A 456,918-nucleotide genomic window follows, 5' to 3' on the forward strand; every position below is an offset into this window, starting at 1 on the left:
AGATCGTCAGCATCATTCGCGAGCTGGCGGAAACCAACATTACGCAGGTTATCGTTACCCACGAAGTGGAAGTGGCGCGTAAAACCGCCAGCCGTGTGGTGTACATGGAAAACGGGTATATCGTTGAGCAAGGTGATGCGAGCTGCTTCGCTAACCCGCAAACCGATGCCTTCAAAAACTATTTATCTCATTGATTGTGTCAGGGGAAATATAATGAAAAAAGTATTACTTGCCGTGCTGCTTGCTGGCGTTACCCTTTCCGCTACCGCAGCTCAGACCATTCGTTTCGCCACGGAAGCCTCTTACCCTCCGTTTGAATCCATTGATGCGAACAACAAAATTGTTGGCTTCGACGTAGACCTGGCAAACGCCCTGTGTAAAGAGATCGATGCGACCTGCACCTTCAGCAACCAGGCGTTCGACAGCCTGATCCCAAGCCTGAAGTTCCGCCGTATCGACGCCGTAATGGCCGGTATGGACATCACCCCGGAGCGTGAAAAGCAGGTGCTGTTCACCACCCCTTACTACGACAACTCTGCCCTGTTCATTGGTCAGAAAGGCAAATTCACCTCTGTCGATCAGCTGAAAGGCAAAAAAGTGGGCGTGCAGAACGGCACCACGCACCAGAAATTCATCATGGATAAGCATCCGGAAATCACCACCGTTCCGTATGACAGCTACCAGAACGCGAAGCTGGATCTGCAAAATGGCCGTATCGACGGCGTATTTGGCGATACCGCTGTCGTGACCGAGTGGCTGAAAGCCAACGACAAGCTGGCGCCAGTGGGCGACAAAGTGACCGATAAGGATTACTTCGGTACCGGTCTGGGGATTGCCGTTCGTCAGGGCAACACTGAGCTGCAGCAGAAATTCAACGCTGCGCTGGAAAAAGTGAAGAAAGACGGCACCTACGAAACCATCTACAAAAAATGGTTCCAGAAGTAATTCCTGATGAATGAAATTTTTCCTTTAGCAAGCGCCGCCGGGATGACCGTCGGCCTTGCCGTTTGCGCACTGATTATCGGCCTCGTGCTGGCGATGTTCTTTGCGGTGTGGGAATCCGCGAAATGGTTCCCCGTCGCCTGGACAGGCTCCGCGCTGGTCACCGTGCTGCGTGGGCTACCGGAAATTCTGGTGGTCCTGTTTATCTATTTCGGTTCCTCACAGCTGCTGCTCACGCTGTCGGACGGCTTCACCCTTAATCTCGGCTTTGCGCAGATCCCGGTGCAGATGCAGATTGAAAACTTCGACGTCAGCCCGTTCCTGTGCGGCGTGATTGCCCTCTCCCTGCTCTACTCCGCGTACGCGTCGCAAACCCTCCGCGGTGCGCTGAAGGCCGTGCCGCAGGGTCAATGGGAGTCGGGTCAGGCGTTAGGTCTGTCGAAATCAGCCATCTTCTTCCGTCTGGTGATGCCGCAGATGTGGCGTCATGCCCTGCCGGGTCTCGGCAACCAGTGGCTGGTGCTGCTGAAAGATACCGCGCTGGTGAGCCTGATTAGCGTCAATGATTTAATGCTGCAAACCAAAAGCATCGCCACCCGTACCCAGGAGCCCTTTACCTGGTACATTGTGGCGGCGGCGATCTACCTGGTGATCACGTTGCTCAGTCAGTACATTCTCAAGCGTATTGACCTGCGAGCGACGCGCTTTGAACGGAGACCAGGCTGATGCTTGAATACTTTCCCGAGTTGATGAAAGGGCTGCACACCAGCCTGACGCTGACCGTGGCGTCCATTATCGTGGCGCTGATCCTGGCGCTCATCTTCACCATCATCCTGACGCTGAAAACGCCGGTGCTGGTGTGGATTGTGCGCGGGTACATCACCCTGTTTACCGGTACGCCGCTGCTGGTGCAGATCTTCCTGATTTACTACGGCCCGGGCCAGTTCCCGTCGCTGCAGGAGTATCCGGTTATCTGGCATCTGCTCTCTGAGCCGTGGCTGTGTGCCCTGATTGCCCTTTCGCTGAACAGCGCGGCCTATACCACCCAGCTGTTCTACGGAGCGATCCGCGCCATCCCGGAAGGCCAGTGGCAGTCCTGCGGGGCGCTGGGCATGAGCAAGAAAGACACGCTGGCGATCCTGCTGCCGTACGCCTTTAAGCGCGCCCTCTCCTCCTATTCCAACGAAGTGGTGCTGGTATTCAAGAGTACCTCGCTGGCCTACACCATCACCCTGATGGAAGTGATGGGTCACGGACAGCTGCTGTACGGGCGCACCTATGACGTGATGGTGTTCGGCGCGGCGGGCGTGGTCTATCTGGTGGTGAACGGTCTGCTGACGCTGATGATGCGCCTGATCGAGCGTAAAGCGCTGGCGTTTGAGCGCAGAAATTAACAACAAAAATGCATAAAACGGTATTCATGAAGCGGGTAACCTGATGGGTTATCCGCTTTTTTTTGCGATAAAGACAATACTTAATCATTTTTATTGCATATAAATTCATTAACTGGCATTGTACATCCATGCCGCAGACACGGCGCATCAATAAGACAGACGGGAGCATTACAATGAAAAAGTTAGTTCTGGCCGCATTACTCGCCACCTTCGCCGCTGGCGCATCCGCAGCTGATAAAATCAATTTCGGCGTGTCCGCCACCTATCCGCCGTTTGAGTCGCTGGATGCCAGCAACCAGATCGTCGGTTTCGATATCGATCTGGCGAAAGCGCTGTGCAAACTGATGCAGGCCGACTGCACCTTTACTAACCATGCTTTTGACAGCCTGATCCCGTCGCTGAAGTTCAAAAAATACGACGCGGTAATCTCCGGGATGGACATCACGCCTGAGCGCAGCAAGCAGGTCGCGTTCACCGACCCGTACTACGCCAACTCGGCGGTGGTGATTGCGAAGAAAGGCGCTTATACCTCATTCGATCAGCTGAAAGGCAAACGCATCGGGATGGAAAACGGCACCACGCACCAGAAATACCTGCAGGACAAACATCCTGAAGTGAAAACCGTGGCCTATGACAGCTACCAGAACGCGATTATCGACCTGAAAAATGGCCGTATCGACGGGGTCTTCGGCGACACCGCCGTGGTGAACGAGTGGCTCAAAACCAACCCGCAGCTGGGCACCGCAACGGAAAAAGTGACCGATCCACAGTACTTCGGCACGGGTCTGGGTATCGCGGTACGTCCGGATAACAAAGCTCTGCTGGAAAAACTGAACGGCGCGCTGAAGGCGATTAAAGCAGACGGTACGTACCAGAAAATTAGCGAGCAGTGGTTCCCGCAGTAACCTTAAGTATTTTGTTAACAGACATCTACGAAGACTACGCATCCGGCGTAGTCTTTTTTATCTCACTAACGGACTGTTTTCAGCACAGCGAAAACCTGTTGAACGCGATGGTGGGCCCTGAATCATATCAGGTTCCAAGGAGTTTCGGGTCATGGTGAGTGAATCCGATGGGGCTCCGAGCCTGCCTCTAATCACTTTTTTTACGCCTGTATCTGGTCCCTGAGGATCTTGCTCAGGAGAATGACCGTAATAATCCACCGCGTACCAGTCCCTGACCCAGTCAGTACCGTTTCCCAGCATATCGTAAAGTCCCAATGGATTCGGCGGATAGCTTCCCACCGGGCGATTCTCTGCCGATGGGGCGTAATTGCTGGCTTGATTATCTTCGTAATACCAGTGGTTATCACTGTTCGCCAGAATCAGATACTGTCCTCCGCTGCGTGCTGCGTACTCCCACTGGGCTTCTGTTGGCAGGTCAATATGGCGCTTGCTGACCTGCCCCAGCCACTGGCAGAAGCCCTGTGCATCCTGCCAGCTGGCTGATGCCGGATAATTATCACCAAGCGCAATTTTTAGTGAGGCATAATCAGGATCGCTATCATTTGCCGTCACCCGAAAATAATCATTCGGCTTCCGTCCCTGAATCTCCAGCCAGCGGTTAAATTGTTCCCACGTCACGCGGTGTTTGCTGATACGGAAATCAGACAGCGATACCCAGTGCAGGGGTTTATTATCCGCATCTGCGCTGAACGGCAGTTTCTCACCAATGAGAGGACCAAAATCACCCATCTGAAAACGCCCGCCCTTTACCGTGACCAGATCCTCTAGCGCGCCGTTAACAAAAATATCCTGCTCTGCCTGTATCTTCTGTTCATCCCGACAACCGGTGAGTATCAGCAATACCAAAACACCTGTTACGCCATAACCTGTCAGCGTCATGCATAGTCCTTTACTTGATCGGTTCGATTTTTATCAATCTGCTGAGAGACTGTTCTCAGCACAGCGAAACCCCGTTGAGCGCGAGGGTGGGCCCTGAACGGTTTCAGGTCTCATGCTTCCTCTGGTAATGGTGTAACCCTCTCCGGCATCTCTGGGTAGTCCCCGGATCACCCGTTTATCACCTTTCTCTGGCCCCAGAGGATCTTCCTCAGGAGAATGACTGTAATAATCCGCCGCGTACCAGTCGCGGACCCAGTCAGCCCCATTTCCCTGAATATCATATAAACCGAGCGGATTCGGGGCATATCTTCCTACCGGACGGTTTTCCGTAGAGGGAGCGATGTTACGTTTGATGTCATTTTCGTAGTGATACCAGTTATCACTGTTGCCAAAAATCAGGAACTGACCTCCGCTGCGTGCTGCGTACTCCCACTGGGCTTCTGTTGGCAGGTCAATATGGCGCTTGCTGACCTGCCCCAGCCACTGGCAGAAGCCCTGTGCATCCTGCCAGCTGGCTGATGCCGGATAATTGTCACCAAGCGCAATTTTTAGTGAGGCATAATCAGGATCGCTATCATTTGCCGTCACCCGAAAATAATCATTCGGCTTCCGTCCCTGGATCTCCAGCCAGCGGTTAAATTGTCCCCACGTCACGCGGTATTTGCTGATACGGAAATCAGACAGCGACACCCAGTGCAGAGGTTTATTATCCGCATCTGCGCTGAACGGCAGTTTCTCACCAATGAGAGGACCAAAATCACCCATTTGAAAACGGCCGCCTTGTACTGTCACCATATTCTCCAGCGCCGTGTTAACCAGCTCGGTCTGCTCATCCTTCATTTTCTGCTCATCACGGCAGCCAGTCAGAGCCAGAGTAATCAGTAATCCTGCTACAACATGGCCTGTACGTGTCATTCTGTATCTCCGTGCAAGGAGTCAATAAGCTGTGTACAGCTATAGAGATACGTCGGCAGTACTTCTCTTAATGGTAAGATAGACATATTGACGTGCCCTGGAGGGATTGCAGGAGTTTCAGGCAGGTTGAGATAGAGGTTTCTGAGATTTTCCGCATATTGGCTGGGCTCAATCATGATGTTCTGCGCACCGGGAACCAAAGAGCCTGCATAACCATAGGTTTTGGGTGCCTCTCCTTGTGCTAGAAAAGCAATGACCTTTTGTTCATTAATACGCCAGTTACTTTTTCCCTCTCCAGGCATTTTTGAAAGATGCTGCATAACATTTTCATATTCTCGCTGCGACTGTACCCAGCGAAGAGCATAAATGATGGCTCGTTTACGAGCGCTGAAAACAGCGCCGCCCTCACAGGTCGTCTCTCCATGGCTCACTGGACTGGCGACATTATCCCAAAGGTTTGTTTCAATCAGTGCGGCAATGGCTGCGCCTTTGCTCTCCGGTGGAGCAAACTTTAAACAATCTCCTTTTGTATTCAGAATGCTAGTCATCAGCGCCACACGGGAATCTTTTTTATCCCAACTGTTTTTAAGTTCAGTGGCTATATTTCCCCCAGCATCAATCACACGATTGATCCCATACATCCCCACCAGCAAAGGAATCGCGCAGAAAGCATAATAATCGTCAGCCATCATGATCTGCATCAGCCGGACATAATCCGCATTACGTAACATGTAGATCAGGCAGGGCATAAACTCAGACATGATTGCCGGACCGTCAACCTCAAAGCTCATCGAGCCTTTACCACCCGTCCCCCAGCACAACCCACCGCTGACATGTATTCTGACTTTGCCGCCTTTCCAGGCAAAGCTCAGTTGTCCGCTGCCACCAATCCCTGCCTGAGCTGCTGCTCCCACTCCTACCTTCGCCAGCGTACTGTATTTGTCGCCGTGATCAGGATTGAGCCAGACCAGTGCACCAGACACATTCGCCCCGGCTTCTGCCCCGACAAATACGCCTAGCTCCGCACCACCGCCTATGGGTATATGCCCTTCTTTAGTAACGTCTATCTGCCGCCAAAATCCGTAACCCTCATCCGGCATAGCTTTAACAGGCAACCCTTTTGCCCGATCGCAAGTAATATTGCCCCCCGCCTCTATACCCAGACTCGCCCCAACGCTCCCCGACAATGCCAGCTCAATATCAAAACGAAACGTACCCAGAATCCCCATACCACCGCCGGGTATTTTTGCCGGATCTAACGGATAGCAAATTTTTACGCCGACATTATCCGGCAGGTGAAGCTTGCCGCTGCTTTTTGCCTCTGCAAGCGCAAGGTTGGCGTAAACGCTGGTCTTACCGTGCAGCTCTGCTTTTGGCTTGTATTGTCCAGTGCGGATATCAATTTCGAACGGATTCAATACCCCCTTCATGCTCGCGCCATACGCCCAACGTAATAGCTGAGCCTGTGCATCAAATGCCATGCCAGAACCTTCATAAGGTGAATGTTCCAGGCTTCGGTTAAATTCTTGTGCCCATACGCTCCAGACGCCGGAGTTATCGTCCAGCAGCTTCACTTCCCACGCTTTCATTAACGGCTTCAGCTTTGCCAGTTGTCCTTTTAGCTTTTCCGGGTCGATTTCATGGCGGGTATGCGTCTGGCCATCTTTGTCGGTATATTCAACCGCCCTCAAAAAGGTTTTACCGCCGCTTTTCTTTTCCGCACTGTTCAATCTGTATCGACGCCAGTGGCTACGAATTTTATCTGAGCGGACGTAGACATATTTGGTTCCGTTTTTCCCTCCCTTAACGTCTATAAGCTCCATCAGCCCAAGTGCGTTTTTTTTGCTTTTTTCATCCAGTAACGTTGCGACAGGGAGGTTTTCTGTAGGGGTCAATTCTGCAAGTTCAGCACGTAAAGTCTGACAGGCTTCATCAAGATGTCGATATTCTTCCTTCAACAGATTCTGATAGCGACTGCGCTCTGGTACATCGCTCCAGCCCAGAGTAGTCACGTCTTTCTGGAGTTGCTCAATACGCTGTACTGCGTCCGCTCTCTTCGCCAGGCAGTAAGTGAGTCGGTTACTTTCCTGCTCAAGTTCGTGCCAATCGCATTGGTCAACTGCCAAAAGAGTTTCACTGTCAGGATGAAAATAAAGACGGGGAAAAGAGGGGGCAACGACTTCTTTGCAAACCCCTCCTGGGCGTGTCATCACGCTGTAGCATCCATCCCAGGGTATGACTTTTACAGCCATCACTAAATCCTTTTAGTTTGAGTGGTTATCCTCCTTTATCATACTTCTTACAAACACCATCTCAAAGCGGTACATAAAAGCGAAATGTCGCCCCCTTTTGTGCCTCCATCAGCCTGATCCCCCCCCCGTGCAGCTCCAGCATCCGTTTCACAATCAGCAGCCCCAACCCGCCGCGATTCTCTCTCGACGCCTGAGTATTGAGCGCCGACGGCCGCTGGAACAAATCGTCGCGCAGCGAGGCATCCACGCCCGCTCCGCTGTCGGAGACTTCGACCTGCAGCCGTTCATTTTCCTGCCACACCGCCAGACGAATTTCCCCGCCGCCAGGCGTATGGCGCATCGCGTTATCCAGCAGGTTGGTTACCACGCGCTCGATCATCGACACATCGGCGTTTATCAGCGGCAACGGCCCCGGCACGTCAATATGCAGGTTGACCTCGCGCGTGCGGGCGGTGAGCTCAAACTTCTGCGCCACGTCGGAAATCAGCTCTCCCATCGCGAACCGCTCGCGCTGGGGTTTAATACCGCCGTACTCCAGGCGCGCCAGCTCAAACAGCTGCTGCGAAAGATGACGGACCTTTTGTCCCTGGCGCAGCGCGGTGGCGAGATACTGCTGGTGCTCCTGCGGCGTCAGCGTGGCGGATTTGAGCGACAGGGTTTCGAGATAGCCCAGCAGCGAGGTCAGCGGCGTGCGGAGATCGTGCGAAATGTTGGCGATAAACTCCCGGCGCTGGCGATCGCTGTCGGCCAGCCGATCCCACTGCTGGGTGATTTTGCGCGCCAGCTCGATAAAACTGTTGCGCAGGATCGCCACCTCATCTTTTGCCGCCGCGTCCGGCGTCTGTGCCGCCAGCTGTCTTATAGCGCTTATGCTGTCTTGCTCCAGCCCGGCGACTTGCACCGTCAGCTGTTTAACCGGGCGCGTGACCCAGTACCAGACCAGTAAACCGGCCAGCAGGCCAAACAGCGCGACCCACAGCAGTGACCACAGGACGGTACTCCACAGCGCCTTATGCCAGGCCATCTCCGCAAGAGCATTTGACTCCTCGCCCTGCAAAATAATGTACAGATAGCCTTTTAGCTCGCCGTCCTGCCGCAGCGGCGTGGCGCTAAAGACTTTTTGATTTTGACTGCGCGGATCGTCGCCCAGCACCGGCATGGCGGTGCCGCTCAGGAAGCTCTGCACCGGAGCCAGATCGATTTTTTGCCGCTGAATATGGCCGAGCGGGGCAGCGTCGGCGAGGATATCGCCGTCAGGAGAGATAACGTACAGCTCAACGCTCGGATTAAAGGTCATCAGCCGGCCAAACAGCGGTTTCAGCGCGCTGCTGTCGACCCTGCCCTGCGCGTCCAGAATTGGTTCGCGCTGAACGATCTGCTGCGCCAGCCCGCCCGACAAACGCTGCACCATCGCATTACCGTACTGCATGCTGCTGTAGAGCTGTACCGCGCAGGCAACGGCGGCGCAGAGCATCATCAGCAGGATGAAGAGCAGCGTCAGGCGCTGGCTCAGGCTAAAGCGGCGCATCATGATTTGGCTCCGCAAATTTATAGCCCTTGCCCCAGACGGTGCGAATAATCTCCGGCTCGGCGGCGTCCTTCTCAATCTTGATGCGCAGGCGGTTGATATGGGTGTTGACGGTGTGCTCATAGCCTTCGTGCTGGTAGCCCCAGACCTGCTCCAGCAGCGCCAGACGGGAGAACACCTCGCCGGGATGACGGGCAAAGAAGTAGAGCAGTTCGAACTCGCGCGGGGTGAGATCCACCACCTGGCCGTGAAGCAGCACGCTGCGCGCCAGCGGATCGATGGTCAGTCCGTGAGCCTGAATTTGACCGTCGGTTTGCGCCTGCCCCATCGCCTGCTGGCGACGGAACAGCGCTTTGATGCGCGCAATCAGCTCCTGCACGGAGAACGGTTTTGCCAGATAGTCATCGGCGCCGGTTTCCAGCCCGGTGATGCGGTCGGTTTCACTGCTGCGGGCGCTGATGATGATCACCGGCAGGTAGCGCGTCATCTGACGGATGCGGCGGCAAATCTCCAGGCCGTCAACGCTGGGCAGCATCAGGTCGAGGATCACCGCGTCCCACGTCTGAGCTTCAAGACGCTGCAGGGCTTTGCCCCCGTCGGGTTCGTGGGTGATGGCATAGCCTTCGTCTTCTAAATTGAGTCGCAGAAGCGCCGCGATATCGTGGTCGTCTTCCACCAGCAGGATCTGCTTCATGGGTAAGCCTTCATTCATTTCTTATGACGTAAGCTTACCTGATTTCGCCGGGATGAAGAGTTCACATTTTGTTTAAGATTTTACGAGCAACGTCAGCACTTCATAGTGCGCGGTGTGCGGGAACATATCAAAAAGCTGAACGCGTTCAACGCGATAGCCCGGTAGTTGCGCAATGTCTTTTGCCATGGTCTGCGCGTTGCAGCTGGAATAGATGATGTATTCCGGTGCCATCTGGCTCAGATAGTCGCACAGCGCATTGCCGATGCCGCGGCGCGGCGGGTTGACCAGCACCAGCTCAGGCACGTTGCCCTGGCCGGTCGCGAACTGCGTGGAGTCGAGCGCCTGGAAGTGCAGATTCGTTAACCCCAGCTCGGCGGCGGACTGCTTCGCGCAGGCAATCGCTTCGGCAGAGATCTCAATGCCGGTGAGCTGCATCTCCGGCGTGGCGCAGTGCAGGCCAAAACCGCCCACGCCGCAGAAGAGATCCCACATGTGGTGAACGTTCAACGCACGAACCCAGTCGCGGGCGGCGGCGTACAGGCTGCTTGCCACGGTCGGGTTGGTCTGGAAGAAGCTTTGCGGGCGGATCCACAGCGGCACCCCATTGAAGCTTTCGGCCAGCGCGTGCTGGTCGGTGAAGAAAATCTCTTTCTCCCCTTCCATGATTGCCATATGCACGGGCTGAATGTTTGCCGTAATGACCTTCAGCTGAGGAAGCTGCGCCTGCAGCCACGGCAGCGCCGCGCGCAGCTGCTCCAGCTTGGTTTCAGAGCGCAGCACGAAGCGCAGCATCATGCCGCCGTCTTTCTGGCTTTCCGTTAGCAGAAGGTATTTCAGCTCGCCGCGCTTGCGGGCCACGCTGTAGGGCGTTAAGCCCGCCCGCGCGATAAACGGTTTCAGTGCGGCAAAGACAGGCTCAAACGAGTCGGGATACAGCGGGCAGTCGGTTAAGTCTTCCGGCGTGCCGTCGCGGTGCAGCATCCCCAGCAGCGGTTTTTCTACGCTGCCGCTGACCACCATTTTGGCTTTATTGCGAAAACCCTGTTCAGGGCCGCTGACGGGTGCGCACCACTCGCCCACCGCGTGTTCTGCCAGCAGCTGTTGCAGGTCGGCCATTTTGGCGGTGAGCTGTTGAGGGACCGGCTGTTCTATCCACTGACAGGAGCGGCAGCGTCCGGCGTCATAGAGTGCGCACTGCATATGAAAACCTTAAAAATCACGAGGGCTGCGATTATACACATTATTGCAGGCGGAAGAATCTCCGACTGGAAGCCGGAACGAAGAGTAGAAAAAGCACCAGCATGTCCGGCAGTTTTTGCATAAATAGCGCGCGCAGGATCTCGCGTTTGGATTCACCGGCGATGCTGAACAGCTCCGGGTAGCCATACCCCAGCGAGGCGGCCCACAGATAGCTTGCGGCGGTAATTTGCGTCAGCAGATAGACCCATCGCGCCCAGTTGCGCCCTTTAACCAGCGAAAACGCGCAGTAGATCTCGATAAACACCAGCACCAGGCTGCTCAAAAAGACCAGCGTCAGATTCCACGTCTGCACGCTGCGGTGAATGAATTCACCGATGCCGCGCACGCCCAGGGTGTTGAGAATCATCAGCACGTCCAGGCAGCGGATCATAATAATGGCGAGCGCCGCCACCTGAACCAGCGCAGGTACGTTAGGACGCGCGTGCGTAATACGTGATTTTTTTAATAATCCCAATGTTTTACTTCCCTGAAAAACAGTGCCGCGTCATGCGCGGCACATCACTGGAAATTTTAAATCCTTCAGCCGCGTCTTGCACGCTGGATATCGCGCACGCGCTGTTTTTCCGCGCGCGCCATCAAATACCAGGCGATAAATCCGACAATTCCGACCACGCCGAGGATGATAGAGGCCAGGGCGTTGATCTCCGGGTTGACCCCCATACGCACGCTGGAGAAGACCAGCATCGGCAGCGTGGTCGCCCCCGGACCGGAGACAAAGCTGGCGATAACCAGATCGTCGAGCGACAGGGTAAACGCCAGCAGCCAGCCGGAGATCACCGCCGGCATAATCATCGGCAGGGTGATGATGAAAAAGACCTTCAGCGGCGTCGCGCCGAGATCCATCGCCGCCTCTTCAATGGAGCGATCCAGCTCGCGCAGGCGCGAGGAGATCACTACCGCTACGTAGGCCGTACAGAAAGTGACGTGCGCCAGCCAGATGGTGAGCATGCCGCGATCTGCCGGCCAGCCGATGGCGTGCGCCATGGCCACGAACAGAAGCAGCAGCGCGAGACCGGTGATCACGTCCGGCATAACCAGCGGGGCGGTGATCATAAAGGCGAAGCCGTTCGAACCGCGAAAACGCCCGAAACGCACCATCACCAGCGCGGCGATCGTGCCCAGCACCGACGCCATGGTCGCCGCCAGCGCCGCAATGGTCAGGCTTAGCCCCACCGCGCTCATCATTGCATCATCGTGGAACAGCTCGCTGTACCAGCGCGTCGACCAGCCTGCCCAGACCGTCACCAGCTTGGAGCTGTTAAACGAATAGATCACCAGCATCAGCATCGGCGCATACAGGAAGGTAAAGCCGATCACCAGGATCGCGATTCGCCACGGGGAGCGCACTACCGGTAAGTTGTTCATCCGCGATCTCCCATCTGTTTCTGCTGATGCTTGTGGAACCACATGATCGGCACGATCAGCAGCAGTAACATGATAATCGCCACCGCTGACGCCACCGGCCAGTCGCGGTTATTGAAGAACTCCTGCCACAGCACGCGACCAATCATGATGCTGTCTGGCCCGCCGAGCAGTTCCGGGATCACAAACTCCCCCACCGCCGGGATAAAGACCAGCATCGACCCGGCAATAATGCCGCCTTTGGTCAGCGGGACGATGACGCTGAAGAAGGTTTTTAACGGACGGGCGCCGAGATCGAGCGACGCTTCCACCAGCGAGTAGTCGATACGGGTCAGCGCCGTGTAGATCGGCAGCACCATAAACGGCAGATAGGCGTACACAATACCGATATAGACCGCGAGGTTGGTGTGCAGGATCGTCAGGGGCTGATCGATAACCCCGAGCCACATCAGGAAGTTGTTCAGCACGCCGTTGTTTTTCAGGATCCCCATCCAGGCGTAAACGCGGATCAGGAACGAGGTCCACGACGGTAAGATTACCAGCAGCAGCAGGATGTTGCGGGTCGACGGCTTACTGTGCGCCACCGCCCACGCCAGCGGGTAGCCCATCACCAGACAGCAGAGCGTCGAGATGGCCGCCACCTGCAGCGACTGCAGATAGGCTTCGAAATAGAGCGGGTCGTCGGTGAGCTGCAGGAAGTTACCCAGGTTTAAGGTCAGCGTCAGCTGCCCGTCGGCCCAGTCCAGCAGGTTGGTGTAAGGCGGGATTGCCCGCGCCATTTCCGCCAGGCTTATCTTGAAAACAATCAGGAACGGCAGCAGGAACAGCAGGATCAGCCACACGTACGGCATGGCGATCACCAGCTTGCGGCCGTGTTTCATCTGCATTCGCGTCAGCCACTGGGCAAAACCGCCCGGTTTGCCTGCGCGGGCTGGAGGTTCAAGTGTACTCATTGGCCGCTCCTTATACTGTCAGCACAACGCAACTGTCTGCATCCCAACACAGGCGCACTTCGTCGCCCCAGGTCGGCTGCCCCTTGCGGTAGCGATGTTCGTTCTGTAACTGCGCGCTGAGCATCTGCCCGCTTTTCAGGCGCACGTGATAGATGGAGAGGTCACCAAGATAGGCAATGTGCACCACTTCGCCGACGGCAAAGTTATAGCCATCGGCAGGCGGATCCTCACAGAGCATGATCTTCTCCGGACGCAGCGCGACGTAGACCGGCACGTTATCCACCACGGAGTTATCCGGATCGACCTTCAGCGGATGCTGCAGCCCCGGCGATTCGATGACCAGACCATCTTCCTGACGATCTTTCAGCAGCCCTTCGAAGACGTTGACCGAGCCGATGAACTCCGCGCTGTAGCGGGTGGTTGGATGCTCATAAATCTCTTCCGGCTCGCCAATCTGCACGAACTTCCCGCGGTTCATGATCGCGATACGTCCGGCCATGGTCATGGCCTCTTCCTGGTCGTGGGTGACCATCACGCAGGTCACGCCCACGCGCTCGAGGATATCGACCACTTCAAGCTGCATACGGTCGCGCAGCTTTTTATCCAGCGCGCCCATCGGCTCATCGAGCAGCAGCAGTTTCGGGCGTTTTGCCAGGCTGCGGGCCAGGGCCACGCGCTGGCGCTGGCCGCCGGAGAGCTGGTGCGGTTTACGCTTCGCGAACTCCTGCATGTGTACCAGGCTCAGCATCTCGGCCACGCGCGCGGTAATTTCGGCCTTCGGCAGCTTGTCCTGCTTCAGGCCAAAGGCGATGTTCTGCTCCACCGTCATGTGCGGGAACAGCGCGTAGGACTGGAACATCATGTTAATCGGGCGCTGATACGGCGGTACGCTGGAGAGATCCACGCCATCGAGCATGATCTGCCCGGCGGTGGGCTGTTCAAAACCGGCCAGCATACGCAGCAGGGTCGATTTACCGCAGCCAGAAGCTCCCAGAAGAGCAAAAATCTCGCCTTTATAGATCGTCAGGCTGACGTCGTCCACGGCATGCTGGCCATCGAAAGATTTGGTGAGGTTACGAATTTCAAGAAGCGGGGTCAGCGCTTTACGGACTTTCGCCTGCGGGCGGGGGATCGCGTCATTCACGGGGTGCTCTCCGGCAGAAATCAAATCATGGTGCAGGCGCACCAGAACGGTGCGCCTGTTGCCGGGGGCACTTCGCTTGCCCGGCCTGTAACAAAGGGTTATTTACCGCTTTTCACCTTGGTCCACGCACGGGTACGTACGCGGTCAATTTTTGGATCCTGGACTTTCAGGGTGAAGAGCTTGGCGAACACATCCGCTGGCGGATAGATAGCCGGGTTATTACGGATTTCTTCGCTCACCAGCGGCACGGAGGCCTTGTTACCGTTCGCGTAGTAAACGTGGTCGCTGATGTGGGCGATCACCTCAGGACGCATCAGGTAGTTGAGGAACTGATACGCTTCATCTTTGTTTTTCGCATCAGCCGGCATCGCGAAGACGTCGAAGAAGGCCAGCGCCCCTTCTTTCGGAATGAAGTAGGAGACGTTCACACCGTTTTTCGCCTCTTTCGCACGGTTAGCCGCCTGCCATACGTCCCCTGCCCAGCCGATCGCGACGCAGATGTCGCCGTTCGCCAGGTCGTTGATGTACTGAGATGAGTGGAAGTAACGAATGTTTGGACGCAGCTTCAGCAGCAGATCGGTCGCCGGGCCAGTGTAATCATCGGCTTTATTGCTGTTCGGATCTTTGCCCAGGTAGTTCAGCACGGTTGCGAAAATCTCTTCCGGCGCATCGAGGAAGGAGACGCCGCAGCTTTTCAGCTTCTCAAGGTTTTCCGGCTTCAGCACCACGTCCCAGCTGTCCAGCTTGACGTCCGGGCCCAGCGCTGCCTTCACTTTATCGACGTTAAAGCCGATACCGGTAGTCGCCCACAGGTAAGGCATGGCGTATTTGTTGTCCGGGTCGTGCTTAGCCACCAGCTTCAGCACTTCCGGATCGAGATTTTTCCAGTTTGGTAACTTGCTCTTATCCAGCGGCTGGAAGACGCCTGCCGTCAGCTGACGCTCGAGGAAGCTTGCGGAAGGCACCACGAGGTCAAACCCGGTGCTGCCCGCCATCAGTTTTCCTTCCAGCACTTCGTTGGAATCGAACACGTCATAGACGACTTTAATGCCGGTCTCTTTTTCAAAATTCGCCACCGTGTCCGGCGCAATATAGTCAGACCAGTTATAAACGTGCAGCGTTTTTTGTTCCGCAGCGAGCGTGCCGGCAGAGACGGCCATCAGAGCACCCGCAACCAGACCCGATAACCATTTTTTATTCAAGGCGATCATAGTGTTATTCCTTCTGAAAGCTCGTTAACAAACGAACTAAAACTGTGCAATCTGAATGTATGCAAAAATCATGCATAGTTTGTCACTCTGCTCAAAATAAAAAGAAACCTCTTTACCCGGCAGCTTCCGCTCGCTTTTTGAAGCATCGCAAGAATAACTGTAGCCCGTGTCTGCGGCTATAGCCCAGACGAAAAAACGCCTTTTATCAATTTTTTATGCAAGTTAAGTCTACGTGATAAGCCCAAACGGCCTTCAGGGAGGTGAATAATTCTTTAAAGAAAGGTTAAAAGCAGCAGAAAAAATGGCCTTCTGCAGCCGCTATGGCAGCGACTGCGCAAAAGTCAGACAGGCTTAGTGAAGAAAATTGGGAGATGCATCATTATTCTCTGCATCATCTTCCGCGCTATACAGCAGATGGTGTGCATTGGCTTCCATCATGACCATCGAAATTTGCTCTTCGCTCAGGCGCATAAACCATGAGAACTGCTTGAATGACAGCCCGGCTCCGGAGAATAAAGACTGGCAAACGACCAGTTTTGGCAGATTATCATCCTGTATGTCAAGAAATGCTTTCACCGTCAAAGAACTGGCGTTAATCGCTGACAGGTCGGAAGCCAGCGCCAGCAGCGCAGATGGCTTCACTTCGGCCAGCGCGGAGAAAAGGATCACGTCGTTAATCAGATCGATTTTGGCATCGAAAATGCCGTCGAAATTCTGCATATGAGGCAGATGCAGCGCCTGGCAGGAATCGCATTCGAAAAACGTAATTCCCGCATCATCAAGCCATTGACGTAACGTATCCAGTGTAGGTACGACCTGTAAATCCATCGCGTTGCAGCCTCTTTAATAAAAACTTCGCATAGGGTACTTAAAAAGCGCGCGGTAATCCATTTAACCACCCGTTTTCAGACAGTAGCCCGGCGTCGCATGACGCTCGATCCATAAGATCATTTTACCCGCAATATCGACCCCTGTGGTTTTTTCCACGCCTTCAAGCCCCGGCGAGGCGTTCACTTCCATAACCAGTGGCCCTCGCGTCGCGCGCAGCAGGTCTACGCCTGCCACGTCCAGCCCCAAAGTCTGCGCCGCTTTGACGGCAATTTCCCGCTCCTGGTCGCTGATATCGGCGATTCTGGCAATGCCGCCGCGGTGAAGGTTAGAGCGGAAATCGCCCTCTTTGGCCTGGCGCTCGATGGCCGCCACCACCTCGTTTCCCACCACGAAACACCGGATGTCGCGCCCTTTGGCCTCTTCAATGTACTCCTGCACCAGAATATGGGCATTCAGCCCGCGGAAGGCGTCAATCACGCTCTCCGCTGCCTGACGCGTCTCCGCCAGCACCACGCCAATGCCCTGTGTGCCTTCCACCAGCTTGATCACCAAAGGGGCACCGCCCACCATGTCGATCAGATCGCTGGTGTCGTCCGGTGAATGGGCAATCCCGGTGACGGGAAGATCGATCCCCTGGCGCGCGAGCAGCTGCAGCGAGCGCAGCTTGTCGCGGGCGCGTGAAATGGCGACGGATTCGTTGAGCGGATAGCTGCCCAGCATCTCGAACTGGCGCAATGCAGCGGTGCCGTAAAAGGTTATCTGGGAGCCGATGCGGGGGATCACCGCATCAAAGTGCGGCAGCTTGCGGCCTTTGTAGTGAATCGACGAGGCGGCAGGGTCAATGTTCATATAGCAGGACATCGGGTCGAGGATCTCAACCTGATGTCCGCGTTTCGCCGCCGCTTCTCGAAGACGCTTACATGAATAGAGCGTTCCATCCCGGGACAATATGGCAATTTTCACCCTGCACCTCTCTGAAGACATGGAAAAAGCCTGCGTATCATATACGCAGGCAGGCGCAGGATAAATGGACTATCGCGTAGCCCAGCCCTGTTTGTGCAGATAATCAAGAATAAACGGGCGATTTTCTTTAATGATGGTGCGGCGAATATGGTCAGTCCATGTGTCGCGACGGTTATTGCTGCCGCGCGTCAGGTAGTAGTTCGCCAGCTCTTCATCGTATTGATTCAGGACGTCCTGATCGACCGGCTGGTAGTGGTTTTCGTGCACCAGCATCGCCGCGGGAATACGCGGCTTCAGATCCGGGTTATCCGCCGGCCAGCCGAGACACAGGCCAAACAGCGGCAGCACGTGTTTTGGCAGCTTCAGCAGGTCCGTCACGCTTTGAATGTTGTTACGCAGGCCTCCGATGTAGACGCCGCCTAATCCCAGCGACTCCGCCGCCGTAAAGGCGTTTTGCGCCATCAGCGCGGTATCCACCACGCCCAACAGCAGCTGTTCGGCCAGCCCGAGCTCGGCCTCAGGGCAGATCTGCAGGTGGCGGTTAAAGTCGGCGCAGAATACCCAGAACTCGGCTGCCTGAGCCACATGCTTCTGCCCGCCGGTCAGCGTCACCAGCTGTTCACGCATGGCCGGGTCGGTAATGCGGATAATGGAGCTGCACTGCAGGAAGCTGGAACTTGAAGTCGCCCTTGCGCTGTTAATAATCGCTTCGCGCTGCGCATCGGTAATCGGCTCATCGGTGAAGTGGCGAATGGAACGATGGGAAAGGAGCAGGTCTATGGTTGGCGTCATCTTGTCTCTCTTTGTCTTGCTTAATACGTATGGCAGCCAGTATAGGCAATGATATGCGCGGTGTAATTGGCGAAACATAGCTCATAGATATTATAACGACAGGCGAAACCTTCTTTTATGACGACAGGTTATGGGGCACTATACGTGTCATTCGCCGTCAGGCTTGTTTTTTGAGGAGAGAGAAATGTTTGCAGTAATTTTTGGTCGTCCAGGGTGCCCATACTGTGTACGCGCGAAAGAGTTGGCTGAGAAACTGACCGAAGAGCGCGATGACTTCAACTTCCGCTACGTGGATATCCACGCGGAAGGCATCACGAAAGCGGATCTCGAAAAAACCGTCGGTAAGCCGGTTGAAACCGTACCGCAGATCTTCCTCGATCAGAAACACATCGGCGGCTGCACGGACTTCGAAGCTTACGCCAAAGAGCACCTGGGCCTGTTTGCTGCCCAGTAATGAAAGGACGCCCTCACCGAGAGGGCGTTTTTATTTGTGGTGCCGTCGGCGTTGAAGCAGACTGCGCACAAATAAGTAGCAGAGCGCGCCAAGGGCGCACCAGAATACGGCGCTCATCAACCACGCCAGCTCCTGCCAGAAACTTCGCGTTGAAACATACAGCATGCGCATCAGCAGCAGACACAGCGGTGCCGCCAGCATGGCGCCAATTAGCGGCTTGACCACTTCCCCTTTACGGGAAAGAAAACTGGCTGCCGCTCCCGGCAGGGTAAAAAAGAGCAGCCCCAGCTCCGGGTGTCCGGCAGCCCTGAATGCCCCTTTCAGATTAAAAGCGAGCGACATGCACACGACGGTAAACAGCAAAAAGCAGCTGATCACCCCCGCCCAGTTTCGTTTAATGTTCAAAGTATCCTCCTGACTTATCTCTATCAAATACAGCTTCGTCGGGTAGACGCCCGGTCAGATAAAGCAATGCGGCAATCCTTGCCAAAGTACGCACAGGGTGATGCGATAATAGGTAGCTGTCAGTAGCTAATGCGATTAAACTACACGCCAGCTAATGTTTTAGGGAATAAAGCAGGAAACAGGGAGCGTTAACGCCTTTCCCTGACCCAGAAAACAGTAGCCCAAATAGTCCTTTCATTCAACAACTTACTGGTAAACAAGAAGTTAGCCTCCGTGAATATAAACGTCGCAGACTTGTTAAATGGGAATTACATCCTGTTATTATTTGTGGTACTGGCGCTGGGCCTTTGCCTGGGTAAATTGCGCCTGGGTTCAGTTCAACTTGGTAATTCCATTGGCGTTTTAGTCGTTTCCTTATTATTAGGTCAACAGCACTTCAGCATTAACACGGACGCGCTCAACTTAGGTTTTATGCTGTTTATTTTTTGTGTTGGCGTGGAAGCGGGACCGAACTTTTTTTCAATTTTCTTCCGCGACGGCAAAAATTATCTGATGCTGGCGCTGGTGATGGTCGGCAGCGCGCTGCTGATCGCGTTAGGGCTGGGTAAAGTGTTTGGCTGGGATATCGGGTTAACGGCCGGTATGCTGGCAGGTTCGATGACCTCCACCCCGGTGCTGGTGGGTGCCGGTGATACCCTGCGTCATTCCGGCATGGCCGGCGCACAGCTTTCTGCCGCACTCGACCACCTGAGCCTGGGCTATGCCCTGACCTATCTGATTGGTCTGGTGAGCCTGATTGTCGGCGCACGCTATCTGCCAAAACTGCAGCATCAGGATCTGCAGACCAGCGCCCAGCAAATCGCCCGCGAGCGCGGTCTGGATACCGACTCCAAACGTAAAGTCTATCTCCCGGTGATCCGCGCCTATCGCGTCGGGCCAGAGCTGGTTGCCTGGGCTGACGGCAAAAATCTGCGCGAGCTGGGGATTTATCGCCAGACGGGCTGCTACATCGAACGTATCCGCCGCAACGGCATTCTGGCGAACCCGGACGGCGACGCGGTGCTGCAGATGGGCGACGACATCGCGCTGGTGGGTTACCCGGACGCCCACGCCCGTCTCGACCCGAGCTTCCGTAACGGCAAAGAGGTGTTCGACCGCGACCTGCTCGACATGCGCATCGTCACCGAAGAGATCGTGGTGAAAAACCATAATGCCGTGGGCCGCCGCCTGGCGCAGCTGAAGCTGACCGACCACGGCTGCTTCCTCAACCGCGTGATCCGCAGTCAGATTGAGATGCCTATCGACGACAACGTGGTGCTCAACAAAGGCGACGTGCTGCAGGTCAGCGGCGACGCCCGACGCGTGAAAACCGTGGCCGACCGCATCGGCTTTATCTCCATTCACAGCCAGGTCACCGACCTGCTGGCCTTCTGCGCTTTCTTTATTGTTGGCCTGATGATCGGGATGATCACCTTCCAGTTCAGCAACTTTAGCTTCGGCATCGGTAACGCCGCCGGGCTGCTGTTCGCCGGTATCATGCTAGGCTTCCTGCGAGCGAACCATCCTACCTTCGGCTACATTCCGCAGGGCGCGCTGAACATGGTGAAAGAGTTCGGTCTGATGGTCTTTATGGCGGGCGTGGGCTTAAGCGCGGGCAGCGGCATTGGCCACAGTCTGGGCGCCGTCGGCTGGCAAATGTTGGTTTCCGGACTTATCGTCAGCCTGGTGCCGGTGGTGATCTGCTTCCTGTTCGGCGCCTACGTGCTGCGCATGAACCGCGCCCTGCTCTTCGGGGCGATGATGGGGGCGCGTACCTGTGCCCCGGCCATGGAAATCATCAGCGACACCGCGCGCAGCAACATCCCGGCGCTGGGATATGCGGGCACGTATGCTATCGCTAACGTGCTGCTGACGCTGGCGGGTACGCTGATTATCATCATCTGGCCCGGACTCGGATAACTCCTAAGAATGCGCGTGGCGGAAAATATTTTTGTTACGCGCAGAACTTTTTTATCAGGGGGCAGTCATAACTAGTGCCACTGCTTTTCTTTGATGTCCCCAATTTGTGGAGCCCATCAACCCCGCCGTTTTGGTTCAAGGTTGATGGGTTTTTTGTTGTCTGAAGTTCCCCACCCTCTAATATTTTCTTCTCGCCCGCCACCAAAACATATATGATTAAACGCATATAAAATTACACCTTCAGGAACATCCATGCTCCACCCGCTCCAGCTCTTCAAAACCCTCTCTGACGAAACGCGGCTCGCCATCGCCATGCTGCTCCGCGAAGCGGGCGAGCTGTGCGTCTGCGATCTCTGCTCCGCAACCGCCGAATCGCAGCCTAAGGTCTCCCGCCACATGGCACTGCTGCGGGAATCCGGGCTGGTTATCGACCGTCGCGAGGGTAAGTGGGTTTATTACCGTCTCTCTCCCAACATGCCCGCGTGGGCGGCAACGATTATCGACAACAGCTGGAACTGCCTGCGGGAAGAGACGCGCATGAAGCTGAAAAACCGACTTCCGGGCTTGTGCTAAGCAAAACACATTCACAAAAACAGATATAACGGAGTAACAGATGTTTCTGGCAGGGGCTATTTTTCTGTTTACGCTGGTACTGGTCATCTGGCAGCCCAAAGGGCTTAGCATCGGCTGGAGCGCGACTATTGGTGCCGTACTGGCGCTCGCCAGCGGCGTGATTCACGTAAACGATATTCCGGTTGTGTGGAATATCGTCTGGAACGCCACGGCAACGTTTATCGCCGTCATCATCATCAGCCTGCTGCTGGATGAGTCCGGCTTTTTCGAGTGGGCGGCACTGCACGTTGCCCGCTGGGGGAACGGCCGCGGACGATTGCTGTTTACGTATATCGTGCTGCTGGGCGCAGCCGTCGCGGCACTGTTTGCCAATGACGGTGCGGCGCTGATCCTGACCCCTATCGTTATCGCCATGCTGCTGGCCCTGGGGTTCAGCAAGCGGGCCACGCTGGCGTTTGTGATGGCGGCAGGTTTTATCGCCGATACCGCCAGCCTGCCGCTGATTGTGTCGAACCTGGTCAACATTGTCTCCGCAGACTTCTTCACGCTGGGGTTCAGCGAATACGCTTCGGTAATGATTCCCGTTGATATCGCCGCGATTGCCGCAACGCTGGTGATGCTGCATCTGTTCTTCCGCAAGGAAATTCCCCCGGAATATGACCTGGCAAAACTCCGCGAGCCCGCGCGGGCCATTCACGACCTCCCGACCTTCAGAACGGGCTGGATCGTGCTGCTCCTTCTTCTCGTCGGTTTCTTTGTGCTGGAGCCACTGGGTATTCCGGTCAGCGCCATTGCGACTGCGGGCGCGCTGGTTTTGTTTGCCGTTGCAAAACGCGGACATGCGATAAATACCGGAAAAGTGCTGCGCGGCGCACCGTGGCAGATCGTGATCTTCTCGCTGGGGATGTATCTGGTGGTGTATGGCCTGCGCAATGCCGGGCTGACGGAATATCTCTCAGGCGTACTGAATAGCCTGGCCGGGCAAGGGCTGTGGGCCACCACGCTGGGAACCGGGTTCATCACCGCGTTCCTGTCATCAATAATGAACAATATGCCCACGGTGCTGATTGGCGCGCTCTCCATTGAGGGCAGTACGGCGACAGGACTGATCAAGGAAGCAATGATTTACGCCAACGTGATTGGCTGCGATTTGGGGCCGAAAATCACGCCTATCGGCAGCCTTGCCACCCTGCTCTGGCTTCACGTGCTGGCGCAGAAAAACATGACGATTAGCTGGGGCTATTATTTCCGGACGGGCATCATCATGACGCTGCCGGTCCTGTTTGTGACGCTCGCCGCGCTGGCGCTACGTCTCTCCTTCACACTGTAATGAGCCACTGATATGAGCCACATCACTATCTACCACAACCCCGCCTGCGGCACGTCGCGCAACACGCTGGAGATGATCCGCAACAGCGGTACGGAGCCAGAGATTATCCACTATCTGGAAACCCCGCCGTCGCGCGATAAGCTGACAACCCTGATTGCCGATATGGGGATCTCGGTGCGGGATCTGCTGCGTAAAAACGTGGAGCCCTACGAACAGCTCGGCCTGGCCAAAGACAGCTTCACCGACGACCAGCTTATCGATTTTATGCTGCAACACCCGATTCTGATTAACCGTCCGATCGTCGTGACGCCGCTGGGCACTCGCCTGTGCCGCCCGTCTGAAGTCGTCCTCGACATCCTGCCGGACGCACAGAAAGGGGCATTTACGAAAGAAGATGGCGAAGCGGTGGTTGACGCCAGCGGGAATAAAATCGAGCGCAGGTAAAACTAGCAGGGCGAGCGATACCTAAGGGTTCCCCTCGCCCGCAATTCTCCCCACCATCGCCCGGATCTCTTCGCGGGATAGCGGCGCCCGGTCGGTGACGTAGTGCAGCGTCATTCCTTCAATAAAGGCATCCAGCGCGCGGGTGGTGACCGGGTCGAACCACTGCTCGAGCGTTGTCTGGCTCATCTTCATCCAGTCCTGCATTACCGTTTTGAGCGCCGCGCTGCGGTGCATAAAAGCGTAAAGCTGATACATCAGCGCCATGTTGTGCGGCGTCGTCACCTGCGAGCTGTGGATCAGGGTGGTAATGGATTCGCACGCCATTTCCGGCCCGGTGACGCCCGCGAAGAAATCCCGGTACTGCTGCGACATCTGGCGGGTAAACCACGTGAAGGCCTCCTCCAGCAGCGGCTCCATACCGTCGAAATAGTAGGTCATCGACCCCAGCGGCACGCCCGCGCAGGTGGCGATTTTCCGGTGCGTGACGGCGTGAATACCGTGTTCAGCAATGGTGTCGAGGGTCGCCTGCAGGATTTTTTCCCGGCGATGCGGATCGTTGGGTGGTCTGCTCATCATTTCCTCACCTGGTTTGTGTACAAATGTACACAAACTTGCTAGTGTTGTCGCTATTGTTGTACTTCTGGTGCTACCCCAATGACGCTGACCTCTTCCCGCAAAGCCCTGCAGCTCCGCATGTGGGCGCTGTTTATGTTCTTCTTTATTCCCGGTCTGCTGATGGCCTCCTGGGCCACGCGCACCCCCGCCATTCGCGACATTTTGTCCGTCTCTACAGCTGAGATGGGTATCGTGCTGTTTGGCCTGTCGATAGGCTCCATGAGCGGCATCCTCTGCTCCGCGTGGCTGGTGAAGCGCTTCGGTACGCGGGCGGTGATCCGCACCACCATGTGCTTCGCGGTGTTCGGGATGATCGTGCTCAGCGTCGCGCTGTGGTTTGCCTCGCCGGTGCTGTTTGCGCTGGGGCTGACGGTATTTGGCGGCAGCTTCGGTTCGGCGGAAGTTGCCATCAACGTTGAAGGAGCGGCTGTCGAGCGTGAGATGAACAAAACCGTGCTGCCGATGATGCACGGTTTTTACAGCCTCGGCACGCTGGCCGGTGCGGGCGTGGGAATGGCGCTGACGGCCACTGGCGTGAGCGCCAATCTGCATATCCTGCTGGCAGCGCTGGTGTGCATCATTCCGATTCTGACCGGCATCCGGGCGATCCCGGACGGCACAGGTAAGAACTCCGCTGACGAACAGCACTCGGCCGAAAAAGGGCTGCCCTTCTACCGCGACTTCCAGTTGATGCTGATCGGCGTGGTGGTGCTGGCTATGGCCTTCGCCGAAGGGTCCGCCAACGACTGGCTGCCGCTGCTGATGGTAGACGGTCACGGCTTTAGCCCGACCTCCGGCTCGCTGATCTACGCCGGGTTTACGCTGGGGATGACCGTCGGGCGCTTCACCGGCGGCTGGTTTATCGACCGCTGCAGCCGCGTAGCGGTGGTGCGCGCCAGCGCCCTGCTGGGCGGCCTGGGTATCGCGATGATCATATTTGTCGATGTGGACTGGATTGCCGGGGTCTCGGTGATCCTCTGGGGACTGGGTGCGTCGCTCGGCTTTCCGCTTACCATTTCAGCCGCCAGCGATACCGGCCCGGATGCCCCGACGCGCGTCAGCGTGGTGGCAACCACGGGCTATCTCGCCTTCCTGGTCGGGCCGCCGCTGCTTGGCTTCCTCGGCGAGCACTACGGACTGCGCAGCGCCATGCTGGTGGTGTTAGGGTTGGTCATCATCGCGGCGCTGGTGGCGCGCGCGGTGGCAAAGCCGGAAACGAATCAAACGACACTGGAGAAGGGATATGAGCGTTAAACTGATCGCCGTCGACATGGATGGCACATTCCTGAGCGATGCCAAGACCTACAATCGCCCGCGCTTTCTGGCGCAGTACGCCCGCATGAAGGCGCAAGGCATTCGCTTCGTGGTCGCCAGCGGCAACCAGTTCTACCAGCTGATCTCCTTTTTCCCGGAGATTGCGCATGAAATTTCATTCGTCGCCGAAAACGGCGGCTGGGTCGTAAGTGAGGGTGAAGACGTCTTTAACGGTGAACTGTCGAAAGCCCATTTCGAGACCGTTGCGAACGTGTTAAGCGACGTTCCCGGCATTGAGATTATCGCCTGCGGCAAGAGCAGCGCCTACACGCTGAAGTGCTATGACGAAGGTTTTAAGGGTATCGCGGCGAAGTACTATCACCGTCTGGAAATGGTCAGCGATTTCGACAACCTGAACGATATTTTCTTCAAGTTCGGGCTCAACGTGTCTGACGATGAAATTCCGCGTATTCAGGCGCTGCTGCATGAAAAGCTGAGTGACATCATGGTGCCCGTCACCACCGGTCACGGCAGTATCGACCTGATCATCCCCGGCGTGCACAAAGCAAACGGCCTGCGGATCCTGCAAAAGCGCTGGGGCATAGCCGATAGCGAAGTGGTGGCCTTCGGCGACAGCGGCAACGACGTGGAGATGCTGCGCCAGTCCGGGTTCAGCTTTGCGATGGCGAATGCCAGACCGCATATCAAAGCGGCGGCGCGTTTTGAAGCGCCGCACAATAACGATGAAGGCGTGTTGGATGTGATTGATAAGGTGCTGGATGGAGAGGCACCGTTTAATTAACACCGTGCGGTCTGGTGCCCTCACCCTACCCCTCTCCCACAGGGAGAGGGAATAAACAGTTAAGGTTGCAGGGCGTTTCCGACGCGCTTGTCTTTCAGGAACACCACCATCAGGGCAACCCACAGCACGCCGTTGGCGAGGTTAAACAGGCTGAACAGCCCGTTGCCGCCCATCGCGTAGGCATGCTTGCTCACCTCGATACCGACGGTAAAAATCAGCATCTGGAGCATCCCCATCGCCGCGGAGACCGTGCCTTTACTCATCTCGCTGGCGAACAGCGTCAGGCGCACCAGACCGGCGTTGGCCACGCCAATCCCGAAGGCGTAGATGCTCAGTCCCGCCGTCATCCACAGATAAGCGTGTGATGACGCGACGGTCGCCACCGCCGCCAGAATCAACCCTGCCGCAATCGGCCAGCCGCCCATGATAATAAGCGAACGCACGGTGCGGCGTGACGTCAAACGTGCCAGCACCAGGTTCCCGATAATCAGCGCGCCAAAGATCGGCACCTGCAGCAGACCATACTCATAGCTGCTGAGCTTTTCGCCGCTGATGATAATAACCGGAGACTGGGCGATCCACGCCAGCAGCGGCAGGCTAACGAACCCGGTCGCCAGCGCGCCCGCCACAAAGCGGCCATTCTTCAGCACTTCTTTATAATCCCGACCCAGCTCTTTCAGCGAGAGTTTCTCGCCGATGCGGGTGGCCGTTTCCGGCATCGCCCGGTGCAGACCAAAGAACGCGATGGCGGCGAGAACGGCAAACAGCACAAACATCCCTTCCCATGGCGCTATATGCACCCACGCGGCACCCACCAGCGGCCCGAGTAAGGGGGCAATGAGCGCCACGTTCGCCATCAGCGCGGTAATTTTGATACACACCGCCTCTTCAAACGATTCCTGGATGGCGGCATACCCCACGGCGCCGATAAAGCACAGGCTCACCCCCTGCAGGAAGCGCAGCAGGGTAAATTGTTCAATGTTTTGCGCCAGCAGCGTGGCAAGACAGGTGACGATAAACCACACCACGCCCGTCAGCATCACCGGACGGCGGCCAATACGATCCGACAGCGGGCCTAACAGCCACTGCAAAAACATGCCGCCGGCCAGATAGGCGGTCATGGAGGTCGGTACCCACTCGATTCCGGCGTTGTACTGCGCCACCACGGCCAGCATACCGGGCTGGATCATATCGTTGCCGATATAGGTAGAAAATTCGTAGAGCACCAGACACAGAGGGAAAAGCAACGCCTGACGACCCAGACGTGAACCAGAAGAAGAACGGTTTAACATGCAATCTCTTTATAATGACAAAATCGCGACGAGTGTAATGAAATGCCGCAGCCCGAGATAGTGATTTATCGAGGATAAACAGAAATAAAGCACATATCGTCTTCGTTTAAGGTTTCCTTAAGTTGACACTTTTATGATAGCCCCATTACTCGTCAACGACCCCAAATCATGGCACTTACCTCCAGCCGTTCAGAATTGTCTAAGTTACAGACAAATAAGACAAAACGCCTTTACCGCTTACCGTCCCGCTTTTATGGTTATCAGCTTTTCATACTGATTGCCCTTGCCGTGGTATTTACGTGGCTATCGCGCAATGAAGCGCTCGACAGATGGATCACCGGCTTTTGGTATGACGCGGCGACGCAGAGCTTTCCGCTGCAGAAAGACCACCTGCTGGATCTGCTCAACCACCGACTGGCGAAGTACATTGCCATCGCCTTAGGCGCCGCGGCGCTGTTTTACGGCGCCTACAAGCGTAACGCAAGGCTGGTTACGGCGGCGATGCTGATGGGCGTTGGCGCGCTGGTGGTAGGCCTGCTGAAAAGCATGAGCCATCACAGCTGTCCGTGGGACCTGGTGGAATATGGCGGGAAGGCCGTGTCCTACCCCCTGTTCAGCGCCATTCCTGCTGACAGCGGTCCGGGGCGCTGTTTCCCCGGCGGTCATGCCTCCAGCGGCTTTATGGTGATGGGGCTGTTTTTTGCCTTCTGGCGCGAACGTCCGCGTCTCGCCTGGTGCTTCGTCGCGCTGGGCGTGGTGTTAGGTCTGGCGATGGGCTTCGGTCAGGTCATGCGCGGGGCGCATTTTTTCTCTCACAACCTGTGGGCCGGGTGGTGGGTCTGGTTTTCCCAGGTGGTGGTCTACGGGCTGATTTCCACCCGGTTTGCTAAAGAGTGATAACGCTATGCTAGAGAATCTGAATTATCAGCTGTTTTATCTGATCAACGCCACACCGGCCTCGCCCGAGTGGATGATCGACTTTGCCACCTTTCTGGCAAAAGACCTGATCGGTATCGTGCCCGCGCTGGCAGCCATTCTCTGGCTGTGGGGGCCTCGTAGCCAGGTAAAAGCACAGCGCAAGCTGGTAATCAAAGTGGCGATGGCTCTCGGCGTAAGCGTCCTGGTGAGCTACATTCTGGGCCACGCGTTCCCGCACGATCGTCCGTTTGTCGATCACGTCGGCTATACCTTCCTGCATCATGCGCCGGATGACTCGTTCCCGAGCGATCACGGTACGGTGATCTTCACCTTTGCGCTAGCCTTCCTGTTCTGGCATCGCCTGTGGTCTGGTGCGGTGCTGATGGTGGTCGCCGTGGCCATCGCCTGGTCTCGCGTTTACCTGGGCGTCCACTGGCCGCTGGATATGGTGGGCGGCTTCCTGGTCGGGCTGATTGGCTGCGTGAGCTCGGCTATCCTGTGGAGCCTCTTCGGTGAAGCGCTCTACCGCACGCTGTCATCACTCTATCGCGCCATTTTCGCTATCCCGATCCGCAAAGGCTGGATACGTGACTAACCCCAACCTGTCAGGTTACACTTGAACCCCCGCCCTGCGGGGGTTCACTTTTTTATCCCGAGGAACTATGGAAACACGTCGCGATGACCGCATTGCTCAGCTGCTACAGGCGCTGAAGCGCAGCGATAAGCTGCATCTTAAGGAAGCCGCCAACCTCCTCGGCGTCTCAGAGATGACCATTCGTCGGGATCTTAACAGCGAAAGCGCGCCCGTCGTGCTGCTGGGCGGGTATATTGTGCTTGAGCCGCGTAGCGCCAGCCATTATCTGATCAGCGACCAGAAGACGCGCCTGGTGGAAGAGAAACGCAAAGCCGCCCGGCTTGCAGCCTCGCTGGTACAGCCGCACCAGACGCTATTTTTTGACTGCGGCACCACCACGCCGTGGATTATCGAGGCCATCGACAGCAGCATTCCTTTTACTGCCGTGTGCTACTCCCTGAACACCTTTCTGGCGCTTCAGGAGAAACCCGAGTGCCGGGTGATCCTGTGCGGCGGCGAGTTTCACGCCAGCAACGCCATCTTTAAGCCGCTCAACCTGCAGGACACGCTCAGCAATCTCTGCCCGGATATCGCGTTTTATTCCGCGGCGGGCGTCAACGTGCGCCAGGGCGCAACCTGCTTTAACCTGGAAGAGCTGCCGGTGAAGCACTGGGCATTAAGCGCCGCGCAGTACCATGTTCTGGTGGTCGATCACAGCAAGTTTGGTAAGGTCCGTTCGGCAAGAATGGGCGAGCTGGCGCAGTTCGACGCCATCGTCAGCGACTGCCGCCCGGACGACGAGATTGTGGCCCACGCGAAGGCGCAGCAGGTGAAATTGATGTATTAAGAGGGTGCGGTCTGATGCCCGCACCCCAGCCCTCTCCCACAGGGAGAGGGAGAAAACCCATCAGGTTTAGCTGAACCAGCTGCCGAACCACCCGTGAAATTTCATCATCACGAAATCCCACATCCGGCTGAAGAAGCCGCCCTCTTCGACCGCTTCCATTACAATTAACGGACGCTGTTCAATTGATTTACCGTTTAGCTGGAAATCAATCGTCCCGACTACCTGGCCTTTTTTCAGTGGCGCGGTGAGCTGCGGATCGGTCAGGGTGTAGCTGGCCTTCAGGTTTTTCAGCTGACCGCGCGGAATGGTCACCGAGCCCGCCTCACCCGCGCCCAGGTTCACTTCGCTCTTGTCACCAAACCAGACGCGCTGGCTGACGAACGTGGCATCCGGTTTAATCGGCGTCACGGTTTCATAGAAGCGGAAGCCCCACGTCAGCAGTTTTTCTGACTCATTAAAGCGAATACGGTCGGTTTTGGTGCCCAGCACTACCGAAATCAGGCGCATGTCGCCCTGGGTCGCGGAGGCCACCAGGTTATAGCCCGCGCCCGCCGTGGTGCCGGTTTTCATTCCGTCCACGTTAACGTTGCTGCTCCACAGCAGGCGGTTGCGGTTCGGCTGACGGATTTTATTGAAGGTAAACTCTTTCTCTTTATGGATGGCGTATTCATCCGGCACGTCGTGGATCAGCGCTTTCCCCAGCAGCGCCATGTCGCGCGCGGTACTGAACTGTCCCGGCGAATCCAGACCGTGAACTGTTTTGAACGTGGTGTTGGTTAAGCCCAGTTTCTGCGCGTAACCATTCATCAAGCCAATGAAAGAATCCTGGCTGCCGGCAACATAATCGGCCAGCGCAATGCACGCATCATTTCCCGACTGAATAATTACCCCTTTGTTCAGATCGGAAACGGAGACCTGATCCCCAGGCTTCAGGAACATCACGGAAGATCCCCGCAGCGCCGGGTTGCCGGTCGCCCAGGCATCCTTCCCGATGGTGACCATATCGTCCAGCTTGATCTTGCCCGCTTTCAGCGCCTGGCCGACCACATAGCTGGTCATGATTTTGGTCAGGCTTGCCGGATCGAGTTTCTCATCTGCATTACCTTCCGCCAGCACTTTACCGCTGGAATAATCCATCAGGATCCAGGCGCGCGCGTCCACAGGCGGCGCTTCGGGCGCAGCCTGCTCAGCTGCGTAGAGAGTTGGTGCAAACAGGAAAAGGAGCGCAGAGCCTGTCGCAAGGCTGCGCAGAGAAGTCATTTTACGCGTCATAAATGCCACCCGAGTGTCCATTCAAAAATTACGTCACATCACCGTGTCGCAAGAAGCGATGAGTAATAGCGCACTAAAACGGTTAAAGAAACCCAACGAGGGTAAAGTTATTAAAGTTTATGCAATAACATTCAGATACGCTTTGATTCAGACGATTTTTTTGTCTTCTGTTGCGTAATTGTTAGGTTTATCTCACCATGGCGAAAGCTGACACGGATTCACATCTCATCAGGAGTAAATATGATTACGCTTTGGGGCAGGAACAACTCGACCAACGTTAAGAAAGTGCTCTGGACGCTCGAGGAGCTGGATTTACCGTTCAATCAAATCATGGCCGGCATGTCGTTCGGCGTAAACAAAGAGGCCGACTATCTGGCCATGAACCCGAACGGCCTGGTGCCGCTGCTGCGCGATGATGAAACAGACGCGACGCTTTGGGAGTCCAACACCATTGTGCGTTACCTCGCCGCGCAGTACGGTCAGGGCCGCCTGTGGGTTGAGAATCCCGCCCGGCGCGCTCAGGGCGAAAAGTGGATGGACTGGGCGAACCAGACGCTGTCCCCGACCCACCGCGTGATCCTGATGGGGCTTATCCGCACGCCGGAAGCTGAACGCGACTATCCCGCAATTCACGCCGCGCAGGATGCCTGCGAAAATCTGTTTGCGATGATGGATGACGAGCTGGCGAAGCACGCCTGGTTCTCCGGCGAGGCGTTCGGCACAGGCGATATCGCCGTGGCACCCTTCGTCTGGAACCTGACCAATATGGGTCTGAAGTGGACGCCGCGCCCTCACCTTGAGCGCTGGCTTAAACAGCTGAGCGATCGCCCGGCTTACCGTAACGTCGTGATGCTCCCGGTCACCTGATTACGCGCCGGACGGGCTGACTTTCAACAGCTGCCCGTCCGTCTCGTCGGTCAGGACATACAGATACCCATCCGGCCCCACCCGCACGTCGCGAATACGCTGGTCCCGGTCGCCCAGAATGCGCCCGTCCTCCGTCACCTTGTTTCCCTCCACGCTCAGCACGATCACGTCCTTCTCCTTCAGCGCGCCGATAAACAGCTTGTTTTTCCACTGCGGGAAAACGTCGCTGTTGTAGAACGCCATGCCGCTCACCGCGGGTGAAACTTTCCAGACGAACAGCGGTTTTTCGGTTCCTTCAACGTGCTTGCCTTTGGCTTCCGGGATTTTCAGGCCGCTGTAGTTAATGCCGTGCGTCGCCAGCGGCCAGCCGTAGTTTTTTCCTTTCTCCGGAATGTTGATCTCATCCCCGCCTCGCGGGCCGTGCTCGTTCAGCCAGAGCGTGTCGCTCCAGGGGTTCATCGCCATCCCCTGCGGGTTGCGAATGCCGTAAGACCAGATTTCGGGTCGCGCACCGGGGGTATTCACAAAGGGGTTATCCGGCGGGACTTTTCCGTCTTCGGTAAGGCGCACCACTTTACCCTGCAATTTATCCAGATCCTGCGCCGTCGGACGCTGATTATTCTCGCCGAGTCCAATAAAGAGAGAGCCTTTGCCGTCGAACACCAGCCGCCCGCCAAAATGGTTACCGGTTGAGAGTTTCGGTATCTGGCGAAACGCCACCTTGAATCCCTCGATGCGGGAATAGTCGTCGCTCAGGCGGCCATAGCCTACCGCCGTGCCGGCTTTGCCGTCATGCCCGGCCTCGGCGTAGCTCAGCCAGACGCGGCGCGACTTCTCAAAATCCGGGGCAAGCACCACATCCAGCAACCCGCCCTGACCGTTTGCCCAGACCTTCGGCACGCCGACAATCGGATCGGAGAGCCCTTTTCCGGCCTGCCAGCGTTTGAGCTGACCACCCTTCAGGGTCACCAGCAGCCCGTCATTATCCGGCAGAAACGCCAGGGACCAGGGGTGATCGAGTCTGTTTTGCAGCACATCGACCTTCACCGCCTCTGGCGCAGCAAGAAGTGAAAACGGAATGAATAATACAGGCAGGTAAATCAGCGAGGATCGAGGCATAACGCACTCCTTTATCGGCATATGGCATAAAGATTAGCCACTGCGTCCGGGCGCGTTAGCACTTTTACAAAAGCTTAAGCAGAAGGGGGAGTTGCCTCCCCCTGGATCAGTGCTGTTCAAGCTTCTCGTGCTCGTTCAGGCACATGATGCATAGAGAGAGCGTTGTCAGGCAGTTTTCCAGCTTCTCCGCGTTTACGGCGATAAAGTTCGGGCAGTCGTGGCGTCCGTTCATCAGACATACCCCAGCGATGGAGAGCACCTCAGCGGCGCGGCGCAGCGCGATCAGCTCACTTTCGCCGTAATTCGCCTTCAGGGTCGGTGCTTTTTCACGCATGAAATTACACAGTTCAAACAGGTTATCACGCAGATGTTCGCTTTCGCTGACTGACATATACCCTTTTGCCTTCCTCAACTGCAGGTACGCGGCCAGGTCGATTCGGGCGTTGATCAGCTTGTTCAGCAGATCGCGTTTTAGTCTGTCAACGGTCATGCTCTTTCCTCCTCTGTCAGCCATGGTGCATAGTCAGGATAAGTTCATTTTTTGTACAGTTTAATGCCTGGGATCAATTTTTATTAACTGATTAACATTATTTACAATGTTACAACGTCAGCCCGACGCATCCACCTTGCAAAGAGTGTATAAATCCCCCGCGATACGCTGTAAAATCCCGCCCTGATAACTCCATAATTGATGAATTTTTAACCTATGAGCAATGTTACGCACCAGCCGAAAATCGGCTTCGTCTCCCTGGGCTGCCCGAAAAACCTGGTGGATTCAGAACGCATCCTGACCGAACTGCGCACCGAGGGCTATGACGTGGTGCCAAGCTACGACAACGCCGATATGGTGATCGTTAACACCTGCGGGTTTATCGACAGCGCGGTCCAGGAATCACTGGAAGCCATCGGTGAAGCGCTGACCGAAAACGGCAAAGTGATCGTGACCGGCTGTCTGGGCGCGAAAGAAGACCAGATCCGCGAAGTGCACCCGAAGGTGCTGGAGATTACCGGCCCGCACAGCTACGAGCAGGTGCTGCAACATGTTCATCACTACGTGCCAAAACCAAAGCATAACCCGTTCCTGAGCCTGGTGCCGGAACAGGGCGTGAAGCTGACGCCGCGCCACTACGCGTACCTGAAAATTTCCGAAGGCTGTAACCATCGCTGCACCTTCTGCATCATCCCATCCATGCGTGGCGATCTGGTGAGCCGTCCGATTGGCGAAGTGCTGGCGGAAGCTAAACGTCTTGCCGACGCGGGCGTGAAGGAGCTGCTGGTCATCTCCCAGGACACCTCTGCCTACGGCGTGGACGTGAAGCACCGCTCCGGTTTCCACAACGGCGAGCCGGTGAAAACCAGCATGGTCGGCCTGTGCGAGCAGCTGTCCAAACTCGGTATCTGGACGCGCCTGCACTACGTCTACCCGTACCCGCACGTTGACGATGTCATCCCACTGATGGCGGAAGGCAAAATTCTGCCGTACCTGGACATCCCGCTGCAGCACGCGAGCCCGCGTATCCTGAAGCTGATGAAGCGCCCTGGCTCCGTTGACCGCCAGCTGGCCCGCATCAAGCAGTGGCGTGAGATCTGCCCGGATCTGACGCTGCGCTCCACCTTCATCGTCGGCTTCCCGGGTGAAACCGAAGAAGACTTCCAGATGCTGCTCGACTTCCTGAAAGAAGCGCGTCTGGACCGCGTCGGCTGCTTCAAGTACAGCCCGGTAGAAGGCGCAACCGCCAACGAGCTGGCGGACCAGGTGCCGGAAGAGGTGAAAGAAGAACGCTGGAACCGCTTCATGCAGCTGCAGCAGCAGATTTCTGCCGAGCGTCTGCAGGAAAAAGTGGGCCGCGAGATCATGGTTATTATCGACGAAGTTGACGAAGAAGGCGCGATTGGCCGCAGCATGGCGGACGCCCCTGAAATCGACGGTGCGGTGTACCTGAACGGCGAAACCAGCGTTAAGCCGGGTGATATTATTCGCGTGAAGGTTGAAAACGCGGACGAGTATGACCTGTGGGGTAGCCGGGTTTAATCTTCCTGCTCCTCTTTTGTAGGCCGGGTAAGGCGTAGCCGCCACCCGGCACATTTCACTGCGCTATCCCTTAATCCTCGGATCCAGCGCGTCGCGCAGCCCGTCACCTAACAGGTTAAACGCCAGCACGGTCAGGAAAATCGCCAGGCTCGGGAAGATCGCCACGTGCGGTGCAATCACCATATCCGCCCTCGCCTCGTTCAGCATCGCGCCCCACTCCGGCGTTGGAGGCTGAGCACCCAACCCTAAAAACGACAGGCTGGCCGCCGAGATAATCGACACGCCGATACGCATGGTGAAATAGACCACGATGGACGACACCGTACCCGGCAGAATATGGCTGAACAGGATGGTGGCGTCGCTGGCCCCCATGCTGCGGGCAGATTCTATAAAGGTCTGCTGTTTCAGCACCAGCGTGTTGCCGCGCACCAGGCGCGCAAACGCCGGAATCGAAAACACCGCGACCGCAATGATGACGTTGGCCATGCCGCTGCCCATGATCGCCACCACCGCAATCGCCAGCAGAATGCCGGGAAAAGCAAACAGCACGTCGCAGATGCGCATGATGATGCGGTCCCACCAGCCTTCGTAATATCCGGCAACGAGCCCCAGCACGGTACCGATGGCCGCGCCGATCAGCACCGCGAACACCCCGGCGGCAAGCGAGATTTGCGCCCCGACCAGCACGCGGCTAAAGATATCGCGCCCGAGGGAGTCCACGCCGAACCAGTGCAGCATCGACGGTCCGTCGTTCAGACGGTCATAGTCAAAATAGTTTTCCGCATCAAATGGCGCCACCCACGGCGCAATCACCGCCACTGCAATAAGCAGCAGCACAAACAGCCCCGCGGTCATCGCGACCGGCTGACGGCGAAAACGCCGCCAGAATTCAGACCACGGGGTGTGGACGTGGTCCGGTTTTAGCCCCGGCATCGCGTTTAAAACGGCCTGACGTCGCCAGTTCAATAATCGCATCTTACTTATACCTGATGGCCGGGTTAATGGCGGCGTAGAGCACGTCCACCACTAAGTTGATAAGAATAAATTCCAGCGAGAAAAGCAGCACTTCCGCCTGAATCACCGGGTAGTCGCGCATCTCGACGGAATCGACCAGCAGGCGTCCCAGCCCCGGCCAGTTGAAGACTTTTTCCACCACGATAGAGCCGCCCAGCAGGAAGCCAAACTGCAGCCCCATCATCGTCACCACCGGGATCATCGCGTTGCGGAACCCGTGCTTGAGAATGACCCACTTCTCGCTGACCCCTTTCGCCCGCGCGGTGCGAATATAATCTTCGCTCAGCACGTCAACGAACGAGGCGCGGGTAAAGCGGGCCATCACGGCCGACACGGCAGCCCCAAGCGTCATGGAAGGCAGGATGTAATGCTTCCAGGTATCGGCCCCGACGGTGGGCAGCCAGCCCAGCTCAACGGAGAAGATCTGCATCAGCAGCATCCCCAGCGCGAACGCCGGGAAGGAGATGCCGGTCACCGCCAGCGCCATGCCGAGCTTGTCCGGCCAGCGGTTGCGCCAGACGGCAGCGACAATACCGGCGCCAAGCCCAAACACGACTGCCCAGCTCATGCTGGCAATCGTCAACCAGAACGTCGGCATAAAGCGGCTGGCGATCTCCTCCGACACCGGACGGCGCGACACCATCGAGATACCAAAGTCACCCTGAAGAACGTTGCCTATATAGTGCAGAAACTGCATATACAGAGGCTGGTCAAGACCCAGCTGTTTACGCACCAGATCAATGACCGTGGCATCCGCTTCGGGCCCGGCAACCAGACGCGCCGGATCGCCCGGCAGCATATGGACAAACAAAAACACCAGCACCGCCACAATCAGCAGCGTCGGAATAAGCCCCAGCAGGCGTTTACAAACATAATTCAGCATGGGCGTTATTTTAAATCCGCATCGTCAAAGCTAAAGCCCGTATCAGGCATGATGTAGAACCCGGTTAACGCTTTGTTATGGGCTGACACCAGTTTCTCCACCACCAGCGGCACCCACGGCGACTCTTTCCAGATGATGTCCTGTGCGTCCTTATAGAGACGAGCTTTCTCGTCCGGTTTAGTGGTTTTCAGCGCATCGGCCAGGTCTTTGTCCACCTGCGGATTGCTGTAGAACGCGGTGTTGAACAGGGTTGGCGGCCAGTTCTGCGAGGCAAACAGCGGCGACAGCGCCCAGTCGGCTTCACCAGTCGATGCCGACCAGCCGGTGTAGAACATCCGCACGCCGCTCTCTTTCTGCCCTTTCCCCTCCACTTCTGCCGCACGCTGTCCGGCATCCATTGCCGTGACCTGTACCTTGATACCCACCTGCGCCAGCTGCTGCTGGGTAAACTGCAGCACCTTCTGGGCGGTGCTGTGATTATGCGACGACCACAGCGTGGTGCTAAAACCGTTCGGGAAGCCCGCCTCTTTCAGCAGCTCGCGCGCTTTAGCCGGATCGTACGGCCACGGCTGATAGCTTTGCGCATAGGCGATAGCCGGCGGCAGCACGCCGGTGGCCGGGGTGGCATAGCCCGCAAAAGCGACCTTCACCAGCGCCTGACGGTTAATGGCATAGTTAATAGCTTCGCGCACCTTCGGGTTATCGAACGGCTTTTGCGTGACGTTCATGCTGATGTAGCGCTGCATGATCGACGGGCTGGCGACCAGCTCCAGCTTGCTGTTTTTCTGCAAAATGGCGGCCTGCTCATACGGGATCGGGAAGGCAAACTGCGCCTCGCCGGTTTGCAGCATCGCCGCGCGGGTGTTGTTGTCCACCACCGGGCGCCAGGTGATGGTATCCAGCTTCGGCAGCCCCTGCTGCCAGTAGCCCGCGAACTTCTTCACCTTCACAAAATCGGTCTGGTTCCAGGTGAGCAGTTCGTAAGGGCCGGTGCCAACAGGGTGGAAACCGATCTCTTTGCCGTATTTCTGCAGCGCGGCAGGGGAAATCATCGCCGTTGCCGGATGCGCCAGAATATTGATAAACGCGGAGAACGGCTCTTTCAGGGTGATTTTTACCGTCGCCGGGTCGACCACCTCGGTTTTGGCGATGTTTTTATAAAGGTTATAGCGCTTGAGGCTGTTTTCAGGATTGCTGGCGCGATCGAGGTTAATCTTCACCGCCTCCGCATTGAAGTCTGTCCCGTCCTGGAACTTCACGCCGGTTCTGAGCTTGATGGTGTAGACCAGCCCGTTGTCGGACACGGTGTACCCCTCCGCCAGCACGTTTTTGAGCTTCATCTCTTTATCCAGGCCGAACAGGCCCTGGTAGAACGATTTCGCCACCGCCTGAGAGAGCGTGTCGTTGGCGTCATACGGATCGAGCGTGGTGAAATTGGAGCCGACGGCAACCACCACATCTTTGGCAGCGAACGCGGGGGCAGCGGCCAGGGCTGCCGTCACGCTCGCGGCTAACAACCATCTACGCGCTACAAATGTAACCATTGTGTTCTCCTGCCTGTTGTAAGTTATAACCGCGAAAAAGCATTGTCCTGACGCGGGGGAGCGACGAAATGACCCGGCTCGACCTCGCGAAGCGTCACGCGCTCCACGGCCTCGCCGAGTTTATGAATATTACCCGGCATATCATCCTGCAGCAGCACGCGCTGGCCGTGACGATGCGCGGGATCGGCAACCGGAACCGCCGCAATAAGCTTGCGGGTGTACGGGTGCTGCGGGTTCTCGAACACAGCCCTTCGCGGCCCAATCTCCACGATCTGCCCCATAAACATTACCGCCACGCGATGGCTGATGCGCTCGACCACCGCCATGTCGTGCGAGATAAACAGGAAGGCGATACCCATATCCCGCTGTAAATCAAGCAGCAGATTGATGATTTGCGCCCGGATAGAGACATCCAGCGCAGAGACGGATTCATCCGCAATCACCACTTTCGGGTTCAGCGCCAGCGCGCGGGCGATGCAGATACGCTGCCGCTGCCCGCCGGAAAACTCGTGCGGATAACGCCAGGCGTGTTCCGGCTTCAGGCCAACGCGCTCCAGCAGCCAGGCCACGCGACGCTGCGCCGCCTCGCCGTCGAGCAGGTTATGCACCCGCAGCGGCTCCATGATCGAATACCCCACCGTATGGCGCGGATCGAGGGAGGCATACGGATCCTGAAAAATAAACTGAATATCCCGCCGCACCGCCTGCAGCCTGCTGTCCGGAAGGGTATCAATGCGCTCGCCGTTAAAGGTAATGCTGCCCTCCTGAGATTCCACCAGACGGAGCAGCGCGCGCCCGGTCGTGGATTTACCGCAGCCGGACTCCCCCACCAGCGCCAGCGTTTCGCCCGGCCAGAGGTCGAAGCTGACGTTTTCCACCGCGTGCACTTCGCGCTTCACCCGGTTCAGTACGCCGCTGCGCAGCGGAAACCGGGTGACCAGATTTCGTACTTCCAGAATGGGCTTGCCCGGCACCACGGTGTCCTGCTCGCGTTCATCCTCCTGCGGCTCAGACGCCTCGAGGGAAATCAGCGGAAAACGGCGCGGCAGATCGCTGCCGTTCATCGCCCCCAGGCGCGGGACCGCCGCCAGCAGTGCTTTGGTGTAAGGATGCGCGGGCGCGTGAAAAATCTGCTCGACCGGGCCGGTTTCTACCGCGCAGCCCTTATGCATCACCAGTACGCGATCGGCGATATCGGCAACCACGCCCATATCGTGGGTGATAAAGATCACCCCCATCTCCATCTCCTGCTGCAGCACGTTGATGAGCTGCAGGATCTGCGCCTGAATGGTCACGTCCAGCGCCGTTGTCGGCTCGTCGGCAATGAGCACCGCCGGACGGCAGGAGAGCGCCATGGCGATCATTACCCGCTGGCGCATGCCGCCGGAAAGCTGATGCGGATAGCGGCCCAGAATAGCCTGTGCCTCCGGAATGCGCACCAGCTCAAGCATCCGTCGTGCCTCTTTGAGCGCTTCGTCGCCGCTCAGTCCCTGATGCAGGCGGATAGACTCGGCAATTTGCTCCCCGACCGGGAACACCGGGTTCAGGGAGGTCATCGGCTCCTGGAAAATCATCGCGATATCCGCCCCGCGCACGCCCTGCATCTGCGCACCGCTCAGCTCATTTAAATCAATGACCTGACGGTTACGGCGGCGCAGGAGCATTTTCTCGCTGCTGATTTGCCCGCCCGTCTGTTCCAGCAGGCGCATCAGCGCCAGCGCGGTGACCGATTTTCCGGAACCGGATTCGCCAACAATCGCCAGCGTCTCGCCGCGCCTGAGCGTGAACGATAAATTCTGTACTGCGGGGAAGAACTGCCGCTCTTCCTGAAACGCAATATTCAGCTGATGGACAGCCAATACTTCGCGGTTGTCCAGCTCTTCACTGTGCGGCACGCGCTGCCCCCTTATTCACGATAGATCCCCGTGCACGGCTCATCACCGGCATAGCCCCAGGCGCGATACATGCCTTCGCTGTTGAACGGCAGGGCCACGTTGCCCTCACGATCCACCGCAATGAGTCCGCCGACGCCGCCCAGGGCAGGCAGTTTCTCCATCACCACGCGCTCGCAGGCCTCGCTCAGGCTTAAGCCGCCGTAATCCATCAGCGCGGTAATGTCGTAGGCCGCGAGGGCGCGAATAAACACTTCCCCGGTGCCGGTACACGACACCGCCGCCGTCGCGTTATTGGCATAGCAGCCCGCGCCCGGCAGCGGGCTGTCGCCGACGCGTCCAGGCAGCTTGTTGGTCATCCCGCCCGTTGACGTCGCCGCCGCGAGGTTTCCGGCTTTATCGAGTGCCACCGCGCCGACCGTGCCCATTTTGCTGCGCTCATCCAGCGGCGCAGTATGGTCAAGCTGCGTCATGCCCGCCGAACGAGCTTCCAGTAACTGCTGATAGCGCGCTTCCGTGGAAAACAGATCGGGCGATACCGGCTCCATCCCGTGCTCAAAGGCAAAGGTCTCCGCCCCGGCCCCCGTCAGCAGCACGTGCGGACTCTCTTCCATCACCAGACGCGCGGCCAGCACCGGGTTACGCAGGTGACTGACGCCCGCCACGGCGCCCGCTTTCAGGGTAATACCGTCCATCACGCAGGCATCCAGCTCGTGCGTTTCATTCCGGGTAAAGACCGAACCGATCCCCGCATTAAATAACGGGCACTCTTCCAGCAGGCGCACCGCCTCGGTGACCACGTCCAGCGCGCTTTCGCCCGCTTCCAGCATTCTCTGGCCCGTTTCCACAATGGCGTACAGCGCGTCGATGTAGCGCTTTTCCTGCTGGGGACTGAGCTGTGCTCGGGTGATTGCCCCGGCGCCACCATGAATTGCGATTACCGCATTAACCATTCGCATCACCCGTTAGCCTGTTTTGCGGCTTTTTCTATAAATATCATTATCGTCGACGAAACTTCAGATGATTTTTGAATATAGAAAGACGTAACAGTGATGTAAAGCGTGCACCCTTCGGTCATACAGTTAGCCGCACTTTTCTGCCATAATGGACGCTTTCGTTGTTACTCCGCAGGAGCCCACCATGGATTTTACCGCCGGACTGATGCCGCTTGAGACGGCACTCACGCAGATGCTTGACCGAGTTTCCCCGCTGCATGACGTAGAGACGCTGCCCCTCGTGCGCTGTTTTGGCCGTATTGCCGCGCGCGATATCGTCTCTCCGCTTAACGTGCCGGGGTTTGATAACTCAGCGATGGACGGTTACGCGGTACGCCTGGCGGATCTCCAGACGGGTAACGCCCTGCCGGTGGCGGGTAAAGCCTTTGCGGGTCAGCCGTTTAGCGGTGAATGGCCTGCGGGCACCTGCGTGCGCATCATGACCGGCGCACCGGTTCCGGCCGGCTGCGACGCCGTGGTAATGCAGGAAGAGACCGAACAGACCGACGAAGGCGTGCGTTTTACCGCCAGCGTTAAAGCGGGCCAGAACATCCGCCGTACCGGCGAGGACATTACCCTCGGCGCGACCGTTTTTGCCGCCGGGCAAAGGCTGACGGTGGCAGAGCTGCCGGTGCTGGCCTCGCTCGGCATCGCGGAAGTCGACGTTATCCGCAAAGTGCGCGTCGCCGTCTTCTCCACCGGCGACGAGCTGCAGCTTCCGGGCCAGCCGCTGCAGGACGGCCAGATTTACGACACCAACCGCCTGGCGGTACACCTGATGCTCGAGCAGCTGGGCTGCGAGGTGATTAACCTCGGCATCATTCCAGACGACCCGGAAAAACTGCGCGCGGCGTTTATCGAGGCGGATAAATCCGCCGACGTGGTCATCAGCTCCGGCGGCGTCTCCGTGGGCGAAGCGGATTACACCAAAACCCTTCTTGAAGAGCTGGGCGAAATCGCCTTCTGGAAGCTGGCGATCAAGCCGGGCAAGCCGTTTGCGTTTGGCAAGCTTTCACACAGCTGGTTCTGCGGCCTGCCGGGTAACCCGGTCTCGGCGGCACTCACCTTCTACCAGCTGGCGATCCCGCTGCTGGCGAAGCTTTCCGGCAACAAGGCCAGCCCGCTGCCGGAACGCGTGCGCGTGCGTGCCGCCACGCGGTTGAAAAAATCACCGGGTCGTCTCGATTTTCAGCGCGGCATTCTGGCGCGCAACGCGGACGGCGAGCTCGAAGTGAGTACCACCGGGCACCAGGGCTCACACATTTTCAGCTCCTTCAGCCTGGGCAACTGCTTTATCGTGCTGGAGCGCGAGCGCGGCAACGTGGAAGCCGGCGAATGGGTTGAGATAGAACGCTTTAACCACCTGTTCGGAGGTTGATATGACGGTGGAGCTGAGCGATCCGGAGATGATGCGCTACAACCGCCAGATCGTGCTGCGCGGGTTTGATTTCGAAGGTCAGGAAGCGCTCAAGGCGGCCAGCGTGCTGGTCGTCGGGCTGGGCGGGCTGGGCTGCGCCGCCGCGCAGTACCTTGCCGCGGCGGGCGTGGGCAGGATGACGCTGCTGGATTTCGATACCGTGTCGGTTTCCAACCTGCAGCGCCAGACGCTGCACAGCGACGCGACGGTGGGCCAGCCGAAAGTGGACTCTGCCCGCATGGCGCTGGCGCGTATCAACCCCAACGTACAGTTCACCCTGATTGACGCGATGCTGGATGACGATGCGCTGTTCGCGCAGATTGCGCAGCATGACCTGGTGCTGGACTGCACCGATAACGTCACCGTCCGAAACCAGCTCAACGCGGGCTGTTTTGCTCATAAAACGCCGCTGGTTTCCGGCGCGGCTATCCGCATGGAGGGGCAAATCAGCGTCTTCACGTACGCCGAGGGTGAACCCTGCTACCGCTGCCTGAGCCGTCTGTTTGGTGAGAATGCGCTGACCTGCGTTGAGGCGGGCGTGATGGCGCCGCTCGTCGGCGTGATTGGCTCATTGCAGGCTATGGAAGCGATCAAGGTGCTGGCGAATTACGGCACGCCGGCAGCGGGGAAAATCGTGATGTATGACGCGATGACCTGCCAGTTCCGCGAGATGAAGCTGATGCGTAACCCGGGGTGTGAGGTGTGCGGAGGTTAAAGCAAACGGCAACCTTCAGGTTGCCGTTTTAGTGTTTGCTCCCTCTCCCTGTGGGAGAGGGTTGGGGTGAGGGCATCAGGCCGCACCCGTCAAATCGACGTCCTGCCAAACGCCCCCAGCCAGTCCTGCTCAAACTTCACAATTGCAGCATCTACCGCAGGAGAGGCAATAAACTGCTGCGCCACGTCCAGCGGCAGCGTGATGGACTTGCACCCTGCCAGCAGGCAGTCCAGCGCCTGACGCGGGGTTTTAAAGCTCGCGGCCAGCACCTTTGACTGCGGTGCGTGCAGCGTCAGCAACTGTTGCAGCTCAATTACGGTCTGGATCCCGTCCCCGCCCTGCGCGTCCACGCGGTTAACGTAAGGGGCCACATACTCCGCCCCCGCCAGTGCGGACAGCATCCCCTGCGCCGCACCGTAGACTGCCGTACCCAGCGTCGGGATCCCTTCCGCTTTCAGCATCTTGATCGCCGCCAGCCCTTCTGCGGTTACCGGCACTTTCACCACCAGATCGTTAATGATGGCGCGAAGCTTACGCGCTTCTTCCACCATCCCTTCGGCGGTGGTCGCCATCACCTGTGCGAACAGACGACCTTTGCCGCCCAGCGCGTCGTGCAGCGCGGGCAGCAGTTCATCAAGCGGCGTTTTACCGGCAGCTACGATGCTTGGATTGGTGGTCACGCCCGCCAGCGGGAAGATACGCGCCAGCTTTTTGACTGCCGCAACGTCAGATGTGTCGAGATAAAATTCCATGATGTCACCCTCAAAATTAGCCTGCACTTACCCTATCACGACGAAACCTGCTGAAGATTTGACCTGCATCAAGATAACTTTCGTTCGAAAGTAATTTAATCTTCATATGCAAGATGAGAGGCAAAAACATGATCTTCAATATTCAGCGTTACTCTACCCACGACGGCCCCGGTATTCGTACCGTGGTGTTCCTGAAAGGCTGCTCGCTGGGCTGTCGCTGGTGCCAGAACCCGGAAAGCCGCTCCCGCAGCCGGGACGTGCTGTTTGATGCACGTCTGTGCCTGGACGGCTGCGACCTGTGCCAGCAGGCTGCGCCGGGCTGCATCGAACGCGCGCTGAATGGCCCGATCATCCACCGCGAAAAGCTGAGTGAAGAGACGCTTAATGCTCTCACCGACTGCTGCCCGACGCAGGCGCTGACCGTCTGCGGTGAAGAACGGCAGGTCGAGGAGATCATGGCGACCGTACTGCGCGACAAGCCCTTCTACGACCGCAGCGGTGGCGGGATCACCCTCTCCGGCGGCGAGCCGTTTATGAACCCGGATCTGGCACAGGCCCTGTTTAAAGCCAGCCATGACCAGGGGATCCACACCGCCGTCGAAACCTGCCTTCACGTGCCGTGGCACTATATCGAGCCGTCATTACCGTACGTCGATCTGTTCCTCGCAGACCTGAAGCATGTCGACGGTGACGTTTTCAAGCAGTGGACGGACGGTTCGGCTAAGCGCATCCTGGATAACCTGAAACGCCTGGCCGCCGCAGGGAAGAACATCACCATCCGCGTACCGCTCATCCAGGGCTTCAACGCAGATGAAGCCTCCATAACCGCCATCACCAACTTCGCTGCCGATGAACTCGGCGTCGACGATATTCATTTTCTGCCGTATCACACGCTGGGCATGAACAAATACACCCTGCTCGGCCAACCCTACTCTGCCCCTGACAAACCGCTGGATAACCCTGCTCTGCTGGACTTTGCGCAGCAGTACGCCCGCCAGAAAGGGTTAACCGCGACCTTACGAGGATAAACTTATGACCACCCTGAATCTCAATACCCTCAGCGAACGCATTAAGGCGCACAAAACGGCCCTGGTGCATATCGTCAAGCCGCCAGTCTGTACCGAGCGCGCGCAGCATTACACCGAAATGTACCAGCAGCACATGGACAAGCCGATCCCGGTGCGTCGCGCTCTGGCGCTGGCGCATCACCTGGCCGAACGTACCATCTGGATCAAACACGACGAGCTGATTATCGGTAACCAGGCAAGCGAGGTGCGCGCCGCGCCGATCTTCCCGGAATACACCGTCTCCTGGATTGAGAAAGAGATCGACGACCTGGCAGACCGCCCGGGCGCGGGCTTTGCGGTGAGCGAACAGAACAAGCGTGTGCTGCACGAGATCTGCCCGTGGTGGCGCGGCCAGACGGTGCAGGATCGCTGCTACGGCATGTTCACCGACGAGCAGAAAGGCCTGCTGGAAACCGGCATTATCAAAGCCGAAGGCAACATGACATCAGGCGACGCGCACCTGGCGGTGAACTTCCCGCTGGTGCTGGAGAAAGGTCTCGACGGCCTGCGTGCCAAAGTGGCCGAACGCCGCTCGCGCATCAACCTGACGGTGCTGGAAGACCTTCACGGCGACCAGTTCCTGAAGGCGATCGATATCGTGCTGGAAGCGGTAAGCCTGCACATCAAACGTTTTGCCAACCTGGCGCGTGAAATGGCCTCGACCGAAACCCGCGAAAGCCGCCGCGACGAGCTGCTGGCAATGGCGGAAAACTGCGACGTGATTGCCCACGAGCCGCCAAAAACCTTCTGGCAGGCGCTGCAGCTGTGCTACTTCATTCAGCTGATCCTGCAGATTGAGTCCAACGGCCACTCCGTTTCCTTTGCGCGTATGGACCAGTATCTCTATCCGTACTACCGCCGCGACGTGGAGCTGAACCAGAGCCTCGACCGCGAACACGCCATTGAACTGCTGCACAGCTGCTGGCTGAAGCTGCTGGAAGTGAACAAGATCCGATCTGGCTCGCACTCCAAAGCCTCTGCCGGTAGCCCGCTGTACCAGAACGTCACCATCGGCGGCCAGAAGCTGGTCAACGGTGAGCCGATGGACGCGGTGAACCCGCTCTCCTACGCAATTCTGGAATCCTGCGGCCGTCTGCGCTCCACCCAGCCGAACCTGAGCGTGCGCTATCACGCGGGCATGAGCAACGACTTCCTCGATGCGTGCGTGCAGGTGATCCGCTGCGGCTTCGGGATGCCGGCGTTCAACAACGATGAAATCGTCATTCCGGAATTCATCAAGCTCGGCGTTGAGCGCGACGACGCCTACGACTACGCGGCCATTGGCTGTATCGAAACCGCAGTTGGCGGCAAGTGGGGCTATCGCTGCACCGGCATGAGCTTCATCAACTTCGCCCGCGTGATGCTGGCGGCGCTGGAAGGCGGCCGCGACGCCACCAGCGGCAAGGTATTCCTGCCGCAGGAGAAAGCACTCTCTGCAGGTAACTTCGACAATTTCGAGGAGGTGATGGCAGCCTGGGATAGCCAGATCCGCTACTACACCCGCAAGTCCATTGAGATTGAGTACGTGGTGGACACCATGCTGGAAGAGAACGTCCACGATATTCTCTGCTCGGCGCTGGTGGACGACTGCATCGAGCGCGCGAAAAGCATCAAGCAGGGCGGCGCGAAGTATGACTGGGTCTCCGGCCTGCAGGTGGGTATCGCCAACCTCGGCAACAGCCTGGCGGCGGTGAAAAAGCTGGTGTTCGAACAGGGCACTATCGGCCAACAGCAGCTGGCGGCGGCGCTGGCGGATGACTTCGACGGGCTGACTCACGAGCAGCTGCGTCAGCGTCTGATTAACGGCGCGCCGAAGTACGGTAACGACGATGACAGCGTGGATATGCTGCTGACCCGTGCTTATCAGACCTACATTGAAGAGCTTAAGCAGTATCACAACCCTCGCTACGGCCGCGGCCCGATTGGCGGTAACTACTACGCGGGCACGTCGTCCATCTCCGCAAACGTGCCGTTTGGCGCGGCGACGATGGCGACCCCGGACGGACGTAAGGCGCATACGCCGCTGGCGGAAGGGGCTAGCCCGGCTTCCGGTACCGACCACCTTGGCCCGACGGCGGTAATTGGCTCGGTGGGCAAACTGCCGACGGAAGCGATTCTCGGCGGCGTGCTGCTGAACCAGAAGCTGAATCCGTCAACGCTGGAAAACGACAGCGATCGCCAGAAGCTGATGGTGCTGCTGCGCACCTTCTTCGAGGTGCATAAGGGCTGGCATATTCAGTACAACATTGTCTCCCGCGAAACGCTGCTGGAGGCGAAGAAACACCCTGACCAGTATCGTGACCTGGTGGTGCGCGTCGCGGGTTACTCGGCGTTCTTCACCGCCCTGTCGCCGGATGCACAGGACGATATTATTGCCCGTACTGAGCATACGCTGTAACGGGGCATCACCTCAGGGGAAATGCGCACGCTGATGCCCTACCCCGACCCTCTCCCACAGGGAGAGGGAGAAAACACTAAAAACGGCAACCTCAGTTGCCGTTTTGCTTTTACTTTCGAATGAAATTAAATTTGTGCTCCCCGTCACCTTGTTATTAGAATGTTTCAAAACGCAGTGACCCAGGAGCACAGTATGACCGTTAAAGTTATCGTCACCGATATGGACGGAACTTTCCTTGATGATGCCAAGCAGTACGATCGTGACCGCTTCCAGGCACAGTTTGAAAAGCTTAAAGCCCGCGATATTGAATTCGTTGTCGCCAGCGGCAACCAGTATTACCAGCTCATCTCCTTCTTTCCAGAGCTAAAAGATCGGATCTCCTTCGTGGCGGAAAACGGCGCGCTGGTGTTCGACCGCGGAGAACAGATTTTTCACGGCGAGTTGACGCGCCATGAATCGCAGATCGTGATTGGCGAACTGCTGAAAGACAAAGGGCTGAACTTCGTGGCCTGCGGGCTGGAGAGCGCCTACGTCAGCGACAAAGCCCCGGACGCCTTCGTGGCGCTGATGTCAAAGCACTACCACCGCTTAAAGCGCATCAGCGATTACCGCGACATTGACGACGTGCTGTTTAAGTTCTCCCTGAACCTGCCGGATAGCGATATCCCGAATCTGGTGGATAAGCTGCACGTCTCCCTGGACGGCATCATGAAGCCGGTCACCAGCGGCTTTGGGTTTGTCGATTTGATTATCCCCGGCCTGCACAAAGCCAACGGCATCAGCCGTCTGCTGAAGCGCTGGAAAATCTCCCCTCAGGAGTGCGTGGCCATTGGCGACAGCGGCAATGATGCCGAGATGCTGAAGCTGGTAAAATTTTCCTTTGCGATGGGTAACGCGGCGGAAAGCATCAAAGAAATCAGCCGCTACAGCACCGACGACAACAACCATCAGGGCGCGCTGAACGTCATTCAGGCCGTGCTCGACAACCATTCCCCGTTCGACGCCTGATCTTCTCCTCGCCGGAGCCTTGCTCCGGCAGCCTGACTCTTTTCCCGTCCTGTGGCTTGCGTCAAGTTTTTAAACTTGCATTAACTTAATTTTAACTTAAAGTATCACTTGTAGACATTTTCACTTTCGAATGAAAGATGCGAGGCAGTTATGACCTTTACCAGTGAAACTTTGCCGGCGGATCACAAAGCGGCAATCCGTCAGTTGAAACGTGAGCTGCGCGCGCAGATCGGCGACGTGCAGGCGGTGTTCAATAAGCTCAGCGATAAAATTGCCACCCGCGTGGCGGAAATCAACGCTCTAAAGAACAAAGGCGAATCCGTCTGGCCGGTGATTCCGTTTGCGGATGTGAAAAACGGCACGATTACCAACGCACAGCGCGAGGCCGTTAAACGCCGCGGCTGCGCGGTGATTAAAGGTCACTTCCCCCGCGAGCAGGCGCTGGCGTGGGATCAGTCGATGCTCGACTACCTCGATCTGAACAAGTTTGACGAAGTGTACAAAGGGCCTGGCGATAACTTCTTCGGCACCTTAACGGCCTCCCGTCCGGAGATTTACCCGATCTACTGGTCGCAGGCGCAGATGCAGGCGCGTCAGAGCGAAGAGATGGCGCAGGTACAGTCGTTCCTGAACCGTTTATGGACGTTCGAGAGCAACGGCAAGCAGTGGTTCGACCCGGATGTGAGCGTGATTTACCCGGACCGTATCCGCCGCCGTCCGCCGGGAACCACCTCGAAAGGACTCGGCGCCCATACCGACTCCGGCGCGCTGGAGCGCTGGCTGCTGCCGGCTTACCAGCAGGTCTTTGCCCGCGTGTTTGACGGCAACGTCGATAAGTACGATCCGTGGAACGCCGCGCACCGTACCGAAGTCGAAGAGTACACCGTCGATAACACCACCAAATGCTCGGTGTTCCGCACCTTCCAGGGCTGGACGGCGCTGTCGGACATGATCCCCGGTCAGGGGCTGCTGCACGTGGTGCCGATCCCGGAAGCGATGGCGTACATTCTGCTGCGTCCGCTGCTGGACGACGTGCCGGAAGACGAGCTGTGCGGCGTGGCGCCGGGGCGCGTGCTGCCGGTTTCCGAGAAGTGGCACCCGCTGCTCATCGAAGCATTAAGCAGCATTCCGGCACTCGACGCGGGCGATTCCGTGTGGTGGCACTGCGATGTGATCCACTCCGTCGCGCCGGTGGAAAATCAGCAGGGCTGGGGCAACGTGATGTACATTCCTGCCGCGCCGATGTGCGAGAAAAACCTCGCGTACGCCAAAAAGGTCAAGGAAGCGCTTGAAACCGGCGCGTCACCGGGAGATTTCCCGCGCGAAGATTATGAAAAGAGCTGGCAGGACCGCTTTACCGTTAACGATCTCAACATCCACGGCAAGCGCGCGCTGGGCATGGTTTAACTGTCATACAGACCTTCCCGCTCAACGGCGGTGCGTCGTTTCCCCTGACGTATCCGCCGTACCGATTCCCGCACGGCCAGCGTGCCGTTAAGCAGTAACGTCCCCACCGGCGCGTCCGGGCGCATGAGCCGCTGCTGGAGCATATAAACCGCTTCCGTTCCCAGCTCATCGCGGGGAACGTGCACGGCCGTTAATGGAACATCCTGGATTGCCGCCAGGTTAAACCCGTCAATGCTCATCACCGACACGTCCTGCGGCACGCGCAATCCTTTTTTTTGTAATGCGCTGATGGTGCCCGCCGCCATAAAATCGCCGCCAACCAAAAATGCGGTTGGCAAATCCTTGCCCTGCATTTCGCTGAGCCAGCTGCTGACTACCTGTTCACTTTCGCGTGCGCTGAAGCTGGGCACCACCAGCAGATCGCGCTTGTCGTTGAATTTCAGGTTGTGAGACTGCCACGCGTCGCGGATCCCCGTCAGGCGCAGTTCCATGGTGTAGCGGCGCAGGCACAGCACGCTCATTACCTCACGGTGTCCCATCTCAAACAGATATTCCGCCGCCCGCTCGCCAATGGCGCGATGATCCGGCGCGACGGCAGGCAGGCGCATGTGGCGGTCACGGCAGTTAATCAGCATGCAGGGTTTGCCGACATCCACAGCCAGATCGTGGATATGCGGGTCGTCGATGCCAAGAAGGATTGCCGCTTGGGTATCCGCCTCGTTCATGCGCGCCAGAAACAGCTGGGCATCGCTATCGTTCTCTTCCAGCGCGCAGTAGCGCAAGCGCACATCGTGGGATGCAAGGCCTTTACTCACGCTCTGGATCACACGGTAGTAAAAGATGTCGGACCGCTCGTCGAACGCACGCTGAGGGGCAAAAACCACCAGGCTATTGAGCAGCAGCCGTCCCGCCGCCATACCCTCCATCACCCCCAGCTCCCGCGCGCACGCCAGCACCTTTGCGCGCGCCTTTTCGCTGGTATTCGCTTTTCCCGCCAGCACCCGCGACACCGTGCTGATCGAGAGCTGCGTGCGGGCCGCGATTTCGGTGATTTTTAGCCTTTTGTCCATTTTGTGATCTGGCTCCATTTGCGAAATGAAAAAATTTTCATAGCGTATTCGTCAGGCAATTACTGACATAAATACCATCTTGCCAGAGGCTTTTCGTCAGTTATGAGAAATTTTTCACAAAATCCACTTTTGCCCACTCATTTTCTTCCTTAAGGTGAACTTGTCACACAACTTCCATACTAGTTGTATACCAGATAAAGAATTTTAAACGGATAAAAATCAAAGTCATAAAAATCCGTGTGACACCTGAACCTCCGTCCCCTTACCGTCCGTCTTGTGGAGAGTAAAATGAGTCAGGACATCAATAACACCGTTGCGACAAGCAAAACCCGTCGCGTCATCAAGAACCTGCGCTGGTACGTGCTGGTGCTGTTCTTACTTGGCGTCACCGTTAACTACATCACCCGAAACTCACTCGGGATCCTCGCCCCGGAACTGAAAGAGAGCCTCGGGATCACCACCGAGCAATACTCCTGGATCGTCGGCGCGTTCCAGATCGCCTACACCATTTTCCAGCCCCTGTGCGGCTGGCTGATTGACGTCATTGGCCTGAAGATTGGCTTTATGGTTTGCGCCGGGATCTGGGCGCTGATGTGTATTTTCCACGCGGGCGCCGGAAGCTGGCTGCACCTCGCTATTCTGCGCTTCTTTATGGGTGCCTCTGAGGCCGCCGCTACCCCGGCGAACGCCAAAACCATCGGCGAATGGTTCCCGAAATCAGAGCGACCCGTTGCCGCCGGCTGGGCTGGCGTGGGCTTCTCCATCGGCGCGATGCTGGCCCCGCCTATCATCTACTTTGCTCACGCCTCGTTCGGCTGGCAGGGCGCGTTTATGTTTACCGGCGTGCTGGCGCTGCTGTGGGTGATCCTGTGGTGGGCGTTCTACCACAACCCGGAGCAGCACCCGAACCTGAGCAAGGACGAGCTGGCGTTTATCAAGCAGGACAACGAACCGCCTGCGGTGAAGCTGCCCTTCCTGACCGCGCTGAAAACCGTTTCAAAAAACAAACGCTTCTACGGTATCGCCATCCCCGCCTTTATGGCGGAACCGGCCTGGGCGGTGCTGAGCTTCTGGGTACCGCTGTACCTCGCCAAAGAGCACGGCATGGACCTGAAGCAGATTGCGATGTTTGCCTGGCTGCCGTTCCTCGCCGCCGACCTCGGCAGCGTGGCGAGCGGCTACCTGACGCGTCTGTACACCCGCATGTTCGGCTGCTCCCGCGTTAACTCGGTCGTCGCCAGCTCCGTGACCGGCGCGTTCCTGATGATCTCGCTGGCCATCGTGGCCATTACCCGCGACCCGTACATCACCATCGTGCTGATCTCCATCGGCGGCTTCGGGCACCAGATCATCTCCTGCATGCTGAGCGCCCTGGTCGTGGAGTCCTTCGACAAAGGTCAGATGGCGACCGTCAACGGCATGCGCGGCTCGGCGGCGTGGATCGCCAGCTTCCTGTTCTCGCTGTTAATCGGTGTGACCGCCGACAAAATCGGCTTTAACCCGCTCTTTATCGCCATGGGCTTCTTTGACCTGATTGGCGCCGTCTTCCTGGTAGCATTTATTGCTGAACGTCGCGCCAAGCGCGCCTGATAGTGGATGTATTGCATATGAAAACCCTGAAAAACTGGACCCTGGATACGCAGTCGGCAAACCATCTGGAACTGCTGGTCGATAACCAGCACCGCCTGTGCCTGTATGTGCTGGAAGAGAACCTGTTCCGCGTGCTGATCAAACGCAAGGGCGAGCTGGCGCTGGACCGCACCTGGAGCATCGCGCCGGAAAAAGACGTGCCGTGGGAAGGGCGCCGTCGTGACGATATCAGCGGCTTCACCTGCCCGACCTGGACGCTGACGCAGCAGGACGACACGTTAACCGTGGCAACCGAACAGCTGCGCGTCACCGTGCACCAGCCGCTGTGGCTGGAGTGGCACTATCGCAATGACGCGGGCGAGTGGCAGCCGCTGGTCAACGACCGCCCCACCAGCGCCTACCTGCTGAACGCCCACGGCGACGGCGTGGCGCACTACCTGAGCCGCCGCAAGGACGAGCGCTTTTACGGCCTGGGCGAGAAAGCGGGCGATCTGCAGCGCAACGGTAAACGCTATGAGATGCGCAACCTCGACGCCATGGGCTATAACGCCGCCAGCACCGACCCGCTCTACAAGCATATTCCTTTCACTATCACCCGCCGCGACGACGTGAGCTACGGCCTGTTTTACGACAACCTGAGCAGCTGCTGGCTGGATTTGGGCAACGAGATCGACAACTACCATACCGCCTATCGCCGCTGGCAGGCGGAAGCGGGCGATATCGACTACTACATTTTTACCGGCAAACGCGTACTGGACGTTACCAAAGCCTTTGTTCGCCTCACCGGGAAAACGCTGTTCGGACCGAAATGGAGCCTGGGCTACAGCGGTTCGACCATGCACTACACTGACGCGCCGGACGCGCAAAACCAGCTGATGAACTTCATCCGCCTGTGCGAAGAGCACGCCATTCCGTGCGACTCATTCCAGCTCTCCTCCGGCTATACCTCCATCAACGGCAAGCGCTACGTCTTCAACTGGAACTACGGCAAGGTGCCGCAGCCGAAGGTAATGAGCCAGGCGTTCCACGACGCGGGACTGAAGCTTGCGGCTAACATCAAGCCGTGCCTGCTGCAGGATCATCCGCGCTACAACGAAGTGGCGGAGCGTGGCCTGTTCATTCGCGATTCAGAAACCGATGCACCCGAACGCTCCAGCTTCTGGGATGACGAAGGCTCGCACCTCGACTTTACCAACCCGCAGACGGTGCAGTGGTGGCAGAACGGCGTCACTACGCAGCTGCTGGAGATGGGCATCGACTCTACCTGGAACGACAACAACGAATATGAAGTGTGGGACGCAGAAGCCCGCTGCTTTGGCTTCGGCAAGGAGATCGCCATCAAGCATATTCGCCCGGTCATGCCGCTGCTGATGATGCGCGCCTCGCTGGAAGCGCAGCAGCGCTTTGCGCCAGAAAAACGCCCTTACCTCATCTCCCGCTCCGGATGCGCCGGGATGCAGCGCTACGTTCAGACCTGGAGCGGCGACAACCGCACCAGCTGGGACACGCTGCGCTATAACATCCGCATGGGGCTGGGCATGAGCCTGTCCGGGCTGTTCAACGTCGGCCACGACGTCGGCGGTTTCTCCGGCGACAAGCCGGACGCCGAGCTGTTCGTGCGCTGGGTGCAGAACGGCGTGATGCACCCGCGCTTTACCATTCACTCGTGGAACGATGACCACACCGTCAACGAGCCGTGGATGTATCCGGGCGTCACGCCTGCCATTCGCGGCGCGATTGAGCTGCGCTACCGCCTGCTGCCGTATCTCTACACCCTGCTCTGGCAGGCGCACGCCGACGACGAGCCGATGCTGCGCCCGACCTTCCTCGACCACGAGCGCGACGCGCAGACTTTCGAAGAGTGCGACGACTTCCTGCTGGGCCGCGACCTGCTGGTCGCCAGCGTCGTTGAGGCCGGACAGCGCGAGCGCAGGGTCTGGCTGCCGGATAACGAAACGGGCTGGTACGATTTTTACACCCACGCTTGGTATGCGGGCGGACAATCGATCGTCCTCGATGCGCCGCTGGAAAAACTGCCGCTGCTGGTGCGGGCCGGAGCAGGTCTGCCGCTGAGCGAACGCGTCACGCATGTGAGTGCCGAAAAAGATACGGCACGCGAGCTTAAGCTGTTCCCGGTGAAAGGCGTCGGCACAACCTCCGGGCTGCTGTTTGAAGACGACGGTGAAAGCTGGGGCTACCAGAACGGCAATGCGCTGTGGGTGGATTGGGAGATGGTGTGCGACGGCGCAACCATCAACCTGAAGGTGAACGCGCGCGGGGATTATCGTCCGGCGTGGAAAGCGCTGAAAGTGTCGTTACCGGCGGGGGAGAAACGCAAACTGCTGGTGAATGGGGCTGAAGGGAGTGAGTGGGTGCTCTGAACATTGCCGGGTGGCGGCTTCGCCTTACCCGGCCTACAAAGTCACCCGTAGGCCCGGTAAGCGAAGCGCCACCGGGCTTTTTTTAGCCGTCGATACCTTTGCTGCGCAGGTAATCTTCGTAGTTACCGGTGAAGTCCACCACGCGCTCTGGCGTAATTTCGATCACGCGGGTCGCCAGCGAGCTGACGAACTCACGGTCGTGAGAGACGAAGATCAGGGTGCCCTGATACATCTCCAGCGCCATGTTCAGGGATTCGATCGATTCCATATCCAGGTGGTTAGTCGGTTCGTCCATCACCAGGATGTTTGGTTTTTCCATCATCAGCTTGCCGAACAGCATGCGGCCCTTCTCACCACCGGAAAGCACTTTTGCCGGCTTCTTGATGTCGTCCTGGCTGAACAGCAGACGACCCAGAATGCTGCGCACCGCCTGCTCGTCGTCGCCTTCCTGCTTCCACTGGCTCATCCAGTCGAAGACGGTCAGGTCATTCTCGAACTCATATTCATGGTCCTGCGCGTAGTAACCAATCTGCGCGTTTTCGGACCATTTCACGGTGCCGTTGTCCGGCTGCAGTTCGCCGACCAGGGTTTTCAGCATGGTGGATTTACCCACGCCGTTGGCGCCCAGAATGGCAATCTTCTCGCCCACTTCCAGCAGCAGGTTGAAGTTTTTAAACAGCGGGCCTTCATCGAAGCCTTTGGTAAGAGCTTCCACTTCCAGCGCGTTACGGAACAGCTTCTTGTCCTGCTCGAAGCGGATGAACGGGTTTTGACGGCTGGAGGCTTTAACCTCTTCCAGCTTGATTTTATCAATCTGACGCGCACGCGAGGTTGCCTGACGCGATTTAGAGGCGTTAGCGCTGAAGCGGCTGACGAAGGACTGCAGGTCGGCAATCTGCGCTTTTTTCTTGGCGTTGTCCGCCAGCAGGCGCTCGCGAGCCTGGGTGGCCGCCGTCATGTACTCGTCGTAGTTGCCCGGATAGACGCGCAGCTCGCCGTAGTCCAGATCCGCCATGTGCGTACAGACCATGTTCAGGAAGTGACGGTCGTGCGAGATGATGATCATGGTGCTGTCGCGATCGTTCAGCGTCTGCTCCAGCCAGCGGATGGTGTCGATGTCCAGGTTGTTCGTCGGTTCGTCGAGCAGCAGGATGTCCGGGTTAGAGAACAGCGCCTGTGCCAGCAGCACACGCAGCTTCCAGCCTGGCGCAACTTCGCTCATCGGGCCGTAATGTTGTTCAACGGGGATCCCCACGCCCAGCAGCAGCTCGCCCGCACGCGCTTCCGCAGAATAACCGTCCATCTCGCCGTACTGCGTTTCCAGATCGGCCACCTTATAGCCATCTTCTTCGCTCATTTCGGCCAGCGCGTAGATGCGATCGCGCTCCTGCTTCACTTCCCACAGCTCCGCGTGCCCCATGATCACGGTGTCGAGCACGGTGAACTCTTCGAAGGCGAACTGATCCTGACGCAGCTTACCGATACGCTCGTTAGGGTCGAGCGAGACGTTGCCGAGGGTCGGCTCCAGATCGCCGCCGAGGATCTTCATAAAGGTGGATTTTCCGCTACCGTTGGCACCAATCAGGCCGTAACGGTTGCCGCCGCCAAATTTGACGGAAATGTTTTCGAACAGCGGCTTACTGCCAAACTGCATAGTGACGTTGCTGGTAACTAACACGGGGAGATTCCTGCGAAAAGTGTGATAAACACGGCATTATGCCACAATTCCGAATTGAGATCCCGTGTTGCGGCAATCCACTAAACTTTAACAAAATCGAAAAAAATGTGATTTCGTACACATCTGAATTCCCTGTTAGCGGGAATGCACATATAATGCGCTCCCATCACAGATTCAGACTTATCAACTCATCGCCAGAATGGCTTAGATACCTCGCACAACATGAACATGAAATTAACAACGCTTTTTGCGGCGGCGTTAGCCGTAGTAGGTTTTTGTAAGACCGCGTCTGCGGTGACGTATCCCCTGCCAACAGACGGTAGCCGTCTGGTAGGCCAGAACCAGGTTGTGACGGTACCAGAAGGTAACTCTCAGCCGCTGGAGTATTTCGCTGCGCAGTACCAGCTGGGCCTGTCTAACATGCTGGAAGCAAACCCGGGCGTTGACCCGTATCTGCCAAAAGCGGGTACCGTGCTGAATATTCCTCAGCAGCTGATCCTGCCGGATACCGTTCATGAAGGTATCGTGATTAACAGCGCCGAAATGCGTCTGTATTACTACCCGAAAGGCACCAACACCGTTATCGTGCTGCCAATCGGTATCGGCCAGCTGGGTAAAGACACCCCGATGAACTGGACCACGAAAGTTGAGCGTAAGAAAGCGGGTCCAACCTGGACGCCGACTGCCAAAATGCACGCGGAATACATCGCTGCGGGCGAACCGCTGCCAGCCGTAGTACCGGCAGGCCCGGATAACCCGATGGGTCTGTATGCTCTGTACATTGGTCGCCTGTACGCTATCCACGGTACTAACGCCAACTTCGGTATCGGCCTGCGCGTGAGCCACGGCTGCGTGCGCCTGCGTAATGACGACATCAAATTCCTGTTCGAAAACGTGCCGGTCGGTACGCGCGTGCAGTTCATCAACGAACCGGTGAAAGCGACCTCTGAGCCAGACGGCAGCCGCTACATCGAAGTGCACAACCCGCTGTCCACCAGCGAAGACCAGATCAACAACAACGAAGTCGTCCCTGTTACGCTGAACAGCGCGGTACAGGCGGTGACTTCTCAGCCTGACGTAGAAACGGCGATTGTTGACCAGGCCGTGCAGAACCGCTCCGGTATGCCGGTGCGTTTGAACTGATAGAGAAGCATTAAAAAAGCGGGCCTCGTTGCCCGCTTTTTTTTACCCGTTATTCACGATCACAATTCCGCCGTGGTCGTACCGATAGTGACAGTGGGCATACTCCAGCGCTGTGCCATCTTCCAGATAAATGACCTGCTCCACCTCCAGAACCGGATCGGTTTCCTCGCAGACCAGATGCTCCCTGTCCAGCGCGCTGGGCTTAAGCGCCCGCACCACCCGATACGACCCCATAATTTTCAGCCCCAGCGTCTCCTGCACGTACTGGAACACTGAACCTTCAAGATGGTTTTTCGTCAGGCCCGGCACCAGATTCATCGGCATCACCGTGGAATCCAGCGACATAGGTTCACCGTTCAGCAAACGCAGGCGAATGAAGTCATAGATCGGCGCATCGGCATTGATCATCAGCGACGCCTGCTCTTTCTCGTTCGGGAAGCGCAGCTCAAAATGCACCACCTGGCTGGTTACCTTGCCCAGGTGTTCCCAGGTTTTAGTCGCGCCGAAGTAGTCGCTGCCGGAGAGATCCCACTGCGAGAGCTGGAGGAAGTTTTTGCGGATAAACGTGCCCTGGCCCTGACGGGTATAGACCAGACCTTCGACGATCAGCTGGCGCATCGCCTGCTGAATGGTCATCCGGCTGGTGCTGAACTCCGCCGCCAGCGCAAACTGGTCCGGGAGCGGTTCATTGGCGGCGTACTGCTGGCTGATAATGCGTTTCTTGATTTCCCGCGCTATGGTGATGTACTTCGCCGCCATCGTCCTTCCTTTCAGTTAGTTTTCTATCCCGCTGTTTTTCAAGGCCACTCGCTCGGCAATTTTGAGGAAAGGCAGGTAGAAGAATACACCAAATACAATGATTGCCAACTGCACCACCACCGCGCGCCAGTCCCCCGCCGTCGCCAGCCAGGCGCTGAGAATCGGGGGCGTGGTCCACGGGATCATCACCACGCAGCGCGACATTAACCCCAGCGTGGTACAGAGCCAGGCGACGTAAATGCCTATCGCGGGCAGCAGTACAAACGGGATCATCAGCGGCAGGTTAAACACAATCGGCAGGCCAAAAATCACCGGTTCGTTGATGTTAAACAGGCCCGGCGCCAGCGACAGACGCGCCACCTGCTTCGCCGACTTTTGTCGGGAGAAGATAAAGATGGCAATCAGCAGCGAGATGGTGCTGCCCGTACCGCCCACCATGCCAAAGGTCGGCACGAAGATGTTGTTGATGATGTGCGGGATCGGCTGGCCGTTGGCGAAGGCCAGCATGTTCTCGTTGGTGTTGATCAGCAGGAACGGCTCCAGCACCACGCTGTTAACGACAGATTGATGAATACCGAGCGTGAACAGGAAGTTACCGAAGCTGTAGATGAAAATCGTCCCCGGCAGGCTGGTGTTGATTAGCCGCAGCGGCTGCTGGATAAAGGTCGTAATGAGATGGATCAGGTCCGTATGCAGCACGTTTGCCAGTATCGCCGCCAGCACCGCGAACAGGGAGAGCGTGAGGATCGTCGGGATCAGCGCGGTAAAGGATTTGCTCACCGCCGGGGGCACATTTTCCCCGAGCGATATGTGCAGCGCCTTCAGGCGCGAAATAGCGATGAACACTTCCGTTGAGAGCAGCCCAATCAGCACCCCGGCGAAAATGCCGGTTGAGCCGATATTGGCGAACGTCAGCACCTGCGTGACGTTCACCGCAGCGTCGCTGCCAACGGGCGTAACCTGTAAGCGCATCGGCATCATGATGATAAAACTGCTGACGGCGATAACCACTGCCGAGACCGGATTGCCGAAATCTTTGTTGCGCGCCAGCGACCAGGCAATCATCGGGGCCAACAGCAGCGCGGCGATGTTCAGCGTGCCGTTGATAATCGCCTCGCCCCACACCTTACACTGCGCGAGCGTGTCGCCGTGAAAAATCCACGGAAACACCACGTTGTTCACCAGCACCGCCAGACCGGCGAGGATGAAAATGGGCATCACCGTGGCGAAGGCGTCGCGCAGGGAGCGAAGGTGCACCTGGTTTGCCAGGCGCGCCGAGAACTCTACAAATTTATCGACAAAAGACTGCATGTGCGGTGTTATTTTTGTTTCAGACATAGCGGATATTTCCCATCAATCAGTCACAAAAACGGCCCGGCAGCGTACGGCTTACATCTCGCGTCCGTTGGTATGGATAACCTGTTTTAACCACGCGTAGCTCTTCTTCGGCACGCGCTTCAGGTCTTTCAGGTCGTGGTTTTCACGGTTGACATAGACCACGCCGTAGCGCTTACGCATGTCACCCTGAGAGCTGAGAATGTCGATCAGGCCCCAGCCGAGGTAGCCGAGAACTTCTGCTCCGTCTTCGAACATCGCCTCTTTCATGGCATTGATATGCGCCCGGTGGTAGTCGATGCGGTAGTTGTCCTCAATCGGGTTCACGCCGTCCCAGGACTCAATCACCCCGATGCCGTTTTCGATCGGGAACACCGGCAGGCGCCAGTCGTTGTAATAACGGGTAATGATGGTGCGAAAACCGAGCGGGTCGATCTGCCAGTTCCACTCGGTGGCTTTCAGGTACGGATTGTTTTTCTCGCCGTGCAGCAGGTAATAGTTCACGGGAGTGCCTTCCGGGATCGCATCGCTGTCCAGCGTTTTACTGGCGTAGTAGCTGAAGGCCATATAGTCGTTTTTGGTGCGCGCCAGCAGAGCTAAATCTTCAGCGCGGTAGATATCGCCGAAGCCCTCCTGCTCCACCACCGCCATCACCGCCGGGCTGTAGCCCTGCCCGGCAAAGACGCGCAGGAGGTTCTGGTTGAGGAACTCGTCGTACTGCTGGGCGCAGAAAATATCGCGCGGTTTGCAGGTGGCCGGGTAGATCAGCTGGTGCGCCAGCATGCCACCCATCAGCTGGCCCGGTTTGGTCTGGTGCAGGTATTCGGTCAGCGACATGTGCGCCACCATGGTGTGGTGCTGCAGCTCGTACAGCTCGCGCAGGGTTTTCTCCCCTTTCATGTAGCCGGATATGCGAAACGCTTCCGGCATATGGAAGATGTTCTGCTCGTTGAAGGTCAGCCAGTACTTTACGCGATCGCCATAGCAGTCAATCATCTTTTTGCCGTAGCGGATAAAGGCGTCCATCACGCGGCGGTCGTTGAAGCCGTTGTACTCCTGCGCCAGCGCCAGCGGCATATCGAAGTGGTACAGGCAGATCATCGGCTCGATGCCGCGGGCGATGAGATCGTCGATAAAGCGGTCGTAAAACGCGATGCCTTCGTCGTTGAACGGGCCGTCACCCAGCGGGCAGACGCGGCTCCATGAGATCTGGAAGCGGTAGCAGTTCATCCCCAGATCCTGCATCAGGTCGAAATCCTCCCGGTAGCGGTGATAGGAGTCGGTCGCCACTTTCCAGTCGGAGACATTCTCCCCGGCTTCACGAATGTCGTACACAGACATCCCCTTTCCGCCCTCATTCCAGGCACCTTCCGTCTGCATGCTCGATACCGAGTTGCCCCATAAAAAGTTTGCCGGCAGCTGATTGTTCATGGTCTCTCCCTATATGACTAGTCATTTAAAAATTCATGACCAGTCATATAGGTGAAGATGGCATGTCGATCAAAGCGGAGGATCGTTTTTTGTGAGACGTGTCGGAAAGAAAACGTCGGGCAGGAAATGAATCGCGCAAACCCTGTTATTGAAGCCGGTGCCTTAGTCTATGCAAAATCACATTTCCCGCTCGTGCCGCTGGCTGGCCTCATAAAATCACTATTAACTTAATGAGCACGAACCACGGCCCAGGCCGGAAAATAAAAATCTTAACTCTATCAAATGGAAAATGACGCTCATGAAGATATCTACTGGCCGTATCGCATTCGCTCTCAGCTTAGCGCTGCCATGCTCAATGACTTACGCGGCAACGGTGTATACGGGTGATAAGGTACAGGGAGTGCCGGTCATCTCGACTCTGGATGTATCAGACCTGACAGCAGGACAACATCGCTTCATGTTCGAGGGGGTTGAGACAGGAACGGGACAGCGCTGGTATGTACCCATCATGGTGGCAAAAGGGAAAACGGACGGGAAGAAAGTTCTGCTGCAGGCGGGCGTCCATGGAGATGAGCTAAACGGAGTGCGCATCGTACAAAAAGTGATGGAACAACTGGACCCTGCAAAAATGAACGGCAGCGTTATTGGCATTATTGGTCCAAACCGTTCTGGCCTTGAAAGGGTCTCCCGGACATGGTCCGTTTCAACCGATGGGGGTGAGACGATCGACTACAACCGCGTGCATCCGGGAAAAGAAACGGGTAACCCTGCCGAGCGTCAGGCATGGATGATGTGGAATAACGTTTACAAGGGAAATGTCGACCTGGCAATTGACTATCACACCCAGTCTACCGGAACGGCTTATCCGCTGTTCATTTATGCCGACTACCGCAATGCGGATGCCCGGACTATTGCAGAACTTTTTCCGGCAGATCAAATTAAAAAAGATCCCGGTGAAGCCGGCTCAATGGAAACCACCTTTATTCAAAATGGTATCCCGGCGATAACGGCCGAGACGGGAGAGCCGAGGATTTACCAGCAGGATATGATTGCCCGGGGTGTAGAAGGTGCTCGCAATGTACTGATCCATTATAAGGTGATTGAAGGCAAAATCGGCGCAACCGCCAGCAGCAATAAAACGTATATTGGTAATGCTATCAGTTCAATACGAGCGACCACGGGTGGGTTTGCGGAAGTATTCGTTAAGCCCGGCGATACGGTAAAAGCAGGACAAGAAGTCGCCCTGCAGCGAAATGCATTCGGTGATGTTGTCGCGAAGTATTCAGCAGAGCGGGACGGCAAAGTACTGTCAGTTGGAACGGATGTAGTAAGAGAACCCCGAGCCCTGCTGGTAAGAGTTCTTGAGCAAAACCCAGCGGCAACCTGCAAAGACGGTTGCTGATTTCCGCCAGAGCTCATCGTTGAATCGGCAAAAGCATGCTCAGTGAAATAAGCCGCTTTCGCCGATTGCTGTAACGATGGGCAAAGAAATTTAAAATCACCTGATGGAAAAGGTTACTGTTGCGCCAGCTGATTGCGGCGATATTCCCCCTGACGCTCCAGCATCCAGCCAGGGTATTCCCGCGGCAGCGCGCTCACCGCATCAAGCTGTTTGAGCTCGTCTTCGCTTAAGCGGATCCTGGTCGCTGCGATATTGTCGTCCAGCTGTTCGACGCGTTTGGCCCCGATAATCACGCTGGTCACGGCTTTTTGATGCAGCAGCCAGGCCAGCGCAATTTGCGCGACTGAGACGCCCTTGCTTTCGGCGATAGTGCGCATCACGTCCACGCAGTCGAAGGCGCGGTCTTTATTCACCGGCGGGAAGTCGAACTCCAGACGGCGACCACCGGCTTCGCTCTGCCCGTCGCGGCCATATTTTCCGCTCAGCAGGCCGCCTGCCAGCGGGCTCCAGACCATCAGCCCGACGCCTTCGCTCTGCATCATCGGCACCAGCTCGCGCTCAAGATCGCGTCCGGCGATGGTGTAATACGCCTGGAGGGATGCGAAACGCGCCAGTCCGAGACGCTCGGAAATGCCCAGCGCTTTGGCAATCTGCCACGCCGCCCAGTTCGAGACGCCGATGTAGCGCACGTGGCCGTGCTGCACCAGGTTATCCAGCGCGTAGAGCATCTCTTCAATCGGCGTGGCCGGGTCGAAGCCGTGCAGCTGATAGAGATCGATATGATCGAGCTGCAGGCGGCGCAGGCTCTCCTTCACGCTGCTGATGATGTGGTAGCGTGAGCTGCCGCGCGAGTTCACCCCTGCCGTTCCCGTTTCGCCGAACACTTTCGTGGCGACCACCACGTTCTCGCGCGGGATTTTCAGGTTTTTCAGCGCCTGGCCGACGATCTCCTCCGAGCGCCCTTCAGAGTAAACGTCCGCGGTATCGATAAAGTTGATCCCGGCATCCAGCGCCCGGCCCACCAGCTGTTCTGCTTCGCTTTGCTGGAGCTGACCAATCTTGCCCCACATGCCGCCTTCTCCGCCGAAGGTCATGGTGCCGAGGCAGAGTTCAGAAACGAACAGTCCAGTATTGCCCAGTTTTTGATAACGCATAAGATAATCCTCGCATGTCGTTTAAGGGGTACACGATAGTTATACCCGCCCCTCAGCCATCGCGAATGTGGTGTTCCTGTCCGTTTCTTGCCCAATCCTCTGAATATTTATCCGCGCGGGGCGTCGCCAAAGACGCTGTAGTCCGGTAATTGCAGCTGCTGATACGGCTCCCAGCCGCCGCCGAGCGCCTTGTAGAGCGCCACCAGATCGAGGGCGCTTTGCACCTGCGCCTGCGCGCGCTGCTGCTGGGCCTGCGCCAGCTGACGCTGGGCGTCCAGCACGTCGATAAAGCTGGCGATCCCCTGGCGGTAGCTGTCGCTGGCTAAATCGAAGGCGTTTTGCAGGGCATCAATGGTTTTCGCCAGGCCCGCCTCACGCTGCTGGTCGGTGCGATAGCTCACCAGCGCATTTTCGACATCGCCAAGCGCGGTGAGCACCGTCTGACGATAGTCCAGCACCGCCGCCCCCTGCTGCGCGCGCGCCACCTTCACGCTGGAGACCAGCCGCCCGCCCTGGAAGATGGGAATGGAGACCTGCGGGCCAAAGCTGTAGAAGTGGCTGCTCCAGTCGGTCAGCCAGTTGGTTTCGCTGTTGCGCAGGCCAAACTGCCCGGAGAGGGTAAAGCTCGGGAACAGCTCCGCCACCGAGACGCCAATTTGCGCCGTGGCAGCATGGAGGTTCGCCTCAGCTTCGCGCACGTCCGGACGCCGTCGCGCAAGCGTCGACGGAATGCCGGTCTGCACGATATCCGGCAGCGCGGGCATCGGCTGCGCGGATTGTAGTTCGGCATCCAGCGCCCCCGGCGGCTTGCCGAGGAGGATCGCCAGGCCGTTCATCGCCTGCCGCTCCTGCGCCTGATACTGCGGCAGTTGCGCTTCGAGGTTGCCCAGCTGCGCCCGGGCGTTTTCCACGTCCATCTGTGGAGACAGTCCGCCGCGCTGGCGGCTTTCGGTAAGATCCAGCGTCTGCTGCGCGCTTTTAATCTGGGTGTTCAGCGTGGCGATAATGCTCTGCGCCCCGCGCAGCTGGAGCCACGCGCGCGCCACTTCCGCCTCCAGCGACACCAGCGCGTCGTTACGCTGCTCGATAGCGGCTTTCTGCTGCGCTTCGGCGGCTTCCACCTGCCGGCGTACCTTGCCCCACAGGTCGATTTCCCACTGGGCGTCGAAGCTGCCCTGGTAGAGGTTGATCGGCTGCGTCAGGGGGCCTAACGCGCCCCGCAGCTCAGGATCGACATTATCCAGCTGGTCGTACACGCCGTGGGACTTCAGCTCCCCTTCCAGCCCAAGCTGCTGACGCGTCGCCTGCAGATTGCCGTTCACCGACGGGTAAAACGCCCCGCCCGCCTGGTTAATCTGCTCACGCGCTCCGGCGATGCGCAGCACCGTCTGCTGCAGCGTCAGGTTCCCGGCGATGGCGCGCTCAACCAGGCTATCTAACTGCGGCGAACCGAAGGTTTTCCACCAGCGCGGGTTTGTCGCGGCGGAGGTCATCTGCGATTTTACCCCGCTGTCGCCCTTATCGTTCCAGTGCGTGACGGCAGGCGGCGCGGGCGGCTGATAGTCCGGCCCGACGGCGCAGCCTGCCAGCATCATCATTATCATCAGGGGGTGTAAACGTCTGTGTATCATCAATGTGCTCCTGCACTCCCCTCGCTCTTAACCGGCGAGAGCAACAAACAAAACGGAATCAGTAACAAGGCCACGGCGCTCAGGATGGTAAAGACGTCGATGTAGGCCAAAAAGCGCGACTGCTCAATCATGGTCTGGTACATGCGTCCGGTGGCAATCCCGATGGGGTCCCCTACCTGGGTGGTGAAGTTCTGGATTGCCTGGGCGCTTTCGCGTATTGCCAGCTGGAACTGCTCGTTAAACGGCGAGGCGTGGTACGCAAGGTGCGCACTGTGCGCCTGAGACCGTTCGGTGATGGCCGCCGTCGACAGCGAGATCCCGACCGAGCCCGCCACGTTGCGGAACATGGTGAACAGAGCCGCCGCGTCGGCATTCAGCCGTCTTGGGATCGAAATAAAGGCAATGGTGGTCAGGGGCACAAACAGGAATCCCAGCCCCAGCGACTGGGCGCTGCGGAACAGCACCAGCGTCTCGAAGTCGATATCCGGGGTCAGCGTGCGCGACCAGAAGAACGACACCGCCAGACAGGTAAAGCCAAAGGCGATAATCCAGCGCGTCTGTACAACCGGCATCAGCTTCAGCACCAGCGGAATAGTCAGCACAATCAGCACCGCCCCGGGCGACAGCACCAGCCCGGACCAGGTGGCGGTATAGCCCAGGTCCTGCTGCGCCAGCTGCGGGATCACCACGGAACTGCCGTACAAAATCATCGCCATCCCCGCCATCAGCAGGCTGGAGATGGCAAAGTTGCGGTCCTTCATGCAGTGCAGATCTACCACCGGCTTTTTGGCATACACCAGCCAGTAAATGGCACCGATAATGCCGATAAGCGTTAACACCGCGAAGGTACGAATAAAGTTCGAGTAGAACCAGTCCTCATCTTCCCCCCGGTCAAGCATCACCTGCAGGCAGCCCAGCCCCAGGGCGATCAGGCCGATCCCCGTCCAGTCGATAGTCAGCTTCTCTTTTGATTTGCTCTCCCACGGCGGATCTTCCAGCAGCTGGTAGATCGCCAGCACCGTGACAATCCCCACCGGAATATTGATAAAGAACACCCAGCGCCAGGAGTAGTTGTCGGTGATCCAGCCGCCCAGCGTCGGGCCGAGGACCGGTGCAACGATAATCGCGATGGATGAGAGCCCAAACGCTTTGCCCCTGTCCTCCGGCTTGAAGTAGTCGAGCAGCACCGACTGCTGCGTGGGCTGCAGCCCGCCGCCAAAAAAGCCCTGCATCACGCGGAACAGGATGATCTGCCACAGCTCGGTGGCAATCCCGCACAGAAACGAGCAGACGGTAAACATGACGATGCAGATCAGGAAGAACTGCTTGCGGCCGAACACGCGGCTCAGAAACGCCGAGATGGGCAACACGATGCCGTTCGCGACCAGGTAGCTGGTTAACACCCAGGTAGATTCGTCATAGCTGGACGAGAGCGAACCCGCCACGTGGGGCAGCGCCACGTTGACGATGGTGGTGTCCAGAATTTCCATAAACACCGCCAGGGTGACGACAATCGCCACCGCCCACGGATTGCTGGCGGGCTTCCAGCTGTCGTGGCTGTGATCCGTCATTCCACCGTCACCTTCGGTGCAACCGACAGCCCCAGCGGCAGCGGTTTGTTCAGATCGAGGCCTTTATCAATCACGATTTTGACCGGCACGCGCTGCACAATTTTGACGAAGTTACCGGTGGCATTTTCTGCCGGGAAGGCGGAGAAGCGCGAGCCGCTGCCCTGCTGGATACTGTCTACGTGCCCCTCAAGCTCCATATCCGGCCACGCGTCGACGGACACGGTGACCTTATCGCCCGGCTTCATGCGCTCAAGCTGGGACTCTTTAAAGTTCGCCACCACCCACACGTTCGGCGAAACCAGTGAGAACAGCGCCGTTCCCGCCTGCACCAGCGTGCCGGGCTGCACGTTGCGTTTGGTGACAAATCCGTCGAACGGGGCGCGGACTTCGGTGTAAGAGAGATTCAGATTGGCCGTTTCAAGCTGCGCTTTCGCCTGATCGACCTGACGCTCGCGCGCTTCAACGTTGGTTTCCTGCTGGCGGATTTGCAGCTGTACCTGCTCTGCCACTTCCAGCTGCGCCTGGGCGCTGGCCAGCCCTGCCTGGGCGCTACGCAGCTGAGCGTTCGCGGAATCAATGCTTTGCTGGGTGGTCGCGCGCGGGTCGACGCCGCGCTGGCGACGGTACTCCGCCTGTGCGTTAGCCAGATCGGCCTGCGCTTTCAGCACCTGCGCTTTGGCTTCGTCACGCTGGGCGGGATACTGGACTTTTGAAAGCGCCAGCTGCGCCTGGGCCTGATGCAGCTGCGCGATAGCCAGCCCAAGCTGGGCCTGGGCCTGATCGCGCTGCGCGGTGGTATCTCGCGGATCGATGACCACCAGCAGATCGCCCTTTTTCACGCGCTGGTTATCACGCACGCGCAGCTCGGTGACGTAGCCCGCCGTTTTCGGGGCAATCGTCACCACGTCGCCGTCGGTAAAGGCGTCGTCGGTCGTCTCTTCGTTACGGGTTAAAAACCACCAGACCAGCGCCACGACGACCATTACCACGACGACAATGCCGAGGATAATTAACGGTTTCTTGCCCGGGCGCTTACGCTCATTATTGTTTTTGTCCTGCTCGTCAGCAGGCGGGTTTTGATCTTCAGCCATAGTTCAGCAACGGTCCTGTCAGTGAGCGGCATCACACTATGCCGTTCACTAAAGCTAGGACGTTGCTATACGTTTGCCAGGAAAAACTGACAAATTGCGCACTATATGAGAAGGAATATTCCGAAACCGATCGCCGCGGCCCAAACCAGCATCGGAATCGACCAGATGTGGAAACGCCACCAGATACGACGATCGTTGGCCATGCGCAGGGCTATCAGGTTTGCCAGCGAGCCGGGCAGCAGCCCAAACCCGCCGATGTTCACCGCCCAGGCCAGAAGCGTGTCCGGCGGAACGTAGTTGAGCAGCAGAATGGTGGAAGGCACGTTGCTGATAAACTGCGACAGGCCAATCGCCGTCAGCCACAGCCCTGCCTGCGGCAGACTGCTGACGCTGTGCAGAACGGTTTGCAGCACCGGGAGCTGAATAAGCAGATGCACGTCGATGAACATCGCCATAAAGACCAGCAGCAGCGTCCAGTCCACGCTTACCAGAACGCGACGCGCCAGGACGACAAAGCCTGCGGCAACGAGCAGGACGCCCGCCAGCTCATACTTCAGCTCCAGCGCAAACAGAAAGACGATGTATAACCCGAGGCAGCTCCACACCAGACGCGGCTGCCACTGCGGGCCCGTTGTGCCGCTGTGGTACTGCAGTTTTTTATCAGGAAACGCAAACCAGCATACCGCCAGCAGCGACAGCATCATCACCAGCGCCAGAGGGGCCATCTGCCAGGTAAAGGCGGCGAACGACAGCTCGGAACGTCCCCAGAGAAGGATATTTTGCGGATTGCCGATTGGCGTCAGAAGTGAGCCGGCGTTAACGGCGAGCGCTTCAAAGATGATCAACCGGCTGACCGGGATCTCGCATAGCTTACGCAGCGTAAGCGTGAGGGGCACGATGATAAACAGCGCCACATCGTTGGTCAGAAACGTCGACAGCACCGCGGCAGAAAACACCATAAACAGGGACAACCTGCGTTCGGTGGCAAAGCGGCGAACCATTTTACGGCCAAGAACGTCAAAGTAGCCGCTCAGCTCGACCCCTTTGGTGAGCATCATCAGGCCGCTCAGGGTAATGATGGTGCGCCAGTCAATCGCGGCGGGCCAGGCCTGCGGCGTAAACGGCACAAAGAGGCTTAACCCTACGCCAATGAGTAATAAGAGATGGAAGAAACGATCGCGTGCCAGGGCCTGCAGTCCAGGGATTTTCATTCAGCGGAGGGACCATATTTAAGGGTAAATTCGCGAAACTTCACCAGCGTCTCTTCGCTGACGTGGTGTTCCATGCCTTCCGCATCCCGGCGGGCAATCTCCGGGCTGACGCCCAGCACCAGTAAAAAATTCTCGACAAGCTGATGGCGCTCGCGGCTCTCCTGCGCGAGTTTCTCCCCCTCCGGCGTCAGAAAAACACCGCGCCAGGGGATCATTTCAATTAAGCCCACGGAGGCCAGGCGTTTTAACATTTTAGCGACAGTTGGCTGTGAAACCCCCAGCCTGGCGGCCATATCAACCTGGCGCGCTTCACCAACCTCACGAATCAGATCGGAAATGAGTTCAACATAATCATCAATCAGTTCACGCCGGTGCGCTTCACGGACCTGGCGAAAACCTTCGACATGTTCTTCAACATTCACCAGTTGCGTCGTTTTCCTCATTGTCAGATGACCTGCGCGACGGTTCATTGTACTTCCTCAGTGGGGTGACGCTTCCAGCGCCCGGTTTCGAGAGCGCACATTGTAAACCATAGCTCTGCAAGCACAAAAAATTAACGAAATAGCCATAGCTATACAATATAGCCTGTGCTATATCTGTATGTAATGCAGTCACCCTTCATGGATCGAAGGGATCAAAACTCAGGAGGTCTTATGAATGAATTCAAGAGGTGCATGACCGTGTTTACCCACTCCCCCTTTAAAGTGCGCTTAATGCTGCTGAACATGCTGTGCGATATGTTTAACAACAAACCGCATCAGGACGATAAACCTTCCAACTAAGCGGCGTTGCGGTACGCCGCTTCATTTTCCCGTCACATTCTCGCTGTAAACTGGCTTTCAGCCGCCTTATTCCCGATCTTTTTTACGGATTTGCAATCCCCTTCGCAAAACATCTGCTTAGCAACTGTTGATATTCTTTAGCGCTCGCACTATCTTCTTGCAGCCCTGCACAATTTGCGGCTCGCTGAAGCGGACCCTCATTCCCTCTCCACGCACTGTCAGGCAGGTTATGACCCTTGACGCCAGGGTGAGCACATGGCGTTTTCATCCATGATAGTGACCTATGAATGTAACCCTGATAGATACCGTTGTTACCCGCAGCCGGGCCTTAAGCCCGTGGACGGGTTTTTACTTTTTGCAGTCATTACTGATTAACTTTGCGCTGGGTTATCCCTTTAGTCTGCTCTACGCGGTAGCCTTCACCTGCATTCTGCATGTGCTGTGGCGAGCCGCCCCGCGCGTGCAAAAAACAGTAATCGGGATCTGTTCGCTGGTTGCTGCACTCTATTTCCCGTTCGGTCAGGCTTACGGCTCGCCAAACTTTAATACCCTGCTGGCGCTGCACTCGACCAATATGGAAGAGTCGACGGAGATCCTGACGATCTTCCCGTGGTACAGCTATGTGGTCGGGCTTTTTATCTTCGCGTTGGGCGTTATTGCCATCCGCCGTCAGTCGGGCGAGAAAAAATCCTGGGGTAAGATCGAAATACTCTGTCTGGTGTTCAGCATTGCCGTGGCGTTTGTCGCCCCCATCCAGAATATTCCCTGGGACGGTAAGTTAAGGCTCATCAATATCGGCTATCCGGTTTTCCGCTTCGTTAAAGACGTTGTTGTAAATAATAAAGAGGTTCTCGACGAACAGGCGCGCATGGCTGAGCTTTCCAATATGAAAGACACCTGGAACGTGCTGGCCGTTAAGCCGAAATATCACACCTATGTGGTGGTGATTGGCGAAAGCGCGCGTCGCGATGCAATGGGGGCGTTTGGCGGCCACTGGGACAACACCCCGTTTGCGAGTTCGGTCAAAGGCACTCTGTTTACCGATTATGTCGCGGCCAGCGGCTCAACGCAGAAATCGCTCGGTCTGACCCTTAACCGAGTGGTAGATGGTAAACCGCAGTATCAGGATAATTTTGTCACTCTGGCAAACCGCGCAGGTTATCAGACCTGGTGGTTCTCTAATCAGGGGCAAATTGGCGAATACGATACGGCCATCGCCAGCATCGCCAAACGGGCTGACGAAGTGCAGTTCCTGAAAAACGGCGATTTTGAAGCCGACAAAAACACCAAAGACGAAGCGCTGCTGAAAATGACGGCACAGGTCTTCGCCACCCCGCGCACGCAGCCTCAGCTGATCGTCCTGCACCTGATGGGGTCGCATCCGCAGGCCTGCGATCGGACGGGCGGGAAGTACGCGGAGTTCGTGCAGTCCAAAGAGACCTCGTGCTACCTCTACACCATGACGCAAACCGACGATCTGCTGAGCAAGCTGTACGATCAGCTACGCAATACGGGCGACAGCTTCTCTATGGTCTATTTCTCGGATCACGGGCTGGCGTTTAAAGAGCGTGGTAAAGAGGTGCAGTATCTGGCGCACGATGACAAGTTCCAGCAGAACTTCCAGGTGCCGTTTATGGTGCTGTCGAGTGATGATAAAACGCATCGCGTTATTAAAGCGCGCCGTTCGGCAAATGATTTCCTGCAGTTCTTCTCGCAGTGGACGGGGATTACAGCCGAACAGATAAAAACGGCTTACCCGTTTGTCTCTAACAAGAAAGCTCCCCCAGTGTACGTTACCAACTTCAAGTTACAGAAAGTTGACTACAACCATCTGGGTACGGATATTTTTGATATTAAGAGTAAGTAGCGGTTCGATGCTCTCACCCTGGCCCACGGGGAGAGGAAAAAAGCCAAAAAAAATCCGCCACAGTGGGCGGATTTTTTATTTAATCACCGAAGTGATTAGAAGCGGTAACCTACGCCCGCGATCCAGGTGCCAACGTCAACGTTGCGGATACGGCTCTGCTCATAGGAGAAGTCCAGAGCAACGTCCTGGATTGGGTTGAACTGCAGGCCTGCGCCATAGGAGAAACCGTAGTCGCTGTTGCTTGCAGTGCGGCTTTCGCTCTGGTTTTCAGTCTGCTGGAATTTACCGTAGCCAACACCTACAACACCGTAGATGCTCGCCCAGTCATTCAGACGGTAAGCTGGACCAGCGGTGATACCGTAGTACTGGCCTTTGTTGTATGCGCCGTTTTCAGAACGATCTTTCTCGGTGTAGGTGAAAGAACCGATCACGCCCAGTGGGTTGTTATCCTGCTCGTAGCGATACTTCAGGTTGAAGCCGTTAGCTTTGTTCATCACGCCCTGATAGTCGCTCTGAGCGTAACCACCAGTAACAGTAGAAGTAGCAGCTACAGCGGTACCTGCGGAAACAGCCAGTACAGCGGCCAGTGCTGAAAGACATGCAATTTTTTTCATAACCACCTCAAATGTGCTTCAAGTAAGTCCGTAAGTTTTAAATATATCAAAAAAATTTGCGAAACTCTTTGTGATTCGTGATGTCTAATGAAACCTTTCCTGTAACAGAACGTTTCCAGCCTAAGCTATCTCTTTCAAATCACATGCAATTTTCATTACTAAATGCGCATAGTGCGCGTCTGCGCCGTTACATTCATCCAGATTATTCCTAATCTGACAGGCGATAAATCCACCAGCGCTTAACCATTTTACGGATTTCACGTGGTTTTTTTTCAACAGCGCCTCAACCGTTGCCGCATATTTCCTTTACACTGCAACCTTTACCTCATTTGACATAAGCTGACAGGAGAAAGGATGCCTGGGTTATCCCGCACATCGTCGGTCTGGTTGCCGGTCGCAGTGATACTCATTGCCATGTTGTCCATTCAAAGCGGTGCTTCGCTTGCAAAATCACTTTTTCCGCTGGTCGGTGCGCCCGGGGTAACAGCCCTGCGTATCGTGCTGGGCACGGCGATACTGGTGGTCATTTTCAAACCCTGGCGTCTGCGCTTCAAAAAGGAGCAGCGTTTACCCCTGCTGTTTTATGGACTCTCCCTGGGGGCGATGAACTATCTGTTCTACCTCTCTATACAGACGATACCGCTGGGGATCGCCGTCGCGCTGGAGTTTACCGGTCCGCTGGCGGTGGCGCTTTTCTCCTCGCGACGTCCGGTCGATTTTATCTGGGTCGTGCTAGCCGTTCTGGGCTTATGGTTCCTGCTGCCGCTGGGCCAGAGTGTCGCTGAGATTGATCTGACGGGCGCCGCGCTGGCGCTGGGTGCAGGCGCCTGCTGGGCTGTCTATATTCTCACGGGACAGCGTGCAGGCGAAGAGCACGGTCCGGCAACGGTGGCGTTGGGTTCTCTGATTGCGGCCATCGTATTTGTGCCCATCGGCATGGCGCAGGCAACAGAATCTATCTGGCAATGGTCCGTCATGCCCATCGGGCTGGCAGTCGCGATTCTCTCTACCGCACTTCCCTATTCTCTGGAGATGATTGCCCTTACGCGTCTGCCGACACGCATATTTGGCACCCTGATGAGCATGGAGCCTGCCCTTGCCGCCATTTCCGGCATGGTGTTTCTCGGCGAAACCCTCACGTTGACCCAGACGCTGGCGCTCTGCTCGATTATCGCGGCTTCAATGGGCTCTACGCTCACTATGCGCCCGGAACCTAAAGTTGAAAAGGTGGATATCAGCTAAGGCCATATATTCTGCATGGCTTCCACGCCATGCAGAATAAAGGCCAGAAATGCAGACGTTATAATTTCTTACACACTTTGCGCTATTTTCGAAATATCCCTCTACGTTTGCGTCCCCATCCAGAAATTAAGATTGATCTGTATCAATTTAAAAATTACTCAACATTTTCAATAGATTAAATTATCAACCTCCTTCTCACTATTAAACCGATAGGCACAGCCAAACCGCAGAGAAAAAATCCGGTGCTATACTTAGTTCCGTAATTACCTGGGACATAAACATCAAGAGGATATGAGATTATGAGTACCGCTAAACTGGTGAAAACGAAAGCGTCTAATCTGCTTTATACCCGTAACGATGTACCGGACAGCGACAAAAAAGCGACCATTGAGTTGCTGAATCGCCAGGTGATCCAGTTCATCGATCTTTCGCTGATCACCAAACAGGCCCACTGGAATATGCGCGGTGCAAACTTTATTGCCGTTCATGAAATGCTGGATGGCTTCCGCACAGCACTGGTTACCCACCTCGATACGATGGCTGAGCGTGCCGTTCAGCTGGGCGGCGTGGCGCTGGGCACCACGCAGGTGATCAACAGCAAAACGCCTCTGAAGAGTTATCCGCTCGATATCCATACCGTTCAGGATCACCTGAAAGAGCTGGCGGACCGCTACGCGATTGTGGCAAACGATGTGCGCAAAGCGATTGGCGAAGCCAAAGATGAAGATACTGCAGATATCTTTACCGCCGCGTCCCGCGACCTGGATCAATTCCTGTGGTTCATCGAATCTAACATCGAATAATTCATACGAAATTTCTATCCAACCCTCGCCTTCCGGTGAGGGTTTTGCACATCTATGGTGCACGTTTTTTGCCTGAGACAGTGCAAAAGTGAAAAAATTGTAATAATCACCTCACACAACCGTTAACGGAAGATTGTTTTTTCGTCAGAATTTACGCTAAATATCTCCCCGTCAGTTGAGCCAAACGAAGCGCACCAAAACAGTGCTCCACTTTGGTGCAATAAAACCTCATTGCCCCATTAATTGTGCAATGCATGACATCATCCCCTTTGCAAAACAATAGCTTGTAAAGTTGGCACGATTTTTTCATTGTCCCAGCTGTTCTCGCAGGGGATCGCCCCGTGGATATAAAAGGAAATGCTATGAAGTCTGTATTAAAAGTTTCACTGGCTGCACTTACCCTGGCTTTTGCAGTGTCCTCTCAGGCTGCCGACAAACTGGTTGTGGCGACCGACACGGCGTTCGTTCCGTTTGAATTCAAACAGGGTGATAAATACGTTGGTTTTGATGTGGATCTGTGGGCCGCTATCGCAAAAGAACTCAAACTGGATTACACCCTGAAGCCTATGGACTTCAGCGGCATTATCCCGGCACTGCAAACCAAGAACGTTGATCTGGCGCTGGCAGGTATCACCATTACCGATGAACGTAAAAAAGCGATCGACTTCTCTGACGGCTACTACAAAAGCGGCCTGCTGGTCATGGTCAAAGCCGATAATAACGACGTAAAAAGCGTGAAAGATCTCGACGGCAAAGTGGTTGCGGTGAAGAGCGGCACCGGTTCTGTTGATTACGCGAAAGCAAATATCAAAACCAAAGACCTGCGCCAGTTCCCGAACATCGACAACGCGTACATGGAACTCGGCACCAACCGTGCTGACGCGGTTCTTCACGACACGCCTAACATCCTGTACTTCATCAAAACAGCCGGTAACGGTAAGTTCAAAGCCGTTGGCGAGTCTCTGGAAGCACAGCAGTATGGTATCGCGTTCCCGAAAGGCAGCGACGACCTGCGCACGAAAGTTAACGGCGCGTTGAAAACGCTGAAAGAGAACGGCACCTATAACGAAATCTACAAAAAATGGTTCGGTACCGAGCCTAAATAATAAGACGTAAAAATGACGTTCACTCGGGGGCGACCTTTCGCCCCTGCTATTTTTGAAACACGGTAACAGTAACAGGAAATTATCATGCAGTTTGACTGGAGCGCCATCTGGCCTGCCATTCCTATCTTGCTTGAAGGCGCTAAAATGACTCTGTGGATTTCGGTCCTGGGTCTGGTTGGTGGGTTGATTATCGGTCTTGTCGCCGGTTTCGCTCGCACCTACGGCGGCTGGATCGCAAACCACATCGCACTGGTTTTCATCGAAGTGATCCGCGGCACACCTATTGTCGTGCAGGTCATGTTCATCTACTTCGCCCTGCCAATGGCATTCACCGACCTGCGCATCGACCCGTTCAGCGCAGCCGTCGTCACCATTATGATCAACTCAGGTGCCTATATTGCGGAAATCACCCGCGGTGCGGTGCTGTCGATTCATAAAGGTTTCAGTGAAGCCGGTCTGGCGTTAGGTCTTTCTCGTCGCGAAACGATCCGCCACGTTATTCTGCCGCTGGCGCTGCGTCGAATGCTGCCACCGCTCGGCAACCAGTGGATCATCAGCATTAAAGATACGTCGCTGTTCATTGTTATCGGCGTGGCCGAGCTGACCCGTCAGGGTCAGGAGATCATTGCTGGCAACTTCCGCGCGCTGGAAATCTGGAGTGCGGTAGCCGTTGTCTACCTGATCATTACTCTGGTTCTGAGCTTCGTTCTGCGTCGTCTTGAAAGAAGGATGAAAATCCTGTGATTGAATTTAAAAACGTTTCCAAGCACTTTGGCCCAACCCAGGTGCTGCACAATATCGATCTGAACATTAAACAGGGTGAAGTGGTGGTGATTATTGGGCCATCCGGCTCCGGTAAATCCACCCTGCTGCGCTGCATCAACAAGCTGGAAGAGATCACCAGCGGCGATCTGATCGTCGACGGCCTGAAGGTGAACGACCCGAAAGTCGACGAGCGCTTGATTCGTCAGGAAGCGGGCATGGTGTTCCAGCAGTTCTACCTGTTCCCGCACCTGACGGCGCTGGAGAACGTGATGTTTGGCCCACTGCGCGTGCGCGGTGCCAACAAAGCGGCGGCGGAAGCGCTGGCAAAAGACCTGCTGGCGAAAGTCGGCCTGGCTGAACGCGCGCACCACTACCCTTCCGAGCTGTCCGGTGGTCAACAGCAGCGCGTGGCGATTGCCCGCGCCCTGGCGGTCAAACCGAAAATGATGCTGTTTGATGAGCCTACGTCCGCACTCGACCCGGAGCTGCGCCACGAGGTGCTGAAAGTCATGCAGGATCTGGCGGAAGAAGGGATGACGATGGTTATCGTGACCCACGAAATCGGCTTCGCTGAGAAAGTGGCGTCCCGCCTGATCTTTATTGATAAAGGCCGTATCGCGGAAGACGGTAACCCGCAGGAATTGATTGCAAACCCGCCGAGTCAGCGTTTGCAGGAGTTCCTGCAGCACGTATCCTGACCTATCGCTTTACACGTAAGCCGGGCATGCCCGGCTTTTTTACGCCAGATTGTTCCCAAAAATCCCCCTCCGCGTCCCGACTTCTATACTTATCATTTTGTTCGACATTTTCACCGGAGGACGCCGTGCCGTGGATCCTGTTGCTGTTGATTAGCCTGTTTAGTGCGCCATCGTTCGCCGTCGCGATCCCCGGCGTGACCACCGGAACAACCGCCAGCCAGCAAAATACTCCCCCGCCGGAACCGGATGTCGAACAGAAAAAAGCCGCCTACAGCGCCCTCGCCGACGTCCTTGAGAACGACACTTCCCGGCAGGAACTCATCAGCCAGCTGAGGAAAGTGGCCGCCACGCCGCCGCAGGAGCCGGTGCCTGCTATCACCCCTCCCCAGGTTGAGGAGCAAAAAACGGTGCTGGAAAATGTCACCGACGTAAGCCGCCACTATGGGGAAGCCCTCTCCTCGCGCTTTGCTCAGCTCTACCGCAACCTGATTGGATCACCGCATAAGCCGTTTAACCCACACACGTTTACCGCCGCCGCCACGCAGTTCCTGATGCTGGCCGGTGCGGTATTTCTTTTTTACTGGCTGGTGCGCCTGTGCGCGTGGCCGCTGTACCGCAAAATGGGACAATGGGGACGAAGGAAGAATCAGCATAAAAGCAGCTGGCTGCACCTGCCGCTGATGATCGCCTCAGCGTTTATCATCGATTTACTGCTGCTGGCCTTGACGCTGTTTTTAGGCCAGATGCTCGCCGACAGGCTGAACGCGGGCAATAAAACCATCGCATTTCAGCAGTCGCTTTTCCTGAATGCCTTTGCCCTGATCGAGTTCTTTAAGGCGCTGCTGCGGTTACTCTTTTGTCCGCACGTACCGGAGCTACGTCCCTTCTCAATTCGCGATGCGAGCGCCAGGTACTGGGCGCTGCGTCTGAGCGTGCTCAGCGGGCTGATTGGCTACGGTCTGCTGGTTGCCGTGCCGATCATCTCCAACCAGGTAAACGTCCAGTTTGGCGCGCTGGCAAACGTCATTATCATGATCTGCATTACCGTCTGGTCGCTGTATCTTATCTTCCACAATAAAAAAACCATTACCCAAAGCCTGCTGAATCTGGCCGATCGCTCCCTTTCGTTCTTTAGTCTCTTTATCCGCGCTTTCGCCCTGGTGTGGCACTGGCTGGCAAGCGCCTACTTCATCGTATTGTGCTTCTTCTCGCTGTTCGACCCAGGCAATAGCCTGAAATTTATGATGGGGGCGACGTTCAAAAGCCTGGCCATTATCGGGATCGCGGCGTTTGTGTCGGGGCTGCTCTCGCGATGGATCTCGAAAACCATCACCCTGTCGCCGCAGGTACAGCGTAATTACCCGGAACTGCAAAAACGGGTAAACGGCTGGATGTCGGTATCGCTGAAGGTGGCGCGCATCCTCACCGTCTGCGTGGCGATCATGCTGCTCCTGAATGCCTGGAGCCTGTTTGATTTCTGGAACTGGCTGCACAACGGTGCGGGTGAGAAAACGGTCGACATCCTGATTCGCATCGCGTTGATTTTGTTCTTCTCTGCCGTCGGCTGGACGCTGCTGGCGAGCCTCATCGAGAACCGTCTGGTATCGGATATTCACGGCAGGCCTCTGCCCAGCGCGCGGGCAAGAACGCTGTTAACGTTGTTCCGTAACGCGCTGGCGGTCATTATCAGTACCATCACCATCATGATTGTGCTGTCGGAAATCGGGGTGAATATCGCCCCGCTGCTGGCCGGTGCCGGTGCCCTGGGCCTGGCGATCTCCTTCGGGTCGCAAACGCTGGTGAAGGATATTATTACCGGCATCTTTATCCAGTTTGAGAACGGGATGAACACGGGCGATCTGGTAACCATCGGGCCGTTAACCGGCACCGTTGAGAGGATGTCCATCCGTTCAGTTGGCGTGCGCCAGGACACCGGGGCGTACCACATCATTCCCTGGTCCTCGATAACCACCTTCGCCAACTTTGTGCGCGGCATTGGTTCCGTGGTGGCGAACTACGATGTGGATCGTCATGAGGATGCCGATAAAGCGAAACAGGCGCTGCGCGATGCGGTAGAAGAGCTGATGCAGATGGAGGATATTCGCGGACTGGTGATTGGCGAGCCGTCATTTGCCGGCATTGTCGGGCTGACGAACACGGCGTTTACCCTGCGCGTGTCGTTCACCACCCAGCCGCTGAAGCAGTGGACGGTGCGCTTTGCCCTCGACAGCATGGTGAAAAAACACTTCGATCTGGCGAACGTGCGGATGCCCGTGCAGACGTATCAGGTATTGCCGCCGCCCGCATCGCCGCTCCCTCCGCAGGAGCCGACGCTGTAGCCTGGTTGCCGGGTGGCGGCTTCGCCTTACCCGGCCTACGACGGAGTGCTATTTGCGACGTTTGTTATTGTCCATAAACGACCAGGCGATAAAGCGGCTTTGCTTCTGACCCTGCGCCATCTCTTTTTTCACCACTTTTACGGCGCCCGCCTCGGTCAGGGCGCGGTAAAGTGGCGGCAGGTTATCTCCGCGGGATACCAGCGTCGTGAACCACTTCACCTGACGCCCAAACTGTTTGCTTTCCGCAATCATGCGCAGGATAAACGCCACTTCGCCCCCTTCACACCAGAGCTCCTGCTGCTGACCACCGAAATTCAGCGCGGCATCCTCAGCCTGACCCAGGTTGCGGCGCTTGCGCTCGCTGCCCGCACGGGCCGATGCCGCCGAATCATGGAAAGGTGGATTGCACATCGTGGCGTCATAGCTTTCGTTTTTGTGAATAATGCCGTTGAAGATCGAAGCCGTATCTTTCTGTCGACGCAGGCGAATGGCGCGGCTTAATCCCGGGTTAGCGTTGATAATCGCCTGGGCGCTGGCAAAGGCCTCGTCACCGATTTCACTTCCGGTAAAGCGCCACTGGTATTCATGCGCGCCAATCAGCGGGTAAATCAGGTTTGCCCCGGTGCCAATATCCAGAATGGTGGCCTGCTGTGGAACAACACCCTCATTACCTTCGGCAAGAAGGTCAGCAAGGTGGTGAATGTAATCAGCCCGGCCCGGTACGGGTGGACAGAGAAAGCCTTCCGGAATATCCCATTGAGCCACACCGTAAAAATGCGCCAGCAGGGCTTTGTTCAGCATTTTCACCGCCTGCGGGTCAGCAAAGTTGACCGAGGGCTCACCCGCTGGGGTCTGAACAAGGTAGTCCTGCAGCGGCGGGCAGCTCAGGCATAACGCGTTCATGTCGTAGCGGCTGCGGTGGCGATTTCGCGGGTGTAATCCCGGCTTTTGGGCAGTCATGGCATTCTCCTTTAAACAGCGGCGTAAGATACCCTGTGCTGGCTCAACGGTAAATCTTTCTCTGCGGCGCTTAGAAACTCGCCATAAATCAAGCACCTTTATGTCTATGATCCGTCAGCGAATTGTCAACTTATATCGTTCAAAAAATAAGCAGATCATCATCAAATATTTGCGCTAAGTCACACTCGTCAGGCTTCTAAACTTAAGGGGAATCACCTGTTGTTTCCTCATGAGGATGTGATTATGAAAAAGTACCTGACCCTTGCTGTTATCGCAGCCGCCCTGACGACCGCGTCATTTTCTGCCATGGCCGTTCAGTCGCTGACCCAGAGTACCGACACCAGCCAGCTTCGTCCTGCGGGCACCGTTTCGGTTAGCCGCGCCAGTAACCTTGACGATCTACAGGCTAAACTTGCTGAAAAAGCCCGCCAGGAGGGTGCAAAAGGATTCGTGGTGAACTCCGCTGGCGGAGACAACCATATGTACGGCACCGCGACCATCTATAAATAATCTTTCTCTTCCATAAGACTGCATCTGCCCAACGGGTGCAGTTCTCTTCTCCCTTCGCCTTGATTGTTCATTTTTCAACCCCATAGTGAACGTATACCTTAAACCGATTTCAGGAGGGCGCTATGGCTTCCGGCTGGGCAAATGACGACGCTGTTAACGAACAGATCAACAGTACTATTGAAGATGCGGTTGCGCGTGCCCGCGGTGAAATTCCGCGCGGCGAAAGCCTAACTGAATGTGAAGAATGCGGAGACCCCATTCCGGAAGCGCGCCGAAAAGCCATTCCCGGAGTAAGGCTTTGCATTACCTGCCAGCAGCATAAAGATTCGAAAAACTCATCGCACTCGGGATATAATCGCAGAGGTTCAAAAGACAGCCAGCTACGTTGACTTTCCTTTACCTAAGTTAACCGTGCCGGCCCTTAGCTTTACGCTCACGATTTTTAGCGAACCGCGTAGCAAAATGTGCCCTTCATTTCGCGTCTGTAAAGCGTATCCACAAGAAGTGTAAAGCGGTGCTTTGAATTTATTAATATTCAATAAGTTATTTGTCATTCAATTTTTTTGAGCAACCACGTCAATTCTCTTCGATTTTATCTCTCGAGAAAAACCGTGATACTTATCACATCGACGGAACATCGTCCCCTTAACAGAAACACCTGCGAGAGATTAATTATGAAAACCATCAAATATGCTGTAGCTGCTGTTGCCCTGTCCGCTCTGTCTTTCGGCGCTTTTGCTGTCGAGCCTGTCTCTTCTGCTCAGGCACAGAACATGAATAAAGTCGGTGTGGTCAGTGCTGATGGCGCCACCACGCTGGACGGCCTGGAAGCCAAACTGGCTGAAAAAGCCGCTGCTGCTGGTGCAAGTGGATACACCATTACTTCCGCTAACGGTAATAACAAGCTGAGCGGTACCGCGGTTATCTACAAGTAATCGACTGAATGAATGCTGTCCCCTCGCCATACCCTCTGGTGAGCTGCTCCACCTTCATTGACCCTGTTGTTGTTACCCTTGCTTGCCCGTCCGCCACTGGACGGGCTTTTTTTTGTCTAAAACGCCTGCGCCACACGTTCAAGCCCGGCCTGGACAGATTCCACTTCGCCGGTTGCCAGCAAACAGCAGGCCATTTGCAGCTTAATCGAATGCGGAACAGGAACATTTCCGGCAAGGCACTGCTCAATCCAGTGGGCTGTAGTATGGGGATCTTTTGCCTCAGGCAATATCACACCGGTATTCTCTTCCCCACGCTCAAGAATGGCGCGCGTACCTGAAGAATCAATCAGCATGATCTGCGGGCAGCGCTGCGGGTTCGCATAAACCTCGCCTTCCGTGCCGTGCATCAACAGCGCCCTTGCGCCAATTGCCTCAAAGAATTGCCCCACGCGTGCCACGTATTCCGGGTGCGAGACGCTGGAGAGACGCAGGGCGGCATCTTCGCCAAACGGCGTGGCCAGTTTTGCCAGCGTATGCGCGCTGTTGCGCACGCCCATGCGCCAGCGCATATCAAGCTGCTTCTCCAGCGGCGGGCAGAGCGTGCCGACCGGGATATAAACAGGCTGGTGGCCATCCAGCTTAGCCTGCGCCTGACCGGCATGACGCGTTGGTTCAATCCCCAACATCCCGAAAATGGTCTCCGTCAGCACGCGGGTGGGATCTTCGCTTACGCCGTGCACCACCACCGGGAATCCCAGCTTGTGTAATAAGATAGCGAGCAGCGGAGTTAAATTTGCCTGCTTGCGCGCACCGTTGTAGCTCGGGATCACGATCGGCATAGGTTTTGCCACCGGCGGCGTTAAGCGCAGCGTTTGTGCCTGCATGGCTTCATAGAAGCCATGCATCTCCGCTTCACCTTCGCCTTTAATACGCAGCGCAATAAGGATACCGCCCAACTCAAGCTCCGGAACCTCGCCGTTAAGCATACGGGTGTAAAGCGCGCGAGCAGTTTCATGGTCCAGGTCGCGGGCATGATGCTTCCCACGCCCTACCTCTTTGATAATTTTACGATAATCCACGACATTTCTCCTTACAGCAGGTTATCAACAATATAGCCCTGATAATGACTCCGCCGTTAGTTTTTTTGGCCGCCCTGCTGATTTTTATAATTAATTGTTTTATTGAGAAAAATTATTTTGCAAGAATTAATTGAATTATTTGGAAGCCGCGCAGGACCTTTCCCGACCCGAGTTTTCTGATTAAATAACCAGCGGTGAGTAGTTGAGACATAACTTCGAATAATGCGGGATGCAGATGTCGAAAGGAGAAACATACAGGTTTAAATATGAAAAAAGTCACTTTAGGTTTATTCATTGCTGCCGCTCTGGGATGCTCTGCATCTTCGTTCGCAGCATCCACCGGTGAAGGGCAAATTAACTTCACAGGTGAAATTATCGATTCCGCCTGTCAGGTCGTTAACGGCTTAAGCAGTCCGCTGAATGTTGCTCTGGGCAAAGTATCCAAAACAACATTTACAGGTGTAGGCTCTACCAGCACCTTAACGAAATTTGATATTCAGTTAAAAGACTGCCCGGAAACGGTCACGTCTGCAGCCATTAATTTCGGTGGTACGCCAGATGCGGACAATAACACCACGCTGTCCTTGACCCCGGGTGCGACGACTGCAGCTGGCGTGGCGATTCAGCTGGTTGATTCTTCCGAACAGCCTGTCAGTTTATATACGCCTTCCAAGCAGTACCCTTTAGCTGCTGGAACGACGGTAAATAATCTGGAGTTTGGCGCGCGTTATATTCAGACTCAGGCATCGATCACTGCCGGCCAGGCTAACTCAGTCTCTACTTTTACAGTGATTTATAACTGATACGTTCAATGAGGAGATATTCGTCTTCACGCGAAGGCTAATATTTCCTCTTTCATTGAGACAGATTTATGCGACACAGTTATTTATTAAGCGCACTTTTACTGACCGCAGTAACAGCCCATGCAGGTGTGATTATTAATGGCACCCGACTGGTTTATCAGGGAGAGAAAAAAGAGTCTTCGATTGGGATTTCCAATCCGGATGAGATTAACTATCTGGTACAGTCCTGGGTGGATACCGGTTTGAAAAAAGGCGGTAAAGCGCCATTTCTGATTACTCCACCGCTGTTCCGTCTGAACGCTAAAGAAGATAACGTGTTGCGTGTGGTCCGCACCGGCGGAAATATGCCAGAAGACCGCGAGTCGTTGTACTGGTTAAATATTAAAGCCATTCCTTCTTCAAGCCATGAAGAGGGCATTAATACATTACAAATAGCCATTAATACCCGTATTAAATTGCTGTATCGCCCTGCATCGATTAAAGGTAAACCCGAAGCAGTTGCTGACAAACTGGAATGGCACCGCGAAGGCAATGATCTGGTGGTAAACAATCCCACGCCTTTCTATATGAATTTCCAGAGCGTTACGCTGAACGGCCAAAAAGTGGCAAAAGCGACCTGGGCTGTGCCAAATACCTCTACCCGCTTTGCTCTTCCGGTAAATATGCGCGGTAACACCGTAAGCTGGTCGGTCATTACCGATTACGGAAGCATCAGTAAAACCTGGTCTGCATCCGTTCGTTAATACTCTGTTGACGCCTGAATAATCATGTACAGCACAAATAAGCCGCTATTACGTCGACTGCGTGAAATGCTGCCCACTTTTTGTGGAATAGCGGTGACATGCTGCGCGCTGCAGGCCCACGCTGATGATTATTTTAACCCTGCCCTGCTGGATATTGATAATCCAGAGCAGGCAAAGACCGATCTCTCTGTTTATGAAAAAGGTCCCGGTCAGGCGCCAGGTAAATATCAGGTCACGGTGTTCGTCAATAACAATAAAATCGACACCCGTGACGTCCTTTTTACATTACAAAAAGATGCTCAGGGAGAAGATTCCCTGCAGCCTTGCCTGAGTCTGGATGAATTAACGCGTCTGGGCATCAAAACCAAAGATTATCCAACGCTGGCGGCAAAAGGGGAATGCGCGGACCTCAGCGCCATTCCTTCGGCCTCGGCAACTTTCCGCATCAAAAACCAGCAACTACTGCTGAGTATTCCCCAGTCGGCTCTGGGCCAGGTGCCTCGCGGCTACATCGACCCGAAAGAGTATGACGAAGGGATCACCGCGGGCATCCTGAACTATAGCGTTAACGCCAGCCAAAGCCGCGCTCGCCAACAAGGAGAAGCGGACAACAGCAGCCAGTTTATTAACCTGCGTCCCGGTTTTAACATTGGTGCCTGGCGCGTGCGTAATTACAGTACCTGGAACCACAATTCGGATGGCGGTCAGGACGACGGCAAGCTGAACACGGTCTACACCTATGCCCAGCGCGATATCGTGGGGCTGAAGAGCGAGCTGACCGTGGGACAGAGCAGCACCCAGGCCGACGTTTTCGACAGTGTCTCTTACACTGGCGCACAGCTGGCTACCGAAAGCGACATGCTGCCGGACAGCGAGCGCGGGTATGCCCCGGTGGTACGCGGTACGGCGCACAGTAACGCCCAGGTGGTGGTTCGCCAGAATGGCTACGTTATCTACCAAAACACCGTCGCCCCGGGCGCGTTTGAGATTAACGATCTTTACCCTACCGGCAGCAGCGGCGATCTGAACGTCACGGTAAAAGAGACCGACGGCAGCGAGAGTCATTTCGTGGTGCCGTTTGCCTCCGTGCCGGTGCTGCAGCGGGAAAAACACCTGAAGTACAGCGTCGCTGCGGGGCGCTACCGTTCATACGATAAAGAGGTTGAGAAGACCCCTTTCGCCCAGGGCAGCGCCATCTATGGCCTGTCACACGGCGTCACCGTTTACGGCGGTACGCAACAAAGTTCGCATTACCACTCCGCCGCGCTCGGTGCAGGGAAAAACTTTGGCGATCTCGGAGCGTTCTCCCTGGACGTTACCCGCGCCAAAGCGTTACTGAAAAAGCGCAAAACCAGCAAAGGGCAATCCCTTCGTCTGCGCTACAGCAAAAATTTTACCGCGACCGGCACTAACTTTTCGCTGGCGGGTTATCGCTACAACAGCAAAGGGTTTTATACCCTGCAGGACACCATGGAGTCCTGGACCAGTGCAAACGACTGGTCCGCTCCACAGCAGCGCCGCTCGCGGGCGGAGGCCACCATCGACCAGACCCTGGGCGACAAGTGGGGTTCGGTGACGCTAAGCCTGGTGAAAGAGCGTTACTGGAGCCAGAGTCAGGATATGACCTCCCTGAGCGTTAACTACAACAACAGCTGGCACGGCGTGAGCTATAGCCTGAGCTACAGCGTCAATAAAAACAGCAACGACACGGACGAGGACGGTAAATCCATCAGCTATGACCGACAAATCGGCCTCAACGTGTCGGTTCCACTCGACCGCTGGCTGCCTAACACCTGGGCAAACTACAGCCTGAACAACAGTAAAGACGGCACCACCCACAACCTGGGGCTGAATGGTACCGCGCTGGAGGGAGACAAGCTGAGCTGGAACGTGCAGCAGGGGCTGGACAGCGCCAATAACAACACCGCCACCAGTATGAATGCGGATTACAAAGGCACCTACGGTGAAGTGCACGGCGGCGTAAGCCAGGACAGCCATCAGCACACCGTGAACGCCGGGATCCAGGGCGGCATTGTCGCCCACTCTGACGGCATCACCTTCGGTCAGACCCTGGGAGAAACCGTGGTGCTGATTAAAGCGCCGGGCACGCATGGCACACACGTTGCCAACCAGACGGGCGTGGAAACGGACTATCGCGGCTATACGCTGGTGCCGTTTGTCACTCCGTGGCGTCACACCCCAATTTCGCTGGACACGGAGACACTGCCAGAAGATGCCGACGTGACGCACGCCTCGCAGACGGTTACACCAACACGCGGCGCGATAGTTCGTGCCAGCTTCGATACACGCGTGGGCAACCGCGTCTTAATGACGCTGGCCTGGAAAGACAAACCGCTACCCTTCGGCGCAACGGTTACCACGGAAGATAAGAGCAGTGAATTTATCGTCGGTAACGACGGCGTGGTGTATCTCACCGGACTGCCGCAGCACGGACGCCTTTTCGTTTCCTGGGGCAAGGAGGGGAGCGAGCATTGCGTCGCCGATTACGCCCTGATGCAAGAGAAAGATAACACCAACATTATTAACGCTGCGGCGCAGTGTCACTGATTAACACCGGACCGATCATGATGCAGATAGCAAGATCATTTTTCTTACTTTTAGTTCTGGCGACGGCGGCACTCTTTATGCCGCATGCGAAAGCTTCTTGCCAATCGCCGAGCCTGCCCGCGCTACTATCATTAACGTCGATTTCGGTCTCCACCAGCCTGCCCGTAGGTTCGACCATTCCGGGAACTGAACGCACCGTGCACATATCGGGAAACTGTTACTACGCGCCGGATGCGGGTCAGCCAATCATCGCGTGCTACAACGGCTTCGGCAAAGAGATCCCCGGGCTCCCTGGCGTCTATGAAACAGGCGTTGCTGGTATCGGCATCTCGCTAAGAAATGATAAAGGACAGCGCGTGACCGGCGCAGCGGACCAGATTTGTTCGGCGAATATGCCCGTAGGTCAGGTCTCCGGTACGATAAACAGTGACTCTACCATCCCCTTTAGCTTTGACGTGATGCTGGAACTGGTAAAAACCAGCGAAACCGTGGCTTCGGGCGCACTGACAATGAGCAATACGCAATTCAACCTTGCAGTGGGACGAGTTGAGGCCCTGGGTGACCCTAATACCCTCTCTTACTCAGGCAATGTTCAGGTAAAAGCAGTGACCTGTTCGGTGTCACCTAAATCCCTGACCGTCACGCTGGGTGATTTTCCGGTGAGCCGTTTTACCGGTCCGGGAACACTGGTCTCCCAGTCGGTATTCAATATCGGCATGCTCTGCGATCGGGATGTACAGCCGGAAATGATGATCACCAGCGCCAATGGCTATGAAACGAATTTTCCCGGCGTGATCAAATTAACGCCGGAAAGCGGCGTCGCCACCGGCGTGGGGGTGAAAATGCTCTTTAACGGCCAGATACCTGTTTTCGGGCAATATATGAATACCTTTACCGCCTATGCCAATATCCAGTCGCAATATCCCTTCAGCGTCTCTTACGAACAAACCAGTTCGGAGGTGACGCCCGGAACGGCGAATGCCGTCGCAACCATTACGGTAGCCTACAAATGAAAACGTTATTAACCCTTTTACTGCTTGGAGTGGCCAGCCAGAGCCTGGCGGAAGAAATTCAACTCGATGTTCGCGGAAACATTTATGCCAACGCCTGCCAGGTGGACAGCGCCAGCCAGAACCTGACGGTCAATCTGGGCAAAGCGAATACCGGCGATTTTAAGGATGTGGGCGATACCGGACAATGGAAATCATTCGACTTAACCCTGTCGAAATGCCCAACCACTTCCGTGCTGGCCACGGCCACCTTTCACGGTCAGCCAGACAGCCTTCATCCGACTAAATTCGCCAGCACCGGAACCGCGAAAGGACTGGCGCTGGAGCTTGCCGACCCGCAGGACCAGATCTCGCTTGCCCCGGACGCCAGCTTCAGCGTGCTGATCAACCAGAACAATCACACGGCGGATTTCCCGCTGGCCGCCCGCTATTACGCCACCTCATTGCCGGTCACGGCAGGAACGTTCAGCAGCGTGGTGCAGGTGACCTTCATTTACCAGTAGGACCGCGCCCCTTAGCACGGATGCTTTTCTTGCGCCCGGCGGCTGGTTTTGCCGGGCGTTTTTTTACCTCGGGCACCTCTGGCTGTTCGATCGGGAAGATCGGCAGCGCGTTCAGTAGCCGTTGGCCGTAATTTTTGGTGAGCAGGCGTTTATCATAAATCACCACCTCCCCCCAGCAGCCGTGGCTACGGATCAGACGCCCGACCTGCTGAATGAGGTTAAACGACGCCGCAGGTAAGCTTTGCACCTCAAACGGATAGCGATTGAGGCTTTTCAGCCACTCCCCTTCGGTGATCACCACCGGGCTATCGATAGGCGGGAAGGCGATTTTATGTATATGCACCTGCGTCAGGTAATCGCCCTTCAAATCCAGACCTTCCGCGAAGGACTGTAATCCCACCAGCACGCTGCGCTCGCCGTTATCAATGCGTTTGCGGTGCGTTTCCACCAGCCGGTAGCGCGGCTGATCGCCCTGCACCAGCAGCAATAAACGCAGATCGGTGACGTGTTCGAGGAAGCGCTGCATCGCGCGTCCGCTGGCAAACAGCACCAGCATGCCGGGGTATTTCCTGCTCTCAACCTGTTCACGGAAGTAGGCCGCCATTTCCGCAATGTGCTGCTCTTCGTTGTCGATGAGCGGCTCGTAATTCATGCGCGGGATCACCAGCTTCCCCTGCTCGCAGTGGTTAAACGGCGAGTCCAGCGCGACAAAACGATCGCCCGCTTTCTCTTTAAGCCCGCTCATTTCCTGCAAACGAGAAAAACTGTTCAGGGAGCGCAGCGTGGCGGAGGTGACCACCACGTGCGGTACGCTGCGCCAGATGAGCTTTTCCAGCTGATCGGCCACGCGGATGCCCACGCAGTGGAAAAAGAGATGCACCTGGCCGTCTCGCACTTCACGGGTGGCCCATTTGGTGACCGGCGCGCCCGACGCCTGCGCCATCGAGGCCAGCCGCCAGAGCTTGCTCTGCGCTTCGAACATCCCCAGCGCACGGTTCATCTGCAGCAGGATGCGGTGCAGACGCACCACGTCATGCGAGCCGGTTTTCTCGCTCAGATCGTTTAAGAACATCTCCGCCAGCCCGCGCAGCTTTTCCAGATGCTTCGCCAGCTGCTGGCAGATCTCCATCACCTCGTCCGGCAGTTCGCCCATGGCAAAACGGTGTTCGGCCTCCTGGGTTGCCGGAAGATAAAGATTCAGGATGTTGTTCAGCGACGAGATAAGGCTGTAAACCTCTTCACAGTGGTCGCTCAGACGCTCCGGTACCGCCAGCGGCGGCGTGGTTTTCGGGCGGAACTGCTCCATGCAGGTGGCGACAAGCTTGCAGAAGAGATCCAGCTGCAGGCGGAACCAGGGCGCGGTAATTTCCGCGCTCATCTCCAGCGCGTCGCGCGCCACGTCGGGCAGATGGTGTCCTTCGTCGAGCACCAGCAGCAGGTTTTTCGGCTCCGGCAGCACCGCTTCGCTCTCCAGCGCCGCCATCACCAGGGCGTGGTTAGCCACCACCACTTCGGCTTCCTGAATTTCGCGCCGCGCGACGAAGAACGGGCATTCGCGGTAGTAGTGACAGTTGCGGTTCAGACAGCTGGCTTTGTCGGTGCTGAGCCTGCGCCACAGATCGTCGCTGATGGCTTTATCGGTGTGATCGCGCAGGCCGTCCCACTTATAGCCATCAAGATCGCCTTTCAGCGTTGCGCAGAGCTCCTGCTCGGCTTTGTTGTTTGGCGTGAGATCGTCGTCGAGGAACGCCAACAAATCCTGTTGCGACGCCTCGCTGCTGGCAAGCCCTGCCAGGTTACGCGGGCAAACGTAGCGCCCGCGGCCGAAGGCGGCCGTAAACCGCAGATCGGGGATGATTTTGCGCAGCAGCGGTAAATCTTTACTAAAGATCTGGTCCTGCAAGGCCACGTTGGCGGTGCTGACCACCAGCGTTTTATCCTCTTCCCGCGCAATCGCGATGCCGGGAATGAGATACGACAGGGTTTTCCCGACGCCAGTCGGGGCTTCAATCGCCAGATGTCGCCCGTCGTCCCCGGCGAGCGTTTTTGCCACGTCGGCAATCATCTGCCGCTGCGGCGCTCGGGGGATAAAGTCGGGGATCTGCTGTTGTAGCGCCTTATACCATGCGCCAATTTGCGCTTTCAGCGCAGCGGTTAAAGCCATCGGAAAACCTGAAACACTGTATAAACAGCCACTATTGTGGCACTTTCTCTTCTCTGCCGCAAAAAGAAAAGCCCGGCTTTACGACCGGGCTTCCATATTACTGCGGGTTAGCAGGTTTACGCGGGCGGCGTCGACGCTGCCCTTCCCCTGCCGGCTTGCCTTCGCCGCTGCGCCACGGGTTTTCGCCGGCCGGTTTGCCGTCGTTGCTACGACGCGGCGGTTTGCCGGATGACTTCGGCGCGCCACCTTCGGCACGACGCGGCTGCTGGCCGCGACCGCCGCCGCCCTGACCGCGACCGCCGCCGCCCTGACCGCGACCGCCCTGACGACCGTTCTGAATCGGCTCGGCTTTGATTGACGGGTCCACTTCATAGCCCGGGGTTTCGATGCGCGGGATCTCTTTCTTCAGGAGGCGCTCGATGTCGCGCAGCAGCTTGTGCTCGTCCACGCAAACCAGAGAGAGCGCTTCACCGGTGGCCGCCGCACGGCCGGTACGGCCGATACGGTGCACGTAATCTTCCGGCACGTTTGGCAGCTCGTAGTTCACCACGTGCGGCAGCTCTTCAATGTCGAGGCCACGGGCAGCGATGTCGGTGGCCACCAGCACGCGGATGTCGCCGGACTTGAAGTCCGCCAGCGCACGGGTCCGCGCGCCCTGGCTCTTGTTACCGTGGATCGCCGCACTGCGGATGCCGTCTTTGTTCAGCTGTTCAGCCAGGTGGTTGGCACCGTGCTTGGTGCGGGTAAAGACCAGCACCTGCTGCCAGTTACCCTGGCCTATCATCTGGGAGAGCAGTTCCCGCTTGCGCTTTTTATCCACAAAGTGAACGTGCTGCGTCACCTGCTCGGAGGCGGTGTTGCGGCGCGCCACTTCCACTTCCAGCGGGTTATGCAGCAGCTTTTCCGCCAGCGCCTTGATCTCGTCGGAGAAGGTCGCAGAGAAGAGCAGGTTCTGACGACGCGCGGGCAGCTTGGCCAGCACGCGACGAATATCATGGATGAAGCCCATGTCGAGCATGCGGTCGGCTTCGTCCAGCACCAGAATTTCAATGCTATCGAGCTTCACCGCGTTCTGGTGTTCGAGGTCAAGCAGACGGCCCGGCGTTGCTATGAGCACGTCCACGCCGCCGCGCAGCTTCATCATCTGCGGGTTGATGCTGACGCCACCGAAAACCACCAGCGAGCGAATGTTGAGATAGCGGCTATAGTCACGCACGTTCTCGCCAATCTGCGCGGCCAGCTCGCGGGTTGGGGTGAGGATCAGGGCACGAACCGGACGACGGCCTTTGGCGTGCGGCTGATTTTTTACCAGCAGCTCTAACAGCGGCAGGGTAAAGCCCGCGGTTTTACCGGTGCCGGTCTGGGCGCTGGCCATCAGGTCACGTCCCTGAAGAACGGCGGGGATCGCCTGCTGCTGGATTGGGGTTGGCTCAACGTAGCCCTGCTCTGCGATCGCGCGCAGAATTTCCGGGTTCAGGCCAAGGGAATCAAAAGACATAAAAACTCCGAACCGCCCCGACCATCACAGGTGTAGTTTTCAGGGAGATATAACAATTGAGAGGACAAAAACCACAATGTCGCGAAGGAGCGGAGTGTAGCAGCTTTTGTGACGTGGCGCATAAAATATCCCTCCGCATTCCCTCGACGTTAGCGGGAATCAGGCATAATCTTAATCAATCGATTGATTAATTCTTAATGCCGCCATGAATACGACACCCACAACAACCAAAGGTGAACAGGCCAAAAACCAGCTTATCGCCGCCGCGCTGGCGCAGTTTGGTGAGTACGGCCTGCATGCAACCACGCGCGATATCGCCGCGCTGGCCGGGCAGAACATTGCGGCGATTACCTACTATTTTGGCTCAAAAGAGGATTTATATCTCGCCTGCGCCGAGTGGATCGCCGATTTTATCGGCACGCAGTTTCACCCACACGTCGAGGAGGCCACCGCGCTGCTCGGCCAGCCGTCGCCCGATCGCGAGGCCATCCGCCAGCTGATCCTCACTGCCTGTAACAACATGATCCGCCTGCTGACGCACGACGATACGCTCAACCTGAGCAAGTTTATCTCCCGCGAGCAGCTCTCCCCCACTGCCGCCTACCAGCGGGTACACGATCGGGTCATTGCTCCGATGCATACCCACCTGACCCGGCTGATCGCCGCCTATACCGGGCGGGACGCCAGTGATACCGAGACAATTTTGCATACCCACGCCCTGCTGGGTGAAATCCTTGCCTTCCGTCTGGGCAGGGAAACCATCCTGTTACGTACCGGCTGGACACAATTTGATGAGGATAAAGCCGCGCAGATAGGCGAGGTGATCGCCTGTCATCTCGATCTGATCCTGCAAGGCTTAACGCAAAGGAGCCCGAAGTCATGAAAAAACCTGTCGCCATCATTCTGGTGATCGTTGTTTTGCTTGCCGCAGGCGTCGGTGGATGGCTGTGGTATCAAGGCCATCAGGATAAAGGCCTGACGCTGTACGGTAACGTGGATATTCGCACGGTGAACATGAGCTTCCGCGTAGGCGGTCGTCTCGCCTCGCTGAGCGTGGACGAAGGCGATGCCATTAAAAGCGGGCAGACGCTGGGGATGCTGGACAAAGCGCCCTATGAGAATGCGCTGCTTCAAGCCAAAGCAGGCGTGTCCGTCGCCCAGGCACAGTATGACCTGATGCTGGCCGGCTATCGCGACGAAGAGATTGCCCAGGCCGCCGCCGCCGTTAAGCAGGCGCAGGCCGCCTATGACTACGCGCAGAACTTCTACGCGCGCCAGCAGGGGCTGTGGAAAAGCCGCACCATTTCCGCCAACGATCTGGAAAATGCGCGTTCGTCCCGCGACCAGGCGCAGGCAACGCTAAAATCCGCGCAGGATAAGTTAAGCCAGTACCACACCGGTAACCGCCCGCAGGATATCGCCCAGGCGAAAGCCAGCCTTGAACAGGCGCAAGCGCAGCTGGCGCAGGCAGAGCTCGATCTGCACGACACCACCTTAATCGCACCGTCTGACGGTACGCTGATGACCCGCGCCGTGGAGCCCGGCAGCATGCTCAGCGCGGGCAGCACCGTCTTAACGCTCTCCCTGACCCGCCCGGTCTGGGTGCGCGCCTACATTGATGAACCGAATCTCGGCCAGATGCAGCCGGGCCGCGAGCTGCTGCTCTATACCGACGGTCGCCCGGACAAGCCGTATCACGGCAAAGTGGGCTTTGTCTCCCCTACCGCCGAATTCACGCCGAAAACCGTTGAAACACCGGACCTGCGTACCGACCTGGTGTATCGCCTGCGCATCATCGTGACCGATGCGGACGACGCGCTGCGCCAGGGCATGCCCGTCACCGTAAAAGTAGACAACGGGGAACGACATGAATGACGCGGTTATTCAGCTCAACAATCTGGTTAAACGCTTCGCGGGAATGGACAAACCGGCTGTCGCGCCGCTGAACTGCACTATCCAGAAGGGCTATGTGACCGGGCTGGTCGGCCCGGACGGCGCGGGGAAAACCACGCTGATGCGGATGCTGGCCGGACTGCTGAAGCCGGATGAAGGCTCGGCCAGCGTGCTGGGCCTGGATCCGATAAAAGATGACGGCGCGCTCCACGCCATGCTCGGCTATATGCCGCAGAAGTTTGGCCTGTATGAAGATCTGACGGTGATGGAAAACCTGAACCTGTACGCCGACCTGCGCAGCGTCACCGGCGAAACCCGGGAGAAAACCTTCGCCCGCCTGCTGGAGTTTACCTCCCTCGGCCCGTTCACCGACCGGCTGGCGGGCAAGCTCTCCGGTGGGATGAAGCAGAAGCTGGGGCTTGCCTGCACGCTGGTTGGCGAGCCAAAGGTGCTGCTGCTGGACGAGCCCGGCGTCGGCGTGGACCCGATTTCGCGACGAGAACTGTGGCAGATGGTGCACGAGCTGGCGGGCGACGGGATGCTGATCCTCTGGAGCACCTCCTACCTCGACGAAGCGGAGCAGTGCCGTGACGTGCTGCTGATGAACGAAGGCGAACTGCTTTATCAGGGCGAGCCGACGACGCTGACGCAGAGCATGGCCGGGCGCAGCTTCCTGCTGCACAGCCCGCAGGAGTCCAACCGCAGGCTGCTGCAGCGGGTGCTCAAACTGCCGCAGGTCAGCGACGGGATGATTCAGGGCCGCTCGGTACGGGTGATCCTCAAAAAAGAGGTCACAGTCGACGATATTCGCCATGCGCCCGGCATGCCGACAATTGAGATGGAAGAGACCGCGCCGCGCTTTGAGGACGCGTTTATCGACCTGCTGGGCGGCGCGGGCACGTCAGAATCGCCGCTTGGGGCGATTCTGCACACGGTGGAAGGCACGCCGGGCGAAACGGTGATCGAAGCCAAATCCCTCACCAAAAAGTTCGGGGATTTCGCCGCCACCGACAACGTGAATTTTGCCGTGAAGCGCGGTGAGATTTTTGGCCTGCTCGGGCCTAACGGCGCGGGAAAATCGACCACCTTTAAGATGATGTGTGGCCTGCTGGTGCCGACGTCCGGCAAGGCGCTGGTGCTGGATATGGACCTGAAGGTCAGCTCCGGCAAGGCGCGCCAGCACCTGGGCTACATGGCGCAGAAGTTTTCCCTGTATGGCAACCTGACGGTCGAGCAGAATCTGCGCTTTTTCTCCGGCGTGTATGGCCTACGCGGGCGGGCGCAGAACGACAAAATCCGCCGCATGAGCGATGCCTTCGGGTTAACGAACATTGCTTCACACGCCACCGACGAGCTGCCGCTCGGCTTTAAACAGCGGCTGGCGCTGGCCTGCTCGCTGATGCACGAGCCGGATATTCTGTTTCTGGATGAGCCCACGTCTGGCGTTGATCCCATTACCCGCCGCGAGTTTTGGCTGCATATCAACAGCATGGTGGAAAAAGGCGTGACCGTGATGGTGACCACCCACTTCATGGACGAGGCGGAGTACTGCGACCGCATCGGGCTGGTGTATCGCGGCAAGCTGATTGCCCACGGCACGCCGGACGACCTGAAAAACCAGGCCGCCGACGATGCGGTACCGGACCCGACCATGGAGCAGGCGTTTATCACCCTCATCCACGACTGGGATAAGGAGAATGCCCATGCGCAGTAAGGCCATTTCCTGGCGCCGGGTGCGCGCGCTGTGCGTTAAAGAGACGCGGCAGATCGTGCGTGACCCCAGCAGCTGGCTGATTGCGGTAGTGATCCCCCTGCTGCTGCTGTTTATCTTTGGCTACGGCATTAACCTGGATTCCAGCAAGCTGCGGGTCGGGATTTTGCTGGAGCAGCAGAGCAAAGAGGCGCTGGACTTTACCCACGCCATGACCGGTTCGCCCTACATTGACGCCACCATCAGCGACAATCGTCAGGAACTGATCCAGAAGATGCAGGCCGGGAAGATTCGCGGTCTGATCGTCATTCCGGTGGATTTTGCCGCCAACATGGCGCGGGCAAATACCGATGCGCCGATCCAGGTGATTACCGACGGCAGCGAGCCAAACACCGCGAACTTCGTGCAGGGCTACGCGGAGGGGATCTGGCAGCTGTGGCAAATGCAGCGGGCGGAAGATCGGGGTGAAGAATTTAAACCGCTGATCGACGTACAGACCCGCTACTGGTTTAACCCCGCCGCCATCAGCCAGCACTTTATTATTCCGGGCGCGGTGACGATTATCATGACGGTGATTGGCGCGATCCTAACCTCGCTGGTGATCGCCCGCGAGTGGGAGCGCGGCACCATGGAGGCGCTGCTTTCAACCGAAGTGACGCGCGTCGAGCTGCTGCTGTGCAAGCTCATTCCCTACTACTTCCTCGGCATGCTGGCAATGCTGCTCTGTATGCTGGTGTCAGTCTTTATCCTCGGCGTGCCGTATCGCGGCTCGCTGGTCGTGCTGTTCTTTATCACCAGCCTGTTTTTACTCAGCACGCTTGGCATGGGGCTACTCATCTCCACTATCACCCGCAACCAGTTTAACGCCGCGCAGGTGGCGCTGAACGCCGCTTTCCTGCCGTCAATAATGCTCTCAGGGTTTATCTTCCAGATAGACAGTATGCCTGCCGTCATCCGCGCCGTGACCTACATTATCCCGGCGCGCTACTTCGTGAGCACGCTGCAAAGCCTGTTCCTGGCGGGGAATATTCCGGTAGTGCTGATTATCAACACGCTGTTTTTAATGGCGTCGGCGGTGATGTTTATCGGTTTGACGTGGATGAAAACCAAACGGCGGTTAGATTAAGGAGTGCGCATGTTTCACCGTTTATGGACGTTAATACGCAAAGAGCTGCAATCCCTGCTGCGCGAGCCGCAAACCCGCGCCATTCTGGTCTTGCCGGTGCTGATCCAGGTATTACTGTTCCCGTTTGCCGCCACGCTGGAGGTGACCAACGCCACCATTGCCATTTACAACGAAGACAACGGCAAACACTCCGTCGAGCTAACGCAGCGCTTTGCGCGTGCGAAAGCCTTTACCCACATCCTGCTGCTGAAAAGCCCGCAGGAGATCCAGCCCACGATCGACACGCAAAAAGCGCTGCTGCTGGTGCGGTTCCCGGCGGATTTTTCCCGTAATCTGGATACCTTCCAGACCGCGCCGATGCAGCTGATCCTCGACGGGCGTAACTCCAACAGCGCCCAGATAGCCGCCAACTATCTGCAGCAGGTGGTGAAGGATTACCAGCAGGAGCTGATGGACGGCAAACCGAAGCCCAACAACAGCGAGCTGGTGGTGCGCAACTGGTATAACCCGAATCTGGACTACAAGTGGTTCGTGGTGCCGTCGCTAATCGCCATGATCACCACCATCGGGGTGATGATTGTGACCTCTCTCTCCGTCGCCCGCGAGCGTGAACAGGGCACGCTGGATCAGCTGCTGGTCTCCCCGCTCGCCACCTGGCAAATTTTCGTCGGCAAAGCGGTGCCGGCGCTGATCGTCGCGACGTTCCAGGCCACCATCGTGCTGGGAGTCGGTATTTGGGCCTATCAGATCCCGTTCGCAGGTTCGCTGGCGCTGTTTTACTTCACGATGGTGATTTACGGGCTGTCGCTGGTGGGGTTTGGGCTGCTGATCTCGGCGCTCTGCTCGACGCAGCAGCAGGCGTTTATCGGGGTATTCGTCTTTATGATGCCCGCGATTTTGCTCTCGGGCTATGTTTCTCCCGTCGAGAACATGCCGGTATGGCTACAGGATCTGACGTGGGTAAATCCGATTCGACACTTTACGGACATCACCAAGCAAATCTATCTGAAGGATGCGAGTCTGGATATCGTCTGGGGAAGTTTGTGGCCGCTACTGGTCATAGCGGCCACGACGGGCTCAGTGGCGTACGCGATGTTTAGACGCAACATTGCGTAGCTTTTTCTCTTTGGTCAGCAACGAGACCACCGCGGGCCCTGCGAGGATTGCCAGACCCGCCAGGGCCAGCAGCAGGTTGTTTTGCAGCACGCGTGACAGCAGCCACAGAACAATCATCGCCGCACCAAAGTACCAGGTGGTGGTGAGCTCTTCGAGCACGTCACCCACCTCGCGCCAGCGCGCTTCATGGTGTCGCTGTAAGAACAGCATCGACAGCACGGTGACGCCGTAAAGGACGCATAGTCCCAGGCCAACGCGCACCAGCGTGCCGCTCATCCAGCCCATCACCAGTACGGCCACGACCAGTAAATGCAACATTATCTGCCAGCAACTCAGGCCAGTTGCGACACGAACACGTTGTTGCCACTTCATGGCTTCTCTCCTGAAGGATTTTTCTCTGCTTAATCAGACTACCGCACTTTACGGAAAATTCCGTAACGCCGCATCTTTTTGTGACGCCGACTACACTTTATTTTCATTGGGATAGTCACTCAGGAAGGAGCTTATGACGAAAAAAATGCAGCATTTCTCGCTTAAGGTGCTGACGATAAACATTCATAAGGGCTTCACAGCATTTAATCGCCGCTTCATTTTACCGGAGCTGCGCGACGCGGTGCGCACCGTCAGCGCGGATATTGTCTGCCTGCAGGAGGTGATGGGCGCACATGAAGTGCATCCGCTTCACTTTGAGAACTGGCCCGACACGCCGCACTATGAGTTTCTGGCCGACACCATGTGGAGTGATTACGCCTACGGCCGCAACGCGGTCTATCCGGAAGGGCATCACGGCAACGCGGTGCTGTCGCGTTATCCCATTGAACATTATGAAAACCGCGACGTTTCCGTCGGGGAGAGCGAAAAACGCGGCCTGCTCTACTGCCGCATTACGCCTCCCGACCTTGAGCTGCCCATCCATGTCGGCTGCGTTCACCTGGGCCTGCGCGAAGCCCATCGTCAGGCGCAGCTGAAAATGCTGGCCGAATGGACCAATGCGCTTCCCGAAGGTGAACCGGTGGTGGTCGCGGGCGACTTCAACGACTGGCGACAGCGGGCAAACCATCCGCTGAAGGTGGAGGCCGGACTGGAGGAGATTTTTACGCGAGCCAACGGCAGACCTGCGCGCACGTTCCCGGTCCGTTTCCCGCTGCTGCGGCTTGACCGCATCTATGTGAAAAATGCCCACGCCAGCAGCCCAACCGCCCTGGCGCTCCTTAACTGGCGGCATCTTTCCGACCATGCGCCGCTCAGCGCGGAGATCCACCTATGAAATGTTCCTGGCAGGAAGGCAACCGGATCACGCTGCTGGTCAACGGGGACGAGTATTACCCGGCCGTGTTTAAGGCGATTGATAACGCTCAGCAGAAGGTGATCCTCGAAACCTTTATCTGGTTCGAAGACAACGTCGGCAAGCAGCTGCACAGCGTGCTGCTGCGCGCCGCCCAGCGCGGCGTCAAAATTGAAGTGCTGCTGGATGGCTATGGCTCGCCGGACCTCAGCGATGCGTTCGTCAACGAACTGACCACCGCGGGGGTGGTGTTCCGCTACTACGATCCCGGCCCTCGCCTCTTTGGCATGCGGACCAACCTTTTCCGCCGGATGCACCGCAAAATTGTGGTGGTGGATGAGACGGTGGCGTTTGTTGGCGGCATTAACTACTCCGCGGAGCATATGTCCGACTACGGCCCGGAAGCGAAGCAGGATTACGCCATTCGCATTGAAGGCCCGGTAGTGCAGGACATTTTGCTGTTTGAGCTGGAGAACCTGCCGGGGAAAGAGGCCGTTCGCCGCTGGTGGCGACGCCGCCATCGCCCGGAAGAGAACCGGAAGCCCGGCGAAGCGCAGGCCCTTTTCGTCTGGCGTGATAACGGCGAGCACCGGGACGATATCGAACGTCATTATCTCAAGATGCTCGCCAACGCGAAGCGCGAAGTGATTATTGCTAACGCCTACTTTTTCCCCGGCTATCGTCTGCTGCACGCCATGCGCAATGCGGCCCGGCGCGGGGTACGCGTGAAGCTGATTGTGCAGGGCGAACCGGATATGCCGATCGTCAAAGTCGGGGCGCGGCTGCTTTATAACTATCTGGTGAAGGGCGGCGTACAGATCTACGAATACCGCCGTCGGCCGCTGCACGGCAAAGTCGCGCTGATGGACGATCACTGGGCCACCGTGGGCTCCAGTAACCTCGATCCGCTGAGCTTATCGCTTAACCTTGAAGCTAACCTGATCATTCACGATCGTCAGTTTAATCAGACCCTGCGGGATAACCTGCAGGCGTTGATCGTCAATGACTGCGTGCGTGTGGATGAGTCCATGGTCCCCAAACGCACCTGGTGGAACCTGGGCATCAGCGTGGTGGTGTTCCACTTTCTGCGGCATTTCCCGGCGATGGTCGGCTGGCTGCCGGCGCATACGCCGAAGCTGGCGCAGGTGGACCCGCCGGTACAACCCGAAATGGAAACCCAGGACCGCATAGAAGCGGAAGATGGAGGCAAACCCTGATGTCGAAATCGCATCCACGCTGGCGGCTGGCAAAAAAGATCCTGACATGGCTGTTTTTTATTGCGGTCGCGGTTCTGCTGGTGGTCTACGCGCAGAAAGTTGACTGGGAAGAGGTGTGGAAGGTTATCCGCAACTATAACCGGATGGTGCTGCTGGGCGCGACGGGGCTGGTTATCGTAAGCTACCTGATGTACGGCTGCTATGACCTGCTGGGTCGCGCCTACTGCGGCCACAAGCTGGCCAAACGTCAGGTGATGCTGGTGTCGTTTATCTGCTACGCCTTTAACCTGACGCTGAGCACCTGGGTCGGGGGGATTGGCATGCGCTATCGCCTCTACTCGCGGCTCGGCCTGCCGGGCGGGACCATCACGCGCATTTTCTCGTTAAGCATCACCACCAACTGGCTGGGCTATATTCTGCTCGGCGGGGTGATCTTCACCATCGGCGTGGTGCAGCTACCCGCGCACTGGTATATCGATGAGGCCACGCTGCGCATTCTGGGCATCGTACTCCTGCTGATTATCGCCGTTTATCTGTGGGCCTGCGCGTTTGCTAAACGCCGCCATATGACCATCAAGGGGCAAAAGCTGGTGCTGCCCTCGTGGAAGTTTGCGGTGCTGCAGATGGCGGTCTCCAGCGCCAACTGGATGGCGATGGGGGCCATTATCTGGCTGCTAATCGGCGAGGACGTGAACTACTTCTTCGTGCTGGGCGTGCTGCTGGTGAGCAGCATTGCCGGGGTGATTGTGCATATTCCGGCGGGGATCGGCGTGCTGGAAGCGGTGTTTATTGCCCTGCTGGCCGGGGAGCATGTCTCTCAGGGCACGATTATCGCGGCCCTGCTGGCGTACCGGATGCTGTATTACTTCCTGCCGCTGGCGCTGGCAACGGTCTGCTATCTGGTGCTGGAGAGCCGGGCGAAGAAGTTACGGGCGAAGAACGAGAAGGCGCTGGCGAAATAAAAGCAAAACGGCAACCTTGTTGCCGTTTTTAGTGTTTGTTCCCTCTCCCGTGGGAGAGGGTCAGGGTGAGGGCACCAGACAGCACCGCCACCCGGCAAAGCAATCTTAACGACGGTTGCCAAGAATTCGCAGCAGCATCAGGAACAGGTTGATGAAGTCCAGATAGAGCGTCAGTGCGCCCAGAATCGAGTATTTGCGCAGGTTGGAACTGTCGCGCACGTCGATCTGCTCACCGATGTTTTTCAGCTTCTGGGTGTCATAGGCCGTTAACCCCACGAAGAGCACCACCCCGATATAGGTCACAGCCCACATCAGCGCGTCGCTCTTCAGCCACAGGTTCACCAGCGACGCCAGCACAATCCCGATCAGCCCCATAAACAGCATGCTGCCGAAGCCGCTCAGATCGCGCTTCGTGGTGTAACCGTACAGGCTCATCGCACCAAACATCCCGCCGGTCACCACGAAGGTGCTGGCGATGGATGAATAGGTGTAAACGATGAAAATGCTGGAAAGCGTCAGGCCCGTTAGCGCCGAATAGAGCATAAACAGGGTCGTTGCCATGCCGGCACTCAGCTTGTGCACCAGACCAGAAAGCACAAACACCAGCGCCAGCTGCGCGATAATCAGCCCAAAGAAGGTGATTTTGCTGGAGAAGATAAACATCATCAGTTCCGGCGTGTTCGCTGCATACCACGCGATAAACGCGGTAAGCAGCAGGCCAACAGTCATCCAGCCATACACCTGAGCCATATACGTCTGCAGGCCGCTACGGGTCTGCTGTACTATTGAATCGGAACGCGGAAATCGGTCCATGATTCACTCCTGATTAAGATTAAGTAGACACACTCGTTAAGAGTAACACATCCACGTAAACCAACTACCAACGGCTGGCGGCCTGCTTATCGCTGTCGCGAGATTCTACCCAGCGATCCCCTTCCGGCGTGGCTTCGCGCTTCCAGAATGGAGCTTTGGTTTTGAGAAAATCCATAATGAACTCCCCTGCCGCAAACGCGCTGCCTCGGTGGGCGCTGGTAACGCCGACGAAGACAATCTCCTCGCCGGGCCACATCTCGCCGATGCGGTGAATAACCGTGACTCGCCCGAGCGGCCAGCGGCCTCGCGCCTCGTCGACAATCTCCGCCAGCGATTTCTCGGTCATCCCCGGATAGTGCTCCAGCGTCAGTGCCTTCACGCTGTCGCCGAGGTTGTGGTTGCGCACCTTGCCGGTAAAGGTCACGACCGCGCCGTCTTCATCGCGTTCCGCCAGCCAGCCGTATTCGGTCCCTACGTTAAAACGCTCATGACTCACCAGAATTCGGGTTTCAGCCATCTTAGCCCCCTGTCACCGGCGGGAAGAAGGCCACTTCATCCCCTGCGTTAAGCGGATGGGTGAATTCCACCAGTGTCTGGTTAACGGCGGCCAGCAGCTTGCCTTCGTCGAGCGCCAGCGCCCAGCGGTCGCTTTGTGCCGCCAGATGCGCGCGCAGGGCAGCGACGTTATCAAAAGACGCGTCCAGCGTCAGGCTGTCGGTATTCACCAGCTCGCGCACCTGCGCAAAAAAGAGCACCTTAATCATGGCTGTCCACCTTAAAATCACCGGATTTGCCGCCGCTTTTTGCCAGCAGACGCACCGGGCCAATCACCATATCTTTCTGCACCGCTTTGCACATGTCGTAGATGGTCAGCGCGGCAACGGAGGCCGCCGTCAGCGCCTCCATCTCCACGCCGGTTTTGCCGGTTAAGCGGCAGAGTGACTCAATGCGCACGCGATTGTGCTCCGGCTGCGCCTGCAGGTTCACTTCCACCTTGCTCAGCATCAGCGGATGGCACAGCGGAATAAGATCCCAGGTCCGTTTGGCGGCCTGAATTCCCGCAATGCGCGCGGTGGCAAAGACATCACCTTTGTGATGGCTGCCGTCGATAATCATCGTCAGCGTTTCCGGCAGCATGGTGACGTACGCTTCGGCGCGCGCCTCGCGCACCGTTTCCGCTTTGGCGGAGACGTCCACCATATGCGCTTCGCCAGCGGCGTTAATGTGGGTCAGTTGTGACATAGCTTATTTCTTTAAATGGGGATGGAAATTACACGGACGGGTACGGGCATCCAGCTGCGGGGCGATGATGTTTTCCCACGCGGTGCGGCAGGCTTTGGTCGAGCCCGGCATGGCGAAAATCAGGGTTTTGTTAGCCACGCCCGCCACGGCGCGCGACTGAAGCGTGGAGGTACCAATCTCTTCAAAGGAGAGCATGCGGAACACTTCGCCGAAGCCTTCCACCTCGCGGTCGAACAGCGGGATTAGCGCTTCGGGGGCCTGATCGCCTGCGGTAAAGCCGGTGCCGCCATTGATCAGCACCACCTGAACTTCATCGCTGGCGATCCACTGAGAGACCTGCGCGCGAATGGCGTAGCGGTTCTCCTTCACGATCGCTTTATCAACGATGTTATGTCCTGCGTCATGGGCCGCATCGCGCAGCCAGTGGCCGGAGGTATCATCCTCTTCGCCACGGCGGTCGGAAACGGTAAGAATAGCAATGCGTGTCGGGATAAATTCTGCGCTTACCTGACTCATCTTCTGATTCCTTCTTAAGCCTGATTACCCGCCGATGTAGGACAGGTTCTGAGTAATACCGGTATTGCCCTGATGCAGGAAGTGGGTCTGTTTTTTATGCGTCAGCGCTTCAGAAATGCGTGCTTCAAGCGCGTCCTGCTGAGCATCGTCTTCCAGCAGATCGCGAAGGTCCACGCCGCCGTCGCCGAACAGGCAGAGATGGAGCTTGCCCACGGAGGAGACGCGCAGGCGGTTGCAGCTGGCACAGAAGTCTTTCTCGTAAGGCATGATAAGCCCAATTTCGCCTTCGTAATCAGGATGGCAGAAGACCTGCGCCGGACCGTCGCTGCGCTGGCGGATCTGGTGGATCCAGCCGCGTTTCAGCAGCGCGTCGCGCAGAACCATGCCGGAGATGTGATGGCGGCGAAACAGCTCGCTGCCCTCGCCGGTTTCCATCAGCTCAATAAAACGCAGCTGAATGGGGCGGGTTTTGATCCACGCCAGGAAGGTATCGAGCTGGTGATGGTTCACATCACGCATCAGCACCGTGTTGACTTTGACTTTTTCGAAGCCGGCCGCAAATGCCGCATCAATACCGTCCATGACCTGCTGGAATTTATCCTGACCGGTAATGGCGTGGAACTGGCGGGCATCCAGACTGTCCACGCTGACGTTAATGGCGGTTAGGCCCGCATCGCGCCAGGTGGCCACGTCACGCGCCATACGGTAACCGTTGGTGGTCACCGCAATCTGGCGGATACGTTCGTTTTCACGCACGGCGGCAATGATGTCGGGGAAATCGCGGCGCAGCGAGGGTTCACCGCCGGTAAGGCGCACTTTTTCGGTGCCGAGCTCAGAGAAGGCGCGCGTGACGCGACGCACTTCATCCACGGAGAGAAAGCCGTTATTGGTAACTCTGCCCGGTTTGTAGCCGTCGGGCAGGCAGTAGGTGCAACGGAAGTTGCACACATCGGTAATCGACAGACGTAAGTAATAAAACTTACGCGCGAAAGCATCAGTAAGTTGTGAAGCCATGTACACCTTTCCAGATCGGGAGGCACAGTCATTTCTTTCTGTACCCTGGTGGCAAATTCGCCACGGCCAGAGCGCCATATCTTTCGACACAGGCGCAAGGGCTAGAGTGTATGTTTTCATTTTTGAAAACGTGGTTAGGGCGATAGTAGCGCGGAAATTCTCACGGCGCCATTGTCGCTTTTCGCTATATAATTACGTATATAGCGAATCAATCCTGCATTTTCGCTACAGAATACCTAAAAACCGCATTTTCACATTGATATACGTCATTTTGCATCGGGTGAGGCATCGTCTTTTAGGGGTAGTTAGGTTACTGTTACGCGATCGAACGTGATAAGGAATACGTATGCGCAATCGCACTTTTGCGGATCTTGACCGAGTGGTCGCTCTTGGCGGAGGACACGGCTTAGGCCGGGTTATGTCCTCTTTATCGTCACTCGGCTCAAGGCTGACAGGGATAGTCACTACCACCGATAACGGCGGCTCAACCGGGCGCATTCGTCGTGCCGAAGGCGGCATTGCCTGGGGAGATATGCGCAACTGCCTGAACCAGTTAATTACCGAGCCGAGCGTCGCATCGGCGATGTTTGAGTACCGTTTTGGCGGTAATGGCGAACTTTCCGGGCATAACCTCGGAAATCTGATGTTAAAGGCATTGGATCACCTGAGCGTACGGCCTCTGGAAGCCATTAACTTGATCCGTAATCTGCTGAAAGTGGACGCATTCCTGATCCCCATGTCTGAACAACCGGTTGACTTAATGGCCATCGACGCCGAAGGGCATGAAGTTTACGGCGAGGTGAATATCGACCAGCTCCTCCTGCCGCCAGCGGAGTTGATGACCTATCCGAGCGTGCCCGCCACGCGAGAAGCGGTAGAGGCCATCGGGGAAGCGGATCTTATCCTGATCGGTCCAGGCAGTTTTTACACCAGCCTGATGCCCATTCTGCTGGTGAAAGAGCTGGCACAGGCGCTGCGCCGCACTCCTGCCCCGATGGTTTACATCGGCAATTTAGGCCGTGAGCTGAGTCCAGCAGCCGCAAGCCTGTCGCTGGCGGATAAACTCAGCTTGATGGAGCATTACGTCGGTAAGAAGATCATTGACGGCGTGGTGGTTGGGCCGAAGGTGGATGTGTCCGGCATCGGCGATCGTGTGGTGATTCAGGAGCCGCTGGAGGCTTCAGACATCAAATATCGCCACGATCGCCATTTGCTGCGCGAGGCGCTGGAGAAGGCGATTCAGGCGCTGGGCTGACAATAAAACCCGTTGGCGCTGCGCTTAGCGGAGCGACAAAAGGCGCGAATCCCGCAGGCCCGGTAAGCGCAGCGCCACCGGGCAAAACTAACCTATGATGCCGCGATAAACAGATCCCGCAGCTGATGAAGCTGGTCGCGGATCTGCGCCGCCTCTTCGAACTCCAGATTCTGGGCGTGCTGCATCATCTGCCCTTCCAGCTCGTGGATTTTCTGCTGCAGCGCTTTCGGCGTCAGCACGACGGTATCTTCTTCCACCACTGAACGCGCCTTGCCGCGGCCTTTCGCTTTGGTTTTGGCAATATTCTGACCCAGCGCCAGAATATCCACCACCTTCTTGTTCAGCCCCTGCGGCGTAATGCCGTGTTCTTCGTTGTAGCGCTGCTGTTTCTCGCGGCGGCGTTCCGTCTCGCCAATCGCTTTCGCCATCGACGGGGTAATTTTGTCACCGTACAGAATCGCTTTACCGTTGACGTTACGCGCGGCGCGGCCAATGGTCTGAATCAGCGAACGCTCGGAACGCAGGAAGCCCTCTTTATCCGCGTCCAGAATCGCCACCAGCGAGACTTCCGGCATGTCCAGACCTTCTCGCAGCAGGTTGATCCCTACCAGCACGTCAAACTCGCCCAGACGCAGATCGCGGATGATCTCCATGCGCTCCACGGTATCGATATCCGAGTGAAGATAACGCACCTTCTCGCCGTGCTCTTCGAGATACTCGGTGAGGTCTTCCGCCATACGCTTGGTGAGCGTGGTCACCAGCACGCGCTCGTTAATGGCGGAACGGGCGCGGATCTCAGAGAGCAGGTCGTCCACCTGCGTTGCCACCGGACGCACCTCGATAATCGGGTCCAGCAATCCAGTCGGACGCACCACCTGGTCCACCACCTCATCGCCGGATTTTTCCAGCTCGTAGTTGCCCGGCGTGGCCGAGACGTAGATGGTTTGCGGCGCCAGCGCCTCAAACTCTTCAAACTTCATCGGACGGTTATCCAGCGCTGACGGCAGGCGGAAACCGTACTCCACCAGCGTCTCTTTACGCGCCCGGTCGCCGCGGTACATCCCGCCGATCTGCGGGATCGTGACGTGGGATTCGTCGATCACCAGCAAACCGTCGGCCGGAAGGTAATCAAACAGCGTCGGCGGCGGCTCGCCGGGCCCGCGCCCAGAGAGGAAGCGCGAGTAGTTTTCAATGCCGGAGCAGTAGCCCAGCTCGTTCATCATCTCAAGGTCAAACTGGGTACGCTGGCTCAGGCGCTGCTCTTCCAGCAGCTTATTGTTCGCCAGCAGCACCTTACGGCGCTCGGCCAGCTCCACTTTGATCTCTTCCATCGCCTGCACGATACGCTCGCGCGGCGTCACGTAGTGCGTTTTCGGGTAGATGGTGAAGCGCTGGATCACTGACTCAACGTGTCCGGTCAGCGGGTCGAAGAGCGACAGGCGCTCGACCTCCTCGTCAAACAGCTCGACGCGCAGCGCCATATCGTCCGATTCTGCCGGGAAGATGTCGATCACTTCGCCGCGCACGCGGAAGGTGCCGCGCTGGAAGGCCTGATCGTTGCGGGTGTACTGCAGCTCCGCCAGGCGACGCAAAATCGCGCGCTGGTCGATGATCATCCCCTGCGTCAGGTGCAGCATCATCTTGAGATAGAGATCCGGATCGCCCAGACCGTAGATCGCGGAAACCGAGGCAACGACGATCACATCACGACGCTCCAGAAGCGCCTTTGTGGCCGACAGTCGCATCTGCTCGATGTGTTCGTTCACCGAGGCATCTTTCTCAATGAAGGTGTCAGAGCTCGGCACATAGGCTTCAGGCTGGTAGTAATCGTAGTAGGAGACGAAATACTCCACCGCGTTTTCCGGGAAGAACTCTTTCATTTCGCCGTATAGCTGCGCCGCCAGGGTTTTATTGGGTGCCAGCACCATCGTTGGGCGCTGGAGATCCGCAATCACGTTGGCGATGGTGAACGTTTTACCTGAGCCGGTTACCCCCAGCAGCGTCTGGTGCGCCAGCCCATCTTCCAGCCCCTCTTCCAGACGACGGATCGCCTCAGGCTGATCGCCTGATGGACGGAAAGCAGAATTCAATTTGAACGGTTTACTCATGGGCGACAACCTGATGACGTTATAAGCGGCAGGTGTGTAATTTTACTCCTTGTTGCCAGGAATGCCAGTAAAAAACACTGGATGAAAAACCAGTAGCATGTCAGGATATTTAGCATAGCGCCTGAATGATTAGCGCGATAGCGGCCAAAATTTGGACAGTGGCAACATAAAACACCAGTCAGGTCAGGTTATCCCCAGAACTTTTTCTTTTTTAACATTTGTCAAGCCAGGTAATGATAGTTTTATGGCAACCGGTGACACTTTCATGACGGGAATTGCTTTTATCTAAGCAGTTAAAAAATAAACGATATTTTCTAAAGCCGCGTTTCGCGCCAATTTGGGCGTAAGCCGCGTCTTCTCTCGCTTATCGCGTGTTTTCTAACTCTAATGCACATGGTTATCCACAGGAATAGTGGATAACTGCTTCCAGCCCATACAGACTGGCGCTCTGCAAATTCCCGGATTTTCCCACGAGACGGCGACAAAAAATTTTTATAGCTATTTTTTGCTGATTAACAGTTGCGTCATTCATAACCAACCGATGGGATCTTGCTCACATTTTCATCATTTCGGGTTCTGCACCACAACTCATCACCGGCGGCACCGTCAATGTGCAATCCGGTTTTTTATAAACCGCTTTCCGGTGACTTATTCCTAAAAAAGTCGCTTTTTTAATCACTTTCCGCTTTATGGCAGGGGTTTTGCAGAATCAACAGCGAGCCTCACCTACACACATTTTTAAGGAGAGAAAGATGTTGAGTCTGCGTGCTGTGAATCAGTTTTACGGAAGTCAACATACGCTATGGAATGTGGATTTAGATTTTCCGCAAGGGATGTGTACAGGCGTCGTTGGCCTGCCGGGCATGGGGAAAACCACCCTAATGAATTGCATCGCCGGGAAGGTGCCTGTCGAAAGCGGCAGCATCATCTGGTATGAGGCGGGCGCGCCGCCGCGTGATTTGCTAAACCCGCCGCCAGAACAGCGTTCCGGCCCGGAGATTGGCTATGTCTCGCAGGACAGGCGGATCTTCTCCCAGCTAACGATTGAGGAGAACCTGCATATCGCCATGCGCGCGACGGGGAAACCTAACCCGAACGCAAAAAATGACGTTTACGACCTGTTTCCGGCGCTCTATGGGGTGCGACAGACACGTGCCAACACGCTCTCTCCGGACGACCAATACCAGCTGGCGCTGGCTAATGCGCTGGTGAACCGTCCTCACCTGCTGATCCTCGATGAGCCCCTGCACGGCGCAGGACACAGCTTCGCCCAGAAGCTGGGGCAGCTGCTGGTGCGCTTAAATCGGGAGTTAGGTATGACGGTGCTGTTAGCGGAGCAGCAGCTGTCGTTTATCCGCCGGGTGGCTGACCGTTTCTGTATGCTCTATCGCGGGCGTAACGTGGCGCAGGGCCACGTTAACGAACTGGATGACGAGCTTATTGCTCACTGGATGTCGCGGGAAGCAAGACGCTGAGATCGAGATAACGCCCGGTTTCGCCATTTTCCGCGCCGTCAGCAAGCCAGGGGATTTCCCCAAGGCACGGCGCGAGAAGGACGCGCCTGAGCGTCGCCAGATACTCCTGATGGCGTTTACCCGGCGCAACCACGTCGTTGGCTATCCAGCCCGCCAGACGCAGTCCGGCCTGCTGTACGGCCTGCGCGGTCAACATGGCGTGATTGATGCAGCCCAGCCTGACGCCGACGACCAGAATCACCGAAAGCTGCTCGGCCTGCACCCAGTCAGCAAACGTCTGCGTGTCCGAAAGCGGCGTAAACCAGCCGCCAGCCCCTTCAACCAGCACCCAGTCGGCCTGATTTTCCAGCGTCCGCAATCCGGCGGACAGCACGGCGAAATCAATAGGACGACCTTCATCGGCGCTGATAATGTGCGGCGAGGTCGGCTCGGCAAAGGTGTACGGATTCACCGCGGAATAGGCGAGTTCAAGGGTGCTGTTACGCTGGAGCGCCAACGCGTCGGTGTTGCGTAACCCTTCCGCCGTCATCTCGCTGCCGGACGCCACGGGCTTATATCCGGCGGTGTTTTTCCCGAGCAGCCGTGCCGCCTGCAGCAGCGCCGAGCTGGCCACCGTTTTACCCACTTCTGTGTCCGTGCCGGTGACAAAATAACGTTCAGTCACGTTCGATAATCCCATGAAAAAGTTGATAGGAGAGCGGGAATTGACCCCGCTGCTGCGGCCAGGCCAGCTCAAGGCGCTGCAGCTGACCGCGGGTGAGCGGTTTTTTCTCGCGTCCGGTATGCAGGTGCGTGGCGCCTATGCCCTTCAGCGAACGCATGGCGCTGAACGCATCGCTAAAATTGAGCGTGATGGTCTGCACTACGCTGCGAGCGCGCCAGCCTGCCAGCGCCTGCGTCACCTGCTCATGCGATAAAAACCGGTTAGCGTGCGGCTGTTCATCGACTGCCTGCCAGGCCTGATTCAGCTCCGGCAGCGAACTTTCCAGCAGGGTGGTAAACGCCACCTTCCCGCCCGGTCGCGCGACGCGATAAAGCTCGCGCAAGGCCTGCGGCAGGCTGCTGCACCACTGAACCGCCAGATGGCTCCAGACCAGATCGAACTGCGCGTCCGCCAGCGGGATCGCCTCGATATCGGCCAGCAGATAGCGATGCGCCGCCTGCTGCTGGCGCGCCTCTTCAAGCATCTGGGCTGAGAGATCGATAGCCGTCACCTGGCTTCCCGCCCCGCGCCAGTAGCGGCTGTTGCTGCCGGGACCACAGCCGGCGTCCAGCACCTGTGGAAAACGGTTCTCGCCAAGCGCGGCCAGAAGCCCCTGCGCGCTCAGACGCTGCAGCTCATCGTGCTGCGAATAGCTCTGCGCGGCGCGGCCAAATGCCGCCGCGATGGCCTGCTTATTCACCGGCATCATGGAGCGCCTCCAGCAACGTCTCAATATCCTGTCGTTCATGCGCCGCCGTCAGGGTTAAGCGCAGACGCGCCGTGCCCGGTGGTACTGTTGGCGGGCGAATGGCGGTCACCCACATGCCGCGCTGGCGCAGCGCCTGTGCCAGCGCCAGCGCGCGGCCGTTTTCGCCGACAATCACCGGCTGGATAGCGCTCTGCGAATCGGGACTGCGGAAAGGCAGCGCCGCTAACCCCTGACGGAAGCGGGCAACATGCTCTGCCAGCTGCTGGCGACGTTCATCCCCTTCTGCGCTGCGGATCACCGCCAGCGACGCAGACAGCGCCACGGCCTGCGCCGGGGGCATGCTGGTGCTGTAGATCAGGTGTCGGGCAAACTGCAGCAGATAGTCGGCGACGGATTCGCTGCACAGCACGGCGGCGCCGCTAACGCCAAAGCCCTTGCCAAAGGTGACAATCAGCAGTTCAGGCTTCACGTTTTGCTGATACGCGCTTCCGCGCCCTTCGTCGCCCATCACGCCGGTGCCGTGGGCATCGTCCACCAGCAGCCAGGCATTCTGTCGCTTTGCGGCCTCGTGCAGCGCGGCAAGCGGCGCGCTGTCGCCGTCCATGCTGAACACTCCTTCGGTGACAGCCAGCTGTTGTCCTTCGCAGGGTTTATCCAGCAGCGCTGCGAGCTGTCCCGCATCGTTATGGACAAAACGCCGCAGCTGAGCCGGGCTTAAATTTGCCGCCTCCAGCAGGGACGCATGGCTTAAGCGATCGGCAACAATGCGATCGTCCTTCCCCATCAGGGCCGTAATGACCGCCTGGTTGGCGGCAAAGCCGGAGATAAACAGCAGCGCGCGCGGGTAGCCGAGCCAGTCGGCAAGCTCCTCTTCCAGCGCATGATGCGCCGTGGTGTACCCGCTGACGTGCCCCGATCCGCCGCTGCCCACGCCAAACCGCTCAGCGCCCTTCTGCCAGGCGCGGATGATGGCCGGATGCTGGCTCAGCCCGAGATAGTCGTTGCTGGAGAAATTGCAGAACCGCTGGCCTTCACGGGTAAGAAAACGGCCCGCGCCGTTTTCCACCACCCTGCGAACGCGAAATGCCTCTGCCGCCCGACGGTCGTCGAGCGCAGAGTTGATACGTGCCTGCCAGGTCATACGGCTGCCGCGTTGTAGAACTGTTCGGTGTCGGCGTTGAAAATCTGCTGCTCCAGCTGCTGCTGTTGCTCGTTATCGCCCGTCAGCACTTCGGTCTGATGCGGGTTCAGCCCCAGCTTGCGGAACAGCTGAACGTCTTTATCCTCTTCCGGGTTCGGCGTGGTCAGCAGCTTGCAGCCGTAGAAGATGGAGTTGGCTCCGGCCATAAAGCACATGGCCTGGGTCTGCTCGTTCATCTGCTCGCGACCCGCTGAGAGGCGAACGTAAGACGTTGGCATCATGATGCGTGCCACCGCGATGGTGCGGATAAAATCAAACGCATCCACGTCCTCGTTATCAGCCAGCGGCGTGCCCTTGACCTTCACCAGCATGTTGATCGGCACGCTTTCCGGCGGGGTCGGCAGGTTCGCCAGCTGCAGCAGCAGGCCCGCGCGGTCTTTCACGGTTTCGCCTAAGCCCACGATGCCGCCGGAGCAGACCTTAATCCCCGCGTCACGCACTTTATCCAGCGTATCCAGACGCTCCTGGTAGGTACGCGTGGTGATGATGTTGCCGTAAAATTCCGGCGAGGTGTCGAGGTTGTGGTTGTAGTAATCCAGCCCCGCTGCCGAGAGGCGCTGCGCCTGCTCCTCGTTGAGCGTACCGAGCGTCATACAGGCTTCGAGGCCCATCTCCTTCACGCCCTTCACCATCTGCTCCAGATACGGCATGTCGCGATCGTGCGGGTTCTTCCACGCCGCGCCCATGCAGAAGCGGGTCGAGCCGGCGTTTTTCGCCTTGCGCGCGGAGTCGAGGACCTGATCGACTTCCATCAGGCGCTCTGACTCCAGACCGGTTTTGTAGCGCGCGCTCTGCGGGCAATATTTGCAGTCTTCGGGGCAGGCGCCGGTCTTGATCGACAGCAGCGTGCTGACCTGAACATGGCGGGGATCGAAGTGCTGACGATGCACCTGTTGGGCTTCGAACATCAGCTCAAGGAAAGGTTTGTTGAATAATTCAGTAACTTGCGACATCGTCCAGCGTGCGTGGTGAGCCATCGGGCTTCTCCAAAGGGTTTTGTTAATTTTCGGTTCGGTTTATACTCGTAAACCTAAAACTTTTCAAAATGGTTTACAAGTCGATTATGACCCAGGACGATCTCGCCTTCGACAAGCAGCATATCTGGCACCCTTACACCTCCACCACCCGCCCCCTTCCCGTCTATCCGGTTGCCTCCGCCCACGGCTGCGAGCTGCACCTCGCCAGCGGCGAGCGGCTCGTTGACGGCATGTCTTCATGGTGGGCGGCGATTCACGGGTACAACCACCCGCGCCTGAATGCGGCGATGAAGGCCCAGATTGACCAGATGTCGCACGTGATGTTTGGCGGGATCACCCATCAGCCCGCGGTGGATTTATGCCGTCGTCTGGTGGCGATGACGCCTGACTCGCTGGAGTGCGTATTCCTGGCCGATTCCGGCTCCGTGGCGGTGGAAGTGGCGATGAAAATGGCGCTGCAGTACTGGCACGCCAGAGGCGAAACGCGCCAGCGGTTCCTCACCTTCCGCAACGGCTATCACGGGGATACCTTCGGGGCGATGTCGGTTTGCGATCCGGACAACTCCATGCACAGCCTATGGAAGGGGTATCTGCCGGAAAACCTGTTTGCCCCTGCGCCGCAGACCCGCTTCGACGGCGAGTGGAACGAGATGGACATGATCGGCTTTGCGCGGCTGATGGCGGCGCATCGTCATGAGATTGCCGCCGTGATCCTTGAGCCTATTGTGCAAGGCGCGGGCGGAATGCGGATGTACCATCCGGAATGGCTGAGGCGTATTCGCAGGATGTGCGACCGCGAGGGCATTCTGCTGATTGCCGATGAGATTGCCACCGGCTTTGGCCGCACCGGCAAGCTGTTTGCCTGCGAGCATGCGGGTATCGCCCCGGATATTCTGTGCCTCGGCAAAGCGCTGACGGGCGGCACCATGACGCTCTCCGCCACGCTCACGACCCGCCAGGTGGCCGACACCATCAGCGACGGTGAAGCGGGCTGCTTTATGCACGGTCCGACGTTTATGGGTAACCCGCTGGCCTGTGCCGTGGCGAGTGAAAGCCTTGCGATTCTGGAGAGCGGCGAGTGGCAGACGCAGGTTGCGGCGATTGAGGCGCAGCTGAAAACGGAGCTGAGCGCCGCCTCGGGCGCGAATTTCGTGGCGGACGTGCGCGTGCTGGGCGCCATCGGGGTGATTGAAACCACCCATCCGGTGAATATGGCGACGCTGCAGCGCTTCTTTGTGGACCAGGGCGTGTGGGTCCGGCCTTTCGGCAAGCTTATCTACCTGATGCCGCCGTACAGCATCACGCCAGAGCAGCTTCGAAAATTAACCGACGCGGTTGTAACAGCCGTTAACATTCCCGCGCATTTCACGATTTAACCCAATGCATTACACTTGCTGAACGAGCGATCAACAAGGGTAAACCGTATGAAAATCATCAGTAAAGATCTGCGCGACGGTGAAAAACTCCCGGAACGGCACGTTTTCAACGGCATGGGGTATCAGGGCGATAACATCTCCCCGCACCTGGCGTGGGACGAGGTTCCGGCAGGCACCAAAAGCTTTGTCGTGACCTGCTACGACCCGGACGCACCGACCGGCTCCGGCTGGTGGCACTGGATTGTGGCGAACCTGCCTGCCGACACGCGCGTGCTCCCGCAGGGTTCCGGTTCAGACCTGGTTGCCCTGCCTGAAGGTGCCATTCAGACGCGCACCGATTTTGGTAAAGCGGGCTACGGTGGCGCGGCGCCACCAAAAGGGGAAACCCACCGCTATATCTTCACGGTGCACGCGCTGGACGTGGAGAAGATTGACGTCGATGAAGGCGCGAGCGGCGCAATGGTCGGGTTTAACGTGCATTTCCATTCCCTGGGGAGCGCGTCGATTACGGCGATGTATTCCTGAAAAAAGCCGGGTGGCGGCTACGCCATACCCGGCCTGGATTTCGCATTCGTAGGCCCGGTAAGCGCAGCGCCACCGGGCAAAAAAATCACAGCACCGAAGGTAGCAGACCCACCAGCCGCCCTTCTTCCAGAAGCTGCATCGCCTTATCAATATCCGGGGCGAAGAAGCGGTCGTCATCGTAATGCGTGACGTGCTCGCGCAGCACCTGACGCGCCTGCTCAAGCAGCGGGCTGGATTTGAGCCCTTCACGCAGATCGATACCCTGACTCGCCGCCAGCCATTCCACCGCCAGCACGCCGCGGGTGTTGGAGGCCATTTCCCAGAGACGACGCCCGGCAGCCGGTGCCATCGAAACGTGATCTTCCTGATTCGCCGAGGTGGGCAGGCTGTCCACGCTGTGCGGATGCGACAGCGCCTTGTTCTCGCTTGCCAGCGCTGCGGCCGTCACCTGAGCAATCATAAAGCCCGAGTTGACCCCGCCGTTACGCACCAGGAACGGTGGCAGCTGGGACATGTGTTTATCCATCATCAGAGCGATGCGGCGCTCGGACAACGCGCCGACTTCGGCAATCGCCAGCGCGATGTTGTCCGCAGCCATTGCCACCGGCTCGGCGTGGAAGTTACCGCCTGAGACCACCTCGTTTTCCTGGGCGAACACCAGCGGGTTATCGGACACCGCGTTGGCCTCCACCAGCAGCACCTCCGCCGCCTGGCGCAGCTGCGTCAGGCACGCGCCCATCACCTGCGGCTGGCAGCGCAGGGAATAGGGATCCTGCACCTTTTCACAGTTGTGGTGTGAATCCGCGATCTCGCTGGTGTCGGTAAGCACGTGACGGTACATCGCGGCGGCATCGATCTGCCCGCGCTGACCGCGCACCTCGTGGATGCGGGCATCGAACGGGCGACGCGAGCCCAGCACCGCTTCGGTGGTCAGCGCACCGCACACCACCGCCGAGGCAAACAGATCTTCCGCTTCAAACAGGCCGCGCAGCGCGAAAGCTGTTGATGCCTGCGTGCCGTTCAGCAGCGCCAGCCCCTCTTTCGCCGCCAGCGTGATCGGCGTTAAGCCGGCTTTTTTCAGCGCCTCTTTCGCCGGAAGCCACTCGCCCTGCCAGCGCGCTTTGCCTTCACCCAGCAGCAGCAGCGACATGTGCGCCAGCGGCGCGAGATCGCCGGAGGCCCCGACGGAGCCCTTCGCCGGGATCCACGGATAGACCTCTGCATTAACCAGTGCCATCAGCGCCTGGATCACGCTCAGGCGAATGCCGGAGAAACCGCGCGCCAGGCTGTTGATTTTGAGTACCATCATCAGACGGACAATCTCATCGTCAAGCGGCTGGCCAACGCCCGCCGCGTGCGACAGCACCAGCGAACGCTGCAGGTTTTCCAGATCGTGCGTCGCGATGCGGGTCTGCGCCAGCAGCCCAAAGCCGGTATTAATCCCGTAAGCCGTGCGCCCTTCGGCAACGATGGCTTCAACGCAGGCCACGCTGTCGTTAATGGCGGCGTGGGCGCTTTCATCAAGCGAAAGGGTGACCGGCTGACGCCAGACGTTACGCAGCTGCTTGAGCGTCAGCGAGCCGGGAGTGAGTGTTAACGCGTTCATTCATGCTTTCCTTGTGTGGCAGGGATCATCGGCAGGTTAAGTCCCTGCTCTTTGGCACAGTCAATGGCAATCTCGTAACCCGCATCCGCGTGACGCATCACGCCGGTTGCCGGGTCGTTGTGCAGCACGCGAGCGATACGCGCGGCGGCTTCATCGGTACCGTCGCAGACGATGACCATCCCGGAATGCTGGGAGAAGCCCATTCCCACGCCGCCGCCGTGGTGCAGCGACACCCAGGTCGCGCCGCTGGCGGTGTTGAGCAGGGCGTTCAGCAATGGCCAGTCGGAGACCGCGTCCGAGCCGTCGCGCATGGCTTCGGTTTCGCGGTTCGGGCTGGCGACGGAGCCGGAGTCCAGGTGGTCGCGGCCGATGACGATCGGCGCGGAAACTTCACCGCTGCGCACCATTTCGTTAAAGGCGAGGCCCAGCTTTTGCCGCCACTCCAGCCCTACCCAGCAGATACGCGCCGGCAGGCCCTGGAAGTTAATGCGCTCGCGGGCCATGTCCAGCCAGTGGTGCAGGTGTTCGTCATCGGCGACGATCTCCTTCACTTTGGCGTCGGTCTTGTAGATGTCCTCCGGGTCGCCGGACAGGGCAACCCAGCGGAACGGACCGATACCGCGGCAGAACAGCGGGCGGATATAGGCCGGGACGAAGCCCGGGAAGTCGAAGGCGTTATTCACGCCCATCTCTTTCGCCATCTGGCGAATGTTGTTGCCGTAGTCAAAGGTCGGAATACCCATCTGGCTGAAGGCCAGCATGGCGGAGACGTGCTCGGCCATGGAGCGCTTCGCGGCAAGCACCGTGCCTTCCGGATCGGTTTCCGCTTTTTGCTGATAGGCTTCCCACGACCAGCCTTTTGGCAGGTAGCCGTGCAGCGGGTCATGGGCGCTGGTCTGGTCGGTGACCAGATCCGGACGCACGCCGCGGGCGACGAGTTCAGGAAGAATGTCCGCCGCGTTGCCGCACAGGGCAATCGACACCGCTTTGCCTTCGGACGCGTATTTTTTGATGCGCGCCAGCGCGTCATCGAGATTCTCGGCCTGTTCGTCGACGTAACGGGTGCGCAGACGGAAATCAATGCGGCTCTGCTGGCACTCAATATTCAGCGAACACGCACCGGCCAGCGTGGCGGCCAGCGGCTGCGCGCCGCCCATGCCGCCGAGACCTGCTGTGAGCACCCAGCGGCCTTTCAGCGAGCCGTTGTAGTGCTGGCGACCGGCTTCCACGAAAGTCTCGTAGGTGCCCTGCACGATCCCCTGGCTGCCGATGTAGATCCAGCTCCCGGCGGTCATCTGGCCATACATCGCCAGCCCTTTGGCGTCGAGTTCGTTGAAGTGCTCCCAGGTGGCCCAGTGCGGCACGAGGTTAGAGTTGGCGATCAGCACGCGCGGGGCGTTTTTATGCGTTTTAAACACGCCAACCGGCTTGCCGGACTGCACCAGCAGAGTTTCGTCGTGTTCGAGTTCGGTCAGTGCCTTAACAATGGCGTCATAGCATTCCCAGTTGCGCGCGGCGCGACCAATGCCGCCGTAGACCACCAGCTCGTGGGGGTTTTCCGCCACCTCAGGATCGAGGTTGTTCATCAACATGCGCAGCGGGGCTTCGGTGAGCCAGCTTTTGGCGGTAAGGGTGGTGCCGCGCGCGGCGCGGACGTCCTGCTGGCGGTATTTACCTGACGACATTGTGTGCTCCTATACGGGACAGATGATGCATTTAGATATACTTGTATAGACAAGCACACACAAGGCCAGATTTAACAAAAAAGATACAATTTTGTTATATTGCGTTAGCGATCACGCTTATAAAACTTATGACATAAAGTGGCCCTGCAGCCGGTAACGGTTCCCCGGGAAAAGCAGCCGGGCGTGTGACACGATGTGCGACGAGGACCAGGTTCGACGGCGGATCAGCAGGCACGGGTCGTGCTCTTTAATCCGCAGCCGCTCGCACTCCTGCGGCGTGGCGCGCACGGCTTCGACTATGTGCTCCCCTTCCGTCAGCGGTGCGACGAGCGAGAGATAGGCGTGCGGCGTGGTCTGGGTGTAATCCTGGTTCAGATAGTCCGGTATCCGTTCAGCGTTCACGCAGCGATCCTCAATCTGCACCGGAATGTCGTTTTCGAAATGCACCATCACCGAGTGGAAGATCCGGCAGCCTTCTTTAACATTCAGCTCTACCGCCTGCTCGGCGCTGGCCTGGGTCTCTTCGAGCACCAGTACCTCACAGCGGTGCTGATGATTACGCGCGGCAATTTCGTCCGCAATACTGCGGATTTCAAACAGGGCGGACTGCCCTTTCGGTTCCGCCACAAACGTCCCCACGCCCTGCAGGCGCACCAGAAGCCCTTCGTCAGTCAGCTCGCGCAGCGCCCGGTTGACGGTCATCCGGCTAAAGCCAAACTGCGCCACCAGATCGGCCTCCGAGGGAATGCGGTCGTGCGGCCGCCAGACGCCGGTGGCGATTTTTTCGCTGATCGCCTGCTTCACCTTTTCGTAGAAAGGCGCGGGAGGGCTCGACTGCGGCAGGGGTGAGCGTGAAAACATCGTGACTCCTTGAATAGTGTTATGCCCACCAGTGAGCAATTTGCCAGGCCAGACGGGCGGCAAGCTTTGCGCCCTGCCCGTCCCGATCGTACTGCGGGTTAAACTCTACCAGATCGGCGGCCTGGAGCTTACCGCTACGGCAGATTTGTTCGATAACCGGGAGAAGATCCAGCGCCGGTATGCCTAACGCAGCCGGTGCTGAAACGGCGGGCATTTCGCCAGCGGGCAGCACGTCCAGATCGATCGTCAGATAGATACGATCGGCCTGCGCCAGCACCTTTTCCAGCGCGGATAGCGCATCGCGCCTGAAATGGAGATCTTCCACCAGCGTGACGTTCAGGCGTTCGGCCTCATCCCACAGCGCCAGCGTGTTCGCCGCCCGGCTCACGCCAAAGCAGGCGTACTGAAATTCCCGCCCGCGCTCATCGCAGTAGTGCGCCAGCTGGCGAAACGGCGTGCCGGACGTCGCCCGGTCGGCCTTGCGCAGATCGAGATGGGCATCAAGATTGATAATGACAACCCGCTCGTCCGGGAAGGCGTCCAGCACGCCGCGACCGTGCGCCCACGCGGTTTCGTGTCCGCCGCCAAAGACCAGCGTACGCATCCCGGACCGCTGGCATGACGTGACGGCATCGCTTAACGCCTGCTGTGCCGCCTCAAGCTCGTCACCTTCAACGTAAACCGACCCCATATCCGCCAGCCGATCGTGTCCCTGATGGCTGGCCATATTCGCCAGCGCTTTTCGCAGTATATCCGGCGACTGCACGGCGCCGGGCCTGCCCTGATTGCGTTTTACGCCTGCATCACATTCAAAGCCTATCAGCGCAATGCCGGATGCCAGCGGCGTGAACGCTCCCTGCTGCTTTATCGTCTGGAAAATGCGCGTTGCGTTGCTGGCCTCGGCGCTGTCGTCGCGCCCCTGCCAGACCGTTTCGGCTACGGGCCGCCATAACCTCATACTGCCTCCCCACGGAAAATACGTTGATACAGCGGATTGCGTCCCGGCTCGTAGACCATCTCTACCGGATGATGAGCATCCCAGACGATAAAATCAGCGACAAACCCGGCCCGCAGCTGACCGTGGGTTGCACCACGGCCCAGCGCCTGCGCGGCATGGCGCGTGACGCCAGCCCAGGCTTCCTCGGGCGTCAGGCCAAACTGGACGCAGGCCATGTTCATCGCCAGGTGCAGGCTGGCAAACGGGCTGGTGCCGGGGTTATAGTCGGTGGCGACCGCCATCGGTACGCCTCGTTCTCTGAGCTGTTCCACCGGCGGACGCTGGCGCTCCTGCAGAAAATAGAACGCGCCGGGAAGCAGGACCGCCACCGTACCGCTTTGCGCCATCGCCTGAATGCCTGCCTCGTCGAGATATTCGATATGATCGGCGGAGAGTCCTTTATACCGGCTGACCAGCGCCGCACCGCCCTGATTTGAAAGCTGCTCAACATGCCCTTTCACCGGGATACCGAGCGCGGTTGCCGCCTTAAAGAGACGCTCGGTTTGCGACGGCGTAAAGCCGACGTTTTCGCAGAACACGTCTACTGCTTCGTATAACTCTTTTTGCCACAGCGTGGGCAATATCTGCTCACAGACCAGCGTGAGGTACGCGTCTGGATCCTGTCGGTATTCCGGCGGAACCGCATGCGCGGCGAGCAGCGTTGGGCTGATATCGATCGGATTATTGAGGTTCAGCTGGCGGGCAACCTGCAGCATCTTCTCTTCGGCCTCGGGGTTTAGACCGTATCCGGATTTGATTTCAACCGTAGTGACGCCTTCATTCATCAGACGCTGAAGCCGCTGCTGCGCCAGCTTAAGCAGGGTTTCGGGCGAGCCGCTGCGGGTCGCCGTCACGGTAGCGTTAATCCCGCCCCCCTGGGCGCTGATGGTTTGATAAGAGACGCCGTTAAGACGCTGCTCCCACTCCGCCGCGCGATCGCCGCCAAATACAAGGTGGGTATGGCAGTCAATCAGGCCAGGCGTGACCAGACGCCCCTGGAGATCGACGCAGTGACGGTGTCCGACCGGAATGTCAGATTCAGGGATCACGGCCAGGATAGTTTGACCCCGTACTACCAGGGCATGTTGCTCTTTCAGTCCATAGGGCGCAGATACGTCCGGCACCATCGTAGCCAGTCGCGCATTTCGCCATATCACATCGTCGGGATGAATCTGCTGCATGGGCATTCCACTTGTCATGGGTTGTATAGACATTTATTTGCATCCACCGTCTACTGTCAACCGCCTTGAAGGAAAATGTTAGTTATTTGTGATCACTTACTTGCCGCTCTCGGGCTAAAAATGGAACTTTTACCCTTTTTATCTTCCCGTTTCGCTCAACTTAGTATAAAAAAGCAGGCTATTTCGTCTGTCCCGTAAAGACTTGCATACCCAGGAGCTCTACCTTGAACATTTCCAGGATTTCCCGTCTGGCGTTAGCACTCGCCTTTGGCGTGACCTTATCCGCATGCAGTTCAACACCACCGGATCAGCGCCCTTCTGAGCAGGTTGCGCCCGGTACCGTCTCCCGCCCGATTTTGTCCGCTGATGAAGCGAAGAACTTCGACCGTGCACACTACTTCTCAGCGATGGATCCTAACGCTGCGCCGTGGACCCCGTCGTCTATTAATCTGCCGAAACAGCCTGACTTCGTGGTTGGCCCGGCGGGTGCGCAGGGCGTAACGCATACCTCAATTCAGGCTGCGGTTGATGCTGCCATCACTAAACACAGCGCGTCTCGCCAGCACATCGCGATCCTGCCTGGTGAATATGAAGGCACCGTGTATGTTCCGGCGGCCCCTGGCAGCATTACGCTTTACGGTCTGGGCGAAAAAGCGATTGACGTAAAAATTGGCCTGGCGATTGATTCCGAAATCGACAGCAACACCTGGCGTCACCTGGTGAACCCGGCCGGTAAATATATGCCGGGCAAACCGGCGTGGTACATGTTTGATAACTGCCAGAGCAAGCGTTCCGCCACCATTGGCGTAATGTGCTCGGCGGTATTCTGGTCTCAGAATAACGGTCTGCAGCTGCAGAACCTGACCATTCAGAATACCCTGGGTGACAGCGTTGACGCCGGTAACCACCAGGCCGTTGCGCTGCGCAGCGATGGCGATAAGGTACAGATTAACAACGTCAACATTCTGGGCCGTCAGAACACCTTCTTCGTGACCAACAGCGGCGTGCAGAACACGCTGCAGAATAACCGTCTGACCCGTACCCTTGTGACCAACAGCTACGTTGAAGGTGACGTGGACCTGGTGTCCGGTCGCGGCGCGGTGGTGTTTGATAATACCGATTTCCGCGTGGTGAACTCACGTACTCAGCAGGAAGGTTACGTGTTTGCTCCGGCAACCCAGTCGAACCTCTTCTTCGGCTTCCTGGCCGTGAACAGCCGCTTTAATGCTGCCGGTGACGGCGTGGCGCAGCTGGGACGCTCCCTGGACGTGGACTCAGCCACCAACGGTCAGGTTGTGATCCGCGACAGCGTGATCAACGAAGGCTTCAACATGGCGAAACCGTGGGCGGATGCCGCGATCTCCAAACGTCCATTCTCCGGCAACACCGGTGCGGTGGATGATAAAGGGAACGTGCAGCGCAACCTGAACGACGCTAACTTCAACCGCATGTGGGAGTACAACAACCGCGGTCTGGGTAGCAAAGTGGTTGCTGAGCCGAAGCAGTAAGCTGTTTTGCCGGGTGCGGCTTCGCCTTACCCGGCACACAGAGATAAAAAAACCTCGCATTCGCGAGGTTTTTTGTTTTCAGCCGCTTAGTGAGCGTTAACCACCACCCACATCGGCCCCTGGCCTACGGCGTAGCGCCCTTTCTCTTCCAGCAGCCCCTGCTCGCCTTTAATTTCGTACAGCGCGATATGGTGGGATTTCTGCCCCGCTGCAATCAGGTATTTGCCGCTGTGATCGATATTAAAGCCGCGCGGCTGGGTTTCCGTCGGCTGGAAGCCTTCAACCGCCAGCACGCTGCCATCTTCGGAAACGCTAAACACGGTAATCAGGCTGGAGGTACGGTCGCAGGCGTACAGATGGCGGCCATCTGGCGTAATGTGGATATCCGCCGCCCAGCGGGTGTCGGAGAAATCAGACGGCATCATGTCCAGCGTCTGCACGCACTCAATCTGACCGTTTGGATCTTTCAGTTCCCATACGTCCACTGAGCTGTTCAGTTCGTTGACCACGTAGGCATACTGCTGGTTCGGGTGGAAGACCATATGACGCGGACCAGCGCCTTCAACAGTCGTAACTTCAGCTGGATTCTGCGCCACCAGGTGACCATCGTCACTCAGGGTGAACAGGCAGATACGATCCTGCTTCAGCGCAGGTACCCACAGCGTGCGGTTATCCGGAGAGATATTCGCCGAGTGGCAGCCTTCCAGCCCTTCCACCACGTCCACGGTTTCGACCGGAATGCCATCCTCCAGACGCGTTACGCTGACGCAGCCCGCGTTATACGAGCCGCTGAAGACAAAGTTGCCTTTACGATCGGTCGAGATATGGGTTGGGCTGCCCGGCAACGGGGCTTCAGCAGTGTACGTCAGCGCGCCGTCTTCCGGAGAAATGCGATAGGCCAGCACGCGGAACTCCGGGCGCACACCCACGTACAAGAAACGTTTATCCGGGCTGATGACCATCGGCTGTACCTGGCCTGGCACATCAACAACCTGAACCAGCGTGAGTGTCCCTTCGGTATTTAAACGCCAGACGTGGATCTGCTGGCTTTCAGGACTGGCGGTATAAACGGTTTGTTTCATGAATATTCACTCCTCACTGCGCATGAAAGTAGTTAACTTTTGACGGTGAATGCTGAATTGTCGACAGGAATTTTGAAGCGTTCGCCTCTCGGTGTACCATCCCATCAAAACGTAAATTCAATATTAACCCGGGAAAACAGATGACCTCGCGTGTGATTGCTCTGGATTTAGACGGTACCTTACTGACGCCGCAAAAAACCCTTCTCCCCTCTTCTCTGGAAGCGCTTAAACGCGCGCAGGAAGCGGGATATCAACTCCTTATCGTAACGGGTCGACATCACGTTGCCATTCACCCTTTTTATCAGGCACTGGCGTTAGATACACCTGCAATTTGTTGTAATGGCACTTATTTGTATGATTATCAGGCAAAAAAGGTTTTAGAATCCGACCCGCTGCCGGTTCCCCAGGCGCTGCAACTGATTGATCTGCTGGATCAGCATGCCGTTCACGGCCTGATGTACGTGGATGACGCGATGGTCTACGAGCGCCCTACCGGCCACGTGGTGCGCACCAGCAACTGGGCGTTGTCCCTGCCTGAAGCGCAGCGTCCCGTCTTTACCCAGGTTTCCTCCCTGCGTCAGGCGGCCCAGGACGTTGAGGCTATCTGGAAATTCGCCCTGACGGATGAAGACACCACCAAGCTGAACGCCTTCGCGAAACACGTGGAACAGACGCTGGGTCTGGAGTGCGAATGGTCCTGGCACGATCAGGTGGATATTGCCCGCAAAGGCAACAGCAAAGGCAAACGCCTGACGCAGTATGTGGAATCAAAAGGCTGGTCGATGCAGGACGCGATCGCCTTCGGCGACAACTACAACGACATAAGCATGCTGGAAGCCGCCGGTATCGGCGTGGCGATGGGCAATGCCGACGACGCGGTAAAAGCGCACGCCAACGTGGTGATTGGCGACAACACCACCGACAGCATCGCGCAGTACATTTACACTCACCTGCTGTAATCAGGCGGTGATCGAGACGCTCTTAATTTGCGCGTAAAGCCACAGTCCGGGTTTGATCCCTAACTCATCCCTGGCCCACGGGCTGATGCGCGCCCAGAGCGTCCTGCTGCCGACCTCGAGCTTCACTTCCACCTGCCCGTTATCATCAAAACATTCCGCCACTTTGGCGCGCAGGATATTTCGAATACTGGTTTGCAGCGGGGGCTGCAGCACCAGCGAGACGTCCGACGCCTGGATGCGAATACGCAGCGCGGACTGTAACGGCTTGTCGATCTTATTGACCCACAGGTGCTGATCGCCCAGCGCCAGCGCCGTCATCGCGTAGTGCGGATGATGTTCCAGGACGCTTACTTTCAGAATGCTGCTCTGCTGTTCCCGGGGCAACCAGGGGTGCATCACGCTGCTGCCCCACACCTCTTCCAGGTTGCCGAAGGCCTTGACGCTGCCCTCTTCCAGCACCAGCACTTTGTCGGCCAGATGGAGGATCTCATCCAGCGAATGGCTGACGTAGAGCATCGGAATATTAATTTCCCGCGTCAGGCGCTGTAGATAAGGCAGAAGTTCGCGTTTACGCGGAATATCGAGCGAGGCCAGCGGTTCGTCGAGCAGCAGCAGTTCGGGGGCGGTCAGCAACGCGCGGCCAATGGCCACACGCTGTTTTTCTCCACCGGAGAGCGAGGAGGGCAGCCTGTCGAGCAATGGCTCAATGCCTAACAGCGTCACCAGCTTATCAAACTGCCCGGCCATGCTTTTCGCCATGCCGTAACGCAGGTTGCCGCGCACGCTGTAGTGCGGGAACAGGCGTGCATCCTGGAAAACATAGCCGATGCGGCGTTTATCCGGCGAGAGGTAAACCTTATTCTCCACGTCATTCAGGACGCGGTCATTCAGAACAATACGGCCAGACTGCGGGCGGGTCAGGCCGCTGATGGCATTAATCAGCGACGTTTTTCCCGCCCCCGACACGCCAAAGATGGCGGTGATTCCGCTTGCCGGCAGCGTTTCGTTAAGCGTCAGGGTATGGTTTCCCAGCGTCTGGGTAAAATGGAGTTCCAGCATGCTTATTTCCCCATCCGCTCGCGGCTGAGCCGCGCCAGCCATTCAGACACCATTAGCGACACCAGCGCCAGCACAATTGAAATGATACACAGCCGCGCCGCCGCGCCTTCACCGCCCGGCGTTTGAATCAGGGTATACATTGCCGACGGAATCGTCCGCGTCTCGCCGGGTATGTTCGACACAAAGGTGATCGTCGCGCCAAACTCGCCGAGCGAGCGGGCGAAGGCCAGCACCGTGCCGACAATAATGCCCGGCAGCGTCAGCGGAAGCGTGATGGTGAAAAAGACGCGCCAGCGCCCGGCGCCCAGCGTGCGGGCCGCCTGTTCAAGCTTCATGTCCACGCCTTCCAGCGCGAGACGTATCGCCCGCACCATCAGTGGGAATGACATCACCGCCGCAGCCAGTACCGCACCGCGCCAGCTAAAAGCGAACGTCAGCCCAAACCAGTCGTAGAGCTTCTCGCCGATAAAACCGCGTCGCCCCATCGAAATCAGCAGCAGGTAACCGACCACTACGGGTGGCAACACGAGCGGAAGATGAAGCACGCTGTCGAGCAGCGTTTTGCCGGGAAACTGACAGCGAACCAGTAGCCAGGCAAAGAAGATCCCAAAGGGCAAACTCAGCGCAACCGCCAGGGAAGAGACTTTAAGGCTCAGCAGGACAGCCTGCCATTCAGGATCGGTCAATATCATCAGTGAGTCGTAAATCCGTAACGTTTAAAGATAGCGGACGCTTCAGGCCCCTTCAGATAATCGCGGAAAGCCGTCACGGTCGCATTTTTATGTCCATCAACAATCGCAACAGGATATTCCACTTTCTTGTGGGAGTCTTCCGGGAACGTTGCCACCACTTTCACACCCTTACTGGCGACGGCATCAGAGCCATACACAATGCCCAGCGGGGCTTCGTTGCGTTCCACCAGCGCCAGCGCGCCGCGCACGTCTTCTGCCGGGGCCAGCTTCGGCGACAACGTCTCCCATGCGCCCAGCTTTTGCAGCGCTTCTTTGGCATAAATCCCGGCCGGAACGTGCGCCGGGTCGCCCACCGCCAGACGGCCACCGTTCAGCAGGCTCATCCAGTTGGTCTGTTTGTTGATAGTGATGTCCGCCTGCGCGCTGGCTTTTGGCGCCACGACAACCAGGCTATTCCCCAGCAGCGTTTCGCGGGTTGTCGCATCAATCGATTTCTTCTCCGCCGCGTAATCCATCCACTTCTGGTCAGCCGAGATGAACAGATCCGCCGGTGCGCCCGCTTCTATCTGGCGAGCCAGCGTCGAGGAAGAGGCAAAAGATGAGACCACCTCGACGTTTTTCTCTTTTTTATACGCCGCCGCAATATCCTGCAGCGCGTTAGTCAGCGACGCCGCCGCAAAGACCGTGATTTTACCCTCGTCCGCCAGCGCGTGTCCGGTAAGGGAAAGCGTCAATGTTGCCCCTGCGAAAAGGCGTACCCATGAACGTGCCATCTGTAACTCCTGTGAGTAGCGTTATATACACATTAATATAACGATAACGTCAGGGAGATCCCAGCGTTTAATCGTACCGCTGAATGGGTAAACCGGTGTGATGCGTTAAATTATATCGGCGAAAACGGGAAAATCTTGAGAGCAAAACGCCCGGACAAGCCGGGCGTTTTGAGGGGAATCAATGCTGCTTTTTAGCCTGGTCTCTGTGACCAATGTTCGAAAAGACGTTGAACACTTCACCCAGGCCGTAGATGGCACCGAGGATGATGGCCATCACTACTGGTACCATGATCACGGCGAATACCAGACTTTTCAACAACTCTAACATGGTTTTCTCCAGATATTGTGAATGACTCATTCTACCCTGAATAGTGAGAAAAACATCCCCTTTTGTGCGGTACCCTTTGCGCCCTGCACCATTTGGGTCACAATACTCTTTTTGCCAGGACACTGTTATGCAGGCCGAAATTCTCCTCACTCTACGACTTCAGCAAAAGCTTTTCGCCGATCCGCGACGTATCGCCCTGCTTAAACAAATAGAACAAACAGGCTCGATTAGCCAGGGGGCGAAAAACGCGGGAATCAGCTATAAAAGCGCCTGGGACGCCATCAACGAGATGAACACCCTGAGCGAACACCCGCTGGTGGACAGAGCCACGGGTGGCAAAGGCGGCGGTGGTGCGATCGTGACGCGTTATGGCCAGCGCCTTATTCAGCTTTACGATCTGCTGGCGCAGATCCAGCAAAAAGCGTTTGATGTGTTGAGCGATGACGATAACGTTCCGCTGGACAGTCTGCTGGCCGCCATTTCCCGCTTCTCGCTTCAAACCAGCGCCCGCAACCAGTGGTTTGGTACGGTGACGGCGCGCGACAATCTGCAGATACAGCAGCATATTGAGATCCTGCTTGCCGATGGCACCACCCGTCTGAAGGCCGCCATAACGGCGCAAAGCGCGGAACGTCTTGAACTGGATGAAGGTAAAGAGGTGCTGGTGCTGCTGAAGGCGCCGTGGGTCACTATCACGCGCGATCCCGACGCGGCAATCGGAGCAGATAACCAGCTGCAGGGCACCATCAGCCTCATCAAACGCGGTGAAGCGCAGTGCGAAGTGCTGATGACCCTGGCAGATGGGCAGCCGCTTTGCGCGACCATACCGCTCAGCGAGTCGGACGACTTAGAAGAAGGTGCTGCCGTCACCGCGTATTTCAACGCGGACCGGGTGATTATCGCCACTTTGTGCTGAGCGCATTGACAATCGTACCGACAGTGCGTATCCCTGATATCTGGTGCTGCAAAAACAGGGATAAACCATGTCATCATTGCATATTTCGCAAGGCACGTTTCGTCTTAGCGATACCCGAACGCTGACAATTGCTGATTTGACGCTACGCGCGGGTGAAAGCTGGGCGTTTGTCGGCACAAACGGCAGCGGTAAATCCGCGCTGGCCCGCGCGCTGGCCGGAGAGCTCAACCTCCTCAAGGGCGAATACCAGAGCGACTTTACGCGCCTGACGCGCCTGTCGTTTGAACAACTGCAAAAGCTGGTCAGCGACGAGTGGCAGCGCAACAACACCGATTTGCTCAGCCCAGGCGAAGACGATACCGGCCGTACGACCGCGGAAATTATTCAGGATGAAGTGAAGGATCCCGCCCGCTGCCGGCGCCTGGCAGAACAGTTCGGTATCACCCCTCTGCTGAACCGGCGCTTTAAATACCTTTCGACCGGAGAGACGCGAAAAACGCTGCTTTGTCAGGCGCTGATGAGCGAGCCCGAGCTGCTTATTCTGGACGAACCGTTCGACGGTCTTGACGTGCAGTCCCGGGCGCAGCTGGCGTCACTGCTGGCGTCGCTTAATCAGCAGGGATATACCCTCGTGCTGGTGCTTAACCGCTTCGATGAAATTCCGGACTTTATCCAGCACGCGGGCGTCCTGGCCGACTGTAACCTGACCGAGACCGGAGAAAAAACAGCGCTGCTCAAGCAGGCGCTGATTGCCCAGCTCGCGCACAGTGAACAACTCGACGGAATTACCCTTCCGGAACCTGACGCCCCTTCGGCCCGCCATGCGCTCGATCCCCACCAGCCGCGCATCGTGCTGCGGGATGGCGTGGTCTCTTATGACGATCGCCCGATCCTTAATCGCCTCAGCTGGACGGTCAATCCGGGCGAGCACTGGCAGATTGTCGGCCCCAACGGCGCGGGAAAATCGACGCTGCTGAGCCTGATCACCGGCGATCATCCGCAGGGCTACAGCAACGACCTCACGCTGTTTGGTCGGCGTCGCGGCAGCGGAGAAACCATCTGGGATATCAAAAAGCATATCGGCTACGTCAGCAGCAGCCTGCATCTGGATTACCGGGTCAGTACCACGGTACGCAACGTGATCCTTTCCGGATATTTTGATTCCATCGGTATTTATCAGGCGGTGTCGGACAAACAACATAAGCTCGCCCAGCAGTGGCTGGACATTCTGGGCATGGATAACCGGGTGGCTGACGCGCCGTTTCATAGTCTTTCGTGGGGGCAGCAGCGTCTGGCCCTGATCGTTCGCGCGCTGGTGAAACACCCTACGCTGCTGATCCTCGACGAACCGCTGCAGGGACTCGACCCGTTGAACCGCCAGCTTATCCGCCGCTTTGTGGACGTGCTGATTAGCGAAGGTGAAACGCAGCTGCTTTTCGTTTCACATCATGCCGAAGATGCCCCCGCCTGCATCACGCATCGCCTGGAGTTTGTTCCGGACGGTGAGGGTTATCGCTACCTTCTCAGCAACGTTGATTAACCGTGGAGGGCTCTGCCCTCCTCTTTTTCAGATAACTTGCATCAATACATCGCTATCTCTTTGATCTAGAATGCTCTCAGTCATGAAAAAAGTGAGTGTGAAAACGAGTGTAAACGATTCCACTATTTTATCCCATGTCACACTTTTCGCGTCTCTGTTATGCTATGGTTATTACATACCATAAGCCCAATGGAGCGAAATATGCGAGTTCTGGTAACAGGTGGTAGCGGTTACATAGGTAGTCATACCTGCGTGCAACTGCTGCAAAACGGCCATGACGTCATCATTCTCGACAACCTGTGCAACAGTAAGCGCAGCGTGCTGCCTGTGATTGAACGTCTTGGCGGTAAACAACCGACTTTTGTGGAAGGCGACATCCGCAACGAAGCGCTGATGACCGAGATCCTTCACGACCACGCCATAGAAGCGGTGATCCACTTCGCGGGTCTGAAAGCGGTCGGTGAATCCGTTGCGAAGCCGCTCGAGTATTACGACAACAACGTCAACGGCACTCTGCGTCTCATCTCCGCCATGCGTGCGGCGAACGTCAAAAACTTCATCTTTAGCTCCTCCGCCACCGTCTACGGCGATCAGCCGAAAATTCCTTACGTTGAAAGCTTCCCGACCGGTACCCCGCAAAGCCCGTACGGCAAAAGCAAGCTGATGGTGGAGCAGATCCTGACCGACCTGCAAAAAGCCCAGCCGGAGTGGAGCATCGCGCTGCTGCGCTACTTCAACCCGGTCGGTGCGCATCCGTCTGGCGATATGGGCGAAGATCCGCAGGGTATCCCAAACAATCTGATGCCGTATATCGCCCAGGTTGCCGTTGGCCGTCGCGACTCGCTGGCGATTTTTGGCAATGACTATCCGACCGAAGACGGCACCGGCGTGCGTGACTACATCCACGTAATGGATCTGGCCGACGGTCACGTTGCGGCCATGCAGCAGCTGGCTGACAAACCGGGCGTGCATATTTACAACCTCGGCGCCGGAGTCGGCAGCAGCGTGCTGGACGTGGTTAACGCCTTCAGCAAAGCCTGCGGCAAGCCGGTGAACTACCACTTCGCCCCGCGTCGCGAGGGCGATCTGCCTGCTTACTGGGCCGATGCCACCAAAGCCGACAAAGAGCTTAACTGGCGTGTAACGCGCACGCTTGATGAAATGGCACAGGATACCTGGCACTGGCAGTCACGCCACCCGCAAGGCTATCCGGACTAAGGATCCGTCATGACGCAATTTAATCCCGTCGATCATCCGCATCGTCGTTTTAACCCGTTGAGCGGGCAATGGATTTTAGTTTCTCCGCATCGCGCTAAGCGCCCCTGGCAGGGGGCGCAGGAGACGCCTGCAAAACAGACCCTGCCGCAGCACGACCCGGACTGCTTCCTCTGTCCAGGCAACACGCGCGTCACCGGGGATAAAAACCCGGACTACAAAGGCACCTTCGTGTTCACCAACGATTTTGCCGCCCTGATGACCGACACGCCGGACGCGCCTGAAAGCCACGATCCGCTGATGCGCTGCGAAAGCGCGCGCGGAACCAGCCGCGTGATCTGCTTCTCGCCCGATCACAGCAAGACGCTGCCGGAGCTGAGCGTGGACGCGCTGAAAGAGGTCGTCAGCACCTGGCAGGCGCAAACCGCAGAGCTGGGGCAGAGCTATCCGTGGGTGCAGGTGTTCGAAAACAAAGGCGCGGCCATGGGCTGCTCGAACCCCCATCCGCACGGCCAGGTCTGGGCGAACAGCTTCCTGCCTAACGAAGCCGAGCGTGAAGACCGTCTGCAGAAAGCGTATTACGCGGAAAACGGCTCGCCGATGCTGGTGGATTACGCGCAGCGTGAACAGGCCGACGGCAGCCGTACCGTGGTGGAAACCGAACACTGGCTGGCCGTCGTGCCTTACTGGGCCGCGTGGCCGTTTGAGACGCTGCTGCTGCCGAAAGCACATGTTCTGCGTATTACCGATCTCAGCGACGCGCAGCGCGACGACCTTGCCCTGGCGCTGAAAAAGCTGACCAGCCGTTACGACAATCTGTTCCAGTGCTCCTTCCCGTACTCCATGGGCTGGCACGGCGCGCCGTTCAACGGGGAAGAGAATCAGCACTGGCAATTGCATGCCCATTTCTATCCGCCGCTGCTGCGCTCTGCGACGGTACGTAAATTTATGGTGGGCTACGAAATGCTGGCAGAAACCCAGCGTGACCTGACGGCGGAACAGGCGGCAGAACGTCTGCGTGCCGTTAGCGACGTCCACTATCGCGAATCAGGAGTCTAAAAAATGAGTCTGAAAGATAAAACACAATCCCTGTTTGCTGAGAAATTTGGCTACCCTGCCACCCACGTTATCCAGGCGCCAGGCCGCGTTAACCTGATCGGTGAACACACCGACTATAACGACGGTTTCGTGCTGCCGTGCGCCATCGATTACCAGACCGTTATTAGCTGTGCGAAACGCGACGACCGTAAAGTCCGCGTGATTGCGGCTGATTACGGTAATGAGACGGACGAATTTTCCCTCGATGCCCCAATTGTGACACACGACAGCCAGCAGTGGTCTAACTACGTGCGCGGCGTCGTGAAACACCTTCAGAAGCGTAACAAGAACTTCGGCGGTGCGGATTTAGTCATCAGCGGCAACGTGCCGCAGGGTGCGGGCTTAAGCTCCTCTGCGTCTCTGGAAGTTGCCGTCGGCACCGTATTCCAGCAGCTTTACCATCTGCCGCTGGATGGCGCGCAAATCGCCCTGAATGGTCAGGAAGCAGAAAACCAGTTCGTGGGCTGTAACTGCGGCATTATGGACCAGCTGATTTCCGCGCTCGGGAAAAAAGAGCATGCACTGTTAATTGATTGCCGTTCGCTGGGAACCAAAGCCGTTCCCCTGCCAAAAGGCGCGGCCGTGGTGATCGTTAACAGCAACTTTAAGCGCACGCTGGTGGGCAGCGAATACAACACCCGCCGCCAACAGTGCGAAACCGGCGCCCGTTTCTTCCAGCAGCCAGCCCTGCGCGACGTGACGCTCAATGAATTTAACAAAGTGGCGCACGAGCTGGATCCGGTTGTCGCCAAACGCGTTCGTCACGTGCTGACGGAAAATGCCCGTACGGTTGAAGCCGCGTCCGCGCTGGCGAAAGGTGACCTGAAACGCATGGGTGAGCTGATGGCGGAATCGCATGCCTCCATGCGCGATGATTTTGAAATCACCGTTCCGCAGATCGACACCCTGGTGGAAATCATCAAAGCGACCATTGGCGACAAAGGCGGCGTGCGCATGACGGGCGGCGGTTTTGGCGGCTGTATCGTTGCGCTGGTGCCAGAAGAGTTGGTCCCTGCCATACAGGATGCCGTGGCGAAGCAGTACGAAGCCAAAACAGGCATCAAAGAAACCTTCTATGTTTGTAAAGCATCACAAGGAGCCGGACAGTGCTAAACGAAACACCTACACTCGCACCGGATGGTCTGCCGTATCGCCTGTTAACCCTGCGCAACAGCGCGGGGATGGTCGTTACGCTGATGGACTGGGGTGCTACCCTTCTTTCTGCCCGCGTACCGATGCCGGACGGCAGCGTGCGCGAGACCCTGCTCGGCTGCGCCTCGCCCGAGCAGTACGTCAATCAGTCCGCCTATCTGGGCGCGTCCGTTGGGCGATATGCTAACCGCATCGCGAAAAGCCGTTTTGAACTCAACGGCGAGCAGTACACCCTGCTTCCAAGCCAGGGTGAGAACCAGCTGCACGGCGGGCCGGACGGGTTTGATAAACGCCGCTGGAAGATTGTTCGTCAAAACGACGGTGAAGTGCTGTTCTCACTGGATTCGCCTGATGGCGATCAGGGCTTCCCGGGGAACCTTACCGCGTCCGCGCGCTTTACGCTGACCGATGACAACCGTATCGCCATTGAATACCGTGCGAAGGTCGACAGGCCGTGTCCGGTCAACCTGACCAATCACGCGTACTTTAATCTGGATGGTAGCCAGTGCGACGTGCGTGAGCACAAGCTACAGATCCTGGCGGATGCGTATCTGCCGGTTGACGAGATGGGCATTCCATATCAGGGCCTCAAAGACGTGAGCGGCACCAGCTTTGACTTCCGCCGCGCGAAAACGATCGCCCAGGATTTCCTGAGCGATGACGATCAGCGCAAGGTGAAAGGTTACGACCACGCGTTCCTGCTGCAGGCTAAAGGTGATGTGAAACAACCTGCCGCACAGGTCTGGTCTGCGGATGAGAAGCTGCAGATGACGGTTTATACCACTGCCCCAGCCCTGCAGTTTTACTCAGGCAACTACCTCGGCGGCACGACGGCGCGCGAACACGATGAGTACAGCGACTGGCAAGGACTGGCGCTGGAGAGCGAGTTCCTGCCGGACAGCCCAAACCATCCGGAATGGCCGCAGCCAGACTGCGTGCTGCGCCCAGGTGAAGAGTACGTGAGCGTGACGGAATACCATTTTATTCCACATTAATATTCAGCCCTCCCTCCGGAGGGCTTTTTTCTGCACGCCTTGCTGAAAATAGCGCCGATCGCAGACAAAATCATAACCCTGGATTCACAAGCATCTTACACTCAGAGACTATTTTCGCTATGGTTAGGGTTAAGCGTTGCTGCTGGCACGGCCACGGCAATATAATGAGAATTGTTATCATTCTAAAAATGCTTGAGGAGTAAGAGATGGCTATTACTAAGCTGGTCCTGGTGCGTCACGGCGAAAGCCAGTGGAACAACGAAAACCGCTTTACCGGTTGGTACGACGTTGATCTGTCCGAGAAAGGCGTAAGCGAAGCAAAAGCAGCAGGTAAACTGCTGAAGGAAGAAGGCTTCAGCTTTGATTTTGCTTACACCTCTGTGCTGAAACGTGCCATCCACACCCTGTGGAACGTGCTGGACGAACTGGATCAGGCCTGGCTGCCGGTTGAGAAGTCCTGGAAACTGAACGAACGTCACTACGGTGCGCTGCAGGGCCTGAACAAAGCGGAAACCGCTGAGAAATATGGCGACGAGCAGGTTAAACAGTGGCGTCGCGGCTTCGCAATCACCCCGCCAGAGCTGACCAAAGATGACGAGCGCTACCCGGGACACGACCCGCGTTACGCGAAGCTGACCGACGCTGAGCTGCCAACCACCGAGAGCCTGGCGCTGACCATCGACCGCGTTGTGCCTTACTGGAACGAAACCATTCTGCCACGCCTGAAAAGCGGCGAGCGCGTGATCATCGCGGCTCACGGTAACTCTCTGCGTGCGCTGGTGAAATACCTGGACAACATGGGTGAAGACGAAATCCTCGAACTGAACATCCCAACCGGCGTACCGCTGGTGTATGAGTTCGACGAAAACTTCAAGCCAATCAAACACTACTATCTGGGTAACGCAGAAGAGATCGCGGCGAAAGCAGCGGCAGTTGCGAACCAGGGTAAAGCGAAGTAATTTCGCCAGACATAAAAAAAGCGCGGAGCCTTCCGCGCTTTTTTATTTGAGCTGGCAGAATTAACCGCGACGTGCTTTCACCGCATTTGCCAGCTGGCGCAGGATGGCGTCGGTATCGTCCCAGCCGATGCAGGCATCGGTCACGCTTTTGCCGTACACCAGCGGCTCGCTGCCTTCCAGATTCTGGTTACCTTCAACCAGATGGCTTTCGATCATCACCCCAATCACCGCCTTCTCACCGCCGGCAATCTGCTGGCAGACGTCTGCACCCACTTCCATCTGCTTTTTAAACTGCTTGCTGGAGTTGGCATGGCTGAAATCGATCATCACCTGCGGCGGCAGCCCGGCTTTTTCCAGCCCGACTTTCACTTCTGCCACGTGTTTCGCGCTGTAGTTCGGCTCTTTACCGCCGCGCAGAATGATGTGGCAGTCACCGTTCCCGCTGGTGTTAACGATGGCGGAGTGACCCCATTTGGTCACGGACAGGAAGCAGTGCGGCGCACCAGCGGCGTTGATAGCATCAATAGCCACCTTAATGGTGCCGTCAGTGCCGTTTTTGAAGCCCACCGGGCAAGAAAGACCGGACGCCAGCTCGCGGTGGACCTGAGATTCAGTCGTGCGCGCACCAATTGCGCCCCAGCTCATCAGGTCCGCAAGGTATTGTGGCGTAATCATGTCCAGGAATTCACCGGCCGCAGGCAGGCCGCTGTCGTTGATCTCAAGCAGCAGCTTGCGCGCAATGCGCAGGCCGTCGTTGATCTGGAAGCTGTTATCCATGTGCGGGTCGTTAATCAACCCTTTCCAGCCAACGGTGGTGCGCGGTTTTTCAAAGTAGACACGCATGACGATTTCCAGCTCGTCCTTCAGCTCTTCACGGAGGGTGAGCAGACGGGCGGCGTATTCTTTCGCGGCAGCAGGATCGTGAATCGAGCACGGGCCAATCACCACCAGAAGACGATCGTCATTACCTTTCAGGATCTTATGGATCGCTTTACGAGCATGAGAAACCGTGTTTGCGGCATTTTCAGTGGCGGGGAATTTCTCAAGGAGCGCTACAGGAGGTAATAACTCATTGATCTCTTTAATGCGTAAATCGTCATTCTGATAATTCATCTTCGTTCCAGCTCTGCCATATCTTTAGTAATGAAAGCAATCCTTTCAATCTATCTTGTCGACCAGGAAGTGTAAACACGGTTTTACACTTCACGCAGATAATTCCTGGAATTCGCCTAAAAATTGCCACAAAATAGCGAAAAACGAGATCTAACCTAAGCTTTTTAACTGTAACAACCAATTTTACACGCTTAAACGCGATTCCCTACTGACGTAAGTCAGTAAGGCGGGATCTTTCGCCTCTGAAAAAGATGCACTGTTGGAGAATGTTAACCAGCGCAACGACACGAACAGGAGCACCATGATGAAAATGACAAAACTGGCAACCCTCTTCCTGACCGCCACCCTCACTCTGGCCAGCGGCAGCGTCCTGGCTGCGGAAACGGGCACCTCAGACAGCAACGGTGACGCCAATGCGGCTGCGGCAGCAGGCCAGCCCGCGCCTGATGCGAAACAGAATATCGCCCCGAATAATGTCGACAATAGCCAGATCAATACCGGCAACACCAACACCGGCGGCACCATGCTGCATCCAGACGGTAGCGGTTCCGGCACTATGAACCATGACAATATGAGTTCAGATGAAGTCCATAAGAACTCAATGTGCAAGGACGGCAAATGCCCGGACCCTAACGACAAAGTGGGTAACGACGCCAATACCAAAACCGATGGCACTACCCAGTAATTTGTTATGAACCGTCAGAAAAAGGAGAGCCCAGGCTCTCCTTTCTTTTTGGAGTAACCTATTAAAAACGCTACACTAAAAACAATAAAACATCAGGAAAGCAGACATGGCGCACTCCCATTCACACTCGCACTTATCCGGCAACGACAACGCTAAACGACTGATGCTGGCCTTTGGCGTCACGGCAACGTTTATGGTTATTGAGGTCATTGGCGGCCTGATTTCCGGCTCTCTGGCGCTTCTGGCTGATGCCGGACACATGCTGACCGATGCCGCCGCCCTGCTCTTCGCCCTGATGGCGGTGCAGTTTGCGCGTCGTCCTCCAAATGCGCGCCATACCTTCGGCTGGCTGCGACTGACCACACTGGCCGCGTTTGTTAACGCTATTGCGCTGGTGGTCATTACCATTCTTATCGTCTGGGAGGCAATACAGCGCTTCAGACACCCGCAGCCGATCGCCGGGGCAACCATGATGGTGATTGCCGTAGCAGGACTGCTGGCGAATATTCTGGCCTTCTGGATTTTGCACCGCGGCAGCGGGGAAAAGAACCTCAACGTACGCGCTGCGGCTCTGCATGTTATGGGTGATTTGCTCGGCTCAGTCGGGGCGATTGTCGCCGCGCTGGTGATCCTCTACACCGGCTGGACGCCTGTCGATCCGATTCTGTCCATACTGGTGTCGTGTCTGGTCTTGCGCAGCGCCTGGCGGCTGCTGAAGGAGAGCGTGAATGAACTGCTTGAAGGGGCGCCAGCTTCCATGGATATCGACGAGCTGAAGCGCAACCTGCGCCGTTCAGTCCCGGAAGTACGCAACGTTCATCATGTTCACGTCTGGCTGGTTGGAGAGAAACCGGTCATGACGCTGCACGTCCAGGTGATCCCCCCTCATGACCACGATGCGCTGCTCGATCGCATCCAGCACTTCCTGGAACATCACTACGACATTAGCCATGCCACCGTTCAGATGGAGTATCAGCCCTGTAGCGGACCGGACTGCCACCTTAACGAGGCGCAGTCCGGTCATTCACATCATCATGACCACTAGCCGGAAAGCGCGTGAGAGCCTCGCGCGCGCGCGCTGTTAATCCACATCCGGCTGCCGTTCAGCGCGATGAAGGTCAGCAGCAGATATTCCAGCGACATCGCATAGACACCCTGCAGGGCGAAGATCGCCACGCTGATCACGTTGATGATGACCCACAACAGCCAGTTCTCAACGTATTTACGGGTCATCAGAATCATCGCCGCAATCGACAGCACCATCATGCAAGAATCCCAAAACGGGAAGGCATCCGGCTGGAGTTCAGGCATCGTCACGTTCAGGCCGATGCCGGACATGGCCGAAACGGCAACGCGGGTCAGGAACGCAAAAACCGGGTTGATGTAAACGGTCATTAAGCCAATGGCCACCACGCAGGCGACGAACCAGGCGATGGCTTTCGGCAGGGGCAGCCAGCGGATCTGCAGCTCGGCCTCCTGCTGGCTGTTCTGACGCGACCAGGCATACCAGCCGTAAATATTGGCGGCAAAGAAGAACAGCTGCAAAAGCAGGCTGGCGTACAGCTGGATCTGGAAGAAGATAATCGCAAACAGCGTGACGTTAATCAGACCGAACGCGTAATTGCTTATCTTCTCCAGGCTTGCCAGCCAGATACAGAGTAATCCCGCCAGCGTGCCAACGGCCTCAATCCATGACAGGTCATAGCCACCTGTACCAATCGGTATATGAACCAGAATGTTATGTGTGCTAAAAAAATCCATCTTTTCCCCGGGGCGTTTTGAATTAAGTACGTAGTGTAGCCGCAAAATCCAGCATGCGGTTAAGTGGAATTAACGCGCCTTCACGCAGGGCGGCATCCACATGGATTTCATGCGCCGCACCACCGGTTTCTAACCCCTCGGCAATCGCTTTCAGGCCGTTCATCGCCATCCACGGGCAATGTGCACAGCTGCGACACGTTGCGCCCTCGCCTGCCGTTGGCGCTTCAAGAAGCTCTTTCTCCGGTACGGCCTGCTGCATCTTGTAGAAGATACCGCGATCGGTCGCCACGATAAGCTGCTTGTGAGGCAACGTTCTGGCAGCGTTGATAAGCTGGCTGGTGGAACCCACGGCATCCGCCATGTCGACGATCGACTGCGGAGATTCAGGGTGAACAAGAATGGCTGCGTCAGGATAAAGCGCCTTCATGCGCGCCAGCGCCTGGGTCTTGAACTCGTCATGAACGATACAGGCGCCCTGCCAGCAGAGAACATCAGCACCCGTCTGCTTCTGGACATAATTGCCGAGATGGCGATCGGGCGCCCAGATAATTTTCTCGCCCAGGCTATCCAGATGTTCAATCAGTTCAACGGCGATGCTCGACGTAACCACCCAGTCAGCCCGCGCTTTTACCGCCGCAGAGGTGTTAGCGTAGACCACCACGGTCCGATCAGGGTGAGCGTCACAGAAGGCCGTGAATTCGTCAATCGGGCAGCCGAGATCCAGTGAACACTCCGCGTTAAGCGTGGGCATCAGAATGGTTTTTTCCGGGCTCAGGATCTTTGCCGTTTCGCCCATAAAACGCACGCCGGCAACCAGCAGCGTGGAAGCGGGATGTCGTGCACCGAAGCGCGCCATCTCCAGTGAGTCAGAAATGCAGCCCCCGGTCTCTTCAGCCAGCTGTTGAATTTCCGGGTCGGTGTAGTAATGGGCCACCATTACCGCATCGCGCTCTTTAAGAAGACGTTTGATCTTCTCGCGGTAGAACTGCTTTTCGTCCTGGCTCAGCGGGACAGGCTTTGGCGGAAACGGATAGATTGCGGCTTCAGGATCAAACATCACACTCATTATGGCTTCTCGTTTTACGGGCTTAACAATATTGCTTTTCATTTGCCTGACATAGCAAAACGCGTGGCAATTGTGTTTTGTATACTAAACAAGATAGCGAATCTGAGCGGAAAAGTCACCGGAAATAGGTGCGGACAGCATTTGTCGGGTAGCGGCTTCGCCTTACCCGACCTACAAAAACTGCAGATAGCAAAAAGGCGCCTTTAGGGCGCCTTTCTACACTGGTGGGTCGTGCAGGATTCGAACCTGCGACCAATTGATTAAAAGTCAACTGCTCTACCAACTGAGCTAACGACCCCTTGCGGGATGTACTGCAAATTTATTCAGGCTGGTGGGTCGTGCAGGATTCGAACCTGCGACCAATTGATTAAAAGTCAACTGCTCTACCAACTGAGCTAACGACCCATTCGGGTGTTGCCTGAATTATCACTCGGCACCAATAAAATTGGTGGGTCGTGCAGGATTCGAACCTGCGACCAATTGATTAAAAGTCAACTGCTCTACCAACTGAGCTAACGACCCGAGTGGTGGGTGATGACGGGCTCGAACCGCCGACCCCCTCCGTGTAAAGGAGATGCTCTACCAACTGAGCTAATCACCCACTCTGTACTGCCGGAACTGCGTTAAGTGGTGGGTCGTGCAGGATGACTCAGCTTCGCCTCGCCCTACGGCGCCGTTGCTGACGCAACGTTATCCTTCACGTTTAACTACTACTTCCACCTTACTTAGTGGTGGGTCGTGCAGGATTCGAACCTGCGACCAATTGATTAAAAGTCAACTGCTCTACCAACTGAGCTAACGACCCACTTTTAAGCTGTTTTCACGTTGTTTGATATCCCGTGGCAACGGCGGCATATATTACTGATTTAAGAATTCTGCGCAACAAAAATTTCGATGAAGATCACTTAACTGCTTAGTAATCATGCTGCACGACCAGAAATAACGCGATTTCTGGTCATGCGATAATCATCCCATCGAATTCAGACGTTTTTGCGCCTGCTTAGCACCTTCGGTGCCCGGGAATTTAGAGACCACCTGCTGATAAACCGCTTTGGCTTTCGCAGTGTCGCCTTTGTCCTGCATGATGACGCCCACTTTGTACATCGCATCAGGCGCTTTTGGCGATTTCGGGTAGTTTTTTACCACGGAGGCAAAATAAAACGCCGCATCGTCCTTTTTACCCTTGTTGTAATTCAACTGACCGAGCCAGTAATTGGCATTTGGCTGATAAGTGGAATCAGGGTATTTCTTAACAAAGTTCTGAAACGCAGCAATCGCGTCATCCTGACGAGATTGATCCTGCACCAGGGCAATAGCCGCATTGTAGTCAGTATTCGCGTCACCGCTCTGTACAGGCGCGCCTGTTGAGGCTGAAGCATCAGCAGATGGCGCTGGCGCAGACGTCGCAGCACCGCTCTGATCGCCTGCGGCTGGCTGTGCTGCTGCACCACCGCTGCTCAGGCTATCTATCTGCAACAAGATTTGCTTCTGACGTTCCACAACCTGGTTAAGCTGATACTGGCTTTCCTGAATCTGACCGCGGAGAGAGTCAATATCATTCTGGTTATCGGAAAGTTGTTGCTGGAGTTGGGTTAAAAGCTGGCTATGAGCGTTAGAAATACGCTCGAGTTGAGTGACCCGGTCTTCTACCGAGCCTGAGCCGACACTACTGATTGGTGCCTGAGCAAAAGCGGCCCAGGGGGCCGCTATTCCAACCAGTAACGACAGACTCAACAGATGATGTCTGAAGTTACTGCTCATGCAATTCTCTTAGTAAACCAGTACGGCACGACGGTTTTTGGAGTAAGCCGCTTCGTCGTGACCCAGTACTGCAGGTTTTTCTTTACCGTAAGAAACGATGGAGATCTGGTCAGCAGAAACGCCTTTACCCTGCAGGTACATTTTAACAGCGTTAGCACGACGTTCACCCAGGGAGATGTTGTACTCTGGGGTACCACGTTCGTCCGCGTGACCTTCTACGGTGACTTTGTAAGATGGGTTGCTACGCAGGAAGTTAGCGTGCGCATCCAGCATCGCAGCGAAGTCAGAACGGATGTCGTATTTATCCAGATCGAAGTAAACGATGTTGTTCTGCTGCAGCTGCTGCATCTGAAGACGCGCTTGCTCTTCAGAAGACATGTTGCCATTGCCGTTCGCGTCCATACCGGTGCCGGCACCCATCATGCCTTCGCCGCTCTGGTCATTGCTGGCGTTCTTGTTAGAAGAACACGCTGCGATTGCCATTACAGGCAGAGCGATCATCAGCCCCTTCAGCACTTTGTTCAGTTGCATTTCTATGATTCCTTTAGTAATCAATTAATTATTATTTACAGATACGGCGACCAGGCAGGTGATTTTACCTGTCCATCAGTTGCCGGAATACGCGCTTTGAAACGCCCATCTGTAGAAACCAGATTCAGCACAGATCCCATCCCCTGAGAAGAGCTGTAGATTACCATCGTGCCGTTAGGTGCCAGACTTGGCGTTTCATCCAGGAACGTTGACGACAGAACTTGAACGCCACCCGCTACCAGATCTTGTTTGGCAATGTGCTGCTGCCCACCGTTGGAGCTCACCATTACCATAAATTTACCGTCGCTGCTCACGTCTGAGTTCTGGTTCTGCGAACCTTCCCAGGTAATACGCTGCGGAGCACCGCCGTTGATGTTGACTTTGTAGATTTGTGGACGGCCGGCCTGGTCAGAAGTAAACGCCAGGTTTTGGCTGTCCGGGAACCATGAAGGTTCAGTGTTGTTGCTGCGACCGTCGGTAACCTGACGGATCTGACCAGAGCCAATATCCATCACGTACAGGTTCAGGCTACCGGTTTTTGACAGCGCAAAGGCCAGTTTAGAGCCGTCCGGAGAGAACGAAGGCGCACCGTTGTGACGTGGGAACGACGCTACCTGACGAACAGCACCGTTTGCCAGCGTCTGGATAACCAGCGCTGAGCGGCCGCTTTCGAAGGTTACATAGGCCAGTTTAGAACCGTCCGGAGACCAGGCTGGAGACATCAGCGGCTGTGAAGAACGTTTCACCAGGAACTGGTTGTAGCCGTCGTAGTCAGATACGCGCAGTTCGTACGGGAACTGACCACCGTTGGTCTGCACCACGTACGCGATACGGGTACGGAACGCACCTTTAATGCCGGTCAGTTTTTCAAATACCGCATCGCTGGCAGCATGTGCAGCATAGCGCAGGTATTGCTTAGTGACCTTGTAAGAGTTCTGTGCCAGAACGGTACCCGGTGCACCGCCGGTATCCACCAGTTGCCAGGCAACGTTGTAAGAGCCGTCCGGGTTAGGCGTAACCTGACCCACAACCACGGCATCAATACCCAGCGCAGACCATGCTGCAGGCTGTACTTCCTGCGCGCTACCCGGCTGCTGAGGCAGACGAGAACGATCTAACGGGTTGAATTTACCGCTGTTACGCAGGTCAGCCGCCACGATGCCACCGGCATCTTCAGGCGCAGCGCCAGGACCTGCCCACTGGAACGGAACAACACCGATTGGGCGCGCCGAGTCCACCCCCTGGGTGATCTCGATACGTACTTCTGCGTGCAGTACTGCTGCCCACAGCATTAAAAAACTAAATGCTACACGTAATGCCTGCTTCATCATATCTCCCTTATCCGGGTAACCTTACCCACGATAATTTAGCAGAATGTTAACAAACTCAAATAGACAAAACTACCAGAACCCTGTGACTAAACCTGGTCTATTTTTCCCCGTTTGCACGGGGAAAATGTAACTTAAGGTTTGAAGTCCAGCGGCGCATTTTTGAAGACTTCGTAAACAGCCTGAGATGGCGGTTTAGGCATCTTCGCCTGACGCGCTGCAGCCAGGGCCGCAGTACATAAAGCCGGGTCGCCACCTTCAGACTTGATATCCAGCAGCATGCCGTCCGGAGCCAGTTTTATACGCAACGTACACGTTTTACCGGTATAGGAAGACGCATCATAGAATCGGCTTTCAATAGCGGATTTAATCTGCGCGGCATAACCGTTGATTTCAGCCCCTGTCGCACCGTTACTCTTAGTGTTACCACTTCCCGTCGGCGCTGCGTTGTTTCCTTTCGCCCCACCGCCCGTTTTCGGTGCATTCTTACCTGAGCTCAAATCGCCCAGCAGATCGTCAACCCCTGCGGCAGCAGCGGCTTTTTCAGCGGCGGCAGCCTTTTTAGCAGCCGCTTTTTCAGCTGCTGCTTTCTTATCGGCAGCGGCCTTCTCAGCTGCAGCTTTTTTGTCCGCAGCGGCTTTTTCGGCGGCTGCAGCTTTTTCTGCCGCGGCTTTTTCTGCAGCCGCTTTCTCAGCAGCAGCCGCTTTCTTCGCAGCCTCGGCAGCAGCTTTCTTCTCTGCTTCCTGAGCGGCTTTCTTCGCGGCTTCCGCTTCGGCTTTCTTCTGAGCATCGGCAGCGGCTTTCTTCGCGGCTTCCGCTTCAGCTTTCTTCTGGGCATCAGCAGCGGCTTTCTTCGCGGCTTCCGCTTCAGCTTTCTTCTGAGCATCAGCAGCGGCTTTCTTCGCCGCTTCTGCCGCTAATTTTGCCTGGGCATCAGCCTGTGCTTTCGCGTCCGCTGCGGCTTTAGCTGCCGCCTCTTCCGCCTGCTTTTGCTGTTCCTGTGCTTTCTTCGCGGCCTCTTCGGCTTGTTTCTGCTGCTCTGCCTGCGCTTTCGCGGCTTCCTGCGCCTGCAAACGTTCCTTCTCAAGCTGCTTCAGACGCTCCTGCTCTGCGGCCTGCTTTTCACGCAGTTCTTCCGCCTGCTGTTGCGCCTGTTTTTCACGCTGCTCTTCAGCCCGTTTGGCACTCGCCTTCTGCTGTTGTTCGCGATTATAGTTCTGTACTACCGCACCGGGATCCACCATCACGGCGTCAATGGAAGAGCCTCCACCGCCGCCGGCTGATGCATCAATATGCTCGTCGAACGAACTCCAGATCAGCGCTGCAAAGAGAATCACGTGCAGCACTGCGGAGACGATTATCGCTCGCTTAAGCTTGTCGTTCTGTTCGGTTGCCTTTGACACTATCGGTTCCCAAAAACTACGCGGATGATCAAATTGGTTGGGTCATTAAGCCAACTGACTTAACACCCGCACTATGTAGCAAGTTCAGCGCTTTAATAATTTCATCGTAGGGTACGTCTTTTGCGCCACCGATTAAGAAGACCGTTTTCGGATTTGACTCCAGACGACGCTGCGCTTCAGCAATAACCTGCTCAGGCGGCAGCTGATCCATACGATCTTTCTCTACTACGACGCTGTATTGCCCTACGCCGGAAACCTCAATGATAACCGGAGGATCGTCATTGGTGCTCACCGCCTGTGATTCTGTCGCATCCGGCAGATCCACTTCCACGCTCTGGGTAATGATTGGCGCTGTTGCCATGAAGATCAGCAGCAGTACCAGCAGGACATCCAGCAGTGGAACGATATTGATTTCGGACTTGAGCTCGCGACGACCTCGTCCACGCGATCTGGCCATGGTTTACCCCTTGTTGCTCTCGGTGCTGGTAAACGCCTGACGGTGCAGAATCGCAGTGAACTCTTCCATAAAGTTGTCGTAGTTCAGTTCCAGTTTGTTCACGCGCTGGTTCAGACGGTTGTAAGCCATAACCGCAGGAATTGCCGCAAACAGACCGATAGCGGTCGCAATCAGTGCTTCAGCGATACCCGGTGCAACCATCTGCAACGTCGCCTGCTTCACCGCGCCCAGCGCGATAAAGGCGTGCATGATCCCCCACACGGTACCAAACAGACCGATATACGGGCTGATGGAGCCGACAGTGCCGAGGAAAGGAATGTGCGTTTCAAGGTTTTCCAGTTCACGGTTCATAGAGATACGCATCGCACGCGAGGCACCTTCCACCACCGCTTCCGGCGCATGATTGTTTGCACGATGCAGACGAGCAAACTCTTTGAAACCGCTGTAGAAAATTTGCTCGGAGCCGGTCAGGTTTTCACGGCGTCCCTGGCTCTCCTGGTACAGACGAGAAAGCTCAATACCCGACCAGAACTTATCTTCAAACGCTTCAGCTTCACGGCCGGCGGCATTGAGGATACGCGTTCTCTGGATGATGATGGCCCAGGATGCGATTGAAAAACCAATCAAAATCAACATGATAAGTTTAACCAGAAGGCTTGCCTTCAGGAACAAATCAAGGATATTCATGTCAGTCACTGCTTAAACTCCGCGACAATAGACTTAGGAAGCGCACGAGGCTTCATTATGGTTGGATCAACACAAACAATCAGTACTTCAGCTGAGTTCAGTACGGTATTCTCTGCGTTGACTATCCGCTGCGTGAAAACCAGTGAGGTCCCACGCATTGATGTAATTTCAGTTTGGACTTCGAGCATATCGTCGAGTCTGGCAGGCGCAAAATACTCAAGCGTCATCTTGCGTACCACGAAGGCAACTCGCTCAGCCAACAGAACCTGTTGACTAAAGTGATGATGGCGCAGCATCTCTGTGCGTGCCCGTTCATAAAAAGCAACGTAGCTGGCGTGGTAAACCACACCACCGGCATCGGTATCTTCGTAATAGACACGAACCGGCCATCGAAACAGCGTTGTATTCACTTTACATCCCGGTAATGCAACAAAAGTTAGAGCTTTTAAACTTCGCTACTATACGCGCGGGAAAGAGGGTTGGGAATGGGGGAAAGTAAACGGAGAGTAAATTTTTATGGGCTCGGGTAAGCCCATAACGTTAACGGACATTTCTTATTCAGAAGAAGAAGAAAATCAAACCGGCGAGAAGCACCAGATCGGCAATCAGCGGGCAGAAAATTCCCTGCCAGTGAACGGCTTTCGGACGAAAGCCCACGCCGTGGATCACACCTGCGCACACCGCCCACATAATAAGGAAGCCGTGCCAGATTTCAAGCTCGCTGGTTTTCGCTGCAAAGCGCGAAGGGTCCCAGAAGATACAGCCTGCCAGCAGTAATGCCATCACTAAAGAAAGCGCCCGTAACGGGCGCTTATCCATTACCGCGTAAAGTTTCGCGATAATATTCATCAGTGTTTTTCTTCACCCGCTTTGGTCGCTTCAACGTGCTCAAGCGCCAGGGCAGTGATGACACCAAATGCACAGGCAAGAAGCGTCCCTAAAATCCATGCGAAATACCACATATTCAGCTCCTTACTTAGTACATAGAGTGGGTGTTGCTTTCGATATGTTCTTTAGTGATACGACCGAACATTTTCCAGTAACACCAGATGGTGTAAGCCAGAACAATCGGAACGAACACACAAGCAACATATGTCATCAGGTTCAGCGTCATATGGCTGGACGTAGCATCCCACATGGTCAGGCTAGCATTCAGCATGGTGCTGGATGGCATGACAAATGGGAACATCGCAATACCCGCCGTCAGGATGATGCACGCCAGGGTCAGTGATGAGAACACGAACGCCAGAGCGCCTTTCTCCAGACGAGACGTCAACACGGTCAGCAGCGGCAACAGCACGCCCAGAGCCGGGATCGCCCACAGCACAGGGGTATTGTTGAAGTTCACCAGCCATGCGCCAGCCTGACGAGCCACTTCTTTGGTCAGCGGGTTAGACGGTGCGGTGTGGTTAATGGCAGACGTCACCACGTAGCCATCAATGCCGTACACCACCCACACGCCGGCCAGCGCGAAGCAAACCAGCGTTACCAGCGCAGCAACCTGAGCCGTCGCGCGAGAACGCAGGTGCAACTCGCCCACGGTACGCATCTGCAGATAGGTTGCGCCCTGAGTGATGATCATCGCCACGCTCACTACGCCGGCCAGCAGACCAAACGGATTCAGCAGCTGGAAGAAGTTACCGGTGTAGTAAAGACGCATGTATTCGTCCAGGTGGAACGGTACGCCCTGCAGCAGGTTACCAAACGCCACGCCGATCACCAGCGGTGGAACGAAGCTACCGATGAAGATGCCCCAGTCCCACATGTTGCGCCAGCGGGTATCTTCAATCTTCGAACGGTAGTCGAAACCGACCGGACGGAAGAATAAAGAGGCCAGCACCAGAATCATCGCCACATAGAAACCGGAGAACGCAGCCGCGTAGACCATCGGCCAGGCAGCGAACAGCGCGCCGCCTGCGGTGATCAGCCACACCTGGTTACCGTCCCAGTGCGGGGCGATGGAGTTGATCATGATTCGACGCTCGGTGTCATTACGACCGAGGAAACGGGTGAGCATCCCCACCCCCATGTCGAAACCATCCGTGACGGCGAAACCGATCAGCAGAACGCCGACCAGCAGCCACCAGATAAAACGCAATACTTCATAATCGATCATTTGATGACTCCTGTCTTAGCGTGCCGGCTGAGTAGTCGCAGTGGACTGCTCGTAGTGATAGCGACCGGTTTTCAGGCTGCTTGGGCCAAGGCGCGCGAACTTGAACATCAGGAACAGTTCAGCCACCAGGAACAGGGTGTACAGACCACAAATCAGCAGCATGGAGAAGATCAGGTCGCCTGCGGTCAGGGACGAGTTCGCCACCGCCGTTGGCAGGACCTCACCGATCGCCCATGGCTGACGGCCATACTCCGCAACAAACCAGCCGGACTCAATTGCGATCCACGGCAGTGGAATACCGTAAAGCGCGGTGCGCAGCAGCCATTTTTTCTCGCCGATGCGGTTGCGAATCACAGACCAGAAGGACGCCGCAATGATCAGCAGCATGATGATGCCGCAGCCCACCATGATACGGAATGCGAAGTACAGAGGCGCAACGCGTGGAATCGAGTCTTTGGTTGCCATCTGGATCTGCGCTTCCGTCGCATCAGAAACGTTCGGGGTATAACGCTTCAGCAGCAGGCCATAACCCAGATCTTTCTTCACGTCGTTAAACTGGTCGCGGACGGTCTGGTCTGTAGAGCCAGCACGCAGCTGTTCCAGCAGCGAGTAGGCTTTCATACCGTTACGAATACGCTCTTCGTGCTGAACCATCAGCTCTTTCAGACCCGTCACCTGCTTATCAACAGAACGAGTGGCAATGATACCCAGCGCGTAAGGAATCTGAATGGAAAAGCGGTTTTCCTGCGCGTCCTGATCGGGAATACCGAACAGCGTAAAGGCAGCAGGCGCCGGCTGGGTTTCCCATTCGGCTTCGATGGCGGCCAGTTTGGTTTTTTGCACGTCACCCATTTCGTAACCGGATTCATCACCCAGAACGATAACAGAGAGGATGGCAGCCATACCGAAGCTTGCAGCGATAGCAAAGGAGCGCTTAGCAAACGCGAAGTCACGACCACGCAGCATATAGTAAGAACTGATGCCCAGCACAAACATCGCGCCGCACACGTAGCCAGAAGCGACGGTGTGAACGAATTTAACCTGAGCAACCGGGTTCAGGACCAGCTCGGCAAAGCTGACCATCTCCATACGCATGGTTTCGAAGTTGAAATCAGACGCGATAGGGTTCTGCATCCAGCCGTTCGCAACCAGGATCCACAGCGCGGACAGGTTCGAACCTAATGCCACAAGCCAGGTCACCGCCATATGCTGGACTTTACCCAGACGGTCCCAACCGAAGAAGAACAGACCTACAAAGGTGGATTCGAGGAAGAATGCCATCAGACCTTCAATGGCCAGCGGCGCACCGAAGATATCCCCTACATAGTGGGAATAGTAAGACCAGTTAGTCCCGAACTGGAACTCCATGGTCAAACCGGTTGCCACGCCCAGTGCGAAGTTGATACCAAACAACTTGCCCCAGAACTTGGTCATATCTTTATAAATCTGTTTGCCGGAGAGAACGTATACCGTTTCCATAATGGCCAGCAGGAACGCCATACCGAGCGTCAGTGGCACAAACAGGAAGTGGTACATCGCGGTCAAGGCAAACTGTAAGCGCGACAGTTCGACTATATCTAACATCATGACTCCTTGCTCATCGCATGAAGACTCCGAGAGTGGACCCCGTCAGAAAGAGATCCACACGCATGCCCCAATACAAATTATTCGCATCCTTGTCGTCGTTATTACCCTGAGGGAGGATAAAAACGATGACGTGAGGTTACAAATACGTTAATAAAAAACTCAAATTGATCCCGCAAATATAATACGCTGCAAAACCCTTACAATAAACAGGTTTTTATTGAATCACATTTACGTTTTTCGACGGCGATCAATTTATAGCAAAATTACCACTTTTCGGCCATTTTGATCGGGAACAATTTAGCGCTTTTCAGCGCCTTTTTCCAAGGATTAAACATTGATTTAAATCAAAAACAATTCTTAATGTTAATTGTGTTTTGATGTGGTGAACATGGTAAAAACCATGTTAAAGATATGTATATGAAATACAATTAAGGTTATCGAATCGACGGATGAATATAAACAGAAGTGATTTTTATTAACTCAGTTACGCTTAATGACTGATTTATTCAGGACATAAATTTTAGTGCGTTTTTTATTTTTTTCCATCTGCTCTCTTAAAGGCAAATAAATAACAATTATTTTACTTTTACATCCTCTCTAATTAACACCCAATTGTGACTATTGCATGACGCCCGGCAGGCAATAAAAAAGGCCGCTTTACAGCGGCCAACCATGTCGAAACGGACATTTTTATACTGCAACGCCCCCCTTTCGGGGAGCAGAGAGGACTTACTTAATGATGGATTTCAGTGCTTCGCCGATATCCGCCAGGCTGCGAACGGTTTTCACGCCTGCGGCTTCCAGCGCTGCGAATTTCTCATCAGCCGTACCCTTACCACCGGCGATGATCGCGCCTGCGTGACCCATACGCTTGCCTTTCGGCGCAGTCACACCCGCGATGTAGCCCACAACTGGCTTGGTCACGTGTTCTTTGATGTAAGCAGCCGCTTCTTCTTCCGCGCTACCACCGATCTCACCGATCATCACGATCGCTTCGGTCTGTGGATCTTCCTGGAACAGCTTCAGGATGTCGATGAAGTTAGAGCCCGGAATCGGGTCACCGCCGATGCCCACGCAGGTGGACTGGCCGAAACCGTAGTCGGTGGTCTGCTTAACCGCTTCATAGGTCAGGGTACCGGAACGGGACACGATGCCCACTTTACCCGGTTTGTGAATGTGGCCCGGCATGATGCCGATTTTGCATTCGCCCGGGGTGATAACGCCTGGGCAGTTCGGGCCAATCATACGCACGCCAGCTTCATCCAGCTTCACCTTCACGGTCAGCATATCCAGCGTCGGGATGCCTTCGGTGATGGTGATGATCAGTTTGATGCCTGCGTCGATCGCTTCCAGAATAGAGTCTTTGCAGAACGGTGCCGGAACGTAGATCACGGTCGCGGTGGCGCCCGTCGCTTCTACGGCTTCACGCACGGTGTTAAACACCGGCAGGCCCAGGTGGGTGGTGCCGCCTTTACCTGGCGTAACACCGCCAACCATCTGCGTACCGTAGGCAATTGCCTGTTCGGAGTGGAAAGTCCCCTGGCTACCGGTGAAGCCCTGGCAGATAACCTTGGTATCTTTATTAATTAAAACTGACATTATTTCCCCTCCACTGCGGCAACAACCTGCTGAGCTGCATCCGTCAGACTTTTCGCTGCAATAATATTCAGGCCGCTGTCAGCCAGTTTTTTCGCGCCGAGTTCAGCGTTGTTACCTTCCAGACGCACAACCACCGGAACGTTAACACCCACTTCTTCTACCGCACCGATGATACCGTCGGCGATCAGGTCGCAACGTACGATGCCGCCGAAGATGTTAACCAGAACGGCCTTCACGTTGTCGTCAGAGAGAATGATTTTGAACGCTTCGGTTACGCGCTCTTTGGTTGCGCCACCGCCTACGTCGAGGAAGTTTGCTGGCTCACCGCCGTGCAGCTTAACGATGTCCATGGTGCCCATTGCCAGGCCCGCACCGTTAACCATGCAGCCGATGTTGCCGTCCAGCGCCACGTAGTTCAGTTCCCACTGCGCAGCCTGTGCTTCACGCGGATCTTCCTGAGACTGGTCGCGCATTTCGCGCAGATCCGGCTGGCGGAACAGCGCGTTGCCGTCAGCGCCCAGCTTGCCGTCGAGGCAGATCAGATCGCCCTGGGTGGTGATCACCAGTGGGTTGATCTCGATCAGCGCCAGATCGCGCTCCAGGAAGATAGTTGCCAGACCCATGAAGATCTTGGTGAACTGCTGAACCAGTTTACCTTCCAGGCCCAGCTTGAACGCCAGCTCGCGACCCTGGTAAGGCATTGGGCCTGCCAGCGGATCGATAGCCACTTTGTGGATCAGGTGCGGGGTTTCTTCCGCCACTTTTTCGATTTCCACGCCGCCTTCGGTAGACGCCATGAACACCACGCGACGGGAGCTACGGTCAACAACCGCGCCCAGATAAAGTTCTTTCGCGATATCGGTCGCCGCTTCCACCAGGATCTGGTTAACCGGCTGGCCGTTCGCATCTGTCTGGTACGTTACCAGACGCTTGCCGAGCCAATGTTCAGCAAACGCACGAATCTCTTCTTTGCTCTTAACAACCTTCACACCGCCCGCTTTACCACGGCCACCAGCGTGAACCTGACACTTAACTACCCAAGGGCCGGAACCGATTTTAGATGCGGCTTCTTCTGCTTCACGCGGGGTAGTACAGGCATAACCCACCGGAGCCGGTAAGCCATACCGGGCAAACAGCTGTTTGGCCTGATATTCATGTAAGTTCATGTGTTCTATCCATCCTTCAGGTAATCGTTAGGTCGTGCTTTTATTGGCCCGGCAGCCATACGCCGCCGGGCAAGACTGCAAAACTAGACGTCCAGCAGCAGACGGGTTGGATCTTCCAGCAGCTCTTTAATCGCAACCAGGAAGCCCACGGACTCGCGGCCGTCGATCAGGCGGTGATCGTAAGAGAGCGCCAGGTACATCATTGGCAGGATCTCAACTTTACCGTCTACCGCCATAGGGCGATCTTTGATGGCATGCATACCCAGGATCGCGCTCTGCGGCGGGTTAATGATCGGGGTAGACATCAGCGAGCCGAATACGCCGCCGTTGGTAATGGTGAAGTTACCGCCGGTCAGGTCGTCTACGGTCAGCTTGCCGTCGCGGCCTTTCACGGCCAGCTCTTTAATGTTCTTCTCGATGTCAGCCATACCCAGGGTATCCACATCACGCAGAACCGGCGTTACCAGGCCGCGTGGAGTAGAAACCGCCATGCTGACGTCGAAGTAGTTGTGGTAAACCACGTCATCGCCATCGATGGACGCGTTCACTTCCGGATAGCGTTTCAGCGCTTCAACTACCGCCTTCACGTAGAAGGACATAAAGCCCAGACGGATACCGTGACGTTTTTCAAACGCATCACCGTACTGCTTGCGCAGGTCCATGATTGGCTTCATGTTCACTTCGTTGAAGGTGGTCAGCATCGCGGTAGAGTTTTTCGCTTCCAGCAGACGCTCGGCTACGCGTTTACGCAGGCGAGTCATCGGCACGCGTTTTTCGCTGCGGGCACCCAGTGCAGGCTGCGCTGCTGGCGCCGCCGCAGGGGCTTTCGCTTCGGCCTGAGCAGGCGCTTTCGCCAGATGCTTGTCGATGTCTTCACGGGTCAGACGACCGCCCACACCGGTGCCTTTAATGGCTGCCGGGTCAAGGCTGTGTTCCGCCAGCAGGCGACGGATCGCCGGGCTGAGGGCATCGTTAGACTGTTCTTCCAGAGACGCCTGCTGGCGCTGAGCCGGCGTAGAGGCTTTCTCTTCAGATTTTGCGCTGGACTCTTTGCCCGCGCTGTTGCCTTCACGCAGGCGACCCAGGATCTGACGAGAGGTGACGGTAGTACCTTCATCTTCCAGCACCGCGTCCAGAACGCCATCCGCCGAAGCCGGTACTTCCAGTACCACTTTGTCAGTTTCGATTTCTACCAGCACTTCATCGCGCTTAACGGCATCGCCTGGTTTTTTGTGCCAGGTAGCGACGGTCGCATCTGCTACGGATTCAGGCAGGTCGGGAACAAGAATATCTACGCTACTCATTATGTATCCTTTAATTAATCGACGTTCAGCGCGTCATTGACCAGATCTTGTTGCTGCTTCTGGTGAACGGACATATACCCTACCGCCGGAGAGGCGGAGGCCGGGCGACCTGCATAGCGCAGGGCTGACCCAAATGGAATCACTTCACGGAAATGATGCTGGCTGCAGTACCATGCGCCCTGGTTAAGCGGCTCTTCCTGGCACCAGACAAAATCATGAACGTGAGCGTACGGTTTCAGCGCTTCCTGCACCGCCTGGTGCGGGAACGGATAAAGCTGTTCGATACGCACGATGGCGACATCTTTCTGATCGTTCTTACGGCGCTGTTCCAGCAGGTCGTAATAAACCTTACCAGAACACATCACCACACGCTTCACGGCCTGCGGATCCAGCTCGTCAATTTCACCGATGGCCGGCAGGAAGGTGCCATTTGCCAGCTCATCCAGGCTCGACACCGCCAGCGGGTGGCGCAGCAGGGATTTCGGCGACATCACCACCAGCGGACGGCGCATACCGCGCAGCGCCTGACGACGCAGCATGTGGTAGACCTGCGCCGGGGTGGACGGCACGCAGACCTGCATGTTCTGCTCGGCGCAGAGCTGCAGATAACGTTCCAGACGCGCGGAGGAGTGCTCCGGCCCCTGACCTTCATAACCGTGCGGCAGCAGCATTACCAGGCCACACATACGGCCCCACTTCTGCTCGCCGGAGGAGATGAACTGGTCGATAACCACCTGCGCACCGTTGGCGAAGTCACCGAACTGCGCTTCCCAGATGGTCAGGGTGCGTGGTTCAGCGGTGGCATAACCGTATTCGAAGGCCAGTACCGCTTCTTCAGACAGCACGGAGTCCCAGACCTTGAACTGGCCTTGACCGTTGTGCACGTGCTGCAGCGGGGTGTAGGTTGAACCGTTGGACTGGTTGTGAACAACCGCGTGACGGTGGAAGAAGGTCCCACGGCCCGCATCTTCGCCGGACAGACGAACAGGAATGCCTTCGTCAACCAGCGTTGCGTAGGCCAGCGTTTCCGCGCCGCCCCAGTCGAAGAGCTTCTCGCCTGCCGCCATGGACTGACGGTCAGCATAAATTTTCGCCACGCGAGACTGCATCTCGATAGCTTCCGGCACGGTGCTGATGCGTTTAGCCAGCTCCTGCAGGCGCTTCATCTCAACCTTATTCGGGTAGCTCTCATCCCACTCGTGGTTGAGGTACGGCGACCAGGTAAAGGAGTGCATGTTCATCGGACGCAGCTCTTTCACTACGCATTCGCCCGCATCCAGCGCGTCGCGGTAGAGGTTGACCATTTCGGTCGCATCTTCCAGCGTCGCCACTTTGTCGCCTTCCAGCTTGTCAGCATAGATTTTGCGCGGAGTCGGGTGTTTTTTGATTTTCTGATACATCAGCGGCTGGGTTGCACTTGGCTCATCCGCTTCGTTGTGGCCGTGACGGCGGTAGCAGAAGAGGTCAATGAACACATCGCGTTTGAAGGTATTACGGAAGTCCAGCGCCAGACGGGTCACGAAAGCCACGGCTTCCGGGTCATCCGCATTAACGTGGAAGATCGGCGCCTGCACCATCTTACCGATGTCGGTGCAGTACGGGGTAGAACGCGCATCCAGCGGGTTAGAGGTGGTGAAGCCCACCTGGTTGTTGATCACGATGCGAACGGTACCGCCCACTTCATAACCACGCGCTTTGGACATGTTCAGGGTTTCCTGCACCACGCCCTGCCCTGTTACCGCCGCATCACCGTGGATGGTAATTGGCAGAACTTTATTGCTGCTTGGCTCGTCCAGACGATCCAGACGCGCGCGCACGGAACCGATAACCACCGGGCTGACGATTTCCAGGTGTGACGGGTTAAACGCCAGCGCCAGGTGAACCAGACCGCCTTCGGTTTCGATATCCGACGAGAAGCCCATGTGGTACTTCACGTCGCCGGTGCCGAGGTGTTCTTTATGTTTGCCCGCGAATTCGTCGAACAGGTCCTGCGGTTTTTTACCCAGCACGTTGACCAGCACGTTCAGACGACCACGGTGCGCCATGCCCAGCACCACTTCACGGGTGCCGCTCTTGCCTGCGTGACGAATCAGCTCTTTCAGCATCGGCACCAGGGCGTCACCGCCTTCCAGCGAGAAGCGTTTTGCGCCCGGGAACTTCGCGCCCAGATAGCGCTCAAGGCCTTCCGCTGCGGTCAGTTCGCTGAGGAAGCGCTTTTTCTCGTCAGCCGAGAAGGTCGCGTGGCCCGCTACGGATTCGATACGCTGCTGGATCCAGCGCTTCTCTTCGGTAGAGGTAATGTGCATGTATTCCGCGCCGATGGAGCCGCAGTAGGTTTGCTTGAGCGCGTCAATCAGATCGCCCAGCTTCATCGTGTCTTTGCCGATGGCAAAGGAACCTACGTTAAAGCTTTCCTGGAAATCGGCCTCGGTCAGATCGTGATATGCCGGATCGAGATCGGCCACACGGTCTTGTTTCCACAGTCCCAGCGGATCGAGATTCGCATGCTGGTGACCACGGAAGCGATAAGCGTTGATAAGCTGCAGGACTTTAACCTGCTTCGCATTGGTGTCAGGGTCGGAAATCGCAGAAGAGTAACGTGAGGCATCCTTCGCCAGACGACGGAAATAATCACGTGTTTTGGAATGGAATTGATCCGGTTTGACCCCTGTACCAGGCAACTGCTGGAACATGGAACGCCAGTTTGCGTCCACTGAGTCAGGATCGGTTAAGAAGTCTTCATAGAGCTGTTCTATCCAGCTCTGGTTGGCACCAGAGAGGTAAGAAGAGTCCAGCCAGGCTTTCATTGCGCCGTTCTGCATCGTGATCCCTTAAGCATTTTTATGCTTACTTTCGCCGTAGAAACTACCACGCACACCACGTGTACGTGCCGGGGTTCACCTGCGAGCTCTTTGTGGCCCGCGAAGGAACCTTTAGAAACTGTCTAGACTTCAGGGCAGTTTTTAAAGGTTTCTGCAATCTATTCCCTCTCCCTGTGGGAGAGGGTTAAGGTGAGGGGAACAGCGCTCCCCTCTCACTACTTACGCACTGCGCTGCAGCAGCATCGACTTAATATGGCCGATGGCGCGCGTCGGGTTCAGCCCCTTCGGACACACACTGACGCAGTTCATGATGCTATGGCAGCGGAATACGCTGAAAGCGTCACTCAGTCCTTCCAGACGGCTGTCGGTTTCGGTGTCGCGGCTGTCGATCAGGAAGCGATAGGCAGCCAGCAGACCGGCCGGACCGATAAACTTGTCCGGGTTCCACCAGAACGACGGGCAGGACGTAGAACAGCATGCGCAGAGAATACACTCGTACAAACCGTCGAGTTTTTCACGCTGCTCAGGAGACTGTAAGTGCTCGCGAGCCGGTGGATTTTGCCCATTATTCAATAAGTAAGGCTTAATCTTCTCATATTGTGCATAGAATTGCCCCATGTCTACCACCAAATCACGCACGACCGGCAGGCCTGGCAGAGGACGGATAACAATTTTCTGACCGGGACGCTGCAACGCTGATATTGGCGTGATGCAGGCCAGGCCATTTTTGCCGTTCATGTTCACACCGTCAGAGCCACAAACCCCTTCACGGCAGGAGCGGCGGAACGACAGCGTTGGATCTTTTTCTTTCAGCTGGATTAAGGCATCCAGCAGCATCATGTCGCGACCTTCTTCCGCTTCCAGGGTGTAGTCCTGCATGCGCGGAGCGTCATCAACATCCGGGTTATAACGATAAACTGAGAATTCGAGTTTCATTATCCTGTCTCCGCATTAGTAAGTACGAATCTTCGGCGGGAACGCCGGACGCAGTTTCGGTTCCATGTTGACGCTACGACGCGTCATGGTTTCCGACTCTGGCAGATACAGGGAATGACACAGCCAGTTTTCGTCATCACGCTCCGGGAAGTCGAAGCGGCTATGGGCGCCACGGCTTTCGGTACGGAAGTTTGCCGACATCGCGGTCGCGAACGCGGTTTCCATCAGGTTATCCAGCTCCAGGCACTCAACGCGCTGGGTGTTGAACTCGCTGGAGGTGTCGTCCAGACGGGCATTTTTCAGACGCTCGCGGATCGCTTTCAGCTGCTCAAGACCTTTGGCCATCGCGTCGCCTTCACGGAATACCGAGAAGTTGTGCTGCATACATTCCTGCAGCGCTTTACGGATTTCCACCGGATCTTCGCCGTTACGGTTGCCGTTCCAGCGGTTGAGGCGCTCCAGAGAAGCATCAATTTCGTCGTCGGTTGCGTCACGCAGCGCCCCCTGCTCGGCAATGGATTCCTGCAGATGCAGACCCACTGCGCGACCAAACACCACCAGATCCAGCAGGGAGTTGCCGCCCAGACGGTTTGCACCGTGTACGGATACGCAGGCGATTTCGCCCACCGCGAACAGGCCAGGAATGACCACGTCTTCGCCCTGCTCGTTCACGGTCAGCGCCTGACCGGTTACTTTGGTCGGAATACCGCCCATCATGTAGTGGCAGGTTGGGATAACCGGAATCGGCTCTTTCACCGGGTCGACGTGTGCGAAGGTGCGGGACAGTTCCAGGATACCCGGCAGACGGGACTCCAGCACTTCTTTACCCAGATGGTCGAGTTTCAGCTTCGCGTGCGGACCCCATGGGCCGTCGCAGCCGCGGCCTTCACGGATTTCGATCATGATGGAACGCGCCACCACGTCACGACCCGCCAGGTCTTTCGCATTCGGGGCATAACGCTCCATGAAGCGTTCGCCGTGTTTGTTCAGCAGGTAGCCACCTTCACCGCGGCAGCCTTCTGTTACCAGAACGCCTGCACCGGCGATACCGGTTGGGTGGAACTGCCACATCTCCATATCCTGCACCGGCACGCCCGCGCGGATAGCCATACCGACACCGTCACCGGTGTTGATGTGGGCGTTGGTGGTGGACTGATAGATACGGCCTGCACCGCCGGTCGCCAGCACGGTAGCGCGCGCTTTGAAGTAAACCACTTCACCGGTTTCGATGCACAGCGCGGTACAGCCAACAATTGCGCCATCGGCGTTTTTCACCAGATCCAGCGCATACCACTCGGAGAAGATGGTGGTGTGGTTTTTCAGGTTCTGCTGATACAGGGTGTGCAGCAGCGCGTGACCGGTACGGTCAGCCGCCGCCGCGGTGCGTGCCGCCTGCTCGCCGCCGAAGTTTTTCGACTGGCCGCCAAATGGACGCTGATAGATAGTGCCATTTTCCAGACGGGAGAACGGCAGACCCATGTGGTCCAGCTCCAGAATCGCTTCCGGACCGGTTTTACACATATATTCGATGGCATCCTGGTCGCCGATGTAATCGGAACCTTTTACCGTGTCATACATGTGCCATTCCCAGTTATCTTCATGGGAGTTACCCAGCGCAACGGTAATACCGCCCTGCGCGGACACAGTGTGGGAACGGGTCGGGAAAACTTTAGAGAGCAGCGCGCAGCTCTGGCCGCTCTGGGAAATTTGCAGTGCGGCACGCATACCTGCGCCACCGGCACCAATTACAACAGCATCAAATTCTCTGACTGGCAGTTTCATTACACACCCCACACCACAACGAATCCATAAATAACGTAAACCACCAGTGCAACCACAATGGCCAGCTGCAGTGGGAGGCGAATCGCCAGCGGTTTAACGTAATCGGTCAACACCTGCCACATGCCAATCCATGCATGAATAAGGATAGAGAACAGGGCCAGCAGGGTGAACACTTTGGTGAAGGCGGATCCGAAGAACCCACTCCAGATTTCCCACGTCAGCGTGCCGCTGGTCGCGAAGAAACCGATCATATAGATGATGTAAAGAGTGAGAACGATGGCGGTAGCACGGACCAGAATGAAGTCATGTACGCCGTTGCGTCCTAATGCGGAGGCGTTGCTTACCATACGAGAACTCCTGCGAGAAGTGAAAGCACGACAGTAATCACAAATGAAATGTTAGCGGAGCGTTTCCCGGCTTCGAAAGTCTCTTCCAGGTAGCCAAAGTCCATCAGCATATGGCGAACACCCACGACGACGTGGTACGCCAGCGCGGTCAGAATGCCCCACATGATGAATTTCACGAAGAAGCTGTTCATGATGGCAGAGGCCTGGAGGAATCCTTCAGGGGAAGAGAGGCTGGTACCCAGTAACCACAGCAGAATACCGACCGCCACAAACGTAATCACACCAGAAACACGGTGCAGAATGGACGCTATTGCTGTTACGGGGAACCGGATCGTTTTGAGATCCAGATTGACAGGTCTTTGTTTTTTCACATTTCTTATCATGAATAACGCCCACATGCTGTTCTTATTGTTTCCTTCCTCCGGACTGCGATGCGGGTCAAGCAGCGTTCCTTTTCTATAACTGCGCGTCATGCAAAACACTGCTTCCAGATGCTTAAACGACACGTTACAACGCTGGGTGGCTCGGGATTGCAGGGTGTTCCGGAGACCTGGCGGCAGTATAGGCCGTTCACAAAATCATTACAATTAACCTACATACAGTTTGTCGGGTTTTCTCTGGAACAGTGATCAGGGTCACGATAACAACATCTTTTTAATTTTTAATCATCTGATTTGACAAATGTTAAACAATATTGTTACAAACGTCATCAGAAAAGGCATATAATGCGCAAAAGTTATGAGGTCTCTCTTTCACCTGACAAATAGTTATGTAACAGTGTGATGGTATTGACCGAAGTTATCAGGACAGTTATTAGTGATATACAGGTTTGAATAATTCGGACTGCAAAAACGCTGATTTGCTGTTGTTTCACTGATATTTCATTCGTTTACCTGCAAGGCGCCATAGCTCTGTACCCTGGTTTGTCCTCGTGAGCTGAGCGGTAAGCCAAATAACAATCTGGTAACGGTGATTAACAGCTGAAAGCAAATCCGGTAAAGCGCAGTCTTAAGCATAAGGCGCTAAGGAGACCGTAAATGGCTGATACAAAGGCAACGCTCACCCTAAATGGTGACACTGCTATTGAACTGGATGTGCTAAAAGGCACGCTCGGTCAGGATGTTATTGATATCCGTACGCTGGGTTCCAAAGGGATGTTCACCTTTGACCCTGGATTTACCTCTACCGCATCTTGCGAATCCAAAATCACCTTTATCGACGGTGACGAAGGTATCCTGCTCCATCGCGGCTTCCCTATCGATCAGTTAGCCACCGAATCCAACTACCTGGAAGTGTGCTACATCCTGCTGAACGGCGAAAAACCGACGCAGGCCCAGTTCGATGAATTTAAAACCACCGTGACCCGTCACACCATGATCCATGAGCAGATTACCCGTCTGTTCCATGCGTTCCGTCGTGACTCTCACCCAATGGCGGTGATGTGCGGTATTACCGGTGCGCTTGCAGCGTTCTACCACGACTCCCTTGACGTGAATAACCCGCGTCACCGTGAAATCGCCGCTTACCGTCTGCTGTCCAAAATGCCTACCATGGCGGCGATGTGCTACAAATACTCCATCGGCCAGCCGTTTGTGTATCCGCGCAACGACCTCTCCTACGCGGGTAACTTCCTGCGCATGATGTTCTCCACGCCGTGCGAAGAGTACGAAGTGAACCCGGTTCTGGAACGCGCGATGGACCGTATTCTGATCCTGCACGCTGACCACGAACAGAACGCCTCTACCTCAACCGTCCGTACCGCAGGCTCTTCCGGCGCGAACCCGTTCGCCTGTATCGCTGCGGGCATCGCCTCCCTGTGGGGACCGGCGCACGGCGGCGCGAACGAAGCGGCATTGAAGATGCTGGAAGAGATCAGCACCGTTGAGCACATTCCTGAGTTCGTGCGTCGCGCGAAAGACAAGAATGACTCCTTCCGCCTGATGGGCTTCGGTCACCGTGTTTACAAAAACTACGACCCGCGCGCCACCGTGATGCGTGAGACCTGCCACGAAGTGCTGAAAGAGCTGGGTACCAAAGATGATCTGCTGGAAGTGGCGATGGAGCTGGAACACATCGCGCTGAACGACCCGTACTTCATCGAGAAGAAACTCTACCCGAACGTTGATTTCTACTCTGGCATTATTCTGAAAGCGATGGGCATTCCGTCTTCCATGTTCACCGTGATCTTCGCCATGGCGCGTACCGTAGGCTGGATTGCGCACTGGAACGAAATGCACAGCGAAGGCATGAAGATCGCGCGTCCTCGTCAGCTGTATACCGGCTACGAGCAGCGTGATTTTAAGTCTGATCTGAAGCGCTAAAAGATGTTGGGTGCGGCCTGATGCCCTCACCCCGGCCCTCTCCCACAGGGAGAGGGTGATAACATTAAAAACGGTAACCCAAGGGTTACCGTTTTACTTTTATTTCTGGCAGTGCGGGCACCAGTAAAAGGGTCTTGAAGAGAGCATCATCCTGTCGATAATCCCGCCGCACCGCTCGCACTTTTTCCCCGCCCGATGAAACACCTTAAAGCGGAACAGCGCCCCGTGATGCTTGTTTTCATCGACTACGCCACGCGTGTTGTACGACAGCCGCGGGATGTCCAGCAGCGCATGGGACAGCGCCTCCAGCTGTTCATCGCTCAGCTGAGAGGCTTTATGCTGCGGCGCCAGCCCGACTTCCCAGAGGATTTCCACCCGCAGGTAGTTGCCAAGCCCGGCCAGAAAGGCCTGGTCAAGAAACAGGCCGGAAAACTGCCGGTTGCGGAATGCAGGCGATAACAGCCGGGCCTTCACATAGCTCGCCGTCAGGCGCATATCCAGCACGTCCGGCCCAACCCGCTGTAAGAACGGGTGCGTGAGCACCTGCTCAGGCGTTAACATTTCGATATCAGAGGCGCTATAGAGCAGGATCGCCTTATCCGCCGTTTGCAGCCTGACGCGCAGCACGCGTGTCGTTTGCGGCTGTTCACCCGCCTCCACCACGCGCCAGACGCCGTAAAGCTGGTTATGGCTGTATAACGTCAGGTTATGGGAAAAATGCGTGAGCAATGCTTTACCGCGCGTTTCAATATGCGTTACCGACTGCCCCACCAGCTGTGATTCAAACGGTTTCAGTTGAGGAAAAGCAAACCAGGCCTCCGTCAGCGGTTTGCCCTTTATCGCCGCCTCGAGGCTATCCGCCGCGCGGCGGATCTCCGGGCCTTCTGGCATTTTTCTATCCTTTTATGATTAATCTGCGCTGACAAGAATACCCTCTTCAACGAACGCGGCCCGCAGGCGGCGCGCGAACTGGAGCGCATGCTCGCCATCGCCGTGCAAACATACCGTATCAGCCTGAACGTGCGCCGTTGTGCCATCCACGGCGGTCACTCGCCCGTAGCGCACCATCTCCAGCGTCTGGGCCAGCGCTTTCGCTTCATCGGTAATCAGCGCACCGGCCTGCGTACGCGGTACAAGGCTGCCATCAGGCATGTATCCCCGATCGGCAAACACCTCCTGCCGCGTGGTCAGCCCCAGCCGTTCTCCGGCACGAATAAGCTCGCTGCCCGCCAGGCCGATCAGGATCAGCTGCGGATTAGAGTCCCGCACCGCACGGGCTATAGCGTCCGCCAGCGCCGGATCTTTCGCCGCCTGGTTATAGAGCATGCCGTGCGGCTTCACGTGGCGCAGCACACCGTTCTCAGCGCGCACCATCGCCTCCAGCGCGCCAATCTGGTAGAGCACCTGAGCGTAGACCGTCTCAGGCGGCAGGTCCATCGCGGTGCGGCCAAAGTTTTCCCGGTCAGGGAAGCTCGGATGTGCGCCTATCGCGACGCCGTTTTTGATGGCGTTACGCACGCTCTCCAGCATGGTTTGCGCATCGCCCGCGTGGAAGCCGCAGGCGATATTGATCGAGGAGACCAGCGTCATCAGCGCCGCATCGGCGCTGCCGCCTTCGCCCAGATCGGCGTTTAAATCAATCTTTACCATCGAGCCTCCACGCCAGCTGTTCGAGATAGCGCTGCTGATCCTGCCGCGCCTTTAGCGCCTCCTCCAGCGAACATTGAACGAAGTGAATCGGCTGTCCGAGGGGAATTTGCGCCAGATGGTAGCGATCGGCTTCAATGATGCAGGCAATTCGCGGGTAGCCTCCCGTCGTCTGCGCGTCGTTCATTAAGACGATCGGTTGCCCGTTGCCCGGAACCTGAATAACCCCTGGCAGTAAACCGTGGGAGAGCAGTTCTCTGTCGGTCGTCCGGATCAGCGGCTGCCCCTGCAGGCGATAACCCATACGGTTACTCTGCGGACTGAGCTTCCACGGCGAGCGCCAGAATGACTCTTTTGAGGCCTCGTCGAACTCATGATATTCCGGCCCCGGTAAGGCGCGGATCTGGTTTCCCCAGAGGAGTTGTTTTACCCCCTGAGCCGTCGAGAAGTGACGCGAAGAGGGCTTAATCGCCAGGCGATCGCCATCGCGCAACAACCGTCCTTCGTGACCGCCAATCCCGGCTTTCTGATCGGTACTGGATGAGCCCAGCACGTCAGGCACATCAATGCCGCCAGCCACCGCGAGATAGCTACGCACGCCGTGCAGAGGACGCTTTAAGGTCAGACGCTGTCCGGCTTTCGCCCGCAGACGCCAGCCGGTCCACACCGCTTTGCCGTCCAGCGTGGCATCACAGCCTGCGCCGGTGAGCGCGAACCAGGTCTCCTGACCAAACTCAATGACACACTGGCCGAGCGTAATTTCGAGCGCCGCCGTGCTGCCGGGGTTGCCCACCAGCACGTTAGCGATTTCCAGCGCTGGACGGTCCAGCGCGCCACAATAGCTCACGCCGGACTGGCGCATGCCAAAGCGCCCGGCATCCTGTACGGAGGTATAAAGCCCGGCGCGAATAAGCGTTAACATACCCCCTCCTTCTGCGGGATAAAGCGAAGGGTGTCGCCGGGCCGCAGGAGTATCGGCGTCTCCAGCCCGGGTTCAAATAACGGGGTGGCGGTATGCCCGATAAGCTGCCATCCACCGGGCGATGTCAGCGGATAAACGCCGGTCTGCTCACCACCGATAGCCACCGTCCCCGCCGGTACGCTCAGGCGCGGCTCAGCGCGGCGCGGCGTATGCAACCGGGGAGATAGTCCCCCCAGATACGGGAATCCGGGCTGGAATCCAAGGAACCAGACGACGTAGTCAACCGAACAGTGCAGCTCAACAACCTGCTTTTCTGTGAGTCCGCAGTGGTCTGCGACCACACCAAGATCCGGTCCCCCCGTACCGCCATAAACGACCGGGATCTCAATGGCACGCGATTCCGGCTCCAGCGCCTCGCTCTCTTCCCACCAGCGCTGTAAACGTTCAATGGCATCCAGCGCCAGCGTATGCGGACTACGCAGCACCACCGTGATGTTATTCATCCCCGGAATGGCTTCAACCACATCCGGCAGATCGACCAGACGCTGGGTTAGCCGCCAGATACGCTTTTGCGTGGCAAGGGTCACCGGCGGCTCGAGTTCCAGAACCACTGCCGTTTCTCCCAGAAGATAACAACGCGCTCGCTGCACTCAGGCACCTCTCATCAGGCCGGGTTAGGGATATCAATAAAGGTTACATCCAGATCGGTATTTTCCGTCAGCCACTCGCTGAGGGCACGGATACCGCCGCGCTCGGTGGCATGATGCCCGGCCGCGTAGAAATGCAGCCCCTGTTCACGCGCCGAATGAATGGTCTGCTCGGAAACCTCGCCGGTGATAAAGGCATCAACACCGAAGCGCGCGGCGCTGTCGATAAAGCCCTGCCCGCCTCCGGTGCACCAGGCAACACGCTTCACCGTATCCGGACCGGTATCGCCGCTCCACAGCGGACGACGCCCCAGGCGCGCTTCAATCCAGGAAGCCAGTTCCAGCCCCGGAACCGGCATCGCCAGCTCGCCCCACGGCACCAGCGGCTCGATTTCGCCCATTACGGTAATCCCCAACAGTCGGGCAAGCTGAACGTTGTTGCCAAGCTCCGGATGTGCGTCCAGCGGCAGGTGGTAACCGTACAGGTTGATGTCATTTGCCAGCAACGTTTTCAGGCGGTTGCGCTTCATGCCGCGAATAATCGGTGATTCGTTTTTCCAGAAGTAACCGTGATGGACAATCACCGCATCGGCCTCCTGACGGACAGCCTCGTCGAGCAGCGCCTGGCTTGCCGTGACGCCGGTGATAATTTTCTGCACCGTTTCGCGCCCTTCTACCTGCAGGCCATTAGGACCGTAGTCGCTAAAGGAGGCGGTATTGAGTTTTTCGTTAATCAGGCGTTCCAGTTCGCTGTTTTTCATCTTTATGCTCTCAAACTTTTCTGGCGGCTTCGTACGCTGCCAGCGTGGCGACACGCGCCTGTTTATGGTCAACAATCGGGCGGGGATAATCGAGCTTTACGCCCTGTTTATCCGCCCATGCCCACGGGTCGTGGATCGCTTTCGCAGGAACGTTCCTGAGCGCGGGCAACCAGCGGCGGATAAAGTCGCCGTTGGCATCAAATTTTTGCCCCTGAGTGGTCGGATTAAAAATCCGGAAATAGGGAGCCGCATCGGTGCCGGTAGAGGCCGCCCACTGCCAGCCGCCGTTATTCGCAGCGAGATCGCCGTCGATCAGCTGAGAGATAAAATAGCGCTCTCCGATACGCCAGTCGATAAGCAGATCCTTCACCAGAAAGCTGGCGGTAATCATTCGCAGGCGGTTGTGCATCCACCCCGTCTCATTCAGTTGGCGCATGGCGGCATCAACAATCGGATAGCCCGTCTCCCCTTTTTGCCAGGCCTGTAAAAGTGCCTCATCGTGCTGCCATTTTACGTTGTCGGTCCAGGGAATGAACGGACGATGCTTACAGAGAGCGGGATGATACGTCATCAGATGCCGATAAAATTCACGCCAGATAAGTTCGTTCAGCCACACCGAACCCGCTCCACCGTCCATCGCCTGCGGCTGCTCGGCCAGAAGACGGTGTAGACACTGACGAGGAGAGAGCACGCCCAGAGCCAGGCTTGCCGATAAGCGGCTTGTCCCTTCAATCGCCGGGAAATCCCTGCGCGCCTCGTACTCTCCCGCGCCCTGTTTGCAAAACTGGCGCAGCTTCGCAATAGCGGCCTTCTCGTTTGCGGGGAACAGAAGCTCGTCAAATGCCTGTTGAGGATAGTTAAACGTTAATTCAGGCAGCGTGGTTATGGCTTCCCCTCTGGCTGCGGGCGCGGGTACGCACTCCGGCAGCGCCTCTTTCAGACGTTTAACAAAAGCATTTTTAAACGGCGTGAACACTTTATACATTTCATGGCCGCCGGTCATGACGCTGCCCGGTGCCAGCATTACGCTGTCATCAAATCCTTCACAAACAACCTCGCCCAGAATGTTCTCCAGTTGGCGATCCCGCAGCCGTTCGTTCAGCTCGTACTGGTAGTTATAAAAAAGATGCGTGACGCCGTTCTGCTGACATACCTCCCGCAACATCTTAAGCTGCGCGGCAAAGTCACTGACCTCTTTGTAGATCAGCGGGATACCTTTTTCAGCAAGTGAGTGTTGCAGATCGTTCAGATGCGATTTGAGGTAAGCCGCCTGACGCGGGGCCATATCATGCTGCTGCCACTGTTCAGGCGTAGCGATAAACAGCGCCAGCACGCTGGCGTCATCGGAACGGCAGGCTGCCGCGAGTGCGAAGTTGTCATGTACGCGCAGGTCCGCGCGAAACCAAACCAGATGGGTGGGCATAAAACTCCAGGCAAATATCCATTATGTCCGTAAGGGCACGCCACCAAAGGAAAAAGCGGCGCGCTTTTACTGTACTTTGCCATGAAGTGTAGACGGGATGAAATAAAAAAGGCCGCCCGAGGCGGCCTTAACGCTACTTGTCCTGCGCTATCGTGGCTAAAGCGACAAACCCGATCGGTTCATCACTTTTGACAACGAGTACGCTGGCGACAATGAACGCGATGCAAAAATAGCGTTTCATTATGCGGTCCCTGCTGCTAACCGCTCCACCGTTCACCACCGGTGATAAGTCGGTGGACACAAGCCCGGGTAGGCGGACTGCTTTGCGGCTGTAAAAATACCTTTCCCAGGACCGATGCCCATTTGCGAGATGGCGGAAAGGGACGCCGCATCATAATGAACATCCGCTGCAAAGGTAAGATACTCGAAGAAAATTAGGATTTTATAAAGGCTTCCAGGGATTGCCATCTGCTTACAGGAGGGTATGATAAAAATCCCGGGTAGGGGCTGCAAGACCACCCAACGGACCGCGAATCCGGAGGGACAAAAAAACCGCCACATTGCTGTTGGCGGTTTTTTTATTGCTGTGTGTAATCTTAGTAGAAGTCGCAGGTCGCTTTTTCGGCCTGATCCATCCACACTGGCTTCTCGCTGGTTTTCGCCCAGACGCGGTGCAGATAGCTATAAAAACGCGCACGATCTTTCCAGAACAGCATCACCGGCAGAGCCAGCACGCCAGCCACTACGGCGAAAGCGCGGCGCATGAACACGATATGAGCCGGAAACTCTTTATAAAGATCCATATTTTTCTCCCCTATAGTTGGCCGGAAACGTCATCCGGAAAATTCAAAATCTGTGACCTGGCTAAAATAATATCGCTTTGTTTGTAATTTTACTACTCATCCGACCACTTATTTTCGTCCGTTTAGCGAAAATTTACATTCACGCCGTAATTAAGTTACAAAAAAGTTAACGATTTACTTATCAATAGTTAAATTGTGGGCTTTGCCATTTTTATACTTTTTTTACACCCGCCCTTCTCATTTTTGCGAAATCTTTGCGCCATAAATCCTACCGTTAGCACAACAACAAAAGTCACCCGGAGGTGGATTGTGAGTGCAGGTCTTATTGCCGGCATCGTGCTGGTGTTCCTGTTATTGGGTTATCTGGTTTATGCCCTGATTAATGCGGAGGCATTCTGATGGCTGCTCAGGCGTTTTTGCTTATTGCCAGTTTCTTAGTGGTGTTGTTCGTTCTGGCAAGGCCACTGGGCTCGGGGCTGGCACGGCTAATCAATAACGTTCCCCTGTCCGGCACGGGAAGCGTTGAAAAAGGGATCTGGCGCGTACTGGGTATAGACGATCGGGAGATGAACTGGCGTGACTATCTGATCGCCATTCTGCTGCTGAACATCGTCGGGCTCATTGCGCTTTTTGCCATGCTGATGTTGCAGGGTATCCTGCCTTTGAATCCGCAACAGTTACCGGGCCTGTCCTGGCATCTCGCGCTTAACACGGCAGTCAGTTTTGTCACTAACACCAACTGGCAGTCCTATGCTGGTGAAACCACGCTCAGCTACTTCAGCCAGATGGTCGGGCTAACCGTGCAGAACTTCCTCTCTGCCGCCAGCGGTATTGCGGTGATCTTCGCGCTGACGCGTGCGTTTGCGCGTCAGAAAGTGAGTACGCTGGGTAACGCGTGGGTAGACCTGACGCGCATTACGCTGTGGATCCTGCTGCCGATTGCGCTGCTGATCGCGCTGTTCTTCATTCAGCAGGGCAGCCTGCAAAACCTGCTGCCTTACGCGCCATATACCTCGCTGGAAGGCGCAAAACAGCTCCTGCCGATGGGGCCAGTGGCGTCGCAGGAAGCCATCAAAATGCTCGGAACGAACGGCGGGGGCTTCTTCAACGCCAACTCCTCGCACCCGTTTGAAAACCCGACCGCCCTGACTAATTTTGTGCAGATGCTGGCGATTTTCCTGATCCCCGCCGCGCTCTGCTTTGCCTTTGGTGACGTAGTTAACGATCGCCGTCAGGGCCGTACCCTGCTCTGGACCATGTCGCTGATCTTTGTGGTCTGTGTTGCGCTGGTGATGTGGGCCGAATGGCAGGGTAACCCGCACTTCCTCTCACTCGGTGCCGATAGCGCGATCAACATGGAAGGTAAAGAGAGCCGCTTTGGCATTCTCGCCAGCAGCCTGTATGCGGTGGTCACCACGGCAGCTTCGTGCGGGGCCGTCAATGCCATGCATGATTCCTTTACGGCGCTGGGTGGCATGATCCCGATGTGGCTGATGCAGATTGGCGAGGTGGTGTTTGGCGGCGTGGGCTCCGGTCTTTACGGCATGCTGCTGTTCGTGCTGCTGGCGGTGTTTATTGCCGGTCTGATGATTGGCCGCACGCCGGAATATCTGGGTAAAAAAATCGACGTTCGCGAGATGAAATTAACCGCGCTGGCGATTCTGGTCACCCCGGCTCTCGTGCTGCTCGGCACCGCGCTGGCGCTGATGACCGAGGCCGGACGCAGCGGCATCTTTAACCCCGGCATTCACGGTTTTAGTGAAGTGCTGTATGCCGTCTCCTCGGCCGCCAACAACAACGGCAGCGCCTTTGCGGGCCTAAGCGCCAACTCACCGTTCTGGAACTGCCTGCTGGCGTTCTGCATGTTTGTGGGCCGCTTCGGGATCATTGTGCCGGTCATGGCGATTGCCGGATCGCTGGTGAATAAAAAAATCCAACCGACCACCACCGGAACGTTACCGACCCACGGCGCGCTGTTTATCGGCCTGCTGACGGGCACCGTGTTGCTGGTCGGCGCCCTGACCTTTATCCCCGCCCTCGCGTTAGGCCCGGTCGCGGAATACCTCTCTTTACGCTGATTTTGCGGAGAAATTGTCATGAGTCGTAAACAACTGGCCCTGTTCGAACCGTCATTAGTTCGCCAGGCGCTCATGGATGCGGTGAAAAAGCTGAGCCCGCGCGTGCAGTGGCACAACCCGGTGATGTTTATCGTCTGGGCGGGAAGCGTCCTGACCACCGCCCTGGCGATTGCCATGGGAACGGGCCATATGCCGGGAAATGCGATGTTTACCGGCGCCATCAGCCTGTGGCTGTGGTTTACCGTACTGTTCGCCAACTTTGCGGAAGCGCTGGCGGAAGGCCGGAGTAAAGCCCAGGCCAACAGCCTGAAAGGGGTGAAAAAAACCGCCTTCGCACGCAAGTTACGTGAACCGAAATACGGCGCTCAGATGGACCACGTTCCGGCAGATGAGCTGCGCAAAGGCGATGTGGTGCTGGTGGAAGCCGGTGACATCATTCCCTGCGACGGCGAAGTCATTGAAGGGGGCGCATCGGTGGACGAGAGCGCTATTACCGGCGAATCCGCGCCGGTGATCCGTGAGTCCGGCGGCGATTTCGCCTCCGTGACGGGCGGGACGCGCATTCTCTCCGACTGGCTGGTGATCCAGTGCAGCGTTAACCCGGGTGAAACCTTCCTCGACCGGATGATCGCCATGGTGGAAGGCGCACAGCGCCGTAAAACGCCAAACGAGATTGCCCTGACCATCCTGCTGGTGGCCTTGACCATTGTCTTCCTGCTGGCAACCGCGACGCTGTGGCCGTTCTCTGCGTATGGCGGTACCGCGGTCACCGTCACGGTACTGGTGGCGCTGCTGGTTTGTCTGATCCCCACCACCATCGGCGGCCTGCTGTCGGCCATCGGCGTGGCCGGCATGAGCCGTATGCTCGGTTCCAACGTCATCGCCACCAGCGGGCGTGCTGTAGAAGCCGCCGGTGACGTGGATGTCTTGCTGCTGGATAAAACCGGCACCATTACCCTTGGTAACCGTCAGGCGTCAGATTTCCTACCCGCCCCGGGCGTGGATGAAAAAACGCTGGCGGATGCCGCGCAGCTCTCCTCGCTTGCTGATGAAACCCCGGAAGGCCGCAGCATTGTGATCCTCGCCAAGCAGCGCTTTAACCTGCGCCAGCGCGACGTTCAGAGCCTGCACGCCACGTTCGTACCCTTCACGGCGCAAACCCGCATGAGCGGCATCAACATCCAGGATCGCATGATCCGTAAAGGCTCGGTTGACGCGATCCGCCGCCACATCGAGGCCAACAACGGTCACTTCCCACCGGAAGTGGACAACCTGGTTGAAAGCGTGGCCCGTCAGGGGGCAACGCCGCTGGTGGTGGCCGAAGGGGCCCATGTGCTCGGGGTGATTGCCCTGAAGGATATCGTCAAAGGCGGCATCAAGGAGCGCTTTGCCCAGCTGCGTAAGATGGGGATCAAAACGGTGATGATCACCGGGGATAACCGTCTTACCGCCGCGGCGATTGCCGCCGAAGCGGGCGTGGATGATTTCCTTTCCGAAGCCACACCGGAAGCCAAGCTGGCACTGATTCGTCAGTATCAGGCGGAAGGCCGTCTGGTGGCGATGACCGGTGACGGGACCAACGATGCTCCAGCCCTCGCGCAGGCCGACGTGGCGGTGGCGATGAACTCCGGTACGCAGGCAGCCAAAGAGGCGGGCAACATGGTCGACCTCGACTCTAACCCGACCAAACTGATTGAAGTGGTACACATCGGCAAGCAGATGCTGATGACGCGCGGCTCGCTGACCACGTTCAGTATCGCTAACGACGTGGCGAAGTATTTCGCCATCATTCCGGCCGCGTTTGCTGCGACCTATCCGCAATTAAACGCCCTGAACGTAATGCACCTGCATTCTCCGGCCTCGGCCATTCTGAGCGCAGTGATCTTTAACGCCCTGATTATTGTCTTCCTGATCCCACTGGCGCTGAAGGGCGTGAGCTATAAGCCGCTCACGGCGGCGGCCATGCTGCGCCGCAACCTGTGGATTTACGGCCTGGGCGGGCTGGTGGTGCCCTTCGTCGGGATCAAGGTTATCGACCTGCTGTTGACGCTTTTCGGCCTGGTTTAAAAGGTGAATCAAATGACAATGTTACGCCCCGCTATACTTCTGTTTATTCTGCTGTCTCTCATTACCGGCGGGCTGTACCCGCTGGTGACCACCGCGCTGGGCCAGTGGTGGTTTAAGGATCAGGCCAACGGCTCGCTGATTATGCAAAACGGTGAAAACCGCGGTTCTCGCCTGATTGGTCAGAACTTTACGGATGCCCGCTACTTCCAGGGGCGCCCTTCCGCCACTGCCGAAAGCCCGTATAATCCGATGGCATCCGGCGGCAGTAACCTGGCGGGCAGCAACCCCGAGCTGGACAAAGCCGTCGCTGAGCGCGTGGCCGCCCTGCGTGCCGCGAATCCACAGGCCAGCCGTGACGTTCCCGTGGAGCTGGTGACCGCATCGGCCAGCGGGCTGGACTACAGCCTGACGCCGGCAGCCGTGGCATGGCAGATCCCACGCGTCGCCGCCGCCCGTCAGCTGACCGTCGAACAGGTGAGCCAGCTGGTTGCAGAGCACACGCAAAAGCCGCTGGTCAGCTTCATCGGCATGCCCGTGGTAAATATTGTTGAGCTGAATCTGGCGCTGGACGCGCTAAGGAAAAACTAAATGACCGACGAGCCCATGCGCCCGGATCCGGACAGGCTGCTTGAACAGACGGCTGAAGCCCATCGCGGCAAACTGAAAATTTTCTTCGGCGCCTGCGCGGGCGTCGGGAAAACCTTCGCCATGCTGACGGAAGCCCAGCGGCTTCGGGCGCAGGGGCTCGATATTCTGATCGGCGTGGTTGAAACCCACGGACGTAAAGAGACGGCATCACTGCTGAAGGGGCTGGCTACCCAGCCGCCCCGCCGTATCAGCCATCGCGGTCGGTTAGTCACTGAATTCGATCTCGATGCCGCCCTCGCCCGCCGTCCTGCCCTTATCCTGATGGACGAACTGGCGCACAGCAATGCGCCAGGCTCGCGCCACCCTAAACGCTGGCAGGACGTAGAAGAATTACTGGAAGCCGGCATCGATGTGTTCACGACGGTTAACGTTCAGCATCTCGAAAGCCTGAACGATGTGGTCAGCGGCGTGACCGGCATTCAGGTGCGCGAGACGGTGCCCGACCCCTTCTTTGATTCCGCGGACGAGGTGGTGCTGGTCGACCTGCCCCCCGACGATTTGCGCCAGCGCCTGCACGAAGGCAAAGTCTATATCGCCGGCCAGGCCGAGCGCGCCATCGAACATTTCTTCCGTAAAGGCAACCTGATAGCCCTGCGCGAGCTGGCCCTGCGCCGAACCGCCGACCGGGTGGACGATCAGATGCGCGCCTGGCGCGACCTGCAGGGCCAGGAACGCGTCTGGCACACGCGGGATGCCATCCTGCTGTGCGTGGGCCACGGCAGCGGCAATGAAAAGCTTGTCCGCACCGCCGCGCGCCTGGCTGCCAAATTTGGCAGCGTCTGGCATGCGGTGTATGTCGAAACGCCGCAGCTGCACGCGCTGCCCGAAAACCAGCGTCGCGCGATCCTGAGTTCGCTTCGCCTTGCGCAGGAGCTGGGTGCGGAAACCGCCACCCTTTCCGATCCTCAGGAAGATAAAGCCATTTTGCGCTACGCGCGCGAGCATAACCTGGGGAAAATCGTCATTGGCCGTCGTCAGCATCGCCGCTGGTTTAGCCGCGAATCCTTTGCCGACAAGCTGGCCCGTCGCGCGCCGGATCTGGATCTGGTGATCGTGGCGCTGGACGACAAACCTACCCCCTTACCCAATCGTGCGCCGGACAGCCGCACCTTCAGCGATAAATGGCGCATTCAGCTTCGCGGCTGTCTTGTCGCCGTCGTGCTCTGCGCCCTGATTACCGTGATTGCCAGCCAGTGGCTGATTGCGTTTGACGCCGCCAACCTGGTGATGATCTACCTTCTCGGCGTGGTGGTGGTGGCGCTCTTTTACGGGCGCTGGCCGTCGGTCCTGGCGACGGTGATTAACGTCATCAGCTTCGATCTGTTCTTTATTGCTCCCCGCGGGACGCTCGCCGTCTCGGACGTGCAGTACATCCTCACCTTTGCCGTGATGCTCACCGTCGGGCTGGTGATCGGCAATCTGACGGCGGGCGTGCGCTATCAGGCGCGTATCGCCCGCTATCGCGAACAGCGCACGCGCCATCTCTATGAGATGTCGAAATCGCTGGCGGTGGGCCGCACGCCGCTGGATATCGTACAGACCAGCGAGCAGTTTATCCGCTCGACGTTTCATGCCAGCAACCTGATTTTACTTCCGGACGAACACGGCAAGCTGCGCCCGCTGACGTCGGCCTCAGGCATGACGCCCTGGGACGAAGCCATCGCGCGCTGGAGCTTTGACAAAGGCTTACCGGCGGGCGCAGGGACCGACACCCTGCCCGGCGTGCCATATCAAATTCTGCCCCTGCGCAGCGCCGATAAAAATCAGGGGCTGGTCATCGTGGAGCCTTCCAACCTGCGCCAGCTGATGATCCCCGAACAGCAGCGACTGCTGGAGACCTTTACCCTACTGGTTGCCAGCGCGCTGGAACGACTGGCCCTCACCGCCAGCGAGGAACAGGCCCGTCTGGCGAGCGAACGTGAAAGCATTCGTAACTCGCTGCTGGCGGCGCTGTCTCACGATCTGCGTACCCCGCTCACCGTCCTGTTCGGCCAGTCAGAAATTCTGACGCTGGACCTGGCGGCGGAAGGCTCTAAACATGCCCTTCAGGCCAGCGAGATCCGCCAGCACGTGCTGAATACCACGCGCCTGGTGAATAACCTGCTCGACATGGCGCGTATCCAGTCGGGCGGTTTTAACCTCAAAAAAGAGTGGCTCACGCTGGAAGAGGTGGTGGGCAGCGCGCTGAAAATGCTCGAACCCGGTCTGGGCGGGCGACATATCGCGCTGAACATGCCCGAGCCCCTGACGTTAATTCATGTCGATGGTCCGCTGTTTGAACGGGTGCTGATCAACCTGCTGGAAAATGCCGGCAAATATGCGGGCGCCAGTGCTCAGATTGGCGTTGATGCGACGGTGGAAGATGGCGCGCTTCGCCTTAACGTCTGGGATACCGGCCCCGGCATTCCAGCCGGGCAGGAGTTGGCTATTTTCGAGAAATTCGCACGCGGCAATAAGGAGTCGGCCATTCCGGGTGTGGGGCTGGGGCTGGCGATTTGCCAGGCAATCATTGACGTCCACGGCGGGTCCATTTCCGCAGAGAATCGTCCCGAAGGCGGCGCACGTTTTTGTGTTACACTTCCTCTGGAAACCCCGCCAGAACTTAATGAATTACCAGAGGATTTGTGATTAACGTTCTGATTGTTGAAGATGAGATCGCCATTAGCCGTTTTCTGCGCGCTGCGCTGGAAGGAGACGGTCTGCGCGTTCATGATGCGGGTACGCTTCAGCGGGGTTTAATTGAGGCCGCCACCCGCAAGCCGGACCTGGTGATCCTCGATCTTGGACTCCCGGACGGCGACGGCATCGATTTTATTCGTGAAGTCCGCCAGTGGAGCCAGATGCCGATCCTCGTGCTCTCCGCCCGTACTGAAGAGACGGATAAAATCGCCGCGCTGGATGCCGGGGCGGATGACTATCTGATTAAACCGTTTGGTATCGGCGAGCTTCAGGCTCGCCTTCGCGTGGCGCTGCGTCGCCACAGCGCCACCACGCCTGCCGATCCAACCTACGCGTTTGGGGATATCCGGGTTGACCTGGCCGCGCGGCGCATTGTGCGCGGCGAAGAGGAAATTCACCTCACGCCAATCGAGTTTCGCCTGCTCGCCGTGCTGCTCAACAACCACGGCAAGGTTCTCACCCAGCGCCAGCTGTTAAGTCAGGTGTGGGGACCCAACGCCGTGGAGCATAGTCACTATTTACGCATATATATGGGACATCTTCGTCAGAAACTCGAAGTCGACCCCGCTCGCCCTCGCCATTTATTAACTGAAACCGGTATCGGTTATCGGTTTATGCTTTGAATAACTATTCATTTTATTTTTAAATAAAACCGAAATACCTCAGACAATATTTCACAAATAACCCATAAGTTATTTTTACGGGCTATTTTTGCTCATTTAAAACATTGATAATACAACCTGTTAACGCAACACCAACAAATCAGAATTTTGATCTGCGATATTCATCAAAAACGAATATTTATTTCTGATTTGATCGGTTAACGGTGATCTTGTTCACAGTTAATCGCTTTTTCCTGGATAAAATGACCATGCTTTCAATTACTGAAAGGAAAATGAAACATGGAAAACAACAATCGCTTAATGCCCCATATAAGGCGGACAACGCATATCATGATGTTTGCCCACCGAAACTGCTTTGACTTTCATCTCTTTAATGCCCGGTAGTCCTTCGACTTCTGGCGCACTCGCTTACAGGTTATCCTGAAACATCTTATTTTACAGGTCTTTGCCTGTGAACTCGTGCGCTCATTCATCTTGATTCAGACTCATCCGCACCGGGCGGACTGAATTTCAATCATCAAAAAAGCAATGTACTGATTTTAATCAGCGGCCACCCTTTGCTTTTTTTCCGGAAAATTATCGATTTCTTTCTTGCAAGAAATCGAGGGACGCTTATTACCTAAAATAAAGAGAGAAAGATGAAAAGTTTAAAAATCGCAGCCAGCCGCGCTTGTCCTGATTGCTTTACCACCCAGCGTGAACTGGTGGATGTCAGAGCCTCTGATTATATCGATGTCGCCGCTATTGTTCTGGCGGTCAGTGATATTACCGGCGGGATACTGGACGAAATAGAAGCCACCGGTTTTGGCATTCCCGTATTTGTCGCGACGCAGAAAGAAGAGTTCATTCCGGCAGACTATTTATCGCGCATTCATGGCGTATTTGAGTATTCAGACACCAGCAACGACTTTTATGGACGCCAGCTGGAAGCAGCGGCCCAAAAGTATGAAACCCAGCTGCGCCCGCCGTTTTTCCGCGCGCTTGTCGACTATGTAAAACAGGGCAACAGCGCGTTTGACTGCCCGGGGCATCAGGGTGGCCAGTTCTTCCGCCGCCATCCTGCCGGCAATCAGTTTGTGGATTTCTTTGGCGAGACGCTTTTCCGCTCCGACCTGTGTAACGCCGACGTGGCGATGGGGGATCTGCTGATCCACGAAGGCGCGCCGTGCATCGCGCAGCAACATGCGGCGAAGGTCTTTAATGCCGATAAGACCTACTTCGTGCTGAACGGCACCTCGTCATCTAACAAAGTGGTGCTTAACGCCCTGCTCACCCCCGGCGACCTGGTACTGTTCGACCGTAATAACCACAAATCCAACCATCACGGTGCCCTCCTCCAGGCAGGCGCAACGCCGGTCTATCTGGAAACGGCGCGCAACCCGTACGGCTTTATTGGCGGCATTGACGCCCACTGTTTTGAAGAAAGCTATCTACGCGAGCTGGTGGCCGAAGCTGCACCGGGCCGTGCGCGCGATGCGCGTCCGTTCCGCCTGGCGGTGATCCAGCTGGGCACCTACGATGGCACCATCTACAACGCCCGTCAGGTGGTGGATAAGATTGGGCATCTGTGTGATTACATCCTGTTTGACTCCGCCTGGGTGGGTTACGAGCAGTTTATTCCGATGATGGCCGACTGCTCTCCGCTGCTGCTGGAGCTGAACGAAAACGATCCGGGGATTTTGGTTACCCAGTCCGTGCATAAACAGCAGGCTGGCTTCTCCCAGACCTCGCAAATTCACAAGAAAGACAGCCACATCAAAGGCCAGCAGCGCTATGTCCCGCATAAGCGGCTGAATAATGCCTTTATGATGCACGCCTCCACCAGCCCGTTCTATCCGCTGTTTGCCGCGCTGGACATCAACGCCCGTATGCATGAAGGCCAGAGCGGCCGCAACATGTGGATGGACTGCGTGGTGAACGGTATCGAAGCGCGCAAGCTGATTCTGGAAAACTGCCATTATCTGCGCCCCTTCGTGCCGGAGACGGTGGATGGCCGTCCGTGGGAAAGCTGGGACACGGCGGAAATTGCGACCGATCTGCGCTTCTTCCACTTCGTACCGGGTGAAAACTGGCACGCCTTTGAAGGCTACGCCGAGCATCAGTACTTTATCGACCCGTGCAAGCTCCTGCTAACCACGCCGGGCATTAACGCCCGCACCGGGGAGTATGACGACTTCGGCGTGCCCGCCACTATCCTCGCTAACTTCCTGCGTGAAAACGGCATCGTGCCGGAAAAATGCGATCTCAACTCGATCCTGTTCCTGCTCACGCCTGCGGAAGATATGGGCAAACTGCAGCAGCTGGTGGCGCAGCTGGTGCGCTTCGAAAAACTGCTCGAGAGCGATGTTCCGCTGAAAGACGTCCTGCCTTCTCTCTACAAACAGCATCCGGAACGTTACGCGGATTACACCCTGCGCCAGATCTGCCAGGAGATGCATGACCTGTATGCCCGCCACAACGTGAAGCAGTTGCAGAAAGAGATGTTCCGCAAGTCCCATTTCCCACGCGTGATGATGAGCCCGCAGGACGCCAACTACGCCTATCTGCGCGGTGAAGTTGAACTGGTTTCACTGCGCGACGCGGAAGGCCGCATCGCCGCGGAAGGCGCCCTTCCTTATCCGCCGGGGGTATTGTGCGTGGTCCCTGGGGAGGTCTGGGGCGGCTCCGTGCTGCGCTACTTCGCGGCGCTGGAAGAAGGCATCAACCTGCTGCCGGGCTTCGCGCCGGAGCTGCAGGGTGTGTACGTCGAAGAGTGCGAGGGCCGCAAACAGGTTCGCTGTAACGTCATCAAACAACCCGCCACTCAGCCCGCGCTGCTGAAAGGAGAGAAATTATGAGTAAGTCCAATAAGATGGGCGTGGTGCAGCTAACTATCCTCACCATGGTGAACATGATGGGCTCCGGGATTATCATGCTGCCAACCAAACTGGCTGAGGTGGGTACCATCTCTATCATCTCCTGGCTGGTGACCGCCGTAGGCTCAATGGCGCTGGCGTGGGCGTTTGCCAAGTGCGGGATGTTCAGCCGCAAGTCAGGCGGCATGGGTGGCTACGCCGAGTATGCCTTTGGTAAGTCTGGCAACTTTATGGCCAACTATACCTACGGGGTGTCACTGCTGATCGCCAACGTGGCGATTGCCATCTCCGCCGTGGGCTACGGTACGGAGCTGTTTGGCGCGACGCTCAGCCCGGTACAGATTGGCCTGGCCACCATCGGCGTGCTGTGGATCTGCACCGTGGCTAACTTTGGCGGGGCGCGTATCACCGGACAGCTCTCCAGCATCACCGTCTGGGGGGTAATTATTCCCGTTGTCGGCCTGTGCATCATCGGCTGGTTCTGGTTCAGCTCGACCCTGTACGCCAACTCCTGGAACCCGCACCATGTGCCGTTCTTCAGCGCAGTCGGCTCTTCTATCGCCATGACGCTCTGGGCCTTCCTCGGTCTGGAATCCGCCTGCGCGAACGCAGAAGTCGTTGATAACCCTGAAAAGAACGTCCCGATTGCGGTCCTCGGCGGTACGCTGGGCGCGGCGGTGATCTATATCGTCTCGACTAACGTGATTGCCGGGATTGTGCCAAACATGGAACTTGCTAACTCTACGGCACCGTTCGGACTGGCCTTCGCGCAGATGTTCACGCCGGAAGTCGGGAAAGTGATTATGGGTCTGATGGTCATGTCGTGCTGCGGTTCACTCCTTGGCTGGCAGTTCACCATCGCGCAGGTGTTTAAATCCTCGGCTGATGAAGGTTACTTCCCAAAAATCTTCTCCCGCGTGACCAAAGCCGATGCGCCGGTGCAGGGCATGCTGGCGATTGTCATCTTCCAGAGCGGATTGTCGCTGATGACCATTAGCCCGTCGCTGAACAGCCAGTTCAACGTGCTGGTCAACCTGGCGGTCGTGACGAACATCATTCCGTATATTCTGTCGATGGCGGCGCTGGTGATCATTCAGAAAGTGGCGAAGGTGGATCCGCGCAAAGCGCGCGCGGCCAATATCGTGGCGCTGATTGGCGCGATTTACAGCTTCTATGCGCTCTACTCATCGGGCCAGGAAGCTATGCTCTACGGGGCAATGGTAACCTTTATGGGCTGGACGCTGTACGGTCTGGTGTCACCACGGTTTGAATTGAAGAATAAGCACAGTTGAAAAAAAGCCCGGTGGCGCTAGCGCTTACCGGGCCTACGATCGTTGTTGTAGGCCGGGCAAACGCAGTGCCGCCCGGCACCCAAACCGCACTTACGCGTTTTTCAGCACTTCGCTGACAATCTCTACCGCTTCTTTCTCAATCTGCTGACGATGCTCAGCGCCGAGGAAGCTTTCGCAATAGATTTTATACGCATCTTCCGTGCCGGATGGGCGAGCGGCGAACCAGCCGTTTTCAGTCATCACTTTCAGTCCACCAATGGAGGCGCCGTTACCCGGTGCCGCCGTCAGACGTGCGGTGATCGGGTCGCCCGCCAGGGTGCTTGCGCTGACCATCTCCGGTGAGAGTTTGGAGAGGGCCGCTTTCTGGGCTGACGTCGCGCTGGCCTGAATACGGTTATAGCTTGGTGCACCAAAGCGTGCCGCCAGCTCGTTGTAATGTTCCTGCGGGTTCTTACCGGTGACCGCGGTGATTTCCGCCGCCAGCAGGCACATGATGATGCCGTCTTTATCGGTTGACCATGGCGTGCCGTCGAAACGCAGGAAAGATGCGCCCGCACTCTCTTCACCACCGAAGCCGAAGCTGCCGTCGTGCAGACCATCAACAAACCATTTGAAGCCCACCGGTACTTCCACCAGCTTGCGGCCCAGCGCGTCCACCACGCGGTCGATCATCGCGGAGGAAACCAGCGTTTTACCGACGGCCACCTCTTTCCCCCACTGCGGGCGGTGCTGGAACAGATAGTTAATTGCGACCGCAAGATAGTGGTTCGGGTTCATCAGCCCGGCAGGGGTGACGATACCGTGACGGTCATAATCGGGGTCGTTAGCAAACGCCAGATCGAATTTATCACGCAGCGCCAGCAGGCCCGCCATCGCGCACTCGGAGGAGCAGTCCATGCGGATCGCGCCGTCTTTGTCCAGGTGCATAAAGCGGAAGGTCTGATCGACGTGATCGTTCACGATGGTCAGATCCAGCTTGTAGTGCTCGGCGATACGTTTCCAGTATTCGATACCGGAGCCGCCCAGCGGATCCACGCCCAGCTTGAGGCCGGCTTTCTGGATGGCCGCCATATCGACGATATCCGCCAGGCCTTCCACGAACGGCTGAACCAGATCCAACTCTTTCACGTGACCGGACGCCATGGCCGCATCCAGAGAGATGCGCTTCACGCCTTTCAGGTCATCAGCCAGCAGCGCGTTCGCGCGATCCTCCACCACTTTGGTGACGTTGGTATCTGCCGGGCCACCGTTAGGCGGGTTATATTTGATACCACCGTCTTCCGGCGGGTTGTGGGATGGCGTGATAACGATACCGTCAGCCAGCGCGCCACCTTTTTTGTTGTGGACCAGGATGGCGTTAGAGACCGCAGGCGTTGGGGTGAAGCCGTTGTTCTCCTGAACAATCACATCGACACCGTTTGCCGCCAGCACTTCCACCACAGAGATGAACGCCGGTTCAGACAGGGCATGGGTATCTTTCCCCACGTAGCACGGACCGGTAACGCCGTTTTTAGCGCGCTCTTCCGCAATGGCCTGAGCAATGGCCAGAATGTGCGGTTCGTTAAAGCTATGGCGCGCCGCGCTGCCGCGGTGACCAGATGTACCAAACTTCACTGCGTGTTCTGCGTTGCCCACGACCGGCTTCAGCACGTAATACTGCGCGGTCAGCTGAGCGACGTTAATCAAATCGCTTTGTTGTGCAGGTTGGCCTGCACGGCTGTGATTTGCCATTACCGGGTCCTTCTGATGCAAGGGTTAAATTGTACCGCAAACCTTTTCAATCAATTCCGCCGGGAACTGCATGGACTGCATGATGTGTTCAATCATGCTGCACTTGCGGCCCGTATTGGTATTGGTGATCACCCAGTACGGGGTGCCAGGAACATGTTTGGGTTTGGTTTGATTGCCATTTTGCAGCAGCGTCTGCTCGTCGCCCGCGAAATAGACGCGAGTACGACCGTGCAGCGACTCGGTCGCTTCAGCAAACGCTTTGTTATCCAGTGAGTAAAGTGTAGACAGCACCAGCATAAAGCGGTTAACCGCCTTTTTCTGCTCCGCGTATTCATCGGAAAGGAGCAGCTCGCGCATCGCGCGCACTTTATCTTTTGCCGGCGTCACGGCAGGTTTTGCTTGTGCAACAACGCTTGGCTGAGACATGACATCTTTGGTGACTGGGGTAGCAGGCTGTGAAGCGGCGGAAATTTTAAGCATGCGCCGTAAAATGTCGGACGCGCTCTCCCCGATATGCCGCGTCTGGCTGGCAATATACTGATAGAGTTCGTCATCAACTTCGATTGTTTTCATCTTAATCCAGTGCGATATCTTATCTGAATACAAGTCATTGGGATTATAAGGTCAAATCCCAACAGCGGATAGCGTCAAACCAGGTTGGCGGCAAAAGTCAGATTAAACTGGAACCTTGCAGCCGGGCGGCAGAATGGTCAACATGATACCCTAACCTGACATACGTAAAAAAAGAACTTTGCCATGAAATTGAATACCCGAGCGCAAACTGCACAATCGCCGAACAATAATTCTCCCATCGTACTGGTTCACGGGCTTTTTGGCAGCCTGGATAACCTGGGCGTGCTGGCGCGCGATCTGGTTACTGACCACGATGTTTTACAGGTCGATATGCGCAATCACGGTCTTTCCGGCCGTTCCGACGAGATGACCTACGCGGCAATGGCGCAGGATCTGCTGGATACGCTGGATGCCAACGACCTGCAAAAGGTGACCCTCATCGGGCATTCAATGGGTGGCAAAGCGGTGATGGCCCTGACGGCACTGGCCCCGGAGCGTATTAACGGCCTGGTTGTAATTGATGTTGCGCCCGTGGATTACGACGTCCGCCGCCACGACGAAATTTTTGCCGCCATCAATGCGGTCACCGAAGCGGGCGTCGCGACTCGCCAACAGGCGGCTGCCGTCATGCGTGAGCATCTTGATGAAGAAGGCGTAGTCCAGTTCCTGCTGAAGTCGTTTGTTGACGGCCAATGGCGTTTTAACGTGCCGGTGCTCTGGAACCAGTACAACAACATCGTGGGATGGGAAACCGTCCCCGCCTGGCCGCACCCTACCCTCTTTATTCGCGGCGGTAACTCTCCTTACGTTACCGACGCGTACCGCGACACGCTGCTGGCCCAATTCCCGCAGGCTCGCGCCCACGTGATTGCCGGTGCCGGACACTGGGTGCACGCAGAAAAACCCGATGCCGTGCTGCGCGCCATTCGCCGCTATCTCGCTGATACGACAAATTGATTAAAAAGAAAGCGACTGGAAGGCTGCGGGCTTCCAGTCGTTGGCGTGCCGTTTTTGGTGATGTATGATGGCGCGCTTATCGCCCGGGCATTAGCAGGGCGGCGTGTTTCCCCCGAAGTCTCAGAATCATGGCCAAAGAACAAACGGACCGTACGACACTAGATCTGTTCGCGAATGAGCGTCGCCCGGGACGACCGAAGACGAATCCGCTTTCGCGCGATGAACAGCTGCGTATCAATAAACGCAATCAGCTTAAACGCGATAAAAATCGCGGGCTTAAGCGTGTCGAACTGAAGCTTAACGCCGACGCCGTCGATGCGCTGAACGAGCTGGCTGACGCGCGAAATATCAGCCGCAGCGAGCTCATTGAAGAGATGTTAATCGCCCAGCTTGAGACGTTGCGCAGCCAGGCATAAGTCTGAAAATCCCCTTTATTACCCTTTTCATGTAGCACAGAGTGCAGTCCTGCGCGATAGCTGTTTCCGCAGGGTTGCCAGTTCTGCTATTATTGCCCTTATCCGTGGCCGAATTGCGCCACCATACTATTAAGTTTCAAGAGGTTATTTTACTCATGGCAATCATCGGCATTTTCTTTGGCAGTGATACCGGCAATACCGAAAATATCGCAAAAAACATTCAAAAACAGCTCGGTAAAGACGTTGCTGATGTGCATGACATTGCCAAGAGCAGCAAAGAAGATCTGGAAGGCTATGATATTCTGCTGCTGGGTATCCCAACCTGGTACTACGGTGAAGCCCAGTGCGACTGGGATGATTTCTTCCCGACGCTGGAAGAAGTGGACTTCAACGGTAAGCTAGTTGCCCTGTTTGGCTGCGGTGACCAGGAAGACTACGCTGAGTATTTCTGTGACGCGCTGGGTACCATCCGCGACATCATTGAGCCGAATGGCGCGGTTATCGTAGGCCACTGGCCGACCGCTGGTTACCACTTCGAAGCGTCTAAAGGCCTGGCCGATGACGATCATTTCGTGGGTCTGGCCATCGACGAAGACCGTCAGCCAGAACTGACCGCAGAGCGCGTTGAGAAATGGGTTAAGCAGATCCGTGAAGAACTGCACCTGGACGATATTCTTAACGCCTGATTTTTCTCGCGGCGCAACGGCGGTTGCGCCCGCGCACCAGGTCAAACCGATTAAATTAATTGCTACAATCTTTTAACTTTTTCGCCCAGACCTGTACAATGTCTCCCTGATAAAATGTGGTTTTCCATCGAGCAAGTTTGTTGGTGATACCCCATTTTTATAAGCATATTTTGCCTGAGACTTGCAGTTTTCATTTAGCCATGGCAGTTCTATAGTTCTATAATGAGACGCATTATCCCAGGTGCATTTTCTGTCACTTCCTACAGAAGTGAATCGTTTAGCAACAGGACAGATTCCGCATGACTGACAACAATACCGCATTAAAGAAGGCTGGCCTGAAAGTTACGCTTCCTCGGTTAAAAATCCTCGAAGTGCTTCAGGGTCCAGACAATCACCATGTCAGTGCGGAAGACCTTTATAAACGTCTTATCGACATGGGTGAAGAGATTGGGCTGGCTACCGTCTATCGCGTGCTGAACCAGTTTGATGACGCGGGCATTGTCACCCGTCATAATTTCGAAGGCGGTAAATCTGTTTTCGAACTGACCCAGCAGCAGCACCACGATCATTTGATCTGCCTCGACTGCGGCAAGGTCATTGAATTCAGCGATGATTCCATCGAAGCGCGCCAGCGTGAAATCGCCGCGCGTCACGGTATCCGCCTGACCAACCACAGCCTGTATCTTTACGGTCACTGCGCTGAAGGCGACTGCCGCGAAGATGACCACGCGCACGACGCAAAATAATCAAGTGTTCATACTCTGAGCCAGCCGAAAGGTTGGCTTTTTTTTGCCAGAAAAAAGCCCGGTAAGCGCAGCGCCACCGGGCGTAAAGCAACTTATTTATTATTGTTGCGTATCTCGTTCCAGATCTTATCGCAACGCTTGGTCACTTCCTGATCGTTACCGGTTTTACGCGCCTGGATACAGGCCTGGTAATCCATCACGCGGACATTCTCCCGCGTCGCAAACTGCTCATGCGCTTTCTCTTTCTTCAGCACGTTCAGCACGCTCTGACAGGCTTCAATTTTCTCCGGCGATCCTTCTGCTGTATTAATACAGGCGCTATAGGCCTCCTTCAGCCGGGAATCTTCTTTCGGTGCCTCACTCTGAGCACACGCCACCAGCCCTGATGCCAGCAACGCGACGATTACGATTTTTTTCATCATATGCAGTCTCCGGTCCGGCGGGATCTAACCCGCCGGAAGATTCATCAGAAGATAGTGAACGGTGCGATAACCATGAATTTCACGTCACGTTCATCCTGGAAGATGTTGCCGTAACCGCCCGCGTAGCTCGGGATATCGGAGTGGTTGTCATATTGAGTGAAGTGCAGTTTGAACATTGTGCCTTTCGCGCGGCCATCCTGCAGGGTATAGATAGCATCGAGGCTGTAAGAAGACTCTTTCAGGCGATAGTTGGGATCGTAGTATGCGTCCGGAGTTGCCATATCGGCAGGTTTTGCATCCCAGGCGTAAGCGTAAGAAGCGCCCACCGCCCAGCCAGGCAGGTTCCAGTTTTTCAGGTCGTACATTGCGCCGAAGAAGACCGCTTTCTCGCCGTCGGCGTTGAAGTCTGAGCGGTTATCCCACCAGATATCAAGACGACCGTTGGATGAGGCATAGGTCGGGGTCATACGCTGCAGGAAGTAGCCCTGCTGCCCTTCCGCCTTCACCCATGTTCCTTCCAGACGTAAATCAACCTGACCGACCTTATAGCCGAAGGTTAGCGCCTGCAGCCACGCGGTGCCATCATAAATGTCATTGACGCCACCGTTGCTGACTTTGTCGCGCGTACCGTAGAACTGATAGCTGGTACTCAGCGGGCTACCCACGACATCAAACTTATAGCTGGCCTTGGCAAAGTACTGATCGATATACCCTTGCGCCTGGCCAAATGCTGCTTCGAGAACCAGATCGTTTTTGAAGTCGTATTTCGCCCCCAGCGAGTGGAGATAATCGACTTTGGTTTTCTTATCGTTCTGGTAGAACTTGTCCATCTCGATGTGCCAGGGTGCTTTGTACTCGTTGGTCCACATATAGGAGAAGCTCAACGCACCCGCATCACCGTAGTCAAAGTTCGCCCCGGCTTCCGCACCCTGATAGGTACCCGGCATAAAACTCCAGTGCGGTGCTAACAGGGTCTGGCCAGTTGGCTGAATATAACCACCGCGCGCCCATACCGGACCGTATTTAAATTTTGCAGCGGCTTTGTAAAGGCTGATGCCGCTCTTATCCCCGGACCAGTCTTCTTTATACGCTTTATTGCTGGAGGAGAAGGCAATTTCATTCGGGTGGGCGCTGTCGCCGTTTTCCGCCATTTCAATCGCGGTAAACGCAGCAATATCCAGACCGAACATATCCGCGGCATAGCCTGACTGGAAGTCCAGGTTGGCGTTCCAGGTGGAATGAGAAAGGTTGGTTTTGTATTTGTCTTCGGTGACGTCTTTACGGTCACGTTCACGCTGCCAGTAATAGATACCGCCCGTGAGGGTAGAATCGTCGATGAAGCCTGCCGCTTTCGCCTCTGGTGTCACCACCAGGCCCGACATTGCTGTCACACCGGCAATAGCCAGCGCCAGCGCACTACGTTTGCCACTGAACGTACGCATAGATTATTCCTCTTTGACGAATTAAAACGCCTGAAACGGCGTAAATAAAAAAGACCAAATGGTCAGGGGTAGTTTTAAATACCCTCGAATTAACTACCGTCGTTAGGTTATTTTTCGCGACGCGAATTATCAATGCTTTTTAGCGGACAAAAGTCAGGATTATGACGAAGTGCACATAATTAGTAGTGCTTTGTAACATTTGCAGGGAGGCGAGGAATGGCGGGAAATTTTCAAGTATTTCAGTGGCTAGACGAGAAACATCTTCCCTTTCTTATAACCTTTTTGTTTTTCCTAATGACACAAACTTTTTTTTGAAAAATAAGTAGCACCTCATTGACCTGATATTTTTATCACACCTTTTTAGGCCCTGGCTTAATACCCTGATCGTTAAATAAAAAAACGCCGCATAGTGCGGCGTTTGTCTCTCATTGACCAGACCAGCAATATTATTCGCCGATCTTCGTCCAGGTATCACGCAGACCTACGGTACGGTTAAATACCGGTTTTTCTGCCGTGCTGTGTCGGCTGTCCAGGCAGAAGTAACCTTCACGTTCGAACTGGAACGCTTTGCCTGCTTCAGCGTTTTTCAGAGAAGGCTCCGCATAGCCCTGCTTAATCACCAAAGATTCCGGGTTGATGGTCGCCAGGAAGTCTTCCGCAGCACCAGGGTTAGGCACGCTGAACAGACGATCGTACAGACGAATTTCTACCGGCAGCGCGTGGGATGCGCTCACCCAGTGGATAACGCCTTTCACCTTGCGGCCATCCGCAGGATCTTTGCTCAGCGTTTCAGCATCATAAGAACAGAAGATGGTGGTGATATTCCCTTCTGCATCTTTCTCAACGCGCTCGGCTTTGATGACGTAGGCATTACGCAGACGCACTTCTTTACCCAGCACCAGACGCTTGTACTGCTTGTTGGCTTCTTCGCGGAAGTCAGCGCGGTCAATCCAGATCTCGCCGCTGAACGGCACGTCACGGCTTCCCATTTCCGGTTTGTTCGGATGGTTAGGCATGGAGACCAGCTCGCTTTCACCCTGCGGATAGTTTTCGATAACCAGTTTCACCGGATCGATAACCGCCATCGCGCGCGGAGCGTTTTCGTTGAGATCTTCGCGAATGCATGATTCAAGGGACGCCATCTCGATGGTGTTGTCCTGCTTGGTCACGCCGATACGTTTGCAGAACTCACGAATAGAGGCGGCAGTGTAACCACGACGACGCAGACCAGAAATGGTAGGCATACGTGGGTCATCCCAGCCCTCAACGTGCTTGTCGGTCACCAGCAGGTTCAGCTTACGCTTGGACATCACGGTGTATTCCAGGTTCAGACGAGAGAACTCGTACTGGCGCGGATGCACAGGAATGGTGATGTTATCCAGAACCCAGTCGTACAGACGACGGTTGTCCTGGAACTCCAGCGTACACAGGGAGTGCGTAATGCCTTCCAGCGCATCGCTGATGCAGTGGGTAAAGTCGTACATCGGGTAGATGCACCACTTGTTGCCGGTCTGGTGGTGTTCCGCAAACTTAATGCGGTACAGCACCGGATCGCGCATCACGATGAACGGAGACGCCATGTCGATTTTGGCACGCAGGCACGCTTTGCCTTCTTCGAAGCCACCGGCACGCATTTTTTCAAACAGCGCCAGGTTCTCTTCCACGCTGCGGTCGCGGAACGGGCTGTTTTTGCCTGGTGCGGTCAGCGTACCGCGATACTCACGGATCTCGTCAGCAGACAGCTCGTCGACATACGCCAGACCTTTGTTGATAAGCTCTACCGCATAGGCGTACAGCTGATCAAAATAGTCAGAGGAGTAGCAGATATCGCCAGACCAGTTGAAGCCCAGCCATTGCACGTCGTTCTTAATGGACTCAACGTATTCGATGTCTTCTTTTACTGGGTTGGTGTCATCGAAACGCAGGTTGCACTGTCCCTGGTAGTCTTGCGCAATGCCAAAGTTCAGGCAGATGGACTTCGCATGCCCGATATGCAGGTAGCCGTTCGGCTCCGGCGGAAAGCGGGTATGAATTGTGGTGTGCTTACCACTGGCCAGATCTTCATCGATGATCTGACGAATAAAGTTACTCGGGCGGGCTTCAGCCTCACTCATCGTGGATTCCTCAAAGCGTAAACAACGTATAACGGCATATGATCTTATAAGCCGGACGTAGTGACAACCCTTAAAACGTCTCTGAAGAAAATAATGGGGGCATTTGCTGCAAAAAAAAGCGGCGGAGGATCTCCCCCGCCGCTTAAGGCATGACTCTACTCAGGAGCGATTACTTGCCTTTAATCTCGTACAGCGGTGTTTGACCCGCAACAACCTGACCTTTCGCCTGAATGACCAGGCCGCTGAAGTCGTCGATGTTGCTGCAAACGACCGGACTTATCATGGAGCGCGCGTTGGCGTTCAGGAAGTCCAGATCCATTTCCAGAATCGGCTGCCCTGCCACCACTTCAGCGCCCTCTTCCACCAGACGAGTAAAGCCCTGGCCGTTCAGCGCAACGGTATCGATACCCATATGGACAACGATCTCCGCGCCATTTTCGGTTTCGAGGCAGAACGCATGGTTGGTGTTGAAGATTTTCACGATGGTACCGGCAGCCGGAGACACAACGGTTTTGTCCGTTGGTTTCACCGCCACACCGTCACCGACCGCTTTGCTGGCGAAGGCTTCGTCAGGCACCTGCTCAATCGCAACGACTTCACCGGTTACCGGTGAAACCAGCGCGGCTATCGTTTTGGCGTTGGGTACCGCCTGCGGTTTTGCAGCCGCTGGCGCGGCGGCAGGTGCGGCAGAAGCTTCTGCTGCGGCTACCGGGCCGGTAGTTTTCATGGCATTAGCAATTTTCTCTGCCACAAAGCCAACGATAATCTGCACGCTGGTTTTGTTCAGGCGGATAACACCGGACGCGCCCAGACGTTTGGCCAGCGCTTCGTTCACCAGGGAAGAGTCTTTGACGTTCAGACGCAGACGAGTGATACAGGCATCGATACCGGTCAGGTTGTCAGAACCGCCTACTGCGGCGATGTACTGACGCGCCAGACCTGAAACGTCCTGGTCCTGAGCACCGCTCACGTTCATATCCTGACCATCCGCTTCGCTACCGGCCACGGCCAGTTCACGACCCGGTGTCATGAGGTTAAATTTGGTGATAGTGAAACGGAACACTACGTAGTAGATCGCGAAGAACACCAGACCTTGCGGGATCAGCATCCACCAGTGGGTCGCCAGCGGGTTACGGGACGAAAGCACCATATCCACCAGACCGGCGCTGAAGCCGAAACCGGCAATCCACTGCATGCTGGCAGCGATGAACACGGAGATACCGGTCAGCACGGCGTGGATCACATACAGAACCGGCGCCACGAACATGAAGGAGAACTCCAGCGGCTCGGTGATACCGGTGAAGAAGGCCGCGAACGCGCCCGCCATCATGATACCCAGCACTTTCGCTTTATTCTCTGGACGCGCGCAGTGGTAGATAGCCAGCGCAGCACCCGGCAGACCAAACATCATGATCGGGAAGAAGCCCGCCTGGTAACGACCGGTGATACCGACAACCGCTTTACCTGCTTCGATGGACTGTGCGCCACCCAGGAAGTTAGGGATATCGTTAATACCGGCAACGTCGAACCAGAACACGGAGTTCAGCGCGTGGTGCAGACCAACCGGGATCAGCAGACGGTTGAAGAACGCGTACACGCCCGCACCGACAGAACCCAGTTTCTGGATATGCTCACCGAAGTTCACCAGACCGTCGAAAATCATCGGCCAGACGTACATCATGATGAACGCGACAACGATCATCACAAACGAGGTCAGGATAGGGACCAGACGGCGGCCGCTAAAGAAGGAGAGCGCTTTTGGCAGCTCTACGCTGCTGAAGCGGTTATACAGTTCGGCAGAGATGATACCCACAAGGATACCGACAAACTGGTTGCTGATCTTACCGAATGCCGCCGGAACCTGGTCCGCCGGAATTTTTTGGATCATGGCCACTGCTGCAGGTGAGCAGAGAGTGGTTAAAACGAGGAAACCGACAAAACCGGTTAGCGCAGCGGCACCGTCTTTGTCTTTGGACATACCGTAAGCCACACCAATCGCGAACAACACAGACATATTGTCGATAATGGCGGAACCTGACTTGATAAAGAACGCCGCCAGCGCGCTGGTATTACCCCAGCCGTTGGGGTCGATCCAGTAGCCGACACCCATCAGGATGGCTGCGGCAGGCAGCGTGGCGACCGGCACCATAAGTGCGCGGCCAACCTTTTGTAAATAACCTAGAATACTCACTTTCTTCCCCCTATGAGACCCCGTTTAAGGCATGTTCTCAGCTCTGTTTTTTATTGTGTCACGAACTATAGATACAGTTGATGCTTCACTGGCATTGTGAGTGTGTGAAAAATTAATTCGTATCGCAAATTAAACGCGTACTTTTTGTGATTTTTGTCACCAAATATCGTTATTAACCCTCCCTTACACTGGCTAACAGTGAAAACTTATTTTATCATTCAAAAAATCAAGACGGATTGATCCGGCCTGAAAGTTTCCAGGTTACGCTTAAGTATCAGGTTCCGATAGCTATCCGCCCACTCTTCTACTTTAACTCTTGAGGTGAACAATGAGACTGATTCCCCTGGCAACTGCTGAACAAGTTGGTAAATGGGCCGCTCGCCATATCGTTAACCGTATCAACGCCTTTAAACCAACTGCCGATCGTCCTTTCGTTCTTGGACTTCCGACAGGCGGCACACCGCTGACTGCCTACAAGGCGCTGGTTGAGATGCATAAAGCAGGCCAGGTTAGCTTCAAGCATGTTGTGACATTCAACATGGATGAATACGTTGGCTTACCGAAAGATCACCCGGAAAGCTACCATAGCTTTATGCACCGTAATTTCTTTGATCACGTTGATATTCCAGCTGAAAATATTAACCTGCTGAATGGAAACGCGCCTGATATTGACGCAGAATGCCGTCAGTATGAAGAAAAAATCCGTTCCTACGGTAAGATCCACCTGTTTATGGGTGGTGTAGGTAATGATGGTCACATCGCGTTTAACGAACCGGCGTCATCTCTGGCTTCCCGCACCCGTATTAAAACGCTGACCCATGACACGCGCGTGGCAAACTCCCGCTTCTTTGACGGCGATGTTAACCAGGTTCCAAAATACGCCCTGACCGTAGGCGTAGGCACCCTGCTGGATGCTGAAGAAGTGATGATTCTGGTGCTGGGCAGCGTGAAAGCCCAGGCGCTCCAGGCTGCCGTTGAAGGCAACGTAAACCATATGTGGACCATAAGCTGCCTGCAGCTGCATCCGAAATCCGTCATCGTCTGCGACGAGCCGTCCACGATGGAGCTGAAGGTTAAAACGCTGAAGTACTTCAACGAGTTAGAAGCTGAGAACATCAAAGGTCTGTAATTGAATAACCGCCTCTTCATCAAGAGGCGGCCGCTTTTTTTAACCGGGGGTCGTTATGTACGCTTTAACCCACGGTCGGATTTATACCGGCCATGATATTCTGGATGACCATGCGATTGTTATCGCTGATGGCCTGATTGAACGTGTTTGCCCGCTGGCAGAACTGCCGCCGGAGATTGAACAGCGCTCACTCAATGGAGCAGTAATCTCCCCCGGTTTCATCGACGTGCAGCTCAACGGCTGCGGCGGTGTGCAATTCAATGACACCGCGAATGCGGTGACGGTAGAAACGCTGGAGATCATGCAGAAAGCCAACGAGAAATCGGGCTGCACCAGCTATCTGCCAACGCTCATCACCAGCAGTGATGACCTTATGAAGCAGGGTATCCGCGTGATGCGAGAATACCTGGCCAAACATCCTAACCAGGCGCTGGGTCTGCACCTTGAAGGGCCATGGCTGAATATGGTCAAGAAAGGAACGCATAACCCGGACTACGTGCGTAAACCTGATGCAGAGCTGGTTGACTACATGTGTGCCAACGCCGATGTGATCACCAAAGTGACGCTGGCGCCTGAAATGACGGGTACGGATGTCATCAGCAAGCTGGCCGCCGCCGGGATTATCGTTTCAGCAGGCCACTCAAACGCAACGCTGAAAGAAGCGAAAGCCGGTTTCCGCGCGGGAATTACTTTCGCAACTCACCTTTACAACGCCATGCCGTATATCACAGGCCGTGAACCGGGTCTGGTCGGGGCGATTCTGGATGAGCCAGACGTCTACTGCGGCATTATTGCTGACGGCTTACACGTCGATTACACCAACATTCGCAACGCTAAGCGGCTGAAAGGTGACAAGCTTTGTCTGGTGACGGATGCCACCGCACCGGCAGGTGCAAATATTGAGCAGTTCATTTTTGCCGGTAAAACAATATACTACCGCAATGGACTGTGTGTGGATGAAAACGGTACGCTGAGCGGTTCCTCTTTGACCATGATTGAAGGGGTGCGTAACCTGGTAGAACATTGCGGGATTGCGCTTGATGAAGTCCTGCGTATGGCAACCCTGTATCCGGCTCGCGCAATGGGCGTGGATAAACAGCTCGGCGGAATTGCACCAGGTATGGTTGCAAACCTGACGGCATTCACACACGATTATAAAATTATTAAGACCATCGTTAATGGTAACGAGGTCGTCACTGAGTAAGTAAAAGTATGACACCTGGCGGACAAGCTCAAATCGGTAATGTCGATCTCGTTAAACAACTTAACAGTGCGGCGGTATACCGCCTGATTGACCAGCACGGCCCCATCTCGCGGATTCAGATAGCCGAACAAAGCCAGCTTGCTCCCGCCAGCGTGACAAAAATTACCCGCCAGCTCATTGAGCGCGGTCTGATCAAAGAAGTCGATCAGCAGGCCTCCACCGGGGGCCGCCGCGCCATCTCTATTATTACCGAAACCCGCAATTTTCAGGCTATTGGCGTCCGTCTGGGCCGCCATGACACTACCCTCACGCTGTACGATCTGAGCAGTAAAGCCATTGCGGAAGAACACTACCCTCTTCCGGAACGCACCCAGGAGACGCTGGAACATGCGCTGCTCAATACCATCGCGCAGTTTATTGAAAGCTGTCAGCGCAAGATCCGCGAACTCATCGCCATCTCCGTGATCCTGCCCGGCCTGGTCGACCCGGAAAGCGGCGTGATCCGCTATATGCCGCACATTCAGGTTGAAAACTGGGGGCTGGTCGACGCGCTGGAAAAGCGTTTTAAAGTGACCTGCTTTGTGGGTCACGACATCCGCTCTCTGGCGCTGGCAGAGCACTACTTTGGTGCGAGCCAGGACTGTGAAGACTCTATTCTGGTGCGCGTCCACCGCGGTACGGGTGCAGGCATTATCTCTAACGGCCGGATTTTTATTGGGCGCAACGGTAACGTCGGAGAGATCGGCCACATTCAGGTTGAACCCCTCGGGGAGCGCTGCCACTGCGGCAACTTTGGCTGCCTTGAAACGATCGCCGCCAACACGGCCATCGAGCAGCGCGTTCGCCATCTGCTTGAACAGGGTTATCAAAGCCGCGTCACGCTGGACGACTGCAAGATAGGCACCATCTGCAAAGCCGCTAATAAAGGCGACGCGCTGGCCTGTGAAGTGATCGAGCAGGTGGGGCGCCATCTGGGGAAAACCATCGCCATCGCCATTAACCTGTTTAACCCACAAAAAGTGGTGATCGCCGGTGAAATTGTGGAGGCGGAAAAGGTTCTGCTCCCTGCGATTGAAGGCTGTATTAACACCCAGGCGCTGAAAGCATTCCGCCAGAATCTTCCGGTGGTTCGTTCAAAGCTTGACCATCGCTCGGCGATTGGCGCGTTCGCGCTGGTCAAACGCGCCATGCTCAACGGAATTCTGCTCCAGCATTTGCTGGAAAGCTGATCGAACCTTATAGTAACGCCTTCTTTTTTTGATGTCGGAATATCCATGACCATTAAGAACGTAATTTGTGATATCGACGGCGTGCTGATGCACGACAACGTTGCCGTGCCGGGTGCTGCGGAGTTTCTTCACCGTATCATCGACAAAGGAATGCCACTGGTTCTGCTCACGAACTACCCTTCTCAAACCGGTCAGGATCTGGCAAACCGCTTTGCCACCGCAGGCGTCGACGTCCCGGACAGCGTGTTTTATACCTCGGCGATGGCCACGGCGGATTTTCTGAAGCGTCAGGAAGGAAAGAAAGCCTACGTGGTGGGTGAAGGTGCGCTGATACACGAGCTCTACAAAGCAGGCTTTACCATCACTGACGTGAACCCGGACTTTGTGATTGTCGGCGAGACGCGTTCCTTTAACTGGGAGATGATGCATAAAGCAGCATACTTTGTCGCCAGCGGTGCGCGCTTTATCGCCACCAACCCGGATACGCATGGCCGTGGTTTTTATCCGGCCTGCGGCGCGCTCTGCGCCGGTATCGAGAAAATCTCAGGGCGTCAGCCGTTCGTGGTCGGTAAACCGAGCCCGTGGATCATTCGTGCCGCGCTCAATAAGATGCAGGCCCACTCTGAAGAAACCGTTATTGTCGGCGACAACCTGCGCACCGATATTCTGGCAGGTTTCCAGGCGGGTCTGGAGACGATTCTGGTCCTGTCCGGCGTCTCTCAACTTGATGACATTGATTCGATGCCGTTCCGGCCGAGCTGGATTTACCCCTCCGTCGATGAAATTGACATCATCTGATACCGAACCACGCCTCAGGGCGTGGTTTTTCATTTATGGCCTACACAAATAAAACCCTATCTAACGAAAAGCACATTTCATTGCATAATCATCAATAAAAGAACTCATGGCGTACTCTTTTTTCACTATTCCGCAATCACTATTGCACTATTTCCCTTTTCACCCGTAAAACGCTTGCGCGCCCTGCCCCTTTGCGGCATTTTCATAAGCAAGCAACATTACAAAGCAACAGGGTTAACGGAGAAGGTTATGTGTTCAATTTTTGGCGTACTGGATATTAAAACTGACGCGGGCGAACTGCGTAAAAAGGCACTCGAACTGTCCCGCCTGATGCGCCATCGCGGCCCGGACTGGTCAGGCGTTTACGCCAGTGACAAAGCAATTCTGGCTCACGAACGTCTGTCTATTGTTGACGTCAACGCCGGTGCACAGCCGCTGTATAACGAGAAAAAAACGCATGCGCTGGCTGTCAACGGTGAGATCTACAACCACCAGGCGCTGCGCGCCGAATACGGCGACCGCTACGCATTCCAGACCGGTTCTGACTGTGAAGTGATCCTGGCGCTGTATCAGGAGAAAGGTCCCGAGTTCCTGGACGACCTGCAGGGTATGTTTGCCTTTGCCCTGTACGACAGCGAAAAAGACGCTTATCTGATTGGCCGTGACCATATCGGTATTATCCCGCTGTACATGGGTCACGATGAGCACGGCAACTTCTACGTGGCCTCTGAGATGAAAGCCCTGGTACCGGTCTGCCGCACCATTAAAGAGTTCCCGGCAGGCAGCTATCTGTGGAGCAAAGACGGCGAGATCCGTCAGTATTACCAGCGTGACTGGTTCGACTACGACGCGGTAAAAGACAACGTCACGGACAAAGCTGAGCTGCGTCAGGCGCTGGAAGATTCCGTGAAAAGCCACCTGATGTCAGACGTACCTTACGGCGTGCTGCTCTCCGGCGGCCTGGACTCCTCCGTGATCTCGGCAATCACCAAGAAATTTGCGGCTCGTCGCGTGGAGGATCAGGAGCGCTCAGAAGCCTGGTGGCCACAGCTGCACTCTTTTGCCGTGGGTCTGGAAGGGGCACCGGATCTAAAAGCCGCGCAGGAAGTGGCAAACCACCTCGGCACCGTGCACCACGAAATTCATTTCACCGTGCAGGAAGGTCTGGATGCGATCCGCGATGTGATCTATCACATTGAAACCTATGACGTGACCACCATCCGAGCCTCAACGCCGATGTACCTGATGTCGCGTAAGATCAAGGCGATGGGCATCAAGATGGTGCTCTCCGGTGAAGGTTCTGACGAAGTGTTTGGCGGCTACCTGTACTTCCACAAAGCGCCAAACGCTAAAGAGCTGCATGAAGAGACCGTGCGTAAGCTGCAGGCGTTGCACATGTTCGACTGCGCGCGTGCCAACAAAGCAATGTCTGCCTGGGGCGTAGAAGCGCGCGTGCCGTTCCTGGATAAGAAATTCCTCGACGTGGCAATGCGCATCAACCCGCAGGACAAGATGTGCGGCAACGGCAAAATGGAAAAACATATCCTGCGTGAATGTTTTGAATCCTACCTGCCGGCGAGCGTGGCATGGCGTCAGAAAGAGCAGTTCTCCGATGGTGTAGGTTATAGCTGGATCGACACCCTGAAAGAGGTCGCTGCGAAACAGGTTTCTGACCAACAGCTGGAAACCGCAAGCTTCCGCTTCCCGTACAACACGCCGGGCTCGAAAGAAGCGTATCTCTACCGTGAAATTTTTGAAGAATTGTTCCCGGTGCCGAGTGCTGCGGAGTGCGTACCGGGTGGCCCTTCCGTCGCCTGCTCTTCTGCCAAAGCGATTGAATGGGATGAATCGTTCAAATCCATGAACGATCCATCAGGACGCGCGGTAGGCGTTCACCAGTCAGCCTACAAATAATCACCTAGATCGCAATCAGGCCCCTCAGGGGCCTGTTTTTTTTGCCTCACATTTCACCGCCTAAATCTGATTAATAACCAATAATTGCCGAATATTCGGTCACGCTGTTCGCAACCTAACCAAACAGTCACATTCCGGCTATTTTCGTTGAAAAAGGTGTTGACGCTGCAAGGGTCTATACGCATAATGCGCCCCGCAACGCCGATAAGGTAACGCGAAAAAAGATGGCTACGTAGCTCAGTTGGTTAGAGCACATCACTCATAATGATGGGGTCACAGGTTCGAATCCCGTCGTAGCCACCATCTTTTTTGCGGGAGTGGCGAAATTGGTAGACGCACCAGATTTAGGTTCTGGCGCCGCAAGGTGTGCGAGTTCAAGTCTCGCCTCCCGCACCATTCCCGGGTAAGCGTTGCACGGATGGGGTATCGCCAAGCGGTAAGGCACCGGTTTTTGATACCGGCATTCCCTGGTTCGAATCCAGGTACCCCAGCCATATTTCTTCGATTTTGCGGTTCTCCGCGGTATTGGGGTATCGCCAAGCGGTAAGGCACCGGTTTTTGATACCGGCATTCCCTGGTTCGAATCCAGGTACCCCAGCCATCGAAGATTGCAGTACTGGCTACGTAGCTCAGTTGGTTAGAGCACATCACTCATAATGATGGGGTCACAGGTTCGAATCCCGTCGTAGCCACCAAATTAAGATTGTCGATTTTTCGGTAATCAAGACAAATTGTTGGGGTATCGCCAAGCGGTAAGGCACCGGATTCTGATTCCGGCATTCCGAGGTTCGAATCCTCGTACCCCAGCCAATTTAAAAAGTCGTTAAGCAGTTTGTTTAACGCAATTGGGGTGTCGCCAAGCGGTAAGGCTCTGGTTTCTGATACCAGCATTCCGGGGTTCGAATCCCTGCACCCCAGCCACTTAGTAACAAACAAGCCCGCTCTGCGGGCTTTTTTGTTTTTGTTGTTCAGAATCGAGTAGCCTGATGCCCTCTCCCACGGGGAGAGGGCATAAATATTAAAGTCCCAGGGCGTACTTGAGCGCCTGACGCTTCAAGCCACCGGCGCGTTCCGCCGCCATTAACCCAATATTACGCAGAATGCGCACCGGGGCTAAATCATTGCTGAACCCGGCATAGAACAGATCCATTCCCGACTGCATGATAAAGTTATCCGCCATGCGTCGCGTCTGATAACGCTTCAGGACCTGATGGCTGGCCCAGTTTTCCGCGTGTTCGCGGGCGCTGCCCAGCACATCCAGTAACGCATCGACATCACGATACCCCAGGTTGACCCCCTGCCCGGCCAGCGGATGAATGGTGTGTGCCGCATCGCCCACCAGCGCCAGCCCTTCACGGGCATACTGCAACGCATGACGACGCGTGAGCGGGAATGCCCCTGCGGCGACCGGCGTGACGTTGCCCAGACGGCTCGGGAAATGCAGCAGAATTTCCCGCTGCAATTGTTCCATTGAAAGCCCCTGCAGCTGGCGAATGCGCGCCGGTTTGTCGTACCACACCAGCGACGCCCAGTTATCGAACAGCGGTAAAAAGGCGTGCGGGCCGTTCGGGGTAAAGTGCTGCCAGGTACTCTCGCCCGGCGCATTCTCGCACTGGACGGTAATCAGCATGCAGGACTGCTCGTACTGCCAGGCATGCACCCCGATACCCGCCATCTGTCTGACCTGCGAGTTGGCGCCGTCCGCCCCGATAACCAGCTTCACGGCCAGCTCATCGCCGCTATCGAACGTCAGTAGATAGCCACTCTCGTGAGGATGCAGCGCCTTAAGCGACGCAGGCACGCGCAGCGTCACCTGCGGATGCGCCTCCAGCGACTGCCAGAGCGCCCGCTGGAGCACGTTGTTTTCCACCATATAGCCCAGGCGCGGCAGCTTCAGCTCAGCGGCATCAAACGCGACGTGGGCATTTTCCCACTCCCAGGTTTCAAGACGGCTATAGGGGTGCGCGCGCATTTCCAGCACCGCCTCCCAGACGCCCAGCCCGCGTAGCAGATCGACGGACGACGCGCTGATAGCGGAAATGCGCACATCCGGTTTACTGGCGGGATCGTAGGCTGGCGGAGCCGCCTGTTCGATTATCGTTACCTCAAATCCCTGCTGCGCCAGCCCCAGCGCCAGCGCGCCGCCGACCATACCGCCGCCGACAACGGCAACTTCGGTGTGTAGGAGTGTCATGGTCAATTTTCCTTATTGGAGAATCCCTTAAGTTTACCGGATTTTTGCGGTCCTGAGACACACAACCTTCATACTGGTCACAACCCCACCAAAGCATTACAATACGCGGCTTGCAATCCTGAGCTGAGCAAGTCGATGACTAAAAAACTCCATATAAAAACCTGGGGCTGTCAGATGAACGAATACGATTCATCCAAGATGGCCGATCTGCTGGATACCACCCACGGATACCAGCTGACTGAAAATGCGAAAGAAGCGGACGTGCTGCTGCTGAACACCTGTTCGATTCGTGAAAAAGCGCAGGAAAAAGTCTTTCACGTATTAGGACGCTGGAAACTTCTCAAACGAAAAAATCCGGACCTGATCATCGGGGTGGGCGGCTGCGTCGCGTCGCAGGAAGGCAAGCTGATCCGCCAGAGAGCCCCGTATGTGGATATTGTCTTTGGTCCTCAGACCCTCCACCGCCTGCCGGAGATGATCAATCAGGTTCGCGGCAACCGTAGCCCGGTCGTTGACGTCAGCTTCCCGGAAATCGAAAAATTCGACCGCCTGCCTGAGCCGCGAGCCGATGGCCCAACCGCTTTCGTCTCCATCATGGAGGGCTGCAACAAATACTGCACGTACTGCGTGGTGCCGTACACCCGTGGTGAAGAGGTCAGCCGCCCGGCAGATGACATTCTGTTTGAAATCGCACAGCTTGCCGCGCAGGGTGTGCGCGAAGTGAACCTGCTGGGCCAGAACGTTAACGCCTGGCGCGGTGAGAACTACGACGGCACGACCGGCAGCTTTGCCGAGCTGCTGCGCCTGGTGGCCGCGATTGACGGCATCGACCGCATTCGCTTTACCACCAGCCATCCGATGGAGTTTACCGACGACATCATTGACGTCTATCGCGATACGCCAGAACTGGTGAGCTTCCTGCACCTGCCGATTCAGTGCGGCTCTGACCGCGTGCTGAACCTGATGGGCCGCCCGCATACGGTGCTGGAATATAAGTCCACCATTCGCAAGCTGCGTGAAGCGCGTCCGGATATCCAGATTAGCTCTGACTTTATCGTCGGCTTCCCTGGCGAAACCGCTGATGACTTCGAGCGCACCATGAAGCTCATCGGTGAAGTGAATTTTGACGTCAGCTACAGCTTCATCTTCTCTGCGCGTCCAGGGACACCGGCGGCCGATATGGTTGACGATGTGCCGGAAGAAGAGAAAAAGCAGCGTCTGTATATTCTGCAGGAGCGTATTAACCAGCAGGCCAACGCCTGGAGCCGCCGCATGCTCGGCACCGTTCAGCGCATTCTGGTGGAAGGCACCTCCCGCAAGAGCATTATGGAACTCTCTGGTCGTACCGAAAATAATCGCGTGGTGAACTTTGAAGGCACCCCGGATATGATCGGTAAGTTTGTGGACGTCGAGATTATCGAAGTGCTGACCAACTCGCTGCGCGCGAAAGTGGTCCGCACCGAGGACGAAATGGGCCTGCGTATTGCCGAGTCACCGGAATCCGTCATCTCTCGTACTCGCAAAGAAAATGATTCTGGCGTTGGGATTTACCAGCCATAATCCTTCTGGCCTGCCCTTCCGGCAGGCCTTGTATTTCCTCTCATCGTCCCCAATATCTTCCGCAACGCTTGCGCCTTTATTCTGTGGCGTGAATAATTTCGGTAATGACCGTTTTATTGCGCCGTGTGGCAGCGGGTCAGTTAACCAATTAAAGAGGAACAGTTTGAACATAGATACGCGTGAAATTAGCCTTGAGCCAGCAGACAACGCTCGCCTGCTGAGCCTGTGCGGGCCGTTTGATGACAACATCAAACAACTGGAGCGACGTCTCGGTATCGAAATCAATCGTCGCGATAATCATTTCAAACTTACCGGGCGCCCTATCTGCGTCAACGCCGCTGCGGACATTCTGCGTAGCCTGTATGTGGATACATCCCCCATGCGCGGCGAAATTCAGGATATCGAACCGGAACAAATTCACCTCGCCATTAAAGAGGCGCGCGTGCTTGAGCAAAGCGCGGAAAGCGTGCCGGACTACGGTAAGGCAATCAATATCAAGACGAAACGTGGCGTCATTAAGCCGCGTACGCCAAACCAGGCACAGTACATCGCCAATATCCTCGACCACGACATCACCTTCGGGGTGGGGCCGGCGGGCACGGGTAAAACCTATCTGGCCGTTGCCGCGGCGGTCGATGCGCTGGAACGCCAGGAGATCCGTCGAATTCTGCTGACCCGTCCGGCCGTTGAAGCGGGCGAAAAGCTGGGCTTCCTGCCGGGCGATCTGAGCCAGAAGGTCGACCCGTATCTGCGTCCTTTATACGATGCGCTGTTCGAAATGCTGGGCTTTGAGAAGGTCGAGAAGCTCATTGAGCGTAACGTTATCGAAGTTGCCCCGCTCGCCTACATGCGCGGCCGTACGCTGAACGATGCGTTCATCATTCTCGATGAGAGCCAGAACACCACCATCGAACAGATGAAGATGTTCCTGACGCGTATCGGCTTTAACTCAAAAGCGGTCATCACCGGCGACGTCACCCAGATCGACCTGCCGCGCAGCACCAAATCCGGCCTGCGCCACGCCATCGAGGTGCTGGCCGAGGTCGACGAAATCAGCTTTAACTTCTTCCACAGTGAAGACGTGGTACGCCACCCGGTGGTCGCGCGTATCGTAAACGCCTATGAAGCCTGGGAAGAGGCGGATCAGAAGCGTAAGGCCGAACTGGCCGCAGAACGTAAGCGCGAAGCGCAGGAGCAAGAACAGAAATGAGTCAGGTGATCCTCGATTTACAGCTGGCCTGTGAAGACAATTCCGGCATGCCAGATGAGGCACAGTTTCAGAAATGGCTGGATGCCGTTATTCCTCAGTTTCAGGAAGAATCAGAAGTTACGATTCGCCTGGTGGATGAAGCGGAAAGCCATGAGCTTAACCTGACCTATCGCGGGAAAGATAAGCCGACCAACGTGCTCTCTTTCCCGTTCGAAGCGCCGCCGGGCATCGAGATGCCGCTGCTGGGCGATCTGATCATCTGCCGTCAGGTGGTTGAACAGGAAGCGAAAGAGCAGCAAAAGCCGCTTGAGGCCCACTGGGCGCATATGGTGGTACACGGCAGTCTGCATCTGCTCGGCTACGATCACATTGAAGATGACGAAGCGGAAGAGATGGAGTCCCTCGAGACAGAGATAATGCTTGCTCTGGGCTATGAGGATCCGTACATTGCCGAGAAAGTATAGTCCGTCACCTGACTGACTCCCCTGCCGCCACGAAAGGATATCGCGTGGCGGTAAACGTTGAACTAACAAGAGAACCCTTAACAAACGCCATGAGCGACGACAATTCACACAGTAGCGACACGACAACCAGTAAAAAGGGATTTTTCTCCCTCATTCTGAACCAGCTTTTCCACGGCGAACCCAAAAACCGTGATGAACTGCTGGAGCTGATTCGTGATTCCGGGCAGAACGACCTTATCGATGAAGATACGCGCGAAATGCTCGAAGGGGTTATGGACATCGCCGACCAGCGCGTTCGCGATATCATGATCCCCCGCTCGCAGATGATAACCCTGAAACGTAACCAGACCCTGGACGAGTGCCTCGATGTGATCATCGAATCCGCCCACTCGCGTTTCCCGGTCATCAGCGAAGACAAAGATCACATCGAAGGGATTTTGATGGCGAAAGATCTGCTGCCGTTTATGCGCAGCGATGCCGAAGCCTTCAGCATGGAAAAAGTGTTACGCCAGGCCGTGGTTGTGCCGGAAAGTAAACGTGTGGATCGGATGCTGAAAGAGTTTCGCTCTCAGCGTTACCACATGGCGATTGTTATTGATGAATTTGGTGGCGTTTCCGGTCTGGTCACGATCGAGGATATTCTTGAGCTGATCGTGGGCGAAATCGAAGACGAGTACGACGAAGAAGAGGATATCGACTTCCGTCAGCTCAGCCGCCACACCTGGACCGTGCGCGCGCTGGCCTCCATTGAGGACTTCAACGACGCCTTCGGGACCCACTTCAGCGATGAAGAGGTCGATACCATTGGCGGGCTGGTGATGCAGGCCTTTGGTCATCTCCCGGCGCGCGGTGAGACCGTTGACATCGACGGTTACCAGTTCAAAGTGGCAATGGCCGACAGCCGACGTATTATACAGGTTCACGTCAGAACGCCGGACGACTCACCGGTGCCAAAACTGGAAGATTAATGTAAATGGCATTTGCCCCATTGCTTGAACGCCAGCGCGTCCGTTTGCTGCTGGCGCTGTTACTCGGAGCCAGCGGTACGCTGGCTTTTTCTCCTTACGATATCTGGCCCGCGGCCATACTCTCCCTGATGGGGCTTCAGGGTCTGACCCTGAACCGTCGTCCGGTACAGGCTGCCGCTATCGGCTACTTCTGGGGACTGGGGCTGTTTGGCTCAGGTATTAACTGGGTCTACGTCAGCATCGCCCAGTTTGGCGGTATGCCTGGCCCGGTAAACGTCTTCCTGGTGGTACTGCTCGCCGCGTATCTCTCGCTTTATACCGGCCTGTTCGCCGGCATCCTTTCTCGCCTGTGGCCCAAAACCACTTGGCTGCGCGTCGCCATTGCCGCACCGGTGGTCTGGCAAATCACGGAGTTCCTGCGCGGCTGGGTGCTGACCGGCTTCCCGTGGCTGCAGTTCGGCTACAGTCAGATTGACGGCCCGCTCAAGGGCCTGGCGCCGGTCATGGGCGTTGAGGCCATTAACTTCCTGCTGATGGTGGTCAGCGGCCTGCTGGTCCTGGCGCTGGTCACGCGCGGCTGGAAGCCGCTGGTTGTGGCGCTGGTGCTGTTCGCCCTGCCCTTCCCGCTGCGCTATATCCAGTGGTTCACGCCTGAGCCCGATCGCGCTATGCAGGTTTCCATGGTTCAGGGGAACATCCCGCAGTCCATGAAGTGGGACGAGAAAGAGCTGCTGAACACGCTGAAGATCTACGCCAACGCCACCGAAGAGGTGATGGGTAAATCGCAGCTGATTATCTGGCCGGAGTCTGCCATTCCCGATCTGGAGATCAACCAGCAGCCGTTCCTCAACATGATGAACGACCTGCTGCTCTCGCGTGGCAGCACGCTAATCACCGGGATTGTCGATGCGCGTCTGAATCAGCAAAACCGCTACGACACCTACAACACCATCATTACGCTCGGAAAAGACAGCGAATACAGCTACCACTCCACTGACCGGTACAACAAGAACCATCTGGTGCCGTTCGGTGAATTTGTCCCGCTGGAGTCGATTCTGCGCCCGCTGGCCCCGTTCTTCGACCTGCCGATGTCCTCCTTCAGCCGCGGCCCGTACGTACAGCCTCAGCTGCACGCGCACGGCGCAGCCCTGACGGCGGCTATCTGCTACGAAATCATCCTCGGCGAGCAGGTGCGCGATAACTTCCGCCCTGATACAGACTATCTGCTGACCATCTCCAACGATGCCTGGTTTGGTAAGTCTATCGGCCCGTGGCAGCACTTCCAGATGGCACGTATGCGCTCTCTGGAGCTGGCGCGTCCGCTGCTGCGCAGCACCAACAACGGCATCACCGCTGTGATTGGTCCGCAGGGTGAAATCCAGGCGATGATCCCGCAGTTTACCCGAGAGGTGCTGACCACGAATGTCACGCCAACCACAGGCCTGACGCCATATGCGCGCACCGGCAACTGGCCGCTGTGGATCCTGACCGCGCTATTCGGCTTTGGCGCGGTGCTGATGAGCCTGCGCCAGCGTCGTAAATAACCTTCCCTTCTGTTGCCGGGTGGCGGCTACGCCTTACCCGGCAATCCCTTCCAAATCTTAAAACTGGCACGCCTATTGCTTTGTTTATTCAGGTAAACGCAGTTTGGCTTAACGTGCAACTTTGTCGCACCAGCGTAGATCACCTTTAGCACCATAACGGTGCAACGGGAGATATTTGCCTCTGAATGGTGCGGCGCGCTTCGCAAAAATAAACAATAACGCAGCAAAATCTTTACATTAAGCCAGACTAAATGTTAACAAGCTTGCATAACACTGCACTCGCATTGCGCGAGATATAACAACATCACAATGGGTATCAATGCGTCACTGGCGCTGATAAAAAGGAGTTGGGTATGCAATTACGTAAACTGGCCACAGCAATGCTGGTTATGGGAATGTCTGCAGGCGTGGTTCACGCTGAAGATGCGCCTGCAGCAGGCAGTACTCTCGACAAGATTGCCAAAAACGGCGTTATCGTGGTCGGCCACCGTGAATCTTCTGTCCCGTTCTCTTACTACGACAACACGCAAAAAGTCGTGGGCTATTCACAGGATTACTCCAACGCCATCGTTGAAGCCGTGAAGAAAAAGCTGAACAAACCTGACCTGCAGGTGAAGCTGATCCCAATCACTTCACAGAACCGTATTCCACTGCTGCAAAACGGCACCTTTGACTTCGAGTGTGGCTCCACCACTAACAACCTGGAGCGTCAGAAACAGGCTGCTTTCTCTGACACCATCTTTGTCGTGGGTACCCGCCTGCTGACGAAGAAAGGCGGTGAGATCAAAGACTTCGCTGACCTGAAAGGTAAAGCGGTTGTCGTGACCTCCGGTACCACGTCAGAAGTGCTGCTCCACAAGCTGAACGACGAGAAGAAAATGGACATGCGCATCATCAGCGCGAAAGACCATGGCGACTCCTTCCGTACCCTGGAAAGCGGTCGCGCCGTCGCGTTTATGATGGATGACGCCCTGCTGGCGGGCGAGCGTGCGAAAGCGAAAAAACCAGACAACTGGGATATCGTCGGTACCGCGCAGTCGAAAGAAGCCTACGGCTGTATGCTGCGTAAAGACGATCCGCAGTTTAAAAAGCTGATCGATGACACCATCGCTCAGGTGCAGACCTCCGGCGAAGCGGAAAAATGGTTCGACAAATGGTTCAAGAACCCGATTCCACCGAAAAACCTGAACATGAATTTTGAATTGTCTGAGGACATGAAAGCACTGTTCAAATCTCCAAATGACAAGGCTCTTAACTAATTAGAACAACAGGGGCGGGATCTCCTGCCCTCTCGATTGTCGGGAAGCATGGACAGACTATACGTTGAGTGGTCGTTCCCCACTCAGCGCGAAAAATAAGCTTCTCACCAATCTTCGAGGGTAGCGCTGCTACCCTTTTTTTTCTGGAGTTTATTATGTCAATCGACTGGAACTGGGGCATATTCCTGCAACAAGCCCCGTTCGGCAACACCACCTATCTTGGCTGGCTGTGGAGCGGCTTTCAGGTCACCGTGGCATTATCGATAACGGCGTGGATTATCGCGTTTCTTGTCGGTTCTTTGTTCGGTATTCTGCGCACCGTCCCTAACCGCTTTCTTTCAACACTTGGCACCCTGTATGTGGAACTGTTCCGTAACGTTCCGCTGATCGTGCAATTCTTTACCTGGTATCTGGTTATCCCGGAACTACTGCCGGAAAATATTGGGATGTGGTTCAAGTCGGAACTGGATCCGAACGTGCAGTTTTTTGTCTCCTCCATGATGTGTCTGGGGCTGTTTACCGCTGCGCGCGTTTGCGAGCAGGTGCGTGCCGCCATTCAGTCATTGCCGCGCGGACAAAAAAATGCGGGCCTGGCGATGGGCCTGACGCTGCCCCAAACCTACCGCTACGTGCTGCTGCCAAACGCCTACCGCGTTATCGTTCCACCGATGACCTCAGAGATGATGAACCTGGTGAAAAACTCGGCCATCGCCTCGACTATCGGCCTGGTCGATATGGCCGCGCAGGCGGGCAAACTGCTGGATTACTCCGCTCACGCGTGGGAATCCTTCACCGCGATCACGCTCGCGTATGTTCTGATTAACGCTTTCATCATGCTGGTGATGAACCTGGTTGAACGCAAAATTCGCCTGCCGGGCAACATGGGGGGCAAATAATGTACGAATTTGACTGGAGTTCTGTCGTTCCATCCATGCCTTACCTGCTTGATGGACTGATGATTACCTTAAAAATCACCGTCATTGCCATCATCGTCGGTATCGTCTGGGGCACCCTGCTGGCCGTCATGCGCCTGTCGAGCTTTAAGCCGCTCGCATGGTTTGCAACCGCCTACGTTAACGTGTTCCGTTCCATCCCGCTGGTGATGGTGCTGTTGTGGTTTTACCTGATTGTGCCCGGCTTCCTGCAAAACGTGCTGGGGCTGTCGCCGAAAACCGATATCCGTCTGATCTCCGCCATGGTGGCGTTCTCAATGTTTGAGGCCGCTTACTACTCTGAGATTATCCGAGCGGGCATTCAGAGTATCTCCCGTGGGCAATCCAGCGCCGCGCTGGCCCTGGGGATGACGCACTGGCAGTCCATGCAGCTCATTATTCTGCCGCAGGCGTTTCGCGCCATGGTTCCGCTCCTGCTTACCCAGGGTATCGTGTTGTTCCAGGATACCTCGCTGGTCTACGTTCTGAGTCTGGCAGACTTTTTCCGTACCGCGTCAACCATCGGCGAACGTGATGGTACGCAGGTTGAGATGGTGCTCTTTGCGGGTGCGGTCTATTTTGTGATTAGTTTAAGCGCGTCGCTGTTGGTCAGCTGGCTGAAGAAAAGGACGGTATAATGATTTCCCTGAAAAATGTTTCTAAATGGTATGGGCACTTTCAGGTGCTGACCGACTGCTCCACCGAGGTAAAAAAAGGCGACGTGGTAGTGGTGTGCGGACCGTCCGGTTCCGGTAAATCGACGCTGATCAAAACTGTTAACGGACTGGAGCCGGTCCAGCAGGGTGAGATCGTCGTCAACGGCACCAAAGTCAACGACAAGAAAACCAACCTCGCCCAGCTTCGCTCTCACGTTGGCATGGTGTTCCAGCATTTTGAGCTGTTCCCACACCTCTCCATTATTGAGAACCTGACGCTGGCGCAGGTAAAAGTGCTTAAGCGTGATAAAAAAGCGTCGCGCGAGAAAGGTCTGAAGCTCCTGGAACGCGTTGGGCTCTCGGCGCATGCCGATAAGTTCCCGGCGCAGCTCTCCGGCGGCCAACAGCAGCGTGTGGCGATCGCCCGCGCGCTGTGCATGGATCCGGTGGCGATGCTGTTTGATGAGCCCACGTCGGCGCTCGATCCAGAGATGATCAACGAAGTGCTGGACGTGATGGTCGAGCTGGCGCACGAAGGGATGACCATGATGGTTGTGACCCACGAAATGGGCTTCGCCCGTAAGGTGGCCAACCGCGTGATCTTTATGGACGAAGGGAAAATTGTCGAAGATTCTCCGAAAGAGGAGTTCTTCGCCAACCCGAAATCTGAACGTGCAAAAGATTTCCTCGCCAAAATCCTGCATTAATCTTCCCGGTGCGCAATCTGCGGATTGCGCACTGCTTCACGCTTTAACTCTCTTTATCTATTCGGCGTCACATTGCAGCGTTAACCTTGTCACAAAATAACGCTATGAATGGAGAACGCTATGGCACAACCCATCATTTTCGATTGCGATCCGGGTCATGATGACGCGATCGCGCTCGTTCTTGCATTTGCCTCCCCTGAACTCGACGTCAAAGCCGTCACCTCTTCCGCCGGAAACCAGACGCCGGATAAAACCCTGCGTAACGTTTTGCGCATGCTGACGCTGCTTGGGCGCACCGATATTCCCGTCGCCGGTGGCGCCCTCAAGCCCCTGATGCGTGAATTAATTATCGCGGATAACGTGCATGGTGAAAGCGGGCTGGACGGTCCGGCACTGCCGGAGCCGGGCTTTACGCCGCAAAACTGTACCGCCGTGGAGCTGATGGCGAAGGTGCTGCGCGAGAGCGCGGAGCCCGTCACGCTGGTGGCAACGGGACCGCAAACCAACGTCGCGCTGCTGCTGAACTGCCATCCTGAACTGCACGGTAAAATCGCCCGTATCGTCATCATGGGCGGAGCCATGGGGCTGGGAAACTGGACGCCGTCCGCAGAATTCAACATTTTTGTCGACCCGGAAGCGGCGGAGATTGTGTTCCAGTCAGGCTTGCCAGTTGTGATGGCAGGGCTGGACGTGACCCATCGCGCACAGATTATGGCAGACGACATTGAGCGCTTCCGTGCCGTGGGTAATCCGGTCGCGACAACCGTGGCTGAGCTGCTCGACTTCTTTATGGAGTATCACAAAGCCGAGAAGTGGGGCTTCCACGGCGCGCCGCTGCACGATCCGTGCACCATTGCCTGGCTGTTAAAACCGGAGATGTTTACTACGGTTCACAGATGGGTTGGCGTCGAAACGCAGGGGAAATACACCCAGGGCATGACGGTGGTGGACTACTACTCGCTGACGGGAAATAAGCCGAATACTACGGTGATGGTGGATATTGACCGGGAGGCGTTTGTGGATTTGCTGGCGGAGAGGCTGGCTTACTATAGTGCGTAGTGCGGCCTGATGCCCTCACCCCGGCCCTCTCCCACAGGGAGAGGGCGCAAACCTGCGCTTTACCTAGGGCTCAAACGGCCGACGCTGGAACTGATCGTGGCCGCATTTCGGACACAGCGGCAACACGTCCGGCGTATAGACCGCAATATGGTGGTGGCAATTCTCGCACACCAGATTTCCCAGCCCGACCACCTCACCGCTGTGGTACACACCGTGGTGGTTCAAATCCTGAAAGACCTCGCGCCACTCCAGCTGCGTTTTATCCGTGATGTCGGCCAGCTCTTGCCACAGGCTCTCTTTGATCACCCGCATGAAAACGCTGTCCGTGACCTCCTCCTGGCTCTCCTGGTAGCTGCGCGCGAACTCCTCCAGATCGCGACGCACGGCACGCGTCACCTCTTCCACTTCGGTTCGCGTTAACTCACCCGTTTGCGACACGCGGGCACGCGCCTGCTCCACCAGCGCATCGATATCGCGCTCGCCGTTACGCAGCCGCTCCGTCAGTGTCGCCACCAGTTCGCGGTAAAATTGAGCAACCTTGTTCATCATTTTGCCTCCCGGGTAAGTAACTATTTCTAATAATAGACCTTATTTCACCGCCGCTTTGTCAGGTGAAGCACAGACCCGGTAAATTCCTGCAAAGCGCATTTGTGCGAAAGGCTGTTTTGACGCGGGCGTTTGGGCTATGCTATGCGGATCTGAATTACCACATCCATTGGCTACATTTGTAGCTGTATTGAAAACAGGACCACTGGCTGCCATGCAAGAGCAATACCGCCCGGAAGAGATAGAATCAAAAGTCCAGCAACACTGGGACGAGAAGCGCACCTTTGAAGTAACCGAAGACGAGAGCAAAGAGAAGTATTACTGCCTGTCGATGCTTCCCTATCCTTCTGGTCGACTACACATGGGCCACGTGCGTAACTACACCATCGGCGATGTGATTGCGCGTTACCAGCGCATGCTCGGCAAAAACGTGCTCCAGCCTATCGGCTGGGATGCGTTCGGTCTTCCTGCGGAAGGCGCAGCGGTCAAAAACAACACCGCACCGGCACCGTGGACGTACGACAACATCGCGTACATGAAAAACCAGCTCAAAATGCTGGGCTTTGGCTATGACTGGAGCCGCGAGCTGGCAACCTGTACCCCAGAATACTATCGCTGGGAGCAGAAGTTCTTCACCGAGCTGTACAAAAAAGGGCTGGTGTATAAGAAGACCTCTGCCGTTAACTGGTGCCCGAACGACCAGACCGTTCTCGCGAACGAACAGGTTATTGATGGCTGCTGCTGGCGCTGTGACACCAAAGTAGAGCGTAAAGAGATCCCGCAGTGGTTTATCAAAATCACCGCTTATGCTGATGAGCTGCTGAACGATCTGGATAACCTGGACCACTGGCCAGATACCGTTAAGACCATGCAGCGCAACTGGATCGGCCGTTCCGAAGGCGTGGAAATCACCTTCAACGTTGAGAACTACGACCAGACCCTGACCGTCTACACCACCCGTCCGGACACCTTCATGGGCGCGACTTACCTGGCCGTGGCCGCAGGTCACCCGCTGGCGCAGAAAGCAGCGGAAAACAATCCGGAACTGGCCACCTTCATCGACGAGTGCCGCAACACCAAAGTGGCCGAAGCCGATATGGCGACGATGGAGAAAAAAGGCGTTGATACCGGCTTTAAAGCCATTCACCCGCTGACTGGCGAAGCGATCCCTGTCTGGGCCGCCAACTTCGTACTGATGGAATACGGCACGGGCGCCGTGATGGCCGTTCCGGGTCACGATCAGCGCGACTACGAATTTGCCACCAAATATGGCCTGACCATCAAGCCTGTTATCCTGGCGGCTGACGGTTCAGAACCAGACCTGTCTGAACAAGCGCTGACCGAAAAAGGTACCTTGTTCAACTCCGGCGAGTTCAGCGGTCTGAGCTTCGAAGAGGGCTTCAACGCCATCGCCGATAAGCTGGCCTCTCTGGGCGTGGGTGAGCGTAAGGTTAACTTCCGTCTGCGCGACTGGGGCGTATCCCGTCAGCGTTACTGGGGTGCACCGATCCCAATGGTGACGCTGGAAGATGGCACCGTGATGCCAACGCCGGAAGATCAGCTCCCGGTTATCCTGCCGGAAGACGTCGTCATGGACGGCATCACCAGCCCGATCAAAGCCGATCCTGAGTGGGCAAAAACCACCGTCAACGGTCAGCCTGCGCTGCGCGAAACCGACACCTTTGACACCTTTATGGAGTCATCCTGGTACTATGCGCGCTACACCTGCCCGCAGTATCAGGAAGGCATGCTGGATTCCAAAGCGGCAAACTACTGGCTGCCGGTAGATATCTACATCGGCGGCATTGAACACGCCATCATGCACCTGCTTTACTTCCGCTTCTTCCACAAGCTGATGCGCGATGCGGGCATGGTGAACTCTGACGAACCGGCCAAACAGCTGCTGTGTCAGGGCATGGTGCTGGCAGATGCATTCTATTACGTCGGCGCCAACGGCGAGCGTAACTGGGTTTCTCCGGTTGATGCCATTGTCGAGCGCGACGAGAAAGGCCGTATCGTGAAGGCGAAAGACGCCGAAGGCCATGAACTGGTTTATACCGGCATGAGCAAGATGTCCAAGTCGAAAAACAACGGTATCGACCCACAGGTGATGGTTGAGCGTTACGGTGCTGACACCGTTCGTCTGTTCATGATGTTTGCCTCTCCGGCTGATATGACTCTGGAGTGGCAGGAATCTGGCGTTGAAGGCGCTAACCGTTTCCTGAAACGCGTCTGGAAACTGGTTTATGAACATACTGCTCTGGGTGATGCCCCGGCGCTGAACGCCGCCGCACTGACTGAAGATCAGCAGGCGCTGCGTCGCGATGTTCATAAAACGATTGCGAAAGTGACCGATGATATTGGTCGTCGTCAGACCTTCAATACCGCAATTGCGGCTATTATGGAACTGATGAACAAGCTGGCGAAGGCCCCGCAGGACGGTGAGCAGGATCGCGCCTTAATGCGTGAAGCACTGCTGGCCGTCGTTCGCATGCTGAACCCGTTCACGCCGCACGTTAGCTTTACCCTGTGGCAGGAGCTGAAAGGCGAAGGCGATATCGACAACGCGCCGTGGCCGCAGGCTGACGAAGCCGCGATGGTGGAAAACACCACGCTGGTAGTGGTTCAGGTGAACGGTAAAGTCCGCGGTAAAATTACCGTGGCGGTCGATGCAACCGAAGAACAGGTTCGCGAGCGCGCGGGTCAGGAACCTCTGGTCGCAAAATATCTTGAGGGCGTTACCGTACGTAAAGTGATCTACGTACCGGGTAAACTGCTCAATCTGGTCGTTGGCTAAGCGCGGGAGGAAACGTGCGACAACTGGCAACAATACTCTTATCACTGGCGGTGCTTGTCACCGCTGGCTGCGGATGGCACCTGCGCAATACCACGGCGGTGCCTGCTGAGATGAAAACGATGATTTTCGACTCATCAGATCCGAATGGCCCACTCAGCCGGGCAATTCGTAATCAGCTACGTCTGAACGGCGTTGAGCTTGTTGAAAAACAAACGCTGCGCCAGGATGTACCGTCCCTACGTCTGCTAGGAGGTGGTCTGGCGCGAGATACAGCCTCTATCTTCCAGGATGGGCGTACCGCAGAGTATCAGATGGTGCTGACGGTCAACGCGGCAGTCCTGATCCCGGGTAAAGACATCTACCCAATCAGCGCTAAAGTGTACCGTTCGTTCTTCGATAACCCGCAGACGGCGCTGGCAAAAGATGCCGAACAGCAGATTATCATCAACGAAATGTACGACAAGGCGGCGGAACAGCTGATCCGTAAACTGCCAAGTATTGCAGCGTCTACCAAACAAGGCTCTGACATTGTTGAAAAACCGTTTGCCGGCACGCTTCCTGCTGCTAACTCTCTGGGTAAATGATGATCAGGCTATATCCTGAACAACTCCGCGCGCAGCTCAAAGAAGGGCTGCGCGCGGCGTATCTGCTTCTTGGAAACGATCCGTTATTACTTCAGGAAAGCCTTGATGCCGTGCGGCATGAGGCCGCTTCTCAGGGCTTTGATGAACACCACACCGTCCAGCTGGATAACAGCACCGACTGGAATGCCCTCTTCTCACTCTGTCAGGCGATGAGCCTTTTTGCGTCGCGCCAGACTATTCAGATCCTGCTGCCGGAGAACGGCCCTAACGCGGCCATCAATGAACAGCTGGCCACGCTGGTCAGCCTGCTTCACAGCGATCTGCTGCTGATTGTGCGCGGTAACAAGCTCACCAAAGCGCAGGAAAACGCGGCGTGGTTCACACAACTCGCAGCCCACGCAGTGCAGGTCACCTGTCAGACGCCTGAACAGGCGCATCTGCCAAAATGGGTCGCAGCGAGAGCGAAGCAGAACAACCTTGAGCTGGATGATGCGGCGAACCAACTGCTCTGCTACTGCTATGAAGGCAATCTGCTTGCACTGGCACAGGCGCTGGACAGACTCTCCCTGCTCTGGCCGGATGGCAAGCTGACCTTGCCGCGCGTCGAGCAGGCCGTTAACGACGCGGCACACTTCACGCCGTTCCACTGGGTGGACGCGCTGCTGTCGGCGAAAAGCAAACGCGCCCTGCATATTCTGCAACAGCTGCGTCTCGAAGGGAGCGAACCCGTTATTCTGCTGCGTACGCTGCAGCGCGAATTACTGCTGCTGATTACGCTCAAGCGTCAGTCTGCCCATACGCCGCTGCGTTCGCTGTTTGATAAACACCGCGTGTGGCAAAATCGCCGGGCTTTGACCACCGAGGCCGTCAACCGCCTGAGTCATGAACAGCTTCGTCAGGCTGTACAGCTTCTGATGCGCGCAGAGCTCACGTTAAAACAAGATTACGGCCAGTCGGTGTGGGCGGAGCTGGAAAGCCTTTCTCTGCTGCTCTGCCACAAGGCGCTGGCAGACGTTTTTATTGATGGATAGCATGCATTCTTTACAGGCCTTATATGGCGGCACCTTCGACCCGGTACATTACGGGCATCTGAAGCCGGTTGAAATTCTGGCGAATCTGATCGGCCTTCAGCGCGTCACCATTATGCCCAACAATGTCCCGCCCCATCGTCCACAGCCCGAGGCGACCAGCGAGCAGCGAAAAGAGATGCTTGCCCTTGCCATTGCGGATAAACCCCTCTTCCGACTTGACGAGCGTGAGCTGCGTCGCGACACACCCTCCTGGACATCTCAGACGCTTCAGGAGTGGCGCGCCGAACAAGGGCCTGACCAGCCGCTGGCGTTTATCATCGGCCAGGATTCCCTGCTGAATTTCCCCACATGGCATCAGTATGAAACTATTCTGGACAACAGCCACCTGCTGGTCTGCCGCCGTCCGGGCTATCCGCTGACCATGCGCGAAGCGCAGTACCAGCAGTGGCTGGAAGACCATCTCACCGATAATGTTGAAGATCTTCATAATCAGCCTGCCGGGAAGATCTATCTTGCGGAAACGCCGTGGTTCGATATCTCTGCGACCCTCATTCGTGAGCGTTTACAGCAGGGTTTAGCGTGTGACGATCTGCTCCCCGCACCGGTGTTAGCCTATATCCATGCGCACGGTTTGTATCAGAAAAGCGCAGATGAATAGCCGGAGGGCATAAAAAGGGGCTTATTGTTTATCCTGCCTTGACAGGGTAAGCCATACTGTTATTCTCCGCTGCCAGACTTTCCCGCCGATAATTGCTTTACAGAAATTGTTTTACAAAAATGGCGATGCAATCTCAGGCGGAGGGTGGGATGATACCCGCCTTCTGAAGCCCGACCGGAGACATTTGTCCCGACACAGGCGTGAGTTCAGGTATACTGTCTGGCTACGAATTCAAAGTTTTACAATCTCATTCACCCCAGGGGGAAAACTTGCAGGGTAAAGCACTCCAGGATTTTGTTATTGACAAAATTGATGACCTGAAAGGTCAGGACATCATCGCTATCGACGTTAAGGGTAAATCCAGTATCACCGACTGCATGATCATCTGCACCGGTACATCGACGCGTCATGTTGTTTCGATTGCCGATCACGTGGTCCAGGAATCGCGTGCAGCAGGGCTGTTGCCGCTGGGCGTTGAAGGTGAAGCGACGGCTGACTGGGTGGTAGTCGACCTCGGCGATGTGATTGTCCACGTCATGCAGGACGAGAGTCGTCGCCTGTATGAGCTGGAAAAACTCTGGGGTTAATGCGTGAAGTTGCAGCTGGTCGCCGTCGGCACCAAAATGCCGGACTGGGTACAAACCGGTTTTACTGAATATCTGCGTCGTTTTCCAAAAGACATGCCGTTCGAGCTGGTGGAAATTCCCGCCGGTAAGCGCGGCAAGAACGCTGATATCAAACGTATTCTCGATAAAGAGGGCGAACTGATGCTGGCTGCCGCAGTCAAGAACCGCATCGTCACCCTCGATATTCCAGGTAAACCCTGGGATACGCCGCAGCTGGCGCAAGAACTGGAGCGCTGGAAGCAGGATGGCCGTGACGTCAGTCTGTTGATTGGCGGGCCAGAAGGGTTATCCCCTGCCTGCAAAGCGGCGGCTGAACAAAGTTGGTCCCTCTCCGCGCTGACGCTTCCCCATCCGCTCGTTCGGGTACTGGTGGCTGAAAGCCTGTATCGCGCGTGGAGCATTACTACCAACCACCCCTATCACCGCGAGTAATGACTGACCAGGGTAGATTAAGCAGCGGATGAAACTACAGAATTCTTTTCGCGACTATACGGCTGAGTCCGCGCTGTTTGTGCGCCGGGCGCTGGTCGCCTTTACCGGGATTTTGCTGCTTACCGGCGTGCTGATCGCCAACCTTTATAATCTGCAAATTGTCCGCTTTACCGACTACCAGACGCGTTCAAACGAAAACCGTATTAAGCTGGTGCCTATCGCACCCAGCCGCGGCATTATTTACGATCGTAACGGCACCCCGCTGGCGCTAAACCGCACCATCTATCAAATCGAGATGATGCCGGAAAAAGTCGATAACGTTCAGGATACGCTGGAAGCGCTAAAGAGCGTTGTCGACCTTAACGATGACGATATCGCCGCCTTCAAAAAAGAGCGCGCCCGCTCTCACCGTTTTACCTCCATTCCGGTTAAAACCAATCTGACGGAAGTCCAGGTGGCCCGCTTTGCGGTGAACCAGTACCGTTTCCCCGGCGTGGAAGTGAAGGGCTATAAGCGTCGCTACTATCCCTACGGCTCCGCGCTGACGCATGTGATTGGCTACGTTTCCAAGATTAACGACAAAGACGTTGACCGTCTTGATAAAGACGGCAAGCTGGCCAACTACGCCGCAACGCACGATATCGGTAAGCTGGGGATCGAACGTTACTACGAAGACGTTCTGCACGGGCAAACCGGCTATGAAGAGGTTGAGGTTAACAACCGTGGCCGCGTGATCCGCCAGCTGAAAGAAGTGCCGCCTCAGGCGGGGCATGACGTCTATCTGACGCTCGACCTCAAGCTTCAGCAGTATATTGAAACCCTGCTGGCGGGCAGTCGTGCAGCCGTTGTGGTCACCGATCCTCGTACCGGCGGCATCCTGGCGATGGTCTCCATGCCTAGCTATGACCCGAACCTCTTCGTTGACGGCATATCCAGTAAAGACTATTCCGGTCTGCTGAACGATCCGAACACGCCGCTGGTGAACCGTGCAACGCAAGGGGTTTACCCGCCGGCATCAACGGTTAAACCGTACGTCGCGGTTTCTGCGCTGAGTGCCGGCGTCATCAACCGTAATACCAGCCTGTTTGACCCAGGCTGGTGGCAGCTACCCGGCTCAGATAAGCGCTATCGTGACTGGAAAAAATGGGGCCACGGTCATCTGAACGTCACCAAATCGCTGGAGGAGTCTGCGGATACCTTCTTCTATCAGGTGGCGTATGACATGGGGATCGACCGCCTGTCAGAATGGATGAGCAAATTCGGCTACGGACACTATACCGGCGTTGACCTTGCAGAAGAACGCTCCGGCAACATGCCGACGCGCGAATGGAAGCTGAAGCGCTTTAAAAAACCGTGGTATCAGGGCGACACCATTCCGGTGGGTATCGGTCAGGGCTACTGGACGGCAACGCCGCTTCAGATGAACAAAGCCATGATGATCCTCATCAATGACGGCGTGGTGAAAGTGCCGCATCTGCTGCAGAGTACGGTTGAAGACGGCAAAAAAGTGCCGTGGAACCAGCCGCATGAAGCCCCGGTGGGTGACATACATTCAGGCTTCTGGGAAATTGCGAAAGACGGTATGTACGGCGTGGCAAACCGTCCGAACGGTACCGCACACAAGTATTTCGCCGGGACGCCGTACAAAGTGGCGGCGAAGTCCGGTACTGCGCAGGTGTTTGGTCTTAAGGCCAATGAAACCTATAACGCGCACCGCATTGCTGAACGTCTGCGTGACCATAAGCTGATGACGGCGTTTGCTCCTTATGACAACCCGCAGGTCGCGGTGGCAATGATTCTCGAGAACGGCGGTGCCGGGCCTGCAGTAGGGACCATCATGCGCCAGATCCTTGACCACATTATGCTGGGTGATAACAACACCGAACTGCCGGCTGAAAACCCGGCCGCCGCTGCGGCGGAGGACCAATAATCATGACGGATAATCCAAATAAAAAATCGCTGTGGGACAAAATCCACATCGACCCAGCCATGCTGCTGATCCTGCTGGCTCTGCTGGTTTACAGCGCGCTGGTTATCTGGAGCGCCAGCGGCCAGGACATCGGGATGATGGAGCGCAAAATCGGCCAGATCGCCATGGGTCTAATTATCATGGTGGTGATGGCGCAGATCCCGCCGCGCGTCTACGAAGGCTGGGCGCCCTATCTCTACATCTTCTGTATTATTCTGCTGGTTGCGGTCGATGCGTTTGGCGCCATTTCAAAAGGGGCGCAGCGCTGGCTGGATCTGGGCGTTGTCCGCTTCCAGCCCTCTGAAATTGCCAAAATCGCCGTTCCACTGATGGTGGCACGCTTTATCAACCGCGACGTCTGTCCGCCGTCTCTGAAGAATACCGCTATCGCGCTGGTGCTGATTTTCCTGCCAACGCTGCTGGTTGCGGCACAGCCTGACCTGGGGACCTCAATCCTTATTGCCCTCTCCGGCCTGTTTGTCCTGTTCCTGTCGGGACTGAGCTGGCGCCTGATTGGTATCGCGGTGGTGCTGATTGCGGCTTTCATTCCTATCCTGTGGTTCTTCCTGATGCATGACTACCAGCGCCAGCGCGTTATGATGCTGCTCGATCCGGAAACCGATCCGCTGGGCGCGGGCTATCATATTATTCAGTCAAAGATTGCGATTGGCTCCGGCGGGCTGCGCGGTAAAGGCTGGCTGCACGGCACGCAGTCTCAGCTGGAATTTTTACCGGAACGCCACACCGACTTTATCTTTGCCGTACTGGCGGAAGAACTGGGACTGGTTGGCATCTTAATATTGCTGGCGCTTTATGTACTGCTGATCATGCGTGGATTGTGGATTGCAGCACGCGCGCAAACCACCTTTGGTCGCGTCATGGCTGGCGGGTTGATGCTGATTTTATTCGTTTATGTCTTCGTAAATATTGGTATGGTGAGTGGTATTCTGCCGGTGGTAGGCGTACCGCTGCCGCTGGTGAGTTACGGAGGCTCGGCACTGATCGTGTTGATGGCCGGGTTTGGTATCGTGATGTCGATCCATACCCACAGAAAAATGTTGTCAAAAAGCGTATAAAAATAAGGGGATCGGAATGCGTAAGCAGTGGCTGGGGATCTGCATTGCGGCAAGTTTACTTGCGGCCTGCACAAGTGATGATGGTCAGCAACAGGCAACCGTCGCGCCGCCGCAGCCTGCGGTGTGTAATGGCCCGATCGTTGAAATCAGCGGTGCCGATCCCGTTTATGAACCGCTGAATGCCAGTGCCAATCAGGATTACGAGCGCGACGGCAAAAGCTATAAAATTGTTCAGGACCCTTCCCGTTTCAGTCAGGCGGGCTTTGCCGCCATTTATGATGCCGAGCCAGGCAGTAACCTGACGGCATCCGGGGAAGCGTTCGACCCAATGCAGCTGACGGCAGCACATCCGACGCTGCCTATCCCGAGCTACGCCCGTATCACCAACCTGGCGAACGGCCGTATGATCGTCGTGCGCATCAACGACCGCGGCCCGTACGGGAATGACCGGGTGATTTCCCTGTCGCGCGCGTCTGCCGATCGCCTGAACACCTCGAACAACACCAAGGTCCGTATTGACCCGATTATCGTCGCGCAGGATGGTTCGCTCTCCGGGCCGGGAACCGCGTGTACGACGGTCGCAAAACAGACCTATGCCCTTCCTGACCGCCCAAATCTTGACGGCGGAATGGGAAGCGTCTCGTCTCCGGCAGAGCCTGCTCAGCCGGGGGGAGAAATACGCCCAATCAGTAATGATACGCTGCAAAGCGAGGATTCTACCGGCGCGCCGGTAAAGAGTAGCGGTTTTCTTGGCGCCCCAACGACCTTAGCCTCGGGCGTGCTGGAAGGCAGTGAGCCTACCCCAGCCCCAGCTCCCGTTGCTGCACCAGCGACCCAGCAAGCTCCCGTAACGGCGCCCGCGGCCACGCAAAGTGCGGCGGTGGCGGCTCCAACAGCAGCCAGCGGCAGCTATGTGGTTCAGGTCGGTGCAGTGAGCGATCAGGCCCGTGCCAAACAGTATCAGCAGCGTCTGAGCCAGCAATTTAGCGTACCAGGACGCGTTGAGCAGAACGGTGCGGTCTGGCGCATTCAGATGGGGCCGTTTGCCAGCAAATCGCAGGCCGCATCCTTGCAGCAGCGTCTGCAGAATGAAGCTCAGCTTCAGTCATTTATCGCTGTTGCAAAATAATTAACCGGCGGTATCCGAATTGTCAGTTTGTGTAAAACGCATTCACAAACTCATGCTTAAAGTCGGATGCCTGCCTGAATAGCATTTGCTATAGTAAGGCACTTTTTTTAATTCCATCACGGATGTCGTAGTTCTGACCATGAAGACCACTTTTTCTGCTCGTTTTGTGCAGCGCATGGCGCTGACCACGGCCCTTTGCGCGGCTGCGCTCTCTGCAGCTCACGCCGATGACCTGAATATCAAGACCATGATCCCTGGCGTTCCGCAAATCGACGCGGAATCCTACATCCTGATCGATTACAACTCTGGCAAAGTGCTGGCAGAACAGAATGCCGATGCCCGCCGTGACCCGGCCAGCCTGACCAAAATGATGACCAGCTACGTTATCGGCCAGGCGATGAAGGCGGGTAAATTCAAAGAATCGGATCTGGTCACCATCGGTAACGATGCGTGGGCAACCGGGAACCCTGTTTTCAAAGGTTCCTCTCTGATGTTCCTGAAGCCGGGTATGCAGGTTCCTGTTTCCCAGCTGATTCGCGGTATCAACCTGCAGTCGGGTAACGACGCCTGCGTGGCAATGGCCGATTTCGCCGCCGGTAGCCAGGACGCCTTCGTGGGCCTGATGAACAGCTACGTGAACGCGCTGGGTCTGAAAAATAGCCATTTCCAGACCGTACACGGCCTGGATGCAGACGGCCAGTACAGCTCCGCGCGTGACATGGCGCTGATTGGTCAGGCGCTGATCCGCGATGTCCCCAATGAATACTCTATCTATAAAGAGAAAGAGTTCACTTTCAACGGTATTCGTCAGACCAACCGTAACGGTCTGCTGTGGGATAACAGCCTGAACGTTGACGGCATCAAAACTGGCCACACCGACAAAGCGGGCTACAACCTGGTGGCCTCTGCCACTGAAGGTCAGATGCGTCTGATCTCTGCCGTGATGGGCGGCCGCACCTTCAAAGGTCGTGAAACAGAAAGCAAGAAACTGCTGACCTGGGGCTTCCGTTTCTTCGAAACCGTGAATCCACTGAAAGCAGGCAAAGAGTTTGCGTCTGAACCCGTCTGGTTCGGCGACAACGACCGTGCTTCTCTCGGCGTTGATAAAGACCTGTACCTGACCATTCCGCGTGGTCGTATGAAGGATCTGAAAGCCAGCTACGTACTGAACAGCACCGAGTTGCACGCCCCGCTGCAGAAGAACCAGGTTGTGGGCACCATCAACTTCCAGCTGGATGGCAAAACGATCGATCAGCGTCCGCTGGTGGTCCTGCAAGAAATTCCTGAAGGCAATTTCTTCGGCAAAATCATTGATTACATTAAATTGATGTTCCACCACTGGTTTGGTTAAAAATTGAACACTTGAAAGTGTGATTTTGATCCCCATATACTAAGTATCCTGATAACTCCCACCTGACGTGGGAGTTATTATTTTTTGACGTTACGCCGGAGCTGACATGAAAACCAAACTTAACGAACTGCTTGAATTCCCTACCTCATTTACCTACAAAGTAATGGGTCTGGCGAAACCTGAGCTGGTTGATCAGGTGGTTGAAGTGGTACAGCGCCATGCGCCCGGTGACTACTCTCCGTCAGTAAAACCAAGCAGCAAGGGCAACTACCACTCGGTTTCTATTACCATCACTGCGACACATATTGAGCAGGTTGAAACGCTTTACGAAGAACTCGGCAATATCGAAATTGTTCGTATGGTGCTGTAGCCCCTTCGCGGTTACCCGGTTTGCCGGGTAACCCCTCTCCCCGCTGTGATATAATCCCGCACACCTTTTGTCCCTCGTCTTCGGAGACGCAGTTTTGTATCAGGATAAAATTCTGGTCCGTCACCTCGGGCTGCAACCTTATGAGCCTGTCTCCCAGGCTATGCATGACTTCACCGATTCACGCGATGACAGCACCCCGGATGAGATCTGGCTTGTCGAACACCTGCCGGTATTTACTCAGGGTCAGGCGGGTAAAGCAGAACATTTGTTAATGACGGGAGATATCCCGGTTATTCAGAGCGATCGCGGCGGTCAGGTCACTTACCATGGACCCGGGCAGCAGGTGATGTACGTCCTGCTCAACCTGAAGCGCAGAAAGCTGGGCGTCCGCGAACTGGTTACCTTACTGGAACAAACTGTCGTCAACACGCTGGCGGAATATGGTATTGATGCGCATCCGCGAGCCGATGCGCCTGGGGTGTACGTTGGGGAAATGAAGATCTGCTCTCTGGGGCTGCGTATTCGTAAAGGCTGTTCGTTCCACGGCCTGGCATTGAACATTAATATGGATCTCGCCCCTTTCCAGCGCATAAACCCCTGCGGCTACGCCGGCATGGAAATGACGCAAGTGCGTCAGTGGGTTGAAACCGCTACGCCAGACAGTATTCGTCCCGTGCTTTTGAAGAATGTTTTAGCACTACTTAACAATCCCCCACACGAATATATCGCTGCTTAATATATCATACAACATGGCTCGCTAATTTGGCGGGCCACCGTTTATTTACCGTTTTTGCGCTTTACAATAATCCACAGATTCTATATTTTCGAAGCGCCCGAATATTACCGCTACATATTATTTAGCCCCCAGCAAGTACGGCAAACACGGCATAAGTAACGTGAGCAATTATCACACAAGTGTTTGCTTTTGATAAACAAGTGAAACAAAACCAACACTTTACGAATCTCTACAAGCATAATAAATAAATTCAACTATCATTCATATTGTGAATGTATACGGAGTGAAAGCGTGGAGTATAATAATTTACCAGCCAAACGACTGAATGAACCTGGTGGTGAAGACAAGCCGCAAATTTTTCGGACTTTACGTAATATTGATCTCAATTTATTGACTATTTTTGAGGCAGTATATGTCCATAAGGGTATCGTTAACGCTGCGAAAATTCTTAATCTCACGCCTTCAGCAATAAGCCAGTCAATCCAAAAGCTGCGCGCTATATTTCCTGACCCGTTATTTATCCGTAAGGGCCAGGGGGTAACGCCGACGGCTTACGCCACGCATCTGCATGAGTACATCAGCCAGGGTCTGGAGTCGATTCTGGGCGCACTGGATTTAACCGGGAGCTATGATAAGCAAAGAACCATCACCATCGGCTGTTCCCCTTCTGTGGGTGTACTGGTCATGCCTGCGATCTTTCAGGCCGTGAAAGAGCATGCTCCGCAGCTCCTGCTTCGCAATGTGCCTCTCAATGAACCTGACATTCAACTTGCCCAGTTCCAGACGGACCTGATTATAGAAAGCGGCAGCTTCAGTGCCAGAGCGCTGGGTCAAAATGTGCTCTATGCAGATAATCTGGTGCTGGTTTGCCGCCAGCAGCATCCTGCTCTTAGCGAGCCGTTGACCATCGAAAACCTTCGCAACTACGACCATTCGTCTTTCATGACCGAAGGGCAGTCTAACCATGCACTTCGTCAGCGCATTGATGAAATTTTCCCTGAACGACAGATCAGCTTCAGCAGCTACAATATGTTTACCACCGCATCCCTGATCGGTAGCAGCGACATGCTGTGCGTTATGCCATCACGCCTGTACAGTCTGCTACGAAAATGCTGGCCGCTGGAAAGCATTCCGCTCAGCCAGCTTAATGCGGAATCTATCGAGATTTCACTGCATTATAACAAGCTGAGTTTGCGCGATCCGGTCCTGGAAAACGTTATCCGCATTATCCGTCAGGCCTTCTGACAGGTTTACCCAGCACAAGTCCCTGCAACGGGCAGGGCAAAAGGCACAAAACAACAACTATTTTACAAATTGGCGATCTGGCAGGCTGCTTTAACGACCGTTTCAATGATATACTGCCTGTCGTTCGTTCAAAAATAGTTGATAAATACAACATTCCCTTGAATTGAAACGCTTTCCTTCGATATTCGCAACTGGAACACGCACGCTATGAGTAAACCCATTGTGATGGAACGCGGTGTTAAATACCGCGATGCCGATAAAATGGCCCTTATCCCGGTTAAAAACGTGGCTACAGAGCGCGAGGCGCTGTTAAGAAAACCGGAATGGATGAAAATCAAACTTCCGGCCGACTCTTCGCGTATCCAGGGGATCAAAGCGGCGATGCGCAAGAATGGCCTTCACTCCGTTTGTGAAGAAGCCTCTTGTCCGAACCTTGCTGAATGTTTCAATCACGGTACCGCGACGTTTATGATTCTGGGTGCTATCTGTACCCGTCGCTGCCCGTTCTGCGATGTTGCTCATGGCCGTCCAGTCGCACCTGATGCTAACGAACCCCAGAAGCTGGCGCAGACTATCGCCGACATGGCGCTGCGTTACGTAGTTATCACCTCCGTTGACCGTGACGATCTGCGTGACGGCGGAGCGCAGCACTTCGCCGACTGTATTACGGCCATTCGCGAGAAAAGTCCAAACATCAAAATCGAGACGCTGGTGCCTGACTTCCGTGGCCGTATGGACCGCGCGCTGGATATCCTCACCGCTACGCCGCCAGATGTGTTTAACCACAATCTGGAGAACGTGCCGCGTATCTACCGTCAGGTACGCCCGGGTGCTGACTATAACTGGTCTCTGAAACTGCTGGAGCGTTTCAAAGAAGCGCATCCACATATTCCGACTAAGTCTGGTCTGATGGTGGGTCTGGGTGAAACTAACGACGAAATCATCGAGGTGATGCGCGATCTTCGCCGCCACGGTGTGACCATGTTAACCCTGGGACAGTATCTCCAGCCAAGCCGTCACCACCTGCCGGTACAGCGCTACGTGAGCCCGGACGAGTTCGATGAAATGAAAGCCGAAGCGATGGCGATGGGCTTCACCCACGCAGCATGCGGCCCATTTGTTCGCTCTTCATACCATGCCGATATGCAGGCTAAAGGCGAAGAAGTGAAATAATGCTGTAATATTCATTTACAGTAATACAAAAAAACCGGCCACATGAGCCGGTTTTTTTTCGCAAGCCCTTGGGCGATGCTGTCACTCTTTGTGAGAAAGCTTATCTGCCGGGACGTCATCCTCGGCGCTTTTCTTCGCCGCTGCATCATCATCGTTCATCGCTTTCTTAAAGCCTTTGATGGCAGCCCCCAGGTCACCACCCAGCGTGCGTAACTTCTTGGTACCAAACAGCAGGACGACCAGTGCGGCAACCACCAGCAGTTTGGTAATACTAATCTCACCCATAGATACCTTCTTTACTTATAACAGGCTGCATTCAGCGCCAAAACCTGATTGTATTAACGGTCATTTAGCGCGTGCACACAATAGCAATCTGTAACAAGGTGAATCAAGCATTGTTGAAAAAAACATCACAATAATTGCGGTGGCGCAAACCGACGATTAAGAAGAACGGGTAATTGCTGACGCGCAATCGCAATTCTCTCTGGTTTTATCTCCGCAACCAGCAAGTCCGGGGCTTCAGCGGCGGCGGCTATCGTCACCCCCAGCGGATCAACCACCCTGCTTTGCCCGATGTTTTTCGTGCCACATTCTCCTGCGGCAACGACATAGCAGGTGGTATCCAGCGCGCGTGCCGCAAGCAGCGTTGCCCAGTGGTGCTCTTTTAACGGCCCTTTGACCCACGCGGCAGGCAGCACCAGCATGTCCGCACCCTGCAGCGCCAGATGCAGCGCCAGCTCGGGAAAACGCAGGTCATAGCAGGTCATCAGCCCGATCCTGAATCCGTCAATCTCCAGCAGCGGTGGGATATTGTCTCCGGGGTCAACGAGCCTCGACTCCTGGATGCTGAACGCGTCATAGAGATGAAGCTTGGCGTAATGTGCGACTATGGCCCCGTCACGAATCGCCACCAGCGTATTCACTGCGCGACCCGGCGTGGAGGGGACATGGATCGTTAAGATTGTCGTCATCGTATTGCCCGCGCTCTGGGCGAGCAAATGTTGTAAAAATTCGCCGTCCAGCGGCTGCGCGGACTTCACGGATAAATCCGGGTCATTATCATCCCTGGCCAGCAGCGCCTCAGGGAGAACCAGCAGCGACGCCCCTTTCTGCCCGGCCTGCTTCATCAGGTTGACGCACGTGAGCGCATTTTTATGCCACTCAGGCGTGACCACAAACTGCCCTACCGCAACATACATATTTGTCCCCTTATCATAAACGGCGTTAAACTCGCTTCTCTTACACATCAAATAGCAGGTATTTAGCGTGTTACAACTACTTTTAGCCGTTTTTATTGGTGGGGGAACGGGTAGCGTTGCGCGGTGGTTTCTGAGTATGCGGTTTAATCCCCTGCATCAGGCGATTCCCATGGGGACGCTTGCCGCTAACCTGATTGGTGCTTTTATCATTGGCATGGGGCTGGCCTGGTTTAACCGAATGACGCACATCGACCCAATGTGGAAAGTATTGATTACCACCGGATTTTGCGGCGGTTTGACCACCTTCTCAACCTTTTCTGCGGAGACAGTTTTTCTCTTTCAGGAAGGCCGTATCGGCTGGGCGCTGATGAATATGGCGATCAATATGCTCGGCTCTTTTGCGATGACGGGGATCGCATTTTGGCTATTTTCCTCCGCAAGCGCGCATTAACAGCCGAACCGTTAATGTTGGCTTAATTTTTCTCTGTCACTCTGAATGCAGTACTGAACGAGGGTGACAGAATGAAACAGAGTCTGATGAGCGCAGGAATGGTGTTATTGAGCGTGCTGATCGTTGCCAGCTTCCTGAAAATGTATCTGCTTGGCTGATTCAACACGAAAAAAACCCGCTCGTTGAGCGGGTTTTGAAATTCTTGCTGATGCGTCTGAATTACAGAGCGATTACGTTAGCAGCAGAAGGGCCTTTGGCACCGTTAGTGATTTCGAACTCTACACGCTGACCTTCAGCCAGAGTTTTGAAACCATTAGACTGGATTGCAGAGAAGTGTACGAACACGTCTTTGCTGCCATCTTCAGGAGTAATGAAACCGAATCCTTTGGACTCATTAAACCACTTAACGTTACCTTTAATCTTAGACATCAAAATTACCTTTACATTAAAAAACGACACAAATGCTGTGTCGGTTATCAGTACATCAATTGTGGGACCTTTTGTCCAGCGGATCTTTGATAAAAAGTGACTAAAGTCGCGTTAATTTTCACTGACAGATTTTTATCGCTTATGAATCAACGTCTGCGCGTTTTTTCACCAGCATGTAACGTTTTATCAGTTAAAACTGAAAACGCATCCAGGCGAAGTAAACGTTACCGTTGTTGTACGTACCCGGAATGTAGGTCATCTGGAACGTTGCGGGGCCATAGCCAATAGAGGCCAAAGGCAGCAGCACTGGGATCGGGATGTAGTTCCAGTTGTCACGTGCAGTGACCCCGGCGGTATAGCCCAAACCGACGTGGAAGTTTTCGTCCGCTAGCGGGCGCCAGGTTTTCTCCCAACCATAACCACCAATCGGCTCCCATTTATTAAACGAATCTTTGAAGGCCATCAGATAGATGCCATGCCAGTTTCCCTTCTCATCCCAGCGCGACTGACCAAAACCCGCACCCCATGGACGCTCGTTGTATTTATCGGTTTTCTCTTTGTCATAAGCAAACCGCGCATGCCACGTTATTGCCGGAACATAGAGATCATAATGTTCAGGTGCAGTCCATGTCTGGGAAACATTATCCGTAAAGGTTGAGAACCAGCCTTTATCCGCCTCTTTGCCTTCTGCCTGTGCAACAGAAGAAAACGTTAACTGCCCAAAAATAAACAACAAAATAGAGAGAAATGTATTACGTACGATCACAATGCAATTACCATTCTTAGTATTCGAAGCAAAGTTTACCATAAAGTAGTTGAATCAAGTCTTAACGACATCGGCGTTATTCCTAATTATTCGGCCTCTTTCCGGGAATATTCTTAAAGAAAGCATGCAGCACGCTCAAATAAACCCATTCGGAGTGTGGGCTTATACTTTAGCCTTCTTAATCAGTGACATGCAAAACCACACAAAGCATTAACAATTTGTTATCATTATTGGGTCATGTTGCGCTATTTCTGACGGTCAAGGGCCTCATGACATAAATGTATGAACCATGGCAAAAACACGGTTGTTCTGTTCTCTAGTCGTCTGTTTATTGATTTTAATCAGCAAGAACAGGCCAATTATTCGGCACATTTTCATCATTCTTTTTTTTATTGATTTTTTGTGCTCCATTGCAGCAGAGATACAGGGGAAATCATGCTTACGCTATTCGAACTCCTTATTGGAGTCGTCGTCATTGTCGGCGTCGCACGCTACATCATTAAAGGCTACTCGGCCACGGGCGTATTATTTGTTGGCGGTTTAACACTGCTGATTATCAGCGCAATAATGGGGCATCAGGTGTTACCTGCCAGCGCGACCAGCACCGGTTACAGCGCTACAGATATTGTTGAATACATTAAAATATTGCTCATGAGCCGCGGCGGCGATCTGGGCATGATGATCATGATGCTGTGTGGTTTTGCGGCCTATATGACCCACATCGGCGCTAACGATATGGTCGTTAAGCTTGCCTCCAAACCTCTGCAATACATCAATTCGCCATATCTGCTTATGGTCGCGGCCTATTTCCTCGCCTGCCTGATGTCGCTGGCCGTTTCGTCGGCTACCGGACTTGGCGTACTGCTGATGGCCACGCTGTTCCCGGTTATGGTGAACGTGGGCATCAGCCGTGGCGCGGCCGCGGCAATTTGTGCGTCTCCGGCAGCCATTATTCTCTCCCCGACCTCCGGCGACGTTGTGCTGGCGGCAAAGGCGGCGGAGATGTCACTCATCGACTTCGCCTTTAAAACCACGTTACCGATCTCAATCGTTGCCATAGTGGGCATGGGGATCGCGCATTTCTTCTGGCAACGCTATCTCGATAAGAAAGAAAACATTAGCCATGAAATGATGGATGTGAGTGAAATCACCACCACCGCTCCCGCGCTCTATGCCATTCTGCCGTTCACTCCGATCGTCGGAGTGCTGATTTTTGACGGCAAATGGGGTCCACAGCTGCACATCATCACCATTCTGGTTATCTGTATGCTGCTTGCCGCCGCGCTGGAGTTTGTGCGCGGTTTTAACACGCAAAAGGTCTTCTCGGGTCTGGAAGTAGCGTATCGCGGTATGGCGGATGCCTTCGCTGGCGTGGTGATGCTGCTGGTTGCAGCGGGCGTTTTTGCCCAGGGTCTGAGCACGATCGGCTTTATCCAGAGCCTGATCTCTATCGCCACCTCGTTCGGCTCGGCCAGTATTATCCTGATGCTGGTTCTGGTGGTGCTGACCATGCTGGCGGCGATGACCACCGGTTCCGGCAATGCCCCTTTCTACGCTTTCGTTGAGATGATCCCGAAGCTGGCTCACTCTTCCGGCATTAACCCGGCCTATCTCTCCATTCCTATGCTGCAGGCGTCAAACCTGGGCCGTACCATTTCACCGGTGTCGGGCGTGGTCGTTGCCGTTGCCGGAATGGCGAAAATCTCGCCATTCGAAGTCGTCAAGCGCACCTCAGTACCCGTTCTGGTTGGTCTGATTATCGTGATTATCGCCACGGAAGTGCTGGTTCCCGGCGCGGCCTAAGCTAAATTACTGATATCCAAAAAGCGCCTGCGGGCGCTTTTTGTGCTTTAATAACTTCCAGAAATTAATCGTGCTCATTCGATCAGGAAATCATATGTTCAGGAAGGATATCGTCGTCCCGTCTGGCGCAATGGCGCTTGCTCTCTGTATCTTCTCCGCACAGGCGGAACCGCTGAAGGCAACACAGTACGGCGATTTCGATCGCTATGTGTTGGCTCTGTCCTGGCAAACCGGGTTTTGCCAGAGCATGGTCGAACGCAACCGCAATGAACCTGACGAATGTCGCCTGCAAAAAGAGCGTGATAATAAAGCCGATTTTCTGACCGTTCACGGACTATGGCCCGGCCTGCCAAAATCCATCGCCGCACGCGGGGTGGATGAGCGTCGATGGATGCGTTTTGGCTGCGCCACGCGCCCCATTCCAAACATGCCGGAAGTGAAGGCCAGCCGCAAATGCGATGCCGCCGAAACCGGGCTGTCGCTTTCCGCTGCCGCAAAGCTCAACGACGTGATGCCGGGTGCAGGCGGTAATTCCTGCCTGGAACGCTACGAATACGCCAAACATGGCGTCTGCTTTGGTTTCGATCCGGATGCCTATTTCGGCACGATGGTGCGAATGAACCAGGAAGTTAAAAACAGTGCGGTCGGTAAATTCCTTGCCGATAACTACGGAAAACCCGTCAATCGCAGCGACTTTGACAGTGCCGTTGCCAGAAGCTGGGGCAGGGAGAACATCAAAGCGATCAAGCTGACATGCAACGGCAACCCGGCGTATCTGACCGAGATGCAGATTTCGCTGAAGGCTGACACTATCAACAACCCGCTTTCTGCAGCGTCATTTGCGCCGCAGCCACATCCAGGTAACTGCGGAAATCAATTCGTGATTGATAAAGCAGGTTACTGACCCACAGTCGGGCGCACCATATCAAACCGGTTTTCGTCACTGATGCCATAATACGCCGTCGGCCCACCTGCACGCAGGATGGGCTGCGCTTTCGCCGTCTGGTATATCCCCTCTTCCAGCAGCGTTTCGGCAATATGGATACCGACCACCTCCCCCAACACCAGCCAGGTATCGACCGGTGTGCCGTCGGCACCGGTAAGCTGAATGCACTGCGACAGGCGGCACTCAAAGTTCACCGGGCTTTCTGCGACGCGGGGCGCGTTAACCAGTTGACTTGCCGCTGGCGTGAGCCCGGCAAAGCTAAATTCATCCCGATCGTGCGGAAGCATTGCAGAGGTTTGATTCATCGCGTGCGCGAGATCGCGCGTTGCCAGGTTCCAGACAAATTCCTTTGTTTCGGTAATATTACGCACGCTGTCCTTCCAGCCGTTGCTGGAAAAGCCGATGATCGGCGGGCGATAGTTAAAGCAGTTAAAGAAGCTATACGGCGCGAGATTGAGCTGACCGGCCTTATCGCAGGAGGAGATCCAGCCAATCGGACGTGGACCAATAATGGCGTTTAGCGGGTCATGCGGCAGGCCGTGCCCCTGGGACGGTTGATAGAAGTACATAGCGCTCTCTCGTTGGCGGGCAACGCCCGGATTCAGGACACTCAGCGTAACGTATTCCGCCGGGAATGAAGACTGAATAAATTTCAGCGAAAATTCATATGGGCCATGAATGTGACCTTCATCACTTCAAACTTGCGCGCTCAGCCAGTATCATCGGGAGAGTTAAACCCTCGCTGCCAGACGGCGAGGGTTTTCTTTTGGATCAGTTTCTGCGTTAGACGCAGCATTAACGACATGGAGTAAAAAATGTCCAGACCTACCATTATCATCAATGAGCTCGACGCAGAACGTATCGACAGGCTGCTGGAAAAAGCGGAGTTCGCCTCGCTCCCCGTGGCCGACGCCCTTAATGAGGAGCTCGACCGGGCACAGATGTGCACGCCTGAGACGATGCCGCATGACGTGGTCACTATGAATAGCCAGGTGAAATTCCGCAACCTGACCACCGGTGAAGAGTTGACCCGTACGCTGGTTTATCCGGCTCAGATGACCGACAGCAGCACACAGCTTTCTGTTCTGGCCCCTGTGGGTGCCGCACTGCTGGGGCTGCGTACGGGAGATACGATCCACTGGGAATTGCCGGGCGGCGCCTCTGCCCATCTGGAAGTACTGGCGTTGCTCTACCAGCCAGAAGCTGCGGGCGATTACCTGCGTTAAACACTTCTGAACAAGCGCCCACCCGCTTTGCACAGAGGATGCAGCCGCATCCTCTTTCCGTAAATTCACCCCATTTTCTTATATCGCGCAAAAGACCCTTAACCCACGCTTAATCTGTTTTGGTGCCGCGGGGACGGTCATGAGTGAGATACTGGCTATCACACTTATTTTTCTCATTATTGTGGCGATTATCGTCGCGGCCGTGCTTTATCTTGAACGCCACAGTTAAGCGAGAACTCATGCAACCCCACCCGGGAAAGCATTTACCAGGCCCTTAACTTTCTGCTCTGCGGCCTCGGGCGTTTCCGCACCAGGGACCAGAATCACCTTCCGGCACTCTTCCTCCCGTTTTTCGAATACCTTATAGGCGCGTTCCGCATCCGCAAGGGGAAGATAATGGGTCACGATCTCTTCCGGGGTAAGCAGCCCTTTTTCGATCAGCGGTAACAGTTCACCCAGCCAGGCATGGACGTGCGTCTGGCCCATCTTAAACGTCAGCCCCTTATCGAAGGCATCGCCAAACAGGAAGCCATGAATAAACCCAGCGTACACGCCGGGTACGCTGACCACCCCACCGCGCCGTACGGCAGCAATGCACTGACGCAACGCTTTGCCGCTACTACCTTCAATTTTAAGATTGCTGAGGATCGTTTCAGTGGTGCTACCTTTCGCTTCAAACCCGACTGCATCAATCACGGCGTCAACGCCGCGATGGCCCGCGGTCTGTTCGATGATTTTTTCCGCCGCGTCGTTATCATCATCAAAGTTGATAGGGATTGCGCCGTAACGCGCCTCTGCAAATCGCAACCGGTACGGATGATGATCGATAACAAAGATCTGCTCAGCCCCCAGCAGTCGCGCGCAGGCAATGGTCAGTAGCCCCACCGGCCCGGCACCGAAAACCGCTACGCTTGAGCCTTTTTCAATCTGCGCATTTTTTGCCGCCTGCCAGGCCGTGGGCAAAATATCGGAAAGGAATAACGCTTTATCATCGGAAAGAAGCTGCGGGACCTTAAACGGCCCGACGTTGCCTTTTGGCACGCGGACATATTCCGCCTGCCCCCCCGGCACGCCGCCGTAGAGATGGCTATAGCCAAACAGCGCGGCCGGTGCGGGTATTTGCTTTTTGTTCAGCGCGGCACCCTGCCCGGCATTGGTATTCTCACAGGCCGCGTATTGCTGCAGACGACAGAAGAAACAGTCTCCGCAGGCGATGACAAAGGGGATCACCACGCGATCGCCTTTTTGCAAATTCTTCACCTCTGCGCCGCACTCGACGATTTCCCCCATAAACTCATGGCCAAAAATGTCGCCGTGCTGCACCTTCGGGATCTTTCCGCGATAAAGATGCAAATCGGAGCCGCATATAGCCGTGGCCGTAACGCGCAGAATGATATCGTCAGGCTGTTCGATGATGGGATCGGGGACATTCTCGACGCGAACATGGTGCGGACCGTGATACGTAAGTGCTTTCATGCGACCTCCGAAAGGCTTCAGGTAAGTGTATAAGGGTAGCTACCCCTGAAGGTCTGCCCTGGAATACGGGGCTTTTGAGATTTATCCTGGTGAGATAAGAAAACTGACGGAGCGCTTACAGAAACCATTAATATTTTATGGTTAAATGAGTTCAGCGTTTATAAACAAGGAGAAACGGGTATGTATCAGAGAATTATTATGCCGGTTGATGTTTTTGAGATGGAGCTGAGCGACAAGGCCGTTCGCCATGCGGAGTTCCTGGCGCAGCAGGACGGTGTTATCCATCTTTTACACGTACTGCCAGGCTCCGCCAGCCTGAGCCTGCACCGCTTTGCCGCCGACGTGCGTCGCTTCGAAGAGCATCTGCAGCACGAGGCGGAAACGCGCCTGCAAACCATGGTCAGCCACTTCAGCATCGACCCTTCACGAATCAAAACGCACGTCAGATTCGGCAGCGTTCGCGATGCGGTAAACGAACTGGCGAACGAACTGAAGGCAGACGTGGTGGTCATCGGTTCGCGCAACCCTTCCATTACCACGCATCTGCTGGGCTCTAACGCCTCCAGCGTCATCCGCCACACCCATATACCGGTGATGGTCGTCAGATAAAAAAAAGAGGCCACCTTTCGGTGGCCTCTCGCTATTGCAGGTGTAGCCTTACTTTCTTTTCTTATGCGGTTTTGGTGCGAATAAGATAGTCAAATGAACTCAGAGACGCCTTCGCCCCTTCGCCCGTGGCGATAATGATCTGTTTGTACGGCACGGTGGTGCAGTCGCCCGCCGCAAACACGCCTTTCACGCTGGTTTCACACTTCGCATCAATGATGATTTCACCCATGCGGTTGCGCTCAATCGCGCCTTCCAGCCAGGTGGTGTTTGGCAGCAGACCAATCTGCACAAAGATCCCTGACAGCTGAACGCTGTGCACGTCGCCGCTCACGCGGTCGCGATATTCCAGACCGGTCACTTTGCTGCCGTCGCCCTTCACTTCCGTCGTCTGCGCGTTCAGTACGATGTCGACGTTTTTCAGGCTGCGAACTTTATCCTGAAGAACCTGGTCGGCTTTCATCTCCGGAGCGAACTCCAGAAGGGTTACGTGTTCAACAATCCCCGCCAGGTCAATGGCCGCTTCCACGCCGGAGTTACCGCCGCCGATCACCGCCACGCGTTTACCTTTGAAGAGTGGACCGTCGCAGTGCGGACAGTAGGTCACGCCTTTGGTGCGATACTGATCTTCACCCGGGACGTTCATGTTGCGCCATTTCGCACCGGTGGCAATGATAATGCTGCGGGCTTTCAGCACCGCGCCGGAAGCGGTTTCAATCTGGTGTAAACCACCCTCGACCGCTGCCGGAACCAGCTTGCTGGCGCTCTGGCTGTCGATCACGTCCACGTCATAGTCGCTGACGTGCGCCTTCAGCGCCCCCGCCAGCTTCTGGCCTTCGGTCTTCGGCACGGAGATGTAGTTTTCGATGTCCACGGTATCGAGCACCTGGCCGCCAAAGCGTTCGCCCATCAGGCCGGTACGAATACCTTTACGCGCGGAATACACCGCTGCTGCCGCGCCGGCAGGGCCGGAACCGACGATCAGCACGTCATAGGCATCGCGTTTGTTCAGCTCTTCCGCCGCACGTTTTTCAGCACCGGTATCCACTTTGGCAACGATTTCAGTCAGCGTCATGCGGCCCTGGCCGAACTCTTTGCCGTTCATGTAGACCGCCGGAACGCCCATCACGTTGCGATCGGTGATTTCATTCTGGAAGGTACCGCCATCAATCGCCGTGTGCTTGATGCGCGGGTTCAGGACCGACATCAGGTTCAGCGCCTGCACCACGTCCGGGCAGTTGTGGCAGGAGAGTGAGTAGTAGGTTTCAAACTCGAAATCACCGTCGATATCGCGGATTTGCTCCAGAAGCGCCTGCGCTTCTTTTGACGGATGACCACCGGTCCACAACAGCGCCAGCACCAGTGAGGTAAACTCGTGACCCAGCGGAGAACCGGCAAAGCGTGGTCCCCGATCGGACCCTGGGTTGGTAATCAGGAAAGAGGGCTTACGGACCGGCAGCGCGTTGTCTTCTTTGAAGGTCACTTTCGGCGACAGCTCGGCGATCTCCGCCAGCAGTTCCTTGATCTCTGCCGATTTGGCGCTGTCGTCAAGCGTAGCAATCAGCTCAACGGGTTTGGTCAGTTTCTCAAGGTAGGCCTTGAGCTGGGTTTTCATGTTTGTGTCGAGCATTGTTCTTCCCTCTCTTAAGACGTCATCATGCAAGCTGCCTTATACGGGCGGCCTGAATGCAACTTGCATCATGGTGCTGGAATGAAATGGGCGCGGTGCGCCCATTGATTACTGAATGGGCAAAACTTAGATTTTACCAACCAGATCTAAGGATGGAGCCAGCGTTGCTTCGCCTTCTTTCCATTTTGCCGGGCACACTTCGCCTGGGTGAGAAGCCACGTACTGAGCGGCTTTCACTTTACGCAGCAGGTCAGAAGCATCACGGCCGATACCTTCAGCGGTAACTTCGATAGCCTGGATAATGCCCTGCGGGTCAACAACGAAGGTGGCGCGGTCAGCCAGGCCTTCATCTTCACGCATGTTGTCGAAGTTACGGGTCAGGGCGCCAGTCGGGTCGCCGATCATCGCGTATTTGATTTTGGCGATGGTTTCAGAGCTGCTGTGCCATGCTTTGTGGGTGAAGTGGGTATCGGTAGAGACAGAGTAAACGTCTACGCCCAGCTTCTGCAGTTCTTCGTAATGGTCTGCCACGTCGCCCAGTTCAGTCGGGCAAACGAAGGTAAAGTCAGCCGGATAGAAGAAGAAGACGCTCCAGCGGCCTTCGGTATCTTTCTCGGTAACTTCGATGAACTCACCGTTTTTGAACGCCTGGTTTTTGAAAGGTTTAATTTTGGTATTAATCAAAGACATCTGTACTTCCTCCGTGTTTTCGTTGAGATGTAAGGTAACCAACTTTATTCATCGGGGCTAATGCGTATGCTTTATCAAATCAATCAGCCAAACCTTACAACGTCGACAAGACAACAAGGTGAACCTTTTACAGGAAAGCCTAAAAGTAAAAAGGCCGCCTCAACGGGCGGCCCTGATACCTGAATTCCCCGCAGGTACATTCAGTGCCAGCCGAAACTGGCGTTGCGTTGCGCTCTACAACCCTTTATATCAAGGCGGTAACAGCCGTTTGATTACACCACCCGCGCTGGGATTGAGCAATCCATAAGAGAGGCATTCCTGCCTATGGCTGTGATAGGCTATGTCGAACATCATTGCGGAGCGTTATAAATTTATTTTTATTATAAAACAATCACAATATATAAGTGACAATTGTCATTTAATACGCTCACTCCCTCCTCGAGGATAAAATTATCCTAATCGTCTTCGAAGCGCTATATCAATAATCTGGCACCGTGATATATTAAGATGATTTTAATTTAAAACTAAGAAAGTTAACCGAACGGATTGTTAATGGTTAGCTTCAAACTATTGTTATCAGTTATATGATAACCACAGCAAACGCAGCATCTCAGGACGAAACATGGCAAACCTCTATGACCTTAAAAAATTCGATCTTAATCTGTTAGTCATTTTCGAGTGTATTTACCAACACCTTAGTATCAGTAAAGCCGCCGAGACGCTGTATATCACGCCCTCTGCCGTGAGCCAGTCACTGCAACGCCTGAGAGGACAACTTAACGATCCTCTGTTTATCCGTTCCGGAAAAGGGATCACGCCCACGACCGTCGGCGTCAATTTGCATCATCATCTGGAACAGAACCTGAACCAGCTAGAGCAGACTATCAATATCATGCACAGCAGCGGGTTGAAGAAGAATTTTGTCATTTATTGCCCGCATTTTATGAGTACGAAAGCAACCCTTGACCCTATAAAACTGCTCATGAACAACCATAACTATTCAATTGAATTACATGATATTTTTCTTTCTCCTGATTCAGCGGAAGATCTCTTGGCCTACAGAAGAGCGGACTTGATATTCTCGTATTCCTCTTCTAACAGTCATTCTGTCGCCTGTAGCCTCTACCATAAACTTCCTTTCGTTCTCGTTTGTCGGGAGGGTCATCCCCGTCTCGGTGAAAATCCTACGCGTGAAGAAATTCTGAATGAAAACTTCACCGCCTGCCTGAACGGTGAGAACAGCTTCAAAGGCTATCAGGACAAGGCCGATAACCTGTTATTCGAAAGAAATATCGTCTATCGTAGCGACTCTTTTATATCCCTTCTGTCGATGATCGGTTCATCCGATCTCATAGGTTTAGTACCCGCGCCGGCCTTCGAACAATATGGGCCAGCGCTCAAGCTGCGAAAAGTGGAAACTGACATTCAATTCCCCAGCATTGATATTTACATGATGTACAATCGTTCCGCGCTCAATAGCTCGGCATTCGCCAGTTTTATTGAGGAAATATCATTACCGTGAGATATTGATGGGGTTTTCGCACCAAATGGGAAACATACTGTTAAAACATACACCACCGTTATAGAACTACGCAACATAACCGTCATATATCCAATTAATTATTGACTGATATAATTCTCTCTTTAGTATTGAAGCTACAGTCTGGTATTTATCCCTCAGGATGAGAATAAGCATGTCAATTTATAAATACCCTTTAAACCAGGATGTACTTACTGCTGCTCGGGAGCGAATAAAATGGACTCTCGAAAATTTTCCCAGAACCTGTGTTTCTTTTTCAGGTGGAAAAGACTCCACCGTCATGCTGCATCTGGTTGCCCAACAGGCGCGACAGATGCAAGTCAAAATAGATGTGCTCTTTATTGACTGGGAGGCGCAGTTTTCCCATACCATTAACCATGTGCAACATATGCGTGAATTGTACAGCGATGTCATCGATCATTTCTGGTGGGTCGCGCTTCCCCTGACAACGCAAAATTCACTGTCGCAATTCCAGCCGGAATGGCAATGCTGGGAACCCGGTACCCAATGGGTCCGCCAGCCTCCTGACGATGCGATAACCGATCCCGCTTATTTTCCTTTCTACCAGCCTGGCATGACGTTTGAAACCTTTGTCCGCAGTTTCTGCGACTGGTTCTCTCTCAATCGCCCGGCGGCGGTACTGATTGGCATCCGCGCCGATGAGTCTTACAACCGTTTCCTGGCTATCGCATCGGCGCGTAAGCAGCGGTTTGCCGACGATAAGCCCTGGACTACCGTCGCACCAGGAGGACATGCCTGGTATATCTATCCTCTCTACGACTGGAAAACCGCCGATATATGGACCTGGTTCGCCAAATCAGGTTGTTGCTATAACCCACTTTATGACCTGATGTTTCAGGCTGGCGTGCCGCTACGCTACATGCGTATTTGTGAACCCTTTGGCCCGGAACAGCGCCAGGGACTATGGCTCTACCACGTTGTTGAGCCCGATCGCTGGGCGGCCATGTGCGAGCGCGTGAGCGGCGCGCGCAGCGGAGGAATGTACGCCGGACACGATAATCATTTTTATGGTCACCGAAAAATTTTGAAACCCGAACACCTCTGCTGGCGCGAATATGCCATGTTGCTCCTCGAAAGCATGCCGCAAAATACGGCTGAGCATTACCGCAATAAAATCGCCATTTATCTGCACTGGTATCAGAAGAGAGGCATGGAGGATATTCCCGATACTCAGGACGGTGATATCGGAGCCAAAGACATTCCCTCATGGCGCCGTATTTGCAAAGTTCTCCTGAATAACGACTACTGGTGCAGGGCGCTATCGTTCAGCCCGAACAAACCCAAACATTATCAGCGCTACAGCGACAGAGTGAAGGCTAAACGCAAGGAGTGGGGCATATTATGCGACAAAGACTAATCACCGAGATGGAAACGTACCTTCAGTCACTTTCAGAAGAGGACCGCATTAACGCCATAAATGCTTTTCGTGAGGCAATCCATAAACACAGTCCATTTCGCGAGCAACCGATAGACTGCGTCCTCTGGATAAGACAGGACGCTATTACCGCTAACGATTACAATCCCAATAACGTTGCCCCCCCAGAAAAACGGCTGCTCAGTAAGTCGCTGGAACTCGATGGATTCACCCAACCTATCGTTGTGACAGAAAGTGAACCGCAACACTACGAAATCGTGGATGGTTTTCATCGCCATGAAATCGGTAAAAATCGGGCGGCGTTGAAGCGTCAGCTTAAGGGATATCTCCCCGTCACCTGCCTGCGTCGGGATCGGCAGGATAAACATAACCGTATGGCCGCCACGATTCGCCACAATCGGGCGCGGGGTCGGCATCAAATCAACGCCATGTCAGATATCGTGCGCGAACTGGCGCAGCTCGGCTGGAATGACGAGAGAATAGGCAAGGAGCTGGGCATGGACAGCGATGAGGTGCTGCGCCTCAAGCAAATCAACGGTCTGCTGGAGCTGTTTGCAGACCGCCGTTACTCAGAAGCGTGGACGGTGAAATAATCAGAGCGTGTTCAAACGCTCCGCCGCCGCCAGCAGCGTCGATTCCTGCTTCGCAAAGCACAGGCGGATCAGCTTGTGCGGGAAGGGATCGGCGCAGAACACCGACAATGGAATGGCGGCCACGCCGACCTCTTTCGTCAGCCACTGGCAGAAACTCACGTCGTCCAGCTCCGATATCGCGCTGTAGTCGGCGAGCAGGAAATAGGTGCCTTCTGAGGGCAAAATTTCCAGACGGCTTTTGCTTAATGCCGTCACAAACAGATCCCGACGTTCACGATAGAAGTGCGGCAGCTCGCGGTAATGCGCGGGCTCAGCGCGCAGCATATCCGCCAGCGCCAGCTGGGCCGGCGTGTTCACGGCAAACGTCAGGTACTGATGCACTTTGCGCAGCTCAGCGCTGATGGCCGCCGGGGCCACGCAGTACCCTACCTTCCAGCCGGTCATATGGTAGGTCTTACCAAACGAAGAGACGGCGATAGCACGCTCGCGAAGCTGCGGATGGGCCAGCACGCTGGCATGCCCTTCCTCAGCAAAGCAGATGTGCTCGTAGACTTCATCGCTCAGGACGTAAATTTCCCGTTCGACGATAGCCTGCCACAGCGCAGCAAAATCGGCTTTTTGCCACACCGTCGCCGACGGATTGTGCGGGGTATTCAGGATCACCAGGCGGGTTTTGTCGCTCAGCAGCGCAGCAAACGCCTGCCAGTCAGGGCGAAAATGCGGCGGCTGGAGCGCCACGCGTTTCACCACGCCGCCGGAGAGTTCAACCGCAGGCGCATAGCTGTCGTAGCTCGGATCAAAACAGATGACTTCATCCCCCGCGCGCACAAGTGCGGTGATGGCCGCATACAGTGCTTCGGTTGCCCCTGCCGTCACCGTGATGTCGGTGTTCGCATCGGGCTTATGGCCATACAGTTCCGCCGTTTTATCCGCAATGGCTTCCCGCAGCGCCTGCACGCCCGTCATCGGCGCATACTGATTTGCCCCCTGCGCCACGTGGTACGCGAGACGCTCCTGCAGATACGTCGGGCCATCGAAATCCGGGAACCCCTGAGAAAGGTTAATGGCGTTGTGCTTTTGCGCCAGAGCGCTCATCTGCGTAAAGATGGTGGTACCGAGATTGGGAAGTTTACTCTGCGGAATCAATGCGTTATTGCTCATTGTGTCGTGCCTGTCTGTAATACTTATGTTGCTGCCACTATAACACGATGTTAGTCTTTGGCAATCAAGACGCTTAGACGTCTAAACCATATAAATATTCCTGACCGAGAGGGTAAAAGGAAATGAGAGATAACCTGCAACTCACGCATCTGGTCGACGCCTGCCGCTGGATTGGTGCCAAAGGCTGGGCCCCCGCCACAGGCGGCAATATGTCGGTGCGTCAGGACGAACATCTGTGCTGGCTCAGCGAATCCGGAAAGGACAAAGGCAGCCTCACCACCGATGACTTCCTGCAGGTCGAGATTGCCACCAATCGCGCCCCGTCCGGTCGTAAACCGTCGGCGGAGACCGGGTTGCACACCCTTATCTATCGTCTGTTTCCTGAAGCCAACGCCGTCCTTCACGTTCACACGGTTAACGCCACGGTGCTGTCCCGTCTGGTCAAAGAAGCCGAGCTCAACATCAGCGGCTTTGAGATGCAAAAATCCCTCACCGGGCAGACCACGCATCTGGACACGGTGGCTATCCCGATCTTTGATAACGACCAGGATATCGACGCCCTCGCCTCCCAAATCGCCCATTACGCAGAGGAACGCCCGCTTAATTATGGTTTTCTTCTGCGCGGTCATGGCTTAACCTGCTGGGGACGCGACGTGGCCGAGGCCCGCCGTCATCTGGAAGGGCTAGAATTCTTATTTGAATGCGAAATGCGTTTACGACAACTGGAGAGAATATGATTCGCGCGATTGTGACGGATATTGAAGGGACCACCAGCGATATTCGTTTTGTCCATGACGTTTTGTTCCCCTACGCGCGTGAGCGGCTGGCGGCCTTCGTGACCGCGCAGCAGTACGCCGAGCCGGTCAAATCCATTCTGGACAACCTGCGTGATGAAATCGATAACCCGCACGCCAGCGTCGGCGAACTTATCGACGCTCTGTTTGCCTTTATGGACGAAGACCGCAAATCGACCGCGCTCAAAGCCCTGCAGGGGATCATCTGGCACGACGGCTACGTTAACGGCGACTTTACCGGACACCTCTACCCGGACGTGCTGCCTGCGCTGGAAAAGTGGAAAGCGCAAGGGATTGATCTCTATGTTTATTCCTCTGGCTCCGTCGCCGCGCAGAAACTGTTATTTGGCTACAGCGACGAAGGTGATATTACTCATCTGTTCAGCGGCTATTTCGATACCCACATCGGCGCCAAGCGCGAGGTGCAGTCTTATCAGAACATCGCGGCGCAAACGGGCATTGCCCCGTCGCAGATCCTGTTCCTGTCCGATATTCATCAGGAGCTGGATGCGGCTGAACAGGCAGGTTTTCGTACCCTGCAGCTGATTCGCGGTGATGATGACGGCGCAAGCCACCACCATCAGGTCCACCAGTTTGACGAGATTAACCCGGAGCAGATCCCTTCATGAGCGCATTGACCATTTATTCCGACAAAGACGCCAGTCAACACCAGTGGCACAGCACCGACGCCGCCGAGATTGCCCAACAGCTCAACGCGAAAGGCGTTCGGTTTGAACGCTGGGCTGCGGATCGCGATTTAGGACACGATCCCGCCCCTGAAGCCGTGATCGAGGCATATCAACATGCGATCGACAAACTGGTGGCGGAAAAAGGCTACCAGAGCTGGGACGTGATCAGCCTGCGCGCCGACAATCCGCAGAAAGACGCGCTGCGCGCGAAGTTCCTGAACGAACACACCCACGGCGAAGACGAGGTACGCTTTTTCGTGGAAGGCGCGGGGCTGTTCTGCCTGCACATTGGCGATGAGGTGTATCAGGTGCTGTGCGAGAAAAACGACCTGATCTCCGTCCCCGCGGGCACGCCGCACTGGTTTGATATGGGCTCAGAGCCGAACTTTACCGCCATTCGTATTTTCGATAACCCGGAAGGCTGGGTGGCCCAGTTTACCGGTGATGCGATTGCGGATGCGTATCCACGGTTGGCATGATCTTTTCTCCCTCTCCCTGTGGGAGAGGGTAAGGGTGAGGGCATCCGAGCGCGTTACACCTTCAATCCCTTCACATATCCCACCAGCTGATCCAGCACAATCCCCCATCCTTCGTGGAAGCCCATCTGATCATGCTGCTCGCGGATCTCCTTCGTCGGATGACGCGCAATCGCCGTATAGCGGGTTTTCCCCTCCCCGACATCTTCCAGCAATAAAATCGCCGTCATAAACGGCTTCTCGGCCGGTTTCCAGCCTTCGGTATAGCCGTCGGTAAAGACCAGCTTTTTACCGGGATCGATTTCCAGGAAGACGCCCCGGTTATCCATCCGCTGACCGTCCACCTCAAACACGGTGTTGAACCGCCCGCCCACGCGCAGGTCGAGATCGCATTCGGTCACCTTATGGGGAGCAGGAATGAAGAAGTTTTTGATGTGTTCCGGCGTAGTCCAGCAGAGCCAAAGCAGGTCGCGCGGTGCATCCACCACGCGCTCCAGTTTTAAGTCAGTTTCAGGATCGAGCGTCACGATGTTGTCCTCTTAAGGGAGCCCCTTAAAGGATAGCCGGACTCAGGCAAATTTCCCTTCCGCAACCTCTTCCGGCGTGACCACGCCCGTATCCAGCACCCAGCCGCTAATCAGCGAGGCTGGCGTAACGTCAAACGCCGGGTTGTAGACCTGCGCGTTTTCCGGCGCCCACTGAACCGCGCCAAAGCTTCCGGCGACGCCCGTCACCTCGCTGGCGGCACGCTGCTCAATCGGGATCGCGTCACCGTTCGGGCAGTCCGGATCGAGGGTCGTTTGCGGCGCGGCCACATAGAACGGAATGCCGTGGAATTTTGCCAGCACCGCCAGGGAGTAGGTGCCGATTTTGTTCGCCACGTCGCCGTTAGCCGCAATGCGGTCTGCGCCCACCCACACGGCGTCTACCTGCCCTTTCGCCATCAGGCTGGCGGCCATGGAATCGGTAATCAGCTGATACGGCACACCCAGCTCGCCAAGCTCCCACGCGGTCAATCTACCGCCCTGCAGCAGCGGGCGGGTTTCATCGACCCAGACGTTGCTGACGTTGCCTTCCTGGTGCGCGCGAGCAATGACCCCAAGCGCCGTACCGACCCCCGCCGTTGCCAGTCCGCCGGTGTTGCAGTGGGTCAGCAGGCGGCTGCCGGGCTTCACCAGCGCGCTGCCCGCTTTCGCAATGGCATCACAGAGTCGTTTATCTTCATCAATCAGGCGCAGCGCCTCCGACACCAGCGCCGGAACATACTCTTCCTGCCACAGCGCAATCTTCATGCGGTCGAGATTGTTCATCAGGTTCACCGCCGTCGGGCGGGACGCGCGCAGGGTTTCCAGCGCAACCGCCAGCTCGTCGCGGCTTTTGCCGTTTTCCGCCAGCAGCGCCAGCAGCAGGCTTGCAGAGAGACCAATCAGCGGCGCGCCGCGCACGCGCAGGGCGTGGATATGCCCAACCAGCGCCTCTACGGTCGAGGCATCCAGCCAGCGTTCCTCCTGCGGGAGGGCCTGCTGGTCGAGAATAAAGAGCTGATTATTCGCCACCCGCAGGCTGGTCGTCTGTAATGTCTGCATGTCGTTAATTCCCTGTTGCGTTGTTGTAGCACATTGTGTCAGGATGAAATCCAGATGTATAGACGTCTACATGTCTTAATTTAAAAACTCGTGAGGAGCAGGCCATGTCGCAATACCGTACCTTTACCGCTCAGGACGCCGTGGAGTATGCCAGGCAGTTTGGCGGACTTGACGATCCTTCATCGCTGGTAGAGGCGCAGGAGATTGGCGACGGCAACCTCAATCTGGTCTTTAAAATTTTCGACAGCGCGGGCGTGAGCCGCATCGTCGTTAAGCAGGCGCTACCCTACGTGCGCTGCGTCGGCGAGTCCTGGCCGCTGACGCTGGACCGCGCCCGTCTGGAGGCGCAAACCCTGGTCGAGCACTACCGGCACAGCCCGCAGCACACCGTGAAAATCCACCACTTCGATCCGGAGCTGGCGGTGATGGTGATGGAAGATCTCTCCAGCCATCGCATCTGGCGCGGCGAGCTGATCAAAAATAATTATTACCCGCTGGCGGCGCGTCAGCTGGGTGAATACCTCGCGCACGCGCTGTTCCACACCAGCGATTTCTACCTGCACCCGCACGAGAAGAAAGTGCAGGTGGCGAAATTCATCAACCCGGAGATGTGCGAGATCACCGAAGATCTGTTCTTCAACGATCCGTACCAGATCCACGAGCGCAACAGCTACCCGGCCGAGCTGGAAAATGACGTCGCGGCGCTGCGCGACGACGCCCAACTTAAAATTGCCGTGGCCTCCCTGAAGCACCGCTTCTTCTCGCACGCCGAAGCGCTCCTGCACGGCGATATTCACAGCGGGTCGATTTTTGTGGCGCACGGCAGCCTGAAGGCCATCGACGCCGAGTTTGGCTACTTTGGCCCGATTGGCTTTGACGTCGGTACCGCCATCGGCAACCTGCTGCTGAACTTCTGCGGCCTGCCGGGGCACCTGGGCATTCGCGATGCCGCCGCCGCGCGCGAGCAGCGCCTGACCGATATTCAGGAGCTGTGGAACACCTTCGCGGAACGCTTCCAGGCGCTGGCACACGAGAAAACGCGCGACGCCGCGCTCGGCGCGCCGGGTTACGCCTCTGCGTTCCTGAAAAAGGTCTGGCATGACGCCATCGGCTTCTGCGGCACCGAACTCATTCGCCGCAGCGTCGGGCTTTCCCACGTCGCGGATATCGACACCATTCAGGACGAGGCCATGCGACACGAATGCCTGCGCCACGCGATAACGCTCGGCAAGGCGCTCATTGTGATTGCTGACCGCATCGACAGTGCGGAAGATCTGGTGGCGCGGGTGCGGCAGTACAGTTGATTTTCTCCCTCTCCCTGCGGGAGAGGGCCGGGGTGAGGGCATCAAACTGCGCTTACCCCAAATACTCAATCACCGACAGTCCGCCGTTATAGTCCGTGCTGTAGATAATTCCCTGCGCATCCACAAACACGTCACACGACTGGATCACCTGCGGGCGATTCGGTCGAGTATCCATCATTTTCTCCGGTGCCGCAGGCACCAGCGCACCGGTTTCCACGGGCCGATACGGATTTGAGATGTCATACGCGCGCACGCCCGCGTTCTGATACGTCGCAAAAATCAGCGTTGAGCTGACAAAGCTCCCCGGCCGGTTCTCGTGCAGGTTGTGCGGCCCAAAATGCGCCCCTTTCGCCACGTAGTCGGTTTCATCCGGCTGCGGGAAGGTAGAAATACTGACCGGATTCGACGGCTCGCGAATATCAAACAGCCAGATCAGCTTCTCGCCGTCTTCCTGGTTATCGAGCACCGCTTCGTCCAGCACCACCAGCAGATCGCGGTCGGGCAGCGGCAGCGCGGTGTGCGTGCCGCCGCCAAACGGCGGGCTCCAGTTACGGTGGCTAATGAGCTTAGGCTGAGTGCGATCCTTCACGTCCAGCAGCGTCAGGCCGCCGTCGCGCCAGCTGCCGTACGCGGTATCGCCGGCAATAATCGCATGGTGGAGCGCGTAGCGTTTCCCTTCCGGCCAGTTCGGCTTCTCCCCTTCTGCCTGATTCATCCCCGGCAGCCACCAGCGCCCTGCCACCTCAGGCTTACGCGGGTCGGCCAGGTCGATCGTCAAAAAGATGTAGTCGGTAAAGCCGTCGATCAGCGCCGACACGTACGCCCAGCGTCCGCCGACGTACCAGATGCGGTGGATGCCGATACCGCTCAGCGACAGAAAACCGATTTCGCGCGGCTTGTCCGGCGTGGATATATCAAAAACGCGAAGCCCCGCGCTCCAGCCTTTGTCCTGCACGTCGCTGACGGTCTCGCCCACCTGCCGGGTGTAGTAGACCTTCTCGTCGGCAAAACGCGCATCGGCAAAAAGATCCCGCGCGTTAATGACCAGCAGCAGGTCATCATGCGCCTGCAGATGCACGTTCCAGGTGCCGGGCGGCGCGGGCACGTAGCCTGCCGCTTTCGGGTTTTTCGGGTCGCGCACGTCGACAATCGAAAAGCCCTGCGACACCATATGGCCTATATAGGCGAAACCGCGATGCACCATCAGCTGCACGCCGTCCGGGCGACCCCCCTGATCGCTATGGCCAATCAGCCGCATATTGCGGCTGTATTCGGGCGTAGGGAGCTCGCTCATTTATTTTTCGCTTCCAGCGTCGCAAACCACGGCGCGATAAAATCTTCCGTCTGGCCCCAGCCCGGAATGATTTTGCCCAGCGACGCCACGTTCACCGCGCCCGGCTGGGCGGTCAGCAGCGCCTGAGGAATGGCGGCTGCCTTAAAATCGTAGGTCGCTGGCGTCGCTTCCCCGGCAATCTTGTTCGCCACCAGACGCACGTTGGTCGCGCCAATCAGCTTCGGATCCACCGCCACGCTCACCTTCCACGGGCTGCCCGGCTCGCGCATCAGCTGCAGATCCTGGTTGGAGATGTCGATGCTGTAGAGTTTAATCTCGGTACGGCCGTTCTCTTTCAGCGCCTTATACGCGCCCTGGCTGAAGGCGTCCCAGGTTCCCCAGATGGCGTCGATTTTACCTTTCGGGTATTTCGCGAGGATTGCGCCCACCTTGTTGGCGGTGTCGCCCTGCACGTCGGAAGAGACTGCGCCGATAGACTCCAGCTCTTTAATGTCCGGATACTGTTTTTGCAGCTCTTTATAGGCCGCCTGACGACGCTCCATCGGCGGGAAGCCCGCCACCCACAGCTTGACGATATTGGCCTTGCCGTTGAAATCTTTCGCCAGCTGGCCGAAGGAGAGGTTCGTCAGGGAGGCATCGTCCTGTTGGGTAACGGTCACGCCCGGGATCTCGCCGTTGACGGCGGTATCAAATACCGCGACCTTAATCCCGGCGTCCACCGCCTTCTTCACCAGCGCGGTGGAGTACGGATCGCGGCCCTGAGACAGGATAATCCCGTCGTACTTCTGGCTGATGGCCTGGTTCACGAAGTCCTGGAATTTGGCGTCGTCCCCGTTGCTTAAAAAGGTGCTGACCTTAAAGCCGAGCTTCTTCCCTTCCTGAATGGCCCCGGCAATAAACTGCGTGGTGTTGTCGTCTGAGCCGAGGTTACGGATCACCGCGATGCGGATCGGGCCGTCATGGTTGGCAATGGCCGCCGGAAGCGGTGCGGGCGTGGCCGCAAAGCCAGGCAGAGCGGTGAATAACCCTAATGCCACCAAAGAGAGTGCAATCTTTTTCATTTTTTATCCCGTTGTGTTGTCAGCGTTTTTGTATGTAGGTAATCGCCAGCGCTACCGCGAGCACCAGCCCTTTTATAATGTCCATGGCGTAATACGGCACGGAGAGCATCACCAGCCCGTTCGACAGCACGCCGAGAATAACCGCCCCGACCAGGGTCCCCAGCGCGTTCGGCTTGCCGGACCCGGCCAGCGAGAAGCCAATCCACGCCGCCGCTACCGCATCCATCAGATATCCGCCGCCCGCGTTCACTTGCGACGACCCGATGCGCGAGGCCAGCAAAATCCCGCCCAGGCCCGCCAGCAGCGAGGCAATCACGTAGGCCGCCACCTTGTAGCGGGTGGTGCGAATGCCGGAGAGACGCGCCGCTTCCGGGTTACCGCCAATGGCGTACATCCGGCGTCCATGAGTGGTGAGCGACAGCCCCAGCTGTGCCAGCACGGTCACCACCAGCATGACGATCACGATGGTCGGCACCTGTCCCAGCAGGCTGAACGCCGCCGGAATAGTCCCTTCCGCCATATCGCCGCTCGGCAGCACCATGTTTTCGGTAATCGACCCGCCGTAGCTGTAGGTCATCGCCACGCCCTGGATCACAAACAGGCTGGCCAGCGTCGCGAGCATGTCCGGAATGCGCATGATAACGATCAGAAAGGCGTTAAACAGTCCCACCAGCGTGCAGAGCGCGAGGGTAATCAGAATCGACTCGGTGGTGCCGAAGCCGTGCCAGACGAAAAGGGAAATCACCAGCGCGTTCGCCAGCGACGCGGTAGACCCCACGGAGAGATCGAATCCGCCGATGGTCAGCGAGATCGACACGCCGATGGCAATCACCGTCACGATGGCAATCGAGCGCAGGATATTGATGATGTTGTTCGGATCGAGGAAGCTGTCAGACGCCAGGCCAAAGACGGCCACCAGCGCGACGACGGTCAGCAACATGCCCCACCTGTAGAGAAAATCGAAAATCTGCTGACGGCCAGACGCCGTCGCGTTTACTGAAAGGGCCTTACTCACGACGCCGTTCCTCCGGTTGAATAATAAAGTAGTGTCTCTTCGCGGGCCTCCGCCCCGGCGATTTCCGCCACGATACGCCCGTCCCACAGGACGCAGATGCGGTCGCACAGCCCGACCAGCTCGGCAAATTCGCCGGAGGCGTAAATCACCCCTTTGCCCTCGCGCGCCAGGCCGTCAATCAGCTGGAACAGATCGGTTTTGGCCTTCACGTCCACGCCTTTGGTCGGCTCGTCGAAGATCAGCACGCTCGCGTCATTGCGCAGCCACTTGCCGATGGCGACCTTCTGCTGATTGCCGCCAGATAAGCGGCGCAGCACCTGTCCCGGCCCACGGGCGCGCACGCCTACGCGGGCGATCACCTCCTCCGCCCAGCGCCACGCCTGACGATGGCCGAACAGACTCCAGCGCGAAAAGCTGTTATCGGCGCAGACGGCAAGGTTCATGCTCACAGGCTCGTCGATAAAAATCCCCTCTTTACGCCGCTCCTCAGGCACCAGCGCCAGCCCGCGCAGCACCGAGTCCGCCGGGTCGCGCGGCTGCCAGGGCTGTTGATTCAGCTCACCGCGCGCCACGCGGCTTTTGCTGGCGCCAAACAGCGCCTTACAGAGTTCGGTTTTTCCCGCCCCCGCCAGCCCGGCAATACCAAGAATTTCGCCCTTGCGCAGGTGCAGGGAGATATCTTTCAGCAGCGCGTCGTCGTGCAGACCTTCTACCCGCAGGAGCGTCTCTTCGCCGTGCGGCGGCCGCGCGGGCGGATAGATATCGCTCAGCACGTGGCCGAGCATCTTCTCGACGATCGCTTCTCCGCTAAGATCGGCCATCGGTCCGGACTCAATCAGCTTGCCGTCGCGCAGCACCGTCAGGGTGTCGCAGATGGCCTTCAGCTCGTGAATGCGGTGGGAGATAAACACCACGCCGATGCCCTGCTGCTTTAAGCGTCTGACTACCGCAAACAGGCGCTCGCTCTCGTGCGCGTCCAGCGGCGCGGTGGGCTCATCAAGAATCAAAAAACGGCAGTGGTGGGATAGCGCCCGCGCCAGCAAAATCTGCTGCTTTTCGGCAAGCGTGCAGCTGTCGATGGAACGGCGTACGTCCAGAGAAACATCCAGCTGCGCCAGCGCCTGTCTCGCCTGCTGACGGATCGCGCGCCAGCTGAAGCGATGCCCCGGCTGCGCCAGCTGGTCGAGCATGATGTTCTCGGCGATGCTTAACCCCGGGATCAGGGCCACGTCCACTTCCTGCTGCACAAGGTGGATCCCCAGCCGTTTGGCATCGAGCGGTTCGCGGATGTTTACCGGCTGGTTGTTAATGCTGATCTCGCCCTCATAGTGGTCGTGCGTCCCGCACAGCACCGCCATCAGCGTCGATTTTCCCGCGCCGTTGGCGCCGGTCAGCGCGTGTACGGAGCCGCCGGATAAGGTGAAATTCACGCGCGACAGCGCCTGAAAGCCGGAAAAGGCCAGGCTGATACCGCGCATTTCAAGGCGACTGGAAACCATCCGCGTAAATCCTTCATTACTCTTCTGATTTACCGAATTTTTCACAGCTCCGGTTGACTGACAACGACGGAAAAGGCATAAGTTAAAGCGAAATATTATTAGCCATCCGGATGTCCAGACATAACATCGGGTTAGCGCTTCCCAAAAAGGACACCATCATGAGCAATACCGATATCCGCGTCGTGCCTGGCCCGGCGAACTACTTCTCTCATTCCGGAAGCCTTGCGCATCTGAATGACTTCTTTACCCCTGAACAGCTTTCCCGCGCGGTGTGGATCTACGGCGAGCGCGCGATCGAAGGCGCGCGCCCTTTCCTGCCGGAGAGCTTTAATGCGCCGGGGGCGAAACACCTGCTGTTTAAAGGCCACTGCAGCGAGCGCGACGTCACCCATCTGGTGAATGAATCCGGCAGCGACGCCAGCGTGGTGATTGGCGTTGGCGGCGGCGCGGTGCTCGATGCCGTCAAGGCCGTGGCGCGCCGCTTAGGATTGCCGTTCGTGGGCATCCCCACTATTGCCGCCACCTGCGCGGCGTGGACCCCGCTCTCCGTCTGGTACAACGATGCCGGTCAGGCGCTGCATTTTGAGATCTTCGACGACGCCAACTTCCTGGTGCTGGTGGAGCCGCAGATCGTCCTTAACGCCCCGGCGGAGTATCTGCTGGCGGGCATCGGCGATACGCTGGCGAAGTGGTACGAAGCGGTAGTGCTCGCCCCGCAGCCTGAAAAGCTGCCGCTGACCGTACGGCTGGGCATCAACGGCGCGCTGGCTATCCGCGACGTGCTGCTGGAGCACAGTGAGGAAGCCCTGGCTGACCAGCAGCGCGGTGAACAGACGCAGGCGTTCCGGGACGTGGTGGATGCGATTATCGCAGGCGGCGGGATGGTCGGCGGTCTGGGCGAACGCTATACCCGCGTGGCGGCGGCGCATGCGGTGCACAACGGTTTGACCGTGCTGCCGCAGACGGAAAAATACCTCCACGGCACCAAGGTGGCCTACGGCATTCTCGTGCAGAGCGCCCTGCTCGGCCAGGACGACGTGCTGGCACAGCTGGTCTCGGCGTATCGGCGTTTTAACCTGCCGACCACGCTTCGCGCGCTGGAGGTCGATATTAACAGCCGAGAGGAGCTGGATAAGGTGATTGCCCACACCCTGCGTCCGGTGGAATCAATTCATTATCTGCCGGTGACGTTAACGCCCGACGTTCTGCGCGCGGCGTTTGAGAAGGTGGAATACTTCAGCCGTTAATCTCCCTGACCGTCTATACCTAATGATGATTCTTACCACTCTCGTAACGAGGTCATCATGCAGATCGATTTAACAGGTAAAAAGGCACTGGTTACCGGTGCCAGCCGCGGGTTGGGTCGGGCTATTGCACTGTCGCTGGCGCGCGCCGGTGCGGATGTGATTATTACGTATGAAAAATCTGCCGATAAAGCCCAGGCGGTCGCCGATGAGATTAAGGCGCTGGGAAGACGTGCAGGCCGACAGCGCCAGCGCACAGGCGATTCAGGATGCCGTCACCCATGCGGCGCGTTCCCTTGGCGGGCTGGACATCCTGGTCAACAACGCCGGGATCGCGCGCGGCGGCCCGCTGGAATCCATGACCCTGGCGGACATCGACGCACTCATCAACGTCAACATTCGCGGCGTGGTGATCGCCATTCAGGAAGCGCTGGTGCACATGTCTGACGGCGGGCGCATTATCAACATCGGCAGCTGTCTGGCCAACCGCGTGGCGATGCCGGGTATTGCCGTTTACTCGATGACCAAGTCTGCACTCAACTCCCTCACCCGCGGGCTGGCGCGCGATCTGGGGCCGCGCGGTATTACCGTTAACCTTGTCCACCCCGGCCCCACCAACAGCGATATGAACCCGGAAGACGGCGAACAGGCGGAAGCTCAGCGCCAGATGATCGCCGTCGGCCACTACGGCCAGCCGGAAGACATCGCGGCGGCGGTCACCTTCCTTGCCAGCCCGGCCGCCGGACAGATCTCCGGTACCGGCCTGGATGTGGACGGCGGGTTGAACGCCTGATCGCAATCTCCATGCAAGCCTCTGTCGCCCGGCAGAGGCCTTTTCGAGCCGCCTCGACGGTATGCGTTTTGCCTCTTACCTGTATTTTTTCTCCGCTCTACAGTACCCCATAAGAAATTCGGAATTTATCTAATAGTCTTATTATTTCCTTATATTTTGTGTGGGCGTACAGTGGAGGTACGGATGAAGATTGTCTGGTCAAAGAATGCAAAGAAAGAATTTTCCAAAATCGATGGCCGATATCAGCGAAGAATCAAAGCAAAACTTGCTGAGCTGGACGATCGCTCAGCTCCCCGGCCCGATATCAAAAAAATATCGGCAACAGAAAATCATTTTCGGCTACGCGTTGGCGATTACCGCATTCTGATTACACTTCGGGACGATCCCGATAACCATTGTTATGTTTTGGCCGTCAAGCGCAGAACATCAACGACCTACCTTCACGAGGAGAAAGCCCCCTATGGCTGTTCAGCTAATTAAGGACGATGACGGAAAAGCGCAGTACGTCGTTATTCCCTATGATGAATACTTTCGTATGTGCTTACAGATGGCAGAAATTGACGACGAAACCGATGATGATCTAGAGGATATTGAAGTCGAACACGATTGTTATGATGACGTAGGATTACCTGGTGAAGTATGCGACGTCATGCATAACGAGAACGTCAGCCTGCAGGCCGCGTGGCGTATCCTGCGCGGGCTATCCCAGCAGGAGGTGGCGGAGAAACTCGGCATCAGCCAGTCCGCCGTGTCACAGCTGGAAGCGCTGGACTCCCGTCCGCAAAAGCGCACCCGCGAAAAGCTGGCGGCGATCTACGGCTGTAAGCAGGAACAGATCAGCCTCTATTTACCGAAAGAGGGTTAACAGCACTTCGCCCCGCCCTTGCCGCCGTAGCGGGCGTCCTGGCGGTCACGGAAAAATTCTTCGTAGGTCATTGGCGTCTGGTCCGGATGGTTGACGCGCATATGCTCGACGTAGTTGTCGTAGTCCGGCACGCCAATCATCATTTTTGCGGCCTGGCCCAGGTACTTACCTGCTTTGGATAGAGTGTCGAACATAGGTCATTTCTCGTTTGTTTCCCTCACCCCGCCCCTCTCCCAAAGGGAGAGGGAGGATAAGAAATGTAGGCCGGGTAAGGCGAAGCCGCCACCCGGCACACAGGTTAGTGCGCCCCTTTCGCCTGGGTCACAATCTCTTCCAGGTTTTCAGGCATCGGCTCGTACGGCGTCTCTTTCGCAGTTGGCTTATCGTTTTTCAACGCCGCCAGCGCGGTCCTGAGAGAATACAACGCCAGCACCACGACCACCACCATAAAGAAGATGGTTAGCCCGGCGTCCAGACGGTTATTAAACACCAGCTGCGACAGCTGCGATTCGGTGTACTGTGCCGGGATCTTGCCGCTGTCGATCATCGCCTGGAACTTGTTGGCAATCGCCAGGAAGCCCACCTTATTATCCGGGCTGAAGGCTTTCTGCCAGCCCGCCGTCAGGGTACAGATAAGCAGCCACGCGGTTGGCACCAGCGCCACCCAGGCGTAACGCTGGCGCTTCATCTTGAACAGCACCACCGCGCAGAGCATCAGCGCCATGCCCGCCAGCATCTGGTTGGCGATACCGAACAGCGGCCACAGGGTGTTAATCCCGCCCAGCGGATCGACCACGCCCTGATGCAGGAAATACCCCCACGCCAGCACGCACAGCGCCGTCGCCAGTAGGTTAGCCGGGAGCGAATCGGTCCGCTTCAGGTTCGGGGAGATGACGCCCAGCAGATCCTGCAGCATAAAGCGCGCCGCACGGGTTCCCGCATCCACCGCCGTCAGGATAAACAGCGCTTCAAACAGGATGGCGAAGTGATACCAGAACGACACGTCCATCAGCCCGCCCAGCGCACCGTGGAGAATATACGCCATGCCGACCGCCAGCGTCGGCGCCCCGCCCGCGCGGGAGATAATCGACTGCTCGCCCACTTCGCTGGCGATGCTCGTCAACGTTTCAGGCGTAATCGCAAAGCCCCAGCCGCTCACCACCTGCGCGGCAGACGCTACCACGTCAACGGTGCCGGCCGGGGCCAGGACCGCCATCGGGCTGTTCATCGCGAAATACACGCCCGGGTCGATAATGCAGGCGGAGACCAGCGCCATAATGGCCACGAAGGACTCCATCAGCATACCGCCGTAGCCGATCAGGCAGGCCTGATTTTCATTCGCCAGCATCTTCGGCGTGGTACCGGAGGCAATCAGCGCGTGGAAGCCCGACACCGCACCACAGGCGATGGTGATAAACAGGAACGGGAAGAGATTGCCGGTCCAGACAGGGCCGGTACCGTCGATGAATTTGGTTAATGCAGGCATGGTCAGGGTCGGGCGCATAATCAGAATGCCGATCGCCAGCCCGACGATAGTGCCGATTTTCAGGAACGTTGAGAGATAGTCACGCGGCGCCAGCAGCAACCATACCGGCAGCACCGCCGCCACAAAGCCATAGCCCACCAGCATCCAGGTCAGCTGTACGCCGGTAAAGTCGAAGAACGGCGCCCAGGTCGGGCTTTCCGCCACCCAGCCGCCGGAGATAATGGCGAACACCAGGAATACCAGGCCAATCACCGACACTTCACCAATCCGGCCCGGACGCAGGTAGCGGATGTAGATCCCCATGAACAGCGCCAGCGGAATGGTAAAGGCTACGGTATACGTTCCCCACGGGCTGTGGGTCAGCGCTTTCACCACGATCATCGCCAGCACCGCGAGGATGATCACCATGATCATAAAGGTCGCCACCAGCGCAATCACCCCGGCAGTGGCCCCCATCTCCTCTTTCACCAGCTCCCCCAGCGAACGTCCGTCGCGGCGGGTGGAGACGAACAGCACCATAAAGTCCTGCACCGCGCCTGCCAGCACCACGCCCGCCAGGATCCAGATCATCCCCGGCAGGTAGCCCATTTGCGCCGCCAGCACCGGGCCCACCAGCGGGCCTGCCCCGGCGATCGCCGCAAAATGGTGACCGAACAGCACTTTCTTGTCGGTCGGCACGTAGTCCAGACCGTCGTTATGGCGGACGGCAGGCGTCATGCGGGTGCTATCGACCGCCAGAACATTTTTAGCGATATAGCGGCCATAAAAACGATAGGCGATCAGGTAAACGCAGACCGAGGCAACGACGATCCAGAGCGCGTTGATCTGCTCCCCCCGGTTGAGGGCGATATAGCCCAGGGCAAAGGCTCCCACAACGGAGAGCCCTGCCCATGTAAGGTATTTCCCTGAGTTGTTCATAGTTGTTGTCCGTTGTTGTGAAACAGTGAGATGTTACATTTTGTTTCTAGAACAACCGGAAAAATTTAACAACTTTGAAACGCAATAATGCGTGGTCAAACCAGAGATTTACACCACAGTGTTAAGCCGATCACTTTGATCTGCCTGGGTTAGCCCAGCACCATCGTACTTAACCGGCAGGTGCAGCACCGCCGCCCCTGCTCGTCGAAAACCACAATCTCCCAGCTCTGGCTCGAACGCCCAAGATGCAGCGGCTGACACACGCCGCGAACCTTACCGTGGGAAACTGCCCGATGATGCGTGGCGTTCAGCTCCGTTCCCACCACGCTCTGCCCGTCGCGGGTCATCAGAAATCCGGCCATTGAGCCGAGCGTTTCCGCCAGCGCCGCCGAGGCACCGCCGTGAAGCAGGCCAAACGGCTGATGGGTTCGCGCATCTACCGGCATCTCCGCTTCCAGCGTGTCGTCCCCGAGGCGGGTATAGATGATGCCCAGGTTCGCCACCAGGGTATTCACGCTGGTGGCGTTCAGTTCTTCAAGCGATAAATGACGTTTCCAGATCATTTATGCCCCCAGCGTGGAGCCGCCGTCCACCACGATATCCTGCAGGGTGATGTGGCTGGCGGCATCGGAGGCAAGGAACAGCACGGTCGCAGCTATCTCCTGCGGGCGGGCAATTTTGCCCAGCGGAATGCCGAGCTTAAACTGCTCGCCGAAGCCGCGGATGCGCTGCTGTTCCGCATCGTCGCTTTTCCACAGGGTGCGCTGCATATCGGTGTCCGTTGAGCCCGGCGACACCAGATTGCAGCGCACGCCGCTGCCCGCCAGCTCCAGCCCGACGGTCAGGGCCAGGCTTTTCAGCGCCGCTTTCGATGCGCCGTAGGCGCTCATGCCGATGCGCGGCGCGTGCGCCGCGTCGGAGGCCACGGTGACCATCGCCCCGCCCTGCTGGCGGCGAAACTGGCCCATCGTCTGCTGGAAAAGGTTGAACGCGCCGCCGACGTTGACCGCGAAGGTATGCTGCCAGTCATCCTGCGAGAGCTGGTCCGTCGCCCCCATGCGCAGAATGCCCGCGGCGTTGACCAGCACGTCCAGCCGTTCGAGCGAAGCCAGCGCGCGCCCGCACACCTCATGTACCTGTGCGGCATCCGCCACGTCCAGCGTTTCGGTGGCAAACGGATAGTCATCCTGCGGGAAGGCCAGATCGAACCCGGTCACCTGCGCGCCTGCTTCGGCAAACGCCAGTGCAGTCGCGTAGCCAATCCCCTTCCCCGCGCCCGTCACCCAGACTGTTTTGCCGGTAAAATCGAATCCCGCCATTACGTCACCTCGCGGGAAAGCAGCGCCCACCAGGCGTCGAGAGTGGGATTTTTTGCCAGCATCACGAAGTCGATATCGCCGTGCACTTTGCGCCAGCGGGCGGCCAGCGCCATCATGCGCACTGAATCCAGGCCGTAGTCGATCAGGTTTTCGTCATCCATCGGCTCGTCGGACTCGTCCAGCAGCGGAAGGATCAGCTCGCGCAGCGCGGTTTTCGAGGCCGGAACGGACGGCAGCAGCTCGTCGGTCATCACCACGCGGCCAGAACGTCCGGCCACGTAGTTCAGGGACATCAGGTGCTCGTCACGGGTGAAATCCGCCAGCGCGTCGGCAATAAAGAACGGCTTAATGTCGCGCATAAAGGCGTCGGTGGCGGTGGTCATGCAGCCGATGTGAGCGTACACGCCGGTAATCAGCAGCTGGTTGCGGCCCGTCTCTTTCAGCATCTGCTCCAGGGGCGAGCGGTGAAACGCGCTGTAGCGCCACTTCACCAGCACCGTGTCCGCTTCGTCCGGGGTCAGCTCAGCGACGATGCGCTGCTGCTCCGGCGAGCGGGTCAGGCCCGGCCCCCACATGTCGTTCAGCAGGGCGCGGTCTTCATCGCTCTGCTCTTTTGGCTGCGCGGTGTAGTAAATCGGGATATTGTGTTCTTTGCAGTACGCACGCAGTTTAGCGATGTTCGCTACTACCTGCTGCATCATCGCGCTATTTTCGCCCCAGAAGTTCAGGAAGTACTCCTGCATATCGTGGATCAACAGCGCGGCGCGCTCCGGTTCAAACGCCCAGTTCACCTTGTTGGTCGGCAACTCTGCGGCGGTTGGCAGCGCGTAAGCGGTTAATTTAGGGATGGCCATACTCTGTTCCTCAGCCCCGGGCGCGTTCAGCAAGCCACAGGCGCAACTGTTTCTTATCGACTTTGCCGACCGGCGTCAGCGGGAGCGCATCGACGCTCTCCACGCGGTCCGGCAGCTTGAATTCGGCAACGCCCTGCTCGCGCAGGAAGCGACGCACCTCGACCGCGCGCAGGGGCTGTTTCACCACCAGATACGCGCAGCTCTTCTCGCCCAGCAGGCTGTCCTCCATGCTCACCAGCGCGGCGTGGATCACCGACTCATGGCGCAGCAGCAGGTTCTCGATCTCTTCGGCGGCGATCTTCTCCCCGCCGCGGTTGATCTGATCTTTCTCACGACCCTGCACCGTGATATAGCCCTGCTCGTCGATGGCGATCAGATCCCCGGAGCAGTAAAAGCCGTCGGCGTCGAAGGCGCTGGCATTGTGTTCCGGGCTGTTGAAATAACCGCGGAAGGTATACGGGCCGCGCGTCATCAGGCGTCCAACCTCCCCGCGCGGCAGCGGGTTGCCGTGCTCGTCAGCCACCCACACTTCGTCGTCCGGGCACATCGGGCGGCCCTGAGTGTTGATGATGCGCTCCGGCGCATCGTCGAGCGCGGTATAGTTCACCAGCCCTTCCGCCATGCCGAACACCTGCTGAAGCTGGCAGCCGATTTCCGCCGGAATGCGCGCCGCGAGCGTGGCGGAGAGGCGCGCGCCGCCCACCTGCAACAGCTTCAGGGTCTTAAGCTGCGCGTTGTCAGCACCGTCGGCAATCGCCTGCAGCCAGAGGCTCACCGCCGGCGGGACCAGCGAGGTGACGTTAATCTGATGTCGTTCAATCAGCGGGAAGCAGAGCGTGGCGCTCGGATCGTTCGCCAGCACCACGCAGCCGCCCGCGGTGAAGACGCCCAGCGATCCCGGCGAACTCATGGCGTAGTTGTGCGCCGCGGGCAGCGCGTTCAGGTAACGGGTTTCGGCGGTAATGCCGCAGATCTCGTTGCTGCGGCGGATGCTGTAGTCGTAGTCGTTATGCGTGCGCGGGATCAGCTTCGGCGTGCCGGTACTGCCGCCGGAGAGCTGGAAGAAGGCCACTTCGTCGGCGGGCGTCGGGTTCGGGATAAAGTTGTCCGCGGGACGGGCCATCGCCGCTTCCAGGGCATGTTCACCCTTATCGCCGCGCAGGAGCACGACGCGTACCGAACGGTGTTCATCCACGAAAGCGTTGAGGAAGTCATCGCCCGCAAACAGCGCATGGTCGCGATCGGCGATCAGCACGGCGGGGTTGATCTGCGCCGCGTAGGCGTTCAGCTCGCTGCGCTGGTGGCTAAAGAGCGCGTTGACCGGCGCGACGCCGATTTGCAGCAGCGCGAAGAAGGTGATGTAGAACTCGGCCACGTTGCCAAGCTGCACCAGCGCGGTCTCACCGCGATGTAGCCCACGCCCCTGAAGGGCTGAGGCCAGGTTGTTCACCGCCTGATTAAACGCACGGTAGGTGATGTGCCGCTCGCCGTCAATTATCGCCACGGCATCGCTGTCCGCGCGATCCGTCAGGATGTGGGTCAACGGCAGATCCTGCCAGTAGCCTTTTTCACGGTAGCGGCGGGCAAATGCCTCAGGCCAGCGGGTAAAGGGAATGGTCATGAGTCTTCCTTAGTGCAAACCAAATACGTTGAGCATGGTGGAGAGCTTCACGCCCGTCTCGCGCCACTCGCCCACCGGCGAGGAGGCAGGCACAATGCCCGCGCCGGCAAACAGGCGAACGGTATTTTTATGCAGACGCGCGCAGCGGATGGTCACCACCCACTCGCCGTTGCCTTCGCTGTCGCACCAGCCGACGATGCCGCCGAACAGCTCGCGGTCGAACGGCTCTAGCTCGGCAATCAGCTCTTTTGCCGCCTGATGCGGGAAGCCGCTCAGCGCCGGGGTCGGGTGCAGCAGGCAGGCCAGGGTTAGGGCGTTTTCGTTTTCACGCGCCTCGCCTTCTACCGGCGTCGCCAGATGCCACAGCGTGGGCGTGGTAATCAGCTGAGGAGAATCAGGCATGGTGAGATGATGGCTGCGCGGTGCCAGAATGGCCTTCATCGCCTGGGTCACCAAATCGTGCTCGTGGCGATCCTTTTCAGAGGCCAGCAGCTTATTGCCCGCTTCGCGATCTAATACATCATCGGGCTGACGACGCGCCGAGCCTGCCAGCGGCAACGAACTAAAGTGCGCGCCCTCTTTGCGCAGCAGCAGTTCAGGGCTGGCGCCGAGGAGCACGCCGCCGTCTTCCAGCGGCACGTGGAAGTTGAAGCTCGCCGGGTTCTGGGCGATCAGGCGCTCCATCAGGGCGCCGCTGTCCATGTTTTTGTCGGTCGCGATATCAATCAGGCGCGACAGCACCACCTTGTTCACCTGCGGTGTGGCGGTGAGCGACGCGGCGCGAGCGACCATCTCTTCGAAAACGGGCTGCGGCGGGATCTCGGTGCGTTGTTCCACCTTCAGTGCCTGCGCGCCGGAAAAATAACGTGCAGACTGCTGACGTGCCGGACGGGAAAAGGTCTGCCAGCGTTGGGGAATAAACAGAGAGGACGGCTTGCGGGTATCGAACGGGATAGCCCCTACCATCACCGGATGAGCGATACCGCTGGCTTTCGCATTCAGGAAGGCCTGGGCTAATTTTTGCTGGAAGCGACCCGCCGGATCGTCACCGCCAACTGCGGGTTCACTGAAGCGGGCAAAGCAGCCGGACGTAGTAAAGCTGCGGTAAGGCGACATAAAGAAAAAACGGTCTGATTCCAGCGTGGTTGCTGCGTGCTGAACTTCCTCAGCCAGGGACGTATCCATATCATCCTCCTTAAAATGATAAAAGAAGCAATAATGATTATCATTTATATTTTCGTCGGCTAACCTAATCCCACATCGCTCCGCTGTCAACCGTCGGGCAAATAACTTGTGCGACAAAAGCTTGCATCCAGATGCTGCAGCCATGAAAATGAGAAGCATTATCCTCAACAAAAACAGGATCCCGCGTTGTGAAATTCCCTGCCATTTTCCGTAATCCCCTGCTTTTATTGGCACTTTTTGTTTTAGGACTTACCTCAGCCGCTGCCGCCGACTGGCCGCGTCAGGTGACTGACAGCCGCGGCGTTCACACGCTAGAGAGCAAACCGACGCGCATTGTCTCTACCAGCGTGACCTTAACCGGCTCCCTGCTGGCGATTGACGCCCCGGTCGTCGCCAGCGGCGCGACCACGCCGAACAACCGCGTGGCCGATGCGCAGGGCTTTTTGCGCCAGTGGGGCGATATTGCGAAACAGCGTCAGGTTGCGCGGATGTATATTGGCGAACCGAGCGCCGAAGCGGTCGCCGCACAAATGCCGGATCTGATTTTGATCAGCGCCACCGGCGGTGATTCCGCGCTGGCGCTGTACGATCAGCTCTCCGCCATTGCGCCGACGCTTATCATCAACTACGACGACAAGAGCTGGCAGGCACTGCTGACGCAACTGGGCACCATCACCGGTCAGGAAAAACAGGCCGAAGAGCGCATTGCCGCGTTTGATAAACAGCTCGCGCAGGTGAAAGAGCAGATGAAGCTGCCGCCGGAGCCGGTGAACGCCATCGTCTACACCGCCGCCGCGCACAGCGCCAACCTGTGGACCGCAGAATCGGCGCAGGGCAAGCTGCTGCACCAGCTGGGCTTTACGCTGGCGGACCTGCCCGCCGGTTTGCAGACCTCAACAAGCCAGGGCAAGCGGCACGATATTATCCAGCTGGGCGGTGAAAACCTGGCAACGGGACTGAACGGCGAAGGGCTGTTCGTGTTTGCCGGCGACCAGAAAGATGTGGATGCGATTTACGCCAACCCGCTGCTGGCGCATCTGCCGTCGGTGAAAAACAAACGGGTTTGGGCATTGGGAACCGAGACGTTCCGCCTGGATTATTACAGCGCGATGCTGGTGTTAGACAGATTGAATACGTTGTTTAAGTAGGCATTTTCCCACCCTCTCCCTGTGGGAGAGGACCGGGGTGAGGGCATCAGGCCACACCGTCGTTCAACACAACCTCCTGCCTGAACCGCCGCAATTTCACCAACGCCACTAACAAAATCACGCCAACCATCGCTAACACAAACCCGCTGCTGCTCGCCGACGCCGCCGGGGTCATTATCGCCCCCAGCCCGCCGAGGATCGCCGCGCCAATCGCATCGCCCGTGACGTTCTGCGCCGTCCACAGGCCGTTGATGCGCCCGAGCATCCCTTCCGGCGTCTGGGTCTGGATCAGGGTGTACTGCAGCAGCGAACTGATGGCGCTCAGCCAGCCGAAAATCACCAGGCACAACACCCCGAGCGCCCACGCCGGCATCAGGCTAAAGAAGCCGATGGCGATAAACGACGCCAGAGTGGCAAGCAGCATAATCAGCCCCGGACGCGCGCTCTGCGCCAGGTTGCCGCTGGTCAGCGCCCCGCACGCCGCGCCGAGCGGAATGGCCGCGTAGAGAATGCCAATCTCCGAGGCGCTCATCTGCCACTCTCCCGCTAATGCCGGATACAGCACGCGCACGGCGCTCGCCATGGTCAGCAGGCCGCCGAGCAGCGCAATGCCGCCAATCAGCGGGTTGCTGAACAGGAAACGAATCGCGGCCATCAGCGATTTCAGGGGATGCTCGCGCGGCTGCGGCGGAGGCGGCAGCAGCGGCAGGCGCAGCAGCGTCAGCGTGGTGATAAAGGTCCCTGCCGCCGCCAGCCCGTAGTTCCACGCCACGTTGCCGGTCGCCAGCAGCAGGCCGCCCACCATCGGTGAAATCACCGAGCCGAGGCGCACGGTGAGCATGGTGATCGCCCCCGCCTGCATCAGATTTTCTCGCCCGACCAGCGCGGGCGTGGCCGCCAGCAGCGCCGTCACGCCCAGCGAGGCGAAAAAGCCGTCCCACAGCCCCAGGGCATAAATGGCGATCAGCGACGGCTCAGGCAGCATGGCGTTCAGACACAGCCCGATAAAGCCCACGCCGCAGGTGCCGCGCGCCAGCAGGATCAGCTTCTTGCGCTCGTAGCGGTCCGCCAGCACGCCGCCAACCATCAGGCCGATAAACATCGCCCCGCCGGTTAAGGTAACCGATAACCCCACCAGCCAGCTGGAGTGCGTCATGGTCTGGATCTGGACCGGCACGGCCACGCCGAGCAGGCCGAGGGATAAAATGGAGATAAAGCGAGCGATAAACACGGCGCGATAGGCCGGGTGCGTTTTGAGCAGGCTGAGGTTAAGCAGCCAGGATTTTTGATTCATGACAAAGCCTTGAGTGTAATTCTACCCATTCCATGGGCGCACATGCTAACATAGCCAAATAAGATAGATAACGATAATCACTATCATTATCAAATCATGGATGTTGCTATGTCGTTTTCCTCTTCTTCGGTGCGCGCGATTGCCGTGCCCGTTTTATTGCTGCTGTTGATCCTTGCGACTGCACTCAGCCTGCTGGTCGGCGCGAAGCCGCTTCCCGCGTCCGTCATCGTTGATGCGCTCACTGGCACCTGCCAAAGCGCTGACTGCACTATCGTGCTCGACGCTCGCCTGCCCCGCACCCTTGCCGGGCTGCTGGCCGGTGGCGCACTCGGCCTTGCCGGTGCCCTGATGCAAACCCTCACCCGCAATCCGCTGGCGGACCCCGGCATTCTCGGCGTTAACTCTGGCGCCAGCTTTGCCATCGTGCTCGGAGCGGCGCTGTTTGGGCTTACTTCTCCCTCTGAACAGCTGGCGATGGCTTTCTGCGGCGCGCTGGCCGCCTCGCTGCTAGTGGCGTTTACCGGCAGCCAGGGCGGCGGCCAGCTGAGTCCGGTACGCCTGACGCTGGCGGGCGTGGCGCTCGCGGCGGTGCTGGAAGGCTTATCTAACGGCATCGCCCTGCTCAACCCGGACGTCTACGACCAGCTGCGCTTCTGGCAGGCCGGCTCGCTGGATATCCGCACCCTTGAAACCCTGAAAGTGGTGGCGTTCCCGGTCATTATTGCTGCCGCCGTGGCGCTGTTTTTAAGCCGGGCGCTGAACAGCCTGAGCCTCGGCAGCGACACCGCTACCGCTCTAGGCAACCGCGTCGCGCGCACGCAGCTGATTGGCCTGCTGGCCATCACCGTCCTGTGCGGCAGCGCGACCGCCGTGGTCGGCCCGATTGCCTTTATCGGCCTGATGATGCCGCACATGTCGCGCTGGCTGGTGGGGACGGATCACCGCTGGTCGCTGCCGGTCACGCTGCTGGCGACGCCTGCGCTGCTGCTGTTTGCCGACGTGCTGGGTCGCCTGCTGGTGCCGGGCGAACTGCGCGTCTCGGTGGTCAGCGCCTTTATCGGCGCGCCGGTGCTGATCTTCCTGGTACGACGTAGACGCGGAGGTGGCGCATGATGGCCCCGTCCCGTCGTTTACTCACCAGCGTCTCGCTGCTAAGTATCCTCATTCTGCTGCTGGCGGTCTGGAGCCTGCGCAGCGGCGCGGTGACGCTCGATTTTTCTCAGGTGCTTAACGCCCTGCTCGGCAGCGCGCCGCGCAATATCACCTTGGTTGTCACCGAATGGCGCCTGCCGCGCGTGGCGATGGCAATTCTCGTAGGTGCGGCGCTCGGCGTCAGCGGTGCGATATTCCAGTCGCTGATGCGCAACCCGCTCGGTAGCCCGGACGTGATGGGACTCAATACCGGGGCCTGGAGCGGCGTGCTGGTAGCGATGGTGCTGCTCGGTCAGCACCTGACGGCCATTACCTTTACGGCAATGGCGGGCGGCATTCTGACGTCGCTGGTTATCTGGCTATTGGCCTGGCGCAACGGCATCGACACCTTCCGGCTGATCATTATCGGTATCGGCGTACGTGCGATGCTGATGGCCTTTAACACCTGGCTGCTGCTGCAGGCCTCGCTGGAAACGGCGCTTTCCGCCGGGCTGTGGTACGCAGGTTCCCTTAACGGCCTGACGTGGGGCAAAACCTGGCCCGCCGCGCCGCTGATTGTGCTGATGTTTATCGGCGCGCTGCTGCTGGTTCGCCGCATGCGGCTGCTGGAGATGGGCGACGACAGCGCCTGCGCGCTGGGCGTGAGCGTCGAGCGCTCGCGCCTGATGCTGATGCTGGTCGCCGTACTGCTGACCGCAGCCTCTACGGCGATCGCCGGGCCAATCTCGTTTATCGCCCTCGTGGCACCGCATATCGCGCGACGTCTTAGCGGGACGGCGCGCTGGGGATTAACCCAGGCGGCGCTGTGCGGCGCGCTGCTGCTGCTGGCCGCCGATCTCTGCGCCCAGCAGCTGTTTATGCCTTATCAACTGCCGGTGGGCGTAGTGACCGTAAGCCTCGGCGGGATTTACCTCATCGTCTTGCTCGTTAAGGAGTCACGCAAGAAATGACAGACACAACCACTCGCTTGCGCGGCGAACATCTCACCCTCGGCTACGGCAAAAAAATCATTGCCCGAGACTTAACCGTTGCCATTCCGGACGGCCACTTCACCGCGATTATCGGCCCGAACGGCTGCGGGAAATCTACCCTGCTGCGCACGCTGAGCCGCCTGATGACGCCGGTGGAAGGTAGCGTCTTCCTGGACGGGGAGCAGATCCAGCGCTTCGCCAGCAAAGAGGTGGCACGCCGCATCGGGCTGCTGGCCCAAAACGCCACCACGCCGGGGGACATCACGGTGCAGGAGCTGGTCTCGCGCGGGCGCTACCCGCACCAGCCGCTGTTTACCCGCTGGCGTAAAGAGGACGACGAGGCGGTGAACCGCGCGATGCAGGCGACGGGGATCGCCGATCTCGCCCGGCAGAGCGTGGACACCCTCTCCGGCGGCCAGCGTCAGCGAGCGTGGATTGCGATGGTGCTGGCGCAGGAGACGTCGATCATGCTGCTGGACGAGCCGACAACGTGGCTGGACATCAGCCACCAAATTGACCTGCTGGAGCTGCTGAGCGAGCTGAACCGCACGCAGGGGTACACCCTGGCAGCGGTACTGCACGATTTAAACCAGGCATGCCGCTACGCCACGCACCTGATTGCCTTGCGGGACGGTGAGATTGTGGCCCAGGGTGCGCCGAAAGAGATTGTCACGCCGGAGCTTATAGAGCGGATCTACGGCATGCGCTGCATGATAATCGACGATCCGGTGGCGGGTACGCCGCTGGTGGTGCCGTTAGGTCGGCGGTAATAGCCGGGTGGCGGCTACGCCTTACCGGGCCTACATTTAGCTCCCGTAGGCCCGGTAAGCGCAGCGCCACCGGGCATTTGCACTATCCTAAAATTTCCTTCAACACCGGCCCAATCTTTTCAAACGCCTGTGGTGAAATGATATCCACGTGGGCGCAGTCCTGGCTGTAGACCTCCAGCTCGCCCACCCACGGCACCCAGGCCGTATGCGGATCCATCGTTCGCGTACGTTCGGCAACAAACAGCGTCGCTTTACCGTCAAAGCGTGAACTGTGCGCTGTGGTGAGCAGCCGCACCGCGTCGGCGTAGTTGCCCTCAATGGCGTTAAACAGCTCGCTGGAGCCCTGTCCCTGCTGGGCGGCGATAAACGCATGACGCTCGCGCTCGATCTCCGCCAGCACCGCCGGGTCGAGACCGTTAGCCTCTTTTTCCGCCCAGTTCTGGGTTTCCGGCGGCCAGGTATCCAGCAGGCCAAGGAACGACACCTCTTCACCCTGCTCGCGCAGACGAGCTGCAATGCCCTGCGCCAGCGTGCCGCCGAGGGAATAACCGAACAGGTAATACGGCCCCTGCGGCTGCTGCTTGCGCAACGTGTTCAGATGATGGTCGATCACCCCATCGAGATCCGCGCACTGCTGCATCGGGCCGTCCGGGCGCGGCGACTGAATGCCGACGATTGACCAGCGTGGGCTGAGATAGCGCGCCAGGACGCTAAACTGCCAGGCGAAGCCGGACGCCGGATGGAAGCAGAACAGCGTCGGGCCGTCGCTCTCACGCAGCGGCAGAAGCGTTTCAAACCCCAGACGCTGCGCCTGCTCGTCGCTCATCGCCGAATCCAACAGCGCGCTAAGCTTGCTCACCGTGGAGGCAACCATAATTTGCCCCGGCGTCACCTTACGGTTGAACGTGCGGCTAAGCTGCGCCGCCAGACGCATGGCCAGCAGCGAGTGGCCGCCGAGGGCAAAGAAATCCGCCTCGATGTCATTGATCTCGCAGCCCAGCAGCGCGGTAAAAGCCTGCGCGACGGCGATTTCGGTTTCGCTTTCCGGCGCCCGCCCGGAGGTATTGCGGGTCAGTTCCGGCAGCGGCAGCGCCTTGCGGTCAAGCTTGCCGTTGGCGCTCAGCGGCATCGCGCTGATTTGCAGCAGCACCACCGGCACCATATGCGGCGGCAACTGGGCTTTGAGTGATTCCAGCAGCGCATCGCGATCCAGCGGTAAACCGGACTCAGAAACCACGTACCCCACCAGCTGACGGGCATCGCCACCCGTTGCAGCCGCCTGGTTGAAGACGCAGGCGTGCGCCACAGCCTGGGCCACGTCCGGCTGCGACAGCATCGCCCGGTCGATTTCGCCCAGCTCAATGCGCTGACCGCGAATTTTTAGCTGATCGTCGCTGCGGCCGAGATATTCCACCGCGCCGTTATCCAGCCAGCGGGCAACGTCGCCGGTGCGGTACATGCGCTCGCCGGGAGCGAACGGGTCAGCAATAAAGCGGCTGGCGGTGAGGTCCGGACGGCCCAGATATCCCTGCGCCAGCTGAATGCCGGTGAGGTAGAGATCGCCCGCCACGCCGAACGGCACCGGGCGCATCATGGCATCCAGAATGCGCAGGCCCGTGTTCCACACCGGGAAGCCGATCGGCACGCTATTGCCTGCAACTGCCGCCAGCTCAGGGCCATACGCCGGATACCAGCTGACGTCTACCGCCGCTTCCGTCGGGCCATAGAGGTTGTGCAGCGGCACGTGGGTCAGTTGTTCCCACTCGCGGCACAGTTCCGTCGGCAGCGCTTCGCCGCTACAGAACACCTGCTTAAGCGTTTTGCAGCAGTCGACGTTTTCCGGCGTCAGTGAGGCAACAAACGCCGCCAGCATCGACGGCACGAAGTGGGTGGTGGTCACGCCGTAGTGGGCGAAGAAGCTTTGCATTGCCTGCGGATCGCGGTGCGCGTCCGGCTCGGCCATCACCAGCTTCGCCCCGGCGATAAACGGCCACCAGAACTCCCACACCGACACGTCAAAGCTGCACGGCGTTTTCTGCGCCACCACGTCGCTCGCGTTCAGAGGGTAGCGATCCTGCATCCACTTCAGGCGGTTGACGATAGCGGTATGGCCGACCATGACCCCTTTCGGACGCCCGGTCGAACCGGAGGTAAAGATGATATACGCCGTCTGCTCCGGCTTCGCCAGCCGCAGCGGCTCAGCACCCGCGGTCGGTAATAGCGTGTTGTAACTAAACGTCTCGACGGAGAGATCGCTAAAGCGCGGAAGCTGTTCGTCAGTGGTAATGAGCAGCGACGGCTTCGCGTCCTCGAGCATCATCCGCAGGCGATCGTCCGGGTAGCCGGTGTCGAGCGGCAGCCATGCGGCGCCCGCCTCCACAATGCCGTGTAATGCTAACGTCAGGAATACCGAACGCGGCAGGGCCACCGCCACGCTGTCGCCCGGCTTCACGCCGCGCTCGCGCAGCTGGTTTGCCAGCGCGACGACCTGCTCGCGCATCTGGCTATAGTTCAGCTCAATATGCGCATCCGCCAGCGCCGGGGCGTCCGGCGTTTTGCTCGCTTGTTCCGCCACCAGATCCGCGAGCGTGGTGGACGGCAGCGCCAGTCCGGTATCGTTGATGCGCTCAAGCTGCGCGTATTCCTGTTCAGAAACGGTTTCCACTTCACCACAGCGCAGGTCCGGGTTGGCCGCAAACTGAATCAGCATCGCGTTCAGGCGAGCGACGTGACGCTTCAGCGTCGCTTCATCGTAACGCTGCTTATTGGCGAGGATCTCAATGCTTAATCCGCCCTGCTCGTCCGGGAACAGCGCCAGTTCCAGATCGTTCACCGGTCCGGTCGCCAGCGTGTGGGTGATGGCCTCCACGCCGTCGATATCAAGCTGATAATCAAACACCTTAACGTTCAGCACGGGACCAAACAGCGCTTCATCACCCGCCGCTTTCCCGCTGTCTCGCACGATCTGCTCGGCGTCGTAGCGCTGGTGGCGGCGCATTTTTTTCAGCTGGTTCGCCAGGCGCAGCGCCAACGCGGGCAGGCTTTCCTGCGCATTGATATTGACCGCCAGCGGCAGGACGTTAAGCACCGGGCCGGTCGCGGTCAGCGCGGCAGACCCCATGCGGCGCATAAAGATAAACCCGGCGGCGTAGTCCAGGCGTCCGGTAAGACGGCCCAGCCACAGCGCCACCAGCGCAAGCGCCAGTTCAGTACGCTGCGTCTGCCCTGCCGCCTGAGCAAGCTGGCTAAAGGCGCGACCGTCGGCGTCAACCTTCAGGCGAAGAATATCGGTCGTGGCGGCGCGTCCAGGCAGCGGCGCGGAGGAGAGCGAGACCGGAGAAGGCAGCTGTTTACGCTGCTCGGCCCAGAAGGCGCCGTCGCGCCGGTACGCCTCGCTGTCGCGATAGCGCTGGTACTCGTCCACCACCTCTGCAAATGGGGTAAACGGGGATTCCGGCGTGGGGTCGCCCTTTTTCCACGCGGCATAAATTGCGGCTATCTGCCGGGTAATGGCCGGGAAGGTGAAGCCATCCACTACCAGATGATGATAGCGCTGATACCAGTACCAGTGGTTTTCACCGACCTGAATCAGCTGGTGAAATGCCAGCGGCTGGCCGCTGTCGACGCGCAGGTTCTGGTTAAGATCGGATTCCATCAGCGCCACGGCGGCGGCGTGGGAATCAACGCGAACAACGGGCGGTTCCGGCAGAATGAAGGTGTCATCCACCCACTGCCACACCTCACCGTTTTCTTCCGCAAAGCGCATGCGCAGGGTATCGGCCTGCATCATGCCTGCGGCAATGGCTTTTGCCAGCAGTGGCGCATCAATATCGCCTTTCAGCTCGGTGTAGTGCGCCACGCTCCAGGCGTTTGGCAGCGTGGACAGCTGTTCCGCCATCCAGATACCTGGCTGGGCAGCGACGAGAGGAAGACGGTTCATGTGTTCTCCCCCGCAAAGTGAGACGACTCAAGCGTTTGCCAGTGTTCCGCCAGCCACTGCTGGCACGCCTCCTGAGACTGTGCTTCGCACACCACGCGCCACCCTGCCGGCAGTTCGCACTGCTGCGGCCACAGGCTGTACTGCCCCTGGTCATTTTGCAAAATAGCGAACTGTCCCTGCGGATTATCGAAAGGATTGCTGAATTCCATACAGACTCCGTTAGTGAATAAGCGGCTGCCAGAGGGTCATCAGCCCCTGCGTCAGCCCACCGCGCCAGCAAAGCGCGTCGTGTCCGCCGTCAACCTGACGCCAGATAACCGGTTGGTGCGTCTGCATCGCGGCGTAAATCGCCTGATTCGCGCGGAAGATGAGCGGCTCGTTGCGCCCGGCTTCAAGAATGATGCGTAGCCCGCGAGGGGTTATTTCACCGGCTTTAAGTTGTTCGATTAATAGCCCTTCCTGCTGCCCGCCGCGGTGCGGCCACCAGTAGGAGCCGGACTGGCTGAGCACGCAGCCAAAACGCTGCGGCCAGTTGAGGCCTGCATAAAGAGACGCGAGCCCGCCAAAGCTTTGCCCTGCGACCACCGTACGGTCGGCGCGGTCGCTGAACGGCGCGCGTTTTTGGACAAGGGGGAGAAGTTCTTCCTGCACCGCCAGCCAGAAATCGGGATTGCACGGCAGCTCGCGGTTGCGATGCTGCATGTCGATAACATCGATTAAGACGTAGACCGCAGGCGGTAATTTGCGCTCGGCGGTGAGAGACGCCAGCGCAGGCCAGACCGGCATGCTTTCGGCCCAGAACTGCCCGTCGAGCAGCACCGCCAGCGGACGTTCCAGGTTGTCGCCCCCGGTGGTGAAAATCCAGACGCGGCGGCGATTTTTCAGGCGCGCGCTTTCCCACTCAATGCAAATCGGAGGTTGATACGGCGTATCGGGATGATTCCAGCCCGGCTGAACCGGTGCTTGCGGCATCTCCAGCGCGGAGACGGCATGGCCGCGCCCGCCGCGCCAGCTCTGCGGATTCAGCGGGTCTGCAACCGCGTGCGGCAGCAGCCTGCGCCAGCCCTCGCGCAGCGCCATGCGGTCCGGCTGCTCGCCTTCAAACACGACGCTGGCAAAATCGTTTTCATTCACAGAGGGGATAAAGCAGTAGCTTCCGCGCCACTCGGGGCTGAACTCACCCTGCCACTGCCAGACGTCGGTATCGGGAATGCGTTTGAGGGACTGCGGACGGGTATTTTGGTGATGATCGGTCACGCCGGTGACGTAGAGCCAGACGCGTTTGATCGGTGACGTTCTTTGCGTTCCTGCCGGGTCACGCCACCAGAACGTGACGCGATATTTTCCCTTTTCCGGCTTCCATTCAGGCCCGTTTTTAGACTGCCACCACGCCTCACTTCCCGTTGTTAACGCCGTCACCCTTATAACCTCATGTTTAACAGTCTTTTTTGTTTCAGAGCAAATTTTATTGATAATATTATTGATAACTATTTGCATTTGCAATAGCGTAGTGCCCGCGCTGTGGGAAGCGCTCATAAAACAACCACAAAAGCAGGACGTACAATGAATAAGAAGATTCACTCTCTGGCCTTGCTGGTCAATTTAGGGATTTACGGCGTCGCGCTGCCCGCTCTGGCAGACGACAACACCGCCTCTGCGCAGCACGAAGACACGATGGTGATCACCGCCGCCGAGCAGAATCTGCAGGCGCCGGGGGTATCGACCATCACCGCCGATGAGATCCGCAAAAACCCGCCCGCGCGGGACGTGGCGGAAATCATCCGCACCATGCCGGGCGTTAACCTGACCGGTAACTCCACCAGCGGCCAGCGCGGGAATAACCGTCAGATTGATATCCGCGGCATGGGGCCAGAAAACACCCTGATCCTGATCGACGGCAAGCCGGTGACCAGCCGTAACTCTATCCGTCTGGGCTGGCGCGGCGAGCGCGACACCCGCGGTGATACCGGCTGGGTGCCGCCGGAGATGATCGAGCGTATCGAAGTGATCCGCGGTCCGGCCGCCGCGCGCTATGGCAACGGCGCGGCAGGTGGCGTGGTGAACATCATCACCAAAAAATTCGACGACCAGTGGCACGGCTCCTGGAACACCTACCTGAATGCGCCTGAGCACAAGGATGAAGGTTCCACCAAACGCACCAACTTCAGCCTGAGCGGCCCGCTGGGCGGCGACTTCAGCTTCCGCATGTTCGGCAATCTGGACAAAACCCAGGCCGACGCGTGGGACATCAACCAGGGTCACCAGTCTGACCGAACCGGTGCCTACGCCGACACGCTGCCCGCGGGCCGTGAAGGGGTGGAAAATAAAGACATCAACGGCGTGGTGCGCTGGGACTTTGCGCCGATGCAGTCGCTGGAATTTGAGGCGGGCTACAGCCGTCAGAATAACCTCTACGCCGGTGATACCCAGAACACCAACAACGACAACAGCTCCAGCGGCCTGGTGAAGAAGAACTACGGCAAAGAGACCAACCGTATCTATCGCCAGAACTTCGCGGTGACCTGGAACGGCGGCTGGGATAACGGCATCACGACCAGCAACTGGGCACAGTACGAGCACACCCGCAACTCCCGTCTGGGCGAAGGGCTGGCGGGCGGTCTGGAAGGCCTGTTCAACAGTAATAAATTCACCGACACCGATCTGGCCGACGTGATGCTGCACAGTGAAATCAACCTGCCGATTGATTTCCTCGTTAACCAGAACCTGACGCTGGGCACCGAGTGGAACCAGCAGCGTATGAAGGACTCCACCTCCTTCACGCAAACCCAGCAGGGCGGCATCATTCCGGGCATGAGCAACGACCGCAGCCCGTACACCTCGGCAGAGATTTTCTCGCTGTTCGCCGAGAACAACATGGAGCTGACCGACAGCACCATGCTGACCCCTGCCCTGCGCTTCGACCATCACACCATCGTCGGCAACAACTGGAGCCCGTCACTTAACCTGTCGCAGGGTCTGGGGGATGACTTCACGCTGAAGATGGGGATCGCCCGCGCCTACAAAGCGCCGAGCCTGTACCAGACCAACCCGAACTACCTTCTCTACAGCAAAGGTCAGGGCTGCTACGCCAGCTCCGACGGCGTGGGCTGCTACATGATGGGTAACGACGACCTGAAGGCCGAAACCAGCATCAACAAAGAGATTGGCCTGGAGTGGAAACGCGACGGCTGGCTGGCGGGCGTGACCTGGTTCCGTAACGACTACCGCGACAAGATCGAAGCGGGCTACGCGCCGATCGGTCACACCTCGTCCGGTAAAGTGAAGACGGATATCTACCAGTGGGAAAACGTACCGAAGGCGGTGGTCGAAGGGCTGGAAGGCTCCCTGAACGTACCGGTCAGCGACACCATTAACTGGACCAACAATATTACATACATGCTGCAGAGCAAGAACAAGGAGACCGGCGATCGTCTGTCGATTATTCCAGAGTACACGCTGAACTCGACCCTGAGCTGGCAGGTGCATCAGGACGTGTCGCTCCAGTCGACCTTTACCTGGTACGGCAAGCAGCAGCCGAAGAAGTACAACTACAAAGGTCAGCCTGTGACCGGGTCTGAGAAAGACGAGGTCAGTCCGTACAGCATCGTTGGTCTGAGCGCAACCTGGGACATGACGAAGAACGTCAGCCTGACCGGCGGCGTGGATAACGTCTTCGACAAGCGCCAGTGGCGTGCGGGGAATGCCCAGACGACCGGGAACGCCACCACCGGCGCGTATATGTACGGTGCGGGGGCCTACACGTATAATGAACCGGGTCGAACCTGGTACATGAGCGTAAATACGCGTTTCTAAGGTAAAAACAAAACGGCAACCCAGTTGCCGTTTTTAGTGTTTGCTCCCTCTCCCCGTGGGAGAGGGCCGGGTTGAGGGCATCAGGCCGCACTATTTGTTGATAGAGGGGAAAACATGCGCACAACCCACACCACGTTCATTCTCGCCGGCCACACCGTCCACCACGTCACCTTCGACCCAACTACCTTCACCGACGCCGATCTTCTCTGGCTCCCCCATCACGCAGAGCTTTCAAACGCCGGACGCAAACGAAAAGCCGAGCATCTGGCAGGCCGCACTGCCGCCGCGCATGCCCTCAGTGCGATAAATGAACGCGTAATTCCCGGTATCGGCCCCAGCGGTGAACCGCTCTGGCCGGAAGGCGTCTCAGGGAGCATCACCCACAGCGGCACGCAGGCAATGGCGGTTGTCGTCAGTCATCCAGATGCGCTTGTGGGTATTGATTGCGAAGCCATTCTTCCAGACCGTGAAGCCCGCGAAATCCAGGACGGTATCATTGATGCACAGGAAGCGATGTGCCTGACGCACTCGGGCTACCCTTTTGCGCTGGCGCTGACGCTCACTTTTAGCGCCAAAGAAAGTTTATTTAAGGCGTTCTTTCCGCAGGTGAAGACTTTTATGGGGTTTGAGTGGGCGAGAGTCACAGAGTTAACGGAAAAAACAATCACGCTGGCGCTTTCGCACCCGGTTGGAGACTATCCTGAGGGTAAACGCTTCACCCTCATCTGGCAGAATAATGATACGAGCGTGTGGACACTGCTAAAAGCCTGATGGCGCAACGCTTATCAGGCCTACAGTAAAGCGGTTTGTAGGCCGGGTAAGCGCAGTGCCACCCGGCATGAGGACAGCGGCGATGCCTTTATACGTTCTTCAGATCAAGGCTCAAACATCCGGGAACATCACGCTATTACCCGGCGCTTCCCTGTGGAGATGGATAAAGTTCAGGTGCCGTTCATACTGATCCAGAATGTCCGTAATCACCTGCTCCTTGCTGTAGTCCATCAAATCATTCCCCTGGCTTCCTTCCAGCAGGAAGGTCTCCAGCCGGTAGTAGGTCGACTTCCCGCTGCGCGCCCGGTAGGTAAACCCGGGCACCGAGTACTGCTGCGGCCAGATCTGGTAGACAAAGTTCTGCTCGTCGCCCATGTGCACCAGCAGATCCAGGTGACCCAGGGTCTCGCCCTCCTCCGGCGGCAGATTTTTGAGCTCCACGTAGGCGCCACGCAGCTTCAGCTCCTGCGCCACCTCTTCCATCGCAGGGAAGCAGACGGTCTCCATCATCTGTTTGGTGTAGCGCGTGCCCGGGTAGTTCATCAGTCGCGACAGGCGTTTCTTCCAGCTCAGCCTGTCCTGCGCCCCCATCGGACGCGGCGCGGTGTCGCGGCTGGCGCTGACGCGGCGGTAGTCTTCCACCTTGAGCGATTTATACAGCCCGGCCATGACAAAGAAGATGACGAAGCTGAACGGCAGCCCCATGATCACCGTGGTGTTCTGCAGCGCCGAGATGCCGTTGGTCATCAGCATGCCGAGCGTCAGCAGGCCGATGGCAACGGACCAGAAGATGCGCAGCCAGTTCGGCGCGTCGCTGTTGATGTCTTTGAGCTTCGAGGTGAAGTTGCCCAGCACAAGCGCGCCGGAGTCCGCCGAGGTGACATAAAACAGCAGGCCGGTGATGGTCGCCACGGAGGCGCTAAAGGTAAACGCCGGGTACTGCGCCAGCAGGCTGTAAAAGCCGCGCTCCGGGTGCGCCATCGCTTCCTGCGCGAAGGTTGCATTGCCGTGGATGATCTCGTGCAGCGCGCTGTTGCCGAAAATCGACAGCCACAGCAGGGTAAAGGTGAACGGGATAATCAGCGTGCCCATTACGAACTGACGAATGGTGCGGCCACGCGAAATGCGCGCGAGGAACAGGCCAACAAACGGCGACCACGCCACCCACCACGCCCAGAAGAACAGCGTCCAGTTGTTCATCCACTCTACCGGGCGGTCGAAGGCGAAGCTGTTCAGCGTCATGCCCATAAAGCGGTTCACGTAGTCGCCCACGTTCAGCACTAAGGCATTGAGCAGGAACGAGGTATCACCCATAAACAGCACGAACAGGATCAGGCCCAGCGCCAGCGCCACGTTCAGCTCGGAGAGTACGCGGATGCCCTTATCGACGCCCGACGTCACCGAAATGGTGGCGATAATGACGGAGAGCGCGATCAGCGCCGCTTTCGCCGCCATCGAGTCCGGAATATCAAACAGCACGCTCAGCCCGTAGTTGAGCTGCACCACGCCGATCCCGAGCGTTGTCGCGATGCCGAAGATAGTGCCGATCACCGCCGCAATGTCGACGCTGTGGCCAATCGGGCCGTTAATCTTTTTACCGAAGATCGGGTAGAGCGCAGAGCGAATGGTGAGGGGTAAATTATAACGATAGCTAAAGTATCCGAGCGCCATGCCCATCAGGGCGTACATCGACCAGCCCGTCAGTCCGTAGTGGAACAGCGTCCAGACCATCGCCTGGCGCGCGGCCTCCATCGTCTGCCCTGCCCCTTCCGGCGGCTGCATATACTGCGTGACCGGTTCCGCCACGGAGAAGAACATCAGGTCGATGCCGATGCCCGCGGCAAACAGCATTGCGGCCCAGCTCAGCAGGCTGAACTCGGGCTTGGACTGCTCAGGCCCGAGCTTTACCGAACCAAAGCGCGAGCAGGCAATGCAGACCACGAAGACAATATAGAGCGTCGCCGCCAGCAGGTAGTACCAGCCGAAGGTCTTCGACACCCAGTTCAGGGTGTGCCCAATCCACTCGGCAGAAAAATCACGAAAGAAGATCGTCGTCAGGGAAAACAACAAAATCAGCCCGGCGGACGTATAAAAAACGACCGGGTTGATTTTGTCTTTTTCTCTGTCCTGTGAAAGGTCTGTCATCCAGTATCCTCACTGTTTTTGTAACTATTAAAATCCAAATCCGCAACAATTAAGACACATTTTATATTGAACGTCCAATCAAAAACCGCTTTAATGTATAACCAACGCTGATGAATGGAGTGGCAACAATGCCCAAAGTGGGGATGCAGCCGATCCGGCGCAGGCAGCTTATCGACGCCACGCTGGAAGCAATAAATGAAGTGGGAATGCATGACGCGACGATCGCGCAGATCGCCCGTCGGGCGGGCGTTTCCACGGGGATCATCAGTCACTACTTCAAAGACAAAAACGGTCTGCTGGAAGCGACCATGCGCGACATCACCGGCCAGCTGCGCGACGCGGTTTTGAGCCGCCTGCACGCCCTGCCGAACGGCAGCGCGGAGCAGCGTCTGCAGGCGATTGTCGGCGGCAATTTTGATGAAACCCAGACCAGCGGCGCGGCAATGAAGGCCTGGCTGGCCTTCTGGGCGAGCAGCATGCACCAGCCGATGCTCTACCGCCTGCAGCAGGTGAGCAGCCGCCGCCTGCTGTCGAACCTGGTGTACGAGTTCCGCCGCGAGCTTCCGCGCGAACAGGCCCAGGAGGCGGGCTACGGGCTGGCGGCGCTGATCGACGGGCTGTGGCTGCGCGCCGCGCTGAGCGGCAAACCGCTGGATAAGACCCAGGCCCAGTCACTGACCAGCCACTTTATCAGCCAGCATTTACCGACCGAATAACCGAGGAGAATTTATGTCCCGAATGGCAGAACAGCAGCTTTATATCAATGGTGGTTATACATCGGCCACCAGCGGTCGCACCTTCGAGACCATCAACCCGGCCAACGGTGAAGTCCTGGCGACCGTACAGGCCGCCGGGCGCGAGGACGTCGATCGCGCCGTAGAAAGCGCAACGCGCGGGCAAAAAGTCTGGGCGGCGATGACCGCCATGGAGCGCTCGCGCATCCTGCGTCGCGCCGTCGACATCCTGCGCGAGTGCAACGACGAGCTGGCGAAGCTGGAAACCCTCGACACCGGTAAAGCGTATTCCGAAACTTCCACCGTCGACATCGTCACCGGCGCGGACGTGCTGGAGTACTACGCGGGGCTGATCCCGGCGCTGGAAGGCAGCCAGATCCCGCTGCGTGAGACCTCGTTCGTCTACACCCGCCGCGAGCCGCTGGGCGTGGTGGCGGGTATCGGCGCGTGGAACTACCCGATCCAGATAGCCCTGTGGAAATCCGCCCCGGCGCTGGCGGCGGGCAACGCAATGATCTTCAAGCCGAGCGAAGTGACGCCGCTTACCGCCCTGAAGCTTGCAGAGATCTACACCGAAGCGGGCGTTCCAGACGGCGTGTTTAACGTCCTGCCGGGCGTGGGCGCGGAGACCGGTCAGTACCTGACCGAGCATCCGGGCATCGCCAAAGTCTCCTTTACCGGCGGCGTCGCCAGCGGCAAAAAAGTGATGGCCAACTCGGCGGCCTCGTCCCTGAAAGAGGTGACGATGGAGCTGGGCGGCAAATCCCCGCTGATTATTTTCGACGATGCCGATCTCGATCTCGCGGCGGACATCGCCATGATGGCCAACTTCTTCAGCTCCGGCCAGGTGTGCACCAACGGCACCCGCGTGTTTGTTCCGGCTAAGTTCAAAGCCGCGTTTGAGCAGAAAATCGTTGAGCGCGTGGGCCGCATCCGCGCGGGCGATCTGTTCGATGAAACCACTAACTTTGGTCCGATGGTCAGCTTCCCGCACCGCGACAGCGTGCTGCGCTACATCGCCAAAGGCAAAGAGGAAGGCGCGCGCGTACTGTGCGGCGGCGACGTGCTGAAGGGCGAAGGCTTCGATAACGGCGCGTGGGTGGCCCCGACCGTGTTCACCGACTGCACCGACAAGATGACCATCGTGCGCGAAGAGATCTTCGGCCCGGTGATGTCCATCCTGACCTATGACACCGATGAAGAAGCGATTCGCCGCGCCAACGATACCGACTACGGTCTGGCGGCGGGCATCGTCACGGCCGACCTGAACCGCGCCCACGGCGTCATTCATCAGCTCGAAGCGGGCATCTGCTGGATCAACACCTGGGGTGAATCCGCCGCAGAGATGCCGGTCGGCGGCTACAAGCACTCCGGCATTGGCCGCGAGAACGGCGTCATGACGCTCCAGAGCTACACCCAGGTGAAGTCCATCCAGGTTGAGATGGGTAAATTCCAGTCCATATTTTAACCGGGAGGTTTATTTGCAATTTGACTACATCATTATCGGGGCCGGCTCTGCCGGCAACGTGCTGGCTACACGACTGACTGAAGATCCGAACACTACCGTCCTGCTGCTTGAGGCAGGCGGGCCGGACTACCGCTTTGACTTCCGCACCCAGATGCCCGCCGCGCTGGCGTTCCCGCTGCAGGGCAAGCGCTATAACTGGGCGTACGAAACCGAGCCAGAGCCGTACATGAACAACCGCCGCATGGAGTGCGGGCGCGGCAAAGGGCTGGGCGGCTCGTCGCTGATCAACGGCATGTGCTACATCCGCGGTAACGCGATGGACCTCGACCACTGGGCAAAAGAGCCGGGCCTGGAGCACTGGAGCTACCTCAACTGCCTGCCCTACTACCGCAAGGCAGAGACCCGCGACGTGGGGCCGAACGACTATCACGGCGGCGACGGTCCGGTGAGCGTCACCACCTCGAAGCCGGGCGTGAACCCGCTGTTTGAGGCCATGGTGGAAGCGGGCGTGCAGGCGGGCTATCCGCGCACCGACGATCTCAACGGCTATCAGCAGGAAGGCTTCGGTCCGATGGACCGCACGGTCACGCCGCAGGGCCGACGCGCCAGCACCGCGCGCGGCTATCTGGATCAGGCGAAACCCCGTCCGAATCTGACCATCCGCACCCACGCCATGACCGATCGCATTCTGTTTGACGGCAAGCGCGCCGTGGGTGTCGAGTGGCTGGAGGGCGAAAGCACCATTCCGTCCAAAGCAATGGCGAAGAAAGAAGTGCTGCTGAGCGCCGGGGCGATTGCCTCCCCGCAGATCCTCCAGCGCTCCGGCGTGGGCAATGCTGACCTGCTGAAGCAGTTTGATATCCCGCTGGTGCACGACCTGCCCGGCGTGGGGGAAAATCTGCAGGATCACCTGGAGATGTACCTCCAGTATGAATGCAAAGAGCCGGTCTCTCTCTACCCTGCCCTGCAGTGGTGGAACCAGCCGAAGATTGGCGCCGAGTGGCTGTTTGGCGGCACCGGCGTGGGCGCGAGCAACCACTTCGAAGCGGGCGGGTTTATCCGCAGCCGCGAGGAGTTCGAGTGGCCGAACATTCAGTACCACTTCCTGCCGGTGGCGATTAACTACAACGGCTCGAACGCGGTGAAAGAGCACGGCTTCCAGTGCCACGTTGGCTCCATGCGCTCCCCGAGCCGTGGGCACGTGCGCATTAAGTCGCGCGATCCGCACCAGCATCCGGCGATCCTGTTCAACTATATGTCCCACGAGCAGGACTGGCAGGAGTTCCGCGACGCGATCCGCATCACCCGCGAGATCATGCACCAGCCCGCGCTGGACAAGTACCGCGGCCGTGAAATCAGTCCGGGTATTGACTGCCAGACCGACGAGCAGCTGGACGAGTTCGTGCGTAACCACGCCGAAACCGCGTTCCACCCGTGCGGCACCTGCAAGATGGGTTACGACGAGATGGCGGTGGTCGACGGCGAAGGCCGCGTTCACGGGCTGGAAGGGCTGCGCGTAGTGGATGCGGCGATTATGCCGCAGATCATCACCGGCAACCTGAACGCCACCACTATTATGATCGGCGAAAAGATTGCCGACGCGATCCGCGGGCGCGAGCCGCTGGCAAAAAGTACGGCCGCGTATTATGTGGCCAACGGGGCGCCGGTTCGCCGCTGAGGATATTTCCCCTCACCCGAGCCCTCTCCCTCAAGGGAGAGGGCGTTTATCTTCCCACCCAAAATTTTTGTATTTTCCTGCATCCAGTTTCCCCCCTCCCCTCGTATATGCATATGTGAGCAACCCCTTTGCTCCCTAATCCGAGGAAAGATGATGAAAAAGCTAACCCGTGTTGCATTCGTAACCAGCGCTTTACTCTTCTGTGCAGGCGCATCAGCAGCCATGACGTCAGGCTCCGTGATGGTGGGCGGAGCGGAAATGTACCCGAGCAAAAATATTGTTGAAAACGCCGTGAACTCGAAAGATCACACCACGCTGGTGGCCGCCGTCAAAGCGGCCGGGCTGGTGGATACGCTCCAGAGCAAAGGGCCATTCACCGTGTTTGCCCCAACCAATGCGGCGTTTGCGAAATTGCCTGCCGGCACGGTCGAGAACCTGGTCAAACCCGAAAACAAAGCCACGCTCACCAGCATTCTGACCTATCACGTGGTCGCCGGTAATTACGATATGAAAGCGCTGGAGCAGAAAATTAAACAGGGCGGCGGCCGCGCGGAGCTGAAGACCGTTAACGGTCAGCCGCTGTGGATCATGAGCAACGGCCCGCACAATATTCAGCTTAAGGATGGTAAAGGTAATGTGGCGAACATTAGCACCTATGACGTTCATCAAAAAAACGGCGTGATCGATGTGATTGATACCGTCCTGATGCCTAAGTAGTTGTCTATACTTCGGAAGTGTGACGTTGCCTTCCGGGAATAATATGGATAACGCGCTGGCTGAACAGCAGCTGAAATTAATGCAGGCGGTCGCAAACGGCGATCGCCGTGCATTTGAACAACTTTATCGACTCACATCGCCACACCTGTTTGCCGTCGCGCTGCGCATGCTGCGCGACCGCGCATGGGCAGAAGAGATCCTTCACGACTGTTTTATCACCGTCTGGAGTAAAGCTGAAACCTACAACGCTGCACTGAGCTCCCCGATGACCTGGCTTACGCATATTGTGCGCAACCGCTGTATCGACTGGCTGCGAAGCGGGCAAACCCGGGCTGCCGACCGCGAGACGGCGTATAACGAAGCGCTTTTGCCTTGCGAGAACGATGAGCAGAATAACTGGCACGACGACGCGCAGGCAGCACGGCTCAGGCAGTGTCTCGAACATTTGAGCAGCGAGCAGCGCCAGAGCATTACGCTCGCCTACTATCAGGGAATGTCTCACAGCGACATTGCCGACTGGCTCCAGCAGCCTCTTGGCTCGGTGAAAAGCTGGATACGTCGGGCAATGGACCATCTTCGGGAGTGTGTCGGGCTATGAATGACGCAGAAAAACGCGACGACATGCTGGCAGCAGAGTATGCCCTCGGCACGCTGCGGGGAGGAGCGCGGCTTCAGTTCCAGAAACGGGTTGCCCATGAACCCGCCCTGGCCGCCCGCGTCGCGTACTGGCAGGAAATGTTCAGCACGCTGGATAGTCATCTTGTGCCCGTCCCTCCACCCGAGACGGTGTGGAAAAGAATCACCCTCGATCTGCCGCCTAAAAAGCCTTTACGCAAACGTCGGCCTTATGTCGGCTGGATGGTTGCAGCCTCACTCGCCGCCCTAGCGGTCGTTGCCTGGTATGCCACCCGAGCCCCGGAACTCGTTCCGCTGATGGTCCTCAACGATGCCCAACAGCACGGGGATTGGGTCGTCAGCGCGGACGCCAGCCGCCAGCACCTGAGCATTGCCCCTCTTCGACCAACTGCTGTCGCGGCGCAACACAGCCTGCAGCTTTGGCTGATCCCAGGCGGGCAGGCGCCGGTCTCCATGGGGCTGCTGCATAACGACATACCCACACGCGTCACCCTCCGGAACACAACGCTCCCTCCTGACGCCATGATAGCCATAAGCCTTGAACCAGAGGGCGGCTCGCCCACTGGCCTCCCGACAGGGCCGGTGCTTTACAGTGGCAAATTGTAATCCTCAGGCCCTGTTCGCAGGGCCGCTATTGTTAACCAATTTCATTTATATAATACCCTCGGTTACCTATAAGAATTAAATATTAGCCCTGCAATTAGTTTAATTATTAAAAAACGACATTGACAGACTCTTCCGCACTCCATTAAGTTTTATACGAACATCCTTTTATTCCTGATACACAATATATCAAAAACCGCGTTAATGAATTTGTCATTATTCATTAACGCTTCTCTGCCTTTTATTTTTTGCATCACTCAATAGCGAGATAAGATCATGAATAATAGTGCAAACAAAGTTGTTGTTATCACCGGCGCCAGCAGCGGTATTGGTGAGGCCATCGCCCTTCATCTGGCAGATAAACCTTTTTCACTGGTGCTTGTTGCCCGTCGTCTGGAGAAAATTAATGCCCTGGTGGACCGCATCATCCAGCAGGGTGGCCAGGCGATAGCCGTAAAGGCCGATGTCACCCGTCAGGAAGAGGTGCAGCGCGCCATTGACGCTGCCGTTGCCGCCTACCAGCGCGTGGATGTGCTGATCAATAACGCGGGCTTTATGGCTATCGCCCCGCTCAGCGAGCTGAAAACCGACGAATGGGACAAGATGATTGATACCAATCTGAAAGGGGTGCTGTACGGCATCGCCGCGGCTTTCCCGGTGTTCCAGCGTCAGGGCCGCGGGCATTTTATAAACGTTGCCTCCGTCGCGGGCATCAAAGTGCTGGCCCCTGGCGGCGTGGTGTATAGCGCCACGAAATTCGCCGTCCGCGCGCTGAGTGAAGGCTTACGTCAGGAGGCGGGTAAAACCATCCGCACGACGCTTATTTCTCCCGGTGCCGTCGAAAGCGAACTGCAGTTCGGCAGCTCTGATGCCCCAAGCAAACAGTTCCTGCATGAATTTTACAAGCAGGCTATTCCGGCTGACGCAATTGCCCGCGCGGTTTTATTTGCTATTGAACAGCCTGGCGACGTTGATATTAATGAAATTGTTGTTCGTCCGACGCAGGAAGAATTTTAGCCGGCGTTAAATAATGCTGAATGAGGTGTCATTATGATTAAATCATTAACGTCCTTATCAGATTTAAATATGCGATCGGGTGCCGACATTCTTCTTGAAGTGCTGGAGAGTGAAGGGGTGGAATATATTTTTGGCAACCCCGGAACAACCGAACTTCCGCTCATTGATGCCCTGCTTCGCCATGAAAATATTCACTATATTCTCGCGCTTCAGGAAAGCACCGTAGTGGCCATTGCCGACGGCTACGCAAAAGCCTCCGGCAAAACGGGCTTTATTAATTTGCATACCGCCAGCGGCCTGGGGCACGGCATGGGGAACCTCATTAATTCGCGGATCATGAAAACTCCGCTGGTGGTCACCGTCGGACAGCAGGACACGCGGCACTACGTCCGCGACCCGCTGCTGTATGACGATATTGTTTCCATAGGCTCCCCGGTCATGAAATGGGCGCAGGAGGTTACCAGCGCCGACCAGCTCCCGGTTCTTGTGCGCCGCGCGTTTCACGCGGCCAGCTACCCTCCGGGTGGCCCGGTCCTGCTTTCACTCCCGATGAACGTCATGGAAGAGCTGAGCGACGCCGGAATACAGACGGCATCCAGAGTGAACTACCACACCGTCGCGGGCTCGCTGGACGAGCTGGCGGAGGCGCTCAGCGAAGTCACCCCGGGCAGGATCATGATTGTGGCGGGAGATGAAGTTCACTCCAGCGGCTCGACGCAGGAGATTGTCCAGCTTGCTGAAGCGCTCAGCGCCCATGTCTACGGCTCCTCCTGGCCCCTGAATTTGCCCTTCCCTACGCAGCATGCGCTCTGGCGGGGCAATATGCCCACCACCGCCAGCGAAATCGCCAGCATCATCAACGCCTACGATGCCGTATTTATCATCGGCGGCAGAAGCCTGATCACCATTTTGTACAGCGAGGGCGAGGGCATTCCGGAAACCTGCGCGGTATATCAGCTCTCGGCGGATATGCACGAGCTTGGCCGCACCTATGCCACTCGCCTTTCAGTGATGGGGGATATCAAACTGTCCCTGCATGAACTGCTGCCAAAGCTTAAGCAGCGACTGATCGCCAGCACGCTGGCCCACCAGCGGCTGCTGGTTGCGGCCCGCGACGAACGGGAGAAGGTGTGGCAGCAGCAGGAGGAACGTCTGGCCGCCGAGCGGCTACGCCCGGCGATCTCCCCGATGGTGGCGGCCTGGGAAGTCATCCGATCCATTCCGGCGGGTACCACCATCGTTGATGAGGCGATAGCGACCGCCCGGCATGTCCGCCGGTTCATCTCTGACCAGCAGCACAAGCGCTACTACTTTATGCGCGGCGGCGGACTGGGCTGGGGGATGCCTGCCTCAGTAGGGCACTCGCTGGGACGCGGGCGTGAGCCGGTGGTCTGCCTGATAGGCGACGGGGCCTCCCTGTACTCGCCGCAGGCGCTCTGGACGGCGGCACACGAAAATCTGCCGGTCACCTTTATCGTCATGAATAACAGGGAGTACAACATCCTGAAAAACTTTATGAAGAGCCAGGCTGACTACAGCTCAACGCGGCTGGGGCGTTTTATCGGGATGGACCTGGTGAACCCGCATATTGATTTTCAGTCGCTTGCCACCGCCATGGGCGTCCACTGCTGCCGGGTAACCGAGGCTGCAGATATCGCCGAAGCGGTAACGCGCGGCCTGCAGTCAGGAAAAACCAACCTGATTGAAATCGCGATTTCCGCGGATTAACCGCGTGTTTACGCTGTACCCTACATAAAAAACTTATAACCGAAACGCCTCAAGCCGCTTTATCTGCCGCCCTTCATCGTCAAAATTCTCCGCCGCCAGCCAGGCGCGCAGCTCCGCATCTCTTTGCGGCCATTCGCCGTCAATAATAGAAAGCATATCGCTGTCGCGGTTGCGCCCTTTGCGCACCAGCTTCTGGCGCAGGCGCCCTTCCCAGACAAACCCCAGCCGCTCCGCCGCCCTGCGTGAGGCCACGTTCATCGAATCGCACTTCCACTCGAGGCGCCGGTAGCCGTGCTCAAACGCATTTTTCAGCAGCAGCCACACCGTTTCGGTGCCGATGCGGGATCCTTTCATTTTGCGCGACCAGGTGACGTGACCAATTTCCACCGAGCCCAACAGCCGCTCGTTAGCCATATAGCTCACCAGCCCTACCGCCCGTTCGGTGCGTAAGTCAATGACGGCAAACGGCACCAGCTCATCGTCCATAACCTTCGCCACGATCCAGTGCGCGGTGGCTTCCACGCTCGTGGGCTGCGTGCTGGCAAGCCACGTCCAGTCGCTGTCGTCACCCAGCGCGTAGGCCTCAAAGAGATCGGCCGCGTGGCGATCGGCGTCCAGCGGCTCCAGGCGACAATACTGGCCGAACAGCGGGGTGCGGGTTAATACGCGCGCGCCCTTCCAGTCGGGAACGATATCGTTAACGGTTTGACCATGTTGATTGATTTCGGGCACGGCGGTGACTTCCTGAAAGGTAAGGCATTTGTTATAGCAGGTTAAAAAGCAGGCGAGAAGCAGCATATTTTAATAGCCCCAGCGCATGCGATATTCCCGGAAGGCATAAGTAAAGCTGAATTTCGACTTTGCGGAATGTCACACTCGACCTAACGTAGCGGAGCATAAAACAATCACAATATATTCTTCTCAGGGATCGCTATGACGAAAAAACTGCTGCCGTTACTGGTACTGACTGCGCTCTCAGGCGCAGCCCACGCCGCTACTCCGCCCAACACGCTGGTGATTGCCCAGGGGCTCGATGATATCGTGAGCCTCGACCCGGCCGAAGCCAACGAGCTCTCCAGCATCCAGACCGTCCCGAGCCTGTACCAGCGTCTGGTGCAGCCGGACCGCGATAACCCGGAAAAAATCACGCCGATTCTGGCAGAAAGCTGGGAAGCGGACGCGGCAGCAAAAACCCTGACCATCAAGCTTAAGCCCGATGCGAAATTCGCCTCCGGCAACCCGCTGCGCCCGGAAGACGTAATTTTCTCTTACACCCGCGCCGTGACGCTTAACAAATCCCCGGCCTTTATTCTCAACGTGCTGGGCTGGGACGCGAGCAACATCGCCAGCCAGCTGAAAAAGGTGGACGATCACACCCTCCAGCTTCACTGGACGGCGGACGTGAGCCCGTCGGTGGCGCTGAATATTCTCTCCACGCCGATTGCCTCTATCGTTGATGAAAAAGAGGTCGCCGCGAATGTGAAGGATAATGACTTCGGTAACGCGTGGCTAAAAATGCACTCGGCGGGCAGCGGCGCGTTCAAAATGCGCGTCTATCAGCCGCATCAGGCCATCGTGCTGGAAGCCAACGACTCCGCCCCCGGCGGCGCGCCGAAGCTGAAAAGCATCATCATTAAAAACGTCCCCGATCCGGCTTCGCGCCGCCTGCTGATCCAGCAGGGTGATGCGGACGTGGCGCGCGATCTCGGTGCAGATCAGATAAGCGCCCTGGACGGCAAGCCGGGCGTGAAGGTGCTGAGCATCCCTTCTGCGGAGCAGAATTACCTGGTGTTTAACACCGGCAACAGCGCCAACCCGCTGCTGAACAACCCGGCGTTCTGGGAAGCCTCGCGCTGGCTGGTCGATTATGACGGCATCACGAAGAACCTGCTGAAAGGCCAGTATTTTGTTCATCAGAGCTTCCTGCCGGTCGGGCTGCCGGGCGCGCTGGAAGACAACCCGTTTAAGTTTGACCCGGCAAAAGCGAAAGCCATTCTCGCCAAAGCGGGCATTAAGGACGCGCACTTCACGCTGGACGTGGAGAACAAGCCGCCGTTTATTACCATCGCCCAGTCGATGCAGGCGAGCTTTGCGCAGGGTGGCGTGAAGGTGGATCTGCTGCCTGCAGCCGGGAGCCAGGTCTATGCCCGCGTGCGCGCCAAGCAGCATCAGGCGGCGATTCGTCTGTGGATCCCGGACTACTTCGACGCGCACTCAAACGCCAGCGCCTTCGCGTGGAACGACGGGAAGTCCAGCACCGTGGCCGGTCTGAACGGCTGGAAAATTCCGGAGCTGAACAAGGCCACGCTGGCGGCGGTTGCCGAACCGGATCCGGCGAAGCGTCTGGACCTGTACAAGAAAATGCAGGAACAGCTGCAGCAGAGCTCGCCGTACGTGTTCGTCGATCAGGGCAAAACCCAGATCGTGGTGCGCGATAACGTGAAGGGGTATCAGCAGGGGCTGAACGCGGATATGGTCTGGTACGATCGCGTCACGAAGTAGCCCTTGTTGCCGGGTGGCGCTGCGCTGACCCGGCCTGTGTTCTCGGTTTTTGTAGGCCGGGTAAGGCGAAGCCGCACCCGGCATGAAGAGATTTCCCATGCCACATCTTTCCACCCGCGTGCTTCAGGGCCTGCTGACCCTGCTGCTTACGCTCTTCGGGCTGCTGCTCGTCACGTTTGCGCTCTCGGCGTTTTCACCGGTCGATCGCGTGCTGCAGATCGTCGGCGATCACGCCAGCCAGTCGACGTACGATCAGGTTCGCCACCAGCTAGGGCTGGATCGGCCCCTGCCCGTGCAGTTCTGGCATTACCTGCAAAACCTTGCCCACGGGGATTTAGGCACCGCCAGCGCCACCGGACAGCCGGTGCTGCAGGATCTGCTGCACGCATTCCCCGCCACGCTGGAGCTGGCAACGCTGGCGTTAATCATCGGCGCCGTGCTCGGCGTGACTGCCGGAGTGCTGTGCGCTCGCTACGCCGGTTCGCCGCTCGATTTAGCCATCAGAACCCTCACCCTGCTCGGCAACTCGGTGCCGATCTTCTGGCTCGGCCTGCTGATGCTGGCCCTGTTCTACGCGAAGCTGCAGTGGAGCGCAGGCCCCGGCAGGCTGGACGATATCTGGCAGTTCACCGTCGAGCAGCGCACCGGCTTTGCGCTGATAGATACCTGGCTTTCCGGCGATCGCGAGGCGTTCCGCAACGCCCTCAGCCACCTGGTGCTGCCGGTGCTGCTGCTGGCCTATTACTCGCTGGCAAGCATTACCCGCCTGACGCGCTCGGCCTGCCTGAGCGAGATGAACAAAGAGTACATCCTGCTTGCCCGCGCAAAAGGTGCCGGGGAGATGGCCATCCTGCTGCGACACGTGCTGCCGAACATTCGCGGCACCCTGCTGACGGTGATCGCGCTGGCCTACACCAGCATGCTGGAGGGCGCGGTATTAACCGAAACCGTCTTCTCATGGCCGGGGATCGGGCGCTATCTCACCACCGCCCTGTTCGCCGGAGACACCACCGCGGTCATGGGCGGCACGCTGCTGATTGGCGTCTGCTTTGTCCTGATCAATAACCTTACCGACCTGCTCGTGCGGGCAACCGATCCCAAGGTGCGCTGATGCCGTTTTATCTCTTCTTACGCCGGCTGCGACGCTCCCCTGCCGCATTTTGCGGGCTGTTAGCCATCGCGCTGCTGGGGGTTATTGCCCTGTTCGCGCCGTGGCTGGCCCCGGTTGACCCGAACTGGCAGGACGCCGCCGCGCGCCTGCAGGCACCGAACGGCCAGCACTGGCTGGGCACAGACAGCTACGGTCGCGACCTGCTTTCACGTCTGATTTACGGCACCCGTCCGGCGCTCGGGCTGGTGGCGTTAGTCACCGTTATTACCCTGCCCGCCGGACTGCTGGTGGGAATTTTGTCCGGCTACTACGGCGGCTGGCTGGAGCGCATCCTGATGCGTTTTACCGACGTGGTGATGTCGATGCCGCGCCTGATCCTCGCCTTCGCGTTTGTGGCGATGCTTGGCCCGGGGCTGGTCAACGGCGCGCTGGCGCTGGCCTTAACCACCTGGCCCGCATACGCGCGTCAGGCGCGGAGTGAAATTCAGCGTCTGCGCCATAGCGATTATCTGGCCGCAGCAGAGATGATGGGCATTCGCGGCCTGCGCCTGCTGGTCGGGCATATTCTGCCCCTGTGCCTGCCGTCCGCGATTGTGCGGCTGGCGCTGGATCTGGCAGGCATTATTCTGGCCGCCGCCGGTCTTGGCTTCCTCGGCCTTGGCGCACGTCCGCCCATGGCCGAATGGGGGGCGATGATTGCCGACGGCATGCAGGTGATTTTCGACCAGTGGTGGATTGCCGCCATTCCGGGCGGGGCCATCCTGTTTGCCAGCCTGGCGTTTAACCTGCTGGGCGATGGCCTGCGCGACGTACTGGAGCCACAGCATGACTGAACCCCGCGTCATCGTCGATGCGCTGAATATCGACTACCCCGCCGCGCGCGTGGTCAACAACCTGAGCTTTACGCTTGGCAACGAGCGGCTGGCGCTGGTGGGGGAATCCGGCTCCGGCAAGTCCATGTCCGCCCGCGCGCTGATGGGTCTGGTGCGAAAACCCGGTATCGTGAGCGCCAACCGGCTTAACGTGCTTGGCAACGACCTGCTGACCCTGAACGCCCGCCGCTGGCAGGCGCTGCGCGGTAACGGGATTGCGATGGTCCTGCAGGACCCGCGCTACGCGCTGAATCCGGCGAAAAACGTCGCCGCTCAGCTTGATGAGGCGCAGACCCTGCATCAGCGCCTGCCCCGCGCTGAACGCCTGGCGCGCATTCACGACATCCTCCGCGCCGTCGGACTCAACGAACATGTCCTCCAGCGCTACCCCGGCGAACTCTCCGGGGGCATGGGCCAGCGGGTGATGATTGCGATGGCGCTGATCAACAACCCGCAGGTGCTGATTGCCGATGAACCCACCTCCGCGCTGGACGCCCGCCTGCGCAACCAGATCCTCGAGCTGCTGGTGCAGCAGTGCGAAGACCGCCAGATGGCGATGCTGTTAATCAGCCACGATCTGCCGCTGGTGGCGGAACACTGCGACCGCGTGCTGGTGATGTATCAGGGCGAAAAGGTTGATGAGATGGCGGCAAGCCATCTCCCGCAGGCGACGCATCCGTACACGCGAACCCTGTGGACCTGTCGTCCAGACGCCAATACCTATGGGCAGATGCTGCCGACGCTCGACCGTTCGCAGCCGTGGAAGGAGGCCAGCGATGGCGCTCGTTGAGGTTAACCAGGTGCAGGTCAACTTCGGGGAAAAAACGGCGGTTTCGGCCGCCAGCTTTAGCATTGAGAGAGGCGAGACGTTCAGCCTGATCGGTGAGTCCGGCTGCGGCAAATCGACCCTTCTGCGCGTGCTGGCTGGGCTGCAGCGCGAGTGGCGCGGCAGTATTGCGCTACTGGGAGAAGCGTTAACGCCAGGACGACGTTTTGAAGGCGAGCTTCGCCGCAACGTGCAGATGGTATTTCAGGATCCGTGGGCGTCGCTGCACCCGAACCACACCATTGCGCGCACCCTGTCGGAGCCGTTAAAAATCCACGGCGAAACGCAGATTGCCGAAAAGGTGGCGGATGCGCTGCAGCAGGTGGGGCTTTCCGCCGACGCGGGCAGGCGCTACCCGCACCAGCTTTCCGGCGGCCAGCGCCAGCGCGTGGCTATTGCCCGCGCGCTGCTGCTGCGCCCGCAGCTTCTGCTGCTGGACGAGCCGACCTCGGCGCTGGATATGTCGGTGCAGGCAGAGATCCTGAACCTTCTCAACCGTCTTAAGGCCGAGCACGAGATGACCTATCTGCTGGTGAGCCACGACGCGGACGTGATTGCCCATATGTCCGACCGGGCGGCGTTTATGGCGCACGGGGCGATCCAGAAGGTGTTTGACCGTGAGGCTATGTTAAGAGGCGAGCACAGGATGGGGTAAACCGTGCGGCGGCGCGGGTTTTCCAGGCCGGGTAAGGCATCGCCGCCACCCGGCCTACAATTACTTCAGCAGCTTAACCGTGGCATCAATGTCGATCTCATCTTCGGTGAAGATCAGCGTCGTGTTCTGGAAGGTGGTGATCGCCAGCTTCTTCACCGTGCGCATTTCGCCCGGCTTTTTATCAGATTTCGGCTTGATGCTGTTCATCAGCAGCCCCACCGACAGCACCGCATTCTCTTTGTCGATTTTGGTATCGGCAGGCTCTTCTTCGCTGAACACCACGAAGGACTTAATCGAGCTGAGCTTCACGCGCTCGCCTGCGATATAGAGATGTTTGCTTTCGGGGATCACCTTCACCGCGTAGGCGGAAAGGCCTTTGTTGTTGGTCGTTGGCTCAAAGGTCACCGCGGCATCTTTCTTAATCAGATCGGGGTTCGCGACCTTAATCACATGAAAATAGCGGTTGTCGCCGTTTTCATCTTTGATAAATCCAAAGCCTTTATCTTTAAACCACGTTGTGATTGTACCGTTCATCGCTGTTACCGCCTGTCAGATCGTAATGACTAAAGTTTTGCAGCGCGCAGTGTAATGCACAATGGATGAGGAGACAAAAAAAAGCCCCTGCACGGGTGCAGGGGAAAACTCATGTCAGAGCTTATTAGAATTTAGTTGAACACCATCCCACCATCGATGAGCAGAGACTGGCCGGTCATGTAGTCGGAATCCGGTCCTGCCAGGTATGAAACGCAGGCGGCGACATCTTCCGGTTCGGACAGGCGGCCAAGCGTGATGCGTTTGGCAAAGGTTTCGGTACCGTAGCCGAGCGGTTTACCCGCCGCCTCGGAGACCTGACGGTCGATCTCCGCCCACATCGGCGTTTTCACGATGCCCGGGCAGTAGGCGTTAACGGTGATCCCCAGCGGAGCAAGATCCCGCGCGGCGGTCTGGGTTAGGCCGCGCACCGCGAATTTACTGGAACTGTAGACGGCCAGCTCCGGGTTACCGGTGTGGCCCGCCTGGGAGCAGGCGTTGATGATCTTGCCGCCGTGCCCCTCTTTGCGGAACGCGTCAATCGCCGCCTGGATCCCCCAGATCACCCCTTTCACGTTGATGTTGTAGACCTTGTCGACAATCTCCGGCGTGATGGACTCGATCGGCGTGGACGGCGCGATCCCGGCGTTATTGACGATCACGTGGAAACCGCCCAGCGCGGTGCGGGCTTTCTCCACCGCCGCAAATACCTGCTCGCGGTCAGAGACGTCCACCTTCACGGCGACGGCGTTACCGCCGTTGCGGATAATTTCATCGGCCACGGCTCTGGCCGTTTCCGCGTTATAGTCGGCGATGGCGACGGCAAAGCCATCTTTCACCAGGCGAAGCGCAATCGCTTTACCAATCCCCTGGCCTGAGCCTGTTACGAGAGCAACTTTTTGCATTTCTCTGTCCTTATGTTGAGTCACAAAATCTGGCTGAGATGGAGCTGGCCCATCAGCAGCGGGTTATCGCTGTAGTCAACGGGAATGGCCACCACGGCCGGACCATCCACATCCATCGCCGCACGCAGCGTGGGTTCGAGCGCGTCGGCGCTCTCCACGGCAAAGCCTTTCGCGCCAAAGGCGTCGGCATAGACTTTGAAATCGACCGGGCCGAACTCGACGCCGGAAAGACGCTGGTATTTTTTCTCTTCCTGAATGGCAACCATGTTGTAGCCGTTATCCACCCAGATGATGTGCAGCACGTTAGCGTTGAGGCGCACCGCGGTTTCCAGCTCCATGCTTGACTGCAGGAAGCCGCCGTCGCCGGAGACCGAAACCACCTTGCGGCGCGGGTTGACCAGCCACGCGCCAATCGCCCACGGCAGCGCGACGCCCATGGTCTGCTGACCGTTGGAGATCATCACCTGACGCGCACGGAAGCTGTAGAGGTAGCGGGCGATCCAGATGTGGAAGCTGCCCATATCCACGGTGAGCGTCACGTCGTTATTCACGATGTCCTGCATGGCGCGCACGATGCGCAGCGGATGCAGGGCAAACTGATTAAGCGAGGCGCCGCGACGATCGAGCAGATCGCGCTGATGCTGGCGATCGACCAGAATTTCGGAGGCCCGCTGGCTTAGCTCAAGCTTATGGTCGATACGGTTAGCGAGCTGATTCAGCGTTTCGGCGATGTCCCCCACCAGCTCCAGATCCGGGACGTAGTTACGTTCTTCATAGGCTGGCAGCACATCGATGTGCACCAGCGTGGCGTCGCCGCTGTTCCACATGGACGGCTCGTACTCCACCGGGCTGTAGCCGATGCAGATAATCAGGTCCGCCAGATGGAGCAGCCGGTCACCCGCCTGGTTATTGAACAGACCGACGCGTCCGGCAAAGCGGGTGAAGTGCTCCTGATTCACCGCCCCGGCGGCCTGATAGGTGCTGGTGACCGGAATACGGCTTTTCTCCAGCAGCTTGCGCAGCGCGGCGCTGTTGGCGGGCTGGCTCGCCATCAGCCCCAGCAGGATGACCGGGTTTTTGGCCTTTTCGATAAGCTTCGCCACGTCGTTAATGGCGGATTCCGGTGCCGGGCCCATCAGCGCCGGGCCGCTGGCAGGCAAAATCGCCCCCGTGGCGGGCTGATCGACAATATCCTGCGGCAGGCTGACGAACGCGCCCCCCGGCCTGCCGTGCTCGGCGGCGCGAAACGCGTTGGAAACCACCTCAGCAATCGCGTCCGGCGCACTCACTTCGACGGCGTATTTGGTGACCGGGCTGAACATGGCAACGGTGTCCATGCTCTGGTGCACCAGTTTGGCTTTATCTGCCCGCTTCACCGCCCCGCCCAGCGCCACGACCGGGTCGCCTTCGCTGTTGGCGGTGGCAATGCCGGTGATCAGGTTCGAACAGCCGGGTCCGGAGGTCACCAGCGCCACCCCGGCCCTGCCGGTCAGACGCCCTACCGCCGCCGCCATGAACGCCGCGTTGGCTTCGTGACGCACCGGAATAATCTCGATGGAGGAGTCCAGCAGGGAGTCAAAGACCTTGTCGATTTTCGCCCCCGGGATCCCGAACACCTGCTTCACGCCCTGCGCTTCCAGCTGGCCGACAACCAAATCGGCGCCGTGCGCCCACTGACGTGACTGTTTCTCACTGTTCACGATAGTTCTCCTGTTAGTTTTCGACGGAACGGATCGCTGCGTCCAGATTGCTGGGGTGAAGGTTGGCCTGTAAAAACGCGCTGTCGGCGGGCAGGTCAATCATCAGCTTGTGAATTTCACCGAAGGTGAGCACGCCGCTCTCCAGCTGGTAATCGAGCAGATGGCCCCCGCCCTGACGGTCATCGGTGATGAAATGTTCGTGGTAGCCCGCCACGTTGATGCCCTGCATATGCTGTGGCGTGCGGAACCCGACCAACACCCCTTCACGCTGGTTAAAGCGGAACACCGGCTGGTCGTCCAGCACGTCGGTCATCGCGCGGTACGGCGGCTTCTGGCGCGGTACGGTGCGGGTGTGGGCGTGGCGGAAATTGCCGTCAATGCGCAGCGCGCAGAACAGGTTATCGGAGGGGATCTGCTGGTCGATCGCGTCGTGGATCTGCTGACGGCTGACCGGCGCATTGAAGGTGATACGATACTGCGGCTGGAACCAGGTCATCACCGCGAACGGCGTTTTCTGCTCCGGCTTCGCGGCCCGGGCGCTGCCGTCGGCGCGCAGCTGGTATACCTTGCTGCTGAAGGCAATCATTTCGCCGTCCAGCTCGTTGAAGGTGCCCAGGCCAAAATCACCGTGCGCCAGCAGATCGGCGATGGTGGTCTCCCCTTCGTACACGCCGCTTAGCAGGGCGCTCATTAGCGATGTCTGGTAGATCACGCTGTCAGGATGCTGGGCGGAAAACCCGCGCAGGGTCTCGCACAAGCTGGCCTCACAGTCGCAGGCAGATGAATGCATCATCGTGCTCGTCCTCTTCAACTTTATTTAGAAAGGTTAAATAAATGTTGACCCGATTCAGCAGAGAGTTCCAATATAGAAACCATGCTGGTTTGAGACGTTTTAGATATGGAACTTCGTTATCTGCGGTATTTTGTCGCGGTTGCACGCGAGCGACACTTCACCAGGGCGGCCGAAGCGCTGGGTATTTCACAGCCTCCTCTGAGTCAGCAGATCAAACGGCTCGAAGAGGAAGTCGGCACGCCGCTGTTCAGGCGCCTGACGCGGGGCGTGGAGCTGACCGAGGCGGGAGAAGCCTTCTACGAGGACGCCTGCAAGATCCTGGCGCTGAGCGACGCCGCGCTGGAAAAAGCTCGCGGCATCGCGCGCGGGCTGAACGGAAACCTGTCGATTGGCATCACCAGCTCCGACGCTTTTCATCCCAAAATTTTCGCGCTGATTCGCCAGTTTCAGGTGCAGAATATGGCGGTGCAGGTTCACCAGGTGGAAGCCAATATGTCGTCGCTAACGACGATGCTGGCGGAGGGTGAACTGGATATCGCCTTCGTGCGCCTGCCGTGCGAGAGCAGCAAGGCGTTCGAGTTAAAAATCCTCGACCGGGAGCCGATGGTGGTGGCGCTGCATCGCGACCATCCGCTGGCGACATGCGATTCGCTGGCGTTAGAGCAGCTTCGGGATACGCCGGTGGTGCTGTTCCCGCAGGAGGTCGCGCCGGGGCTGTACGAGCGGGTTCACGGCTGCTGCGAGCGGGCCGGAATCGATGTGCAGCACGCGCTGCAGTCGTCGCAGCTTTCCTCCTCCCTGAGCATGGTTTCCGCAGGCGGCGGGTTCGCGCTGGTGCCGAAATCCATGGCGGCCATTTCTCCGCCGAATGTCACCTACCACGCGCTGAGCTCGCCGGAGCTTTATACCGATATCGCACTGTGCTGGCGGCGGTTTGAACGCTCGCGGACGGTGAAGCGGTTTTTGACGATGCTGAGCGAGGGGTGACGGCAGCGCGGCTGTGCCCGGCGGCGCTGCGCTTGCGCGAGCCTACGGTTGGGGACGCGGTCAGGTTGGGTTTCACACGCCTGATGCTCTCTGTTCAGCTCCCCGTTGACTTATTTACGCTGTGTTTTCATCATCCGTTTCCGGGACAACGCGAGTCCGTTCAGTCTGCAAAGATCGAACGTCACTTGACAACAGCAGCGCTAACCTTAAACAGCGGGACTATTTGCTATGAATCCAAGGGAAAATATTGTCAGTACATTCAGTGAGTTGTCTGCAGAATTACAGCGTGCTGCCGAGTTCTCGCTACAGAATACCAATCAACTGGTCGTGCTATCGATGCGCGCCTTCGCCAGTGAAGCCGGTGTAAAACCCGCCACGCTGCTGCGGTTGGCGCAACGATTAGGCTACAACGGCTGGGGTGAACTCAAGGACGCATTCATTGATGAACTCGGACTGCGCAATGATACATATGTATCAAAGGCCGAGAAGCTGATCGCCAAAGGCACTCAGCCGCAGCTGTATGAAGAGGTGTTTCAGGCGCATCAGGCAAATTTGGCTTTTACACAGCACGAAAACCATCAGGCGATGGAGCAGGCCGTATCGCTGCTGGACGCGGCCGAGAATGTCTATATTTGCGGCTTCCGGGCCAGCTTTCCTATCGCCTGGTCGCTGTTTTATGTCTATCGACTGTTTAATCGTCAAGCGTCGCTCATTGATGGTCTGGCGAGCAACATCGAAGTGTTCACGCGTGAATTAACAGCACAAGATTGCCTGTTACTCACCAGTTTTGCCCCCTATTCCCGTGAGTCGCTGGATGTCCTGCGCGCAGCCCGGCAGGCGGGCGCGACAATCGTCGCCATCACGGATTCTCCCGTCTCGCCATTAGCCCAGGCTGCCGATTGCACACTGCTGTTCTCTATCGACAGCCCGTCATTTTTCCCTTCCGTAGTGTCGGGTATGGGGCTCGCCGAGTGTTTACTGGCGATGCTGGTCGCGCGACATGGTCGGGATGCAGTGAATAAAATCGAAAATGCTGAACGCTATCTTATCGACTCTGGTGCCTATGTGGTCCCTGGGAAACCCTGAAAAATGATTCATTTGCATTCGGCATAAGAAAACAGAATGCATTTGGATCAAAATGAAATTGACGCGATACAAATGGATCCTGCAAGATGCGCTTTATTAGCACAGCGCATTCAGGAGCAGGACCCGCATGACCCATATCATTCACCGCAGTTTACGCAGCACGCCCGCCGTGGCGGTACGCGCCCAGGGGGCGTACATTTTTGATGCACAGGGAAAACAGTATCTGGATGCCTGCGGTGGCGCCGCCGTTTCCTGTTTAGGCCACGCGCATCCTGACGTGCTGGCTGCGATGCATCGCCAGATCGATCGGCTGGCCTATGCCCACACCAGTTTTTTTACTAGCGACACCGTTGAACAGCTTGCTGAACAGCTGACGCGCACGGCGCCTGGCGATCTTAACTATGCCTATTTCGTTTCGGGCGGTTCGGAAGCGGTTGAAACCGCGCTTAAGCTGGCGCGCCAGTATTTTGTTGAGATCGGACAGCCGTCGCGCACCAAATTTATCGCCCGTAAGCAGAGCTATCATGGCAATACCCTTGGGGCGCTCGCGGTAGGAGGCAACGAATGGCGTCGCCGCCAGTTTGCCCCCTTGCTGATCGACGTGATCCGCGTTTCGGCCTGCAATGAATATCGCGACCGCCGCGATGACGAAACCCAGCAGCAATACACCACGCGCCTGCTCAACGAGCTGGAGCACGCCATTATTGAGGCCGGTCCCGACACCATTATTGGTTTCTGTGCTGAAACCGTGGTGGGGGCTACCACCGGCGCCACGCCGCCCACCCCGGGCTATCTTAAAGGCGTACGCAACCTGTGTGATAAATACGGCATCCTCTATATCGCGGATGAAGTCATGTGCGGCATGGGACGCACAGGCACATTGCATGCGTTTGAACAGGATGATGTGGTGCCGGATTTGGTGACCATCGCGAAGGGGCTGGGGGGCGGCTATCAGCCGATTGGCGCAGTATTAGCGAGCGAGAAGGTTGTCTCAGCGCTGCAGGCCGGTAGCGGTCTGTTCCAGCACGGGCACACCTACATTTGCCACGCGACCGCCGCTTCCGCAGCCCTGGCCGTGCAGCAGGTGATTGAGCGCGATAATTTGCTGCAAGCGGTGAGGCAACAGGGGGCTTACCTGCACAACGCATTGCGTGAAGTACTGGGGGAATTACCCCACGTCGGTGATACGCGCGGGCGCGGCTTGTTTGCGGGCGTTGAGCTGGTGCGCGATAAAGCCAGCAAAACCCCCTTCGATCCTGCCCTGAAGCTGCATGCAGCAATCAAAGCAAACTGTATGTCACGTGGGCTGATGGTCTATCCAATGGGTGGAACCATTGACGGACAGTACGGCGACCATATCCTGATCGCACCACCGTTTATCGTCACGCCTGGCCAGCTCGACTTTGTGGTGGACACGCTGAACACCGTGATTCGCGAAGAGACCAGCAAATTATGATCAATCGTTTACCGCCGCTGGCGGAGCATGAGTGGGACGACCAGCAGCGCGCTTTGGCCGAAGAGATAATCAACGGGCCTCGCGGTGCGCTGCTGCCACCTTTCGAGCCGCTGCTGCGCAGTCCAGAGCTCATGGCGCATGCGCAACGCATGGGGGAATATCTGCGTTATCGCAGCGCGCTGGGGCAGCGCCTGTCGGAACTGGCGATTTTGATGACCGCGCGGCACTGGTCGCAGCCTGTTGAGTGGGCGATTCACGCGCCGATAGCGCGCGAGAAGGGTATTTCTGCCGCGTCGGTGCGGGCGATTAATGAAAAGCGTCTTCCAGAGGATCTGCAGCCGGATGAATGGGCGGTCTATCACTTTTGCAAGGAGTTACAGGAGCAGCAGAAGGTCAGCGATGCCACCTGGCAGCACGCTATCGCGCTCTGGGGCGAGAAAGGCGTGGTGGATCTGATCGGCATCAATGGTTATTACAGTTTTCTCTCAATGGTAATGAACGGCGCACAGACGCCGGTACCCGACAGCCGGGATGAGATTATTCCCGCATAAGCTTTCACTTTAAATCTGGCGCATGAAAGTGCGCCCTGCATATCAACGTTTTATTTTCCCATTCCGCCGATGTATTTCGCCGGGTGACATTCATGCACGCTACTTCACTGACGCCGAGGGTTATCATGTCTGGATTATCCACTAAATTAAAAGTTACGTTAGCGCTGGTCGCTTGCTCCGCCAGTTTTGTGGCACAAGCGCAGGATAAATTAACGGTTGGCGTGGATACCGCCTTTGTCCCCTTTGAATTTAAACAAGGCGATAAATACGTCGGCTTTGATATTGATTTGTGGGATGCCATAGCTAAAAAAATGGATGTCAGCTACGAATTACGCCCGATGGATTTTGGGGGACTGATCCCGGGTTTACAATCACGCAATCTGGATGTCGCCATGGCGGGCATTACGATAACCGACGCGCGTAAACAAGTCGTCGATTTCAGCGACGGTTATTATGATGCTGATTTATTAATGGCGGTGAAAAGCAGCGATAACACCATTACTAAATTCAGCGATTTAGCAGGAAAGAAAGTGGGATTAAAGCAGGGAACGGCGGCGGCCAGCTTTATGAAAAGCAAATACAAGGCGAACTATGTTGAATTCCCGAATATCGATAACGCCTATCTTGATTTGCAGGCCGGTAACCTTGATGCGGTGGTGCACGATTCCCCCAACGTGCTCTATTACGTAAAAACGGCGGGCGATGGCAAAGTGAAATCGACCGGCGAGACTGACAGCATTCTGCCGCAGCACTACGGTTTTGCCATGCAGAAGAACAGCGCTCTGACGCCGCAGATCAACGCTGCGCTGCAGGCGTTACGTGCGGACGGGACGTACAGCAAGATTTACGTGAAGTGGTTTGCTAAACAGCCAAAATAATCCCGCCAGGTCGGAGCGATCCGACCTCGTTGCATCTTAACGGGTAACATATGAATTTCGACAGTAAATATATTTGGGAGTCCCTGCCGCTGCTGTTGCAAGGACTACAGCTGACGCTGATTATTTCATTATCAGGTTTATTGGGTGGTTTTGTTATTGGCCTGCTGGCGGGAACCTGCCGGGCGCTCGGAGGAAAAATATCAAAGACAGTCTCTTTAGTCTTTGTCGAGTTAATCCGCGGAACGCCTATTATGGTGCAAGTGATGTTTATTTACTTCGCACTCCCCATGGTGTTACCGATTCATATCGACCCGGTAACAGCGGCCATTACGACCATTGTGATTAACTCAGGCTCTTATATTGCAGAAATCACCCGAGGAGCGATCCTCTCAATTAATAAAGGTTTTAGAGAGGCCAGCCTGGCAATGGGGTTATCCCAGCGCAGCACGCTATGGCATGTCATTATGCCGCTGGCATTACGCCGGATGATCCCTGCGCTAGGCAATCAGTGGATTATCAGTATTAAGGACACCTCGCTGTTTATTGTGATTGGTGTGGCGGAATTGACTCGTCAGGGGCAAGAAATTATTGCCGGTAATTTCCGCGCGCTGGAAGTCTGGACCGCAGTGGCAATGATCTACCTGCTGGTGACGCTGTGCCTGAGTTTCCTGCTGAAGCAACTGGAGAAGAGGATCCATATTTTATGAGCATGGTTGAATTTAGCGCGGTGTCGAAAAACTTCGGCGCCACTCAGGTGCTGCACGACATCAATTTAAAAATTGATGCTGGCGAAGTCGTGGTGATCATCGGACCTTCCGGTTCGGGCAAATCGACGCTGCTGCGCTGCATTAACAAGCTGGAGGAAATTTCCTCCGGCACGCTGCTGGTAGCGGGAATGCATATTACCGATCCTCACGCTAACGAATGTGATATCCGCCGTGAAGCCGGGATGGTGTTTCAGCAGTTCCATCTGTTCCCCCATCTGACGGCGCTGGAGAATGTGATGTTTGGTCCGGTTCGCGTACGCAAACAGAGCAAAGCCGCCGCGCGGGAACAGGCGCTGGCGCTGCTGGACCGCGTTGGCTTACGCGAACGCGCCAGTCACTACCCATCAGAGCTCTCTGGCGGTCAGCAGCAACGCGTAGCCATTGCCAGAGCCCTGGCAGTGAAACCGAAAATGATGCTGTTCGATGAGCCGACCTCAGCGCTGGACCCCGAATTACGGCACGAGGTGCTGAAAGTCATGCGCTCGCTGGCGGAAGAAGGCATGACCATGGTGATTGTGACCCATGAAATCGGCTTCGCCCGCGATGTGGCATCCCGGCTCATCTTTATTGATGGCGGTACCATTGCCGAAGATGGTCCACCTGATATGCTGCTGAATAACAGTCGCAATCCCCGCCTGAAAGAATTTTTGCAACACGTATCCTGAACAGAAGTGAATGATAACCCTATGAAAAAAATCGACATTCGTGGTTCCGCTTTTGCAGTAGGCCAGGCGCTTGGCGCGTTCGGACGCGAGGCCTGGCATGCAAAACTGACGCAAACGGCGCTGTGGAAAACCGTTACCGCCATGAAAGATGCAGAACAGACCCGGAGCATGCGCTCGCGGGTACAGTCTGCGTATCCCCTAATCTGGCAGGAGCTTGAGGGATTGGCCGAGGGCCTGGATGCACCGTTTGATGAGGTGTTTGCCTGGAACTGCCGCGGCGATCTGGTGCGCTCAACCTCTGATGGCTGCACCACGGTAGCGGGAAGCACCGCTGTGGGAGAGCTGATTATCGCGCATAATGAAGACGGTTTCCCGCAGCTTCGCAATGACTGCGCCATCGTCAGCATCACCCCGGATGACGGCCTGGCGTTCACCAGTTTTGCTTATCCGGGATCGATTTGCGGACATACCTTCGCCGTAAACGAAAAGGGCGTAGTGAATACGGTGAATAACATACGCGCTTTGCACCGTCCGGACGGCATGCCGCGCCAGATACTTGCCCGCGCTGCGCTGAATGCCGCCAGCCTGGATGAAGCTGTCACTATACTGACCTCATCACCACGCGCCGGAGCCTTTCATCATACGCTGGGACAAATGGGAGACAGCCGGCTGTTCAGCGTGGAGGCGACGGGAACAGGCTGTTCCGTCACGCCGCTGCGGGATGTTTTCGCCCATGCTAATCACCTTATCCACCCTCAGCTTGATGCGGTTGAGCAGGTAATCACTGACAGCTCCCGGTCACGCCAGCAGCGGCTAAACGCCTGGCTGGATACGCAATCTCACCTTGATGGTACAGCGGCTCTGGGAATTCTTTCAGACCAGCATGATCCCGCGCTCCCGATTTATCGTCTCTCGCCACACGACCCGGATGAAGAGAACACGCTGGCCACGGCCATTTTTACCCTGAGTACGTCGCAGATAAAATGGCAGATATTCACACACGATCGGCAAAAACCCTTTTTACAGCAGGAATGTCCGGCGGCGCTGCGCTAGCGCGGGCCTACAGGGCTGTGATTTTTGTAGGCCGGGTCAGGCGTAGCCGCCACCCGGCAATGCCCTTCTTGAAGCCGCCTCGCAAACCTGCAAGCAACCTTATGTAATTCAGGGGCATCCCCTTTCCTTCCTTTTTTCACCGCCGTAAAGTGCCTGCGTTGCGGCACATCCGTAACCGGGCGTAGGAACCCGTTAGCATGACATGACATTTTTGGACAAAGAGGATGCTAAATGGCGACTATCCCTGAATTTTCCTACGCGCTTTCTGAGGAAAGCGCTGTTCATCATCTCATCAACCACCCAATTTCCGATTCCGCGGATCTCTTCGAACTGGCCGATGCCTGCGCCGCTTACGTAAGCGTACTGGTGGAAACTGACGACGCGGTGACGTTTGCCATGCTCTGTACGCGATTACTGGCTGCGCTGAAACGGCTGCGCGAGTGCTGTGACTCGGAACTTCCGCCGTATCTGGTTGAACAGTTGGTTGCGGGGGAAAAGATTACCTCCTGCGTGCCGGACTGCTGGCAGGAAACGACGTTGCAGGTGGATTATGCCGTAGCGTTAACGCTGGCGGTGATGGGCGGAACGCTGCCCATGAGCGTGGCGAAAGAACTGACCGGGCTGCTGCATGATATGGTCTGGCTGCTGGCGGAGTTTGTGAAGGAGCCGTATATCACGGCACACTGAGGCGGGTGATGGAAGGCTGGAATTCTGCTGGGTAAGAAGCAGAATTTCGGCCTCATACAAAATACAATGTTATTTATTGATTGTCTGTTAAGAGCGAAGAGCGGACATCTTTAATGGGTTGATTTTGGTGTTCTTACCTCTATGTAGCCATTTTCTATGGCTACATTTATACAGAAGTAAGGATTAGTCTTTTCCCGGACCATAATTAAATTTTGTACCTTTGCCAATGGCGTAAAACTGTCCGCCAGCTACGTAATGGACAGTACGTAGTTCATCAGGCGCATCATCAAAAATCCAGTGCCCATTCCTGAAAACGCGGTCATCACTCCATGCTCCGACAATTTCCCCCATGAACAAGTTGTGCTGCTTTTCATTTTCTTCATTGGGTATAACCTTACAGACTAGCCAGCCAGCGCAACCTACAACTAAAGGCAGATCAAACTCTTTCTGATAAAAAAGTGGGATTTTATTGTTTTTTTCGGGTGTGTCAGAATAACTGTGACCGCCTGCATATAAAACCATTTCCATCTGATTTACTACTGGGACTTGGACAACGTAATATCCACTTTTTTCGACAAGGCCGCGTGTAAATGCCTGTGGACCTATAAAAGCCATCACTTTGTTATTGCCTACTAATCCCACCCAGGCAGCTGCCATGACATTTTCAATACCATTATTTTTAGCCGATATCATCGTCGTTGGCCCGAGCTGCAATAAACGATAGGCTTTGTTTAATTCTACTGGTTGTATTGCCATAAATTACTCTTCAAAGTTCTGATAAAAGGATACGATAGATTACTTGTTTGATGGTTTGATTATACGATTGGAATAATTGCAAATTAATTGCTAATATCAAAAAACATTATTGCAACTTTCACAACAATCATGAACAAACTTGATGCTCTGAAGTTTTTTATCATCGCCGCTGAGACCCTCAACTTCCGCGAAGCCTCTATAAAGCTTTCGGTTTCACCATCGGTTGTAACACGAACAATCGCTGAGCTGGAGAAACAGCTTGATGAACCCCTTTTCAGACGCAATACTCGCTCGATCTTTCTCACAAGCTTCGGTGAGCTTTTTTTACCTCAAGCCAGGCGACTGCTTGAGGATTCGGAAAAACTATTTCAGACGGCGAAAGATGATAATGAAATGAAGGGCATTGTCCGTATCACGTCGCTTCGATTTCCAAAGCATGAACAAGTATTATATGAACTATTGACTGCGCTACGCCCATATCCTGAATTATTTATCGACTGGCGTTTAGACATGATGAAACTTGATACTGTCGAGCATCGTATCGATATAGGTATACGCGTCGGGCGAGAACCTAATCCAAACTTTATCATTAAAAATATCACGCAGGTGGAACATATTTTAGTAGCATCCCCAGAACTCGTTGCGCGCCTGGGAGCTCCAACGGATTTAGAAGATCTTCGGCAACGTTATCCATTCAGTGGTTTACTTAATCCTGAAACGGGAAAAATCTTTGAATTTATGAGTGACGCAGTGAATACCTTTGTCCCTCGTCATATTGAATTTTATACTACGGACCCATACGCAGAAATTCAGGCCGCTTTGGCTGGCAAAACGGTTGTACAGTCCAGCGATTTTATCTGTAGAGAGTACTTAGCAAATGGTCAACTCATAAAACCCCTGCCAGAACTGCGACAGGAGAAATGGCAATTTTATTTATATCGGCCTTATCAGACGGTTACTCCAAAAAGGGTCACAGTAATTTTTTCACTATTAGAAAAAATCTTACGCAAACATTTCGTATCATAACTAACATACCGCGCAACGTCCGCTGCTGGCACAAAGCGGACGCATCTTTCACACACTTCCATATACTCCTGTATGCAAAACCTTCACCCACTGAAATCCTTCTCATCCAATAATTACTGAATACGCTACGCAAATCAAATAAATACCCAAAACCTAACCATGCCATTCACTTTAATTTCTCACCACTACCTCTTAAAGTGTGCGCACTCAATAGATGAGAACCGTAATCACGAGCATGTGGAAACTGCAGCCCATCGTTGTTTCCACATTGTCAACTCACCAACCACAACCTATAATGTTTCCAATCTGGAAACAAAGGGCAAGGATGCACGTAGTCTCAAGAGCGCCTTTCGATACGGCGGCCAGACATTTTCCCAATCGATCACTCGCCCTGGACGACCTTTACCGGGTACTAAAGAAGGAACACTACTCGTCACCAGGCGATATGCGAAAAGCGCTTTCCCAGCCAGGACCGGATGAAATACCGGGAAAAATGATGGGTCATCGATGTGGGCGCGGACATTTAAGAGTAATGTTTTTTCCTGATTTTGAGCGGGGAAAGATCTTCATTAAACACATCAGCACGCACGCAGAGTATGACAAGCTCACGGACCTCTACCGGAGAACGAAAGAATGAATTATGCAGCAGCCATCAAAGCGGCAAACGAGCTGACTAAGGAGCTTCCCTTCCTGGGCTCAACCCCGTCGCGACAAGATTACGAGGATGCTCTGGCGATGGTGGAACATCTTATTGAGCACGACCCCGATAGCCCGCTGGTAGAGATGCTTACCGCGAAAATCGATAAATACGAAAACGAGTCTCCGGAGTTTGCAGAATTTAACGCGCGTGTTGCCCGCATTCCGTCAGGCGTTGCGTTATTACGAACATTGATGGATCAGTACCAACTCACTCAGAGCGATTTCGAGAACGAGATTGGCAAAAAGTCTCTGGTGAGTCGGATCCTTAATGGACAGCGCACATTGACCCTGGATCATATGCGGGCGCTGGCGAAGCGTTTCGGTTTGCCTGTGAGTGCGTTTGTGGGGAAGTGATCGCGAGCAGACTCTGTGCACCCATTCTGCGAAAATGAGTGGTTCACATAAAATAACAAAGGAATGCTGATGAAAACGATTGAAGAACTACGAAACGAACTTCTAAAAATAGGTGAGCAACTTGGGGGAGGCACAAGACCAAATCATTACTTCTTTATCCCTGACCTACCTGATGGGGTTGCAACTCCCTATCTGGAAATTCATGGGAAAGAATATCATTTTATCATCAGTGAAAGGGGTCTTGAAATACAGCGAAAAGTAACGCTCAGTGACGATGAAATTCTTTATTGGTTTGTGGAGAGTGCCGTGGCGGGGCTGGCCTCAACCTATGCAGCAAAACATTCATCTGAACGGGAATACAGAGAAGTTTATTTCAGAAAGGAATACAGTTTAATGCTCTCAGTCAAGCCCGAATGGGCAACAAGAAAGCGCAAAGAAATCACTCAGCTTCTCCATTCGCAAAGAAGCGAACATCGTTAACCCAACCGGCTTGTTACATTTACTGCCCTACCCCCCTCTCTTTTCCTGGTGATTGCCTGCAGCACGCCATCTGATACTCTGGCTGCACTCAAGGGATGACAAGGAAGAGAAATGCTGAATCCTGGATTCGTAACCCGCAAAGCACTTGCTCAGTGGCAGGATGTCCCGGCTTTTTTACCTCAGTTCCAGTTTCATGAAAAACACCGAACGGTCATTCATACTGCGCATCCTGAAAATATACTGCCGTTGATTGCCAAGTTTGACGTCCGGCAAGATGCTGTGATTCGTCGGTTGATGGCTTTGCGGCAATTACCGCAAAAACTTCTGCGCGATCAGCAGGCTGATTCAATCAGCAACTTTGGTCTACACAGTTTCACCCTTTTGAAAGATTCAGCATCGGAGCTTTGCTATGGCTTAAGAGGGCAATTCTGGCGTGCAGATTTCGGTCTGGAAAGCGTGCCGGATGCCAGCGCGTTTCAGACGCCTGCCGTGCCGGGCAGCGCGACACTGTTGCTGCGCTACCAGGTAAAGGAACTGGCGCCAGGCCAGCATGAACTCAGTACGGAAACGTTCGTCTTTTGCCCGGACAGGAGCACCCGGCTCATGATGGTGGCTTACTGGCTGGTAATACGGGCGGGCAGCGGCTGGATCCGCAGGAGAACGCTGAAAGCGGTTAGGATGAGTATCGAGAAGCTGGACTGAAGTGCAACAGAGAACCTTATGGTGTTCAGCGGTAGCACTTTACTTTAAATATTCGTTTCCGGTCAGGAACTGTCGGAAAGAAATGTTTTAGGAACCGTTATTAGCAAAGCGCGGTCCCTGGTAGGGACTTAGAATGAATATCTGTGCTGCGGGAATCCCCCTTAACACAAATTTACTCGAAAAAGTTACCTGCACAGCATACTTATTTATCAGTCAGTTGCGTTTGTAATAGACTTCGTTTAATCTATTTAAAATTATAAAATACTTCAAAGGTCCATATATGGAATGGGGATGCATAAAGTGTGGGGTCGAAATACCTCAGGACAGAGAGTTTTGCGACAGTTGTGAAGATAAAAACTTCAGGAAAATTGGAGGGTTTCTTTTTCTCCCCCTTATAGGACTAGTGGTTACTGCTGCTTCCTATCTTTTTGCAATGACAGATGCATTTAAATTTACGATAGATAATTATTCGCATCTGAATGCAAATGCAAAAATTTTCTTCATAGTTTCCCTGGTTATTTATATTGGCGAGTTTCTTTTTACAGCCACCGTCCTTTCATTTTTCCTAAGAAAGAAGAAATCGCTACCGAAGCTTTACATTTTGTTTTTAATATCAATCGTGACGACAATGTCATTTAATACCTATCTGCTTTATATATTAATTCCTGGCGCTGAAATTGGATATAATGAACTTGTACCTGTTTTTAGAAACGTAATTACGGCTTTAATTTGGATTCCCTATTTCATAACCTCTGTTCGCGTAAAAAGAACGTTTATCCGATAAAAGCACGAGTGGCTTCATCATTTTGATGACAGAAGATGCATGGCTATACTAATGCACATACAGTCATCAACACTGAGCGGACGCTATCACCGTCTGCTCATGATACGGAAAGGGCAGAAAAGTGGGTAAGGTCCGCACTGAGTTAAGAACGGACACTCTTGTAGAAAGCATGGCGTCGGATTACAGTGAGAGCATTGATTGATAAGTGAGTAGAATCAGAACAGTAGCCAATGAAACAAAAACTTCGCAGACGTAACCAGGACTGGATATCAAGGCAATTACAACGTGCGCGCAAAGAGAAAATGCCGTTAAGTTTCTTTATTAATTTTCCTTCAATACGAGCAACTGCATGTAATGGTCAGCGCCTTAAACGGCGTGGTCGTCTCAAGCCTGACTGGAGTCGCGCATTGTTTTATCCGGGGTGGGGAGAAGTGCCGATTATTGGACAGCAAGGCTCTGTGTATTGGTTTGAGGGGTTTGATAAGGAACAATTACCTGAAGAATTGATGCCGCTATGGGAAGATGTCTGATTGTATTGACTTTGAATTAATAACTTTCAGCGTAACGCTTAGACAGTGAGGAGTAGAGGCCAATTCTACGCAAAGACTAACTTATTCCTGTTAGCCATTAAACGATTTTATCTGGTTAAAGATAATCTACATAGCTGACCGAATCTGCGTGTCCCCAAATTCTATAACCGGTTGATACCTCGATTCCAGGGAGATGAATAGCGCGAAGAATAGTACCTACCATGGTATGTTGTTCAACTGAGTGTGTCATAATATCAAGATACCTGATATCCAAATAGCCACCTTCACAGAAATGGTAAAACCACTCGCCATCAACTGCAGATTCATAGCCATTGAGAAAAGTGATTTTCCATAAGGGGGGAGATTTCATGCTAACCATTGCCATGCGGATCTCATTCCATTTTGTATTATTCATGCAGCTATAAAGCATTTGAACCTCCCGGGTTCTGCTCCCGACAAATTAACACGCTACCAGGATAAACACGTAAAATTATGGCACAAAGATGAAATTCATATTCACTTATCTTCCCGCCTCTCTATCGCCCCCCCACTTTCAGGTACGAATCCGTGATCGCGTTTATCACCATGTTCAGAAAAGCGATGGGCAGCACGCCCGCCCATTACTTTGCCGAACAGAAAAACAATAACCGTTAACCCGGCCCCTCGCTCCCCGCCGCCAGCAGCGGTACCACCACGTCGCTGATGGGCACCGCAATGCCGTGTTTGAGGCCGTAGCGCTGGATGACGCCGTTGCGGATATCCCACTCCATCGGACGATCCGCCTGACGGTCAGCGAGAATCGACGTGCCGAGGTCCTCAGGCGCGCGCTGGAAGTTCGCCAGGATCTCCTGCGCTACGTCATCGTTCAGCTTCGCCCCTTCGGCGCGGGCGACGCTCAGCCCCTCGCGCAGGTAGGCCAGCGAAAGTTCGCTAATATCCTCGCGCCTGAACATTCCGGCGCGGCGGTTGGCGAGCACCATCAGCCCGGCGACCGCATTTTGCAGCAGCTTGCGCCAGGCGACGGTAGGGAAATCTGCCGAGAGCTCAACTTCACAGCGCGTACCGTGAAGCGCCTGCACCACCCGCTGCGCCTGAGGCACGTCCGGCAGCGTCAGGCGCGGTTTGGCGCGCAGCCAGACGGAGGCATCCGGCTCGCGTTGCGCCGGGAACCAGACCACCGACGGCAGCACAGTCGCGCCACTGACCAAAGGCTCAAGCTGAGCCTTCTGCTCTACGCCGTTTTGCAGGGCGCAGACCACCGTATTTTCATCGCACAGCGCGCGCAGCCATCCGGCGCTGTCGGCGTTTTGCGTCGTTTTCACCGCCACAAAAACAAGATCGACGGGGCGCGTGATGGCCGTCGGGTCGGTTAGTACCGGACCGGGCACCACCGTTTCACCTTCGTCATGGCGCAGGCGTAATTCCGGATGCGCGGTCCGTCCGCAGAGCAATGGCGTGCGGCCAGCGTCATGCAGTACCGCGGCAACGGTGGTGCCAATCGCACCGGGTCCTATCAGCGCAATGGTTGGATAGTCAGACATGAGTCACTCCCCTTTTGCTAAGCCTGCTATCAGTTATACCACCCTGAGACGAGCGCGCCACACCCGTTGTCTATACTCAACATTCACAGACAACGGAGTGCGCCATGCCTTTACCCGATTTCAAATCCTCTGAACCGTTCACCCTTGGCATCGAGCTCGAACTGCAGGTGGTTAACCCGCCGGGCTACGATCTCAGCCAGGACTCCTCCGCGCTCATCGCCGCCGTCAAAGACGACATCAAAGGCGGTGAAGTCAAACACGATATCACCGAAAGCATGCTCGAAATCGCCACCGGCGTGTGTCAGACCATCGACCAGGCAGCGGCGCAGTTCTCGGTGATGCAGCAGAGCATCCTGCGCGCGGCGGCGGAGCAGCATATCCAGATCTGCGGCGGCGGGACGCACCCGTTCCAGAAATGGCAGCGCCAGGAGGTGTGCGACGACGAGCGTTATAACGTCACGCTGGAGCGCTTTGGCTATCTGATTTTGCAGGCGACGGTATTCGGTCAGCACGTTCACGTCGGCTGCCGGACCGGGGATGACGCCATTTACCTCCTGCACGGCCTGTCGCGCTTTGTGCCGCACTTTATTGCCCTGGCGGCCGCCTCGCCGTACATGCAAGGCACCGACACGAAGTTCTCCTCGTCGCGGCTCAATATCTTCTCCGGGTTCCCGGATAACGGACAGATGCCGTGGGTCAACAGCTGGCAGGAGTTCGAGGGGCTGTTCCGCCGCCTGAGCTCCACCAGCATGATCGACAGCATCAAAGATCTGCACTGGGATATTCGCCCCAGCCCGCATTTTGGCACCGTGGAGGTGCGGGTGATGGATACGCCGCTGACGCTCGGCCACGCGATTAACATCGCCGGGTTGATTCAGGCCACGTCCCACTGGCTGCTGACCGCGCGGCCGTATAAGCATCAGGAACGGGATTTTCTGCTCTACCGCTTTAACCGTTTTCAGGCGTGTCGCTACGGGCTGGAGGGGATCCTGACGGACGTGCATACCGGTGAGCAAAAAACCGTGGCGGAAGACATCGCCTGGCTGCTGGAGCAGGTGGCGCCGTCTGCCGATAAGCTCGGCGCGACGAGCGCAATCAATGAAATTGCCCTGCTGTTAAAGCAGGGCAAGAGCGAGGCGCAGCGCATGCGGGACTTTATTGCCGACGGCGGCTCGCTAATTTCTCTGGTGCAGAAGCACTGCGAGCTGTGGGCGACGAGTCCGTAAGGCCGTGGCCCCACTCGCGCAGGCGCTGGAACAGCACGAACAGGGCCGGGATGAACAGGATCCCCACCACGGTCGCCACCAGCATGCCGCTGAAGACCGTAGTGCCGATGATGCGGCGGCTCTGGGCGCCTGCGCCGGTCGCCAGCATCATGGGCAGAACGCCGATGATGAACGACACGGCGGTCATCATCACCGCACGGAAGCGGCGCGAGGCCCCTTCCCGCGCGGCATCGACAATCGCCATTCCGTCCATCCGCCGCGCACGGGCGAACTCCACGATAAGAATCGCGTTTTTAGCCGCTAATGCTATCAGCAATACCAGACCAATCTGCACGTACACGTCGTTGGCGTAGCCCGCCATCCATAGCCAGACCAGCGCCCCGCCGAGGGCGAACAGCACCGAGAGCATCACGCTCGCCGGGAGCGTCCAGCTCTCGTACTGGGCGACGAGGAACAGCCACGCCATCACCACCGCCGCCAGCACGATCCATATTGCCTGATTGCCGGTCTGCTGCTCCTGATAAGACATGCCGCTCCAGGCGTAGTCGTACCCCGCAGGCAAGCTTGCCGCCAGGATCTCGCCCATCACCGCCATCGCGGTGCTGCTGCTCACCCCAGTTGCTGCCGAGCCGCTCACCGACACGGACGGGAACTGGTTGTACTGCTGGAGGAACGGCGCGCCGACGGTCGGCGTGATGGTGACGAGGTTGCTCAGGCGTACCCGCTCGCCGCTGTTGCTGCGCACGAACAGCTCGCTGATTTGTTCGGCGCGCTCGCGCCACTGCATCTCGTTCTGCATCACCACGTGGTAGACGCGGTTATTGATGCTGAAATCCCCGGCGCGCGTGCCGCCAAAGGCGGTCTGCAGGCTGCTGAAGATGCGCGATACCGGCACGTCGAGGCGGGCGGCGCGCTCGCGGTCAACGGTCAGCGTCAGCTGCGGCACGTTGCTGCTCCAGGTGGTGAACACGCGGGTCAACTGCGGGTGCTGGTTGGCTTTCACCAGCACCTCTCGCGTCACGCGCTCCAGCTCCGCCGGGCTCTGCCCCGCCTGAGCCTGGATGCGCAGGTCAAAGCCGGAGGCGTTGCCCAGCCCCGGCAGCGTCGGCGGCGCGAAGGTCATGATGGTGGCTTCCGGCAGGGCCAGCAGCTGGCGCTGCAGGGTGCCCATCACCTCCTCCAGCGGCGGACGCTCGCTCCAGTCCTTCAGCATGATGGAGATAAACCCGCCGTTGGAGGCGCTGGTGCCGTTGAGGATGTTAAACCCGGAGACCTGAATCACGTCCTCCACCGCCGGATGTTTGGCGATCAGCTCCCGCGCGGTGGTCATCACCGCTTCGGTGCGCTCCAGCGAGGCCGCTTCCGGCAGCTGGACGCTGGCGAAGAAGTAGCCCTGGTCCTCCTGCGGCAGGAAGCCTTTTGGCATCGACGTAAAGCTGAACAGCACGACTGCCGCCGCGCCTGCGGTGACCAGCAGCGCCAGCCACGGACGCAGGTTTAAGACATTCACGATGCGTGTGTAGAAACCGCGCGTGGCGTCCAGCCCGCGGTTAAAGGCGCGATAGACTGCCGCCGGTTTCACCGGGCGCGGACGCAGCAGCATCGCGCACAGGGCGGGCGTCAGGGTCAGCGCTACCAGGCTTGAGAGCGTCACGGCGGTGGAAAGCGTAACCGCGAACTGGCGGTACAGCTCGCCGACAATCCCCGGCAGCAGCGCCACCGGCACAAATACCGCCAGCAGCACCAGCGTCGTCGCGATGACCGGCCCGGCAATCTGGCGCAGCGCCAGCGCGGTCGCCGCCGTGCGGCTCTGCCCTTCCGCCATCAGCGTTTCGACGCTCTCCACCACCACGATGGCGTCATCCACCACCATGGTCAGCGCCAGAATAATGGCAAACAGGCTGAGGGTGTTGGCGGAGTAGCCGAGCGTGTAGAGCACCGCGAAGGTGCCCACCAGCGACACCGGAATGGCGAGGGCGACAATCAGCGTCGCGCGCCAGCTCTGCAGGAACAGGGACACCACGACCACCACCGCCAGCATCGTCAGCGCCAGCGAGACGCCGATCTCCTTAATGGTCGCGGCAACAAAGGAGGTGGTGTCAAACTTCACCTCGTAGACCAGGTCGTCCGGGAAGCGCGTCGAGAGGCGATCCAGCTCCGCGCGCACCGCGTCGGCCACGCGCAGGGCGTTGGCGGACGGCGTCGGGTAGATGCCGAGGTAGGCGGAATCGTGCCCGTTCAGCTGCGCGCCGGAGCTGTAGCTGCGCGAGCCGAGCTCGATGGTGGCGACGTCCTTCAGGCGCACCAGCTGGCCCATCTCGCCCGAGCGGATGATGATGTCGGCAAAGTCGTCGGCCTGGCTTAAGCGCCCCAGCCCGTTGATGGTCAGGGTCTGCTGCTGGCCGTTGAATACCGGCGGCGTGCCCACCTGGCCCGCCGCCCCCTGCACGTTCTGCTCGCGCAGCGCCTGCGCCACGTCGTCGGTGGTGACGTTCAGGGCGTTCATGCGGTCCGGGCGCAGCCAGATGCGCATGCTGTAGTCGCGCGCGCCGAACATCTGCACCTGCCCCACGCCGGGCAGACGCGACAGCGCCTCGCGCACCTGGGTGCTGGCGTAGTTGCTGACGAACAGCGGCGTGTGGGTGTTGTTCGGTGAGTAAAGACTTACCCCCATCATCAGGTTGGTGGCACGCTTGCGCACCTGCACGCCATTTTGCTGCGCCTCGGTCGGCAGCTGCGCCACGGCCTGCGCCACGCGGTTTTGCACGTCGATGGCCGCGAGATCCGGATCCGTGCCCGCCGCAAAGGTAATGTTAAGGCTGTAAGTGCCTTCGTCCGAACTGGTGGACTCCATGTAGAGCATATGGTCCACGCCGTTCAGCTGCGTCTCCAGCGGCGTGGCGATGGCCTCCACCACGTCAGCCGAGCTGGCGCCCGGCCAGCTGGCAGAGACGTTCACCACCGGCGGCGCGATCTGCGGGTACTGCTCCACCGGAATAATCCTCAGCGCAATGGCCCCCAGCAGGGTGATGACCAGCGCAATCACCATCGCGAAGCGCGGGCGTTTGATGAAAAACGTCAGCATGATGGCTCCTTAATTCAGTATCTGGACAGCAGCGCCGGGCTGCACGCGCTGCGCACCGTCAGTAATCGCTCGCTCACCGGACTTCACGCCGGATAAAATCCGGAACTGCTGGCCGATCTGTCCGGCGACCTTCAGCGGGCGCATTTCGGCTTTTCCGTCGGCATTAACCACCCAGGCAAAGAACCCGTCGCCGTTCTGCTGCACCGCTGCGGCAGGCAGGGTCAGCACCGGCTGCTCGCTTGCCGGACGCAAAAACACGTTCACATTGCCGCCGGGCAGGAGCTGATGGCGCGGGTTGGCAAACTCGGCGCGCAGCATCACGCTGGCGGTACGCGGGTCAATGCGGTTATCCACTGACGTCAGCTCGCCGCTGACGCGCTGGCCGTTGCTGTCGATCAGCGCCTGCCAGGCACGCTTCATGGCGTTGATATCCGCATGCTGTCCGGCTTTGGTGGAAAATGCCCCCTCTTCCAGCGCAAAGGCGATACGTATCGGGTCAAGCTGCACCACCTCCACCAAAACGCCGCTCGCTGGGTTGACCAGGCTACCCACGTGGAAGCTGCTGTGGCCCACGCGGCCGTCAATTGGCGAGGTGATTCGGGTGTAGCCCAGGGTGACGTTGCGGGCTTCGAGCCGGGCCTTCGCCTGCTCGAGAGCGGCACTGGCGACGTCGCGCTGCATGCGGGCGTTGTCCACGTCGTGACGGCTGATGGCGTTGCTGCTGCCGAGACTTTCAAAGCGGGAAAGCTGCTGCTGCGCCTGGCGCAGCGTGGCTTCGGTGCTTTTCACTTCGGCCTGCGCCAGGCGCAGGGCAGCGCGCGGCTCGGCGTCGTCCAGCTCAAACAGCACGTCGCCTTTTTTCACGTACTGCCCGTCGCGGAAGTTAATTTTGGTAATCATGCCTTCCGTACGCGCCCGTAGCTCAACGGTGTGGATGGCTTCGATGCGGCCCGGGATCTGGCGCTCGGCGGCGTGGGCGGTTTGCTCCACGGTGGCGACCCGAACGGGGATCGCAGCGGCGAAGACGGGTTGCAGGGTACTGACAAGAAGTGCGAACAGGAGTGGAAGTTTCATGGGAGTACCTCAGCGTTGTCTCCCCTCACCCCGGCCCTCTCCCCTGAGGGGCGAGGGAGAAAACCGAGCCCAGGGGAGAGTACCAGACTGTCCCCTCTCCCCTGTGGGGAGAGGGTTAGGGTGAGGGGTAAGGTTTTAGTTATGCAGACTTACGGAACCTGCGGGTCAGTCGCTTCTCAATTTCGACGACGAAGAACATCACGCCTGCAACGGCCAGGGTCACAAACCAGTAGCGCAGCGGCAGGGCTTCGGTACCGAACAGCATCTGCATAAACGGCAGGTAGATAATCGCCGCCTGGAGCAGGAACAGCACGCCCGTCACCAGCCAGATCCCTTTGTTTGCCAGCAGACCACGGTTGAGGGAGAACCCTTCGGTGTTGCGGCAGTTAATCATGTATACCCACTGGGCGCAGACCAGCATCTGCAGCAGCACGGTGCGGATGAACTCCGCGCTGTGGCCGCGCGGGGCGAGCCAGGCTTCCAGCGCAAAGGCGGCGATGGCAATCATGGTACCGACGAAGGCCACGCGCCAGACGGCGTAGGCGTCCATCACGTGCTGCCCGGTCTGACGCGGCGGGCGGCGCATGATGTTGCGCTCGGCAGCTTCGAAGGCCAGGCCAAAGGAGAGCGTGGCTGAGGTGGCCATGTTCATCCACAGAATCAGCACCGGCGTCAGCGGAATAATGTTCCCCGCCAGCAGCGCAATCACAATCAGCAGCCCCTGCGCCAGGTTGGTCGGCATGATGAACAGGATGGTCTTCTTCAGGTTGTCGTAAACGCGACGCCCCTCTTTCACCGCGCTGGCGATGGTGGCGAAGTTATCGTCCGTAAGGACCATATCCGCCGCCTCTTTGGTCACTTCCGTGCCCTTGATGCCCATCGCGATGCCCACGTCCGCCTGACGCAGCGCCGGGGCGTCGTTTACGCCGTCGCCGGTCATGCCAACGATTTCGCCTTTGTCCTGCAGCGCTTTCACCAGGCGCAGCTTATGCTCCGGGCTGGTGCGGGCGAAGATGTCATACTTCACCGCGGCTTCCGCCAGCGCGGCGTCGTCCATCTTCTCCAGCTCGTAGCCGGTGACCGCCTGCTCGCTGTTGGCGATCCCCAGCATCTGGCCGATGCTCATCGCCGTCTGCGGGTGATCCCCGGTGATCATCTTCACGCGGATCCCCGCCTGCTGGCAGGCGTTAATCGCATCAATCGCTTCCGGACGCGGCGGATCCATCATCCCGGCGATGCCGAGGAAGATCAGGCCGTGGCTCAGGTCGTCGTGCGTCAGTTCCTGCTCGCCGTTCGCTGGCTTGAACGCCGCGGCGACCATGCGCAGCCCCTGACGCGCATAGCGCTCCATCTCACTTTCCCAGTACGTGCGGTTGAAGGCTTCCGTACCGTGACGGGTCTGCTGCTGCGAACACAGGGCAAAAATCACGTCCGGCGCGCCGGTGATCAGGATCTGCTCCTCGCTGCCAATCTGGTAGTGGGTGCTCATGTACTTGTACTGCGAGTCGAACGGGATCTTGTTAACCAGCGAGGTCATTACCGGCTCAAGGCTGGCCTTCGCCGCCAGCACCTTCAGCGCGCCCTCGGTCGGCCCACCGGTGATGCCCCACAGGCCTCGCTCGTCCTGAATCAGCTGGCTGTCGTTACACAGGTCGATGGTACGCAGATACTGCTCCAGCACGGTGCCCGGCTGGATGTGGACCGGCTCGTCGCTACCTTCCAGATAGATGTTGCCTACCGGCTCGTAGCTGTTGCCGTCCACGCGGTAGCAGGCGTCGGCGGTGATGATGGCTTTAACCGTCATCTCGTTCATGGTCAGGGTGCCGGTTTTATCCGAGCAGACCACGGTCATCGCACCGAGCGTTTCAACCGTCGGCAGCTTGCGGATAATCGCCCGCTTGCGCGCCATCGCCTGCACGCCCAGCGAAAGGATGATGGAGATGATTGCCGGCAAACCTTCCGGTACGGAGGCAACCGCCAGGCTAATCAGAGAGAGCAGGAGCTCGCCCATCGGGATCTCGCGGAACGCCAGGCTGAAGACAAACAGCGCGGCCATCATCGCCAGAATAATCACGAAGATCGCTTTACCCAGCTTGTCCATCTGCACCAGCAGCGGCGTACGGTGCTTTTCGATACCCGCCATCATCTGGTTGATGTGGCCGAGTTCCGTATCCTTACCGGTCGCGGTGACCACACCGATACCGCCGCCCGCGCTGACGGTCGTCCCGGAGAAGACCATGTTGGTGCGATCGCCCAGCGGTAATTCCCCGCTCAGTGGATTAACGTGTTTATCCACCACGGTCGATTCACCGGTCAGAATCGCCTCTTCCACGCGTAAATTATGCGCTTCGATTAAACGCATATCCGCCGGAATACGATCCCCCGCGCGTAATACAATAATATCGCCCGGGACTATTTCAGTTGTGGGGATTGTTTCGTGACTGCCGTTACGAATAACGCGAGCTTCGCTGGCGAGCATATTACGAATACTCTTCAGGGATTTTTCCGCGTTGCTTTCCTGAATATGACCAATTAGGGCATTGATTACCGCGACGCCCAAAATAACCAGCGTATCAACCCAGTGGCCCATTACTGCCGTTAATACGGCGGCGGCCAGCAGGACATAAATCAGCACATCATTAAAATGGGCTAAGAAACGCAGCCAGGCGGGTTTGCCTTTTTTCTCCGGCAGCGCGTTCGGCCCTGTTTTTTGCAGACGCGCCTGCGCCTCTGCACGGTCCAGACCGCTTGCCTGGCTCTGCGCATGTGCAAGCGCCTGCTCTACGGTCTGCTGGTATGCCAGCCCGCCGGAAGGCGGCACGTTAGGAGTCAATTTTTTTTCAGTCATCGTATTTTTCCTTCAATTTCCGGTGAACAGAAGCCTGAATTCCTTTCGGGCTTAAATAAATTCATTTTAAAGTCTTGCGGGTAAAATTGTTCTACCGCAATATAATGACTTCTCGGTTATTCAAAACTGATTAAAACTATTTCGATGATCTGATTTTTACAAAATATTTCTAAACCAAAACTAAACGAGGGGGAACCATGTGGGGTATTTATCGCGGGCGCAGACTGGTGTTATACGTTATCGCGGCCATTGTTATTGCCACGTTAATTGGTTATAGCACCTATACATTTGTAAAATTATTTTCCTGATACGGACGTTTATTTACATAACGCGATATTAATATAAACGCCGGGACGTATGTTGTTATTTGTGCGCAGTAATAATGTCTTTGTTTTATTCAAAAGGGTCAGCGGGGCTGATATTGCTTTACGTTACAGAATGCCGGACAATGACATTTTTAACTGACGATTAACATTACGATGAAACACCCGCTAGAATCGCTGCTCACCGCAGGCGGCATTTTATTACTGGCCCTGCTTTCGTGCCTGCTGCTCCCGGCGCCTTCGCTTGGGCTGGTGCTGGCGCAGAAGCTGGTTCAGACCTTTCACATGGTCGATCTTAACCAGCTTTACACCATTCTGTTCTGCGTGTGGTTTTTACTGCTCGGGGCGATTGAATTCTTCGTGCTGCGTTTCGTCTGGCGACGGTGGTTTTCCCTGGCATCCTGAGCCAATAAAAAAGCCGGGTGGCGGCTTCGCCTGGCCCGGCTTGTTTTGGTTTGCGTTCAATGCGTCCGGCTGTGGTTCTCCTTGCGGTACGCTCCAGGCGGCTGGTTGAACGTACGGGTGAAGATACGGGTAAACGTCTGCTGCGAGTCAAACCCGTAACGCAGGCAGATGTCGTACACCCGGGCGTCGGATTCTCGCAGATCGCGCGCCGCCAGCAGCAGCTTGCGTTCACGAATATAACGCCCCAGACTCTCCCCTTTGTACTGCATAAATAGCCGCTGCAGGTGCCATTTCGAGTAACCCGCGTGGCGGGCAATCTCTTCAATTCGTAATGGCTGGTGCAGATTGTCGTCGATCCATTCGACGATAGTGTCGATGACTTGAGCGGAAATGGTCATACTGCTGTCCCCCTCTGCTTCTCGCTTAAACATTATTCCCACCACGCACGAAAGGTTTGTGCGCTGTCGCTTACCCGGACGGGCTCGCCCAGTTCCGGCGTCAGCAACCGATAATTTTTATCCTTGCTGGCTTTTGCCAGCAGGATCAGCGGATCGTTCCAGGCGTGTTTCGCCAGCACGAAGCGTCCGTTATGCCCCGGCACCACGGCTTTCGCGTTCAGGTCCGCCGAGGCCTGCGCCGTTTCCTCCGGCAGCATGTGGATGTACTTCCAGTCCTGGTCGTACTGGCCGTTTTCCATGATGGCGACGTCCACTTCGCCAAACTGTTCACCGATGGCCCTGAAGTGCGGGCCGTAACCGGAATCCCCGCTGTAGTAAACCTTCTGCTCTGGCGTGACGAACATGAAGCTGCCCCACAGGGTGCGATCGCGTTTGATGCCGCGACCGGAGAAGTGACGCGCTGGCAGAACGTGCACCGTCAATTCATCGCTGATGCGTACCGACTGGTTCCAGTCGCGCTCGTCAATAATCTCGGGCTTCATCCCCCAGTAGCGCAGGTGGGATCCCACGCCCAGCGGCGTCACCACGCGCTTTACCTTCGGCAGTAGTGCCCTGATGGTTGCGTAATCCAGATGATCGTAGTGATCGTGCGAAATAATCAGCAGGTCGATCTCCGGCATGCGTTCAGCGCGCCACGGATACTCGCCGGCAAAGGCCTTATTGAGGAACGAGAACGGCGCGGCATAGTTGCCAAGAACCGGGTCAATCAGGATGCGTTTACCCGCGAGCTGCAGATACCACGATGAGTGACCGAGCCACACCAGGGTGTCCTGCTCCAGCGGCAGGCTCGCAAGATCGGTTTTCACCAGCGGCAGCGGCCGGGCCGGGCGGACGTTTTCGGTTTTTTTGGTCAGAAACTCCCACATCGCGACCAGCATATTTTTGTCACCGTTATAACCCGGCGTCGGCAGCGTATTGTGGAATTTCCCCTCACGATACTGTGGGGAGGCCTCCACTTCAGTAAGCCGTTCACCCTGCGGCGGCTGGCCGAATCCGGCATTCAGAACAAACGGTAAACTCGCGGCTGAAGCAATAATCATGATTAACACCACGCAGATGAAGAGAGTTTTTTTCATATCCTGACCCGAAAACGCGCCCCATCCGATAGCGTGCGCAGGGTAAACTTGATTATGAGTGAGTAAGCACTCATTATAGATATGATGATAAAGTCGTCAAGACGTTTTCGATCTTTGACATTCCGCGTTGCAGCGTGTCAAAGCACGTGTTTCAATCAAGGTTTTTATAATTGACAGGAGGAAAAATTTAGTGGCACGTCCGAAGAGTGAAGATAAAAAACAGGCCTTACTGGAAGCCGCAACGGTGGCGTTTGCACAGTCAGGTATTGCCGCCTCAACGGCGCTTATTGCCCGTAAGGCGGGCGTCGCCGAAGGCACCCTGTTCCGCTACTTTGCTACGAAAGACGATCTGCTGAATGCCCTCTATCTGCACCTGAAGCAGGATCTCTGCCAGACCATGCTGGCAAACCTCGATCGCACCATCACGCTGCCTAAAGAACATACCCGCAATATCTGGAACAGCTATGTGGACTGGGGCATTCGTAACCCCGTTGCGCATGCGGCGATCCGCCAGATTGGCGTCAGTGAAAAGCTGAGCGCCGAAACGGAACAGGCGGTGAAAGAGATGTTCCCGGAGCTGCATGAACTCTGCCGCCGCTCGGTGCGTCAGGTGTTTATGTCTGATGAGTTTAAAACGTTTGGCGATGCGCTTTTCTTATCGCTGGCCGAAAGCACGATGGAATTTGCCACCCGCGATCCGTCCCGCGCCGTTGAGTTTAAAGCGCTCGGCTTTGAGGTAATGTGGCGCGGGCTTGCCCAGGAAGAGAGCGATGGACAGTAAAACGTTGCAGGAGCACGCAAAACGCGTGGCGCTGGAACTGCCGTTCACCGAACACTGCTGGCCGTTTGGGCCGGAGTTTGACGTGTTTAAAGTGGGCGGAAAAATTTTCATGATTGTGGCCGTCGCGCACGGGCGGCCGCACGTCAGCCTGAAGTCAGACCCGGAGAAATCGCTGTTAAATCAGCAGATTTATCGCGGCGTTGAACCGGGCTATCACCTCAACAAAAAGCACTGGATTTCCCTTTACGGCACTGAAGACGTGACGCCGGAACTGGTTACCGATCTCATTAATGATTCCTGGCATCTGGTGGTGGATAAACTGCCGAAAAAAGACCAGAAGTGGATCCGGCCGGTCTGATTGTTCGTCTGAGACGAACAGATTAAGCGCTCGAATTGCCCTTATCTTTTTCCGCGTCCCGCTGTAATCTGCTCACCTTTCGCGCCCGCACGCGGGCGAATTTCATCATCAGGAGTTGTTATGGATATCATTTCTGTTGCGCTGAAACGCCACTCCACCAAGGCGTTCGACGCAAGCAAAAAACTGACCGCTGAAGAAGCGGAAAAAATCAAAACCCTGCTGCAGTACAGCCCGTCAAGCACCAACTCCCAGCCGTGGCACTTCATCGTGGCCAGCACCGAGGAAGGAAAAGCGCGCGTGGCGAAATCCGCTGCGGGCACCTATGTGTTCAACGAACGCAAAATGCTGGATGCTTCTCACGTGGTGGTGTTCTGCGCGAAAACCGCGATGGACGATGCATGGCTGGAGCGCGTTGTCGACCAGGAAGAGGCCGACGGTCGTTTCAACACGCCGGAAGCTAAAGCCGCGAACCATAAGGGCCGCACCTACTTCGCCGACATGCACCGCGTGGATCTGAAGGATGACGACCAGTGGATGGCGAAGCAGGTTTACCTGAACGTCGGTAACTTCCTGCTGGGCGTTGCTGCGCTGGGCCTGGACGCAGTACCGATTGAAGGTTTCGACGCCGCGATCCTCGACGAAGAGTTTGGCCTGAAAGAGAAGGGCTTCACCAGCCTGGTGGTGGTGCCGGTTGGGCATCACAGCGTGGAAGATTTCAACGCCACGCTGCCAAAATCTCGCCTGCCGCTGAGCACGATTGTGACCGAGTGCTGATCCCTTCTGGCACGTCGGGTTCCGGCGTGCCTGCTTTCAGTGACGCTTTCTTTGGGTTATGATTCTTCCTTCGATAAAGTTCACAAATACCCCCAGCAATTTGTAACAGCATAGAAATACTTATTCATAAAATCCATCATATATTTTTTATATAATATTCTTTCCGTAAGCCTTTTTTTATTAATGCAAATCAACACTCCCCTTTAGTTTCATAAACTCCACGAATCCATTGCGCAAAATTCAAACAAATCAATTTAGTTTTATCACTAAAGGCACACCGTAATAAAAAGACATATTGAAATAAACAATTACATGTCTTTTAAAGGATTTTTGATTTCGCATGATTCCATTTAAAACCCATTTTAACACACGATGGGCGTTATTATTTCAAGGAATACAAGGATAGAGATATGAAAAATAAATGTGCAGTAAGCACCCACCTCACACGTCAGGTTTTGCACGCCAAACTCGCGCCGACCTGTTTCGCTACTATGTTAGCTCTGGGCATGATCATGCCTGTTCACGCTGCCGTTGTTGCAGGAAATACGGAACAACCCGGTATCCACACTAATTCAAACGGTACAACGATTGTTGATATTAATAAAGCCAGCGCAGAAGGCGTCTCTCATAACGTTTACGCTGAATTTAACGTTGACACTCACGGTGTTATTCTTAATAACAGTGGCGCGGCGTCTAACACTCAGCTAGCAGGTATGATTGATGGCAATACAAATATGGCAAGCGGTAGCGCAAAAGTTATTCTAAATGAAGTACGCTCTTCCGACCCAAGCCAGTTAAATGGCATGATTGAAGTCGCTGGAAAATCTGCTCAGGTTATTATTGCTAACCCATCCGGGATTACCTGTGATGGATGCGGTTTTATTAATACGAATCACGCGACCTTAACCACCGGTACCGCCAATTTTGATGCAAACGGTAATGTAACAGGACTGGATATTAGCAAAGGCGAGGTTAACATTACCGGAAAAGGTATGGATACCCGCGCGGTTCAATATACAGATATTATCTCCCGGTCAGTCAAAGTTAACGCGAAGCTGCAGGCCAATGAGCTGAATATTATCACGGGTAACAACCATATTGATAAAAAGGGTCGAGTTCAGAAAAGATATGATGACAGCAAAGCTCCCGAATTAGCACTAGATGTATCTGCGCTGGGCTCAATGTATGCCAATAAAATCTTTATGGAAGGTACGGATACCGGTGTCGGCGTTCGTCTTGACCATACCGATCTTACCGCAAACGACACGCTTTCGATCGACGTTAATGGTACCGTCGAAAACAATGGCGGCCATGTGAATGCTGGAAACGCGGCAATGATCAAGGGTACCAGCGTAATAAACCATAACGGTCAAATTACCTCCGACGGCGTTGTCTCCATCACAGCAGATGAAATGGTTGATAACAGCCATGGCCTTATCAAAGCGGATATGGTTAACCTGGCGGGTAAAACTACTCTCAACACAGCCGGCTCCGTACAGGGAAATGCCAGCACCCTGGTGATAGCTGATTCACTGGATAATGCGCAGGGGGAAATACTCAGTAATGGCGACCTGTCTGTTCAACGCGCGTCTTATGGCTATAGTAATTCGGACGCCCGTGGCATAAACAATACTCATGGCAAGATTGTCGCGAAGGGTGCTCTTAGCGTAGATACCACCAACCTCGATAATACATCTGGCCAGCTCGCCAGTAACGCGTCAATGAACGTAACTACCCGCGCGCTAAACAACGAAAATGGGCTGATCTCAGCCGGTAATGGCTGGAATACGCTCAGCGCCAATGTACTCAATAACAATAATGGTATTATTCAGTCCTTTGGTCACGATGGCCAACTGCAGTTGAGTGGCGACGATCTGCTTTCTAACCATAATGGGACTATTCATAGTGAAGGTTCACTTTCCGTAAATGGCGCACTGGATAATAGCTCGGGAGCCATCACCGCTGACAATGATATTTTCATGTATGCAAGGGCCTATAGCTCTGACCTCAACAGCACACTTCAGGCAGGTCATAATATTGATATGACCGTTACCGGTACGTTCCAGAATTCAGGGACTATCACTGCTGGCCAGGACCTGGCTTTGAACATTGGTTCGAATGGCTGGAATAATTACGCTGGTCCAGTGACCAATAGCGGTAATATTACTGCAAAAGGTCATCTTGCAATCCAGATGAACAGCAGCGCACTGGAAAATAGCGGTACCTTGACTGCCGATCAGATGGATCTTCAGCTGTCCGATCTGAATAACAGTGGTTCCATTGCAAGTAAAAACGACATCAATTTAAACCTAAATAATCTGAATAATCTGCGCAGCGGAGACATCAAGTCCGACCGTAACATCACAATCAATGCCTCAGCTGTGACTACAGAAGCGGGCAGCCAGATCCAGGCAGGAGGTGACACCACACTTTACCTGATGAATAACCTGCAAAACGATGGTGAAATCCGCTCTGCGAATGATATCAACATGTTCATTTCCGGCGGCTACGGCTACTATCCGTCTTCAGTTTATAACACAGGTGTTATCAGCGCTGGCAATAAGCTGAATGCTCAGATGGAACGGATCAACCTTATCAACGGAGGAACGCTGTCGGCAGAAAATGGTATCAATGTCACCAGCAACTCTTTGACGAATAGCGGTAACATAACCAGTGCCGATGATGTTCAGTTAAACACTTACAATGGTATAAGTAACGAAAAGAGTGGAATTATCACTGGCAAGTATGTCCGAACCACTGGTTTCGTAAATAACATGGGAGTAATTAATCAGACTGGCGCTGACAATCCGAACAATGGTGTAATTACACCTGATAGTAACAATACTTCCACCGACAACTCCGGCTTTATTAATGATAATAACAGCTGGAATGGAAATAATATGAATAATAGCATCAGCTATAATTCAATTAAACCAAACGGCACCCCCGAAGGTAATGGTGTTTGGGAAAATGGCATGGTCTTTTATCCCGGTGATACCTACTTCGGCAGAACCATTACTGAAATAGTCTATTTCCCTGGCGGATATGGCATTAACACCGCCATGTAATAATCCATGGCTCTCAAAGCCCCATTTTAGTTATGGGGCTTTTTATTTCTTTAAACCAGGGTTAAACATCCTCAGAATATCTGAAGCCAATAACATGATTATCTCTTACCCTCGTCTCGCCGCCGTTTTAGCGTCGCTCCTCGTAACGTCGCCCTGTTACGTAAAGGCTGAGTCTGCGACCACTCAGCAACAGGATCAGGCCAGGCATGACCAGCTTGCGCCTCAAAGTAAGTCGCTACTTTCTGCAGAAGGAACGCGCGCAAGTGATACATTGATTCTGACCAAAGAAGCTGTTTGCTATGATATCCAGCACGTCGTTATTGATGGCGCAGAGTCACTTCCACATTGGCTGACTTTTCGCGATCTCATAAAGCAAACAGAAAAACAGTGTGTTGGTATCAGGGGTATTAAAAACCTTCATACTGCGATGCAGAATCGCCTGATTTCTCATGGATTTATTACTACTCGCATATTAGTGCCCACGCAGAATTTACGTAATGGTATTTTGCATTTTACAATTCTGCCTGGCCGCATCAGCGAAATAGACATAAAAGAGTTAAACGGTCATTCTTTAAATGCGTGGAACAACATTCCGGAAGGCCAAAACGACCTTCTCGATTTACGAGGGCTGGAGCAAGGCTTAGAGAATATGCAGCGCATACCCGGCACTCAGGCGAGTATACGTTTGCTACCGGGCAATCGTCCCGGGGATACACGTATTGAAGTGACCCGCACACAGCCACAATCATGGCGCCTGGGCTCCTGGTTTGATGATTCAGGCAGTAAACACACCGGACGTTATCAGGGAGGGCTCGCTTTTTATGTTGATAACCCAACTTCATTAAATGACATGTTTTACATTGCTTATGGTGGGGGGTTCAAAAATGAAGATGGACGTCGCAACGATAACAGCTCGGCCTTTTATTCTGTTCCATTGGGATACTGGTCGCTTGACCTTTATGCCAGCCATTATCGTTCCACGCAAACTCTCCGCAACGGTGAATTTCGCTACCAGTACAGCAGCGACGAAAAATTAATGACGGCTGTCCTGAACCGCGTGATCTTCCGCAGCGCCAGTCAGAAAACCACGCTGGCTTTTAAAACGATCAAGCGTGACTCACGCTATGACCTTAATGACGTGGAAGTGGAAGTACAGCATCGGGATACCAGCAGCTGGCAGTTAAGCCTGAATAACATTGCCTATTTTTCAGCGGGTCAACTTACGACCAGTTTCGGATACCAGCATGCGGCTCCGTGGTTTGGCGAACAACCTGATGCAGAAGAGCTGGTGGGCAGCGCTGATCCACTGGCAAGGATCCTTACGCTTAAAGTTGATGGGGTATTCCCTTTCAAACTGGCCGGAAATGCTTTTAGCTACGAGCCGCATTTTATGCAGCAAACGTCACCAGATCGGCTCACCCAACCGGATAAGTTCACTATTGGCAACCGCTGGACTGTGCGAGGGTTTGATGGAGAAATGTCGATCTATGCGGATAAGGGCTGGTATCTACGCAATGACATTGCTCTTAACCTGCCAAAGTGGGGGATGCAGCCCTATATTGGCGTGGATTACGGTGAGGTTAGCGGCTCTGAAAATGATTACTGGAGTGGCGCACACCTTGCCGGGGCAGTGGCTGGCATTCGAGGCGTCAAAGGTCAATTTGGCTATGACTTTTTCATCGGTACCCCGCTTTCAAAGCCGGATGAACTGCATACCAGTCCCGTCACGCTGGGTGTTTCGCTCCAGTGGCAATACTGATGCCTGACCGCTCACTCGAGACATATCAGGATCAGTCACTCCCTGAGAGGGTTAAAACGTGTTTTTACCCTCTTCAGGCTACTCGTTTGCGCAGCGATGTTCACCTCTGCTGTAATCTGAACACCACTGGCAGCTTAACCTATTACCGCAACACCTTATGCGGAAAGTGTTTACAGTCAAAATATAAACATCACTTCGCCCATAATTCTGACTTGCTAATAGCCGATCCCGACACGTTATCTTCTCTATGTTTTTGTCCTTTGTTATCCTCAGCGTTTTAAGGACGGTTTATTTTCATCAGTAATGATCTTAGCAACTCGCAGGAATATGTAATTTGTGTTCTACACATTCAGTTATTTTGATTAAATGTAAGCACTCCCAGGAATAATACAAAATCATGAAACCTGAAAATGAAGAAAAAAGAATAATTGCAGCAATTACAAATCCACACCGTGTCCGACAAGCAGTTTCACGGCAAATAATCACTATGGAGAAATATCCCGAACCGATGACGCTGGTTATCCATGAGGGGATGCTGGCAGCCTATCGCACCAGAGGAAAATTGCTCATGAAATACTTTCAGGGCCCGATATTAGTGGGTATGAACGCCCTGATGGACATGAATGCGAATTTCTATTTTAAAGCCTGCGGTGAGGTTAAATATGAAATCATTCCACGAAATGAAGTATTGAATATCATCGACCGGGAACACCTCTGGAAAGAGGCTGCTCTACTCTATATGTTTGGAATCAAGCGACTCATTGAAATCAATAACGTCTCTGTAGGCCTGTCAACTTATGAGATAATACGAGAAAACATCATTGCATTAATAAATGAGAAAGACGATTTACGCCTGACAGTTAATGTCTGCGATTATATCCAGGAAAAAACACGTCTTTCGCGCAGCCGCGTCATGAAAATTCTGAGCGATCTGCGCATCGATGGTCATATAGACATTAAACGCGGCATACTTATAGCAGTGCATAAACTGCCAGAAAAGTACTAGTTAACACCTGGCGCGAAGCCACTCGCGGTGCTAAATCTTTTTTTTCTCCAGCCATGCCATCGCCCGCTCCCCTGCTTCATCCACCGGCAGATACACCAGCAGCCGCGAGCCGTTTCGCGGCGCGGAATACCAGTACATCTGCTGCAGCGTAAAATCCCCCAGCTCGGGATGGGTAAACAGCTTGAGCTGGTTCTCCACGCCGCGCACGTCGTTGCGCTGGTGCCACAGGGTTTTGAACTCTTCGGAGACCGCGAAGAAGCGCGCCAGTTTGGCCTCCCACAGCGGATCGCCCCGGTGTTCGGCCATCGCCGCCCGGAAATAGGAGACAAAGATGGGCAGCACGTCGTCGCGTCTGCCGAGGCGCGCGCGCCAAGCCGGATGGGTGAGGAACAGATAAATACAGTTGCGATCTTCGGGAGGGATGTCATTGAAATCGACGCCCATCAGATGCCCGAAGCTGTCGTTCCACGCCACGATATCGAAGTTCGGTTTCTGAATGCTGGCGGGTTTCGGCATCAGCGTATCCAGCAGGCGGCGCGTGCCTTCGCTGATGCCCTCGCAGCAGACCGCCTGCGGCGCTTCACCCGGCGGTAAGCCGGCTAATACAAACAGGTGCCGGGCTTCAGTTGGGGTACATTGCAGCGCTTTTGCCACGGCCGCCATCACCGCGCTGGACGGATTGACGTCCCTGCCCTGCTCAAGCCAGGTGTACCAGGTCACGCCCACGTCCGCGAGCATCGCCACCTCTTCCCGACGAAGACCCGGCGTGCGGCGGCGGCCGCTGCGCGGCAGGCCGAGACGCTGCGGATCGAGGCTTTCACGCCGGGCGCGTAAAAATGCCCCGAGCTGTTTTCGGGTGTCATCCTGAAGTGAGACGACAGGTTCAGACATCAGCGCCATAAATCCCCCTGCATGGTAGTGCCAGTACCAGTATAAGCAAGAACTGGTACCCGTTTATTTGATGGTAGATGCTACGACCATCTGTTGAATGACGCAATGGAGTTACCATGAATACGTCAGTTGTTTCACCGGGTCGCGCTGGCCTGATATTGCTGTTAACCGGCCAGATGCTGCCGATGATTGATACCTCAATCACCAACGTGGCGCTGGACGCCATTACCCATTCACTGCACGCTACCGCCACCGAGCTGGAGCTGATCGTCGCGCTCTACGGCGTGGCCTTTGCCGTCTGCCTCGCGCTCGGCAGCAAGCTGGGGGATAATTTTGGCCGTCGCCGTCTGTTCATGTGGGGTGTGGCGAGCTTTGGCCTGGCCTCGCTGCTCTGCGGAATAGCGGGGAACATTGAACAGCTGCTGGCCGCGCGCATCGTTCAGGGCGCGGGTGCCGCACTCATCATGCCGCAAATTCTTGCCACGCTGCACGTGACGCTGAAAGGTACCGCCCACGCAAAAGCCATCAGCCTGTTCGGCGGCATCGGCGGGATTGCGTTTATCGTCGGGCAGATGGGCGGGGGCTGGCTGGTATCGGCGGATATCGCCGGGCTGGGCTGGCGAAACGCCTTCTTTATCAACGTGCCGATTTGTCTGGTGGTGCTGGCGCTAAGCCGCCGCTTCGTACCGGAAACCCGTCGTGAGACGCCGTCACGCATCGACTGGCCGGGTACAGTGTTGCTGGCCATAATGCTTTGCTGCCTGCTGTTTCCGATGGCGCTCGGCCCGCAGTGGCACTGGTCCTGGCCGCTGAAGGCGATGCTGCTCGCCCTTGTCCCGCTGGCCTGGCTGATGGCGCTGAATGCGCGCAAAAAAGAGCGTGAGAATGCTCACCCGCTGATCCCGCCGCGCCTGCTTTCGCTTCGCAGCGTGCGCTTTGGCATTCTGATTGCGATGCTCTTTTTCAGCGTCTGGTCCGGTTTTATGTTCTGTATGGCGCTCACCATGCAAACCGGTCTGGGGATGGCCCCATGGCAGTCCGGAAACAGTTTTATCGCCCTTGGCGTGACCTACTTTGTTTCGGCCTGGTTCGCGCCGCGGCTGATTGCCCGCTACAGCACCAGCACTATTCTGCTGACGGGTCTGGCAATCCAGATTACCGGCCTGCTGGCGCTGATGGCGACGTTCCGGCTGTGGGGCATGAACAACACCACCCTGACGCTGGCACCCGCCACCGGACTGGTGGGCTACGGGCAGGCGCTCATCGTGAACAGTTTCTACCGCATCGGGATGCGCGATATTCAGCCTGACGACGCCGGGGCAGCGAGCGCCATTCTCAGCACCCTGCAGCAGGCCGCGCTGGGGCTTGGCCCGGCCATTTTTGGCGCCATTTTGCTGCACGCGCTGCAGAACCATCACGGGGATTACACCCAGGCAGTTAACGTCTTCCTGATGGTGGAAACGGCGATGATGGTGGTGCTTGCCCTGGCGACGCTGCGCATCCGCCATCGCCTGTGTCTGCCGGTGGCGAAGATCTGCCAGGCCACCAAATAAGCCTGTGAATTTGCATAATAGATCCGCAGCCGCCATTATGGGGCTGCAAAAATACAGGAGACGTTATGCAGGAATTGATTGCTCAGGTTGAAGAGTTAGGCATTGAAATTAATCACACCACCTCTTTAGTGATTATCTTTGGAATTATTTTTCTTACCGCCATCATCGTTCATTTTATTCTGCACAAAGGCGTGCTTCGCGCTTTCGAAAAACGCGCGCAGGCCAGCAGCCATTTATGGCTGCAGATCATCACCCAGAATAAATTATTTCACCGTCTGGCCTTTACCCTACAGGGGATAATCGTCAACGTCCAGGCGGTACTGTGGCTGCAAAAAGGCAGCGAAGCGGCGGAAATACTCACTACCTGCGCGAAGCTGTGGGTGATGGTGTATGCCCTGCTCTCCTTCTTCTCGCTGCTGGACGTGATTTTCAATCTGTCGCAGAAAATGGCTACCGCGTCACAGCTGCCGCTGAAGGGGATCTTCCAGGGCATCAAGCTGGTGAGCGCCATCCTGGTGGGAATACTGATTATCTCCCTGCTGATTGGTCAGTCCCCGACGATTCTGATAAGCGGTCTGGGCGCCATGGCCGCCGTTCTGATGCTGGTGTTTAAAGACCCGATACTGGGACTGGTGGCGGGGATTCAGCTTTCCGCCAACGACATGCTCAAGCTCGGTGACTGGCTGGAGATGCCGAAATACGGTGCCAACGGCACGGTGACGGACATCGGCCTGACCACCGTTAAGGTGCGAAATTTTGATAATACGATTACAACCATTCCGACGTGGGCGCTGGTCTCCGACGCCTTTATCAACTGGAGCGGCATGTCGGCCTCCGGCGGTCGACGCATTAAGCGCAGCCTGAGCATTGATACCACCAGCATTCATTTTCTCGACGAGCAGGAACAGCAGAAGCTCATTCAGGCGAAACTGCTTAAGCCCTATCTGGCCGCTCGACATGAGGAAATAAACCTGTGGAATCAGAAGAACGGTGAAGGAGAATCGGTATTAAACCTTCGCAAGATGACCAATATCGGCACCTTCCGCGCCTACCTGAACGAATATCTTCGCAACCACCCGCGCATTCGCAAAGATATGACGCTGATGGTGCGTCAGTTGGCACCTGACGCGAATGGCTTGCCGATTGAAATATATGCCTTCACCAATACGGTGGTCTGGGCAGAATATGAGGAGATACAGGCCGACATCTTCGACCATATTTTCGCGGTGGTGGATGAATTTGGTTTGCGTATTCACCAGTCGCCGACGGGGAATGATATTCGCTCCCTGTCGGGGGTCATCGTCAGATAATCAGTTTCGGACACCGGGAGTGAAGGCAGGTGCGGTCTGGTGCCCTCACCCCGGCCCTCTCCCACGGGGAGAGGGTGAAAAGCAGATCACTTTTTTCGGGATAGCTTAAACGCCACAAACAGGAATATAACCCACACCGGCAGCAGCATCGCGGACAGGCGCATCTCATCCATGGTGCACATCAGCACCAGAATCAGCCCCAGGAAAGCGATACAGATGTAGTTCCCCGCCGGGTAAAGGAGCGCTTTGAACTGCGTTTCGCGTCCCTTGCGGCGCATCGCGGCGCGAAAGCGCAGGTGCGCCAGGCAGATCATGATCCAGTTCAGCAGCAGCGTGGCGACAACCAGCGCCATCAGCAGGCCGAAGGCCTCTTTCGGCAGGAGGTAGTTGATCAGCACCACCAGCGACGTGATGGCCCCTGACAGCAACAAAGAGTTCACCGGCACGCCGCGACGGCTGACGCGGGTTAAAAAGCGCGGTGCGTTGCCCTGTACGGAGAGGCCAAACAGCATACGGCTGTTTGAGTAAACGCCGCTGTTATAGACCGACAGCGACGCCACCAGAATGACGAAGTTCAGCGCCGAGGCGACCACGTTGCTGTTCAGATCGTGGAAAATCATCACGAACGGGCTGCTGTCGGACTTCACTTCCACCCACGGATAGAGGGCCAGCAAGACCACCAGCGAGCCGATGTAGAACAGCAGGATCCGATACACCACCTGGTTAACCGCTTTTGGAATGCTTTTATGCGGGTCGCGCGCTTCGGCGGCGGTAATGCCAATTAGCTCCAGCCCACCGAAGGAGAACATGATCACCGCCAAGGAGAGAATCAGCCCTTTCCAGCCGGTGGCGAGGAAGCCGCCGTGCTGCCACAGGTTGTCGATCGTGGCGCGCTCGCCGCCGTGGCCAGAGAACAGCAGCCACAGGCCAAAGCCGATCATGCCGATAATCGCCAGCACCTTGATCAGCGCAAACCAGAATTCGGTTTCGCCATACAGGCGGACGTTGACGAGGTTAACGGCGTTAATAATGATGAAGAAGGCCGCCGCCCAGACCCACGTCGGGACATCCGGCAGCCAGTACTGCATATAGATGCCTGCGGCGGTTAACTCCGCCATCCCCACCAGCACGAACATTACCCAGTAGTTCCAGCCGGACAGGAAGCCGGCAAACGGGCCCCAGTATTTATAAGCAAAGTGCGCGAAGGAGCCTGAAACCGGCTCTTCAACGACCATCTCGCCAAGCTGGCGCATGATCAGGAAGGCAATAATCCCGGCGATACCATAACCCAGCAGAACCGCCGGGCCAGCCATCTGAATAGCGGGGCCTATGCCGAGAAACAGCCCGGTACCGATTGCGCCGCCAAGGGCAATTAACTGAATATGTCGATTTTGCAACCCACGTTGCAGCGTCGGATTCTGATCCGACGAGGCTTCGGCGCTACCATGGCCTGAAGCGGATGACGCGTCTTTCACGTCCTACCCCTGTCTCTTTTTTAGAAGGGGCACGTTTTAACACTTCATGCTGGAGGTAGCAAGGGATTGGGGCATCCCTGCCCCGGATAACGAGATGGAACGCTTAGAATTCGTAGCCAACCGAGACCTTAAAGGTGCGCGGTTCGCCCTGCGTAATATAGGTACCGGAATCGTCCACGCTGGCCCAGTAGTTTTCATTGGTCACGTTGTCGATGCCCGCGCGCACGGTCATCTGGTTTGCATTGTGGTTCACCGCGAAGCGATAGCGCATCCCCAGATCCAGCGTGGTGTAGCTGTCCAGCTTTTTGGTGTTTGCAAGGTCAGCATATTGCGCGCCGGAGTGATTCACGCGGGCGGTGGCAGTCAGGCCGTCAATCGGCTTAATGTCGTACTCTGCGCCCAGCACGGCGTAAAAGTTCGGAATACCGATCGCATCGTTACCCTGATTTACGCCGTTTTTGGTTTTGGTTAGCTCAGCCTGCAGCCAGGTAGCGCTGGCGTTCAGACGCATCCCCAGCATTGGCTCGCCGAAGACGTTCAGCTCCACGCCACGGTTACGCTGTTCAGCGTCAAGGCCGTAGTGACCGCTGTCGTCGAGGATCGCCGACGGCATTTTGATTTCGAACAGCGCAAGCGAGCCGCCTACGCGGCCAAAGTCCGCCTTCACGCCCACTTCATTCTGCTTAGAGTGAACGATACCGGTGCTCTGGCCGTAGTTGGTGGCGGTATTAGGCGCGGTTTTGCCCGGCTGCAGCGCTTCGGTATGGTTGGCATAGAGGGAAAGCGTCTCCCACGGCTTGTAGACCACGCCGTAGGTTGGCATCCAGCGGCTGCCGTCGAAGCCGTCCGCCGCGTTTTCCGCACCGGTAATTTTGTTATACCCGCGAATGACCACCTTCTGGTGGCGCGCCCCGGCGGTGAACAGCAGTTTGTCGTCCAGTACGCCCAGCGTATCGCTCAGCAGCCAGCCCTGTGTGCGCGTGCGTCCGCTGGTCAGCGGGTCGCTGTACTTTCCGCCGGAGCCGTTGAAGTTGCTGCTGTCCGGCATATCGACGCCGGTATTGTGGTAGATGTTGGTGGTCGGGTTATCCTTCGCAGCCGACATTTTCCACGCGATTTTTTCGTTTTTGGTCATCGCCGAATAGCCGACATTGACCTTGTGCGAGATAAAACCGGTATCAAAGTTACCGCGAATGCCCGCCATGCCGCTGACGGAATCGCTGATACGGTTGGTATCAAGGCGGCTGGCCGTTGCCTTACCGCTTTTATCGACCAGCTTCGGCGCGCTGTAGATCCCTTCCTCGTGCGCGTGCTGCGCGCCCAGGCCGGTGTAGGCGGTCCAGCCGTCGGTGATGTCGTACTCGCTGCGCCACATCCCGAACTCGTTTTCGATGTCGCTGTAGGCCCACTTCTGAGAGAAGTTGCGATCGTTTTTCGGCGGCTCGGGTACGAAATCCACCGCGGAGATATTGACGCTGGTCGGGCTGCCGTGGAAGGTTTTCTTCTGATAGCCGAGATCCAGCGAGGTGCGGAAGCGGTCACCGCTGTAATCCAGGCCGGTAGAGAGCAGCGTGGTGCGGCGGCGGTCATTCGGTATGCCGGTTTCCCCTTCGCGATGGACCAGGTTCACCCGCGCGCCAAACTGGTCGCTGTCGCCGTAGCGACGGCCCGCATCCAGCGTGGTGCCAATCTGGGAATCAGAGGTATAGTCGATGCCCACTTTCGCCTGCGGGAGTTCGCCGGCGTGTTTGGGCTCAAGGTTGATCATCCCGCCCACGCCGGAGCTCGCCGCGCCGTTCATCAGCGAGTTGGCCCCTTTGAAGATCTCGATGCGATCGACCATCTGGGTATCTACTACCTGCCGCGGCAGCACGCCGGACAGACCGCCAAAGGTCATGTCGTCACCGTCAAACTTCAGACCGCGGATGCGGTAGGTTTCCGCGCTGTTGCCATACCCCTGAACGAACTGCACGCCCGCGTCGTTAGCGACCACGTCAGCAATGGTTTTCGCCTGCTGATCTTCCACCAGCTTTGAGGTGTAGCTGATGATGTTGAACGGCACGTCCATGGCGTTCTGCTGGCCCAGCATTCCCATGCGTCCGCCGTTCGCCACCTGTCCGTCAAGGAAGGCCGGTAACAGCTGGTCGCCACCGGGTTTGAACTCGCTGGCAGGCTTAGCCTGCACGATGAGGGTATCTTCTTTTTGATCGTCAGCCGCAAAGGCGGAATGTGTTATTGCGCCAACGGCGAGCGCCAGCAGCGTTTTGTGTATGTTGGTGTTGTTCATCGTTAACTCATTTGAAAGTGCGCGCAAAAATGACCCGTTATCGGGCCTTAGAATGTGCTTGCTGAAATGCAAATGAGAACTATACGCATTATAAATGCATTAGCAAGTGTAACCGCGTTCATGAGGAGGTATGGCGAGAAAAGAGGGTGAACAACCACCCCGTTTCGGGGTGGCTGCAATGACGTTATTTTTTCTTGTAGATATTGGCCGTACCGTGAATTTTATTGTTGGTGTTCCCTGAAGTGAGCACCAGGACATCCGCGCCTTTCTTATCGGCTTTCTCAATCAGTTCTTTTTTTGCATCATCCACCGATACTTCATTCGAGGTGTTTACCGTACCGATTTTTTTATATTGAGATGCAACTTTTTTGAACTCGCTTTTAGTGAGTAGCTGTGCAGCAAAAGCATTGGTTGTAAACAGTAACGCCGTTCCCAACAAAATAGCAGTCGTCTTTTTCATAACCTTTTTCCTTGAGATTAATCAGCAACTACGAAAAACCTCACGCATTGCGGTGAGGTTTTATGAGCATGGTAGAGAATCTCAGAGAATGCCATACGTTCGGGAAAAATCTTTTATAACAACCCGTTGCATGAAATTACTAACGAATATTAAGAATATTCGAATACACGCGCGGTGCCAGCAATATCAATGCGTACCGCCGTGCCAGGGTTCCATCCAGGCTGGCTGACGGTCTTCAGGGTCACGGGCTCGTGCTGCCCGGCGAGCCCAAGGGTGAGCGTCGACAGCTGGCCGGTGAAGTCCACATCAAGAATCGAGATTGGGCTTTCATGGGAGGCACATGCCGTCACGCTCAGCTGTTCCGGGCGCAGCATCACTCTGCCCTGCCCTGTAGCCTGCGCGTTGTCCGTGGGCACCTCACCCAGGGCGCACAGGGCGTAGCCCGCGGTGAGCTGCGCAGGCAGGATCAGCGCATCGCCAAGAAAAAGCGCCGTCTCTTCGTCAACCGGACGGGTGTACACCTCATAAGGCGTCCCGACCTGCGTGAAGCGCCCGGAGCGCATGACCGCGACCTGCGTGGCAAAGGACAACGCTTCGTTCTGATCGTGGGTGACCAGAATCGAGGCCACGCCCGCTTCGGCCAGCAGATCGGCCGTGGCTTTACGGGTCATGGCGCGCAGGCCGGTGTCCAGCGCCGAGAATGGTTCATCCAGCAGCATCAGTGAAGGACGCTGGGCCAGCGCACGGGCAAGCGCCACGCGCTGCTGCTGTCCGCCGGAAATCTCATGGGGCCAGTGCGTTGCGAGCTGCCTGTCCAGAGAGACCATCTCCATCAGCGCCTCAACGCGCTGGCGCTTCTCGTGGCGGGTACCGTCCAGCCCCCAGGCAATGTTGTCTGCCACATTGAGGTGAGGGAAAAGCGCCCCTTCCTGAGGTACAAAACCGATCCGGCGCAGGTGGGCGGGAACAAAACTGTTTTCATCAAACAGCGTTCTCCCCTGCATGACAATACGTCCGGTGTCGGGCGTTTCGAACCCGGCAAGAATACGCAGCAGCGTGGTTTTCCCCGACCCGGACGGCCCGACAATCGCCGTCCTGCTCCCCGGCGCAACGCTCAGGTTTAAGCTGTCGAGCACCTGCACATCAGAAAACGATTTAGAAATGGCGGTTAATTCAAGCATGTCATAGCCCTGCAATTTTCTTCGACTGCATATAGAGAATGGCGGTCAGCGGGAGTGAAATCAGGATCATCAGCATCGCGTAAGGCGCTGCAGCCACATAATCAATTTCGCTGGTCAACGCCCAGAATCCGGTGGAGAGCGTGCGCGTGCCCAGAGGAGAGAGCAACAGCGTGGCGGTTAACTCGTTGCTGACGCCGAGGAAAACCAGCGCGGCCCCCGCCGCCGCACCCGGCGCGGCCAGGCGCATCGTGACGCTCCAGAGCGCCTTCGCGGGCGTGCTGCCCAGGCTGCGCGCCACGTTTTCCAGCTCAACCGGCGCCTGAGCAATCCCCGCCCGCAGGTTGATGAGCGCACGGGGCATAAACATCAGCAGGTAGGCCAGGAACAGGGTAATTTCCGTCTGGTAAATGGGACGGGCGTAATGAATAGTGACGGTGACCAGCGCCAGCGCCGTGACAATGCCCGGCAGCGAACTGGTGATATAGATGCACCCTTCCAGCATCCGGAAGATGCGGTGTGGATAGCGGATACCGAGCCACGCGATGGGGATCACGCACACGGTCGTCAGAAGTGCGCCGCCCACGCCGAGCATCAGCGTCTGGCGCAGGGAGTGCCAGAGATCGGCACTCATCCAGTTTTGCACGCCGCCGAGCCAAACCCAGCGACACAGAACAATTAACGGCACGCCCAGCGCCAGCACGATCAGCACGATGAAAAACAGCTGACCCAGCGCGGCCGCCGCAGGCTTCAGCGGCCAGCGTTTCTGCTCGCGCGCGGCCCCGGCGCCAATTCGCGCGTAGCGGGCTTTTCCACGCGTCACGCCTTCCAGCATTAATATAGCCAGGCAGCACAAGGCCAGCACGCCCGCCAGCATGTTTGCCGCCGGGCCGCTGAAGGTAGACTGAAACTGGTCATAAATTGCCGTGGTGAAGGTATCAAAGCGGATCATCACGTACAGGCCATATTCCGCCAGCAGGTGCAGCGCCACCAGCAGCGCGCCGCCGCAGATAGCCAGCTTGAGCTGGGGCAGCACCACGCGGAAAAAGACCTTCCACGGCGGCGTGCCGAGCGACGCGGCGACATCTTCAAGCGTCGGATCAAGGCGACGCAGCACCGCCGCAACCGGCATATAGATAAACGGATAGTACGCAAGAACCGAGAGGAACACGCCCGCGGAAAGCCCATGCATGGACGGGACAACGCTCACCCAGGCATAGCTTTGCACAAACGCCGGAATGGCCAGCGGAGCGACCGCCAGCGCGGACCAGATGCCCCGTCCGGCAAGCTGCGTGCGCTCTGTGAGCCAGGCTATCACCACGCCCGTCACGATACACAGCGGAACCGCCAGGGCCGTCAGCCACAGCGTGTTGCCGAGCAGCTCAGCCACACGCGGGCGAAACACCAGCGCCTTAATGGTTTCCCAGCCGGTCTCAATACCAATGGCAATGATAAAACCCAAAGGCAGAAGCGCCATTAATGAAAACAACACAGCTAACGCAACCATCGGCAGTGCAGGACGCCTGCGGACAGGCTCCTGCACTCTGTTTTTTCCGATGTCGAGACTCAGACCAGACATAAGACGTTCACTTCACTCTCAGGATCACAGCAGACCGGCTTGCGTCATCAGCTCGATAACTTTTTTACTGTTGAGCGTTGAAGGTTCAACTTTCGGTGCATCAAGAGCTTTCAGCGGAACCAGTTTCGGGTTGGAGGCCGCGTTCACGCCCACTGCATACTCAAAGGCGTTGTTGGTACGCAGACTTTCCTGACCTTCTTTGCCGGTAATGTACTTGATGAAGGCCTGCGCCTGCGCTTTGTGTTTGCTGGACGCCAGCACGCCACCGCCGGAAAGGCTTACGAACGCGCCCGGATCCTGGTGTTTGAAGTAGTAGAGCTGAGTGTTTTTGCTGTTTTCACCGGTTTTGGACTGGTCGACAAAGCGGTAGTAGTGATAAATCACGCCGCCATCAATCTGGCCGGCATTGACTGCCTTCATCACGGTGCTGTTGCCTTTATAGGCAACGAAATTGGCTTTCATCGCTTTAAGCCATTCCAGGGTGGCCTTCTCGCCCTTCAGGGCCAGCATCGCGCTCACGATGGCCTGGAAATCCGCGCCTGAAGGAGATGCCGCCCAGCGGCCTTTCCACTCGGGTTTCGCCAGATCCATCAGCGACTTAGGCAGCTGCTGTTCGCTGAGTTTTGCCGGGTTATACACAAATACCGTGCTGCGGGCGGCAATGCCGATCCAGCGGCCGTGCGCAGGACGATATTCCGCCGGTACCTGCTTCAGGGTGTCTGGATCCAGCGGCGCAAACAGGTTTGCATTATCCACCAGCACCATGGACGGCGAGTTCTCCGTCAGGAATACGTCTGCCGGCGACGCGCTGCCCTCCTGCACCAGCTGGTTACCCAGCTCGCTGTCATCACCATTACGTAGAGTGACTTTAATACCGGTTTCTTTAGTAAAACCGTCAACCCACGACTTCACCAGGTTTTCGTGCTGCGCGTTATAAACAACGATACCTTCGTTGTTATCGGCGGCAACCGCTTGTGCGGAAAGGAAAAGGGAGGAAGACAACAAGGCAAGCGAGAAGCAGGACAGCAGGCGAGAATTCATGAACATATCCTTAATAGACCAACGGGAGTAACCACTCATAGCTTTGTGGGACAGGATTAAAGCATACAACAACGCTAATGATAATTAGTATCAATCGAGTTTAGTCGTAAAAGTGTAAAATTTCTTTTTAGCAGATTTTAGAATGATAAAAATCCAAATTTTAATGAGAGATAATTCTTAGATTAAGAAAACCTTAAGCCTGCCTGTAATGAATTAATTAGCCTTCTATTTATTATAACGCGAAGGTAAATCTGATATTCATGCGCCCGGCAGATATAAAAGCCCCGATATTGCGGGGCTTTGTATGCTTATCCGGAGGTAGCTAAATTTATAAGGCTACTCATTTAAAAAGCATCACATAACCGCATGAGGGGCATACACAGGATAGGTGAAGAACAATAAATGCAGGCCGTTCAGCCCAAAATGGAATAACGTTGCAACCCAGAGCCTGCCGCTCCACATCCACGCCAGGCCGTAAATAATGCCTGAGAGGCTGGCAAAAATAATCAGCAGTAAACCGCCGCTATAATGCATCAGCCCAAAGATGACTGAGGCAATCAACAGCGCGACAACAGGATGAACGATCCGGGACAATCGCTGCTGAAGGTAGCCTCTGAACAAGGCTTCCTCGGCCAAAGAGACGAAGAAAATATTCGCAAGGGCAAATTGCGCGAACCATTCTGGCGCATGTGGCTCAATTCTCAGCCCGCCCAACGCCACAGCCAGAAGTAACAGCGCGGGTACCGCAAGAACCAATATCGCCCAGCCGACCTTGCCAGCTTTATAGAGGGGTTTTGCTACGAATAACGTTGGCATACACGTAATTAAAAAGAACGGCACCACCGCCTTGTCCATATTAAAGTACATACTGAACGGTTTGCTTTGCGGACCAACGACGACAGCATCCAGCACCTTTGGGTTATGAAAACCCGGGATCACATGCAAAACCAGGGCAACGGCGATGACCACGCACAGGCCTTCGACCAGATATGTGTATTTATTATTTTTATTACGTAGCCATTCAACAACAGACCAGCCAACAACGATTGATGCAATAACCAGCAGCGCCGGGGCGTCAAGAATACTCTGTTTCCAGCCGAGAAATGCCGTTAATCCCAGCATCAGGTAAGCCAGGCTTTTATTAAGAGAGAGTGCGGCAAGCGAAGTTGCGAGTAGATACCACATAAATGTCCTTCATGACCGGTAAATTTTAGGGGTGCTGTCCCAAATATGTCCCACAATGGAAATCAGGAGGATGTGAAGGAGGCGTAACTCTATGAAATTAAATGGCACGCCCTGTAGGATTCGAACCTACGACCTACGGCTTAGAAGGCCGTTGCTCTATCCAACTGAGCTAAGGGCGCACTGAGAAGTGTGTACTTCGCGGTGGTGAAACGCGAAGAATTATACGGTCAATGGCAGGTGAGTCAATGCCTTTTCCGTTTTCAGAGTCAATTACCGCTAGCCGATTGTAAATACGGCTATTTTCTCAACATTTTGTCCTGTTTCACCGTAAAATTTAGCGCTGCGAAAAGGCTTAGTTGCATTTAAGTAACGCCTACTGTTTTCCCGAACGTCAGCTCGTCACACTAGAGTCAGGTATCCCGGCCGCCTGGAGGCTGACAGACAACAGGACAATGGAGTGACAGCGCAAAACCTGATCGATACGCCCCCCCGGTTACAGTACATATCTCAGGACATCGTCGGCATTAAGCTTGAGCCCATCGTCGCCCTTACCTCCTTGCGCCAGGTTGGCGTCGAGGTCCTTAGCGTTCTGGCCGACATGCGGCACAGTGAGGACTTTTTTTGCGATCGGTCCGCAGACTGGTCGATAACGCTGCTTGAAGCGCAGCTTGCCGCGTTAAAAAATACGCCGCACGGTCATAACCTTTTTATTAATCTGCCGATAACCGTTCTGACAGAGCCCACGTCTTTTCAGCGACTTATAAGATTATCCTGCGTGCCGCTCAATATTGAGTTTGTCGACCCCGCGTCCATTTTGGCGCTTTCCGTCGCACAGAAGCAGTTAGTGGTTCAGAATCTCCATCAGTTGAGCAGACGAGGGCACGCAATCTGGCTGGACGACATCGATGACGTCTTAGTGCAGTCGTTTTTATCCTTTCGACTCCCGTTAAGCGGCATCAAAATAGATAAGGAAGCATTCTGGCGTTTACGCGACACCCCTGAGTTGAGGCAACTGGTTTCCCTTTGCTTTCAGCTTGCCGGGAAAGTGCTTATTGAAGGTATTGAGACTGAACGCGATCGTACCTGTGCACTGCAGGCAGGCGCAGATCTCGGCCAGGGGTATTACTGGTTGTCCTGGACATGGCCGGAGGATTAGAAAGCCATTTCCAGGAGGGAGACCATGCGAATGACAGTGCGCCGTTACCGGCGGCGGCGTACAGGAAGTGATGCACTGGGATTTACGCGCTCACCTTTTGCTCCCCCCTTTTTCGACCGGCTCGAATTCTTGAGCCAGTCCATCAGCCAGCCCCGCAAAACAGACGCCCCTTTTATCCTTCTGGTGACTGAGGATCACTACCTGCGCACCGGTTTTCTCAACGGGCAATTTCCCCTGAGCAGCTGCTGCGACTACGCCACGCTGGACGATGCCCTCATCGCTCAGACGCAGTGGCCCTCAGCCCGTCTGGTCGTGGATATTGAAAGCCGGTCCACGGGGCTTCTGGAGAAACTGGATCAGTTGAGACGGCATAGTCTGTTTCCTCCGTTCCTGACGCCCTGGCTGTTGGTCAGGGCCGATAATTACGACACCCGCCTCTTCTGCAAAGCGGCAGGTCCCTTTCATGTTCTCGAACGCCAGCTGAATGCCGCTGTGCTCCAGCAGAGCCTGCTGGATACCCTCCCTCCGCAGGGTACGGAGAAAGACTGGTTTTCACGCAACGAATGGCCCATCCTGCAGGAGCTTTCCCGGGGCAAGACATTACGTCAGATTGCCCTTATGCAGAATCGTCCCTATAGCCGTATTATCTATCGTCTCAGCTGCATCCTGGTGAAGCTCGGGCTGAGCCATCGTCAGGAATTGCTACATCTTCTTAATAACCTCTCAGACTGCACATTTTCACTCACGTCCTAACCCCTTATTTCCTAAAGCTGTTTAGGAATTTACTTACCACTTGCGTTGCATAAATGTTAATTTTTAACAATTAAATCGAATTTATAACTATTCCTAATTTAAGGACGCGAACATTGTGAAATGCCACAGAATGAACAAACGGCAGCACTTTACTCCATCCGTTAAGTGAATGCAGATAGCGTTAACAAGATGATAATGATGTAAAAACAAGCAGCTTAGCGACAACGTCCAGGAGGAAAAAGCAAAGCGGATAGCATGTTCTCCTGTGCAGGAGATGCGGACCTTCTAATCAACCAGCGCGCTTTCAGATGAAGGACTGGCGGCCTGCGAGGGCAATTGTTGAGCTCATCAGCGTGGGTTAGTCCCCCTAAATGATGGGTATTTTCGTTAACAATTAATCAACATAAAGAGATATCTGTTATTTTTTGTTATTACATAAAGATGAAAATATGCGGTAAATGAGATAACAGGATATTTCCGCTAAATTTAAAAAAATAGCGATTCAGATCCAGAAGATAATACAAACCCATAAGCGGATATTAATTTACAGGGTTTTCGGAAAAAACTTACCCTGTATAATAAGATGCGTATCAAATCTGAATAAGAAAAACCTTTTTGCCAACACCAGCCTAATGAGATGACCGCGCTGAGGCATAGTTCTTTTCATTACGTAAACAAGGATGCTTTCGCTCTTTCCAGGGAAATACTACGGTATAGGGATCTGCACATTATATCCTTCCGGCATTTCGAGAGTTTTACAAACTCTGCACAACGCTTTTAACAATCTGAGGCATTAAAAATGAAACCGGCATCCGTTATCATTATGGACGAACATCCTATCGTCAGAATGTCGATAGAAGTCCTGCTACAGAAAAATAAGAATATCACAGTCAAGCTCAAGTCTGGCGATAGCCATGAAGTTCTTGACTGTATCCGCAATCACCCTATCGACTTGGTGATCCTTGACATTGAACTCACGGGCACGGATGCTTTCGCTTTGCTTAAGAGAATCAGAAACTTAAATAAAGACATTAAGGTTCTGTTTCTCTCGTCTAAATCAGAGTTATTTTACGCGGGTCGCGCCATTCGCGCCGGGGCAAATGGCTTCGTCAGTAAGCGTAAAGATTTGGGTGAGATCTACAACGCCGTAGAAATGATCCTGATGGGCTATTCCTTTTTCCCGTCAGAAACGCTGAACTTTATAAACCATTTGGGTTCAGGGAAAGGGATGGCAGTAGATATGCCATTATCGAACCGCGAGGTCACGGTATTACGATATCTGGCGAATGGATTATCCAATAAGGAAATTGCAGAACAGCTACTATTAAGCAACAAAACCATTAGCGCGCATAAATCCAATATTTATTCCAAGCTGGGTGTGCAAAGCATCGTGGAATTAATTGATTACGCCAAAGCGCACGAACTGCTTTAACCTGAATTCACTCCCTGCAGCTTATCTGAGCTGCAGGGAGTGCGGTCAGTGCTAATTATAGTTAATCATAAAGGTGGCATCCGCATCGGCTCGTCCGGGCTGAGGGTTATCGGCAGTGGCAATATAATTAGCATAAAACGACAGTATCGCATTCCCCTGCGCATCAACCGAGACCGGCTGGCTGGCCTGCTGGAGAGCCAGGCGCGTTTTATCCGCATCCCTGATCTCTACCGCGACACGACTTGCAGTACTGGCGTCATTCAGCGCCAGCAGGCCGCTATTGCTCCCGTCGGCTTTACCCGAAAACGTGATGGACGCCGAGCCCGGCGGACAGCCGGTCAGCTTCAGCGTAAACGGCATGGGCTGCGTGCGGCTCCCGGTGGTGCTGAGCTGTTTGGTGGGCCAGGTCCCCAGCGTGACGGTCTTGTCGCTGTCGCTGCCTTCCGCGACGCAGGTAAAATCGACAATATTGCCGTAGAGCCGAATATTAATTTCGCCCAACGCGGTGTCCGCCTGGGCCTGTGTGCAAAGCGCAAAGAGCGCCACGGTGATTAAACGGATCCCGTTTCGCATATCGGCTCCTTAATCGTAATCCACGCGCAAATACCCGCGCGAGGTGAAGCGCCCTTCCGCAGGCTTATTGCCCGTCACGCTCACCGGCCAGACTCGGATCCCCACCTGCGCCTGCGCGCTGTCGTCAAGGCGGAACGGAATTTTACTTGTCAGGTTGTTAGGCGTCAGCGGCGCCCCGCTCTGATTAGCAATGATGAATCCCACATCCGGGTTATCCGACACCAGCACATTATCAGAGACTTTTTCCGCCTCGACGCGCATCGTCAGCATGGCGTTCGCCTCTACGTTGGTGCATTTAATGGCGATGGTTTTACTCTGCGATGAGACGCCCTCCGGTTTGTTACCTACGCCCGCCTTGCTGAACAGGGAGGCGCCAATGTCGCCGAAATCAAATTCCACCACGTTACCGGCATTAATGGCGCAGCTTTGCGGCACCTGAATGGTTCCGCTGTAGCTAATGGTATAGACCGGCGTGGTGAGCGGATCCGAGGAGGTGGTGGTGACGTAGACGCGGAACATGGTGGCGCGCGGGATAACGACCATGTTAATAAAACGCCGGGTCACCTTAAGGCGGAAGACAAGGCTGGAGTCCTGAACGCCAAACGGTTTGTTTTTAGAGACGTTAGGATGGCTCCCCATCTGGATATAGCTTTTTGGCGGATAAAACACGCCAGCATAGCTGTCCGTGATTTTCATGGCCCCGTCCAGATAGTCGTTAAGCTTCAGATACTGGTAGCCATCGCTCGTTCCCGTTACCTGATAATCGGTCACATAGCTACGCTTGGTGGTATTCCCGACGGTGCCCTTCGGGCAGACGGCATTGACCCCTACCCACTGCGACTTCTCGCTGAGCGTCACGACCTGTCCGATCTGGTTATTCGAGCTGTTGAATTTATCCGTCAGATCGTAATGCACTTCCGTCGGCACGCCTTTTTCATTGACGCACACGGTCGCTAATGCGTTTGTCGCGGGCAGTAACGCCAGAAGCGACAAAGCAAAGATTTGAGTTTTAATCACAGCCGATCCCCTTAAGTGTGATTGCCTGTTGCAGGCTCTTTTCAGGCAAGCTATAAGGCGCGCGACACTGGGACTGCGCCCCGTCGCCCCACTGGATCAGCAGTTCGCCTTCCAGCGGCAGCCCGCTCAGGTAAATTTGCCCGTCATCCCCCACCATGCTGGTCACGCCGCTTCGGTTTTCGCGAACCACCGCGCCGAACGGCACCGGCTGGTTGCCGCGCATCACCGTCAGCAGGGCGCGCACGCCGATGCGGGTATCAAAGCTGGCGCGCACCAGCGCGCCTTTGGTCGGCACCACGCTGCTCACGTTGTTTTCGATATCGGTGTTGTTGCTCATGGTGTTGGTATCCAGCGCCACACGGTTGTAGCGGTAGACAGTGGCATACGGCATCACCGCGTAACCACGCCAGTCGGTTCTCACGCCGGTCTGGTTTTCCACGCTGACGCCAGATGCCCCCGGAGCTTTGATCAGCACGTTGGTGTCCCCCAACGGCTGGCTGAAGGTCACGCCATCGGCGTGGCCGACCACCCCGCCGGAGAGCTGCCAGTTGAGATCGTGCTGATCGTCGCTGTAGTTGTAGCCGACGCCCAATGTGCCGTAGGTCGCCTGCCAGTTGGCGCTGGCGCTTCCGCTTGAGCCGTTGGTGCTGGTGTGTCCCTGGGTCACGCTGTAGTTCAGGTTGCGGTCTTCCAGCAGCGTGCCGCTGACGCCGGTTTGCCAGCTTGTGTCGCCATCGCTGTTCCGGCTGGCGGATGCCGTAGCGTAGGCGCGGTCAATCGCGCTGTCCCGGCGATAGCCCTGACGGGTAAAGATACTGAACGGCACGGAGACGTTAAACGACGCGATGCGGTCGGTGCCGTCGATCCCGACGGATTTGTTCCACGACCACGAGACGGAGTAGTTGATCCCCTTCATGCCTCCCGCGTAGCCCAGCTGGTACCAGAGATTCGTCTCGTCTGTTCCCCAGTAGGTCTGCTCGCTACCGGAGATATAGACCGAGCCATAGTCCCCCAGCGACTGAGAAACGTTGAGCTGGAAGCGACCTTTTTTATTCCACGTCAGGTTGTGATAACTCTGCACGTCCGGCACATCGTTATCGTTCTTGCTATCGGCATACTGATAGCCCTCCATTGAGCGCCAGGCCACATCGTCAAGGGTGTAAAACCCTTTTGTGGAGTAGCGGTAGCCCAGCAGCTGGAAGTTGGTGCCGAAGCCGTTAAGGGATTTCGCGTATAGGAAGCGCAGAGACTGCCCTTCATGCTTGCTGTCGTCCGCGAGCTGGCTGCGGGCGTGGGTGATATCGAGCGAGACCGCGCCCCAGTCGCCCAGGTTTTTTCCGGCCCCGACGGCCACCGCGGTATAGCGCGATGCCAGCTGAGTTCCGCCGTAGAGCGTGTAACCGTTGGCGAGACCGGTAATCAGGGTTCCCTGGGTGAAGAATGGCGTATCCTGATCGCTGTTACCGCTGCGGTAATCCCCCGCCACGAGGTCATACTTCCAGCGCCCTTCACGCTGCAGAAGCGGCACGGTGGAGTACGGCACGGTATAGCGCTGCTGGGTGCCGTCTTTCTCTTCGACCGTGACTTCCAGGTCACCGCTTGAGGAGGTGGGGTTAAGATCGGTGATGGCAAATGCGCCCGGCTGCACATAGCTTTGATAGATAACGTAGCCATTCTGTCGAACGACCACTTTGGCGGGCGTACGGGCGATCCCGCGCACGGTCGGCGCGTAGCCCTGCAGGCTGTCCGGGTACATGCTGTCAGACGAGAAAAGCCGCCCGCCGCGAAAACCCATACTGTCGAAGACGCCATTCCCGGTATTGCTGTCGCCCAGCACCAGTTCACTTTTCAGCGGGATGACGGTGCGCTGCGCCCAGGTGCCAATATTCTGCCACTCGCTGTGCCGCTGCCCGTTATTCTGCGTGTACCGCCATGCGCCGTTGTTACGTAAACGCCAGGCGCCATAGTTCAATCCGCTTTGCAGGTTGAGGTAATAGCTGTCGTCTTCGCTTCCCCGGTTACCGGAGAAACTGTAGTTCACTAGTGCGGCGGGGATACCTTCATCCCACTGTTCAGGCGGAATATAGCCCCGGGCGCTGTTTTGCAAAGCCACCTGCGGCAGGCTGACGTCCAGACGCTGCGAGGCAAAGTTGAATACCGTTTCGCTGCCGGGTATGGCCGTTGTCAGCGGAACGCAGGTCTCGCCCTGCACCTTAGCCAGCTCGGGAAACGCCGCAACGTTGACGCCAAAGCGATCGAGCATCGCGCGCGTAATGCAGGCCGACAAACCGCCCGCCACCGGCGGCGTGTTCTCGGCCTGCTCAAAACGCACGTCCTGGGTACCGATAAACTCATCGTTACGCCAGATATCCACGCGATAAACGCCGGGTGCCTGCTGGTGTCCCTGTTCAAAACGCGACAAATCCGCCACGCTGGCGGTATCGTCGGACAAAAAGGCCGGGTTGAAATAACTTTCGCTCCAGCCAGCCTGCGGCCAGAGCGCAGCCATCAGCGCCAGTGCAACCGGGCAGTAACGTCCCTGGTGGTTTTTCATCGCCCTGACTCTGCTCACAGGTTGACGCTACGCGCCGGGGTGATGGCACCGTAGTCATTCACGCTCTGCCAGGAAAGCGTACCGCTGGCACCGGCTGGCAGCACCTGCTGAGACGAACTTTTCGGCGCAACCATCAGGTTGTCCAGCGTCTGCCCGCCCAGCTTCAGATTAACGAGCGTGATGTAATACGGGGACGCGTTGCTGACTTTGAGATGGTTGCCCGTGCGCTCAAACCGCAGCTGGGAAAGCGCCTCTTCCGGCTGCATCGCCAGGTTGTTCGGGCGCACGAACAGCTTGATGCGTGAAAGGATAGCCAGCTGCAGCACGTTATTGTTTTCCGTTTTCGCTTTGTTCACCGACGGGATCGCCTTCACGTTCATGTAAAAGAGCGATTCGCGATCGGCAGGCAGCGCCGGCCCGGCGTAAATAATACGCAGCGTGTTTTCGCTGTTCGGCTCGCTAACAAACAGGGGCGGAGTGACGGCAAACGTTTTTTCTTTTTGCCCGCTCGCATTTTCGATCCACGCGTTAATTAAATAACGTTCCTGTTTGTTGCTGTTGGTGATCGCCAGCGACGTTTGCTTCGCCTCTGCCGGATAAATAACGCGCGTGGCCCCCAGTGCAATACCGCCGGATGCATTTGCGCATGCAGAAACCATCATCAAAATAAACGATAAAAAAAGTCCTGGTTTAATTAGGGTATTCATCACAACCGTACCTTTAATAATGTGTTCGCAGGTGTTACGGATAAATCAACGTAAACCAGACATCCGACTGAATTTTGCCTGGCTCGAGATGTTCGGAAATAGCCCGATAGCGGGCGCTAAAATGGAACGCGAGCTCGCGGGTATCGACAGGCAGCCAGCTGACGGCCGTAGCGTTTGGGATTATCTGACGTTGCTGTTCGTCAAAGAGCGCCAGCCCGACGCCGCTGCTGACGGGTGTTTCACCCGGCCGCGATGTCGCCAGAAAGACCTGCGGATCCTCTGCGGGTGTGACGCCCTTAAACTGGATCCCCACGGTGCGCGAAACATCAACGCTGCAATCCAGCAGCCGTACGGTGAAAGGCACATTCACCGTGGAAAAACTGCCCACACCGGAAAATGAATTGGTTCGGTACTGGCCCATGTCGATGCGCATATTCTGGCTGTCGGGCGCCACGGCGCAGCCGCCGTTCACCAGTTCACCTCTGAGATGAACCTTGCCGCCTTCGATCACCACGGTATGCGCTGATGCCGGGCAAGCCATCGCAAGGGTTAACAGCAGTAGTGTTCCAGTCCTTGTCATCCTTCGTTCCTGGCATTAGCGTATGACGGGCCTCGTCCCTGAGGCCTGAACATCCCTGTGCGGAGGAATTACTCGTATTTCATTACGAAGGTGGCGTCAGCGTTCGCCTGGCCTGGCTCAGTGGTGGCAGCCGTTGATTTGTAACGCGCGGTGAACTTCAGGGTGTTCGTCCCTTCGATCAGCGTCTGCGCAGCAGAGAAGGTCGCGCCGTCCGGGGTCAGAACGCTGGATTTGCTGTCGAGGATCTCGATACCCACGCCTTTCGCGGTGTTGTCGTTGTTACCGGAGGTGACGGCCAGCAGGGTTTTGTCGGTTGGGTCGATCTGACCGGTGAACGCAACGGCTGCAGTTTTGGCAACCAGCGGATCGCAATCGTTCAGTTCAATGTTGAATGGGATATTAGAGGTGGTGTCGCCCACTTTGGTGAATTTCGCGGTACGATACTGACCCAGATTAACGGTCTGCTCGGAAGAATCAGTATTTACTGAACAAGCAGCATTAACCAGCTCACCTTTAAAATGTACGGTACCGCCATTTACGGAAACCGGCGCAGCAGGATCCGCTGCATTTGCGGCACCCGCAACCAGGGCCAAAGTTGCAATAACAGTAGAAGCAATGTTGCTGAGTTTCATGTCTATTCCTTTAAAATGTAAATAACCCTTCCCGCGAATAATCGGGAATAAGAAATACGTTCAATTGATGAATTGAAAGCTTATTTCGGAGGAGACAAAGTAGCTCAGGACACGGTTTTTAAATATGTCAAAACGCTGCCATTTCGCCAGGTCACATCCTAATCCCGCCTAAGAAATTGACCATCCCTTATGAAGGGTTTTTGCGTCACGCTGATAAAAACGCGTAAAGGGTGACTGACAGCGACGCTCGCTTCTGACAAAATACACGCCATCCCCCCTTTCAAACGTTACAGACGGAATCTTCTCTCTGATGGCAGCAAAGATTATTGACGGTAAAACGATTGCGCAGCAGGTGCGCTCTGAGGTCGCGGAAAAAGTGAAGGCGCGTAAAGCTGCCGGAAAACGCGCCCCCGGGCTGGCCGTTGTGCTGGTTGGCAGCAACCCGGCATCGCAAATTTATGTCGGCAGCAAGCGCAAAGCGTGTGAAGAGGTGGGCTTCGTCTCCCGCTCTTACGATTTGCCGGAAACCACCAGCGAAGCAGAACTGCTGGAACTTATTGACACCCTGAACGCCGATAAAGAAATCGACGGTATTCTGGTTCAGCTGCCGCTACCCGCCGGTATCGACAACGTGAAGGTGCTGGAGCGTATCGCACCGGATAAAGACGTGGACGGTTTCCACCCGTACAACGTTGGCCGCCTGTGCCAGCGCGCGCCGCGTCTGCGTCCTTGCACGCCACGCGGTATCGTGACGCTGCTTGAGCGTTATAATATCGACACCTACGGTCTGAATGCCGTGGTCATCGGCGCGTCCAACATCGTGGGCCGTCCGATGAGCATGGAGCTGCTGCTGGCCGGCTGCACCACCACCGTCACCCACCGCTTCACCAAAAACCTGCGCCACCACGTTGAGAACGCCGATCTGCTGATCGTCGCGGTCGGCAAGCCGGGCTTTATTCCGGGCGAGTGGATCAAAGAGGGCGCGATTGTCGTGGACGTCGGGATTAACCGTCTGGAAAACGGCAAAGTGGTCGGCGACGTGGTGTATGAAGATGCCGCCGCGCGCGCGTCTTACATTACCCCCGTACCGGGCGGCGTAGGCCCGATGACCGTAGCAACGTTGATTCAGAACACGCTGCAGGCGTGCGAAGAATATCACGACGTAGAGGATGCGTAAGATGGCGACTTTTTCATTAGGTAAACACCCGCACGTTGAGCTGTGCGACCTGCTCAAGCTGGAAGGCTGGAGCGAAAGCGGCGCACAGGCGAAAATCGTTATCGCCGACGGGCTGGTAAAAGTCGACGGCGTGGTAGAAACGCGCAAGCGCTGCAAGATTGTCGCGGGTCAGACCGTGAGCTTTGAAGGACAGAGCGTAACCGTTACGGCCTGAGCCGTTTGATGCCCTCACCCTAACCCTCTCCCACAGGGAGAGGGGATATAAAATCCCCTCACACCCATCGCGGTTATTTATCGATCCACTTCAAATAATCACTATTTCATCTGTTGAAAAGTGAAAATTCAGTTGCGCGTTTTTCACTCTTTGCCCACGATAAGTAGAACGTTCTACTAAAACGTTCTACTTACAATAACAGCGCAAAAAAAGCGCTACTCGGGGGAAATCAGCATGAGTCTGATATCAGGGTTTGTTAAATCGCTGTCTAAGTTATCGATGATTGGTCGCGCCTTAATGCTGCCAATTTCACTGCTCCCCGCTGCGGGCCTGCTGCTGGCTTTCGGCGATAAGTTCCACCTGCCGCTGATGATGAACGCGGGCGGGGTTATTTTTGATAACCTGCCGATGCTGTTTGCCATTGGCTCCGCCGTGGGTCTGGCGTCAGAATCCGGTATTGCGGCGCTGTCTGCGGCCGTTTCGGTGTTTGTCACGAATATCACCATCAGCACCGTGCTGAGCATCACGCCGGAAATGGCCTCTCAGGGCGGGAAATACGCCATGGTGGTGGGCATTCCGACGCTGCAGATGGGCGTCTTCGGCGGCCTGATCTGCGGTATTCTCGCGGCCTGGTGCTATAACCGCTTCCACACCATGCAGCTTCCGGAATTCCTGGGCTTCTTCTCCGGCAAGCGCTTCGTGGCGATTGCAACGGCGTTCCTCTCGTTCCTGATGGGGCTGCTGCTGCCATACGTCTGGCAGCATATTCAGGCCGGTATCGACGCGCTCTCCGTGGTGGTGAACGGTGATAATCAGGCGGCGTCGACCTTTATCTTCGGTCTGGTAGAGCGCGCGCTGATCCCGCTAGGTCTGCACCATATCTGGTATCCGTCCTTCTGGTATTCGTTTGGGGATTACACCACCCAGGCAGGCCAGGTGATCCACGGCGACCAGACCATCTGGTTCAAGATGCTGGAAGAAGGGGTGAAATCCTTCAGCAGCGACACCTACCAGAACGCTGGTAAGTTCATGCAGGGTGAATTCCCGCTGATGCTGTTCGCGCTGCCTGCGGCATGCCTGGCGATGTATCACGAAGCCCATACGAAGAATAAGAAAATCGCGGCCGGTATTCTGTTCTCCGCGGCGCTGACCTGCTTCCTGACGGGGATCACCGAACCGGTTGAGTTTACCTTTATCTTCGTGGCGCCGATTCTGTACGTCTTTAACGCCATCATGGCGGGCCTGGCCTACATGACCATGTACCTGCTGCATGCGCATATCGCCAAGTCGTTCTCCGCGGGCTTTATTGACTATCTGTCATTCGGGATCCTGCCGTCCTTTAACGGCTACCAGACCCACTTCCTGAGCGCCATTATCATCGGCATTCCAATGGGCCTGATTTATTACTTCACGTTCCGCTTTGTGATCCGTCGTTTCGACGTGAAAACGCCGGGCCGCACTGAAGTGACCGCTAACGCGGATGAGAAATCGGATTCCGAACTCGCGACAGAGATCATCACCCTGCTGGGCGGTGCGCATAACATCGACTCCGTCGGCGCCTGTATCACCCGTCTTCGCCTGGAAGTGACAAAAAGCGAGGTGGTGGATAAAGACGGTCTGAACGGACTCGGCGCGCGCGGCGTGGTGTTTGTCGGCGACAACGGTATTCAGGTGATTTTCGGTGCCAGAGCACAGTTTATCGCCCAGACCATGTCCACCATGATCGGCAAATAATAAGATGCCTGAACGACACGTCTCCTGTACGCTGGGAGACGTGTTTTATCTGGCTGATAATCGGTAAATTTCAGGGAGCGGTTTTGAAGAAAGTCAGCATTATTGATGTCGCAAAGCACGCGGGCGTGTCGGTCTCAACCGTCTCGCTGGTGCTGCGCCAGAAAGGGAAAATCTCAGAGGCAACGATCGAGAAGGTCAACGCTGCCATCAATACGCTGGGCTATGTTCATAACGTTGCCGCTGCCAACCTCCGCGCCAATACGTCCAACCTGATTGGCCTGATCCTCCGTGACTTTAGCGACAGTTTCTCCATCAAGGTGATGGCGAGCATCGTTCAGGATCTCGAAAAACAGGGGTATATGGTTTTTCTCGGTCAGCCCCAGAACGACCATGACCATCTTGAGCGCTGCCTGCTGTCGTTTAAGCAGCAGGGCGTCGCCGGAGTTATCTATCTGGCCTCGGATACCCGCACGTCTACCCTGCCGGAACAGATTCGCCGCTGCCCGCTGCCGCTGGTGGTGGTCTCGCAGTCGCTGCTGGATGAAAAATGCAATCTGGTGATGCGCGATAACCGACAGGCGGCCAGTCTGGCGGTGCGTTATCTTATCGAGCGCGGTCACCGCAATATTGCCTACATTGGCGGACGCGAAGGCTGCCTTATCCGCGCACAGCGCCTGCTCGGTTTTCGCAGCGCGATGGCGCAAAACGGGCTGGTCTGGCGCGATGAATACTCTCCGGCCTGCAGCGATGACACGCTGGCCGCGGGTTTCGCCACCCGCCAGCTGCTGGAAAAAAACAATACCATCACCGCCCTGCTCTGCCACTCGCCGGATGCCATGATCGGCTCCATCTCCGGTATTCATCAGGTCGGGCGTACGGTGGGTAAAGATGTCTTTCTGACGCAGCAGGTCGCGCTGGTCGGTTTCGAAGATATGCTCCACGTTAACCTCACCTCACCCTCGTTTACCTACGTCTCGTCCGCCAGCGAAGAGACGGGGCGTCAGGCGGCCGGGCTGATTATCCGCACGCTGAAGGAGCCGACGCTGCAAACCCAGCGTATTACGCTCTCCGGGCAGCTTATCGCTCGCGAGTCGGCGTAAATTCAGAATTTCGCACAGGTTTTTTAGCGCGGGATGACTGCTATATTTCCATGATTTGCCATGGATAATTACAATGCCTACCGTTATTACGCACGCTGCTGTTCCGCTTTGCCTGGGCTTAGGCCTGGGAACCAAAGTGATTCCTCCCCGCCTGCTGTTTGCCGGGATTATCCTCGCCATGCTTCCGGATGCCGACGTGCTGGCATTTAAATTTGGCGTCGCGTACGGCAATGTTTTCGGCCACCGCGGCTTTACCCACTCCCTGCTGTTTGCCTTCGTGGTGCCGATACTTTGCGTGCTGACTGGACGACGATGGTTCAGGACCAGCCTGACGCGATGCTGGCTGTTTTTAACCGTGTCACTGCTGTCGCACAGCCTGCTGGATTCGATTACCACGGGCGGGAAAGGCGTCGGCTGGCTGTGGCCGTGGTCAGATGAACGTTTCTTTGCGCCTTGGCAGATGATTAAGGTGGCGCCGTTTGCGCTGTCGCGCTATACCACGCCGTACGGGCATGAGGTCATTATCTCGGAACTGCTGTGGGTGTGGCTGCCGGGGGTGGTGCTGATGGGAATGTTGTGGTGGAAAAGAAGGTAAAAAAAAGCCGGGTGGCGGCTGCGCCTTACCCGGCCTACTTTTGCCTGTAGGCCCGGCAAGCGTGAGCGCCTCCGGGCGTTACAGACTTACTTACGGCGCCAGGTGGTTCCCTGCGGGCCGTCTTCCAGGATGATGCCCATCTCGGTCAGACGGTTGCGAGCCGCATCTGCCGCCGCCCAGTCTTTCGCCTGACGCGCTTCCAGACGCGCCTTGATCAACGCTTCAATTTCCGCCACTTCACCGTCATCTGCCTGCGCACCGCTCTGCAGGAACGCGTCCGGCTCCTGCTCCAGCAGGCCAAGCACGGAAGAGAGCTTACGCAGATGGGACGCCAGCGCATTCGCGGCCGCCACATCTTCTGACTTCAGGCGGTTCACTTCGCGCGCCATGTCGAACAGCACGGAGTAGGCTTCCGGTGTGTTGAAGTCGTCGTTCATCACCTCAACGAAGCGAGCTTCGAACGCTTCGCCGCCTGCAGCAGGAACAGACCTGTCGGTACCGCGCAGCGCGGTATACAGGCGCTCCAGAGCCGAGCGCGCCTGTTTCAGGTTCTCTTCGCTGTAGTTCAGCTGGCTGCGATAGTGGCCGGACATCAGGAAGTAGCGAACGGTTTCCGCGTCGTAGTACTTCAGCACGTCGCGCACGGTGAAGAAGTTACCCAGCGATTTCGACATCTTCTCGCGGTCAACCATAACCATCCCGGAGTGCATCCAGTAGTTCACGTACTCGCCGCCGTGGGCGCAGGTGGACTGCGCGATTTCGTTTTCGTGGTGCGGGAACATCAGGTCTGAGCCGCCGCCGTGAATGTCGAAGTGTTTGCCCAGCTGTTTGCAGTTCATCGCGGAACATTCAATGTGCCAGCCCGGACGGCCTTCGCCCCACGGGGATGGCCAGCTTGGTTCACCCTCTTTGGACATTTTCCACAGCACGAAGTCCATCGGGTTACGCTTCACGTCAACCACGTCAACGCGGGCACCGGCCTGGAGCTGATCCAGATCCTGACGGGAAAGCGCACCGTAGGTGGGGTCCGTCGGCACGGAGAACATGACGTCGCCGTTGTCCGCAACGTAGGCATGACCGCGGGCGATCAGCTTTTCGGTGATCTCGATGATTTCGTGAATATGGTGGGTCGCGCGCGGCTCGCTGTCCGGACGCAGAATATTCAGGGCGTCGAAGTCTTTGTGCATCTCAGCGATCATGCGATCCACCAGCGCGACAAAGCTTTCGCCGTTTTCATTGGCGCGCTTGATGATCTTATCGTCGATGTCGGTGATGTTGCGCACGTATTTCAGGTTGTACCCCAGAAAACGCAGGTAGCGAGACACCACGTCGAAGGCGACAAAGGTACGGCCATGGCCAATATGACAGAGATCGTAAACCGTAATACCACACACGTACATGCCAACTTCCCCGGCATGGATAGGTTTAAATTCCTCTTTTTGGCGCGTCATTGTATTAAAGATTTTTAACATCGAAGATTCCATGTAAACACGTGTGTGGTTGAAAACCGGCTATTCTACCCGTAATTCAAATCCGAAGCAGCACACAATGCAAGGTGATCGCATCCTGTGGTTATGCTATAACAAGCCCCTATAGATGACCCGAAGGCGGGTCGACGTACCACAATAACGGAACAGGATGCAAAAATGGTTACTTTCCACACTAATCATGGCGATATCGTAATCAAAACCTTTGATGACAAAGCGCCTGAAACAGTTAAAAACTTCCTGGACTACTGCCGCGAAGGTTTCTACAACAACACCATTTTCCACCGCGTGATCAACGGTTTTATGATCCAGGGCGGCGGTTTCGAACCTGGCATGAACCAGAAAGCCACCAAAGAAGCGATCAAAAACGAAGCGAACAACGGCCTGAAAAACACCCGCGGCACGCTGGCGATGGCGCGTACTCAGGCACCTCACTCTGCTACCGCGCAGTTCTTCATTAACGTGGCTGACAACGACTTCCTGAACTTCTCCGGCGAAAGCCTGCAGGGTTGGGGCTACTGCGTATTCGCAGAAGTGGTTGAAGGTATGGACGTGGTTGACAAGATCAAAGCCGTCGCTACTGGCCGCAGCGGTATGCACCAGGACGTTCCTAAAGAAGACGTTGTGATTACAAGCGTGACCGTCAGCGAGTAATTGGTGGCGACACTCTTTATTGCAGATCTGCATCTGCAAACAGAAGAACCGGCGATTACCGCCGGTTTTCTGCGTTTTTTACGCGGTGAAGCGAAAAGCGCCGATGCGCTGTACATCCTGGGCGACCTGTTTGAAGCCTGGATTGGCGACGACGACCCTAACCCGCTGCACCGTGAAATGGCCGCCGCCATTCACGCGCTGGTAGATTCCGGCGTCCCCTGCTACTTCATTCACGGCAATCGTGATTTCCTGATCGGCAAGCGCTACGCCCGCGAAAGCGGCATGACGCTGCTGCCGGAAGAACGGGTGCTCGATCTCTATGGCCGCAAGGTCCTGATCATGCACGGCGACACGCTCTGCACCGACGATACCGGCTACCTGGCGTTTCGCGCCAAGGTCCACACCCCGTGGATCCAGAAGGTGTTCCTTGCCCTGCCGCTGTTTATCCGCAACCGTATCGCCGCCAGAATGCGTGCGGGCAGCAAAGCCGCCAACAGCAGCAAATCCATGACCATCATGGACGTGAATCCGCAGGCCGTGGTGAGCGTGATGGAAAAGCATGGCGTTCAGTGGTTGATACACGGTCATACCCATCGTCCAGACGTCCATTCCCTTATCGCCAACGGCGAACCGGCCCATCGCGTGGTGTTGGGAGCCTGGCACACCGAAGGCTCCATGGTCAAAGTCACGCCAGAGGGCGTCGAGCTGATCGCTTTCCCGTTTTAATCCCCCTCAAAATTCATTCTATTTTTTTGAACAATATTGGCAAATTGTTTCGATTTTAATCAGTCCGTGGTCGGTCTACTATTTATCACATCAGGGCAAAAAGCCCTATCCAAAACAAAATACTTAAGGAATACGACCATGAAATCCATCAAAACTTTCGTTGCAGTTGCTGCTCTTTCTCTGGCTTCTTTCGGTTCTTTCGCTCAAAGCGTGAGCGCAACTGCCTCTACCCTTGACCGCGCAGAAGCGAAAATCGCTGCACAGGCTGCTGAACAGGGTGCGTCTTACAAAATCACCAGCGCGAAGGTCGACAACCGCGTCTATATGACCGCAGAACTGACGAAATAATGATTGCACATCGACGAAAACAGACCGCCAGAATGCGGTCTGTTTTGTTATGAATTGACGGCAACAACGGCTCAAGATTTAACCGCGCAACCGTTTTCCTTGCCCGTATAACATGCTATTCTCTGTGCCCTCGAAAGCAGTGTGTTTCGCACCACAGGAGTTTTAAGACGCATGTCTTCCCGCAATAATCCGGCGCGTGTCGCCATCGTGATGGGGTCCAAAAGCGACTGGGCTACCATGCAGTTCGCCGCCGAAATCTTTGAAATCCTGAATGTTCCGCACCACGTTGAAGTGGTCTCCGCGCACCGTACGCCTGACAAACTGTTCAGCTTCGCAGAAAGCGCCGAAGAGAATGGTTATGAGGTGATCATTGCCGGCGCGGGCGGCGCAGCACATCTGCCGGGCATGATTGCCGCCAAAACCCTGGTACCGGTTCTGGGCGTCCCGGTACAAAGCGCCGCGTTAAGCGGTGTGGATAGCCTCTACTCCATCGTCCAGATGCCGCGCGGTATTCCTGTCGGCACGCTGGCTATTGGCAAAGCGGGTGCCGCCAATGCCGCCCTGCTGGCTGCGCAGATCCTGGCGACACACGATAAAGCGTTGCATCAGCGTCTGGCGGAGTGGCGTAAAGCCCAGACCGACGAAGTGCTGGACAATCCAGACCCGCGGGGTGCGGCATGAAGCAGGTTTGCGTCCTCGGTAATGGCCAGTTAGGCCGCATGCTGCGTCAGGCCGGTGAACCTCTGGGGATTGCCGTCTGGCCCGTCGGGCTGGACGCCGAGCCGGAAGCCGTCCCATTCCACCAGAGCGTGATCACCGCCGAGATCGAACGCTGGCCGGAGACCGCTCTGACCCGCGAGCTGGCGCGTCACAACGCTTTTGTTAACCGCGACGTGTTCCCAATCATTGCCGACCGTCTGACGCAAAAGCAGCTGTTCGACAAGCTCGGTTTGCCGACCGCACCGTGGCAGCTCCTGTCCGATAAAAGCGAGTGGAACGACGTCTTCGCCATGCTGGGCGAGCTGGCGATCGTGAAGCGCCGCGTGGGCGGCTACGACGGCCGCGGCCAGTGGCGCCTGCGCGCAAACGACACCGCCGAGCTGCCGGACGACTGCTACGGCGAATGCATTGTTGAGCAGGGCATTAACTTCAGCGGTGAAGTCTCGCTGGTTGGCGCGCGCGGGCACGACGGGCATACCGTCTTTTATCCGCTGACGCATAACCTGCACCAGGACGGCATTCTGCGCACCAGCGTCGCCTTCCCGCACGCCAATCCTGACCAGCAGGCGCAGGCGGAAGAGATGCTCTCTGCCATCATGCACGAGCTGGGCTACGTGGGCGTCATGGCGATGGAGTGTTTTGTGACGCCGTCTGGCCTGCTAATCAACGAGCTGGCACCGCGCGTGCACAACAGCGGCCACTGGACGCAAAATGGCGCGTCCATCAGCCAGTTCGAACTGCACCTGCGCGCCATCACCGACCTGCCGCTGCCGCAGCCGGTGGTCAATAGCCCGTCGGTGATGATCAACCTGATCGGCACCGATCTGAACTGCGACTGGCTGAAGCTGCCGCTCGTGCATCTGCACTGGTATGACAAAGAGGTTCGCGCGGGTCGTAAGGTCGGTCACCTGAACCTGAACGACAGCGACACGGGCCGCCTGAGCGCCACCCTGGAAGCCATGATCCCTCTCCTGCCGCCGGAATACGCGAGCGGCATCGTCTGGGCACAGTCAAAGCTCAAGTAAGACATCTGCGCCGGGGAGTTGACCTTCCCCTTCCCCGGCGTACAATCCCCGCCCATTGCTGCTGAGTTTTCTTCTGGAATAACCATGAACGATGGAACGGACTATCGCGCGATCCTCGCGTCTGATACCCCTTTAATCGACGTTCGCGCGCCGATCGAATTTGCCCAGGGTGCGATGCCCGCCGCCATTAATCTGCCGTTGATGAATGACGACGAGCGCGCCGCCGTCGGCACCTGCTATAAACGCCAGGGCCCCGAGGCCGCGCTGGCGCTCGGCCATCGTCTGGTGAACGGCGACACGCGTGAAGCACGCACCAACGCCTGGCGGGAAGCCAGTCTTGCCCATCCTGAGGGCTTTCTCTGCTGCGCGCGCGGCGGCCAGCGCTCGCATATCTCGCAGGCCTGGCTGAAAGAGGCGGGTATCGACTACCCGCTGATCCGCGGCGGCTATAAAGCCCTGCGCCAGACGGCGATTCAGGTGACCATTGAGCAGTCGCAAAAGCCGATGGTGCTTATTGGCGGCTGTACCGGGAACGGTAAAACCCTGCTGGTGAAGCAGCACTCGCAGGGTATTGATTTAGAAGGGCTGGCGCACCATCGCGGTTCGTCGTTTGGCCGCACGCTCACGCCGCAGCTTTCCCAGGCCAGCTTTGAAAATCACCTTGCGGCTGAGCTCCTGAAAAAAGACGCCGCACGCTGGGTGCTGGAAGATGAAGGCCGGATGATTGGCTCCAACCACCTGCCGGAGTGCCTGCGCGACCGCATGGTTGAAGCCCCTATCGTTGTTGTCGAAGACCCGTTTGAAGTCCGTCTTGAGCGCCTGCGCGAAGAGTATTTCGACCACATGTGGGCGGATTTTTCTGCGGCCTACGGTGAAGAAGCGGGATGGAAAGAATACAGCGAGTACCTGCATCACGGCCTGTTCGCCATTCGCCGCCGCCTGGGGCTGCAGCGCTTTGCGGAATTTACCGCGCTGTTAGATTCCGCGCTGTTGGAACAGCAACGATCTGGCCGTACGGACGCGCACTTCAGCTGGCTTGCGCCGCTGCTGAACGACTATTACGACCCGATGTACGGCTATCAGCTGGAGAAAAAGGCGGAAAAGATTGTCTATCGCGGGACGTACGGCGAGGTCGCTGACTGGCTTAATCGCTGAAAAAAGCCGGGTGGTGGCTACGCCTTACCCGGCCTACGCGTGCATTTGTAGCCCCGGTAAGCGCAGCGCCACCGGGGAACAGACGGCTTAGAAGTCGTAACGCAGACGCACCAGGTTCATGTCGCCCAGGTTGTCGGTGCTGGAAGTGAACACGTGTTCGTAATCCACGCGGAAACCGTAATCCAGCTGGAAGCTGATACCCACGCCGTTGTCGATGCGCTGGTAGTTACGGCCGTTCACGTACTCAATGCGGTCACCCATGAAGTAAGGCTGGATGGATTTAACCGCGTACTGACCGACTGGGAATTTATAACCTGCGAAGTACTCAATACCCCACGCGTCGCCCGCAAAGTAATCGTTAACAGACACTTTTTTGGTGGTAAGGAAGTTCTGGTACCAGCCGCCGCCTGCGGAGAAGGTCCAGTTGTCCGGGGTCCAGCTCAGCGCGGTACCGAGAATGTTCTGGTCGTAGGTTTTGCTGTCGCCGTTGTCCGGGTTACGCATGTCGGCGCGGGTGTAGTTCCACGCGGCGCCCCAGGTCAGGTCGGTAGTCAGGTGGTAATCCAGGCCCAGCGAGCCGCCGCCTTTACGCTTGTAGCGCAGGCCGTTGCCCGGCAGGTATTCACTGTCTTCAAACAGGTAGGATGCATAAATGTCAGCATCGCCCACGGTTTTCTTATATTTCAGCATTTTACGTGAACGGTAAGAACCGTCGTAATCGCCTTTGATCCCGTTACCCGGCGCCTGACCAATCATGTCGTAGTCCCAGATATCGGTTTTCGCGCCCACCACATCATAGTAAACGCTGTTCTGTTGACCGAAGGTCAGCGTACCCCAGGTATCGCTCTTGAGACCGGTGTAGAGCATACGACGCGTCGTGTCGTGATCGCTCTCGCTGTAGTGGTTATCCCAGTTGAACATTGCAGGGAAGTTCACGCCCAGCTCGTAGTAGCTTACCCAGCTGATATCATCAAACAGGTAGTAATCTGCAGCGAAACGGAAGCGGGTACCGCCGTCAAAACCGTTACGCTTGTAGCTGTTTTTACCGTCGTCGCCGGTCATGTTCTGGAACTGAGGACGAATGCTGCCGCCAACGGTGAAGTTCAGGCGGCTCAGCGGGTTACCCGCCTGAGGATCCTGCTTAAGAACCGTGATTTCCGCCTGAGAAGCGAAGGTAGTCAATGCCACTGCCGCGCCGATCGTTGCCGCCAGCGCTGATTTTTTTATAGTCATTATTTTTCCCTTAATAGACACGCTGCTAAATATTTAGCGGGTGAATATTAACTGGAAATAATCGGGCCGTGTGGTCGGTTTTTTAATGTTTTGTGCTACTAAATGAGTGGGTATTATCACTTTGTGCCATTTTAATACTACGCGCCGGAATTAAAAACCGACGCGTAATTATCACAGTGCTAAATCAACTGGCAAACTGACGGAACAGGGCTTTGCCCTTTAACAGCCGCGTGCCGAGCCAGCCTCCGCAGAGAGAAAGCAGCGCAGCGCCGCACAGAGGCAGGATCAACCAAAGACGCCAGTCAGGCTCCCAAGGGAAGTCGAAGACCTTTGTCTGCAGCACCGCCAGCGCCGTCTCTGCGCCAATGGCGGCCACCAGACCGGCCACCAGCCCCAGCAGCGCAAACTCGCTCCAGAGCGTCATTCGCAGCAGCCGCTTTCCGGCCCCCAACGTACGGTAAACCACCAGCTCCTGATGGCGCTGGCGCATGCCCACCTGCACCTGGGCCAGCAGCAACAGCACGCCGCAGATCGTTACCAGCACCACCATGACCTCCAGCGCACGGCTCACCTGCTCCAGCACCTGCCCCACCTGTTTGAGGATCGCGCCGATATCCAGCAGGCTGACCGTCGGAAACTCCCGGTTGAGCTGGGTCAGCATGCCGTTGCCGTTTTCCCAGCGGAAGCTGGTCAGCCAGCTCTGCGGCTGACCGTCCAGCGCCCCCGGCGGGAAGATAAAGAAGAAGTTGGGCCGCAGGCTTTCCCAGTCCACTTTACGCAGGCTGGTGACCTTCGCGGTAAAATCCTGGGTATCGCCGGTAAAGGTGACGCTGTCCCCCAGCTTCACGTTCAGGCGCGTCGCCAGCCCCTCCTCCATCGACACCTCCCCCGCTTTTGGCGGCCAGGTGCCGGCGGTTATCGGGTTGTGGTCAGGGCGTTTCTCCTGCCAGGTCAGGTTCAGCTCGCGGTTAAGCGACTCGTCCTTGTTCCCCTCCGTTGGCTGCCCGTTGATCTGCGTCAGACGCGCACGCACGATGGGGTAGAACGACTCGGGAATAATGTGATGCTCCGCCAGGAAGCCCTTCAGCGGCGTAACCTGCTCAGGCGCGATATTGATCAGGAAATAGTTCGGGCTTTCCGGTGGAAGCTGCTGCTGCCAGCGGTCGAGCAGATCGCCGCGCAGCACCAGCAGCAGCGCCAGCAGCATAAACGACAGCGAGAACGCCGACAGCTGGCTGAGCGTAGACCAGGGCTGGTGCAGCAGACGATTGACCGCCAGGCGCACGGGCAGCGATTTTACCGTCACCCTTTTCAGGAGGTTGAGTAGGATCCAGCCCAGCACGCCGCACAGCAGCGCCAGCACAACCGCTCCGGCCAGCACCGCCCACAGCAGCGTGCTGCCGCCCATCAGCCACGCCAGCAGCCCCACCGTCACCGCAATAATCACCGGAAGGTAGAACTTCAGCGGCCAGACGTTCGCCACGACATCGTTGCGGAGCACGCGCAGCGGCTGAGTGGCGAGCAGCAGGCGGTAGGGTCGGAGCCCCACCAGCACCGAGATCACCGTCATCGCGCCCATCGCCCACAGCCACGGCCAGAGGCTGGCCGGCGGCAGTGCGGCCGGGAGCACCGGTTTCAGCATCACCATCAGCAGTTTTTCAAACAGCAGCCCTATTATTCCGCCGGTCAGCGCGGACAGGACCAGCAGCATCAGCCACTGGCCGACAATCAGCTTACGCAGCTGCGCCCGGCCCGCCCCGAGGGTTTTGAGGATCGCCACCAGGTCGTAGCGGCTGCGGCAGTAGTGCCCCATCGCCACGGCCACCGCCGCCACCGCCAGCAGCAGGGTCAACAGGGCCGAAAGCAGCAGGAACTGCTGAGAGCGCTCCAGAGATTTACCCAGCGCCCCCTCATCCTGCTCCAGCCCGTACCAGCGGTGCTCTGGTTTGAGCTGCGGCTGAAGCCATTTTTCATACGCGGCAAGCTGGGCGGGCGTGCCGCCAAACTTATAGCGCCAGGTGACGCGGCTGCCCGGCTGTACGGCATGGGTGGCCGCGACATCAGCGGTGTTCATCAACAGGCGAGGCGCAAGCTGGAACGGGTTAAAACCGCCGTCGGGCTCCTGCACCACTTCTCCGGCGATTTTCAGCGTGGCGTCGCCCACGTCGATACTGTCTCCAGGTTTCAGGTTCAGCAGCGCCATCAGACGCGATGCCAGCAGCACCGTACCGGGCGTCGGCTTTAATCCCGGCGGGCTGGTCTGTAAGTCACCGTACATCGGGTAGATATCATCGACGGCCTTGACGCTCGCCAGCTGCGGCGTGTCGCCCGCGAAGGTCATGGTCTGGAAGGTGATTTGTTCCCCCACCTTCAGCCCTTCTTTGCGCGCTGCTTCAATCCAGCCCGACGGCACGGGGCGGGAGCTTTCCAGCGCCCTGTCTCCCGCCATAAACTCCCGGCTCTGCTGGCTGAGCCCTTTTTCCATGCGGTCACTGACGCTGCCGAGCGCCAGCACGCAGGCCACCGCCAGGCTGAGCGCCAGCCAGACAATCAGCAGCGAGGGCGAGCGCCACTCGCGCCAGAACCAGCGGGTAATCATGCTTCCTCCTGCAGAACGCCGTTCACCAGCCGCAGGCGACGGTCGCAGCGCGCCGCGAGCTGCGGATCGTGGGTCACGAGGACAAGCGTAGTGCCGTGCTCGCGGTTGAGCGAAAATAGCAGGTCGGCAATCCGGTCTCCGGTTTTACGGTCAAGGTTGCCGGTAGGCTCATCGGCAAACAGCACCTCAGGGCGGCCGTTAAACGCGCGGGCCAGCGCCACGCGCTGCTGTTCACCGCCGGAAAGCTGGGCGGGAAGATGGTCGAGACGTTTACCCAGACCGAGCTGTTCCAGCAGCGCCTTCGCGTGAGCGCGACTTTCACGGCTATTTTCACCGCGCAGCAGCGCCGGGAGCTCGACGTTTTCCAGCGCGTTCAGGGTCGGGATCAGCATAAAGGACTGAAAGACAAAACCAACGTGACGCGCGCGCAGCGCGGCGCGCGCCTCTTCATCAAGCTGATGCAGCGGCTGCCCGACAAGGTGGACCTCGCCGCTGCTGCCGTCGTCCAGACCGGCTAAAATCGCCAGCAGCGTGGACTTGCCGGAACCGGATTCGCCAATCAGCGCGATGGTTTCAGCGCGTTTGACAACGAGTTCAACTCCGGTAAGGATGGAAAGCTCGTGCTCCCCCTGACCGACGGACTTCTTAAGATGATGAACTTCAACACTGTTTTCCGCTGGCATTTGCCCTTCCTGTTTTTGATTCTGATGACCTTCCGCGCGGCGGCAGCGGACACGTTACTGGTTCTCGGCGACAGCCTGAGCGCAGGCTATCGCATGGCGGCCAGCGCGGCCTGGCCCGCCCTGCTCAATGACAAATGGCAGAGCAAAACGTCTGTAATCAACGCCAGCATCAGCGGCGATACCTCGCAGCAGGGTTTATCGCGCCTGCCTGCGCTGCTCAAACAGCATCAGCCGCGCTGGGTGCTGGTTGAGCTTGGCGGTAATGATGGATTGCGCGGTTTCCAGCCTCAGCAAACCGAGCAAACGCTGCGCACCATTCTGCAGGACATCAAGGCGGCAAACGCCCAGCCGCTGCTGATGCAAATTCGCCTGCCCGCCAACTACGGTCGTCGGTATAATGAGGCCTTTAGCGCGATCTACCCTAAGCTTGCCAAAGAGTTTGATATTCCGCTGCTGCCATTTTTCATGGAAGAGGTCTATCTCAAACCCCAGTGGATGCAAGACGACGGGATCCACCCCAATCGCGATGCGCAGCCGTTTATTGCCGACTGGATGGCAACGCGGCTGGCTCCTTTAGTTAAACATGACTCCTGATTAAGCGGAGATCCTGACAGGTAAAGTTATGCAAAAATCGGTCTTAATTACAGGATGTTCCAGTGGAATCGGCCTGGAAAGCGCGCTCGAACTGAAGCGCCAGGGGTTTCGGGTTCTGGCGGCCTGTCGTAAACCTGACGACGTCGAACGCATGAACGGTCTGGGCTTTACCGGCGTGCTGCTGGATATGGACTCGCCGGAAAGCGTTGAGCGCGCCGCCGATGAGGTGATCGCGCTGACCGGTAATCGTCTGTACGGGCTCTTTAATAATGCCGGCTACGGCGTGTATGGCCCGCTGGATACCCTCTCCCGCGAAACGCTGGAGAAGCAGTTTTCGACCAACTTCTTCGGCGTGCATCAGCTCACCATGCGTCTGCTCCCCGCGATGCTGCCGCACGGTGAAGGGCGCATCGTGATGACGTCGTCGGTGATGGGACTGATTTCCACCCCGGGCCGCGGCGCCTACGCCGCCAGTAAATATGCGCTGGAGGCCTGGTCCGACGCCCTGCGCATGGAGTTACGCCACAGCGGCATTAAGGTCAGCCTGATTGAGCCCGGCCCGATCCGCACCCGCTTTACCGAAAACGTGAACCAGACGCAGGCAGATAAACCGGTCGAAAACCCCGGCATCGCCGCGCGTTTTACCCTCGGGCCAGAGGCGGTGGTAGCCAAAGTGCGCCATGCTTTTGAGAGTGAACATCCCAAAATGCGCTATCCGGTAACGCTGGTCACCCACGCCGTAGGCTGGTTAAAGCGCCTGCTGCCGGGCCGGATAATGGACAAAATTTTGCACGGTTGAGTTGAAGCGACGACGCTCATCCCCATGTAAAGAACAAACCGACAAAAGAGAAAGCCGCATGTCCGTACAGAATATCGTCAATATCACAGAAGCTAACCTGCAACAGACCCTTGAGCAGTCGATGACCAAACCGGTCCTGTTCTACTTCTGGTCTGAACGCAGCCAACACTGCCTGCAGCTGACGCCGGTGCTGGAAAGCCTTGCCGCCCAGTACAACGGTCAGTTCATTCTCGCGAAGCTGGACTGCGACGCCGAGCCGATGGTCGCGTCTCAGTTTGGCCTGCGCGCCATCCCGACCGTCTATCTGTTCCAGAACGGCCAGCCTGTTGATGGTTTCCAGGGGCCGCAGCCGGAAGAGGCGATCCGCGCCCTGCTGGATAAAGTGCTGCCGCGCGAAGAAGAGCTGAAAGCGCAGGAAGGCATGGCGCTGATACAGGAAGGCAAATACGACGAAGCGCTGCCGCTGCTCAAAGAGGCGTGGCAGCTGTCGAATCAGAACAGCCAGATTGGCCTGCTGCTGGCGGAAACGCAGATCGCCCTGCACCGCTCAGAAGACGCGGAAGCCGTACTCAAGACAGTTCCGCTGCAGGATCAGGACACCCGCTATCAGGGGCTGGTTGCACAAATTGAGCTGCTGAAACAGGCCGCGGACACCCCTGAAATTCAGCAGCTGCAGCAGCAGGTTGCCGACAACCCGGCCGATGCCGCGCTGGCAAGCCAGCTGGCGCTGCAGCTGCATCAGGTGGGGCGTAACGAAGAAGCGCTTGAGCTGCTGTTCAGCCATCTGCAAAAAGATTTAGCCGCCGCGGACGGTCAGGCGCGCAAGATGTTCCAGGAGATCCTGGCCGCGCTGGGCACCGGAGACGCGCTGGCGTCGAAGTATCGTCGTCAGCTGTACGCGCTGCTGTACTGATAAAAAAAGCCCGGTGGCGGCTTCGCCTTACCGGGCCTGGAAAAGCCGATATTACCCCGTCTTTTTCAACTGCGTCACCACCAGCTGGTGGCGCGCGTTGTAGAACTTCCGATAGGTCAGGTAGCAGGCAATGATGGTGGACAGGCTTGCCGTGGAAAGCAGCATAAACGTCACCATGATCTGATACTTAATCGCTTTTACCGGATCGATACCGGCAAAAATCAGCCCCGACATCATGCCCGGCAGGCTCACCAGCCCCACCGTTTTGGCGGAATCCACGGTCGGGATCAGCGATGAGCGAATGCTCTCGCGAATCAGCCGCGCCGAGGCCACTTTAGGCGTCGCCCCCAGGCTTAGTTTCTCCTGCAGCTGCTGTTGTTCGCTGCTGAAACGCTGGCCGAGATTGTTGTAACAGAGCCCAACGGCCACCATCGCGTTCCCCGCGATCATCCCCGAGATAGGGATAACCTGCATCGGCGTAAACTCAATCGAGCCGGAGAGCACCAGCACCGCCAGCGTGAGCGCCGTTCCGGTGGTAATCGCGATAAACGATGAAACAAACGCCTTATCAATGTATTTACTGCGCTTTTGCGCATTCCACGCCGCGTTAAAGCAGATAAAGAGCACCATCAGCAGCGTCAGCACCGCGTGGTTAACGTTGAAGATATACTTCAGCACATAGCCGACGATGATGAGCTGAACCACCGCGCGGCAGATACTCCACACGATATCTTTTTCCAGCCCCAGCTTTTCCCGGTAGCTGACCACAATCGCAATCAGCACCAGCACCATCGAAAAGGCCAGAGATTCGTTGGTAATGTTATGTTCACCCACGGTTTGCCTCCTGCATTTTTCCGCCGTGCGGCTGGAGCGTAATCACGTCATCCGCATGGGTTATTTCGTTAGCGTCGTGCGTCACCCACAGCACGGCAATGTTCTGCTCCCGGGCGTAACGATGAATAATCTCGTTAACGTTGCGCTTGTTGACGTCATCGAGCGCGCTGGTGATTTCGTCCAGCAACAACACCTTCGGTAAAAACTGCAGGTTGCGGATCAGCGAGACCCGCTGCTTTTCGCCGCCCGACAGCGCGTTGATGGATTTGGTCAGCGTCTCCTGCGCCAGGCCAAAGCGGGCCAGATCCTGGATAAACTTTTCCGGCTCCGGCGTTTTATTGCGGATTTGCCACGGGAAAATCAGGTTGTCGTAAACCGTATCGCCAAAAAGCACGGGCGTTTGCACGCAGTACGAGACCTGCTGGCGATAGCTTTCCGGGGAAAGCGACGCGATATCCTCGCCTTCAAACAGAATGGCTCCCTCCGTCGGGCTGAGGAGTGATGCCACAATTTTCAGCAACGTGCTTTTACCACAGCCTGAGGGACCCGTGATTAATTTAAACTCGCCCGGCGACAGGCTAAACCCGACGTGCTGCAGGATCGTGTTTTCCCCGACTCGAAACCCGACGTCCCTGAGATGCAAAAGGTTTTTTTTATCGTTCATTGCGCTTCCGTTAACCGCTTCGTGTAATAACCGCCTGTAGCATAATCCTTTCGCCCGCACAGCGCGAATAGCCTCACGCTGAAGCAAGTGTTAAACTTTTTGTTTATAAATTGTCACCACCATCACTACAGGAAGTATGCAGCATGGCACATATATTTTATGAGTTTCCTTCCCTGAAGCCTGGTGTTCCTGATGTCGAAACATTAATGGAAGTCATCAAATCGTCGGAACTCACGCGTTTTGTGATAGGTGCAGAGGTGGTGGACTTTGTTAAGAAGGCGCTCATCGTGAACACCACGATCGGCAGCTTCAAAAATTGCTATTTCGCCTTCGACAACGGAACACACTTCCTTGAATTTGATGGTAAAGGGAAATCAAAACGCTTCAATGAGGTGCCGGACTGGTTCGTCTCTCCGGCGGAATTTTCACGCACCCAGTGGCTTATCAACCACGATCTTGCGGATGTGAAAGCCACCCGGTTCATTGAGGTCCTGATGTCCTACCCGCTGAAAGCGCGCCGTGCGCACTGTAATTTGTTATTCGGGCTGGAGCTGGAAAAGGTGAATGCGGTTCCGGCCGCGGCGTCAGCGGCAGGCAAAATCGGCAATAAAAACGGAAAAACCACCAAACCCCGCGTCACCGATCTGGGCTCGTTCGAGCTGTTCAGCCAGTTCTTTGCGCGCATGAAAACCGCCGTGCTGGCCGATGAGTTCCCTACCCTGCAGATCCTGACGGGCATGGATAACCTGGCAAAAGCGCCGCATAATTTAAAGCAGGGTATCAGAACCTGGTTTAAAGCCATCGCGGGCGACCTTCCACCGAATAACAAACGCGTTGAGGCGGGAAATGCCGTTCTGTTCTGCGCCCCCATTCGCGAACAGATCCAGCGTATCGAAGCGCTGGGGCTGGAGAATTACTACCAGGGATTATCGAAAGCCATTGCCGAAGCGGGTGATGGATTCATCTCTGACTTTACCTATACTTACGAGCAATAAACACACACTTTCACTCGTCACAGCATGCAAAACAGGAGGTTTTTATGCTTATCGTTGTTCCTGTCCTTATTTTCGTTGCGCTGGTTATCGTAGGCGCCGGCGTCAAAATTGTCCCTCAGGGCTATCAGTGGACCGTCGAGCGTTTCGGTCGCTACACCAATACCCTCCAGCCAGGCTTAAGCCTGATTGTTCCGTTCATGGACAGAATTGGTCGCAAGATCAACATGATGGAGCAGGTTCTGGATATTCCGTCCCAGGAAGTAATCTCCAAGGATAACGCCAACGTCACCATCGACGCCGTCTGCTTTATTCAGGTGATTGACGCGCCGAAGGCGGCCTATGAGGTCAGCAACCTGGAGCTGGCGATCGTCAACCTGACGATGACCAACATCCGTACCGTGCTCGGCTCGATGGAGCTGGACGAGATGCTTTCCCAGCGCGACAGCATCAACACCCGTCTGCTGCACATTGTCGATGAGGCCACCAACCCGTGGGGGATCAAAGTTACCCGTATTGAGATCCGCGACGTGCGCCCGCCAGCGGAGCTGATTGCCTCCATGAACGCCCAGATGAAGGCCGAGCGAACCAAGCGCGCCTATATTCTGGAAGCCGAAGGGGTACGCCAGGCGGAGATCCTCAAAGCGGAAGGTGAAAAACAGTCGCAGATCCTGAAAGCGGAAGGCGACCGTCAGTCCGCGTTTTTGCAGGCGGAAGCGCGTGAACGTTCAGCCGAAGCGGAAGCCCGCGCCACCCAGATGGTGTCCGAGGCAATCGCCGCCGGTGATATCCAGGCCGTGAACTACTTTGTCGCGCAAAAATATACCGACGCGCTGAAAGAGATTGGCTCGGCGAACAACAGCAAAGTGGTGATGATGCCGCTGGACGCCAGCAGCCTGATGGGCTCTATCGCGGGCATAGCCGAACTGATCAAGGACAGCGGAAACGAGCGTAAAAAATGATTGAGCTCATCGTTGCACATCCTCACGCCTTCTGGCTAAGCCTCGGTGGCTTATTGCTGGCGGCGGAGATGCTGGGCGGCAACGGCTACCTGCTCTGGAGCGGTGTTGCCGCCGTCATTACGGGTCTTCTGGTCTGGATCCTTCCCCTGGACTGGGCGTGGCAGGGCGCGCTGTTCGCCGCGCTGACGCTGGTGGCCGCCTGGCTGTGGTGGCGCTGGCTTAACCGGCGGGTCAAAGAGCAGAAACCGGTCGACGCCCACCTTAACCAGCGCGGACAGCAGATTGTCGGCAAACGTTTTACGCTCGACACCGCGCTGGTGAACGGGCGCGGGCACATGCGGGTGGGCGACAGCTCGTGGCCAGTGGTGGCCGACGATGACCTCAGCGCCGGCACGCGGGTGGAGGTCATTGCGGTAGAAGGCATTACCCTGCGGGTAAAAGCCTGCTAAGCGTGGGTTTTTCGGTGGCAGCAGCCGGCAAGGTTATCGATAATCGGGCAGTCGGCGCTGTCATCCCCCGGACAGGAGTCCGCGAGCTGCAGCAGCTGTTCGCGCATCGCCTGCAGCTCGACGATGTGGCGTTCAATTTCGGCCACCTTTTCCAGCGTGCGTTTTTTCACGTCGGCGCTGTGACGCTTCGGATCGTTGAACAGATTAACCAGCTCGCCGCACTCTTCCAGATTAAAACCAACCTGTCTTGCCTGGCGAAGCAGCGTCAGCTCATCCAGATGCAGCTGCGTGTAGCTGCGGTAGCCGTTTTCACTGCGCAGCGGCGGCGTGACCAGCCCCTTCTCTTCATAAAAGCGAATCGCTTTGCTGGTTAAGCCGGTTTTTTTTGCCACGTCACTGATATTCACAATTCCCCCTTGACCTTCCCCTTGATGGAAGGTTTAACCTTCATAACAGTTAGCGAAAAGCGTTACTCCGGTCAACTACTGACCAGTTCATTATACGGGAGTTTTGTTATGTCTCACACTATCGACCTGACGCTGGACGGCCTCTCCTGCGGCCACTGCGTCAAACGCGTTAAAGAAAGCCTGGAACAGCGCCCTGATGTGGAAAGCGCTGACGTGACTATCGATCATGCCGCCGTCACCGGCAGCGCCAGCGCGGATGCGCTGATCGATACCATCAAGCAGGCCGGTTACGGGGCGGAGTTAAGCCACCCAAAGGCTAAACCGCTGGCAGAGTCATCATCCCCGTCGGAAGCACTGACAGCGGCCACTCCTGAGCTTCCGGTAGCGGATGATATTGATGACAGCCAACAGCTGCTGATCAACGGCATGAGCTGCGCCAGCTGCGTCTCCCGGGTACAAAACGCCCTGCAGGCGGTACCGGGCGTCGCCCAGGCACGGGTTAATCTTGCGGAGCGTACTGCGCTGGTGATGGGCAGTGCCTCCGCCGCAGAATTAGTGCAGGCCGTTGAGAAAGCGGGCTACGGCGCGGAGGCCATCGAAGATGATGCAGAGCGTCGCGAGCGCCAGCAGGAAACGGCTATCGCCACCATGAAGCGCTTCCGCTGGCAGGCCATCGTCGCCCTGCTGGTGGGTATTCCGGTGATGGTGTGGGGCATGATGGGTGACAATATGATGGTCACCGCTGACAACCGCACCCTGTGGCTGGCGATCGGTCTGATTACCCTGGCGGTGATGGTATTCGCAGGCGGTCATTTCTATACCAGCGCCTGGAAGAGCCTGAAAAACCGCACCGCGACGATGGATACGCTGGTTGCGCTCGGTACCGGCGCGGCGTGGCTCTATTCGATGAGCGTCAACGTCTGGCCACAGTGGTTCCCGATGGAAGCGCGGCATCTCTATTATGAAGCGAGCGCAATGATTATCGGCCTGATCAACTTAGGCCATATGCTGGAAGCCCGCGCCCGCCAGCGCTCCTCGAAAGCGCTGGAAAGATTGCTTGATTTAACCCCGCCGACGGCCCGCGTGGTCACGGACGAGGGGGAAAAGAGCGTTCCATTGGCCGAGGTTCAGCCCGGCATGACGCTGCGTCTGACCACGGGGGACCGCGTTCCCGTTGACGGTAAGATAACCCAGGGCGAAGCCTGGCTGGATGAAGCGATGCTGACCGGGGAGCCTATTCCCCAGCAGAAATCAGATGGCGACGCCGTGCATGCCGGTACGGTGGTGCAGGACGGCAGCGTGCTGTTTACCGCCAGTGCCGTCGGCAGCCACACCACGCTGTCGCGTATTATTCGCATGGTGCGCCAGGCCCAGAGCAGCAAGCCGGAGATTGGCCAGCTTGCTGATAAAATCTCGGCCATTTTTGTGCCGGTGGTGGTCGGCATTGCCCTGCTGAGCGCGGCTATCTGGTATTTTTTCGGCCCTGCACCGCAGATTGTGTATACCCTGGTGATCGCCACCACGGTGCTGATCATCGCCTGTCCTTGCGCCCTGGGCCTCGCGACGCCGATGTCGATTATCTCCGGCGTAGGCCGCGCGGCCGAATTTGGCGTACTGGTGCGGGACGCGGACGCGCTGCAGCGGGCCAGCACCCTGGACACGCTGGTGTTTGATAAAACCGGCACGCTGACCGAAGGTAAACCACAGGTGGTCGCCGTTACGACCGCTGGCATTACCGAAGAAGAGGCGCTGCGGCTTGCCGCCGCGCTGGAGCAAGGCTCAAGCCATCCGCTGGCGCGCGCCATTCTCGATAAAGCCAATGCGTCTGCCCTGCCGCAGGTGAGCAATTTCCGCACCCTGCGCGGGCTCGGCGTGAGCGGTGAAGCAGAAGACCACGCGCTGCTGCTGGGCAATCAGGCGTTGCTCAATGAAAACGGTATTGATACCGCCGCGCTGGAAAACGAGCTGAAGGCGCAGGCGTCACAGGGCGCCACCCCGGTTCTGCTGGCGGTGGATGGCAAAGCCGCCGCGCTGCTGGCCGTGCGCGATCCGCTTCGCCAGGACAGCGTGGATGCCTTACAGCGCCTGCACCGTGCGGGCTACCGTCTGGTGATGCTGACCGGGGATAACCCGACCACCGCCAACGCCATCGCGAAAGAGGCAGGAATTGATGAGGTCATTGCAGGCGTACTGCCGGACGGCAAAGCGGACGCCATCAAGAAACTGCAAAGTCAGGGCCGTCAGGTGGCGATGGTCGGCGACGGCATTAACGATGCCCCGGCGCTGGCCCAGGCGGACGTGGGGATCGCAATGGGCGGCGGGAGCGATGTCGCCATCGAAACCGCAGCCATCACGCTGATGCGCCACAGCCTGATGGGCGTTGCCGACGCGCTGGCCATTTCAAAAGCCACGCTGCGCAACATGAAGCAGAACCTGCTGGGGGCGTTTATCTACAACTCGCTCGGCATCCCGATTGCTGCCGGCATTTTGTGGCCGCTGACCGGCACGCTGCTTAACCCGGTGGTCGCGGGTGCGGCAATGGCGCTCTCCTCCATTACCGTGGTAAGTAACGCCAACCGCCTGCTGCGGTTTAAACCGAAGGATTGAACCTTGTACCCGTACGCGCTAGCATGAGCCTTTCTGTTCATGGAGCGCGTATGGGTCTGTTTCATCGTATAAAAACATCGTTTCGCGCCCTCTTTCCTCGCCGTTATGCCTGGCCCGGTCTGGATATCTCGCTTCCCGGCGGGCAGCACCTGCACCTGGTCGGCAGCATCCATATGGGCACGCAGGATATGTCTCCCCTGCCCTCGGGCCTGATAAAACTGCTTAAACACGCCGACGCGCTGGTCGTTGAGGCGGACATTTCGGGTCAGGAGTCGCCGTTTGCCGGGCTCGAAAGCGATCTCAGCCTGGCGGAACGTCTGGATGATGCCAAGCTTGCGGAACTGACGCGCGTCGCCGATGAGACGGGCGTCTCGCTCTCCATGATTGACACCCTGCCGCTGTGGCAAATCGCGATGATACTGCAGGCCACGCAGGCGCAGTGTCTGGGCCTGCGCGGTGACTACGGCATTGATTACCAGCTGCTGAACGCGGCAAGGGCGCGCAGCCTGCCCATCATCGAGCTGGAAGGAACGGACAGCCAGATTGCCCTCCTGAGACAGCTTCCCGACGACGGCCTGATGCTGCTGGATGATACGCTGACCCACTGGCACACCAACGCGCGCCTGCTGCAAACGATGATTGGCTGGTGGCTGGATGCGCCGCCAGCGGACGGCAGGCTGGCGTTACCATCAACGTTCAGCGAATCGCTGTATGATGTGCTGATGAATGCGCGTAACAAAGCCTGGCGAGAGACGCTGCATGCTTTACCTGCGGGGCATTACGTGGTGGCGGTTGGGGCGTTACATTTGTACGGGGAAGGGAACTTGCCGTCGTTGCTGAAATAAAAAAATGGCCAATATTTCTATTGGCCCGTCAAAGAGGAATTTCATCGTTTTTATTATGCCGAAGGAGACCTTCGGTTGAGCCGATTGTCGCTCAAAGTGACCATCACTGCCAATACTATTGCGCAAGATGGTGCTATTTTTTAGACAAACGTCAGGCGTATGCTGGCTGCATGAATTGTCTGTCGTAAGAAGGATAGCTATGACTCCCGCCGTTAAATTACTCGAAAAAAACAACATTTCTTTCCGGATCCACACCTACGATCACGATCCGAATGAAACCAACTTTGGTGATGAAGTGGTGCGCAAGCTGGGGCTGAACGCTGACCAGGTTTATAAAACGCTGCTGGTGGCGGTGAACGGCGATATGAAGCACCTCGCCGTCGCGGTGACGCCCGTGGCAGGACAGCTGGATCTGAAGAAGGTCGCCAAAGCGCTGGGGGCGAAGAAGGTGGATATGGCGGATCCCATGGTGGCGCAACGCACCACGGGCTACCTGGTGGGCGGGATCAGTCCGCTCGGACAGAAAAAACGCCTGCCGACGCTGATCGATTCTCCTTCACAGGAATTTGACACCATCTTTATATCCGGCGGCAAGCGCGGGCTGGACATTGAGCTGGCGGCGGGAGATCTGGCGAAAATGCTGGACGCGAAGTTTGCGGATATTGCGCGACGGGATTGAGCAAATTGCCCGGTGGCGCTGCGCTTACCGGGCCTACGATTCGAATGCAGGCCGGGTAAGGCGAAGTCGCCACCCGGCAACACAACCGCACTACTGCCAGCTCACCTCACCTTTCGGCTCATACGCATTCACGTCAATCGGCGAATTCTGCTCGATATACTGCTTCAGCACTTCCGCATCGATAAAGCCGGTATTCACGTATCCCGGCTTATTATCAATATGCGGATAGCCGTCGCCGCCGGTGGCATTAAAGCTTAACGTTGCCAGACGGTAGGTTTTCGCCGGGTCAACCGGTTCGCCTTTGATCTTCAGGTCGTTAAGCTTGCCGTCTTTCGCTACGAAGCTCACGTTGGCAAACTGTGGATAGGCCCCGGAATCCGGCTTCATCTGCGCCACGGCGGTCAGGTACTCAACAACCTCTTTCCCGCTCATGTCAGCATAAACCACTACGTTGCCGAACGGCTGCACCTTCAGAACGTCTTTATAGGTGATGTTTCCACCTTCGATGGAATCTCGAATACCGCCGCCGCTCATCACCCCAAAATCAGCCCCGGTGCGCGCCATTTGCGCCGCCAGCACCAGGTGCCCCATGTTGGTCTGCACGAAGCGAACTTTACTGCGGTCCCCCTCCAGACGCCCGTTCAGCGTGCCGATTTTCACGTCCAGCTGCGCCTTGCCTTTGTTCTGGAACGGCGTCAGCAGGGAGAGCATCTGCTGGTTTTCTGCGATTTCTGGCGTGTAAAGTACGCGCTCGCTCTTCCCGTCCGGGTAGGTCACTTTCTTCTTCAGGTTGACCGGGATAAGCTGATAATGAACCAGCTTCATCTCGCCGTTACGGAACTCAAAGTCCGCCCGGCCCACGTATTTGCCCCACTCGTGCGCCTGTACGATCCAGATACCGTTCTGACGGTCCGGCGCGCACGGCGTCCCCGGGACATAGTCCACCTGCTTTTTGTTCTCGGATGCCATGCATACCGGATCCTGTGAGTGACCACCCACAATCATCGCCAGCGAGCCCGCCGGCAGGCTGCGCGCCATCTCCACGTCGCCCGGCGCATTGGAGCCGTGCTCACCGTTGTCGTAGTGCCCCATGTGGGTGGTGGCGATAATCACGTCCGGCTTTTCGTTTTGCTGCAGCTCCTGAATCACCAGCTTCGCTTCGTCTGCCGGTTTGCGAAATTCGATATCGGTAAAGAACTCGGGATTGCCAATTTTCGCCGTGTCGTCGGTGGTTAAGCCGATGACCGCGATCTTCAGATCCTGACGCTTAAACAGCGCCCACGGCTTGAACAGGCGTTCGCCGGTGCTTTTCTGGTAAATGTTGGCGGAGAGGAACGGGAATTTGGCCCACTTCTCCTGCTGACGCAGGACGCTCAGCGGATTATCAAACTCATGGTTACCGACGGCCATCGCGTCGTAGCCAATCAGGTTCATGCCGCGGAAATCGGGCTCGGCGTCCTGCAGGTCGGATTCCGGCACGCCGGTATTGATATCGCCGCCTGAGAGCAACAGCACGCTGCCCCCCTGGGCCGCCACCTCTTTACGTATTCCATCCACCAGCGTTTTTTGTGCCGACAGGCCATATTCGCCGTATTCACTGCGCCAGAAATGGCCGTGGTGGTCGTTGGTATGCAGAATGGTGATTTTATAGGTTTTGTCTTTTTCATACGCCTGCGCGGGCAGGCTTACCAGCCCCCACGCCGCGATGAGCGCCAGCGCGACGCCCCGCTTCATTAACTTCATCTTCTCTCTCCCTGACCAATAGACAAAGGCAGAAATTACAGTGACTAATAAGAATAGACAAATAAGTTTTCAGAATTGCGACTTTCTTCAAATGTCCCGGGCGGGTATGTTAGTCGGATAATAATTACACCCTGCACCTCTAATAACTAAAGACGTGGTACTTCTCTCTATGGCAATCAGTGAATCAACTCAGCCCGTTCCGGGCGCGCCGGCGTCGCGCACCTCCTTTAAAGTCTTAGGCGCAATCAGTCTCTCGCACCTGCTCAACGATATGATCCAGTCGTTGATTCTGGCAATTTACCCGCTACTGCAGTCCGAATTTTCGTTAACCTTCGTGCAGATCGGGATGATCACCCTGACCTTCCAGCTGGCTTCCTCGCTGCTGCAGCCGGTGGTGGGCTACTGGACGGATAAATACCCGATGCCGTGGTCGCTGCCGGTTGGCATGTGCTTTACCTTAAGCGGGCTGGTGCTGCTGGCCATGGCCGGGAGTTTTGAAGCCGTGCTGATTGCCGCCGCGCTGGTAGGCACCGGCTCGTCCGTGTTCCATCCGGAGTCTTCCCGCGTGGCGCGCATGGCGTCCGGCGGTCGTCATGGCCTGGCGCAGTCACTTTTCCAGGTGGGCGGTAATTTTGGTAGCTCTCTCGGCCCGCTGCTGGCCGCGGTGATTATTGCCCCGTACGGTAAAGGCAACGTGGCGTGGTTTGTGCTGGCCGCGCTGCTGGCGATTATCGTGCTGGCACAGATTAGCCGCTGGTATGCCGCTCAGCATCGCGTGAATAAAGGAAAACCTAAAGCGAAGGTTATCAATCCCCTGCCGCGCAATAAGGTTATCCTGGCGGTTTCCGTCCTGCTGGTGCTGATTTTCTCGAAATACTTCTATATGGCGAGCATCAGCAGCTATTACACCTTTTATCTGATGCAAAAATTCGGATTATCGATACAAAACGCGCAGATCCACCTGTTTGCCTTCCTGTTCGCCGTCGCGACCGGTACGGTCATTGGCGGGCCCGTGGGTGATAAGATCGGGCGGAAATATGTCATTTGGGGCTCTATCCTCGGCGTGGCGCCCTTTACCCTCATTTTGCCGTACGCCAGCCTTGAATGGACGGGCATTTTAACCGTGATTATTGGTTTTATCCTCGCCTCCGCGTTTTCCGCCATTCTGGTCTATGCCCAGGAGCTGCTGCCCGGACGTATCGGTATGGTTTCCGGACTGTTTTTCGGTTTCGCTTTCGGCATGGGGGGGCTTGGGGCAGCGGTTTTAGGAATGGTTGCGGATCACACCAGCATCTTCCTGGTTTATAAAATCTGCGCTTTCCTGCCACTTCTTGGGATGTTGACCATATTCCTGCCTGATAACCGCCACAAAGCGTAAATTACGGGCAGCCAAAGTTTGACTTTGGCTGCCTGACACCCTGATGCCATAAGGGTTTCTTCTTTCTCCACTCGCTGAATTTATCAAAATGCGCTTTTTTACGTGCATATTGCTGTTTTATTCAAACTTCAACAATTATTCATAAACATAAGGGTAAAAATTGTCATAAACTATTACTCGGTTTTTTGGTTTTTCACCAAAAAGGAACACCCACAACGAAAGGAGACGGAATGCACCACGCCACACCGCTTATCACCACCATTGTTGGTGGACTTGTGCTCGCTTTTATCCTCGGCATGATTGCCAATAAACTGCGTATTTCTCCTCTTGTCGGTTATCTGCTGGCAGGTGTGCTGGCGGGACCGTTTACCCCAGGTTTTGTTGCGGATACCAAACTGGCCCCTGAGCTGGCGGAATTGGGCGTGATTCTGCTGATGTTTGGCGTCGGTCTGCATTTTTCCCTGAAGGATTTGATGGCGGTAAAGTCGATTGCCATACCGGGAGCGATCGCCCAGATAGGGGTGGCGACGCTGCTTGGGATGGCGCTTTCGGCCGTGCTGGGCTGGTCGTTGATGACCGGCATCGTATTTGGGCTGTGTCTCTCAACCGCCAGTACCGTGGTGCTGCTGCGCGCGCTTGAGGAGAGACAGCTGATTGACAGCCAGCGCGGGCAGATCGCGATTGGCTGGCTGATTGTTGAAGATCTGGTCATGGTCCTGACGCTGGTGCTGCTGCCCGCCGTCGCCGGGATGATGGAAAAAGACAACGTCGGCTTCGCCTCGCTGGCGCTGGATATGAGCATCACCATCGGTAAAGTGGTGGCGTTTATCGCCATCATGATGCTGGTGGGCCGCCGTCTGGTACCGTGGATCATGTCCCGCAGCGCGGCAACCGGCTCCCGCGAGCTGTTCACCCTCTCCGTGCTGGCGCTGGCGCTGGGTATCGCCTTTGGTGCCGTTGAGCTGTTTGATGTCTCCTTTGCCCTGGGTGCGTTCTTCGCCGGGATGGTGTTAAACGAGTCAGAGCTGAGCCACCGTGCGGCGCACGACACGCTGCCGCTGCGCGATGCGTTTGCCGTGCTGTTCTTCGTCTCCGTCGGGATGCTGTTCGATCCTCTGGTGCTGATCCAGCAGCCGCTGGCCGTGCTGGGCACGCTGGCAATCATTATTTTTGGTAAGTCGCTTGCCGCCTTCTTCCTGGTGCGGATGTTCGGCCACTCCCCGCGTACGGCGCTGACCATTGCCGCCAGCCTGGCGCAGATCGGTGAGTTCGCCTTTATTCTGGCCGGTCTGGGCATGGCCCTGAACCTGCTGCCGCAGGCGGGACAAAACCTGGTGCTGGCGGGGGCGATCCTGTCGATTATGCTGAACCCGGTGCTGTTTGCCCTGCTGGAAAAATACCTCGATAAAACCGAAACGCTGGAAGAGCAGACGCTTGAAGAAGCCATTGAAGAAGAGAAGCAGATCCCGGTTGATATTTGCAATCATGCCCTGCTGGTCGGCTTTGGCCGCGTGGGCAGCCTGCTCGGCGAGAAGCTGATGGCGCAGGGCATTCCGCTGGTGGTGATTGAAACCTCACGCACCCGCGTCGACGAGCTTCGCGAGCGCGGTATTCGTGCGGTACTGGGCAACGCGGCGAACGAAGAGATCATGAATCTGGCGCATCTGGACTGCGCCCGCTGGCTGCTGCTGACCATACCCAACGGCTATGAAGCGGGTGAGATTGTGGCCTCCGCGCGCGCGAAGTGCCCAACGATTGAGATTATCGCCCGGGCGCACTATGACGACGAGGTGGAGTACATTACCGAGCGCGGTGCAGATAAAGTGGTGATGGGCGAGCGCGAGATTGCTAACACCATGCTGACGCTGCTGGAGAAACCACCGGTTGAAGAGGCGGTGACGGGGTAAGTTTGGTGCGATCTGGTCCCCTCACCCTTGCCCTCTCCCACAGGGAGAGGGAATAAACACTAAAAACGGCAACCTGGGTTGCCGTTTTGATTTTACCTGTCCCAATAAGCCTCTTCGAGGCTGTCTTCCCGTTCAGGCAGGCCACGCGTTAAGCGCGGTGAGTGCTGGTTCAGCACCTGATAGCTTACGCGGTTGGCGTACTTGCATACCTGCGCCAGCGACGAATAGGTCAGCCAGCTGAACTTATGCTTGCTGGAATTCGGCACGTTGGTTTTGTGGTAGGCATTGGCGGTAATGTCGTGCAGCAGCGCGGCCAGCGCACCGTCGCCCGCGCCGTTGGTGTTCATGATCTTCTCCGGTCCGCCCATGTAAGGGGCGATGTGCGAGTAGATGCGCAGCGGGTTAATGCAATCTTTATAACGCATGCCGCGGCTGAACTCGTACTGGTTAAACTCGGCAATCGCGCCGGGCAGCAGCGGGTGCTGGGTTTTGCGTTTGCTCTCTTCTTCCGTGAAGCCTGCCATATACAGCCCAACCGGGCCCGCGGTGCAGAGCACCAGATCCACCCAGTCCAGCGCTTTGTCAGACGCCAGCAGCGGATCGCTTTCGCCGGTCAGCGCTTCGGCCTCTTCTTCGTTCATCGCCAGAATCGAGACGTGCTCTTTCAGGAACGCCTGCCACCATTCAGGATTATCGGCGATAACGAATTTAGTACCCAGTGTAAGAACGACGGGCACGTCGTACTTCTTCGCGTACTCAATCGCCTTCATGGTCGCTTCCGGCATCGGCTCGCCCGGCTTACAGCGCACCAGATAGGAAGTCAGCACCAGCGCCGAGGCACCCGCAATCACCTCTTCCGGAATACTCTCGGCGCGCAGCTTGTTCATATGACCCGGGCTGATGGCGAAGGTGCGCTCGCCGGATTCACCGATCAGGGTAAAGCAGCGGCCAATCGGGCCGTCGACGCCCTGCAGGTAGTTCAAATCGGTGCGGCTGGAGGTGTTGCAGAGATAGCGGTAGGCATAGCCGCCGATTTCAATGTTGCTGCACATCACGCCGAGCAGCACCGAACGGTCGTCTGCCAGCACGGAGTAGTTGTGCATGGTATTGCCGATGGTACCGCCGGCGAACTGGTGGGTAATCAGGTTTTCGCGCACCAGCTCCTGATACAACGCTTCGGCAACGTCGTCTTCAATGACCAGCGAGTGGCCGGCACTCAGACCATAACGGGCGACAAACGCATCATCCACTTTCGCTTCAATGTCCACCAGCGTCTGGTCGATACCGACGACCCAGGCCGCGCTGGTTTCATTTTCTGGCTGGATTTGCTGCAGGAGCGGATCGCGGGCATCGACGGGGAAGTAGTGTTTGGATTTGCGTTTACCGGGAAATTTCATGGTCTGAACTGTACGAAGAATATGGGCCGGGAATGGTAGCACAAACCCGGCCCGAAGTGCGATTAGCGACCGTTCGTTACCAGCGAGACCATCATGTCAATATGCTCAGGCGAGTCGTTAAGCGCCGGAATGTACTCGTACTTTTCGCCGCCAGCCTCCAGGAAAAATTCCCGGTTTTGCACCGCGATCTCCTCCAGCGTTTCCAGACAGTCTGCCGAGAAGCCCGGCGACATCACCTGAATATGCTTCACGCCCTTCTCGCCGAGCATTTTGAGGGTTTCATCGGTGTATGGCGTCAGCCACGGCTCGCGGCCGAAGCGCGACTGGAAGGTCATCATCACCTTCTCCGGCGGCAGGCCAAGGGCGGAGACCAGCTCGCGGGTGGTATCGCGGCAGCGCTGCGGGTAATCATCCCCTTCATTGGCGAAGCGCTGCGGGATCCCGTGATAGGAGAGCAGCAGCAGATCCGGCTCACCGTGCTTTTCAAACGACGCGCGCGCGCTGTTAGCAAGCGCCTTGATGTAGAGCTCGTTATCCGCGTAGTCGCGAATAAAGGTCACGCCCGGAATGCGGCGGCGGGTCGCCAGTATGCGGGCCAGCTCGTCCCAGACGGCGGCCACGGTCGAGCAGGAGTACTGCGGGTAGAGCGCCAGCACGACGATATGGTCCACGCCCTGCGCCAGCAGTGATTCCACCGCGCTTTCCAGAGAGGGTTTGCCGTAGCTCATGCCGAGCGCGACAGGCATCTCCGGCAGGCGGGCGGCCAGCGCTTTTTCCTGACGACGGCTGTAGACCATCAGCGGCGAGCCCTCTTCCATCCAGACGGACTGATAAAGTTTGGCGACGCGCGGGGAACGAATCGGCAGAATGACGCCACGCAGCAGCGGCCACCACAGCAGTCGCGGGAAATCCACGACGCGCGTGTCGCTTAAAAATTGTCGCAGGTAGCGTTTTACCGCGTCTGATGTAGGTGCTTCTGGAGTGCCCAGATTGGCAAGCAGGATGCCGGTTTTCGCCTGACTCATTCACGCCTCTTAACCATTTGATAGGTTGTCAATTGTAGCGGAAATGCGTTTAAACGAAACCCATTGCTGTAATAGGTAAGATGAGAATATTTCTCACCCGGGAGCCCGGGTGAGAGGCGCGCGATTAGCCGAGGATTTTTTCCAGCTCTGCACGTACGTCAGCCACGGCTTTGGTGCCGTCAACTTTGGCGTATTTGGTGTTACCCGCCTGCGCTTCTTTGGTGTAGTAGCCGATCAGCGGCGCGGTCATCTGATGGTATTCCACCAGGCGTTTACGCACGGTCTCTTCCTGATCGTCTTTACGGGTGGTCAGCTCTTCGCCGGTCACGTCGTCTTTGCCTTCAACCTTAGGCGGGTTGAATTTGATGTGGTAAACACGGCCAGAAGCAGCGTGTACGCGACGGCCAACGATGCGGTCAACGATCAGCTCGTCCGGTACGTCGAACTCCAGAACGTAGTCCACGTTGATGCCCGCTTCTTTCATGGCGTCAGCCTGAGGAATGGTGCGTGGGAAGCCGTCCAGCAGGAAGCCGTTACGGCAGTCTTCCTGAGCAATGCGCTCTTTAACCAGAGCAATCACCAGCTCGTCGGTCACCAGCTTGCCTGCGTCCATGATGTCTTTCGCCTGTTTACCCAGCTCGGAGCCAGATTTAACAGCGGCGCGCAGCATATCACCGGTGGAGATTTGCGGAATACCGTATTTCTCCATGATGAACTGAGCCTGAGTTCCTTTACCCGCGCCCGGAGCGCCAAGCAGAATAATACGCATTGCGAAAATCCCCTCAAAAGTCGTTTCAATTTTTCAAAAGCGCTAAACAATACCACCAGAACGGGCATCGCTCAAGGAAGGCGGGAAGGCTGAAACGGTTAATGAGGGGTGATTATTTGGAGTTGTGCGGTCTGATCCCCTCACCCCGGCCCTCTCCCACAGGGAGAGGGAGAAGACCAGGGGAGGCGTGGTCAATTACGCCAGCAGCAGCGCATTCACACGTTTAATGAAGAGGTTAGGATCTTCCAGCGTGCCGCGTTCGGCCAGCAGGGACTGATCCAGCAGCAGTTCAACCCACTCGGCAAAGCGGGCGTCGTCCTGGGTATCCGCCGCGCGTTTCACCAGCGGATGATCCGGATTAAGCTCAAAGATATATTTCACTTCCGGTACCGCCTGGCCCGCTGCCGCGAACAGCTTCGCCATCTGGGTGCTCATTTCGTCGGCATCGGTCGTGACGATGGCCGGGGTGTCGGTCAGACGGTGAGTGAAACGCACCTCTTTCACGCGGTCGCCCAGCAGGGTTTTCACGCGCTCAACGAACGGCTCCAGCGCCTTCTCGGCTTCTTTCGCGCTTTCGTCAACTTCATCCGCCAGCTTGTCGATAGACTCGTCGGCTTTGGCAACGGACTGGAACGCCTTACCGTCGAACTCGGTCAGGTAGTTCATCATCCACTCGTCGATGCGGTCAGAAAGCAGCAGCACTTCGATGCCTTTCTTACGCAGCAGCTCCAGGTGCGGGCTGCTCTTCGCCGCGGCGTAGCTGTCGGCAGTGATGTAGTAGATCTTCTCCTGCCCTTCTTTCATGCGGGAGACGTACTCTTCCAGCGACACGGTCTGAGCGGAGGAGTCGCTGTGCGTAGAGGCGAAGCGCAGCAGTTTGGCGATGGTTTCAACGTTCGCCATGTCTTCAGCCGGGCCTTCTTTCAGCACCAGACCGAACTGTTTCCAGAAGGTCTGATATTTTTCCGCATCGTCTTTCGCCAGTTTTTCCAGCATCTGCAGCGCACGTTTGGTCAGGGCGTTGCGCAGGTTACGGGTGACGGCGCTGTCCTGCAGAATTTCACGGGAGACGTTCAGCGGCAGGTCGTTGGAATCTATCAGACCACGCACGAAGCGCAGGTAGTTCGGCATGAACTGCTCGGCATCGTCCATGATGAAGACGCGCTGCACGTACAGCTTCAGGCCGTGCTTGTGATCGCGGTTCCACATGTCCCACGGCGCCTGTGCCGGGATGTACAGCAGGCTGGTGTACTCCTGCTTGCCTTCCACACGGTTGTGGCTCCAGGTCAGCGGGTCGGTAAAATCGTGGGCGATGTGCTTGTAGAATTCGTTGTACTCGTCGTCCTTAATTTCAGCCTTGTTGCGCGTCCACAGCGCCTGCGCCTTATTGATTTTCTCCCAGGAAACGATGGTTTCACCGTCCTTCTCTTCCTGTTTTTCAATCTCAACCGGCAGGGCGATATGGTCGGAATATTTGCTGATGATGGAGCGCACGCGCCAGTCGTTCAGGAAATCATCTTCGCCTTCACGCAGGTGCAGGGTGATTTCGGTGCCGCGGTCCGCTTTGGTGATGTCATCAACGGTGTATTCGCCTTCCCCTTTGGATTCCCACAGCACGCCGTTTTCAGCGCTGTCGCCCGCCGCGCGGGTGCGCACGGTGACTTTATCCGCCACGATGAACGCCGAGTAGAAACCGACGCCGAACTGGCCGATCAGCTGGCTATCTTTCGCCTGGTCTGAGCCCATGGACTCCAGGAACGCCTTGGTGCCGGATTTCGCGATGGTCCCGAGGTGGTCGATCACCTCGTCGCGGTTCATCCCGATGCCGTTATCGGCGATAGTCAGAGTGCGGTTCTCTTTATTAAACGAGACGCGCACGCGCAGCTCGCCGTCGCCTTCGTACAGATCCGGGTTAGACAGCGCGCGGAAGCGCAGCTTGTCCGCCGCATCCGAGGCGTTGGAAATCAGCTCACGCAAGAAAATTTCTTTGTTGGAATACAGGGAATGGATCATCAGGTGCAGAAGCTGTTTTACTTCTGACTGGAAACCACGGGTTTCTTGTCCTTTCATCTATGTCGACCTCAACAATGCCATTTAATGGGGTTTTAAAACGTTGAGTGAGAGATGGGGATACGGGGGGAAATTTTCAAGCGGAGGCCGCGCGCGCAGCCTCCGTTTGGTCAGAAAATAATCTTGTGACGTCCGGCCAGAGAGTGCGACAGCGTGGTGCCGTCCACCATCTCCAGCTCGCCGCCGACCGGCACGCCGTGGGCGATGCGGCTGGCGTCAACGCCATACTGCGAGCACAGCTCGGCGATGTAGTTGGCGGTTGCCTCCCCTTCCACCGTGGGGTTGGTGGCGAGGATCACCTCTTTGATCGTTTCGGACTCAAGACGCTGTTCAAGGCGGTCAAGACCGATATCGTCCGGGCCAATACCGTCCAGCGGGGAGAGATGCCCCATCAGCACGAAATAGCGGCCGGAAAACTGCCCGGTTTGTTCGATGGCGTAGATGTCCGCCGGACTCTCCACCACGCAAATCTGGCCGTTTTCCTGACGACGCGGGTTCGTGCAGATGTTACACACGTCCTGCTCGGTAAAGGTACGGCAATCCGCACAGTGACCGATTTCTGACATGGCGCGGGTTAAAGCCTGCGCCAGGCGCATCCCGCCGCTGCGGTCGCGCTGCAATAGCGTAAACGCCATGCGCTGCGCCGACTTCGGGCCAACGCCCGGCAGGCAGCGCAGTGCTTCCATTAACTGCGTGAGCAGCGGACTGGTTTGCATCAGAATGGCATCTTGAAGCCAGGCGGCAGCTGCATGCCGCTGGAAACGGAGGCCATTTTCTCTTTCTGAGTTTCGTCGATACGGCGCGCAGCATCGTTAAACGCGGCTGCAACCAGATCTTCCAGCATCTCTTTGTCGTCTTCGAGCAGGCTCGGGTCGATTTCAACGCGACGGCAGTTGTGCGCACCGTTGATGGTCACCTTGACCAGACCGGCTCCGGACTCACCCGTGACTTCCAGCTGAGCGATCTCTTCCTGCATCTTCTGCATTTTTTCCTGCATCTGCTGAGCCTGCTTCATCAGGCCACCCAGACCGCCTTTTCCACCAAACATAGGCTTCTCTCTTCTTTCACGTTTAAGGGATTACAACCGTAAGTCAGACTCACGATCAAATGGGGCGAATACTCTCTTCATCCAGATCGGCGTCGAAAAACCGGCGCAGGGTCTGAATGTTGTTATCCGCAATAATCGCCTCGCGCGCCTGCGCGAGCTTCTCTTCATAAATGGCCTGGCGCCACTCGAGCGGCGTTTTCACTGCCGGATTATCATCTTCAATGATAGTCAATTCAACCGGCGCACCCTGTAATGCGGCGAGCGCCTCGGCCAGCGCCTTTTGCGCGCCAGGGGAATTGAGGTGCCGCTGGCCCGGACGCAGGTGCAGACGTACCTGATTGCCGTCCTGCTCTTTCCAGGCGTTCAGCGCGACCTGCTCCACCAGCTTAGGCAGCTGAAGTTTGCTGACCTCGGCGGCCCAGGCGTCGCGCGCGATGGACTCTTCGGCAAGCTTCGCGGAAAGCTCCGGCGTTTTTTCATGCTCCAGCGCCTTTTTCAGCGCTTTCGGCGTGGCGACCTCTTCCTTCACCGCTTCGGTGATGGTGGTTGCCTTCCAGCGGTAAGCCTCTTCTTTCACCGGGGCTTTCTGCTCGAGCGAGGACGGTGCCGGACGCGACTGTACGCGCTCCGTTACCGAGGCCAGTCGTTCAAGCGCGGCGTTGTTCACCGGCCGCGCTCTTCCTGGCGCTGCCGGTTCACTCTTTTTTGGTTTGGTTACTCCTTGCGCACGCTGCAGCTGGCTGCGTGCGGCAAGCACCGAACTGGTGGCATCCGACAGCGGCACGTTTTGCTGCGGCGGCGGTGTCGTCTGCGGTGGGACCTGCTGCGGCGACATCACCGCCGTAGGGGCGACCGGCGCGAAAGACTGCCGCGGCACTTCCGGCTCCGGCAATGGCATACGCGGATGAAACGCCAGCGCGCGCAGCAGCGTCATTTCAACGCCCATCCTCGGGTCCGGCGCGAACGGTAACTCTTTGCGGCCAATCAGCAGCGTCTGGTAATAAAGCTGCACGTCGGCAGGCGGCACGGTGCGCGCAAGCTCACGCATCCGCTGTTCAATGGTGGCCATATCCGCACCGATGGCGGACGGAGAAAGCTGCAGCATCGCCACGCGGTGCAGCAGGCTGAGCATCTCAACCAGCAGTCCTTCCCATTCAATACCCCGGGCAGCGGCGGTATTCACCAGCGACATCACGCGTTCGCCGTTGGCGGCAATCATCGCTTCGATAAGCGACAGCGCCTGATCGTCATCCAGCGTGCCGAGCATGGTGCTGACCGCCTCGGTGGAAAGCTTCCCGTCACCGCTGGCAATCGCCTGGTCGGTCAGGCTGAGCGCATCACGCAGGCTGCCGTCCGCCGCGCGGGCCAGCAGCTGCAGGGCGCGCGGTTCGTGAACAATCTTCTCTTCATCAAGAATATGCTCAAGCTGCGCGCGGATCTGTTCGACGTCCAACGCCTTCAGATGGAACTGCAGGCAGCGCGATAAAATCGTGACCGGCAGCTTTTGCGGATCGGTAGTCGCCAGCAGGAACTTCACGTGCGCGGGCGGCTCTTCCAGCGTCTTCAGCAGGGCGTTAAAGCTGTGGCGCGACAGCATGTGCACTTCATCGATCAGGTAGACCTTGAAGCGGCCGCGCGCCGGGGCGTACTGGACGTTGTCCAGCAGGTCGCGCGTATCTTCCACTTTAGTGCGCGAGGCAGCGTCGATCTCGATCAGATCGACAAAACGCCCCTGCTCGATCTCCCGACAGTTATCACACACGCCGCACGGCGTGGCGGTAATCCCGGTTTCGCAGTTGAGACCTTTTGCCAGCAAACGGGCAATAGAGGTCTTACCGACGCCGCGGGTGCCGGAAAAAAGATAGGCGTGATGGATGCGACCTAGCGACAAGCCGTTCGCCAGGGCCGTCAGCACATGTTCCTGACCGACAACGTCAGCAAAGGTTTGTGGTCGCCATTTACGGGCTAACACCTGATAACTCATGGGCAGGCTCTGCAACGCTGGAAGGTGAATTTATGGAGGGGAATGCTATCACAACCTCACCCATTGAGCGAGGTTGTGAAAACCGGGATTAGTGACCCGGGAAAGGCACCAGGCTGTAGCTGGTAATACCCTGTTTTTCCAGGCGCTGTTCGCCGCCGAGATCGAACAGGTTGATGATGAAGGCCGCGTCGGTCACTTCGCCACCCAGACGGCGGATCAGCTTCACGGTCGCTTCAATGGTGCCGCCGGTCGCCAGCAGATCGTCAACCACCAGCACTTTGTCGCCAGGCTTGATCGCGTCAACGTGGATCTCAAGCTGATCGGTGCCGTACTCCAGCTCGTAGCTTTCTGCGATGGTTTCACGCGGCAGCTTGCGCGGCTTACGCACCGGCACAAAACCCACGCCCATTGCCAGCGCAACCGGTGCGCCAAACAGGAAGCCACGGGCTTCGGTACCTACTACTTTGGTGATCCCGGCGTTTTTATAACGCTCGACCAGCAGTTCAATGCTGAGCGCGTACGCTTTCGGGTCTTCCAGCAAGCTGGTGACATCACGGAAAAGAATGCCAGGCTTTGGATAGTCCTGGATGCTTTTGATGCTGTTTTTCAGATATTCAAGCTGCTGTGCAGTTGCGGTCATCGGTTTTGCCTAAATGAAACAGTGTTACTCACAGCGCGCAACGAGTCGGCCAAGGCAACAATTGTTTAACCTTTGACCAGGCGCACCTGTGCTCGAAAACGGTCGAATTTACTGGCTGCGCGTGATAATTGCAACAGCCATGATGAGGCTTCAGTGCTTTTGTTGCTTTTCATCAACCACGGGGATCCGCCACATAAAGATAAGCAGACAGATCAGGATGACCAGCAGCAGGATCCGCACCCACATCATTTTCACCAGCCATAATGAAATAGCGAAGGTGATAAGGAGCACTGCGATCGCGCGCGGCTTCGCGCCGGGCGGCATGGCCCGGTGTTTTTGCCAGTGCCGCAGATAGCCGCCAAACCATGAGCGGTAGAGCAGCCAGTGGTGAAAACGCGGCGACGAGCGGGCGAAGCACCAGGCCGCAAGCAGGATAAACGGCGTGGTCGGCAGCAAGGGTAAAAACACCCCCAGCGTGCCAAGCACTACCGCGAGCCAGCCAATGATGATTAAAATAGTACGCTGCATAATGCGAATCGTTATCAAACTGAACGGCTACTTTACCACTGGAGAGCGCCTTGAAAACAGCACTGCTTCTTGAGAGGCTGCAAAATCAGCTGATTGCTCTGCGGGAGCAAGCCACGCCGCTAATGGGGCACGTCACGCTGAAGCCGCGCTTTGACCGGCAGCTTTTTCGTACCCGCAGCACCGTCATTCAGGATTATCTTGCTGAAGCGCAGACGAACCTCGACGAGCTTCGCCATGCGGTGGAGAGTGAACGGCAGGAGCAGGTGGCGTGGCTTGCGGAGCATCTCACTGAGCAGATCACCGCCCTGCATCGCGAAATTACCGCCTGGCCGCTGCGCGCCTGGGACAGCGCCTCGCCGGGGCTCGGTAAATGGCAGCGCAAGCGGCTGGAGAACCAGGAGTTTGAGCGCCGGCTGTTTGAGATGAAGCGCGAACGCGAGGTGCGTCTGAACCACAGCGAAACGCTGGAAGAGCAGCAGCTATTGATGCGCGAGATTAGCGCGCTGGAAGGGCGCATCGTCCGCTGCCGTCAGGCGCTGGATGAAATTGAGCGCGTCATTGAACGTTTGACCCGTTAACAGGAGCCACACCCATGTCACTGGAAAATGCACCCGATGAGGTCAAGCTGGCCGTCGATTTGATTATGCTGCTGGAGAATCATCAGATCCCCGCCGGGACGGTGCTTAAAGCGCTGGAGATTGTGCGGCGGGATTTTGAGGGGAAACTTCCCCCTCACCCTAACCCTCTCCCTGTGGGAGAGGGAAAATAGATTAAGCCGGAGTCGGGTCGTCGCCCTTAATGTCGCGCTTCACTTCCGTATGCTCATCACCTTTCTCGTTACGCAGGTGAACCTCAAGCTGGTTGAAGGCGATATTAATATCGTTTTCACGACACAGACGATCGATAGAGCGATTAAGCTCATCCACCGTGTAGCTGCGGTCGCGCAGTTCACGCACGTATAAACGCAGCTCGTGATCCAGCGTACTCGGCCCAAAGGTGGTAAAGAACACCGCCGGAGCCGGATCGTGCATCACTTTCGGATGCTCAGACGCCGCCTTCAACAGCACCTCTTTCACCTTATCCAGATCCGATCCATAGGCTACGCCCAGGCGGATCACCACGCGCGTTACCGTATCCGAGAGCGACCAGTTGATCAGACGCTCGGTCACGAACGCTTTGTTCGGGATGATCACCTCTTTACGATCGAAGTCGGTAATGGTGGTAGCGCGAATACGGATCTTGCTAACCGTTCCCGAGAACGTGCCGATAGTGACGGTATCGCCGATACGTACCGGACGTTCGAACAGGATGATCAGGCCGGACACGAAGTTACCGAAGATCTCCTGCAGGCCAAAACCAAGACCGACCGAGAGGGCCGCCGCCAGCCACTGCAGTTTATCCCACGAGACGCCAAGCGAGCCAAAGACCGTCATCGCCCCAACAATAATGATCACGTAGTTGAGGATCGTGGTAATGGCGTAGGACGCCCCCTGGCGGAGATTCAGACGTGACAGGAGCAGCACTTCAAGCAGGCCTGGCAAGTTGCGGATCAGAGCCCAGGCGACCACCGACGACACCAGTGCAAACAGCAGGCTGCCCATGGTCACGCTTTTCATGACCGCAGCGCCCGCTTCGGTACCGTTGTATTGCCAGAGGGTAATACTGTCGAGATAGGCGAAAACGGTAATAAGATCGGACCAGATAGCCCAGAACATCACCGCAAACAGGGCGATCATCACCAGCATGGTAATGCGCAGCGTCTGCTGGTTAACCTGCTCCAGCGCGATGGTCGGCTCTTCCTGCGGCTCAGCGCCTTCGGCCCCCTCTTTCACCTGATGCTGACGACGCGCGATGGCGCGGCGATAGGCAATGCGGCGGGCCGCCACGCTCAGGCCGCGCAGCACGGTCTGATAAAGCAGGTTCCAGACGATCACCAGATAGACCGTTTCAATCCAGCGCCCGGACAGGCGCAGCGTGGTATAGAAGTAACCCGTTGCCGTCAACACCATCAGCGCCAGCGGAATGATCGCCAGCACCGTCACGGTGACCAGGCGAATATTGTGGGACTCTTTATCACGCCAGCTGTCGCGGCACATCGGCCACATCAGGATCGCAATCAGCAGCAGGTTCAGCAGGATCACCAGCTGGCCCAGCACATCATCCATCAGATGCAGCGGGGAAAGCTCAGAAACAACCGACCAGAAGTGCAGCGGCAGGAGCGCCAGGCTGATGCGCACAATCTGCCGACGCCAGTGGCTGGTCAGCTGCGCAGGCATGTTGAAATGACGCACCGCCACGCCGTCTTTTTCCAGCACCTTCCAGCACACGCCAAACACCAGCCAGAACAGCGCCAGTTTTTTACTGAACGCCCACAGCAGGTCGCTGACGTTGAGCTGCATGGTGAGCAGAATCAGCCCCACGGCCAGAATAATCAGGCACACCGGCAGGGCGCGGATGAGATCGATCAGAATCGCTTTTGGCGTATGGAGCTGGCTATCGTTGCGCAGCTGCCCTACTTCGGAGGCCAGCTTCGCCTGGTATTTTTTCAGCCAGCCCAGACGCCAGCGGATCAGGCCGGCAATCAGCAGCAGCGGTAAACCGGCCAGGAAAGCAATCATTACCGCAGGCCAGGCTTTCTCCCAGTTTACGGTGATCTTCATGCTCTTGATCTGCGTTTTCAGCGTCTCAGGGAAGGATTTGACCCAGTCCCAGTCCATCGGCTTGTTGCTGTTCACCCAGAAAATCTGCTGGGTCAGGATTTCCTGCAGACTTTTCGAGACGCTCACCAGCTGCTGCTGGTTGATTTGCAGGTTAATGGCCATCATTAGCTGGTTACCCAGCTGTTTATTGAGCTGGTCCAGCAGTTCGCGACGCATATCCACGACCTGGAGCAGCGCGTCGTGCACTTCCGGGTTCACGTCGCTGGAATGCCCCTCTTCAATTTTGGCGACAAAGGTATCGCTCTGAAAAAGGGCATCGCGCTGCTGGTTGACGTCAAACTGTTCCAGACGTAAATCCGCAATGCGGTTGGTCATGTCCTCCAGCTCGTCGGCGGACGGAAGCGTCTGCTGCTGCTGGTAGAGAATACGCGACAGCAGGAGGCTGCCCTTCAGAACAGCAATCTGCTCTTTGATGTTGCGTTCAGCCTGCAGGGCGCGATCCAGCCAGTTCTTCACCTTGATATTTTGCTGAACCAGCGAGTTGCCGTTTTCGGTCGCCAGTATCAGGCGCTGGCTAAGCTGGTGGTTGGCCTCGAGCTCCTGTTTCACCAGCGGATTCGCCTGAATGCGGGCGGTTTCGTCAGGCGATACGGCCTCCTGGGCGGTTTTTTCCGTTAGCGTCAGGCGCTTGCTGTTGACCGCTTCCTGCAGCAGCTGAAGCTGGTGTTCGAGGCGATTAATATTCGCGGTGACGTAATCGCGCTGTTTCTGCAGGGTGTCCTGCAGCACCGTATTCCCTTCCAGGCTTTTACGCTGCTGTTCGATTTGCGCATTGAGCAACGTCTGCTGCACCAGCAGCAGGGTATTCTGCGTCGGGCGCAGCGTGCCTTCGCCTACCGTCGTGCCGTTGAGGCGGTTGCGGATTTGCTGCAGCTGCTGAGACGCTGCGTACATCGCGTTTTGCACGCGCTCGGGCTGGGTCTGCAGAGAGACAAGCTGGCTGTTATACGTTGCGAGATCCGACTGCGCGGTTTGCAGGTCGTCGAGCAGTTGAGCCACGCGGGACTCGAGCTGACGTAAGGAGAGCGTCGAGAGCGTCTTGCGCGTCTCGTCGTCGTTATCCACATCGCTGAGGGCATTCAGCGCGTCGGTGGCCTTACGCATGTTTTCAGGTGCCTGCGCCACCTTCTGGCGAAGCTGGACCGTTTCTGCTTTTACGCGTTCAATTTTATCCAGCGTTTCCAGCGTTTCTGTCAGATCCTGCTGGATGAGTTTCTCCTGAGGGGAGAGATCTTTTTGTTTGTTCAGCGTGTCGAGCTGCGACTGAACATCGCCGCGCGAGGGAATATCGTTGCTGTTATCGGCGCGGGCCCAGGTCAGCGGCGCCGTGGCGAAGAAAAATAGCATCGCAAAGAGCAATGCAAAAACAGGATGTTGCGAGCGATTGATGGGCAGCATAGTTGTGAATGATGTCAGAAGATGACCGAAAATAGTCCGGCGTGAAGAATATCACGCTCGCCGAAAGCAGAATAGCGCGAACGTTATCCTCTGAGATAAATCCTGGAAAGGGATCAGGCCGTTAGCGAAGGCGCGTCGCTGCGCAGCGTGGGGCAGAGCTGTAGCATTTCCAGTAAAATCGCCACGTAGCTGCGGGCTTCCTCTTTAAGGTCAAAGGATTGCGGCGCGAAAAGCCAGTTCTCCATCAGACCTGAAATGTAGCTGCGCATCAGGATTGCCGCTCGTCGGGTCAAGAGATTGGCCGGTAATAGTTTTGCCTGCATACACAGGTTCAGGTTCTGTTCAATACGGTCATAGCTCTCCAGGCTTAGGCTGCGCTGTGCCTGCTGCACAACCGCCATCTCGCCCACGAACTCGCATTTATGAAAAATAATCTCCATCATTAATCTGCGACGTTCTTCAACTACCGTTGCTTCAAGGATATATACTAATATTTCTCTCAATACTGAGAGTGGATCGTCAGGGAATTTTGCCCGATACTCACTCTCGAGATCGCTAATGCTGGACTCTGAAAGCTCCCAGATTTCACTGAACAGATCTGACTTATCTTTAAAATGCCAGTAAATCGCTCCTCGCGTCACACCGGCAGCCTGAGCAATCTGCGCCAGCGAGGTGGATGAAACACCCTGCTGCGAGAACAAACGTATTGCCACATCCAGAATGTGTTGTCGGGTTTCCAGCGCTTGTTGTTTAGTTTTTCGTGCCATAGGTGGGTGAATTTACAGGAGTCAGATTTACATACATTTGTGAATGTATGTACCATAGCATGACGATAATATAAACGCAGCAATGGGTTTTAGACTCAGGACCCTTGATCAATTTGAAATCGGACACTCGAGGTTTACATATGAACAAAAACAGAGGGTTAACGCCTCTGGCGGTCGTTCTGATGCTCTCAGGCAGCTTAGCGCTAACAGGATGTGACGACAAACCGGCTCAACAAGGAGCTCAGCAGGCGCCAGAAGTAGGCGTTGTTACGCTCAAATCTGAACCTCTACAAATCACCACCGAATTACCCGGCCGTACAAATGCTTACCGCATTGCGGAAGTGCGTCCTCAGGTTAGCGGCATTATCCTGAAGCGTAACTTCACCGAAGGCGGTGATGTGAAGGCCGGTGAGTCTCTGTATCAGATTGATCCCGCAACCTATCAGGCATCGTATGAGAGTGCGAAGGGAGACCTGGCGAAAGCACAGGCCGCGGCCAAAATTGCTCAGCTGACGTTGAACCGCTACCAAAAACTGCTCGGCACTAAGTACATTAGCCAACAGGATTACGATACCGCCCTGGCAGATGCACAGCAGGCTAACGCAGCCGTGGTGGCAGCCAAAGCGGCCGTCGAAACCGCGCGCATTAACCTTGCCTATACCAAAGTGACCTCCCCGATTAGCGGTCGTATTGGTAAGTCTTCCGTCACGGAAGGGGCTCTGGTACAGAACGGTCAGACCACTGCGCTGGCGACCGTGCAGCAGCTCGATCCGATCTACGTTGACGTGACGCAGTCCAGCAACGATTTCCTGCGCCTGAAACAGGAGCTGGCTAACGGCACCCTGAAACAGGAAAACGGCAAAGCCAAGGTGGAGCTGATTACCAACGACGGTATCAAGTTCCCGCAGGAAGGTACCCTGGAATTCTCTGATGTGACGGTCGACCAGACCACCGGTTCCATCACCTTACGTGCGATTTTCCCGAACCCTGACAAAAATCTGCTGCCAGGTATGTTCGTTCGCGCACGTCTGGAGGAAGGAACAAATCCAACCGCACTTCTGGTTCCACAGCAGGGTGTGACCCGTACGCCACGCGGCGATGCGAGCGCGCTGGTTGTTGGGGCTGATAACAAAGTCGAAACGCGCAATATCACCGCCACCCAGGCGATTGGCGATAAATGGCTGGTGACGGAAGGTCTGAAAGATGGCGATCGCGTAATTGTTTCTGGTTTGCAAAAAGTTCGTCCTGGCGCGCAGGTTAAAGCACAGGAAGTGAAATCTGACGATAAACAACAAGCTTCGGCCGCTGGCCAGTCAGAACAAACCAAGTCTTAACTTAAACAGGAGCCGTTAAGACATGCCTAATTTCTTTATCGATCGCCCCATATTTGCATGGGTGATCGCCATTATCATCATGCTGGCCGGGGGACTTGCGATCCTGAAGCTGCCTGTTGCGCAATATCCAACGATTGCGCCACCGGCGGTGACAATTTCCGCAACCTACCCGGGGGCTGATGCGAAAACGGTGCAGGACACCGTCACCCAGGTTATCGAACAGAACATGAACGGTATCGATAACCTGATGTACATGTCCTCAAACAGTGACTCTACCGGTACGGTGCAGATCACCCTGACCTTCCAGTCAGGTACGGATGCTGACATTGCGCAGGTTCAGGTGCAGAACAAACTGCAGCTGGCGATGCCTTTGCTGCCGCAGGAAGTACAACAGCAGGGCGTGAGCGTCGAGAAATCGTCCAGCAGCTTCCTGATGGTTGTCGGCGTTATCAACACCAACGGCACCATGACGCAGGAGGATATTTCCGACTACGTGGGCGCCAACATGAAGGACGCCATCAGCCGTACTTCCGGTGTGGGTGACGTGCAGCTGTTCGGTTCCCAGTACGCGATGCGTATCTGGATGGATCCGAACAAGCTGAACAACTTCCAGCTGACCCCGGTTGACGTGATCAGTGCGATTAAAGCGCAGAACGCCCAGGTAGCGGCCGGTCAGTTAGGCGGTACGCCGCCGGTGAAAGGCCAGCAGCTTAACGCCTCGATCATCGCGCAGACCCGTCTGACCTCTGCCGATGAGTTCAGCAAAATTCTGCTGAAAGTGAACCAGGACGGCTCGCAGGTTCGCCTGCGCGACGTGGCGAAAGTCGAGCTGGGCGGTGAGAACTACGACATCATCGCGAAGTTTAACGGTAAACCGGCTTCCGGTCTGGGTATCAAACTGGCGACAGGCGCTAACGCCCTGGATACCGCCACGGCGATCCGCGCAGAGCTGAAGAAGATGGAGCCGTTCTTCCCGTCAGGTCTGAAAATCGTTTACCCGTACGACACCACGCCGTTCGTCAAAATTTCGATTCACGAAGTGGTTAAGACGCTGGTTGAGGCGATCATCCTCGTCTTCCTGGTTATGTACCTGTTCCTGCAAAACTTCCGCGCGACGCTTATCCCAACGATTGCCGTGCCGGTTGTTCTGCTCGGGACCTTTGCGATCCTGTCGATATTTGGCTACTCGATAAACACCCTGACGATGTTCGGGATGGTGCTCGCCATCGGCCTGCTGGTGGATGACGCCATCGTGGTGGTAGAGAACGTCGAGCGCGTGATGGCAGAAGAAGGTCTGCCGCCGAAGGAAGCGACCCGTAAATCGATGGGTCAGATCCAGGGCGCGCTGGTCGGTATCGCGATGGTGCTGTCTGCGGTATTTATTCCGATGGCCTTCTTCGGGGGCTCTACCGGTGCGATTTACCGTCAGTTCTCCATTACCATCGTTTCCGCGATGGCGCTGTCGGTGCTGGTGGCGTTGATCCTGACCCCTGCCCTGTGTGCCACCATGCTGAAGCCGATTCAGAAAGGCGGTCACGGCGAGCATAAAGGGTTCTTCGGCTGGTTTAACCGCATGTTCGATAAAAGCACGCACCACTACACCGACAGCGTGGGTAACATCCTGCGCAGCACCGGTCGTTACCTGCTGCTCTATATCATCATCGTGGTGGGCATGGCTTTCCTGTTCGTTCGTCTGCCAAGCTCGTTCCTGCCGGATGAAGACCAGGGCGTGTTCCTGACGATGGCGCAGCTTCCGGCAGGTGCCTCGCAAGAGCGTACCCAGAAAGTGCTGGATGAAGTGACGGACTACTATCTCACCAAAGAGAAAGACAACGTTGAATCCGTGTTTGCGGTTAACGGCTTTGGCTTTGCGGGTCGTGGTCAGAACACCGGTATTGCCTTCGTTTCTCTGAAAGACTGGTCTGAACGTCCGGGCGAAAAGAACAAGGTTGAAGCCATCACCGGCCGTGCAATGGGCACCTTCTCGCAGATTAAAGATGCAATGGTCTTCGCCTTTAACCTGCCAGCGATTGTTGAACTGGGTACCGCGACCGGCTTCGACTTCCAGCTGATTGACCAGGGTGGCCTGGGTCACGAGAAACTGACGCAGGCGCGTAACCAGCTGTTTGGTGAAGTCGCTAAACACCCTGACCTGCTGGTCGGCGTACGTCCAAACGGCCTGGAAGATACGCCGCAGTACAAAATCGACATCGATCAGGAAAAAGCTCAGGCGCTGGGCGTATCCATCAGTGACATCAACACCACGCTGGGCGCAGCCTGGGGCGGTAGCTACGTTAACGACTTCATCGATCGCGGTCGTGTGAAGAAAGTGTACGTGATGTCAGAGGCGCAGTACCGTATGTTGCCGAACGATATCAACAGCTGGTTCGTGCGCGGCAGCAATGGTCAGATGGTTCCGTTCTCGGCGTTCTCAACGTCACGCTGGGAATACGGTTCACCGCGTCTGGAACGCTATAACGGTCTGCCGTCTATGGAGATCCTGGGTCAGGCCGCACCGGGCCGAAGCACCGGTGAAGCCATGAACCTGATGGAAGAGCTGGCGAGCAAACTGCCTGCGGGTATCGGCTATGACTGGACCGGTATGTCCTATCAGGAACGTCTGTCCGGTAACCAGGCCCCTGCTCTGTACGCCATTTCACTGATTGTGGTCTTCCTGTGTCTGGCGGCACTGTACGAGAGCTGGTCGATTCCGTTCTCCGTTATGCTGGTGGTTCCACTCGGGGTTATCGGTGCGCTGCTTGCGGCGACGTTCCGTGGGTTGACCAACGACGTTTACTTCCAGGTAGGCCTGCTGACAACCATTGGCTTGTCGGCGAAGAACGCGATACTTATCGTTGAATTCGCCAAAGATCTGATGGAGAAAGAAGGCAAAGGTCTTATTGAGGCGACGCTTGAGGCGGTTCGTATGCGTCTGCGCCCGATCCTGATGACGTCACTGGCGTTTATCCTCGGCGTACTGCCGCTGGTTATCAGTTCCGGAGCGGGCTCCGGTGCGCAGAACGCAGTAGGTACTGGTGTGATGGGCGGTATGGTTACCGCGACCGTATTGGCCATCTTCTTCGTACCGGTGTTCTTCGTGGTGGTTCGCCGCCGCTTTAGCCGAAAGAATGAAGATGTTGAACACAGTCATTCGGTAGAACCTCACTGATACCGGTTTCACATGATAAAAAGGCCGCATTAGCGGCCTTTTTCATTTTCAGAAAAAATCATAAATTACGCTTATTGTGGTTCAATTTATTTTCTGCCATCTTAAATAGACATATCATAATTAACTGATAACTTAATCGGTGAAATCGGGATTTTTTTAATTTCATTTCCCCGCTTAAAGTATTAGGAATATTCCTAATAAGAAGTTCTTACAAAGATAAGTCTGAATCTAAACTTTTCTCATCATTTTTGCTAAGCCAATGAAACGTAAGGAAGCGATAAAGCACCGTCGTTAATTTGGATAAAAACGTTGAGTCCAGGACGACCATTTGCGTTCAAGCTCCCAGCCTGCGGTTTTATTTGTAATTTTTCGTAATAGCGCGGTGAAATCCAGGAAGGAGTGGCTTATAGTTAGATTATCAGGAACACAGCACTCATGTAGCTAAGTCAGTTGTATCCATCCCGACAATGATGTTCGGTGAGTAAGAAATCACTCAGAAGGGGATGCGCTATGGACGAGTACTCGCCAAAAAGGCATGATATCGCGCAGTTGAAATTTCTCTGCGAATCCTTGTACCATGACTGCCTTGCCAATCTTGATGAAAGTAACCATGGCTGGGTAAACGATCCAACGTCTGCCATCAATTTACAGTTGAATGAGCTGATAGAGCATATCGCAACCTTCGCACTTAATTATAAAATTAAGTACAATGAAGATAATAAGCTCATCGAGCAAATTGATGAATACCTGGACGACACCTTTATGTTGTTCAGCAGTTACGGCATTAACGCTCAGGATTTGCAAAAATGGCGTAAATCGGGAAATCGGCTATTCCGCTGTTTCGTCAACGTGAGCAGAGCTAACCCGGTGAGTCTTTCCTGTTAAAATTATTACAATTACTAAGGTGAATTTATGTCTGATAAACCACTCACAAAGATCGATTATTTGATGCGCTTACGACGTTGTCAGTCAATTGACACGCTTGAACGCGTCATTGAAAAGAATAAATACGAGCTTTCTGATAATGAACTGGCGGTATTTTATTCAGCCGCTGACCATCGTCTTGCTGAACTAACAATGAATAAGCTGTATGACAAAATCCCTACTTCTGTGTGGAAATTTGTCCGTTAATCTTTGAAGGGTGTCTGTAGAGTTCTACGCCTCGTTCTGAGTTTTACCATCCCGTTATGCCCCCTGTGCGTAAGCCAGGTCTCCGTGTAAAACGCGTTCAACAACAGCAATGTTGTGACGATGGTCACATCGGCTTTCCGGGAACGTTCCCCTTCTGGCCTGTTCCGATTAATCTGGGGTAATAACATCCAGAGAGGTTTCCAGTGAGCTTAGAAAAACAGAAAATGATTGCCGGTGAACATTATCGCCCCGGCGATGAGACATTACGGGCTGACCGACTGCGGGCCCGCCATCTGGTTTACCGCTATAACCACACTGCGCCTGATGAAAAAACAGAACGCCAGAACATTCTGGCGGAACTTCTCGGACAAAGCGCAGGCGCTTATATAGAGCCGAGCTTCCGCTGCGACTACGGATATAACATTTATCTGGGCAAAAACTTTTACGCTAACTTCGACTGCGTGATGCTGGATGTCTGCCCTGTTCATATTGGCGATAACTGTATGCTCGCGCCGGGTGTTCATATTTATACGGCAACCCACCCGCTGGATGCGGAGGAACGAAACAGCGGCGTGGAGTTTGGAAAACCCGTCAATATTGGAAATAACGTCTGGATTGGTGGCCGGGCGGTCATTAACCCTGGCGTCACCATTGGTGATAACGTGGTGGTGGCCTCCGGCGCGGTCGTGACGAAAGACGTCCCGGCTAACGTCGTCGTTGGCGGCAACCCGGCAAAAATTATCAAAACGCTGTGAGGTCGCGGGGAGTCAACTGTTATAGTCTTTTAGCGCCAGACTGTTACTTTTTTCAGCCTGATGGCTCCCCTAAAATTGGCAGACACCCTGTATTGTCAACTCTCATGAAGGCAAAAAATGACCGAGATACAGCGCCTGCTTACCGCCACCATCGACGATCTTAACCTCCGCGAAAAGCGCGATAATCGCCCGCGCTTTAGCATTAGCTTTATTCGCAAACATCCTGGCCTGTTTGTCGCCATGTATGCCGCCTGGCTGGCGACGCTTATTGTTATGCTGAAGTCCGAAACGCTGGTGGACTCCGTCTGGCTGCTGGTTGTACTGTTTGTCGTCTTTAACGCCTTTTTCTTTTTCGACGTGAATCCGCGCTACCGTTACGAAGATATCGACGTGCTCGATTTTCGGGTCTGCTATAACGGCGAATGGTACAACACGCGTTACGTACCAGAGGAGCTGATCGAAAACATCATGCACTCTCCGGCAGTTGAAGCCGGGCAAAAAGAGAAGCTGCAGAAAATGGTCTCCACCAAAGGACAGCTCTCTTTCTATGATGTCTTTACCCTTTCCCGCCCTGCTGCTGCGTAATTAACGCCTGCAGACGTCGGATCCCAGGCGCAAACTGAGAAGCAGAGGTATTACCGTAACCTAAAACCAGCCCGGTTTGCCCCTGCTTCGCCTCCAGGTAATACCCGCTCAGTGCAGCGGGTGCCAGCTGAAACGCTCTCGCCTTCGCCACCAGCCTCTGGTCGTCAATACCGTCTATCGCCAGCGTCAGATGCATCCCACCTTCGCCTGCCAGAATGCGGTGCGGAGAATGAAGCTCGGCGCCCAGCACCTCCCGCAGCTGGCGGTAGCGTTTACGGTACAGCCGACGCATGGCGGCAAGGTGGCGGGCGTAATGACCTTCTTCAATGAACAGCGCCAGGGTGCGCTGTTCGGCACGATGCCCACCCCGCAACAGCGAGCCGATGGCCGGACGAACCGCCTTAGCGAGCGCTGGCGGTAACACCATGAACCCCATGCGAAGTGACGGAAACAGCGTTTTACTGAACGTCCCCAGATACACAACGGGCGCATTGTTAACCATTCCCAGCATCGCCGGTACGGGCTCACCGGCATAACGGAACTCGCTGTCGTAATCATCTTCAATGATCCACGCGTTGTGCTGCCGGGCTAGGTCCAGCAGCGCCAGCCGCCGCCGCGCGCTAAGCACGCTCCCGTAAGGGAACTGATGCGAAGGCGATGTAAAGATCATTGAGGGGGCAGGCGCATCCAGCCCTTCCCAGCACATTCCCTCGTCATCAACCGGTATTCCCGTCATCGCCAGGCCGGTTTTAACAAACGCACTCTTTGCCCCGCTGTAGCCAGGGTTTTCTACCCAGGCGACATCGCCAGGCTCGCTTAACAGCATCGTGCAGAGATTGACCCCCTCAAGCGCACCTTCGGTGAGCACAATCTGGCTGGCGTCGCAGTCGATACCACGAGACAAGGCGAGATGCCGGGCAATCGCTGCCCGCAGAGACGGTTCACCGGCCGGGTCTCCATAGCCTAACAGGGCACTTCCCTCCTCGCGCAGAACACGATCGTACAATCGCCGCCACAGCGGCAAGGGGAAATAGTTAATGGCAGGCGTTCCCGGCGTGAACGACATCACAGGGGTGTCGCGCGGCACAGGGGCGGGCAGCAGGGCGACACGTTTTGTCAGCCTGACGTCAGGATCCGGCAGCGTTCGGGCAATCGTACGATGAGCGAATTGCCCCACCCGTGTCCCCTGACGGTTACGCAGCAAATAACCTTCGAGCGTGAGCTGGTCCAGCGCCGCATTGACGGTGTTTCGGGAAACCGAGATCTGCTGCGCCAGCGTTCGCGAACCGGGCAGCTGGCTGCCGGACCGAAGCCTGCCGCACAGTATCGCATCCCGCAAAGCATGATAGAGCGTGCGCTGGAGCGTCTCTTGCTCACGCTTTTTCAGCGCAGCATGGAGCAAAGTGTAAAGCTCATCACCCGGTATATTCATCTTCCCTCCTAGTGGTACCAGAAAAACATAGCCTGGTGGTTCTTTTTAAGGAACCAGCAATTCACTAATCTGGAGTTCTTTTCAACGACATGGAAATAAAAATGAATACATTCAATGAGTTTGGACAGCCTGTAGGCGAAGCCCTTATCGACTGGCAACCTCGTCAACACCCGTCCCGGGTAGTCCTTCAGGGCCACTATTGTCGGCTTGAGCCGCTGCGCGTGGAGCATGCCCACGCGTTGTTCTCCGCCTATTCCCTGGCCGAAGATACCCGCAGCTGGACGTGGCTACTGCGTGAACCTGATGCCACCGCAGAAGAGTTTGCCAACTGGGTGGCGAGCGTAAGTGAGTTATCCGATCCCATCCACTTTACCGTTATGGATAACCAGACCGAGTCTCCTGTCGGGACGCTGTCCCTGATGCGGATCGATCCTAAAAACGGGGTCGTGGAAGTGGGGCACGTTCACTTCTCTCCTCTGTTAAGCCGCACGCCAGGGTCGACAGAGGCGCAATATCTGCTGATGCGGTACGTGTTCGATACCCTGGGCTACCGACGTTATGAATGGAAGTGCAATAGCCTGAACGAGCCTTCCCGTAAAGCAGCGCTGCGTCTGGGCTTTCAGTTTGAGGGGCGCTTTCGCCAGGCGCTGGTCATAAAAGGCCGTAACCGGGATACCGACTGGTTTTCTATTCTCGACAAAGAGTGGCCGGCGCTGGCGAGCGCCTTTGAAAGCTGGCTTGCCACCGACAATTTTACTGCCGATGGCAAACAGAAAAGATCCCTGGAAAGCTGGCGAGAAACGCGCGTCTAGCGTCTTTTTTTACGTCCCTGAACCGCCTTAAAGCGCGGATTAGATTTGCAAATCACGTATAAGCGTCCCTTGCGTTTGACTATCTGGCAATCCGGGTGACGCTGCTTTGCACTGCGTAATGAGTTAAGTACCTGCATGGTTAGCCCCGCTTCGCATTGAGAAAACCGCCAAAACGCTTGCGGAAGCGCGCGGCGCTACCGTCCGTGGAGAACGTTTTCTGCTTGCCGGTATAAAACGGGTGCGATTTTGAAGAAACCTCAATGGTGATGTACGGATACGTTTCACCGTCGAGTTCAATTTCGCGGTCGGTCTTAATGGTTGAGCCAACCTTGAAGTATTCATTAGCGCTGGTGTCGTGGAATACCACGGTGCGATAGGCTGGATGGATATCAGGCTTCATCGTAAATCCTTTGTGTTTTGTTATAACATAACAAAATAATATCCAGGCCAGTTCGAAAAAACAACCCCCTCTCGCCGGGCGATATTTTCTCGGTTGCCTGAGATAAAATGAAAACCTGGCTGCCCACGTGCTATAACTATATCATTTCGCGGTAAAATCTTTCTCTTCAGGCAAGGAACTCAATGCCCAGGAACGGGTATACGAGGAAGGACACGACAGCATGAAAACCCGACATCTGGTCAGTCTGGTGACTGGCATACTTATCTTTTCTGTGCTGGTTCCCATTTGCCTGAGCATCTGGCTGGCCCATCGCCAGGCGGAAGATAAGTTTGCCAATGCGCTGGATAACTATGCGTCACGCGTGTTGGTAAGAACCGACAGAGTTGTGGATCAGGCAAAAGAAGCGCTCGATCACCTGCAGGCCTTTGAAGGGGTGCCGTGTAGCCCGTTGCAGTTAAGAGAGATGCGCCGGGTCGCTTTCTCGTGGCGATATGTTCAGGAAGTGATTTATATCGATAACCTTCAGCCGCTCTGCTCCTCCCTGGAGCAAACCAGCCATGCAGCCCCTTTCCCGCCGCCGATGCGCATTACCGAAGATGGCTACAGCGCATGGCTGACCACGCAAAACGATCTTGGGTTTAACCGCTACATGGCAGTGCTGGGAAAAGGCCACTACCTTGTCATGGTCGATCCTGCCTCGCTGGTGGACGTTATTCCTTTCGGCGAGATAGCGATTGATGCCGCCCTGGTAGGCACTACAACACACCGCATATTCGCCAGCAGCAGTAAGCTCAATTCTCACATCCGCGACATGGTTCAGGAGCGGGATGTCAAAAGCGTGCAGTACAACGGTTCAATGTACGTCATGAAGTCTGTACCTGAGCTTGGATTTACCGTCGTCGCATGGGCAACGCTCAAACCGCTGGCTGAAACCTGGCACCGGCAGCTTCTTTTCTGGTTACCGTTCGGCATGTTAATAAGTCTGCTCGCCGCGCTGTTTGTCCTGCGGATCCTGCGTCGTATCCAGTCGCCGCGCAATCGCCTGCTTGACGCCATTAACAGCCGGGATTTTGTGGTTCACTATCAGCCCATCGTGGCGCTCAGTAGCGGAAAAATTGTGGGCGCAGAAGCGCTGACGCGCTGGCCACAGCCAGACGGAAGCAGCCTATCGCCGGATATTTTTGTCCCCCTTGCCGAGCAAACGGGGCTCATCTCACAGCTGACGCAGTTAGTCATCGAAAAGGTGTTTGAAGATATGGGCCACTGGCTGCAACGCCATCCCGATCAGCATATCTCCATTAACCTCGCCCCTGCCGATTTAACCTCCGGCATCCTGCCACCTTTACTGAGTCAGCTACTGAATAAGTGGCAAATACAACCCCGACAAATCGCCCTTGAGCTCACCGAGCGCGGCTTTGCCGATCCCAAAATCAGCGCGCCGGCTATCGCCGCATTCCGCCGTTCGGGGCACCCTGTCTATATTGATGATTTTGGCACGGGCTATTCCAGCCTGAGCTATCTGCAGGATCTGGACGTCGACACGCTAAAAATTGATAAGTCGTTCGTCGATGCGCTGGAGTATAAAAACGTGACGCCGCACATCATTGAAATAGCAAAGTCGTTGAAGCTGGCGATGGTGGCGGAGGGCATCGAGACCGCAGGGCAGCTCGCCTGGCTACACCGTCACGGCGTGCAGTACGGGCAGGGGTGGTACTACAGCAAGGCACTGCCAAAAACGGAATTTATTCTTTGGGCAGAAAATAACCTCGGCACGCACGCTACTTGAGATAGGATTTGATCACCCGCAACACCACGCCAAGATCGGCTTCACGCTGCGCTTCTTCAGGCTCTTTCACCACGTGATCGGTTAAATGTCCTTCGATCACCTGCATCATCATGCCATTGACCGCCCCGCGGATTGCCGCCAGCTGCTGTAACACCTCGGCGCATTCGTGATCGCTGTTAAGCATTTTTTCCAGCGCGGTGCTTTGCCCCTGAATTTTCTTCAGGCGAGTCAGTAACATCTTCTTGTCTCTAACGGTATGTGACATCTCTGTATCCCTAATTTTTTAGCTTTTAAAGCATATCACGCTCTACTCCCCCTGAGTATTTTTCTACTGGGGGGTAGTATTACGCTACTGGGGGGGAGTAGTATCTCCGCACGCTTTCCACTCCGGAATTTCCCATGACCGATTTTGCTTCACTTCTTCAGCAGGGCAATGCCTGGCTGTTTGTTCCCAGCGCTATCCTGCTCGGTGCGCTGCATGGCCTGGAACCGGGCCATTCAAAAACAATGATGGCAGCCTTTATTGTTGCCATCCGCGGCACGCTGAAACAGGCGGTACTGCTTGGCCTGGCGGCAACGCTCTCCCATACGGCGGTGGTCTGGCTCGTTGCGATGGCGGGATTATGGTTTGGTCGGGGCTGGGATGCGCATACGTCCGAACCCTGGTTCCAGCTGATCTCCGGGGTGCTGATCGTTGCGATCGCCCTGTGGATGGCGTGGCGAACCTGGAAAGAGAGCCAGCCGCACGATCATCATCACGACCATGATAGCCATCACCACCACGACCATGAACATGAACATGAACATGAACATGAACATGAACATGAACATGAACATGAACATGACCACCATCATGATCATCATCACCACGAACACACGCTGATTGAAGAAGAGTGGCAGGACGCCCACCAGCGCGCTCACGCGCAGGATATTAACCGCCGCTTCAGCGGTCAAAATGTCACCACCGGACAGATTGTGATGTTTGGCCTGACCGGCGGACTTATCCCCTGCCCGGCGTCCATCACCGTGCTGCTGATCTGCCTGCAGCTGAAGCATTTCGCCCTCGGCGCGACGCTGGTGTTCAGCTTCAGTATTGGTCTGGCGTTAACGCTGGTCGCTTCCGGCGCGATTGCCGCCTTAAGCCTCAAGCACGCGACCAAACGCTGGCCCGGGTTTAGCGAATTCTCCCGTAAGGCACCGTGGATCTCCGCTGCGCTGATTACCGTGGTAGGAATTTACATGAGCCTGCATGGCCTGAGCGGCATTCTGGCGTAAGCATGCGGCCACGCTCTGTGGCCGCCTCTCCAGGGTCAGTTAAGGGTTCTGCTGCCAGCTGAAGGTATAGCGAAGCTGACGTGTCTGCAGAATGAATTCCGGTGCAACGCTGGGGCTCCAGGAGTCGTCGCCGCCCACGCCCATATGGAACGCATCGAGGTTAAGCCAGCATCCCGGCTCTTCCCGCAGCAGATGGTGGTGGGTTGTCTTCCGCAGCTGCTGCTGGCTGTAGCGGCTCACCGAGAAGTGGAACTGGCCATTTAGCTGATGCGTTCCCAGCGTCAGCTCCCACGTATCACAGCGCAAACCATTTTCCGTCGGGAAGATATACGGCGTGTGCATCTCCGCCAGGGGTAATGTCCAGCGCCCCTGCCGTGCCGCCAGCTTTCTGTCCGGATAGTTTTCATGCGGCCCCAGTCCCAGCCAGAAGACGTTTTCCGGCGTTTCGGCAAGATGAACGCTCAGGCCAACGCGCGCAGGCTCCGGGATATCAGATGCAATATCGACCTGAATATCGCCATGCAGAACGCCTCGCTCGTCCACCCGCCAGACTTTACGGCTCATAAACAGGGCTTTGCCGCGATACTCAAGGACGTGCTGGGTTTTGACCACCACCTCGTCTGCGTGCTGCTCTGCCTCACAGTGCAGAACGCGCGAGGTGAGATCGTACATGCCCGCCGCTTTCCAGCGTTCAACCCAGGCGTTCGGATCGATCTTCGTCGCTTCACTTACGCCAATGTCGTTGTCCAGCGGCGCGCGGCTGACGTTATCCGTCAGAGGTGAAAGCAGCGTTTCAACGCCATTTCGCCACCATTGAGTCAGATTTCCGGTTGCGCGATCGAATTGCCAGCGCTGTTGACGATGGGAGATCTCCTGAACGCGATCGTTTTGCGTCAAGACCGGCGGCTCGCCCACCGGAGCTGGCGGAGCAATAAAGAGTGGAGCCGGCAGCGGCCACTGCTCCCACGCGCAGCGATGGTCAGCCGGTGACCACGGCGTTGCCCGCGGCTGGCGTACTTCTACGTTCAGCCAGACCTCACCCGGCCCGGCTTTCAGCTCCGGCAGGTCGATCTCCAGACGCTGGGTGCCTTCAGGCGACATCGAGAGCGTCACCTCGCCCTCGGCCAGCACGTCCCCGTCACGGGCAACCGTCCAGCTCAGCACTTCGTTATCGGTGTGGCGGAACAGGTAGCCGCTTTGCACCTCAATCACCAGCGGCGAGGTGCTGACCCGCGTAAAGGTAAAGAACTGCTGGGCGCGCTGCGCCTCGTACAGCGCCGGGTGCGGCGTGCGATCGGGGAATACCAGGCCATTGAGGCAGAACTGCCGATCGTTCGGCTTATCGCCAAAGTCTCCCCCGTAGGCCCAGAACGCGTTGCCAGCTTCGTCCTGTTTCGTCAGGGCCTGATCGACCCAGTCCCAGACAAATCCCCCCTGCAGGCGAGGGTGGCTGCGAAACGCCTGCCAGTATTTCGCGAACCCGCCAAAGCTATTCCCCATCGCGTGAGCATATTCACAGAGGATCAGCGGACGCGTTTCGTCCGGCATACCGATCCATTTTTTGATTGACCATTTAGGCACTGCCGGGAAGGGCTGATCCTGATCGACACGGGCATACATCGGACAAACAATATCGGTAGCCGCCGTATTCGCGCCGCCGCCTTCATACTGCACCGGACGCGTCGGATCCGTGGATTTCACCCAGCGATACAGTGCGTCGTGGTTTGCGCCGTGCCCGGACTCATTGCCCAGCGACCAAATGATTATTGAGGGATGATTACGATCGCGCTGCACCATGCGGGTCACGCGTTCGCTCATGGCGGGCAGCCAGCGCGGATCGTCTGCAAGGCGGCTCATCGGCACCATACCGTGGGTTTCGATGTTGGCTTCATCAACAACGTACAGCCCGTAGCGATCGCAAAGCCGGTACCACAGCGGATGGTTCGGGTAGTGCGAGCAGCGCACGGCGTTGAAGTTGTGCTGCTTCATGATTTCGATATCGCGGCGCATGGTCGCTTCGTCCATCACCTGGCCGTTTTCCGGGTGATGCTCGTGCCGGTTAACCCCTCGGATCAGCAGCGGTTTACCGTTGAGCTTCAGCAGGCCATTGCTGATATCAACGCGGCGGAAGCCCACGTCGCACGCCTCAATCTCAAGCACTTCACCCTGCGGGTTGATAAGCGCAATCGTCAGGCGATACAGTTCTGGCGTTTCAGCGCTCCAGAGCGCGGGCTGTTCAACGGGCATCGCCGCCGTTAAGCGCTCTGCCCAGCTGCCGCGCTCGTCGACGATGGCTGACCCTGGACGCCGGGAAACGCAGGCGCATTTTTCCTCCGCGCGCCACAGGGTAAAAACCACCTCGCAGTCTGCAAAGCCAGCGCCTGCCAGCGCGACATCAACCTTCAGCACCGCGCGGTCCAGCTCATTATTCAGGTCCGTCACCACGTGATAATCGGCAATCCGGGTATCGGGTTTATGCAGCAAAGTCACATCGCGGAAAATGCCGCTCATGCGCCACATGTCCTGATCTTCAAGATAGCTGCCGTCGCACCAGCGCAATACCATGACCGCCAGGCGGTTCTGCCCGGGGAGTAATGCCGCCGAGAGGTCAAATTCGGCGGGCAGTCGACTGTCCTGGGAATAGCCTATCCACTTCCCGTTGCACCACAGATGGAACGCCGAGTTCACGCCGTCAAAGATGATGCGGGTTTGCCCGCTCTGAAGCCAGGCGTCATTCATTTCAAATGTGAGCGAGTAACAACCGGTCGGGTTTTCCTGCGGCACAAAAGGTGGGTTAACGGGGATGGGATAGGTGACATTGGTGTAGATGGGCGTGTCGAACCCCTGCATCTGCCAGTTCGACGGTACGGGCATCGCGACGGCATCCGCGCAATCTTCGATTGCCCATGCTTGAGGAACCTGCTCCGGCGCTGAAAAATAGCTAAACCGCCATAGCCCGTTGAGAGAGCGCCTGCTGGTAGATCCGGCGTCATCTCTGGCGGAAGATTCATTGCGCCAGCTGTGTAACGGCGCATGTGCGGCCAGACGGTTCCACTGGGTGACGCCGGGGTTTTCCCAGTCCCGACGGGCCAGAATGGCGCTGAGGGTCAGCGGTGAAGTGGTGGACATAGTAACCTCTTTGCGAAGCGCTCACAATTTTGGTTAACATGCCCTGGCACCCGGCGATGGTAAAGCGCCCATTCGCAGGGTAGCGAGTCAGATCACAAAGTTTTATTTGCGGGCAATCTGCTCGGCAAGGAGTGCCAGGCTTCTCAGCTGCTCCGCCAGATCCTCGCGTTCAGCCTGCTTAGGGTTGCGGCGTGCGCTTGAATGACGGGTAACCAGCGTCACCGGCAGTTGAACCTGCCAGCACGCCTCCTCCCCGGTGGGGGCCAGCAGCCATTCCACGCTGCGTTCACCCGCATCGCGAAACGCCTGACGAATGGTCGTCAGCGGCGGGGAAAACCAGGCGCTGTCGGCCGTATCGTCAAACCCGACCACCGACATCTGGCCAGGAATAGCGACCCCTTTTTCCGCGCAGGCGCGCATTACCCCGAGCGCCATCTGATCGTTAGCCACCAGAATGGCATCCGGTAATACCGTCCCCGACAGAAGAACATGCCCTTTCTCATAGCCGCTTGCGGCGCTCCAGTCACCGTAAGCCACCTCAGCGGCTTCATACCCCGCGCGGGCCAGAGCGGCTCTCCACCCCGCCAGACGCGCCCGAGCAGAGACCGAGCTTTCCGGCCCGCTCAGCAGAGCAATATGTCGATGCCCCAGCGAAAGCAGATGCTCAACGCCCAGACGCGCCCCCTGCTCCGCGTTAAACACGAGGCTGTTTACCCGCGCTGAAGGCGCCACATCGAGGAACAGCACCGGGACGGGCGACGCCAGTGCCCTGAGTTCTTCAGCGTCACGATCGTCAAGCGGAACATTCACCAGCAGCGCGTCCACCCGCTGCGCCAGTAGCGCCTGAAGCGCGACCTGACAGTGCTGCGGCTGTTCCACCATGGAGATAAGAACGCTCGCCCCCTGTTCCGCCGCGCGGGATTTTACCGCCGACACAATTTGCGAGGGCGCATGCAGGGCCAGATCGGTGGTGATAAGTCCCAGCGTGCGGGTGCGTTTACCCGCCAGCTGCTGTGCGCGCAGGTTAGGCACGTAGTGTAGCTCCGCCATCGCCTGCTGCACCTTTTCCCGCGTGCGGGCAGAAACATGCTCCGCGTCGTTAATGACGCGAGAAACGGTCTGATAAGAAACCCCCGCAAGGAGGGCGACATCATAGAGAGTGATAGCTTTCATGCATTGTGGCATCGCGTGAGTCGGGGCCCATTATTGTGGCACAGCGACGCCGTTAAAACATGTGAGCGCTTCGCAAAATTAAACAACCCGCTCCGGCTGGGGTATTTCCGCAATGCGCGGCTTCTGGCGGAACCAGGGCAGACAGAGCTGGATAAGCGGGCCAATGGTCAGGGCATAAAGTACGGTTCCCACGCCAAAGGTGCCGCCAAGCACGCACCCAATCAGCAGGACGGACACTTCAATTGAGGTGCGCACGCTACGAATGGACCACCCCAGCCGGGCGTGAATGCCGGTCATCAGACCGTCGCGCGGGCCTGGCCCGAAACCGGCCCCGATGTACATGCTGGTCGCAATCGCGTTCATCACGATGCCCGACACCAGGAAAGCGATTCGAACGGGTAACGATTCCAGTTCCGGGATAAGCGCCATGCTGGCGTCCGCCGCCAGACCGATACAAATCACGTTACTGATCGTGCCAAGCCCCGGCATCTGGCGCAGCGGGATCCACAGCAGCAGCACCGCAGCGCCGGTCACAATAATCACCGTTCCGATAGTCATTCCCAGCTGTAACCCCACCCCAAGGTGAAATACATCCCAGGGGTCGACGCCCAAATCGGAACGAATAAACATCGCGGTGGACAGGCCATACAGTCCTAAACCGACATAGAGTTGTAGCAGACGACGTACCATTTTTATCTTCTCCAGTGAACCAGGCTTTCATCCTGACCTAAAATGGCACTATGATTAATGTCCAGTTTTCAAATAGTGGACTGCATATGTCATCACGCCGCTTCGGAAGCCAGTCTCTGGTACGCCTTTTAGGCCACTGGCAACAAGCTTCATCCCGAACCCCGCTCTGGCGACAGCTGGCCGACGCGCTGCGTTTATTAATCCTTGATGGACGGCTGGCACTGAATACGCGGCTGCCGGGCGAGCGTGAGCTGGCCGCGGCGCTGGACGTGAGCCGTACCACCGTCAGCAGCGCGCTCGCCCATCTGCGTGAAGAGGGATATCTTGAAAGCCGCCACGGCAGCGGGTCACGCGTGATCCTCCCGGATACGCGTGCCGTTCCCACTCTTTCCGCGGCGAGCGCGGCACTGGATCTCTCCACTGCCGCCCTCAATGCCGGGCCGGAGATCCATCAGGCGTATACCCATGCGCTCACGGCCATTACCCAGCATCTCTCGCTGACGGGCTACGATCAGCTAGGGCTGCCGACGCTGCGGGAAGCCATCGCTGCACGCTATACCGCGCGTGGTCTTCCCACCCGCGCGGACGAAGTGATGGTGGTCAATGGCGCCGTCAGCGGCTTCGCGCTGGTCCTGCGGATGATGACCGGGCCCGGGGATCGCGTCGTGGTCGATCATCCCACCTATCCGCTGGCGATTGCCGCCATTCAGGGCGCGCAGTGTCGGCCCGTGGGGGTGTCGCTGCCGGAAACCGGTTGGGATACGGATGGCTTTGCCGCAACACTTGCCCAAACCGCGCCGCGCCTGGCGTACCTGATGCCGGATTTTCATAATCCGACCGGGCGCTGTATGGATATTGCCACCCGTCAGGCTATCACGGATATTGCAGCCCAAACCCGCACGGCGCTGGTGGTGGATGAAACGATGGTGGATCTCTGGTTTGATGCGCCTCCCCCGCCACCGCTGGCTGCCTTCAACCCGCAGGCCACCGTCATCACTTTAGGCTCCGCCGGCAAAAGCTTCTGGGGAGGGCTGCGTCTAGGCTGGATCCGCGCCTCATCGCGCACCATCGCCACGCTTGCCCAGACGCGGGATACGCTGGATTTAGGCTCGCCGCTGCTGGAACAGCTGGCAATGCAGTGGCTCATTAACAACAGCGAGACGTTTCTGCCCGCACGCCGGAAGATGCTAGCGGAACGGCGCGATCGATGCGGTGACCTGCTGCGAGAACATTTCCCGGAGTGGAAATTCCACGAGGCGGAAGGCGGGCTCTCCTACTGGATAGAGCTACCGGGCATGCTGGCGACACAGCTTGCCGCACGGGCAGAAATAATCGGGATTAACCTTGGAACCGGGACGCGATTTGGTTTATCGGGGGCGTTTGACCGCTATTTACGTATGCCCTTCTCGCTGGAATCGACAGAGCTTGAGCAGGCGTTACTGAGGATCAAACCGTTATGGCTCGCCCTGAATAAAAACGTGCCATCGTTAAAACGCAGCGTAATCTAATATTAAAATATTTGAAGCAGATCATAAAATAAAAACTGCTGACTGTAATATATGCAGTCAGCAGTTTTCACTGGTCAGTGTTTAATGTTGAGGAGGAATAGGAAAGCCTTTTAGTGAAATAACGAAATTATCACCGTCTTTCTTTATTTTTGCACCGGTATCACACCAGTCAGACGCAATACGAAAGAACTCATCGCTTCCAACATTCCAGCCAAGACGTACATGCTTCACGTAGCCTGAACGCAACAGATCGCAGGCCTCGTTGTAGTCACTGGCAGTTGACAGTTGTTGTTTCATTTTCTCTTCTTCAGAAGTTTACGCAGAGCCTTGATTTCTTTAGGAGTAAAAGGAGAAACACTCTCTTCTTCCGTATGCTGATTATCAATATCCTCTTCCGATACTCCCGCCTCTTCTACTGCTTCGAATGCCAGCAGCAGCAGTTTCTCTGTTGTCACGCTTAAATTCTCGTTATTGAGTTCCGCATAGTGGCGAAGCCTTTCTTTTAGCGCGTCATCAATCTTAACGTTTAATACCGCTGTAGCCATGTTTGTCACTTCCCTTCGGAATAAGTACTTTATTTAATACACGAAGTTAACAATGTTATCCAGATATAAATTTTTTCGAGTTATGGAAGAAAATAGACGTCCAATTATAAAATGACAGTCTATTATTACAGGTTTATGACAATAATATTTCAGCGCGATGAAATATATATTACACGATATAGGCATCATATTATTGTGGGATAGCAGTCAAAAGTGAGAGGTGAAAGCAGGAAGATTTTATGAGGGCGGAAATGGGTGGGGGCCCTGCCAGCTAAGCTTTTTCTAACGAAACCTATGTATTTCAATGCACTAAAAAGCGGTGGGGCAATGATTTTGTATCACCAAAAGTATACACTGACAAGCCGTTTTCTCATGCGACAGACACAAAAAAACCGGGGCTGACCCGGCTTTGTATGGCTTTTGACCAAACTCCATCTTAGCTACATTTTCCACTACAATGTAGGATCGCCCAACCTCTTCAATCAGTGGTTGGAGGTTCGTATTGCTTCCTTTGACTGTAAATAGGTCTTCTGGCTGTTCATCTTTTACGGCTTTTTTAACATAACCATAATACGGACGACTAACCGCAGTCCTTAAAGATACCGCCGTACAAGAAGATAAAGCGACCACATTTTCCCCTGTGTACTTGAACACTGGCGGCTCATAGTTTTTGATCACGCTCCGGCAAGAGTTCACAAATTGTGTGAACGCTTCAATTTTACCTGCCAGGGCCATACGACGGGCATGTTCGATCTCATCTACCGTGAAGCGGGAGCGGAATATCTGTCGCACAAATGGGTGGGCCCTTGACGGCTAGCTATACTCTTATTTTCAGTGTCATAGGGTGCGGTCATGCGGGGAAAATAGCGTTACGGATTAGCTTAATGAGATTGCCGATGCGAAAGCATCGCCCGGCAATATTGAATTCAGGGGGAGAAATAAATCGATCAGGATGCAGGAGGCGTTAACGGCTGAACGTCATTGCTATTCACCCAGCCGTGCGTCGTTTTTCCGCTAGGGGCGACAAACTCTACCTCTGCCCAGCCAGCCTGGGTTTGTATTACCCCTACTACGTCTCCTTTAACGATCCAGGCTTTACGCCGGGTCGCGGCATCAGGCGTGGAGCTCAGATAAGCCCGCGGGCTGCTTACCGTCATCAGCGTTTGCCACTGTGTCTGCCGCGTCCTCTCCAGTTCCAGACCTGTCGCAATTTCAGGCATCAGCACATTCATACACCCAGCATGGTTTTGCCCATCAGGAATGGTTAATGTGACACCCGCGGTATTCGCGGCAATATGGCCCGCGAGCACAGATGAAGACCATGAAGTGATGGTGTCTGGCTGTTGCGCTGAAACATGGCCTGTCAGAAAGAAAGTGCAGGTACGTTTTACGCTGTCTTCAGCCGATTCAGAGTAATACCCGGTGATATTGCCCGTCGGTGAGACGGCGAGTAACAAACCTTCATATACGCCAGACTGTAGCGTCGTGGCATACGAAGAAAACGCCGCCATTAAGACTGAAAAACCGCAAACTATGCGCATCATTTTAATTTTCATCTCCGCCCCTTCTCCAGGCTTTCATACGTTCTGCGAATTTTAACGTCATAATCACCGAAATCGTTTCCGTTATAGTTGAATGCCATATTATAAAAGTCCTTATTTACCATTGCCGACAGTAGTGAGCTGTTCTTATTGCACAAATGTAAAAAAGCATTTAATTGCTTACCGGCATTAGACTTCATATCTTTTAAAAATGTGCCGAGATCTTTATAACCGCACGATTCGTAATTAAACCCCATAATCTGGAACATCCCCCATGAACACGATTTTATCGCAGCTTCGGCATCAAGTGCGTAAGCCTTCGCCAGGGTATTCCATGCAGAAAGCTGGTCGATATTGTTTTTTTGCCATTCCGGACCCGCTTTCTTTACATATTTATAAGACAAGAAAGGGTGGGTTTGATCGTATTTCCTTTTGGTGTATTTACGGAAAATATGCCCTTCATACGCAATAATCGGTAGATTTAAAGCATTAAACCCAGATCGTCCGCCCGACTCCACAATAGAAAAAGCTTTGATGATATTCAGTTCTACCCGACGATTAAGATTTTCCCAAGCTTCAGTAAAGTCCTGTTCCGTCAGCGATACAGCCCCATCAATTCCAGGCGCCATCAGCTTGCTTCGCTCAAGGGTTTCATCTGCTACGTTGTAGCGCTCTTTTCTCAGATAATCGTTAACCAGCTGACGGACGCTATTTTCATTGGCAGAAGGTTGCCTAAAAAATGAAGACGTGAAAGACGATTGTTGAGACGCAAGGGGATATTTCATCGCAGCAGCAACTAATCCACGGAAAGTCTTCCCTTCTGGCTCAATAACCCCATCGGGATGCTGGAAACGCAAATGAATGGACTGAAACTGGCTGATGGTTCTGATCAATGTCGGGGAAATAATCCCATCTTCTGGGATGTCATACTGGATGATAGGCTTAATGAGATTAAACAGGTATTGCACGATAATCACGTCGCGCTGAAAGTTTCCTGCTTTACCTGGCGTTCCTACGGCACTTTTCAATAAAGGTGACAAACGTCTGAGAGAATTATCCATTTCTGAGTACTCATAAATGAAAAAATATACGGTTAGTGGGAAACCGCATCTCGTGATCGACAGCATCAAGCTGCTCACATCCAGCAGGCATTGATACGCCACTTGCGCCGCACCAGGTAAACACTGAAAACAGGAGTTATTGGGAGCACAAATGGGTGGGGGCCCTGCCAGCTACATCCCGGCACACACGTCGTCTGCCCTGGCTGCTTCCTTCCGGACCTGACCTGGTGAACAGAGTAGCGTTGCGGGAGAACCAACAGAGCCCCCATTGAGAGCGTTGATAACCAACGCGCTGGCGCATTATCCCTGTGCTAAAGCCCAATTGCAAGTGACCAGGAACCGGATGCTGGTTTCTTGCGCAAACAGGCGCAGCAATCATGAAGATCTTCGTTTACCATAGCGTTCCAGAAACTCCCCCCACAGGTGAAGGTATGGACGAACACGACTCCTTTCCACAGCGCGTATGGCAAATCGTGGCCTCAATCCCGGAAGGCTATGTCACTACCTATGGTGATGTTGCGCGCCTGGCCGGTTCCCCGCGCGCGGCGCGACAGGTTGGAGGCGTCCTGAAACGGCTACCGGAAGGCAGTACGTTGCCCTGGCATCGCGTGGTGAATCGTCATGGGAACATTTCGCTCACCGGGCCGGATCTTCAGCGTCAGCGTCAGGCGTTACTTTCAGAGGGTGTCCAGGTGACAGGGTCGGGTCAGATTGATTTGCAGAAGTTTCGCTGGATATATTGACCCCTCTCCCGGAGGAGAGGGGAAATGCAGGAATTACATCTGAGTCGGTGGGGTTGGCAGAGACGGCTGATTGGTCTGCGGTGCGACCGGTACTTCGGTCTGCTGCACCGGCACCAGGTTCAGGTCGATTTTTGTCCCACCGTTGTTGATTGCTTCCTGAACCGTATCGGTGATAAAGACCAGCTTACCGTTGATGGTTACCGCTGCACTCAGCAGAATACGGGCGTTAGGCTGCACGTCCGACGGGTTATACGGCAACACGAAGCTAAATGGCGCCTGCTTACCTTCTGTACGGACCGCACGCTGGGCCACGACTTTAGACGGCGCGTCGGCCAGGGAAGCATCAGACAGCGTTACCGTTAGTACCGCGTCCGGTGGCAGAGCGACTCTCTGCTTGATCCAGATTGTACCGGAAACGTTAGGCTGCTGAATGGACTGCTGTGAAAGGGTGTTAATCCCGTTCGGATCTGCAGCTGGAACCGGCACCTGGGCGCTCTTACCGGCACAGGCGGACAACGCCACCGCAATAGCTACACCACTAAGCATGGGCACGAGTTTCATTGAAGTCTCCTTATCAATGCACCAGCGGGATCGATCCCATCCGATGTCGTTTCAATCACATAACGTATTCAAGTGTGGCACAGATCACCGATTTATGCCTGAAAACGTGCCGATATTCAGATTATTCTACCCATCGGACCACTTTCATTTCTGCGTTATACTCTGCCTATCTTTCGCTGCGGCGTTTATTGAGGACAACTATGAGTCAGGCACTGAACAATCTGCTGACATTACTAAATCTGGAAAAAATTGAGGAAGGACTCTTTCGCGGACAGAGCGAAGATCTCGGCTTACGCCAGGTATTCGGGGGGCAAGTCGTCGGACAAGCACTGTACGCAGCAAAGGAGACTGTCCCGGCAGACCGTCTGGTCCATTCATTCCACAGCTACTTCTTACGCCCTGGCGATAGCGCAAAACCGATTGTGTATGACGTTGAAGTTCTGCGAGACGGCAACAGCTTCAGCGCGCGCCGCGTAGCGGCCATTCAGAGCGGCAAGCCGATCTTTTACATGACGGCCTCTTTCCAGGCGCCGGAGCCGGGCTACGAGCATCAGAAAGTGATGCCCCCGGCTCCGTCACCTGACTCTTTAAAATCAGAGACGGATATTGCTCGCGCGCTGGCGCATCTGCTTCCCCCTCAGGTCAAAGAGAAGTTTCTCTGCGATAAGCCGCTGGAGATCCGCCCGGTTGAGTTCCACAACCCGATGAAAGGCCATACCGCCGAGCCGAAACGCCAGGTTTGGATCCGTGCCAACGGGACCGTGCCGGAAGATTTCCGCGTCCATCAGTATCTGCTGGGCTATGCATCTGACTTCAACTTCCTGCCGGTGGCGCTGCAGCCGCACGGCGTTGGTTTCCTGGAAAAAGGGATGCAGGTCGCGACGATCGATCACTCCATGTGGTTCCACCGTCCGTTCAACATGAATGAGTGGCTGCTTTACAGCGTGGAGAGCACGTCAGCGTCGAGCGCGCGCGGATTTGTGCGTGGAGAATTTTATACTCAGGACGGCGTGCTGGTCGCTTCGACGGTGCAGGAAGGGGTGATGCGTAATCGCGGGTGATTGTGTGCGGCCTGATGCCCTCCCCCTGACCCTCTCCCACCGGGAGAGGGAATACACATTAAAAACGGCAACCGAAGTTGCCGTTTTGCAGTTTATCAGGCGTTATACGCATTCTCGCCGTGGCTGTTGACGTCCAGACCTTCGCGCTCCTGCTCTTCCGGTACGCGCAGACCCACCGTCATATCCGCCAGCTTATAGCCAATGAAGGCCACAACAGCAGACCAGACAACGGTGATAGCAATACTTTCCAGCTGCACCAGCACCTGATGAACCATGGTGACACCTTCCGCGTAACCCACGCCACCGAGCGATTTCGCCGCGAAGATACCGGTCATGATACAACCGACTATGCCGCACACGCCGTGCACGCCGAATACATCGCATGGGTCGTCGACGCGCAGCACACGTTTCAGTGCGGTGACGCCCCACAGACCCGCCAGACCCGACACCAGGCCGACCAGCAGCGCACCGCCGACACCGACATAACCACACGCAGGGGTGATACCAACCAGACCGGCAATCGCACCTGAACAGGCACCCAGCAGGGAAGGTTTACCGCGCACCGCCCACTCGCCAAACACCCAGGAGAGGATTGCACCCGCCGTGGCTACAACGGTGTTCACGAAGGCCAGCGCGGCGATTTCGTTGGCCGCACTCGCAGAGCCGGCGTTGAAGCCAAACCAGCCAAAGTAGAGGATAGCAGTACCGGTAAACACCATCGGCAGGTTGTGCGGTTTAAACGCTTCTTTACCGAAGCCCACGCGTTTGCCAATCAGGTAGGCCCCCACCAGACCCGCTACCGCGGCGTTGATGTGTACAACGGTACCGCCCGCGAAGTCCAGCGCACCGTGCGTTGCCAGCAGACCGCCACCCCAGACCATGTGCGCAATCGGCACATAGGAGAGCGTCATCCAGACCACTACGAAGATCAGAACAGCAGAGAAACGAATACGCTCCGCCAGCGCGCCCACAATCAGCCCGACGGTAATACAGGCGAAGGAGCCCTGGAACGCCACGTGAATATACTGATAGAAGCTGCCCATCAGCGCGGTCAGCTCAATATTTTTCAGCATCACCCAGTCGAAGTTACCAAAGAACGCGTTGCCAGTGCCGAACGCCAGCGAGTAACCGTAAACCACCCACAGCACGCAGACCAGCGCAAACGTCACGGCAACCTGCGTCAGCATGGAGAGAACGTTTTTGCCACGGATCAGGCCGCCGTAAAACAGCGCAATGCCCGGAATGGACATAAACAGCACCAGCGCGGTGCTGATCATCATAAAGGCGTTATCGGCTTTATCAGCCACCGCAGGGGCAGCAGCCAGCGCCAGGCCCGGCAGCAGCGCCAGCGAACCCAGACCCGTTTTAAGTGTTGCTATCTTCATTTTCTCGATCCCTATCACTGTGTGCCAGGCGTTATTTACAATGCCGCTTCGTCAGATTCGCCGGTACGGATGCGAATGACGCGCTGCAGTTCGGCAACGAAAATTTTGCCGTCGCCAATTTTGCCGGTGTAGGCCGCTTTGCTAATGACATCAATGACTTCATCAAGCTGATCGTCAGCAATCGCGACATCAATTTTTACTTTTGGCAGAAAGTTAACGCTGTATTCCGCCCCGCGATAAAGCTCGGCATGACCCTTCTGGCGACCAAAGCCTTTCACTTCGGTGACAGTCAGTCCCTGAATACCCATTGAAGACAACGCTTCACGCACGTCTTCGAGTTTGAATGGTTTGATTACAACCGTAACCAGCTTCATAGATCCCCTCCAGTCAGAATTCGGTAATGGCCGTAGCTTACGCAGAAGGTATTGCAAGGGATGTGCCAGAAATGCAAACGAGGAGGAACGGCGGCGCACAGAGCATTACACGGCCTTGATAAACGAACTGGTGAAAAAAAACGCACCATGCCGGTGCATGGTGCGTTTCAGTTTTGCACCAACAGGAATGACTGTTAGCGCGCCGCCTCATTTTGGTGCATCAGGCGCTAAGCGACTCTTCATCGCGCACGCTGGCCGCCAGCTCTTCGCCCGCCAGCTGCAGCTGGTACATCTGCCAGTAGCGCCCTTTTGCTTCCAGCAGTTCACGGTGGGTACCACGTTCAACGGCCTGTCCGCGATGTAGCACCAGAATGGTATCGGCATCGACGATGGTGGAAAGACGGTGGGCAATCACCACCAGCGTCGTATGGTCGCGTACGGCGGAGAGTGCCTGCTGGATGGCCTGCTCGGTGCCGGAGTCAATACTGGCCGTGGCTTCATCCAGAATCAGGATCTGCGGCGTTTCAATGAGCACCCGCGCCAGCGCCAGGAGCTGTTTTTGTCCGACGGAGAGATTGTTCCCCTGCTCGCCCAGTTTCGTATTGATCCCATCGCTAAACCCGCGCGCAAGCTCTGCCAGCTGCACTTTTTCCAGCACGTCCCAGACCTGTTCCTGAGTGTAGTCTCGTCCCAGAGTCACGTTGGCGTAGAAGGTATCGGCCAGCACGACCGGATCCTGTTGCACCATCGCGACGCCTTTACGCAACACGGTGTGGCTGAGAGACGCGAGCGGGCGCCCGTCGAGGCGGATTTCGCCGCGCGTGACCGGGTAATAGCCCATCAACAGGCTGGCTAGCGTGCTCTTACCGCTGCCGGTATGCCCCACCAGCGCCACGAAACCGCGCGACGGAACGTCAAGCGTGATGTCCTGCAGCACCAGCCGATCTTCGCGATAGGCAAACGAGACGTTATCAAAGGCGATAGTCCCGCTTTGCAGAGGTTGCTCGTCATTGCCGTAGGCCTGACGCGGCCTGTCCATCAGCTCAAACACGCGCTCACCGGCGACCACCGCCTGCTGCAGCATCGATTGCTGGGTGGTGAGCTCGATCAAGGGCTCGTTAAGGCGTCCCAGATAGCTAATAAAGGCGTACAGCACGCCCACCTCAATCGTACCGTTTGAGCTCAGCCCAAAGAGCATCAGCAGCCCGCAAAGCACCAGCGCCGAGAAAAGGCTCAGCAGCGGACGCAGCAGGAAACCATCAAGCCGCAGCGTCTGCATACGCGCCATGTAGTGCGAACGGCTGGCTTCCCCCATGCGTTCGCCAAAGCGGGCCTGCTGGCGGAACTGCTGGATGACGCTCATGCCGTTAATCACTTCGTTGAAGCCATCGTTGATGTCGGCCAGATAGGCGCGAACCCGGCGCACAATCGGCGTGCTGTAACGCTGGTATATCACCATGACGATCAACACCGCCGGGAAGATGGTGATCGCCACCAGCGCCATGCGCCAGTCAAGGCTGAACATCGCCACCAGCATCGCGCCAATCAGCGCCGCGCTGCGCAATACGGTCGCCACAACGGTGACGTACAGATCGCGGATCACCTCGGTATCGTTGGTCACGCGCGAAATTACCTGCCCGACCGGCTGGATATCAAACTCGCTGAGCGGCTGGCGAAGCGCCGCGTCCATGACGTCGGTGCGCAACTGCTGCACGACGCCCACGGCAGCCCGGTTAAACAGCAGCGACTGAGCATAGTGCAGCCCTGCCGCCGCCAGCTGAAGGCCAACGTAGGCCACGCCTAACCCCGCCACAAGCCCCAGGGGCAGATAGCTTTTGGCGACCATATTGTCAATGAAGTAGCTAATGAGCAAAGGACCGCTCACTTCAGCAATCGCCGCAATCCAGAGTAAAAGCACGGCAACGGAGAGCGGTTTACGCCACGGCGAGCCGTAGGCCAGCAGACGTTTGAGCGTCGGCCACATCGTTCCGAGCTTACGCATTGGCGGCCTCCTCATCTTCTTCCGGCGCATCGTCCAGCGCCGCCTCAAGCTGTTGATAGCGGTACATATCGCGATACCAGCCCGGCTGCTCGGCAAGCGTTTCATGCTGCCCGCGCTGGGCAATGTGCCCGTGCTGCAAGACCAGAATTTCGCTGGCTTCGGTTAGCGCAGACAAACGGTGAGCGCTGATAATGACCGTGCGTCCGTCGCCCCACTGGCGCAGGTTATGCAGAATTTGATGCTCGGTACGGCCGTCCACGGCGGAAAGTGCATCATCCAGAATCAGGATTTCAGCATTCAGCAGCAGCGCGCGGGCAATGGAGATACGCTGTTTTTGCCCGCCGGACAGCATGACGCCGCGTTCCCCGACTTCCGTCTCGTACCCCTGCGGCAGACGCAAAATATCATCATGAACGCTGGCCAGACGCGCCACGTGTTCAATCTCTTCCTGCGTCGCCCCAGGGCGGCCAAGGGCGATGTTGTTCGCCACGGTATCCGAAAATAAAAACGGCGTCTGGCTGACGACCGCCAGTCGACCACGCCAATCGTCCAGCAGCAGATTCGTCAGGGGGATATCATGGAAACGAATATCGCCCTCTGTGACGTCAAAGTGGCGCTGGAGCAGAGAGAGCACGGTACTTTTACCGGATCCCGTCGGGCCGCAGATGCCCAGCATCTGGCCCGGCTGAAGCGTAAAGCTGACGTTCTCCAGCACCGGATGCTCCGTTTGTGGATAGACAAACTTGCGGACGTCGACATGCATGACGCCGCGTCCTTCCGGTACGACTTCGCTGCCGTCATTGACCACCGGCGCTTCGGCCAGCATGGCGCGAATACGGCTGTAGGCGGCGCTGCCGCGCTCCACGATGTTAAACATCCAGGCCAGCGCCAGCATCGGCCAGATCATGAGACCCAGATACATCGCAAAGCTTGTCAATTGCCCCAGGGAAAGCGCGCCCTGCACAACCATCCAGCTTCCGCCGCCAATGGCCAACATATTTGCCATGCCGATTGCGATATAAATCGTCGGATCGAAACGGGCGTCGATACGCGCGACGCGCATGTTTTTCGCCCCCGTGTCTGCCGCATCGGCGGCAAACAGCGCAGACTGCCGGTCTTCCAGACCAAACGCTTTGATCATGCGGATGCTGGTCATGCTCTCCTGGGTGCGATCGTTCAGCGACGAAAACGCCGCCTGCGCCAGCTTAAAACGCTCGTGTAGCTGTTCACCATAGCGATTAATCGCCAGCGCCATGAGCGGCATCGGCAGCAGGGCCAGCAGGGTCAACTGCCAGCTGATCTGCGTGGACATCACGATCAGCACCGCACAGCCCATCACCAGCGAGTCCACCAGCGTCAGCACCCCTTCCCCGGCGGCAAAGACCACGCGATCAACGTCGTTCGTCGCGCGGGCGATGAGATCCCCGGTGCGATGGCGCAGATAAAATTCGGGATGCTGTCGGCTCAGCTGGCGGTAAAAATCTTCACGTAGCTCAACGGCCAGCTGATAGGACGCACCAAACAGCAGCACGCGCCAGACGTAGCGCAGCAGATAAACAATGACTGCCGTCAGCACCAGCGTGCCAACCCACATCAACACCCGTGCGGTGGTGTAATGCTGTTCGGTGACGCCATCCACGACGTACCCCACCACTTTCGGCGGGATCAGCTGCAGGATGGCAATGATAATAAGCAGGGCGACTGCACCGAGGTAGCGTTGCCACTCCCGACGAAAGTACCAGCTTAATTGGGCAAATAATCGCACGCGGTTTGTTCCTGAAGGTATTTTACGAAGTTATTCAATAGGTAATGCTGTGGTGTATTTAATCTGTTCCATGGCGAAGCTTGAGGTGACGTCCGATAACCCCGGCACGCTGTTCACCAGCCGCTTGTAGAAGTCATCATAGCGCTTCATGTCGGCCACCTGGACGCGCATCAGGTAATCATACTCTCCGGCCATGCGCCAGAAACCGAGCACTTCGGGCATCTCAGACACCTGAGTGACGAAGCGGCAATACCACTCGCTGCTGTGATGCTGGGTTTTTATCAGCACAAATGCCGTCAACCCAAGCCCCAGCTTTTCGGGATCTAACAACGCGACGCGCCCCAGAAGAATACCGTCATCTTCCAGCTTCTTAAGACGCTTCCAGCACGGGGTGGTGGTCAGATTAACGGCATCTGCCAGCGCCTGCAAAGAGAGGGTACAGTCACTTTGCAGCAATGAAAGGAGCTTGCGGTCAATTTTATCTAGCATCCCCACCTCTCAGAGAAAATTTTTCTCCCTTCATTCTATTTTAAAGGCCAGATAGCAACAATTTTTTCTGTGCTTTTCGCTATCCTAGGCACAAAATGACAAACGGATAACGATGATGAATAGCACCTGGGTTAAACATGCGATCAGCGAAATCAATGCCGACTATCAGCGCTCGGCGGATACGCACCTGATTCGCCTTTCCCTGCCGGGATTTGACGGCATTCAGCTCTATCTGAAAGATGAAAGCACCCATCCTACCGGCAGCCTGAAGCATCGCCTGGCGCGCTCGCTGTTTTTATACGGTTTATGTAACGGCTGGATTAAAGAAGGCACGACTATCATTGAATCTTCTTCCGGTTCAACGGCGGTGTCCGAAGCCTATTTTGCCCGCCTGCTGGGCCTGCCGTTTATCGCGGTGATGCCGTCCTGCACCGCAAAACGCAAAATTGAACAGATCGAGTTTTACGGCGGACGCTGCCACTTTGTGGAAAGCGCCTGCGAAATCTACGCCGCTTCTGAAATGCTGGCCCGCGAGCTGAACGGCCACTATATGGACCAGTTCACCTTCGCCGAGCGCGCGACGGACTGGCGCGGCAATAACAACATTGCCGACAGTATTTTCCGCCAGATGACCCACGAACCACATCCGGTTCCGTCCTATATCGTCATGAGCGCCGGTACCGGCGGCACGTCAGCCACGATCGGACGCTACATCCGCTGTCAGGGTTACGATACCCAGCTGATGGTGGTTGACCCGCAAAACTCCGTGTTCCTCGACTACTGGCAAAATCGCGATGCCGGCCTGCGCAGCCCGGTGGGCAGTAAAATTGAAGGGATTGGCCGCCCGCGCGTGGAGCCCTCTTTCATCCCCGACGTGGTGGACGAGATGATGCGCGTGGCAGATGCCGCAAGCGTGGCAACGGCACACTGGCTGGAAACGCAGCTGGGCCGCAAAGTGGGCGCATCGACGGGCACCAATATGTGGGGAGCACTGCAGCTTGCCGCACGCATGCGCGAAGAGGGCCGCACCGGTTCCATCGTCACGCTGCTGTGCGACAGTGGAGAGCGCTACCTTGAAACTTACTACAATGCGGAGTGGGTGCAGGCCAACATCGGCGATATCGCCCCGTGGAAAGCGCAGATTGCAGAACTGGTGAAATAAAAAAAGCCAGACCGAAGTCTGGCTTGCTGGAAGGGTCTCACTATTCGGGGGAATACGGGAGATTGTTGTTGTCCAGCCAATGAGTCAAAAAATGAGACACTGCTTCATTGCGGCAGTGGCCAATAACCGGCAGATGGGGAAGTTCTGCTTTCAGCTGCGCCATCGCATTTCCCATGATCAGACCGCGACCTACGCTACCCAGCATTTCGCGGTCGTTCATGGCATCACCAAACGCCATACACTCCTGGAGCGTTAAGCCCAGGTGGTCGCTCAGAACCGCCAGAGCGGAACCTTTGTTACAGCCCACCGGCAGCACTTCCAGACAATCAACCGCCGAGAAGGTCAGATGCGCCCGGTCGCCTAGCGCCTCATTCAGCTGAATCCGTAAGCGACACAGATCGTCGTGATCGCCACAGAAACAGATCTTAGTGACCGCATGGGCGGGGATCCGACGCAGATCGATAAGCTGGTACCTGAAGCCGCTGTATACATGCGCGTGCAATAATTCCGGGATTTCGCTTCCGGTAAACCAACCTCGATCGTTAAAGACGTGGATACTGGCCTTCGTGTCCCAGGTGCTGTGCAGCACGATATCCGCCACTTCCGGATTGAGATCCTGACGGTGCAGTACATCGCCTTCTATAGAATGAATTCGCGTCCCGTTGCCGGTAATCAGAAAGGCATCGAGGGCAAACGCACCAAGCAGATGGCGCATCTCCAGCACATGGCGGCCAGTGGCAAACGTCAGGGTAACATCACGCTCGTGCAGGCGTTTCAGCGTGTTCAGGGTTTTTTCCCCTAAACGGTGATCCGGCATTAACAGCGTACCGTCCATATCAAATGCAGCGAGCCGAGCCATGATTACTCCCGAAATGTGATGCGGTTAACTTGTGCATCAGTATCGTGTGAGATATACGGAAGTAATAGTGAATAGATGAAAATTATTGTTCCGGGTTTCTTATGCGCCAGCTCAATCGACTCAATCAGTATCACCGCCTCTGGCAGCCTTCCCTGGGTGCAACTCAACAGGTCACTATCAGCGAGCTGGCTGCCCGCTGTTTTTGCAGCGAGCGGCATGTCCGAACGTTGCTGCGTCAGGCCCAGGAGGCGGGCTGGCTGAGCTGGCGAGCGCAGTCTGGCCGCGGTAAGCGCGGTGAGCTGACGTTTCATGTCGCGCCGGGGTCACTGCGCAATGCGATGATGGAGGAGGCGCTGAAGAGCGGGCAGCAGCATAACGCGCTGGAACTGGCCCAGCTTGCCCCTGAAGCGCTGCGATCATTACTGCATCCTTTTTTGGGCGGGCAGTGGCAAAACGATACGCCGACGCTGCGCATTCCCTACTATCGCTCCCTGGAGCCGCTGCAGCCGGGTTTTTTACCTGGTCGGGCGGAGCAGCATCTGGCAGGACAGGTGTTCTCAGGCTTGACGCGTTTTAACGGTAACAGCAGTGAACCCACGGGCGATCTGGCGCATCACTGGGATGTCTCTGCTGACGGCATGCGCTGGCATTTCTACATTCGCTCCACCCTGCACTGGCATAACGGCGATAAAATAGAAACGGCGCAACTCCAGCGAAGTCTGACAGCGCTGTTGACGCTCCCCGCCCTGCGCACCCTGTTACAGAGCGTCTTAAATATTGAGACAACGCATCCACAGTGTCTGACGTTTACGCTGCATCAACCTGACTACTGGCTACCGCACAGGCTGGCAACCTACTGTAGCCATCTGGCGCATCCCGACCATCCTTCGGTTGGCTCTGGCCCCTTTCGGCTGGTTGCCTTTGAGCCCGACCTGGTTCGTCTGGAAAGCCATGAGCAGTATCACCTGAGTCATCCGCTGCTCAAAGCCATCGAATATTGGATCACACCCCAGCTTTTTGATTACAGGCTGGGTACCAGCTGTCGTCACCCGGTGCAAATCGCGATCGGCGAGGCCGACGAGCTGGAAAGTCTGCGGCTGGTAAGCAGCAGCACCAGCCTGGGGTTCTGTTACCTTACGTTAAAACAGAGCGCACGCCTGAGTGAGCTCCAGGCAAAGCGGCTTATCAATATCATTCATCTCTCCCGGCTTCTCCACACCCTTCCACTAAACGAAGGGCTCATCACGCCAACTCAGGAACTGCTTCCCGGCTGGACCATCCCCGAATGGCCTGATTTATCGGGCGTAACCCTCCCTGAAGCATTGACGCTGGTTTATCATCTCCCTGTTGAGCTTCACACCATGGCCAGCCAGTTGAAGGCATACCTGGCGCTACAGGGTTGTGAACTGACCGTCATCTTTCACGACGCCAAGACGTGGGACGGATGCCTGGAGCTTGCCGATGCAGACATCATGATGGGCGACAGGCTTATTGGCGAAGCGCCAGAATATACGCTGGAACAGTGGCTGCGCTGCGATGCCCTCTGGCCGCACGTTCTTAGCGCACCGGCTTACGCCCATTTGCAAGCGACGCTGGATGCGGTACAGACGCAGGCAGAGGCGCGGGATAGGCACGCGGGGCTGCAAGCCATCTTTAACCGGCTAATGGAGAGTGCGGTGCTGACGCCACTTTTTAATTATCAATACCAAATCAGTGCTCCGCCTGGCGTGAATGGTATACGCCTCAATACCCGCGGCTGGTTTGACTTTACCGAAGCCTGGCTTCCCGCCCCTAAATCGTGAAGAAGCTGGTCGCCGCCACAGGCAGACGGTAACATAACGTTTTTACCGTAACAGTCGAGATGATTTATGAAACGTGCCGTCGTCGTGTTCAGCGGAGGACAAGACTCTACTACCTGCCTGGTTCAGGCCCTTCATCAGTACGATGAAGTTCACTGTGTCACTTTCGATTATGGTCAGCGCCACCGCGCTGAAATCGACGTTGCCCGTGAACTTGCCCTGAAACTGGGTGCACGCGCGCACAAGGTGCTGGACGTTACGCTGTTAAATGAACTGGCCGTGAGCAGCCTCACACGCGACAGTATTCCCGTCCCGGACTACGAACCTGATGCCAGCGGCATTCCGAATACCTTCGTGCCGGGCCGTAATATCCTCTTCCTGACCCTGACGGCGATCTATGCCTATCAGGTAAAAGCCGAAGCGGTGATTACGGGCGTTTGCGAGACCGACTTCTCCGGCTACCCGGACTGTCGTGATGAGTTCGTGAAAGCGCTAAACCACGCCGTCAATCTGGGGATGGCGAAAGAGACGCGCTTTGAAACTCCGCTCATGTGGCTGGATAAAGCCGAAACCTGGGCGCTGGCGGATTACTGGGGCAAGCTGGACCTGGTTCGCAGCGAAACGCTCACCTGCTATAACGGTATCAAAGGCGACGGTTGCGGCCAGTGCGCGGCCTGTAATCTTCGCGCTAACGGACTGAACCACTATCTTGCCGATAAAGCCGGCGTGATGGCCGCAATGCAGAAAAAGACCGGCCTTAAATAGGGCTACTTGACCGTGCTGTCGCAAAACGGGTGTCGACAGCACGAGTACGCCTTAACAAGTCTTACGCGATCATCAACTCCAGCTTTTCACGCAGCTCCCCTTCCAGCGGCAGCGCTTTCTGCGTTTTCAGATCGATACAGACAAAGGTGATCAGCGCATCAGCCACCACCTGCCCTTCTGGATCGAGCGTCACCACCTGGTTTAACACCCCGCTTTTGCCATTGATTTGCTGCACCTGGCTTGTCACCGTGAGCACATCGCCCAGCACGGCCGGACGGCGGTAGTTGATATTGATATTGACGACCACGAACGCGATGTTGTGCGCGGTCAGCCACTGAAAGCTTTCGCTATTTTCCAGCCCGTCCCACCGCGCTTCTTCAAGAAACTCAAGATAGCGGGCATTGTTCACATGCTGATAAACGTCGAGATGAAAACCGCGTACTTTGATTTTTGTCTGCATAGCGCAATAGCCTTTACTGTTATTGTAGGATGAGAGGTCATAACTGGTATGACCTCTTTATCCTGGCAAAATTTTGCCGCAGTGCAAGAAATTGCGTAATTACAATGTCAGGTGTGAGAGGTTGCGCTCAACCAGCGCGCTGCCCATGCCCGGCACCTGTTTGAGATCGTCGACCGTTTTGAAAGGACCATACTCTTCGCGGTAGCTGACGATGGCCTGCGCTTTTTTCAGGCCGACACCATTCATCGCGCGGGCCAGATCTTCCGCAGAGGCAGAATTGATACTGACCCGCGTACCGTCATCATCCGCATTTTTACCGGCGTCAATCGCTTTGGTTTGCCCTTGCACCGGCGCTGCCGCGTCGGACTTGCTCTGGGTAGTTTGTGATTTGGCGGCGGGAGCCGACGCCATCGCGCCCGCGCTCATCCCGGTGGTGGCAATAGCCAGCGTAATTAACAGTGCTTTGATTCCACATTTCATGCTGTTATCTCCTTGTTTGTTGACAGCCACGTCACGATAGCCGCCAGTTCAAACCGGCACAAACAGCAGATTGCAGAAATGGAAAAGGCCGCGAAAGCGGCCTTTAGTTTTTGCAGAGCGTTACGAAAATCTGCGAGCAGACACGTAATTACTGCTGCTGAGTCATTACATCACCCAGCTTGATTTTGGCTTCTTTACGCAGGTTGCTCATCATGGCTTCGAAGGCAATCTGGGCATTGTTCTGGGTAATTCCCTGAACCATCGCTTTCTTCTGCGCTTCTGGTAAGGTGCCGGCTTTCACTTCATCCAGCGCCAGCAGAACTACGTTACCCTGCGCATCGGTGGTGGTACCGAAGCTTGGCTTGTCCTTCGCAGGCAGAGTCAGACCAAACGCGGCCTGGCTGATAGGGTCCTGACCGGTACGGCTCAGCGTTTTCGCTTCACCGAAGCTTAGGCCAGCCGCTTTCAGCGCGTCTTCTTTACCCGCTTTCAGATCGGACAGAATCTTCTCAGCATCCAGTTTCGCCTGCTGTTCAGCTTTGTTGTGCTTAACCTGAGCGATGACCTGATCCTTCACTTCCGCCAGCGGTTTGACCGCTTCTGGCTTATGCTCGCTGACGCGCAACACAAACGCACGATCGCCGTCGACGGTAATGATGTCAGAGTTACTGCCCGGCGTGCCGTTCTCGCCCACCAGACCACCGTTGAAGATGGCATCGGAAACCGGTTTGAAGTTCAGCTCTTCCGGCAGGTTGTCACGACCAAACCAGCCAGTTTCAACCGCCTTCACGCCCGCCGCCTGCTCTGCACCTGCCAGAGATTCGTTGTCGTTGCTGGCAGCATCGCTAACCTTCTGCTGCAGCGCGTAGTAGGCATCCAGCGCTTTTTCCTGTTTCACTTTCGCTGCGATATCATCGCGGACGTCAGCCAGCGGTTTGGTTTTCGCCGCGGTGATGTCGTCCAGACGCACGACCAGGAAACCGACGGAAGACTTAATGACGCCAGAAAGCTGGCCTTTCTCTTTCAGACCGGCATTTTTCAGCTCGTCAGGCGTGGTCGCATCTTCCAGCCAGCCCATATCACCGCCGTTTTTCGCCGAGATAATGTCGGTGGATTTCGCTTTCGCAACGGTCGCGAAATCAGCGCCTTTGTTCAGCTCATCCAACGCCGCTTTAGCATCAGCCTCGGTTTTCGTCTGAATCACGCTGTAGCGGTTACGCTGGGGCTGAGTGAACTGATCCTGATGCTGATCGTAGTAAGACTGGATCTCTGCATCAGACGCGGTTTCCTGCAGCGCGGCCGCATCCAGCTTGATGTAGCTCACGCGGAACTGCTCTGGAGAAACAAAAGAATTCTTGTTCTGTTCGTACCAGGCGTTAACGTCAGCGTCGCTCACCTGCTGTTTCGCCGCCAGGGCGTTAACATCAATGGTCGCTTCGCGTACAACACGCTGCTGTGCCACCAGCGCGGCCAGTTCGTCCGTTTCACCTTTGAGCATGAAATCGGTGCCCACGACAGCATTGATGAGCTGCTGGGTGGTCAGCTGGTTACGCAGCGCCTGAGCGTACTGATCGGCCGTCATCCCCATCTGGTTGACGATACTGTTGTAACGCGCGTTGTCGAATTTACCGTTAGACTGGAAGGCCTGGGTGGAGAAGATGGCTTTTTTTACCTGCTCATCACTAATGCCAAGGCCGAGTTTTTTGGCATACTGATCGAGCAGCGCTTCGTCGATAAGACGGTTCAACGTCTGTTGGCGCAGAGTCTTCATGTACCCTTCGTTCGCCGCCAGTTCAGAGAATTGGTCGCCCAGCTGTTGCTGCATACGGTTACGTTCACCGGCAAAAGCATTCTCGAACTGACCGCGGCTGATCTCCTGGCCATTCACTTTTGCGGCGTAGTTTGCGCCACCGCCAATAAGGTAACTGCTCACGCCGGTCAATATGAACGACACGATAATGATACCGAAAATAATCTTGAGCACGAGACTGTTAGCAGCCGTGCGTAAGCTGTCCATCATGGTGTAACAACACTCCGCTGTAGGTGACTGGTTACCTGACGCTGACGGAAAATCCTGCCCGTCGCGCGTGAAGGCGTATTGTGACAAGAAAACGGGGCGATTGTCAGCCCACAACTCGCATAAACTCGCACAAATCAGGTCTGGACAAACAAAAAAGGCACATCAAATGATGCGCCCTTGTACTTTCCGGCTTCCCTGAAACGGGAAAGCAATCAGTTTACTGCGTCTTTCAGCGCTTTACCTGCACGGAAACCCGGCACTTTAGCAGCAGCAATGGTGATCTCTTTACCGGTCTGAGGGTTGCGGCCAGTACGGGCAGCACGCTCTTTAACAGCAAAAGTACCGAAGCCTACCAGTGCAACGTCGTCCCCAGCCTGCAGAGATTCAGTAACAGAAGCAATTAATGCATCTAACGCACGTCCAGCTGCAGCTTTAGAAATATCAGCACCAGCAGCAATTTTGTCAATCAGTTGAGATTTATTCACTGTTCTCTTCCTCTCTTTATAATTTATATCGCGCCTGAATCCTTCACAACGCGACCGCGCAGCAGTTATATCAGGCCTGCCATGACCTTACAACACCCGTTGTTGATGGCTGACCTAATCAGCAATCTAAATTAGCTATACAAAAAAAGGCTGGCAAGTGCGAAATCACTTACCAGCCTTGTTTTTATTGACGCTCTTTGCGCGAGGTCACTATTTTGCGGTTACAACCTGCATTCCGGAGGGTTCATTCTGCAAAGCGAGACTGAGAACTTCCTCAATTCGCTTAACAGGATGGATCTGCAGATCGGCAATCACGTTGTCCGGAATCTCTTCCAGATCGCGTTTGTTTTCGTAAGGGATCAATACGGTTTTGATCCCACCGCGGTGTGCCGCCAGCAGTTTTTCTTTTAAACCACCAATCGGCAGAACCTGTCCACGCAGCGTAATTTCACCGGTCATTGCCACATCGGCACGCACAGGGTTCCCGGTCAGGCAGGAAACCAGAGCGGTACACATGGCAATACCCGCGCTTGGACCATCTTTTGGCGTCGCCCCTTCAGGTACGTGCACGTGGATGTCGCGTTTTTCGTAGAAATCAGGGTTAATTCCCAGTTTCTCCGCACGCGCACGCACCACGGTCAGCGCAGCCTGGATAGATTCCTGCATCACTTCACCCAGCGAGCCGGTGTAGGTCAGTTTGCCTTTACCCGGTACACAGGCGGTTTCGATGGTCAGCAGATCGCCGCCCACTTCCGTCCATGCGAGTCCGGTCACCTGACCAACGCGGTTTTCGTTGTCCGCGCGGCCGTAGTCGAAGCGCTGAACGCCGAGATAGGCATGCAGATTGTCGCCGTTAATCACAATGTGTTTCAGGCTCTTATCCAGCAGCAGCTGTTTCACCGCTTTACGACACAGCTTCGAGATTTCACGCTCAAGGCTACGCACGCCCGCTTCACGGGTGTAGTAACGAATGATGCCGATAATCGCGCTGTCCTCAACGGTCAGCTCATTGGCTTTCAGCGCGTTACGCTCAATCTGTTTCGGTAGCAGGTGCTGCTTAGCAATATTCAGCTTCTCGTCTTCGGTATAGCCCGAGAGACGGATCACTTCCATACGGTCCAGCAGCGGGGCCGGAATGTTCATGGAGTTAGAGGTCGCTACGAACATCACATCGCTCAGGTCGTAGTCCACTTCCAGGTAGTGATCGCTGAACGCCACGTTCTGTTCTGGATCAAGCACTTCCAACAGTGCAGACGCAGGGTCGCCACGCATGTCCGACGACATTTTGTCGATCTCATCGAGCAGGAACAGCGGGTTTTTAACCCCCACTTTCGCCATCTTCTGGATCAGTTTACCCGGCATAGAACCGATGTAGGTACGGCGGTGACCGCGGATTTCCGCTTCATCGCGCACACCACCCAGCGCCATACGGATATACTTACGTCCGGTCGCTTTGGCGATGGACTGACCCAGAGAGGTTTTACCCACCCCCGGCGGTCCTACCAGGCACAGAATTGGGCCTTTAATTTTGTTTACACGGCTTTGTACCGCGAGGTACTCAAGAATGCGGTCTTTCACGCGTTCCAGGCCATAGTGGTCGGTATCCAGGATTTCCTGTGCCTGACGCAGATCTTTTTTGACCTTGCTGCGGGCGTTCCACGGAACCTGCACCATCCACTCAATGTAGCCGCGTACAACGGTCGCTTCAGCCGACATTGGAGACATCATTTTCAGCTTCTGCAGTTCTGCTTCGGCCTTCTCTTTCGCCTCTTTCGGCATCTTCGCCGCGTCGATCTTACGCTTCAGGGCTTCGTTTTCGTCCGGCGCGTCGTCCATCTCGCCCAGTTCTTTCTGAATGGCCTTCATTTGCTCATTCAGATAGTACTCACGCTGAGATTTCTCCATCTGCTTTTTCACGCGGTTGCGAATGCGCTTCTCAACCTGCAGCAGATCGATTTCAGACTCCATCATCGCCATCAGGTATTCCAGACGCTCGTTAACGTCGGACATTTCCAGCACGGACTGCTTGTCAGCCAGCTTCAGCGGCATATGGGCAGCGATGGTGTCCGCCAGGCGCGCAGGATCGTCGATGCTGTTCAGCGACGTCAGCACTTCTGGTGGGATTTTCTTGTTCAGCTTGATGTAGCCTTCAAACTGGCTAATCGCGGTGCGAACCAGTACTTCCTGCTCGCGCTCATCAAGTTCAGGCGAATCAAGGTACTCTGCCTTGGCAGAGAAGTGTTCGCCGTCGTCTGACAGAGTGGTAATACGCGCACGCTGCAGGCCTTCTACCAGCACCTTCACGGTGCCGTCAGGCAGCTTCAGCATCTGCAAAATAGAGGCCACGGTCCCGACGGTGAAAAGATCGTTTACACCCGGCTCATCCGTTGATGCTTCTTTCTGCGCCACCAGCATGATTTTTTTATCATGATCCATGGCGGCTTCGAGGCAACGGATAGATTTTTCCCGCCCTACAAATAAGGGTATGACCATGTGCGGATAAACCACCACATCGCGCAACGGCAATACGGGGATTTCAATGCGTTCAGAACGCTCAGGATTCATAGAGCTCTCTCTTAGTTAGTGTCCGCCAGGTAAGCTGGTCATGTCACTGTGCTTCACATAACCATTAACATGTATCCAGTATATGGGGATGTTTCCCACACATTCAACGCTATGAATACGGAAAAAGTAAAGGGGAGATAAAATCCCCCCTTTTTGATTAACTGCTTGTATGATTTGGTGAATTATTCGCCAGATGCCTGCTGCGCTTCCGGTTTGCCGTAAATCAGCAGCGGCTTGGTTTGACCGCTAATAACGGACTCGTCAATCACCACTTTCTCAACGTCTTCCATCGACGGCAGATCGTACATGGTGTCGAGCAGTGCTGCTTCAACAATTGAACGCAGACCACGAGCACCGGTTTTACGGACCATCGCTTTCTTGGCAATAGCATCCAGCGCTTCGTCGCGGAATTCCAGGTCAACGCCTTCCAGATTGAACAGCGCCTGATACTGCTTGGTCAGTGCGTTTTTCGGTTCTTTCAGGATCTGGATCAGCGCGTCTTCACTCAGCTCATTCAGCGTTGCCACAACCGGCAGACGGCCGATGAACTCAGGGATCAAACCGAATTTGATCAGATCTTCCGGTTCAACCTGAGACAGCAGTTCGCCTTCGTTTGGTTTTTCGGACGTCGATTTCACCGTTGCGCCAAAACCAATGCCGGAGCCGGTTTCAACACGGTGGGAGATGACTTTATCCAGACCAGCAAACGCACCACCACAGATGAACAGGATCTTGGAGGTATCAACCTGCAGGAACTCCTGCTGCGGATGTTTACGACCACCCTGTGGCGGAACGGCGGCGACCGTACCTTCAATCAGCTTCAGCAGTGCCTGCTGTACGCCTTCACCCGATACGTCACGGGTGATGGACGGGTTGTCTGATTTACGGGAGATCTTGTCGATCTCATCGATGTAAACAATCCCGCGCTGGGCTTTCTGTACGTCGTAATCGCACTTCTGCAGCAGTTTCTGAATGATGTTTTCAACGTCCTCACCCACGTAACCGGCCTCGGTCAGGGTGGTGGCATCCGCCATCGTGAACGGAACATCGAGCAGACGCGCCAGGGTTTCAGCCAGCAGCGTTTTACCGGAACCGGTTGGGCCGATCAGCAGAATGTTACTTTTACCCAGTTCTACGCCATTGCTGGTGTCGCCGTTACGCAGACGTTTGTAGTGGTTATAGACCGCTACCGCCAGCACTTTCTTGGCCTGCTCCTGTCCGATGACGTAGTCGTCAAGGTGATGACGAATTTCATGCGGTGTTGGCAGCGCGCTGCGCTCACGGTGCGGTGCGACTTCTTTAATCTCTTCGCGAATAATGTCGTTACATAAATCGACACATTCGTCGCAGATATACACGGACGGCCCGGCAATCAGTTTACGCACTTCATGCTGGCTTTTGCCGCAAAAAGAGCAGTACAGCAGTTTGCCCGAACCATCTTTGCGTTTATCTGTCATGAGTCCAAACCTCTTTTTAAGTTCTTTGTGCCGCACATGACGACGCAAATGCCATTCTAAGACGCAAGCTGCAATGAGCAGCGTGCCGCCCTACCTTAGTATAGCGGCACACTCGCGTCGCGGGCATCAATTACGATGGGTCAACACGGAGTCGACTAAGCCGTACTCAACTGCCTCTGGAGCAGAGAGGAAGCGATCGCGCTCGGTATCGCGCTCGATCTGCTCGAGTGGTTGACCCGTATGCTGCGCCATAAGTTCATTCATGCGCGCTTTTACTTTCAGAATTTCGCGGGCGTGGATTTCGATATCCGTCGCCTGCCCCTGATAACCGCCCAGCGGCTGGTGAATCATCACGCGGGAATTTGGCAAGCAGAAACGCTTACCCTTCGCTCCTGCTGTTAACAGGAACGCGCCCATAGATGCAGCCTGACCCATACAGATAGTGCTTACATCAGGTTTGATGAATTGCATGGTGTCATAAATGGACATCCCTGCTGTAATCACGCCACCCGGGGAGTTAATGTACAGGTAAATGTCTTTTTCCGGGTTTTCCGCTTCCAGAAACAGCATCTGCGCCACGATCAGGTTAGCCATATGGTCTTCCACCTGGCCAGTCAGAAAGATAACGCGTTCCTTGAGCAGACGGGAATAGATATCAAAAGAACGCTCACCACGTGAGGTCTGTTCAATAACCATTGGCACCAGAGCCATATGGGGTGCAAAGTTATCTCGTTCGCCACTGTATGACATTTCCGTCTCCTGGATCAAAATTGAAAACACCTGCTGTACTGATTGTAACCTTACGGACGGATTATCAGCCAGTCTCATTCATCGTGATTACGTACTTATGGGGTTTACAGTGCCCTATTTCAAGCATAACAACCTTTTGTTGTTACGCTAACACCGAAAGGGCGTTTTAGCACTCTTCCAGGGCTATAGCTGCGATAAAAAAAACCCGCTGCCGCAAGGCAACGGGTTTTCTGTTCAAACTTTAAACCGTTGGGGCGAAATTACGCCTGCTGGTTCATCAGTTCGTTGAAAGAGGTCGCTTTTTCGGTCACTTTCGCTTTCGCCAGTACCGCTTCAACAGCCTGCTCTTCCAGGGCAACGTTGCGCATGTTGTCCATCAGCTCTTTGTTCTTACCGTAGAACTCGATCACTTCTGATGGATCTTCGTATGCAGAAGCCATCTCTTCGATCAGGCCTTTCACACGCTCTTCGTCAGCTTTCAGCTCGTGGGTACGAATCACTTCGCCCAGCAGCAGGCCAACAACAACGCGGCGTTTCGCTTGCTCTTCGAACAGCTCGCGCGGCAGTTCCATCGCTTGCTGCTGGTTGCCACCGAAACGCTGTGCAGCCTGACGGCGCAGAACGTCGATTTCGCTGTCGATCAGGGCAGCTGGAACGTCGATTTCGTTGGCTTTAACCAGACCTTCGATCGCCTGAGATTTAACACGGTTACGCACCGCGCCGTTCAGTTCGCGTTCCATGTTCTTACGCACTTCGGTACGCAGACCCGCTACAGAACCATCTTCCACGCCGAAACGCTTGATGAATTCTTCAGTCAGTTCTGGCAGTTCGCGCTCTTCAACTTTCTTCAGGTTGATAGCGAACTTCGCTGCTTTCCCTTTCAGGTTTTCAGCGTGGTATTCTTCCGGGAAGGTCACGTCGATGGTGAACTCTTCGCCAGCCTTGTGGCCTTTGATACCGTCTTCGAAGCCTGGGATCATACGCCCCTGGCCCATTGCCAGTACGAAGTCAGACGCTTTACCGCCTTCGAACTCTTCGCCGTCTACAGAACCGGTGAAGTCGATGGTGACACGGTCTTCAGCGTCAACAGCGCCTTCTTTCTCTTTCCAGTTCGCCTGCTGCTTGCGCAGGGTATCCAGCATGCCGTCAACGTCTTCGTCAGTCACGGAAACAACTGGTTTTTCAACTTCGATAGATTCCAGACCTTTCAGCTCAACTTCCGGGTACACTTCGAACTCTACGGAGTAGGTAAAGTCTTCGCCCAGTTTGTATTCGCCTGGAACGTAGTTCGGCGCGCCGGCCGGATTGATTTTTTCTTTGATGATCGCATCGATAAAGTTGCGGCTCATCAGTTCACCCAGCACATCCTGACGCACGGAAGCGCCATAACGCTGAGCAACAACATTCATTGGTACTTTGCCCTTGCGGAAGCCGTCAATACGTACTTTTTTTGCTACGTTGACCAGCTCGCTTTTCACAGCAGTTTCGATGCTGTCAGCAGCGATAGTAATCGTTACACGGCGGCCAAGGCCTTGAGTGGTTTCAACTGAAACTTGCATCTTGTTACCTCAAAAAAATCACAGTGCTCGGTCAACTCTGAATCTGTCTGTTATACCGGGATGCTCTCTTAGTGCAGATTCACATTCCCTGTCGCCAGAATCATCCCGAAGACATTCAATAAGACGCGGCATTATAGCGGCATCACTTAGGTGAGTCGAGAACGGTTGGGGCATGTTGCTGCGGCTTTTTTCACACTTTAAGGCTATTTTTAGCCTTAAAATCGCACCATCCGCTCAAAACTCAGACAAAACAAAACGGCCCGGAGGCCGTTTTGAGGAAATCTCTAAGCAACATACTGGAAAAGCTCCAGCCGTTGCAAATCCGATTTATCAGGCGATAGTGCCTGCACCGCGACAAGGTGGCGATGCGAAAACCGTATCCTGCAGACCTTCCCATTCCTTAATGGTGTAGGTATGCAGTGCCAGCGCATGCACGGTCGTGGAGAGTTCTTCCGTCAAGGTGCTGTAGATCAAGCGGTGTCGATTCAGGAAACGTTCTCCCGTGAAGCGATCGCTAACCAGAACCACTTTAAAGTGGCTTTCAGAACCTGCCGGCACGTTATGACGATAGCTTTCGTCGACGACTTCGAGGAACACAGGGTTGAACGCTGCCCTTAATTTATCTTCTATATGCTCACGTATCATCATGAAATTACTCCTCCGACAACGCCAGGATGTCACCCATCCCTTTAAATGTTAGCCGCTTTTACCGTTTCCATTACACCTTGACAACAAATATTTAGCTTTCGTCTGATTTTCTCATTCAAACGAATGAAGTTCACTGTGAGACTCATACGTTTTGTCATACACGGTTTGAGAAAAACGGTGAACTGGTCAGTTTTCGGACAAGGCGATGAATTTACATGCGTTGACCACTTCCCCTTGCCGTTGGCGATGTTATGATGGCGACAATTTTTCTCTTTATATGCTTACGATTCGTTGAGAACCCGAAAATGTTAAAAAAACTCTTCTTTCCGTTGGTAGCCCTTTTTATGCTGGCAGGCTGCGCTACCCCGCCAACCACTATTGATGTCTCACCAAAAATCACCCTGCCTCAGCAGGACCCAAGCCTGATGGGCGTCACCGTGAGCATTAACGGCGCCGATCAGCGTCAGGATCAAGCGCTGGCTAAAGTGACCCGCGATAACCAGCAGGTTACCCTCACCGCGTCCCGCGACCTGCGCTTCCTGTTGCAGGAAGTGCTGGAGAAACAGATGACCGCTCGCGGGTATATGATTGGCCCAAGCGGCGCGGTCGATCTGCAGATCATCGTGAACAACCTGTACGCTGACGTGTCTCAGGGCAACGTGCGCTACAACATCGCGACCAAAGCGGATATCGCCATCATTGCCACCGCGAAGAATGGCAACAAGATGACCAAAAACTACCGCGCCAGCTATTCTGTTGAAGGTGCGTTCCAGGCCTCCAACCAGAACATTGCTAACGCCGTTAACAGCGTGCTGACCGATACCATCGCCGATATGGCGCAGGACACCAGCATTCACGACTTCATCAAGCAGAACGCGCGTTAATCCCGCTCGCTGACCCGGTGTATCACCGGGTCAGTTTTATAAGAACATGTCCAGCCATTACTTACGCATTTTCCAGCAACCGAAATCAGCGATTCTGCTGCTCCTCGGCTTTGCCTCGGGTTTACCCCTCGCGCTCACTTCCGGCACGCTTCAGGCGTGGATGACGGTTGAAAACATCGATCTTAAAACCATTGGGTTCTTCTCGCTTGTCGGCCAGGCCTATGTCTTTAAGTTCCTGTGGTCTCCGGTCATGGATCGCTACACGCCGCCTTTCCTCGGGCGTCGGCGCGGCTGGTTAGTGATGACGCAGATTCTGCTGCTGCTGGCTATTGCGGGTATGGGCCTTCTTGAACCCACCACCCAGCTTCGCTGGATGGCCGCACTTGCGGTAGTGATTGCTTTCTGTTCCGCCTCTCAGGATATCGTGTTCGACGCCTGGAAGACGGACGTGTTACCTGCGGAAGAGCGCGGTGCTGGTGCAGCAATCAGCGTGCTGGGCTATCGCCTCGGGATGCTGGTTTCCGGCGGGCTGGCGCTGTGGCTCGCCGACAGGTACCTCGGCTGGCAGGGTATGTACTGGCTGATGGCCGCCCTGCTTGTCCCCTGCATTATCGCGACGCTGTTCGCGCCCGAACCGAGTAACGTTATTCCGGTACCCCGCTCGCTGGAGCAGGCCGTCGCCGAACCGCTGCGTGACTTTTTTGGCCGCAACAACGCCTGGCTGATCCTGTTGCTTATCGTCCTTTATAAGCTGGGCGATGCTTTCGCCATGAGCCTGACCACCACCTTCCTGATCCGCGGCGTCGGTTTTGACGCCGGTGAAGTAGGCATGGTGAATAAAACGCTTGGGCTGTTTGCGACCATCGTCGGCGCGCTTTATGGCGGCGTGCTGATGCAGCGTCTGACGCTGTTTCGCGCGCTGCTAATTTTCGGCATCCTTCAGGGTGCCTCTAACGCAGGCTACTGGCTGCTGTCGATTACCGACAAACATACGATCAGCATGGCCACAGCGGTATTCTTCGAAAACCTCTGCGGCGGCATGGGCACTGCGGCGTTTGTCGCCCTGCTGATGACCCTGTGCAATAAGTCGTTTTCAGCCACTCAGTTCGCTCTGCTCTCGGCGCTCTCAGCCGTTGGCCGGGTGTACGTTGGCCCGATTGCCGGCTGGTTCGTGGAAGCCCACGGCTGGCCAACATTTTATCTCTTCTCGGTCGTAGCTGCCGTGCCGGGAATTTTATTGCTGCTGGTCTGCCGTCAGACGCTGGAATATACCCAGCGAACAGAACACTTTATGCCGCGCACCGAATATCACCGCGCCTACCGTTTTGCGTTACGTCTGTTAATGGCGGGCTGCATTGCTCTGGCGCTCTGGCTCGTGGTGCTTATTATCAATGCCAGCACCTCTCTGGCACTCCCTTTCGAAGCCCTTCTGCTGGACGCAGGCGCCCTGCTGGCTATCGCCGGGATCCTGATCGGAGGTCTGCTTGATTTCATGGCGTTGCGTAAAACGCAGATGACCTGAAGAAAAATGCGAAAGGTTATTTCCCGTTGTAATCACTAACCGAAATTATAACGACGGAATAGCCGCCAGGCGCAAAAAAAATATTTGTTGTTTTGTGCGGGATAGGATTTGGAAATTATTGGCTCCTATTCCAAAACGCTATTTTTCATTAAACGATTCAGCATACGAGAGTTTGATTTTTCGTTTTTTATATGTCTTTTTATTGATAATTAATTGTTAATTTTTTGTTTATTTTCAACAATGGTTATACCAATTGCCCCTTTTAGGGTATGCTTGGGGGTCCTTTCGTTATAAAGCCCATGCCGTGCGGCTTCGGTCATAAAAACCGACATAATTTGCAACACTTGTGACACGTGCGGCAGAACCCGGTAACACCTTCCTGACACAGGCCTAATGATGTTTACAGTAATGTAACCTTCCCGTAAAATGCCCGCACACTTTAAACGCCACCAGACTCCGTGGAATTGAGGTCGTTAAATGAGACTCGGGAAATACAATAAAAGTTTGGGATGGTTGTCATTATTCGCGGGCACTGTATTACTCAGTGGCTGCGATTCTGCACTACTAGACCCCAAAGGACAGATTGGACTGGAACAACGTTCACTGATATTGACGGCTTTTGGCCTGATGTTGATTGTGGTTATTCCTGCCATTTTGATGGCTGTTGGTTTCGCCTGGAAGTATCGTGCGAGCAATAAAGATGCGAAGTATAGCCCTAACTGGTCACACTCCAATAAAGTGGAAGCTGTGGTCTGGACGGTACCTATTCTGATCATCCTGTTCCTTGCCGTGCTGACCTGGAAAACCACTCACGCACTTGAGCCAAGCAAACCGCTGGTTCACGATGAGAAACCTATTACCATTGAAGTGGTCTCCATGGACTGGAAATGGTTCTTCATCTATCCAGAGCAGGGTATTGCTACCGTGAATGAAATCGCCTTCCCGGCGAACACTCCGGTTCAGTTCAAAGTGACCTCCAACTCCGTAATGAACTCCTTCTTCATCCCACGTCTGGGTAGCCAGATTTACGCGATGGCCGGTATGCAGACCAACCTGCATCTGATCGCGAATGAAGCAGGCACCTATGATGGTATCTCCGCCAGCTATAGCGGCCCGGGCTTCTCAGGTATGAAGTTCAAAGCTATTGCGACGCCAGACCGTGCCGCTTTCGACCAGTGGGTTGAAAAAGCGAAGCAGTCTCCAAACACCATGTCTGACATGGCGGCGTTCGAAAAAGTGGCTGCACCAAGCGAATACAACAAGGTGGAGTACTTCTCTAATGTGAAACCTGATTTGTTCAAAGATGTTATTGGCAAATTTATGGATCACGGCAAGAGCATGGACATGACCCAGCCAGAAGGCGAGCACAGCGCGCACGAAGGTATGGAAGGCATGGACATGAGCCACGCGGAAACCGCTCACTAAGGGGCCGAGGAAGAAAATGTTCGGAAAATTGACACTGGATGCAGTGCCCTACCATGAACCGATTATCGTGGTTACGGTGGCTGCAATTATCATTGGTGGCGCGGCCTTACTGGCCCTGATCACTTACTTCGGTAAGTGGAGCTACCTGTGGAACGAGTGGCTGACTTCGGTTGACCACAAAAAACTCGGTATCATGTACTGCATCGTCGGTATCGTCATGTTAATTCGTGGCTTTGCGGATGCGATCATGATGCGTAGCCAGCAGGCACTCGCTTCTGCGGGTGAAGCCGGCTTCCTGCCACCGCACCACTACGATCAGATCTTTACCGCCCACGGCGTTATCATGATCTTCTTCGTGGCGATGCCGCTGGTTATCGGTCTGATGAACGTTGTCGTTCCGCTGCAAATCGGCGCGCGCGACGTGGCGTTCCCGTTCCTGAACAACCTGAGCTTCTGGTTCACGGTTGTCGGCGTTATCTTGGTTAACCTGTCACTGGGCGTGGGCGAATTCGCGCAGACCGGTTGGCTGGCTTACCCACCGCTGTCAGGAATTGAGTACAGTCCGGGCGTTGGCGTCGACTACTGGATTTGGGCGCTTCAGCTCTCCGGTGTCGGTACTACCCTGACCGGTATCAACTTCTTCGTGACCATTATCAAGATGCGTGCCCCTGGCATGACCATGTTCAAGATGCCGGTATTTACCTGGGCATCTCTGTGCGCCAACATCCTGATTATTGCCTCCTTCCCAATTCTGACCGTCACCATCGCGCTGCTGACCCTGGATCGCTATCTGGGCACCCATTTCTTCACGAATGATATGGGTGGCAACATGATGATGTACATCAACCTGATTTGGGCCTGGGGTCACCCGGAAGTGTACATTCTGGTTCTGCCTGTGTTCGGTGTGTTCTCCGAAATCGCGGCAACCTTCTCGCGTAAACGTCTGTTTGGTTACACCTCTCTGGTGTGGGCAACCGTGTGTATTACCGTTCTGTCGTTCATCGTTTGGCTGCACCACTTCTTCACCATGGGTGCGGGCGCGAACGTAAACGCCTTCTTCGGTATCACAACCATGATTATCGCCATCCCTACCGGGGTGAAGATCTTCAACTGGCTGTTCACCATGTACCAGGGCCGTATCGTGTTCCACTCAGCGATGCTGTGGACCATCGGCTTCATCGTAACCTTCTCCGTAGGTGGGATGACCGGCGTACTGCTGGCGGTACCGGGCGCTGACTTCGTTCTGCACAACAGCCTGTTCCTGATTGCGCACTTCCATAACGTTATCATCGGTGGCGTGGTCTTCGGCTGCTTCGCTGGCGTAACCTACTGGTGGCCAAAAGCGTTCGGCTTCACGCTGAACGAAAAATGGGGTAAACGCGCGTTCTGGTTCTGGATCATCGGCTTCTTCGTAGCATTTATGCCGCTGTACGTGCTGGGCTTCATGGGTATGACCCGTCGCCTGAGCCAGCAGATCGATCCGCAGTTCCACCCAATGCTGATGGTTGCAGCGGGCGGTGCCGTGCTGATTGCCTGTGGTATCGCGTCTCAGCTGATTCAGTTCTACGTGTCTATTCGCGACCGCGATCAGAACCGTGACCTGACCGGTGACCCATGGGGTGGCCGTACGCTGGAGTGGGCGACCTCTTCTCCACCTCCTTTCTATAACTTCGCCATTGTGCCGCAGGTTCATGAACGTGACGCATTCTGGGAAATGAAAGAGAAAGGTGAAGCGTACAAGCAACCTGCTCATTACGAAGAGATCCACATGCCGAAAAACAGCGGTGCGGGCATCGTGATTGCCGCCTTCGCAACGGTATTTGGTTTCGCAATGATCTGGCACATCTGGTGGATGGCGATTGTTGGCTTCGCCGGCATCGTAATCAGCTGGATTGTGAAGAGCTTTGACGAGGACGTGGACTACTACGTACCAGTCCGTGAAGTTGAGAAGCTGGAAAATCAGCATTTCGACGAGATTTCTAAAGCGGGGCTGAAAAATGGCAACTGATACTCTGGCGCACTCAACTGCCCACGCGCATGAGCATGCGCACCACGATACAGGACCGACCAAAGTCTTCGGTTTCTGGATCTACCTGATGAGCGACTGCATTCTGTTCTGCTGTCTGTTCGCAACCTATGCCGTTCTGGTGAACGGCACAGCGGGCGGCCCGACCGGCAAGGACATCTTTGAACTGCCGTTCGTTCTGGTTGAAACCGCACTGCTGTTATTCAGCTCCATCACCTACGGCATGGCGGCTATCGCCATGTACAAAAACAACAAGAGCCAGGTTGTTTCCTGGCTGGCGTTGACCTGGTTGTTTGGTGCTGGATTTATCGGGATGGAAATCTATGAATTCCATCACCTGATCATGGAAGGCTTCGGCCCGGATCGCAGTGGCTTCCTGTCCGCGTTCTTCGCGCTGGTCGGCACTCACGGTCTGCACGTGACCTCCGGCCTGATCTGGATGGCAGTCCTGATGTTCCAGATCTCCCGTCGCGGCCTGACCAGTACTAACCGTACCCGTATCCTGTGCCTGAGCCTGTTCTGGCACTTCCTGGACGTGGTGTGGATCTGTGTGTTCTCTGTTGTCTATCTGATGGGGGCGATGTAATGAGTCATTCTAACGATCATGGCGCTTCCCACGGCAGCGTAAAAACCTACATGACAGGTTTCATCCTGTCGATCATCCTGACGGTGATCCCGTTCTGGATGGTGATGAGCGGTTCTGCGTCTAAGCCGGTTATCCTGGGTGCAATCCTGGTAACCGCTGTGATTCAGATTCTGGTGCATCTGGTTTGCTTCCTGCACATGAACACCAAGTCCGATGAAGGCTGGAATATGACCGCCTTTATCTTTACCGTGATTATCATCGCTATCCTGGTAGTCGGTTCCATCTGGATTATGTGGAACCTCAACTACAACATGATGGTTCACTAAGAGCGGCGAGTATGTTTAAGCAATACCTGCAAGTAACGAAACCAGGCATCATCTTTGGCAACCTGATCTCCGTGATCGGAGGGTTCCTGCTGGCCTCTAAGGGCAGCATTGATTACACCCTCTTTATCTACACGCTGGTCGGTGTGTCACTGGTTGTTGCGTCCGGTTGTGTATTTAACAACTACATCGACATGGATATCGACAAGAAGATGGAAAGGACCAAAAATCGGGTGCTGGTGAAAGGCCTGATCGCCCCTTCCGTCTCGCTGGTGTACGCCACCTTGCTGGGTATTGCTGGCTTTATGCTGCTGTGGTTTGGTGCTAACCCACTGGCCTGCTGGCTGGGGGTGATGGGGTTCGTGGTGTATGTGGGCGTCTACAGCCTGTATATGAAACGCCACTCCGTCTACGGCACGCTGATTGGTTCTCTCTCCGGCGCTGCGCCGCCGGTGATTGGCTACTGTGCGGTCACGAACGAGTTCGACAGCGGTGCGCTGATCCTGCTGGCTATCTTTAGCCTGTGGCAGATGCCGCACTCCTATGCCATCGCGATTTTCCGCTTTAAGGATTATCAGGCAGCGAACATCCCGGTTCTGCCGGTCGTGAAGGGCATTTCGGTTGCCAAGAACCACATCACGCTGTACATCATCGCCTTTGCCGTGGCAACGCTGATGCTCTCTCTGGGTGGTTACGCTGGATATAAATATCTGGCGGTAGCGGCTGCGGTGAGCGTCTGGTGGCTCGGTATGGCGCTGCGCGGTTACAAAGTGGAAGATGACAAAGTCTGGGCGCGCAAACTGTTTGTGTTCTCGATTGTGGCCATCACCTCGCTGTCCGTGATGATGTCCGTAGACTTCATGGTGCCGGATTCACATAACCTGCTGACTTACGTCTGGTAAGCCAAAACAGGTCAATAAAGGGGGTGCTTCGGCACCCTTTTTTATTCGCTGAATCTACTAATAACGCATGTAATATTTGTTAAATAACCCTTTATTTACCCCGCCCCTTCCCCGCACTACACTATGGCCTGCTTTTGAACTGAGGTGGTAATGAACGATTATAAAATGACGCCAGGCGAGCTACGCGCGACCTGGGGCTTAGGGACTGTCTTCTCGCTACGGATGCTTGGCATGTTTATGGTCCTGCCTGTTCTGACCACGTACGGTATGGCGCTGCAGGGGGCCAGCGAGGCGCTGATTGGACTCGCGATCGGCATCTACGGCCTGGCGCAGGCGGTTTTCCAGATCCCTTTTGGCCTGCTCTCTGACCGGGTGGGCAGAAAGCCGCTGATCGTCGGCGGGCTGCTGGTCTTTGTGCTCGGAAGCGTAATTGCCGCCCTCTCCCACTCCATCTGGGGGATTATACTCGGCCGCGCCCTGCAGGGCTCCGGCGCGATTGCCGCCGCGGTGATGGCGCTGCTGTCCGACTTAACCCGCGAGCAAAACCGCACCAAAGCAATGGCGTTCATCGGCGTGAGCTTTGGCGTAACGTTTGCGATTGCGATGGTGCTTGGCCCCATCATTACGCACACGTTGGGTCTGCACGCCCTGTTCTGGATGATTGCCGTGCTGGCAACCATTGGTATTGCGTTAACCCTGTGGGTCGTGCCGGACAGCAAAAACCACGTCCTCAACCGTGAATCCGGGATGGTAAAAGGCTGCTTCAGCAAAGTGATTGTCGAGCCGCGCCTTCTGAAGCTGAACTTTGGCATTATGTGTCTGCACATCCTGCTGATGTCGACCTTTGTCGCCCTGCCCGGCCAGCTTGCGGCAGCGGGTTTCCCGGCGGCTGAGCACTGGAAAATCTATCTGGTCACGATGCTGATTTCGTTTGTCTCCGTCGTGCCGTTCATCATCTACGCCGAAGTGAAGCGCAAAATGAAGCGCGTCTTCGTGGGCTGCGTGGCGGTCCTGCTGATTGCCGAAATCGTGCTCTGGGGTGCCGGTCCGCACTTCTGGGAGCTGATTGCCGGCGTGCAGCTGTTCTTCCTGGCATTTAACCTGATGGAAGCCCTGTTGCCGTCGCTTATCAGCAAAGAGTCCCCCGCCGGTTACAAAGGTACGGCAATGGGTATTTACTCCACCAGCCAGTTTCTCGGCGTGGCGATCGGCGGCTCGCTCGGCGGCTGGGTGGACGGCCTGTTTGATTCACAAACCGTATTTCTCGCCGGTGCGCTGTTAGCGACAGTCTGGCTGCTGGTCGCCAGCACCATGAAAGAGCCGCGCTACGTGAGCAGCCTGCGGATAGAAATCCCGGATGATGTGGAAATCAGCGATGCGCTTAAGCAGCGTCTGGAAGAAAAAGAGGGCGTGACGGACGTGCTCATTGTCCCGGAAGAGCGCAGCGCTTACGTCAAGATAGACAGTAAAATGACTAACCGCTTCGAAGTCGAGCAGGCGCTCAAGGCGTGAAAAAAAGCCCGGTTTAACCGGGCTTTTTATATTAATCGCGGAAGTTTTTAAACTGGAACGGTTGTCCCAAATCGCCGCCGCGCACCAGCGCCATTACGGACTGGAGATCGTCGCGGGACTTACCGGTCACACGAATTTCTTCACCCTGGATCTGCGCCTGCACCTTCAGCTTGCTGTCTTTAATGAGCTTCACGATCTTCTTCTGCACCGCGCTCTCAATGCCCTGCTTCAGCTTCGCTTCAACGAACCACGTTTTGCCGCTGTGCACGAACTCTTCCGGCACATCGAGAGACGTCCCTTCGATGCCGCGCTTTAACAGCTTGGCGCGCAGAATGTCGAGCAGCTGATTCACCTGGAAATCAGACTCGCTCAGCACCTTAATGGTCTTATTTGCATCGTTCAGCTCAAACGACGCCTCAACGCCACGAAAATCGAAACGTGACTCAACTTCGCGGGTTGCGTTCTCAACGCCGTTGCGAACTTCCTGGATATCAACTTCGGAAACAATATCGAAAGATGGCATCTTTTCTTCTCCCTTCACTTTTGTTGCGTTGCATAATACCCGCTACGAGGCATAACTCAACAGAAGCTTAGCTGTATAATTAAGCTGTAACACCTGGCGCAGTTGCAGGTGAGGAGGAACAATGAAAATTACGGTGCTCGGATGCGGAGCGCTTGGTCAGCTGTGGCTGACCGCGCTGTGCAAGCACGGACATGAGGTTCAGGGCTGGCTGCGAGTGCCCCAACCCTACTGCAGTGTAAACCTGATTGGTGAAGACGGAAGCATCTTTAACGAATCTCTCACCGCCAACGATCCTGATTTCCTGGCGCAAAGCGACCTTTTACTGGTGACGCTCAAGGCCTGGCAGGTCTCAGACGCGGTAAAGACACTGGCCGCGCAGCTCCCCCCCACTTCGCCCATACTGCTGCTGCATAACGGCATGGGTACCCTCGATGAGCTGAAAAGCGTCCCGCAGCCCCTGCTGATGGCGACGACCACGCACGCTGCCCGTCGCGACGGCAACATCATTGTGCATGTCGCCAGCGGCGTGACGCACATGGGTCCTGCCAGACCACAGGATGGCGACTACAGCTATCTTGCCGATGTTCTGCAAAAGGTCTTGCCGGACGTCGCATGGCACAACAACATCCGCCCTCAGCTGTGGCGTAAGCTTGCGGTAAACTGCGTGATCAATCCGCTGACGGCGCTGTGGAACTGCCCGAACGGGGAGCTGAAAAATCATCCGCAGGACGTTGCCATTTTGTGTGCGGAAGTCGCGGCGGTCGTTGAGCGGGAAGGGCTGCATACCTCGGCAGACGATTTGCGCTGCTATGTCGAGCAGGTCATTGAGAGTACAGCAGAAAACATCTCCTCAATGCTGCAGGATGTTCGGGCATTACGCCACACGGAGATCGACTACATTACCGGCTATCTGCTAAAACGCGCCCGCGCACACGGCATTTCCGTGCCGGAAAACGCCCGTCTGTATGACCTGGTTAAACGTAAGGAGAGTGAATATGAGCGCGTCAGCACTGATCTGCCTCGCCCCTGGTAGCGAAGAGATGGAAGCGGTCACCACCATTGATTTGATGGTGCGCGGCGGAATTAAGATCACCACCGCCAGCGTCGCCAGCGACGGCAATCTTGCAATCACCTGTTCACGCGGGGTGAAAATCCTGGCAGACGCGCCGCTTGTTCAGGTGGCAGACGGAGATTACGACATCATCGTGCTGCCCGGCGGCCTAAAAGGCGCGGAATGTTTTCGCGACAGCCCGCTGCTGGTCGAGACCGTGCGTCAGTTCCATCTGTCAGGCCGTATCGTCGCGGCTATCTGCGCCGCCGCGGGAACGGTTCTGGTTCCGCACGATATCTTCCCCGTCGGCAATATGACCGGCTTCCCGGGGCTGAAGGATACGATCCCGGAAGAACATTGGGTGGACAAACGCGTCGTCTGGGACCCGCGCGTAAACCTGCTGACCAGCCAGGGGCCTGGCACTGCGATTGATTTTGGCTTAAAGATTATTGACCTGCTGGTCGGGCGCGAGAAGGCCTACGAAGTGGCATCATCGCTGGTGATGCCTGCGGGGATTTATAATTACTATGAAGAGTAGTGCATAAAAAAAGCCGGGTGGCGGCTACGCCTTACCCAGCCTACAAATGCACGGTACCGTGGGCCCGGTAAGCGAAGCGCCACCGGGCGAGAAACTACGGACGATACACCTTCACATTCGCAAAGCCCTGCTCGCGCAGATACAGCGCCTGCAGGCGACTCATGACCCCGCGCTCACACCACAGCAGATACGTTTTGCTCTGGTCGAGATCGCCAAATTTGGTGCTCAGCTTGTAGAACGGCAGAGAAACCACTTCGACGCCTTCCACCTGTAGCGGCTTGTCATCCTGCTCGTCAATGGAGCGAATATCCAGAATCGCATCGTTCGCGCCGAAACCGCTCACGGTCTCCACTTCAACCACTTCCTGCTCGGTCTGCTGGGCAATCTCGCGGATATCAATGTTGGACGCTTCTTCCACCACTTTATCCAGAATGCTGAAATCGAAGTTCTCTTCTTCCACTTCGATCTTCGCCTTTACCGCTTTCACCGTTGGGCTTTTAGAGATCACGCCGCAGTATTCCGGCATGGTGCGGGCAAAATCTTCGGTGCCGATTTCGCGCGCCAGATCGATGATGTGCTCTTTGTCATGGGAGATGAGCGGACGCAGGATCAGCGTATCAGATACGTTGTCGATCAGACGCAGGTTGGTCAGCGTCTGGCTGGAGACCTGGCCCAGCGCTTCGCCGGTGACCAGCGCCTGCACGCCGTAGCGTTCAGCCACTTTGGACGCCGCACGCACCATCATGCGCTTAAGGATGACGCCCATCTGACCGTCGTCCACTTTCTCGAGGATTTCGCCGACCACAGGTTCGAAGTTGATTGCCACGAAACGCACGCGGTGGGAGCTGCCGAAGCGGTTCCACAGGTAATGCGCCACCTGACGAACGCCGATTTCGTGCGCCGCGCCGCCCAGGTTGAAGAAGCAGTAGTGCACACGGCAGCCGCGACGCATCAGCATATAGCTGGAGACGCCGGAGTCGAAGCCGCCAGAGATCAGGGATAATACGTCTTCCTGGGTGCCAATAGGGAAGCCGCCGATACCTTCATAGCGCCCTTTCACCAGCAGCAGGCGATCGTTTTCGATCTCCAGGTTCAC

At 56.3% G+C, this 456,918-nt stretch carries 427 protein-coding genes, 13 tRNA genes, 1 other RNA gene, 2 pseudogenes, 1 riboswitch and 1 other annotated feature (2 of these 445 running past the window's edge); of the genes and pseudogenes, 231 read left to right on the forward strand and 212 right to left on the reverse strand.

What is annotated here, in order from left to right:
* The 5 genes from artP to artJ form a co-directional block, all read left to right on the forward strand.
* On the forward strand, positions 1-194 hold the 3' portion of the coding sequence (gene artP / locus UR504_RS04585) for an arginine ABC transporter ATP-binding protein ArtP (RefSeq protein WP_274242436.1). It extends 535 nt beyond the left edge of the window; 194 of the gene's 729 nt are visible here — the last part of the coding sequence; its start codon lies off the left edge, out of view; the stop codon is at positions 192-194.
* Positions 195-213: 19 nt separating this feature from the next.
* Complete coding sequence (gene artI, locus UR504_RS04590; RefSeq protein ID WP_008500032.1) at positions 214-945, forward strand: arginine ABC transporter substrate-binding protein ArtI; 732 nt, start codon at positions 214-216, stop codon at positions 943-945.
* A 6-nt stretch (positions 946-951) separates the two neighbouring features.
* On the forward strand, positions 952-1,668 hold the full coding sequence (gene artQ, locus UR504_RS04595; RefSeq protein ID WP_025756069.1) for an arginine ABC transporter permease ArtQ: 717 nt from the start codon (positions 952-954) through the stop codon (positions 1,666-1,668).
* The gene (artM, locus tag UR504_RS04600; protein WP_023310940.1) at positions 1,668-2,336 is read left to right on the forward strand and encodes an arginine ABC transporter permease ArtM; all 669 of its coding nucleotides are present in this window, start codon (positions 1,668-1,670) and stop codon (positions 2,334-2,336) included. The genes artQ and artM overlap by 1 nt, the downstream gene beginning before the upstream one ends.
* A 173-nt stretch (positions 2,337-2,509) precedes the next feature.
* Positions 2,510-3,241, forward strand: coding sequence for an arginine ABC transporter substrate-binding protein ArtJ (gene artJ / locus UR504_RS04605; RefSeq protein ID WP_302234644.1), 732 nt, complete (start codon positions 2,510-2,512; stop codon positions 3,239-3,241).
* 57 nt (positions 3,242-3,298) lie between these two features.
* Here the strand turns inward: artJ and UR504_RS04610 are convergent, their stop codons facing one another.
* The 14 genes from UR504_RS04610 to nfsA all read right to left on the reverse strand — a co-directional run bounded on the left by UR504_RS04610 (position 3,299) and on the right by nfsA (position 18,085).
* Complete coding sequence (locus tag UR504_RS04610; RefSeq protein WP_302234643.1) at positions 3,299-4,180, reverse strand: formylglycine-generating enzyme family protein; 882 nt, start codon at positions 4,178-4,180, stop codon at positions 3,299-3,301.
* A 33-nt stretch (positions 4,181-4,213) separates the two neighbouring features.
* Positions 4,214-5,095, reverse strand: coding sequence for a formylglycine-generating enzyme family protein (locus UR504_RS04615; protein ID WP_302234642.1), 882 nt, complete (start codon positions 5,093-5,095; stop codon positions 4,214-4,216).
* Positions 5,092-7,347 carry a hypothetical protein gene (locus UR504_RS04620; RefSeq protein ID WP_320739384.1) on the reverse strand — a complete coding sequence of 752 codons (2,256 nt, stop codon included), beginning with the start codon at positions 7,345-7,347 and terminating at the stop codon, positions 5,092-5,094. The genes UR504_RS04615 and UR504_RS04620 overlap by 4 nt, the downstream gene beginning before the upstream one ends.
* 61 nt (positions 7,348-7,408) lie before the next feature.
* Positions 7,409-8,878 (reverse strand): ATP-binding protein, encoded by a 1,470-nt coding sequence (locus UR504_RS04625; protein ID WP_302234640.1) that lies wholly within the window; start codon positions 8,876-8,878, stop codon positions 7,409-7,411.
* A complete protein-coding gene (locus UR504_RS04630; RefSeq protein ID WP_115874592.1) occupies positions 8,862-9,569 on the reverse strand; it encodes a response regulator transcription factor in 708 nt (235 codons plus the stop codon). The genes UR504_RS04625 and UR504_RS04630 overlap by 17 nt, the downstream gene beginning before the upstream one ends.
* Positions 9,570-9,641: 72 nt before the next feature.
* Positions 9,642-10,769 carry a 23S rRNA (uracil(747)-C(5))-methyltransferase RlmC gene (rlmC, locus tag UR504_RS04635; RefSeq protein ID WP_115874591.1) on the reverse strand — a complete coding sequence of 376 codons (1,128 nt, stop codon included), beginning with the start codon at positions 10,767-10,769 and terminating at the stop codon, positions 9,642-9,644.
* A gap of 40 nt (positions 10,770-10,809) precedes the next feature.
* Positions 10,810-11,283 carry a YbjO family protein gene (locus tag UR504_RS04640; protein WP_024907853.1) on the reverse strand — a complete coding sequence of 158 codons (474 nt, stop codon included), beginning with the start codon at positions 11,281-11,283 and terminating at the stop codon, positions 10,810-10,812.
* Between the two features lie 65 nt (positions 11,284-11,348).
* The gene (gene potI, locus UR504_RS04645; RefSeq protein ID WP_100122374.1) at positions 11,349-12,194 is read right to left on the reverse strand and encodes a putrescine ABC transporter permease PotI; all 846 of its coding nucleotides are present in this window, start codon (positions 12,192-12,194) and stop codon (positions 11,349-11,351) included.
* On the reverse strand, positions 12,191-13,144 hold the full coding sequence (potH, locus tag UR504_RS04650) for a putrescine ABC transporter permease PotH (RefSeq protein WP_115874590.1): 954 nt from the start codon (positions 13,142-13,144) through the stop codon (positions 12,191-12,193). The genes potI and potH overlap by 4 nt, the downstream gene beginning before the upstream one ends.
* 10 nt (positions 13,145-13,154) lie before the next feature.
* Complete coding sequence (gene potG / locus UR504_RS04655; RefSeq protein ID WP_024907855.1) at positions 13,155-14,288, reverse strand: putrescine ABC transporter ATP-binding subunit PotG; 1,134 nt, start codon at positions 14,286-14,288, stop codon at positions 13,155-13,157.
* Positions 14,289-14,386: 98 nt separating this feature from the next.
* Positions 14,387-15,499, reverse strand: a complete 1,113-nt coding sequence (potF, locus tag UR504_RS04660; RefSeq protein ID WP_045908435.1) for a spermidine/putrescine ABC transporter substrate-binding protein PotF — start codon at positions 15,497-15,499, stop codon at positions 14,387-14,389.
* Between the two features lie 351 nt (positions 15,500-15,850).
* A complete protein-coding gene (locus UR504_RS04665) occupies positions 15,851-16,327 on the reverse strand; it encodes a YbjN domain-containing protein (protein WP_014169308.1) in 477 nt (158 codons plus the stop codon).
* A gap of 63 nt (positions 16,328-16,390) precedes the next feature.
* A complete protein-coding gene (rimK, locus tag UR504_RS04670) occupies positions 16,391-17,293 on the reverse strand; it encodes a 30S ribosomal protein S6--L-glutamate ligase (RefSeq protein ID WP_111963877.1) in 903 nt (300 codons plus the stop codon).
* A 69-nt stretch (positions 17,294-17,362) separates the two neighbouring features.
* Entirely contained in the window at positions 17,363-18,085 is a 723-nt protein-coding gene (gene nfsA / locus UR504_RS04675) for a nitroreductase NfsA (protein ID WP_111963876.1), read from the reverse strand.
* 184 nt (positions 18,086-18,269) lie between these two features.
* Between nfsA and UR504_RS04680 the strand changes: the two genes are divergently transcribed.
* Complete coding sequence (locus tag UR504_RS04680) at positions 18,270-18,539, forward strand: GrxA family glutaredoxin (protein ID WP_006809455.1); 270 nt, start codon at positions 18,270-18,272, stop codon at positions 18,537-18,539.
* 30 nt (positions 18,540-18,569) lie between these two features.
* On the opposite strand, the gene UR504_RS04685 is transcribed toward UR504_RS04680, so the two are convergent.
* On the reverse strand, positions 18,570-18,944 hold the full coding sequence (locus UR504_RS04685) for an inner membrane protein YbjM (protein WP_111963875.1): 375 nt from the start codon (positions 18,942-18,944) through the stop codon (positions 18,570-18,572).
* A gap of 273 nt (positions 18,945-19,217) precedes the next feature.
* Here UR504_RS04685 and UR504_RS04690 point away from each other — a divergent pair, with 273 nt between their 5' ends.
* Complete coding sequence (locus UR504_RS04690) at positions 19,218-20,903, forward strand: aspartate:alanine antiporter (protein WP_115874588.1); 1,686 nt, start codon at positions 19,218-19,220, stop codon at positions 20,901-20,903.
* A gap of 116 nt (positions 20,904-21,019) precedes the next feature.
* Here the strand turns inward: UR504_RS04690 and UR504_RS04695 are convergent, their stop codons facing one another.
* On the reverse strand, positions 21,020-21,157 hold the full coding sequence (locus UR504_RS04695) for a hypothetical protein (protein ID WP_302234639.1): 138 nt from the start codon (positions 21,155-21,157) through the stop codon (positions 21,020-21,022).
* Here UR504_RS04695 and UR504_RS04700 point away from each other — a divergent pair.
* Genes UR504_RS04700 through arsC form a run of 3 tightly spaced genes read left to right on the forward strand, consistent with a single transcriptional unit; the run spans position 21,156 to position 23,250 of the window.
* Positions 21,156-21,476, forward strand: a complete 321-nt coding sequence (locus tag UR504_RS04700) for a metalloregulator ArsR/SmtB family transcription factor (protein WP_302234638.1) — start codon at positions 21,156-21,158, stop codon at positions 21,474-21,476. The genes UR504_RS04695 and UR504_RS04700 overlap by 2 nt on opposite strands.
* A 40-nt stretch (positions 21,477-21,516) precedes the next feature.
* Positions 21,517-22,806, forward strand: a complete 1,290-nt coding sequence (locus UR504_RS04705) for an arsenic transporter (RefSeq protein WP_302234637.1) — start codon at positions 21,517-21,519, stop codon at positions 22,804-22,806.
* A 12-nt stretch (positions 22,807-22,818) separates the two neighbouring features.
* A complete protein-coding gene (gene arsC, locus UR504_RS04710) occupies positions 22,819-23,250 on the forward strand; it encodes a glutaredoxin-dependent arsenate reductase (protein WP_271367278.1) in 432 nt (143 codons plus the stop codon).
* A gap of 21 nt (positions 23,251-23,271) precedes the next feature.
* Here arsC and UR504_RS04715 read toward each other — a convergent pair whose 3' ends face one another.
* Entirely contained in the window at positions 23,272-23,823 is a 552-nt protein-coding gene (locus tag UR504_RS04715) for a TetR/AcrR family transcriptional regulator (RefSeq protein ID WP_111963929.1), read from the reverse strand.
* Positions 23,824-23,904: 81 nt separating this feature from the next.
* On the opposite strand from UR504_RS04715, the gene UR504_RS04720 reads away from it, so the two are divergent.
* Positions 23,905-25,119 (forward strand): MFS transporter, encoded by a 1,215-nt coding sequence (locus tag UR504_RS04720; RefSeq protein ID WP_302234636.1) that lies wholly within the window; start codon positions 23,905-23,907, stop codon positions 25,117-25,119.
* Complete coding sequence (locus UR504_RS04725; protein ID WP_111963869.1) at positions 25,109-25,921, forward strand: Cof-type HAD-IIB family hydrolase; 813 nt, start codon at positions 25,109-25,111, stop codon at positions 25,919-25,921. The genes UR504_RS04720 and UR504_RS04725 overlap by 11 nt, the downstream gene beginning before the upstream one ends.
* A 59-nt stretch (positions 25,922-25,980) precedes the next feature.
* On the opposite strand, the gene UR504_RS04730 is transcribed toward UR504_RS04725, so the two are convergent.
* Positions 25,981-27,213: an MFS transporter gene (locus UR504_RS04730; RefSeq protein WP_274242428.1), complete on the reverse strand. Its 1,233-nt coding sequence runs from the start codon at positions 27,211-27,213 to the stop codon at positions 25,981-25,983.
* Between the two features lie 168 nt (positions 27,214-27,381).
* On the opposite strand from UR504_RS04730, the gene UR504_RS04735 reads away from it, so the two are divergent.
* The 3 genes from UR504_RS04735 (at position 27,382) to deoR (ending at position 29,552) form a co-directional block, all read left to right on the forward strand.
* Entirely contained in the window at positions 27,382-28,110 is a 729-nt protein-coding gene (locus tag UR504_RS04735; protein WP_302234635.1) for a phosphatase PAP2 family protein, read from the forward strand.
* Between the two features lie 7 nt (positions 28,111-28,117).
* Entirely contained in the window at positions 28,118-28,726 is a 609-nt protein-coding gene (ybjG, locus tag UR504_RS04740; RefSeq protein WP_302234634.1) for an undecaprenyl-diphosphate phosphatase, read from the forward strand.
* 67 nt (positions 28,727-28,793) lie between these two features.
* Positions 28,794-29,552: a DNA-binding transcriptional repressor DeoR gene (deoR, locus tag UR504_RS04745; RefSeq protein ID WP_008503427.1), complete on the forward strand. Its 759-nt coding sequence runs from the start codon at positions 28,794-28,796 to the stop codon at positions 29,550-29,552.
* A 66-nt stretch (positions 29,553-29,618) separates the two neighbouring features.
* On the opposite strand, the gene dacC is transcribed toward deoR, so the two are convergent.
* Positions 29,619-30,824: a serine-type D-Ala-D-Ala carboxypeptidase gene (gene dacC, locus UR504_RS04750; RefSeq protein WP_047653218.1), complete on the reverse strand. Its 1,206-nt coding sequence runs from the start codon at positions 30,822-30,824 to the stop codon at positions 29,619-29,621.
* A 240-nt stretch (positions 30,825-31,064) separates the two neighbouring features.
* On the opposite strand from dacC, the gene UR504_RS04755 reads away from it, so the two are divergent.
* Positions 31,065-31,691 carry a glutathione S-transferase family protein gene (locus tag UR504_RS04755; RefSeq protein WP_252092675.1) on the forward strand — a complete coding sequence of 209 codons (627 nt, stop codon included), beginning with the start codon at positions 31,065-31,067 and terminating at the stop codon, positions 31,689-31,691.
* Here UR504_RS04755 and UR504_RS04760 read toward each other — a convergent pair whose 3' ends face one another.
* Positions 31,692-32,810, reverse strand: coding sequence for a PQQ-dependent sugar dehydrogenase (locus UR504_RS04760; protein WP_302234633.1), 1,119 nt, complete (start codon positions 32,808-32,810; stop codon positions 31,692-31,694).
* 106 nt (positions 32,811-32,916) lie between these two features.
* Positions 32,917-33,300, reverse strand: coding sequence for a biofilm formation regulator BssR (gene bssR / locus UR504_RS04765; RefSeq protein ID WP_111963863.1), 384 nt, complete (start codon positions 33,298-33,300; stop codon positions 32,917-32,919).
* A 216-nt stretch (positions 33,301-33,516) separates the two neighbouring features.
* On the opposite strand from bssR, the gene rimO reads away from it, so the two are divergent.
* Complete coding sequence (rimO, locus tag UR504_RS04770; RefSeq protein WP_023335043.1) at positions 33,517-34,842, forward strand: 30S ribosomal protein S12 methylthiotransferase RimO; 1,326 nt, start codon at positions 33,517-33,519, stop codon at positions 34,840-34,842.
* Between the two features lie 63 nt (positions 34,843-34,905).
* Here the strand turns inward: rimO and gsiD are convergent, their stop codons facing one another.
* Genes gsiD through iaaA form a run of 5 tightly spaced genes read right to left on the reverse strand, consistent with a single transcriptional unit; the run spans position 34,906 to position 41,128 of the window.
* A complete protein-coding gene (gene gsiD, locus UR504_RS04775; RefSeq protein ID WP_115874579.1) occupies positions 34,906-35,817 on the reverse strand; it encodes a glutathione ABC transporter permease GsiD in 912 nt (303 codons plus the stop codon).
* A 1-nt stretch (position 35,818) separates the two neighbouring features.
* Positions 35,819-36,739: a glutathione ABC transporter permease GsiC gene (gsiC, locus tag UR504_RS04780; protein WP_127730177.1), complete on the reverse strand. Its 921-nt coding sequence runs from the start codon at positions 36,737-36,739 to the stop codon at positions 35,819-35,821.
* 5 nt (positions 36,740-36,744) lie between these two features.
* The gene (gene gsiB, locus UR504_RS04785; RefSeq protein ID WP_115874577.1) at positions 36,745-38,283 is read right to left on the reverse strand and encodes a glutathione ABC transporter substrate-binding protein GsiB; all 1,539 of its coding nucleotides are present in this window, start codon (positions 38,281-38,283) and stop codon (positions 36,745-36,747) included.
* 23 nt (positions 38,284-38,306) lie between these two features.
* Complete coding sequence (gsiA, locus tag UR504_RS04790) at positions 38,307-40,178, reverse strand: glutathione ABC transporter ATP-binding protein GsiA (RefSeq protein WP_302234632.1); 1,872 nt, start codon at positions 40,176-40,178, stop codon at positions 38,307-38,309.
* 11 nt (positions 40,179-40,189) lie between these two features.
* Complete coding sequence (iaaA, locus tag UR504_RS04795) at positions 40,190-41,128, reverse strand: beta-aspartyl-peptidase (protein WP_320739394.1); 939 nt, start codon at positions 41,126-41,128, stop codon at positions 40,190-40,192.
* Positions 41,129-41,315: 187 nt separating this feature from the next.
* Between iaaA and moeA the strand changes: the two genes are divergently transcribed.
* Together moeA and moeB are read left to right on the forward strand one after the other, a co-directional pair.
* On the forward strand, positions 41,316-42,548 hold the full coding sequence (gene moeA / locus UR504_RS04800) for a molybdopterin molybdotransferase MoeA (protein ID WP_302234630.1): 1,233 nt from the start codon (positions 41,316-41,318) through the stop codon (positions 42,546-42,548).
* A gap of 1 nt (position 42,549) precedes the next feature.
* Positions 42,550-43,302, forward strand: coding sequence for a molybdopterin-synthase adenylyltransferase MoeB (gene moeB / locus UR504_RS04805; RefSeq protein ID WP_302234629.1), 753 nt, complete (start codon positions 42,550-42,552; stop codon positions 43,300-43,302).
* 89 nt (positions 43,303-43,391) lie between these two features.
* Here the strand turns inward: moeB and fsa are convergent, their stop codons facing one another.
* Positions 43,392-44,054 (reverse strand): fructose-6-phosphate aldolase, encoded by a 663-nt coding sequence (fsa, locus tag UR504_RS04810; protein WP_302234628.1) that lies wholly within the window; start codon positions 44,052-44,054, stop codon positions 43,392-43,394.
* 128 nt (positions 44,055-44,182) lie between these two features.
* Between fsa and UR504_RS04815 the strand changes: the two genes are divergently transcribed.
* The 4 genes from UR504_RS04815 to UR504_RS04830 all read left to right on the forward strand — a co-directional run bounded on the left by UR504_RS04815 (position 44,183) and on the right by UR504_RS04830 (position 49,934).
* Positions 44,183-45,082 (forward strand): glycyl-radical enzyme activating protein, encoded by a 900-nt coding sequence (locus UR504_RS04815; protein WP_302234627.1) that lies wholly within the window; start codon positions 44,183-44,185, stop codon positions 45,080-45,082.
* Positions 45,083-45,086: 4 nt separating this feature from the next.
* Positions 45,087-47,519 (forward strand): formate C-acetyltransferase/glycerol dehydratase family glycyl radical enzyme, encoded by a 2,433-nt coding sequence (locus UR504_RS04820; protein WP_302234626.1) that lies wholly within the window; start codon positions 45,087-45,089, stop codon positions 47,517-47,519.
* 192 nt (positions 47,520-47,711) lie between these two features.
* Entirely contained in the window at positions 47,712-48,527 is an 816-nt protein-coding gene (locus UR504_RS04825) for a Cof-type HAD-IIB family hydrolase (protein WP_302234625.1), read from the forward strand.
* A gap of 150 nt (positions 48,528-48,677) precedes the next feature.
* Positions 48,678-49,934, forward strand: a complete 1,257-nt coding sequence (locus UR504_RS04830) for a DUF1479 domain-containing protein (RefSeq protein ID WP_302234624.1) — start codon at positions 48,678-48,680, stop codon at positions 49,932-49,934.
* On the opposite strand, the gene UR504_RS04835 is transcribed toward UR504_RS04830, so the two are convergent.
* The gene (locus tag UR504_RS04835) at positions 49,931-51,004 is read right to left on the reverse strand and encodes a LacI family DNA-binding transcriptional regulator (RefSeq protein ID WP_115874569.1); all 1,074 of its coding nucleotides are present in this window, start codon (positions 51,002-51,004) and stop codon (positions 49,931-49,933) included. The two genes, UR504_RS04830 and UR504_RS04835, sit on opposite strands and share 4 nt — an antisense overlap.
* Positions 51,005-51,292: 288 nt before the next feature.
* On the opposite strand from UR504_RS04835, the gene UR504_RS04840 reads away from it, so the two are divergent.
* The gene (locus UR504_RS04840; RefSeq protein WP_127730155.1) at positions 51,293-52,594 is read left to right on the forward strand and encodes an MFS transporter; all 1,302 of its coding nucleotides are present in this window, start codon (positions 51,293-51,295) and stop codon (positions 52,592-52,594) included.
* Positions 52,595-52,611: 17 nt separating this feature from the next.
* Positions 52,612-54,975 (forward strand): glycoside hydrolase family 31 protein, encoded by a 2,364-nt coding sequence (locus tag UR504_RS04845; protein WP_302234620.1) that lies wholly within the window; start codon positions 52,612-52,614, stop codon positions 54,973-54,975.
* An 82-nt stretch (positions 54,976-55,057) separates the two neighbouring features.
* Here the strand turns inward: UR504_RS04845 and UR504_RS04850 are convergent, their stop codons facing one another.
* Complete coding sequence (locus UR504_RS04850) at positions 55,058-56,653, reverse strand: ABC-F family ATPase (protein WP_008501187.1); 1,596 nt, start codon at positions 56,651-56,653, stop codon at positions 55,058-55,060.
* 222 nt (positions 56,654-56,875) lie between these two features.
* Here UR504_RS04850 and ldtB point away from each other — a divergent pair, with 222 nt between their 5' ends.
* Entirely contained in the window at positions 56,876-57,796 is a 921-nt protein-coding gene (gene ldtB / locus UR504_RS04855) for a L,D-transpeptidase (protein ID WP_023335026.1), read from the forward strand.
* Between the two features lie 42 nt (positions 57,797-57,838).
* Here ldtB and UR504_RS04860 read toward each other — a convergent pair whose 3' ends face one another.
* From UR504_RS04860 to UR504_RS04870, 3 genes are read right to left on the reverse strand one after another with little or no spacing between them, the layout of a single operon-like run.
* Positions 57,839-58,555: a GntR family transcriptional regulator gene (locus UR504_RS04860; RefSeq protein WP_115874566.1), complete on the reverse strand. Its 717-nt coding sequence runs from the start codon at positions 58,553-58,555 to the stop codon at positions 57,839-57,841.
* 15 nt (positions 58,556-58,570) lie between these two features.
* Positions 58,571-59,893, reverse strand: a complete 1,323-nt coding sequence (locus UR504_RS04865) for a PTS sugar transporter subunit IIC (protein ID WP_274242395.1) — start codon at positions 59,891-59,893, stop codon at positions 58,571-58,573.
* A gap of 51 nt (positions 59,894-59,944) precedes the next feature.
* Complete coding sequence (locus UR504_RS04870; RefSeq protein WP_288461123.1) at positions 59,945-61,321, reverse strand: glycoside hydrolase family 1 protein; 1,377 nt, start codon at positions 61,319-61,321, stop codon at positions 59,945-59,947.
* A 298-nt stretch (positions 61,322-61,619) separates the two neighbouring features.
* Here UR504_RS04870 and UR504_RS04875 point away from each other — a divergent pair, with 298 nt between their 5' ends.
* The gene (locus tag UR504_RS04875; protein ID WP_111963927.1) at positions 61,620-62,723 is read left to right on the forward strand and encodes a succinylglutamate desuccinylase/aspartoacylase family protein; all 1,104 of its coding nucleotides are present in this window, start codon (positions 61,620-61,622) and stop codon (positions 62,721-62,723) included.
* A 113-nt stretch (positions 62,724-62,836) separates the two neighbouring features.
* Here the strand turns inward: UR504_RS04875 and UR504_RS04880 are convergent, their stop codons facing one another.
* From UR504_RS04880 to mntR, 6 genes are all read right to left on the reverse strand, one after another.
* The gene (locus UR504_RS04880) at positions 62,837-63,877 is read right to left on the reverse strand and encodes an aldo/keto reductase (protein WP_302234612.1); all 1,041 of its coding nucleotides are present in this window, start codon (positions 63,875-63,877) and stop codon (positions 62,837-62,839) included.
* A 107-nt stretch (positions 63,878-63,984) separates the two neighbouring features.
* Positions 63,985-65,508: an efflux transporter outer membrane subunit gene (locus tag UR504_RS04885; protein ID WP_302234610.1), complete on the reverse strand. Its 1,524-nt coding sequence runs from the start codon at positions 65,506-65,508 to the stop codon at positions 63,985-63,987.
* A complete protein-coding gene (locus tag UR504_RS04890; RefSeq protein ID WP_133294047.1) occupies positions 65,508-67,079 on the reverse strand; it encodes a DHA2 family efflux MFS transporter permease subunit in 1,572 nt (523 codons plus the stop codon). Before UR504_RS04890 ends, UR504_RS04885 begins: the two co-directional genes overlap by 1 nt.
* On the reverse strand, positions 67,076-68,170 hold the full coding sequence (locus UR504_RS04895; protein WP_271367243.1) for an HlyD family secretion protein: 1,095 nt from the start codon (positions 68,168-68,170) through the stop codon (positions 67,076-67,078). The genes UR504_RS04890 and UR504_RS04895 overlap by 4 nt, the downstream gene beginning before the upstream one ends.
* 101 nt (positions 68,171-68,271) lie before the next feature.
* Complete coding sequence (locus UR504_RS04900; RefSeq protein ID WP_320739401.1) at positions 68,272-69,381, reverse strand: anion transporter; 1,110 nt, start codon at positions 69,379-69,381, stop codon at positions 68,272-68,274.
* Entirely contained in the window at positions 69,378-69,851 is a 474-nt protein-coding gene (mntR, locus tag UR504_RS04905) for a manganese-binding transcriptional regulator MntR (RefSeq protein ID WP_302234604.1), read from the reverse strand. Before mntR ends, UR504_RS04900 begins: the two co-directional genes overlap by 4 nt.
* A 183-nt stretch (positions 69,852-70,034) precedes the next feature.
* On the opposite strand from mntR, the gene mntS reads away from it, so the two are divergent.
* Together mntS and UR504_RS04915 are read left to right on the forward strand one after the other, a co-directional pair.
* Positions 70,035-70,163, forward strand: coding sequence for a manganase accumulation protein MntS (gene mntS, locus UR504_RS04910; protein WP_111963843.1), 129 nt, complete (start codon positions 70,035-70,037; stop codon positions 70,161-70,163).
* Between the two features lie 283 nt (positions 70,164-70,446).
* Positions 70,447-72,030, forward strand: a complete 1,584-nt coding sequence (locus tag UR504_RS04915) for a phosphoethanolamine transferase (RefSeq protein WP_115874560.1) — start codon at positions 70,447-70,449, stop codon at positions 72,028-72,030.
* A 95-nt stretch (positions 72,031-72,125) separates the two neighbouring features.
* On the opposite strand, the gene ompX is transcribed toward UR504_RS04915, so the two are convergent.
* Entirely contained in the window at positions 72,126-72,644 is a 519-nt protein-coding gene (gene ompX, locus UR504_RS04920) for an outer membrane protein OmpX (RefSeq protein WP_023310884.1), read from the reverse strand.
* Positions 72,645-72,998: 354 nt separating this feature from the next.
* Here ompX and rhtA point away from each other — a divergent pair, with 354 nt between their 5' ends.
* The 6 genes from rhtA (at position 72,999) to ybiO (ending at position 79,597) form a co-directional block, all read left to right on the forward strand.
* Positions 72,999-73,886: a threonine/homoserine exporter RhtA gene (gene rhtA / locus UR504_RS04925; protein ID WP_023334998.1), complete on the forward strand. Its 888-nt coding sequence runs from the start codon at positions 72,999-73,001 to the stop codon at positions 73,884-73,886.
* Between the two features lie 299 nt (positions 73,887-74,185).
* Positions 74,186-74,689 carry a DNA starvation/stationary phase protection protein Dps gene (dps, locus tag UR504_RS04930; protein WP_063408106.1) on the forward strand — a complete coding sequence of 168 codons (504 nt, stop codon included), beginning with the start codon at positions 74,186-74,188 and terminating at the stop codon, positions 74,687-74,689.
* A 362-nt stretch (positions 74,690-75,051) separates the two neighbouring features.
* A complete protein-coding gene (gene glnH, locus UR504_RS04935) occupies positions 75,052-75,795 on the forward strand; it encodes a glutamine ABC transporter substrate-binding protein GlnH (RefSeq protein WP_013097464.1) in 744 nt (247 codons plus the stop codon).
* 84 nt (positions 75,796-75,879) lie between these two features.
* On the forward strand, positions 75,880-76,539 hold the full coding sequence (glnP, locus tag UR504_RS04940; protein ID WP_014169254.1) for a glutamine ABC transporter permease GlnP: 660 nt from the start codon (positions 75,880-75,882) through the stop codon (positions 76,537-76,539).
* Entirely contained in the window at positions 76,536-77,258 is a 723-nt protein-coding gene (glnQ, locus tag UR504_RS04945) for a glutamine ABC transporter ATP-binding protein GlnQ (protein ID WP_028012446.1), read from the forward strand. The genes glnP (UR504_RS04940) and glnQ (UR504_RS04945) overlap by 4 nt, the downstream gene beginning before the upstream one ends.
* Before the next feature lie 125 nt (positions 77,259-77,383).
* Positions 77,384-79,597, forward strand: coding sequence for a mechanosensitive channel protein (gene ybiO / locus UR504_RS04950; protein ID WP_115874559.1), 2,214 nt, complete (start codon positions 77,384-77,386; stop codon positions 79,595-79,597).
* A 48-nt stretch (positions 79,598-79,645) separates the two neighbouring features.
* On the opposite strand, the gene rlmF is transcribed toward ybiO, so the two are convergent.
* Complete coding sequence (rlmF, locus tag UR504_RS04955) at positions 79,646-80,557, reverse strand: 23S rRNA (adenine(1618)-N(6))-methyltransferase RlmF (protein ID WP_164850618.1); 912 nt, start codon at positions 80,555-80,557, stop codon at positions 79,646-79,648.
* Between the two features lie 243 nt (positions 80,558-80,800).
* On the opposite strand from rlmF, the gene mcbA reads away from it, so the two are divergent.
* The 3 genes from mcbA to ybiJ all read left to right on the forward strand — a co-directional run bounded on the left by mcbA (position 80,801) and on the right by ybiJ (position 82,002).
* The gene (gene mcbA, locus UR504_RS04960; RefSeq protein WP_111963837.1) at positions 80,801-81,067 is read left to right on the forward strand and encodes a DUF1471 family periplasmic protein McbA; all 267 of its coding nucleotides are present in this window, start codon (positions 80,801-80,803) and stop codon (positions 81,065-81,067) included.
* 122 nt (positions 81,068-81,189) lie between these two features.
* The gene (locus UR504_RS04965; RefSeq protein ID WP_115874557.1) at positions 81,190-81,456 is read left to right on the forward strand and encodes a DksA/TraR family C4-type zinc finger protein; all 267 of its coding nucleotides are present in this window, start codon (positions 81,190-81,192) and stop codon (positions 81,454-81,456) included.
* 285 nt (positions 81,457-81,741) lie between these two features.
* Entirely contained in the window at positions 81,742-82,002 is a 261-nt protein-coding gene (gene ybiJ / locus UR504_RS04970; RefSeq protein ID WP_013097471.1) for a DUF1471 family protein YbiJ, read from the forward strand.
* 116 nt (positions 82,003-82,118) lie between these two features.
* Here ybiJ and ybiB read toward each other — a convergent pair whose 3' ends face one another.
* Complete coding sequence (gene ybiB, locus UR504_RS04975; RefSeq protein ID WP_248173092.1) at positions 82,119-83,081, reverse strand: DNA-binding protein YbiB; 963 nt, start codon at positions 83,079-83,081, stop codon at positions 82,119-82,121.
* A 266-nt stretch (positions 83,082-83,347) separates the two neighbouring features.
* On the opposite strand from ybiB, the gene UR504_RS04980 reads away from it, so the two are divergent.
* From UR504_RS04980 to UR504_RS05000, 5 genes are all read left to right on the forward strand, one after another.
* Positions 83,348-83,884 (forward strand): fimbrial protein, encoded by a 537-nt coding sequence (locus tag UR504_RS04980; protein ID WP_302234592.1) that lies wholly within the window; start codon positions 83,348-83,350, stop codon positions 83,882-83,884.
* A gap of 68 nt (positions 83,885-83,952) precedes the next feature.
* On the forward strand, positions 83,953-84,627 hold the full coding sequence (locus tag UR504_RS04985) for a molecular chaperone (protein ID WP_320739404.1): 675 nt from the start codon (positions 83,953-83,955) through the stop codon (positions 84,625-84,627).
* Positions 84,628-84,651: 24 nt separating this feature from the next.
* Entirely contained in the window at positions 84,652-87,195 is a 2,544-nt protein-coding gene (locus tag UR504_RS04990; RefSeq protein WP_115874552.1) for a fimbria/pilus outer membrane usher protein, read from the forward strand.
* Between the two features lie 20 nt (positions 87,196-87,215).
* A complete protein-coding gene (locus UR504_RS04995) occupies positions 87,216-88,208 on the forward strand; it encodes a fimbrial protein (RefSeq protein ID WP_302235031.1) in 993 nt (330 codons plus the stop codon).
* On the forward strand, positions 88,205-88,708 hold the full coding sequence (locus tag UR504_RS05000; protein WP_133294035.1) for a fimbrial protein: 504 nt from the start codon (positions 88,205-88,207) through the stop codon (positions 88,706-88,708). The genes UR504_RS04995 and UR504_RS05000 overlap by 4 nt, the downstream gene beginning before the upstream one ends.
* On the opposite strand, the gene dinG is transcribed toward UR504_RS05000, so the two are convergent.
* The gene (gene dinG, locus UR504_RS05005; protein WP_302234586.1) at positions 88,695-90,872 is read right to left on the reverse strand and encodes an ATP-dependent DNA helicase DinG; all 2,178 of its coding nucleotides are present in this window, start codon (positions 90,870-90,872) and stop codon (positions 88,695-88,697) included. The genes UR504_RS05000 and dinG overlap by 14 nt on opposite strands.
* Before the next feature lie 97 nt (positions 90,873-90,969).
* Entirely contained in the window at positions 90,970-92,370 is a 1,401-nt protein-coding gene (gene rhlE, locus UR504_RS05010) for an ATP-dependent RNA helicase RhlE (RefSeq protein ID WP_302234584.1), read from the reverse strand.
* A gap of 205 nt (positions 92,371-92,575) precedes the next feature.
* On the opposite strand from rhlE, the gene cecR reads away from it, so the two are divergent.
* Genes cecR through UR504_RS05035 form a run of 5 tightly spaced genes read left to right on the forward strand, consistent with a single transcriptional unit; the run spans position 92,576 to position 98,216 of the window.
* The gene (gene cecR, locus UR504_RS05015; RefSeq protein ID WP_274242358.1) at positions 92,576-93,253 is read left to right on the forward strand and encodes a transcriptional regulator CecR; all 678 of its coding nucleotides are present in this window, start codon (positions 92,576-92,578) and stop codon (positions 93,251-93,253) included.
* On the forward strand, positions 93,250-94,245 hold the full coding sequence (gene hlyD, locus UR504_RS05020; protein WP_302234581.1) for a secretion protein HlyD: 996 nt from the start codon (positions 93,250-93,252) through the stop codon (positions 94,243-94,245). Before cecR ends, hlyD begins: the two co-directional genes overlap by 4 nt.
* Positions 94,238-95,977 carry an ATP-binding cassette domain-containing protein gene (locus UR504_RS05025; RefSeq protein ID WP_302234578.1) on the forward strand — a complete coding sequence of 580 codons (1,740 nt, stop codon included), beginning with the start codon at positions 94,238-94,240 and terminating at the stop codon, positions 95,975-95,977. Before hlyD ends, UR504_RS05025 begins: the two co-directional genes overlap by 8 nt.
* Positions 95,967-97,100, forward strand: coding sequence for an ABC transporter permease (locus UR504_RS05030; protein WP_149366200.1), 1,134 nt, complete (start codon positions 95,967-95,969; stop codon positions 97,098-97,100). Before UR504_RS05025 ends, UR504_RS05030 begins: the two co-directional genes overlap by 11 nt.
* 9 nt (positions 97,101-97,109) lie before the next feature.
* Positions 97,110-98,216 carry an ABC transporter permease gene (locus UR504_RS05035; RefSeq protein ID WP_039261395.1) on the forward strand — a complete coding sequence of 369 codons (1,107 nt, stop codon included), beginning with the start codon at positions 97,110-97,112 and terminating at the stop codon, positions 98,214-98,216.
* On the opposite strand, the gene UR504_RS05040 is transcribed toward UR504_RS05035, so the two are convergent.
* A complete protein-coding gene (locus UR504_RS05040; protein WP_014883088.1) occupies positions 98,178-98,588 on the reverse strand; it encodes a YbhQ family protein in 411 nt (136 codons plus the stop codon). The two genes, UR504_RS05035 and UR504_RS05040, sit on opposite strands and share 39 nt — an antisense overlap.
* Positions 98,589-98,721: 133 nt before the next feature.
* On the opposite strand from UR504_RS05040, the gene UR504_RS05045 reads away from it, so the two are divergent.
* The 3 genes from UR504_RS05045 to UR504_RS05055 are packed head-to-tail and all read left to right on the forward strand — an operon-like array spanning position 98,722 to position 101,680.
* Entirely contained in the window at positions 98,722-99,483 is a 762-nt protein-coding gene (locus tag UR504_RS05045; protein WP_111963824.1) for an endonuclease/exonuclease/phosphatase family protein, read from the forward strand.
* A complete protein-coding gene (gene clsB, locus UR504_RS05050; protein WP_111963823.1) occupies positions 99,480-100,718 on the forward strand; it encodes a cardiolipin synthase ClsB in 1,239 nt (412 codons plus the stop codon). The genes UR504_RS05045 and clsB overlap by 4 nt, the downstream gene beginning before the upstream one ends.
* The gene (locus UR504_RS05055) at positions 100,718-101,680 is read left to right on the forward strand and encodes a lysylphosphatidylglycerol synthase transmembrane domain-containing protein (RefSeq protein WP_111963822.1); all 963 of its coding nucleotides are present in this window, start codon (positions 100,718-100,720) and stop codon (positions 101,678-101,680) included. Before clsB ends, UR504_RS05055 begins: the two co-directional genes overlap by 1 nt.
* Before the next feature lie 105 nt (positions 101,681-101,785).
* Here the strand turns inward: UR504_RS05055 and UR504_RS05060 are convergent, their stop codons facing one another.
* The 6 genes from UR504_RS05060 to moaA form a co-directional block, all read right to left on the reverse strand.
* The gene (locus UR504_RS05060) at positions 101,786-102,493 is read right to left on the reverse strand and encodes a Bax inhibitor-1 family protein (RefSeq protein ID WP_008501145.1); all 708 of its coding nucleotides are present in this window, start codon (positions 102,491-102,493) and stop codon (positions 101,786-101,788) included.
* Positions 102,494-102,557: 64 nt separating this feature from the next.
* Positions 102,558-103,010: a molybdopterin synthase catalytic subunit MoaE gene (gene moaE, locus UR504_RS05065; RefSeq protein WP_111963821.1), complete on the reverse strand. Its 453-nt coding sequence runs from the start codon at positions 103,008-103,010 to the stop codon at positions 102,558-102,560.
* A 1-nt stretch (position 103,011) separates the two neighbouring features.
* Entirely contained in the window at positions 103,012-103,257 is a 246-nt protein-coding gene (gene moaD, locus UR504_RS05070) for a molybdopterin synthase sulfur carrier subunit (RefSeq protein WP_111963820.1), read from the reverse strand.
* A complete protein-coding gene (gene moaC, locus UR504_RS05075) occupies positions 103,250-103,735 on the reverse strand; it encodes a cyclic pyranopterin monophosphate synthase MoaC (protein ID WP_223581690.1) in 486 nt (161 codons plus the stop codon). Before moaC ends, moaD begins: the two co-directional genes overlap by 8 nt.
* Positions 103,736-103,738: 3 nt before the next feature.
* Positions 103,739-104,251 carry a molybdenum cofactor biosynthesis protein B gene (gene moaB, locus UR504_RS05080; protein WP_302234568.1) on the reverse strand — a complete coding sequence of 171 codons (513 nt, stop codon included), beginning with the start codon at positions 104,249-104,251 and terminating at the stop codon, positions 103,739-103,741.
* Between the two features lie 24 nt (positions 104,252-104,275).
* On the reverse strand, positions 104,276-105,265 hold the full coding sequence (moaA, locus tag UR504_RS05085; protein WP_302234566.1) for a GTP 3',8-cyclase MoaA: 990 nt from the start codon (positions 105,263-105,265) through the stop codon (positions 104,276-104,278).
* Positions 105,253-105,386, reverse strand: a riboswitch (molybdenum cofactor riboswitch). It overlaps the preceding gene by 13 nt.
* A 225-nt stretch (positions 105,387-105,611) precedes the next feature.
* On the opposite strand from moaA, the gene yvcK reads away from it, so the two are divergent.
* Positions 105,612-106,520, forward strand: coding sequence for a uridine diphosphate-N-acetylglucosamine-binding protein YvcK (gene yvcK, locus UR504_RS05090; RefSeq protein ID WP_127730109.1), 909 nt, complete (start codon positions 105,612-105,614; stop codon positions 106,518-106,520).
* Between the two features lie 92 nt (positions 106,521-106,612).
* Here yvcK and uvrB read toward each other — a convergent pair whose 3' ends face one another.
* Positions 106,613-108,628 (reverse strand): excinuclease ABC subunit UvrB, encoded by a 2,016-nt coding sequence (gene uvrB / locus UR504_RS05095; RefSeq protein ID WP_274242352.1) that lies wholly within the window; start codon positions 108,626-108,628, stop codon positions 106,613-106,615.
* 752 nt (positions 108,629-109,380) lie between these two features.
* Here uvrB and UR504_RS05100 point away from each other — a divergent pair.
* Positions 109,381-110,103, forward strand: a complete 723-nt coding sequence (locus UR504_RS05100; protein WP_248182374.1) for an ABC transporter ATP-binding protein — start codon at positions 109,381-109,383, stop codon at positions 110,101-110,103.
* Here UR504_RS05100 and bioD read toward each other — a convergent pair.
* Genes bioD through bioB form a run of 4 tightly spaced genes read right to left on the reverse strand, consistent with a single transcriptional unit; the run spans position 110,066 to position 113,693 of the window.
* Positions 110,066-110,767, reverse strand: a complete 702-nt coding sequence (bioD, locus tag UR504_RS05105; RefSeq protein ID WP_302234559.1) for a dethiobiotin synthase — start codon at positions 110,765-110,767, stop codon at positions 110,066-110,068. The genes UR504_RS05100 and bioD overlap by 38 nt on opposite strands.
* Positions 110,760-111,515, reverse strand: a complete 756-nt coding sequence (bioC, locus tag UR504_RS05110) for a malonyl-ACP O-methyltransferase BioC (RefSeq protein WP_133294022.1) — start codon at positions 111,513-111,515, stop codon at positions 110,760-110,762. Before bioC ends, bioD begins: the two co-directional genes overlap by 8 nt.
* Positions 111,499-112,656, reverse strand: a complete 1,158-nt coding sequence (gene bioF / locus UR504_RS05115; RefSeq protein ID WP_302234556.1) for an 8-amino-7-oxononanoate synthase — start codon at positions 112,654-112,656, stop codon at positions 111,499-111,501. The genes bioC and bioF overlap by 17 nt, the downstream gene beginning before the upstream one ends.
* Positions 112,653-113,693, reverse strand: coding sequence for a biotin synthase BioB (bioB, locus tag UR504_RS05120; RefSeq protein WP_320739408.1), 1,041 nt, complete (start codon positions 113,691-113,693; stop codon positions 112,653-112,655). Before bioB ends, bioF begins: the two co-directional genes overlap by 4 nt.
* Before the next feature lie 86 nt (positions 113,694-113,779).
* Between bioB and bioA the strand changes: the two genes are divergently transcribed.
* Together bioA and UR504_RS05130 are read left to right on the forward strand one after the other, a co-directional pair.
* Positions 113,780-115,069 carry an adenosylmethionine--8-amino-7-oxononanoate transaminase gene (gene bioA, locus UR504_RS05125; RefSeq protein ID WP_414464871.1) on the forward strand — a complete coding sequence of 430 codons (1,290 nt, stop codon included), beginning with the start codon at positions 113,780-113,782 and terminating at the stop codon, positions 115,067-115,069.
* Positions 115,070-115,117: 48 nt separating this feature from the next.
* Complete coding sequence (locus tag UR504_RS05130) at positions 115,118-115,594, forward strand: kinase inhibitor (protein ID WP_032674406.1); 477 nt, start codon at positions 115,118-115,120, stop codon at positions 115,592-115,594.
* 85 nt (positions 115,595-115,679) lie between these two features.
* Here UR504_RS05130 and hutH read toward each other — a convergent pair whose 3' ends face one another.
* From hutH to hutI, 5 genes are all read right to left on the reverse strand, one after another.
* Positions 115,680-117,200: a histidine ammonia-lyase gene (hutH, locus tag UR504_RS05135; protein WP_032656312.1), complete on the reverse strand. Its 1,521-nt coding sequence runs from the start codon at positions 117,198-117,200 to the stop codon at positions 115,680-115,682.
* Positions 117,197-118,885 carry a urocanate hydratase gene (hutU, locus tag UR504_RS05140; protein ID WP_302234548.1) on the reverse strand — a complete coding sequence of 563 codons (1,689 nt, stop codon included), beginning with the start codon at positions 118,883-118,885 and terminating at the stop codon, positions 117,197-117,199. Before hutU ends, hutH begins: the two co-directional genes overlap by 4 nt.
* A gap of 126 nt (positions 118,886-119,011) precedes the next feature.
* Positions 119,012-119,746 (reverse strand): histidine utilization repressor, encoded by a 735-nt coding sequence (locus UR504_RS05145; protein ID WP_302234546.1) that lies wholly within the window; start codon positions 119,744-119,746, stop codon positions 119,012-119,014.
* A gap of 19 nt (positions 119,747-119,765) precedes the next feature.
* Positions 119,766-120,704 carry a formimidoylglutamase gene (hutG, locus tag UR504_RS05150; RefSeq protein WP_320739410.1) on the reverse strand — a complete coding sequence of 313 codons (939 nt, stop codon included), beginning with the start codon at positions 120,702-120,704 and terminating at the stop codon, positions 119,766-119,768.
* Positions 120,701-121,924: an imidazolonepropionase gene (gene hutI / locus UR504_RS05155; RefSeq protein WP_320739412.1), complete on the reverse strand. Its 1,224-nt coding sequence runs from the start codon at positions 121,922-121,924 to the stop codon at positions 120,701-120,703. Before hutI ends, hutG begins: the two co-directional genes overlap by 4 nt.
* Before the next feature lie 224 nt (positions 121,925-122,148).
* Here hutI and UR504_RS05160 point away from each other — a divergent pair, with 224 nt between their 5' ends.
* Positions 122,149-123,432, forward strand: coding sequence for a putative acyl-CoA thioester hydrolase (locus UR504_RS05160; protein ID WP_320739413.1), 1,284 nt, complete (start codon positions 122,149-122,151; stop codon positions 123,430-123,432).
* 86 nt (positions 123,433-123,518) lie between these two features.
* Here UR504_RS05160 and pgl read toward each other — a convergent pair whose 3' ends face one another.
* Positions 123,519-124,514, reverse strand: coding sequence for a 6-phosphogluconolactonase (gene pgl, locus UR504_RS05165; protein ID WP_320739414.1), 996 nt, complete (start codon positions 124,512-124,514; stop codon positions 123,519-123,521).
* Positions 124,515-124,654: 140 nt separating this feature from the next.
* On the opposite strand from pgl, the gene UR504_RS05170 reads away from it, so the two are divergent.
* A complete protein-coding gene (locus UR504_RS05170; RefSeq protein WP_320739415.1) occupies positions 124,655-125,473 on the forward strand; it encodes a pyridoxal phosphatase in 819 nt (272 codons plus the stop codon).
* On the opposite strand, the gene modC is transcribed toward UR504_RS05170, so the two are convergent.
* The 4 genes from modC to UR504_RS05190 all read right to left on the reverse strand — a co-directional run bounded on the left by modC (position 125,474) and on the right by UR504_RS05190 (position 128,325).
* The gene (gene modC, locus UR504_RS05175; RefSeq protein WP_032661184.1) at positions 125,474-126,532 is read right to left on the reverse strand and encodes a molybdenum ABC transporter ATP-binding protein ModC; all 1,059 of its coding nucleotides are present in this window, start codon (positions 126,530-126,532) and stop codon (positions 125,474-125,476) included. It abuts the gene before it with no gap.
* A gap of 2 nt (positions 126,533-126,534) precedes the next feature.
* Positions 126,535-127,224, reverse strand: a complete 690-nt coding sequence (gene modB / locus UR504_RS05180; RefSeq protein ID WP_033144966.1) for a molybdate ABC transporter permease subunit — start codon at positions 127,222-127,224, stop codon at positions 126,535-126,537.
* Entirely contained in the window at positions 127,224-127,997 is a 774-nt protein-coding gene (gene modA, locus UR504_RS05185) for a molybdate ABC transporter substrate-binding protein (protein WP_133294013.1), read from the reverse strand. The genes modB and modA overlap by 1 nt, the downstream gene beginning before the upstream one ends.
* 178 nt (positions 127,998-128,175) lie before the next feature.
* Positions 128,176-128,325: an AcrZ family multidrug efflux pump-associated protein gene (locus tag UR504_RS05190; protein WP_008501118.1), complete on the reverse strand. Its 150-nt coding sequence runs from the start codon at positions 128,323-128,325 to the stop codon at positions 128,176-128,178.
* Between the two features lie 127 nt (positions 128,326-128,452).
* Here UR504_RS05190 and modE point away from each other — a divergent pair, with 127 nt between their 5' ends.
* From modE to gpmA, 7 genes are all read left to right on the forward strand, one after another.
* On the forward strand, positions 128,453-129,241 hold the full coding sequence (gene modE, locus UR504_RS05195) for a molybdenum-dependent transcriptional regulator (RefSeq protein ID WP_302234536.1): 789 nt from the start codon (positions 128,453-128,455) through the stop codon (positions 129,239-129,241).
* A 67-nt stretch (positions 129,242-129,308) separates the two neighbouring features.
* The gene (gene modF / locus UR504_RS05200; RefSeq protein WP_302234535.1) at positions 129,309-130,781 is read left to right on the forward strand and encodes a molybdate ABC transporter ATP-binding protein ModF; all 1,473 of its coding nucleotides are present in this window, start codon (positions 129,309-129,311) and stop codon (positions 130,779-130,781) included.
* Positions 130,782-130,982: 201 nt separating this feature from the next.
* Positions 130,983-131,999 carry a UDP-glucose 4-epimerase GalE gene (galE, locus tag UR504_RS05205; protein WP_048026980.1) on the forward strand — a complete coding sequence of 339 codons (1,017 nt, stop codon included), beginning with the start codon at positions 130,983-130,985 and terminating at the stop codon, positions 131,997-131,999.
* 9 nt (positions 132,000-132,008) lie between these two features.
* Positions 132,009-133,055 (forward strand): galactose-1-phosphate uridylyltransferase, encoded by a 1,047-nt coding sequence (gene galT / locus UR504_RS05210; protein ID WP_111963799.1) that lies wholly within the window; start codon positions 132,009-132,011, stop codon positions 133,053-133,055.
* A 3-nt stretch (positions 133,056-133,058) separates the two neighbouring features.
* Positions 133,059-134,207, forward strand: a complete 1,149-nt coding sequence (gene galK / locus UR504_RS05215; RefSeq protein ID WP_111963798.1) for a galactokinase — start codon at positions 133,059-133,061, stop codon at positions 134,205-134,207.
* Positions 134,201-135,241: a galactose-1-epimerase gene (galM, locus tag UR504_RS05220; protein ID WP_274242339.1), complete on the forward strand. Its 1,041-nt coding sequence runs from the start codon at positions 134,201-134,203 to the stop codon at positions 135,239-135,241. Before galK ends, galM begins: the two co-directional genes overlap by 7 nt.
* 206 nt (positions 135,242-135,447) lie before the next feature.
* A complete protein-coding gene (gpmA, locus tag UR504_RS05225; protein WP_023310804.1) occupies positions 135,448-136,200 on the forward strand; it encodes a 2,3-diphosphoglycerate-dependent phosphoglycerate mutase in 753 nt (250 codons plus the stop codon).
* Positions 136,201-136,260: 60 nt separating this feature from the next.
* Here gpmA and aroG read toward each other — a convergent pair whose 3' ends face one another.
* Positions 136,261-137,313: a 3-deoxy-7-phosphoheptulonate synthase AroG gene (aroG, locus tag UR504_RS05230; RefSeq protein WP_008501110.1), complete on the reverse strand. Its 1,053-nt coding sequence runs from the start codon at positions 137,311-137,313 to the stop codon at positions 136,261-136,263.
* Positions 137,314-137,617: 304 nt separating this feature from the next.
* On the opposite strand from aroG, the gene UR504_RS05235 reads away from it, so the two are divergent.
* Together UR504_RS05235 and zitB are read left to right on the forward strand one after the other, a co-directional pair.
* Positions 137,618-137,998, forward strand: coding sequence for a protein YbgS (locus tag UR504_RS05235; protein WP_149366353.1), 381 nt, complete (start codon positions 137,618-137,620; stop codon positions 137,996-137,998).
* Positions 137,999-138,104: 106 nt separating this feature from the next.
* The gene (gene zitB, locus UR504_RS05240; RefSeq protein WP_115874516.1) at positions 138,105-139,043 is read left to right on the forward strand and encodes a CDF family zinc transporter ZitB; all 939 of its coding nucleotides are present in this window, start codon (positions 138,105-138,107) and stop codon (positions 139,041-139,043) included.
* Here the strand turns inward: zitB and pnuC are convergent.
* From pnuC to sdhC, 26 genes are all read right to left on the reverse strand, one after another.
* Positions 139,040-139,759 (reverse strand): nicotinamide riboside transporter PnuC, encoded by a 720-nt coding sequence (gene pnuC / locus UR504_RS05245; protein ID WP_115874515.1) that lies wholly within the window; start codon positions 139,757-139,759, stop codon positions 139,040-139,042. The two genes, zitB and pnuC, sit on opposite strands and share 4 nt — an antisense overlap.
* Positions 139,760-139,781: 22 nt before the next feature.
* Positions 139,782-140,825: a quinolinate synthase NadA gene (gene nadA, locus UR504_RS05250; protein ID WP_008501105.1), complete on the reverse strand. Its 1,044-nt coding sequence runs from the start codon at positions 140,823-140,825 to the stop codon at positions 139,782-139,784.
* A 222-nt stretch (positions 140,826-141,047) separates the two neighbouring features.
* A tRNA-Lys gene (locus UR504_RS05255) sits at positions 141,048-141,123 on the reverse strand.
* Between the two features lie 31 nt (positions 141,124-141,154).
* Positions 141,155-141,230 (reverse strand) — tRNA-Lys (locus UR504_RS05260).
* 41 nt (positions 141,231-141,271) lie between these two features.
* Positions 141,272-141,347 (reverse strand) — tRNA-Lys (locus tag UR504_RS05265).
* Between the two features lie 3 nt (positions 141,348-141,350).
* Positions 141,351-141,426 (reverse strand) — tRNA-Val (locus UR504_RS05270).
* A 128-nt stretch (positions 141,427-141,554) separates the two neighbouring features.
* A tRNA-Lys gene (locus UR504_RS05275) sits at positions 141,555-141,630 on the reverse strand.
* Between the two features lie 161 nt (positions 141,631-141,791).
* Positions 141,792-142,586: a cell division protein CpoB gene (gene cpoB / locus UR504_RS05280; RefSeq protein WP_109846278.1), complete on the reverse strand. Its 795-nt coding sequence runs from the start codon at positions 142,584-142,586 to the stop codon at positions 141,792-141,794.
* A gap of 9 nt (positions 142,587-142,595) precedes the next feature.
* Positions 142,596-143,117 carry a peptidoglycan-associated lipoprotein Pal gene (gene pal / locus UR504_RS05285; protein WP_003858578.1) on the reverse strand — a complete coding sequence of 174 codons (522 nt, stop codon included), beginning with the start codon at positions 143,115-143,117 and terminating at the stop codon, positions 142,596-142,598.
* A gap of 35 nt (positions 143,118-143,152) precedes the next feature.
* Entirely contained in the window at positions 143,153-144,445 is a 1,293-nt protein-coding gene (tolB, locus tag UR504_RS05290) for a Tol-Pal system beta propeller repeat protein TolB (protein ID WP_008501103.1), read from the reverse strand.
* A 134-nt stretch (positions 144,446-144,579) separates the two neighbouring features.
* Complete coding sequence (gene tolA, locus UR504_RS05295; protein WP_111964367.1) at positions 144,580-145,848, reverse strand: cell envelope integrity protein TolA; 1,269 nt, start codon at positions 145,846-145,848, stop codon at positions 144,580-144,582.
* A 28-nt stretch (positions 145,849-145,876) separates the two neighbouring features.
* On the reverse strand, positions 145,877-146,305 hold the full coding sequence (gene tolR / locus UR504_RS05300) for a colicin uptake protein TolR (protein WP_003858589.1): 429 nt from the start codon (positions 146,303-146,305) through the stop codon (positions 145,877-145,879).
* Between the two features lie 3 nt (positions 146,306-146,308).
* Positions 146,309-147,001, reverse strand: coding sequence for a Tol-Pal system protein TolQ (tolQ, locus tag UR504_RS05305; protein WP_008501101.1), 693 nt, complete (start codon positions 146,999-147,001; stop codon positions 146,309-146,311).
* Positions 146,998-147,402 carry a tol-pal system-associated acyl-CoA thioesterase gene (gene ybgC / locus UR504_RS05310; RefSeq protein WP_003858593.1) on the reverse strand — a complete coding sequence of 135 codons (405 nt, stop codon included), beginning with the start codon at positions 147,400-147,402 and terminating at the stop codon, positions 146,998-147,000. Before ybgC ends, tolQ begins: the two co-directional genes overlap by 4 nt.
* Before the next feature lie 148 nt (positions 147,403-147,550).
* On the reverse strand, positions 147,551-147,841 hold the full coding sequence (gene ybgE, locus UR504_RS05315; RefSeq protein WP_008501100.1) for a cyd operon protein YbgE: 291 nt from the start codon (positions 147,839-147,841) through the stop codon (positions 147,551-147,553).
* Positions 147,841-147,954, reverse strand: coding sequence for a cytochrome bd-I oxidase subunit CydX (cydX, locus tag UR504_RS05320; protein ID WP_003858598.1), 114 nt, complete (start codon positions 147,952-147,954; stop codon positions 147,841-147,843). The genes ybgE and cydX overlap by 1 nt, the downstream gene beginning before the upstream one ends.
* A gap of 14 nt (positions 147,955-147,968) precedes the next feature.
* Entirely contained in the window at positions 147,969-149,108 is a 1,140-nt protein-coding gene (gene cydB / locus UR504_RS05325) for a cytochrome d ubiquinol oxidase subunit II (protein ID WP_048226125.1), read from the reverse strand.
* 15 nt (positions 149,109-149,123) lie between these two features.
* The gene (gene cydA / locus UR504_RS05330) at positions 149,124-150,692 is read right to left on the reverse strand and encodes a cytochrome ubiquinol oxidase subunit I (RefSeq protein ID WP_274243236.1); all 1,569 of its coding nucleotides are present in this window, start codon (positions 150,690-150,692) and stop codon (positions 149,124-149,126) included.
* 732 nt (positions 150,693-151,424) lie between these two features.
* Positions 151,425-152,294 carry a succinate--CoA ligase subunit alpha gene (gene sucD / locus UR504_RS05335; RefSeq protein WP_008501094.1) on the reverse strand — a complete coding sequence of 290 codons (870 nt, stop codon included), beginning with the start codon at positions 152,292-152,294 and terminating at the stop codon, positions 151,425-151,427.
* Positions 152,294-153,460 (reverse strand): ADP-forming succinate--CoA ligase subunit beta, encoded by a 1,167-nt coding sequence (gene sucC, locus UR504_RS05340; RefSeq protein ID WP_006809579.1) that lies wholly within the window; start codon positions 153,458-153,460, stop codon positions 152,294-152,296. The genes sucD and sucC overlap by 1 nt, the downstream gene beginning before the upstream one ends.
* Positions 153,461-153,543: 83 nt before the next feature.
* Positions 153,544-154,764 carry a 2-oxoglutarate dehydrogenase complex dihydrolipoyllysine-residue succinyltransferase gene (gene odhB / locus UR504_RS05345; protein WP_008501093.1) on the reverse strand — a complete coding sequence of 407 codons (1,221 nt, stop codon included), beginning with the start codon at positions 154,762-154,764 and terminating at the stop codon, positions 153,544-153,546.
* A 14-nt stretch (positions 154,765-154,778) separates the two neighbouring features.
* The gene (gene sucA / locus UR504_RS05350; protein ID WP_274242335.1) at positions 154,779-157,586 is read right to left on the reverse strand and encodes a 2-oxoglutarate dehydrogenase E1 component; all 2,808 of its coding nucleotides are present in this window, start codon (positions 157,584-157,586) and stop codon (positions 154,779-154,781) included.
* A gap of 219 nt (positions 157,587-157,805) precedes the next feature.
* On the reverse strand, positions 157,806-158,522 hold the full coding sequence (sdhB, locus tag UR504_RS05355; protein WP_008501090.1) for a succinate dehydrogenase iron-sulfur subunit SdhB: 717 nt from the start codon (positions 158,520-158,522) through the stop codon (positions 157,806-157,808).
* A 15-nt stretch (positions 158,523-158,537) separates the two neighbouring features.
* Positions 158,538-160,304 carry a succinate dehydrogenase flavoprotein subunit gene (gene sdhA, locus UR504_RS05360; RefSeq protein WP_008501089.1) on the reverse strand — a complete coding sequence of 589 codons (1,767 nt, stop codon included), beginning with the start codon at positions 160,302-160,304 and terminating at the stop codon, positions 158,538-158,540.
* On the reverse strand, positions 160,304-160,651 hold the full coding sequence (sdhD, locus tag UR504_RS05365; protein WP_008501088.1) for a succinate dehydrogenase membrane anchor subunit: 348 nt from the start codon (positions 160,649-160,651) through the stop codon (positions 160,304-160,306). The genes sdhA and sdhD overlap by 1 nt, the downstream gene beginning before the upstream one ends.
* Positions 160,645-161,049: a succinate dehydrogenase cytochrome b556 subunit gene (sdhC, locus tag UR504_RS05370; protein WP_020684965.1), complete on the reverse strand. Its 405-nt coding sequence runs from the start codon at positions 161,047-161,049 to the stop codon at positions 160,645-160,647. The genes sdhD and sdhC overlap by 7 nt, the downstream gene beginning before the upstream one ends.
* 639 nt (positions 161,050-161,688) lie before the next feature.
* Between sdhC and UR504_RS05375 the strand changes: the two genes are divergently transcribed.
* Positions 161,689-162,972, forward strand: coding sequence for a citrate synthase (locus UR504_RS05375; protein WP_045909567.1), 1,284 nt, complete (start codon positions 161,689-161,691; stop codon positions 162,970-162,972).
* 99 nt (positions 162,973-163,071) lie between these two features.
* Here UR504_RS05375 and nei read toward each other — a convergent pair whose 3' ends face one another.
* The 7 genes from nei to UR504_RS05410 all read right to left on the reverse strand — a co-directional run bounded on the left by nei (position 163,072) and on the right by UR504_RS05410 (position 169,175).
* The gene (gene nei / locus UR504_RS05380; RefSeq protein ID WP_302234517.1) at positions 163,072-163,863 is read right to left on the reverse strand and encodes an endonuclease VIII; all 792 of its coding nucleotides are present in this window, start codon (positions 163,861-163,863) and stop codon (positions 163,072-163,074) included.
* A gap of 18 nt (positions 163,864-163,881) precedes the next feature.
* Positions 163,882-164,622 carry a 5-oxoprolinase subunit PxpA gene (gene pxpA / locus UR504_RS05385; RefSeq protein WP_302234515.1) on the reverse strand — a complete coding sequence of 247 codons (741 nt, stop codon included), beginning with the start codon at positions 164,620-164,622 and terminating at the stop codon, positions 163,882-163,884.
* Complete coding sequence (gene pxpC / locus UR504_RS05390) at positions 164,609-165,541, reverse strand: 5-oxoprolinase subunit PxpC (protein WP_111964371.1); 933 nt, start codon at positions 165,539-165,541, stop codon at positions 164,609-164,611. The genes pxpA and pxpC overlap by 14 nt, the downstream gene beginning before the upstream one ends.
* Positions 165,535-166,191 (reverse strand): 5-oxoprolinase subunit PxpB, encoded by a 657-nt coding sequence (gene pxpB / locus UR504_RS05395; RefSeq protein ID WP_149366019.1) that lies wholly within the window; start codon positions 166,189-166,191, stop codon positions 165,535-165,537. Before pxpB ends, pxpC begins: the two co-directional genes overlap by 7 nt.
* A 14-nt stretch (positions 166,192-166,205) precedes the next feature.
* Positions 166,206-166,949 (reverse strand): type 2 GTP cyclohydrolase I, encoded by a 744-nt coding sequence (locus UR504_RS05400; protein WP_045909572.1) that lies wholly within the window; start codon positions 166,947-166,949, stop codon positions 166,206-166,208.
* A 10-nt stretch (positions 166,950-166,959) separates the two neighbouring features.
* Positions 166,960-168,372 carry a deoxyribodipyrimidine photo-lyase gene (gene phrB / locus UR504_RS05405; RefSeq protein ID WP_302234510.1) on the reverse strand — a complete coding sequence of 471 codons (1,413 nt, stop codon included), beginning with the start codon at positions 168,370-168,372 and terminating at the stop codon, positions 166,960-166,962.
* A 596-nt stretch (positions 168,373-168,968) separates the two neighbouring features.
* Complete coding sequence (locus UR504_RS05410) at positions 168,969-169,175, reverse strand: YbfA family protein (RefSeq protein WP_008501079.1); 207 nt, start codon at positions 169,173-169,175, stop codon at positions 168,969-168,971.
* A gap of 309 nt (positions 169,176-169,484) precedes the next feature.
* Between UR504_RS05410 and kdpF the strand changes: the two genes are divergently transcribed.
* The 9 genes from kdpF (at position 169,485) to potE (ending at position 181,417) form a co-directional block, all read left to right on the forward strand.
* Entirely contained in the window at positions 169,485-169,574 is a 90-nt protein-coding gene (gene kdpF, locus UR504_RS05415) for a K(+)-transporting ATPase subunit F (protein ID WP_014069365.1), read from the forward strand.
* Entirely contained in the window at positions 169,574-171,253 is a 1,680-nt protein-coding gene (gene kdpA / locus UR504_RS05420) for a potassium-transporting ATPase subunit KdpA (protein WP_302234508.1), read from the forward strand. Before kdpF ends, kdpA begins: the two co-directional genes overlap by 1 nt.
* A gap of 18 nt (positions 171,254-171,271) precedes the next feature.
* Positions 171,272-173,320 (forward strand): potassium-transporting ATPase subunit KdpB, encoded by a 2,049-nt coding sequence (gene kdpB, locus UR504_RS05425; protein ID WP_302234507.1) that lies wholly within the window; start codon positions 171,272-171,274, stop codon positions 173,318-173,320.
* Between the two features lie 12 nt (positions 173,321-173,332).
* Positions 173,333-173,908 (forward strand): potassium-transporting ATPase subunit KdpC, encoded by a 576-nt coding sequence (gene kdpC, locus UR504_RS05430; protein WP_302234505.1) that lies wholly within the window; start codon positions 173,333-173,335, stop codon positions 173,906-173,908.
* On the forward strand, positions 173,909-176,596 hold the full coding sequence (gene kdpD / locus UR504_RS05435) for a two-component system sensor histidine kinase KdpD (RefSeq protein ID WP_047173426.1): 2,688 nt from the start codon (positions 173,909-173,911) through the stop codon (positions 176,594-176,596). It abuts the gene before it with no gap.
* On the forward strand, positions 176,593-177,270 hold the full coding sequence (kdpE, locus tag UR504_RS05440; protein WP_047073924.1) for a two-component system response regulator KdpE: 678 nt from the start codon (positions 176,593-176,595) through the stop codon (positions 177,268-177,270). Before kdpD ends, kdpE begins: the two co-directional genes overlap by 4 nt.
* A 279-nt stretch (positions 177,271-177,549) precedes the next feature.
* Positions 177,550-177,654 (forward strand): leader peptide SpeFL, encoded by a 105-nt coding sequence (gene speFL, locus UR504_RS05445; protein ID WP_003858645.1) that lies wholly within the window; start codon positions 177,550-177,552, stop codon positions 177,652-177,654.
* Positions 177,655-177,908: 254 nt separating this feature from the next.
* The gene (speF, locus tag UR504_RS05450; RefSeq protein WP_302234503.1) at positions 177,909-180,107 is read left to right on the forward strand and encodes an ornithine decarboxylase SpeF; all 2,199 of its coding nucleotides are present in this window, start codon (positions 177,909-177,911) and stop codon (positions 180,105-180,107) included.
* Positions 180,104-181,417, forward strand: coding sequence for a putrescine-ornithine antiporter (gene potE, locus UR504_RS05455; RefSeq protein ID WP_302234501.1), 1,314 nt, complete (start codon positions 180,104-180,106; stop codon positions 181,415-181,417). Before speF ends, potE begins: the two co-directional genes overlap by 4 nt.
* Before the next feature lie 90 nt (positions 181,418-181,507).
* On the opposite strand, the gene pgm is transcribed toward potE, so the two are convergent.
* Both pgm and seqA read right to left on the reverse strand, forming a co-directional pair.
* A complete protein-coding gene (pgm, locus tag UR504_RS05460) occupies positions 181,508-183,148 on the reverse strand; it encodes a phosphoglucomutase (alpha-D-glucose-1,6-bisphosphate-dependent) (RefSeq protein WP_302234499.1) in 1,641 nt (546 codons plus the stop codon).
* Positions 183,149-183,172: 24 nt separating this feature from the next.
* Positions 183,173-183,721 carry a replication initiation negative regulator SeqA gene (gene seqA / locus UR504_RS05465; protein ID WP_302234497.1) on the reverse strand — a complete coding sequence of 183 codons (549 nt, stop codon included), beginning with the start codon at positions 183,719-183,721 and terminating at the stop codon, positions 183,173-183,175.
* 183 nt (positions 183,722-183,904) lie between these two features.
* Between seqA and ybfF the strand changes: the two genes are divergently transcribed.
* From ybfF to fur, 4 genes are all read left to right on the forward strand, one after another.
* Positions 183,905-184,678 carry an esterase gene (gene ybfF, locus UR504_RS05470; protein WP_302234496.1) on the forward strand — a complete coding sequence of 258 codons (774 nt, stop codon included), beginning with the start codon at positions 183,905-183,907 and terminating at the stop codon, positions 184,676-184,678.
* 128 nt (positions 184,679-184,806) lie between these two features.
* The gene (gene ybfE, locus UR504_RS05475) at positions 184,807-185,094 is read left to right on the forward strand and encodes a LexA regulated protein (protein WP_023334913.1); all 288 of its coding nucleotides are present in this window, start codon (positions 184,807-184,809) and stop codon (positions 185,092-185,094) included.
* A gap of 155 nt (positions 185,095-185,249) precedes the next feature.
* Positions 185,250-185,780, forward strand: a complete 531-nt coding sequence (gene fldA / locus UR504_RS05480; protein WP_008501067.1) for a flavodoxin FldA — start codon at positions 185,250-185,252, stop codon at positions 185,778-185,780.
* A gap of 299 nt (positions 185,781-186,079) precedes the next feature.
* Positions 186,080-186,526 (forward strand): ferric iron uptake transcriptional regulator, encoded by a 447-nt coding sequence (gene fur / locus UR504_RS05485; RefSeq protein WP_014169146.1) that lies wholly within the window; start codon positions 186,080-186,082, stop codon positions 186,524-186,526.
* A gap of 92 nt (positions 186,527-186,618) precedes the next feature.
* Here fur and chiQ read toward each other — a convergent pair whose 3' ends face one another.
* The 4 genes from chiQ to nagE form a co-directional block, all read right to left on the reverse strand.
* Entirely contained in the window at positions 186,619-186,945 is a 327-nt protein-coding gene (chiQ, locus tag UR504_RS05490; protein WP_111964473.1) for a ChiQ/YbfN family lipoprotein, read from the reverse strand.
* 47 nt (positions 186,946-186,992) lie between these two features.
* Positions 186,993-188,390 carry a chitoporin ChiP gene (gene chiP, locus UR504_RS05495; protein WP_054829873.1) on the reverse strand — a complete coding sequence of 466 codons (1,398 nt, stop codon included), beginning with the start codon at positions 188,388-188,390 and terminating at the stop codon, positions 186,993-186,995.
* Positions 188,391-188,836: 446 nt separating this feature from the next.
* Complete coding sequence (gene glnS / locus UR504_RS05500; protein WP_115874500.1) at positions 188,837-190,504, reverse strand: glutamine--tRNA ligase; 1,668 nt, start codon at positions 190,502-190,504, stop codon at positions 188,837-188,839.
* A 169-nt stretch (positions 190,505-190,673) separates the two neighbouring features.
* Complete coding sequence (nagE, locus tag UR504_RS05505) at positions 190,674-192,695, reverse strand: N-acetylglucosamine-specific PTS transporter subunit IIBC (RefSeq protein WP_302234492.1); 2,022 nt, start codon at positions 192,693-192,695, stop codon at positions 190,674-190,676.
* Positions 192,696-193,023: 328 nt separating this feature from the next.
* Here nagE and nagB point away from each other — a divergent pair, with 328 nt between their 5' ends.
* The 12 genes from nagB (at position 193,024) to UR504_RS05565 (ending at position 199,890) form a co-directional block, all read left to right on the forward strand.
* The gene (gene nagB / locus UR504_RS05510; RefSeq protein WP_013097568.1) at positions 193,024-193,824 is read left to right on the forward strand and encodes a glucosamine-6-phosphate deaminase; all 801 of its coding nucleotides are present in this window, start codon (positions 193,024-193,026) and stop codon (positions 193,822-193,824) included.
* Positions 193,825-193,879: 55 nt separating this feature from the next.
* Complete coding sequence (nagA, locus tag UR504_RS05515) at positions 193,880-195,028, forward strand: N-acetylglucosamine-6-phosphate deacetylase (protein WP_302234489.1); 1,149 nt, start codon at positions 193,880-193,882, stop codon at positions 195,026-195,028.
* Between the two features lie 8 nt (positions 195,029-195,036).
* Positions 195,037-196,257, forward strand: coding sequence for a DNA-binding transcriptional regulator NagC (nagC, locus tag UR504_RS05520; protein WP_021242995.1), 1,221 nt, complete (start codon positions 195,037-195,039; stop codon positions 196,255-196,257).
* Positions 196,258-196,302: 45 nt separating this feature from the next.
* Positions 196,303-197,055, forward strand: coding sequence for a ribonucleotide monophosphatase NagD (nagD, locus tag UR504_RS05525; protein WP_023310763.1), 753 nt, complete (start codon positions 196,303-196,305; stop codon positions 197,053-197,055).
* Between the two features lie 249 nt (positions 197,056-197,304).
* Positions 197,305-198,969 carry an asparagine synthase B gene (gene asnB, locus UR504_RS05530; RefSeq protein ID WP_010428626.1) on the forward strand — a complete coding sequence of 555 codons (1,665 nt, stop codon included), beginning with the start codon at positions 197,305-197,307 and terminating at the stop codon, positions 198,967-198,969.
* A gap of 226 nt (positions 198,970-199,195) precedes the next feature.
* Positions 199,196-199,272, forward strand: a tRNA-Met gene (locus tag UR504_RS05535).
* Between the two features lie 8 nt (positions 199,273-199,280).
* Positions 199,281-199,365, forward strand: a tRNA-Leu gene (locus tag UR504_RS05540).
* A 23-nt stretch (positions 199,366-199,388) separates the two neighbouring features.
* Positions 199,389-199,463: transfer RNA gene (locus UR504_RS05545), tRNA-Gln, on the forward strand.
* 32 nt (positions 199,464-199,495) lie between these two features.
* A tRNA-Gln gene (locus tag UR504_RS05550) sits at positions 199,496-199,570 on the forward strand.
* 17 nt (positions 199,571-199,587) lie between these two features.
* Positions 199,588-199,664, forward strand: a tRNA-Met gene (locus UR504_RS05555).
* A gap of 40 nt (positions 199,665-199,704) precedes the next feature.
* Positions 199,705-199,779: transfer RNA gene (locus tag UR504_RS05560), tRNA-Gln, on the forward strand.
* Positions 199,780-199,815: 36 nt separating this feature from the next.
* Positions 199,816-199,890, forward strand: a tRNA-Gln gene (locus UR504_RS05565).
* Between the two features lie 97 nt (positions 199,891-199,987).
* Here UR504_RS05565 and ubiF read toward each other — a convergent pair.
* Entirely contained in the window at positions 199,988-201,163 is a 1,176-nt protein-coding gene (gene ubiF / locus UR504_RS05570) for a 3-demethoxyubiquinol 3-hydroxylase (protein ID WP_302234487.1), read from the reverse strand.
* 135 nt (positions 201,164-201,298) lie between these two features.
* Here ubiF and miaB point away from each other — a divergent pair, with 135 nt between their 5' ends.
* The 10 genes from miaB to rihA all read left to right on the forward strand — a co-directional run bounded on the left by miaB (position 201,299) and on the right by rihA (position 211,522).
* A complete protein-coding gene (gene miaB / locus UR504_RS05575) occupies positions 201,299-202,723 on the forward strand; it encodes a tRNA (N6-isopentenyl adenosine(37)-C2)-methylthiotransferase MiaB (protein ID WP_111964387.1) in 1,425 nt (474 codons plus the stop codon).
* A gap of 163 nt (positions 202,724-202,886) precedes the next feature.
* On the forward strand, positions 202,887-203,933 hold the full coding sequence (locus tag UR504_RS05580) for a PhoH family protein (protein ID WP_008501053.1): 1,047 nt from the start codon (positions 202,887-202,889) through the stop codon (positions 203,931-203,933).
* Entirely contained in the window at positions 203,930-204,397 is a 468-nt protein-coding gene (gene ybeY / locus UR504_RS05585) for an rRNA maturation RNase YbeY (protein WP_302234486.1), read from the forward strand. Before UR504_RS05580 ends, ybeY begins: the two co-directional genes overlap by 4 nt.
* A gap of 89 nt (positions 204,398-204,486) precedes the next feature.
* Positions 204,487-205,365 (forward strand): CNNM family magnesium/cobalt transport protein CorC, encoded by an 879-nt coding sequence (gene corC, locus UR504_RS05590; RefSeq protein WP_021242574.1) that lies wholly within the window; start codon positions 204,487-204,489, stop codon positions 205,363-205,365.
* Between the two features lie 5 nt (positions 205,366-205,370).
* Positions 205,371-206,909 carry an apolipoprotein N-acyltransferase gene (gene lnt, locus UR504_RS05595; protein ID WP_302234484.1) on the forward strand — a complete coding sequence of 513 codons (1,539 nt, stop codon included), beginning with the start codon at positions 205,371-205,373 and terminating at the stop codon, positions 206,907-206,909.
* A 353-nt stretch (positions 206,910-207,262) separates the two neighbouring features.
* A complete protein-coding gene (locus UR504_RS05600; RefSeq protein WP_023334902.1) occupies positions 207,263-208,168 on the forward strand; it encodes an amino acid ABC transporter substrate-binding protein in 906 nt (301 codons plus the stop codon).
* A 155-nt stretch (positions 208,169-208,323) separates the two neighbouring features.
* Complete coding sequence (gltJ, locus tag UR504_RS05605; RefSeq protein ID WP_008501048.1) at positions 208,324-209,064, forward strand: glutamate/aspartate ABC transporter permease GltJ; 741 nt, start codon at positions 208,324-208,326, stop codon at positions 209,062-209,064.
* On the forward strand, positions 209,064-209,738 hold the full coding sequence (gene gltK, locus UR504_RS05610) for a glutamate/aspartate ABC transporter permease GltK (RefSeq protein ID WP_111964391.1): 675 nt from the start codon (positions 209,064-209,066) through the stop codon (positions 209,736-209,738). The genes gltJ and gltK overlap by 1 nt, the downstream gene beginning before the upstream one ends.
* Entirely contained in the window at positions 209,738-210,463 is a 726-nt protein-coding gene (locus UR504_RS05615) for an amino acid ABC transporter ATP-binding protein (protein ID WP_014883001.1), read from the forward strand. The genes gltK and UR504_RS05615 overlap by 1 nt, the downstream gene beginning before the upstream one ends.
* A gap of 120 nt (positions 210,464-210,583) precedes the next feature.
* The gene (gene rihA / locus UR504_RS05620) at positions 210,584-211,522 is read left to right on the forward strand and encodes a pyrimidine-specific ribonucleoside hydrolase RihA (RefSeq protein ID WP_127730037.1); all 939 of its coding nucleotides are present in this window, start codon (positions 210,584-210,586) and stop codon (positions 211,520-211,522) included.
* A gap of 63 nt (positions 211,523-211,585) precedes the next feature.
* Here rihA and UR504_RS05625 read toward each other — a convergent pair whose 3' ends face one another.
* A complete protein-coding gene (locus tag UR504_RS05625) occupies positions 211,586-212,068 on the reverse strand; it encodes a zinc ribbon-containing protein (RefSeq protein ID WP_111964474.1) in 483 nt (160 codons plus the stop codon).
* Positions 212,069-212,282: 214 nt separating this feature from the next.
* On the opposite strand from UR504_RS05625, the gene leuS reads away from it, so the two are divergent.
* From leuS to lipA, 14 genes are all read left to right on the forward strand, one after another.
* Entirely contained in the window at positions 212,283-214,865 is a 2,583-nt protein-coding gene (leuS, locus tag UR504_RS05630; RefSeq protein ID WP_146749031.1) for a leucine--tRNA ligase, read from the forward strand.
* A 14-nt stretch (positions 214,866-214,879) separates the two neighbouring features.
* A complete protein-coding gene (gene lptE, locus UR504_RS05635) occupies positions 214,880-215,449 on the forward strand; it encodes an LPS assembly lipoprotein LptE (RefSeq protein WP_274242319.1) in 570 nt (189 codons plus the stop codon).
* The gene (gene holA, locus UR504_RS05640; protein WP_115874492.1) at positions 215,449-216,480 is read left to right on the forward strand and encodes a DNA polymerase III subunit delta; all 1,032 of its coding nucleotides are present in this window, start codon (positions 215,449-215,451) and stop codon (positions 216,478-216,480) included. The genes lptE and holA overlap by 1 nt, the downstream gene beginning before the upstream one ends.
* Complete coding sequence (nadD, locus tag UR504_RS05645) at positions 216,473-217,138, forward strand: nicotinate-nucleotide adenylyltransferase (protein ID WP_136195347.1); 666 nt, start codon at positions 216,473-216,475, stop codon at positions 217,136-217,138. Before holA ends, nadD begins: the two co-directional genes overlap by 8 nt.
* A 269-nt stretch (positions 217,139-217,407) precedes the next feature.
* On the forward strand, positions 217,408-217,725 hold the full coding sequence (rsfS, locus tag UR504_RS05650) for a ribosome silencing factor (protein ID WP_023334893.1): 318 nt from the start codon (positions 217,408-217,410) through the stop codon (positions 217,723-217,725).
* Between the two features lie 3 nt (positions 217,726-217,728).
* Entirely contained in the window at positions 217,729-218,196 is a 468-nt protein-coding gene (gene rlmH, locus UR504_RS05655; RefSeq protein ID WP_274242318.1) for a 23S rRNA (pseudouridine(1915)-N(3))-methyltransferase RlmH, read from the forward strand.
* 28 nt (positions 218,197-218,224) lie between these two features.
* Positions 218,225-220,126 carry a peptidoglycan DD-transpeptidase MrdA gene (gene mrdA / locus UR504_RS05660; protein WP_008501038.1) on the forward strand — a complete coding sequence of 634 codons (1,902 nt, stop codon included), beginning with the start codon at positions 218,225-218,227 and terminating at the stop codon, positions 220,124-220,126.
* A 2-nt stretch (positions 220,127-220,128) separates the two neighbouring features.
* A complete protein-coding gene (mrdB, locus tag UR504_RS05665) occupies positions 220,129-221,241 on the forward strand; it encodes a peptidoglycan glycosyltransferase MrdB (protein WP_023310746.1) in 1,113 nt (370 codons plus the stop codon).
* A 16-nt stretch (positions 221,242-221,257) separates the two neighbouring features.
* Entirely contained in the window at positions 221,258-222,370 is a 1,113-nt protein-coding gene (gene rlpA / locus UR504_RS05670; protein ID WP_302234475.1) for an endolytic peptidoglycan transglycosylase RlpA, read from the forward strand.
* 139 nt (positions 222,371-222,509) lie between these two features.
* Positions 222,510-223,721: a D-alanyl-D-alanine carboxypeptidase DacA gene (gene dacA / locus UR504_RS05675; RefSeq protein ID WP_032638844.1), complete on the forward strand. Its 1,212-nt coding sequence runs from the start codon at positions 222,510-222,512 to the stop codon at positions 223,719-223,721.
* 106 nt (positions 223,722-223,827) lie between these two features.
* A complete protein-coding gene (gene ybeD, locus UR504_RS05680; protein WP_006177135.1) occupies positions 223,828-224,091 on the forward strand; it encodes a DUF493 family protein YbeD in 264 nt (87 codons plus the stop codon).
* 94 nt (positions 224,092-224,185) lie between these two features.
* A complete protein-coding gene (gene lipB / locus UR504_RS05685; protein ID WP_111964398.1) occupies positions 224,186-224,827 on the forward strand; it encodes a lipoyl(octanoyl) transferase LipB in 642 nt (213 codons plus the stop codon).
* A gap of 291 nt (positions 224,828-225,118) precedes the next feature.
* Entirely contained in the window at positions 225,119-226,072 is a 954-nt protein-coding gene (locus tag UR504_RS05690; RefSeq protein ID WP_115874489.1) for a YbeF family transcriptional regulator, read from the forward strand.
* A gap of 207 nt (positions 226,073-226,279) precedes the next feature.
* The gene (gene lipA / locus UR504_RS05695; protein ID WP_028019480.1) at positions 226,280-227,245 is read left to right on the forward strand and encodes a lipoyl synthase; all 966 of its coding nucleotides are present in this window, start codon (positions 226,280-226,282) and stop codon (positions 227,243-227,245) included.
* Positions 227,246-227,326: 81 nt separating this feature from the next.
* On the opposite strand, the gene tatE is transcribed toward lipA, so the two are convergent.
* Entirely contained in the window at positions 227,327-227,530 is a 204-nt protein-coding gene (gene tatE, locus UR504_RS05700; protein WP_023310742.1) for a twin-arginine translocase subunit TatE, read from the reverse strand.
* 125 nt (positions 227,531-227,655) lie between these two features.
* Entirely contained in the window at positions 227,656-228,444 is a 789-nt protein-coding gene (locus UR504_RS05705; protein ID WP_302234472.1) for a deaminated glutathione amidase, read from the reverse strand.
* 67 nt (positions 228,445-228,511) lie between these two features.
* On the opposite strand from UR504_RS05705, the gene crcB reads away from it, so the two are divergent.
* Positions 228,512-228,895: a fluoride efflux transporter CrcB gene (gene crcB, locus UR504_RS05710; protein ID WP_008501029.1), complete on the forward strand. Its 384-nt coding sequence runs from the start codon at positions 228,512-228,514 to the stop codon at positions 228,893-228,895.
* 219 nt (positions 228,896-229,114) lie between these two features.
* Here crcB and cspE read toward each other — a convergent pair whose 3' ends face one another.
* Positions 229,115-229,324 (reverse strand): transcription antiterminator/RNA stability regulator CspE, encoded by a 210-nt coding sequence (cspE, locus tag UR504_RS05715; protein ID WP_002439184.1) that lies wholly within the window; start codon positions 229,322-229,324, stop codon positions 229,115-229,117.
* A gap of 190 nt (positions 229,325-229,514) precedes the next feature.
* The gene (gene pagP / locus UR504_RS05720; protein WP_274242315.1) at positions 229,515-230,132 is read right to left on the reverse strand and encodes a lipid IV(A) palmitoyltransferase PagP; all 618 of its coding nucleotides are present in this window, start codon (positions 230,130-230,132) and stop codon (positions 229,515-229,517) included.
* Positions 230,133-230,525: 393 nt separating this feature from the next.
* Here pagP and dcuC point away from each other — a divergent pair, with 393 nt between their 5' ends.
* Positions 230,526-231,893 (forward strand): anaerobic C4-dicarboxylate transporter DcuC, encoded by a 1,368-nt coding sequence (gene dcuC / locus UR504_RS05725; RefSeq protein WP_111964403.1) that lies wholly within the window; start codon positions 230,526-230,528, stop codon positions 231,891-231,893.
* 94 nt (positions 231,894-231,987) lie between these two features.
* The gene (gene rna, locus UR504_RS05730) at positions 231,988-232,797 is read left to right on the forward strand and encodes a ribonuclease I (protein WP_274242314.1); all 810 of its coding nucleotides are present in this window, start codon (positions 231,988-231,990) and stop codon (positions 232,795-232,797) included.
* Here rna and UR504_RS05735 read toward each other — a convergent pair.
* The gene (locus UR504_RS05735; RefSeq protein ID WP_111964405.1) at positions 232,791-233,408 is read right to left on the reverse strand and encodes a flavin reductase family protein; all 618 of its coding nucleotides are present in this window, start codon (positions 233,406-233,408) and stop codon (positions 232,791-232,793) included. The genes rna and UR504_RS05735 overlap by 7 nt on opposite strands.
* A 246-nt stretch (positions 233,409-233,654) precedes the next feature.
* On the opposite strand from UR504_RS05735, the gene rnk reads away from it, so the two are divergent.
* Both rnk and yldA read left to right on the forward strand, forming a co-directional pair.
* The gene (gene rnk, locus UR504_RS05740) at positions 233,655-234,065 is read left to right on the forward strand and encodes a nucleoside diphosphate kinase regulator (protein WP_033144918.1); all 411 of its coding nucleotides are present in this window, start codon (positions 233,655-233,657) and stop codon (positions 234,063-234,065) included.
* A 139-nt stretch (positions 234,066-234,204) separates the two neighbouring features.
* On the forward strand, positions 234,205-234,294 hold the full coding sequence (gene yldA / locus UR504_RS05745; RefSeq protein WP_271367125.1) for a small membrane protein YldA: 90 nt from the start codon (positions 234,205-234,207) through the stop codon (positions 234,292-234,294).
* Between the two features lie 8 nt (positions 234,295-234,302).
* On the opposite strand, the gene UR504_RS05750 is transcribed toward yldA, so the two are convergent.
* Positions 234,303-235,541, reverse strand: a complete 1,239-nt coding sequence (locus UR504_RS05750; RefSeq protein ID WP_115874484.1) for a zinc-dependent alcohol dehydrogenase — start codon at positions 235,539-235,541, stop codon at positions 234,303-234,305.
* Positions 235,542-235,721: 180 nt separating this feature from the next.
* Here UR504_RS05750 and uspG point away from each other — a divergent pair, with 180 nt between their 5' ends.
* Positions 235,722-236,150 (forward strand): universal stress protein UspG, encoded by a 429-nt coding sequence (gene uspG / locus UR504_RS05755; protein ID WP_023310731.1) that lies wholly within the window; start codon positions 235,722-235,724, stop codon positions 236,148-236,150.
* Between the two features lie 61 nt (positions 236,151-236,211).
* Here the strand turns inward: uspG and ahpF are convergent, their stop codons facing one another.
* Both ahpF and ahpC read right to left on the reverse strand, forming a co-directional pair.
* Positions 236,212-237,777 carry an alkyl hydroperoxide reductase subunit F gene (gene ahpF, locus UR504_RS05760; protein ID WP_047648423.1) on the reverse strand — a complete coding sequence of 522 codons (1,566 nt, stop codon included), beginning with the start codon at positions 237,775-237,777 and terminating at the stop codon, positions 236,212-236,214.
* 126 nt (positions 237,778-237,903) lie between these two features.
* Positions 237,904-238,467: an alkyl hydroperoxide reductase subunit C gene (gene ahpC, locus UR504_RS05765; protein WP_014882974.1), complete on the reverse strand. Its 564-nt coding sequence runs from the start codon at positions 238,465-238,467 to the stop codon at positions 237,904-237,906.
* 622 nt (positions 238,468-239,089) lie between these two features.
* Between ahpC and citR the strand changes: the two genes are divergently transcribed.
* The 3 genes from citR (at position 239,090) to UR504_RS05780 (ending at position 241,996) form a co-directional block, all read left to right on the forward strand.
* Positions 239,090-239,989, forward strand: a complete 900-nt coding sequence (gene citR, locus UR504_RS05770; RefSeq protein WP_302234459.1) for a DNA-binding transcriptional repressor CitR — start codon at positions 239,090-239,092, stop codon at positions 239,987-239,989.
* 172 nt (positions 239,990-240,161) lie between these two features.
* Positions 240,162-241,385, forward strand: coding sequence for a phosphoadenosine phosphosulfate reductase (locus tag UR504_RS05775; RefSeq protein ID WP_302234457.1), 1,224 nt, complete (start codon positions 240,162-240,164; stop codon positions 241,383-241,385).
* Positions 241,370-241,996 (forward strand): IbrB-like domain-containing protein, encoded by a 627-nt coding sequence (locus UR504_RS05780; protein ID WP_271367111.1) that lies wholly within the window; start codon positions 241,370-241,372, stop codon positions 241,994-241,996. Before UR504_RS05775 ends, UR504_RS05780 begins: the two co-directional genes overlap by 16 nt.
* On the opposite strand, the gene UR504_RS05785 is transcribed toward UR504_RS05780, so the two are convergent.
* Entirely contained in the window at positions 241,997-243,157 is a 1,161-nt protein-coding gene (locus UR504_RS05785) for a pyridoxal phosphate-dependent aminotransferase (RefSeq protein ID WP_302234452.1), read from the reverse strand. It lies immediately after the preceding gene.
* Between the two features lie 122 nt (positions 243,158-243,279).
* Between UR504_RS05785 and UR504_RS05790 the strand changes: the two genes are divergently transcribed.
* Genes UR504_RS05790 through UR504_RS05800 form a run of 3 tightly spaced genes read left to right on the forward strand, consistent with a single transcriptional unit; the run spans position 243,280 to position 245,119 of the window.
* Positions 243,280-243,894, forward strand: a complete 615-nt coding sequence (locus UR504_RS05790) for a methylthioribulose 1-phosphate dehydratase (RefSeq protein WP_302234451.1) — start codon at positions 243,280-243,282, stop codon at positions 243,892-243,894.
* Positions 243,891-244,580, forward strand: coding sequence for an acireductone synthase (gene mtnC, locus UR504_RS05795; RefSeq protein ID WP_127730004.1), 690 nt, complete (start codon positions 243,891-243,893; stop codon positions 244,578-244,580). The genes UR504_RS05790 and mtnC overlap by 4 nt, the downstream gene beginning before the upstream one ends.
* The gene (locus tag UR504_RS05800; RefSeq protein ID WP_023293046.1) at positions 244,577-245,119 is read left to right on the forward strand and encodes a 1,2-dihydroxy-3-keto-5-methylthiopentene dioxygenase; all 543 of its coding nucleotides are present in this window, start codon (positions 244,577-244,579) and stop codon (positions 245,117-245,119) included. The genes mtnC and UR504_RS05800 overlap by 4 nt, the downstream gene beginning before the upstream one ends.
* A 53-nt stretch (positions 245,120-245,172) precedes the next feature.
* On the opposite strand, the gene UR504_RS05805 is transcribed toward UR504_RS05800, so the two are convergent.
* Positions 245,173-245,643, reverse strand: a complete 471-nt coding sequence (locus UR504_RS05805; RefSeq protein WP_143344822.1) for an SRPBCC family protein — start codon at positions 245,641-245,643, stop codon at positions 245,173-245,175.
* A gap of 42 nt (positions 245,644-245,685) precedes the next feature.
* Positions 245,686-246,702, reverse strand: a complete 1,017-nt coding sequence (gene mtnA / locus UR504_RS05810) for an S-methyl-5-thioribose-1-phosphate isomerase (RefSeq protein ID WP_302234445.1) — start codon at positions 246,700-246,702, stop codon at positions 245,686-245,688.
* Positions 246,703-246,806: 104 nt separating this feature from the next.
* Between mtnA and mtnK the strand changes: the two genes are divergently transcribed.
* Complete coding sequence (gene mtnK, locus UR504_RS05815) at positions 246,807-248,006, forward strand: S-methyl-5-thioribose kinase (RefSeq protein ID WP_115874474.1); 1,200 nt, start codon at positions 246,807-246,809, stop codon at positions 248,004-248,006.
* A 52-nt stretch (positions 248,007-248,058) separates the two neighbouring features.
* On the opposite strand, the gene UR504_RS05820 is transcribed toward mtnK, so the two are convergent.
* Genes UR504_RS05820 through UR504_RS05835 form a run of 4 tightly spaced genes read right to left on the reverse strand, consistent with a single transcriptional unit; the run spans position 248,059 to position 252,875 of the window.
* The gene (locus UR504_RS05820) at positions 248,059-249,300 is read right to left on the reverse strand and encodes an LVIVD repeat-containing protein (protein ID WP_111964416.1); all 1,242 of its coding nucleotides are present in this window, start codon (positions 249,298-249,300) and stop codon (positions 248,059-248,061) included.
* A complete protein-coding gene (locus UR504_RS05825; RefSeq protein WP_048026943.1) occupies positions 249,297-250,361 on the reverse strand; it encodes a sugar ABC transporter substrate-binding protein in 1,065 nt (354 codons plus the stop codon). The genes UR504_RS05820 and UR504_RS05825 overlap by 4 nt, the downstream gene beginning before the upstream one ends.
* A 19-nt stretch (positions 250,362-250,380) precedes the next feature.
* Entirely contained in the window at positions 250,381-251,376 is a 996-nt protein-coding gene (locus UR504_RS05830) for an ABC transporter permease (protein ID WP_302234439.1), read from the reverse strand.
* A complete protein-coding gene (locus UR504_RS05835) occupies positions 251,373-252,875 on the reverse strand; it encodes a sugar ABC transporter ATP-binding protein (RefSeq protein ID WP_302234438.1) in 1,503 nt (500 codons plus the stop codon). Before UR504_RS05835 ends, UR504_RS05830 begins: the two co-directional genes overlap by 4 nt.
* A gap of 158 nt (positions 252,876-253,033) precedes the next feature.
* Here UR504_RS05835 and UR504_RS05840 point away from each other — a divergent pair, with 158 nt between their 5' ends.
* The 4 genes and pseudogenes from UR504_RS05840 to UR504_RS05855 all read left to right on the forward strand — a co-directional run bounded on the left by UR504_RS05840 (position 253,034) and on the right by UR504_RS05855 (position 255,777).
* Positions 253,034-254,122, forward strand: a complete 1,089-nt coding sequence (locus tag UR504_RS05840) for an oxidoreductase (protein ID WP_302234436.1) — start codon at positions 253,034-253,036, stop codon at positions 254,120-254,122.
* A gap of 57 nt (positions 254,123-254,179) precedes the next feature.
* Positions 254,180-254,912, forward strand: a pseudogene (locus tag UR504_RS05845) (SDR family NAD(P)-dependent oxidoreductase).
* Between the two features lie 183 nt (positions 254,913-255,095).
* Positions 255,096-255,392 carry a type II toxin-antitoxin system RelE family toxin gene (locus UR504_RS05850; protein ID WP_023303272.1) on the forward strand — a complete coding sequence of 99 codons (297 nt, stop codon included), beginning with the start codon at positions 255,096-255,098 and terminating at the stop codon, positions 255,390-255,392.
* The gene (locus UR504_RS05855; RefSeq protein WP_127729982.1) at positions 255,373-255,777 is read left to right on the forward strand and encodes a helix-turn-helix domain-containing protein; all 405 of its coding nucleotides are present in this window, start codon (positions 255,373-255,375) and stop codon (positions 255,775-255,777) included. The genes UR504_RS05850 and UR504_RS05855 overlap by 20 nt, the downstream gene beginning before the upstream one ends.
* Here the strand turns inward: UR504_RS05855 and UR504_RS05860 are convergent.
* The 7 genes from UR504_RS05860 to entC all read right to left on the reverse strand — a co-directional run bounded on the left by UR504_RS05860 (position 255,774) and on the right by entC (position 263,160).
* The gene (locus UR504_RS05860) at positions 255,774-255,971 is read right to left on the reverse strand and encodes a YbdD/YjiX family protein (RefSeq protein ID WP_006809671.1); all 198 of its coding nucleotides are present in this window, start codon (positions 255,969-255,971) and stop codon (positions 255,774-255,776) included. The genes UR504_RS05855 and UR504_RS05860 overlap by 4 nt on opposite strands.
* 104 nt (positions 255,972-256,075) lie before the next feature.
* Positions 256,076-258,181 carry a pyruvate/proton symporter CstA gene (gene cstA, locus UR504_RS05865; protein ID WP_274242308.1) on the reverse strand — a complete coding sequence of 702 codons (2,106 nt, stop codon included), beginning with the start codon at positions 258,179-258,181 and terminating at the stop codon, positions 256,076-256,078.
* 149 nt (positions 258,182-258,330) lie between these two features.
* Positions 258,331-258,744 (reverse strand): proofreading thioesterase EntH, encoded by a 414-nt coding sequence (entH, locus tag UR504_RS05870; protein ID WP_127729977.1) that lies wholly within the window; start codon positions 258,742-258,744, stop codon positions 258,331-258,333.
* Positions 258,745-259,500 carry a 2,3-dihydro-2,3-dihydroxybenzoate dehydrogenase EntA gene (gene entA / locus UR504_RS05875; protein WP_252092632.1) on the reverse strand — a complete coding sequence of 252 codons (756 nt, stop codon included), beginning with the start codon at positions 259,498-259,500 and terminating at the stop codon, positions 258,745-258,747.
* Entirely contained in the window at positions 259,500-260,354 is an 855-nt protein-coding gene (locus UR504_RS05880) for an isochorismatase (RefSeq protein ID WP_302234429.1), read from the reverse strand. The genes entA and UR504_RS05880 overlap by 1 nt, the downstream gene beginning before the upstream one ends.
* Positions 260,355-260,364: 10 nt before the next feature.
* Positions 260,365-261,975: a (2,3-dihydroxybenzoyl)adenylate synthase EntE gene (gene entE / locus UR504_RS05885; protein ID WP_302234427.1), complete on the reverse strand. Its 1,611-nt coding sequence runs from the start codon at positions 261,973-261,975 to the stop codon at positions 260,365-260,367.
* Positions 261,976-261,984: 9 nt separating this feature from the next.
* Positions 261,985-263,160: an isochorismate synthase EntC gene (gene entC, locus UR504_RS05890; protein ID WP_302234425.1), complete on the reverse strand. Its 1,176-nt coding sequence runs from the start codon at positions 263,158-263,160 to the stop codon at positions 261,985-261,987.
* 188 nt (positions 263,161-263,348) lie between these two features.
* Here entC and fepB point away from each other — a divergent pair, with 188 nt between their 5' ends.
* Positions 263,349-264,308 (forward strand): Fe2+-enterobactin ABC transporter substrate-binding protein, encoded by a 960-nt coding sequence (fepB, locus tag UR504_RS05895; protein ID WP_302234424.1) that lies wholly within the window; start codon positions 263,349-263,351, stop codon positions 264,306-264,308.
* Positions 264,309-264,354: 46 nt separating this feature from the next.
* Here fepB and entS read toward each other — a convergent pair whose 3' ends face one another.
* Positions 264,355-265,602, reverse strand: coding sequence for an enterobactin transporter EntS (entS, locus tag UR504_RS05900; protein WP_302234422.1), 1,248 nt, complete (start codon positions 265,600-265,602; stop codon positions 264,355-264,357).
* A 108-nt stretch (positions 265,603-265,710) separates the two neighbouring features.
* Here entS and fepD point away from each other — a divergent pair, with 108 nt between their 5' ends.
* Genes fepD through fepC form a run of 3 tightly spaced genes read left to right on the forward strand, consistent with a single transcriptional unit; the run spans position 265,711 to position 268,495 of the window.
* Positions 265,711-266,715, forward strand: a complete 1,005-nt coding sequence (gene fepD / locus UR504_RS05905) for a Fe(3+)-siderophore ABC transporter permease (protein ID WP_320739435.1) — start codon at positions 265,711-265,713, stop codon at positions 266,713-266,715.
* A complete protein-coding gene (fepG, locus tag UR504_RS05910; protein ID WP_274243234.1) occupies positions 266,715-267,704 on the forward strand; it encodes an iron-enterobactin ABC transporter permease in 990 nt (329 codons plus the stop codon). Before fepD ends, fepG begins: the two co-directional genes overlap by 1 nt.
* On the forward strand, positions 267,701-268,495 hold the full coding sequence (gene fepC, locus UR504_RS05915; RefSeq protein ID WP_143344809.1) for an iron-enterobactin ABC transporter ATP-binding protein: 795 nt from the start codon (positions 267,701-267,703) through the stop codon (positions 268,493-268,495). The genes fepG and fepC overlap by 4 nt, the downstream gene beginning before the upstream one ends.
* Before the next feature lie 82 nt (positions 268,496-268,577).
* On the opposite strand, the gene entF is transcribed toward fepC, so the two are convergent.
* Genes entF through fes form a run of 3 tightly spaced genes read right to left on the reverse strand, consistent with a single transcriptional unit; the run spans position 268,578 to position 273,854 of the window.
* Positions 268,578-272,435, reverse strand: a complete 3,858-nt coding sequence (entF, locus tag UR504_RS05920; protein WP_320739438.1) for an enterobactin non-ribosomal peptide synthetase EntF — start codon at positions 272,433-272,435, stop codon at positions 268,578-268,580.
* Positions 272,432-272,644 (reverse strand): MbtH family protein, encoded by a 213-nt coding sequence (locus UR504_RS05925; protein ID WP_127729950.1) that lies wholly within the window; start codon positions 272,642-272,644, stop codon positions 272,432-272,434. Before UR504_RS05925 ends, entF begins: the two co-directional genes overlap by 4 nt.
* A gap of 10 nt (positions 272,645-272,654) precedes the next feature.
* Positions 272,655-273,854 (reverse strand): enterochelin esterase, encoded by a 1,200-nt coding sequence (fes, locus tag UR504_RS05930; RefSeq protein ID WP_320739441.1) that lies wholly within the window; start codon positions 273,852-273,854, stop codon positions 272,655-272,657.
* A 144-nt stretch (positions 273,855-273,998) separates the two neighbouring features.
* On the opposite strand from fes, the gene UR504_RS05935 reads away from it, so the two are divergent.
* A complete protein-coding gene (locus UR504_RS05935; RefSeq protein ID WP_115874453.1) occupies positions 273,999-276,248 on the forward strand; it encodes a TonB-dependent siderophore receptor in 2,250 nt (749 codons plus the stop codon).
* Between the two features lie 114 nt (positions 276,249-276,362).
* Positions 276,363-277,019, forward strand: coding sequence for an enterobactin synthase subunit EntD (entD, locus tag UR504_RS05940; RefSeq protein ID WP_320739442.1), 657 nt, complete (start codon positions 276,363-276,365; stop codon positions 277,017-277,019).
* Between the two features lie 111 nt (positions 277,020-277,130).
* Here entD and betT read toward each other — a convergent pair whose 3' ends face one another.
* Positions 277,131-279,164, reverse strand: coding sequence for a choline BCCT transporter BetT (betT, locus tag UR504_RS05945; RefSeq protein WP_302234411.1), 2,034 nt, complete (start codon positions 279,162-279,164; stop codon positions 277,131-277,133).
* 128 nt (positions 279,165-279,292) lie between these two features.
* Here betT and betI point away from each other — a divergent pair, with 128 nt between their 5' ends.
* From betI to UR504_RS05985, 8 genes are all read left to right on the forward strand, one after another.
* Positions 279,293-279,880, forward strand: coding sequence for a transcriptional regulator BetI (gene betI / locus UR504_RS05950; RefSeq protein WP_111964437.1), 588 nt, complete (start codon positions 279,293-279,295; stop codon positions 279,878-279,880).
* Between the two features lie 13 nt (positions 279,881-279,893).
* Positions 279,894-281,366, forward strand: coding sequence for a betaine-aldehyde dehydrogenase (gene betB / locus UR504_RS05955; RefSeq protein ID WP_302234409.1), 1,473 nt, complete (start codon positions 279,894-279,896; stop codon positions 281,364-281,366).
* Between the two features lie 13 nt (positions 281,367-281,379).
* Complete coding sequence (gene betA / locus UR504_RS05960; RefSeq protein ID WP_302234406.1) at positions 281,380-283,044, forward strand: choline dehydrogenase; 1,665 nt, start codon at positions 281,380-281,382, stop codon at positions 283,042-283,044.
* Between the two features lie 153 nt (positions 283,045-283,197).
* A complete protein-coding gene (locus UR504_RS05965) occupies positions 283,198-283,761 on the forward strand; it encodes a fasciclin domain-containing protein (RefSeq protein ID WP_115874448.1) in 564 nt (187 codons plus the stop codon).
* Positions 283,762-283,804: 43 nt separating this feature from the next.
* Positions 283,805-284,359: an RNA polymerase sigma factor gene (locus UR504_RS05970; protein ID WP_302234403.1), complete on the forward strand. Its 555-nt coding sequence runs from the start codon at positions 283,805-283,807 to the stop codon at positions 284,357-284,359.
* Positions 284,356-285,003 carry an anti-sigma factor domain-containing protein gene (locus UR504_RS05975; protein ID WP_302234401.1) on the forward strand — a complete coding sequence of 216 codons (648 nt, stop codon included), beginning with the start codon at positions 284,356-284,358 and terminating at the stop codon, positions 285,001-285,003. Before UR504_RS05970 ends, UR504_RS05975 begins: the two co-directional genes overlap by 4 nt.
* Before the next feature lie 273 nt (positions 285,004-285,276).
* A complete protein-coding gene (locus UR504_RS05980) occupies positions 285,277-286,017 on the forward strand; it encodes an SDR family oxidoreductase (protein ID WP_111964443.1) in 741 nt (246 codons plus the stop codon).
* 33 nt (positions 286,018-286,050) lie between these two features.
* Positions 286,051-287,745 carry a thiamine pyrophosphate-binding protein gene (locus tag UR504_RS05985; RefSeq protein ID WP_302234397.1) on the forward strand — a complete coding sequence of 565 codons (1,695 nt, stop codon included), beginning with the start codon at positions 286,051-286,053 and terminating at the stop codon, positions 287,743-287,745.
* 33 nt (positions 287,746-287,778) lie between these two features.
* Here the strand turns inward: UR504_RS05985 and UR504_RS05990 are convergent, their stop codons facing one another.
* Complete coding sequence (locus tag UR504_RS05990; RefSeq protein WP_302234396.1) at positions 287,779-288,477, reverse strand: GNAT family N-acetyltransferase; 699 nt, start codon at positions 288,475-288,477, stop codon at positions 287,779-287,781.
* Positions 288,478-288,678: 201 nt separating this feature from the next.
* On the opposite strand from UR504_RS05990, the gene UR504_RS05995 reads away from it, so the two are divergent.
* From UR504_RS05995 to UR504_RS06015, 5 genes are all read left to right on the forward strand, one after another.
* Positions 288,679-290,247, forward strand: a complete 1,569-nt coding sequence (locus tag UR504_RS05995) for an ABC transporter substrate-binding protein (protein WP_302234395.1) — start codon at positions 288,679-288,681, stop codon at positions 290,245-290,247.
* 97 nt (positions 290,248-290,344) lie between these two features.
* Positions 290,345-291,358: an ABC transporter permease gene (locus UR504_RS06000; RefSeq protein ID WP_320739445.1), complete on the forward strand. Its 1,014-nt coding sequence runs from the start codon at positions 290,345-290,347 to the stop codon at positions 291,356-291,358.
* Positions 291,358-292,191 carry an ABC transporter permease gene (locus tag UR504_RS06005; protein WP_320739446.1) on the forward strand — a complete coding sequence of 278 codons (834 nt, stop codon included), beginning with the start codon at positions 291,358-291,360 and terminating at the stop codon, positions 292,189-292,191. The genes UR504_RS06000 and UR504_RS06005 overlap by 1 nt, the downstream gene beginning before the upstream one ends.
* Complete coding sequence (locus UR504_RS06010; protein WP_320739447.1) at positions 292,184-293,020, forward strand: ABC transporter ATP-binding protein; 837 nt, start codon at positions 292,184-292,186, stop codon at positions 293,018-293,020. The genes UR504_RS06005 and UR504_RS06010 overlap by 8 nt, the downstream gene beginning before the upstream one ends.
* On the forward strand, positions 293,007-293,711 hold the full coding sequence (locus UR504_RS06015; RefSeq protein ID WP_320739449.1) for an ABC transporter ATP-binding protein: 705 nt from the start codon (positions 293,007-293,009) through the stop codon (positions 293,709-293,711). Before UR504_RS06010 ends, UR504_RS06015 begins: the two co-directional genes overlap by 14 nt.
* Before the next feature lie 60 nt (positions 293,712-293,771).
* Here the strand turns inward: UR504_RS06015 and UR504_RS06020 are convergent, their stop codons facing one another.
* The 4 genes from UR504_RS06020 to budA all read right to left on the reverse strand — a co-directional run bounded on the left by UR504_RS06020 (position 293,772) and on the right by budA (position 297,640).
* Positions 293,772-294,245, reverse strand: coding sequence for a cold-shock protein (locus UR504_RS06020; protein WP_111964451.1), 474 nt, complete (start codon positions 294,243-294,245; stop codon positions 293,772-293,774).
* 131 nt (positions 294,246-294,376) lie between these two features.
* A complete protein-coding gene (locus UR504_RS06025) occupies positions 294,377-295,147 on the reverse strand; it encodes a (S)-acetoin forming diacetyl reductase (protein ID WP_023618768.1) in 771 nt (256 codons plus the stop codon).
* Between the two features lie 20 nt (positions 295,148-295,167).
* On the reverse strand, positions 295,168-296,847 hold the full coding sequence (alsS, locus tag UR504_RS06030; RefSeq protein WP_320739451.1) for an acetolactate synthase AlsS: 1,680 nt from the start codon (positions 296,845-296,847) through the stop codon (positions 295,168-295,170).
* Positions 296,848-296,860: 13 nt separating this feature from the next.
* Entirely contained in the window at positions 296,861-297,640 is a 780-nt protein-coding gene (gene budA, locus UR504_RS06035) for an acetolactate decarboxylase (RefSeq protein WP_115874438.1), read from the reverse strand.
* Positions 297,641-297,745: 105 nt separating this feature from the next.
* Here budA and UR504_RS06040 point away from each other — a divergent pair, with 105 nt between their 5' ends.
* The 9 genes from UR504_RS06040 to UR504_RS06080 all read left to right on the forward strand — a co-directional run bounded on the left by UR504_RS06040 (position 297,746) and on the right by UR504_RS06080 (position 305,770).
* Entirely contained in the window at positions 297,746-298,627 is an 882-nt protein-coding gene (locus tag UR504_RS06040; RefSeq protein ID WP_320739453.1) for a LysR family transcriptional regulator, read from the forward strand.
* A gap of 228 nt (positions 298,628-298,855) precedes the next feature.
* Positions 298,856-299,713: a MurR/RpiR family transcriptional regulator gene (locus UR504_RS06045; RefSeq protein ID WP_249575745.1), complete on the forward strand. Its 858-nt coding sequence runs from the start codon at positions 298,856-298,858 to the stop codon at positions 299,711-299,713.
* Between the two features lie 127 nt (positions 299,714-299,840).
* Entirely contained in the window at positions 299,841-301,169 is a 1,329-nt protein-coding gene (locus UR504_RS06050; protein WP_115874435.1) for an aspartate aminotransferase family protein, read from the forward strand.
* A complete protein-coding gene (locus UR504_RS06055) occupies positions 301,166-301,720 on the forward strand; it encodes a carboxymuconolactone decarboxylase family protein (RefSeq protein ID WP_302234374.1) in 555 nt (184 codons plus the stop codon). The genes UR504_RS06050 and UR504_RS06055 overlap by 4 nt, the downstream gene beginning before the upstream one ends.
* Positions 301,721-301,845: 125 nt before the next feature.
* Complete coding sequence (gene glnH, locus UR504_RS06060) at positions 301,846-302,598, forward strand: glutamine ABC transporter substrate-binding protein GlnH (protein ID WP_320739458.1); 753 nt, start codon at positions 301,846-301,848, stop codon at positions 302,596-302,598.
* A 50-nt stretch (positions 302,599-302,648) separates the two neighbouring features.
* The gene (gene glnP / locus UR504_RS06065) at positions 302,649-303,305 is read left to right on the forward strand and encodes a glutamine ABC transporter permease GlnP (protein ID WP_302234371.1); all 657 of its coding nucleotides are present in this window, start codon (positions 302,649-302,651) and stop codon (positions 303,303-303,305) included.
* Positions 303,306-303,307: 2 nt separating this feature from the next.
* Positions 303,308-304,030: a glutamine ABC transporter ATP-binding protein GlnQ gene (gene glnQ / locus UR504_RS06070; RefSeq protein WP_069719677.1), complete on the forward strand. Its 723-nt coding sequence runs from the start codon at positions 303,308-303,310 to the stop codon at positions 304,028-304,030.
* 21 nt (positions 304,031-304,051) lie between these two features.
* Positions 304,052-305,083, forward strand: coding sequence for a C45 family autoproteolytic acyltransferase/hydolase (locus UR504_RS06075; protein WP_302234370.1), 1,032 nt, complete (start codon positions 304,052-304,054; stop codon positions 305,081-305,083).
* Between the two features lie 231 nt (positions 305,084-305,314).
* Entirely contained in the window at positions 305,315-305,770 is a 456-nt protein-coding gene (locus UR504_RS06080) for a hypothetical protein (RefSeq protein ID WP_302234368.1), read from the forward strand.
* A gap of 183 nt (positions 305,771-305,953) precedes the next feature.
* Here the strand turns inward: UR504_RS06080 and UR504_RS06085 are convergent, their stop codons facing one another.
* Positions 305,954-306,526, reverse strand: a complete 573-nt coding sequence (locus tag UR504_RS06085; RefSeq protein WP_115874431.1) for a flavin reductase family protein — start codon at positions 306,524-306,526, stop codon at positions 305,954-305,956.
* 129 nt (positions 306,527-306,655) lie between these two features.
* On the opposite strand from UR504_RS06085, the gene UR504_RS06090 reads away from it, so the two are divergent.
* The 7 genes from UR504_RS06090 (at position 306,656) to UR504_RS06120 (ending at position 311,101) form a co-directional block, all read left to right on the forward strand.
* Positions 306,656-307,552, forward strand: coding sequence for a LysR family transcriptional regulator (locus UR504_RS06090; RefSeq protein ID WP_115874430.1), 897 nt, complete (start codon positions 306,656-306,658; stop codon positions 307,550-307,552).
* A gap of 295 nt (positions 307,553-307,847) precedes the next feature.
* Entirely contained in the window at positions 307,848-308,189 is a 342-nt protein-coding gene (locus UR504_RS06095; RefSeq protein ID WP_414464872.1) for a type II toxin-antitoxin system HigB family toxin, read from the forward strand.
* A complete protein-coding gene (locus UR504_RS06100; RefSeq protein WP_302234364.1) occupies positions 308,186-308,605 on the forward strand; it encodes a helix-turn-helix domain-containing protein in 420 nt (139 codons plus the stop codon). Before UR504_RS06095 ends, UR504_RS06100 begins: the two co-directional genes overlap by 4 nt.
* Before the next feature lie 69 nt (positions 308,606-308,674).
* Complete coding sequence (locus tag UR504_RS06105) at positions 308,675-309,085, forward strand: Imm63 family immunity protein (protein ID WP_248172820.1); 411 nt, start codon at positions 308,675-308,677, stop codon at positions 309,083-309,085.
* Between the two features lie 111 nt (positions 309,086-309,196).
* Positions 309,197-309,787: a hypothetical protein gene (locus UR504_RS06110; RefSeq protein ID WP_271367036.1), complete on the forward strand. Its 591-nt coding sequence runs from the start codon at positions 309,197-309,199 to the stop codon at positions 309,785-309,787.
* A gap of 280 nt (positions 309,788-310,067) precedes the next feature.
* Entirely contained in the window at positions 310,068-310,571 is a 504-nt protein-coding gene (locus UR504_RS06115) for a DUF2569 domain-containing protein (RefSeq protein WP_302234359.1), read from the forward strand.
* Positions 310,572-310,801: 230 nt separating this feature from the next.
* On the forward strand, positions 310,802-311,101 hold the full coding sequence (locus tag UR504_RS06120; protein ID WP_127729884.1) for a hypothetical protein: 300 nt from the start codon (positions 310,802-310,804) through the stop codon (positions 311,099-311,101).
* A 115-nt stretch (positions 311,102-311,216) separates the two neighbouring features.
* On the opposite strand, the gene UR504_RS06125 is transcribed toward UR504_RS06120, so the two are convergent.
* Positions 311,217-311,531 carry a DUF6678 family protein gene (locus tag UR504_RS06125; protein ID WP_320739463.1) on the reverse strand — a complete coding sequence of 105 codons (315 nt, stop codon included), beginning with the start codon at positions 311,529-311,531 and terminating at the stop codon, positions 311,217-311,219.
* A 128-nt stretch (positions 311,532-311,659) separates the two neighbouring features.
* Between UR504_RS06125 and UR504_RS06130 the strand changes: the two are divergent.
* Positions 311,660-311,755, forward strand: a pseudogene (locus UR504_RS06130) (AraC family transcriptional regulator); the annotation flags it as partial.
* Here UR504_RS06130 and UR504_RS06135 read toward each other — a convergent pair.
* A complete protein-coding gene (locus tag UR504_RS06135; protein ID WP_302234355.1) occupies positions 311,752-312,642 on the reverse strand; it encodes an oxidoreductase in 891 nt (296 codons plus the stop codon). The pseudogene UR504_RS06130 and the gene UR504_RS06135 sit on opposite strands and share 4 nt — an antisense overlap.
* 104 nt (positions 312,643-312,746) lie before the next feature.
* On the opposite strand from UR504_RS06135, the gene UR504_RS06140 reads away from it, so the two are divergent.
* Positions 312,747-313,868 carry a YbdK family carboxylate-amine ligase gene (locus UR504_RS06140; protein ID WP_302234353.1) on the forward strand — a complete coding sequence of 374 codons (1,122 nt, stop codon included), beginning with the start codon at positions 312,747-312,749 and terminating at the stop codon, positions 313,866-313,868.
* Here UR504_RS06140 and UR504_RS06145 read toward each other — a convergent pair.
* The 3 genes from UR504_RS06145 to UR504_RS06155 all read right to left on the reverse strand — a co-directional run bounded on the left by UR504_RS06145 (position 313,798) and on the right by UR504_RS06155 (position 320,875).
* Positions 313,798-316,953: an efflux RND transporter permease subunit gene (locus tag UR504_RS06145; protein WP_302234351.1), complete on the reverse strand. Its 3,156-nt coding sequence runs from the start codon at positions 316,951-316,953 to the stop codon at positions 313,798-313,800. The genes UR504_RS06140 and UR504_RS06145 overlap by 71 nt on opposite strands.
* A gap of 9 nt (positions 316,954-316,962) precedes the next feature.
* The gene (locus UR504_RS06150; protein ID WP_115874420.1) at positions 316,963-318,027 is read right to left on the reverse strand and encodes an efflux RND transporter periplasmic adaptor subunit; all 1,065 of its coding nucleotides are present in this window, start codon (positions 318,025-318,027) and stop codon (positions 316,963-316,965) included.
* Positions 318,028-318,166: 139 nt separating this feature from the next.
* Positions 318,167-320,875 carry a cation-transporting P-type ATPase gene (locus tag UR504_RS06155; protein ID WP_302234349.1) on the reverse strand — a complete coding sequence of 903 codons (2,709 nt, stop codon included), beginning with the start codon at positions 320,873-320,875 and terminating at the stop codon, positions 318,167-318,169.
* Between the two features lie 479 nt (positions 320,876-321,354).
* On the opposite strand from UR504_RS06155, the gene UR504_RS06160 reads away from it, so the two are divergent.
* On the forward strand, positions 321,355-321,603 hold the full coding sequence (locus tag UR504_RS06160; protein ID WP_013097677.1) for a DUF1158 domain-containing protein: 249 nt from the start codon (positions 321,355-321,357) through the stop codon (positions 321,601-321,603).
* 56 nt (positions 321,604-321,659) lie between these two features.
* Here the strand turns inward: UR504_RS06160 and UR504_RS06165 are convergent, their stop codons facing one another.
* Both UR504_RS06165 and UR504_RS06170 read right to left on the reverse strand, forming a co-directional pair.
* Entirely contained in the window at positions 321,660-322,001 is a 342-nt protein-coding gene (locus UR504_RS06165) for a RamA family antibiotic efflux transcriptional regulator (RefSeq protein WP_047650664.1), read from the reverse strand.
* Positions 322,002-322,033: 32 nt separating this feature from the next.
* Positions 322,034-323,137 carry an MBL fold metallo-hydrolase gene (locus UR504_RS06170; RefSeq protein ID WP_302234347.1) on the reverse strand — a complete coding sequence of 368 codons (1,104 nt, stop codon included), beginning with the start codon at positions 323,135-323,137 and terminating at the stop codon, positions 322,034-322,036.
* Positions 323,138-323,327: 190 nt separating this feature from the next.
* Here UR504_RS06170 and UR504_RS06175 point away from each other — a divergent pair, with 190 nt between their 5' ends.
* The 6 genes from UR504_RS06175 to UR504_RS06200 all read left to right on the forward strand — a co-directional run bounded on the left by UR504_RS06175 (position 323,328) and on the right by UR504_RS06200 (position 330,883).
* On the forward strand, positions 323,328-323,918 hold the full coding sequence (locus UR504_RS06175) for a TetR/AcrR family transcriptional regulator (RefSeq protein WP_302234345.1): 591 nt from the start codon (positions 323,328-323,330) through the stop codon (positions 323,916-323,918).
* Positions 323,908-324,276 (forward strand): MmcQ/YjbR family DNA-binding protein, encoded by a 369-nt coding sequence (locus UR504_RS06180; protein WP_133293936.1) that lies wholly within the window; start codon positions 323,908-323,910, stop codon positions 324,274-324,276. The genes UR504_RS06175 and UR504_RS06180 overlap by 11 nt, the downstream gene beginning before the upstream one ends.
* A 120-nt stretch (positions 324,277-324,396) precedes the next feature.
* Positions 324,397-325,050 carry an oxygen-insensitive NAD(P)H nitroreductase gene (gene nfsB / locus UR504_RS06185; RefSeq protein ID WP_021241586.1) on the forward strand — a complete coding sequence of 218 codons (654 nt, stop codon included), beginning with the start codon at positions 324,397-324,399 and terminating at the stop codon, positions 325,048-325,050.
* Between the two features lie 410 nt (positions 325,051-325,460).
* Complete coding sequence (locus tag UR504_RS06190; RefSeq protein ID WP_302234342.1) at positions 325,461-328,118, forward strand: filamentous hemagglutinin N-terminal domain-containing protein; 2,658 nt, start codon at positions 325,461-325,463, stop codon at positions 328,116-328,118.
* A gap of 94 nt (positions 328,119-328,212) precedes the next feature.
* Complete coding sequence (locus UR504_RS06195) at positions 328,213-329,877, forward strand: ShlB/FhaC/HecB family hemolysin secretion/activation protein (protein WP_414464876.1); 1,665 nt, start codon at positions 328,213-328,215, stop codon at positions 329,875-329,877.
* A gap of 397 nt (positions 329,878-330,274) precedes the next feature.
* Complete coding sequence (locus UR504_RS06200; protein ID WP_302234338.1) at positions 330,275-330,883, forward strand: helix-turn-helix domain-containing protein; 609 nt, start codon at positions 330,275-330,277, stop codon at positions 330,881-330,883.
* Between the two features lie 30 nt (positions 330,884-330,913).
* On the opposite strand, the gene UR504_RS06205 is transcribed toward UR504_RS06200, so the two are convergent.
* On the reverse strand, positions 330,914-331,783 hold the full coding sequence (locus tag UR504_RS06205) for a helix-turn-helix transcriptional regulator (RefSeq protein WP_111963351.1): 870 nt from the start codon (positions 331,781-331,783) through the stop codon (positions 330,914-330,916).
* A gap of 107 nt (positions 331,784-331,890) precedes the next feature.
* Here UR504_RS06205 and UR504_RS06210 point away from each other — a divergent pair, with 107 nt between their 5' ends.
* Complete coding sequence (locus UR504_RS06210) at positions 331,891-333,327, forward strand: MFS transporter (protein WP_302234335.1); 1,437 nt, start codon at positions 331,891-331,893, stop codon at positions 333,325-333,327.
* A 65-nt stretch (positions 333,328-333,392) separates the two neighbouring features.
* Complete coding sequence (locus UR504_RS06215) at positions 333,393-334,637, forward strand: mechanosensitive ion channel family protein (protein WP_302234332.1); 1,245 nt, start codon at positions 333,393-333,395, stop codon at positions 334,635-334,637.
* Positions 334,638-334,723: 86 nt separating this feature from the next.
* Here UR504_RS06215 and pheP read toward each other — a convergent pair whose 3' ends face one another.
* From pheP to UR504_RS06255, 8 genes are all read right to left on the reverse strand, one after another.
* Positions 334,724-336,112 (reverse strand): phenylalanine transporter, encoded by a 1,389-nt coding sequence (pheP, locus tag UR504_RS06220; protein ID WP_115874408.1) that lies wholly within the window; start codon positions 336,110-336,112, stop codon positions 334,724-334,726.
* Between the two features lie 103 nt (positions 336,113-336,215).
* The gene (locus UR504_RS06225) at positions 336,216-338,399 is read right to left on the reverse strand and encodes a TonB-dependent receptor (protein WP_302234328.1); all 2,184 of its coding nucleotides are present in this window, start codon (positions 338,397-338,399) and stop codon (positions 336,216-336,218) included.
* A gap of 184 nt (positions 338,400-338,583) precedes the next feature.
* Positions 338,584-338,859, reverse strand: coding sequence for a DUF1471 family periplasmic protein YahO (gene yahO, locus UR504_RS06230; RefSeq protein ID WP_023310654.1), 276 nt, complete (start codon positions 338,857-338,859; stop codon positions 338,584-338,586).
* A 149-nt stretch (positions 338,860-339,008) separates the two neighbouring features.
* The gene (locus UR504_RS06235; RefSeq protein ID WP_320739466.1) at positions 339,009-340,040 is read right to left on the reverse strand and encodes an ABC transporter ATP-binding protein; all 1,032 of its coding nucleotides are present in this window, start codon (positions 340,038-340,040) and stop codon (positions 339,009-339,011) included.
* Position 340,041: 1 nt separating this feature from the next.
* Entirely contained in the window at positions 340,042-341,616 is a 1,575-nt protein-coding gene (locus tag UR504_RS06240) for an iron ABC transporter permease (protein WP_320739468.1), read from the reverse strand.
* A 24-nt stretch (positions 341,617-341,640) separates the two neighbouring features.
* A complete protein-coding gene (locus tag UR504_RS06245; RefSeq protein ID WP_320739470.1) occupies positions 341,641-342,657 on the reverse strand; it encodes an iron ABC transporter substrate-binding protein in 1,017 nt (338 codons plus the stop codon).
* 354 nt (positions 342,658-343,011) lie between these two features.
* A complete protein-coding gene (locus UR504_RS06250; RefSeq protein WP_274242254.1) occupies positions 343,012-343,842 on the reverse strand; it encodes a CPBP family intramembrane glutamic endopeptidase in 831 nt (276 codons plus the stop codon).
* Positions 343,843-343,944: 102 nt separating this feature from the next.
* Positions 343,945-344,021: transfer RNA gene (locus tag UR504_RS06255), tRNA-Arg, on the reverse strand.
* A gap of 278 nt (positions 344,022-344,299) precedes the next feature.
* On the opposite strand from UR504_RS06255, the gene UR504_RS06260 reads away from it, so the two are divergent.
* The 3 genes from UR504_RS06260 (at position 344,300) to fimZ (ending at position 347,183) form a co-directional block, all read left to right on the forward strand.
* Entirely contained in the window at positions 344,300-344,998 is a 699-nt protein-coding gene (locus tag UR504_RS06260; protein WP_274242253.1) for an EAL domain-containing protein, read from the forward strand.
* Between the two features lie 24 nt (positions 344,999-345,022).
* Positions 345,023-345,751 carry a helix-turn-helix transcriptional regulator gene (locus tag UR504_RS06265; RefSeq protein WP_302234319.1) on the forward strand — a complete coding sequence of 243 codons (729 nt, stop codon included), beginning with the start codon at positions 345,023-345,025 and terminating at the stop codon, positions 345,749-345,751.
* 799 nt (positions 345,752-346,550) lie between these two features.
* Entirely contained in the window at positions 346,551-347,183 is a 633-nt protein-coding gene (fimZ, locus tag UR504_RS06270) for a fimbria biosynthesis transcriptional regulator FimZ (RefSeq protein WP_008499339.1), read from the forward strand.
* 51 nt (positions 347,184-347,234) lie between these two features.
* Here fimZ and sfmF read toward each other — a convergent pair whose 3' ends face one another.
* The 6 genes from sfmF to fimA form a co-directional block, all read right to left on the reverse strand.
* Entirely contained in the window at positions 347,235-347,756 is a 522-nt protein-coding gene (sfmF, locus tag UR504_RS06275) for a fimbria assembly protein (RefSeq protein WP_115874402.1), read from the reverse strand.
* Between the two features lie 9 nt (positions 347,757-347,765).
* Positions 347,766-348,773, reverse strand: coding sequence for a type 1 fimbria D-mannose specific adhesin FimH (fimH, locus tag UR504_RS06280; protein WP_115874401.1), 1,008 nt, complete (start codon positions 348,771-348,773; stop codon positions 347,766-347,768).
* The gene (locus tag UR504_RS06285; protein ID WP_302234314.1) at positions 348,766-351,327 is read right to left on the reverse strand and encodes a fimbrial biogenesis usher protein; all 2,562 of its coding nucleotides are present in this window, start codon (positions 351,325-351,327) and stop codon (positions 348,766-348,768) included. The genes fimH and UR504_RS06285 overlap by 8 nt, the downstream gene beginning before the upstream one ends.
* Before the next feature lie 14 nt (positions 351,328-351,341).
* A complete protein-coding gene (gene fimC, locus UR504_RS06290) occupies positions 351,342-352,034 on the reverse strand; it encodes a type 1 fimbria chaperone FimC (protein WP_127729854.1) in 693 nt (230 codons plus the stop codon).
* A 34-nt stretch (positions 352,035-352,068) separates the two neighbouring features.
* Positions 352,069-352,614, reverse strand: coding sequence for a type 1 fimbrial protein subunit FimI (fimI, locus tag UR504_RS06295; RefSeq protein ID WP_302234311.1), 546 nt, complete (start codon positions 352,612-352,614; stop codon positions 352,069-352,071).
* A gap of 68 nt (positions 352,615-352,682) precedes the next feature.
* On the reverse strand, positions 352,683-353,246 hold the full coding sequence (fimA, locus tag UR504_RS06300; protein WP_023310641.1) for a type 1 fimbrial major subunit FimA: 564 nt from the start codon (positions 353,244-353,246) through the stop codon (positions 352,683-352,685).
* Positions 353,247-353,556: 310 nt separating this feature from the next.
* Here fimA and folD point away from each other — a divergent pair, with 310 nt between their 5' ends.
* From folD to UR504_RS06325, 5 genes are all read left to right on the forward strand, one after another.
* Complete coding sequence (gene folD, locus UR504_RS06305; protein ID WP_008499332.1) at positions 353,557-354,423, forward strand: bifunctional methylenetetrahydrofolate dehydrogenase/methenyltetrahydrofolate cyclohydrolase FolD; 867 nt, start codon at positions 353,557-353,559, stop codon at positions 354,421-354,423.
* 1 nt (position 354,424) lies between these two features.
* Complete coding sequence (gene ybcJ / locus UR504_RS06310; protein WP_023334767.1) at positions 354,425-354,637, forward strand: ribosome-associated protein YbcJ; 213 nt, start codon at positions 354,425-354,427, stop codon at positions 354,635-354,637.
* A 234-nt stretch (positions 354,638-354,871) separates the two neighbouring features.
* Positions 354,872-356,371, forward strand: coding sequence for a PTS transporter subunit EIIC (locus UR504_RS06315; protein ID WP_024906880.1), 1,500 nt, complete (start codon positions 354,872-354,874; stop codon positions 356,369-356,371).
* 83 nt (positions 356,372-356,454) lie between these two features.
* The gene (gene malI / locus UR504_RS06320; protein ID WP_127729849.1) at positions 356,455-357,471 is read left to right on the forward strand and encodes a Mal regulon transcriptional regulator MalI; all 1,017 of its coding nucleotides are present in this window, start codon (positions 356,455-356,457) and stop codon (positions 357,469-357,471) included.
* Positions 357,472-357,544: 73 nt separating this feature from the next.
* Entirely contained in the window at positions 357,545-358,066 is a 522-nt protein-coding gene (locus UR504_RS06325) for a metal-dependent hydrolase (protein WP_127729846.1), read from the forward strand.
* Between the two features lie 86 nt (positions 358,067-358,152).
* On the opposite strand, the gene cysS is transcribed toward UR504_RS06325, so the two are convergent.
* The gene (cysS, locus tag UR504_RS06330; RefSeq protein ID WP_127729843.1) at positions 358,153-359,538 is read right to left on the reverse strand and encodes a cysteine--tRNA ligase; all 1,386 of its coding nucleotides are present in this window, start codon (positions 359,536-359,538) and stop codon (positions 358,153-358,155) included.
* A 174-nt stretch (positions 359,539-359,712) separates the two neighbouring features.
* Between cysS and ppiB the strand changes: the two genes are divergently transcribed.
* The 6 genes from ppiB (at position 359,713) to mnmH (ending at position 364,181) form a co-directional block, all read left to right on the forward strand.
* The gene (gene ppiB, locus UR504_RS06335) at positions 359,713-360,207 is read left to right on the forward strand and encodes a peptidylprolyl isomerase B (protein WP_111963369.1); all 495 of its coding nucleotides are present in this window, start codon (positions 359,713-359,715) and stop codon (positions 360,205-360,207) included.
* 3 nt (positions 360,208-360,210) lie between these two features.
* Positions 360,211-360,933, forward strand: coding sequence for a UDP-2,3-diacylglucosamine diphosphatase (gene lpxH / locus UR504_RS06340; protein WP_127729838.1), 723 nt, complete (start codon positions 360,211-360,213; stop codon positions 360,931-360,933).
* A gap of 138 nt (positions 360,934-361,071) precedes the next feature.
* The gene (locus tag UR504_RS06345; RefSeq protein WP_111963370.1) at positions 361,072-361,281 is read left to right on the forward strand and encodes a YdgH/BhsA/McbA-like domain containing protein; all 210 of its coding nucleotides are present in this window, start codon (positions 361,072-361,074) and stop codon (positions 361,279-361,281) included.
* Positions 361,282-361,452: 171 nt separating this feature from the next.
* Positions 361,453-361,962, forward strand: a complete 510-nt coding sequence (purE, locus tag UR504_RS06350; protein ID WP_014882834.1) for a 5-(carboxyamino)imidazole ribonucleotide mutase — start codon at positions 361,453-361,455, stop codon at positions 361,960-361,962.
* A complete protein-coding gene (gene purK / locus UR504_RS06355; protein ID WP_302234304.1) occupies positions 361,959-363,026 on the forward strand; it encodes a 5-(carboxyamino)imidazole ribonucleotide synthase in 1,068 nt (355 codons plus the stop codon). The genes purE and purK overlap by 4 nt, the downstream gene beginning before the upstream one ends.
* 84 nt (positions 363,027-363,110) lie before the next feature.
* Positions 363,111-364,181, forward strand: coding sequence for a tRNA 2-selenouridine(34) synthase MnmH (mnmH, locus tag UR504_RS06360; RefSeq protein ID WP_274242250.1), 1,071 nt, complete (start codon positions 363,111-363,113; stop codon positions 364,179-364,181).
* An 87-nt stretch (positions 364,182-364,268) separates the two neighbouring features.
* Here mnmH and UR504_RS06365 read toward each other — a convergent pair whose 3' ends face one another.
* The 3 genes from UR504_RS06365 to ybbA form a co-directional block, all read right to left on the reverse strand.
* A complete protein-coding gene (locus tag UR504_RS06365; RefSeq protein ID WP_115874391.1) occupies positions 364,269-365,414 on the reverse strand; it encodes a porin in 1,146 nt (381 codons plus the stop codon).
* A gap of 184 nt (positions 365,415-365,598) precedes the next feature.
* Positions 365,599-368,013: a putative ABC transporter permease subunit YbbP gene (gene ybbP, locus UR504_RS06370; protein WP_274242248.1), complete on the reverse strand. Its 2,415-nt coding sequence runs from the start codon at positions 368,011-368,013 to the stop codon at positions 365,599-365,601.
* A complete protein-coding gene (gene ybbA / locus UR504_RS06375; RefSeq protein WP_149366094.1) occupies positions 368,010-368,696 on the reverse strand; it encodes a putative ABC transporter ATP-binding protein YbbA in 687 nt (228 codons plus the stop codon). The genes ybbP and ybbA overlap by 4 nt, the downstream gene beginning before the upstream one ends.
* Here ybbA and tesA point away from each other — a divergent pair.
* The 3 genes from tesA to UR504_RS06390 are packed head-to-tail and all read left to right on the forward strand — an operon-like array spanning position 368,667 to position 371,002.
* Positions 368,667-369,290, forward strand: a complete 624-nt coding sequence (tesA, locus tag UR504_RS06380) for a multifunctional acyl-CoA thioesterase I/protease I/lysophospholipase L1 (protein WP_032661743.1) — start codon at positions 368,667-368,669, stop codon at positions 369,288-369,290. The genes ybbA and tesA overlap by 30 nt on opposite strands.
* A gap of 28 nt (positions 369,291-369,318) precedes the next feature.
* The gene (locus UR504_RS06385) at positions 369,319-370,089 is read left to right on the forward strand and encodes an SDR family oxidoreductase (protein ID WP_023617270.1); all 771 of its coding nucleotides are present in this window, start codon (positions 369,319-369,321) and stop codon (positions 370,087-370,089) included.
* A 58-nt stretch (positions 370,090-370,147) separates the two neighbouring features.
* Entirely contained in the window at positions 370,148-371,002 is an 855-nt protein-coding gene (locus tag UR504_RS06390; RefSeq protein ID WP_302234298.1) for a co-chaperone YbbN, read from the forward strand.
* A gap of 51 nt (positions 371,003-371,053) precedes the next feature.
* Here UR504_RS06390 and fetB read toward each other — a convergent pair whose 3' ends face one another.
* Positions 371,054-371,836, reverse strand: a complete 783-nt coding sequence (gene fetB, locus UR504_RS06395; RefSeq protein WP_115874387.1) for an iron efflux ABC transporter permease subunit FetB — start codon at positions 371,834-371,836, stop codon at positions 371,054-371,056.
* Positions 371,829-372,500 (reverse strand): iron efflux ABC transporter ATP-binding subunit FetA, encoded by a 672-nt coding sequence (fetA, locus tag UR504_RS06400; protein WP_115874386.1) that lies wholly within the window; start codon positions 372,498-372,500, stop codon positions 371,829-371,831. Before fetA ends, fetB begins: the two co-directional genes overlap by 8 nt.
* A gap of 143 nt (positions 372,501-372,643) precedes the next feature.
* Here fetA and UR504_RS06405 point away from each other — a divergent pair, with 143 nt between their 5' ends.
* Genes UR504_RS06405 through UR504_RS06415 form a run of 3 tightly spaced genes read left to right on the forward strand, consistent with a single transcriptional unit; the run spans position 372,644 to position 374,903 of the window.
* A complete protein-coding gene (locus tag UR504_RS06405; protein ID WP_252092607.1) occupies positions 372,644-373,495 on the forward strand; it encodes a hypothetical protein in 852 nt (283 codons plus the stop codon).
* Positions 373,496-373,539: 44 nt separating this feature from the next.
* The gene (locus tag UR504_RS06410; RefSeq protein ID WP_008499312.1) at positions 373,540-374,454 is read left to right on the forward strand and encodes an SPFH domain-containing protein; all 915 of its coding nucleotides are present in this window, start codon (positions 373,540-373,542) and stop codon (positions 374,452-374,454) included.
* Positions 374,451-374,903: an NfeD family protein gene (locus tag UR504_RS06415; protein WP_032656590.1), complete on the forward strand. Its 453-nt coding sequence runs from the start codon at positions 374,451-374,453 to the stop codon at positions 374,901-374,903. Before UR504_RS06410 ends, UR504_RS06415 begins: the two co-directional genes overlap by 4 nt.
* On the opposite strand, the gene cueR is transcribed toward UR504_RS06415, so the two are convergent.
* The gene (gene cueR / locus UR504_RS06420; RefSeq protein WP_021241620.1) at positions 374,900-375,310 is read right to left on the reverse strand and encodes a Cu(I)-responsive transcriptional regulator; all 411 of its coding nucleotides are present in this window, start codon (positions 375,308-375,310) and stop codon (positions 374,900-374,902) included. The two genes, UR504_RS06415 and cueR, sit on opposite strands and share 4 nt — an antisense overlap.
* Positions 375,311-375,418: 108 nt before the next feature.
* Here cueR and copA point away from each other — a divergent pair, with 108 nt between their 5' ends.
* From copA to ybaK, 3 genes are all read left to right on the forward strand, one after another.
* Positions 375,419-377,917: a copper-exporting P-type ATPase CopA gene (gene copA / locus UR504_RS06425; RefSeq protein WP_302234293.1), complete on the forward strand. Its 2,499-nt coding sequence runs from the start codon at positions 375,419-375,421 to the stop codon at positions 377,915-377,917.
* Positions 377,918-377,967: 50 nt separating this feature from the next.
* A complete protein-coding gene (locus tag UR504_RS06430; RefSeq protein ID WP_302234291.1) occupies positions 377,968-378,762 on the forward strand; it encodes a TraB/GumN family protein in 795 nt (264 codons plus the stop codon).
* Positions 378,763-378,961: 199 nt separating this feature from the next.
* Positions 378,962-379,441 (forward strand): Cys-tRNA(Pro)/Cys-tRNA(Cys) deacylase YbaK, encoded by a 480-nt coding sequence (gene ybaK, locus UR504_RS06435; RefSeq protein ID WP_248172712.1) that lies wholly within the window; start codon positions 378,962-378,964, stop codon positions 379,439-379,441.
* 90 nt (positions 379,442-379,531) lie between these two features.
* On the opposite strand, the gene ushA is transcribed toward ybaK, so the two are convergent.
* Positions 379,532-381,184, reverse strand: a complete 1,653-nt coding sequence (ushA, locus tag UR504_RS06440; RefSeq protein WP_143344776.1) for a bifunctional UDP-sugar hydrolase/5'-nucleotidase UshA — start codon at positions 381,182-381,184, stop codon at positions 379,532-379,534.
* Positions 381,185-381,353: 169 nt separating this feature from the next.
* On the opposite strand from ushA, the gene UR504_RS06445 reads away from it, so the two are divergent.
* Both UR504_RS06445 and ybaL read left to right on the forward strand, forming a co-directional pair.
* Positions 381,354-382,562, forward strand: coding sequence for an MFS transporter (locus UR504_RS06445; protein WP_274242243.1), 1,209 nt, complete (start codon positions 381,354-381,356; stop codon positions 382,560-382,562).
* Between the two features lie 230 nt (positions 382,563-382,792).
* Entirely contained in the window at positions 382,793-384,469 is a 1,677-nt protein-coding gene (gene ybaL / locus UR504_RS06450; RefSeq protein WP_045909744.1) for a YbaL family putative K(+) efflux transporter, read from the forward strand.
* Between the two features lie 92 nt (positions 384,470-384,561).
* Here ybaL and UR504_RS06455 read toward each other — a convergent pair whose 3' ends face one another.
* The 9 genes from UR504_RS06455 to UR504_RS06495 form a co-directional block, all read right to left on the reverse strand.
* The gene (locus UR504_RS06455; RefSeq protein ID WP_045909745.1) at positions 384,562-385,866 is read right to left on the reverse strand and encodes an inosine/guanosine kinase; all 1,305 of its coding nucleotides are present in this window, start codon (positions 385,864-385,866) and stop codon (positions 384,562-384,564) included.
* 62 nt (positions 385,867-385,928) lie between these two features.
* Positions 385,929-386,891, reverse strand: a complete 963-nt coding sequence (gene hemH / locus UR504_RS06460; RefSeq protein WP_023616311.1) for a ferrochelatase — start codon at positions 386,889-386,891, stop codon at positions 385,929-385,931.
* 124 nt (positions 386,892-387,015) lie between these two features.
* Positions 387,016-387,660 (reverse strand): adenylate kinase, encoded by a 645-nt coding sequence (adk, locus tag UR504_RS06465; RefSeq protein WP_006809841.1) that lies wholly within the window; start codon positions 387,658-387,660, stop codon positions 387,016-387,018.
* 195 nt (positions 387,661-387,855) lie between these two features.
* Positions 387,856-389,730 (reverse strand): molecular chaperone HtpG, encoded by a 1,875-nt coding sequence (gene htpG / locus UR504_RS06470; protein ID WP_115874379.1) that lies wholly within the window; start codon positions 389,728-389,730, stop codon positions 387,856-387,858.
* A gap of 110 nt (positions 389,731-389,840) precedes the next feature.
* A complete protein-coding gene (recR, locus tag UR504_RS06475; RefSeq protein WP_008499298.1) occupies positions 389,841-390,446 on the reverse strand; it encodes a recombination mediator RecR in 606 nt (201 codons plus the stop codon).
* Positions 390,446-390,778: a YbaB/EbfC family nucleoid-associated protein gene (locus tag UR504_RS06480; protein ID WP_003858972.1), complete on the reverse strand. Its 333-nt coding sequence runs from the start codon at positions 390,776-390,778 to the stop codon at positions 390,446-390,448. The genes recR and UR504_RS06480 overlap by 1 nt, the downstream gene beginning before the upstream one ends.
* Positions 390,779-390,833: 55 nt before the next feature.
* Entirely contained in the window at positions 390,834-392,762 is a 1,929-nt protein-coding gene (gene dnaX / locus UR504_RS06485) for a DNA polymerase III subunit gamma/tau (RefSeq protein WP_302234286.1), read from the reverse strand.
* Positions 391,440-391,504, reverse strand: a sequence feature (DnaX frameshifting element). (Overlaps the previous gene by 65 nt.)
* A gap of 88 nt (positions 392,763-392,850) precedes the next feature.
* Positions 392,851-393,402: an adenine phosphoribosyltransferase gene (gene apt, locus UR504_RS06490; RefSeq protein WP_000127359.1), complete on the reverse strand. Its 552-nt coding sequence runs from the start codon at positions 393,400-393,402 to the stop codon at positions 392,851-392,853.
* A gap of 150 nt (positions 393,403-393,552) precedes the next feature.
* Positions 393,553-393,930, reverse strand: coding sequence for a DUF454 family protein (locus tag UR504_RS06495; RefSeq protein WP_320739477.1), 378 nt, complete (start codon positions 393,928-393,930; stop codon positions 393,553-393,555).
* A gap of 50 nt (positions 393,931-393,980) precedes the next feature.
* Between UR504_RS06495 and priC the strand changes: the two genes are divergently transcribed.
* Positions 393,981-394,508 carry a primosomal replication protein N'' gene (gene priC / locus UR504_RS06500; RefSeq protein WP_127729805.1) on the forward strand — a complete coding sequence of 176 codons (528 nt, stop codon included), beginning with the start codon at positions 393,981-393,983 and terminating at the stop codon, positions 394,506-394,508.
* A 14-nt stretch (positions 394,509-394,522) separates the two neighbouring features.
* The gene (rsmS, locus tag UR504_RS06505) at positions 394,523-394,699 is read left to right on the forward strand and encodes a pleiotropic regulatory protein RsmS (RefSeq protein ID WP_127729803.1); all 177 of its coding nucleotides are present in this window, start codon (positions 394,523-394,525) and stop codon (positions 394,697-394,699) included.
* A gap of 1 nt (position 394,700) precedes the next feature.
* Here rsmS and mscK read toward each other — a convergent pair whose 3' ends face one another.
* A complete protein-coding gene (mscK, locus tag UR504_RS06510) occupies positions 394,701-398,048 on the reverse strand; it encodes a mechanosensitive channel MscK (RefSeq protein WP_115874374.1) in 3,348 nt (1,115 codons plus the stop codon).
* 113 nt (positions 398,049-398,161) lie between these two features.
* Positions 398,162-398,815 (reverse strand): multidrug efflux transporter transcriptional repressor AcrR, encoded by a 654-nt coding sequence (acrR, locus tag UR504_RS06515; RefSeq protein WP_023310602.1) that lies wholly within the window; start codon positions 398,813-398,815, stop codon positions 398,162-398,164.
* Between the two features lie 140 nt (positions 398,816-398,955).
* Between acrR and acrA the strand changes: the two genes are divergently transcribed.
* The 6 genes from acrA (at position 398,956) to UR504_RS06545 (ending at position 405,789) form a co-directional block, all read left to right on the forward strand.
* Positions 398,956-400,149, forward strand: a complete 1,194-nt coding sequence (acrA, locus tag UR504_RS06520; protein WP_115874373.1) for a multidrug efflux RND transporter periplasmic adaptor subunit AcrA — start codon at positions 398,956-398,958, stop codon at positions 400,147-400,149.
* 22 nt (positions 400,150-400,171) lie between these two features.
* The gene (acrB, locus tag UR504_RS06525) at positions 400,172-403,318 is read left to right on the forward strand and encodes a multidrug efflux RND transporter permease subunit AcrB (RefSeq protein WP_029741964.1); all 3,147 of its coding nucleotides are present in this window, start codon (positions 400,172-400,174) and stop codon (positions 403,316-403,318) included.
* Between the two features lie 510 nt (positions 403,319-403,828).
* The gene (gene tomB, locus UR504_RS06530; RefSeq protein WP_008499288.1) at positions 403,829-404,203 is read left to right on the forward strand and encodes an Hha toxicity modulator TomB; all 375 of its coding nucleotides are present in this window, start codon (positions 403,829-403,831) and stop codon (positions 404,201-404,203) included.
* Between the two features lie 27 nt (positions 404,204-404,230).
* Positions 404,231-404,449, forward strand: a complete 219-nt coding sequence (locus UR504_RS06535; RefSeq protein ID WP_008499287.1) for an HHA domain-containing protein — start codon at positions 404,231-404,233, stop codon at positions 404,447-404,449.
* A gap of 203 nt (positions 404,450-404,652) precedes the next feature.
* Complete coding sequence (gene maa, locus UR504_RS06540) at positions 404,653-405,204, forward strand: maltose O-acetyltransferase (protein ID WP_023310599.1); 552 nt, start codon at positions 404,653-404,655, stop codon at positions 405,202-405,204.
* Between the two features lie 117 nt (positions 405,205-405,321).
* Complete coding sequence (locus tag UR504_RS06545; RefSeq protein ID WP_023310598.1) at positions 405,322-405,789, forward strand: YlaC family protein; 468 nt, start codon at positions 405,322-405,324, stop codon at positions 405,787-405,789.
* On the opposite strand, the gene UR504_RS06550 is transcribed toward UR504_RS06545, so the two are convergent.
* Positions 405,761-407,221 (reverse strand): PLP-dependent aminotransferase family protein, encoded by a 1,461-nt coding sequence (locus UR504_RS06550; RefSeq protein ID WP_302234280.1) that lies wholly within the window; start codon positions 407,219-407,221, stop codon positions 405,761-405,763. The two genes, UR504_RS06545 and UR504_RS06550, sit on opposite strands and share 29 nt — an antisense overlap.
* A gap of 101 nt (positions 407,222-407,322) precedes the next feature.
* Here UR504_RS06550 and UR504_RS06555 point away from each other — a divergent pair, with 101 nt between their 5' ends.
* Complete coding sequence (locus tag UR504_RS06555) at positions 407,323-408,033, forward strand: GNAT family N-acetyltransferase (RefSeq protein ID WP_133293898.1); 711 nt, start codon at positions 407,323-407,325, stop codon at positions 408,031-408,033.
* Here UR504_RS06555 and ykgO read toward each other — a convergent pair.
* Both ykgO and UR504_RS06565 read right to left on the reverse strand, forming a co-directional pair.
* Positions 408,030-408,170 carry a type B 50S ribosomal protein L36 gene (gene ykgO, locus UR504_RS06560; protein ID WP_003859006.1) on the reverse strand — a complete coding sequence of 47 codons (141 nt, stop codon included), beginning with the start codon at positions 408,168-408,170 and terminating at the stop codon, positions 408,030-408,032. The two genes, UR504_RS06555 and ykgO, sit on opposite strands and share 4 nt — an antisense overlap.
* Before the next feature lie 2 nt (positions 408,171-408,172).
* Positions 408,173-408,433 carry a type B 50S ribosomal protein L31 gene (locus tag UR504_RS06565; protein WP_010428154.1) on the reverse strand — a complete coding sequence of 87 codons (261 nt, stop codon included), beginning with the start codon at positions 408,431-408,433 and terminating at the stop codon, positions 408,173-408,175.
* A 220-nt stretch (positions 408,434-408,653) separates the two neighbouring features.
* Between UR504_RS06565 and UR504_RS06570 the strand changes: the two genes are divergently transcribed.
* Positions 408,654-410,219 carry an EAL domain-containing protein gene (locus UR504_RS06570; RefSeq protein WP_115874369.1) on the forward strand — a complete coding sequence of 522 codons (1,566 nt, stop codon included), beginning with the start codon at positions 408,654-408,656 and terminating at the stop codon, positions 410,217-410,219.
* Here the strand turns inward: UR504_RS06570 and UR504_RS06575 are convergent.
* Positions 410,212-410,484, reverse strand: coding sequence for a metal-sensing transcriptional repressor (locus tag UR504_RS06575; RefSeq protein WP_115874368.1), 273 nt, complete (start codon positions 410,482-410,484; stop codon positions 410,212-410,214). The two genes, UR504_RS06570 and UR504_RS06575, sit on opposite strands and share 8 nt — an antisense overlap.
* A 134-nt stretch (positions 410,485-410,618) precedes the next feature.
* Here UR504_RS06575 and UR504_RS06580 point away from each other — a divergent pair, with 134 nt between their 5' ends.
* Positions 410,619-411,494, forward strand: a complete 876-nt coding sequence (locus tag UR504_RS06580; RefSeq protein ID WP_320739481.1) for a nickel/cobalt efflux protein RcnA — start codon at positions 410,619-410,621, stop codon at positions 411,492-411,494.
* Positions 411,495-411,533: 39 nt separating this feature from the next.
* Here UR504_RS06580 and UR504_RS06585 read toward each other — a convergent pair whose 3' ends face one another.
* The 3 genes from UR504_RS06585 to UR504_RS06595 form a co-directional block, all read right to left on the reverse strand.
* Positions 411,534-414,623, reverse strand: coding sequence for a beta-galactosidase (locus UR504_RS06585; protein ID WP_320739483.1), 3,090 nt, complete (start codon positions 414,621-414,623; stop codon positions 411,534-411,536).
* Positions 414,624-414,725: 102 nt separating this feature from the next.
* Positions 414,726-415,796, reverse strand: a complete 1,071-nt coding sequence (locus UR504_RS06590; protein ID WP_302234273.1) for a LacI family DNA-binding transcriptional regulator — start codon at positions 415,794-415,796, stop codon at positions 414,726-414,728.
* 78 nt (positions 415,797-415,874) lie between these two features.
* Positions 415,875-416,486 carry a YczE/YyaS/YitT family protein gene (locus UR504_RS06595; protein WP_111963402.1) on the reverse strand — a complete coding sequence of 204 codons (612 nt, stop codon included), beginning with the start codon at positions 416,484-416,486 and terminating at the stop codon, positions 415,875-415,877.
* Between the two features lie 86 nt (positions 416,487-416,572).
* On the opposite strand from UR504_RS06595, the gene UR504_RS06600 reads away from it, so the two are divergent.
* Entirely contained in the window at positions 416,573-417,994 is a 1,422-nt protein-coding gene (locus UR504_RS06600; protein ID WP_133293893.1) for a PLP-dependent aminotransferase family protein, read from the forward strand.
* 81 nt (positions 417,995-418,075) lie between these two features.
* On the opposite strand, the gene UR504_RS06605 is transcribed toward UR504_RS06600, so the two are convergent.
* The 6 genes from UR504_RS06605 to ffs all read right to left on the reverse strand — a co-directional run bounded on the left by UR504_RS06605 (position 418,076) and on the right by ffs (position 421,400).
* Positions 418,076-418,291, reverse strand: coding sequence for a hypothetical protein (locus tag UR504_RS06605; protein ID WP_023310588.1), 216 nt, complete (start codon positions 418,289-418,291; stop codon positions 418,076-418,078).
* Positions 418,288-418,539, reverse strand: coding sequence for a hypothetical protein (locus tag UR504_RS06610; protein WP_032638522.1), 252 nt, complete (start codon positions 418,537-418,539; stop codon positions 418,288-418,290). Before UR504_RS06610 ends, UR504_RS06605 begins: the two co-directional genes overlap by 4 nt.
* Before the next feature lie 309 nt (positions 418,540-418,848).
* Positions 418,849-419,331 carry a hypothetical protein gene (locus UR504_RS06615; protein ID WP_302234267.1) on the reverse strand — a complete coding sequence of 161 codons (483 nt, stop codon included), beginning with the start codon at positions 419,329-419,331 and terminating at the stop codon, positions 418,849-418,851.
* A 155-nt stretch (positions 419,332-419,486) separates the two neighbouring features.
* Entirely contained in the window at positions 419,487-420,095 is a 609-nt protein-coding gene (locus UR504_RS06620) for a hypothetical protein (RefSeq protein ID WP_320739484.1), read from the reverse strand.
* On the reverse strand, positions 420,092-421,243 hold the full coding sequence (locus UR504_RS06625) for an N-acetylmuramidase family protein (protein ID WP_320739485.1): 1,152 nt from the start codon (positions 421,241-421,243) through the stop codon (positions 420,092-420,094). The genes UR504_RS06620 and UR504_RS06625 overlap by 4 nt, the downstream gene beginning before the upstream one ends.
* Before the next feature lie 60 nt (positions 421,244-421,303).
* Positions 421,304-421,400: signal recognition particle sRNA small type (gene ffs, locus UR504_RS06630), an RNA gene on the reverse strand.
* Positions 421,401-421,518: 118 nt separating this feature from the next.
* Between ffs and UR504_RS06635 the strand changes: the two genes are divergently transcribed.
* Positions 421,519-421,884, forward strand: a complete 366-nt coding sequence (locus UR504_RS06635; RefSeq protein WP_252076085.1) for an MGMT family protein — start codon at positions 421,519-421,521, stop codon at positions 421,882-421,884.
* A 33-nt stretch (positions 421,885-421,917) separates the two neighbouring features.
* Here the strand turns inward: UR504_RS06635 and UR504_RS06640 are convergent, their stop codons facing one another.
* Positions 421,918-422,445, reverse strand: coding sequence for a YbaY family lipoprotein (locus UR504_RS06640; RefSeq protein ID WP_024906833.1), 528 nt, complete (start codon positions 422,443-422,445; stop codon positions 421,918-421,920).
* A 200-nt stretch (positions 422,446-422,645) separates the two neighbouring features.
* Between UR504_RS06640 and tesB the strand changes: the two genes are divergently transcribed.
* A complete protein-coding gene (gene tesB / locus UR504_RS06645) occupies positions 422,646-423,506 on the forward strand; it encodes an acyl-CoA thioesterase II (protein WP_023310585.1) in 861 nt (286 codons plus the stop codon).
* 95 nt (positions 423,507-423,601) lie between these two features.
* Here the strand turns inward: tesB and amtB are convergent, their stop codons facing one another.
* The 5 genes from amtB to UR504_RS06670 form a co-directional block, all read right to left on the reverse strand.
* Positions 423,602-424,891, reverse strand: a complete 1,290-nt coding sequence (gene amtB / locus UR504_RS06650) for an ammonium transporter AmtB (RefSeq protein WP_115874359.1) — start codon at positions 424,889-424,891, stop codon at positions 423,602-423,604.
* Positions 424,892-424,926: 35 nt separating this feature from the next.
* On the reverse strand, positions 424,927-425,265 hold the full coding sequence (glnK, locus tag UR504_RS06655) for a P-II family nitrogen regulator (RefSeq protein WP_008503304.1): 339 nt from the start codon (positions 425,263-425,265) through the stop codon (positions 424,927-424,929).
* Positions 425,266-425,485: 220 nt separating this feature from the next.
* Positions 425,486-427,267 (reverse strand): SmdB family multidrug efflux ABC transporter permease/ATP-binding protein, encoded by a 1,782-nt coding sequence (locus UR504_RS06660; protein WP_302234257.1) that lies wholly within the window; start codon positions 427,265-427,267, stop codon positions 425,486-425,488.
* Entirely contained in the window at positions 427,260-429,032 is a 1,773-nt protein-coding gene (locus UR504_RS06665; protein WP_320739489.1) for a SmdA family multidrug ABC transporter permease/ATP-binding protein, read from the reverse strand. The genes UR504_RS06660 and UR504_RS06665 overlap by 8 nt, the downstream gene beginning before the upstream one ends.
* Positions 429,033-429,062: 30 nt before the next feature.
* Entirely contained in the window at positions 429,063-429,521 is a 459-nt protein-coding gene (locus tag UR504_RS06670) for an Lrp/AsnC family transcriptional regulator (protein WP_008503307.1), read from the reverse strand.
* Positions 429,522-429,633: 112 nt separating this feature from the next.
* On the opposite strand from UR504_RS06670, the gene UR504_RS06675 reads away from it, so the two are divergent.
* Positions 429,634-430,683, forward strand: coding sequence for a PLP-dependent cysteine synthase family protein (locus UR504_RS06675; protein WP_220353779.1), 1,050 nt, complete (start codon positions 429,634-429,636; stop codon positions 430,681-430,683).
* 40 nt (positions 430,684-430,723) lie between these two features.
* Here UR504_RS06675 and cof read toward each other — a convergent pair whose 3' ends face one another.
* The gene (cof, locus tag UR504_RS06680) at positions 430,724-431,542 is read right to left on the reverse strand and encodes an HMP-PP phosphatase (protein WP_302234251.1); all 819 of its coding nucleotides are present in this window, start codon (positions 431,540-431,542) and stop codon (positions 430,724-430,726) included.
* 101 nt (positions 431,543-431,643) lie between these two features.
* Between cof and UR504_RS06685 the strand changes: the two genes are divergently transcribed.
* Both UR504_RS06685 and queC read left to right on the forward strand, forming a co-directional pair.
* A complete protein-coding gene (locus UR504_RS06685; RefSeq protein WP_302234249.1) occupies positions 431,644-433,344 on the forward strand; it encodes an SgrR family transcriptional regulator in 1,701 nt (566 codons plus the stop codon).
* Positions 433,345-433,410: 66 nt separating this feature from the next.
* Positions 433,411-434,106 (forward strand): 7-cyano-7-deazaguanine synthase QueC, encoded by a 696-nt coding sequence (queC, locus tag UR504_RS06690; RefSeq protein WP_008503311.1) that lies wholly within the window; start codon positions 433,411-433,413, stop codon positions 434,104-434,106.
* Between the two features lie 61 nt (positions 434,107-434,167).
* Here the strand turns inward: queC and UR504_RS06695 are convergent, their stop codons facing one another.
* The 9 genes from UR504_RS06695 to bolA all read right to left on the reverse strand — a co-directional run bounded on the left by UR504_RS06695 (position 434,168) and on the right by bolA (position 444,530).
* Entirely contained in the window at positions 434,168-434,566 is a 399-nt protein-coding gene (locus UR504_RS06695) for a YbgC/FadM family acyl-CoA thioesterase (protein ID WP_136195263.1), read from the reverse strand.
* A gap of 99 nt (positions 434,567-434,665) precedes the next feature.
* Entirely contained in the window at positions 434,666-435,046 is a 381-nt protein-coding gene (locus tag UR504_RS06700; RefSeq protein ID WP_133293886.1) for a helix-hairpin-helix domain-containing protein, read from the reverse strand.
* Positions 435,047-435,194: 148 nt separating this feature from the next.
* Positions 435,195-437,066 (reverse strand): peptidylprolyl isomerase, encoded by a 1,872-nt coding sequence (ppiD, locus tag UR504_RS06705; protein WP_115874352.1) that lies wholly within the window; start codon positions 437,064-437,066, stop codon positions 435,195-435,197.
* Between the two features lie 212 nt (positions 437,067-437,278).
* Positions 437,279-437,551, reverse strand: a complete 273-nt coding sequence (gene hupB, locus UR504_RS06710; protein ID WP_002444653.1) for a nucleoid-associated protein HU-beta — start codon at positions 437,549-437,551, stop codon at positions 437,279-437,281.
* 210 nt (positions 437,552-437,761) lie between these two features.
* Entirely contained in the window at positions 437,762-440,116 is a 2,355-nt protein-coding gene (lon, locus tag UR504_RS06715) for an endopeptidase La (RefSeq protein WP_023334706.1), read from the reverse strand.
* Positions 440,117-440,298: 182 nt separating this feature from the next.
* Positions 440,299-441,573: an ATP-dependent protease ATP-binding subunit ClpX gene (clpX, locus tag UR504_RS06720; RefSeq protein WP_023310570.1), complete on the reverse strand. Its 1,275-nt coding sequence runs from the start codon at positions 441,571-441,573 to the stop codon at positions 440,299-440,301.
* 126 nt (positions 441,574-441,699) lie between these two features.
* Positions 441,700-442,323, reverse strand: coding sequence for an ATP-dependent Clp endopeptidase proteolytic subunit ClpP (clpP, locus tag UR504_RS06725; RefSeq protein WP_010428105.1), 624 nt, complete (start codon positions 442,321-442,323; stop codon positions 441,700-441,702).
* Between the two features lie 260 nt (positions 442,324-442,583).
* Entirely contained in the window at positions 442,584-443,882 is a 1,299-nt protein-coding gene (tig, locus tag UR504_RS06730) for a trigger factor (protein WP_023310569.1), read from the reverse strand.
* A 330-nt stretch (positions 443,883-444,212) separates the two neighbouring features.
* On the reverse strand, positions 444,213-444,530 hold the full coding sequence (gene bolA / locus UR504_RS06735; RefSeq protein ID WP_021241655.1) for a transcriptional regulator BolA: 318 nt from the start codon (positions 444,528-444,530) through the stop codon (positions 444,213-444,215).
* Positions 444,531-444,835: 305 nt separating this feature from the next.
* Here bolA and UR504_RS06740 point away from each other — a divergent pair, with 305 nt between their 5' ends.
* The 8 genes from UR504_RS06740 to UR504_RS06775 all read left to right on the forward strand — a co-directional run bounded on the left by UR504_RS06740 (position 444,836) and on the right by UR504_RS06775 (position 453,710).
* Positions 444,836-445,414 carry a lipoprotein gene (locus tag UR504_RS06740; protein ID WP_023310568.1) on the forward strand — a complete coding sequence of 193 codons (579 nt, stop codon included), beginning with the start codon at positions 444,836-444,838 and terminating at the stop codon, positions 445,412-445,414.
* Between the two features lie 46 nt (positions 445,415-445,460).
* Entirely contained in the window at positions 445,461-446,936 is a 1,476-nt protein-coding gene (gene ampG, locus UR504_RS06745) for a muropeptide MFS transporter AmpG (RefSeq protein ID WP_302234243.1), read from the forward strand.
* Between the two features lie 477 nt (positions 446,937-447,413).
* On the forward strand, positions 447,414-448,361 hold the full coding sequence (gene cyoA, locus UR504_RS06750; RefSeq protein ID WP_014882770.1) for a cytochrome o ubiquinol oxidase subunit II: 948 nt from the start codon (positions 447,414-447,416) through the stop codon (positions 448,359-448,361).
* A 16-nt stretch (positions 448,362-448,377) separates the two neighbouring features.
* Entirely contained in the window at positions 448,378-450,369 is a 1,992-nt protein-coding gene (cyoB, locus tag UR504_RS06755; RefSeq protein WP_014168864.1) for a cytochrome o ubiquinol oxidase subunit I, read from the forward strand.
* Positions 450,359-450,973: a cytochrome o ubiquinol oxidase subunit III gene (locus UR504_RS06760; protein WP_008503324.1), complete on the forward strand. Its 615-nt coding sequence runs from the start codon at positions 450,359-450,361 to the stop codon at positions 450,971-450,973. The genes cyoB and UR504_RS06760 overlap by 11 nt, the downstream gene beginning before the upstream one ends.
* Positions 450,973-451,299 (forward strand): cytochrome o ubiquinol oxidase subunit IV, encoded by a 327-nt coding sequence (locus tag UR504_RS06765; RefSeq protein WP_006176899.1) that lies wholly within the window; start codon positions 450,973-450,975, stop codon positions 451,297-451,299. The genes UR504_RS06760 and UR504_RS06765 overlap by 1 nt, the downstream gene beginning before the upstream one ends.
* Before the next feature lie 11 nt (positions 451,300-451,310).
* On the forward strand, positions 451,311-452,198 hold the full coding sequence (gene cyoE / locus UR504_RS06770; protein WP_013095848.1) for a heme o synthase: 888 nt from the start codon (positions 451,311-451,313) through the stop codon (positions 452,196-452,198).
* Between the two features lie 150 nt (positions 452,199-452,348).
* On the forward strand, positions 452,349-453,710 hold the full coding sequence (locus tag UR504_RS06775) for an MFS transporter (protein ID WP_115874347.1): 1,362 nt from the start codon (positions 452,349-452,351) through the stop codon (positions 453,708-453,710).
* Positions 453,711-453,741: 31 nt separating this feature from the next.
* Here UR504_RS06775 and UR504_RS06780 read toward each other — a convergent pair whose 3' ends face one another.
* On the reverse strand, positions 453,742-454,233 hold the full coding sequence (locus tag UR504_RS06780) for a YajQ family cyclic di-GMP-binding protein (RefSeq protein WP_008503327.1): 492 nt from the start codon (positions 454,231-454,233) through the stop codon (positions 453,742-453,744).
* Positions 454,234-454,354: 121 nt separating this feature from the next.
* Here UR504_RS06780 and panE point away from each other — a divergent pair, with 121 nt between their 5' ends.
* Both panE and yajL read left to right on the forward strand, forming a co-directional pair.
* On the forward strand, positions 454,355-455,266 hold the full coding sequence (gene panE / locus UR504_RS06785; protein WP_248172688.1) for a 2-dehydropantoate 2-reductase: 912 nt from the start codon (positions 454,355-454,357) through the stop codon (positions 455,264-455,266).
* Positions 455,229-455,822, forward strand: coding sequence for a protein deglycase YajL (gene yajL / locus UR504_RS06790; RefSeq protein ID WP_133293882.1), 594 nt, complete (start codon positions 455,229-455,231; stop codon positions 455,820-455,822). Before panE ends, yajL begins: the two co-directional genes overlap by 38 nt.
* 94 nt (positions 455,823-455,916) lie before the next feature.
* Here the strand turns inward: yajL and thiI are convergent, their stop codons facing one another.
* Positions 455,917-456,918: the 3' portion of a tRNA uracil 4-sulfurtransferase ThiI gene (thiI, locus tag UR504_RS06795; protein ID WP_302234236.1), read on the reverse strand. It continues 447 nt past the right edge of the window; the window shows 1,002 of its 1,449 coding nt (coding positions 448-1,449); the start codon falls outside the window, past its right edge; it ends in the stop codon at positions 455,917-455,919.

The sequence above is a fragment of the Enterobacter sp. 241F3 genome, assembly GCF_034106785.1.
In the GTDB taxonomy this organism is placed as follows: Bacteria; Pseudomonadota; Gammaproteobacteria; order Enterobacterales; family Enterobacteriaceae; genus Enterobacter; species Enterobacter vonholyi.

What these genes read in the sequence shown, in the direction of transcription:
- nadD (WP_136195347.1), top strand. Translation starts at nt 216,473, where the DNA reads ATGGATAGCATGCATTCTTTACAGGCCTTATATGGCGGCACCTTCGAC.
- yvcK (WP_127730109.1), top strand. Translation starts at nt 105,612, where the DNA reads ATGCGCAATCGCACTTTTGCGGATCTTGACCGAGTGGTCGCTCTTGGC.
- lon (WP_023334706.1), bottom strand. Translation starts at nt 440,116, where the DNA reads ATGAATCCTGAGCGTTCTGAACGCATTGAAATCCCCGTATTGCCGTTG.
- UR504_RS05980 (WP_111964443.1), top strand. Translation starts at nt 285,277, where the DNA reads ATGAATAATAGTGCAAACAAAGTTGTTGTTATCACCGGCGCCAGCAGC.
- mntR (WP_302234604.1), bottom strand. Translation starts at nt 69,851, where the DNA reads ATGAACCGTCGCGCAGGTCATCTGACAATGAGGAAAACGACGCAACTG.
- entS (WP_302234422.1), bottom strand. Translation starts at nt 265,602, where the DNA reads ATGAATCAAAAATCCTGGCTGCTTAACCTCAGCCTGCTCAAAACGCAC.
- bioA (WP_414464871.1), top strand. Translation starts at nt 113,780, where the DNA reads ATGACCCAGGACGATCTCGCCTTCGACAAGCAGCATATCTGGCACCCT.
- speF (WP_302234503.1), top strand. Translation starts at nt 177,909, where the DNA reads ATGAAAAGTTTAAAAATCGCAGCCAGCCGCGCTTGTCCTGATTGCTTT.
- htpG (WP_115874379.1), bottom strand. Translation starts at nt 389,730, where the DNA reads ATGAAAGGACAAGAAACCCGTGGTTTCCAGTCAGAAGTAAAACAGCTT.
- UR504_RS06190 (WP_302234342.1), top strand. Translation starts at nt 325,461, where the DNA reads ATGAAAAATAAATGTGCAGTAAGCACCCACCTCACACGTCAGGTTTTG.
- moaE (WP_111963821.1), bottom strand. Translation starts at nt 103,010, where the DNA reads ATGGCTGAAACCCGAATTCTGGTGAGTCATGAGCGTTTTAACGTAGGG.
- UR504_RS06110 (WP_271367036.1), top strand. Translation starts at nt 309,197, where the DNA reads ATGCTGAATCCTGGATTCGTAACCCGCAAAGCACTTGCTCAGTGGCAG.
- rlmC (WP_115874591.1), bottom strand. Translation starts at nt 10,769, where the DNA reads ATGCAGTGCGCACTCTATGACGCCGGACGCTGCCGCTCCTGTCAGTGG.
- folD (WP_008499332.1), top strand. Translation starts at nt 353,557, where the DNA reads ATGGCAGCAAAGATTATTGACGGTAAAACGATTGCGCAGCAGGTGCGC.
- UR504_RS06225 (WP_302234328.1), bottom strand. Translation starts at nt 338,399, where the DNA reads ATGAACAACACCAACATACACAAAACGCTGCTGGCGCTCGCCGTTGGC.
- UR504_RS04720 (WP_302234636.1), top strand. Translation starts at nt 23,905, where the DNA reads ATGACGCTGACCTCTTCCCGCAAAGCCCTGCAGCTCCGCATGTGGGCG.
- UR504_RS04980 (WP_302234592.1), top strand. Translation starts at nt 83,348, where the DNA reads ATGAAAAAAGTCACTTTAGGTTTATTCATTGCTGCCGCTCTGGGATGC.
- UR504_RS05965 (WP_115874448.1), top strand. Translation starts at nt 283,198, where the DNA reads ATGAAAAAGCTAACCCGTGTTGCATTCGTAACCAGCGCTTTACTCTTC.
- UR504_RS06620 (WP_320739484.1), bottom strand. Translation starts at nt 420,095, where the DNA reads ATGAAAATTAAAATGATGCGCATAGTTTGCGGTTTTTCAGTCTTAATG.
- ldtB (WP_023335026.1), top strand. Translation starts at nt 56,876, where the DNA reads ATGAACATGAAATTAACAACGCTTTTTGCGGCGGCGTTAGCCGTAGTA.
- cydX (WP_003858598.1), bottom strand. Translation starts at nt 147,954, where the DNA reads ATGTGGTATTTCGCATGGATTTTAGGGACGCTTCTTGCCTGTGCATTT.
- ybcJ (WP_023334767.1), top strand. Translation starts at nt 354,425, where the DNA reads ATGGCGACTTTTTCATTAGGTAAACACCCGCACGTTGAGCTGTGCGAC.
- UR504_RS05855 (WP_127729982.1), top strand. Translation starts at nt 255,373, where the DNA reads ATGGCTGTTCAGCTAATTAAGGACGATGACGGAAAAGCGCAGTACGTC.
- UR504_RS05780 (WP_271367111.1), top strand. Translation starts at nt 241,370, where the DNA reads ATGCGACAAAGACTAATCACCGAGATGGAAACGTACCTTCAGTCACTT.
- UR504_RS05045 (WP_111963824.1), top strand. Translation starts at nt 98,722, where the DNA reads ATGACGAAAAAAATGCAGCATTTCTCGCTTAAGGTGCTGACGATAAAC.
- betT (WP_302234411.1), bottom strand. Translation starts at nt 279,164, where the DNA reads ATGACAGACCTTTCACAGGACAGAGAAAAAGACAAAATCAACCCGGTC.
- UR504_RS06105 (WP_248172820.1), top strand. Translation starts at nt 308,675, where the DNA reads ATGAAAACGATTGAAGAACTACGAAACGAACTTCTAAAAATAGGTGAG.
- UR504_RS06760 (WP_008503324.1), top strand. Translation starts at nt 450,359, where the DNA reads ATGGCAACTGATACTCTGGCGCACTCAACTGCCCACGCGCATGAGCAT.
- potE (WP_302234501.1), top strand. Translation starts at nt 180,104, where the DNA reads ATGAGTAAGTCCAATAAGATGGGCGTGGTGCAGCTAACTATCCTCACC.
- yldA (WP_271367125.1), top strand. Translation starts at nt 234,205, where the DNA reads ATGAGTGAGATACTGGCTATCACACTTATTTTTCTCATTATTGTGGCG.
- uspG (WP_023310731.1), top strand. Translation starts at nt 235,722, where the DNA reads ATGTATCAGAGAATTATTATGCCGGTTGATGTTTTTGAGATGGAGCTG.
- UR504_RS06215 (WP_302234332.1), top strand. Translation starts at nt 333,393, where the DNA reads ATGCAGGAATTGATTGCTCAGGTTGAAGAGTTAGGCATTGAAATTAAT.
- UR504_RS04835 (WP_115874569.1), bottom strand. Translation starts at nt 51,004, where the DNA reads ATGGACAAAAGGCTAAAAATCACCGAAATCGCGGCCCGCACGCAGCTC.
- galK (WP_111963798.1), top strand. Translation starts at nt 133,059, where the DNA reads ATGAGTCTGAAAGATAAAACACAATCCCTGTTTGCTGAGAAATTTGGC.
- chiQ (WP_111964473.1), bottom strand. Translation starts at nt 186,945, where the DNA reads ATGAAAAAAATCGTAATCGTCGCGTTGCTGGCATCAGGGCTGGTGGCG.
- UR504_RS05615 (WP_014883001.1), top strand. Translation starts at nt 209,738, where the DNA reads ATGATTTCCCTGAAAAATGTTTCTAAATGGTATGGGCACTTTCAGGTG.
- cydB (WP_048226125.1), bottom strand. Translation starts at nt 149,108, where the DNA reads ATGATCGATTATGAAGTATTGCGTTTTATCTGGTGGCTGCTGGTCGGC.
- nagA (WP_302234489.1), top strand. Translation starts at nt 193,880, where the DNA reads ATGTACGCTTTAACCCACGGTCGGATTTATACCGGCCATGATATTCTG.
- pnuC (WP_115874515.1), bottom strand. Translation starts at nt 139,759, where the DNA reads ATGGATTTTTTTAGCACACATAACATTCTGGTTCATATACCGATTGGT.
- hutU (WP_302234548.1), bottom strand. Translation starts at nt 118,885, where the DNA reads ATGTCGTCAGGTAAATACCGCCAGCAGGACGTCCGCGCCGCGCGCGGC.
- chiP (WP_054829873.1), bottom strand. Translation starts at nt 188,390, where the DNA reads ATGCGTACGTTCAGTGGCAAACGTAGTGCGCTGGCGCTGGCTATTGCC.
- bssR (WP_111963863.1), bottom strand. Translation starts at nt 33,300, where the DNA reads ATGACCGTTGACAGACTAAAACGCGATCTGCTGAACAAGCTGATCAAC.
- betI (WP_111964437.1), top strand. Translation starts at nt 279,293, where the DNA reads ATGCCCAAAGTGGGGATGCAGCCGATCCGGCGCAGGCAGCTTATCGAC.
- uvrB (WP_274242352.1), bottom strand. Translation starts at nt 108,628, where the DNA reads ATGAGTAAACCGTTCAAATTGAATTCTGCTTTCCGTCCATCAGGCGAT.
- rnk (WP_033144918.1), top strand. Translation starts at nt 233,655, where the DNA reads ATGTCCAGACCTACCATTATCATCAATGAGCTCGACGCAGAACGTATC.
- UR504_RS06140 (WP_302234353.1), top strand. Translation starts at nt 312,747, where the DNA reads ATGCCTTTACCCGATTTCAAATCCTCTGAACCGTTCACCCTTGGCATC.
- fldA (WP_008501067.1), top strand. Translation starts at nt 185,250, where the DNA reads ATGGCAATCATCGGCATTTTCTTTGGCAGTGATACCGGCAATACCGAA.
- kdpD (WP_047173426.1), top strand. Translation starts at nt 173,909, where the DNA reads ATGACCGACGAGCCCATGCGCCCGGATCCGGACAGGCTGCTTGAACAG.
- ybeY (WP_302234486.1), top strand. Translation starts at nt 203,930, where the DNA reads ATGAGTCAGGTGATCCTCGATTTACAGCTGGCCTGTGAAGACAATTCC.
- UR504_RS06080 (WP_302234368.1), top strand. Translation starts at nt 305,315, where the DNA reads ATGGCGACTATCCCTGAATTTTCCTACGCGCTTTCTGAGGAAAGCGCT.
- fimC (WP_127729854.1), bottom strand. Translation starts at nt 352,034, where the DNA reads ATGAATACCCTAATTAAACCAGGACTTTTTTTATCGTTTATTTTGATG.
- ahpC (WP_014882974.1), bottom strand. Translation starts at nt 238,467, where the DNA reads ATGTCTTTGATTAATACCAAAATTAAACCTTTCAAAAACCAGGCGTTC.
- hutI (WP_320739412.1), bottom strand. Translation starts at nt 121,924, where the DNA reads ATGCAGCAGATTCATCCCGACGATGTGATATGGCGAAATGCGCGACTG.
- moaB (WP_302234568.1), bottom strand. Translation starts at nt 104,251, where the DNA reads ATGAGTCAGGTAAGCGCAGAATTTATCCCGACACGCATTGCTATTCTT.
- UR504_RS06170 (WP_302234347.1), bottom strand. Translation starts at nt 323,137, where the DNA reads ATGAAAAAAACTCTCTTCATCTGCGTGGTGTTAATCATGATTATTGCT.
- UR504_RS06145 (WP_302234351.1), bottom strand. Translation starts at nt 316,953, where the DNA reads ATGCTGACGTTTTTCATCAAACGCCCGCGCTTCGCGATGGTGATTGCG.
- UR504_RS04895 (WP_271367243.1), bottom strand. Translation starts at nt 68,170, where the DNA reads ATGGCTGAAGATCAAAACCCGCCTGCTGACGAGCAGGACAAAAACAAT.
- UR504_RS06660 (WP_302234257.1), bottom strand. Translation starts at nt 427,267, where the DNA reads ATGCGTAAGCTCGGAACGATGTGGCCGACGCTCAAACGTCTGCTGGCC.
- ppiD (WP_115874352.1), bottom strand. Translation starts at nt 437,066, where the DNA reads ATGATGGACAGCTTACGCACGGCTGCTAACAGTCTCGTGCTCAAGATT.
- UR504_RS04890 (WP_133294047.1), bottom strand. Translation starts at nt 67,079, where the DNA reads ATGACGGATCACAGCCACGACAGCTGGAAGCCCGCCAGCAATCCGTGG.
- rlpA (WP_302234475.1), top strand. Translation starts at nt 221,258, where the DNA reads ATGCGTAAGCAGTGGCTGGGGATCTGCATTGCGGCAAGTTTACTTGCG.
- entC (WP_302234425.1), bottom strand. Translation starts at nt 263,160, where the DNA reads ATGGATACGTCCCTGGCTGAGGAAGTTCAGCACGCAGCAACCACGCTG.
- mtnA (WP_302234445.1), bottom strand. Translation starts at nt 246,702, where the DNA reads ATGCAGACATTACAGACGACCAGCCTGCGGGTGGCGAATAATCAGCTC.
- rhlE (WP_302234584.1), bottom strand. Translation starts at nt 92,370, where the DNA reads ATGTCTTTTGATTCCCTTGGCCTGAACCCGGAAATTCTGCGCGCGATC.
- clsB (WP_111963823.1), top strand. Translation starts at nt 99,480, where the DNA reads ATGAAATGTTCCTGGCAGGAAGGCAACCGGATCACGCTGCTGGTCAAC.
- leuS (WP_146749031.1), top strand. Translation starts at nt 212,283, where the DNA reads ATGCAAGAGCAATACCGCCCGGAAGAGATAGAATCAAAAGTCCAGCAA.
- yajL (WP_133293882.1), top strand. Translation starts at nt 455,229, where the DNA reads ATGAGCGCGTCAGCACTGATCTGCCTCGCCCCTGGTAGCGAAGAGATG.
- asnB (WP_010428626.1), top strand. Translation starts at nt 197,305, where the DNA reads ATGTGTTCAATTTTTGGCGTACTGGATATTAAAACTGACGCGGGCGAA.
- UR504_RS04705 (WP_302234637.1), top strand. Translation starts at nt 21,517, where the DNA reads ATGTTTCTGGCAGGGGCTATTTTTCTGTTTACGCTGGTACTGGTCATC.
- tesB (WP_023310585.1), top strand. Translation starts at nt 422,646, where the DNA reads ATGAGTCAGGCACTGAACAATCTGCTGACATTACTAAATCTGGAAAAA.
- UR504_RS06150 (WP_115874420.1), bottom strand. Translation starts at nt 318,027, where the DNA reads ATGAAACTTCCACTCCTGTTCGCACTTCTTGTCAGTACCCTGCAACCC.
- clpX (WP_023310570.1), bottom strand. Translation starts at nt 441,573, where the DNA reads ATGACAGATAAACGCAAAGATGGTTCGGGCAAACTGCTGTACTGCTCT.
- entA (WP_252092632.1), bottom strand. Translation starts at nt 259,500, where the DNA reads ATGGCGGGATTCGATTTTACCGGCAAAACAGTCTGGGTGACGGGCGCG.
- fimZ (WP_008499339.1), top strand. Translation starts at nt 346,551, where the DNA reads ATGAAACCGGCATCCGTTATCATTATGGACGAACATCCTATCGTCAGA.
- UR504_RS04965 (WP_115874557.1), top strand. Translation starts at nt 81,190, where the DNA reads ATGGCTTCCGGCTGGGCAAATGACGACGCTGTTAACGAACAGATCAAC.
- cecR (WP_274242358.1), top strand. Translation starts at nt 92,576, where the DNA reads ATGAATACGACACCCACAACAACCAAAGGTGAACAGGCCAAAAACCAG.
- acrR (WP_023310602.1), bottom strand. Translation starts at nt 398,815, where the DNA reads ATGGCACGAAAAACTAAACAACAAGCGCTGGAAACCCGACAACACATT.
- UR504_RS06570 (WP_115874369.1), top strand. Translation starts at nt 408,654, where the DNA reads ATGAAAACCCGACATCTGGTCAGTCTGGTGACTGGCATACTTATCTTT.
- moaA (WP_302234566.1), bottom strand. Translation starts at nt 105,265, where the DNA reads ATGGCTTCACAACTTACTGATGCTTTCGCGCGTAAGTTTTATTACTTA.
- fur (WP_014169146.1), top strand. Translation starts at nt 186,080, where the DNA reads ATGACTGACAACAATACCGCATTAAAGAAGGCTGGCCTGAAAGTTACG.
- kdpC (WP_302234505.1), top strand. Translation starts at nt 173,333, where the DNA reads ATGACAATGTTACGCCCCGCTATACTTCTGTTTATTCTGCTGTCTCTC.
- UR504_RS06410 (WP_008499312.1), top strand. Translation starts at nt 373,540, where the DNA reads ATGCTTATCGTTGTTCCTGTCCTTATTTTCGTTGCGCTGGTTATCGTA.
- UR504_RS05860 (WP_006809671.1), bottom strand. Translation starts at nt 255,971, where the DNA reads ATGTTCGACACTCTATCCAAAGCAGGTAAGTACCTGGGCCAGGCCGCA.
- rimO (WP_023335043.1), top strand. Translation starts at nt 33,517, where the DNA reads ATGAGCAATGTTACGCACCAGCCGAAAATCGGCTTCGTCTCCCTGGGC.
- UR504_RS04625 (WP_302234640.1), bottom strand. Translation starts at nt 8,878, where the DNA reads ATGATGCGCCGCTTTAGCCTGAGCCAGCGCCTGACGCTGCTCTTCATC.
- ybaK (WP_248172712.1), top strand. Translation starts at nt 378,962, where the DNA reads ATGACTCCCGCCGTTAAATTACTCGAAAAAAACAACATTTCTTTCCGG.
- tolR (WP_003858589.1), bottom strand. Translation starts at nt 146,305, where the DNA reads ATGGCCAGATCGCGTGGACGAGGTCGTCGCGAGCTCAAGTCCGAAATC.
- UR504_RS04715 (WP_111963929.1), bottom strand. Translation starts at nt 23,823, where the DNA reads ATGAGCAGACCACCCAACGATCCGCATCGCCGGGAAAAAATCCTGCAG.
- cyoE (WP_013095848.1), top strand. Translation starts at nt 451,311, where the DNA reads ATGTTTAAGCAATACCTGCAAGTAACGAAACCAGGCATCATCTTTGGC.
- glnK (WP_008503304.1), bottom strand. Translation starts at nt 425,265, where the DNA reads ATGAAGCTGGTTACGGTTGTAATCAAACCATTCAAACTCGAAGACGTG.
- gsiC (WP_127730177.1), bottom strand. Translation starts at nt 36,739, where the DNA reads ATGCTGAATTATGTTTGTAAACGCCTGCTGGGGCTTATTCCGACGCTG.
- UR504_RS06120 (WP_127729884.1), top strand. Translation starts at nt 310,802, where the DNA reads ATGAAACAAAAACTTCGCAGACGTAACCAGGACTGGATATCAAGGCAA.
- rna (WP_274242314.1), top strand. Translation starts at nt 231,988, where the DNA reads ATGTTCAGGAAGGATATCGTCGTCCCGTCTGGCGCAATGGCGCTTGCT.
- UR504_RS04995 (WP_302235031.1), top strand. Translation starts at nt 87,216, where the DNA reads ATGCAGATAGCAAGATCATTTTTCTTACTTTTAGTTCTGGCGACGGCG.
- zitB (WP_115874516.1), top strand. Translation starts at nt 138,105, where the DNA reads ATGGCGCACTCCCATTCACACTCGCACTTATCCGGCAACGACAACGCT.
- speFL (WP_003858645.1), top strand. Translation starts at nt 177,550, where the DNA reads ATGGAAAACAACAATCGCTTAATGCCCCATATAAGGCGGACAACGCAT.
- UR504_RS06405 (WP_252092607.1), top strand. Translation starts at nt 372,644, where the DNA reads ATGGCACATATATTTTATGAGTTTCCTTCCCTGAAGCCTGGTGTTCCT.
- UR504_RS04730 (WP_274242428.1), bottom strand. Translation starts at nt 27,213, where the DNA reads ATGTTAAACCGTTCTTCTTCTGGTTCACGTCTGGGTCGTCAGGCGTTG.
- UR504_RS05035 (WP_039261395.1), top strand. Translation starts at nt 97,110, where the DNA reads ATGTTTCACCGTTTATGGACGTTAATACGCAAAGAGCTGCAATCCCTG.
- modF (WP_302234535.1), top strand. Translation starts at nt 129,309, where the DNA reads ATGTCATCATTGCATATTTCGCAAGGCACGTTTCGTCTTAGCGATACC.
- potI (WP_100122374.1), bottom strand. Translation starts at nt 12,194, where the DNA reads ATGAACAACTTACCGGTAGTGCGCTCCCCGTGGCGAATCGCGATCCTG.
- UR504_RS05820 (WP_111964416.1), bottom strand. Translation starts at nt 249,300, where the DNA reads ATGAGCGAGCTCCCTACGCCCGAATACAGCCGCAATATGCGGCTGATT.
- UR504_RS06315 (WP_024906880.1), top strand. Translation starts at nt 354,872, where the DNA reads ATGAGTCTGATATCAGGGTTTGTTAAATCGCTGTCTAAGTTATCGATG.
- copA (WP_302234293.1), top strand. Translation starts at nt 375,419, where the DNA reads ATGTCTCACACTATCGACCTGACGCTGGACGGCCTCTCCTGCGGCCAC.
- UR504_RS05995 (WP_302234395.1), top strand. Translation starts at nt 288,679, where the DNA reads ATGACGAAAAAACTGCTGCCGTTACTGGTACTGACTGCGCTCTCAGGC.
- modE (WP_302234536.1), top strand. Translation starts at nt 128,453, where the DNA reads ATGCAGGCCGAAATTCTCCTCACTCTACGACTTCAGCAAAAGCTTTTC.
- UR504_RS06670 (WP_008503307.1), bottom strand. Translation starts at nt 429,521, where the DNA reads ATGCTAGATAAAATTGACCGCAAGCTCCTTTCATTGCTGCAAAGTGAC.
- UR504_RS05790 (WP_302234451.1), top strand. Translation starts at nt 243,280, where the DNA reads ATGAGAGATAACCTGCAACTCACGCATCTGGTCGACGCCTGCCGCTGG.
- ybbA (WP_149366094.1), bottom strand. Translation starts at nt 368,696, where the DNA reads ATGCCAGCGGAAAACAGTGTTGAAGTTCATCATCTTAAGAAGTCCGTC.
- ompX (WP_023310884.1), bottom strand. Translation starts at nt 72,644, where the DNA reads ATGAAAAAAATTGCATGTCTTTCAGCACTGGCCGCTGTACTGGCTGTT.
- UR504_RS06535 (WP_008499287.1), top strand. Translation starts at nt 404,231, where the DNA reads ATGTCTGATAAACCACTCACAAAGATCGATTATTTGATGCGCTTACGA.
- entH (WP_127729977.1), bottom strand. Translation starts at nt 258,744, where the DNA reads ATGATCTGGAAACGTCATTTATCGCTTGAAGAACTGAACGCCACCAGC.
- tesA (WP_032661743.1), top strand. Translation starts at nt 368,667, where the DNA reads ATGAACTTCAACACTGTTTTCCGCTGGCATTTGCCCTTCCTGTTTTTG.
- UR504_RS06775 (WP_115874347.1), top strand. Translation starts at nt 452,349, where the DNA reads ATGAACGATTATAAAATGACGCCAGGCGAGCTACGCGCGACCTGGGGC.
- fimI (WP_302234311.1), bottom strand. Translation starts at nt 352,614, where the DNA reads ATGACAAGGACTGGAACACTACTGCTGTTAACCCTTGCGATGGCTTGC.
- kdpB (WP_302234507.1), top strand. Translation starts at nt 171,272, where the DNA reads ATGAGTCGTAAACAACTGGCCCTGTTCGAACCGTCATTAGTTCGCCAG.
- betB (WP_302234409.1), top strand. Translation starts at nt 279,894, where the DNA reads ATGTCCCGAATGGCAGAACAGCAGCTTTATATCAATGGTGGTTATACA.
- fsa (WP_302234628.1), bottom strand. Translation starts at nt 44,054, where the DNA reads ATGGAATTTTATCTCGACACATCTGACGTTGCGGCAGTCAAAAAGCTG.
- UR504_RS06240 (WP_320739468.1), bottom strand. Translation starts at nt 341,616, where the DNA reads ATGTCTGGTCTGAGTCTCGACATCGGAAAAAACAGAGTGCAGGAGCCT.
- UR504_RS06605 (WP_023310588.1), bottom strand. Translation starts at nt 418,291, where the DNA reads ATGAAACAACAACTGTCAACTGCCAGTGACTACAACGAGGCCTGCGAT.
- UR504_RS06180 (WP_133293936.1), top strand. Translation starts at nt 323,908, where the DNA reads ATGGACAGTAAAACGTTGCAGGAGCACGCAAAACGCGTGGCGCTGGAA.
- UR504_RS06265 (WP_302234319.1), top strand. Translation starts at nt 345,023, where the DNA reads ATGCGAATGACAGTGCGCCGTTACCGGCGGCGGCGTACAGGAAGTGAT.
- pgl (WP_320739414.1), bottom strand. Translation starts at nt 124,514, where the DNA reads ATGAAACAAACCGTTTATACCGCCAGTCCTGAAAGCCAGCAGATCCAC.
- UR504_RS04865 (WP_274242395.1), bottom strand. Translation starts at nt 59,893, where the DNA reads ATGTCTGAAACAAAAATAACACCGCACATGCAGTCTTTTGTCGATAAA.
- cpoB (WP_109846278.1), bottom strand. Translation starts at nt 142,586, where the DNA reads ATGAGCAGTAACTTCAGACATCATCTGTTGAGTCTGTCGTTACTGGTT.
- UR504_RS06010 (WP_320739447.1), top strand. Translation starts at nt 292,184, where the DNA reads ATGACTGAACCCCGCGTCATCGTCGATGCGCTGAATATCGACTACCCC.
- fimA (WP_023310641.1), bottom strand. Translation starts at nt 353,246, where the DNA reads ATGAAACTCAGCAACATTGCTTCTACTGTTATTGCAACTTTGGCCCTG.
- UR504_RS06740 (WP_023310568.1), top strand. Translation starts at nt 444,836, where the DNA reads ATGTTAAAAAAACTCTTCTTTCCGTTGGTAGCCCTTTTTATGCTGGCA.
- nadA (WP_008501105.1), bottom strand. Translation starts at nt 140,825, where the DNA reads ATGAGTGTGATGTTTGATCCTGAAGCCGCAATCTATCCGTTTCCGCCA.
- sdhC (WP_020684965.1), bottom strand. Translation starts at nt 161,049, where the DNA reads ATGTGGGCGTTATTCATGATAAGAAATGTGAAAAAACAAAGACCTGTC.
- UR504_RS06385 (WP_023617270.1), top strand. Translation starts at nt 369,319, where the DNA reads ATGCAAAAATCGGTCTTAATTACAGGATGTTCCAGTGGAATCGGCCTG.
- arsC (WP_271367278.1), top strand. Translation starts at nt 22,819, where the DNA reads ATGAGCCACATCACTATCTACCACAACCCCGCCTGCGGCACGTCGCGC.
- clpP (WP_010428105.1), bottom strand. Translation starts at nt 442,323, where the DNA reads ATGTCATACAGTGGCGAACGAGATAACTTTGCACCCCATATGGCTCTG.
- miaB (WP_111964387.1), top strand. Translation starts at nt 201,299, where the DNA reads ATGACTAAAAAACTCCATATAAAAACCTGGGGCTGTCAGATGAACGAA.
- ampG (WP_302234243.1), top strand. Translation starts at nt 445,461, where the DNA reads ATGTCCAGCCATTACTTACGCATTTTCCAGCAACCGAAATCAGCGATT.
- UR504_RS06015 (WP_320739449.1), top strand. Translation starts at nt 293,007, where the DNA reads ATGGCGCTCGTTGAGGTTAACCAGGTGCAGGTCAACTTCGGGGAAAAA.
- deoR (WP_008503427.1), top strand. Translation starts at nt 28,794, where the DNA reads ATGGAAACACGTCGCGATGACCGCATTGCTCAGCTGCTACAGGCGCTG.
- UR504_RS06055 (WP_302234374.1), top strand. Translation starts at nt 301,166, where the DNA reads ATGATCAATCGTTTACCGCCGCTGGCGGAGCATGAGTGGGACGACCAG.
- glnS (WP_115874500.1), bottom strand. Translation starts at nt 190,504, where the DNA reads ATGAGTGAGGCTGAAGCCCGCCCGAGTAACTTTATTCGTCAGATCATC.
- UR504_RS06610 (WP_032638522.1), bottom strand. Translation starts at nt 418,539, where the DNA reads ATGGCTACAGCGGTATTAAACGTTAAGATTGATGACGCGCTAAAAGAA.
- UR504_RS06125 (WP_320739463.1), bottom strand. Translation starts at nt 311,531, where the DNA reads ATGCTTTATAGCTGCATGAATAATACAAAATGGAATGAGATCCGCATG.
- UR504_RS06430 (WP_302234291.1), top strand. Translation starts at nt 377,968, where the DNA reads ATGGGTCTGTTTCATCGTATAAAAACATCGTTTCGCGCCCTCTTTCCT.
- aroG (WP_008501110.1), bottom strand. Translation starts at nt 137,313, where the DNA reads ATGAATTATCAGAATGACGATTTACGCATTAAAGAGATCAATGAGTTA.
- UR504_RS06100 (WP_302234364.1), top strand. Translation starts at nt 308,186, where the DNA reads ATGAATTATGCAGCAGCCATCAAAGCGGCAAACGAGCTGACTAAGGAG.
- iaaA (WP_320739394.1), bottom strand. Translation starts at nt 41,128, where the DNA reads ATGGTTAATGCGGTAATCGCAATTCATGGTGGCGCCGGGGCAATCACC.
- UR504_RS05625 (WP_111964474.1), bottom strand. Translation starts at nt 212,068, where the DNA reads ATGAACAAGGTTGCTCAATTTTACCGCGAACTGGTGGCGACACTGACG.
- UR504_RS06155 (WP_302234349.1), bottom strand. Translation starts at nt 320,875, where the DNA reads ATGACTGAAAAAAAATTGACTCCTAACGTGCCGCCTTCCGGCGGGCTG.
- gsiB (WP_115874577.1), bottom strand. Translation starts at nt 38,283, where the DNA reads ATGGTTACATTTGTAGCGCGTAGATGGTTGTTAGCCGCGAGCGTGACG.
- UR504_RS04760 (WP_302234633.1), bottom strand. Translation starts at nt 32,810, where the DNA reads ATGCCTCGATCCTCGCTGATTTACCTGCCTGTATTATTCATTCCGTTT.
- ybbP (WP_274242248.1), bottom strand. Translation starts at nt 368,013, where the DNA reads ATGATTACCCGCTGGTTCTGGCGCGAGTGGCGCTCGCCCTCGCTGCTG.
- artI (WP_008500032.1), top strand. Translation starts at nt 214, where the DNA reads ATGAAAAAAGTATTACTTGCCGTGCTGCTTGCTGGCGTTACCCTTTCC.
- UR504_RS06235 (WP_320739466.1), bottom strand. Translation starts at nt 340,040, where the DNA reads ATGCTTGAATTAACCGCCATTTCTAAATCGTTTTCTGATGTGCAGGTG.
- UR504_RS06780 (WP_008503327.1), bottom strand. Translation starts at nt 454,233, where the DNA reads ATGCCATCTTTCGATATTGTTTCCGAAGTTGATATCCAGGAAGTTCGC.
- bioF (WP_302234556.1), bottom strand. Translation starts at nt 112,656, where the DNA reads ATGACCTGGCAGGCACGTATCAACTCTGCGCTCGACGACCGTCGGGCG.
- UR504_RS05775 (WP_302234457.1), top strand. Translation starts at nt 240,162, where the DNA reads ATGTCAATTTATAAATACCCTTTAAACCAGGATGTACTTACTGCTGCT.
- mntS (WP_111963843.1), top strand. Translation starts at nt 70,035, where the DNA reads ATGAATGAATTCAAGAGGTGCATGACCGTGTTTACCCACTCCCCCTTT.
- UR504_RS04860 (WP_115874566.1), bottom strand. Translation starts at nt 58,555, where the DNA reads ATGGCGGCGAAGTACATCACCATAGCGCGGGAAATCAAGAAACGCATT.
- UR504_RS04695 (WP_302234639.1), bottom strand. Translation starts at nt 21,157, where the DNA reads ATGGATGTTCCTGAAGGTGTAATTTTATATGCGTTTAATCATATATGT.
- UR504_RS04915 (WP_115874560.1), top strand. Translation starts at nt 70,447, where the DNA reads ATGAATGTAACCCTGATAGATACCGTTGTTACCCGCAGCCGGGCCTTA.
- adk (WP_006809841.1), bottom strand. Translation starts at nt 387,660, where the DNA reads ATGCGTATTATTCTGCTTGGCGCTCCGGGCGCGGGTAAAGGAACTCAG.
- UR504_RS06575 (WP_115874368.1), bottom strand. Translation starts at nt 410,484, where the DNA reads ATGTCACATACCGTTAGAGACAAGAAGATGTTACTGACTCGCCTGAAG.
- gsiD (WP_115874579.1), bottom strand. Translation starts at nt 35,817, where the DNA reads ATGCGATTATTGAACTGGCGACGTCAGGCCGTTTTAAACGCGATGCCG.
- UR504_RS04665 (WP_014169308.1), bottom strand. Translation starts at nt 16,327, where the DNA reads ATGGATTTACAGGTCGTACCTACACTGGATACGTTACGTCAATGGCTT.
- ppiB (WP_111963369.1), top strand. Translation starts at nt 359,713, where the DNA reads ATGGTTACTTTCCACACTAATCATGGCGATATCGTAATCAAAACCTTT.
- UR504_RS06565 (WP_010428154.1), bottom strand. Translation starts at nt 408,433, where the DNA reads ATGAAGCCTGATATCCATCCAGCCTATCGCACCGTGGTATTCCACGAC.
- tomB (WP_008499288.1), top strand. Translation starts at nt 403,829, where the DNA reads ATGGACGAGTACTCGCCAAAAAGGCATGATATCGCGCAGTTGAAATTT.
- UR504_RS06765 (WP_006176899.1), top strand. Translation starts at nt 450,973, where the DNA reads ATGAGTCATTCTAACGATCATGGCGCTTCCCACGGCAGCGTAAAAACC.
- sfmF (WP_115874402.1), bottom strand. Translation starts at nt 347,756, where the DNA reads ATGCGAAACGGGATCCGTTTAATCACCGTGGCGCTCTTTGCGCTTTGC.
- rlmF (WP_164850618.1), bottom strand. Translation starts at nt 80,557, where the DNA reads ATGACTGCCCAAAAGCCGGGATTACACCCGCGAAATCGCCACCGCAGC.
- citR (WP_302234459.1), top strand. Translation starts at nt 239,090, where the DNA reads ATGGCAAACCTCTATGACCTTAAAAAATTCGATCTTAATCTGTTAGTC.
- UR504_RS04735 (WP_302234635.1), top strand. Translation starts at nt 27,382, where the DNA reads ATGGCACTTACCTCCAGCCGTTCAGAATTGTCTAAGTTACAGACAAAT.
- nei (WP_302234517.1), bottom strand. Translation starts at nt 163,863, where the DNA reads ATGCCAGAAGGCCCGGAGATCCGCCGCGCGGCGGATAGCCTCGAGGCG.
- pagP (WP_274242315.1), bottom strand. Translation starts at nt 230,132, where the DNA reads ATGGTAAACTTTGCTTCGAATACTAAGAATGGTAATTGCATTGTGATC.
- galT (WP_111963799.1), top strand. Translation starts at nt 132,009, where the DNA reads ATGACGCAATTTAATCCCGTCGATCATCCGCATCGTCGTTTTAACCCG.
- dacC (WP_047653218.1), bottom strand. Translation starts at nt 30,824, where the DNA reads ATGACGCGTAAAATGACTTCTCTGCGCAGCCTTGCGACAGGCTCTGCG.
- nagD (WP_023310763.1), top strand. Translation starts at nt 196,303, where the DNA reads ATGACCATTAAGAACGTAATTTGTGATATCGACGGCGTGCTGATGCAC.
- UR504_RS05600 (WP_023334902.1), top strand. Translation starts at nt 207,263, where the DNA reads ATGCAATTACGTAAACTGGCCACAGCAATGCTGGTTATGGGAATGTCT.
- ybeD (WP_006177135.1), top strand. Translation starts at nt 223,828, where the DNA reads ATGAAAACCAAACTTAACGAACTGCTTGAATTCCCTACCTCATTTACC.
- UR504_RS06045 (WP_249575745.1), top strand. Translation starts at nt 298,856, where the DNA reads ATGAATCCAAGGGAAAATATTGTCAGTACATTCAGTGAGTTGTCTGCA.
- potH (WP_115874590.1), bottom strand. Translation starts at nt 13,144, where the DNA reads ATGAGTACACTTGAACCTCCAGCCCGCGCAGGCAAACCGGGCGGTTTT.
- corC (WP_021242574.1), top strand. Translation starts at nt 204,487, where the DNA reads ATGAGCGACGACAATTCACACAGTAGCGACACGACAACCAGTAAAAAG.
- UR504_RS06325 (WP_127729846.1), top strand. Translation starts at nt 357,545, where the DNA reads ATGCCTACCGTTATTACGCACGCTGCTGTTCCGCTTTGCCTGGGCTTA.
- UR504_RS05985 (WP_302234397.1), top strand. Translation starts at nt 286,051, where the DNA reads ATGATTAAATCATTAACGTCCTTATCAGATTTAAATATGCGATCGGGT.
- artQ (WP_025756069.1), top strand. Translation starts at nt 952, where the DNA reads ATGAATGAAATTTTTCCTTTAGCAAGCGCCGCCGGGATGACCGTCGGC.
- UR504_RS06685 (WP_302234249.1), top strand. Translation starts at nt 431,644, where the DNA reads ATGCGCCAGCTCAATCGACTCAATCAGTATCACCGCCTCTGGCAGCCT.
- holA (WP_115874492.1), top strand. Translation starts at nt 215,449, where the DNA reads ATGATCAGGCTATATCCTGAACAACTCCGCGCGCAGCTCAAAGAAGGG.
- mtnC (WP_127730004.1), top strand. Translation starts at nt 243,891, where the DNA reads ATGATTCGCGCGATTGTGACGGATATTGAAGGGACCACCAGCGATATT.
- ybgE (WP_008501100.1), bottom strand. Translation starts at nt 147,841, where the DNA reads ATGAATATTATCGCGAAACTTTACGCGGTAATGGATAAGCGCCCGTTA.
- hutG (WP_320739410.1), bottom strand. Translation starts at nt 120,704, where the DNA reads ATGAGGTTATGGCGGCCCGTAGCCGAAACGGTCTGGCAGGGGCGCGAC.
- UR504_RS05100 (WP_248182374.1), top strand. Translation starts at nt 109,381, where the DNA reads ATGTTGAGTCTGCGTGCTGTGAATCAGTTTTACGGAAGTCAACATACG.
- UR504_RS05375 (WP_045909567.1), top strand. Translation starts at nt 161,689, where the DNA reads ATGGCTGATACAAAGGCAACGCTCACCCTAAATGGTGACACTGCTATT.
- rihA (WP_127730037.1), top strand. Translation starts at nt 210,584, where the DNA reads ATGGCACAACCCATCATTTTCGATTGCGATCCGGGTCATGATGACGCG.
- ybaL (WP_045909744.1), top strand. Translation starts at nt 382,793, where the DNA reads ATGCACCACGCCACACCGCTTATCACCACCATTGTTGGTGGACTTGTG.
- UR504_RS06555 (WP_133293898.1), top strand. Translation starts at nt 407,323, where the DNA reads ATGAATACATTCAATGAGTTTGGACAGCCTGTAGGCGAAGCCCTTATC.
- UR504_RS04820 (WP_302234626.1), top strand. Translation starts at nt 45,087, where the DNA reads ATGACCACCCTGAATCTCAATACCCTCAGCGAACGCATTAAGGCGCAC.
- moaC (WP_223581690.1), bottom strand. Translation starts at nt 103,735, where the DNA reads ATGTCACAACTGACCCACATTAACGCCGCTGGCGAAGCGCATATGGTG.
- UR504_RS06040 (WP_320739453.1), top strand. Translation starts at nt 297,746, where the DNA reads ATGGAACTTCGTTATCTGCGGTATTTTGTCGCGGTTGCACGCGAGCGA.
- UR504_RS04680 (WP_006809455.1), top strand. Translation starts at nt 18,270, where the DNA reads ATGTTTGCAGTAATTTTTGGTCGTCCAGGGTGCCCATACTGTGTACGC.
- sdhA (WP_008501089.1), bottom strand. Translation starts at nt 160,304, where the DNA reads ATGAAACTGCCAGTCAGAGAATTTGATGCTGTTGTAATTGGTGCCGGT.
- moeA (WP_302234630.1), top strand. Translation starts at nt 41,316, where the DNA reads ATGGATTTTACCGCCGGACTGATGCCGCTTGAGACGGCACTCACGCAG.
- fepD (WP_320739435.1), top strand. Translation starts at nt 265,711, where the DNA reads ATGTCGTTTTCCTCTTCTTCGGTGCGCGCGATTGCCGTGCCCGTTTTA.
- glnQ (WP_069719677.1), top strand. Translation starts at nt 303,308, where the DNA reads ATGGTTGAATTTAGCGCGGTGTCGAAAAACTTCGGCGCCACTCAGGTG.
- cydA (WP_274243236.1), bottom strand. Translation starts at nt 150,692, where the DNA reads ATGTTAGATATAGTCGAACTGTCGCGCTTACAGTTTGCCTTGACCGCG.
- galE (WP_048026980.1), top strand. Translation starts at nt 130,983, where the DNA reads ATGCGAGTTCTGGTAACAGGTGGTAGCGGTTACATAGGTAGTCATACC.
- UR504_RS06000 (WP_320739445.1), top strand. Translation starts at nt 290,345, where the DNA reads ATGCCACATCTTTCCACCCGCGTGCTTCAGGGCCTGCTGACCCTGCTG.
- kdpA (WP_302234508.1), top strand. Translation starts at nt 169,574, where the DNA reads ATGGCTGCTCAGGCGTTTTTGCTTATTGCCAGTTTCTTAGTGGTGTTG.
- pgm (WP_302234499.1), bottom strand. Translation starts at nt 183,148, where the DNA reads ATGGCAAATCACAGCCGTGCAGGCCAACCTGCACAACAAAGCGATTTG.
- UR504_RS06675 (WP_220353779.1), top strand. Translation starts at nt 429,634, where the DNA reads ATGATGAATAGCACCTGGGTTAAACATGCGATCAGCGAAATCAATGCC.
- potF (WP_045908435.1), bottom strand. Translation starts at nt 15,499, where the DNA reads ATGATCGCCTTGAATAAAAAATGGTTATCGGGTCTGGTTGCGGGTGCT.
- ubiF (WP_302234487.1), bottom strand. Translation starts at nt 201,163, where the DNA reads ATGACACTCCTACACACCGAAGTTGCCGTTGTCGGCGGCGGTATGGTC.
- UR504_RS06195 (WP_414464876.1), top strand. Translation starts at nt 328,213, where the DNA reads ATGATTATCTCTTACCCTCGTCTCGCCGCCGTTTTAGCGTCGCTCCTC.
- artM (WP_023310940.1), top strand. Translation starts at nt 1,668, where the DNA reads ATGCTTGAATACTTTCCCGAGTTGATGAAAGGGCTGCACACCAGCCTG.
- gltK (WP_111964391.1), top strand. Translation starts at nt 209,064, where the DNA reads ATGTACGAATTTGACTGGAGTTCTGTCGTTCCATCCATGCCTTACCTG.
- UR504_RS05800 (WP_023293046.1), top strand. Translation starts at nt 244,577, where the DNA reads ATGAGCGCATTGACCATTTATTCCGACAAAGACGCCAGTCAACACCAG.
- budA (WP_115874438.1), bottom strand. Translation starts at nt 297,640, where the DNA reads ATGATGCATTCATCTGCCTGCGACTGTGAGGCCAGCTTGTGCGAGACC.
- sucA (WP_274242335.1), bottom strand. Translation starts at nt 157,586, where the DNA reads ATGCAGAACGGCGCAATGAAAGCCTGGCTGGACTCTTCTTACCTCTCT.
- glnP (WP_014169254.1), top strand. Translation starts at nt 75,880, where the DNA reads ATGCAGTTTGACTGGAGCGCCATCTGGCCTGCCATTCCTATCTTGCTT.
- UR504_RS06025 (WP_023618768.1), bottom strand. Translation starts at nt 295,147, where the DNA reads ATGCAAAAAGTTGCTCTCGTAACAGGCTCAGGCCAGGGGATTGGTAAA.
- ahpF (WP_047648423.1), bottom strand. Translation starts at nt 237,777, where the DNA reads ATGCTCGACACAAACATGAAAACCCAGCTCAAGGCCTACCTTGAGAAA.
- lipA (WP_028019480.1), top strand. Translation starts at nt 226,280, where the DNA reads ATGAGTAAACCCATTGTGATGGAACGCGGTGTTAAATACCGCGATGCC.
- entE (WP_302234427.1), bottom strand. Translation starts at nt 261,975, where the DNA reads ATGACCATTCCCTTTACCCGCTGGCCTGAGGCATTTGCCCGCCGCTAC.
- dacA (WP_032638844.1), top strand. Translation starts at nt 222,510, where the DNA reads ATGAAGACCACTTTTTCTGCTCGTTTTGTGCAGCGCATGGCGCTGACC.
- UR504_RS05190 (WP_008501118.1), bottom strand. Translation starts at nt 128,325, where the DNA reads ATGTTAGAGTTGTTGAAAAGTCTGGTATTCGCCGTGATCATGGTACCA.
- tolB (WP_008501103.1), bottom strand. Translation starts at nt 144,445, where the DNA reads ATGAAGCAGGCATTACGTGTAGCATTTAGTTTTTTAATGCTGTGGGCA.
- UR504_RS06210 (WP_302234335.1), top strand. Translation starts at nt 331,891, where the DNA reads ATGAATACGTCAGTTGTTTCACCGGGTCGCGCTGGCCTGATATTGCTG.
- glnP (WP_302234371.1), top strand. Translation starts at nt 302,649, where the DNA reads ATGAATTTCGACAGTAAATATATTTGGGAGTCCCTGCCGCTGCTGTTG.
- queC (WP_008503311.1), top strand. Translation starts at nt 433,411, where the DNA reads ATGAAACGTGCCGTCGTCGTGTTCAGCGGAGGACAAGACTCTACTACC.
- UR504_RS04725 (WP_111963869.1), top strand. Translation starts at nt 25,109, where the DNA reads ATGAGCGTTAAACTGATCGCCGTCGACATGGATGGCACATTCCTGAGC.
- UR504_RS06700 (WP_133293886.1), bottom strand. Translation starts at nt 435,046, where the DNA reads ATGAAATGTGGAATCAAAGCACTGTTAATTACGCTGGCTATTGCCACC.
- UR504_RS06345 (WP_111963370.1), top strand. Translation starts at nt 361,072, where the DNA reads ATGAAATCCATCAAAACTTTCGTTGCAGTTGCTGCTCTTTCTCTGGCT.
- nfsB (WP_021241586.1), top strand. Translation starts at nt 324,397, where the DNA reads ATGGATATCATTTCTGTTGCGCTGAAACGCCACTCCACCAAGGCGTTC.
- cyoB (WP_014168864.1), top strand. Translation starts at nt 448,378, where the DNA reads ATGTTCGGAAAATTGACACTGGATGCAGTGCCCTACCATGAACCGATT.
- UR504_RS06595 (WP_111963402.1), bottom strand. Translation starts at nt 416,486, where the DNA reads ATGGTACGTCGTCTGCTACAACTCTATGTCGGTTTAGGACTGTATGGC.
- UR504_RS06390 (WP_302234298.1), top strand. Translation starts at nt 370,148, where the DNA reads ATGTCCGTACAGAATATCGTCAATATCACAGAAGCTAACCTGCAACAG.
- mrdA (WP_008501038.1), top strand. Translation starts at nt 218,225, where the DNA reads ATGAAACTACAGAATTCTTTTCGCGACTATACGGCTGAGTCCGCGCTG.
- mcbA (WP_111963837.1), top strand. Translation starts at nt 80,801, where the DNA reads ATGAAAAAGTACCTGACCCTTGCTGTTATCGCAGCCGCCCTGACGACC.
- UR504_RS06480 (WP_003858972.1), bottom strand. Translation starts at nt 390,778, where the DNA reads ATGTTTGGTGGAAAAGGCGGTCTGGGTGGCCTGATGAAGCAGGCTCAG.
- UR504_RS05840 (WP_302234436.1), top strand. Translation starts at nt 253,034, where the DNA reads ATGAGCAATACCGATATCCGCGTCGTGCCTGGCCCGGCGAACTACTTC.
- pxpC (WP_111964371.1), bottom strand. Translation starts at nt 165,541, where the DNA reads ATGTTAACGCTTATTCGCGCCGGGCTTTATACCTCCGTACAGGATGCC.
- purK (WP_302234304.1), top strand. Translation starts at nt 361,959, where the DNA reads ATGAAGCAGGTTTGCGTCCTCGGTAATGGCCAGTTAGGCCGCATGCTG.
- nagC (WP_021242995.1), top strand. Translation starts at nt 195,037, where the DNA reads ATGACACCTGGCGGACAAGCTCAAATCGGTAATGTCGATCTCGTTAAA.
- UR504_RS05130 (WP_032674406.1), top strand. Translation starts at nt 115,118, where the DNA reads ATGAAAATCATCAGTAAAGATCTGCGCGACGGTGAAAAACTCCCGGAA.
- UR504_RS06445 (WP_274242243.1), top strand. Translation starts at nt 381,354, where the DNA reads ATGGCAATCAGTGAATCAACTCAGCCCGTTCCGGGCGCGCCGGCGTCG.
- moeB (WP_302234629.1), top strand. Translation starts at nt 42,550, where the DNA reads ATGACGGTGGAGCTGAGCGATCCGGAGATGATGCGCTACAACCGCCAG.
- UR504_RS06090 (WP_115874430.1), top strand. Translation starts at nt 306,656, where the DNA reads ATGAACAAACTTGATGCTCTGAAGTTTTTTATCATCGCCGCTGAGACC.
- UR504_RS05170 (WP_320739415.1), top strand. Translation starts at nt 124,655, where the DNA reads ATGACCTCGCGTGTGATTGCTCTGGATTTAGACGGTACCTTACTGACG.
- cstA (WP_274242308.1), bottom strand. Translation starts at nt 258,181, where the DNA reads ATGAACAACTCAGGGAAATACCTTACATGGGCAGGGCTCTCCGTTGTG.
- hemH (WP_023616311.1), bottom strand. Translation starts at nt 386,891, where the DNA reads ATGAGTCAGGCGAAAACCGGCATCCTGCTTGCCAATCTGGGCACTCCA.
- UR504_RS04840 (WP_127730155.1), top strand. Translation starts at nt 51,293, where the DNA reads ATGAGTCAGGACATCAATAACACCGTTGCGACAAGCAAAACCCGTCGC.
- hutH (WP_032656312.1), bottom strand. Translation starts at nt 117,200, where the DNA reads ATGAACGCGTTAACACTCACTCCCGGCTCGCTGACGCTCAAGCAGCTG.
- glnH (WP_320739458.1), top strand. Translation starts at nt 301,846, where the DNA reads ATGTCTGGATTATCCACTAAATTAAAAGTTACGTTAGCGCTGGTCGCT.
- panE (WP_248172688.1), top strand. Translation starts at nt 454,355, where the DNA reads ATGAAAATTACGGTGCTCGGATGCGGAGCGCTTGGTCAGCTGTGGCTG.
- apt (WP_000127359.1), bottom strand. Translation starts at nt 393,402, where the DNA reads ATGACCGCAACTGCACAGCAGCTTGAATATCTGAAAAACAGCATCAAA.
- UR504_RS04815 (WP_302234627.1), top strand. Translation starts at nt 44,183, where the DNA reads ATGATCTTCAATATTCAGCGTTACTCTACCCACGACGGCCCCGGTATT.
- ybjG (WP_302234634.1), top strand. Translation starts at nt 28,118, where the DNA reads ATGCTAGAGAATCTGAATTATCAGCTGTTTTATCTGATCAACGCCACA.
- UR504_RS06200 (WP_302234338.1), top strand. Translation starts at nt 330,275, where the DNA reads ATGAAACCTGAAAATGAAGAAAAAAGAATAATTGCAGCAATTACAAAT.
- UR504_RS04985 (WP_320739404.1), top strand. Translation starts at nt 83,953, where the DNA reads ATGCGACACAGTTATTTATTAAGCGCACTTTTACTGACCGCAGTAACA.
- modB (WP_033144966.1), bottom strand. Translation starts at nt 127,224, where the DNA reads ATGATATTGACCGATCCTGAATGGCAGGCTGTCCTGCTGAGCCTTAAA.
- UR504_RS05030 (WP_149366200.1), top strand. Translation starts at nt 95,967, where the DNA reads ATGCGCAGTAAGGCCATTTCCTGGCGCCGGGTGCGCGCGCTGTGCGTT.
- dinG (WP_302234586.1), bottom strand. Translation starts at nt 90,872, where the DNA reads ATGGCTTTAACCGCTGCGCTGAAAGCGCAAATTGGCGCATGGTATAAG.
- UR504_RS06165 (WP_047650664.1), bottom strand. Translation starts at nt 322,001, where the DNA reads ATGACCATTTCCGCTCAAGTCATCGACACTATCGTCGAATGGATCGAC.
- dcuC (WP_111964403.1), top strand. Translation starts at nt 230,526, where the DNA reads ATGCTTACGCTATTCGAACTCCTTATTGGAGTCGTCGTCATTGTCGGC.
- ushA (WP_143344776.1), bottom strand. Translation starts at nt 381,184, where the DNA reads ATGAAGTTAATGAAGCGGGGCGTCGCGCTGGCGCTCATCGCGGCGTGG.
- dps (WP_063408106.1), top strand. Translation starts at nt 74,186, where the DNA reads ATGAGTACCGCTAAACTGGTGAAAACGAAAGCGTCTAATCTGCTTTAT.
- modA (WP_133294013.1), bottom strand. Translation starts at nt 127,997, where the DNA reads ATGGCACGTTCATGGGTACGCCTTTTCGCAGGGGCAACATTGACGCTT.
- fetA (WP_115874386.1), bottom strand. Translation starts at nt 372,500, where the DNA reads ATGAACGATAAAAAAAACCTTTTGCATCTCAGGGACGTCGGGTTTCGA.
- UR504_RS04870 (WP_288461123.1), bottom strand. Translation starts at nt 61,321, where the DNA reads ATGAACAATCAGCTGCCGGCAAACTTTTTATGGGGCAACTCGGTATCG.
- UR504_RS05825 (WP_048026943.1), bottom strand. Translation starts at nt 250,361, where the DNA reads ATGAAAAAGATTGCACTCTCTTTGGTGGCATTAGGGTTATTCACCGCT.
- bioC (WP_133294022.1), bottom strand. Translation starts at nt 111,515, where the DNA reads ATGATGCCGGTGAATAAGCAGGCCATCGCGGCGGCATTTGGCCGCGCC.
- tig (WP_023310569.1), bottom strand. Translation starts at nt 443,882, where the DNA reads ATGCAAGTTTCAGTTGAAACCACTCAAGGCCTTGGCCGCCGTGTAACG.
- moaD (WP_111963820.1), bottom strand. Translation starts at nt 103,257, where the DNA reads ATGATTAAGGTGCTCTTTTTTGCGCAGGTGCGCGAGCTGGTGAATACC.
- cyoA (WP_014882770.1), top strand. Translation starts at nt 447,414, where the DNA reads ATGAGACTCGGGAAATACAATAAAAGTTTGGGATGGTTGTCATTATTC.
- hlyD (WP_302234581.1), top strand. Translation starts at nt 93,250, where the DNA reads ATGAAAAAACCTGTCGCCATCATTCTGGTGATCGTTGTTTTGCTTGCC.
- UR504_RS04880 (WP_302234612.1), bottom strand. Translation starts at nt 63,877, where the DNA reads ATGCGTTATCAAAAACTGGGCAATACTGGACTGTTCGTTTCTGAACTC.
- recR (WP_008499298.1), bottom strand. Translation starts at nt 390,446, where the DNA reads ATGCAAACCAGTCCGCTGCTCACGCAGTTAATGGAAGCACTGCGCTGC.
- glnH (WP_013097464.1), top strand. Translation starts at nt 75,052, where the DNA reads ATGAAGTCTGTATTAAAAGTTTCACTGGCTGCACTTACCCTGGCTTTT.
- UR504_RS04700 (WP_302234638.1), top strand. Translation starts at nt 21,156, where the DNA reads ATGCTCCACCCGCTCCAGCTCTTCAAAACCCTCTCTGACGAAACGCGG.
- UR504_RS04610 (WP_302234643.1), bottom strand. Translation starts at nt 4,180, where the DNA reads ATGACGCTGACAGGTTATGGCGTAACAGGTGTTTTGGTATTGCTGATA.
- rsmS (WP_127729803.1), top strand. Translation starts at nt 394,523, where the DNA reads ATGTCACTGGAAAATGCACCCGATGAGGTCAAGCTGGCCGTCGATTTG.
- UR504_RS05400 (WP_045909572.1), bottom strand. Translation starts at nt 166,949, where the DNA reads ATGAAAAACAGCGAACTGGAACGCCTGATTAACGAAAAACTCAATACC.
- purE (WP_014882834.1), top strand. Translation starts at nt 361,453, where the DNA reads ATGTCTTCCCGCAATAATCCGGCGCGTGTCGCCATCGTGATGGGGTCC.
- acrA (WP_115874373.1), top strand. Translation starts at nt 398,956, where the DNA reads ATGAACAAAAACAGAGGGTTAACGCCTCTGGCGGTCGTTCTGATGCTC.
- UR504_RS06050 (WP_115874435.1), top strand. Translation starts at nt 299,841, where the DNA reads ATGACCCATATCATTCACCGCAGTTTACGCAGCACGCCCGCCGTGGCG.
- bioB (WP_320739408.1), bottom strand. Translation starts at nt 113,693, where the DNA reads ATGGCTCACCACGCACGCTGGACGATGTCGCAAGTTACTGAATTATTC.
- UR504_RS06095 (WP_414464872.1), top strand. Translation starts at nt 307,848, where the DNA reads ATGTTTCCAATCTGGAAACAAAGGGCAAGGATGCACGTAGTCTCAAGA.
- UR504_RS06250 (WP_274242254.1), bottom strand. Translation starts at nt 343,842, where the DNA reads ATGTGGTATCTACTCGCAACTTCGCTTGCCGCACTCTCTCTTAATAAA.
- UR504_RS06550 (WP_302234280.1), bottom strand. Translation starts at nt 407,221, where the DNA reads ATGAATATACCGGGTGATGAGCTTTACACTTTGCTCCATGCTGCGCTG.
- ybiJ (WP_013097471.1), top strand. Translation starts at nt 81,742, where the DNA reads ATGAAAACCATCAAATATGCTGTAGCTGCTGTTGCCCTGTCCGCTCTG.
- gltJ (WP_008501048.1), top strand. Translation starts at nt 208,324, where the DNA reads ATGTCAATCGACTGGAACTGGGGCATATTCCTGCAACAAGCCCCGTTC.
- UR504_RS05235 (WP_149366353.1), top strand. Translation starts at nt 137,618, where the DNA reads ATGAAAATGACAAAACTGGCAACCCTCTTCCTGACCGCCACCCTCACT.
- cspE (WP_002439184.1), bottom strand. Translation starts at nt 229,324, where the DNA reads ATGTCTAAGATTAAAGGTAACGTTAAGTGGTTTAATGAGTCCAAAGGA.
- UR504_RS05040 (WP_014883088.1), bottom strand. Translation starts at nt 98,588, where the DNA reads ATGAAGTGGCAACAACGTGTTCGTGTCGCAACTGGCCTGAGTTGCTGG.
- UR504_RS06415 (WP_032656590.1), top strand. Translation starts at nt 374,451, where the DNA reads ATGATTGAGCTCATCGTTGCACATCCTCACGCCTTCTGGCTAAGCCTC.
- pxpA (WP_302234515.1), bottom strand. Translation starts at nt 164,622, where the DNA reads ATGGTAAAGATTGATTTAAACGCCGATCTGGGCGAAGGCGGCAGCGCC.
- UR504_RS05975 (WP_302234401.1), top strand. Translation starts at nt 284,356, where the DNA reads ATGAATGACGCAGAAAAACGCGACGACATGCTGGCAGCAGAGTATGCC.
- UR504_RS04615 (WP_302234642.1), bottom strand. Translation starts at nt 5,095, where the DNA reads ATGACACGTACAGGCCATGTTGTAGCAGGATTACTGATTACTCTGGCT.
- UR504_RS05735 (WP_111964405.1), bottom strand. Translation starts at nt 233,408, where the DNA reads ATGTACTTCTATCAACCGTCCCAGGGGCACGGCCTGCCGCATGACCCG.
- yahO (WP_023310654.1), bottom strand. Translation starts at nt 338,859, where the DNA reads ATGAAAAAGACGACTGCTATTTTGTTGGGAACGGCGTTACTGTTTACA.
- UR504_RS04875 (WP_111963927.1), top strand. Translation starts at nt 61,620, where the DNA reads ATGAAGATATCTACTGGCCGTATCGCATTCGCTCTCAGCTTAGCGCTG.
- UR504_RS05970 (WP_302234403.1), top strand. Translation starts at nt 283,805, where the DNA reads ATGGATAACGCGCTGGCTGAACAGCAGCTGAAATTAATGCAGGCGGTC.
- UR504_RS06085 (WP_115874431.1), bottom strand. Translation starts at nt 306,526, where the DNA reads ATGGCAATACAACCAGTAGAATTAAACAAAGCCTATCGTTTATTGCAG.
- UR504_RS06365 (WP_115874391.1), bottom strand. Translation starts at nt 365,414, where the DNA reads ATGACTATAAAAAAATCAGCGCTGGCGGCAACGATCGGCGCGGCAGTG.
- sucD (WP_008501094.1), bottom strand. Translation starts at nt 152,294, where the DNA reads ATGTCAGTTTTAATTAATAAAGATACCAAGGTTATCTGCCAGGGCTTC.
- mnmH (WP_274242250.1), top strand. Translation starts at nt 363,111, where the DNA reads ATGAACGATGGAACGGACTATCGCGCGATCCTCGCGTCTGATACCCCT.
- UR504_RS05785 (WP_302234452.1), bottom strand. Translation starts at nt 243,157, where the DNA reads ATGAGCAATAACGCATTGATTCCGCAGAGTAAACTTCCCAATCTCGGT.
- dnaX (WP_302234286.1), bottom strand. Translation starts at nt 392,762, where the DNA reads ATGAGTTATCAGGTGTTAGCCCGTAAATGGCGACCACAAACCTTTGCT.
- entF (WP_320739438.1), bottom strand. Translation starts at nt 272,435, where the DNA reads ATGAACCGTCTTCCTCTCGTCGCTGCCCAGCCAGGTATCTGGATGGCG.
- UR504_RS06455 (WP_045909745.1), bottom strand. Translation starts at nt 385,866, where the DNA reads ATGAAATTTCCCGGTAAACGCAAATCCAAACACTACTTCCCCGTCGAT.
- tatE (WP_023310742.1), bottom strand. Translation starts at nt 227,530, where the DNA reads ATGGGTGAGATTAGTATTACCAAACTGCTGGTGGTTGCCGCACTGGTC.
- UR504_RS04830 (WP_302234624.1), top strand. Translation starts at nt 48,678, where the DNA reads ATGACCTTTACCAGTGAAACTTTGCCGGCGGATCACAAAGCGGCAATC.
- cof (WP_302234251.1), bottom strand. Translation starts at nt 431,542, where the DNA reads ATGGCTCGGCTCGCTGCATTTGATATGGACGGTACGCTGTTAATGCCG.
- nfsA (WP_111963876.1), bottom strand. Translation starts at nt 18,085, where the DNA reads ATGACGCCAACCATAGACCTGCTCCTTTCCCATCGTTCCATTCGCCAC.
- cysS (WP_127729843.1), bottom strand. Translation starts at nt 359,538, where the DNA reads ATGTTAAAAATCTTTAATACAATGACGCGCCAAAAAGAGGAATTTAAA.
- UR504_RS06695 (WP_136195263.1), bottom strand. Translation starts at nt 434,566, where the DNA reads ATGCAGACAAAAATCAAAGTACGCGGTTTTCATCTCGACGTTTATCAG.
- nagB (WP_013097568.1), top strand. Translation starts at nt 193,024, where the DNA reads ATGAGACTGATTCCCCTGGCAACTGCTGAACAAGTTGGTAAATGGGCC.
- ybfF (WP_302234496.1), top strand. Translation starts at nt 183,905, where the DNA reads ATGAAATTGAATACCCGAGCGCAAACTGCACAATCGCCGAACAATAAT.
- UR504_RS05880 (WP_302234429.1), bottom strand. Translation starts at nt 260,354, where the DNA reads ATGGCCATCCCTAAATTAACCGCTTACGCGCTGCCAACCGCCGCAGAG.
- UR504_RS05705 (WP_302234472.1), bottom strand. Translation starts at nt 228,444, where the DNA reads ATGTATGTTGCGGTAGGGCAGTTTGTGGTCACGCCTGAGTGGCATAAA.
- UR504_RS05750 (WP_115874484.1), bottom strand. Translation starts at nt 235,541, where the DNA reads ATGAAAGCACTTACGTATCACGGTCCGCACCATGTTCGCGTCGAGAAT.
- rhtA (WP_023334998.1), top strand. Translation starts at nt 72,999, where the DNA reads ATGCCTGGGTTATCCCGCACATCGTCGGTCTGGTTGCCGGTCGCAGTG.
- UR504_RS06285 (WP_302234314.1), bottom strand. Translation starts at nt 351,327, where the DNA reads ATGAAAAACCACCAGGGACGTTACTGCCCGGTTGCACTGGCGCTGATG.
- UR504_RS06640 (WP_024906833.1), bottom strand. Translation starts at nt 422,445, where the DNA reads ATGAAACTCGTGCCCATGCTTAGTGGTGTAGCTATTGCGGTGGCGTTG.
- UR504_RS06580 (WP_320739481.1), top strand. Translation starts at nt 410,619, where the DNA reads ATGACCGATTTTGCTTCACTTCTTCAGCAGGGCAATGCCTGGCTGTTT.
- UR504_RS05055 (WP_111963822.1), top strand. Translation starts at nt 100,718, where the DNA reads ATGTCGAAATCGCATCCACGCTGGCGGCTGGCAAAAAAGATCCTGACA.
- UR504_RS06205 (WP_111963351.1), bottom strand. Translation starts at nt 331,783, where the DNA reads ATGGCGCTGATGTCTGAACCTGTCGTCTCACTTCAGGATGACACCCGA.
- UR504_RS04630 (WP_115874592.1), bottom strand. Translation starts at nt 9,569, where the DNA reads ATGAAGCAGATCCTGCTGGTGGAAGACGACCACGATATCGCGGCGCTT.
- fepC (WP_143344809.1), top strand. Translation starts at nt 267,701, where the DNA reads ATGACAGACACAACCACTCGCTTGCGCGGCGAACATCTCACCCTCGGC.
- phrB (WP_302234510.1), bottom strand. Translation starts at nt 168,372, where the DNA reads ATGCCCACCCATCTGGTTTGGTTTCGCGCGGACCTGCGCGTACATGAC.
- fepG (WP_274243234.1), top strand. Translation starts at nt 266,715, where the DNA reads ATGGCCCCGTCCCGTCGTTTACTCACCAGCGTCTCGCTGCTAAGTATC.
- UR504_RS05850 (WP_023303272.1), top strand. Translation starts at nt 255,096, where the DNA reads ATGAAGATTGTCTGGTCAAAGAATGCAAAGAAAGAATTTTCCAAAATC.
- UR504_RS06585 (WP_320739483.1), bottom strand. Translation starts at nt 414,623, where the DNA reads ATGTCCACCACTTCACCGCTGACCCTCAGCGCCATTCTGGCCCGTCGG.
- UR504_RS05925 (WP_127729950.1), bottom strand. Translation starts at nt 272,644, where the DNA reads ATGGAATTCAGCAATCCTTTCGATAATCCGCAGGGACAGTTCGCTATT.
- UR504_RS04755 (WP_252092675.1), top strand. Translation starts at nt 31,065, where the DNA reads ATGATTACGCTTTGGGGCAGGAACAACTCGACCAACGTTAAGAAAGTG.
- mtnK (WP_115874474.1), top strand. Translation starts at nt 246,807, where the DNA reads ATGTCGCAATACCGTACCTTTACCGCTCAGGACGCCGTGGAGTATGCC.
- mscK (WP_115874374.1), bottom strand. Translation starts at nt 398,048, where the DNA reads ATGCTGCCCATCAATCGCTCGCAACATCCTGTTTTTGCATTGCTCTTT.
- seqA (WP_302234497.1), bottom strand. Translation starts at nt 183,721, where the DNA reads ATGAAAACAATCGAAGTTGATGACGAACTCTATCAGTATATTGCCAGC.
- ybfE (WP_023334913.1), top strand. Translation starts at nt 184,807, where the DNA reads ATGGCCAAAGAACAAACGGACCGTACGACACTAGATCTGTTCGCGAAT.
- odhB (WP_008501093.1), bottom strand. Translation starts at nt 154,764, where the DNA reads ATGAGTAGCGTAGATATTCTTGTTCCCGACCTGCCTGAATCCGTAGCA.
- UR504_RS06590 (WP_302234273.1), bottom strand. Translation starts at nt 415,796, where the DNA reads ATGAAAGCTATCACTCTCTATGATGTCGCCCTCCTTGCGGGGGTTTCT.
- artJ (WP_302234644.1), top strand. Translation starts at nt 2,510, where the DNA reads ATGAAAAAGTTAGTTCTGGCCGCATTACTCGCCACCTTCGCCGCTGGC.
- ykgO (WP_003859006.1), bottom strand. Translation starts at nt 408,170, where the DNA reads ATGCAGGTACTTAACTCATTACGCAGTGCAAAGCAGCGTCACCCGGAT.
- UR504_RS04845 (WP_302234620.1), top strand. Translation starts at nt 52,612, where the DNA reads ATGAAAACCCTGAAAAACTGGACCCTGGATACGCAGTCGGCAAACCAT.
- UR504_RS04885 (WP_302234610.1), bottom strand. Translation starts at nt 65,508, where the DNA reads ATGATACACAGACGTTTACACCCCCTGATGATAATGATGATGCTGGCA.
- UR504_RS06115 (WP_302234359.1), top strand. Translation starts at nt 310,068, where the DNA reads ATGGAATGGGGATGCATAAAGTGTGGGGTCGAAATACCTCAGGACAGA.
- UR504_RS06020 (WP_111964451.1), bottom strand. Translation starts at nt 294,245, where the DNA reads ATGAACGGTACAATCACAACGTGGTTTAAAGATAAAGGCTTTGGATTT.
- UR504_RS05000 (WP_133294035.1), top strand. Translation starts at nt 88,205, where the DNA reads ATGAAAACGTTATTAACCCTTTTACTGCTTGGAGTGGCCAGCCAGAGC.
- mrdB (WP_023310746.1), top strand. Translation starts at nt 220,129, where the DNA reads ATGACGGATAATCCAAATAAAAAATCGCTGTGGGACAAAATCCACATC.
- UR504_RS06075 (WP_302234370.1), top strand. Translation starts at nt 304,052, where the DNA reads ATGAAAAAAATCGACATTCGTGGTTCCGCTTTTGCAGTAGGCCAGGCG.
- UR504_RS06600 (WP_133293893.1), top strand. Translation starts at nt 416,573, where the DNA reads ATGTCATCACGCCGCTTCGGAAGCCAGTCTCTGGTACGCCTTTTAGGC.
- entD (WP_320739442.1), top strand. Translation starts at nt 276,363, where the DNA reads ATGCGCACAACCCACACCACGTTCATTCTCGCCGGCCACACCGTCCAC.
- UR504_RS06635 (WP_252076085.1), top strand. Translation starts at nt 421,519, where the DNA reads ATGAAGATCTTCGTTTACCATAGCGTTCCAGAAACTCCCCCCACAGGT.
- UR504_RS05835 (WP_302234438.1), bottom strand. Translation starts at nt 252,875, where the DNA reads ATGGTTTCCAGTCGCCTTGAAATGCGCGGTATCAGCCTGGCCTTTTCC.
- UR504_RS05145 (WP_302234546.1), bottom strand. Translation starts at nt 119,746, where the DNA reads ATGTTTTCACGCTCACCCCTGCCGCAGTCGAGCCCTCCCGCGCCTTTC.
- UR504_RS04990 (WP_115874552.1), top strand. Translation starts at nt 84,652, where the DNA reads ATGTACAGCACAAATAAGCCGCTATTACGTCGACTGCGTGAAATGCTG.
- sdhB (WP_008501090.1), bottom strand. Translation starts at nt 158,522, where the DNA reads ATGAAACTCGAATTCTCAGTTTATCGTTATAACCCGGATGTTGATGAC.
- modC (WP_032661184.1), bottom strand. Translation starts at nt 126,532, where the DNA reads ATGCTGGAACTCCATTTTACCCAGACGCTGGGAAACCATACCCTGACG.
- UR504_RS04900 (WP_320739401.1), bottom strand. Translation starts at nt 69,381, where the DNA reads ATGAAAATCCCTGGACTGCAGGCCCTGGCACGCGATCGTTTCTTCCAT.
- UR504_RS05410 (WP_008501079.1), bottom strand. Translation starts at nt 169,175, where the DNA reads ATGGATCTTTATAAAGAGTTTCCGGCTCATATCGTGTTCATGCGCCGC.
- UR504_RS06245 (WP_320739470.1), bottom strand. Translation starts at nt 342,657, where the DNA reads ATGAATTCTCGCCTGCTGTCCTGCTTCTCGCTTGCCTTGTTGTCTTCC.
- pal (WP_003858578.1), bottom strand. Translation starts at nt 143,117, where the DNA reads ATGCAACTGAACAAAGTGCTGAAGGGGCTGATGATCGCTCTGCCTGTA.
- acrB (WP_029741964.1), top strand. Translation starts at nt 400,172, where the DNA reads ATGCCTAATTTCTTTATCGATCGCCCCATATTTGCATGGGTGATCGCC.
- gpmA (WP_023310804.1), top strand. Translation starts at nt 135,448, where the DNA reads ATGGCTATTACTAAGCTGGTCCTGGTGCGTCACGGCGAAAGCCAGTGG.
- UR504_RS06495 (WP_320739477.1), bottom strand. Translation starts at nt 393,930, where the DNA reads ATGCAGCGTACTATTTTAATCATCATTGGCTGGCTCGCGGTAGTGCTT.
- lnt (WP_302234484.1), top strand. Translation starts at nt 205,371, where the DNA reads ATGGCATTTGCCCCATTGCTTGAACGCCAGCGCGTCCGTTTGCTGCTG.
- sucC (WP_006809579.1), bottom strand. Translation starts at nt 153,460, where the DNA reads ATGAACTTACATGAATATCAGGCCAAACAGCTGTTTGCCCGGTATGGC.
- amtB (WP_115874359.1), bottom strand. Translation starts at nt 424,891, where the DNA reads ATGAAGATAGCAACACTTAAAACGGGTCTGGGTTCGCTGGCGCTGCTG.
- UR504_RS05935 (WP_115874453.1), top strand. Translation starts at nt 273,999, where the DNA reads ATGAATAAGAAGATTCACTCTCTGGCCTTGCTGGTCAATTTAGGGATT.
- UR504_RS04825 (WP_302234625.1), top strand. Translation starts at nt 47,712, where the DNA reads ATGACCGTTAAAGTTATCGTCACCGATATGGACGGAACTTTCCTTGAT.
- sdhD (WP_008501088.1), bottom strand. Translation starts at nt 160,651, where the DNA reads ATGGTAAGCAACGCCTCCGCATTAGGACGCAACGGCGTACATGACTTC.
- UR504_RS04620 (WP_320739384.1), bottom strand. Translation starts at nt 7,347, where the DNA reads ATGGCTGTAAAAGTCATACCCTGGGATGGATGCTACAGCGTGATGACA.
- bolA (WP_021241655.1), bottom strand. Translation starts at nt 444,530, where the DNA reads ATGATGATACGTGAGCATATAGAAGATAAATTAAGGGCAGCGTTCAAC.
- UR504_RS06160 (WP_013097677.1), top strand. Translation starts at nt 321,355, where the DNA reads ATGAAACACCCGCTAGAATCGCTGCTCACCGCAGGCGGCATTTTATTA.
- UR504_RS06135 (WP_302234355.1), bottom strand. Translation starts at nt 312,642, where the DNA reads ATGTCTGACTATCCAACCATTGCGCTGATAGGACCCGGTGCGATTGGC.
- UR504_RS05060 (WP_008501145.1), bottom strand. Translation starts at nt 102,493, where the DNA reads ATGGACCGATTTCCGCGTTCCGATTCAATAGTACAGCAGACCCGTAGC.
- UR504_RS06545 (WP_023310598.1), top strand. Translation starts at nt 405,322, where the DNA reads ATGACCGAGATACAGCGCCTGCTTACCGCCACCATCGACGATCTTAAC.
- UR504_RS05025 (WP_302234578.1), top strand. Translation starts at nt 94,238, where the DNA reads ATGAATGACGCGGTTATTCAGCTCAACAATCTGGTTAAACGCTTCGCG.
- UR504_RS06005 (WP_320739446.1), top strand. Translation starts at nt 291,358, where the DNA reads ATGCCGTTTTATCTCTTCTTACGCCGGCTGCGACGCTCCCCTGCCGCA.